The organism is Granulicella arctica, assembly GCF_025685605.1.
Taxonomy (GTDB): domain Bacteria; phylum Acidobacteriota; class Terriglobia; order Terriglobales; family Acidobacteriaceae; genus Edaphobacter; species Edaphobacter arcticus.
In genome coordinates, this window is the sequence record NZ_JAGTUT010000001.1 from 288050 (window position 1) to 749422 (window position 461373).

Below are 461373 nucleotides of genomic sequence, written 5' to 3' on the forward strand. Positions count from 1 at the left end.
TCCAGACTTGCGGGGGAGGCCGGTCGTTGTTGCATGGCGAGGCAATCGCTCGGTTGTGTGCGCCGCTTCCTACGAAGCGCGTCGTTTTGGAGTACGATCCGCGATGCCCGCGCTTACGGCAGAGCGTCTTTGCCCCGGAGCGGTCTTCATCCCGCCTGACTTCGTCCGCTACAAAGAAGCCTCACGAGCTATCCGGGGAATTTTCGAACGCCATACAGATTTGATCGAGCCCCTCTCTCTCGACGAGGCGTATCTGGACGTGACGGAAAACAAAACAGGCTTGCCCACTGCAACCCTCGTGGCTAAGACGATTCGGCAGCAGATACGTGCAGAGCTCAATCTAGTCGCGTCTGCCGGCGTCGCGCCCAACAAGTTTCTGGCGAAGATCGCTTCTGACTGGAAGAAGCCGGACGGGCTATTTGTTATTCAACCCCACGAAGCACAAAGCTTTTTACAGCCGTTGACCGTAGGGCGGATACCAGGAGTTGGACAAGTCACCGAGTCTCGAATGAAGGCTGTCGGCATCGCCACCATCAGCGATTTGTTCAATCTCGACTTGGCGCAGTTGGAGGCTCACTTTGGACGCTACGGGATTCGGCTCCATCAGCTCGCCCGTGGGATCGACCATAATCCGGTCGTGCCAAATCGAGCAAGCAAGTCGATATCTGCAGAAGACACCTTCGAGCGTGACATTCCGCTTGCTGAAACGGAACTTTTGATCCGTCGCCTCGCAGAGAAGGTTTGGAGGGGTTCAAGCGAAAATGCGCGGTGCGCAAGGACAGTCGTTCTCAAGCTAAAGACGAGAGAGTTTGCCACGATCACCCGCAGCTTAACTCCTCTGTCTCCACCCTGCTCTTGCAACGAACTAACTGCCATCGCCCTCTCTCTACGAGAGCGAGTTGAGTTTGGACCGCATCAGCTATTTCGTTTGGTTGGAGTGGGTCTGAGCAACTTTCAGCTCGAAGATATACCGCCAACGCCAGCCCACCTTGACAATATCCATCAGCCCAACTGACGCGAAAGGCGTCTGTCGGTGACAGTCGACCATACCTGCCGACCTATGGCACTATCGGAAGGCCTTTTTCAAGGCGTAATGCAGGGATGATCTCGCTAAATCGCGAAAGGGCGGGGGCTCAGGTATTCTGTGATGACCATTTTGGGCGTTGGGGGAACGCAGCACTCTCAGCCTTCAACACTCTGAAAACATGAATCATGCCACTCTTACTCCGGTCTGTTTGAGTGCTTTGGAGATCATCAAATAGATGACGACGGCAGATGACACACAAGAAAAGCACCTGAAAGCGCTGCTGATGCGCGGAAATGGGGAAATGGCCTGCCGGATGCGCGAGATCGACTGGGCGGAACTCCCCGCCGGTCCCGTCTCAGCGTGGCCAGAGGAGTTGCGAAATGCAGTGAGCCTTTGTCTTGCGAGTCGGCATGCCATCGAGATTTGGTGGGGGCCAGAATATCTGCGTTTCTACAACGACGCCTATCGACCCTTCCTTGGTTCCGCAAAGCATCCCCAGTTTATTGGTCGTCCAGGACAAGAGATGTGGGCTGAGATCTGGGATGTGGTCGAACCTCTTCTTCGCTCCGTTCGAGAGAGCCAAGAAGCGATCTATCGTGACGACCTCCAACTCTTCGTGAGCCGGAACGGATTCGTCGAGGAGGCCTACTTCTCGTTTTCGTACGGCCCAATCTTCCGTCAAGGTGAAGTCGCCGGAATTTTTAGTCCATGCACGGAGACTACAGCTTACGTTCTTCAACGCAGACGGCTGGCTTTGCTCCGGAAGATTGCCGCCATACCAATTTCGGAAAGCATCGAAGAAGCCGCAATTCAGTGTGTTCGCGTTCTTTCCGAAGACGCCCATGATGTCTCATTTGCGGCTCTTTACCTTTGTGCGTCTGACGGGGGTCGCGCACAATTCGTAGCGCAAACGGGACTAGGAGACTTTGCAAGACTGGCGGAAGTTGTAAGCGTGGAGGATATGTCTGCACCGGGTGGATTCGCGGAGCCCCTTCGTGGCATACTCCGGGATCACCAAGCCGTCATACTCGATGATCTGCAAGAAACGGTCGGGCCAATCACGGGAGGCGTCTGGCAGGATCCGCAGAAGAGTGCGCTTCTGTTGCCATTGCGCGGTCTGAACGATAGCGCACTGTCTGGTGTTCTTGTCGCGGGCATCAGCCCCCGACTTCCATACAACGAAGAATATCGTGTCTTTCTCGATCTTTTGGCGGAACAAATCTCAAATGTGCTTCTTCGAACATCTTCTTTCCTGGAAGAACGCAGACGGTCAGACCTGTTTTCCTCCATGTTCAAGAGTGCACCGGCCTTCATCGCTATCCTGCGCGGGCCTGAGCACGTTTTCCAGTTCACAAATGCGCCTTATACGCAGCTAATTGGAAACCGCGATGTGATCGGCCTGCCTGTCATACGTGCGCTGCCAGAAGTCCGTGAGCAAGGGTTTGTGGATCTACTCGATAGAGTATTCCGCTCAGGGACGCCTTATCGCGGCGATAGCGTCAAGGTCGAACTACAACGTGGTGAAGGTGGTGCATTTGAAAGCCGGTACATCACTTTCGTGTATCAACCTACCTATGACGCTAGCGAGAACGTAGATGGCATCTTCGTTCTCGGGATGGACGTGAGTGAAACCGTCGCTGCTCACGAGGCGTTGCGAAAATCTGAGAAACTCAGCGCGGCCGGCCGACTCGCGGCGACCATCGCGCATGAGGTAAACAACCCTCTTGAAGCGCTGACAAACCTTCTCTACCTCGTCCGCGATGGCGTCAGCTCTGAAGGCGCGACTTATCTTTCGATGGCTGAAGACGAACTAACGCGCATAGCGCACATTACGAAGCAGACATTGGCGTTCTACCGGGAATCGACAGCGCCGCTCCTTTTCGACGTTAGTAATACCGTCGATTCGGTCGTCGTTTTCTACCGCAAGCAGGCGCAACGCAATGGTGTCGAGTTGCGAACCGAATTACAGCCTGAATGCAATGTCTTCGCCATTGAGGGCGAGCTGAAACAGGTTCTTTCCAATCTGATTGCTAATTCTCTCGATGCGCTCAGTGGGCGAACAGGAAGCATCACGATTTGGACGAGAACGCGAAATGGCTGCGTTCACATGGCAATTTCAGACAACGGAACAGGTATCCCCTCCAATGTTCTGAGCAAAATCTGGGAGCCCTTTTTTACGACGAAGGCGACTGTCGGAACGGGGCTAGGTTTATGGGTGACTCGCGAGATCATTGAAAAGCATCGTGGTTCATTGCGCGTACGAACGAGCACTTCAGGATGCAGACACGGTACGACTTTTTCAATCATCTTTCCTTACGAGGACAAGCGTCACGGCGATAGCTTATCAAGCTTAGAAGACATTTGTGCAAGTGTCTCGACTGACGGCAACCGCGTTTATGAGGACTAATCGTCCGCGACGTCTAGAGGAGTGCATCGGCCTGTTGTAGCGAAGAGATTCCGGCAGCTTCAGCTGTAGCCCAAAAGCCGAGCTCGTTGCAGCAACTTTTTATGCTGCATGTCGGGTTTGTACTAGGCTCGACTCTCGCCGCGAGACTACGGTCTCCCTATGACAACTACTTCGACCTCCCGACGCAATTTTCTCGTGACAGGAATCGCACTCGCTGCCTCCTCTGTCCTGAAAAGTGAACAACCAATAGATTTGTCCGCTGCCCGTACAACAGCAAACGAGTTCCTCAGCAAATGGATTCATGCCTGGAATCATCACGACGCCCGCCAACTCGGTCTCCTTCAGACCGTAGACGCCAATACAGTCAACCGCTTCGGCACATTGGTGGAGGGTCGCACCGCGGTTGAGAAGGCGCTTAGCTTCCTGCATCGGCCCGGAGGCCCATTTCATGATGTCACCGCGCCGCCCTTAAAGCTGATCGACGTACGACAGATCGCTCCGACCGTGATAATTTTGCAGGCAAGCTGGAAGAATCCGGCGATGAATCCGGACGGTAAGCTCGATCTTGTCAAAGAGGACGATATGCTTGTGTCATATACGCTGCTGAAAGAGGGCGGCGACTGGAAGGCAACCCAGATGGACCTGCACAATGTGGAGAAGATGGATCTACCCTTTTCGAACCCAGGTCAGAAGTCTTAGTGAGGTCTGGAGACGGTTATGCTGACAGCGCAGAGCGCGACCCCAAGCACCTTCTTGTCACCTTTTATTCAGCAGTATGTGCAGCGCAAAACGGCTGCCAACGAGGCTGAGATCATTGAACCAGTTCTTCCCCGCGCTGGGGCGATGCTGGAGTTTCAGTTTGGCTCGGTCTACGATGTCAAGGCGCTTGGAACAGGAAGACTAAGACCTTCTTGGGCAGCAACCGTGATCGGTCCCATCGATGCGCACAGGGTGCGTCTGATCCTGCGCGATCACGTCCAGTCAATGGTTGTTCTGTTCCGGCCGCTCGGCCTGTACCGTCTCTTCCGAATACCACTCTCACCGCTCACGGGAGCCGGAACAGAAGGACATGCCGTGTTGGGGCCGCAAGTCTCGTCTCTCTATCAGCGGCTCGGCAATGCGGAGAGCTTTGGAGATCGCGTGCGGCTATTGGATAGTTTCTTCCTCCATCGGCTTCAACGAGTCCAATCGCTCGATCCCACAGCACGGGCCATGCACCGGTTGGCATCAGGCGGATGCAACGTAGGTGACGCCGCAAGGATGATTGGAATAAGCGAGAGACAGTTTGGGCGAAGATCGCTCGAGTGGGCCGGAGTTTCTCCGAAAGCCCTGGCGCGGGTGTCGCGCTTTCAACGTGCCATCGGGGAGTACCGATCAAGCCAAAGCAGTTGGCTCGACATCGCTCATAAAGTTGGCTACTACGACCAGATGCACCTAGTGCGAGATTTTCATGATCTAGGAGGTGGCCCTCCGACCCAAGTGCTGAAGAAGATCTCAGAGGAACATCTGATCTCGTTCTGTTGCGGACGATCGCCTGGTGCGGCAAACTTGTTTGGCGTTGCGGGCGGCGCTCCACCTTCTTCGAACACTGGGAAACCGCCAATGCGCTCACCGAGCCAGATGAGCCCTGACAAGTCGGCTCATCGTTATTCAACCTCAACTGGCGGAAACGGCGTTTATCAGGAGCAATCATCCTGTGTATGATTTCGATCATGATTAAGCTTCGGTTGTTTTCGCTAGGTGTTTTTCTCATTGCAGGCACGTTGACCATTGCTGCCCAGAGCAGCGGTGATGACCAAGCTGTTCGAACCTTCTTTGCAAATGCGGACATAGCATGGAACAACCATGATGCTCGGCAACTCACCAACCTGCAGAACGCAACTGTAGACGCAGATTTCATCAATGTCTATGGAGGTTGGGCGAAAGGCATGGAACCCTTCGTTGCAATTATGACGAAGCTTCAGGCTGGGCCATTTCACGACGTCCACAGACAAACTACTGTTGAGAAAATACGCTTTATCCGCGATGATGTGGCAGTTGTCATCACCACGATCGTTGATCGTCACGGCGGTGGGCCTCCCGCCAGCACTCGTGGCATATTTGTTCTGAGCAAGGAACAAGGGCACTGGCTCCTCAATTCTTTTCAGAACACGCAAATTACCTCCCCCCCAGAACGGGCCCAAGTCCCTCAGACACCCGCCTCCTCCCCGCACTAATGTGGCGGTAGAGTATTCTCCACTGTCAATCCCGGCAAATCGGCTTCTCAGCAGCAATCTTGACTGACCACAAGCGCGTTATCGAGACAAACAAACGCTGATTCACAAAGCCGAGAGCGCAAGTGAGGTGGACGCGGTGCCTCACCGCGCTCTTTGAGCGCCGGGTGTCGTCGGATTCGCGGGCAATCCCGCGATTGGCCAACGTGAGCGTGAGGTTGTCACGACCAGAAAGACGACTCCGAGCGCCCACGCTGTTGTCGCCAGCACGCTGCCCTCGGCCCCTGCTGATCCACCGCTGAGCAGAGTGTTGCCACGGGGATGAGATCCAAGCAAATGCCCTTTTATTCCCACCCGCTATCGGCAACGCCAAAGAGGAAGGCTTCCGCCCACTCGAAGGCCGCATGGAAACCGATCGCCCACCAAAGTGAGCCCGTACGCCAGAGCGAAAACACATCAGCAGGGCGAAGAGGCCCAGTTGGATCAGGCCAAGTCGCGACTCGCCGGGATTACCACTGTGATTGCTCACGAAGAGGCACCCAAGCAGAAGAGCTGCCGTCCAGAAGCCGAGTACCAGACGATGCTTTGCCCTAAACCATGAACCGTACATTCCGGCCAGGCCACGCGCAAGCGTGAACTGCATGTACGCGCGAAGAGAGGTTTCCTCCGCAAGACCACCATCAGAAATGCCACGCACCATTACGTGCCCTCATGTGGATTGAGCTAACACGCGTAGATCTTGCCGGCAGCGAGTGCTGAATTGGTTTAGCGGATCGATCTTTGCCGCGAGGGCTGCTTTGGGAAGATCTTCCAGGCTTAAATTGTCTTGGCCATAGCGTTCGATAATGGTCTTCACGACCGCCTCTGCTGCCACAATCACTGAGTCCGGTGCGACCAGACGCATGCGGCTGACAAGTGCGTAAATCCCCACAGCATCGCTCATAGCGAAAGCGTTACGGATCAGCCCATCGCCGTACAGGCGAGTTGCCTCTGTGATGAATTCCGAATAGAGCGTCTGCCTTCCGACGATTTCGCGATTCGCGAAATCGCGTTGTGTTGCACTCCGCTGTAAAACATAATTGCTCAGCACAGGCGTTAGGGCTCCCACAGAGGAACCCGCCAAGACGGCGAGGGCGCTTAAGATCGACGGGTTGATCATCCCAACGGAACTCCTCAATTGAATTCATGACTTCACCGACAACTGGGGACTTCCAAGGGATGCTGCATTCTCAACATCTCCATGGTCAGTTATTGCGTCACTTTCTTCTTGGGCAAAAACACAAGTTGAAGTTGAGTTTGGAGCTGCCAATCCGAACCGCCGTTAGTCGTTCGAACATCATTAAGGAATTGCGTACGGGCGTTCACAGGCTGAGCGCCGATCTTGAACACACGTCCCACTCCACCGCCCAAAGGAACCGTCCAACGGTCACTTCTAGATTTGGTCCAATCCGCTGTAATGACGAGTGAAGATATGACGTACCACCCGCGCGGCAGGTTATAGAACAAGAAGGGATTGAAGGTCATCAAGTTAACGTGTTGGTGATGCAATCCCGCGAATTGATTGTTCAGGAGTGCTCCCCCAAGCCACGGACCCTTATGGACTACTGCAGCGAGTGCTGGACCACCACCCCACTTGTTGGTTCCAAGGATAGAGTCTGTCGCCGTTGGCAGCCACAGCTGTGGGCCAGCTCCCCAAAGGACTTTTCCTTGGTGAATGGGCGTTAGGTAAAACTGTGGCTGGATATTACCGAGGCCATAATCCACACCTTCTGAGGGTGCGAGCCTGGGAACCACTTCGATGGGGGTAATGGTCCGCGTGAGCAGAGCCCAATTGGCCGAGAGCTTGAAGGGGATCACCGGTTCAACGACGAACCCATTCTCTGCCCTACGGTAGGGGCCAACTTCGTAGTAGGTGTTGTTTTGAAACGGCAGACTGATGGCTGGTGCAACCGGATTCTGAGCGGCGTTCTTCGCTGCCTCGTCATCTGTCTGCGCCTGTGTCAGCTTAGGAACTGGGGTCCCCGTCTCTTGCCGGTCGGAAACAGAATCGCCCACCTGCGGGCTTACCACTCCCTGGGCGTTCACAAAGCGTGTTAGTGGAAGAGACAAGACGAGTGAACAAAGAAGAACGCGCCTCCACCTCCGCGCCGTGTTGATTGATCCCAATCGGGCTAGGGCCTTAAACTCTCGTGACCACATTGTGCTCTCCTTAATAAATTCGGTTCGGATTCGCATGATTGCGAAGTCCTTTACTATTTCGCGACACAAAAAGGAACTGCTCGACTTTGCTAGAAGAGTTTTCCGAAGGTGAAAAAGACCTTGCGGTGACCTGCGTCTCCGAGCGCGCCGCCCAGAGTGATGGCGCCAAGTGGAGTGCTTAGGAGAAGTCCGCCGAAGGCATCTTGTCTCAGAAATGCCGCTTTCTCTGGTGACCAGATGTTGCCGGCTTCATATCCCGTGACTACATACACCCCTTGCCCAAGGCCAGTCGGCAAAGTTGCTATCCGGCGCAAATAGGCTGCTTGCGTAAGGATCGCATCGGTCCCCCGGTACTCATCGATAGAAGATGCGTAGAGGCGTAGAGGGCCGCCAAGAGTGAACCGAAGAGGATCCGGGACATTATGGCGGAAATAGGAGTTTGCATCGACGGACAAACTCAACAGATTCAGGTGCGCCAGTGTGAATGTTTGCTTCGCCTTTAATAAAACAAAGGGTGCATGCTCGCTCGCTGTTGTCTGAAAGAGACGACCAACGGTGAGATCAAATCGGGTTCCTTTAGGGGAGGCAAGTTCTGCTGTGCGATTGCTATAGAGGATGTGCCCGGCCAGACTCTCGGTCATTCCGGAAAGATGTTGCGTTGGGCTGTCATCCAAACCATCTCTTAGTTGCCAAAGGACAGTTGACGCGCGATATTGCAGAGCGACCTGAAGATCCTTGCTGATCGTTTCACCCACATCAAGCCCTCCCCCAGCAAGCTGCAACTGACGTTCGGATATGCGCTTTTGGTTCTCCCAGATGTACACAGGCTGTCGCAATAGGCGCAGCTGTGGCTGTACGAAGAAGCGTGAAGAAGCGATGGGCCTGTAATATTCCGATGCGAGTCGAGTAAAGTATCCGACCTGGGCGTCTGATCGGAGTTCAGAGCCGTATCCTCCAAAGTTTTCGTCGACAAAGCGTGCATGCAGTTCCGCGACTGTCACATTCGATGACAGAGCTACAACGTCAGGACTGATGAGTAGGAAGGGAGGGCCATCGTAGCGCGGTCGCCAATGGATGACGACCCCTTCATTCTGTGGCGTAGTGAACTTGTTAGCAGAGTTCTCCGACGGGGGCTTCTGATAGGTGTCGTAGTACGCATCGTAAGCGCCCTCTCCTCTTATGTCAGAGACGACGTTTGCCGCTGCTTGAGGATCAAACGGCTTACCTGCGAGATCGGCCGCACTCTTTGCGAGGTGAAGGGACACCTGTGAGTTGGGGCCTTCAACGTGGACCTCGTCGATACGGCCTGGCGGGAGGCGACGACGTGATGCGATATCCGCTTGGTAAAGTTTCCAGTTGTTGTCGTCCAACGCCAAAGGCAACAGACGATCCCGCTGACTCTCCGCAGCATCGTAGCCCGCTTTGAGAAGGGCATCTGCTTTTGCATAATCCGTCGTGAAAAGAGCAGTCACGGCCGGCGCGATCTCAATGTCCGCGAGAGGTCTCGTCAACGCGACATTGCGACTTGAGCCTGCGCTAAGGGCTCGGCCGACAACGCTCGCAAGCGAAGCTGCGTCGGCCTCTGAGAATGACGAATCTCCGAGATAGACAGATATGGCAACATCAGGATGGAAATCGTCCCGCAGCACGTCAACGGGTAAGTTATCCGTGATGAAACCGTCGATCAGAATGTCGTTGCCATAGCGGACGGGCGCAAAAACTCCGGGAATGGAGATTGACGCTCGCACAGCGAACGCAAGGGATCCATTCCTAAACGTATTCGGTTTGAGCGTCGTGAGATCGGAGGCGACACATCGAAATGGAATCGGTAAATCATCAAACTCAAGGGCCGCAGCGTTGTATCCGGTCAATCGTTCAGCCAAGAAGGCATTCAGATGATCGTCGGTAATAAGTTCGTTCCCGGGCGTTACGCTGCCGCCTTTCAGACCAAGCGTAAGAGCACCCGGCATGTCCTGCCTGTCTTCTCTGCGGCGAAAGCTAGCGTGACTCAGCGAAAGCTTCGTCGTGAACAGAGTGCTGAAAGTATCGGACTTGGTGAGCTTCGCAATATCTGATAGAGATTCGCCGGACGCCACAAGTGCACCAACCAAGGCACCCATACTAGTTCCAGTTATGCGATCCACCGGAACATGGTGTTCGTACATCCACTGGAGTACGCCCACGTGCGCAATTCCGAGTGCGCCGCCTCCTTCAAGGGCTATGCCAACCATTGGCCGTCCAACCGGTCTCGTGGGTTTCGTCGACTTGGGCATTTGCGATGCAGGGGCCGGAGGCGGGACGGAGGTCTGGCCGAGCAACTGAGCGGTGAAGAGTAATGCAGCCACGGACATAACACTTGCTCCGGGCCCCACGACGCTCAGCATTCTCTTGTGTCTTTTCATGTGGCCTCCTATGGCTTAAGTTCTTTCCGGATTGTTATGGGTCGAAACATCGTGTTGCGTGCTTCTAATTCCGGTACGCAAGCGTCCCGTTCTTCCAAGAACTGAAGACTGCCTTTAGGTCGGCAGACAGGCCCGGGATCGTGACTTGCTCAAGATCGGAGGTCGGCAGAGCGCCGAAGACACGCTCTGGCTCCGGCGGCTTGCCCGTACGATCTCTCGGGATGTCGCGCATCAGTGTGTTCGCTTCCGGATCACGTGAGTCATCGAAGAGCGATGCGTCGACAGTATTCGGAAAAAGCGTGACCGAACCGGTCATCCTTCGCTCAATAGCTGATACGGCATCCTGACAAACACCGAGAGCGTAATAGCCACCAAACGGCAGATTCGGTCTGCGTTCATGTTGGTGCAGGTAAGCCAGGAGCAAGACTGTAGTGAGACGAGTGACCTCGACGGCGTTCTGATCTTGATAGACATGCGCTTTGCGCTTCAGAACCCAACCTTGATCCAAGGTGTCCATAGTGCGCCACTCTGCCTTACCATCGATACCGAAGTAGTATGCGATAGCAGCGTAGATGCCTTTGTGATTGCGTACTTCCAATTCATACTCAGCGTGGGACACCGGCACGAGAAGAGTTCGGGCAGGGCGGAACAAGCTCTTGGTGCCGGGTATTTGTATCTCGGTGTCGATCCAGAACGGCATCATTACGTCTTGGCCGTTGTAGTGAAGATGACCGAAGTTCGCAAAGTAGCGTGCGTCATCAATTTCGACATGAAGCCCTAATTTGATGAATGCTGCAACCAGCTCTTCAGGACTACTTGCGACCTCGCTGCCAAGCTTTACAACGAAAGGTTTTGTCCCACTCAGACGATTAACCGCGAGACGATTGAAAGAATCCGCCAAGCGTTGGCTGTTGGCGTGAAAGCTAGCGAGTGTACCAGCTCCGTCTCCGTGGGTGACCGAACTATCTAAAGGAACTACCACCCGATCTGTAGTAAATGGTGCCAGCGTCGATGGTTGATCGATGGACACAGTTTGTCCTGTTTCCATCCCATAACCACCCAGATCGATGAAGCTGGCAAGCGCCTGACCTGGAGGTAAGCCGCCTGTTTCGTATCTATCCACGATGGCGACATCCCCGGTGACCTGATGCATCGTCCACCCGGGAAAGCGATCGAGACCCTGCCAATCCTTACCCAAGATCTGCTTGCGCAAAGCTTCGAGCAGTCTCGGTGTAAGAAGTGCGGGGCCTTGCTTTGGACCGTTACCGATATGATCCATTACCTCATTAGCAAAGCCGGGCTGAGAGGACCGATCGCGCATGACCTGCGACAGCAGAACCGTATTAGCGGGCATTGGGGTTTCGGGAACAACGTATGCAGTGCTGCAGCCCGAGGTAAAAGCCGTAAGAGCGGCGATTGTTAGCAGAGAGAACATCGGCTGCCAGTACAGCAAGCGAGCAGCACTGGATAGCAGTAGTCCATCATCAATAGCCAGCTTCTTCATGGTTGCTACCTCCTAATCACTCAATTCGCAACGTCACCGCTCATGCCGATCGACATTCGGCAATTGTGCCGATTGGCATTTCTTCTTTGCACATGCGGCGCATGCGCGCGACATCGGACGAGTCGCCGAAACAGAAGCCTAGAAGGCCATCGTGAGTCTGACTAGAAATACGTCGGAATGATCCTCGTGTTTAGTGACCTCCGCGACTATCGGATTCCATATGTGCTGGTAAGAGGGGATAAGCCGAATCGCGGGTGTGAGTGCGATTCCATAGAAAGCTTCGACGCCCTTCTCATCCTTGACACCGGCAGTCCCGGCGGAAAGCTGAGAAATGTCCTTCTTCAGTGGACTGCTCACGTTGTTGTAGTAATACCCGACCCCGTAACTGTCGTTGGGACGACTATCTGCGAGCCCGTGTCCATATAAAGCTCCGCTGGCCACTCGGGTGAGGATGTTCGTTTCACGAGGGGCATAGCCTAGTCGCCCGTAGACACCGATCCCGCGAAGTGGCTGTCCACTCCTCATCTTGCCTGGTACTGATGCAGCCGGGTCCTTTACCATCAGATACTGCGACCCGTTCACAATCGCAAAATAGCTAGTTGGCTTGAAATGTGTGTCGATCCCGGTGGGACTTCCAAGATCGAGCAGGGATGCAATTGCTACTGGGGCTTGCGCAGGCGAGCTTATGTTGAAAGGACTTTGATTGTCTATTTTCGGGTTGTTGGACCAGTTGAAGGCAGGCGAAATTTGTCCGGGTTTCCCCTTGATCGCTTCCGTGTAGATCGCTGTCGCGTACACATTCACGTGATCGAACATCTTCTTCCCTGCCGTATCCGCAGTACTGTTCGGATCGAGCACCCCTGCAGCGATCACCAGGTTTGGTGCTGGCGACACGGCTAACAGACCGGCGAGTGCATCTGCCCCGTAATAATGTGTTGTCATTGGATTCTTAACGAGATTGAAGTTGGCGAAGTTGTACTTGTAATTCGAGCCAAACAGCGTCTGATCGGGGAAGAATACCGTGCTGATCTTGCCCACGATCAGAAAGGTCTTCTTGTTTAACGCCTGCGTCAGGAAGTATTCCGACGGGTACCCATTATGACCAAGTAGGGGACCTGGTTCGACTAGTCCGGCATACTGCGGCTGCAGGGTGCCTGCCGTGAAGGTATTGGCTGCCGAGTCACCGAAGCGACCTTGCATTGTGAAGTGGAACAATCCACCGCTCCACAAACCCGCGCGTCCAGTATCGTAATTTGCCGAGAGCTGCACGTTCTGAACGAAGCGGCTGCCTTCGGCCGTCCCCCCGGACGCCACTTCCTGATACACGCTGGTTGTGTAGAGATCAATGAACAAGCCCTTCTTCGCTAGAGACGTTCGCAAGCCGCCCCAATCGCCTGTGAGTTGTGTCCTGCGAGCGAATGCGCCTGCATCTGTTCCCGGAAGGCCGAAGACCGGACCGTTGTTGAGGTAAGGGGCCAGGACTGGAGCGAGGTTCAAGAGAGAGATTTTGTTTGTTGGGACTGCCCCAAACGGCTCCGCAGCTTCGGATGCATCCTTTGGTTGAGCGACGTGTCTGAGGCTCTCAAGGCCTTCCTGGGCGAATAGCGCCGGGGTGCCTAAAAGCATGGCAGTTATTACTAACTTCTTCACTATCGAGTTCATACGTTCTCCTTTACCGGTTCCGGTTGTCCAGTGCTTAGGCACACAGCGCCTCTCGGTTGCGCAGCGTGTGCGTCTGTTGCAGGCTAGGAGTGTGGCCCCGTAGACCTTCTACGGGCACCATTCTCAGTAGTTACCCCACTCTGGTTTCGAACCGCCGCGAGCGACTCCAATGAGTCCTCCGGGCAGTTCCCATCGGCCCGGCGTTTTCGAGAAGGTGATGCCGGGCTCAAGCCTGTCTACTTCCCCCAGCGCATGCATGCCCTGAAGTCCCTTGGGAGGAATGACTTTGTGACTGGAATCTTTCAGCGTTTCCGCCACATAGTTCGGGTCCAAGATGCCGAGCGTGGCGTACCACATCGAGAATCGAGCCAAGGAGGTCCGCACGTGGTAGCTTCCCCCAAACTTTGCGCGCAGGATCAAGGCCGCCAGTGTTCCCATCGCTGTCAGGTAACCCGCCAGGTAGTCATTGAGTACCACCGTGCAAGGTAGCTTTGGAGCGTCTTCAGTACCCTCATCGACAGTGAATCCAGTGCAGCAGTTGGCATCCATATCAAAGCCGGCTCGCTGGCTCCAGGGTCCGTCCCATCCGAATGCACGGATAGATGTGTAAATAATCCCCGGTCGAATCGCCGCCACGGCCTCGGCCGAGAAGCCAAGCTCGGCTAGCTTCCGACCCCGGTAGTTTTCAACGAAGACATCAGCGCTCTTCAGCAGCTCCGCCGCCTTAACTTTGGTAGCCGGCTGCGTAAGGTCCATCCAGGCAGACCGCATGCCCGGTGCGGTGTCAACCCATAGCGCGTCGTACTCATACTCAGGCCGGGCAAAATGAAGTACTTGTGCGCCCTGCTCAGCCAGGGTCCGACCAACGACCTGTCCCGCGATCACATGCGTATTGTTAATCACTTTGAGCCCGGAGAGTGGACGCATCTTATCCAGTAGAGGCGGCAACTCCGGCTCGCTATCGCCGATTTTGAAGATCTCGATCAACGGAGTCTGCGAAAGCAATTTTCCCTGAGGGTGGTTGAGCCATTCCTCCGGCGTGCGGCACATCGAACCGATCATGCCTTTGGCTGCTGCAGCGTCCTCTAGATCGAGTGCATTCCACTGCGAGATCGCGTTACCAACCGCTTTTCCATTCAAATCACACTTCAGAAGTTCCATCCATGGCGGAATGCTCATCGGATATGCGGCAGTGGGGAGATACCAGCGCCCATCCTTTGTGGGATATATCCCGAACGACATCGGATTGATACGCGGATCGCCGAACAGCAGTTGGTATCCGAGGCCGCTGAGCTTCGGTTTGTAAGCCACCAATGGGTTGATGTGAGCGACCGCGGTTCTCAGATCGACCGAGAGGTCTTGCGCATCACCGCCACGCATTCGATACAGGATCTGTGTCGCCGCAGAGGCTCCCATCATGCCCAAACTCATGATCGCTCCGAGCCTATGCTTGCTCGGCAGGATCGGATCCTGTCCGCTGAAGCTGATCGAACCGCCGGTGTCGGCTGGATTCAATTGCACCACTTGCATGAGTTCGCTTAGAGCGGTCTGGATATCGAACGCGGAAGGATCTTCATAAATTCGCGATGCCATCGGTTTCTCCTTGAATGAGGTGGATGTGCCATGTTTCGTTGTTGTGCAGCTAGTGATGTGGTGCAAGCAGCGCGACTATCTGCTCGCGTTGAGAATTGCCCTTTCGATCTTTGCTCTTTGCTGCTCGCTAACTACGGTTCGAAGCACAGCTCCGCCGTACCTCTGAAAGCCCGCGACAATCGCGGCGTTCTCGTCCGACTCAACGATCGCGTAGATTGCTGAGCTTCCTGGCAGAACCAATCTGCTCACTTCCTCCACAAAGCCTTCAGGAATACCGAACTCGTCTTTCCAGAACGAAGCATCCAAGCCCGCGCTCGTAACACCCACTGCGGCCGCACCTAATGCAGCAGCTGCGATAGCCCCGGCGGCGATTGATGCACTCGCACCCGCGGTGAAAGGTATTGCCAGCGTCGCCCCTATGAGGAGGCCGAGAGCTCCTCCCCAGCCAGCGCCTTGCCAACCTGTTGGCTTGTAGCTTTGATCCATGTGCAAGTCTCCAGTCGGCTCACGATGCACGGCGACAGCGTCACGAAGTTGAAGAATCCACGCATCATCTAGGACTCTCAGTTCATCGAGCACACCTGACGCACGGTGTATGTTGTTTGCGAAGCCGACTACAATCAATTCCGCCATAAAGCCTCCATCGTTGTTTGAAAACTGTTGGTGATACATGCGCGTGTGCGTATGCCCAAGAACCACAAAGCTGTTGGCGTACTTTTCGGCGTGGTTGTGCTCTCGCACAAGGATGGGTGCGATCGGTCTGGATACCTGGTTAGTGGTTAACCATCCTGATCTGCGAGTACTCTGATCACAGAGGCGCAAACGCGAGTCTTGTTACACCAGTGGTGATTAGGTTGACCCCGACTAAGGTACCAATCGCCCATGCGGAACTCGATGGCCAGTTCCGCCAGATGAGCAACGCAAGTAGCAGCGAGAAGATGGCGTTGACGAGAAGGATGCCGGAGTGCGGCAGGAATCGGAGGCTGGCGTACGAGGCAAGCTCTGCAATCCCCTCGGCAAGAAAGATCACCGCGATCAGCAGTGTGAGCGTCACTATGCCTAGTAACGGATGCGTAAGAAGGTATAAGCCCGCTACAGTAAAGGCCGCGCTCACTAGCACACGCCAGAGGAATGTTCCCGATCCACGAGCTGCAAAAGCGAAAATCGCGTAGGCAAAACCAGCCAGAATTGTCACCATACCGACCAGAATGGAAACACCGATTCCAGTAGCCAAAGGAGCGAACATAGCCGCCACGCCCACCACTACCATGAACACTGCGGAAAATCGTTTTGTGTTTGTCGCTCGGTGTGTGGGTAAGACATCGCTGAACATGATGAGCCTCCTTGGGAATGCGACTTCGTGGTGCCAGGTTGCTGTTGCCGTTCTTCTTTTTCATACAAGACGAGCGAGATGACTTTGCTACGACTCAATGAATGCCAGAAGATCTTGGTTGATAACCTCTGCATGGGTTTGGCACATTCCGTGGTGAAATCCCGGGTAAATCTTAAGTGTCGAGTTTTTCAAGAGTTTGTCGGATAGCTCAGCAGAGTCGGCGATTGGAACGATCTGGTCGGCGCCCCCATGCATCACCAGGACCGGCACATCAATGCGCCGCAAATCTTCAGTGAAGTCTGTCTCGGAGAACTGCTTTATGCAGTCAACTTCACCCTTGAGCCCGCCGAGCATCCCCTGTAACCAAAAGCTTTCCTTCAAGCCTTCCGAGACCTTGGCACCCGGCACATTGAATCCGTAGAAAGGTGTTGAGAGGTCAAGGAAGAATTGCGATCTATCATTGCTGACCGCTGCGCGCATTGCATCGAACACTGTGATTGGGAGTCCGGCTGGATTTCCTTCGGACTGAACCATCACAGGCGGGACAGCCCCTATAAGGACGGCTTTCTTAACCCGAGCCGATCCATGCCGCCCCAGGTACCGTGCGACTTCGCCGCCGCCTGTTGAGTGCCCTACTAAAACCGAATCTTTCAAATCTAGCTTTATGAGCAGCTCGGCAAGATCGTCTGCATACCTATCCATGTCATTGCCACCCCAGGTTTGATCGGAGCGTCCATGGCTGCGACGATCATGCGCAATGACCCGATATCCCTGTGAACCAAAGAAGAGCATCTGCGCGTCCCAAGCATCTGCGGAAAGAGGCCATCCGTGGCAGAACACGATGGGTTGCCCCGCGCCCCAATCCTTGAAATAAATCCGCGTGCCATCGTCTGTGTTGAGGAAACTCATTCGCACCTCTCTTTGACTCCAAGATTCCGCCGCGGAGACGTCGGTTCAAGGACTGTCTTCGGTTCACTTGGAGCTTCTTCAGTCTCGGACAATCCCACAGATAGCGAAACGTCACAAACTGGGAGAAGATTGCACTCAATTGAGGGAGGGGAGACATACCCCCCTCCTCTCGCCGAGCTTGCAGGGTTTTCTCCGTTTCACCCCGGCTTTTTCGTGTTCACGAGTGGGTTTCTACGAATCTGCCCAAGGTCGCGGCATAGTCGAAAGACTTCGAGATTCCTCGAAATACGCAGTGTTGGGTTTGAGAACGGCTGTTACAAGCGCCTCCTGCCCAGCAGGTGACGGCGATAGTGTTGTATTTGCGTTCCCGTGATGAGGAGCGAGGACAGGCAACACTTTAGAGGGGGGACTCGCGGGAACTTCAGGTGTATCGTCGCATTAGACGACTACGACGTGTCCCTAAGAGTTTGAAAAGAGTCGTCTGTGAAAGACGTCTGTACGCGAGGTGAAGATTATGGGCGCTGATCGTCGCATCAAGATTCTCTGTGTGGATGACCATCATCTGATTCGAGACGGGATTGCCTCCACGATTGCCGAAGAGACAGACATGGAACTGGTCGCGCAAGCGGCAAATGGCCGGGATGCCATTCAGGAGTTTAGGAAGTATCAGCCAGACGTAACTCTAATGGATCTTAGAATGCCCGAGATGGACGGCATCGCCGCTACCGCCGCTCTCCTGAAGGAGTTCCCATTAGCTAGAATCGTCATGCTTACGACCTATGCAGGCGACGTTAACGCTTCTCGAGCCTTCAAGAGCGGTGCAAGGGGCTATCTACTCAAATCGATGCTTCGGAACGATCTTGTGGAAACCATTAGACGAGTACACGCGGGTCATCAGCACATCCCACCAGAGATAGCACACGAGATTGCCGCACACATCAGTACCGACGAGCTCACGGGACGGGAGCTTGATGTCTTGCGCTGCATTGCCACAGGAAAGTCGAACAAGGCTGTCTCCGTCAGCCTGAGGATCTCCGAAGATACCGTCAAAGGCCATGTTCGAAATGTCCTCTCGAAGCTGGGGGCGAACGACAGGACTCATGCTGTGATGATAGCTATGGACCGTGGATACTTTTCGACCAGGTAAGTCCCAGCTCAGAACGCGCCCTTCAGGTAATTCCAACGCATGGGAACAACGATCGTCACTTCAGTGCCGACGTTGCGCTTGCTCACGCATTTGAAGGTTGCTCCCATGGCCTCTGCACGCTCTTGCATTCCATGGAGACCCCAATGACCATTCGTCGGCGCTCCCTGATAGGCGGCAATGTCAAATCCTGACCCATCATCCGAGACAATGAATATGACGGCTCTCGATATACACCGCAGCGAAACGGAGATCTCGGAAGCGTCAGAATGGCGAAGGGCGTTTGTGATCGCTTCCCGCCCTATGTAGAACAGCTCTCCCCAGACGGAAGGGCTGACTTTCGCAACCGAGCATTCGACGTCAATCCGGAATCGTGTCTGGTTCTGCTCATTATGCTCATCTGCGATAAATCGCAAACCCTCGATCAGCTCCTGCTGAGTCAAAATCTGTGCCCGGAGGCTACTAACGCGATTTCGCGCCTCTTCTAGAAGCCGGTCGGCCGAAATCAGAGCAGCCTCCAAGGACTCGCGAACGCGGCTTCCGGAGGGCAGTTGCTTAGTGGCGGCGCCAAAACGAAGCGCTAAGCCCTGGACACCCTGCAAGAGTGTGTCGTGCAGGTCGCGCGCTATGCGGATACGCTCGTCAGCGCGCACTACCTCCCTCGTTCGGATCGCCGTTGATAGAGAACGGATTCTGACTCCGTAGGCCAGCCAAATCAGACCGATCCCGAGGACCACGCAAGAGACTACAAATGTTGGCATCTGATAGAACGACGGGAGAACCGTGAATTGTAAGGAATCGTTGGTCTTACTCCAGACCCCCTCTCCGTTTGAGGCGATTACAGAAAACCTATACTTTCCTGCCCTCAGTCCTGTGTATACCGCTTCCGTGCGCCTACCAACATCCTGCCAGGTTTGATCGGCTCCGGCTAATTGATACTTGTAGGTGACCTTTTCTGGTGCGGATACGTGCACCCCAAAATAGGAGATTCTCAGCGTATGGTAGCCGGGCTTGATCCGGCTTCCGCTAGGCAAGGGTTGTCCGTCAACAGTCATTGCCATTCCGGTTACGTTTGGCGGCTCCGTGCTGCTCTTGATGGCTGACGGATCCAATGAAACGACACTATTCGTTGTTGAAAACCAAAGCATTCCGTGCAGATCCTTGATGGCCGAAGGCACCTCCAAGACCTGCGGAGAAGGACCAACGATTCCAGCTTCGGACATCAGATCCGACCGCATTTGATAGCCCGGCGACTTCAATGCTTCCGCCAACTCAGTCGCCGCGATATGAACAATGCCCCGCAATCCATTTAGCCAGAGGTCCCCGTTCGCAGATTGAAGCAGACCGGAAATACCTCGCACGTCGACTTGGTCGACAGTTTGAAGCGTCTCCAATTGATCGCCTCTCAGAACTGCGAGGCCGTTTGTGGCGCCAACGAACATACCAGACGGACTTTCAAGAAAAACTTGAATCATTCCAAGGGGCTTCGCTTTGTCTCCCGAGAACACTCGCGCCTGATCACCAACGAGAACAGCAACTCGATTGTCAAGGTATCCGGTCCATAATCGACCTTGGCCATCCATCAAAAGCGAAGTCGGCGTTATATCGGGGAGGTTGGGCACGGCTATCCGTGTCCACAACCCATCCGAATACCGCCAAAGTCCATTGCGGGTCAAAGACACATAGAGAAGATGATCGCCCGGACCTACGAGTTGTCGAACAAATTCCGGGAGAATACCCGCCGGCGGGGGAACAACCTTGTAGGTTTCATCCGAGTAGCGCCAGAGCCCCTGATGACCTGTCACCCATACTACGTTTGACGCATCGCAGTGGGCTGAGTAAAACTCGCGTTTCGGACCATGTTCCGTCAGGACAGAGTCCCGCATCGAAATTGCGCTTGATTCTTGGACACCAAGCCACAACTCTCCGTTCGGACATTGGGCAAGAACGTTCCCGTAGTCCGTTGGCCTATCCACGAACCTCACCAAGTTGGGTCTTCGAAAACGATCTAGCCCTCCGGCTGTCGCCACCCATAGATCTCCATCGTGGTCTTGCATTATGGTAGTCACGGTGTTGTTGCTTAAACCGTCCAAACTTGTGTAGTGCTCTACAGTGAAATCGTCTGCTTCTTTGTGCCCTTCTGTCTTCATCGCGGTTTGCGCTGGAAGAATCCTGATGAGTCCCTTGTTAGGGGATCCCATCCAGAGTAGGCCGCCCCAATCGAAAGCCATCTGAAAGCCATAGGTTCGAATGCGGTCAGGCATCTGAACCAGATCACCCTTCCATATGCGACGGGTGAAGCTTTGGACAGGCTCGACCGGCTGATTTTGCGCCCAAACGCTACCATCCGGGCCTTCAGCGAAGAAGGTGTCGAACCCACCCGCTGCCTCTACTTTCTGCCACTTATGATCGCCCGCGGGTAGCTTCCATATAGATGTTGTTGTAGCCGCCCACAACGTCCCGCTCCGATCGAAGAAGATATTTTGTACATCCGATCCCAAATCAAGGCTGGCCGTAGGGTTTTCCCATTTGCCTGCGCGAAGCTGGACGATCTGACCTCCTGCGACAGCAGTGATGATTCCGTTAGGATCCTGAGCAATCCATTTGACGGTGCCAGCGGGAAAACCGTCCTTTTCGCCGTAGGTTCGAATAACGATGTGATTTCTTATCTGCGCGATTCCTCGAATGCCAAAGCCAACCCAGAGGTCGTTCATTCGGTCTTCAAAGATCGAGAATGGAACTTGAAGATCGCTTTGCTGGAATTGGAAAGGTGTAAATGTCACGCCGTTGAAGTTGTAGAGCCCATTCCCAGCGGTAAGCCAGATCGTTCCATCATCCGCCTGAACCAGAGCTCGGATGTCGAGAGGTGCGCCATCCTTGATGGTCCAAGAGGCGTGATCAAGCTGTGTAAGGCGTAGCGGCTCAGATGCCCTCAAAACCAAAGGTGTACAGAAGAACCAAATCCAGAAAAGAGTATGGGTCATTTTCCGGGGCATTACAAGGCAAGATGGAAGTCTGATCGTCATGGCCTGAACTCTTGCCGCACGTATTCGAGAACCTGGTTCCGGACCCGACTGGTGCGACGACGAATGAACAGATCGAACGCCCGAGAGGTGTCCACGGCCCGATTGGAAGAAGGTACGAAATCGGATTTGGCGGTTCGCAAGCATCGAGCAGCGGTCTCCGCACTCTGAGGTGCCACCATCTTATCGCCCTTGGCTGCTGTTGAACGAGGTAAACCCTCTAGTCAATTTGGGGGGGGCTATGTCCGGCCCTTTCTGACGTGGCTAACCCGTATGCCGCATGGCAAGGCCGTCAATGCTGCCTTAAAGCCCCGAGTTTCACTTTGAGTTCCGTACCTCTCTCTCACCCAGATGACTTTGCGCGCACCCAAAGAGTTGGAAACTTACCCTCCAGAATGCTGTTTCGCCGAGTGCTTAAGGTCGCTATTGTGAGTTCGAGGGAAGATGCACGAGCGTTCGGACTAATTCACTGCGCTCCATTCGTCGGGCCGCTCAAACTGAGCGAGCAGTCATCATTGCAAGGCATTTGAGAGTTACAAGGAGATAAAAATGGCTGAAACAGAGATAACAGATACGACGAGAATACCCGCTGTTGGGTATGGGACTGACGGCAAAACGCCTGGAAACAGGCTTACCCGCACACAGTTTGAGCGAGATGCTCCTAAAGGCAATGAGGTTCTGATCGATGTTCTCTTCTGTGGCGTCTGTCATTCAGATGTTCATCTTCTCGCCGACGAATGGAAGCTAACGCTGTACCCATGTGTTCCGGGCCACGAGATTGTCGGACGAGTAAAAGCAATCGCGGCGGATGTAAGTAAATTCAAGGTCGGTGACGTTGTGGGTGTAGGCTGCATGATCGATAGCTGCCGCTCCTGCGAACCCTGCTTGGAAGGTGAAGCGAACCACTGCTCGGGACCTCATGGTCCAACCTTGACGTACAACGGATATCTGTATCCCAACGGGTCGACCCACAACACGTTCGGAGGCTATGCCAGCAATATCGTTGTGCGCGAAGACTTTGTCCTGCGTATCCCAGAGGGCATGGATTTGGCTGCCGCGGCTCCTCTGTTGTGTCCTGGCGTCGCAGTATACGGACCTCTAAAACGCTTCAATTTCAAGCCCGGCGCCAAGATCGGCATTGCGGGTATCGGCGGTCCTGGACACATCGCAATCATGATTGCAAAGGCAATGGGAGCTGAGGTAACGGCGATCACAACGCACGAGTCGAAGCGCGAAGCGGCCCTAAAGCTAGGTGCCACGAATGTGATCGTGTCTACCAACCCTGAGGACATGAAAGAGCACGCTAAATCACTTGACCACATTCTAGCGACGATCCCCAACGCTTACGATGTTGCGCCCTATCTCGGTCTGCTCAAGCGAAAGGCAACCATGACCGCTATGGCGTTGCTAGGGCCATACAGTGAACCACTTAACAATCTGTCACTAGCTGCACAGGGACTTAGTCTGGCCGGCTCAATGATTGGAAGCCTTCCGGATAGCCAAGAAGTGTTGGACTTCTGCGCTGAGCATGGAATCCTTCCGCAAGTCGAGGTGATCAAGATCCAGGATGTGAATGAAGCGATCGAGCGTCTAAGAAAAGCCGATGTGAGATTTCGTTTCGTCATAGACCTGAGTTCCCTACAGAACTGTTAGCTCGGTCCACTGACTCTTTTGATGACTGCCGGATGAGAATAAGCCGCCTAGCTTCTTGGGGCGGCTTGTTCTCATCAAAATTCAGATTTTCCGGCGAGCCGAAGCTTTCAGCTATTTCGAAAGCTAGATCCGGCTTAACGCAACCAGCGAGTAGTCAAGAAAGCCCTTCGGGCTGGAACATCGACTTCGAGTTTAGTGCCTTCCGCTTTACGGCTTGACCAAGTCAATTTGGCACTGATCCGTTGCGCCCGTTCGTTAATACCACAGATGCCCCAGTGTCCATCCGCTGGCTTCTCTTGATGGCCAGCCACATCAAAGCCGACTCCATTGTCTCGACACTCCACAAGGAGCCGGGCAGCTTCATATCGAAGCACGACCTCAATCTGTGTTGCTCGCGCATGCCGAAAAGCATTAGTGATCGCCTCCCGACTAATCCAATACAACTCATCCCGCACCTCGTCTCTCAGAGAACGAGGATTACCTTTAACGGAGACCTCAAACGCAACAGCGCCTTCCCAGTTGAGATCTTTCGCAACATTCGTTAGTTCATCGGCTAAGGAAAGCTCACCTTTTCCGCGAAGTTGCTGCAGCTTTTCACGACCTTCATCTAAGATTCGCTCCCCAGAACTTACCGCATCTTCCAACAGAAGCCTTGCCTTCTCACCCTCGGGAATTGCCCTGGCCGCTGTATTGACACGCCACATAAGTGCGGTGACCCCCTGCAACAGCGTGTCATGCAGATCACGAGCCACACGTACACGCTCATTTGCTCTTTCGTCAGATCTTTCCCTAATTCGTGCTGCTAAATATCGAAGTCGAGCGGTCCACGTACACCAAAGCGTAAAGAACGACGCACAAATGCAAAAGGTCAAGAACAAACGAGTTTGGTAAAACTGTGGGGTAATTGTAAAAGTGTAAGGCGTTGCATCTTTCCATATGTTCCGCTGATTCGATGCAGATGCCTTGAAAACGTACTTCCCTGGCCGCAGACTTGTGTACACCGCCTCTGTCCGTTCGCCTGCATTCTGCCAATCTCGATCGACACCTTCCAGCTTGTACCGGTAGAGCACATCCTGCGGTCGAGTTAGATCAACTCCAAAATAGCCTATGCGCAAGGTGTTTCTACCAAATCTCCAAGTCGGGTTCTCGGCGCGTTGGGGCACCCCATCCACCGTGGCGCCCATAATCTTCATAGTTGGGCTGGGTGCGGGTAAGAGTGGAAGATTTGGATCGACATGTGTGATTCTCGATTCGTTGGAGAACCAAAGGCGACCGTAGCCATCAGCAACTGCGGTTGGCATGCCCTTAACCTGTGCTGCTGGTCCCTCAATACCGCGGTCTCCACCGAATACCTCCGTATACATCCGGTAGCTGGGCGTTCGCAGCGCCTCGTCGATCTCTTTTGCGGGTATGCGTACAGCTCCGCGAGCTCCATTCAGCCAAAGGTCTCCACTCGCGCCTTCAAGAATTCCTGTGACACCGTTGAGGGCAGTGCCATCTAGCGCCAGAATCTTATGGAAGTGTTCGCCACGCAGAATTGCAACACCCCGTAATCCACCCGCGACAAGACCCCAGCGGCGGCTTTCGGAAAAAACCCAGGTTATTCCCAAACCAGATGAGTTATCGAAGGGAATGGTACGATCGCCCGTGTTATTCCACACCCTCACTACACCCTCGTCTTCAGAATGCCAGAGGTCGCCGTGGTGATCTGCAAAGAATCCATCGGTAGGTGAAAGAATCTTGCTCCATGCACCATCCTGCAGAAGCCAGACTCCACTATTGCGGACATTCACAAACATGCGGTGTTCACTAGCACCGGTCAATCGCCGAATATCGGTTCCGGTGATGCCAATTGGAGTGGCTAACGGACGGAAAGCACCGTCTCGATACTGCCAGAAGCCTTTCCTATCGGTGAACCAAACGACGTTCTGTTGATCACAGTAGATCTCCGTTAGATACCGATTATCGCCGTGCAGAGAAGACGCGTCTCCGTGAACCGAGATCAAAGGTGAAGCGGTGTCACCGAACCAGACGTCCCCATTTGGACAGCTCGAGATGACCACTTCATCGGCCAGCGTTCTGTCCGTGAAAGGAGTGAACGTAGGTAGGCTAAAACGATCAATACCATCATCAGTTCCCACCCAAACGTTACCGGCCCGATCTTGAAACATAGTGTTGACGCCATTCGAACTAAGTCCACCCGAGTGGTCGAATCTTGACAGTGCAGGTGCTTCCGAGACAGCGATGTCGCTTGACCCCTCTGTCCGCAAAAATCTCGCCTGCAAAAGCCCTTCTCTACCGTTTCCAACCCATAGAGCGCCATCTCCGGTGAAGATGCCGTAGCGTGCCACATCAAGTTTCAGTTGCGGTCCGACAACTGCATTTCCCCGCTGGTCGGCAAAGCGGCTCACAGCAGCTTTCCCGGGCTCCGAGATCTGTCGCGCTACCCACAGACTTCCATCGGGTGCCTGAAGGAACGCGACGGCGTTAGGAATCGGTTCGGTCCAGGGTCTGAACTTATTTTCGCCTCGTCGCAGGAAGTAGAGTTGTTTGCCATCAGTCACCCATTCAGTTCCCTGAGAATCAAAGAACAGGTCCGCAAATCTATCGACTCCAACGGGGAAAACGTGATCTGAGGCTTGTTCGACCCACTGACCGCCCTTCAGATACATCGGCTTGCCTGCAGCATTTAGCCACATGCGTCCATCTGCGTCTTCACGAAACATAACGGCTGAACCGCTTGCAAGTCCAGATTCTTTTCCATAGATCTGAACATGTTCTCCACGTATCGCTGCTACGTTGGAACTGGTCCAGAACCCCACATAGAGAGTGTCATCACGGGAAACATATACCCAAGAGATGGCGGTTCCTGGGAGGGCAGGTTCGTTTGCGCCAGGTTCGAACAGCGTGAAGTGGATACCATCGAAGTGATAGAGGCCAGAATCGGCAGCAAGCCACAGGGTTCCATCTCTGGCTTCGGCAAAACGGCTGACCCCCGACGGGGCGCCATCACGAACCGCCCAAGCACGATGATCTAGTTGATCCGGTTTCGGCCACGATCCATGTGCCGAAAGAGGGATGAGGGGGAACACAAGCAGCCAGCCCAGCCTTGAAGCCATCATGGCATTCATCCTGATGGAAGGAAAACGCAATCGATCACAGGTGAGCCGAAACAAAATTAGAACGAGGCTATTCGGTCCCGATTGCCAGCATTTAAAGTTCCAGCGCTCGCGATTCTGGCGTTGCCGAGGCTTCTCCTCATTCCATTGGGCGGTCATGTCAGCATGTTCTCACGACATGCTTACCCTGTCCCAAAGGAGGTGTCGAAAATAGCTTGCCTGGAGCAGTGCCCTCGATCACAATGGTGCTCAGACCTTCGGAGGCAGCATAAACGGCGGCAGCCAAGCCAGCAGGGCCGGATCCAAAAAACGGGACATCACAGGTCTGTATACCGTCGAGTGGTTCAGTCAGACCGAGTGCCTCAGCTAGTTCAAGGATGTTCGGATGATGCAGAATACGGCGGGCAGGAAGAACCGCGCATGACACTTTATGCCTACTAAGACATGTCACTATGCATTTGAACCCCGCATGATGGCTATCCTTTTGATGGGGCACTCGAATACCGAATGGCGACGATAGAATCGGCACGATATCGATGAAACGAGAGAGGACCAGCAGATGGCGAGAGCCACAACTGCCAAAGGAAAAAGCAAATTTACCACTCGTCCGCTTGCGGCCCGACGTCTGTGGGCATTCTGCCCTGTCAGGCCATCACAGTCCCGCATATTGTTGTGCACTCAAGCATAGGTCTCGGTGAGCTTCGCCTTGTGGTGTTCAAGCACCCTATGTAAATTAGGCCCGGCAAAGAGTCGATCGGATCACATCGCTCGATCGCTGGTATCATCGGCGAACAGGTGGGCTATGCCTCCTGGACTCAAAATCGATTCGGAATGAGGGGCGTATGGCTACCAAAAAGGTGTATAACGTGGAACCCAGGGAAGAAGGATATGCCGTTATAGCAGACGGTGGGAAAAAGGCGTCAGCACTCACGCGTACTCAGGCCGAAGGGATCGCAGAGGCGCGCCGCCTCAACCCAACTGCGAAACCGAATGTTGCGCGCGTTGAACAGACTCAAGGTGGTGGGCCCGATAAGTATCGCAAGAACAAAGACTGATCTCTGCCCTCACCGACCTAGCGGTACCCGAGAATCGTCAGTGTCTCACCCACACCGGATTAAGCATCATAAGGTCGGCATCTCGTCAGCTATCCCAGTGTCGGTATTTGAAGAACCGCGTTTCACCGCTCTAGACGATCTGTGATTCAGTGCCGTTGGCGAAATCTACGTGCGGCGTGAACTACAGTGACCTGGATCCAAAGTGGATGACCGCGGGTATTGCCTCACCGCCGGCGAGCGCTCGACGATTCTGCCCAGCAGCGGTTGTTGCTCCGTCGGATGAAAATCGCCGCTTCTGCAGTCGTAAACCATGCGCCGCGGTCGATCTCCGGAATCACTATAAGTTGCTTAGAAGGTGGCGGCCATTCCAGTTCACAGGTGTTGCTGCTAAGTTTCGACGGGCACAGTCGAGTTGGAAAGCCCAAGCCGCAACGAACTTTCCGCTCTTTTGCTGAACCCGGTTTCCTCCTGAAATACACGGATAGCTGCAGACAGGGGTCTTTGTCGGACTCATACTCCCCTTAGAGAGCGTCCATGAACCTTCATTTTTCTTGGACCAGTACGGCCCGCCCGGATGAACGAGAAATACCTGCAACTCTCCATCGGGAATCCGTAACATGAGGAGCCCAGCGCTTCGTTTCGGCATGACTATCCCCTTCACGCAGCGATCTGATGCACGTAGTACGGAGTGTCTTTTTCGGAAAGGATTTCGTCTAGCCGCTCTCGACTGAGCTGGGAGGGAGAGAGCCATTCAGACAGGAATTGCTCCTGAAGCGTGATTAGCCTCCACCCTTCAGCGCGAAGATGCTCGGAGCAACGAAGCGGGAGATTGGAACGATGCTGCACGCGGCTCCGGCCTTCGCAAACCACGGGGTATGTTTCTGTTGCTCAATGTTTGCGCGGGTCATAGTAGCTCTTCTGGCCGAGGCTGAGGCCCCACAGTTGGAACATCTTTGGGTGTTTACGGACGATCAGCCATGCGCCGCCCGCCATCATCGGAAAACTCATAATCGCCAGCATTCGGAAACCGACGAGGAAAACCGTTACGGTCACAAACACAATGGCCATCCATGCCGAGAGGTCGAGCCCTAGCTTGGCTCTCGGTCTGTTCAACGCCTGATTGATCGGTAACGGTTCGCCCCGTCTGGTCGTGTGCATGGCAGCTCCTACATCGACTGCCCGGTGAGAGATCCAATCCAGCCCGCACCCCAGCCAAGAACGCCAGCGCCGAAGAGAGCACCGAAGAGGCCGGGGATGGCATCCTGGAAGCGACCGCTCATCATCCGAATGCCGGCGAAAATGAGTCCGCCGAAACAGATGACAGCGCCAGCGTAGATGGCGAACGTCTTGAACGTTCCCATAAGCGTCTGAGCGCCGGAGAAGTCCATCGTTCCTTGCGCATGAGCAACACTCGCAAAAGCGAGCACAAAGAGCGTCGGCATCATTACACGAAATGCTCGGGTAAGCTTCCGGCTCAGGTTGTTGAGATTGTGACGAAGTGACATATTCATTCTCCTGATGGCGGGTGGTGACTGCCATGTCAGGAAACTAGGTCACTTGGTAGGGCTGAGTCCAAGTCTTCTTTTTTAGATCAAGCAAAGTTTTGCTTATACAAGAGGACTATGCGAGAAGCTCTAGTTGTCTCGGTCGAATCCGCTCTCCGCGCGGACGCTTCCGTGGTACCGCAAGCCCTTCTTGTCTCAAGTATTTCTGAATGAAGGGGAGAGCGATGTGCTGGCTGTCTTTGCTCGCAACAAAGGCGGTTTGAGCCGTCCAATTCACCCCTGCAATCGGACGTGTAGTTAATCCAGAATCGAGGGACAAGGCCTCATCAACGAGGGCCAGGCCGTAGTTCTCTTTCACCATCCATTGAATGTCCGCAGGATTAGCTACCGAGTTGGCAAGGCTGATCGGGATGCCCACCTCGGCGAAGAGATGTACCAAGTGCGCATGGGCGGAGGGATGAAGTTCGGGGTCCCTGAAGACTCGGATACGTGGTGCAATTTCGTGTACATCCAAGTGCGTCTGCGACGCGAGAGGATCATCCGCTCTCATGCACACGACGAGCTGGGAATTGGCAACGGGAATCACGTCCATACCCTTGCTGTCGATCGGACAGGGCAGAATCGCGCAATCCAAAGTATCTGCCGAAAGTCGCTGGAGAATCTGGGCCGAATCGCTACCTGAGAACACGACCTCGCACTTTGGAAACAGTTCCGAATAAGACTGACGAAAGGTTGTCAAAAGGGCCGGATTCACGAAGGATGAAAATCCCATCCTAAGCGTCGGCACCTCGCCTCTATGGATCGCTCGGGCGATAGCAAAGATCTCGCGTCGCTCTGCGAGAACTGTGCGAGCCCAGCCTAGAACGAGTTCGCCGGCAGGAGTCGGCTCAACACCGTCTCGACCACGCCTGACAAAGATTGGAAAGCCGACGTCTCCTTCAAGTCCGCGAACCTGCTGACTGATGGCGGGTTGGGAGCGATACAGTTTCTCTGCCGCCCTTGTGAAGTTCTTCCCCTCATCAATGGCGACCAGATATTCAAGATGGCGAAACTCTACAGAATCTGACATGGCCCGATACCTCGCTGGTGTGGGCCTTGCACTCCACACCGCTCTGTGGAAAAGACATACCTAATATTTCGACGCCCGCATCAACAGTGTCAATCGGGCACCTCAAGGTGCCCGGTTACATTAACGTGCCGACCCCATCACTAATGAAAAGCTTTCGATAAGTTTCGCCAAGGGAGGCATAGGTAGGAAGTATTGGACTCTTTTGGAGTCGCGGGGCACGCTGAGTAATCGTCCGTCACGGACGGAACGAAGCTCAACCAAGGAGGCACAATGCTGCCTTTGTCTTCCCGCCATCCACACGAGCCCGACGCCCTCTCGAAGAAGCCCCCGGCGTCGGTCGATTTCCATCCAGAGCCTTTGCTTGACTCGGACGAAGCTGCGGCCATCATGCGGATTCACCCTAAGACCCTTCAGAGATATGCACGGCAAGGGATTGTCAGGGGCTTGCAGCTCGGTTCCATGTGGCGCTTCCGCGCAAGCGATATCGACCGCTGGATCTCCGAGCGTCTTGCTGGATAGAAGAATTTCAACATAACCTCTGCCCGGCGTGCGATAGGCTTGTTTTAAGCCATCCGTTACGCCTACAGGAGAAACATGCCAAGGCGGACACGGTATCAGCAAGGAAGCGTGCAGTGCGAAAAACGGCGGAGTGGATCAGATGTTTGGGTCTTCCGCTGGTGGCAGTCAACATCTGATGGCGGCAGCAAACGCCGGAAGGCAATCGTCGGCACAATCGCGGCATTGCCCACGGAAGCAGCAGCCCTCAGAGCGGCCCAGGCATTGCGCATCGACGCTAACCAAGAAACCCCGCAGACCGAAGGCGGGCCAAGTACGATCGCAGAACTGGTCGCTCACTACCGGTTGAAAGAACTAGCTGGTGAAGATCAGGGACGCAAAGCGTTTTCAACGCGCGCTGCTTATGAGTGCTACCTCAAGACTTGGGTTCTGCCACGCTGGGGAACACATCGTCTTGATCAGATAAAGCCAGTCGCAGTAGAAGAGTGGCTGGGTGGCATCAAGCGAGCGAGGGGAACGAAAGCAAAGATTCGGAACCTTATGAGCGCTCTCTTCCATCACGCGATGCGGTACGAGTGGATTGAACGAAATCCGATCAAGCTCGTGCGCCAAAGTGCGAAGCGAGAGAAAGTTCCTGACGTTCTGGAATTGCACGAACTCCAACTCCTCCTCAGCAAGCTGGCCGTCCGAGAGCGCACGTTAGCTTTACTCGACGCGGCAACCGGGCTGCGGGTCAGCGAACTCCTGGCGCTTCGTTGGGATGATGTTGACTTCAAGGGCTTGGAGATTCGGGTCACCGAATCGATCTGGCATCAGGTCGTGGGCGTCTGCAAGACGGAAGCATCAGCCAAGCCTGTCCCAATGGACGAGTATATGGCTGAAGATCTTCTGCGCTGGCGGCGCACAAGTCCATACCCGATGGAGGGTGACTGGGTCTTTGCGAGTCCGCGCATGAAGGGCAAACAACCCTACTGGCCGGACAATCTCATGAAGCGGTATATCAGGCCGGTGGCACGCAAAGCCGGCATCACCAAGAACATCGGCTGGCACACTTTCCGCCACTCCTTCGGCACGTTGCTGAAGGCGAACGGGGAAGACGTGAAGACCGTACAGGAGCTCTTAAGGCATGCGAACAGCAGGATCACGCTTGACGTGTATACGCAGGCCGTGAACTCGCATAAACGAGCCGCACAGAGCAAGGTTGTTAGGATGATGGTGCCCGGCGTGGGTCAGAGAGAGGTTGAAACTGACTCGCTTTTGGTACCTCGGCGAGCGTAATGGACCCTAATCGGACCCGGATTTCATTGTCACTTGAGGTCCCATACGAAGCTAAGTGCTTTGCTTTGTATGGCGGGGACGACGGGGCTCGAACCCGCGACCTCTGCCGTGACAGGGCAGCGCTCTAACCAACTGAGCTACGTCCCCAGATTGCTTCGTCAGCAATTTGGAATATGTCACACAGAATGAGCCAGTTCGCGTCTCGCTCGATTCTGTCTGTCGCCGCTCTCGAGCACCTCATACCCGAATCATTAGCCAGCAACAAGATAGAGTCTACCAGATCAAAACCGAATTCGGAGTCTTTCTCCACACAGTCCTAACGGATTCATTCATCTCGTTCGCAGCATTGCATCCCCCGCTCTCGTCCCTTACACTGAATACATCCGAAGTACCGGGCGGATAGCTCAGTTGGTTAGAGCGCCTGCCTTACAAGCAGGATGTCGGGGGTTCGAGTCCCTCTCTGCCCACCATTTCCTACTCTCATTCTCATACAGGCCAAAACTTCTAACTTTGCTGCAAAAAAGCCTCTAGAGGGCTAACGCGGTCCCACCATGTACGATGCAACCCGAACGCGAAGGACGGCATTTCGGATCATTCCTGAAGTGATGTGATGGCATTTCGGAAGGATGCCCCTCCCCGCCGTAGAGCGGGCGCTAACTGACGTCGAAATTCGCAAGCCCAAGCCTAGAGCAGCCGCATATCGGATGACCGATGGACTCTGCCTGTTCCTGTAGGTGACCACAACTGGCAGGAAACTTTGGCTGTACAAGTTCCGCTTTCATGGCGCCGGGAAACAGATGAGCTATGGCCAGTATCCTGATGTGCCACTGGTGAACGCGAGAGACCTCCATGATGAGGCTCGCCGCCTGTTGACCTCTGGTGTAGACCCGGCTGCCCTCAGCAACTCGATTAGCTCTATGCTCTGAGTAGCCAACGGAATGATATGAGAGATCTTCATTTCATCCTGATTGCGGGAATCTCCTAACGCTTAGCCTCCACGTCAAACTCCTCCCACCTAGTCCGACGTGCGGACAAAGGTTAGGCGATCGGCTTCATGGCGAGCCATGTGATCACCTTCCCCGATAGACCGCAGCTTACAAATATGCTCTCTATCTGGAACCCAGGGGGCGCGGATGATGCAGCGTTGGGCAAATCTTCTGGAGCAGAGATAGCGCAGCGGTAAGTCTACTTAACCAAGTGCTCTGCTGCCGCAGGAGCAGTATGTAACCGCAGCGCGAAAACTGAAGGGCCTCGAGAAATATGAAGCAAGTTTACAAATCTTAGTTAAACCTGCACAAGGGGTGTTCACCGAATTACGATCGTGATCTCAGAAACTAGATAGAGCGATTCGTCTGATTTGGTTCGTTGCCACACAGACATAGTGATAGTTCGCATCGTCCCAAAAAGATCCCGCAACACAGCTTTCTGAACTGCTTGCAGGGGTATGAAACGTTGTATAAAGGCGTCCTGACGAGTCCGCAACTGGGCCGGACAAAAACTGTAGTGTTCCATTAGTGTTGTTGACTCCAGCCCCGATCTGAGTGGCGTTGCTAACTCCTTCTGCCACTTGTGCTCCTTGACCTATCCCGATGTCATTTGATTCAGAGCCCGTAAGCAGAGATAGCGCCTGATTGCCAATCGCCGTATTATTGCTTCCATTTGTCACACTTAGGCCTGCACCAAATCCCACAAATGTGCTGCCGTCCCCCACGGTGTTCTTGCCCGCATTCTTCCCGATTGCCACCTCACCATCGCGTGCAGCCATAAATCCTGCGTTTTCACCAAGCAAAACAGCACCACTGATGTCCGCCCCATTCTGGGCTGCTGCATATCCAATAACTATGTTGCCACTACCACTCGAGATATCATTACCTGCAAACAGACCAAAGAGATAATTCTCAGATCCGGACTTGAGAGAATAGCCCGCGTCAGCCATTACGATGTTATGTGATCCGGAAGCAAGTTGTGGTGATGTTCCATAGCCGAAAACAACGTTGTTGTTTCCAGTAACCGTTCCGCCGGCAGCGGCAAGGCTACCTACGAATGTGTTATATGCTCCCGTGCTCAGATGGTATGCCGCCGATGATCCGATAGCGACGTTTCCACTCGTCGGACTAGGATTTAGCACAGCGTTTGCACCGATAAAAACATTGTCATGGTAATCCCCTTCGAGTGGATAGCGAAAGACACTGGAACCTACAAAAACATTATCTTCAATGGTGTACGAAGAACCTTCTGCACCGTCCCCCGCTCCTGCCCCTACTAACACGTTTTCAGATGAGGTCGATGAGTTGGTTGCAGAGTGCGTTCCTACAAACACGTCGGAAGACGAATTATGATTATCCACTCCCGATTTTTGACCAATCATCACCGATCCCCCGCCTAAATTAGTTTCACCACCACAAGACAAAGAACCTATACATACCATGATCATGTCATCTGGACCACTCCCATTTCCGGTAATATTCGCACCAGCACCAGCACCGATGAGAACAGACTCGCGTTCAGTGGTGGCGCTTGACCCGGCGTATGAACCCAAAAAAACATTGCTCTGCCCTTCATAGGCGGCATCTGGCCCCCCCGTAATCAGACTAGCTCCCGCTTGATATCCACCGAGGTAATTATTAGGCGCCGAATTAGTTTGTTGACCTAAACTCACTAGGGAAAATAGATTTAGTGCAACTAACGATGTGAAATAGAGCTTCATTGAGCTAACCCCATGGCCGTAGAAGTTATCAGTAAAATTACAGCAGAATGGGCGATCGGACTACTAACTGATGGTGAGAATAATATTCTCAATATCGCGCCGATAATATCACTGCAAAAGAGACTAGCAACGCTAAATCTGATCTTTACTAGGCATTTTTTGGCCGTCTTTGCGCCCTGTATCCCACGGCCATCCGCGGGAGTTACTGAATTTCAAAAATCTATCATGCTCAGGTTACTTAATTATTCCCAGAAGGCCAAGAAATGGCTACTTAGGTGTATGCATTTAGGAAGTAGATCCGCAGTTAACTTTCTATTCATGATGATTGCGCTCGAGAAGGTCATCATCGTTGCTCCAGAAAAGTAGACAACCTGCAAAGCCCCTTAAGAACTCTGGTCGCTAAGAAATCTGTGAGCCAACTTCTTATTCCATGGTCAGATTTCGCCACATACTACGTGGAAGCATGCTCCGCAGAGGAGCGGAGCGCCTTTCACAGGTATTCACAAAATTTACTTTCTGTTCGTTGTATATTTCATTTTGTGCGCGGCGAGCGAGCGTCCAGAACACGCATGCGTCTGACCGGTAGAATCTGCTGCACTTGCGGTCTTGTATGACCCATAGCAGAAGCCCGGAGAGCGCACCTGTGAGAAGCATCTAACGATGGTCGAATGCGAACTAATTGTGGACACCGCTAGTCATAGACTAAGGCGAGTAACAGTGACTTTTCAAAGCGAACTTCAATACAACGTTCAAGGCAAGTATTTTGCCGTCGAAGTCACCAATCCAATACAGGGTCACCCGGCCCCGATGGCCGCAACATCTCGAAGTTCATCGCTCAAATTAGCGAGATGAAAATCGAAGGACTGTGCGGATCGAAACTCTACGAGGAATAAGAACGACTATGCAAGCAAGTCTGCCCCCGACGGCGTTCTCAAAGCAATAGAACCCGGTAGTCTCATCGATCAGGTTTGCAAATGAGCACAACACCGCTCGGCATGTGGCTCTGGCAGCACACCATTTGGGTGTTCGACTACCGTGACACCAAACAGAATGATGCCAGGCGATATGCTGCCACCGCTCTCGATAAGACGGGCGAGCTAATTCTACTCTTGGCCCTGAGTGCCTGGAGCCTCGCAGCCCGATTGTGTCGAGCTATTAATGAAAGTCATGGGAATGTACTTTGAGAGCCTTGTCCGAAAGCGCCCATATCTTCATGGCCATGACATGAACCACGTCATCTTCATTCTGGAGTAGTCCTTCGACAGCCAGAAACTTACTTCGTGTCACGACAAGCTTTTCCTTCTCAAACATGGCAGGTGTAACGATAATGCTCGATTGGCCGGTCTCGTCATCCATCGAAATGAATACGATTCCCTTGGCTGTTCCGGGCCGCTGCCGGGCGATGACGCAGCCCGCCGTTCGCACATAGGTGCCATGCCGAACGCCCGTCAGTTCCTTAGCGGTCAGAATACCTTCGCTCCTCAGATCGGCACGGCGATAGTACAACGGATGATGGTCTACGGTCAGGCCTGTCCCGGAGTAGTCTGCGACAAGCCGCTCCTCAACCGTCATCTGCTGAAGCGGCAGGCTCTCTGCGTCATCCAGAAGAACTTGGGTGCTCTGCCTCAGGAGTGGTCCTTCCAGCTTACCCGCTCGCTCTACCTGCCACAAAGCATCGCGCCTGTGCCCGATACCCTCCAGCTTATTCAGGGCTCCGATCCGGGCGAGCAAGGTCAGCTCTTTGCGATTCAGCACGAGTACACGTTGGGCCAGATCTTCAGCCGAAGCAAAGGGACCATCTCGCATGCGGGATGAGACGAGAGCCTCGCCCGATTGCTTCCGCAGACCCTTTGCATAGCCCAGTCCCATACGAAGAGAGAGCGAGCCATCCGTTTCACGCTCGATGGCACAGGCCCATCCTGAGATCTGCACGTCTATGGGCTTAATGCGGAGGCCATGACGCTGTGCGTCCTTCACCAATACGGCAGGCATATAGAAGCCCATGGGTTGATTGTTTAGGATGGCGCACGTAAACGCAGCAAGATACTTCACTTTGAAGTAGGCAGAAGCGTAAGCCAGGAGCGCAAAGCTCGCCGCATGCGACTCGGGGAAACCATATAGCGCAAACGAGCTAATGTTCTCGATGATCGTCTCCTGTGTCTTCGCGTCGATCTTGTTGACCGACATTCCGGCACGGAGTTTACGTTCCAGATTTTTCATCCGCTCCCAGGATCGGCGCATACCAACAGCACGACGTAGCTCTTCCGCCTCTGCCCCGGAGAAGTTCGCCACGGTCATCGCGATGCGAAGTAACTGCTCCTGAAAGAGCGGCACGCCCAACGTTCGCTTGAGGCATGATTCGAGCGATGGATGAGGGTAACTAATCTCCTCTTTCTTCTGCCTCCGCCGCATATAGGGATGCATCATCTTGCCGACGATAGGGCCCGGACGGATGATGGCGACCTGCACCACCAAGTCATAGAACTCCGTAGGAGCATTGCGCGGCAGCGAGGCCATCTGAGCGCGGCTTTCGATCTGAAACATGCCTACTGTGTCGGCCTTTCGGAGGACCTTGTATACATCGTCATCCTCAGGCAGTTGCGCGAGATCGGGCGTGTCGCCATAGTGCTCAGGGATGAGTTCCATACAGTCCTTGAGAACAGCCATCATGCCAAGGCCGAGCAGATCTACCTTGATAATGTGCAGGTCGGCACAATCTTCCTTATCCCACTGAACCACCGTCCGGCCCGGCATGGAGGCGCGTTCGAGCGGCACCACCTGATTGAGCTGTCCTTGACAGATAACCATGCCGCCGGAGTGCTGTCCAAGATGGCGGGGAAGATCCTGAATTCGCATACAAAGCTCCAGGTACTTCACGATGCGCGGGTGCATCAGGTCAAAGCCCGCATTTTGGAAGGAGTGCGCCATCGTATCGGTAGGTCCCTTCCACTCCCAGTTGCTGACGAGACTGGATAGCCTGCCAAGTGACTCCTGATCGAAGCCCAGTGCTTTGCCCACTTCACGAGCAGCAGACTTGCCCCGGTATGTGATGACGTTGGCCGTCATCGCTGCACCCAGTTCTCCATAACGTCGGTAGACATACTGGATTGCCTGCTCGCGTTTGTCTTCGGAGGGGAGGTCGAGATCGATGTCTGGCCATTCGCCCCGGCTTTCACTCAGAAATCTTTCGAAGAGCAGGTCCATACCGACTGGATCAATCGCAGTAATTTCAAGCGCATAGCAGACTGCGGAGTTTGCCGCGCTGCCTCGACCTTGAATCAGGATATCGTTGCGTTTACAGAATTTTACGATGTCCCAGACAATGAGGAAGTATCCGGCAAACCCCAAGCGAGCAATGAGAGCGAGTTCGTGCTCGACCTGCTTCTTTGCCCGTTCCATAAGATCGCGGTCGTTCTTAGGACCGTATCTGCTGGCGACACCCTCGATGACTCGCTTCCGAAGAAAGCTGTCCATACACTCATCCTCCGGCACAGGGTAGCGAGGAAACTCATAGCCAAGATCATCCAACTCGAACCGCAACCGATTCGATAATTCAACGGTGTTCTCGATTGCATAAGGCATGTCACGAAAGAGCGCTGTCATCTCCGCTGAGCCTCTTACATAGCGGTGGTGGTTGAGAGTCAGCAACCGTCCGGCATGGTCGAGATCCGTGTGATGGCGAACCGCCGTGAAGAGATCCAGTACCTCCCTTTCATAGGCGGTAGCGTACCGTACCCCGTTCGTTGCGAGGACCGGCAAGTTCATCGACCGCGCTATGTCCATTGCGGCAAGATTGCGCCACTCCTCCTCTCGGTCCTGATGGCGCTGCACTTCGACATACACACTCTCCCTGCCGAAGATGCGGACAAGCTGTTCTACAGTCTGCCTGCCGGCCTCTACGCCACCATGGACAAGAGCAGCCGCGAGTGGCCCCTCATCGCCCCCTGTGAGGCAGACAAGACCGGAGGCGTATTGCTGCACGTCCTCAAGCATGGCTGCGCCTTCGCACTTCTCCTGCTCACGCATCTTGAACCTGGTCACCAACTGGCAGAGGTTCTGATAGCCGACACGGGATTCGCATAAGAGCGACAGGCGCGCAGGCTCAGGAAGGTGCTGATGAGGAAGCCATGCATGAGGCGTGAGGCGTGCGCCGAGACATGCGACGGCAATCTCCGCTCCAACGTGTGCCCGTACACCGTTCCGCTTCGCACTTGTGTGGAACCGGGCTGCACCATAGACACCATTACGATCAAGGAGAGCCATTGCGGGCATATTGAGGGCGACCGCTCGCCTGGCTAGTTCTTCGGGTTGTGAGGCTCCTTCAAGGAAACTGAAGGCACTCGTGGCATGTAGTTCGATATAGCGCTCAGTCATAGAGTGCCATCATCATCCAAGTACTCTGTCCTGGCTCGCGCATCATGCAGCCATAGAGCAACACTTCATCCTTCGAGCGAGCTACGATGTCCCACTGCTCCAGATCCCAGTGATCGCAGTTCCACCACGCGCCGCTTGCCGCCCACGGTCCATATGAATGCTCGACTTCATATCCCTTGTGACGGAAGGTGAAGGTAACCGGGCGCTGCCCATAGATCGTTACGAATACAATCTCAGCGGGCCGGAGGATACGCATAGCAGAGGAGGTAAAGCTAAGGCTGGCCGAGGATGAGTGTTTATCTGTCACCCTGAATGGTTCTATCCCAAAGCTGTCTGCTTGGTGCGTGTCTCTTAGAACAGGACTTCCTACGTTGTCTTCACCCACGATGGCGCGGATGCGGGCGAGCGTTACATCCAGGCGCATTGGTTCAGGTAGCTGAGGGGAGAACAATCCTAGCTGCAGCTTGCTGGTGCTGCCCGGATCTGCTGAAAGGCTGAGTGAAAGGATAGCAGCAGGTGGAAGATGAGCCTCCAATTCAAGGTGAAGCAGTTTCAGCCAGAGTTGCCGGTCATTTGTAGGAAGCGCTGGCCGCACGGAACGGGTGTGCGATGATCCACCTTCAAGAGCAAGAGCGATCGTGACCGAGGCCAGTGCCAACACCCTTGCCGCCGCACGGATTATGAGCTGCTGAAGCATCATCCCGATGACAAAGAGCAAGGAATCCAACTGCTCAACAGGCGTGTCAAGCTCCATTCGCTCCTCTAGCAGGAACGCTTGCTCATGCGGAACGAAGAGCTGTGTCCGCTCTCCCCGTGCCAGTTTACGAAGGCGTTTTCCGTCCTGCCCCATGCGTGCGATTAGCTCCTTTTCGGGGAGAAGAGCCAACATCCCCAGAGTATGAATACCCCAGTTCACAAAGGTTTCAGCATGATCCGCCGAGAGGTCCAGCACATCCAAGGGTAGGCTTGCGAGCGCAGCAACCTCCTGTCCAGGCTCAATGATGGTCACCGCAGATCGGTGGGAGCCGCGAGCGAGACACATCGAAGCGTGGACGTTTGTGCACACAGTCAGTGAAGCCGTGATACCCAGGTCTCGAACATGCCGTAAGAGATTCTGCCCCAACATCCGCGGCGCACCGAGTAGCTTCTCGGTGCCTGCAATGTCGACCACGCATACAAAAGATTTGGCGGTACTCCAATCTTCGATACGCGGGGAAAACATGCCCGCACATTCGAGGAGGGCAGCCCTGGTTGTCGCTTCTTCTTTTAGTGAACGAGCAATCGTCTCGATCGAAGCAAATGTTTCAATCTCAACCGTGGTCATGCCATAAGCTACGCCAAGCCCGCGAGCTTTGGCGTTGAGAGAGCACACATACTGCATCGGAGGTTCGCCTTCCATGACCACGAAAGGCTTGTCCCGCAGCTCGGGCCGTAGACGCAGAAGTCCCTGCGCAGGCAACTCCCGCACATAGAGACACGCGTACAGTTCTGCACCCGTGGTCATGTGCGGCCTGTCCATGATGTGCGCGTCTGCCAGCTCGCGGCGTTCGCTCGGTGGGGAAGTTTCCGAAGAGGAACAATATTGCCAGGAGCTTGCGCGAATCGCTGACGAGTCACCTCAACGCGATGGCGAATACCAGTGAAGACGGTCCTGTCACTCTGGAGCCGGTCGCCGGAGTGCATACGGAGGACCAGACCAGCACTACTCTTCGCGGCGGGGTGTTGGGTAAGCAGCAGAATGCTTGCCTGGCTCTGCTCAGCAGCAGCTCTATAACGGAACCACGTTGCCAAGGGCACACGCGAGACATACTCGGGCGCAATGCTGCCCATATCAAGGACGATGACACTGAAGCCCCCACCTTGCAGAATGAGATCGGTCACTTTGAGAGCTTGTTCGATCCGACCCCACGGCTTAGCAGGAGCGACTGGCGGCCTATTCGGTGCTAAGAATGGGGGAGGTTCAAACGCCTCTCGCTCGGTTCTTACCCGCCGTATCGGCTCAGCACATCGTGGGTTGATCGTCTCTGCACGATGCAGCAATCCGCTTACAGCCTCCGAAAGTCCCTTTACCTCACCGCGTGGATGAGAACCGAACCCTCCACCATGCAAGCCTTGCTTGATCGGCTTCGGTATCAGGTACTTATCTGAGAGAACGAAGCGCCTGGCGTGCTGCCCATGCGTGTGGCTCGCAGCCTGGACTCCACAACGCACCCACAGGAGTCGAGTCGGTTCAATGCCCGCCCCGACAGCGGACTCAGGGTGCAAACTGTCGGAGACATCGATCCACGCACATACCTTGCCGGCCTGCGTGGTCCCGGCAACGAAGGATAGAGCGAGAGAGACACCACCTGAGCACTCTGGACCGACGATCTCCGTGATCGCCCCGAGTGGCAGACCACCGTTGAGCAACTCATCGATCGCACCGATACAAGTCGGTGCGACGGGCCGAACGATACAAGGCGCTGGTGTGAGCGCAGAAGGGATCCGGTTTGCTAGGTTTGACTCGATTTCGGCACGTACAGCGAAGGCGGAACGCATAGGCATATTCGCCTATTATTCGCCTAAAGTTTCCCGGCCTAACAATTCCAGTTGCACAAAAATAAGTGCATCTAAGAGGTAACCTTATGAAACAGTGCCACTTGCGATATGAAAAAAAATAATCAGGTGCGCTAATAAAGCTGCGTGATGTCTTATGAGCTAAATGAAAACTTCGAGATCCGTAAGAACGGTGAACTTGTAGGTCAGCGATAAAATACTCAGTATCCGCTAGTAAGCTCACCGCTTGCGCAGATCTCTGATTGATTTTGATCTTGCCCATCAAAGACTGGAGCGTGGAGGTCGGGAGGGCCACAGGCTGCGTCATGCCGTTATTGACTTGGGGAGTGGCCTTGGGATTTTGGGGCTAACTATGGGGCTTGAGGCCATTGAATAGTCGGCCGACGCAATCCGGATGCTGTCGCCGCAGCCACCAGAAATCCAGCCGAAGTGAGAACCAACGCCGAGCCCATCCCGTGCGTCTCAGAAAATTTTCCAATTGTGAACGGCGCAGCAGCACTCACGACGCGCCCGAGGTTGTACGCAAAGCCCATAGCTCGTCCTCGTAGCGGAGTCGGAAAAGCCTCGCTCGCAATCACACTGAACCCGCTGAAGTATCCCGATCCAAAAAATCCGATAACCGGGCCCAGCAGCAGCAGCGCCATACTCCCCACAGCCAGCGCATAGAGTGGAACCACACACGCCGCAATCAGCAGGTAAGAAATATAGATCAGCTTGCGTCCAAAGCGGTCTGCAAGATAGCCGAAGCTCGTGTAGCCGAGAAAAGTTCCTACCTGCATCAGGATCGTCCAACTAGCCGTATGCACGATGTTCAGCCCATGACCACCCTTTGAAACCGGCATCGAAAGAAACGCAGGCACCCAGGAAAACAGCCCCCACCACGCGAACAAGCTCGCCGCATTCATCGTCGTGATGATCAGCATGTTGTAACCCAGTGATCCACGAAACAGCTGCCCAAACGAGCTGTTCTCTTTCGGCTCGGGCGTCCATGTATCCGGCTCTTTCACCTTCCGGCGAATCCACACAGTCACAAGAGCAGGCAGCATACCTACAAGAAACACCGCACGCCATCCAAAGTGCGGCATCACCAGCGCGACCACGAGTGCCGCAAGCGCATAGCCAATAGCCCACGAGCTTTGGACGATACCCAAAGCCTTGCCACGATGCTCATCAGGCCAAGTCTCCGCCACAAGCGCCGCTCCAGCAGCCCACTCACCACCCATCCCCAACCCAAGCAACATGCGGCAAATAGCAAGCTGCGGCACGGTATGGACGAACGCACACAACCCCGTACACACACAGTAGATTAGGATGCTCATCGAAAGCGCCCGCGTTCGCCCAAGCCGATCCGCGACGAACCCAAAGAAAATTCCCCCCGCAGCCGCAGCCACCAGCGTCAGCGACATGATGCCGCCCGCAATGCCGGACGACATATGCAGATCCTTCTGTGCAGCCGGAATCACCATGGAGTAAAGCATCACGTCCATGCTGTCCAGCATCCATCCGAGCGAAGCCGCCACAAGCGCATTACGGCGGGCAGGCTGAGCAGCAAGTTGCCAAAAGCTACTTGGAGTAGGGATAGCGGTCGCTGCGAGGGACATGAGCTTCCTTTCAGGCTGCCGTTAGTGCATCGTCGTCGCATCCGGCGCTGGTGCCGAATCCATGGTCGCGCCGGGCGTCACCACACCCTTCGGGGCCTCGACCAGAACAGGCCGATCCCGCGTGACCGTCCACTGCACACCATCGAAAAATTCCTTCTGCGTGCGCTTGATCTTGAACTTACCATCAACCAGGTACTTCAGATGAGCATGGTCGTAGGCGAGCCCTGCACCGGCGACAAGATGGAGATACGGCCCGCGCGCCGTCTCATCGGGAGCTTCGGTATACCCATCGTCATAGGTCACATCAGGAAAGCGGCTCAGAAAGGCCTGGGATTTCGCAGTAGGCGTACTTCCCGCAACGGCCATGTAGACACGAATGCCTTTATAGATTGGCTGCTGAAACGCCCGATCATCCCACTGCTGTCCAAAGCGGAAGTATCGTGCATTCATGCGCGTACTCAGGTCCAGAACTCCGGGAGCCTTCACCATCCCATCAACAATGTAGTCGCGCAACGCGTAGGTAACCGTCTTACTCTGCTCATGCTCCTCGTCCCCAAGATAGTTCAGGCTCGTAAACCATCCACGAGGAATCCACCATGCACGTCCAAGCTCCGCCTGGTTGCGTTGAATTACCCAGGCCGAATACTCCGAGAACGGCTGCACCCACTCATGCGAAGGATAGCCATGCGGGTTAAGAAACGCATCCGGCAACCAGGCCTCCCATAGCTGGCGCCGCGTCCGCGACTCAGGATAGATAGGATCCTCATCCCACTGTGCCGTCACAACGTCTGCAGTCAACGAAGCATGATAGCCAGCATGAAGCATGTTGTCGGGAGTGATCTCCGCTAGGTCAATCGCAAGCTCCGCACCATCGGGATTGGTGATCGGATGCACAACGACATTCACCTTCTTCAAATCATTGCGCCGCTCCGGATCAGTTACAAGTTCCTCCGCGAGCCGCTGAATGTGACTTGTACTCGAAACCTCGTTGGCATGCTGTCTGCCGGAGTAAATGATGGCCGCCTTCAACGTCGTCTCCTTCGCCGTCGAACGAAGCTGCGAAGGCGTAGGCAGCATGATGTCGCCGGCCCAGATGTTATTGCCAAGGTAGCTCCGGCCCATCCAGTACACATCAGCCCCCGGATAGGTTGCGAGCCGCGCCATCAGGTGCTCGTTCTCATGATCGTCAATCGGTTGATCCCACTGCACATACGTCTTATCCGCCTTAAGTGGAGTAGGAGTAACCTGCGCAATCTGCGGCCTGCTGTGCGCAGGCGCCGCAACCGCTGCCTGCGCCAAAATCACCTCGCGGCGGGTATGCTCCGGCGGATGCAGTTCAAGCGGCAACAAGAACTCGACCTTCATCTGCTTCAGATGCGCGTAGGCCAGTGCATCTTTGTAGAGACCGGCAGCATGCAATTTATCAAGCCACGCAAGCTGCGCAGTTCCCTGCTCCGCCGACAGAATCGTCCGCTCTAGTTGCTCCTCTGTTACAAGCTTTCGCCACTCTTCGAACTTGTCCTCGTTGCTCGCGACCGGCAACTGCCATGTCAACGAGTCGAGCCCGTCCGCACCAGCATGCAGGCGCAGACCCACCAGACGCGGGTTCGTATTCGCGATCAGCGGCAAGTCACGCTCACGATGCTTTTCGGCATCGTCGGCCTTTTCATGCCACGCCAGCATCACATGTGGCCGTGACGCATCCTTTGCATAGAACTCCACCCGCACATGCCCATCCTTGCCCTCTTCAGACTTATGAGCGACAGGAAGTATGCGCCCCATATAGTCCATCGAGCCAGTCGAGATCAGGTCACCAAACATGTAGAAGGAGTTCTGCGTAGCAAAAAGCGCATCCTCCTGCAGCGACTCCAGCGACGAGATCCGCTCCTGGTCGAGACCCAAGTTGTAGTCCGGTTCGCTCAGATGCATATCGATGCGCAACGTATCGAACAGCGGTTGAAACTCAATCTTCGGCTTGCCTTCATTCTGCTTTCGTACCAGCTCAAAGATGCGCGGCAGCGTTTCGTTCTGATAGTGATCCCAGAATAGTTCCGTGTCCGTTGCAAGAGGCTCGTCACTTACTGGCTTGCCGCCCGCCGTGATCGACAGCCATCCAGTCTCAATATTAATTTGCTCGTAGTTACTAAATTCTTTGCTATACGTACGAGGCGCAATATGAACGCTGAAATCGCGTGTAAGTATCTCGTGACCATCCGCCGCGAATGCGTGCACACGATACGTCGGCCCTGCATCACCCGAGATCCGCGCAAGCTCCACATTCGCGAGCGGAATATTAAGCGTCTTCGCCAGCATCTCATCGACAGGATAAAGTTCCTGCACCCATCGCGATTCCGTGCGCATAGCCGACGTATGCTTCGGGTCCTTGTACTCCGCAAACTCAACCTTCAGCTTCGCGACAGGCTGTCCCGCCAGCGCGACAGCTACGTCATCCATCAGCCAGCTATATCCCTGCTTGTAGGCGCAAAGCACCTCGACCTGCGCATTGGAAACACCCGCCTTCGTCAGAGCGGCCCTAATCTTAGCAGTCAACTTCAAACGCTGCTCCGGGCTTTCACTTACACCTGCCTGCACCACAATCGGCTGACCGGCAGGCAACGTCGCCGCAGCCTTGGCGACTGCATCCATCAGCCGATTCCCTTCCCATGGCAGGACAATGTCTTCTGCAAAGGTAGGCTCTGCCTGGTGAAACGGAACAAGATCGGACTGCAGGTGCTGAGCCGGTTCCGCCGCACAGCATTTGATCCCCGCGTGCAGACTGTTCGTCACCACCTCAATCTTCTCGGCACTCACCTGCTGACCCAGCCACTTCTTCACATAGGCCTTCAGCCCTGGGTCAGCCTCGTCTACATCAATCTCCGCAGTCACGCTGGCCAGCTTGCCCGGATGATTCTTGACCAGATCTTTACTCCATTGATCGAGATGATAGAGCGCAGCCGTGGTCTGGCCAACCGTAGAACGCTCCGCAAAAAACTGGCGCATGTCATCGCGCACATCTTCAAGCGGTGTAAACCGTTTGCCCGGTTCCCATAGATAGGGTGCATGATTCGCGGCATAGTCCAGCGCCGCCGTCGCTCCCGCATCATCGCCACGAATCAGCACCGCATCCGACTTGCCAAAGCCATGCTCGACAACCCGAAGCTCACCATCACCCGCAGCCAACGGAGTTAGTTGCGATGTAGTCACAGGCTTGTGGAAGCTCCCCGGAACAAGCTTGTCCAGATCAGTACCACTCTTAGCTGTAAGCAAGTCCTTGAGATGATCTGCAGCAGGAGATCCTTCCGTCAATACAGACACGCTTTGAATCTGCGAAGTCGTAAGCCCGGGATCCGGAAACGCAAGTGGAAGATTGATCCCGGTGGTCTCCAGTCCCAACCGAGCCGCAAGATTCGCAACAGCAATCCCGCGCACCCCCGCAGGCACGTAAAGCTTCGCCACAACGCCGGAAGGGATCGGCTTCTTCGTACTCCCGGTCAGCAGCCCCTTAATCGAGTAAAGCGCCGCAAGATCAAGCGATCTTGTATCGCCGCCCGCCACCTCAGGAGTAGAAGGTAGCGCGCCTGCCCGGCCCTGCGCCGCAGAGTTGCTGATCGTCAGCGGAGTGTCCCCAATCCGCAGTTCAATCTCCTTCACCGAACCAAACGCCACCGGCGTACCTTCATCCGGACGCAGCAATTTCCGAACTGCCTCGATATCACCTGTTCCCTGCACTGCAAGGATCGCTCGCCGCACTCCAGCAGTTTCACCGAACACAAGCGCAACAGTCTCTGCCGTCACTTTCGGCGTCATCTTCGCGAAGGCAGCATTAGCATTCTTTGCCAATACACTCACCTTGTCGCCAGGAACCGCCCACAGAAAAGGTGCGCGCGCAGCATAAGCGTTCGCAGCAGCAAGCAAGCCGACCGGGTCAGGCGCCACAAAAGCAAGGCCACCATCGACGCTCACCACTGCTCCCTCGCCAAGCCCTAGTGATGCAAGTACCGGTTGCACCTTCTTCTGCAACTCCGCCGGGAGCGCAGCCTGTCCAACCCATAGGTTAGCTCCAGCAGTCGAACAACCAGCAACAGCCTTCGGCTCACCTTGGATCACAATCGGCAACGTCAGCGCAGAGCTCTCATATCCCAGCCGTGCGCCCAGATTTGCAGCCGCTGCATTCTCCGCCGCACTCGGGGTGTTCGACACGATCACATGGCCACACACAACATCCGCAATCTTGTCCCCGTTTGTGTCCTGCAGAATCAAACCAAGCTGAAACACGTCCTCCAGCAGCGTAGTCTTCTCAGGTGGAGGAGTAGCAGGCGGCACGGCAACCTGTGCTGCGAAGCAGTTCACCGTCCACAAAATACCTATGCAGAGCGCTATCGACATTGCCCGTTGCTGAGACGACTTCATCATGGCTTTCCTCTGGTTCCCTTGCAGTTCACTTTGGTTGTGACGTACTCGTTACGGTGCTGCAACTGCGGGCTGATGCGGTGGATCATGCCGACTGGCACGCAGATAAAGAACGGCATACGTCCCCAGCCAATGCGAGCCCATATACCCAGCATCTGTAAGAACGGAGAATCCCGAAGCGGCCTCACGTGCCGATAAAGCACGAAAGACTTCAGCACGCGGGTCATTCTGCGGTAGTGCATCGGCGATCGATGTCATCGCAAAAGCCCGATGAAACGCAAGTCCGATTAAATGTGATTTTCCTGCCAGCTCCTCAGGACTCTGCAGAGCGCTGATCTCCACAGGCTTGATAAGCGGCTGGAAATCAGCAGAGTAGACTACTGACAAAAATCGGCTAAGCCATTGCGCATACGCCGCACGGTCCATCGTATGGCTCATCAACTGTGCCTCAGCCAGACACGGCGAAAGGAGCTCCGTACCACCCGGCTCAAACCACGTCGGGCAGCGTTCATCCTTGGCAAAGAGCCTCGTAGCATTCCGCAGCACCGCATCTTGAAGCTTCGGATCGGCAACAACGCTCGTGTAGTCCAACACCAGCGTCATCGAGAGAGCCGTATTCGGATGAACGCCGGTACGCGATGCATACGGAAGGTGATCGAAGAACTCCACTAGCTTCCCCGAGAACAGGTCAACCAGTGGTTGCAGGTTTGCCATAAGCTTCGCCGCTGCCGGATCGTTCCACGTTTTGATTTCCGCATACAGCTTCAGCAGCCAGGCATAGCCGTAAGGCTTCTCGAATCCCTTCGCATCTTTAAAGAACGCTACCTCGCCAGTGATATTCTGCTCCCCAAGGTGGTCGGTGATCTTCTCATGCAGAAGCTTGGCCAGTGGCAGCTCCGGAAAGTCCTTGAGCAGCGCAACAATCGTCCACGAAGAATTCACCGCCGAGTGCCAGTCGTAACAACTATAAAACGCATGAGTCTTATCGTAGTTCTCTTCAAGCCGTGGCTTTGCGTCGTACTGCCAAAGGTAGAGTCCACCTTCAGGCGAAGGCTGCGGATGGTCCATACAAGGGAGAGGCCACGCCGCAAGCGTACTCGCCTGCTCAACCGTAAACGCTGGCTGTATCACCGGCGGAAGCGTTTTAAGATAAGCCTCGATGCGGGTCCGGTCATGCTCCTGCGCTCCGCTGTGCAACGATGCGGAGGCAAGCGCCACGCTAACAACAATCGCCCCGAGATACCGTGATGCTCTTCGCATGAACCCCCATCGTAAACAAGTAAGGAGCCACAACTACGGCGCCTCACGCAAGGCAAATTGCTTTAGAAGACAAAGCGGGCGCCAAGCTCGGCCTGTTGAAGGTTCGTGGCACTCGTAGCTCGTCCGAAGGTGCTTGAAGTCGCTGTACTCGTAATACTCGAATTAACATAATTCACATGGCCGAAGAGATTGAAAGCCTGCCCATATGCCTCGATATGCATGGACTCATGCACTCTGAAATCTCGGAGAACACGCAGATCAAAGCTCTTGTAGTTGCTGTTCTGTAACTGGGTGGTTGAGAGTGGAGCTACTCCCTGCGCTGCGCGATACGCATTGATCGCCGCAAAGCTGATATCACGATTGAACTGGTTACGCGTCGTGCCCGGAACATACTGGGCAGTCGAATCTGCACTCGGCGTAAGTGAAGTAATCGCCGTGCTCGCACCAAAAGCGCTAAGCGGCAATGAAGATCGCACCGTATAGATAGCACTCAGCATGATTCCAAACCGAGCCTGATACGCAACACTACCAACAAACGCATGACGCCGATCCGTGCTGCCCGGCCCCCAGTCAAGGCCCGGGTTCAGAGGATTGTTCACTGTACCCTGCGGATTGTTATCCTTCGCCGAAGAGAGCGTATACGAGGCAGAGTAGAGATAGCGATTCGCCATGCGCTTGTCCAGATGCACGAATAGCGCCTTGTACTTACTAGCCGCAATCGGCAGGTGAGCATTGATCTGTGCCCAGCCCGCCTGTCGCCTGACAGCGCTCTGCGGATACGCCGTCGGGTAGTTCATATCAAAGACGCGGTAGTCATGCAGTCCATAGGTGTAAAGACCATCCACCTGCAAGGCAAGGTTAGGACTAAGCTGCCGCGAATAGCCAGCCGAGAACTGCTGCGCATAGGGGTTCTGAAAATTCTGCGCCAGGATAGTTACATTAGGATTGTTAGCCGAGCAGAATTGCAGCGCCGTCTTTCCGTTGAAAGGATCAGGATAGTTCGGCGAGTTGATCGTAATGCTACAGCTAAGCAGGTTCCGGGGCTCCCCAACAGTCTGCAGCGTTTGAATATTGTTGTAGTAGATTCCGTAGCCAGCGCGAACAACATCGCGAGCCTTGCCAGACGGGTCCCACACCAATCCAAATCGTGGCGCTAAGTTGTTGCCATCACCACGCTTATGGGGATTACCGATGAACGGAATAAGCGCCTGCGCCGGTGTCAGGTTGAGCCGTTCGTCAAATGATCCAAACTGACGATCGTAGCGAAGCCCGATATTCGCAGTAAGCGTCGGAATGATCTTCCATTCATCTTCAACAAAGAGTCCTAGCGGCGTCGTAGGCGTAAAGGTCGAAAGGAAAGGAATTGTCTGTGAATAAGAGGTAGGGGCGGTCAGCGCAGCGATCGTAGCCGGATTCGTGGGATCAAACTTCTGATCCTTGCTAAAAGCCCACGTACCGTTGTAGTTAGTCGCACCACCATCGGTAAAAGGGATGTAACTCGTCTCGACACCCGCACGGAAGTTATGGTTCTTCCAGATGTAGCTCAACGTATCGTTCAACTCCCAGCGAGACTCGACCCCCGTCTCCGCATAACCAAAGCCGTAGCTAAAGCTTGGAAACACATAGCCGGTCTGCAACGCTGCCAACACCTGCGTTGAGTAGGTGGATGGGTTGGTTGGAATAGCTGCACTCGGCGGACCAAGCTCATACGCGGCGCGCGCATATTGAAAGTGAACCTGGTCCACAAGATTAGGACTCAGCGCCCACGTATGGCCACCGACGATAGAAATACGCGGAATCAGCCCGTTGTAACAGTTGCGTACCGAGTTGCCGCCGCATCCCTGGAACGTATATTTGTTCCACTCCTGCGCGTACCGAACAAAGAGTGATTGCTTATTGCTAATCTGATGATCAACGCGTCCTGTCAACATCTGATCGTAGCTCGGCTGATCAAAGTTGCCTTCATTCGCGCCGTACAAATCGGGGTGCCCAGTAGAAACGGTATACACCTGCTTCGTCTGCGTACGCTCATAAGCCGCATAGAAATGCGTCCGATCATGAATGATCGGACCACCAATATCGCCACCGAACTGGTTACGAAGAAAGTCCGGATTTGTCGTCTGGAATGGTGTAGGCCGATTCAAAGCCTTCTGCCGAAATAATTCGAACCCCTCGCCGTGGAACTTGTTCGTCCCGCTTTTCGTCGCCACCGTAATCAAACCGCCGATCGAGAGACCATACTCAGCGGGATACTGTGAGATGAAGACGTTGAACTCCTGAACCGCACCCTGCGGAAAGTTCTGCCGAGGCTCACCCTCCTCCGCCCACGTATTAATCACTCCATCAACCTGAAAACCGTTCGAATAAAAAGCTGATCCGCCGCCGATCTGCACATTGTTGTAAAATGTTCTAGAAGCGTCCTGGCTGGTTCCCGGAATGAGCAGCGCCAGATTGAGAAACTGTCGCGTATTTACCGGCAGCTTGTTGATCTGGTCGTTACTGATACCACCACCAACCTCATTGCTCTCCGTGTTCACCTGTGGCGAGAAACCCTCGACAGTAATCGTGTCGTTCGCGCTGCCGATTGAGAGGCTGATGTCCTGCCCGAGGTGCGCGCCCAGCACAACTAAGAGGTTGGTCACGGCCTTGCGCTCAAAATTCGGCGCCGATGCCGCGAGCGTATAGCGCCCCGGCAACACAGGTTGAAAGTGGTAGGCGCCATCCGTCGAATCCACCTCACGGCCCACACCCGTGTCCGCGTTCGTCAACGTCACGTGCACCGCGGGAATCACCGCACCCGAGTTATCCGTTACATGCCCGGATACATCCGCATCGCCGCCCTGCGCCACAGATACAAGCGGCATTGCGAGGACCAGCATAAGAGTCGTCGACCAAATCCTGCCATGCAGAAGAGAGCGCATCTCACCTCCGGATCTCCGCTGATAACAGCCGAGCCGTTGAATTATTTGAATTTTTTACCCGTGGTGGAACGGTTATAAGCGGCATTCGCTCCGTAGTCAATACCTATCTTTGGCAGCAACAATGCGTGCATTTGTTGGGCAATCGAATAATCACGATAGATTTTCCGCTTGACCGACGTAGAACTTCAGATGATGATTCGAATTGTATACAGCTTTAGCTGAGCTAGGAGAATCATGACGGAAGCTGTCCGCGTCTATCTCGCGCTCAGAAATGACATCATTACATGCGATCTGCAGCCAGGCTTATCGGTCTCGGAAGCAGACATGTGCAGCCGCTACAAAGCCAGTCGAACGCCTGTTCGTGAAGCGTGCCATCGCTTGCAGGAAGAAACCTTACTGCAAATTGTCCCCTTCCGCGGCTACTTCGTCGCACCGCTCACAACCAGCGAGTATCGCGATCTCACGGAGATGCAATTGATCGTCGACCCCTCCGCCGCTGCCCTCGCAGCCGAACGCGCCACAGAATCACAGATCAAGAGCATTGAGAAATGGGCAGGCTACGTCTACCATCCCGGCCAGAAAAAAAGCTATGAGACCTTCCTCGAATGGAATCGAAACCTGCACATCGAGATCGCATCCGCAAGCGGTAATGAATCCCTTGCCGACGTCACCTCCAATCTGCAAACGCGCTTGATCCGGTATTTTTATCTCGTCATCTCCATGGCCAGCTACGGACAGGATCTCGTCCACGAACACGACGAAATTGTGAAAGCGATTCGTGCGCGGAAGCCGGAGTTAGCCCGTAAGCGAGCTGAAGATCACGTTCGCCAAACCATCGAGAGAACATCCAAGATCGAGATCCCTGCCTAATCTGCCTTCAAGTAAGCCCTCACACGGCGACATACGGTAGCTGCTCATAGTAAAAGTTTTTCTCTACGAAGCGGGAGTTGCACCATGCGGATCGCGATTGACAGCGGTGGCACCTTCACCGATTGTGTGTACCTTGAGGGCAGTCAATTGAGAGTCCTTAAGCTCTTCTCCACGCCACAACAACCGGGCGATGCGGTACTCGAAGCCGTGCTAAGCGTTACGCACGATGGCAAGAATGCCGAAGTACGTCACGGCACGACCGTCGGCACCAACGCCATGCTTGAGCGGCGCGGCGCCAAGGTAGCCTATGTCACCACCGTCGGCTTTGAAGATGTCATCGCCATCGGCAGGCAGGCCCGCACCAGCCTCTACGATTGGTTCCGCTCTCCCCTGCCATGCGTCGTCCCACCCGGTCTTCGTTTTGGCGTAGAAGAGCGTACCAGCGCCGAAGGCACCATCCTCCGCTCTCCCTCTGCCGAGCACCTCCGCAATCTGGCACAGCGTATCCAGCGCAGCGGCGCAGAATCGATCGCCCTCTCTCTCCTCTTCTCGTTCGCAAACCCGATCAACGAACAACTCGTTGCAGAAGCTCTCATGCCGCTCGGTTTGCCCATCTCCATCTCCCACGAAATCCTTCCCGAATTTCGCGAGTATGAGCGCGGCGCTACGGTCGTCACCAACGCCTATCTGGCACCAAAGGTCAGCAGCTACATCCGCGCCCTCGAGACCTCCCTCACCGAGAAGTTCTCCGGAGGATCGGTACAGGTTATGCAATCCTCAGGAGGCATCGTCTCCGCATCGCTCGCGGCCCGGGAACCCGTCCGTACCGTCCTCTCCGGACCAGCAGGCGGCGTCATAGGCGCCTACCGCATCGCAGGTCTCGCGGGCTTCACCAAGCTCATCGCCTTCGACATGGGCGGCACCTCCACCGACGTCTCCTTGATCGACGTTGAAGAAGGGGGTCCGCGAACAACCAATGAATCCGTAGTCTCCGAGCTACCCGTAAGTGTCCCCATGCTCGATATTCACACCGTAGGCGCTGGCGGCGGCTCTCTCGCCAAGTTTGACGAAGGTGGGGTTCTGCACGTCGGCCCAAGATCAGCCGGCTCGATCCCCGGCCCCATCTGCTACGGCAAAGGGGAACACGCCACCGTCACCGATGCAAATCTCATGCTCGGCAGACTCGATCCAGACCTCTTCCTCGGCGGAGAAGTACGCCTCGACGACCAGCGCACCAGAACAATCATGGAGTCCTCACGAGCAAGTCTTGCAACCCTCGAACAATATGCAACCGGAATAGTTACACTTGCCGAAACCGCAATGGAGAAAGCCATCCGCATGATCTCGATCGAGCGTGGCTACGATCCGCGCGAGTTCACGCTCGTCAGCTTCGGAGGCGCTGGCCCACTCCACGCCTGCTCTCTTGCTAAGTCTCTCCGCATTCCCCGCGTGCTCATCCCCTGCATGCCCGGAGCCCTCTCAGCCCTCGGGATCCTCATGGCCGACGTAGTCCGCGACTACTCACGAACCGTCATGATGCCCGCCGATCCCGAGCGCCTCGAATCCTTCTACGCCGAACTCGAACACCGCGGCACGAAAGAGTTAGCCACCGAAGGTCTCTCCGGAACAGGTATCCGCTCAGCCGATCTCCGCTACATCGGTCAGGGCTATGAACTGAACGTCACAGCCGGTGACGATCTCCTCGCCAGCTTCCACAGCATGCACCAGAAGCGTTACGGCTACTCAGACCTCACCATGCCCGTCGAGGTCGTCAACGTGCGCGTACGCCTCACCGCAAAAACTGAAGAGATCGACCTGCCCCGCCGCGAACTACGCCCCGGCAACGGCACACAGGCGATCCTCAAAACACGTTCCATCCACTTCGCCAATGCCTGGCAAAAGAGCAACGTCTACGCCCGCGACCTCCTCATTCCCGGCGACATCTTCTCCGGCCCCGCCCTAATCACCGAGTACAGCTCCACCACGGTTCTCCCCCCGTCATGCCTCGCGCGTGTAGACGAGTATGCGAACCTCATCATCGAGGTGAACTAATCATGCAGTTAATCACTGAAGCCATCGCAACCCCCACCACCGTCAGCGACCCCATCCAGCTAGCCGTCTTCAAGAGCGCCACCCATTCCATCGCCGAAGAGATCGGAGCCGCACTCCGCCGCACCTCCTTCTCCCCCAACATCAAGGAGCGTCGCGACTACTCCTGCGCCGTCTTCGATAGCGGGGGCCAGGTCATCGCCATGGGCGACCACATGCCGGTGCACCTCGGCTCCATGCCCATGTCCGTCCGTGCCGCCATCGACGCCATGACGCTCAGCCCCGGCGACATCGCCATCCTCAACGATCCCTATGCAGGCGGAACCCACCTCCCCGACATCACCATGGTCCTTCCCGTCTTCGCGCCGGAAGACCAAACCCACCCCCTCCTCTACGTAGCCGCCCGCGCCCATCACGCCGACGTCGGCGGCTTCTATCCCGGCTCCATGGGCCTATGCCGCGAGATCTATCAGGAAGGTCTCCGCATCCCGCCCGTCAAGATCGTAGAAGCCGGTAAGCTCAACCGCTCCGTGTTGCAACTCATCCTGCACAACGTCCGCACTCCGGGTGAACGCGAAGGTGACTTAATGAGCCAGATCGGCTCCTGCCGTGTAGGCGAAGCAAGCCTGCAAGAGTTGATCGAGAAATATGGTGTCCCCCTCATCCGTCGCCTCTCCACCGAAATCCTCGACTACTCCGAACGCCTCATGCGTGCCGAACTTGCCCGCGTTCCAGCCGGAACCTTCACCGCCGAGGACTTCCTCGACAGTGACGGCTTCGACCCCGAGAACACTCCCATCAGCATTCGCGCCGCCATCACCTTCGACTCCCAAGCGCGCACCGTTGTCATCGACTTCGCCGGCTCAAGCCCCCAGGTAGCCAGCAGCATCAACGCCGTCTACGCCATCACCTACTCGGCGGTCTACTACGTCTTCCGCTGCCTCCTGCCAGAGAGCGCACCCGCCACCGCCGGTCTCATGCGCCCCATCACCGTCATCGCTCCGTCAGGTTCCATCGTCAACGCCGTGCTCCCCGCACCTGTAGCGGGCGGCAACGTGGAAACCTCGCAGCGCATCGTCGACGTCCTCCTTCGAGCCCTCGCGCAGGCGCTCCCCGACCGCATCCCCGCCGCAAGCTCCGGCACCATGAACAACCTCACCATCGGCGGAGTCGATCCACGAACCGGCCGTCCCTTTGCCTATTACGAGACCATCGCCGGTGGCATGGGCGCACGCCCCACAGCCGACGGCGTCTCCGGCATCCACACCCACATGACCAACTCCTCGAACACCCCCGTCGAGGCCCTCGAATACGCCTACCCGCTCCGCGTCCGCTCCTACAGCTACCGCCCCAACTCCGGAGGCACCGGCAAATTCCACGGCGGCGACGGCCTTATCCGCGAGATAGAAGTCACCGCACCCGCCCGAATTACCCTCCTCACCGACCGCCGCATCTTCCGCCCCTACGGCCTCGCCGGCGGAGACTCTGGCGCAACAGGACGCTCCCTGCTCGTCTCCAAAGACGAATCGAAAGAGCTACCCGGAAAATGCAGCTTCGAAGCCAAAGCAGGAGACGTCATCCGCATCGAAAGCCCGGGCGGCGGCGGCTGGGGCAAACCGTAACCTTCAAGATGCGCCTGCAACGAAGCACCACCTGAGCAGCGTCTTACATCTCGAGGACGATATGAACAGTCAAGTCACAATCACCCGCACAGACGACGGAGCTGTAACCAAGGTCAAGTCAGATGAAGGCGAACAGAGCAAGAAGTACGCCTCATGGGATGGCGCCATAAGCGAAGCTCGGGAGGCCAACCTCATCAGCACGGCAGAAGCCGTTGGCGCCAAAGTCCTCCCCCCGGGCTTCCCCCTCCGCAGCAACACAGACGCAGATACGTCATCCCTAAGCGCACGTGGCTTCGAGCAGGGAAAGATCTTACCCCCACAGTAATCCCACAGGAAGTCGCATCCCTGCCTCTAAACCTGTCATCCTGAGCGAAGTCGAGGGACCTGCGGTTGCCGTTGCCCTTCTTACCTCCACTAAGCTTGCTCCACCACACGCCAAAGTCCAGGCGGCATCCCCACACGCTGCCGAAACGCACGCACAAAGCTGACATCCGAAGGAAACCCACTCCGCAACCCAACCTCCTGCACAGACAAAGCTCCTCCTCGCAAGAGTCCCTTCGCCATTTCAATCCGTTGACTCAACAAGTATTGATAAGGGGTTTGCCCAAGGCTCCTCCGAAACTCCCGCGCAAAATGAAAAGCGCTCAGGTCCATCTCTTTCGCAATCGCATCAAGCCGCAGATCAACCTCAAGGTTGTCAGTCATATATTCCATCGCTCTGCGCAGCTTCCCAGTAGGCCACTGCCTTTCACTCACCGAAGCCTTCAGCGGAACCGACCCATAACCCCGCACCAGACTACTCGCCAGCCGAACCCCAAGCAGGTCGGCATAGAGACTCCCAAGCGGCCATCCCGTCTCCGCCTGCCGTCCCATCTCCAGCAGCATATGCTCCAGCCCACCATCGCGAAGCGACCATTGGTTCCGCACCTCAACTACGCCGCCTGAGTCACCAACAACGCTACGCACCAACGCAGGCTCCACAGACAGGATCAGCCGCTCCGTACCCTCCTGCCATCGCAACCGATCCCGCGTGCCCGGCCTCAGCAGAATCATCGATCCCGGCCCCGTCGCCTCCACCCTGTTTGCACCTTCGGACCACCACTCCATCGCCGCATGTCCACCGACTTGCAGATGGACGCAGAAGTCGCCATGCACATGCTCAGGAATCTCAATCGCGCCAATCGTGTGCCGCTCGAGCACGATCCCACGCCACGGCTGCTCCTTGCGCCGCACCCCTGACTTTGCCGGAATCAGCGGAACCGTGCGGCTGTCACGAACGACGGAGATCGGGCGCTGGCTGTCCATAGGTACATACTCACCATCCACCTATATCGCCAGCCATGCAAGCACGTCACCGCAAGAATTGCATACCGCCACCCTATCCCTGCCTCATCCTTGAATCAGGCCGGCAAGCCCGGAGCAAAGAGCACAAGGAGCAACACATGAGAAATCTCAGCACTCTCGTTAGCGAAGGATTCATTTGGGGAGTAGGCATTACCCGCCCCCGCATCGGTCAGGAACGACGAGCAGCGGTCTACATCACCACAACGCTCATCATGTCGGTCGTCACCGCCATCGGGATGTTTCTCTTCCTGCTCACGCATCTCTTCTAAGCTTCTCGCAGGCCGCTACGTCCCCAGTCCGAAAGCGTACGCGACAGAATCGTCACACAGCAAGCCTCTGAGCAGGCATGCGATTTGTACTCTAATTCTGGCGACTGCCAGGGCTCAAAGGTAATGTCCCGCGCCCGCGCGTTGAACATGAACCAGTGGTTCGCTTCGCCCTTCACCTTCGGGCAGACATCACACGTAATCCGCTGCGTCAAGGCCATCGCGTCTCCTCCTTCCTTGGGCTCCGGGGTACAGAAACCATCTCGTACTCCTCCCCCTCACACTCTGACTGAAGCTCTCAGGCAACGCATAGGATGCCGAATCCTAAACCAACGGGGTGCACCAGCGATCCCATCGTATTAACCCAATCGCAATTCGCAGGCTTGCCCGCCCGCACAGTAAGTCCAGCAGCATCATGGTCTCTCTATAGTGAAAGCGTATTCCCTTTCTTTTCAGGGACACTCGCCCATCTACACTTGGGAACCAGGGGCAAGCGATAGATAATCGACCAGATGCCTCCTCACCTCATCATCAACGCAGATGACTTCGGCCTCACCCCTGGCATCAACCGCGCCATAGCAGAACTCCACTGCGCCAAAGTCCTCACCTCCGCGACGCTTATGGCCACCGGCCCAGCCTTCGAAGACGCCGCCTCCCTCGCCAGATCGCTCCCAACCCTCGGCATAGGCTGCCACATCATCCTCGTCGACGGCACCCCCATCTCCCCACCCGCCGAAATCCCGACGCTCTTGGGCCCCGATCGCAAATCCTTCCGCCCCACCCTCGGCCACTTTGTCCGCGACCTCTTCCTCAACCGCATCGACCCCGCCGAGATCGCCCATGAGGCCCGCGCCCAGATCCTTCACCTCCAGCGCGCCGGCCTCACCCTCACCCACATCGACACCCACAAACACACCCACATCTTCCTCAAGGTAGCCTGCGCCCTCATCCCGCTCCTCGCAGAGCGAAACATCCACGCCATCCGCAAACCCTTCGAGCCAACCTTCAGCATCGGCGATGCTCCCCTGAAACGCCGCCTCCAACTAGCCCTCCTCAACCGCTTCCAACCCGCCTTCACCCATCTAGCTTCACAATCCCGCACCACCAACGGCACCCTCGGCATAGCCGCCACCGGCACTCTCACCGAATCCTCCCTACAACAAATCCTGCAATCCCTACCACCCACCGGCACCTACGAACTCTGCTGCCACCCCGGCTACAACGACCCCGACCTCTCCCGCATCACCACCCTCCTCCGCACCACCCGCGACACCGAACGCCAGGCCCTCCAAACCCAAATCCCAACCCTCCCCACCACCACCCAACTCATCCACTACGGCAACCTAACCTAACCTCGTCCAAGACCCTGTCATCCTGAGCGAAGTCTAAGGACCTGCGGTTGCCCTCGCCTTCCTTTACGTCGCTCTCAAAGAAGACTGCGTCCCAGCACATACATCACAGAAGCGCGCAGGCCAAATCCGTTTATCCGCACTGATCCGTCTAAGCCGCTCTCTTCCCTTCACTCCCCGGTACACTCAAGCAGAGGCACCCATGAAGATCGGCATCACCTGCTACCCCACCTACGGCGGCTCCGGCGTAGTCGCCACCGAGCTAGGCATCGAGCTCGCCGCCCGCGGTCACGACATCCACTTCATCACCTCCGCCCCACCCTTTCGCCTTACCGGCCGCGAAGCCAACATCCACTTCCACGAAGTCTCCGTCTCTAACTACCCCCTCTTCGAGTACCCACCCTACGACCTCGCCCTCGCCACCCGCATGGCCGAAGTAGCCGAGCTCTACTCCCTCGACATCCTCCACGTCCACTACGCCATCCCCCACTCCGTCTGCGCCCTCCTCGCCCGCCAGATGTTAGCCGCTCGCGGCAAGCATCTCCCCTTCATCACCACCCTCCACGGCACCGACATCACCCTCGTCGGCCTCGACCGCTCCTACCTCCCCATCACCCAGTTCGGCATCGTCCAGTCCGACGGAGTCACCGCCATCTCCTCCCACCTCCGCGACCGCACCCGCGAGGCCTTCAACATCTCCTCCGAGATCGAAGTCATTCGCAACTTCGTCAACTGCGACGTCTACCAGCGCGACCCCGCAAAAGTAGCGACCATGCGCCCCCTGTACGCGAAGCCCGAAGAGAAGATCCTCGCCCACCTCTCCAACTTCCGCCCAGTCAAGCGCGTCACCGACGTCATCGAAGTCTTCGCCCGCGTCGCCGCCGCCATGCCCGCCCGTCTCCTCATGATCGGCGACGGCCCCGACCGCTCCGCCGCCGAATACCTCGCCGCCCGTCTCGGCGTCCGCGACCGCATCCATTTCCTCGGCAAGCAGGAGAACGTCAACGAACTCCTCCCCCTCGCCGACCTCATGATCATGCCCTCCGAGATGGAGTCTTTCGGCCTCGCCGCCCTAGAAGCCATGGCTTGCGGCGTCCCCGCCATCGCCACCCGCGTAGGCGGCGTCCCCGAACTCATCGACGACGGCATCAACGGCCTCCTCTTCCCCATCGGCGACGTAGACGCCATGGGCACCGCCGCCACCGCCCTCCTCAGCGACCCAGCCGCCTACCGCACCATGGCCGAAGCCGCCCGCAAAACCGCACAGGATCGCTTCTGCGCCTCCCGCATCATCCCCCTCTACGAGGACTACTACCAACGCGTCATCACCCGAACCTCGACCCACCCTTAGATCGAGACACTGTCAACCTGAGCGAAGTTGAAGGACCTGCGGTTGTCCTCGGCTTCCACCCTCTCCCCGAAGAACCCGCGTAATCCCCGCCCTCACCTGAAAGGTCCCCACACAACATCAACCTCTGGCCGAACATCGCCCAGACGACTGCCTCGTCACGCCTCCGCTCGAGTGCTTATTACGAGAAAGTAAGTACATTTTTCTAAGCCTTAGATACCTTCTTTCGACTTACATTCTGCTAAGTTTTTTCTCATGGATTTGCCGCTCGCGGGGCAACCGTCGCTATGTATACTCGGCCAATACTCATCCATATCAAACACGCAAGATGAGCATAGCGACCAGCCATGCGTCTTCGAGAGTGATAGCTGCTTATCTTTCTGTCTTGGAACTCTGCACCTTTGAACCACTTACTACTTCTCCGAAAGGCGCTACGACCCATGAAGCTGTTACTAACGATAACCACCGTTCTCATTCTTCTCGCCGCATCAAGACCTTCCTTTGCGGACCAGCAAGTCTTCTCTCCTGGCTTGCTCAATCTCCAGCCCAACGCGCCCATCGCACTCTCCGGATTCAACCTCGTCCTCCAAAGCGATGGCAACTTCGTTGGTTACGCACAAGGCATTCCCGTCTGGTCAACCAACACCTTTGCCGACTGCAGCGCGAGCTGCGTAGCAGCATTCCAGTTAGATGGAAACTTTGTCCTCTATCAGAACGGAAAGCCTTATTGGTCCAGTCACACTTACAATCATCCCGCGTCGCAGCTACTTGTCTCCACGCAAGCACCATATGTTGAAGTTGTTGAAGGCACAAGTATCGTCTGGCCGGCCGGTGTTGTCGCCGCCGCTCCAGTAGTGCCTGCCGCAACGACCTGCGCGACGCTCAACTGCTACTACATCGATTCAGTCAGCGGCTCCGACGCATACGCTGGCACAACCATCGCCACGCCGTGGAAAAGTCTCGCAAGCATCTCCCGTGTCGCCCTCACGCCCGGCACCAGCATTCTGCTCAAACGAGGCTCACAGTTCGTCGGTCAGCAACTCACGCTCACCGCCTCTGGAACAGCCGGAAGTCCCATCACCATCGACGCCTATGGCTCAGGAGCACTCCCGATCATCACCGGCGCAACCTACGGCGTCTTCGGTCAGGGCATCTCCTACATCAACATCGCTGACCTCAGTATCGCGAATGTCAGCGGTTCAGGAATACTCGGCGCAGGCAATGGAACCGAGTATTGGACAGTTACAAACTGCACGATCAGCGGCGCCGCCATCTCAGGCATTCAGGTCCGGCCTGATTGGACAAACACCGCACTCCTCCGCGGCTGGACCATCACCGGCAACACCATCGGTGTCATCAACGCGCCTCCCATCCTCAACTACGACACCTCCGGAATTCTGGTCCAAGGCACCGTCGGCGCGACCGTCACAAAAAATACTGTAGCCACGATAAACACGTCAGGAATTCGCGTTCAGTCGTATCAAACTGCGCAGTCGCAAAATGCCACCGTCTCCTACAATGAAGTCACGCAGAGCCAGGGCGGTATCGCCATCCGCAGCACACTCAACGCCACAATCACTCATAACTGGGTCCATGACGGCAAAGGGTATGGAATCGGTATCGGTGGCTTGCTCGATGCGCAAGGTAACTACACAAGTTACAACAACATCCTCACCTACAACCTCATCCAGAACCTCACTCCCAGTAGTGATGGAACTCTCTACAACGGCTTCGATATTAATTCCTCGTCCACCGGCAAGTTATTTCATAACACCATCGAAAATGTCGCCGCCCACACAGTAACCCTGGAAGGAGATTTTGCGCCTTCGAATAATTGGGTCATTCGAAATAACATCCTCGACTCCCGCAGAGAAGGTGCAAGTCAGGACAACAACCCCGTTCTCTTCCGCCTTGTCAGCTATCCCTCCGAAGTATTGAGTAACAATCTCTACATGAGTGACTTGAACTGGATCGGCATCATCGGCACCGATATGGATGCCACCGCCGACCTCGCCATCTGGTACCAGCCTGCATGGCTCGCGCTCGGCATCGACAACAACTCCCTCTACAATCAGGATCCGCTCTTCAACAGCGTCACAGCCGAAAACCTCGGCATCGGCGCAGCCTCACCCGCCCGCAATCTAGGCGCAACCATCCCAGGGATCGGACAAGTGTCCCTTGACGCCGGCGCCCTCCCCTACGGCCAGACAAGCGTCCTCGCGTTCTAGTCGCCTTTCCGGACTTCACAGCTACCCAAAAAAGAAAAGACCCTGGCCACATCGACCAGGGTCTCTTTACGTTGCGCTACACCTCGCTCTACGGCCAGGGTCCAAACTTAATGCCGCCACCATCCTCGCCGCTGAACAGAGCACCGGTAACTCCCTGCGGTCCAGGAAATCCCGCCCGCCAGCCCCAGTTCGTAATCGGCTGTGGATACCCCGCATCAACAGTCCCCGGTCCCGTCTCTCCCCGGGTCACGCGAATGTAGCGTTGCACGGCATACGTCTTCGGATTGAATTTCTCAAAGAAGTAGTCCACGCCACCGCTATTCAGTGCGGCGGAGATGCCGCCAGTCGGCCCACCGAAGTCCGCCGCCCCCTCCCATCCCCACGGTGCAATATTCGTCGGATAGCCTGGATCATGTGGTCCGAGCTGTCCATCCGACCTTGTGCAACGCATGTACGATTGCCCCTTGAAGAAGTAAACATATCCTTCGCTATAGAGAGCAGCATCGAACGGTCCCTGGTTGAACGGTGCCGGATAACCAAGACTCGCAATGCTGCGTGGAGCAAAGTCCAATGTCCCCGGCCCTTCATTCCCACGCGTCATGCGGATGTATTCAGTGTTGTTGAAGAAGTAAGCGCCCGTCTCGTCATACAGCGGACACACATGGCTCGAATCGAATCCCGCTGGAAAGGTATTCCAGCCCGTAGTTACAGCCAACGGATAGCCTGGATCTTCGGTTCCAGGTCCAATCTCTCCGCGATGGACACGAATGTAATTAGATCCAGAAAATAAGTAGCATGGCATTGTAGTTTCCCTTTGATTAAAAATTAGTAAGTCGAAGTTCAACTACTGACTTACAGCCGATCAACTTCTTACTCACGGCGAGCGCAGATTAGCACCCTCACAGTCACAAATTAGATTTATTTCCATAAAAATCTATGTTGAAAAGGACGAAGGCATTCATCCTGATCAGCCGCTCTGAACCCAGAAAATAATGAAATAGCCTGAAACGAATCTCAACCTGCCAACACCATCCATGCGAGCCGTTCTCTCCCGAGAGACGCCGCAGCGTTGCTCAACAGGCAGCGACTACCCGCATTGAGGTCTACGTGTGTTCAAGAAAATACAGGTCGGAATTATCTGCCTTGCTGTAGCCTGCTTCATCGGCGCTGTGGTCTCCTACGCCGGACTTCCCACAATCGTGGCAGCCAGCCTCTCGCTCACCGTCACCACCATTCTCTGGAACTTTCTCCTCAGCCATCGTTCCACTACAAAAGTCCCAGAGGCAGAGCGTAATCAGCAGTTAGCTCTGGCACCCCCCGCAGGGTTTGGCCTCGTCTACGTCAGTCGAGAACTCAAACTCGCCGGCGGAGCGATAGGCTTCGACGTAGAGTTAGACAGCCAGTCCGTCACTCAATTAAAAGCTGGACGCTTCACCCGCGTAGTCGTCGCACCCGGCACACACCTGCTCAAAGCCGGTCCCCAGAAGGCTTTTGGACAAACCGCACTCCCTGACAAAGGTGAAATCACCTTCACGCTCTCCGCCGGCGAAACCGCCGTTTTCACCTTCGGCATCAAGCGCAGCATGATGAAGAGTGCCGTAGAAGTGATTCGCGAGCCCGACGTACAACTAGCCCTTGCCAAGCTTGCAACGTGCACGATGGTCGCCCCCGACAAGCCCGCCGAGGCAGCTCAGGTTTCCTCCTCGCTCGGCTACGGCGCACGCTAAAAATCTGTGCGAGACCACCGCTGGGTCCGCACAGATCTTTAGTTTTATTCTGCCTACAGCGTGATGACGTAGCTCGGAGGCCCGCCCGCCAACGCACCATACAGCTGCGGGAAGCATCCCGCCTGCACACCCTCAACCAACCCCAGCGGCTTCACCTGCCCGCTCCCGCACTGCTCCAGCGTACCCTCCGCTAGGTTCCGCCGAACAGCACACTGGTCGCACACCATCAGAAGAATGCTCTTCTCCTTCGCCACCTTCGCCAGCCGCTCTCCAATTGGGTCGCCGGCACGCAGGCAAAACACATTGTCATCAAAAAAGAAAATTCCCGCAACATCGGCACCATGGTTGCCCTGTTCCAACTGCGGAAGAATCATCGTAGCCAGCTTTGTCGTGCTGGCTAAATTTGTAGCAAGAATGTACGCAACGTTCATAGCCGGAAGTCTATCCATCGCCTATCAATTGCGCGTCAACCGTTCGATGGATATCCCGCACCCCTAGTAGTTCGAATCGTCCCCACCCGATCCGCTATCATCCGACCCCGCCCCATCATCAAAGCTCGAATCATCTGCGACATCGTCTGAGCTGTTCGAGACGTCATCATCCGAACCACTATCCAGAAAGCCGTCTTTCGCATCATGGTGATCGTCGTTCGTCACCGCATCCGCAAAGCTTGACGACTCGCCACGCCGATCCTCAATGTCCGACGAAAGATGCTCCCCATGCTCCTTACCCGCAGAGTCGCCATAGTAGTTGTTGACGATCTCCTCGGGCCGCCCGCCGCCTGAGCTGAAACCACTTCCGCCACCCGACCCGCCAAACCCATGCATCAGGCTCTCGATCCCCTCGAACGCCAACGCTCCAGCCGCCACACCGGTAGCCGTCTGCATAGCCGACCGAAGAAACCCGCCCGACTGTGGTTGCCCATAACCCTGTGGCGGCCCATAACCTTGAGGCGGCCCATAACCCGGAGGCGGAGCACCGTAGCCCTGCCCACCATACCCCTGTCCCTGCGGAGGACCAAAGCTCCCCGGCCCATACTCCTGCACCGGCTGATACCCACCCTGCGGACGCAGCGCAGGCGAAGGCGGCGGTGCAGAACTCTCATCATGCAGCCCCAGCAGATTCCCCAGAAAGCTCGTCGCATGCTTCGGAGCCGCAGCAGCCGGAGGCCCCTGCTGCCGCAACTGATCCATCTGCGCCCTCACATCCACAAGTTGCTTCTGAGCCTGCTCCAACGCATACCGCTGCACCAGCGTAGTCTGCGCCAGAATATACAGCGCGTCCGGATTCTGCCCCAGCGCCTGCTGTAGATACCGCTCCGCGTCCGGATCCTTCTCAGCCAAAGGCGTGTTGTTGATCCGATCAGCCAAATTCTGAATCATCTGCTCTTCCTGCGAAGTCATAACGCTCCTAAAAATCCCTAACCATAAGACGCCACAAACCCAACACAGATAGTAGTCTTCTCTCCGTCATTCCCGAAGCACACCTAAGTTACCCTCTCCTAACCCAAACGCTGTCACCCTGAGCGAAGCCGAAGGACCTGCGGCTGCCCTCGCCGTTGTCTCCGATGTCATCCCAAAAAGAACCCGACTTACTCCGTCCTTATCCGTAGAATCCGCGGAAATCCGTGTAAGCCAAGAGCCCCTCCCAGTCCCCCACCCGCCATTTGCTAAAGTTCAGATATCCATGGAAACCGTCCGCTCCACCACCAGGATCGTCCTGGCCTTCGCCGTAATCTATCTCGTCTGGGGCTCCACCTTCCTCGCCATCCGCATCGGCGTCCACGAAGTTCCCCCGCTCATCCTCGCCGCCATGCGCTTCTTCATCGCCGGACTCGTCCTCTACGGCTGCGCCCTTATTCAGGGCAGCGCCTCGCCCACTCTCCGCCAATGGCGCTCCGCCATCCTCCTCGCCATCCTCATCTTCGTCATCAACTACGGCCTCCTCTTCTGGGCTGAGCAGCGCGTGCCCTCGGGAGTCGCCGCCGTCATGCTTGCCACCATCCCCGTCTTCACCACCCTCGCCGAGATCCTCATCCTCCGCACCCAGCGACTCACTCTCCGCCTCGTCATCGCGCTCCTCATCGGCATCGCCGGAGTAGCCGTCCTCATGAGCCGCTCCCTCAACCTCGGCGGTGCACCCATCGACCATCTCGGCGCCCTCGCTCTCATCCTCGCCGCCTTCACCTGGTCGCTCGCCTCCGTCCTCACCCGCAAGATGCACCTCCCGCCCTCCAAGCTCATGAACTCCGGAGCCCAGATGTTAGCCGGCGGAGCCATGCTCGCCCTCACCGCCCTGCCTCTCGGCGAATATCAAAACTTCCACCCCCTCGCCGTATCCCGCGCTGCCTGGCTCGCCCTCCTCTACCTCATCGTCGCCGGCTCCATCCTCGGCTTCACCACCTACATCTGGCTCATCCACCACGAGTCCCCCACGAAGGTCGGCACCTACGCCTACGTCAACCCCGTAGTCGCCGTCCTCCTCGGCTACTTCTTCGCCTCAGAAACCCTCGGCCTCCGCACCATCCTCGGCACCCTCTCCGTCCTCATCAGCGTCCTCGTCATCACCACCACCAAATCCAAATCAGTCAGCGCCTGATCCACCCCACAACTCTGTCATACTGAGCGAAGTCGAAGGACCTGCGGCTGCATTGGCCCTTGCCTTTCCCTCTCTCATCCCCAAAGAGAACCCGCATTACTCCCACCTTTATCCATCCATCCTCATTGATCCGTGTTAAGCCTTCCTTCCCCCGCCACAAATTCCCAAGCCAAGCACACCCCACGCAGAGTACCCTCTACCAATGCCCAACTCTCCTCATCTTTTGAAGTCCTGTCTTATCGCCGCCACGCTCCTCATCACCATCCCCATCAGCGCGCAGAAACCCATCGCCGCTACCCCGCCCATGGGCTGGAATAGCTGGAACCACTTCGCCACCAAGGTCACCGCCGCCGACGTCCGCGGCGCAGCCGACGCCATCGTCGCCAACGGCATGCGCGACGCAGGCTACATCTACGTCAACATCGACGACAGCTGGGAAGCGAAGCGCAACGCCCAGGGCGTCATCCAGACCAACGACCGCTTCCCCGACATGAAGGCCCTCGCCGACTACGTCCACTCCAAAGGCCTCAAGCTCGGCATCTACTCCTCACCCGGACCCAAAACCTGCGGCGGCTACGAAGGCAGCTACAACCACGAAGAGCAGGACGCCAAGAGCTACGCCGACTGGGGTATCGACTACCTCAAGTACGACCAGTGCAGCTTCGGCGACATCATCAAACAGCAGGTCGGCGACGACACCGCCAAGTCCTACGCCATGCAGCGTGCCGCCTACGAGAAGATGCACCAGGCACTCCTGAAAACACGCCGCCCCATCGTCTATAGCTTCTGCCAGTACGGCCTCTACGAGCCTTGGAAGTGGGCACCCGAAGCCGGCGCAAACCTCTGGCGCACCACCGGCGACATCAACGACACCTGGGATCGCATGACCCTCATCGGCTTCCAGCAGGCAGGCCTCGAGAAGTTCGTAGGCCCCGGCCACTGGAACGATCCCGACATGCTCGAGGTTGGCAACGGCGGCATGACCACCCCCGAGTACCAGGTCCACATGAGCCTCTGGGCCATGCTCGCCGCACCCCTCCTTGCCGGAAACGACCTCAGCAAGATGACCCCCGAGACCAAATCCATCCTCATGAACCGCGACGTCATTGCCATCGATCAGGATGCACTCGGCCACGCCGCAAAACGCATCTGGGCCGAAGGTCCGCTCGAGATCTGGACCCGCGACCTCTCTAACGGCAAGCACGCCGTAGCCCTCTTCAATCGAGGCGAATCGCCTATGCGCTTCGATCCAAAGTCGAAGGAGCTATCCAGCCTCGCCTCAAAACACTTCAAGGATCTATGGACCGGCAAGCAGGTCACCATGGGCCCCGGCTCCGACCTCACCGTCAACTCCCACGCAATCATGCTCCTCGGCGAAATCTAAACAGGCCAAGCCTCCAACTCACCACGAACAACGGGCGCGCCGCAACAATCGGGAGCGCCCGTTACCGTTTAACCCATCACGAACACCACCCGAGCCTTACCCTCGTACTCCCACGTCTTCTCCACATCCGCAAGCGGCACAACCTTCGTCGCGATGCGAAGCTTCGCCGGACCAACCGCCTCGAAAACACTCCCAATCGCAGCAAGCAGCCGCTCCATGGGGACACTCTTCAACCCGCTCCCCATCAGCACAATCGACGACGACCGCAGCGCCGCACCCGGCAGCTGCACATCATCGCCACTCGCACCCCCCACATGGATGAACCGCACCGGCTTCGCATCCTCCACCCCCGTCGCAATCGCCATCATGATCGTCTCCGCACTCTTCCCCCAGAGATAGTCGACGACCACATTCACCCCCGCCGCGAACTGTTCAATCAACGCAGCCTCAAACGCCTTTGCTCCCTCTGAACCACTTCCTTCAATCCTGAACGGAATCATCACATCCGCTCCCAGCGCCCTCACCTCCTCGAGCGCCACCCCATCGCGCCCCGTCGCAATCACCTTCGCCGCACCCATATACTTCGCAATCTGCACAGCGAGTCGTCCCGCGATCCCGGTCGCACCGTTAATCAGCACCGTCTCACCTGCCTTTACTTGGGCACGCTCCGCGAGCGCAGCCCACGCCGACATCCCGGGATTCGCCACCGCCGCCGCCGTCACATCATCCAACCCATCCGGCAACACGATGCACTGCTTCGAGCGAACCCGCGTCACCTCCGCCATCGCCCCATAGGGCGCCTCCGGCAGAACAAAATACACTCGCCGCCCATCCTGCGTCTCACCCACGCCATCCACACCAACCACCGCTGGAAACGCACCATCCGCACTATAGTGCGCCCCCGATGCCCGCCCCTTCGTCAGGTGCGTCAACGCCGCCGCCCGCACCACAATCAACTCCCGTCCCCCCGCACTCTGCGGAGCCACAAAGTCTCCGTACCGAGGCGTCTGCCCTGCTACTTCCACGATTGCTGCCTTCATGATGTCTCTCCATACTGAGATATAAATCTAACAACGTTAGATAAATCTACCGCCGTTAGATTTGAAGCGCAACTCTTGATAGACTTATCCCGTGAAGGTCAACCCAGAACTCATCGTGCGCGCAGGCCTCACCTTGCTCAATGAAATCGGCCTTGAGCAGCTCACCCTCCGCCGCTTAGCCATGGACCTCAACATCCAGGCCCCCACCCTCTACTGGCACTTCAAAAGCAAAGAGCAGCTCATCGACGCCATGGCCACCCTCATCCTCGCGGAGGGAGTCCCCGCGCTTCTCCCCAGAAAGAAATCAGCCGACTGGAGATCATGGGCCACCACCTTCGGCCACGGTCTCCGCCAGATCCTCCTGCACTATCGTGACGGAGCCCGCGTCGTCGCCGGATCGCGTCTCACTGACACCACCTACATGGAAGCCACCGAACGCATCGGCACCCGCCTCATCGAGGCCGGATTCTCAACCCGCAACGCAGTCGTCCTTCTCAGCACCGTGTACACCTTCACCGTCAGCTTCGTCCTCGAAGAGCAGGCCGTCTTCCCGACGCGAGGTCAGCGCTCCCCCGCCTACAACCTCGCCGAACGAAACGCACGCCTCGACCCAGAGAAGTTTCCCCTCATGCGCCAAAGCGCAACCATCCTCTTCGATCGCTTCGACCAGCGCTACAAGGAAAGCCTGAAGCTGATCCTCGGCGGTGCCGCCGAGACGCGCATCCCCTGACCGCGCTCGCTTATGTGTGCTTGAAATGCTCCTCAGCACCCAAAACAGCAGAGGTTGAACCATGCAGGAGCAGCGCCCGTCCCAGGTCCCATCCTCAACCGCATCGGCTTCGCCTACGCCGCAGCCCTCGCCGGATGGACGGTCGCATGGTGCATCACCATCGCCTACTTCACCATCGTCCCTCTCCTCCATCACTTCCATCCCCTGCGAGGTGCAGACCAATGGGGAGACCTTCTTATCTATCTCATCTCCACCCTGCTTTTTGTGCTGCTCGACACAACGATCTTCGGCGTTCCGCACGTCGCCATCCGCTCCGCCCAAAGCATGCTCCGCCACCCTGGCGCTTCTATCTCGAATCCGGCATCGTCGGCATAGCTGCAATCAGCGGCTTTCTCGTCCGCTTCCATCCATCCGCCTATAACCTGCACCAGTCGCTTAGAGACTCCATCCCCTGCAACGTCTTCAGCCTCATCGCCACCACTGCGACCAGCTTCGTCTTTCTCCGATGGCTCCGCCGCCAGCAAGTGGCCGGTCTTGAACTCTGAAAACGTACCACTCACAAACCCCAGCAAAGACGCACGATCAACCACCCTCACCCAAGAAACACCAGCAAAACACCGTGTCAGCCCCCCTATTTTGCTAACTCTTTCATAACAAAGCGAATATAGTTCAAAATAAGTGGCTGTTTAGTTATACCAACCTGCTATCCATAATTCAGTAGCAAATAAGTCCCGGCCACCAGCCAGGGCTTTCCCGTTTAGAATCTTATATTTACCTGTAACCCCAATGGAATGTCATATTTAGCTGCCATCAAAACAGCTAAGTGTTACATTCCATTGCACTTGCGCTCAGCATCCCCAACCATTTTTTGCCCTGCAGGAGAAACCAGAATGTCCGCACCCCTCTGCCGCCACATCAAGATCACGGGCCAGAAATGCCGAGCCGTCGCCATTGCCGATGGTCCCCTCTGCTACTTTCACCACAAGTTTCAGGTCACCCACCGCACCTATCGTCAGGCTGTTCCAATCAACTCAACCCACTACATCAACCTCAACGCTCTCGAAACCTTCGAAGCCATCCAGATCGCCATCTCCCAGGTCGTCCTCGCGATGGGTACTGGTCAATTGGCCCATTCAAGCGCCCTCATGCTCCTGCGCGGCCTCCAGATCGCCTACCGCAATCTCGCCCTCGCCGAGAAGCGCCCCAAGCCGGAAGCCGCCTCCGTCCGCCTCATCAGCACCACCCACGATTGCCTCGACCTGGCCCTGCCCGACCTCACCACCGAGACCCCCGAGGAGGTCAATCTGGCCGAGCACATCATGCCACCCCACTAGCGCGATAACTACTTCGACCGTCACTTCTCCTGTGATCCACTCCCCCTCGAACAAACCGCGGCCTATGCCCTCAGCCTCGCGTCACCGCCCGCACCGCACTCTCCAGCAGATGATTCGCCGCTCCCAGCGCCTCTGTCCGCACCTGCGACCAGTTCTGCGCCCCTGCCTCCACAATCGGCATCAGCAGCGTCACCTTAGTCCCCCGCCCCGGCCGGCTCACCACCTCCAGCGTCGCCCCAGGACCATACAGCACCTCCATCCGCTCCCGAACATTCTTCATCCCAATCCCCGTCCCCGGCCGCACCAGCCCACTCACAGGAGAAGGTCCATTCCGCTCCGGAGCCATCCCAACCCCGTCGTCTTCTACTTCAACCAGCAGGCGTCCCCCCACAATCCGGCTCCGCAGTGTTACGGTACCGCCAGAGATACGGGGCTCGAGGCCATGCTTGATGCTGTTCTCGATCAATGGTTGCAGCAGCATACTCGGCACGACGATATCGAGCGTATCCTCGGCAATCTCCTTCACCACCTGCAGCTTTTCGCCGAACCGGACGACCTCGATCCCGAGATAATCATCCGTGAACTCAAGCTCCTCGCGAAAGGGAACAAATGCCTCACGCTCCTGCAGCAGCATCCGCAGAATGCTAGCCAGCTTCACGATCATCTCCCGCGCCAGCTCCGGCTCCGACCGCACCAGCGACGTGATCGAGTTCAATGTATTGAAGAGGAAGTGAGGATTGATCTGTCGCTGTAGCGCATCCAGCCGGGCTTCCATCAGCAGCCGGCCCTGCTCCTCCAGCTTCCGCTCCGTCCGAATGGCGTTCCAGATCTTCAGCGGAACCCCGACCACGATTGGCGCACACGCGCAGATAGCCAGCTCTACCCACCAGTTCGTCGAATGTAGATCGAAGTAATAGCGCGGATAAAACCGCGACAGCATACTCGTCGCGAACTGGAGCACCATCACCAAAACGAGCAGCAGAATCTGTCTGTCCAGCCGCGGCTGCCTTAAATTTCGAGTCACCCACCGGTAAACACTCAGGTCGATCATTGGCGAGAAGGACCACACATCCTCCCGCTCCGCAAACCTTCCAAACGCTCCGGCAATCGCACCAACCGCCAGGTTCACCGGGAGCGCCCAGTACTCGTGATGCAGCACTGCCGGCACAGCCAGCAGCGCACCGCCTCCCATAGCCGCCAGCGGTCCAATCAGCACGCCCAGCAGAATCGTCGCCTCAAACGAGATATCCGCCGCTAGAAAATTAGGAACCGTAGCCCGGATCCACACCCCCAGCGTCAGCGGGATGCAGAGCATCCCCACCAGGACCAGCGTCTGCCGCAACGTCCGGTTCGTAGCCAGCAGCGCATTCTTGAACGTCACCGCCCGCCCAAGCGTAGTCGACACCGCCGCCGCCACACCCAGCTCCACCAGCAACGTAATCAAAATCAGCTTCGGATCAGCCTGCGTCACACCTCAACTCTAACCCACCGCCTTCGCCTGTTCAGCAACCAATCCACAAAACTGTCATCCTGAGCGAAGTCGAAGGACCTGCATGCGCCCTTGCCGTTGCTTGTTTCGCCGTTGCCCTTGCATTTCAAAAGCGAACCAACCCATCCCGTCCTGATCCGTCCATCCGCACTGATCGGTATTAAGCCGTCCCTTCCTCCATCCCATGAATCATCCCAAGCCCGCTTGTCATCCTATTGTCACCACCATGTCGAGCCAGATCACCACCGATCCTGAAACGTATAATCGACCTATGCCGTTCGCAAGCGTACTAAAGGTAGCCGATGCAGACTTCCCCACCCGCTGGGGCCACTTTCGCATCCTTGGGTTTGAAGGCCTTATCGATCACCCCATCGCCTGCAACGACGACCTCCCGGCCCCGGCCACCCGTATCGAGTCCGCCGTAGCGCTCGTCATGGGCGACATCCACGCCGAACCGCCCATCGTCCGCATCCACTCGCAGTGCCTCACCGGGGACGTCTTCCATTCCCTCCGCTGCGACTGCCGCCAGCAGCTTGAGCTCGCCATGGCCCTCATCTCAGAGACCGGCACCGGCATCCTTCTCTACGAACAGCAGGAAGGACGCGGCATCGGCCTCATGGCCAAGCTCCGCGCCTACGAGCTTCAGGACCACGGTCGCGACACCATCGAAGCCAATCTCGAGCTTGGCTACAAGGCAGATTGCCGCCACTACGAGCTACCCGCCGAGATCCTCAAGTCCCTCGGCCTCGACGCCGTTCGCCTCATCACCAACAACCCCGAGAAGGTGGAGGCCCTCGAACTGGCAGGCATCACCGTCACCGAACGCATCTCCGCCGAGGTCCCAAGCGAGCCCACCAACGAGCTCTACCTCCAGACCAAGCGCGAAAAGATGGGCCACCTCGTCAGCTAAGACGAGGAGCCCATCCGGTTTTCGGCCGCGGTGGCCCTACTTGGCTGCATCCGCATTTGCCTTCGTATACTTATCCACGTTCGTAGGATCAACCAGCGCCGTGCCTGTATCAATAAACACGGGATACGGCGAATGCGGATCGCTTGCGTAGTCCGTAGCGAACTTTGGCGGAAGCGCATGATGAAGGTCCGCAAGCAGCTTCAGCCCCACGTACCCCATCGTGTACGGACGCTGCGAGATCGTCGAATCGATCTCCCCCAGGTTGATCAGGTTCAGCGTCGCATCATCCACATCCATCGCGACAACCGTCGGCGCCGTCGGATCCGGCTTATCTCCCACAGCCCGATGAACCGCCTCCGCGACGTCCTTGCCAGAGGATGATTCAAGACTCACAAAGGCATTGATCTTGTCCTTGCCCGTCTTCGCCAGCAGCTTCTGCGCTTCGTCGAAGGCCGTCCGCGAGTCCCCATGCATATCGAAGACCTCCACAATCTTGATCTCGGGATGGCTCGCAAAGACATCCTTGTATCCCTTCAGACGCTCATCCAGATTGGGCTGCCCGGGGTTCGAGAAGAAGACGACGTTGCCCTTGCCTTCCAGTTTGAAGATCAGTCGCTCCCCGCCGAGCCGTCCAGCCTCAAGATTGTTGGTTCCCACAAACGTCAACCGACCGCTTCCCGGCGCATCCGAATCCATCGTCATCACCGGAATGCCTGCGGCAATGGCTGTGTTGATCTCGGACGTCATCAGCGTCGCGTCCGGCACCGAGATCAGGATGCCCGCCGGCTTCGCAGCCACCGCCTGCTCGAACGCCGTCTCCTCCGCATGGGGATCGAATGAGTCCGGGCCCACCAGTCTTGCCGTTACGCCAAGTGCGGTAGCCGCTGCCGAAAAGCCAGCATTGGCCGTCTTCCAGTAGTTCACCTTGAGGTTATTGGAGACCAAATAGTAGGTCTCCGACTTGCTGTAGCGTTGGCAGCCCGTACTCGCCAGCAGCCCAGCTCCAAGTGCCATCAGGATAAGTCTCGTGTTGCAATCACGCATGGCGATCCCCTTTCGATTCAGTCCTAGCCGCCACCAGGCTGCCTGAGTCATTCGGAAGGAACGGTCTTTGCAATTTCGACCGCTGCGGCCCGCAGTCCTGCGACGCGTGCCGAATCATACTCCAAAGTTGCAACACCGGAGCATACAAATCTCAACCGAACCGACGCGGATGTGGTGCCCCATGTCCGAAACTTCGGACGTGGGTTGATGCAGCCCTAAGTGATTAGAGCCGTCCGCATCCCCCTCACCATCTTTGCCGTCGTAATTGCCTGCCCCGCATGCCGCTGCGAATGCTCCGCGCAGTGGACCATCAGGCCGCCGACCGTACTCGGCAGCATCGCGCGACCCACCCCACGAACTTCCTCATACTCCCCCGGTTCGATCATCCCGATTCGTTCAGACGCCTGTGCCAGCACCGCACGCACCTCGCCCAGCACCTGCTCCGTCAAAGCGTTTGGCTCCATCTCGCTTCCCAGCCTACGCATCTGGGCCTCGGTAAGTTGTCCGCCCGCCTCGTAGGTCAGCAGTCGGTCAAGACTCCTCGCAATATGTCGCAGATGGAAGGCCACCGGCGGTAGCCCGAAGGGCCGCGCGTTGATCTCGTCATCCGTCAAACCCACGCACCACCGCTCCACGTCCTCCGAGGTCAGTTCGAGCGCATGTAGCACCTGCCGCCGCACCGCATCCACCTCCGTCAATGTTCCGCGCAACCACGGCTCAACCATCTACAGCCCTTTCCGATTCCGAAACTCCCGCACTACGTCGCCAACGTCGCGATGCTGTCCATCGACCGCATCGTTCATCGCCCTGACCTCATCCGCCGACACCTTCCCCGCCAGCCGATCCTCCGCCACCTTGATCTCCGGATGCCGCCGAAGCGAGTCGGCCAACACCACCGGCACGGCCTCATACGGCGGAAAGTAGTGCTTATCATCCGCGAGCACCACGAAGCCAAGCGCCCGGATGGGGCCGTCTGTCGAGTTTCCAGCGACCATATCCACCTGCCTCTGCGACAGCACACGATAGAGCAGGCCCAGATCCATGACGCGCGGCAGTCCGGCAAAGTGCAGGCCATACTCGGCCTCGAGTCCCTTCAGACCGTCGGGCCGTTCCTCGAACTCATAGCCGACCCCAAGCCGCCAGTTCGTGGCTGGCTTGATGGCATCACTGATCGTCCTGATGCCGAGTCGTCGCGCATCATCGCCGCGAATAACCATCGCGAAGGTATCCTCGAAGCCCATCGGCGGACCGACGCTGACCTTGTATCGGCTGGCATAAAGGTCGGTCACCTGCCGCAGAACGGTCGCCGGATCGCGCTGCGCGATCGGCGGCAGCGGTTGTTTGAGGATCGCCGTGAGAGCTGTCCCGGTGTACTCCACGTAGCCGTCGATCCGTCCGCTGATCAGCGCCTGCTGACAGATATAGCTGCCCGCAAGGTAGAAGCGCCGGTTCACCCGCTGGCCAGTCGTGGCCTCAATCTCCTGCGCCAACAGTTCGCCGAGCACCACCTGCTCAGTAAAGTTTTTTGCCCCAATCGTGATCCGCGACGACCTCGGCGGGGCACATCCGACAATAGAGGCAAGCCAAACCGCAACGGCCGCTGCTCGAAGGACGACCGAAGCCTTCATACGCGCCGAACCGCCAGGCGCTTCTCCAACCATCCCAACCCGGTATCGGCGAGCAAGGCGAGGAGGGCGGCAGGAATTGCTCCGGCCAGTACCAACCCGTTATCGACCGAGGCCACGCCACGGAAGATCAACTCGCCCAACCCGCCCGCTCCGATCGCAGCCGCGATGGTTGCTACACCGACGCAGGTTACAGTTGCGGTGCGTAGCCCGGCTAGGATGACACTCGCTGCGAGGGGAAGTTCTACTTTGATAAGTCGCTGCATCTGATTCATTCCAAGTGCATTGGCTACATCAATAAGTGCTGGATCAACACTGCCGATCCCCGCATAGGTATTCCGCAGAATAGGCAGCAGCGCATAGCCTGTAAGCGCCAGAATCGCCAGCCTTGCGGCGTTCTCGCCGAGCCACGGCACCGGGAGGAGGAGTCCAAAGAGCGCGAGACTTGGCACCACCTGAATGATGTTGGCGAGCGCGATGACGGGCTTAGCCAATCTGGGTTTGCGGGTGAGGACGATTCCAAGGGGAAGTCCGATTGCAGCTGCAAGCAGCATTGCGAAGAGTGTCAACCAGAGATGCTCAAACGTCAATCGGCCAATCTCCCAGGCGTGAGACTTTAAGAAGTGGATGAGGTTATTCAAGCCGGAACCGCCCGGTGAACCGCCTGCACATATGCCCTCACACGCTCGTCCTGCGACTGGAGAACCTCACCCGCAGGTAGGTCCGCGATCACCTGCCCATCGGCAAGAAAGATAACCCGTTGCGCAAGATAGAGCGCTTCGTCGAGATCGTGTGTGACGAGCAACACCGTCTTCCTGACGCGCTTGAAGAGAGCAAGCACCATGGTCTGCATCTCGGCCCGCGTCATCGGATCGAGCGCACCGAAGGGTTCGTCCATCAGCAGAACTGCAGGATCAGTGGCCAGCGCCCGGGCCAGTCCAACCCTTTGCCGCTGGCCGCCGGAAAGCTGCCAAGGGTAGCGCGCGCGGAACTGCTCGAAGTCCATTCCGACCAACTTCGCGACCTCGTCGACACGGCTCGCGATCTCAGACTTGGGGCGGTCGGCAAGCTCAAGCGCCATCCCGGCGTTCCGCTCGACGGTCATGTGCGGAAAGAGTCCGTTCTCCTGAATGACGTAGCCGATTGAACGGCGCAGCGCGGTTAGGTCGCCGTTTTCCACAGCTTTTCCTTCGATGAAAACTTGTCCAGCAGTCGGCATGACAAGTCCGTTGACCATGCGCAGGAGAGTCGTTTTGCCAGAACCGCTGCGCCCAAGAAGGGCTGTCGTTGTTCCTTCCTGAAGCTGCAACGAGACGTCGCGCAAAAGGCATCGCCCATCTGCCAATGTATAGCTCACCTTCGCGAACTCTACGCCGACCATGGGCAATCCTTTGTTTTGATGTGCTTACAACAACTACTTAGAGTGCCGCCTCGGGGCTGGCGGAAGCGTCCCCTTCCAGGGCAGCAGAAGTATCTGGTTCCGTTCCGGCTGCACCCTTGACGCGCACGACCGTAATCTTGTCAAAGCCCTCTTTGAAGGCCGGGGGACGGAGACGCTCTGCCATCCTCTGCATCACTTCGTCGGTAACCTGACGCTCGCGTTTCGAGTTGCGCTCCATACATACGGCGAGCGGCACGTCGAAGAAGACGGCCTGCACTTCGTACTCGAAGCTTTTCGCCATCTTGATCCATTGACGCCGCTCGTGGGGCGAAAGGTTCGTCGCATCCACGTAGTTCCACGGCATCTTGGCGATCAGACGCGCGCGCAACAGCGAGCGCAGCGTCGAGAACACCAAGCCTTGATAGCGCTGGTCGGTAATGTCGTCGAAGAGCAGCGTGCGGAGCAGGTCGCTCGAGAGCGGGGTGACGCCGCGCCGCTTGTACCAGGTCGTCTTACCGGATCCCGGAAGCCCAATGGTGAGTACAACATAGCCTCGCGGCGACTTCTTGGTAACGGGCATGAGCTCTGCCGGGGGCGTATTCAGATGCTCCGGTTGAGTCTCGATGACCATCTGCTTTTCGGCAGCGGGTGTTTCGGGTTCGGCTGGCGTGAAGGCTGCCGGTGGCGCGGGTGCCGCTGCGGTTTCCGGTGCTGCCGGGGTTTCGGGTTCGGGGGCGGACTCCCGTGTGGGGGCTGCCTCCGGATACGTCGGCCTCAGTGGTGCCAGTTGATTTGCAGGAAGCTCCTGCCCAATCTTTCCAGTGGACTCCGATTCATTCGGTCCACGTCGGGGACGTCGTCTCATCTTTTCGCGTATCCAGTCGCGCAAGTCGCGCATAGGGTGCTTATAACATCCGACGGAAGGCTGCCGCAAATGGCCGCACCTTTTCCGGTACTCCTGCGGGCCGGATGTCGTACACGGTCCTGTGATCTTGCTGGCGTACGGTGACCGGTGAGGTGACACCATGGAGATCGGAACTTTAGAGCTGAATCAACGTCAGGCAGCCTATAAAGCAGCGGTCGAGGTATGGAAGCAGTCTATTCAGCACGAGGAGGATCTGGCGTCAGTCGAGCACTCGGTTGCGGATCTGGATGCGTGGGAGAAGGCCTGCTTCACAGAAGAGGACGCACGCAAGAAGACGCACGCCGCCAAGAAGTTCTATGAGGACGGGCTCCGGTCTGAGTTCTTCGGCTTCCACGGCAGGTAGATCGCGCTCACGGTAGTTCGTTACGGACAGGGTGCCTGCCCGTTCAGCGGCTTCGCGCCCAACCCTTTATAGTGGGAGGAAGCCCGTCGAACGCTGGGCCACACGCAACACACGGACAGGAGCTCTACGACTTATGGCAGTAAAGGTTGGCATCAACGGCTTTGGCCGCATCGGACGCAACGTCTTCCGCACCGCTCTTGGCAATCCTGATATCGAGTTTGTCGCCGTGAATGACCTGACCACCCCGGCCACGCTCGCGCACCTGCTCAAATATGACTCGATCCTCGGCAACCTCAAGCAGGAGATCACCTCCGGCGAGGACTTCATCGTCGTCGATGGCAAAAAGATTAAAGTATTCGCTGAGCGCGACCCGGCCAAGCTGGATTGGGCGTCGGTCGGTGCGGAGATTGTCGTCGAGTCGACGGGCTTCTTTACGGACGCCACCAAGGCGAAGGCCCACCTCGGCGCCACGGTCAAGAAGGTCATCATCTCCGCACCGGCTTCGAACGAGGACCTGACGCTCGTCCTGGGCGTGAACCACGATAAGTACGACGCGGCAAAGCACAACGTCATCTCCAATGCGAGCTGCACGACAAACGCGCTGGCTCCGCTGGTGAAGGTGATCCATGACACCTTCGGGATCGCTTCGGGCATTATGACGACGATCCACAGCTACACCAACGACCAGGTCATCCTCGATACGCCGCACAAGGATCTGCGCCGCGCCCGTGCCGCTGCCCTCTCCATGATTCCAAGCTCGACCGGCGCTGCCAAGGCCCTGCGGCTCGTAATTCCTGAGATGGACGGCAAGCTGGACGGCTTCTCGATGCGCGTGCCTACACCGAATGTCTCGGTCGTTGACCTGACCTTCACCAGCGAGAAGCCGATCACGGCTGCTGCGATCAACGAGGCGCTCAAGAAGGCTTCCGAGAGCGGAGAGCTGAAGGGCTATCTCGGCTACACAAATGAGGAGCTCGTGTCGAGCGACTTCCGTGGCAATCCTTACTCCTCGATCGTGGATTCGAAGCTGACGAAGGTGGTCGGGACGAACATGGGCAAGGTGATCAGCTGGTACGACAACGAGTGGGGCTATTCGAGCCGCGTGAAGGATTTGATCCTGTTCCTGGTTCAAAAAGGTCTGTAACTCGGACTCCTCTGAGTAGGCATGTCCCGCCATTCTTGAAGGGAGGCGGGACATACCTTGGCCAAATCGTCTATGCTTCGACTCTAGTTGCGCTCCATCGAGGTCGTCGTCACCATGTCGAATCCGATCCTGTTCACTCGTCGTCGCGCTTTATCGCTCCTTGCCTCTGGCACCTTAGCCACCCTTGTCCGGCCTGAAGGATGGGCGCAGACAGTGGATCTTCCGGCGGGCATCCAGCTGTATATGGTCAAGGATGACTTGGCCAAGGACCCTGCGGGCACCCTCCGTCAGTTGGCCGCAATTGGCTACCGAGAGGTCGAGACGGCTGGGACTGGCACCCTTTCCGCGGCCAACTTCCGGAAGCTTGTTGATGCTGCCGGGCTTACGGTTCCGAGCGCCCATGTTGGCTTCGGCATGGGCGATACTGGCAAATTGCTGGATGACGCCAAGGCTCTGGGCGCCACGTACGCGGTTAGTTCGGTGCTCCCGCCACACTCTGTCTCGACGACGGAAGGCTTCGCTCCTGTGCTGAAGCTGCTCAATACGATGTCTGTCGACGACTTCAAGCGCGTTGCTGAACTGGCGAACACCGTCGCCGCACAGGCAAAGGCGGCCGGGCTTCAGTATGCGTATCACAATCACAACTTTGAATTCCGGCAACTCGACAACGGGCAGCGCGGCTACGACATTCTGCTTGCAGCGACCGATCCGTCGCTGGTGAGGTTCGAGGCTGATTGTGGTTGGATGAAAGCCGCCGGCGTCGATCCCGGCACGTACTTCAGCAGGAATCCCGGTCGCTTCGCTATGATCCACGTCAAGGATTTTAAAAACCTGACCCATCCTGTGACTTCACTGATGAGCGAGGATGCACCTGTCTCGACGGAACTCGGCACGGGCAGCATCGATTACGGCACCATCGTTGCCGCAGCAAGGAAGGCCGGTATCAGGCACTTCTTCCTTGAGCAGGAGCCGCCGTTTGCTAACATGCCTGCAATGAAATCCGCGGCCGTCGGCTACACCGCCCTCCATAAACTACTGAAAGCTTGATTGCGTGCCAGCTAGTCGGCCCCACAAGCATCAAACTCTCAGGAGACAAACTATGCGTGTACGATTCGCCCTTCTTCTCCTCATCCCGGCGCTCGCCGGTTGTACCCATGATGACCACCACGACAAGGCCGATACCAGTACCTTCGGCAAGCGTGTGGAGTGTGCCGAGCTATCGGCATCGGGCAAATGGGAGAACCTTCCCAATGGACCGTTTCTGGATAACACCTACTACTCGCCAACTCTCGATACTTGCGTCTATGCGATGAAACGCAGCATCCGAGCGGATAAGGATGGCGGTCTTCAGTATGAGTACCTGCTCGTCGATGCGTTGACTCGCAAGCAGCTCTGGGGCAACGACCCCGCAGCAGGCGAGAATGAAGATCAAATCTCGACCAAGATGGACGAAGAGCTGAAGAAGCTCCAGATTACGCCCTAGCCGTTGCCGTCAGACTGTCTTCGCGTAGTGGAACGGCCTGTGCGTTCCACTACGCAGGAGATAGAAGCAGATGATGAGACTTGCGATCGCCGCGTAGGCGCACCAGATTGACGTGAAGGCGTATCGCTTGACTGCTATCACGGTGATTAGGATCGTCAGATTCGCCGCTCCGAAGATGACCATCTCCTTGATCTTCGAGAAAAAAAGCGAGCCGCAGGTGGCGATGACGTAAAGCACGGCGATCCACGTCTGGTTGGTCGCGGCGTTCACGTAGACGATGCTGTGCTCCTGCGCGTAGACCTGCAGCGGATACGCCGTAAGACCCCAAAGCATGTACAGCGCAAGCGCCGAGCCGAGGATGGCGAAGGGCAGCATGGCGCGGCGGCGCAGGAGTGTCGGCTCAAACAAGACGACGCTGAGCGGGATGAGGAACGGGAGAAGTCCCTGGGCGTAAAGCATGAAGGCAGCACCGGCGTTGTGCGCGACGGTTTGCGACAGGGTCCCGTCAAGGCCAAGCCAGACGAATCCCTCGATGAACTGGTGGATAGCGAAGAGGAGCGGCAATGAGGCGAAGAGTAGCTCGCGACGATGCTTGACGCGGACCAGCGTCGCAACCCCAATGGCACCGAGCACACCGCTGCCAACAAAGTTCGCCGTCGCTGAAAAGCACATGTTGGCTGTCCCCTGAAGTCTCTCGATCATACGTGACGTCGAATAAGTGAATCCTCTGCGGCTTCCAGTAATCTCAAGATCAGGCAGCGTGTCTACCTGCCGGGATCGAGTACGAAGTCATGGGCAATCATTTCCATGAACTAGCCTTTACGCCCCTCGTCAAAGCACAACAACAGCAACACGGCAGCCGACGCCAGTATGACCGCATGGAGCAGGCTGGTCCGGAGAGCAGCAGGCTCGGCGTCTCGGAAGAGACCTTCATCGCGCTGCGGGACAGCTTCTACATGGCCTCGGTCAGCGAGACAGGGTGGCCGTATATTCAGCATCGCGGCGGGCCGAAGGGCTTCGTCCATGTGCTGAGCCCCGGGCTGCTTGGCTTTGCGGATCTTCGCGGCAACAAGCAGTACATCAGCCTTGGCAACCTTGAACATGACGCGCGAGTCGCGCTTTTCTTTATAGATTATCCGAACCAGACACGCCTGAAGGTTCTTGGCCGGATCGAGGTCCACGAGCATGATGCCGAGGCGCCGGCGCTGATCGAATCGCTCCGAACTGCCGAGCGGGGAGCGGTGGTCGAGCGCGCCATCCTGATCCACGTCGAGGCGTTCGACTGGAACTGCCCGCAGCACATCACACCACGCTACACCGCTGAAGAGTTGGAGCCAGTTTTGAGACCCCTTCGGGAGAGACTCGCAAAGCTCGAGGCTGAGAACGCTGCGCTGCGAAAGGCTGCTGCAGTTTGATACACCCGGCTCGACGAACTTGCCAGTGTGTACCGTTCAGAGGCCATTCGTTGGACTTGAAACGTATGGTGTCCCGTCCACATCAAATCGAGCATGAGCGATCGATCCAACATTTCGGGCGCCAGCCCCTTCGAATCTGTCATCGGCTTTTCGCGGGCCGTGCGGATTGGCAACCACGTCCACGTCTCAGGCACCGGCCCGGGGGGGTCTGAGCAGTGCGACGCTGCCGAGCAGGCTGATCAATGCCTCACTCTGATCGCCACCGCGCTCAAACAGGCGGGTAGCTCCATCGAACACGTCTACCGAACCCGCGTTTACCTCACCAACGTCGATGACTGGGAGATGGTCGCGCGCATTCATGGCAAGTTCTTTTCGATCGTCCGGCCTGCTGCCACAATGGTGGTGGTTGCCGCCTTGCTCGATCCCGCGTGGAAGGTCGAGATCGAGGCGGACGCCTATACGCCGGGGATCGGCTAAACGCAGAGGCGGGCCGTTCGCGTATCCTTTCCATCATGGCCAAGCTTTCCATCCGCGACCTCGAACTAGCTGACAAACGCGTTCTCATCCGTGTCGACTTCAATGTCCCGATAAAGGATGGCGTGATCACCGACGACACCCGCATCCGCGAGACCATCCCAACGATTGAGTATGCACTGCGCCGGAAGGCGAAGGTCATTCTCGCCTCGCACCTGGGTCGTCCCAAGGGCCAGCCGGCCGAGTCGATGAGCCTGCGTCACCTGGTCGACCATCTTCGCGACCTTCTCGACCATGTGCTGGACGAGGATGAGAATGTCGGCTTCTCCCCGGACTGCGTCGGTGAGATTGCCACGGAGTTGACCAGCAACCTCCAGTCCGGACAGACGCTGCTGCTTGAGAACCTGCGCTTCCATGCTGAGGAAGAGGCCAACGATCCCGCCTTCGCAAAGGAGCTTGCCAGCCTCTGCGACATCTACATCAACGACGCCTTTGGAGCAGCCCATCGCGCTCATGCTTCGACCGAAGGCATCACGCACTTCGTCACGCAGTCCGCCGCTGGCCTGCTGATGGAGAAGGAGTTGACGTACCTTGGCAAGGCGCTGGACGAACCGGATAAGCCCTTCGTGGCGATCATCGGCGGGGCCAAAGTCTCGGACAAGATCGAAGTGATCGACAGCCTGCTTGAGAAGGCCGATGCGATTTTGATCGGCGGCGGCATGGCGTACACCTTCCTCAACGCGCAGGGCCAGACCACGGGCAAGTCGCTGGTAGAGACGGACAAGATCGACATCGCCAGGGCGGCGCTCGATAAAGCCAAGGCGAACGGCGTGAAGTTCCTGCTGCCGATCGACCATATTCTTGCTGACAAGTTCGCGGGCGATGCGGCGACCCAGAGCTTCACCGGCACCGGCGCATTCCCTGCGGAGTGGATGGCGCTCGACATCGGCCCGAAGACCATTAAACTCTTCACGAAAGAGATTGACGACGCCCGCACCGTGCTCTGGAACGGCCCAATGGGCGTCTTCGAGCTACCGGCGTTTGCGCATGGCACGAATGCAATTGCCTCCGCCGTGGCGCACAACAATGATGCCACCACGATAGTCGGTGGAGGTGACTCCGTCGCGGCCATCCACAAGTCAGGCTTCGCCGACAAGATCACCCACATCTCGACCGGCGGCGGTGCTTCGCTCGAGTTCCTTGAAGGTAAGGTGCTGCCGGGCGTCGCTGCGTTGAGCGAGAAGGACAAGTAAGCCGAATGATCAAGCTACGAACGCTGCTCACAATTTTCTTAGCGCTGGGACTCAGTTACGCGCATCAGGGTATGGCGCAGGAGAAGGGCAATTGGCGGCCTTCGAGTAAGACCGCTCAATCGATCACAGGAGAGATCGCCTTCGGTAATGAGAAGCTGATGATCAACTTTCTCAGCATCACCGTAGCCGAGATCCGCTCGCTCACGCCGACCGAGATCCTGGCCGCCTTCAGCGACTCCGAAGCGGGTGCGGGAACCGGCCACCTCTATCGCCTGAGCATTCCGGCGGACAAGCGCTTCCTGCACAAGAACACCATCTGTGGCGTCGAGGAGACGCAGTGGATGGCCACCTATGTCTCCGGCAAACAGCTCGAGATCGCCTTCTTCTCAAACGCGACGCCGCCTCTCTTCACCACCGAGGCCCTCGGCGGTAATGCCAATCTCTGCGGCATCTTTTCCTACGCGCATTAGCGACAGAAGGTATCTGACATGAAGGTGCAGACACCTTGGATAAATTTAAGCATTGCAGGCGTGGCATTCTCTTTTCGCACTTATCGAATGGAGAAGATGTCGCGAGAGAAACTGACCTTTTCATAAGCAAACTACCCTCCGAAGCTGTTACCAACGCTGGATAGCAGCCAACGTGGAATACTGGACGCAAATGATCACACCATCCATCGGTCGCCCCGAATCGCACGAAGTTGTTCCGTTCCAGTTCGTGTACGTCAAACAGGTTGTCGGGGAGGATATCCTTTCGATCCTGAACGAGCAGCTCGGCGAGACTCTACAAGCCTTCTCCGGCTACACGGAGGAGACCTCGCTGCAGCCCTACGCGCCGGAGAAGTGGACGCTTCGGCAGAAGCTCGGCCACATCAACGACGCGGAGCGCATCTTCACCTTCCGCGCCCTCTGGCTGGCGCGTGGACTGGGTGCACCGCTGCCCAGCTTTGAACAGGATCAGGCTGTCCTCACAGCCGAGTCCAACGAGATTCCCTGGGCCTCGCACCTTGAGGAGTTTGAGCGGCTGCGTCGCGCAACGCTTTCGCTCTTCCAGAACCTGCCTGCTGCCGCGTGGATGCGTACCGGTGAGGTGAGCGGCCATGTCGTCACCGTGCGGGCGCTTGCCTTCGTGACCGCAGGCCATCTCACCCATCATCTGCGCATGCTGCGCGAATCCTCAGCATTGGCAGTCTAACCGTGCGGCTTCCCAACGCATCCCTGGAGATGGGATACTAAGCATCCATGCGCAAACCTCTGATCGCCGGAAACTGGAAGATGTACAAGACGCCTAAGGAGTCGCTCGCATTCCTGAACGAGTTCCTGCCCTTGATGAGCGACCACACCGCACATGACATTACGATCTTCCCGACCATGTCTTCGCTCGGCTACGTCATCGAGGCCGTGAAGGGGACAAATGTCTCCGCCGGCGCACAGACGATGCACTGGCTGAACGAGGGACCATACACCGGTCAAACCTCGCCGACCATGCTCGCCAGCATCAACTGCACGCACGTCCTGCTCGGCCACTCCGAGCGCCGCATCTACGCAAACGAGACCGACGACATGGTGAACTGGAAGTTGAAGGCCGCGCTCGCCCATGATCTTGTGCCGATCGTCTGCGTGGGTGAATCGCAGGAGAAGCGGCAGGCAGGGCTTACTGAAGCTGTACTGAATTGGCAGATCGCCTGCGCGTTGAATGGCGTCCGTTCCGAATACGCCGCACCCATCGTCATCGCATACGAACCGATCTGGGCTATTGGCACCGGCAGCGTGGCTACACCCGATCAGGTCTCAGAGGCTCACGGAATCATTCGCCGCGAGGTTGCTGCGAGGCTAGGACAGCATCGCGCCGACGCGATTCGCATCCTTTACGGTGGCAGCGTCAAGCCGGAGAATATCGCCAAGCTGATGGTCGAGCCGGAGATCGATGGCGCACTCGTCGGCGGCGCCAGCCTCGACGCCAAGTCATTCGCCCAACTGATTCACAACTCTGTCCGGAACACGGGCGGCAAAAAGTAGCCACCGAAAACGAAAATGCCCCCAACTGTTTAGGCTGAGGGCATTCCTTACCACACGCAATCTCTAGCGGCGGTAGCCGCGATGACGATAGTAGCGATGATGGTGGTGATAACGACGGTGGTGTGGTCCTACGCGAACGATAACCTGCGCGTCTGCCGGGGTAACGGCCCCAACCAGAACGATAGCAACAATAAGACCTAAAATCCAGCTTCCCAGACGACGGCTCACGTGCGCTCCTTGAATTGACTCAACATTTCGTTTTGGATGCACTGCATTCACAGGTAGTTGTGGCCGGATGAAAACTTCGTCTAGCGAACTACGCCCATCTGACCCATGGGCCAATACACGAAGGCCGCCTTGCCATAGATCAACTCGCGGTCGACGGGCCCAAAATCGCGGCTGTCGCTGGAGATCGACCGATGATCTCCCATGACAAAGTACTCATTCTTCGGAATGACCATCTCCGCCTCAGAACGCTCGTCGCGATAGCGGACGGGAACGTACCGCTCATGTAGCTGCTTGCCGTTGACGAAGACTTTACCCTGGTCGATGCGGACGTCGTCTCCAGGTACAGCGATGACGCGCTTAATATAGCTCTTCGAATGATCATGCGGGTAAAGAAAGACGACGACATCCCCAGGCGCGATCGAGCCGACCCGGTAGGCAATCTTGTTGATGAAGAGGCGGTCCTGATCCTCAAGGACCGGCAGCATGCTCGTGCCTTCGACCCGTACCGGCTGGTAGAGGAAGATGATGATGAAGGCCGAGACCACGATGGACACCATCAAATCGCGCAGCCACGAATGCATCCCGCTGCGCTGCACTGGTCTGCTGTCTCCAGCCTCGCTTCCTTGTACTTCATCCGTCATGCTCAAATCCTTACTCACTCCGACCCTGCGAACTACGCATGTACATTCTTTAGACGTTCAGCAACCACATTGTGCGCAGTCCATTCATGTCAGTCAACGCTAGTGTCGATACTATAGGGATTGCTGCGGTTCTCTTTCTTCGCACTGCTTTACTCGGAAGCGTTCCTTATTTATTCGACCTAAAAAAGATAACGCGTTTGCGTGTTCTGCCGCCTGACGCTAATGGCCTGACCAAAAGACCATCACAGTCAAAAATGGCATCCAACGTGGAGAGCTATGTTGATCCTTTGAATAAACAAAGGCGAATCTGGTTGTTGCATATTTGAAAATGGCGCGTACTATCAGCGACATAGGCAATACTTGTAGCGCATAGCCCATCCAAGCATCCGGTCGGCTTGATCGTGCGTTAGAAGATAGGCACTTCACGCACAGGCTGGGTAACCCCGCGCGATATGCAACTCGCGCATCCCAGTCACAAAAGGCTAGAATGGCAATAGACCGGCGGGAGCTATATGGCAACACTCACGATGACGGAACAGACCTCACCAAAGCAGCCTAACGAACGAAATCCCATTGACCTCAAGATCCTAACGACCGAGACATCGAATGCAGCCTCTGAAGGCTTCGATACGAAATCGGCGCTTGAGATCGCACGCATCATCAATCATGAGGATGCGAAGGTCGCCGCAGCGGTAAAGAAGGCTTTGCCCGAGATCGCCATCGTGATCGATACGGTAGCCCGCTCGCTGCGCGATGGTGGCCGTTTAATTTATGTCGGTGCCGGCTCGAGTGGCCGCATCGCCTCCCTCGATGCTTCAGAGTGCCCACCAACCTACTCCACCGCGCCATCGCAAGTCCAATACATTATGGCGGGTGGGCCAAAAGCCCTCGCTTCCGCCTCGGATGTAAATGAGGACTCCCCCGAGATCGGCCAGCGCGACATCGCCCGCCGCCGCCCGACGCGGAAAGATATCGTCATCGGCGTCTCGGCCAGCGGTCTGACGCCCTATGTAGTGGGCGCAGTCGAATATGCACGCGCCCGCGGTGCAAAGACGGCAGCTATCACCTGCAACTTCAACACCGCCCTCGCCGAGGTCTCAGATACAACGATCGTCGCCGAGGTCGGTCCCGAGGTCATCTCCGGTTCCACGCGCATGAAGGCGTCGTCCGCTCAGAAGATGATCCTCAACATGATTACCACTGGCGCGATGACTCGCCTCGGCTACGTCTACGACAACCTGATGGTCAACGTCCACATGAAGAATGCTAAGCTCGTCGAGCGCGGCATCCGTGTCCTTATGAAGGTCTGCGCCATCGACCGCGACACGGCCATTCGCAGCATCAAATCTGCCGGAAAATCGATTCCGATTGCCGTCGTCATGCTAAAGGCCAACGTCGACAAGATGGAGGCCGTCCGCCGCCTCACCAAGTCCGACGGCAACGTCCGGCTCGCCATCGACGACTCCCGCCTGGAGCTTTGACCGAGCGTTCCACAGGCTGTACCTTTTCGAGCACTCACCCCGTCCATCCGATCTCTACATTCCCCGTAGAATGATCGGATGGACAAGTTTGTAGTACGCGGCGGCAACCCCCTTCTCGGCACCATTAAAGTCTCCGGAGCGAAGAACTCCGCATTGCCCTGCATGGCCGCCGCCATCCTCACCGAAGACGAGGTCATCCTCGAGAACATCCCCCAGGTTCAGGATATCGAGACCGAGCGCAAGCTCCTCACCTCGATGGGTGCCGAGGTGCAGCTTGGCTACGGCCGCGCCCAACACCGTACCCACATCAAGTGCGCCATCCTTTCAGACCCGGTCGCCAAGTACGAGATCGTCAAGACGATGCGTGCCAGTTCGCTCGTCCTTGGCCCGCTGATCGCCCGCACCGGAATCGCCCGCGTCGCCATGCCCGGCGGCTGCGCCATCGGTGGCCGTCCCATCGACCTCCACATCAAGGGTCTTGAAGCGATGGGGGCGACCATCACGCAGGATCACGGCTACCTCGAGGCCCGCACCGACCGTCTGCGCGGCGCCCACATCGTCTTCGACAAGATCACTGTAACGGGCACCGAAGACCTCCTCATGGCTGCGACGCTGGCCGAAGGCGAAACGCTCTTTGAAAATTGCGCCCGCGAGCCTGAGGTCACTGATCTCGCCACGCTCCTGATCGCTATGGGCGCAAATATCGAGGGAGCTGGAACCTCCACCATCCGGGTCCAGGGCGTAGCCAGGCTCCATGGAGCGCGCCACAGGATCAATCCCGACCGCATCGAGGCCGGAACCTTCCTCATGGCCGGAGCCATCACCGGCGGCGACCTGAACGTTGACTGCTGCGAACCCGCGCACCTCGGCTCCCTGATCGCAAAGCTCGAGCAGTGCGGCGTCCGCATCGACGTCGGCAAGGACAACATCCGCGTCCGCTCCGGTGGACAACTCACCGCATCCGACATCACGACCGAAGAATATCCCGGCTTCCCCACCGACATGCAGGCGCAGTTCATGGCGCTCGCCACGCAGGCGGAAGGCACCACCACCGTCACGGAGAACATCTTTGAGAACCGCTTCATGCACGTGCAGGAGCTGATCCGCATGGGCGCTAACATCACCGTCTCGGGTCGCACGGCAACGATCCGCGGGAAGACTTCGCTCCAGTCCGCGGCAGTGATGTGCTCGGATCTCCGCGCCTCTGCCTCACTGGTGCTGGCAGCATTGGTCGCCGATGGCGAGAGCATTCTCGACCGCGTTTATCACATGGACCGCGGCTACGAGCGGCTTGAAGAGAAGTTGCGGGGCGTCGGCGCACAGATCCGCCGCATGGGCGACGTCTTCGGCAAGAAGTAGACCGACCTGAAACAGGGATGAACTACGGTGCAGTCTCGCCCTGAATGCTCTTCGAATATAGATAAGCGTCCATGCCGGTTCCACCGTAGAACTCCGGCTCGAGACCGATCATGCGATACCCTCGTTGCTCATAAAAGCGAATGGCCGGTTCGTTCTGGACGAAGACATGCAACATCATCCGTAAGGCCCCTTTTACCTCGGCGCGACGTTCTGCCTCATGGATCAGTCTTGCTGCAACACCATGGCGGCGTGCAGCAGCCGCGACATCCAGCGTCACCACGTACCCCAACCCTCCATCTGGGCCGCCCTCGATGTGCACGATGATGAAGCCCAGCAGCCCACCGTCCTCCGAGTCGAGAACCAGGGTGAGCGCATTACGAGCCTCAGCAAAGCGCTTCATCATAGGATGGCTAAACCGAAACTCCTCTGCAAAGCACTCGTCGTCCAGCGCCACCATCTGATCGAGGTCGGCACTTACGTACTGGCGAATCTCCTGCATCAGGACCGCGCTACTTGCCCGTGGCCGGAGCCCCCGGGCTCGCGCCGTGGATCACCTTTACCTGCTGCTGATCGATCAGCGAATCCGGAGGACTGTCGATCACATTCTGGTCGGCAGTCAGACCGGATGCAACCTCAACCTGCGTCCCGAAGTCGCGACCCAACACGATAGGTACCAGACGTGCATGATCGCCCTCGAGTGTCGCCACCCGTAGCCCCTCAGAGCGGAAGATGAGTGAGCTTACCGGCAGGATCACTGTCGGCGCACCTTTTTCAAGCTTCAGGTGAACCTCCGCGTAAGAACCCGGCAGCAGTTCCCCACTCGCATTCTTTACATCCACTTCGACCAGCAAGGTGCGCGTTGCAAGATCGATCGCGTTAGCGTTCCGCACCAGCTTGCCGGTAAACTTGCGGCCCGGAAACTGCGTCAGCGTCAGGTCCGCCTCGGTCGAAGGCTTCGCGTCACGCGAGTAGATCTGCGGCACATTGATGAAGACACGGAGCGTGTCAATCGCGGCAATATGGAATAGCTCCCGTCCATTCGCTCCGGGAACCGTGCCGGTGCTCGCATTGCCCGCGTTGATAAGCTGCCCTTCATCCGTATTGCGCGCAGTGAGCACGCCGTCGAAGGGTGCCATGATCTTCTCGAAAGACTGCAACTCCTGCAGACGTCGCACATTCGCCTCAGCGGAATGGACCATCGTCTGTTTGGCCTGTGCGTCCGCCAGAAAATTCTCCGTCTCCTGCTGCGAAACGGACTTCGTCTTCAATAGATCGGTGTAGCGATTAGCCGTTGTCTGCGCGATCTGCAGGTTCGACTGCGCCGTCGCCAGATCGGCCTGTCCTTGCGTAAGCTGCTGGTCGACCTCAGGAGAATCGATCACCGCAAGCAACTGTCCTTTGCGCACCCGACCGCCGATATCCACGTACCACTTGCGGAGATATCCATTCGTCCGCGCATAGATAGGCGCATCGCGGAAGGCCTGCATGTTGCCCGGCAACACGATCTCCTGTGCCGGTGCGCCCTCCTTGGGTTTGATCACGAGCACCTGCGGAATCGCAGCGTCGTTCGTATCGGCGACCAGCTTCTTCTCGGCATGGATGCGCGGCAGAATGCCCGTCACAGCAAGGACTACGGCCACAATCGCCACAATCAGCAGCACCAGGCCGACGCGCTTCGTCGAGGTCGCAGGCGGCTCAACGTGGCCGTACTCGTGGGAGGTGCCGCCTTCGGTGGTGTGCTTCGATTCGCTACTCATTGCTCGTTCTCCACATTCTAAGACTACAGTTCGGATTCGTCTGCTATCTGCTGAGGTCCCTTATCGTTGCGATGCAGCATGCTGAAGAAGACGGGAACAAAGGTCAGCGTGGCTACCGTAGCCAGCAGCAGGCCGCCGATCACAGCGCGGCCAAGCGGAGCGTTCTGCTCGCCGCCGTCGCCCAGCCCCAGCGCCATCGGGATCATGCCGATGATCATCGCGAGAGCTGTCATCAACACTGGGCGGAAGCGGGTAAACCCGGCTGAAAGCGCAGCTTCGACCGCGTTCATGCCACTTTCCATCTGCTCCTGTGCGAAGCTCACCACGAGAATGCTGTTTGCCGTCGCCACGCCCATGCACATGATCGATCCGGTCAGGGCAGGCACGCTGATCCGCGTATGCGTCAGGAAGAGGAGCCAGACAATGCCGCACAACGCAGCGGGAAGCGCCGCGATGATGATGAAGGGGTCAAGCCACGATTGGAAGTTCACCACGATCAGCATGTACACCAGCACAATCGAGAAGAACAAGCCGCCGACTAACCCAACGAACGACGTCCGCATCGTCTGAATCTGCCCACGCACGATTACCTGCGAGCCGCGCGGCAGACCCTTCTTGTTATCGGCCACAATCTTGTCGATTGACTTAGCTACGCTCGCAAGATCGGTGTCCTCTACCGCGCCGTAGATATCGATAACCGGCTGCACGTTGTAGTGGCTTACGGTTCCCGGCTCTGTTCCGCGATTGATCGCCGCCAGATTGCCGAGGATCTGGGGTGCGCCATTCGCTCCAGTCACTGGAATATTCCGCAGGTCCTGCAGGTTCTGCAGATCGTACTGCGGCTCCTGGATCGCCACGCTATAGCTCACGCCATTCAATGGATTGAGCCAATACGACGGTGTCGTCTGGAAGCTGCCGCTTAGCGTCACCAGCAGGTTTCCCGCAACGTCCCTCTGTGAAAAGCCCACCTGTTGCGCCTGTGTACGATCCACTTTGACCGTAAAGTTCGGCGCATCGAATGGCTGCTGGATACGGAGATCCGTCGTTCCCGCAACGTGGCGAATCTGCGCGAGCAACTTCTCCGCATAGTCACGGTTCGCCTGTACATCGTTTCCGACGACCTGGATATCGAGCGGTGCCGGAAGGCCGAAGTTCAGGATCTGGCTGACGATGTCGGTCGGCAGATAATAGAACGTCGAACCCGGGAACTGAGTAATCAGCTTCCGCCGCAGCTCCTGCATATACGGCATCGTCGCGCTATGGTCCTCGCTCAATGTGACGAGGATGTCCGCATCACCAGAGCCGATCGGCGCTGAGTTGCTGTAGGAAAGATTCAGTCCGCTATACGGCAGCCCGATGTTATCGATGATCGTCACCAGCTCAGACTTCGGGATCATCCGCCGAATTTCCTGGTCGATCTCATCGCAAAGCTTCGCTGTCTCCTCGATGCGCGTACCCGTCGGTGCCCGAACATGCAGCTTGAACTGGCCACTGTCGACCGTCGGGAAAAAGTCCTGCCCAAGCCACGGGTAGAGCACGCCCATCGACACAAAGCAGAAGCCGAAGAAGCACAGCAGGAAGGCCGGACGATGCGCAACGCAGATCGCCAGGAAGCCGTGATATGCCGACCGCAGCTTCTCAAAGTTCCGCTCGAACACGCGCTGGAAGACGATGAAAGGATTTCTGCTCGTCTTCTTCGCAGCCTCGGCCTCTTCGGAGTGGGGCAGCAGCAGGTACTTCGCCATCGTCGGCACAATCGTTCGCGAGAGGAAGTACGACGCAAGCATCGCGAAGACGACTGCCTCTGCAAGTGGTACGAAGAGGTAGCGTGCCACACCACTGAGAAAGAACATGGGGACAAACACGATGCAGATTGAAAGCGTCGAGACGAAGGCCGGAATGGCGATCTGCGTTGCGCCGTCGAGAATCGCCTGCTCGGTGTCCTTGCCGAGTTCGATGTTGCGATTGATGTTTTCAATCTCGACCGTCGCATCATCCACAAGGATGCCGACGGCCAGCGCCAGCCCTCCCAAGGTCATGATGTTGATCGTCTCGCCCAGCGCGCTCATCGTGATGATCGACACAAGGATCGACAGCGGGATCGACACCGCGATGATGATCGTACTGCGCCAGCTTCCCAGAAAGACGAGGATCATGATCGCGGTCAGGACGGCGGCAATCAGCGCCTCACGCACAACACCGTTGATCGCGCCGCGTACAAACACCGACTGGTCCGCCAGTGGCTGAATCCGCAACTGGGGCGGCAGCGAACTCGCGATCAACGGCAGCTTTTCGCGTACCCGCTTGATGATGTCAAGGGTCGAGACGCTTCCAGATTTTTGAATTGTAACCAGCGAAGATCGTTGTCCATCCACGCGCACGATGTTCGTCTGCGGCGGGAAACCATCGCGCACATGGCTTACGTCATGGACATAGACTGTCGAACCATTGATCGTCTTGATCGGCAGATCGTTCAATTCCTGGATCGTGGTTGGACTACTGTTCGTCTCGATCTGGTACTCATACGTCCCGATCTTCGCCGTTCCAGCCGGAAGAATAATATTCGACGCGCTAAACGTATTCACCACGTCGACCGGCGAGAGTCCTTTGGCCTGCAACGCCTGGCTGTCGATATCGACCTGCACCTGCCGCTGCTTGCCACCATACGGAAACGGTATCGATGCACCTTGTACGGTCGCCAGTTGGGTACGGATGAAATTTGTACCAATGTCGTTAAACTGCTGCTCCGAGATGCCCTGCCCCGAGAGCGAAAGCTGCAGCACCGGTACGCTCGAAGCACTGTAGGTGATCACGAGAGGAGGCGTCGTGCCCGGCGGCAACTGGCGCAGTGCCGTCTGTGCGATAGCCGTGATTTCAGCGACTGCCGACGGTACATTCGCGCCCGGCTGGAAGAAGACCTTGATGACCGCAATGCCCGTCAGCGATTGCGATTCGATGTGTTCGATATCGCTCACGGTCGTCGTCATGTTCCGCTCGAACGGCGTCACAATGCGATTCCCAAGCTCCTGCGGCGACAACCCCGCGTAGTTCCAGATAATCGAAACGACAGGGATATCGATGTTCGGAAAGATATCCGTCGGTGTACGAAGAATGACGATCGGGCCCAGAATCAACAGCAGCAACGAAAATACAACAAACGTGTAAGGCCTGCGCAGGGCAAGTCGAACAATCCACATGAAAACTTCTCCTGAGCCTCTATACGTTAGGGCAGTTGCAGAGCCAAACAGGTCGAGCCGCGCTCATCATTCCTGTGCGTATGCTCTTTCGACGTGCCGGGACCACTTAAAGCTTCACTCTTTGCTCTTCAGAGACGAAGACAAAATCACAGCGCTGGGTACTTCCACAGTTCACCACGCGTGGTAGAAGCCCTCCTTTTGCTCAAGCTGCACTTCGGTATCGAAAAGGTCTGATAATCGAACCGCCGTCAGCAGCTCCTCTTTCGGCCCATCTGCCACAATCCGACCCTCCTGCATCATCAGCACACGGTCCATCTCCGGCAGGATATCGGCGATATGGTGTGTGATCAGCAGGATACCGGTTCCCTGCTGGGCAAGCTGCCGCAGCAACAGCCGCAGGTCTCGTTGCGCAGAAAGATCGAGCGCGTTCGAAGGCTCATCGAGCAGTAGCATGTCCGCAGAGCCAACCAGCGCCCGGCCAATCATAATGCGCCGCTGCTGACCCGCCGACATCCCACCAACCTGCTTGTCGCGCAGCGCAACAGCATCCACCTGAACCAGCACCTCTTCGGCGCGTGCCAGCAACGCTGGCGTAATCGTCAGGTTGGGCCAAAGAGTGCTGCTCGAGAAAAATCCAGAAAGGATGGCATCGAAGCCGGTTGTCCGCCGCGTCGGCTCCCCCGGTAGGTCGGCCGAGACGACGCCCAGCTTCTTCTTGAGTTCAGTCAGGTCCCACCGCGACCGGCCAAAGATGCTGACCGTTGTCTCCGGCTGGACTAGGGGGTAGCATTCGCAAGTCATCGCCTTGATCAGCGTAGACTTGCCACAGCCATTCGGTCCCAGTATAGCAATGTGCTCGCCGCGGTTGATGCTCAGGCTGACGTCGTGCAAAACAACTGTCTCGCCGCGAGCGACGCTGACGTGTTCAAACTTTAGAAAAGGAAGCATACCTTCACAGGATAGCTGCTTCGGCTTTCTCAAGCGTCGCACCGTTCTATAACGGTGCGCTTAGAAGGAAATTTGCAGCCACTCCGCCTTCTCTTCGGGCGTCTCAGGATCGCGTACCGCATGGCGGTACCAGGAAACAGCCGCTGTCAGCTTCCGAAGCCAGGTTGATTCGGACACTTGTTCGGCTTGCGAAGTGCCCTTAGACTGTCGGGTCGTGGACGTGCTGGGTATATCGTTGGGACGTGCTGCAGGTATTGAGCTCATCAGGTTGCCTCTGGACGAAATTCTCGTACGAAGGACCGTTTCTCCCTGAAACAGCGATACACAAGGCGAGGGGAAGCGCTCCAAACTCCCAGAGAGTATCAATTCTCAGACGAACCGAAGCTCACTCTTTGGTAACTTGGCATCCCAAAACGTTGAATGTTTCTCCTGTCAACAGCTACTGCATGTTGCGAAGCACTGAACCCACCAATCCGCCCACAACTCCACTTTCTGTCTGCTGCACCCGCTCGACCTTCATGTACTCCTGGAGCTGGTGCGCCAGCCGTGAGATAGGCAGCGTCTGCAACCACACACGACCCGGCCCTGTCAGCGCAGCGAGAAAGATACCATCGCCGCCGAAGATCATGTTCTTGATACCCGGGATGCGCGCGATCTGGAAGTTGACACTCGTCTGAAATGCGCCAACGTGGCCCGGATGCACCCGCAGCAACTCGCCCGGCGCCAGGTCCTTGATGATCACCTCTCCCGAAAGCTCCAGCCACGCAACTCCCTGGCCGGTAAGCTTCTGCAGCAGAAAGCCGTCGCCGCCAAAGATGCCCGCGCCCAGCGACTGCTGAAATCCGACACCAAGATTCACATTTTGCGTGGCACACAGAAAACCATGCCGATGCACAAGGTACTCCTGGTTCGCATTCACGTCGACGGGCACAATATGCCCCGGCACCCGCGTCGCAAACGCCACCTCACCCGGAGCGCCGATCGCCCGATACTCTGTCATAAAGAGCGACCCGCCGCCCGCCACACGCTTCAGCGCACCGAAGAAGCCGCCGCCCCCACCCATCTGCGTGTGCGTCGTCATCTGAATCGTGGCCGACATCCACGAAAGCTCGCCCGCCTCCGAGACAATCGCGTCATTCTGCCCCAGCGCAAACTCGAGGACAGGCATCGTGGTACCAAGAATGCGGCTTTGCATAAGGCTCTCCGGGACATTCTGAATCGTCGTCGCAAGTATAGCCGGGACCCTTACGGATGTCGCGATAATCCTGTGCGGAAAAGTACTTCAAGGATCCGTACCGCCGCCTTCATCGAAGCAGCCAGATCCCCTGAAACCTTGCTCGTCCCCCCGATGCGCCGCCGATAGTCCACCACGATCTCGCGAATCCGCAGCCTGTGCTGCGCCGCCTTGATCTGCATCTCAAGATTCCAGCCATACGTCATCTCGGACATCTGTAACTGCTCCAGTGACGTTCTGCGAATCGCCCGAAACGGTCCCATATCGGTATACCGCACGCCCTGAAAGATCCTCAGCAGCAGGCCGACGAAGTGACCCGCAAACACCTGGCTTCCCAGCATCGATCCTGCCTCGCGATCTCCCTTGATCCGTGACCCAAGCACGAAGTCCGCCTCACCGCTCCCAATCGGCGCCACCAGCCGCGAAAGGTCCGCAATGATGTCGCTGCCATCCCCATCCATGTAGACCAGAATCCCACTGGTCGCCAGCGCCGCATCCGACCCCGCCTTGCACGCCGCACCATAGCCTCGCGGCGACGTGATCACCCGCGCACCCTGCGCAGCCGCAATCGCCCCCGTACCATCGGTCGAACCATTGTCCACAACGATGCACTCGGCAATTAGATTCCAAGGCATCGAAGCGACCACTTGGCCAATCGATTCATGCTCGTTCAAAGCAGGAATAATGACGGAGATACGAAGCTCAGGCAAGATAGTCCACTCTTCTGCCTCTCTCCATCCACACGGCAATCGCGATGAGTAATGCTTTCGGCCCAAACCACATCAGCACGGCGTAGATGCTCAGCATATGGGAAAGGCTACCAAGCGAAAGGCTGGCTACAATTACCGCTGCGATCAGGATGAGACCGATGCGAAGTCGATAGGGAACGATGAGCAACGGTACGATGTCTCCAGCAAAGCACAACCCTATAAACCACGCCTCTATATAGGTATCGTTCTTATTCCACGTAAAGCCCAGTCCCTCAATCCACACCAGGTTGTAGAAGACATACAGCGCAAAGAAGATGTAGAAGATGATTCCTCTGGCTGCTCGGTTCATCTGCTCATCCTACCGTTACAGGCTCCATCGCAATCCGCAATTGCTGCAGGCAGGCGGCGGTGCAGATGTCAGCAGACCATCTCGAAACCGCTGGTACTCCGACCCATTCCAGATCTCGCGCAGCGAACTCTGCGTCGCGTCGCCAAGCGTAAAGCTGCCATAGCCCTTCATGCTGAACGGCGCGATGCAGCACGGCAGCACCCGCCCGTTCGCCGTGATGTACATCAGCGACCAGGGCCGTCGGCATAGCGACCAGGGATTGTCCGTCCGCTGCATCCGGATTGACTCGCCCGGATCAGTCGCGCCCGAAGCCGAGAACATCACGCCAAGCTCCAGCGCCACTGCCTCAGCCTCGCGGATCAGCGCCTCTTCCCCTTCAGTCGTATGCTCGAAGAGCGCCGACTCAGCCCGCGCCATCGACTTGTCGCTCATCGGATCGTCAAAGAAGACCAGCCGCTGCAGATACACCTCAGTCACGCCGACCGAGTGCGCCAGCCGCACAAAGTTGGGAAGCTGATCAACCGTCTCCCGCAGCCCCGTCAACCATAGACTCACGCGCGGCTTGGGCGCATTCAACTCTCGCTGCAGCTGCGTAAAGTTCGCAACGTTCGCCACGATCTTGTCGAAGAAGTCCTTGCCCCGCACCATCTGGAAGACCTCAGACTCTGCCGCATCAAGCGACACGCGCAACTCATCGAGCCCCGCCTCGATCAGTGCCCGTCCGTTGGTGTCATTCAGCAGCGTGCCATTCGTGTTGAAGAGGACATAGATGTTGCGATCCTTCAGATACTTCACCCGCTGGGCGATGTCCTTCACCAGCATCGGCTCGCCGATGCCATGCAGCACGACACGCGCAATGTTCGGATACTGATCGATCAGCGAGGTAAACAGCTCCCACGGCATATCCGCCTCGGGCTCCAGCTGCTCATAGGTTCGCGGACAGGTCGTGCACAGCAGGTTGCACCGATTCGTCGTCTCGAGATACAGACACACCGGCTCCTGCTCAGCGACAGAGGTCAGCTCCGATTGCGAACCCGGCTTCTGAAAGTAGCGCCGCATCGCATTCTTCTCCTCCTCGGCCTGCTGGGCAGCGGGAGTAAGCGTATCGCGATTCGGATCAAGCAGTTCGGATGGCGGAAGGATTGGTAGAAGTGTGCTCATGATTGCCTCTGGACCTCGAGTGGAGCAAGTCGGTGCGGCTCCGCGATGACTGCGGGAAAGACGTGTTTATAAAGCGGCCAGCGGCGAAGCGCAACCTCAACGACGAAGGCGATCAGCACGCTGCCATACAAAATCTCATTAAGCTGAAACTGCGGTGCACCATAGCCTGTAGCCAAAGCCGTGTAGCAAAGATAGAACAAGCCACAGCTATACGTGAACACCGTAAGACTGGGAATGAGTACAAGAAAAGGAATCAGCCACGCAACATACCAGGGATAGTGCGGCGAAAAGAGCAGCATCAGCGCCAGGGCAAGCGAGATCGCTGGCACCAGAAACTCCGCTTCGGCAGGCAGTCCGAACTGATAGCCGAGATGATCACCATCGGCAATGTCCGTCCGGCAGCAGGTTCGCCACGCCCAGATAAAAATCGCCAGAAACACCGCGGCACAAAACGCAAGGAAGGCGACGGTCGGCAGCGTATGCAGCCCCGGCACATGCTGCGTCAGCTCCAGCAAAAAGTACCGCGCACCCGTCTGCATCCCCTCTTCCTTCACATAGCCATTCAGGAAGCCAAACACCTGCACGCCCACACTCGAATAGCACGCATACCCAAACGCCACGATCGCCGCCACCACCGCGGGCATCTTGTACTCGCCGCGCCGGAACAGCGCTGGCAATAGCACCACCGGATACAGCTTGATCAGGATCGCCACCGCCAGAAACACACCCGTCCACACCGCCTGCTTCCGATACCGAGCCAACAGTGTCAGCACGATGAACGCCATCGCAGCCGAGTCCAGATGTCCCGCCTCGCCAATCTCCCAGATCAGAAGCGGACACCACGCATACAGCAGCGACTGCTCCCGCCGCACGCCAAGCTCTCGCAGAAATGTCGCCAGCCCATACATCGTCAGGCCTTCAAACAAGATCATGCCCGTCTTCATCGCCGTCACACTTGGATTGATAAACGTGATCAGGTAGAAGATAAACTGCGCCGCCGGCGGATAGATCGTATGCGCGTAGTCGCGCCGGTTCATGCTGTCGAAGAGATCCTGATTCGGCTCACGCAGAAACGTCAGCGCCTTATCTCCCGGCACATACCGGTACGGCGAAATATGCGCGTGCTGCACCACCCCGTCCCACGCATACCGATACACATCCGACGAGAGAAACGGCTCCGGAAACACCACCACTAACCGGCATGCAGTCGCGACCGTAAGGATAATAGGAAATGTAAACCGGTCGACCGGCTGCGTAAGAATCAGCCACACCGCCGCTGCGAACAGGATGACGGACCAGCCCGAAACACCGGAGTTCCCAATCGTAAAGTGATCACTCTCACTGATCAGCTGCCGCGTCAGCAGCAGCAGCCCAGAGCCAATCGCCACCAGCACAGCGTTCGTATGCCATGCTCTTGCAGCCGACCAGTGCTGTGGCGCGAGAACCGTCAAAACGCACCCCCGTCAGCCGATAGTTCCTGCAGAAACTCCCGGCTGTGCGCCGCAGGATAGCCCGCCATCGTGGCAAAACTCGGCGGCATCCCATCGAGAAGCTCCCCCGCCAACATCGCCAGCGTAGCCCCATCATCGACGTCATACCAGAGCGGCAGTTCAACAACCTCAATCCCCGCCGCAGCAGCAGCAGCCATCGTCTCCGCATACACTGAGCCAGTGCTCCATGTAATGTTCTCGAACACCTCCGCGTGCGCCCGCTTCAGCCCGATCAGATAGTACCCACCATCGTCCGAACCACCGATCACGATGCGGTCGCCATCCCGCGCAAGCTCCGCCACTGCCTGCTCAAACGCCGCCGCCGGCACCGTAGGCGAATCGGAATCGATCAGGCACACCGCCCCAAATCCACATGCCAGGATGTCCTCAGCCGCCGCCAGCAACCGCTCCCCAAACCCATCCCCCCGCTGCCCCACCAGCGCAAAACTCTCAGGCAGAATCCCGTCAAATAGCGCCTCATCCCCAACCGGCGTATACGAGATCAACCCCGCCGCCCTGCCACCCGCACACACCCCCGCAATGTTCTCCGTAGTGTCCTTGAGAAAACAGATGTTCAACGCCGCACTCTGCTCCAACGTCAACGGAGGAGCCAGCCGCGTCTTCACCTTGCCCGCCCGCGGAGCCTTCGCCATTACCGCAAGGGCGCACACCCCGCCACGCGCAGCTTCACTCTCAGCAAGATCTAGAATTGGATACCCCATCGGCTAAGCAGCGCTCCAAGTCACATCGCGACTGACCGCAGGAACCGCAGCCTCCTCAGCCTTCGTACACACCGCATACTGATACCAGCCGTCATACTCCAGGTTCACCGAAGCCCACGGCTGCGACTCCACCAGCGCCGAAAAGTCCGGCCGCGTCATCACATCCGCCTGCTGCGGCTCCCGATACTTACCCGCAGGGCTGCTCGTCAGCCGAGCCAGCAGCCACATGCAGCTTAGTGGCAGGCGCGTCCGAAACCCCGACGTCGGCTCCGCAATAAAGCATCGCCCGCCCGGCCGCAGCACCCGCAGAATCTCCGCCAGCACCGCCTCTTTATTCGGCACAATCAAAAACAGTCGCGACACAATAATCGCATCAATCGGCCCGAAGAGCTCCGGAAGCGACTGCGCATCTCCGTGAAAAAAATTGCAATTATTGAGCGATCGGCTAGCCGCCCGAGACTTTGCCCGCTCAATCAAACGTTTCGAAAGATCAATCCCCGTGGTCGTGATCTGGGGGTACTCCTGGGCGAATCGACAGGCATAAAAACCCGGCCCGCAGCCAAGCTCCAACACATGCGTCCCCACAGCCGGTCCTTGTGCCGGAAACAACGAGTGCGCAATCTCCTGCGTATGGTCTCGAAAGAGATACTCTCGGCACAGGGCATAAAACCATGAACATCGTTCAAACAAGCTATCCGGCTGATGCGTCATCGTGCCCGGCATTTCACAGTCGCTTGGTTCCATGCTTGCAGACCTTGTCACTCTACGTGGGATGTTGGAGAGAGTACAACGCGAGACCTCCGCACGATGGGCACAGACCGAAACGTATGTCGCAGCACAATCCTAGCCGCTTCCGATCATAACGTCAGCCTTTCTTCTATAGAACGCACAAAGTAGATCGTTAGGATTTCGTTACCATCTCCTGAACACGCAACCTTAATACTGAACTCATCTTTGAGTCATAAACTGTCCATAAGGTTACGATGCGTATTCTGCTGGTTGAGGACGAACGCCGTTTGGCCGAGAACATCGCCGCCGCCATCCGCGATGGCGCAGGCTTTGCCGTAGATGTCGCCGAGGATGGCGAGACCGGGCTCGACCTCGCCTCCTACGGCCACTACGACCTCATCGTCCTCGACCTCATGCTCCCCAGGCTCGACGGCGCAGGCGTCCTAAAAGCCCTGCGCGCCCGCAACGATCGCACCCCCGTCCTCATCCTCACTGCCCGGCAGGAGACCACCAGCGTCATCGCCCTATTGAATCTCGGAGCGGACGACTACCTCGGCAAACCCTTCGATCTCGGCGAACTCCTCGCACGCGTCAAAGCTCTCGTTCGCCGCGGCAAAGGCGTCGCCACTCCCCTGCTCCACGTCCGCGACCTCGACATCAACACCCTCGAGCAGAGCGTGTCCCGCAACGGCACTCCCATCGACCTCTCCCCCGCCGAGTACCGCATCTTCGAGTACCTCCTCCACAAGCCAAAGGTTGTCGTCTCCAAGCGTGAGCTGCTCGAACACCTCTACGACTACAACTGGGAGCGTCACTCAAACGTCATCGAGGCCCACGTCTCCAATCTCCGCCGCAAGCTCGACACCGGCGACGGCCTTCCCTACATTCAGACCCTTCGCGGGCGCGGCTACAAGCTCCAGCCGGAGCAGGTCATTCCGTGAAGCCGTACTCCATCACCCGCCGCGTCGTCACCCTCGTCCTCACGGTCGAACTGATCGCCGCCATCTGCGTCACTGCCTTCGCCTTCATCTACGAGCGCCACGCCCACTTCCGGTCCTTCGACGTGAGCCTTCACGGACGCGCCGACACCGTCATGGGAGCCGTTGAGGATGCCGACGACGCGAAGCAAGGCGTCATGCTCGACACCACCGACCTTAAATTCCCCCGCCACGATGTCTACGCCGTTCGCGAACAAGGTGCGCAGGATCTCGGCCATTCCGCCAACTGGACCCCAAGCTCCGAGGACTGGCAGGGCGATCCCGGCTACTTCAATCTCACCATCCATGGTCATGACTACCGCGCCATCCGCCTCCGGGGCGTGCGCGTCGTCGATCCCATGGCCGCCAACGTCCGCCATCCACTCCTCGTCCTCTACGCCTCACCCACCCACGAGGTCTGGGAGGTGGTCTTCGGAGCCGTGCGGGTCTTCACCCTCGCCAACGGTCTCCTCGTCCTCGTCACCGCCCTGCTCGTCCCCGTCATCGTCCGGCGTAGCATGCATCCCCTGCACCTCCTCGCCACCGACGCTGAGGCGATCTCCGCGGCCTCCTGGCACTTCGCCCCCGGCGAGCAAGTTCGCCAGGTCGCCGAACTCCGCCCCCTCGTCACAGCAATGGAAGGTGTCATCCAGCGGCTTGAGCACTCCTTCACCCAGCAGCGCCAGTTCACCGGAGATGCAGCCCACGAACTCAAGACCGCCGTAGCCGTCGTCAAGTCGTCCATCCAACTCCTTGAACTACGCGCTCGCACCCCGGCCGAGTACGCTGCAGGCCTCCAGCGCTCCTACGCAGATTGCCTCCGCATGGAAGAACTCGCCCAGAAGATGCTCCTTATGGCGCGCGTCGACGAACCATCCCTAACAACTTTCGCCTCATCCACGAACCTCGCAGCAACCATCACCGCCGCCCTCGCCGAACTGGCACCTGTCGCCGAGCTACACTCGGTCCATCTGCTCAGCGACGAAATCGAACCTATCTATATACAGATGGAGCTCGAACTCCTCCGCAGCCTCCTCATCAACCTCATCACCAACGCCATCCAGCACAGCCCCACCGACTCCACCGTCCGCATCGCCGCCGAGCGCACCCACGCCACCGCCCAGATCACCATCAAGGACACCGGCGAAGGCATCCCCCCCCAAGCACTCCCCCACGTCTTCGAACGCTTCTACCGCGCCGACGCCTCCCGCTCCCGCAAGACCGGCGGCACCGGCCTCGGCCTGGCCATCTGCAAAGCCATCGTCGAACGAGCCAGCGGAAACATTTCCATCACCAGCACCCCCGCCCAGGGCACCCAGGTCCACATCTCCCTCCCTATCGAAGCCGAACCGCAAACCTAAGCCTTGGCCTTTCTTTCTGTCACTCCCGAAGAGAACCTGCGTATAGCACCTGATCGGTGTCATCCGGACTGATCGGCGTTTAAGCCTTCTCTTCCCCGGCGAAGCTCTCTTCAGCTTCCCTTCAGCCACACAGGCACACACTACTCAAGTCGACACCATCTCCCGAAGGAGCACCATGCGCCTAAGATCTCTCCTCTACACCCTCCCCCTCGCCTGCACCCTTATCGCCCAGGCTCAGACCTACAGCGTCATCGACAAGTGGACCCTCGGCGGCGAAGGCGGCTGGGACTACCTCCTCGCCGATCCCTCCAGCCACCTCCTCTACGTCACCCACGGTACCCGCGTCGAAGTCGTCGACACCAAAACCGGTAAGCCCGTAGGAGCCATCACAGGCCTTAAGGGAACCCATGGCGTAGCGCTCGATCCCGATGGCAAGTACGGCTACATCAGCGAGGGCGCAGGTAATAACGTCGTCGTCTTCGACCGCAAGACCTTCGCCACGGTCAAGTCCATTCCCGCCGGAACCAACCCCGACGGCATCGTCTACGAGCCCGTCACTAAAACCGTCTGGGCCTTCAACGGACGCAGCATGGACGCCACCGTCATCGACACACAATCCATGACCGTCACCGGAACCGTCAAACTCTCCGGCAAGCCCGAGTTCCCCCAGGCCGATGGTAAAGGCACCGTCTTCGTTAACATCGAGACCAAAAACTCCATCGCCCGCATCGACGCCAAATCGATGAAGGTCACCGCCGAGTGGCCGCTCGCCGGCTGCGAGTCCCCCAGCGGCATGGCCATGGACACCGCCAGCCGCAAGCTCTTCTCCGTCTGCGATGGCAAGGTCATGTCGGTCACCGATGCCGACTCGGGCAAGGTCCTCAAGCTTGTGCCGATCGGCGACGGTCCCGACGCAGCCGGCTACGACGCCGCCCACCACCTCGCCTTCAGCTCCAATGGCGAAGGAACCCTCACCGTAGTTGACACCGCAACGTCCGACTACAAGGTCATCCAAACCCTTCCCACACAGAAGAGTGGCCGCACCATGGCCTTCGACTCCGGCAACGGACACGTCTACGTCGTCGCCGCCGAGATGGGTCCCCGTCCCGCCGCCACCGCCGAAAACCCAAGGCCCCGGCCGGCAGTTGTCCCCGGCAGCTTCACCGTTCTCGTCATTAGCCGCAAGTAGTTTCCCGCAATAGACTAAGTCCCCGGCCACAACCGGGGCTGAGTCTTTTAGAATCTTATATTTACCCGTAACCCATTTAGAATGCTATATTTACGACAAGAAGAAACAGCTAAGCTGCTCACTACAATACACTTACGCTCAGCATCTCGCACCGCTTTTTTGGCTTCGAGTCAACGAACCCGCGTCAGACGGTAATAAATCACAGGCGTCACCACAAGCGACAGGAAGACTGAAAGCACCAGCCCCCCGATCACCGCGATAGCCAAAGGTTGCAGCATCTGCGACCCGGCCCCAAGCGCAAACGCCAGCGGAAGCATCCCACTGACCGCCGCAATCGCTGTCATTACAATAGGCCGAAGCCGCCGCTGCGCCGCATGCACCATCGCCTCGCGAGCATGATCTCCCGAACCGCCATCCTCCGCCCCACGATATTTCTCGTCGGCATCCAGCAGCAGGATGCCGTTCTTCGCCACAATCCCGATCACCATGATCAGCCCCATAAAGCTGGCCACGTTAAAGGTCGTCTTCGTTGCAAGCAGCGCGAGCACCACGCCGGCAATCGACAACACCGAACTGGTCAAAATGGCAATCGGAGCCGACAGGTTTCGGAACTCTGCCAAAAGCACGCCGAAGACCAGCGCCAGCGCCAATAGCAGCACCCGCGCCAGATCGCGGAACGACTTCTGCTGCTCCTCATAGGTCCCGCCATACTCAACCCGCACGCTCGACGGCAGATGCAGCCCCGCCACCGTCTGCCGGACCTGCGCCATCGCCGTACCGAGGTCCGAGCCCTCAAGCCGCCCGCTCACCACAATGAGCTGCTGCAGATTCTCCCGCCGGATCTCGTTCTGCGGCGGAAGTTGCGTCACCTCTGCCATCGAGCCCAGCGTCGCCGTATGCCCGCTCGCCGAGTTGAAGACGGTGTTCTGGATCGCGTCGAGCGAAGCTCGATTCTCCTCCGGCAGCCGCACCCGAATCGTATACGGCCGACCATTCACGATCACCGGATCGTTCGTTGGCAGCCCATCGAGGATCGCCGTCGCATCCTCAGCAACCTCGCTCGGCGTAAAGCCAAGCCGCGCCGCCAGCACAGGGTTGATCTGGAAGTTGGTAGCCGGTCCGGAGATCGTATTGTCGATCCCGTTCTGCGTATCCACCACGCCTGGAATCTTGCCGATTGCCGCCTGCACCTTCGGCCCAAGCTCGTTCAGCACGTCCTGGCTGTTCGCAAAGAGCTTGATCTGGATCGGCTCCGGCGAGTTCGACAGGTCGCCGATCATGTCCTGCAGCACCTGCGTAAACTCGACATCAAGCTCCGGCTCAGACGTCTTCAACTGCGCCCGAACGTCCGCCATCACCTCGTCAATCGCTCGTGACCGCTTCGTCTTAAGCCTCACGGTGAAGTCGCCGTAGTTGGCCTCGGTCACCGCCGCAAGCCCCATCTGCAAGCCGGTCCGGCGCGACGTAATCAGCACCTCCGGCGTCTCATGCAGAATCTGCTCCACATGCTGGAGCACCCGCTTCGTCTCCGTCAGCGAACTGCCCGCAGGCATCGTGTAGTCAAGGATGAACGCACCCTCGTCCATCTCCGGCAACAGATCGGAGCCGAGTCCCTGATAGCTGAAGTAGCCAACCAGCACGAGCATAAGGCAGCAAAGCGCAAGGTAGAACGGATGGATGAGCGCCCACGTAAGCGTCCGCTGATGGGCCGAAAGTACTCGCCGCATCACCGGTCCATTCTCCTCATGCGGCGTATCCGACTGCCGCCGAGGCCGCAGTAACGACAGGCTCAGCGCCGGTGTCCAGGTTAGCGCCAGCAGCAGCGAAGTGAGCAAAGCCGCCGTCATCGTCACCGCCAGAGCGCGAAAGAAACTGCCCGTCACACCCGTCACCGAGATCAGCGGAAGGAAGACGACGACCGGCGTAATGGTCGAGCCAATCAGCGGAACCGTAATCTCGCGCAGGGCCTTGCGCACCGAATCGACCCGCGACTCACCGCTGTCGCGATGCACGACAATATTCTCGACCACCACGATTGCGTCATCGATCACCAATCCGATCGCAGCCGCCAGTCCGCCAAGCGTCATGAGGTTGAAGCTTTGCCCAATGATCCACAGAAATAGGATCGTAACCGCTACGGTTACAGGGATAACCAGCCCTGCAATGAGCGACGAACTCCAGTCGCGCAGGAAAAGAAAGAGGATGACGCAGGCGAGGATGAGCCCGATAAAGATCGCGTCCCGCACACTCGAGATGCTCTCCCGCACCAATTCCGACTGGTCATAGAACGGCTCAAGATGGACGCCAGCCGGAAGTTTGCTCTTCAACTGTTGCAATTCGACAGCAACCGCATCGGCCACGGTAACGGTGTTGCTGGAGGGCTGCCGCGCAATGTTCAGCAGCACCGCAGGCTTCCCGTTCGCCGCAACCATCGTGTAGACCGGCATCGTCGCCCGCTCCACCTTCGCCACATCGGACACGCGAACCGGCGCTCCACCAGCGGTCGTCTTGATGACAAGATTGCCAAGCTGCGAGGCATCATGCGCCTGCGCGCCAACCAAGCCAAGGATCAACTCATGATCCGCCTCATACAATCCCGGCGAGTCGATGATGTTCGAGGCTTGAACGCCATTGACCAGATCGAGCAGCGTCACACCTGAAGCCTGCAGTCGCGCAAGGTTTGGGACGATATGAAACTCCGGCACCTGCCCACCCTGCACCACTACCGTGCTGACTCCATTGACGCGGTTCAGCGGCGGCTTCAGATCGTAGGTCGCAATCTCCCAGAGCTGACTCTGCGTGACTGTCGCTGCACCGCGATCATCCGCCGTGAGCGCATAGCCGAGGATCGGAAAGGTCGCAAAAGTAAGCCGATTGGTCGTCAGCCGCGCAGTCGAGGACAACGTCTGTTGGACCTTCGAGAGCGCCGCATCGGCCAGTTGCAACGTACGGAACATGTCCACATTCCAATCGAAAAAGAGGCTGATCTCAGCCGATCCACGGCTCGTCGTACTCCGTACCGTCACAAGGCCGGGAACGCTGTTGATCGCATCCTCGATTGGCTTGGTGATGGTGACCTGCATCTGCTCGACCGGCATGACACCGTTGTCGACGCCGATCACGACGCGCGGGAAGTTGGTGTCCGGAAAGACCGAGATCGGTACCTGAAACGCACCGTAGATTCCGGCCATCGTGAGGACAAGCAGAAAGAAGAAGATCGTCTTCGAGGAGTTGACCAGCCAGAATGGCTTCGCTGTCTCGGTCGTAGTGGAGGGCTCGGCGATCATTTATCGTCCGCATCCTTCCCGGCAGCGGCGGGTGGTCCAACCTTCACCTTCGTCTTATCGTCGAGCGCATACGAACCAGTCACTATGACAGTGTCAGCCGCCGAGATCCCTGACAGCACCTGCACCTGCTCAGCAGTACGAATCCCGATCGTCACTGGTCGTTTCCGGGCAGTGCTGTTCGAGTCAACGATCATGACGAACTTGCTCGTTCCATCAGCTGCAACCTGCAGTGCGTCCGAAGGAATCAGCAGCGCATGCGAGATCGTCCGCCCGGTGATCACGGCGCGCACTGGCGTTCCCGCCTTCAACTTGCCGTCGCGATTGTCGACGCGTAGCCACACCTCCAGTGTCGTGCTGCCGGGGTCGAGCGCCGGGCTGATGAGCGACACCTTCGCATCGATTGGATCGGCAATGCCTGGAACGGCGACGGTCGCCGCACCACCGAGTACAAGCTGCTGCGCCTGCACCTGCGAGAGATGGAGCTTGGCCAGCAGGGCCGACGTATCCATTACGGTCAACAGCGCCGTGCCTGCCGACGCCGTCTCGCCGGCGAAGAGCGCGCGCTCCGTAACGATGCCGCTGATTGGACTGCGAATCTCGGTGTAGCTCAGTTGCGCTTCGGCGCCGAGGTACTTGCCCTTGGCTGAGGTAAGCTGCCCTTCGGCAGACTGAAGCGACGCCTTGCGACTTATCTGCTCAACAGACTGAAGATGCAGCTTCGCTACATCGTAAGCCGCTTGTGACTGCACGAGCGTGGCCTTCGCGGTATCGAGATCGCGGCCCGGAATCGCTCCCTGCGCGAAGAGCTGCGTGCGGCCGTTTACAACACTCTGGCTGAGATCAAGGTTCGCCTTGGCTTGCGCAAGATCGGTCTGTGCCTTGGCGGTATCTTCAGGAACCTGCGCCCGCGTCTCGGTTTCGAAGCTACCCTGCGCAGCGGTATAGGTGCCCTTGGTGTCAAGCGCCGCAGCGGCAAGGTCGCTGTTCTCAAGGGTCGCCAGCAGTTGTCCCGCCTTCACATGCGCACCGCGCTGAACGTAAAAGCGCTTCACCGGTGCACTCACACGCGGCGAGATTGCGGCCTGCGCGAGCGGTGCCAGCAGCGCATCGGCGGTGATCTGGTCCGAGATACTGCCCTCGGTGGGATGCACAGCCTGTACGTCGACCTCTGGTTCGGGCGTAGCTTCTTTCTTCGTACAGCCGAGCGCAAGAAGCAGGAGTGAGGCAGTAAGGAGAGAGCGCTTCATGAGAGAGTTCCTGTGAGGATCTGGAGTGATGCGAGCGCTGCCTGGTATCGAACGGTGCCATCTTCTCGAGCGATCTCGGCCGTGGTCAGCGAGTTCTGCGCGTCGACGATCTCAAGCGCCGTCGCCTCGCCGGCCATGTAACGCAGACGCGTGAGGCGGAGGCTGTCTGCGGCCGTAGTCACGCTCAGGTCAAGCGATTGCAGCTGATCATGCGCGGCTGCAGCCTCAGCATAGCTCTCATCGAGCTGTGCGATCAGGCGTCGCTGGGTTGCCGAGAGGGACACCTTTGCCGTGTCGCGAAGGATCTCCGCCTGCTTGATGCGGTGCTGCGTGTTCAGCCAGTCCCAGATAGGAATGTCGAGCGTAGCCGAGGCCGAGTAGCCTAGGTTCTCAACCTGTTGCGGCCCGCGCGTCGCGAAGTGTTCGGCGTCGATACCATAGGCGAAGTTGAGGCCGAGATCCGGCAGATAGGATGCGCGCGCCGCACGAACATCGAGCGAACTGGCGCGAAGCGAGGCAAGCGCGCTCTGCAACTCGGGGTTGGCACGGGTAGCCGCAGCATCGACCTCATCGCGCGTCGCGAGCGGTGTGGATGGCGGGGTCTCGAGACTGTAGGGGGTTCGCGGATCGGGAAAGAGGAGGACGGCCAGTTCAAGGCGCGATCGTTGGGATTGAAGGCGAGCATCAACGAGGTCCCGGTCACGCTGCTGCTGCTGAAGCTGCGCCTTGACGACATCGGCGTGAGCACCTTCGCGGGCGGCTTCGCGTTGCTGGGCGAGCGTCGTAAAGCTGGCTGCCTCTGCAGCGGCCCGCTCCGCTACGGTCAGCTTACGATCGGCGGCAAGAGAACCGTAGAAAAGACCGACCACGGCGGCTACCAGACCTCGACGAGCTATCTCCAACTCTGCTGTTGCAACCGCTGCTGCAGCGGAGGCACGGCTGACGGCAGTCAACTGCTGTAGCCCGATCGTCTCGCTGACGATACCCTGGCTTGCATATTCGTGCACGGCATTGTTCGCAATAAAACGCGGAGCCGACTGCGTCCCGGCTGAACCAGCCTGGTTGGTCGCACCGTTTGGCTGCGTATAGAGGATTTGATTGTGGTAGATCGCGCTGGGCAACAGCGCATTTCGCGCGATGGTGCGATCGAGAGCCGCCACACGATTGGCTGCACTGGCCGCTGCGAATGCAGGCTCATTCGATTGGGCTCTGCTGAGCGCCTGGGCCAGGTCGATCGAAATCGCCGGGGATTGCTGGGCTCGCGCCCCTGTTGAGCAGCAGCCGCAGATAGCAACAAGGAACGTTGCTATCTGCAAATACAGCGACGGTCTGATGTTCGAGTACACCCGATGACTGTAGCGCTGCCTAGCTTAAGCTGCGATGAAGGTACAACTTCACCAGGCCATCAGCCTACATCAGCCCAATCGAGAATCACCTTGCCGGAGTTGCCCGACCGCATGGCCGCGAAGCCGTCCTCGTAGTCACGCCAGTTCAGGCGATGCGTGATGACCGGCGAGATATCGAGGCCAGACTCCAGCATGACCGTCATCTTGTACCAGGTCTCGTACATCTCGCGGCCGTAGATGCCGCGGATGGTGAGTTGGTTGAAGACGACCTGGTTCCAGTTGATCGAGATGTCCTCGGACGGAATACCGAGCATGGCGATCTTCGCGCCGTGGCTCATGCTGGCGAGCATGTCGCGGAAGGCCTGCGGATTGCCGGACATCTCGAGGCCAACGTCGAAGCCCTCCTGCATGCCAAGCTTTGTCTGTACCTCTTTAAGCGTCGTGGAGCGCGGATCGACCGCGAGCGTCACGCCGATCTTTTCGGCCAGCGCGCGGCGGTATGGGTTCGGGTCGGAGATGACGACGTAGCGTGCGCCAGCGTGACGCGCGACCGCCGCAGCCATAATGCCGATCGGACCTGCGCCGGTCACTAGGACATCTTCACCAAGTACAGGAAACTCAAGCGCCGTATGAACGGCATTGCCGAAGGGATCGAAGATCGAGGCGACATCGTGATCGATGCCGGCGGAGTGCTGCCAGATATTCGTCGTCGGCAGGACGATGAATTCTGCGAACGCACCGTTGCGATTCACGCCAACTCCGCTGGTGTGTGCGCAAAGATGACGTCGGCCCGCAAGACAGTTGCGGCAGCGACCGCAGACTACGTGGCCTTCCCCACTCACGAGTTGACCGAGGGTAACGTCGGCGACGTTCGAACCCATCGCGACGACCTCGCCAACGAACTCATGCCCGATTGTGAGGCCAAGCGGAATGGTCGCACTTGCCCACGAATCCCACTCATAGATATGTAGATCGGTCCCGCAGATGCCGGTCTTGAGGACGCGAATCTTGACGTCGTTGATGCCCATCTCCGGCTCGGGAACGTCCTCAAGCCAGATGCCGCGTTCGCCGCGGCTTTTTACCAATGCCTTCACGTGTACTTGCCTCTCTGTGGTCCGCCTAGCTCTGCGGCTTGCCATCGTTACTGGGGCGCGATCCTGCGTCCTCCAATAGTTTACGGCAATCGAGACAGCCCCTCTAAGGCTTTGCCTCGGGCGGATGCACGATGGCCTGCTGACCGAGAACAGTATCTGCAGTGCCGATGCGCCCGGAGGCACTTACCCGTACGACGAATCGAGCGCGAACGGCTTTCGGATCGTGGTCAATCTTGTAGTTGAGGTCGAGACTTCGTTCAAGTCTGCCTGTCGGCGCTACGGTCGTCGGCGCACTGACCTTGATGGTCTTGGCCACGCGATTCAGTTCCTTACCCTTTTTATCGAAGGTTGCGACGAGGAGCACCACCTCCGCATGGCGCGGCTCAGTCTCTGTCGCATAAGACCAGGCCAGTCCGCGCGCGTCGACATGTACCAGGTAGGTGTCCGGATCGGTTGCCGAAGGAGCCAGCGAGACTGGTACACCGTCGTAGACCATGGTGCTCGAATCGGCGGAGACAAGATCGGCGATCAGGCGACGCGAGGGGTTCTGCGGATTGACCCGCCCTGGACCATATTGGAGGTAGTAGCCCTCACGGGTCAGCACCTGCAGGCCAGGCTGATCGAGCGTCACCCTGATCTTGCGGAACTTCTGCGGGTCGAGCAAGGCATTCGTTGGCCGATAGGTAAGCGTGTAGAAGCTATTACCGTCGCGAATCGCTGTACCGATCTCGGCGTCGACATCATTGCGACCGTAGAGCGTGCGCCCGCCGGTCGCTTTGGCCAGCCGGCTGAACTGATAGTTGCCGCCGAAGGGATCGTCGAAGGCTGCGGCAGCGCCGTATTCGCCGGGGTTGACCATCACCCCTGCGGGGTCGATCGTGTAGAGTGTTACGCGTGCGTCCCGCAGGACGTTTACGCAATCCTGCACGGCGTTGTAGACTCGCCGCTCAGTGTCGACAGGCACATTAGCAAAGTTCAGCGCCGGAAAGCCGCGACCGATCCAGATCATGTTCTTATGTCCGGGATGACCAATCACAGCCTCTGCCACACGGCGCAACGTGAGGAAAGCCGTGCCGTAGCGCTCTCCGATCCAGGCACCCTGATGCGCCTGCCATGGGTACGAGACGAGGTGGTGATCGAGCGAGGAGATTAGCTCGGCTTTGTTCTGCGTGTAGTCGTGGATGACGGTGAATTTCTGCAGGTCGACCGAGATGAGGATCGTCGGGGTGGTCAGCTTATCTGGCTGCTTTTCTAGAAACTTCTTCAGTGAGTAGCGCGCGAAGGCCATGTCCTCAAAGCGGGTATTGAATTCATCCAACAGGATGATGTTGACCGGTGCGCGTGGTGCGAGGCGGTCGAGATCAGCCGTTGAGTTGATCGTGATCTCTGGATCGGGAACATGGGCACCGGCCTCCTCAAAATTCAGGATGGTCTGCGGTTCGCCCACCTCTTCGACATGAAAGTTATCCCGCTTCAGTTCCTTGACGATATTGCCCTTGGCGTCGGTGACTACCATGTCGAGCACGACGAGGCGGGCCGTCCTTTGGATGGTGTACGTGCCATTACTGTTCTTCGTGGGCTGCGGTCCTGCTGCTGGTTGTGCGGGAGCTGAGGGAGATGGTGAGGCCGACTGGACTGCAGGCTGAGGCGCTGACGGCTGCGTAACCGGCGGTTCCTGTGCAGATAGATAGAACTGGCTGAGTGCAACAAGACCGGCAAGAGACAACGTGCGGAAGGCGGCGACGTTCATAGACACCTCAACTGCTATTAGAGAGACGGCGAAGCGTGATAAATCGTCTCACATTTACAAGAATGCTGCGGTCAGGCATCGCGCGAGGCATTTCAGATATTGGTTACCCCTACAGTTACTAAACTGCGAAACTGCGCTCCAGGCTTTTACCTTGGCACATCGTCCGAACTTCCGTGATAGAGTTCGCGTACCGAACCGTATGTAAAGATCATCATCTTTGACTGGAGACTCGCTCGATGGCTCTCACGATCACAGGCCTGTCCAAGACCTACCCGAACGGCGTTCGCGCGCTGAAGAATCTCTCTCTGACCATTGGCAACAATATGTTTGGTCTGCTCGGGCCAAATGGAGCCGGGAAGAGTTCCTTGATGCGGACCATCGCCACGCTACAGGACCCGGACTCAGGCACGGTCGATCTGGACGGCATTAACGTGCTGACGCAAAAGGACGAGGTTCGGAAGATTCTCGGGTATCTGCCGCAGGAGTTTGGGGTGTATCCGAAGATGTCGGCGACCGACATGCTTCATCATCTTGCCATCCTTAAGGGTATTACTGCTGCGGGTGAGCGAAAGGAGATGGTCGAGGCTCTGCTGCAGCAAACCAATCTCTGGGATGCTCGCAAGAAGGCGCTGTCGACCTACTCAGGTGGTATGAAGCAGCGCTTCGGGATTGCGCAGGCATTGCTGGCGAATCCTCGGCTGATCATCGTCGATGAGCCGACCGCCGGGCTTGATCCTGCTGAGCGCAACCGCTTCCTGAATTTGCTCTCTTCGATCGGCCGGGATGTGACGGTCATTCTCTCGACCCATATCGTGGATGACGTTCGCGAACTCTGCCCGCGCATGGCAATCATCGCAGCCGGCGAGGTGCTGCTTGAGGGAGCACCGAACGAGGCGCTGGGCGCGCTGGAGGGGCATATCTGGTCGCGCGTTGTCTCGACCGATGATGAGCTTCGCGCCGTTGAGGCTGAGTTCCAGGTCATCAGCACGCACCTTGTCGGCGGTCAGCACGAGATTCGCGTCTTCTCTGCAGCCTCGCCGGGAGCGGCCTTCCATACCGTTCCCTCCGGACTTGAAGATGTCTACTTCCTGAATCTCTCCCGCCACGCAAAGAAGTGACGCTCGTCACGAAGGATCGGTCATGACCATGTTCTGGGAATTCTTCACCTTTGAGCTGCGCTTCCGCATGAAGAGCGTCTCTACCTATATCTACTTTCTTCTGTGGTTTTTCTTTTCCTTCTTCTGCGTCGCATCCGAGAGCTTTGGGCCGGTCGGCTTCGCAAATGGCAAGGTGCTGTTGAACGGTCCGTACGCCAATAGCTACAACGATCTGTATTCCTGTCTCTTCGGAACGATCGTGATTGCCGCTATCTTTGGCACGTCCATTCTCAGGGACTTTCAACGCGATACCTACCAGATCCTCTTCACGAAGCCGATCTCCAAGTTCGCTTATTTAGGCGGCCGTTGGGCTGGCTCGTTCGTAACGACGGTCTTTGCTTTCTCCGGCATGATGGTCGGCACATTCATTGGGACCTTCGCTCCATGGGCTGACCATAGCCGTATCGGGCCGAATCACCTGTGGTGGTACCTGCAGCCATTTCTATCGATTAACGTCATCCAGATCTTTTTCCTCGGTTCACTTTTCTTCGCCGTCGCGGCTCTTACGCGCAAGATCTTCGTCGTCTACCTGCAGGGCGTCGCGATCTTCATGCTGTATGTCATCGGGCTGACCGTTTTCTCGGCCACCCGCTCGCTCGAACACTTCTGGTCAGGCATTCTCGATCCTATCGGCTTGATCCTGTTCGATAATGTCGTTCGCTACTGGACCGTCATTGAGAAGAATGCCCTGCTGGTTCCGTGGGATCTTTCCGGTAACTCACCCGGCGTGTTTCTTTACAACCGCCTTCTTTGGATGACCGTAGGCCTGGTTGCGCTCGCGATTACATGGCGGCTCTTTCCCATGTCCGTCGAGGCGCTAACCGCGCAGTCGCAGGGGAAGCGAGCCGCGAAGGCACGCCAGCACGATGCCGAAGAGAAACGTCCGATCCGTTCGCTCGTCGTCGCGCAACTACCTCGCGTACGGCAGATCTTTGGGATGGGCACCTCGTGGAAGCAGTATCTCTCGCTTACGCAGCTTCGCATTCGGACCATTACGCGCGAGATACCGTTCTGGGCCATTGTCGGCTTGCTGCTCGTCTTCGCCATCAACAACGGATATTTTGCGGGGCGCGTAGGCGGCGAAAACGTCTGGCCGGTCACCTACCTGATGCTGCAGGCCGTGGAGGGCGGTGCGCAGCTCTTCTTCTATATTGTCGCCACGCTTTACGCGGGCGAACTGATATGGCGAGAGCGGGATAATCACTTCGATGGTATCCATGATGCCCTGCCCCTGCGCGAGGCTACGGACTGGCTCTCGAAGCTGACGGCCATTGCCTTTGTTGAACTCGTCCTGCTCACGGTAACCATGTTATCGGGCATCTTCATGCAGACGGTGTTGGGCTACTACCATTACGAGCTACTGCAATACTTCAAAGAACTGTACCTGGTCACCTTCCCGCAGATCCTGGCGTTTGCGCTGCTTGCGATGTTTGTACAGACGCTGGTGTCGAATAAATTCATCGGACATGCTATTGTCATCGGCATCTTCGTGCTGCAGCCGATCCTCTTCAACTTCGGCCTCGAAAACACGCTGTACCTGCCCGGCGGTGCGCCCCCGTATACCTACTCGGACATGAATGGATACGGCCATTTTGTTGCAGCGCTGTTCTGGGCAAATACCTACTGGTTAGCGATCTTCGCCTTTCTCGGCGTGATCTCTATCGCCTACACGCGCCGCGGCGCTGAGGATACGCCGGCTTCACGCACGCGGCTTGCGATCCGCCGCGCACCCAAGCTCGTTCCCGCTGCAGCCATCCTTCTGCTGCTCGCTCTTGGATCTGGCGGCTGGTACTTCTACAACGCGCATGTCCTGAACGAATACCTAAATGCAAAAGATCGCCGCGTCATCCAGGCCAACTACGAGCGGGACTTCAAAAGGTATGAGTTGTTGCCGCAGCCAAAGGTCACGGCTGTCGATGCGAACGTCAACATCTATCCGGATCGACGATCGTTTGATGGCACCGGCCGCATGACACTCCAGAATAAGACTGATACGCCTATAAGCGTTGTCCACATCACGGATGAGAAAGAGTCTGTCTCGAAGATACAGTTCGACAGGCCATTCCATCTTGTCAGCCGTGCTCCGCGCGATCTCTACTCAATCTATGCGCTTGAAACTCCGCTTGCCCCCGGCGATGTGTTGACGGCGACCTTTTCCGTCGGACATACCAGCAAAGGCTTCAAGGATGGAAATGAAGCCGCGGAGTTTGCAAAGAATGGAACGTTCTTCGACGCGGGATTCTTTCCGCAGATCGGGTATGACCAGGGCTTCGAGCTCAATGATCCGCGTCGTCGTCGCGAGGAACATCTCGGTGCCTTCGAGGAGATGGCAGCTCGCGGCGAGCCTTTACATTCGCGCCGCAATCTTTTCGTTCCAAGCTCTGACTGGATCACCTTTCACACCGTAGTCAGCACCTCGGCCGACCAGATCGCCATCTCCCCCGGCTACCTGCAGCGCGAGTGGAGGCAGGGTGACCGGCACTTCTACGAGTACAGCATGGGGTCCACCCATATTGCCGATTTCTTCAACTTCATGTCGGCTCGCTACGCCATCAGGAAGGAGACCTACACCGGACCGAGCGGACCTGTGAGTCTTGAGGTCTACTACGATCCTGCACACACGTTTGATATCGACGATATGCTCGCCAGCTCGCGCGCCGGACTTGACTACGACCAGGCCCACTTCAGCCCCTATCAGTTCACGCAATATCGCATTATGGAGTTTCCGCGTTATCGGAACTTTGCGCAGTCATTTCCCAACACGGTTCCATTCTCAGAGGGAATCGGCTTTATCGGTCGCATGCGCAATAAGGACGATGTCGATCTGACCTACTTCGTCACTGCGCATGAGCTTGGACACCAGTGGTGGGGACACCAGCTCATTGGCGGCCAGGTGCAGGGATCGAACATGATGTCCGAGACGTTCGCGCAGTATTCGGCATACATGGTGATGCAGCAGAAGTACGGCAAGGATTACATGCATAAGGTCCTGCGGCACTTTCTCGACCGCTATCTGCGAGGACGTGCGGGCGAGGTGCGACACGAGCCACCGCTGTCACTCGTCCAGAATGAGCCGTATGTCTGGTACGAAAAAGGCGGGCAGGTGATGTACACGCTGGCCGACTACATCGGCGAAGACAAGATCGACCTCGCGCTTCACAACTTCCTGATGCAATACCGCTATGCCAATGCGAACAACCAGGTGGATGCGACGGATGCTGTGCACGGCTCGGGAGCAGAAGATCAGCCTTATCCTGACACCCGGATGCTTGTCGAAGCACTCCGCGCGCAGACCCCGGCGGAGCTGCAATACATGATCGACGATGGCTTCAACCGCATCGTGCTTTACGACAACAAGACGCTCTCCGCCACGTCAGAAAAGATGAGCGACGGCAAGTTCAAGGTGACGCTGAACGTGCAGGCGCGCAAGGTGCAGGCTGATGGCAACGGCGCTGAATCTCCTATGCCGATGGCCGACTATATCGACATCGGCGTCTTCACCGGCAAAAAGGATGAAGAGAAGCCGCTTTATATGAAGAAGGAAAAGCTAACCGAAGAGCACCAGACATTTACCATCGTCGTCGATCAGCAACCAACGCGAGCGGGCATTGATCCTTATAACAAATTGATCGATCGCATCGCGGACGACAACATGATCGACGTGACGAAGAAGTAAAGAAAGATCGCGTTTGGAGGTCAGCGAGACAGAGGGCCTTTTTTCCGCGCTCTAGAGTGCCGAACGCCCTGTAAGCTGGACAAGATCTTTACCTATGCTCCGAAAGATTCGAGTATCGCGATAATGCCGCTTTCTGTTGATTGCTACCTCCGCATGTCCCTCGTCCGTATTGTCTCCGCTACATGTTGCCTGATCGGAACCACCTGTCTTGCGGCGCAACCAGGAACAACCGCATGGCGCGATGGCAGCTTCCACATAGAGCGCAAAGGAATTGTCGAGCGCTCCGACGTGATTCTTCAAAAGCCAAATCTGCTTCCCCAGCAGGCTATGCCGCTTGGCAACGGACGCCTCGGGCTGGCGGTATGGGCCGAGAACGGGTATACCGCGCAGCTTAATCGCGGCGATACATTTCCTCTCCGACTCTCGCCTGGGCAGGTGAACATTCCCAGCCTCAAACGGCTTACGGACGCCCCGGACTATGGTGCGCGTCTCAATGTCTACAATGGAGAATTCGAGGAGCACGGCGGCGGCATGACCGCAACCACCTATGTTGCCGAAGCACTCGATGTAATGATCATCGACGTGACGGGTGCAGACCCGAAGATCTTACAGTCCGCCGAGCTCACGCTCTGGTCGCCTCGTCAGCCAAAAGCTCTGGTGAACGGCAACAGCGGTGCTCTCGCTGAGACCTGGCTTGATGACAAGGAAGCAGGAGCCAGCGGGGAGACCTTTGGCTCACTGGCTGCCATCACCGCCGACGGCAACGACCTTCATGCTGAGAAGACCAGTGCGCTCACGGTCAAGATTACTTTTCATTCGCACATAGATGGCTCCTTCCGCATCCTCGTTGGCTCACCTACGTGGCGCGGTGGTGACGCGCTTGCCTCGGCTTCAACACTGCTGGTTGCAGCCGCAAAGCTATCGACGGAAGAACACCGCACATGGTGGCATCACTTCTGGGAGCGGCCCGGCTTGATGAAGCTTTCATCTGCCGATCATGCGGCCGAGTACCTTGAGAATCTTCGCACCATCGACCTCTTCACCGCTGCCGCCGAGAGTAGGGACAAGTTGCCTGGGTCACAGGCTGGGATTGGCGACCTCTTCTCCTCGATTCGCGACTCGCACAAGTGGGGACCTTCGGCCTACTGGCATTGGAACCTCCGCATGCAGGTAAGCGCGAATCTAGGGGCGGGCCTTCCTGAACTGAACGATTCCTACTTTGCGCTCTACAGGCAGAATCTGCCGAATATCCTCGCCTGGACGAAGCTGCACATGGCTGGCCGCCCTGGTATCTGTGTGCCAGAGACGATGCGCTTCAATGGACGCGGTTATGAAAACGAGACCTGGATAACCGAGGCTGCACTCAACTGCGCCGGCGATTCGAAGCCCTATTACAACGCACGGACGATCTCGACAGGAGCCGAGGTATCGCTGTGGGTATGGCAGCAATATCTCTTCACCGGCGACCGTAAATTTCTTGCGCAGAATTATCCGATCCTTCGTGAGTCGGCACAATTTCTTCTGGCCTATGCGACTCACACGCCCGACGGCGGCCTTCACACCTTTCCATCGAACGCGCATGAGTCCAAGTGGGATGTTCATGATCCCACTACGGATATCTCTGCCATGCACGCGCTCTTCCCTGCCGTCATCGAGGCGGCAACGATCCTCAAGATTGACCCGGGGCTTGCAGCCGAGTTGAAAAAGGAGCTTGCCCATCTGCCTGTGCTGCCCCGTATCAATCTCGCTTCACCTAATGTGCTTACCGTTGCGAACGATGACTCAGCCGGAACGGTGATCGCTGCAAGTTACGACCCGGCGGCCGAAACGCATAACTCAGAGAATCTTGGCCTTGAACCAGTCTGGCCATACGGCCTGATTGGTGATGGTGGGCCGCTCCATGCGATTGCTGTTCGCACCTTTATGGCACGCCCGAACAAGAACGACAATGATTGGAGCGCTGATCCGGTTCAGGCAGCGAGATTGGGACTAACCGCAGAGTTCAAGTCCAGCCTTCTTGCCCTAACAGAACGCTACCAGACCTATCCATCTGGGCTTGCCAGTTTCATGGGATCTGAGTTCTACGTCGAGCAAGCTGGTGTGCTTGCCGATGCCCTGCAGACAGCACTCGTTCAGGATTACGACGGCCTCGTTCGCATCGCTCCTGCGTGGCCCAAGGATTGGGACGCCGATGCCACTGTGGCAATCGAGCACAACGGCAGGGTCAACCTGCAACTTCGCAAGGGAGATATCATTACCCTCGGCATCGACGCAGGCTCTGCGGACGCTATCAGGATCCGCAATCCGTGGCCAGGCATGCGGGTAGAGATCGTTGATGCCCGCACGAATCATCCTGTGGTATCAGCAACTGACGGTCCCGTGATCGGACTGAAACCGGTAGTGGGTCACAGTTATCTCGTGAGACGAGCCGTTGCGGAAGGTCAGCCGTTGGAATTCAAGGCTGTGTCAGGAACTCCCGCGTTCCTACCAAAGTCTCTCGGTTCCCGCGCTATCGGGATTCGATAAAGAAGTATGGAAAAGTTGTAGCGACGCAGAGAAGATCTCCTTCGAAAATCGGAGGTTTGTATGCTGACAACAGAACATCTTCTGGCAGAGTCACCTCTGGGCATGCTGACCCTAGTCAGTGCGGACGAGCTGTTGAGCGGGCTCTACACGCCAGACCATCTGCTTGGATCGAAGGTGCAACCGCTTGGATCGCGATCGTTCACTGGCTTTCAAAGCTGTTCGCTCAGAGCTCCGCGAGTACTTCGACCTGAAGCGCAGGGACTTCACATTTTCCACTAGCTCTGGTAGGTGTAGCTTTCCAGCAGTCGCTCTGGAAACTGTTGCGTGCCATTCCTTTCGGAGAGACTCGCCTATGGTCAACTGGCCGAGGCACTTTGCACCGGAGAGCATGCGAGCGGTAAGGTTGGCGAACAGCCGAAATTCCCATCAGCATCGTCATACCCTGTCATCGCGTGATCGGGGGTGGCGGCAGCCTGACGGACTGTGCCGGAGGGGCCGGCCGCAAACGGATGCTATTGGACCTGGAAGGAGCGTTGCCGTCACGGCAACTTACTCTTTTATAGTAGTGTGCTGTACAGTCTCAACCACTTTCGTGCGGTCGCGGCTGTAGATCCAAAACATGCTCACGTACTTGAGTACCATCCAACTCATCACACTGGCACACTGACGGGCGCAAGCTTCATGGCTTGCTTCCTGGAACCTTTTGATATCCCCGGCTCATCCTAAGCGCCTCCTCCATCTGCTTCAGTGCTTCAATATCTTCTACACTTCCGTACCAACGGATGATCTCGCCGGAAGGACCACGGAGAGCCGTCCCTCGCGCGCGCATCCAGCGCCAACCGCCCTCGGGCCGAACTACGCGGTACTCCACATCGATTGGCTCCCCGGTGCGTAGCGCGTCGTTGACGATCTTAACGGTAGGGTCGACATCCTCCGGGTGCAGCGCATGGAGCCATCCCCTTTTGAGTGAGTCCTCTTTGCTGAGACCCGTGGTGCGCGACCAACGCGAGCTGACGTCCAGGATGTCTCCTTCCGGGCTCATCGTCCACGGCATCTGAGGAATCAACTCGACCATATTTTCAAAGTGATCTTTGCTTGCAGCCAGCGCTTCTTCGGCACGCTCACGACGCGTAACGTCGACGACAGCAACCGCAATGCCGATCACCTCATCACCCTCATCCAGCGCCGGGTGGTAAGAAAGAAGAGCTGCCCAATCTGCTCCTCCGAGTTTGACCCCGGGCCGGGAGACGAGGACGTCCGAGATGGCCTCTCCTCGCAAGGCACGAAGCAGATACGGCTTCAAGATCGGGTAGGCGTCCGGAATCATCTCCTCTACTGTCTTTCCCAAGTGAGCAGCGATCGCGGAACCGTTCATTTCGGCAAGTCGCTTATTGATGCTGATGTAGCGCAGGTTACAGTCAAGAAACGCAATACCGACGGGCGCTCCGTCGTAGATTGCCTGCATCTGCGCCAGACGCTGGGCAGGGAGAGCCTCGAGGCTCGACACGACCCACTGCGTGGTTTGATTCGGGACGGAAGGGATGCGAGGGGTTCTGCGGATCACCTCTCCGATGCTGGCAGCCTCCAGAGGCTGTCCATAGAGCCATCCCTGCCCTTGCTTACACCCAAGTCGCAGCAGCATGTCTGCCTGCGCCTCAGTCTCAATGCCTTCTGCGAGCGTGCTGAGTCCGAGGCTGTGCCCAAGACCTATGATGGCAGCGACGATCTTTCGGCTCTCCCGCTTTCTGGTCATTGCGGCGACGAAGCTGCGATCGATCTTCAACTCGTCGAACGGGAGAACGTGGAGGTGCTGCAGGCTGGAGTAGCCGGTGCCGAAGTCGTCGAGAGCAAGCTTGCAGCCGAGTGCTTTCAACCTGCCGATGGTCTTCCTTGCTCCGGCGATATCGTCGACCAGCGCATTCTCTGTAATCTCCAGCTTGAGCCGTTCCAGAGGGAAGCTTGCCTTCTCCGCAGCGTCGCTAATCTGACCGGGCAGATTGAGGTCATAGAGTTGTCGTGGCGATAGATTCACTGCCAGGATGAGCGCCTCCGGTAACGATGGCGCAGACAGAAATGCTTTTCCGAGGATCTGGTCGGTCAACTCCCCGATTAAGCCCTCCGACTCCGCAATGGAGATGAAATTCTCGGGCAGAATGAGACCCTGCTGGGGATGCCGCCATCGGGCCAGAACCTCGAAGCCGATGAGCTCTCCGGTAGCCAATGCTACAAGCGGCTGAAAGCAAGGCACTAGCTCATCGTGGTGCAACGCCTGGCGTACTTGCTCCGGTTTTACCATCATTCGGGAGTGTTGACCACAACGACACGCGCTGAAGGAGCGCTTCGTTTTTCCTCAGCCTGTAGACCCCGATAGTATATGCGCTTGAAACACCTATGCCGCAGGTGTTTCATCCCAATGTCTTTTGCGGATGGGAGACGATGAAGCTATCGGAGGCGTGAGAGCGTAGCACCCATTCGCAAAGGAACAAAAAAAATAGACTAACTGGCTCCTCGACGACCGCATCGCTTCGGTGCGATGAAATCAGCTTGGGGGCAGGTGAACATGAGCAACACAAGCTGACAAAGCGACGCAGAGATGCTTGGTACTAAAATCGACTTGTGAGAACCCCTAATTCTGCAAACCTCCTTTTGTTTCCGCTATGCGTGGCTCTAACCGGCTGCGGTAAGCCCTTGCTCGACCTGCCTGCATCTGTAAACACCATCGGACAAGCAACGCCCATCGCCGTACACGTCCAGGCTTCCCACGGCGTCAGTAAGCTGACTGCCACCTTCGCCCAGAACGGCGCACAATACCAGGCTTGGCAGAGTCCCGCTGCCTCGAAGGATGCGGACACTACATTCAACTTCGAGGTTGGCGTCAAGACCACTCCCCAGTTGCATGATGGGCCTGCCCGCCTGATTCTTGAAGCCACCTCCGGCGGTCTGTTCCACGGCACAACCCGGATGGAGCGCGAGGTGAACGTGGTCACTCAGCCACCGCTCGTCAGCGCCGACTCCGACCAGCACTACCTATACCTCGGCATGGCCGACCTCGCCACCATGAACATCACCGGCACCTACACGTCTGCGGGCGTTCGGGTCGGAGACCAGACCTTTCGTGCGTGGCCCATGCCCGGCGGCAAACCCGGCCTCTTCTCTCTCTTTGCGTTCGCCTGGAACATGCCTGCCGGCACGACACCGCTTGTCTATGCCTCGAATGGATCAGGCAATGATGTGATGACCCCGCTGACCGTCATCTTCCCCAAAAAGGAACAGCCCGTCTACACCCAGCACGAGATCCAGATCTCTGACCAGTTCCTGCAGAAGGTTCTGGGTGAGCTTGACCCCAACGGCACGGGCGATCCCGTTGCGCGCTTCGTGAAGATCAACACCGAGATGCGCCAGGCGAATAACAAGACGCTGGCCAATCTGCAGTTTAAGACTGCTGACAGCTTTCTTTGGTCGCAGCCCTTCACGCGGCAGTCGCATGCGCAGGCTGAGGCTACCTTCGCTGATGTGCGCAGCTACATGTACCACGGCAAGAAGATCGATCAGCAGGTGCATCTTGGCTACGATCTGGCCTCCACACAACATGTGGGCGTTGAGGCCTCGAACGATGGCCGCATCGTCTGGGCCGCTCCGCTGGGCATCTATGGCAACTGCATCGTGGTCGACCACGGCTACGGGCTGCAGACTATCTATGGCCACATGAGCCGGATCGACATGCATGTGGGTGACATGGTCAAGCGCTCTCAGGTGATGGGGCTGAGTGGCATGACGGGGATGGCTGGCGGCGACCACGTCCACTTCGCGATGCAGCTCGATGGGGTTCAGATCGATCCCAAGGAGTGGTGGGACGCGCACTGGATCAAGGACCATGTCGTCCGGCGTGTCGATCTGCCTGGCTTCAGCAAGTAGTTGTAAAGCTACTCGTAGGAGGGACCATTCGGACATCCTTACTCGCCAGATTCAAGAGGCGACGGCGCCGCAGTGCGTCCAGAGTGTATTCGGAATTGCCTCCACTCTAACCCAAGGAGCATCGATTGCAGGTAAATCCGCAGCACATGAAGCACGCGACAGCCTGGGCCTCCGAGCAAGTTTCACTTGCCTGAAAAACAAGCTTGTGCTTCTATTGGTGCACACAGATTTCACCTCGTTCTCCCTCCTCAGAAATCGGCCCAGTTTTTGTCGGGAATACTCACGCAAGTTCCATCGAGCGATTTGAATTCTGAACTCGGCTGGTGCTGCGATCGATGTGAGCGTTGGTCTGTGGCGTACTGACCGGTGAAGCTGAAAGGAGATTTCATGCCTCGTCTTTCGTCGTTGATTGAGGATATTAAAAGTCATTATTCGGTTGCTGTTATTGGATCAGGATATGGCGGTGGTATTGCAGCGTCTCGGCTCTCACGGGCGGGTCAGCAGGTGTGTGTCCTGGAACGCGGCCTGGAGTTTCAGCCTGGAGAGTATCCAAATACGGTACCCGAGGTGCTCGCCCAAACGCAGGTGGATTCCCCCGCCGCGTTCGTCGGCTCACGAACCGGCTTATACGACATGCGGGTGAGCGATGACATCGACGTCTTCTGTGGCTGTGGACTGGGCGGGACCTCCCTCGTAAATGCAAACGTTTCCCTGCCCGCGGAACCGCGAGTGTTTGACGACACGCGCTGGCCGGATGAGTTCCGCGCCGACGTCGCGACGAAGCTCCAGAGAGGCTATCAACTCGCCCAGGAGATGCTCACACCATCGCCATATCCAGACAACTTTCCTACCCTGCCGAAGTTGCAGGCACTCGAGAAATCGGCCGGATCGCTGAACGAAAAGTTCTATCGACCGCCCATCAACGTTACGTTCAAGGATGGGCTTAATGCAGCCGGAGTGCCGCAGAAGGCATGCACTCTTTGCGGTGACTGCGTGACAGGGTGCAACTATTCCGCGAAGAATACTGTGCTGATGAACTACCTGCCTGACGCGCGTAACCACGGCGCAGAAATTTATACACAGGTAGGCGTGCGTTTCCTTGAGTACAAAGAAGGCCTGTGGCTCATTCACTACCAATTCCTGGATTCTGGCCGCGAATTATTCGACGCGCCAACGCAGTTCATCACTGCGGATATGGTGGTGGTCTCTGCTGGGATGCTCGGCTCCACGGAGATCCTGCTGCGGTCCAAGGCAAATGGACTTAGCGTCTCAGATCGTGTGGGACAGCACTTCACGGGCAACGGCGATGTTCTCGCATTCGGGTACGACACCAACGACGTCATCGATGGTGTTGGATATGGGTCGCTGCCGCCACAGGGTCGAGATCCTGTTGGCCCATGCATCACCGGAATCATCGACGACCGTCTTCAGCCAAACCTGGATGATGGCATGGTGATTGAAGAGGGTTCAATTCCAGGAGCGCTCGGAGACCTGCTTCCCGCCGCCCTGGCGGCGATCGCGCCGTGGGCTGGAACCAACCTCTCACCGGGGTTAGGCGGCTTTGTAGAAGAACGGACGCGGGAGTTAGAGAGCCTGGTTTGCGGCCCCTATCACGGAGCGGTACAGAACACCCAGACCTACCTGGTGATGACGCATGACGATGCGAGTGGCTCCATGACGCTGGAAGATGACCGGCTGCGTCTGCACTGGCCGGGTGCCGGAACTCAACCTGTGTTCCAGCGAGTCAACGATCGACTTGATCAAGCGAGTAAGGCTCTGGGCGGAGTCTACGTAAGGAATCCTCTGTGGAGCGACCTCACCAACCATAATCTCATCACGGTTCACCCGCTAGGCGGTTGTACCATGTCTGCCGACGCTACAACAGGCGTGGTCAACCACAAGGGCCAGGTGTTCTCGGCCACTACCGGAACCTCTGTCTACGACAGCCTCTACGTGTGCGACGGTTCGGTTATGCCGCGATCACTTGGAGTAAATCCTCTGTTGACGATCTCGGCAGTTGCTGAGCGGTGTTGTGCGCTCATAGCCGAGGATCGAGGATGGACGATCGACTACAACTCTACCCAAACTCTGCAGCCATCTTCGGCCCCTGTTGCAGTAGGTCTTAGATTTACCGAGGCAATGAAGGGTTTCTTCTCGATGCACGTCACCGACGATTTTGCGAAGGGGAGCGAGCAGGGCGAGCAGGACAACTCTAATTTTGAGTTCATCCTGACAGTCATTGCAGACGATCTGGATCAACTGCTCGCCAGTCCTGACCATCCGGCACGTATGGTCGGTATGGCTACAGCGCCTGCTCTTTCTGCAAAGCCGCTAACAGTAAGCAAAGGTGAATTCCGGCTGCTGGTCACCGATCCCAGTCAGCCAGATTCGCGCCTCATGACGTATGCCATGAATCTCACCTCTGAAGAAGGAAAGGTCTTCGTTTTCACCGGAACCAAGATCATCAAGAACGATGGAATTCTGAACCTCTGGCGTGATTCGTCCACCCTCTACATCACTATTTCGGATGTGTCAGGAGCTGTCCTGGGCAAGGGAATACTGGTGATCGAGCCCGCAGACTTTATGCGACAGATGATGACCATGGAAATTACGAATGCAAAGGACGATCTGGAGCGACTTACCAGCATCATCCGCTTCGGGAAGTACTTTGCCGGATCCCTGTTCGACGTCTACGGTGGAGCGCTGGCACCTGCCAGCGAATTTAATCCGCAACCTATACCGAGAAAGAAACGCCCCCTCCGCATGTGTGCTCCGGAGGTCTACCATTTCCTGACCGAGGATCACGTTGAGCTGCGACTGACGAGATATAAGGGCGGAGTGAAGGGACCTGTGATGCTTTCTCCTGGGTACGGAACGTCAACCGTTGCCTATCTCATCGATACCGTCGATACGAACTTTCCCGAGTTTTTGTATGCGAATGGCTATGACGTGTGGCTGTTCGACTATCGCGCCAGCCCAGCGTTGCCCTCGGCACGTACTCAATTTTCGCTGGACGATGTTGCGACCAAGGATTACCCCGCAGCCGTAGCCCAGGTTCGATCAGTTACAGGTGCTGCAGATATCCAGATCGTCGCACACTGCGTCGGCTCAATGACCTTCCTGATGAGCATGCTTTCGGGCAAGCTTCAGGGGATTCGATCAGCTGTATGCTCGCAGGTTGGGTTTTATCCAACGACTTCGCCGGAAAATCAGCTCAAGGCCATCTTTAATGTCGGATCTTTTCTACATGATCTCGGCATTGACACTGTTACTACTGACTTCGACCCTTCGAAGTGGACGGATATCCTTGCCGACGCCTTGCTGAAACCGAACATCGCCGGACCGCCATGTACCAGTGCGGTGTGCCGCCGCATCTGGGCAATCTACGGCGAAGTATACGAACATTCACAATTGAATAACGCTACTCACGACGCAATTCATGAGATGTTTGGCATCGCCGATATCACAACGTTCAACCATCTGCTGACCATCATCCGGGCAGGTCAAATTGTCGATAAAGACGGTCATGATGTGTACCTCCCGAACATTCAAAGGCTTAAGATTCCGCTGGCCTTCTTTCAGGCAATGGGAAATCGCCTCTTCCTACCCGAAGGGACCGAACGCAGCTTCGAACTATTGTGCGCTAAGAACGGGGCCGACAATTACCTCCGCCTGACAATGCCCAACTACGAGCACATGGACTGCTTTATAGGAAAGAACGCTGCTCAGGATATTTTCCCGCTGCTCGTCGGACAGCTCGACGGTTATAACTTAGCTTCGGACACAGCCACGACGGCGGCAACGCTTCATCAAGAGCCGGTCCTGAGCTAAGCGGAGGAACGATGCCAGATACGACGAAGACGCGGAGTGCCGGGCTTGACGCCCTCTTCAACTATCCGCTCATGTCGGCGATCTCGGACAGGCGAACACGACGAATAGCGCGCGGCACTTCGCTTGTCTCCGATGGCCTAAGCCATGTGAGTAACAACGCGCCGGCACCGCTCTCTGCCCTTGAAGAGGCAATCCTGATCGTATCGACCGGGATCACAGGTTCAACCACGCATGATGGTCCGCTCCAGATACCAGGCGGCGGAAATGAGCTTGGTACTCCTTTTGTGAACGCGTTGGGCCGCTCCGCGAGCAGTCCCGATAACTCGCAGGCGACTTCGTTCTTCATGATCAACGATCAGGGCATCTTCCTGATCAAGCGGCTGGAAGGTGAAAAGGCGATCAGTGTGTTGGGCAATCTTCCCCCTAACCGCGCTGACTGGGTTGATGCGGACTGGCTCGCCGTTGCGGAGGCGGTGAAGGTGAAGCTTTATGATCAGCGACTCGAATTTCCTCGTCAATTTCCTTACTATCTGGGCTGGAATAAACAGATATCAAACCGTCCGGGTACGACGGTTTTCTTCCCGGTTGTGGACTGTACACGCGCTTACATCAATATCATTCTCAATCTGTTGTCAGAGCCGGACGGGCAACGTCCCCTGTTCGTCGATGACTGGCAGGCATTCAAGCCTGCGGACGTTGTGGAAGCCGCCGAGTGGGCGGCGGTGGAGATGGGATTTGCCGGTCAGAAGATTCCATATGAAGTGATCGGTGGCCTGTCGCGCGCACAGGATAAATTTGTAAACCCAAACATCGATCTGCCGCTCGGTCTGGCGCCCACATTACGAATCAACTATGAGGCTTTCTTTCAATTGCAGAATCTGATGCTGATCGGACAAGCCATCGGACTAGGTGGATGGGTCCATGCTTCAGTCGCTCCGCCCTATATCCTTGAGCGAGATCCAGCAAAGAACTTTATGGGGCTTGGCTTTCATTTGGCACCCGGCAAAACGTGGCCGGATACCTGCTGGCCGCCCACCCCGGCTTCTCAGCCGAATCCAGTGGGTATCGATGGAGTGCTGCAGGGCCTGTGCCCGCCCTACGTGACTTCCATGAACGACGCGGTCGATCAGTTCCTAGCCGAGAAGTATGGTCCTGGCGGTCTCTATACCGACATCGACATCTTCAAGCGGCCGTATCTCTCGGAAGACATCGCGCAGAACTATCTTCAGAATGCCAGCCATTACTCAGACAAGGCGATTGAGTACACGAAGCAAATCTGCAACTACATCTTCGATACTTATGGGCGTTTCCCTGCGCATGTTGATGCGTTTCATGTTCCGGGTGTCTGGCTTCAGTTCTCACATCTTGAACTCGAATACTACGAACAGTATTACAAGCCGAGCCAATTCGAAAGGCAAAGCCAACACGCGGCGATGTGGGACGAGAAGTAGATGGGAGGATACCTCAACCTGATCGGCGCTAAGTCGAAACGCGAGAGCTAGCGCACCACGCGCGCTCTCACCCTTGCGTCCACTTCACCCTCTACCTTCCCCAAATCCTGTTTCAGCAGCCTTCCACGCTCCACCATCATCTCTCCACCGACGTATACGCGCTCGACCTGCTCTTCGCTGGTCACAAATACGAGCGAAGCGTACGGATCGAACACGACGCCGTAAGCCTTCGGATCGATGAGCAGGAAGTCCCCCATCTTGCCCACCTCCAGTGACCCGATCCGGTCCTTCACGCCGAGCACATCCGAGCTCCCCATGGTGTGCAGTCGCAGAACGTCATAGGGGTTCATTACTCCGGCATTCTCATACTTTGCGCGAATCGCGTAGAGGCCCGTTCTCATGTTCTCGAAAGGATCGGCCAGGTCGGCACTCGCCTCACCATCAACGCCCATGCCGACCCGAATGCCCATCTTCAGGTACAGCGGTATGTCTGCCGTACCCGACGCAAGCCGTCCATTGGACAGCGGATTCCAACTCATCCCCGCGCCTGCCTTCGCCGTATCAGCCAGGATCTGAGAACTGGTATGGATGAAGTGTCCGAAGAACATCCGGTTCGTCACCAGCCCGTTTTTCACAAACCACGGCCACATCTCATCCCGGTCGACGATCTGCGTCTCCGGCTGTTCAAGGTAGTGGCTTTGATTTCCGAGGTCAAACCGCTTCATCAGCGCGGCCTCAAGGACCGCCTGCTGCTCTGTCCCGTCAAAGGCCGTTCCTCCGTTGATCATCACCGACAGCAGCCGTGCCCTCTCAGCCTCAGTCTTGCCATATCCGTGCGCATAGTCGAGGAAGGTCTTCAACCGTTCCTCTGCGATGGGAACCGTATACTCTGGTCCGGCTTTGCCAGGTTCCCAACCGTGCACAAAACGGACGCCTGCATCCATCTCTGCGCGTAGCTCCGCCTCGCTGAAGGATTCTTTATCGCCGGGCGTGTGTCCTCCATAGTTGAAGCTGTAGGTCGACGTGATCCCATGCCTCAGATGATCGAGTCCGCCCTCAAGCGTGAACCAGTAGAGATCCTCAGCCGTGGCCTTGGTCACTGCCTTACCGTAGAGCGCATCAATCCAACCGAGCAGCGTCTGGTCCGCAGCCAGTCCCCGATACGCGCTTTGCCAGAGATGACTGTGTGCCGACACGAACCCCGGTATCACCCACGCCCCTGCCGCATCCACGACCGTGTCCGCGTCGGCGCATGCGGGCGGATCATTCTGCAACACCGCAGTAATCTTTCCTATCCGATCGACTAAGATGCATCCGCTGAAAGGCTCCTTCTGCTCCGTCGCCATGGTTACAAGGTACGCATGCCGGACACTCAGATGAGCCTTCTGTGCCTGCGCTCCACATATTGAACTTCCCATCAGGACCGCAACAAACCATCGCAGAGTAATCGCCATGCCCGTTGATACCCGATCCCTCAGGTCACCACAAGGGAAATGTGCGAAGCTACGCCGAGTGGCACGCATCTCCTCCGGAATACTCTTGCGAGACTTCATCAGGACGCCTAGAGGAACTCCTTACGCTCAGGAATCTTTCTGAGACGCTTGCGCTGGTTGCAAACAGACATGCGGAGGGCAAGTCGACTAAACTGGAAGGGACATGATTCCTACACTTGAATGGACCTCCGAAGGCGTTAATTTTCTCGATCAAACCAAGCTTCCACTGGAGGAGACGTATGTGCTCGCGACCAGTTACGAGGAGGTTGCGACAGTCATCCGCGACATGATCGTTCGGGGGGCTCCGGCGATCGGAGTTTCGGCGGCGATGGGTGTGGCGATTGGGATTGAGCGTAGCAAGGCGACTACCGTTGAGGCGCTGACGGCTGAGGTCGACGTGATCTGTGGGGTACTCGCGGCGACGCGGCCGACTGCGGTTAACCTGTTTTGGGGTATCGGGCGAATCCGCGATCTGTACAACCGGCTGGTGGCTGGCGGTGCGGACCTTGCGATGATCAAGAAGGCAGTCGTCGAAGAGGCCCGTCTAATGTACGACGAAGATATCGCAGCGTGTAAGCAGATGGGTGCCTTCGGAGCAGAGCTGATGCCGCAGCATGGAACGGTGCTGACGCACTGTAATGCTGGTGCGCTGGCGACGTGCGGTTACGGTTCGGCGCTCGGGGTAATTCGCGCGGCAATAGAGCGCGGGCATGATATCGATGTGTTTGCCGACGAGACACGGCCTTTTCTGCAAGGTGCACGGCTGACGGCCTGGGAGTTGATGAAGGACAACATCAAGACGACAGTTCTTTGCGACAACATGGCGGCGTCGCTAATGCAAAAGGGGCGCATTCAGGCGGTAATCGTCGGGGCGGACCGGATTGCGGCGAATGGCGACGTGGCGAACAAAATTGGAACCTATGGTGTGTCCATCCTAGCGAAGGAGCATGGCCTACCGTTCTATGTGGCTGCTCCGTGGTCGACGATCGATGTGGCCACGCTGACGGGCGAGGAAATTCCGATCGAGCAGAGGGCGGCTATGGAAGTGACCCACTCGAACGGCAAGCAGATGACGCCGGACGGCGTTGGAATCGAGAACCCTGCATTTGACGTAACGCCAGCGAGATACGTGACGGCAATTATCACCGAGCGCGGTATTCTGCGGGCACCGTACGGCGACTCGATTCGTGCGATGGCCGAGATGGTTCAACCGGCGTTGGTCTGAGCGGGCCCGGGGTTCTATCGCTGTATTTGATGGGACTTTGCCGGGGTGAATAAGCTGCTTCCTACTTGGCGTGTGCCGCAGCGACGCCAGGGCATGGATTTTCCAGCGAAGCTGCCGTGGGTGCATCCTAAGAGCAGCGTGATTATCGGCTACCTCAATCCGCGTACGCGTTCGCTTGTTCGGGGCAATCTGCTGGTGCTGCTGAGCCTGATGGCGGCGTTTTTTCTCTCGGATTTTCCGCGTGATCGCCCGACGCTCTGGCTTGCACTTCCTTCGGTGCTGGCGATCGTCGGGACGGTCGATACGGTTCGGTGTATGCAACCGAAGTGGAGCTTTTACCATGGCGGCGTGTTGCTCTGCGTGTATATGGATCTGATGGCCGTGTCGATGATTTTGTTCTTCTTTCTTTACCCTTATATGTCCTGGCTGATCTCGTCTCGTTAGGCTATTGGCAGCACGGAACGCCCTTGCACGGGTGCTAAACTGCTGCTACTTCAGCTTTTAGGAGATGGATGATGCTTAAAGGTTTTCGGGATTTTATTCTTCGCGGGAATGTGATCGATCTCGCCGTCGCGGTCATTATCGGAGCCGCTTTCACAGCAATCGTCACAGCACTCGTGACCGATATAATCACTCCGCTCATTTCAGCGATCGTGGGTAAGCCTGACTTTTCTTATCTGATCCTTACGGTAAACGGCGGTAAAGTTCAATACGGCCTCTTTCTGAACGCCGTCATATCGTTCGTGCTGATGGCAGGAGTGGTGTACTTCTTCCTCGTGGTGCCGATCAACTATCTGCTGGCCAGGGTTAAAGGTCCGGCTGCGGTGACGGAGAAGACCTGTGGCGAATGTCTGTCTGAGATCCCCCTGACTGCGAAGCGATGCAAGTTTTGCGCGCAGCCAGTCGCCTGACACTCCCCTCTTTTCAACTTAAATCGATGACCGAGGCACGCCTGTGACTCTTTTTCGCAGGCTTGCCTGCCTTCTGCCGCTTGCCACTGCTGTTGCCAGTGGTCAAGCGACTGCTCCTTCCACCACCTCTGTTTTTGGCTATCGGGACTTCACCCAGCAGGCGAAATGGGATGCCATATTTATGGCGATTCCCGATCCGAAGCTGGCTGGAGAACACCTCAAGACGCTGACGGCGGCACCACACTGGGCGAGCTCGCCTGAGGACTATGCGACTGCTGTTTACGTCGCAGGCAAGTTCAAGGCGGCTGGTCTGAAGACGGAGATTGTGCCTTACCGGGTGCGGATGAATAAGCCGGTAAGCGTGCTGGTGGAGGCATTTGATTCGACGGGCAAGAAGATCCTTTCAGGCCCGACGCCAGAGCATGTCGATCCAGCAAAGGACGGCGGCGACCCGTACCAGGACGACGCGCGTGTGCTGCCGGCATTCAATGGATCTTCACCGTCGGGGGAAGTAACGAGTGACGTCGTCTACGCGAACTACGGCAGCCTTGCCGACTTTAAGAAGCTGGCGGAGCTGGGAGTCAGTGTTCGGGGCAAGATCGTGCTGGTGCGTTATGGGCAGAACTTTCGCGGGGTGAAAGCGTACATCGCACAGCAGTACGGTGCGAAGGGCGTGCTCATCTACTCGGACCCTGCGGACGACGGTTATTTTAAGGGCGACACCTATCCGAAGGGGCCGTATCGGCCTGAGTCGGGGGTGCAGCGTGGGTCCGTCCAGTTCCTGCCGATCTACCCGGGCGATCCCGAGACGCCGGGGATCGCGTCGACGCTCGATCTGCCTGCATCGCGGCGATTGACGCCGGAGAAGATGGCGGCGAGCCAGCCGGATCAGCCGAGTATCCCGGTGAATCCGATCTCGTATAAAGATGCGGGGCCGATCCTGGAGGCGATGGGTGGGCCTGAGTCGCCCCGGGATTGGCAGGGTGCGCTTCCCTTCACCTATCACCTTGGCGGCGACAAGGTGACGGTGCACATGAAGCTGGTACAGGATAGCCAGTTGCGTACGATCTGGGATGTGATCGGCACAATTCCGGGAACGGATACAAAGGCGCAATGGGTGGTGGCGGGAAACCATCGCGACGCCTGGGTCTATGGCGCGGTAGATCCAAATAGCGGGACGGCGGCGATGCTGGAGATGGTCCATGGGCTGGGCACCCTCTTGCAGCAAGGCTGGAAGCCAAGACGAACGATCGTTATTGGAAGCTGGGATGCCGAGGAAGAGGGGCTGATCGGCTCAACCGAGTGGGTGGAGCAGCATGGCGTCGACCTTGCGCGCGCGGTCGCTTACTTCAACACCGATGTGGCGGTTTCCGGGCCGTCGTTCAGTGCAAATGCGGTGCCGTCATTGAAGGAATTTGTGCGCGAGGTCGCCAAAGAGGTGCCGAGTCCGGCTGGCGGAACGGTCTACGACCAATGGAAGGCGGATCAGGAGGAAAAGCATGAGCGGCGCGGCAACAAGAGCCGCTCTACCGTAGGCGGGGAGAATAGCCAGGAGGTGAAGGTCGGAGATCTCGGGTCCGGTTCGGATTACACGCCCTTTCTGCAGCACGCTGGTGTGCCTTCGACGGATATCGGGTCGAGCGGACCGTATGGGGTGTATCACTCGGTCTTCGATAACTACAACTGGTTTATCAAGTTTGCCGATCCGACATTTGTGTATGAACAGCAGCAGGCCCGGGTGTTCGGGCTTGAGGTGCTGCATATGGCCGATGCGGATGTGCTGCCATATGACTACGGATTTTATGGCGAAGAGATCGTCAGCTACCTGGATGCGGCTGAGGACCGTGCGGACAAGGCAAAGCTGGATGTGAACTTCACTGTTGCAGAGACCGCAGCTAGACGCCTTGCGAGTGCCGGGGAGGCAATCCGCACCGTGCAGGAGAATCCTCCCGCCGATGCTGCAGCGCTTAATATTGCCCTTCGAGCGGCAGAAGGTGCGCTCCTAAACCCAGTGGGTTTGCCGATGAGGCCTTGGTACAAGCATTCGATCTATGCGCCGGGAGAGTTTACCGGATATGCGGCGGTGGTCATCCCAGGGGTGAACGAAGGGATCGATGTGCCGGATGCTGCCCGAACGCAAGGGCAGCTTGGTTCGCTGGCTGATGCACTGAATCGGGCGGCGGTGATTCTGGAGACCGCAGCGAAGAAGTAGGTTGCTAGAGCGGGGTATTCAGAACCTGATTAACCTTCGCAATTAAGTCTGCGGCGGTAAACGGTTTGGGGAAGATATCGAACTTGTGGAGGGTGTCGCGGTAGCGCATGCGGTCGTCGTCGATCATACCCCGACCATCAGGACGCGCATTCCCGGACTTTTCGTGCGGAGACAGACCGCGGCCTCATGACCGGCGATGCTGTTGAGATAAGGTCGCATGATCATCAAGTCCGGCTGAACTTGTTTTAGTCGGTCGACTACAACACTGAGACCGGCCGCAGTAATAACATTGAATTGCTGGTCCTCAAGGACTTCCTTGAGGACCATGCGCAAAACCTGATCTGAGCAGACGAGCAGAATTGTTGGGCGGTTATCTCTTGCAATCATGGATTCGCCACCGGTGGTAGATGCTAGTTGCGGAGGGCCATCTGCTCGGTCATGATCTGGGTGAGATCCGGCTTTTTGAGGCCGAACTCTGACTCGTTAAATTTGTCGACCTTGCTGGACCAGTTCATGGAGCAGAACTTCGGACCGCACATGGAGCAGAAGGCGGCTTCCTTATAGTAGTCATCAGGCAGCGTCTCGTCGTGCATACCACGAGCGGTTTCTGGGTCGAGCGACAGGGCGAATTGCTTATCCCAATCGAAGGTGTAGCGAGCGTGGGAGATAGCGTCGTCGCGGTCGCGGGCACCGGGACGATGACGCGCTACATCGGCGGCATGAGCGGCGATCTTGTAGGCGATGATGCCGTCCTTGACGTCCTTCTCGTTGGGCAGGCCAAGGTGCTCCTTCGGAGTAACGTAGCAGAGCATGGCTGCGCCGTGCCAGCCGATCATGGCTGCGCCGATGGCGGAGGTGATGTGATCGTAGCCGGGAGCGATGTCAGTAACGAGTGGACCGAGGACGTAGAACGGAGCGCCGTCGCAAAGCTCGACTTCCTTATCAACCTGAAGCTTGATCTGATCCATCGGAATGTGGCCAGGACCTTCGATCATGACCTGCACGTCGGACTTCCATGCCTGACGGGTAAGTTCCCCGAGGGTCTTGAGTTCGGCAAACTGGGCTTCGTCGGAGGCGTCGGCGAGGCAGCCGGGACGTAGGCCGTCGCCGAGTGAATAGCTGACGTCGTACTTCGCCATGATCTTGGTGATGCGGTCAAAGTTCTCGTAGAGGAAGTTCTGCTTGTGATTGGAAGTCATCCACTGGGCGAGGATGGCGCCACCGCGGCTAACGATGCCGGTGATGCGCTTGGCGACCATGGGAACGTACTCAATGAGGACACCGGCGTGGATGGTGAAGTAGTCGACGCCCTGCTGGGCCTGCTCTTCGATGACCTCGAGGTAGAGGTCGATGTTGAGGTCTTCCACCTTCTTGACGCGGCTCAGCGCTTCGTAGAGCGGCACGGTGCCGATAGGAACGGGTGAGTGACGAATGATTTGTTGACGGATCATCGGGATATCGCCGCCGGTCGAGAGGTCCATCACCGTATCTGCGCCGAAGTGGACGGCGGTGTGGAGTTTGCGAAGCTCTTCGTCGACGTTCGACGTGATGGCAGAGTTGCCGATATTAGCGTTGATCTTGCAGAGCGACTCGACGCCGATGGCCATGGGCTCAAGTTCGGGATGATTGATGTTAGCAGGGATGATCATGGTTCCCTTGGCGATCTCGGAGCGAACGAGTTCAGGGGAGATCTTCTCCTTGTGGGCAACGAAGGCCATCTCTTCCGTAATCTGCCCCAGGCGCGCGAAGTGCATCTGGCTCATGTTCGTGTCGCCGGTGCGTGCGGCTTCGGCCTTGCGCTTGACGATCCACTCCGTGCGAGGAGCAGGTACGGCATAGTCATTTCCGTCTGCGTGGCCGTTGCCGTTTGTCGAAGATCCGTTGCCGTTCGCGTGGCCGTTCATGCTCATGCGCTACTCCTGATGCTAGATTTGTCTCGCACGATTCGGATAGCGCGATGGCTTGAGTATACGCCGGACGGTTGTTCGATGAGAGGTGCCGATGGACAGGATGGATGCTGAATGGATGGTATGTAGATCTTTGCAAAACCTGTTTACTTTGCGCTTGTTTGCAGTTAAATTGCTTTTCATCCTGAACATCCATGCTGCACCTGAGCCACTCATACAGCCGCTTTTTGAGGATTTCAATATGTTGATCCAACGTTCTTTCCGGCTATGCGCAGCGGTCGTCCTGCTTGCATTTGCCTCGGTTACCGCGCACGCAGCGAAGCCTTTTTACGACGCTATCTATGTGTTTGGCGACAGCTTGTGCGATGTGGGGAACATCTATCTTGCAACCAAGGGCGCGGAGCCGATCTCTCCGCCGTATTACAACGGCCGCTTCTCAAACGGTCCGCTTTGGGTGGAGCATGTGGCGAGTTCTCTCGGTTTGCCCATGACGCCCGCACTGGCTGGCGGCACAGACTATGCCTTCGGCGGTGCGCTGGTCACGGCAGCAAAGGTTACGCCCTCAGGGACGATCCCGAGCGTGCCCCAGCAGGTCGCGCTCTACCTGAGTCAGCATGGCGGCAAGGCTGATCCCAAGGCCCTGTACATTCTCGAGGGGGGCGGGAACGACATTCTGGATGCGACGAGTGGATCGCCGCAGAGCTTGGGCTTCCAGATTGCAATCGGTATCGCCGAAAGTGAATTGTTACTGCGCCAGGCTGGAGCGAAGAAGTTCCTGATTTCGACGCTGTTGGATATCGGACAAACACCGGCCGGACAGCTGGATGCAAGCTTTGCAACGGCGGCGAGCGTGGCGACAAACCAGTCGTTGGACATCCTGCTTGGGGCTGAGCAGTTGATCGAGGGAATCCACATTCGGCGAATGGATTTTTTCGGCTTGCTGCATGCCGTTGCTGCCGATGCGACTCACTTTGGCTTCACCAACATCACAGTTCCCTGCCTGAACCCATTTACGAACGCCGTCTGCCTCGATCCGGACCATACACTGTTCTGGGACGCGGAACATCCGACGGTATTCGGACATGCTTTCCTGGCGGTGACTGTCGAGAATGCTCTCCCGGAATAGCCCTGCAAGTCCATCCTGCGCAGGTATGGCTGAATGGACTAAACTGAAGTGGCCATGAGCATTGCATCGAAGAGCCCGATCAAGATCATTCTTGCGACTGTCGCTATTCTCGCCATTGTTGGCTATCTCGCCGTCACCGGCGTTCGGGACAACAAGAGCTACTACGTGACGATTCACGAATTGCACGGCATGGGCGATAAAGCTTACGTGCGTCATCTGCGGGTTGCTGGCAATGTAGCGCCGGGTAGCATCCACAGAGCGGGCGCGAATGCACACTTCGTACTGCTTGAGCAAGGCAACAAACTTGACGTGGTGTACCAGGGTACGGAGCCACCACCGGACACTTTTAAGGACGATGCGCAGGCGCTGGCGGTCGGAACCTATGGACGAGATGGCGTCTTCCATGCGACCCAATTGCAAGCCAAGTGCGCCTCGAAGTATGCGCCTGCCGACCTGAAGCCCCTGAAACCGACTACTGCGGCGAGCGTTGTCCTGCCCGCCACCCGGTAGCCTCTTCTACTTTGCTGTAAGCGCCTTCAGATAAAGATAGTAAAACTGCACGCCGGTGTAGAAGGACTCGGTGCGGAGACGCTCGTCTTTACCGTGGGCGCGGAAGTCGTTGCGATCGATACCCACTCCGCTGATGCCATAGCTGGGGATGCCCGCGGCCATCGTATAGATGCTGTCGCTGGCGCCCGATTCCATCTCGGGGATGATCGGAATACCCGGAAATATCTGGGCGACCACCTGCTTCAATGACTCAACAACATCAGCGCGAACAGGCGGTGGTGGGAGAGCTTTGCGGTCCGGAGCCACGTCAAAGACCTCACCTGCATCAGTCTTATACTTCACGACGAGGCTTGGGTCGGCGAAGATCGCGATCAGCTTCTTGCGGATTTCTTCCTGCGAATGACCGGGCAGAATGCGGCAGTTGACATTCGCCTGGGCCATCGCTGGAAGAGCGTTAGGCGCGTGGCCGCCCTTGAGCATTGTGGCGACGCAGGTGGTTCGAAAGATCGCGTTGTAGGTGGGATCGGTTGCGAGGCGGGCCTCGGCTGCTGTATCGGCTGGTGTTTGCAGGATGGCATGGATGTCTGCTGCCTTCGCGAGTACGAGCTTTGCCATCTCTTCGAGGTAGGCGCGCGTGACAGCGTTGAGCTCGAAGGGGAACGGGCTGCGCTCGAGTCGGACCAGCGCGTTGGCTACGTGATAAATGGCGTTATCGGGAACAGGGAGCGAGCTGTGGCCGCCTGGGTTGGTTGCTGTGATCTCGAAGTCGGCGTAGAGCTTTTCGGTGGCTTCGACGTCCATGCCGACGGGTTTGCCGTTGTCGAGATCGACACCGCCAGCATCTGGGTTGAGGACAAACTCAGCGTCGATGAGGTCATGATGATTCCTGAGCAGCCAATCGACACCGTTCGATTTACCGCCCTCCTCATCGGCGGTAAGGGCAAGGATGATGTCGCGATCGGGGACGTAAGCATCCTTCTTGAGACGGATGAAGTCAGTGACGATGATGGCGTCGGAGTCCTTCATGTCCTGGGTGCCGCGACCGTAAAAGTAGCCATCCTTCTCGATGAATTTGAAGGGGTCGGTGGTCCAATCCTCGCGGCGGGCCTCGACGACGTCGGTGTGGCCGATGATGAGGATGGGCTTGAGGGTGCTTCCGGGCCTACCTCGGTAGCGGACGATCAGGTTGCCCTTCCGTGCGGTCGGCCCGAGGATAACGAGATCGGCTGCGGGAAAGCCGGCGTCAAGGAGGCGTTTGCGCATGGCCTCAGCAACGAGCGTGGTGCTACCAACAGAGTCGCTGGAGTTGATTTCGATCACTTCCTGAAAGATGGAGCGCGCCAGTTGACGGTCCGCCGGGCCGAGTTGCTGCGCGGTCAGCAGGGGCGCAAGGAGGATGACGGCCAGGGCGGGAAACAGGAGCACAGTGCGTCGATTCATGGGAGCGACATCCTTGAGAGGGGTTCGCTTTATACTCGCATGAAGACGGGGCAACGCATGGAACCAGTTTTCTGCAAGGCCGGGATGGGCAAAGCTGTGGTCGCAAAACCGCCTGATGCGGCATCGACAGTTGTCGCTCTGACCCAAGCTTCAAAGATCTATGGGACCTTCGCGGCGTTGCGGAGTGTTTCGCTCGAGCTTGCTGCAGGAAGCTGCACGGTTGTGCTGGGCGAGAATGGCGCTGGAAAATCGACGCTGCTGCGCCTGATTGCCGGGCTGATTACACCAACTCGCGGCACGGTGACGACCTTCGGAGGCTCACCGCAGGAACAGCGCCGGCGTATTGCCTACATGAGCCATGCACCGATGCTCTACGACGAGCTTTCGGCGATGGAGAATCTAAAGTACTTCGCCTCCCTGCACCGTGATGAGGGATGTGACTGTGTGGCGAGTCCGGAGATGGCGCTGCGGGCAGTGGGGATGGATCCGAAGCTGACGCGGCCGGTCGGGCAATACTCGCAGGGAATGCGTCAGCGTACGTCGCTGGCCCGGGTGCTGCAGGCTGATCCTGAGTTGCTGCTGCTGGATGAACCCTTCTCCAATCTCGATGTGGGCTCGGCAGGGCACATGGTGGAGTTGCTGACGGACTTCAGGACCTGGCCCGTTGCTGGTGGGGGCAAACGGACTATTGTGATGACGACGCATCAGGCTCGGCTTGCCGATCCGCTGGCTGATGTGACGGTGACGATGCGGGCGGGGCAGGTGGTTGGGGTGGATGCGCGGGTGATGTCGCACCAATGAAGACTCATGGAAAGACGAACGCTGCACGGCTGCTGGACTCGCTTGGGATTGCGTATGAGCTGAGGCCATACGAGGTGGACCTTGAGGATCTGACGGCGATCTCGGTTGCAAAGAAGATTGGCATGCCGGCAGAGCAGGTCTTCAAGACGTTGCTTTCAGACACGGCTCCGGGCGGGCACGTCTTTGCAGTGATTCCCGGAAATGAGGAGCTGGACCTGAAGAAGCTTGCGATTGCCGCTGGTGCGAAGAAGGCGGAGCTTGCCTCGCTGAAAGAGGTTGAGCCGCTGACGGGCTACGTGCGTGGCGGCGTCACGGTGATGGGCGCGAAGAAAGCCTTTCCGGCGTTTGCCGACGAGACGATTGAGCTGTTTGACGTAATCTCGGTATCAGCTGGGTTGCGGGGATTGCAATTGGTTATGGCTCCGGCGGACTACCTGCGGGCGGCTGAGGCTTCTGTGGCAGACCTGACCAAGGCTGTGACGCGATGACGTACCTGCGCCATGTGCTCGATCACCTGCGGAAGGATCTGCGACTGGAGTGGCGCTCGCGCGATTCGATCAATGGGATGCTGTTCTTCGCGCTGCTTGTGGTGATCGTCTTCAGCCTGGCGTTTGAGCCGACGGCTGCGGAGTCACGGCGAATTGCGGGCGGAATTCTGTGGGTGGCGATCCTCTTTGCGACGATTACGGCCCTGAACCAGGCATGGACCCGGGAGCAGCGTAACCATGTGCTGGACGCCCAACGCATGGCTCCCTCGCCACCATCGACGCTGTTTCTGGGCAAAGTGCTGGCGAATATGCTGTTCGTGTCGCTGGTCGAGGCTGTGCTGGCGCCGCTCTTCATCATCTTCTACAACCTGCATGCGCTGGGCAATGTGTGGCTGCTGGCGGCGGTGATGCCTCTGGGGACTTGGGCGCTGGTGTGCAATGGGACGTTTTTTGCGGCACTCGGCTTGCGGACGAGGAATCGAGAGTTGATGTTGCCGCTGGTACTGCTGCCGATCTCTTTACCGGCGCTGCTGGCGATGATCCAGGCGGCTACCGGGATTCTGACGGCGGAGCTCGACCCAATTCAGATCGGGTCGTGGATTCGATTGCTGGCGGGGTATGACTTGATCTTTACGATCGTGTGCCTGCTCTTGTTCGATACTGTGCTCAGCGCCGAATGAAGGCTGCCGAATAGCGGACATTCTGACGCTATGCAGCCCGGAACGCGCGTAAACTAGACGCATTATGCAGCAGCGCCCACAGACGGTCAGTTCTATGCAACTCGTCGGGATCTCCTGGTTTCTGATGACGCTTGCCGTGCTTGCGATCGGTTTTCGGCAGGCTATCTTTCTGTCTCCAACAGATGCCAATCAGGGCGATGTAGGCCGGACGTTTTACTATCACGTCCCTACCGCCATGCTGAGCCTGCTGTTCCCCTACATCAATTTTGCGGCTTCGCTGGCGTTCCTTTACTGGAGACGGCGCGATCCTTTGAAGGCTTTGACCGCTGATGCGCTAGCCGTGACCTCGGCTGAAGTGGCTGTTATCTATTCGAGTATCTGTTTGATCACCGGCAGCATCTGGGGTCGCGCTGTGTGGGGTATCTGGTGGACGTGGGATCCGCGACTGACCAGTATGCTGCTGCTCTGGCTGCTTTATGTGGCCTACCTGATTACGCGCCGACTTTCGGCGACTGGACAAACTTCTACGCTGGCTGCAGTGCTTTCGATCTTCGCGGCAGTGGATGTGCCAATCGTGTATATGTCCATTCGTTGGTGGCGGACGCAGCATCCTGCGCCGGTCTTTGGCGGTGGCCCGGACTCTGGAATCGATAAGTCGATGATGCCTGCCTTCGTGTGGAATATCGTGGCTTGGGCAGCCTGGGGCATCTTCCTTTGTGGCTTTCGGTTTGCACTTGAACGACGTCGACAGCTTGCAGAGCAGGATGCCGCGCTGAATGCACTTGAAGCATCGCTGGAGTTGGCACAATGACCTGGCACAGTTTCTTCAGCCTGAGCACGATGGAAAGTCGACATCTGCTCGCCTCGTATGCTGTGGTCTTTTTACTTCAGGGCGGGTATTTCGGTTGGGTTGCGTGGAACTGGCGACTCTCAAAGAAGCCGCGTAGCTAGACTCTCCAAGCTGCAAAAAAGCAACGAAGCCGCGACAAATCGTCTCGGCTTCGTTGTCCGAGGAGGGCTACTGATGACGCGTTCGTCGCTCAAGGACGTTACGCCTCAGTTGGTCGAACCCTGCTCCGGACAAAAGGTTTCGCGAAAGCTCATATCTTTCTAGCATCGCGAAGTGCTCATAAAGCCTTTGTGGGGGCGTATGCATCTTGATGCCGGATAAATGGCAGAGGGGAAGTGTATGCCGAGGCTTGTCCCCCTACATGACCACAAGGTTATACGTTATGGGCGGATTCCAATCGTGCTGTATCGGCAGAGCTGCCGCCTCACGAGTGGATGGCGCGCCTGCCATCCACAGGCTGATGCCAAGTTGACGAGAAGTCGCCGTATTGCAACGAGGCTGATCGTCCTTCAACGCTTGAGAACTAGCGGCAGGCTTGCGGGTGGTGGCTACCATCGCTAGACTCGCAGAAGTGACGATTCCCCGATCCAACTGCTTCACCTCCAAATACTTGGCTGCTGCAGCGCCGCTCTTGTTGCTTGCGAGTGTGGGGTGTCGACGCTCGGGGTTTCCTGACGTTCCGAATGGCTATCGCGAGTTTGCCTATGTGAGCAATGGGGCGAACAACACCGTCAGCATTCTGGACCTTGTGTATCTGCGGCAGGATCGGACGGTGCGCGTGGGGGGCAATCCGTCCGGGCTTGCGGTGAATCCGGTTCGGGATGAGGTGTATGTCGTCAACTCGCAGTCAGGTTCGGTGTCGGTGATCGACACGGTGAAAAACGATGTGGTGGCGACGATTCCGGTGGGGCGTCAGCCTTACTTCATCAGCGTGGATGCGGCCGGGCAGCGAGGGTTTGTGGCTAATTCCGCGGCTAACAGCGTGAGTGTGATTGACCTGGAGCATCGGCGAGTTCTGGCTACGGTCGGAGCCGGGGAGCAGCCGGGGGTGGCGAAGATCTCGCCTGACTCGCGGACGCTGGTGGTGAGCAACCGCGGGAGTGGGAGTGTGTCGGTCTTTGCGGTGGGGGAGGATGTAAGGGCCAGCCCGCAACTGCGGCTTCGTGCGAGCTTTTCGGGGTGTCCAGGTGCTACGGACGTGGCGATCCTGCCGGACTCTTCGAAGGCCTTTGTGGCTTGCTCGGGGGGGCACCAGGTGATGGCCGTGGGGCTTGCGGCGGAGGCTGGATCGTGGGCGGCGAAGCATGATGCTTCCCTGCTGACGGATCGGTTTCTGACGCTTCTCGATGTGGGGACTACACCGGTTCACCTCGCGCTGAAGCCGGATGGGGGCGAGATCTTCGTGTCGAACTTCGGGTCGGACAGCATCTCGGAGATCGCTACGGGGACCAATGAGGTTGGCGGGACGACGATGATCGGGACAAAGCCTAATGGGGGGATCGTCAGCGCGGACAATGGGACGCTCTGGGTGACGAACTTCGGGTCGGACTCGATCAGCCTGTACAGCATCGATGATGGGCGGGTTGAGGCCAGCATCCATACGGGGTCGGCTCCAGATGTTCTGGCCTTCTCGGCAGATGAGCACCTGCTACTGGCTACGGACGCTCACTCGGGCGATGTTTCGGTGATCCGGACACAGGGCAAGCAGGGTGCTGCGCTGTTCACGATCATGCCTGCGGGTGGGTCTCCTAACGGGATTGTGGTGAAGGCTATGCAGGGTAAGTAATTTCCTTCCCAGGTCCTAAAGTGTTCATTCTAAAGGCGAAAGTACAGGAAGTCTGTAAAGTCTTGATTTTGTTCGTAAAGCATTCAAAGTAAAGGTGGTTATCTACACGGGGGACGCACTTTGTTTTGAGGTGAGGTGAGGACCGGTCTGACTGATTGATAGGTGCAAAATTCCCAGCGAGGGCGAAAGCCAAAAGCGACCGCAGCTTCTTCGACTTCGCTCAAGATGACCGTGCTGGGGTGGGTTAAAGCCTCCCTAGTGGGTTAGAGCTGACGGGCGAGGACGAGAGTGATGTCGTCGGGCTGTTCGTCGGCTCCGATCCAGGCGTCGAGGGCCTGCATGACCTGGGCGGAGATGATGTGGAGCGGCTCGTCGCGATAGCGGGTGACTACCTCGATAAGGCGTTCTTCGCCGAAGTCGCCAAAGTCGTTTTCGGGTTCGGTGACGCCGTCGGAGTAGGCGATGAGGATGTCGCCGACGCTCATCCTGAAGCGACCTTCTTCGTATTGCATGCCGTCCATGAGGCCGACGACGGTGCCCCCGCAGTCGAGGCGGCGGATGGAGTTGTCGCGGCCCAGGAGAAAGGGCGGTAACTGGCCGGCGTTTGAGTAGGTGAGCCAGGCGGAGGCGGCGTCGTAGTGGGCGAGGAAGAGGGTGGCGTACTTCTCAGGCTGGGTGCTGCGATAGAGGTGACGGTTGAGGAGCGACATGATGCGGCCGGGGGACTCGAAGAGTTCGCCGGAGTCGCCGGAGCGACCGTCGCGGCTGGCGGTTAGCCCGGCTACGGAGGAAGCAGAGTAGACCACCGCTTCGCTGGCAAACCGATAGGCACGGACGGCGGAGTGGAGGGTAGCCATAAGGAGGGCGGCAGAGATTCCCTTGCCGCTGATGTCGCCGAGGGCAATGCCGACGCCGGTCTCGACTCGCTTCTCAGAGGCTTCGAGGTCATCTTTATAGAAGACGAGAAAGTCGTAGTAGTCACCGCTGACGGAGCGTGCGGGGCGGCAGACACCGTGGAGTTCGAGGGTGGGCAGGTCGCGGACTGCGGTGGGAAAGAGGTTGGCCTGGACCTCCTGGGCGATGGAGAGTTCGTTCTGGAGGCGCTCTTTCTCCTGCTGCTCTTCGAGGAGGCGCTGGAGGGAGACGGTCATGCGGTTGAAGGAGCGGCTGAGCTCGGCCAGCTGGTCGGTACGGGAGACGGCGATGCGGTGATGGAGGTCGCCTCGGTCGATGGAGAGGGTGGCCTCGTAGAGGTCGTGGACGGAGGCGGTCATGGTGCGGCTCATGCGCATGGCCATGACGAGGGCGAGGAGTTCGATCAGGGTAAAGATGATGCAGAGGACGATAAGCCCAACGCGGATGGTGGAGGTGACGATGCCGCCCAGCGAGGCTCCGAAGAGCTGAAGGTAGAGGAGCGACGGGCGGGAGTCGACGTTGATGGGAACGCCGTCGGACTTGCCTGTCTCCCAATCGGTGACGGCGAGGGTGGAGAAGAAGTGGACGGGGATATCAATGACGTTGAGTGAGGGTGGCTGGGTTCCGCCGGAGACGAGGTGGGAGCGCGACGAGAAAGGCCGCTCTTTTTTGCGATTGGAAGCCAAGACCTCTTCTGCCGTTTTCTCGGAGGAGATAGCAGCGCGACCCAGGCCGTCGGAGATGAAGTCCATGACGCCGCTATCGACGGGGAGACTGCTGAGGAGGGTGAAGAGGCGGCCATCGGCGAGGCGTTGCTGGTTGACGGCGACGAGATAGGTATCGCCACCGTCGAGGACGAGCGAACGGAAGCTACCGTTCTTTAGGTCGACTGCCCAGGCTGGCAGCCCGAGGGGTACGGTGGGGTGGGCGGAGGAGGTGGGCAGGGTAAAGGGCGTGCCGTTGACGAAGGCTTCGAGGTGGCGGTGGAGGCGTGGGCCTTTGATGGTGCTGGCGGCGGCGCGCTCGGAGTCGCTGAGATCCTGCGAGCGAGATCTTGATTCCGAGTCTGACTTGAGGCCGAAGATGGGCACGATGCGGGCGACGAGGGCGGAGTTATCGGCGCTCATCTGGTCGAGTTCGGCCTGGACGCGGGTGTCGGCGAGGTGAATGGAGAACTGGCCGGCGGCGATGTAGGCCGAGATGGTGACGAGGGTGATGCCGAGGACGACGGGCGCGAGGCCGATGAGCAGGTAGGTAAGGATGAGCTTGTTGCGGAGGCTCCAGAGCATGCGGTTGCGGATGAAGCGGACGAGGAGCGGGATGGCAACGCAGGCGAGGGCGATGACGATGAGGATCTGAAGGACGCCGAAGAAGGTCCCGATGGCTCCCCGGACGAAGGTGAGAAGCCAGGAGAGGAAGAAGGAGACGACAAGCCAGAGGGCGGCTCCGGCGAGGCCGTCGTGGGGGGTGCGTTGGAACAAGCTCTGCAGGGTTGCGCGGATCGAGTTCGGCATGCTTCGGTCAGCCCTCCTGCTCAGCCTGGCGTGCCAGTCGGAGGGTATAACGGGTCGCCGAAAAGTGTGCTCCGGCGAGAAGCAGAAGGCCGGAGAGGAAGGCCCACATCATGAGGCCTACCGATATATAGAAGGGACCGTAGACGGACTGGAAGTCGAGCCACGGGAGGGCGAGGATGTAGAGGTGTTTTGCTCCTTCCCAGAGGAGGCCGACGACGATGGCCGTGGGGAGGACGGCGCGGGCCGGGACGGAGCGGTTGGGCAGAACCCAATAAATAAGGAAGAAGAGAAGGATGCTGGCGATGCCAGCGAAGATCTTCATGGCGCTGTAGGCGAAGTAGCGGAAGACGACGTTGTCGGTGTGGCCGAAGAAGATCCACGTGATGACGGTGGTGTGACCGGCCGTGAGGGCGACGGAGGCCATGGCGAGTGCGCCGACGGCAAAGGCGAGGCCGATGGAGACGATCTGGTTGCGGAGGTAGGAGCGGTTCTCTTTGACTCCCCAGACGCTATTGAGGGCAACTTCGAGGGGAAGGAAGACGCCGGTCGAGGTGACGAGGAGCATGACGAGCGAGAAGAGTTGGGTGCCCTTGCGCGGATGGGCGAGCATGGCCATGTTGCGCATGACGAAGTCCTGACCGACGGGGAGGAAGCTCTTCATCAGGTCGGCGACGACCGACTCCATGGCGCGGGAGTGGAGGACCTGGCGGCAGATGGTGAGCAGGAGAACGATGAAGGGGAAGAGCGAGAAGATGACGTTTGCTGCGACCGAGAAGGCATAGGTGTGGACCTCGGTCTTGATCATGTAACAGAAGAGGGCGACGAACTGGCTCCAGAGGCCGTTGCGGCGAACGGTGGGGCGCAGGTCTTCTACCGGGACGTCTGGCGTGACGAGGTCCTTCGGTTCGGGGGGTGGTGGTGCGGGCTGGGAAACTATGGACGGCATGGGCTGTAGTTTGTCTAACCGATGCTAACAGGGTGGGGCAAGGGGAAGACTCGGGGGGCGGTACAAGCAAAAGCAAAATGCGGAGGTTCTTCGCCTCGCTCAGGATGACAGTTTTATAAGTTGCTTGATAGCCCATTGAGCGTGCTCGGCGAGGATCGGGTCTTCGCTGGTCTGCCAGGCCTCGAGTTGGGGGAGGAAGGCTGGGTTGCCGCTGTTGCCCATGGCGATGGCAACGTTGCGGTGGAGGCGGTGGCGTTTGGTGCGTTCGAGGGGGGAGCCTTTGAAGTGGCGCTTGAAGGTGGCGGCGTCCATCTGGGCGAGCCATTCGAGGGCTGGATTGATGAGTTCGGGAAGGGGTCCGGTTCCCTTGCCCGAGGCGATGGGGGCTTTGCGGTTCCAGGGGCAGACGTCCTGGCAGATGTCGCAGCCGAAGACCTGACGGCCTATAAGGGGGCGGAGGGATTCGGGGATGGTACCTTTTTTCTCGATGGTGAGGTAGGCGATGCAGAGGGAGGCGTCCATCTGGTGGGGGGCGATGAGGGCGTTGGTGGGGCAGGCGTCGATGCAGCGGGTGCAGGAGCCGCAGCGGTCTTGTGCCTCGAGCGAAATGACGGATTCGGGAAGGGCTAGCGAGGTGACGATGACGCCCAGGAGGAGCCAGGAGCCGAGTTGCTGGTTGAGGATGCAGGTGTTCTTGCCGACCCAGCCTACTCCGGACTTTGCGGCATAGCTGCGCTCGATGAGGGGGCCGGTGTCGACGTAGCAGCGGGTCTCGCAGGTGGTTTGCTGCAGCAGGCCTGCTTCGATTTGGCGGAGACGGGCCAGGAGGTCATCGTGGTAGTCGGAGGGTTCGGAATCTTTTCCAGACCATGCATAGCGGGCGATCCAGCCGGTGGTGTCGGGTGCGGGGTCGATGGAGCGGGGGGCGTCGGCGTTGTAGTTGATGGCGCAGACGATGATGGAGCGGGCCCAGGGGATGGCGACCTGGACGGCGGTGCGGAGGAGGGTTCCCTGCTCGTCGCGGCGCTTGAGGTAGTCCATCTCGCCTGCGTGGCCGGCGGCGACCCAGGTGGTGAAGCGCTCGGCGGTCTCGGTGCCGGTGCTTGTGGCGGAGGCGATGCCGGTGGTGTCGAAGCCCGCGGATGCGGCTAGTTCGAGCACGCGCTGGTGGAGGGTTGGGGTCCACTCGGCTGGCATGGGGGCTTCCATGACTTTATAGGAACACGTCTGGGGGAGAACGAGGGTCCAGCGGGTGCTGAACCCTCGTGTGCGGCGGTGAGGCTACTGGTTTTTGCAGGCCTTGTCGTTGGTGACGCCGGTGAGCTTCTGGTTGGCGGCGGTGAGGGTACGGCTATAGCAGTTGCCGAGGGTATCGCTGCTCTTGTAGGTGGCGGTGGTCTTACCTATGCCAGCGGCGCTCAGGGCTCCGGCAGCGGTGAATTGGAGGGTGTCTGTGGAGTTGACCGCTTCCCTGGTCTTGCTCTCGTAGAGGAGGAAGCCGTCGAGGCTCTTGGTTTCGTTGAGGATGTTCTTCTGGTCGGAGGTGACGACCTGGGTCTGGGTGCCGTCGGAGTTGAGGAGGAAGGAGTAGTCGAGGGTGAGCGGGAAGGAGATGGTCTTGTGGTCCTGCTCGACGAGGAATCCGTCGCGTGTGGTGGTGTTGGCATCGACGGTGCTGGTCTGGACCATGTTCTGGATCTCAGGTGCGCCGATCTTTGCGTTGACGTTGAAGGTGCCGGTGCTGTTGAAGTCGACCTTCTGCTCGACGGTGGTTTCGATGCGACCGAGGGAGGTTTCGACGTAGCCCTTGATGGCGAACTTTCGCGCGGAGGCTACGGTGATGGTGCCGGTGGTGACGCCGGCGGAGGTTGTGGTCAGCTTCTCGACGACGGTGGGCTCAGGTGGGGTGAGGGTGTTGCTGACGAGAGCTCCGTTGACCTGCGACTTGAAGTGGTCGGTGTAGACGAGCAGGGTGGCGGTGGCGAGGAAGTAGCTGTTGGCGTTGTAGACGCTGACGCCGACGGTGTGCTGGTTGCCGTCGTTGAGGAGGCCGGCGAAGGGGGTGAGGTCGACCCGGTAGGGCTTGAAGTTGAGGGTCTGGACGCCGGTGATGGGCTCCCAGAGGTAGGGGTCGAGGCCGCCGGTGAAGATCCATGGGTAGACCGGGGCCACGCCTGCGGACTTGCCGTCGATGGTAATCTCGGTCTCGCGGAAGGGCGTGTTGCCGTATGCCTCGAGGTTACCGGTTTGATCGTTCGGGACGTTGAGGTACCAGAACTCATCGGTTGACTGGCTCTGGGAGATGACGTCGAGGTAAGCGCGGGTGACGTTGCGCGGGAGGGTGAGGGTCTGGGTGAGCTGGTCGGCGGTGGTGTTGAGGGTGCCCGCGTTGTTGACGATGGGCGTGATGACGCCTGCGTTTTCTACGGAGCTGATGGGGATGACGAGGTCAGGGACGGCTGGGGCAAGTGCGGCGAAGGAGGCCGGGTAGAACTCGAGCGCGGCGTTGCCGTAGATGATGCCGGTATAGGTGGAGTTGACGATGTTGTAGACGATGGCCTGGCCGGTCTGCGGAGTTTTGAGGAGAGCGGAGAGGTCGGTGACGTCGCGCTCAATGTGCCAGGAGGGGCTGAGGGCGCTGCGAGGCTCGGCGGTGGTGCCGTAGAAGATGTTGGTGTTGCCGAGGTAGAGCTGCGCGGTGCGGTCGAACTGGCGACCGGCGGTGACGGTGAAGTCGGCGGTGAGGACGATCTTTGCCCAGGGGCCGTGGCAGGAGGTGGGTGGGGTGAAGCTCATCGGCTTACCGCTGTAGTCGCCGAACTCCTGATTGGTGAGCAGAGGGACGACGCAAGGGGTGGTGGAGGGCCTGGTAACTGGCGGCTCGGCGGTGGCGGGGTTGGACGAACCGATCTGCAGGGTCGGCGGAACGACGACGACCTGGGCGCAGGCTGCACCGGCGGCGAGGAGCAGGAGGCTTGAAGAGACGAGAAGACGGCGAGAGCTGGTGAGGATCTGCACAGACACTTCCTTTCAGGGGTGATGGCGGCACGATATCACAGGTGTTGTTGTGGGAAGTTGGTTCTTCGGACGCGCTCAGGAAGACAGTTGAGGGGATGAACACAGATGCCCTTCGGGAACGACAACCAGGGCAAAAACACGATGCGGGGTCTCTCCACTTCGCGTTGCTTCGGACGAGATGAAGTCTGTTTTGGGAGGGGTGGAATGAGAGCCACGAATTTGTGGCGCTCACTCCACCCCGCCCGATCTTAGGCTAGTGGGTTGGGCTTTCTGCTGTGAAGCCGGAGCAGCAGGGTTTCATGACGGGTTGAAACTCCATCAACTCGACGCGGGTCATGTCGGGGTCGTAGAGGTTCCCTTGCCACTTGCCGTCTTTGCCCATCTGGGGCCCGTCGTGGCGGGGGCTGAGGCGGTCCTCTTTGTAGAGGGTTTGGATGGCCTGCTCCATGTTGGGGACACCGATGGAGAAATGGTTGAGGACGCCAAGCTCTCGCTGATCGACCTTCGCGATGGGCGTGGTGGAGCCGTCGCCGACCATCATGTACTCAAGCCAGTCGTGACCGTCGGGGACCTGTGCTGAGATCCAGTCGACCTTGTCGGGCTGCATCGCTCCAAACCAGTAGGGTTTGAAGCCGAGGAGGTCTTTGTAGAAGCGGTCTTCGGCGGCCTTGTCGTGGACGAGGAAGCCGACGTGGATGACGTGGGTGCCGATGGGCTTGCCGCCCGCGAGCGAAGGAGCGTGGCCGGGCTGAACGAACTGGACGACGTTGCCCTCAGGATCTTTGGTGCTGAACCAGTGGCTGCCGTCACTGGCCAGGGCGACGGGCGCGCCTGGGTCGGTGCCGTGAGCTTTGAGGTAGGAGTGCAGTGCAGGGGCGTCGGTGGTGATGAAGGCGACGCAACCGATGCGGCTGATGGAGTGGTCGGCTGGAAGCGGAAGGACCTCGACGAATTGCGTGGCGCTGAAGTAGAAGCGCTTGCCTTCCGCGGACTGGGGGTCGGGAGCTTTGACGCCGCCGAGTACGTGCCCGTAGAAGTTCTCGGAGGCTGCCGGGTCACTCGCAAAGACGCACATGTGGGAGATGCCGGTGATGGCTGGACGCTTTTGCTGAGCAAAGAGACTTGTGAGGCTGAGGGTGGCGCAGGAGGCGACAAGGGCGAGGCGCTTGAGAGAGATCATCATCGGGAGACTCACTTTTGATTTGTGGAGCGAGCAGTGCCGGATATGACGGCAAGGTTCGTTCGAGAACGGTAGCATGAGTCGGCGATCGCTGGCATGAAACGCTACTTCTCCGGAACCGTATACTGGTGCGCGAACGAGTGGCAGTTGTTTTAAGAGGATGGGTGCGGCGTGAGACAGATCAGATTGAAGACCGTAGTGATGGTTGCGACAGGTGTTTTCTGTCTTGGGACGTATAGCATTGCGCAGACTGCGGCCAAGGCGCAGGGTGACTCGAGCGTGATAGCGGTGGATGGAACGGCTACCGTGACGCGGATCGTTCCGGTACCGACAATGATCAGCCAGGAGGCGCAGAAGATGCTGGCGCGGCAGGTCTCCGATGTGGCCGTGCCGGAGACCCTGGACGTGCGACGGACCAAGACGGATACGTGGCAGGCGGGCGCGGGCGAGAAGTTTCGGAAGCTATACCCGGTGAACGTGACGTCGCAGACCATTGGTGGCGTGCCGACGAAGGTCATCATGCCCATGAACGTGCCGAAGGACAAGCAGCAGCGGGTGCTGATCAATCTGCATGGCGGCGGCTTCAACTCGGATTCGGGGTCGCTGACGGAGACGGTTCCGGTAGCGTTTATGAGCCAGACGAAGGTAGTGGCGGTGCTGTACCGACTTGCTCCGGAGCATCCCTTTCCCGCGGCTGTGGACGATGCGGTGGCGGTGTATCGTGAGTTGCTGAAGACGTACAAGCCCAGGAATATTGGCATGTTCGGGACTTCGGCCGGGGCGATTCTGACGGGCGAGGTTGCGGTGAAGCTGAAGCAGCTTGGTCTGCCGCTGCCGGGTGCGCTGGGCATCTTCTCGGGGATGGGCGACTTCAGCCAGGCTGGCGATTCGGTGGCGCTCTATGCGCTGAATGGGTTTTCAGGGCACCTCGATCCTCCGTCGGCAGAGGGGCGGGATAAGGGCTACACGGCAGATATCGATCCGAAAGATCCTGTGCTCTCGCCGATGTATGCGGATCTTCACGGCCTACCGCCGACGTTATTTATGACCAGCGGACGCGACCTGCTGCTGAGTGGGACGACGTTGTTGCATCGAGCATTTTTGAGGGCGGGCGTGGATGCGCGGCTGGTGGTGTTTGAGGCGCTGCCCCATGCTTTCTGGAATAACGAGACGCTGCCGGAGACGAAGGAAGCGGATCAGATGATGGCGGAGTTCTTCAACCGGGAGCTTGGCCGATGAACGGATGTTATGGGCAGACAGGCGACAGATTGGTCTGATGTGATGCAAACTTACAGTCATGAATAATGGAGCCCGGGAACTACAGCTAACCGATGCGATCAACGCGCTGCTCGACGCGCGAAGGACGAACACCCCTCTTACGGATCTCCCTGTCGAGTGGCAGCCGACGACGCTGGATGAAGCGTATTTCGTGCAGGATGCGATGGCTGTGGCGTATGGCGAGATAGGCGGTTGGAAGGTGGGTTCGCCGACGGCTGACGGGACACCGATCTTTGCGCCAATGCCGCGGAACTGGATCGCCCCTGCCGCCGCAGTGCTGAGCGAGCAGACGCATCGCTACCGCGGGCTGGAGGCGGAGATCGCCTTCATGATGGGCGAGGATCTGCCGCCACGGGCGACGCCGTACACCCGCGAAGAGGTTGTGGCTGCGATTGAGAGCTGCCATCCGGCGATCGAGGTGCTGGAGAGCGGGCTGGTCGACCCGGCGGCGGCGGCGCGCATGTCCATGCTGGCGGATCTGCAGATGCACGGCGGGTTTGTATACGGGCCGGCGTGTCCGGAGTGGAAGTCGATCGACTTTACGAAGGAGACGGTGACGCTGGCTGTGGATGGGCTAATCCGCGTGGAACGGACAGGATCGAACACGTCCGGCGACCTGATGCGGCTGCTGCCCTGGCTGGCGAACGAGGGTGCGGTGCGGACGGGCGGCCTGAAGGCGGGTCAATGGGTGACGACGGGGAGTTGGACGGGGAATGTGCAGGCGATCTCCGGAGCGAGTGTCGACGTGACGTTTGTTCATGCCGGGCGCGTGGGACTTCGGTTCGCATAACAGGTCTCTGAGAAAGGTTTCGCATGACGACGTATGGAGAAGGAATTGTCTTTACAGCTCCCGTAACGGAGCGGTTTGCCGAGGTGCTTACACCGGAGGCCGTAACGTTTCTTGCAGGGCTGCAGCGTGCGTTCAATGCGCGGCGCAAGGATTTGCTGGCGGCGCGGGTGGTGCGACAGGCGAGGCTCGATGCGGGGGAGCGGCCAGACTTTCTGAGTGAGACGAAGTCGATTCGCGATGCGGAGTGGACGGTCGCTCCGCTGCCTGCGGATTTGCTGGATCGGCGGGTTGAGATTACCGGGCCTGTCGAGCGGAAGATGATTATCAACGCGCTGAATTGTGGCGCGAAGGTCTTCATGGCCGACTTTGAAGATTCGACTACGCCTACGTGGGAAAACGTACTTGAAGGTCAACTGAACCTGCGCGACGCGGTGCGGCGGACGATTACGTTTGAAGATGAGAAGACCGGTAAGAGTTACAAATTGAATGAGAACCCGGCGGTGCTGTTTGTGCGGGCGCGCGGATGGCACATGGAGGAGCGGCACATGCTCGTCGATGGGGAGCCTGTGTCTGGTTCGCTGTTTGATTTTGGGCTGTACTTCTTTCATAACGCGAAGGAGTTGCTGTCGCGTGGGTCGGGGCCATACTTTTACCTGCCGAAGATGGAGAGCCATCTTGAGGCGCGGCTTTGGAACGACGCGTTTATTGCGGCGGAGGCGGCGCTGAGCGTACCAGCGGGCTCGATCAAAGGAACGGTATTGATCGAGACGATTCTTGCTACGTTCGAGATGGATGAGATTCTCTGGGAGCTAAAGGACCACTCGGCTGGCCTGAACTGTGGGCGTTGGGACTACATCTTCAGCTACATCAAGAAGTTTGCGGGTGATGTGAGCATACTGCTGCCGGATCGTGGGCAGGTGTCGATGACGACGCACTTCATGCGGAGCTATTCGAAGCTGGCGATCAAGACGTGCCATCGGCGAGGGGTGAGCGCAATGGGCGGGATGAGCGCGTTTATCCCGATCAAGAGCGACCCGGTGGCGAACGAAACGGCATTGACACAGGTGAGGGCGGACAAGGAGCGCGAGGCTACGGATGGACACGATGGAACTTGGGTTGCGCACCCGGGGCTGGTGCCGGTTGCGCTTGAGGTCTTCAATCGCGTGATGCCGCAAGCTAACCAGATCGATAAGCAGTTGCCGGATTATCATGTGACGGCGGAGGACCTGCTGCGGGTTCCTTCGGGATCGATTACGGAGGCGGGTCTGCGGCAGAATGTGGCCGTGGGGCTGGGGTATGTGGAGGCATGGCTACGCGGGATCGGATGCGTGCCACTCTTCAACCTGATGGAAGATGCGGCTACGGCTGAGATCAGCCGGGCGCAGCTTTGGCAGTGGGTCCATCATCATGCGGTGCTGGCGGATGGGCGGCCAGTGACGGCGGATTTGGTCAATGCGGCAATCGATGACGATCTTGCAGAGAAGAAGACGGTGCTGAGTGAGGAGCGATTTGTCTACTATGAACGCGCTGCTTCGTTGATGCGCGAGCTGATTGATGCGGAGAAGTTTCCGGAGTTCCTGACACTCTCCGCGTATGCAGAGGTGCTGGAGCATGAGTACGCCAGCTAGGCTGTCCTGCTCAGCTTCATGACGAGACATTTGGCGGCACCGCCTGCTTTGAGGAATTCGCTTAGATCGAGCTGGACGGTGTGGAAGCCTTTCAGCTCGAGTTGTCTGGTGAGGTGGTCGCTGATGCGGTTGAGGATGATGGTGCTGCCGATATTGACGGCGTTGCAGGCGAAGCGGAGTGCGTCTTCTTCGGTCACGACGATGCGTTTCTCGGCTGGATAGAAGGCTTCAATCTTCGCCAGAGAGGCGGCGTCGAACGCGCCGGGGTAGTAAAGGACGAAGCCTCCTTCGAGGGTGGCGAAGCAGGTGTCTAGATGGTAGAAGCGTGGGTCGATGAGGTGGAGCGAGGCCACGGCTACCGGCCATATCCCGGCAAGACGTGCGTGGCTTGCGAGCAAGGTGCGGGGGCCGTACCCAACCCAGAGCGTAAAGCCATCGGTGGAGAAGAGTGCGTCGCCTTCGCCCTCGAACGAGGTGTCGCGGGGCAGGTCGACCACGAGGTAGCCGGCTTGTTCGAACCAGGTGCGGAAGTGCTGCTCTTCTCCCTGGCGCTCGGGATGGAAGAAGCTGCTGAGCATGACGATGCCGTTGCGCTCGAGGCCAGCGTTGGCGGTGAAGACCATGTCGGGCGAGCCGCGTTGCGGCGCTACCAACTGGATGTCGGCGATGCGGGCGAGAGCCTGGTAGAGACTCTGCCACTGTGCGGTGGCGCGGTCGCGTGAGGAGGCGTGGACGTTGCCAGCCATCCATGGATTGATCACGTAGGTGACGTCGTAGAGGGTCGGCGCGCACATGAGGAAGTTTGGGCGTGCGGCTGTTTTGTACGGGATTGGGATCTCTGCGGCTGCGACGTTTGTAACGATTGCGGTGCTCATCTGCGGAGGTGCCTCTATGATGAGCCTGACAGCGCACAGGGATGTGGTCAACATGAATGATTATGCTGATTTTGCTGCATATTCATGCGAAAACGGCCGACCACTTTCGTGATCGGCCGTTGCTTATTTATGACGGATAAGGCGTTAGTTGATAGGCTGCGGCGGTGGCAGTCCCCTGCTCTCCGTGCGGACTGGTTTGTTCTTCGAGAAGAGCGCGAGGAACGTTTTCAGGATGACATAGAGGACGGGGATGAAGACCAGGTTGAGGGCGGTGGAGAGCACCATGCCGCCGACGACCGCGGTGCCCACCGAGTGACGACCATAAGCTCCGGCTCCGGTTGCGAGATAGAGCGGCATGACACCGAGGATGAAGGCGATCGAGGTCATGAGGATGGGACGAAGGCGAAGCTCCGCGGCGATGATGGCCGCTTCGATGATGGTCTTACCATGTTCAAGCTGCTGCTCTGCGAATTCGACAATGAGGATTGAGTTTTTCGCGGAGAGACCGATGAGCATGACAAGGCCGATCTGGACGTAGACGTCATCGTCGAGACCTCGGAGCGAGACAAGGGTGAGTGCTCCAAGGATGGCCATGGGGACGGCGAGCAGGATGATGAACGGGAGCGCGAAGCTCTCGTATTGTGCGGCGAGTGCGAGGTAAACAACCAGCAGGCCGAGGCCAAAGATGATAATGGCCTTGCCGCTGGACTCGATCTCTTCAAGCGCCAGACCTGTCCACGAGAAGGTCATCCCCTGGAGTTTGTTCTTGTTGAAGATCGCTTCCATGGCGGCGAGCCCCTGCCCGGAACTGAGACCGGGAGCGGGTGAGCCATCGATCTCCGCCGCGCGGAAGAGGTTGTAGTGAGAGATGACCTGCGGACCGGAGGTCTCCTCGAGAGCAACGAGGTTGTCGAGGGGGATCATCTGGTTGGAGTCAGAGCGGACGTAGTACTGGCGGAGGTCCTGCGCGTTGCGGCGGAAGAGCGAATCTGCCTGAACATACACGCGGTAGGAGCGATTGTTGAAGTCGAAGTCATTGACATAGGACGAACCCATGAAGGTCGCCATGGCAGAGGTGATCTGCGACAGTGGGACACCCATCGTCTTGGCTTTCTGACGGTCGATGGTGACCTGAAGCTGTGGATCGTTCGAGGTGAACTGGGTGTTGAGCGCGCTTAGACCCGACTTCGGATCGCGGGATTGCGCGACGATGGTGTGGGCTACGCGGTCGATATCGCCGAAGGTGTTGCGCCCTGCATCCTGCAGCATGAACTGGAAGCCGCCGACAGATCCAACACCGGCGATGGCTGGCGGCTCTGCGGCGAAGATGATGCCGCCGGGAACACCGAAGAGCTTCGGCCCGATGCGACCGACGATGTCTCGTGCGGAATGCCCTGCGCCCTTCTTCGTTCGCTCATCTACAGGTTTGAGCGGGGCGAAGATGAGGCCGGAGTTTGGCGAACTGCCGCCCGAGAGCGAGAAGCCCATGACGGAGAAGGTGCCGAAGACGTCGTCATCCTGCCGGACTAGAGCGGAGGCTCGATCGGCTACCTCTGAGGTGTAGGCAAGCGAAGCGCCGGGAGGCGTCTGGACGAGGATAAGGAAGTAGCCCTGATCCTCTGCGGGGACGAAGGCTGTAGGTACATGGTTGTACATGTAGACCGTGGCACCTAGTCCACCAAGGAAGATCAGTGCGAAGACCCAGCGCATCTTGACGATCCAGGTTACGGCGACGGCGTAGACGCTGATGACCCACTTGATGACTTTATCGATGAGGCCGAGCAGCCCGCCGTGGTGGGTCTCAGGCCGGAGCAGGATGGCTGCAAGTGCGGGTGAGAGCGTGAGTGCATTGAAGGCCGAGATCGCGATGGAGAAGGCGATGGTCAGGGAAAACTGTTTGTAGAGAATGCCGGTGGTGCCGGGAAAGAAGCTGACCGGAACGAATACCGAGATGAGCACGAGCGAGGTGGCGATGACGGCGCTGGTGACCTCAGCCATGGCGATGGATGTGGCCTGATGCGCGTCGTGCACGACTGGAGCGTCGGAGTTCGCATTGACGAGGAGATTGTCGGCTAGATGGCGCTGCACATTTTCGATGACGACGATGGCGTCGTCGACGACCAGTCCTGTGGCGAGCGTGATGCCGAAGAGGGTGAGTGAGTTGATGGAGAAGCCGAAGATCTTGATGAAGGCAAAGGTTCCGATGAGGGAGACCGGGATGGTGACCGCGGGAATGATGGTCGCGCGCCAGTCCTGCAGGAAGAGGAAGATGACGACGATGACGATGATGATTGCTTCGCCGATGGTCGTCTCGACCTCTCTGATGGAGTCGCTGACGACGGTCGTGGTGTCGACGGCGATGACGTAATCCATGCCGGGCGGGAAGGATTTGCGGAGTTCTGTGAGGACGGCGCGGCACTGTCTGTCGACGTCGAGGGCATTGGCGTTGGAGAGCTGCTGGACACCGACGCCGACGGCATCGCCGCCCGAGAATTTCAGGTCGGTGTTGTAGTTCTCGGCGCCGATCTCGGCACGGCCTACATCCTTGAGGAGGACGATTCCGTTGGCGGTGGCGCTGTTCTTGATGATGATGTTTTCGAACTGGCGCGGGTCCGAGAGACGACCAACGACGCGGACGGCCATCTGGAAGCTTTGTTTATCGTCACCGGGTGGCAGGCCTAGCTGACCGGCGGCTACCTCTACGTTCTGCTCCGAGAGAGCGTTGGTTACGTCGAGTGCGGTGAGGCTGCGAGCGGCTAGCTTGTTCGGATCCAGCCATAGACGCATGGCGTACTTGCGCTCGCCGAAGATAACGACTGCGCCCACACCGGGTACACGCTTGAGGGCGTCCGCTACATAGACATCGAGGTAGTTCGAGATGAAGGCTGGGGAGAGGCTTTTGTCGGGTGAGACGAAGCCGGCTGCGAGCACGAAGTTGCTGTTTGCCTTGGTGATCGTGATGCCGGTGTTGTTGACGGTGGCGGGCAGGCGGCCCTGTGCGGAGGCGACACGGTTCTGTACGTCGACGGCAGCGATCGAAAGATCGTAGCCAGTCTGGAAGGTGATAGTGATGGCGGAGGTGCCGTCGTTCGAGCTGGTCGAACTGATGTAGCGCATGCCTTCGACGCCGTTGATGGACTGCTCGAGGATGATGGTGACGGCGGACTCGACGTCTTTGGCGTTGGCACCGATGTAGTTCGAGGTGACGATGACCTGCGGCGGAGCGAGCTGCGGATAGAGCGAAATCGGCAGGGTCGGGATACAGACGGCACCGGCAAGAATGATGAGCAGGGCGCAGACTGTAGCAAAGATCGGACGACGAATGAAGAAATCTACCAAAACGAACCCCTGTGGAGCGGCTGGCTCCCGCGAAGCATGGGGAGGATGAAACGAAGCGGCAGGAGGGGTTGTCCCGACCCACCGAAGAGCAGACAAGACTAGCTCAGCGGTTGAACCGGTGCGCCTTCCTGAAGGAACTGAATGCTGGAGAGGATGACCTTATCTCCTTGCTTCAGGCCGCTAAGAACGGGATAGTTGTTGCCGAAGGTTTCGCCAACGGTTACGGCGACCTGATGCGCTGAGTAGCCGCCATGTGCCGAAGGGACCGCAACATAGACGAAGGGTTGACCGCCTACACGGACGACCGCAAGCACAGGGACGACAGGCTGCGAGGCGGTGTTCCAGGTAACACGGGCGTTGACGAGTTGCAGATTGCGGAGGCGCTGGGCCGTTCGCGGAATCTCAGCCTTGGCGAGAATGCTTTGTAGTCCGTTATCCACCTGCGGCGAGAGAAAGCTGATGGAGGAGTGCGCGAGAACCTCGCCCGAAGCATCGAGGATGTCGATCGGGAGACCGGGGCGCACGAGCGAGGCACGCTCAGTCGGCAGATAGATGTACGCTTCCAGGTCTGCGTTCTCATCGACCGTGGTGAGTACGGTGGTGGGCGAGACGTAGTCGCCGAGATGGACCGGGATGTCGCCGATCACGCCGGCGAAGGGTGCGCGGATCTGGTAGTAGGCGAGCTGCTGCTGCTGGGTGGTGGTGAGGGCTGCGTTTGCCTCATAGTCACCCTTGGAATTCTGGAAGGCCTGAATTGCCTGATCGTAGGCGTCACGTGAGGTGACCCCGGCTTCGAAGAGCTTGCGCTGACGCTCAACTTCGGTCTGGTTATATTGGTAGACAGCTTGCTTCTGAGCCTGGGTTCCCTGTTGCGACTGGACGGCAGCAGTCTGCTTCAGTGGGTCGATCTGCATGAGCAGCTGACCGGCGCGGACGGCATCGCCGGATTTGACGAGGATGCGCGTGATGTTGCCATCGACCTGCGGCTGCATGGTCGAGGTGCGACGGCTCTTGATGGTCGCGACATAGGTATCGCGACTGGGCACGTCGGTGAGCGAGACTGGTGCGACTTTGACGGGCATCGCCTGGGGAGGAGGTGCGACCGGAGCAGGCTTGGAGCAACCGACGGTCAAAACAGAGGCACAAATAAGCAGCGGCAGGGCGCGAAGATTCAATAGGTGAGGCAATTTACTTCTCCTTGTAACTCTGTGAAACCGTAACTTTGTGCAACCTGTAACCATGACTCATCCGACTCTATGACGAAGTACAAAGACTGGCGAACGTACGCAGCGCAACGCTTGCAAACGCCAAACTTGATTCAGGCCGCAGTGACGGCCACTGTTCAGTCGACAGTCTGTTCCTCAAAGTATTCAGTAACTGGTTTAGATGAGGCAGCCTAGCGCGTCGATGCGTTTCTTCGGGCCCGCTTCTAAAGTATTGGAGGGCCAGTCCCAAATGCAACCGGTCTGGGCAAACGGCGCAAGCTAATCGCTGAAAGCAAACGGGTTAAAGTCCGCCTGGCGGTCGAAGGTGTCCACCTTTTCTGCTGCCTTAAGGCCGTTGATGATGAGATAGGTGAGCGGTGTGGCAACCACCTCATAGCCGACCTTAAGAAGGTATCCCGTGACGATGATGTTGATGAGGGTGTGGACGGGATAAATACCGGCGAAGGTGAGGGTAATGACCAGGACCGTATCGACGGCCTGGCCAACAACGGTCGAACCGATGGTCCGCGTCCACAGCTTGCGACCGTTTGTCAGGAGCTTGAGCCGCGACATGGTGTAGGAGTTTGCGAACTCACCGGCCCAGAAAGCGACAAGACTGGCGGCCAGCATGCGCGGAATGAAGCCGAAGACCGTCGCAAATGCCTGTTGGTTCTTCCAGCCCGGAGCAGCGGGTAGCGCGATGACGAGCGCTCCCATGAGGTAGAGGAGTGAGGTTCCGAAGAAGCCAAGCCAGATCGCGCGACGGGAGGCTGCGAAGCCGTAGACTTCGGTGAAGACGTCGCCAAAGATATAGGTGATGGGGAAGAGCAGAATCGCTCCGCTGACCGCAAAGGGGCCGATCTGGCAGACCTTCTGGGCGACGAGGTTTGAGACGAGCAGGATGACGACGAAGCCGGTCGTGAGTGCGTCGAGGTATTTGAAGCGTTGTGGCGACATTGGCATGGTGGGTTAGCGGTAAGCTTTCCTGATCATAAGAGCAGCATCGGGAAAGCCGGAAATTTTGACACTTGGCGGGGATGTTGGTAGCGTTAGGAATGACGAGGGCGCAAGTTCGTGCCGTCGTGCTCTGTAGCGTCCCCGTCGTCTAGCCCGGCTCAGGACACCGCCCTTTCACGGCGTTGACACGGGTTCAAATCCCGTCGGGGACGCCAAATAAAGCGATAGCCTATATATTTCGACGGCTGTTCCTATCGTGTCAACACTGCGAAGCGCCGGCAACTTGAGTGATAAGCTGACTTATGAAATTTCGCGTGTTTGCGACCCGGGTTCAACCCGCTCCGCCTCCCTCGCCGATGCGACTTGAGATCATGTTGGTGGAAGATCTTCCAGTTGTTGCAGGGCATGAATTAGCTACATTTCGTCGGGCATTCGATCAGCTTGAGCGCGTCACCTCGACCCTCGCTGACTCGGATATCAATGTGCGCTTTAAGAGCGCGATCCTGGCTACATGCGACAGAGCCATGCGCGATGCGAACGTAAAGAAGACGTCCGAGATGATCGTCGACATCGACCGCAAGCAACTTCGCTTGCTTGACTTTCTGCCACTGTAGAACTGAACGCGAAGGCAATTCGTGACGGTTCTAGCCGAATGTGTTTTCAAAGATGTATGGCGTGCGCATCGGACGTGAGAGCATCGCGTTTGCCTCGTCGTCGTGATTAAAGCGCTCGCGTTCCGGGTCCCAGTGAAGGTGGCGTTTCGTCTTCATCGCGATGTGATGCAGCAGGCAGGTGGAGCAGGCGCGGTGACCGATCTCAACGGGTGCGGTCGGTTGCTTGCGGGTACGAATGCACTCGAGCCAGTTAGCATGCTGCTCTGTTGCGGTGTAGAGGTGGATCTCGTCGGGACCGATGACGGAGTCGAGAATTTTAGGGTCGCTGGCGACTAGAGGCTCGATCTTGACCTTGTCCCCTGGCTTGGCGGTGGGTGATGCCTGCTCGTCGCGTGTGACGAAGAGCGAACCCTTGGTGCCGTACCACTTGATACCGTTCGGGAAGTCGCCGGAGATGTCCATCGTGACACCATTGGCGTAGATGGCATGGGTTAGAAACTTGCCGTGGACATTCCAGAGGCCATGTGTGGGGAACTCGGCCGTGCCCCAGATCTCGACCGGTCCCGTGTGCTCGGTGTTCATGCCCCAGTGGGCCGTATCGACGTGGTGCGCGCCCCAGCCGGTGATCATGCCTGCTCCGAACTGCTCCATACGGAGCCAGCCCGGACGATCGAACCCCTCGAGCGGCATCACTCGATCGACGGTGTACGGCACATTCGGCGTCGAGCCGAGCCAGGCGTCGTAGTTGAAGTCGGAGGGGATCGGCATAGGCGCTGGGTCGCCGCCCGCGGGATCGCCGGGCAGGCCGATCTCTACATGCTTCACTTCGCCGATGCGGCCGTTGCGAACCAGCTCGCAGGCGCGGTGGAACTGCTTCCATGAGCGCTGCTGACTGCCGATCTGCAGGATTTGCCCGGTCGACTGGACGGTGTCGCTGAGGTAACGACCCTCTGCGATGGTGAGCGATGCCGGCTTTTGCAGATATACGTCTTTACCGGCGCGGACAGCTGCGGCTGCGATCAGCGCGTGCTGATGGTCCGGCGTGCTGATCACGACGGCGTCGATATCCTTGTTGGCCAGAAGCTCGTTGTAGTTGTGGTAGCCGGTGACCCCGTCGTAGGGCTTGCCCGTCTTCTTGGTATAGAAGTCGTTGACGAACTGCTTTCCCTCATCCACGCGATGTCCGGCTAGATCGCATACGGCCATGATGCGTGCGCCGTCCACCTTGAGAATGGCCGGCATGTCATGCACGCGCGAGATGCGGCCGACGCCGATAGCACCGACGTTGATCTGCTTGCTCGGAGCCATCTGCCCGAATACGGATGAGGGCAAAATGGTTGGAAATCCAACTGCTACCGCCGCTCCTGCTGTCTTCACAAAGGTGCGGCGAGATATTGCGCTCTTTTGTGCCAGAGTCATGCTATGCCTCCCTTTGTTCCTAAGCGCTCAGGTGAACGAGCTTCGCGTTCTTTTGCGCCTTGATGACAAGCTCTGCGGCAAGCAGGCATTGCGTCTGGTCCTGCGCGATGTGCGTTCGGTTCACAACGTCCGCTACAAATTGTGGACCGAATGGCAGAGTGAGATTGTTGCAGTCGATGTAGCGCGATTGATTCTTGTCGACGATGAAGAGATTGTTCCCGGACTTGCTGACGGCTACGTTGGTGTACTTGCGCACCTCGATGTAGCCCTGCGTGCCGAGGATGAACAGTCGGCCATCGCCCCATGTTCCGAGACCATCGGGGGTGAACCAATCTAGCCGCACATAGCCGAGTCCGCGATTGCCGCGCAGAACCATGTCGCCGAAGTCCTGGAACTTTGGGTGTTGCGGATGATTGACGTTCGCGATCTGCGATTCGACAATGTCGGCTTCGGTGGAGCCTGTGTAGTAGAGAAATTGATCGACCTGGTGGGAGCCGATGTCGCAGAGAATGCCGCCGTAGAGTTCCGGTTCCCAGAACCAGTCGGGCCGTCCTGTGCCACCGCCCATGTCGCCGCCGTGGCCTTGTACAACCTGATGCGGTGCGATGTTGATCGTCTGAATCACCTTGCCGATGGCGCCGGCCTGTACGAGTTCACCTGCCTTCACGGCGGCTTTTACTTCGAGGCGTTCGCTGTACATGATCGCGTAGATCCGCTTGGTCTCGGTGATGGTCTTGCGCACCTCGGCTAGTTGCTCGAGGGTCGTGATGCCGGGCTTGTCGCTAAGGTAGTCCTTGCCATGCTTCATCACGCGAACGCCCAGGGGGGCGCGTTGGTTGGCGACCTGGGAGCTGAGTACGAGTTGGATCGATGGGTCATTCAGGATCTCATCCTGCGTTGCCACCATCTTCACGTCGGGATAGCGCTTCTTGAAGGCCTCGATCTTATCCGGCTCAGATCCCCATGCTGCGACCAGAACGCCACCGCCCCGCTGGATCGCTCCTGTCATGCCGTAGATGTGATCGTGGCTCATGCCGCACACGGCAAACTTGATGGAGTACTTCGGCTTGGCATCGGCATCCTGAGATGGCTCCACCGCTTCGTGCACAATGTGGCCATCCCCGGGGTGCAGGCCGAAAGCAGCCTCGGGGAGTGCGGACATCATACCCATGCCGCCTACCGTCTTAAGAAACGAACGCCTGTTTACCGAGTCCATCGTCATCCTTGCTCCTTCGTTCATTCATCAGGCTACATCGAAGATGCTGCACGGCAATCATACGCAAGCTTTAGTTCGAGACGCCAATTATGCCAACTCGCCTTGCGTCAGGATGAACGAGCGCGAGGGATTGTCGTCCCTTTTCATCTTGGACCCCAGATACGGAAGTTGCCGCTGCAATGAAGCATGCTCATCATGTAGAGCATGCCGTCGTAGTAGCGTTGCTCCCCCGCGGGGATGGGGGTCTTCCATAGCGCGGCGAGGAAGGTCTTCGAAGTGTTACCCGGCGTGGCAGCGAGCGATGCCGTGGCAGTTGTCGCGAGCATTCCTGTTGAGTGGCGCTGCGATAACGGTTTGCCGTCGAGGGTATACTGATCGACAAAGTTGTCTACTCCCTGGCTCAGTAGAAACTTCTGAATGCGATCGCTCAGGATGGGTTCCTGAGCCTCTTTGTGCCACCATGAATAATCGACAGACCAGTTGCTTGCGGTGCGCCAGGAGTCATAGGAAAAGTTTGCTGAGTTGGGGTTAAACGAAGGTCGTGGAGTGCCATCAAAATTTGCATAGTCCGGTGCAAGGCCGGTAGTTGGGTTCGTCGCTTTCTGAAAGTAGACACGGCTGGTGGTTGCGGCGGCAGCCCAGAAAGGACGATCCTCAACTGGTCCCCAACGCGACCATAGCTCGTAGAACGCGGGCAGATGGTAGGAGGGATCGCTGAAGTTGTTGCGATCGCCACCTGGCACAAAGAGGATCATCTTTGCCTCTTCGTTCACCATGGGACCAACCGTGTGGGCACTTGTGTTTGCAGGCCGGCCCGGCCGTGTGGGCGGCACGAACGGCGACCGGTCAGGCTTGAGACGGAACGGCGGCGTACCGCTCTGGACCGGGTGATGACGCATGAGCGAGAGAATTCGATCGGCCTGCGCTTTGTAGTTGTAGATCCCTGTGCCATTGCCCCAACGGTTCGCCGCAAAGTAGAGGCTCATGACGAAGTACTCCTCACCATCGGGTGCTGGCGAGTCGGAGCGCGGCGTGCCGTCCGTATGCATCGACCAGGCGAAGTAGCCGACGGACGGATTCGTCGGATCGGTGATGAGCATGTACGTGTTGGCCCAGTTCCAGATCGCATCGAACTCGTGTTTCTGGTTCATCTGCACGGCGATCATCATGCCATAGGACATGCCCTCAGTGCGCGCATCCTTATTCGCGACATCGGTGATGTAGGCAAGCGGTCCATTCGCGTTGCTGCCGGTCTCATAGTAGAGAGCCTGATGATCTTTATCGCCATGGAAGAGTTGCTGGAAGGCGGCATCGATCTTCGCGCGACTCTCTTGCGGGCTATGGCCTAGCTGCTCGGCGAAGAGGTCACGATAATGGCCGCTGGCGTAAGCTCCAGTTCCATCGTTCGCCTGCGGAGCGCCCAAGGCAAGCGCGCAGAACAGCGTGGCGGTGCAGCAGAAGAGCAGGAGCGATCGGGCGATCTTCATGGTGCTGTCTCCGTTGAGAAGGTGGCGGCCGCTACCAGTCCGTGAGGGTTCCGTCGAGCTTACGAGCTACTGGTAAATACGCGCGCTGGTATGGATACTTTGCGGCTAAGGCTTCATCGATCTCGACTCCAAGACCGGGTGCGTTGCCGGGGTGCATGTAGCCGGCGTCGAAGGTGTACTGATGCGTGAATACCCCATCGGTTAGCGGGCTGTGGTGCATGTGTTCCTGGATGCCGAAGTTATGAACGGCCAGGCCGAGGTGTAAGGCAGCGGCCATCGTAATCGGCGAGAGATCGGTTGCGCCATGATAGCCCGTACGCACCTGGTAGAGCGCGGCGAAGTCTGCCGTCTTCTTGGCGTGGGTGATGCCACCACCATGTACGATCGTCATCCGGATGTAGTCGATGAGGTGATGGCGCATAAGATCGTGCGCGTCCCACAAAGAGTTGAAGACCTCGCCCGTTGCGATCGGCGTCGTCGTGTGTCGGCGGATGAGTTCGAAGCTCTCCTGCAACTCTGCTGGGCAAGGGTCTTCCATCCAGAAGAGATGGAATGGCTCGAGCGATTTGCCGAGACGCGCGGCTTCAATTGGCGTAAGGCGATGATGCACGTCGTGAAGCAGATGGACATCAGAGCCGAGTTCAACGCGCAATTTCTCGAAGAGCGACGGCGCAAAGTTAAGGTACTTCTCTGTGGACCAGAGGCTTTCGGAAGGCAGGCCGCGCTCGGCTGGCTCATAGGGCTTCCCTGCTTTGGGAACACCGTAGCTCGACGCTACACCGGGGACTCCAGCCTGTGCGCGAACGGCAAGATAACCCTCATCCATATACTTGCGTACGGAGTCGAGGGCCTCGGGAATATCCCGTCCGTTGGCGTGGGTGTAAACGAGCACACCCTCGCGACTCCTGCCACCGAGCAGGTTGTAGAGGGGCGTGTTGAGCGCCTTACCCTTGATATCCCAGAGCGCCACATCGACAGCCGCAATCGACGTCATAGTGACAGGTCCGCGACGCCAGTATGCGCCTCGATAGAGGTACTGCCAGATGTCCTCGGTCTGGAACGGATCACGACCAATGAGGCAAGGCAGCACGTGCTCTTCGAGATAGGCGGCAACGGCTAACTCCCTGCCATTCAAGGTGGCATCGCCAAGGCCGTAGATCCCCTCATCCGTGTCGATGCGAAGCGTGACAAAGTTGCGATCCGGGGAGCAGACGATCAGGCGAGCGGCAGTGATCTTCATTTCGTAATCTCGATGTAGTCGACTGGCGCTGGTTCGCCTTGGTCGGGAGTGCCCCGCAGCATGAGCGTGTCGCCCGGCTTGAGGCTGATGTTAGGAATGGTGAAGCGAGTGCTTGTGCTGCCGTTGAGGCGCTTGTCGACAACCGCCGGGGGCAGCGTGGCATCTGCTGTCCAGTTGGCGATGGATTTGTCATTGAGCATGAGTTCGTACCTGGCGTCGCCAGTGCGTATGTCGAAGTACTGCACAGCGATGGTGTACTTCCCTGCCATCTCGTTGAGCTTCGTCGTGAGTGTGCAGGCCGCCGTGCGATCACAGGCAACAGCCTTCCCTCCGGATGCGGTCTCCCACGGTGTAATGTCCATCGGCGTGTAACCATCCGCTTGCATTGACTCTGCTTCGATGCGGCCGGGGTAGTGACCGACGCGCCCGAGCTTATCAGGGATACCGGAGATTCGTTCGAACCATTGATTGACCGCATCGCGCCACACAATCGCATGGCCAGCTTGGAATTCGAAGAGCTTCAACGTCTCGGCATATCGATCTTCATCGACGAGACCATGAAGCTTTTCCCAGCGTGCCGGGTAGGTGGCAGCCGTCGCTGCACCGGCGTAGTGCTCGTCGTAAACATACTGCACCAGGGTCTTCCCGTCGTGCAGGACATGGTCGTACGAAACGTGGTGCATAAAGAGCAGCAGGTTATCCGGACAGGTAGCAAGCGACTCATAGACCGTTGCAAGTTCCGGCGGATACTGGCCGATGTAGCCGGTGCCGGTGGCCACGGTGCGATCCATGCCGATGCCTTTGCTGTCCTCGCGAAACCACTGGCCCCAGCCATTGCGTTCGGCTGATTCAATGCCTGGTCCGAAGTGGATACCGAGAATGTTGGTCAGCGTCCCGATGCCGAGCGGTCCGGTGTACTGCTCGTAAGCATGCCACGAGTTACGTTGGAGATCATCTATCGTCGAGACAACCCTGGGATCATTGCCGAAGGTCAGGCGCGTCCACGAGTCGATGATCTGGTCGGTCGTGAGATCAGGATTCCAGGCCAGTTTGCCGAAGCCATAGAGATTGGCCATAGCCATCGGATGGTGCATCCAGTTTGTGTCGAGCCCAACGTTGGCGACACCTACAAATCCTCCCAGTGGCTGGCGAAAGCTCTTGCCTTCGACGATCTCCTTCACGGGCGTACTGCGATTCTGCGCACGCAGGTCGGTGTCGAGCGCCGTCTTCCACATTGGCACGAGGAAGACCATGTGGCGCTGCTGGCCGGTGTACTCCTGCGTGACCTGCAGTTCAATTGCCTGACTTGTGTGCTGCAGCGCAGCGAATAGGGGCGAGACCGGCTCGCGCACCTGGAAGTCGATGGGTCCATGCTTAACCTGAATCACTACATTCGGTTTAAAGGTCCCATCGAGTGCGTGAAAGTTATCGTATCCAGCCCGGGCGCGATCTGCCTTCAGATCGTTCCAGTCGAGATGATTGTTGTAAACGAATCCGCGATAGAGAACGACACCACCATGTGGTTTCAAGGCGCGGGCTACGGTGTTCGCAGCCTGCGCCGGCGTGCGGCCATACTTCGATGGGCCGACGCGACCCTCGGAGTCTGCCTTGATGACGAAGCCTGCGAAGTCTGGGATCGCCTTATAGATCTCATCCACCTTAGCCTGCCACCAGGCGGCTACTGTCGGGTCAAGCGGATCGAAGGTTGCCAGATGCCCGACGACCTGCGGGCTTGAAAGATCGACCGAGAGCGACATGCGGACACCCCACGGTCGGAGTTGATCGGCGATGCGCGCGAACTCCTGAATCATCTCCGGCTCGAGCGTGCGCATGTCGGAGTTCACGTTGTTGACGGTCGCGCCGTTCAGGCCGACGGAAGAGAGCAGGCGGCCATACTCGGCTACGCGTGTAAGGTCGGGCCGCACGTGACCGTTGTCGAAGAAGATGCTGCGCCCCGCGTAGCCACGCTCGATCGTGCCGTTCAGATTGTCCCACTGGTTGACCCAGCGGATAGGCGACGAGGGAACTTCTGCAACTGGCGCGAGTGGGTGCTGCTCGGCGATCTGCTCAAGCACATGAAAGACCGCATAGAGTTCAGCAGCGGGTGTGCCCCCTTCGAGGATCCAAAGCGTACGGTTCTGCTGCTTTTCGCGCGAGATGCGAAAGCCTTCAGGCGCCAGTGCCGCAGCTTTCCGTCCGGGGAAGAGTGCCTCTAACTCTGAGGGTGTGGCGAGGATGAAAGCATCCCCCGCACCAAGCACACTGACTGAACGTGCGTGAAGGTCAAGCTCTCCAGCAAGCCCTCTGGTCAACTCCGCTCCAGCATTTCTGGAAATAGAATTCTGACTGGTCTGCACGATCTGCTGTGGCAGCTTCTGCGCAGTCGAGTCACTTACCCGTGCGTAGCGCAGCCAGCCGGCAGCGCCTGTTTCTGCGTGAGCGAAGGTCGGGATCGCGAGTAGGAGAAGGAGCCGCCGCACTGGAATCAATGTGGCAGCTCCCGCGTTCCTTCAATGGTGAAGTCGACGCTCTCGCCCTTTGATTCCATCGGCTGACCACCACCTACCGTGATCTTGTAGCTGCCGGGCGAGACGGCCCGCGTTCCTTTCACATCGACCTGCGAGAGCGTTCGCGAATCAAGTTCGAAGTGGACGTGCTGCGTCTGCCCTACCCCAATGTGAACGCGCGTGAAGCCGTCGAGCGCATACTGCGGAGACACGTCGGTGTGTGGAGGCGTGAGGTAAAGTTCCGCCACCTCGTCTCCATCGCGTGCACCGATATTCTTGATGTCCGCGTCGACGATCAATGTGCCTCCGGCATGAAGATGGTTGGTCGACAACTTGAGATGGCCGTAGAGAAAGCTCGTATAGCTGAGACCGTAACCGAAGCCATAGAGCGGTTTGCCCTTGAAGTAGCGGTAGGTGCGATTCGCCATGGCATAGTCACTGAACGGCGGCAGTTGATCGATCGACTCATAGAAGGTGATCGGCAGACGTCCTGCCGGGTTGTTCTTGCCGCTCAGCGTCTCGGCAATCGCCTGGCCACCAGCTTCGCCGGGATACCATGCCTCAAGAATTGCATTAGCGTTTTGCTGCGCCCAGTCGACTGCGAGTGCGGAGCCATTCATCAGCACGACGACCAGTGGCTTGCCAGTCGCCTTTGCTGCCTCCAGAAGTTGTTGCTGTGCAGCGGGCAGCGTGATGTCGGTACGATCGCCACCGGCAAATCCAGAGATATGGATGGGCATCTCCTCGCCTTCGAGATTCGGCGACAGGCCGACAAACGCGATCACTACATCAGCCTTGCGCACGGCCTCCATTGCCTGAGCGCGCATTGGTTCCACGGGCGCGACCCACTGCAACGAGAAGCCTGTACCCTCCAACATCGCATGATGCAGATAGGTCACCTCGAACGGATGCGGGCGTGTGTCATCGAAGTGGACTTTGACAGCCTTGAGAGCCGCTCCATGCTGTGCCTTGTCTGCGCTTTCGGGTATAAGCTCCTTGCCATCGAGACGAATGGTGTACTGCTCCGGCTGAGCGCAACGGTAGCAGTGCGCTACGATGCCGCTGATCTCGTAATCTCCAGGGGCAGGCGCCTGAAGGGTGCCACTCCAGCGTGCGGAGAATGCCTTGGCATCGAGCTTCACGGGATCAGGGGAAGTCACGTTCCAATCGAACTCTAGTTGCTTATCGATGCGGGTGATCACGGGCTGCCCGCTCAAGGCATCGTTGTTGAAGTACTCAGCCTTGAGGCCCTCAATCGCAGAGCCAACGGCAGCGCGGAACTGCGTGCGTGGGATCGTCGTGGGAGCGGTTTCAGCGTAAGGTGAGCCCTGCGCGTAAAGTACCTTTGCCTGTGGAAACTCTGCGGCGATGCCATCGAGCGGCAGAACGGGATGGAGCGGGACGGCGTTATAGTTCCCTTCAATAGCCGCTAGTGACGTCGCATTCGGTCCGATGACGGCGATCGTGTGCACACCTTTGAGCGGGAGGAAATTCTCATCGTTCTTCAACAGCACCATCGACTTCCTGGCAACCTCGAGTGCAAGCGCGCGATGGGCTGGTGAGCCCACCTCAGAAAACGCAATGTCGTTATAGGGCACCTTGCTCGGCGGATCGAAGATGCCTAGCTGGAAGCGCGCTTTGAAGAGGCGCTTGAGAGATACATCGATCTGCGCTTCAGTGACCAGGCCGCGTTTGATGGAGTCGCCCAACGCGAGATAAGTATCCCCACAACTGGTATCTGTTCCTGCCTTGATGCCTTCCGCTGCTGCTGTCTCTTTGTCTGGTGACGTGCGATGAGCCGTTGGCTGGTAGAAGTCATCGATGGCCCCGCAGTCCGAGGTCACATAACCCTTGAAGCCCCAGTCCTGTCGCAGAATCTGGCCAAGCAATTCGTGATCGGCGCAGGCAGGTGAACCGTCAATTCGGTTGTAGGCACACATGATGGAATCAGCCCTACCCTCAACAATCGTCGCTCGAAATGCAGGCAGGTAGGTGTCCCAAAGGTCATGTGGCGTCGGCTCAACATTGAATCGGTGCCGGTCAGATTCAGGTCCGCTGTGGACGGCGAAATGCTTCGGCGTCGCAATCACCTTGAAGTAGTCGGGATTAGTTCCTTGCAATCCTCGTACAAATGAAACGCCGAGGCGGCTCGTCAGGAATGGGTCTTCCCCATAGGTCTCCTGACCGCGTCCCCAGCGTGGGTCGCGGAAGATGTTGATGTTTGGCGACCAGAATGTCAGACCGTAGTAGATAGCGTGGATGTCGTGACGGACTGCCTCGTTGTACTTGGCGCGAGCCTCGGTCGAGATGGTATCGCCAATCTGCCCGAACAGGGCCGTGTCCCAAGTGGCAGCCATGCCGATGGCCTGCGGAAACATCGTCGCATAGCCGGATCGAGCTACACCGTGCAAGCCTTCGTTCCACCAGTCGTAGGCAGGAATGCCGAGGCGTGGAATCGCGGGAGACGTGTTGATCGTCTGCGTGATCTTCTCGTCCAGCGTCATACGCGAGACGAGATCGTCAACACGCTTGTCAATCGGTTGTGAGGGGTCAAGGTACAGCTGGCTCGTCTGTGCACATAGCACTGCAGGGGAGAGAGATAGCGCAACGATAGAAGCTCGTGCGGCAGTACGGATGATGCGCAAGCAGACCAAGATAATTTCCTCTAAAAGAATAGTATGCGACCCGAATTTATGCCATCAGACGAACGTCTGTCAAAGACGGAAACTGCTAATCGACCGCGAAAATGCCCGTTTTCAAGGTTTAGCTGTTCTGTCTGGGTTTGTCTTGCTGATGCCCGACAGATGGGTGGAACGGTGATATCCCGAGTGGCGCTGCAGTACGACAGCAGCGGCGCCACGCAGGCGTGAAAGGTCGCCTTCCTTGGTAATCTCCAGCCTGGGAGCGCTTCCCGCAAGCATCCCGGCAGTAAGCTCCTTCTGCACGATTTCGCCGAAGCGGCTCCAGCAGGTCGTGAGTGCACCGGTGATCAGGATCAACTCAGGCGAGAGTGCGGCGGTGATGAGGCGCAGTCCTCGACCAAGATGTCGCGCCTGACGGCTCACAGCTTCGATCGCCGTGGCATCATCTTCTTCGGTAAGCTGTAGCAGTTCCTGGATCGTGCGAATGTTCGACTTCGGCACCAGTTCGGCATAGAAGCGGAGCGCTGCGTTCGAAGACGCAAAGGTCTCCCAACATCCACGCTGCCCACAACCACAGACCGGTCCTGATGGGTCAACCGGAACGTGACCGAACTCTCCTGCAAGCCCGTTCAAGCCAGAGACAATCTGACCATTCGCAAGTATCGCCGTGCCGAGACCCTCCGACAGGCTGATCAGCACGGCATTGCGTACACCGTCCATGCGGCCAAACCAAAGCTCTGAGAGCAGGCAGGCATTGGCAGCGTTGTCCATCTCGACCTGGAGGTCCAGCTTCTTCTGGATCGCCGACTTTAAGTCGTAGTCAGACCATTTAAGATTTGGTGCAAGAATGAGGCGCTGTGTTTCAGGATGCACGCGGCCAGGGAGACTGATGCCGACGCCTTCAAAGGTCTTGTTTGCATGCCGTTCGCGCATGGCCTGCATCGCGTCAATCATCCGAGCAATGGAACGCTCTGGATCGGAGACGATCGGCACGGTTTCCTGCGCGAGGAATCTTCCATTCAGGTCGACGATCGCGAGAAAGGCTTGCAGCGGTCGCAGGTCCGCAACAATGATCACCAGTTCGTCGTTCAATGAGAGTAGTGTCGGACGGCGGCCTCGCGGACGACGAACGACAGCTCCTTCCACAATCCATTTTTCGGCGAGCAACTGCTCGACAATCGCTGAGATCGTGCTGGGCTGCAGGCCCGAAAGGCGGGACAGATCGGCCCGAGCGACAGGCTGCTTCGAGCGAATGAGTTCAAGCACGATGTCTCGGTTGACCTCGCGCGCATTTTCACTCGAAGCAAGCTCGACATAGGCGAGATCGATACGCCGAACACCGCGACCGGCTGTATTTGCGGAATGCTTCATGCGGTTTGGCTCGTTCGTCGCATGTGCTTACTGGTTGACTCCACTTGCCATATAGCCACCGTCAATCGTCAGGATGGAACCGTTTGTGAAGGAGCTCTCTGCGGAGGCCAGATAGATCGCCCCACCCACAACATCCTCTACATCGCCAAAGCGCTTCATCGGTGTGCGCGTGAGAAGTTCATGGCCGCGCGGCGAGTCGAGTAGAGCACGGTTAAGCTCTGTCGGAAAGATGCCGGGAGCGATTGCGTTGACACAAACGCCACGGTCGCCCCATTCGACAGCGAGCGACTTCGTCAGTGCGCCGACAGCCGCTTTACTCGCTCCGTAAGCAGCGACTTCGTGAAACGCAATGAACGTGGAAAGCGAGGCGATATTGATAATTCGACCGTATCCTTGCGCAAGCATCGTCTTCCCGAAGATCTGGCACGCTCGGAAAGTACCGTTGAGATTGACGTTCATTATGTCACGCCATATCTCCTCCGAACACTCGAGAGTCGGTACGCGCCTTGTGATTCCGGCGGCATTGACGAGGATATGCACCGTACCGAAGGTAGCAACAATCGAGTCGTGCAACGTTTCGAGAGAGCTCCGATCGCTCACGTCCGACACCAAGCGGAGTGTTCGCACTCCTGCAGCTTCAATCGACTGCGCGGTCTCTTCAACATGGGCCTGCGAACGCGAGGATGCGATCACGTCTGCGCCTGCCTTGGCCAGGCCAATAGCGATCGCCTTTCCGAGCCCGGATGTTCCGCCCACAACGACGGCTACCTTGCCCGCAAGATTAAACATGAGTACTCACAATCTCGTTTCAAAGGTAAATACGTGGCGTCCTAATCATTATGACTTGTACTACAACTAAATCGGCCATGTCATTTGAAAGTAGAACCTGCTTCGCTCAAACGGGGCCCTCCTTGCACCAGGAGGGAGCGCCCCCTCGGTGCCACGACCTTAGGTAGGTGCGAGCTAAAACGATTGAAAGTTTGTTTTACCGTCAAACCGCGTTAGAAAACTCTTGACAGTTCTTGCAGGCGATAGATAAAGTTCGCGTCGCGTAGAAAGTAATTAACAAACGCAAACGGACAGCAGCGAACTAAGCCTCGCCCGCAGTACGAACACCTTCGGAGGAACAGAATGATGCACCGAATCTCACACCACGCGACGAACAGACAGGCATCGATGTTGCGTTGGAGCGCTGCCGTGGCCCTGCTGCTCACGCTTCTCATCCCGTCGGCTGCGGCGCATGCCCAGGTCCTGTATGGCTCGATTACAGGAACGGTGGCCGATGCCAGCAACGCGGTTGTGCCAAACGCTCCCGTGACTGTGACGAATCAGACGACCAACGAGTCGCGCACCGCTACCACCAATTCGAATGGTGAGTACGTTATCCGCGACCTGCAGGCCGGACCGTACACCCTCACCATCAATCCGACAGCGAGCTTCTCGAAGTTCACCGAGAAGAATGTCGCGATCAGCATCAACCAGCAATCCCGTGTCGACGTAACGCTGCAGTTGGGCAGCGTGTCCTCCGAAGTCACCGTCAATAGTGCCGCTCCAATCCTCCAGACAGAAACAGCCGAGGTCAATCACGAGATCTCGCAGACAGAGATTGCCGAGCTTCCCATTACTTCGTCGCAAGGCCGCAACTTCCAGAATCTCTATGCGCTCATTCCCGGTGTTGCTGCGCCGACCGAGCAAAACTCGACCGCGTCCAACCCGGCACGCGCGATCTCAGTCAACGTCAACGGCGTTGCGGACACCAGCAACACTACCCGCATCGACGGTGCCGTCAACACCTACGGCTGGCTGCCCTACATCATCGCGTATGTCCCGCCGGCCGATTCGATTGGCAACGTGAATATCGTCACCAACTCCTTCAACGCAGAGCAGGGTACTGCGGGTGGATCGTCGATCAACGTTCAGATCAAGAGCGGTACCAACAAGCTTCACGGCAGCGTCTGGGAGTACAACCAGATCTTCAACACCAACGCCCGCGCTTACACGGCCACACAAGCATCAGTTCCCCGCGTTCCCAAAAACGTTTTCAACCAGTACGGCTTCTCCGTCGGCGGCCCAATCAAGAAGGATAAGCTCTTCTTCTTTGGCGATTTCGAGCGCACAACCCGCCGTTCCCTCATCAGCGGATTTCAGACCGTACCGACCCCTGCCCTCATTGCCGGTAATTTCTCCGCGACGAACACCACTCTCTACGATCCTGCTACTGGCAATGCCAACGGAACCGGACGATTGACGTTCCTCCAGGAATACGGAATCAACGGCATTCCCGCATCACGTATGTCCCCGCAGGCAGCCAAGATGCTGGCTCTGTTGCAGCCGATCGCTGCAACCATCACCAATCCCGACTACACCACCACCAAGCTGAACAATGACTTCTTCGGGACCGCAACCGCTGCCTACAACCGCGAGGCCATCGACGCGAAGATCAGCTACAACGCCAGCGCAAATACCACCTTCTTTGGTCGGTACAGCATCTCGCCTGACTCTCTGACCGATCCGCAGGAACTGGGCGCAGCAGGCGGCGGTACCTTCGATGGAGGCCAGCCCGGCTCCGCTTCGGGGCGCATTCAAAACGTTGGTCTGGGTGCAACGCACATCTTCACACCGAATCTTGTCCTCGACTCGAACTTCGGCTACACCCGCCAGCGCACCGGCGCGCAGGCCGATGACATCGCACTCGGCTCCTACGGCCTGACCACGCTCGGCATCCCCGGAACCAACGGACCGACCACACTGCAGGGTGGCATCCCGGTCTTCGCTTTCTCGAACGGGTTCTCCTCACTCGGCAACAGCAACGGTTCAAGTCCCTTCCTCTTCCGGGACAACCAGTACACCGGCAACGTCAACGTCAGCTATACCAAGGGCAAGCACGCCACCAAGTACGGAGCAGAGTACTACCACTTCGCGTTGAACCACTTCCAGCCCACCAGCGGCAGCGGTATTAATAATCCACGCGGCGGCTTCATGTTTACTGGAAACCTCACCGCGCTCAACGGAGGCGCGAATCCCAACATTTACAACTCGCTTGCTGACTTCGAACTCGGCGATCCGAACAGCGTCGCGAAGGCCACCGGCCTCATCGCTACCAACGCACTCCGCTGGTCCGCCTTCTCCTTCTACGCCCAGGATCAATGGACGATCACCAAGAAGCTCACGCTCAACTACGGCGCGCGCTACGAATACTACCCAGCCCCTACGCGCGACCATGAGGGTATCTTCCGCTTCGACCCAACCCTGCCTCTCGCGTCGAATGTGATCGCTGGTGGCTTTAATGGCGTACCGAACAACGCAGGCACCGACGTCGGCATGGGCCTCGTCGTTCCTCGCCTCGGCATCGCCTACCGTGTCAATGAGCACCTCGTAGTTCGTTCCGGCGCAGGCATCACCGAAGACCCGGATAACTTCCGCTTCCTCCGTGACACCTATCCTGTAGACCTTGCGCAGAACTACGCTGGCGTCAACGCCTTTGGAGTCGCTGTCGACACCAGCCAGAACAATCTTCCGCTGACGCTGGCCGTGGGTATACCTGCGGTCGCAGCCCCGAACTTTTCCTCTGGTTCAACCTCACTTCCCGTCAGCGTCACAACGACCACCATTCCCCAGAAGTTTCGCCGCGGCTACATCGAGAGCTGGAACCTGTTTATCGAGCAGGATCTCGGCAACCAGTTCGTCTTTGAACTCGGCTATGTAGGGACCCACGAGATCCGGCAGATCACCAGCCTGGACATCAACCCCGCCCCCCTACCCTCCTCCGCAACGCTCTGCGATCAGAACGGAATCTACTCGAGCACAGAGACCACCACCAAGACACCCTGCTCGTTCAACGTCAACCGGGTTCTGAACACGCTGCATTGCCCGCAGGTGGCGAACAACACGCAGGCCGCCTGCTACAACAACACCGACGTCGGCGCGGCCACCCCCGCGTTCAGCTCGAACTACAACGGCCTACAGACGCAGTTAACCAGGCGTGCCGGTCGTCTCGCACAGTTCGGCCTTATCTACACCTGGTCGCACGCCTTCAACTTCTCCGATAACAGTAGTTACAACGGCGCATCGTTCTCCCTGCCGCAGTACTTCAGCAGAAATCGTGCCAGTGCCGGCTACGATCATCCCAACAATCTCCAGTTCTGGTCCATCTATCACCTGCCATTCGGCGGCGGGCAGATGCTCCTTCACGATGGGATTGCCTCGAAGGTCTTCGGTGGCCTACAACTCAACACCACGATGAGCCACGTCAGCGGCGCTCCGTTTTCCGTAACGGCAACGAACAACCTCAATGCTGCAGGAACCTCGGTCTTCGCTGACCTCGTCAAGCCGTATCGTCAGCTTGGCGGGCACGCGCAGGGATCAAGCAGCCCAGTGAGCGGCGGCCAAGCCTTCTTTGATCCCACATCCTTCGCACAGCCCGCAGCCGGTTCCTTCGGCAACACTCACAGAAATGAATTTCGCGGACCGGGCACAACGCTGGTCAATGCCAGCGTCTTTCGCTCCTTCCATGTCTTCCGCGAGAGCTCCTTCCAGGTTCGCGTCGAAGGCTTCAACCTGCTCAACCATGCCCAGCTCACCACCAATCCGAATGCAAGCGTTACCTCGGCAGTGAATGGTTACATCACAACCTTCGGCAACACGCGTTCGCTGCAGTACAGCGGTCGCTTCAACTTCTGATATCGTTCCACTTAGTTCCGGGGCAGCTCCTCAAGGGGCTGCCTCTTTCGCTGATCAAATAAGAAAGGCTATATGGCACATCATTCGTTCACAACATGGTCTACGCGCCTCGCACTTCTTGCACTGCTTGTGCCACAGAGTAGCCGCCTGATCGCGCAGACCGCCGGCAGCCCTCCCGGCGTCGTGCACCTCACTGCCGAGCAGGACCATCAGCGCACCATGGACCTGCTTCACATGACCACGATCCGTCGAGGTCGTGACGGCAGCCCGGACTCTCCGTTCGCTGCGAATTATGACGAGTCGAAAGCTAACCCCTCTTCAAGTCTTCCCGACCCGCTCCTCCTTCAAAATGGCAAGAAGGTAACCACCGCAGACGCCTGGTGGAAACAGCGACGCCCCGAGATCGTCGAACTCTTTGACCGCGAGGTATACGGCCGCGCTCCCGCACACACTCCGCGGGTCACGTGGGAGGTAACCTCCACCAAGCCCGGTACGAACGGCGACTTCCCGATCACCACGAAGAGTCTCATCGGTCATGTCGATAATTCCGCTTATCCACTGGTCACGGTAGGCATTCAGCTCGAACTCGTCACACCGGCCAACGCCACCGGTCCCGTTCCCGTCATCATGGAGCTCAGTTTCATCGGTGGCTTTCCGCGCCGTCCCGGCGCACCTGCACCACCTCCTCCGCCACCTGGCCCGACCTGGCAGCAGCAGGTCCTTGCGAAGGGCTGGGGCTACGCCACAATCGTCCCCGGCAGTATTCAGGCTGATAACGGCGCAGGTCTGACCGAGGGCATCATCGGGCTCGTCAATCACGGCCAGCCACGCAAGCTCGACGACTGGGGTGCCCTGCGCGCCTGGGCATGGGGCGCAAGTCGCGCGCTCGACTATTTCGAGACAGACAAATCCGTTGATGCAAAGCAGGTTGGCATTGAAGGCCACTCACGCTACGGCAAAGCCACGCTCGTTGCGATGGCATATGACCCGCGATTCGCCATCGCGTACGTCAGCTCCTCAGGAGCAGGTGGCGCCAAGCTCAGCAGGCGCAACTGGGGCGAGACCCTCGAAAACGTAGCAGGCACCAACGAGTACCACTGGATGGCTGGCAACTTCCTCAAGTACGCCGGTCCGCTCACACCGAACGACTTGCCCGTCGACGCGCATGACCTCATCGATCTCTGCGCGCCACGTCCGGTCTTCATCGGCGGAGGAGCGACCGAAGGGGACGGCTGGGCAGACTCTCGCGGCATGTTCATGGCGACCGCTGCTGCGGGCCCTGTCTATCGCCTGCTCGGTAAGAAGGACCTCGCCACCACAGAACTTCCGGCGATCGAGACGCCACTGATCGCTGGCGACCTTGCCTTCCGCCAGCACAGTGGAGGCCACACTCCCGGCCCCAACTGGCCGACGTTTATTACCTTCGCGAGCCGCTATCTCCATGCTGCGCCGACACAGGCAATGCTGCAATGAGTGTTAACCGTCCCACTCTGTACAGGCGGGACGGCAAGGTTGCTATCGGCGATAGAACCCCTGCTGGTAGCCGCGCAGGTAAGCACCCCTGAAATAACCCTGGTACGGTCCAAACGGTCCAAAGCGCGGATCGTAGCCGGGCGTCTCATGGAACGCGCGATCACGCTTAGGCGCATATCCATAGCCGTTGTAGGCGTCACGTGCACCAGCATCGGCTCCAGCGCGGAAGCCGTTCTGCTCTGCCTCTGCAACCAGTGGCGACGGCCCCGGCGGTGGTGGAGGCGGTGCGACATAGTACGCGCGCTGCGCACATCCAGCCGTAAACAGCGTTGCTGCAGCGACCAGCGTCAGTATTCCATCTCTAAACTTGAACAATCTCATCACATCCTCGCTTTCGTCTGCGCTCTCTAAAAGCAGCGCAATCACTCATACGAACGCGAGGAGCCATGAAATGTTTCTAAGGAATAAAGTTGCGCAAGGAAACGTAAATTCTTTGACAGGAATCTATGCAGTTCCTGTCGGCAGCCGCACCACAAACTCGGTATTTCCCGGCTCCGATGAGAACAGGATGCGCCCGCCAAACTGCTCCACAATCCTGTGCACGATGCCCAGACCGAGACCCGTTCCGACACCTACCTGTTTCGTCGTATAGAACGGATCGAAGATCTGGCGCTGGCACACGATCGGTATGCCCGACCCGTTATCCGTAACGCTGATGCCGATGTATTTCTGCGAAGTAGTCGAATCCTTCTCGATCACCTCGGTCCAGGTGCGAATCTTGATGTGGCCCTTCTGCGACACGGCATCGATCGCATTATCGAGCAAATTCGTCCAAATCTGATTCAGCCCCGAGCACTCTGTATTCAGCAGAGGAAGGTCGGCCGCAAAATCCTTTTCCAGCACGATTTCCTTCTCACGAAACTTGTGCCCAAGGATGACCAGCGTCGCATGAATACTATCGTTTACATCAAGCGTCTGCTTCTGCCCCTTGCCCTCATAGGCGTATGACTTTACTGCATGGACGAGGTCGCTCACGCGCCCGATGCTCTCCTCGATCGTAGCCACGAGCTGCATGCTCGAGACCATCGCCTCAAGCCAGCTCAACGCATCCGAGAACTCGCCCGCCGGGAACTCCGAATGTGCACACATCAAACCTTTTGCATCGATACCGATCGACACCAGTGTGGGCGCCAACTTCCACGCATTCTCAATTTCGGCAGTTTCCATCCACTCGGCAAGCGCTTCCTCGGCATCGCTCTGCTCAAGCGAATTCATCCGTAGCGGCGCTTTTACAGAAAGCGCGTACGCCTGCAAGTCCAGAATGCATTCCTTCTGTTCCTGCGTCATCTTGATCCGCGTAAACTTAGCGGACAGCGCATGGAGACGCATCAGGTTCTCGCGAAGCTGTGAAGCCGCACGTCGTGCCGCCGCGCCGGGATTGTTCAACTCATGCATCAGGCCCGCAGCCAACGTTCCCAGAGATGCCATCTTCTCCTGATGGATCACGATGCTCTGCATCTTCTGGATGCGCATCGCCATATTTCCAAGGATCGCCTTGCGGACCTCTGGGCACGCAGTCATCAACGTCCAGAATCCGTCCTCATCGAGCCGAAGCAGGCGCGTATTAGCAACGGAGCGGATGTTTACGGCAGTTGGCAAATTTGCCAGCAGCGGCACTTCACCGAAAGCAGACCCCGGAGGCAGCACATACATGTTCATCTCATGGCCCTCCGTGGTGACCTGAGAAACCCGCAACTCTCCGTCGAGCAGGATCCAGAAAAAGTGCGCGACTTCGCCCTGCACCGCCACGGTTTCGGCGTCCTTCAGATAGACATTGTCTGCATTCTCGAGACAAACCAGCTTATCGACAGCCAGTGACTGGAGAATCGGAACATTACGCAGCTTCGCCACCGTATCTGCGTCTAGTTCCCGTCCAAGTTTTGCATCGGCAATCAGTGTACTTTCGCTCATATCCTCACGCAGTTCTACCATTACAGGGTCGCCAGGTACTGGTGTACAAATTGAATCGCAATCGAGCCCTCGCCAACCGCAGAAGCACATCGCTTAACCGAGTTGAAACGGACATCGCCAGCAACAAAGATGCCCGGCACACTCGTCTCAAGCAGGTACGGATCACGCTCCAGAGTCCACTCTTTCGCAGCCCTCGCCTTCAGGTCAGGTCCTGCAAGGATGAAGCCCTTGGGATCGCAGGCTATCGTCTTTGGCAACCAGTCGGTCTTCGGAGACGCTCCGATAAATACGAATAGAGAGTTCGCCGCCCGCCGCTCTTCTCCGTTCGGCGTCTTCAAGGTTAGGCACTCGAGGTGCGTGTCGCCCGACATGCTGACGACCTCCGTGAACGGTTCAACCACAATGTTCGGCACAGCCTCGATTTGATCGATCAGGTACTTCGACATGCTCTTCACCAGCGACTCGCCGCGAACCAGCATATGGACCTTTGAGGCAAAACGAGAGAAGTGCATCGCCGCCTGACCAGCCGAGTTCGCTCCACCGACGATATATATCTCTTCTTCGGCACACCCTTTGGCCTCGGTGAGCGCCGCGCCGTAATACATACCCGCTCCTGAGAACTTGCTTTCCCCCGGAATATCCAGTTTGCAATACGACACGCCAGTCGCTACCAGACAAACATGACAGGTAAGTTCGCGCCCGTCTGCCATCTGCACGACATGGTAGTTGTTCTCGCAACGCAGCGCGGTAACCCGCTGCGTCAGAAACTCGGCTCCCAACCTCTGTGCCTGAAGATAAGCGCGTTTCGCAAGCTCGTCGCCGCTCAGCCCCTGCGGAAAGCCCAGGTAGTTCTCGATCTTCGAGCTCGACCCTGCCTGCCCGCCCACAGACTCACCTTCAACAATCAGCGTGCGCAAACCCTCAGAAGCTCCGTATACCCCTGCCGCCAGGCCAGCCGGCCCTGCGCCAATCACGATCACGTCGTAAAAATCCTGCTTCGCCTGCATCGGCAGACCAAGTTTCGCCGCAAGTTCCTGGGGCGAGGGCTGCAGCAGCACCGTTCCGTCCCCAAAGAGCACAACCGGCATCTTCGAGTCGTCGATCCCCTTCTTCTTCAACAACTCCAGCGCGTCCGAGGAATACTCCGGACTCAGCCACTTATATTCGACCCGGTGTCGGGCCAGAAAGTCGCGCACCTGGTAGTCCGCCGCCGACCACCGCATCCCGACCACCTGGATACCTTCATAGGCTGGCCGATAGCCCTGCTTCCAGGATTCCAGCAGATCGTCCAGCACCGGATAAAGTTTCTCCTCAGGCGGATCCCAGGGCTTATTCAGGTAGTAATGGATCTTCGCGGCGTTGATCGCGCGAATCGCCGCTTCCGTATCCGCATAAGCCGTCAGCAGCACCCGCTTTGCATCGGGAAAGAGCACCATCGCCTGCTGCAGGAACTCAATCCCGCTCATCCCGGGCATGCGCTGATCGGAGAGGAATAACGCCACCGTCTCCTCGCGCTGCTTCAATTGAACACAGGTTTCGAGCGCGGAATCTCCGGAAACAGCACGGATTATGCGGTAGTTCTGGCCGTAATGGCGACGCAGATCCTGAACAACTGCTTCCAGGACGCTCGTGTCATCATCAATCGCTAACAGTATCGGTTTAGGCATAGCTCTACTATGGCGCATTTGTAATAAAAATGCCCATAGATTGGAGTGGTCTGACCGGTCGAACGCTTCAGAAAAATTTACCTGCCATCTATAAGGAATCCGCGCCAATAACCTCTATCCCACGAAGCGCTTCGATTGTTGCGCCATGCGCACCGACGTTTACGCTCAGTCTTAAAATCGGGCGTAGACTTGTACGAATAGCAGACATGACGAGGAAGCACCCGGATAGCCGCCGATGAGGTGACTGCGGACAGGAGAGCTTATGCCGCAGGAGATCGACACCATGAATAGGCTCATACTCGCGGACAACCAGGCTATCTTCCGATCCGGCGCCGCCCGCGTCCTGGCCGTCGAAGACGACATGCGCATCGTCGCACAATGTGAAGACTCCGCTCGCCTTCTCGCCGCGATCGATCAATTCCGCAGCGTCATCGTTCTCTTCTCGACCAGCATGATGCTGAATGTAGACCAGGTCCTCTCCCGCGCCCAGGCCGCTGGCAGCCGATCGATTCTCGTTACGGAGAACACGGAAGAGGTCGCCGAAGAGATCGCTTCGCGAATCGACGGCATCGTCTGCAGGAATATCAGCGGATCGGATCTCGTCGATTGTCTCCGCCGCGTCGCTCGTGGGCAGCGCTACGTTCATCACTCCAACATCACCGCGATGACGGCTACCGACACCGTGGGAGCCCGCGTCCGCGATCGCCTCACGCCCAAAGAGATGCAGATCGTCGCCCTCATCGTGCAGGGCTGCAAGAACAAGGACATCGCGTTACAACTCAACACCAAGGAACAGGTCATCAAGAACTACCTGCGCGGCATCTACGACAAGACCGGTGTGTCCGACCGTCTCGAACTGGCCCTCTTCACCCTCCACCACCGCATCCTTGCCGACGCCGCCGCCAAAGCCGGAACCCTCCTCCAGAAGAAAACCGCCTAGCGCAAAAATAAGCGGATAAGCGCCCATACGAGCACCTATCCGCTTGTGACCGCTGCGCGCCACCTGGCTAAATTCCCATCAACTCCTCTTCCATCGCTTCCTTTACCGTGGCCCCGCCCACCTTCTCCGCAACCGACTTACCCTGCGTAAACAGCAGCAGGTAATCCGGGCCACCCGCCTTTGAATCCGTCCCGCTCATATTGAAACCACCAAACGGGTGCGCCCCTACCATCGCTCCGGTGCACTTTCGGTTGAGGTAGAGATTGCCTACCTGGAACTCCTCACTGGCGCGGTCCAGCGTCGCGCGTGATCCCGAGTAGATCGCCCCGGTAAGACCATACTCCGTGCTGTTCGCAATCTGCAGCGCCTGGTCAATCGACGTCGACTTGATGACCGCCAGCACCGGTCCAAAGATCTCCTCCTGCGCGATCCGCGCATTAGGTGCCACGTCCACAACGACCGTCGGCGCGACGTAGTATCCGCCATCCTTCTCAATCGCGCTTCCACCATTCAGCAGGCGCCCCTCGCCCTTCGCAATCTCCAGGTACGAGAGCACGCGCTGATACGCCTTGTCGCTGATCACAGGGCCGCCGTAAAAATTATCCGCCGGATCGCCAACCTTGATCGTGTCCACCCTCGCCTGCAGCTTTTCGCAGAAGGCGTCGTAGACCTCCGCCGCCACAATCGCGCGCGAGCACGCTGAGCACTTCTGCCCGCTAAACCCGAACGCGCTCGCGGCAACCCCTTCGACAGCCGAATCCAGATCGCAATCCGCCGCCACAATAATGGCGTCCTTCCCACCCATCTCAAGAATTGTCCGCTTGATAAAGATCTGACCCGGCTTGGCCTTCGCCGCGCTCTCATGGATCTCGAGACCAACCGCCTTCGATCCTGTAAACGCGATAAACCGAACCTCCGGATGCGCCACGATTGCGCTCCCAAATCCCGGCCCTTCACCCGGACAGAAGTTCACCACCCCATCCGGCAGCCCGACCTCTTCCAGCAGCTTCATGAACTCCGCTGCAATCGTCGGCGCATCGACGGAGGGCTTGAGAACTACCGTGTTTCCGCACACGATAGCTGCCGCTGTCATACCCGCCATAATCGCCAGCGGAAAGTTCCACGGCGGAATGACCGCACCCACGCCAAGCGGCACATACCGTAGCCGATTCCGCTCACCCGGCATCTGGATCGGCGTCGCCACTCCATCCAGCTTCAGCGCCTCACGCGCGTAGAACTCCAGAAAGTCGATCGTCTCGCCAACATCGGCATCCGCCTCGGCCCAGTTCTTGCCTACTTCGAAGGTCAGCCATGCGCAGAATGCAAACTTCCGCTCCCGCACCAGAGCCGAAACCTTCAGCAGTAGCTCTGCGCGTTCGACCACCGGAACGCGACTCCAGCCCGCGAACGCCACCCGCGCCGCCTCAACCGCAGCCTCCGCGTGCTCGGCCTCCGCACGTTGATGAACACCAATCACCTGCGCAGGTCGCGCTGGGTTGACCGAGGTAATCTTTCCATCCGTCTTGAGTCGTCGCCCACCGACGACCATGTCGTACTCTCGACCAAGGCGGCCGCCGACCGTAGCCAACGCCTCCTCCATCGCACGGCGATTCGCCGCATCGGTAAAGTCCAGAAACTCTTCATTCTTGAAGGAAGGGAGCGAGGCAAGCAAAGCCGCAGCAGCAGTAGTCATCTTGCGATTTTACCGCGATCAGCCGTGCAGCATTCCCTGGCCGCCTATGTCTTCACCGGCCAGGCCGTCTGCCCCCCGCGATGGTACGCAAGATTTCCAATATGTCCCGCTCGCGCTGCTGCTACACCAGCCTCGACCGGCGCATTCGGCTCACGACGGCTCTTGATACAGGCAAAGAAGTTCTCCATGTGCGCGATCGTTCCATCCCTGAAGCTACGTTCCGTCAGCACGGGATTCTGATCGCTCTTGATGTTCTCCCGATAGAGCGTAAATCCGCTACGCGAAAGCTTCAGCGTTCCCTCTGTTCCACGGAAATCCAGCCCGCCATCATCGATCGACGAACTCATCATCCCCTCGTACACCACGTCGAAGCCGGGGTAGCGAAACGCCGCCTGCAGCGTATCCGGGCAATCCCACTCCTCAAACACATACTTGTCGCCGAGCATCTGCGCCATCACGGGCTGGTCGGCCTTCATTGCCCAATGCACCACGTCGATCCAATGTGCGAACAGGTCCGTCATCGCGCCGCCACCAAAGTTCCAGTACCAGCGCCAGCGGCTGTACTTCTCCACGCTGAACGCCTGGTCCGGTGCGCCGCCAAGCCATCGCTTCCAATCCAGCAGGCTCGCATCCATCGGCTTCATAGCCGTCCAACCGCCGCTGGAACCGTAGTTCTGCCACCAGTATGTTCTCACCTGCGTGATCCGCCCAAGGCTTCCACCCTGAATCAAATCCACCGCATTGCGGAAGTGGCTCCAACTGCGTTGCTGCATACCGCATTGCAAGATCTGCTTGCTCGATCGCACCGCATGAATGAGCGGCGCACCTTCTTCAAGCGTATGCGTCACCGGCTTCTCGAGGTACACATCCTTACCGGCAGCGATCGCGTCCGTTGCAACCCGAACATGCCAATGGTCCGGCGTCGCGATAAGTACCGCATCAATACCCTTGTTATTCAGAACCTCGTGATAGTCCACATGCGACGTAGCCCCCGTAGCATTCGCCCTGGCCTTTACAGCGTCGCAGTGCGGAGCATACACATCACTCACTGCAACAATTTCATAGCCGCCGAGCGCATCCGCTGAATCCAGCAGGTTCCGCATCCGGCCACCCGCGCCGATCACGCCGACCCGCAGCACATCGTTTGCACCGAACGCTTTTGTCGAAGCGAGAGCCGTGAGTCCGCTCCCGATAATGAAGCTACGCCGATCAGCTTTAAAAGACATTACGTTCCTCTAGTTTGGATCCCGATGATAGTACCAGCGAGCGGTACACTCTGGCATCCTCTCCGCTGAGGAGTAAGTCGACCGACCTATTGCATCATCTTCTCGGTAGACTTCGACATCTTCGCCGTTCGATCCAGCTTGTCCCACGCAAATGGCTTACCGTCGATCGCCCGCTTCACGGTCTTGAACAGCACCAGCGAGAACACCTGTCGATACGTGAATCGTTGAATCCAAATGTGGAACAGAAGCCAGAAGTCACCCTTGCTCGCCTTGTTCTTCCGTTCCAGCGTAAAGGCCAGCGCCGACGCACAAAAGTCGATCACAGTGAACGCCAGGAAGAAGCCGAGCAGCTTGTAGAAGCTTGTCGTCGAAGCCGTCTCCGGATGGAAGTGCCGGTCGACAAGATAGTGGATGACCCCGAACACAAACATCAGGTCGATCAGCGGCGACACCAGCGGCAGCAAGATCTGGAAGATCAGGATATTCGGCAGCGCAAACAGCCCCATCGCTCGATGCTGACGAATCGCACCACGGTGCTTGAAGATCGCCTGGAGTATCCCGAACGACCAGCGGAACCGCTGCCGCATCAGCCCATCCATGTTGACCGGGGCCTCGGTAAACGCCAGCGCCTGGTCCTCATAGATCACCGAGTATCCCTGCTCCAGCAGGTTCATCGTCAGGTCGGCATCCTCAGCCACCGTGTTGGTGTGGTAGCCGTTACCGGCCCGGACTGCCGCCGTCCGCCACGCGCCGATCGCCCCCGGTACCACCATCACCACATCGAAGAGGTCCAAGGCTCGCCGCTCAAAGTTCTGGCTCGTGATGTACTCCAACGCCTGCCACCGCGTCCACAGATTTACCCTGTTGCCAACCTTCGCATTTCCCGCCACCGCCCCGATCTTCGGGTTCGCGAAGTGGCAGACCATCTTCGTAATCGCATCATGGGCGATCACACCATCCGCGTCGATGCCAACGTAAATGTCTTCGTCAATCCGTTCAAGCGCATAGTTCAGCGCATCGGCCTTGCCGCCATTCGGCTTCGTCAAAACCGTCAGCCGGCCGGACTCGATATCCGCCGGATACGCATCGCGTGCCACTTGGCTCGTCCGATCCTTTGACCCGTCATCGATCACGATAATGCGGATGTTCTTGTAGGTCGACATCATCGCCGACCGGATCGTCCGCACGATCACCACCTCTTCGTTGTAAGCCGGAATCAGCACAGCAACCCGCGGCAAGTAGTCCGCCGTTGCAAAGTTCTTCCGCTTACGGAGACGATCGATAACAGCAAACACACCAATCACAATGAGCCGCGCACTCATCAGCACATCGCCGACAAAGAACACGCCAATCACGAAGTGGTTGAAAAAGCTGATGAAGAAGAACGCAATTGAATCGACCGCAGCCTGCCACCGCTGGCGCGATGTAAGCGCAGGCATCACCTCCGCGCGGGTCTTTCCAAGAAGCTGCGACACCGGCACAATCTCATACCCGCGCGCACGCAGCGTTTCGATCAGAACCGGCAGCGCCGCAATCGTCGGCGAGCGATCCCCACCACCATCATGCAGCAGGATGATCGATCCCCGAGTCCAAGGCCGCGCATCCATCTGCGCGATGGCGTCGAAGACGCTATCCGTAATCTCTTGGGGAGACTTCCGCGGATGCTCGTCCCAATCATTCGTGTCGATCTTGTTGCCGATAATGATGTAGCCAAGGCCCTCGATGCGATCCACCGGGGCAGCCTGATCATTTGTATCCGGCTCTTGGTCAATCGAGTAGGGAGGCCTGAAGTAGAGCGGCTGCACGCCCAGCTTCGAAGCGAACAACCGCTCCGTGAAGTTCAGCTGCAGGTCGATCGATCGGTTTGAGATTTCACTGATGTCTGGATGCGTATAGGTATGATTGCCAATCTCATGCCCTTCGCGATACACCCGCTTCATCACGCCGACGTTATCCTGCGCCTCTTCCCCGATCATGAAGAAGGTACCGGACACACCATATTTCTTCAGAATGTCGAGGATCTTCGGCGTCCACGTCGGATCAGGTCCATCGTCGAACGATAGCGCGACCTTCTTCGCTTGGTAGCCATACTGCTCGATCGTGTACGACAGAGGATAAGACTCCATCCGCTCCTGCGTCACCGACCGCGACGCTAACGGAACATCGTCGTCATCATCCATAGTGATCTCGCGACGCCCAATCTGCGGCTTACGCGTCACCCTCAGGATGTCTCCATTCCCTTCTGTATCCACGTCGTAGCCGGGGTCCACACTCGCCAGGTCCTTTGCAGGATCGGCATGCCCCGGCCTGTCCCAGATCTTCCAGAGCGAGTTATCTTCCGACCCAAGCTGCCACAGCGCAAACGTCTGCAACCCCAACGCCTGGGCCGCACGCATCTGGTTCAGCACCGTCACCGCATCCAGAAACCAGATCTGGTGGCGAATGTGCGCGTCATTGTCGTCATACGCGAAGTGCACGTTGAGCGAGTCATCATCAAGATCGATCTGCGACGCAGAGTCGAACGCCGCTTGCCATGCTGTCTGCGTCGACACAGTCTGCGCGTACAGGAACTTCGGAGCCGCCGGTGTAGCCTTCTTCTTCCCCTTGACAGCCGAGGCCTCCGTCGGCAACTGGGAGACCCAGTCGTAGCCATAGCTGCCCAGCGAACAGATAATCTTTTCCTTCGGCACCGTCTTCAGAACGCGCTTTAGATTGTCGACAAACCAATCCTGCGCCGCAATCGGACCCGGTTCACTCTCCGTTTGGTGCTGGTCGTAGTTCATCAGCAGCAGGCCGTCGGAGTTGTCGGCGATGTACTTCAGGTTGAAGTCATCATCAGCAACCGGCGTATTCACGTACAACCGAAGATTTCGCGGATGGAAGTCCGCATAGAGCGCTGCCACCAAGGCCTGAAAGCCCGGCTGCGCCTCGGTGGGAATCTCTTCGAAGTCCAGAGAAAGTCCACGATAGCTAGGGTTCTTCGCCAGAAATGTGTCAATCTGCTGGATGAAGTTCTGACGCGCTACCGGGTTCTTCAGAAACTCGCCGATGTTTGGCAAAAACTTGTTGACCGTCGGGTCGTAGTTATTGATCAGCGGAAAGACTTCCGTATCTTCGTGCGCGTCCGAGATCACCCGAGCGACCTTATTCTCGCGATCCACAAGGTGCACACCCGCCGCATCCACCACCGGATACGGCCGATTATCGAGTGAGTACGCCGTCAGCGACCCATCCGGCGTCACCATGTGCAGCCACTCAGGAAACAGCAGGTCAATCTGTTTCACATGCTGCTTCAAAGAAGAATAGCTGGCCGGGTCATCCTCAACGTAGTACGCCGCACGCAGACCTTCACCCGAGTTGAACGGAATCTCCGAAGGCTTCCGATCCGTTCGTCGGTGCGCAGCACGATGCAGCTTCTGCCCGGATTTGTTGTCTGTCGCCTGGTGCGCCAGTGTGCGGAAGTTCCGCTTCTGCATCGGCAGCAAGAGCTCCGGCAGCGGCTTCATCCGCAGCAATCCCACCACGAAGAGCGCTCCCACCACGAGGCCGAGCAGAGCGAGCACGTCGAAGATGCGCCGCAGACGCTTCCAGCGCTTTCGTTGCGGGTCGTAGAAAACTGGATCGCTCATGTGTTGGGAAATTGCCCGCTCTGTCCTGCGTCTCTCACTAACGCCATCGTATGCAGCACCGTCCCCTGAGTCAACGAACCATCCACGACACACCACCGCTCGCGTTCACAGTATGATGCGAAGCGATGCACCCTCTCACAAATCAGCGCCGCACCCTCTGGCTGCACATCGCCGCCGCGCTCGCCATCGGCTTCGCCCTCCGCCACTGGTTCATCACCCACACCGCCCGGATCGACGGCGACACCCTCATCTACGGCGAGATCGCCATCAACTGGATGCAGCACAACGTCTACGGCTTTGTCATGAATGCGGGCGTCCCCAAGCCCACCCTCATTCGCCTCCCCGGCTACCCACTCTTCCTCGTGGCCTGCTTCCGCATCTTCGGCCTCAGCGCCTACACGGCAGTCATGTACGTGCAGACCGTCATCGACCTGGTCTCCTGCCTCCTCATCAGTGCCCTCGCCGGAAGACTCTTCGGTCCCCGCGCCCGCGTCGCCGCCCTCTGGCTCGCAGCCCTCTGCCCCTTCACCGCCAGCTACGTCGCCGCCCCTCTCACCGAGACCCTCACCCTCGCCTGCATCACCCTCGCCTTCTACGCACTCGAGCGCTGGAGCACCACTGACCATGGCCCCAACCGCTGGCTCTGGGTCATCACAATCACCCTCGCCTACAGCATCCTCCTCCGGCCCGAGCAAGGCCTCCTCGCCGCCGCCATCCTCCCCGCCATGCTCTGGCTCGCAATCAAATCCCGGCCGCCCCACCCTTTCGCAGCCCTACCGCGAAAGGGTGGGGTCGACAACGTCTCCCTCACGAAGCGCGCCCTACCCGTAGTCACAGCAGCCATCTGCATCCTGCTCCCGCTCATCCCGTGGACCCTCCGCAACCAGCGCACCTTCCACGTCTTCCAGCCACTCGCCCCGCGCTACGCCACCGACCCCGGCGAGAAGATCCCTCTAGACTTCCAGCGCTGGTACCGCACCTGGGCCATCGACTTCACCTCCACAGAAGACGTGTACTGGAACTACGACGGCGGCCCCATCCAAATCACCGACCTCCCCAACCGCGCTTTCGACTCCGACGCCCAGTACATTCGCACCGAAGCCCTCCTCAACGACTACAACGACACCTCGAACGACACCCCTGCCCTCGAATCCCGCTTCGCCGAACTAGCCCACGAGCGCATCACCGCCGACCCCATCCGCTACTATCTCGCGCTCCCGGCAGCTCGCCTCATCAACATGGCCCTGCGTCCCCGCCTCGAGATGCTCCCCATCTCCCTCGAGTGGTGGAAATGGAGCGAGCACCACGCCCAGACAGCCTTCGGCACCGCCTACGCCGCGCTCAACCTGGCTTATTTCGTGCTCGCAGGCATCGGCGTGTTCCTGTGGCACCGCCGCAAATGGAACGGGCGAGCCGCCCTCGCCTGGGCTATGCTCGCCTCCATCACTCTGCGCTGCGCCTTACTGCTGACCCTCGACAATTCAGAACCTCGCTACACCCTCGAGTTCTTCCCCATCGTCTTTCTGGCCGCGTCCATACTCTTCAGCCGCCAAAAGGAATCCGCCCCTGATCCATCCACAAACCTGTCATCCTGAGCGAAGTCGAAGGATCTGCGGTTGTTCTTGCCTCTGCCGTTCTGATGTCATTTCCAAAGGGAACCTGCGTTCACCCCGCACCCTACCGATTCGACACACTCGTCTTAGAGTTCGTCTTAATCTCATACGGCTTCTTATCCACCTTGCCGTTATAGCGAATGTTCTTATAGATCGCCGTCCGCTTATCGTCCGAAGGTGTAAAGAACTCCTGCCGCAACGAAATGTCACGTGCCAGATCGATCCACACCGTCACATGCGAGAACATGTTCTGCACATTCTGATCCTTCGACACAAGGTCCAGTTTGGCTGTCGAAACACCATCCACAGTCTCCGCTCCCAGATCCTTGATCGTCCACGCCTTCTCCAGATCCCGTCCGCTTCCCCCAAACCCAAGCGTCAGGAAGCTCTCCACCTGCGCTCCGTTCTTTGCCGTCGAAATCTTCAACAGCGTATTCGGACCCGGATCATAGATCTGCAGTCCATTCTCCTTGAAGCTCAGGAACTTCAAGCCCGGCGTCGTCATCTTCGCGCCCATCTCCGTCGTGCTCTTCTGCTTTTGAAAGAAGATCGTCCCAGCCTGCGTCGAGGTCGACCGCGTCACCCGCTCATAAAAATCCCACTGAAAGTCAGCCTCAGCTGACTGGAACTTCGCGCTCGCCGCATCCATCTGGCTCAGCACCCCCGCCAGATGCGCCGCAGGAGCCTGCGCCAACGCTCCCCCCGTCATCATCACCGCAAACGCCACCACACACCGAAGCTTCATCATCACTCCTAAGACGCCATCACCCGGATCTTCGTTACCGCAGCACCCATACGTTATACGCAATCAGCCGTCCAGACGGATCGTTCACCGGCTCATACTTCTCAATCGCCACTTCGCCCGAAATCGGCTCCACCACGCGCAGGATCGCACTCCGCACCTCGGCATCCGTCTTCGCCGCGCCCATATCCTCTGTCCGCACCTGGTACAGAAACCGCGCCGTGTTCCCCACGCTACCCGCCTCGCGCACCAGCACCTCACTCGCATGCGTGGCGACCGTGGTCACCGGCCGGTCCTTGAAGTTGATAAAGTGCGGCGATACAAACAGGAATAGCAGGATCACCGTCACCATCACGTCGTAGTGCAGGCTACCCCGCTCATACGTCCACCAGAAATATCTGCTCACCAGCTTGAACATGGTCTACCGCTTCCCCGCTTGCTTCCCGATCACCGTCTCGCCACCCATGTACGGCACCAGCACCTCCGGCACCCGAACCGTCCCATCCGCCTGCTGATAATTCTCCAGCACCGCGAGATAAGTCCGCCCAATTGCCAGTCCGCTGCCGTTGAGCGTATGTAGAAATTCAGACTTCTTCTGCCCGACAGCCTTGTACCGGATATTCGCCCGCCGAGCCTGAAACGCCTCAAAGTTCGAGCAAGAACTAATCTCCCGATACAGCCCCTGCCCCGGCAGCCATACCTCCAGATCAAAGGTCTTCGCCGCCGAAAATCCCATATCGCCTGTACACAGCAGCATCCGCCGATACGGCAGGCCCAGCTTCTCCAGCACCGTCTCCGCATGCCGCGTCAGCGCCTCATGCGCCGCCGAAGAATCCTCTGGCCGCACAAACTTCACCAGCTCCACCTTCTGAAACTGGTGCTGCCGGATCATCCCGCGAACATCCTTGCCATAGCTCCCCGCCTCACTCCGATAGCAAGGCGTATACGCACAAAACGAGATCGGCAGTTCGGCCTCCTGCAAGGTCTCATCGCGCAGCAGGTTCGTCACCGGAACCTCAGCCGTCGGGATCAGCCAGTGATCGTTATCCTGGTACTTCCCTGCCTCATAGGCGCCCTTGTCGTCGCAGTGAAACAAGTCCTCGGCAAACTTCGGCAACTGCCCTGTCCCAAACAGACTCTTCGAATTCACCACACTGGGTGGCAGCACCTCGGTATACCCATGCTCCCCCGTATGCAAGTCGATCATGAAGTTAGCCAGCGCCCGCTCCAACCGCGCTCCCTGCCCGAAGTGCACCACAAACCGTGAACCCGAGATCTTAGCCGCCCGCTCAAAATCCAGTATCCCGAGCGCCTCCCCGATCTCCCAATGTGCCTTCGCCGCGAAGTCGAAGGCGGGCTTCTCGCCCCACACCTTCACCTGCACATTGTCGTGCTCGCTCTTGCCCAGCGGCACATCGTCCGCAGGCAGATTCGGCAGCCCCTGCATCATCTCCCGCAGCCGCTCATCCGCCGCAGCAGCCGCAGCCTCCAGTCCTTCACCGCGAACCTTCAGCCCCTTCGTCTCCTCCGTCAGAGCCGTCGCATCCCCAGCCGAACGCCGCAACTCGGAGATCTGCTCCGTCAGCCGATTCCGCTCAGCCTTCAGCGTCTCCGCCTCGGTAATCGCCTCGCGACGCTCCCGATCGATCGCCGCAAAGTCCTTCAACATCACCGCAGGATCAGCCCCACGCGCTCGCAACTTCTCTTCCACAAGGCCAAAGTTAGCCCGAACATACCCAAGGTCAATCATCACCTAAGATTCTACCGTCTTCCACCATCACCTTTGCCTGGCTCAGGTCCCACAACCCTCTCAACGACAAGTCATCACGTATGCTGGTTTGGTCACGAGGGTAACTATGGCCGCTCCCGCAGCAATCAATCCCGTAGAGATCAGGCTGCGCCAGCTTCTTCTCGAAGAGTTTCAGAGCAACACAAGCAAACCCGCTTGGGTCGCCGCTGGCGGCACTGGAATTGCGATTCGCTGGAACCAGTTCTCCCTCACCCCGCAGATGAAGGCCGCAACCAACGAGATCGGCCAAAGGCTGGGCTGCCATACCTGCAACACGCGCCTTGAGATCGATGCCGATCAGCCCTGGGTCGGCGATCACTTCCCGCCCACCGAATTGAATATCAGCGCGCGCGCCGCCCTAGACGTCGCCTTCGAGGGCAAAGACGTTAACGCCAAGACCTATATGCTCCGCCCTCAATGCAACTCCTGCTCCTATCAGCAGGCGGCAACCGTGCGGCGGCTCAACAGCATGACCTCAACCGAGATCGTCAAATGGCTGAACAGCGACGCAAACATGAAGCTCGAGGTATTCATGCTGATCAACGGCGTCTCTGAAGGAAAAGTCGGTGTCGACGCCATCCAGTCCTCAGGCCCGAAGGTCACCAGTACCGAGGGCTACCGGATTCAGCAGCTCGGCATTGCGAACGGCTGCCACAGCGATCCCTCCCACCGCTTTCCAGCCAACACCTACCACGCCGACCACATTTGGCCCCAGGAGCTCTGCACCAGCTACATGGAGCAGGTGCTCCTCCACCTCAATCTGCTCAACCACAGGCCCGCACAGCAGGAGCTTCGCCCCCAATGCCCCCGGTGCTCCGGAAATCAGGGTGGCAAGCTCAAGCAGATCGCCGACTACGCCCAGCAGTATGCCACACAGCACAACATCACCTTCTACAAATAAGCACCTCCTATCCGGCTCGGCAGAAGCCCCGTTGTACCCTAAGTCCATGCGAAAGTACGCCTCTGCCCTCCTCACGCTCCTGCTCGCGCTCCCCGCCGCCACACCCGCCAGCGCAGAGGCCTACAACGCCAGGCCCAAGCTCGTCATCATCCTGGTCCTCGACCAGTTCCGCGGCGACTACCTCGACCGCTACCGCGCCGACTTCAAAACCCCCAACGGCTTCAACCTCTTCCTCAACCGGGGCGCTTACTTCACCGACTGCTACTACGACTACGCCAACACCATGACTGCCCCCGGCCACTCCACCATCGGCACCGGTGCCTACACCGACGGCCACGGCATCTCGCTCAACGAGTGGTGGGACCTCAAACGCTCCACAACCCACCCCGTCAGCTCCGTCGACGACGAGCAATACTCCCTTGTCGGCAACGATGACGGCCCCCAGGTCGGCACCTCCCCGCGCAACGAACTCGCCTCCACCCTCGGTGACGAGGTCGTCCTCGCGACCCGCGGCCAGTCCAAGCTCTTCGGCATCTCCCTCAAAGACCGCGCCGCCATCCTCACCTCCGGCCACGCCTCGAACGGTGCCTTCTGGCTCGATCACGCCTCCGGCAAGTTCGTCTCCTCCACCTACTGGGGACCGCAGCTTCCCGCCTGGGTCCAGGCCTTCAACAACAGCGGCCGCGCCGCACAGGCCATCAAGGAGGCCAACGGCAAGACCGGCGACTTCTACAACACCGTAGGCCGCAGCCCCGCCTCCGTCTCCTACCTGCTGGACTTCGCAAAGTCCCTCGTAGCCGCCGAGCAAATGGGCAAGCACGACGTCACCGACGTCCTCACCATCTCTATCTCCTCCACCGACATCCTCGGCCACCAGGTCGGCCCCGACGCACCCGAGCAGCGCGCCATGATCGACGCCACCGACACCCACCTCAACGACTTCTTCACCTGGCTCAACACCCACGTTGACGGCGGCCTCCCCAACGTCTGGGTAGCCCTCACCGGCGACCACGGCGTCGCGCCCATCCCTGCCGAAGCCGCGAAACTCGGCATCCCCGCCTCCAGCCTCGACCTCGGCAAGCTGCAGACAGCCCTCAACGCCAGCATGAACCAGCACTTCGCCACCACCGGCAAGGCCTATCTCTTCAAAGCGCAGGAGCTTCCCTATCTAGCCCTCGACCCACGCGCCTTCTCCGACATAAAGATCTCCGAAAAGGAAGCCGAGCAGGCCGCAGCCGACCTCCTCCCCGCAGCCTTGGAAGCCACCCTCCCCGCCCAGCCCGATAGCCCAAGCCAGCAACGCCTTCCCGCGCGCCCCCTCATCCGCCACGTCTACACGAAGCAGCAGATGGCCGCCGGCGACGTCCCCGCGACCGACGAAGGCCGACGCATCCTCCACAGCTACTCCCCCAACGGCGGCTGGTACGTCATGGTCACCTTCGGCATGTACGAGCTGGCCGGAACCCACGGCACCAATCACTTCACCCCGTACTCCTACGATCGCCACGTCCCCCTGGCCTTCTTCGGCTCACCCTTCGTCCCCGGCACCTACCACGATCTCGTCCAGCCCGTAGACATTGCCGCCACCTTCGCCTCACTCCTCGGCGTCAACCGCCCCTCCGCCGCCGTCGGCCACGTAGTGATTGAGGCCCTCAAGGCACAGCCTAATAAGGTAGTGGCAAAGCCTTAGCCGCAGCCACAACTACTTCTACGCTGGGCGCGACCCGGCAATAAGAATGTCGACGATCCGCCGGGCGCTCGCCTCCCAGCCCGGCAGAGCCGTCGTGTGGAAGACACCGATGAGGGTACGGACCAGGTCGTCGGGGTTCGTATCCGCGCGAAGTTCCCCGCTGTCGATCGCGCCCTGAACCAGGGTGAGAAAGCAGCCGTGAATGAGTCCGCGCGCCCCCTCGATCAGGCGTATGGAACCCCCCGCAACCGTATCCATGGCGGGCAGTATAAGTTTCTTTTGAGCCACGTGATCAATGAAGAGCAGCATCCACGCGCGAAGTGCGTCGAGCGGCGGCCTCGTTGTCGTGAATCGCTGACCAGCCGCAACCAGCTTCTCCACCTCGCTCCGGTACACGGCTTCGATAAGAGCATCCCGTGTGGGAAAGTGACGGTAAAGCGTGCCTGAACCCACACCCGCCTGCCGAACAATGTCGTCAAGCGTCGTCGCCGCTCCGTCCTGCGCAAAGGCGAGCCGTGCCACCTCGAGGATGCGGCAGTAGTTCTGCTGCGCATCCGCACGAAGCTTGCGTTTAGGCGAAGTTGGAGCGGAGTGTTTTTGCGCCATACATAAGTCTCGCAGAAGATTATGCAACCGGGGAGGGTCTCCGCTTATCTTATAAACGGGGATCGTCTCCACTTATGAGTGAAGACGCAACGATCAATCCTGACGCGTGGTCTCGCAGTCGCGTCAGCAAACAGCGAAGGGACACATCCATGCGAATTTTTGTAACGGGAGCGACAGGATTTATCGGCACACCATTAGTAAAGGAACTCATCGACGCAGGGCATCACGTACGCGGTTTGTCCCGCAGCGACGCCGGCGCGGAGCAGTTGAGAGCAGTGGGTGCCGAGGTGCAGCGCGGCGACCTTGAGGATCTGGACAGCCTCCGCAGCGGAGCGACGGGCATGGATGCCGTGGTAAACCTCGCGTTCAACCATGACTGGTCAAGATTCGCGCAGAGCGCAGCGCAGGAGATCAAGGCCATCGAGGCACTGGGGTCAGCTCTTGAGCCGGGTAAGCTGCTCATCGTCACCTCGGGGATTGGTATCACGAGCGGCGGTCCGGGCCATGTCCGCCTGGAGACAGATCCTGCGGTCGATATGCCCACGATTCCGCGCAAGCCGGAACATGCAGCGCAGGCAGTAGCGGAACGAGGCGTGCACGTAGGGATCGTGCGATTGCCGCAGGTGCACGACACGCTCAAGCAGGGTCTCATCACGTACCTGATCCAGATTGCACGCGGGAAGGGCGTTTCCGCGTATGTGGAGGAGGGCGCAAACCGCTGGGCTGCGGCTCCGCTCAAGGATGTGGCGCACCTGTATCGTCTGGCTGTCGAAAAGACAGGGCCGGGCGTGACGATCTATCACGCAGTAGACGAAGAGGGCGTGTCGCTCCGGGACATCGCTGAGACGACAGGCAAGGGACTCAAATTGCCGGTAGTTTCTCTCTCGCCAGAGAAGGCTGCCGAACACTTCGGCATGTTCGCGCACTTTGCAACGCTCGACATGCCCGCATCGAGTGAATGGACACAGAAGAACCTCGGGTGGGAGCCGACCGGGCCGGGATTGATCGAGGACCTCACCAACATGAACTACTTCTAACGGAGCCTCACCGCGACCGTGATTGCCGAGAGAAAAGAGTTCATCCCAATGAGCTCCTCTCGGCAACAAAATCCGCATCAAGTTCGTGGATAGTCTGCTGAGTGCACAGCTTCATCGCGAAGAGGGCCAGGCAGTATACATCCCTCCAGGCCTCTGCTCCGGCGAAGCTACAATACGAACAGCATGACTCCCTCCACAAGCACCCAGCCCAAAGGCCCCGACATGCGGGTCAACCTCTGCGGCGTCGAACTCGTCTCGCCCGTCATCGCTGCGAGCGGAACCTTCGGCTATGGCGTGGAGTTTGAAGAGATCGTCTCACTCGACCGCATCGGCGGCTTCGTCACCAAGGGCCTCTCCCGCGAACCAATGGCCGGCAACCCCGCCCCGCGCATCATCGAAACCGCCGCCGGCATGATGAATGCCATTGGCCTCCAGAACATGGGTGCCAAAGCCTTCGTCGCCGAAAAGCTGCCAAAGCTTCGCTCCATCAAAGGCGCAGTCGTTATCGCCAACATCTTCGGCTTTACCGTACCGGACTGCCTCGAAGTCATCCGCATCCTCAACGACGCACCCGGAATCGCCCTCTACGAGCTCAACGCCAGCTGCCCCAACACCAGCCACGGCGGCATGGTCTTCGGCACCGACCCCGCACTCCTCGGCGGCCTCATCGAAGCCTGCAAGAGCATCGCGAAGCGGCCAGTTATCGTCAAGCTCTCCCCGAATGTCACCAGCATCGCCCACATGGCAACCGTCGCCGCCGGAGCCGGTGCCGACGCCGTCTCCCTCGTCAACACCTTCCTCTCACTCGCCATCGATGTAGAAACCCGCCGCCCAAGAATCGCCAACATCACCGGTGGCCTCTCCGGACCAGCCATCAAACCGATCGCCGTCCGCATGGTCAACGACGTCGCCAACGCCGTCCGCATTCCCATCGTCGGCCTCGGAGGCATCACCCGTCCCGAAGACGCTGTAGAGTTTCTCCTCGCTGGAGCCACCGCCGTAGAGGTAGGCACCGCCACCTACGCCGACCCCCGCGCCGTAGAGAACATCGCCTCAGGCCTTCGCCGCTGGTGCGCCGACCACGGCATCGCAAAGGTAAGCTCCCTCACCCGCGGCATGATCCGCTAGAGCCACGCCGTGTCCCAACCGGGTCCGCCTAAATCCTAAAGCCCTCGCAACTCCCCATTCTCAATCACCCGGCTGGGCGACCCGCTCAACGCTACACCGATCATCGCCCATCCCAACTCCGCGGTCGTCGTGATGTACTTTGGGAACCGCCTCTGCAGCCACGGCGCAACCGGACGCATCAGTGTATAGACCATCTGATACATTGCCGTCTTTGACCGAATCCCGTGCAGCGGCACAATCCCGCCCGGCCGCATCATGTACACCCTGCGAAACGGCATCCGCAGCAACTCATTCTCAGTTCGCCCCTTCACCCGCGCCCACATACTCTTGCCTTGCTCCGTCGAATCCGTACTCGCACCCGAAACATATTCGAACACCAGGCCAGGATTGAGCCGCAGCAGCGTCTGCGCCACATTCATCGTCAGGTCGTGAGTCACGCGCGTATACGCATCCTCCTTCATCCCGAACGACGACACGCCGAGGCAGAAGAAGCAGACATCAATCCCCGTCAGTTGATCCTCAATCCCCGAAAGATCGAACAGATCCGCCTGCGCAATCTCATGCAGCTTCGGATTCTCTTGCCCGGTCACGCTGCGCCCCAGCGTAGTCACCTGGTCGATTCGCGCATCGAGCAGACACTCGCGCAACACGCCCTGCCCCACCATCCCGGTCGCACCGGTCAAAAGAACATTCATTCAAAGAGCTCCCAGGGTTCTAACGACGCAACTGCGCCAAGCGTAGCACTCTACCCATCCCACTCAACTTGACAAATTCGCCCCTCACACAGGCCCGATCGCGTCCGGACCTTCAGGCATCCGCACCCCGAGCCGCTACGAAGTACCAACCTAAAGTATCTGCTTTGAATACTTTAGGTACTTAGGTAGGGAGGGGGTACCTCCTTTTATCAGCTTGTAGCCAACCCACTTAGAAGGTCATCAAGACTGTGGTGAGCATCTTCAAGCGCCGTCTGCGTTCCCTCAAGACGGCTGATCATCAAGGCTCCCTCAAGCGTCGCAATGATCGTGTTCGCGATCTGTCGCGGCAGCACGCGCTCACCAATCTCACCACGCTCGATACCAGCTTCCAGAATCCGGCAAAGCCTCGTCTTCCAAACCTGAATACCATCGCAGGCCAAAGCACGAAGCGCAGGATTTCCATCATCGGAATCAATCGCCGTATTCATTAAAGGGCAACCGCCAGGAATCACAGAGGGCGACTCCACAAAGTGGCGAATCAAATGGCGCAGCTTTTCAACAGCCCCCTGGATCTCCTCAACCTTCTCCGTCCGCGAGCGAACTGCTTTTGCCAGCGCATAGCGCAGTGACTCAACCGCAAGCTCCTCTTTGCTAGAGAAGTGCCGGTAAAGTCCGCCTTTCTCCATGCCCGTCGCATCCATGATGTCCTGCATGGAACAGCCTGCAAAGCCGCGCTGATTGAAGATCGGCGCAGCCTCCGCAATGATTCTCTGCCGCGTCTGCTCTCCCTTGGTCATCGCTTTTCCTCATCCAGAGCGTAAGAAAACGCATCGCTCACCCTTGTACACGAATCTGATGCATAAAGCGACCAAATAGTCTCTTTCGAACGCACGAGGATTTTGCATGGCGACTGCTGTACTCGCACCACCTCAGATTCAGCTAAAACGGGCCTTGATCAATCCATGGATCGTAGCGCTGACCGTCACCTTGGCGACCTTCATGGAGCTGCTCGACACCTCCATCGCCAACGTCTCGCTTCCTTATATAGCAGGTGGTTTAGGCCGCTCCTTCGACGAGGTCACCTGGATTCTGACGACCTATCTCGTAGCAAACGCAGTCGTTCTCCCGATGTCCGCCTGGCTCTCGCGTGTCTTCGGCCGCAAGAACTATTACATGGCCTGCGTAGCGCTCTTCACCATCACCTCCCTCTTCTGCGGTCTAGCCCCAACCCTCGGCATCATGCTTATGGCCCGTGTATTGCAAGGCATCGGAGGAGGAGGTCTGGCGCCAGTCGAGCAAGCCATCCTGGTCGATACCTTCCCGCCCGAAAAGCGCGCCACGGCCTTCGCCCTCTACACCGTAGCGATCGTCACCGCACCAGCAATCGGCCCAGTGCTCGGCGGTTGGATCACCGACAACTACAACTGGCGATGGGTCTTCCTGATCAACATCCCAATCGGCATCATCTCGCTCTTTCTCACCAACCGCTTCGTCCACGATCCGCCGTCCTTCGCCGAGGAGCGCAAGACCGTCCGCGTCAACGGCAAGCTCCGCGTCGATGGCATCGGCATCGCCCTCATCGGACTCGGCTCAGCAGCCCTCGAGATCCTGCTCGATCGTGGCCAGATCGACGACTGGTTCGGCTCCACCTTTATCTGCTGGTGCTTCGTCATCGGCGTCTCCTGCCTCACCGCAGCCATCTTCTGGGAGTGGCACAATCCTGATCCTGTGATCGACCTGCGCCTGCTCAAGGTCCGCAACTTCGCCATCGCCAACGTCTTCTACTTCGTATTCGGTTTCGGCCTCTTCGCCTCGACGACGATGATCCCGCAGCTTCTCCAGTCGCTCTATGGCTATCGCGCCATCGACGCAGGCCTCGTCCTCGGACCTGGAGCCCTGGTTATCACTTTCCTGGCACCGGTTGGTGCGCAACTGGTCCAACGCGGCATCATTCATCCGCGCATCCTGATGTTCGGCGCAGTCATGATCGTCGGCATCTCCTTCATCCACTACAGCCACTTCAACCTCGACACGGACTACGCGCATTACGCTCTCGCCCGCGCGCTCCAAGGTCTCGGCTACGCCTTCTTCTTCGTGCCGCTCTCCGTCATCTCCTACTCGCAACTCAAGCCAAACCAGAACAACAAGGCCTCATCCCTTACCAACTTCTTCCGCAACTGGGGAGGAAGCTTCGGCATCGCCTTCGTAACCACCATGTCCGAACGTCGCCAGAACTTCCACCAGGCAACTGTCGGAGCGAACATCAATCCCTCCTCCAGCGCCTTACAGCAAGGCATTCGACAAACCTCCGCGTACCTGCAAACCCACGGCTTCTCAGCGGTGGACGCAACGCGAGCAGCCTATCTGCGCTACTACGACCAGCTCGGCTCCCAGACCAAGCTCCTCGCCTTCATGGACTGCTTCTTCGTCATCGGCATCGTGACCCTGGTCGCAGCGCCGCTCGTCCTGCTCACCAAGAACTTCAAGATAGGTGGGAAAGCTCCACCAGCGCATTGAGGCAGCCTGCGCAACTCTCAAATCAACAGGGCAAAGGAATAAACTAGGGTCGTGATCACTGATTCAAGCAAGACCTCGTCTGCAACCGACCTTCGCCCAATTCGCCGCGCCCTGCTCTCCGTCACCGACAAGACGGGATTGGTCGACTTTGCCCGCGCCCTCGCTTCCTTCAATGTCGAATTGGTTTCGACCGGCGGAACCGCAAAGGCTCTCCGCGATGCAGGCCTGATCGTCCGCGACATCAGCGATCTCACCGGCTTTCCCGAAATGCTCGACGGCCGCGTCAAAACCCTTCACCCCAAGGTTCACGGCGGTATCCTGCACATCCGCAACAACGCCGAGCATATCGCCGCAGTCAACGAGCACGCGATCCAGCCCATCGACATGGTCGTAGTTAACCTCTACGCCTTCGAGAAGACCTCGCAGCGTCCCGGCGTTGCCTTCGCCGAGGTGATCGAAAACATCGACATCGGCGGTCCGTCCATGGTTCGATCCGCAGCAAAGAACTTCGACGACGTAGCCATCGTCACAGCCACCGCCGACTACGCTCTCCTCACCGAAGAGTTGCAGGCCAATAACGGAGCACTCGGCCGAGCCACTCGCTGGCGTCTCGCCAAGCAGGCCTTCGCCGTCACCGCAGCATACGACGCCGGAATCGCCACAGCGCTCGAATCCATCACCGAGCCAACCGGGCCAGCGACCTTCTCCACAGAAGTCTTCCCGCCAACCATCCGCATCATCGACCCCATCGCAAAGACGCTCCGCTACGGCGAGAATCCCCACCAGAAAGCCGCGCTCTACGTCGATGGAAGTGGCAAAGGCGTTGCCGCCGGGAAGCAGTTGCAGGGCAAAGAACTCAGCTACAACAATCTCGTCGACCTCGACGCCTGCTGGGAGCTGGTCAGCGAGTTCGGTCTCGACTCCGCCGACGCCGCAGTAGCCATCATCAAGCACACCAATCCCTGCGGAGCCGCCACCGGCTCCACCGTCCTCGAAGCCTACAAGCGCGCCCTCGAAGCCGATCCCGTCTCAGCATTCGGCGGCGTCATCGGCATCAACCGCGAGGTCGATGGAGCAGCCGCAGAGCAGATCGCCAAGCTCTTCGTGGAGGCAATAGTCGCCCCATCTTTCACCCCCGAAGCTCTGGAGCGCTTCGCCGCCAAAAAGAACCTACGCCTCATCGAGATCGCCACAGCCGACTCCTCGCGCATCTACAAACAGGTCTCTGGCGGTTTCCTCGTGCAGGATGCCGACCGCCGCCACATCGTCGAATCCGATCTCCAGGCAGTCACATCCCGCAAGCCGACGCCCGAAGAGATGCGTGCCCTCCTCTTCTCCTGGAGCGTCTGCAAGCACGTCAAGTCGAACGCCATCGTCTACGCCCGCTTCGACGGCGGATACGGCCAGACCGTCGGAATCGGCGCAGGCCAGATGAGCCGCGTCGACGCAGCCCGCTTTGGAGCCATGAAAGCGGTCCTCCCGCTCGCCCGAACAGTAGCCGCCTCCGATGCCTTCTTCCCCTTCGCCGACGGCCTCGAAACCGTAGCCAAAGCCGGAGCGACAGCGGTCATTCAACCCGGCGGATCGGTCCGGGATGCCGAGGTTATCGAAGCAGCAGACAGGCTCGGCGTTGCCATGGTCTTCACAGGCGTTCGGCACTTCCGCCACGGATAGACTTCGAGACAGCACGCAATCCAGTTATAATCACCGGCAATGGTTTGCGAAGGCCGCCCGTTCGCAGCATCCAAACACGGACGGCCATCGTCCAATTGAAGTGGATAGTTTCTCAAGCGATCTCAGCCGGCCAAGGAAAGTACCTTCTATGACGTTGTCGCAACGTACTTCCCTTCTTCGTTACAGCTACCTTCTGCCCGCCGTCGCTCTCCTTGCGATGACCCCTTCGCTGCTCGCACAGGCACCGGTAAAAGCCGCAGCCGCGGTCTCGGCAACGCCTGCCAGCACACCCGATCACGCAGCCTCGTACTACCACTACGGCCTCGCCCATCTCTATGAAGAGATGGCAGTTAACGCCGGTCGCCCCGACTACGCCACGCAGGCAGTCGAGGAGTACAAGCTCGCTCTCGATGCCGATCCGAACTCGGTCATGCTCCAGAACGGCCTCGCTGACCTTTACTTCAAAATTGGCCGAATCCGCGAGGCGGTCACCGCTGCTCAGGAGCAGGTCAAGAAGAATCCGGACGATCTGGAAGCCCATTCCCTGCTCGGCCGTGTCTACCTGCGCTCCCTGGGCGATATGCAGGGTGCGCAGTCCGCACAGATGTTGCAGCTTGCCATCGCGGAGTACGAGAAGCTCGCTCAGCTGAAACCAGACGATATCGAGACACACCTGCTTCTTGGCCAGCTCTATGGCCTCAACCACGATTCCGCCAAGGCTGAGGCAGAGTTCAAAGCCGCCCAGAAGATCGATGCCAACTCCGAAGAGGTCGTGCTCAATATGGCGCGCCTCTACAGTGAGCAAGGCGACACGCAGCGGGCAACCGACACGCTTGCCGCCATCCCTGAAGGGGATCGCACCGCCCGAGTCGAGTTCGCTCTGGGTGCAAGCTACGACCAGCTCAAAAAGCCGAAGGAAGCCGCCGCAGCCTATCAGCGCGCTCTCGATCAGGAGCCTGACAATCTAGACACAGAGCGCGGGCTCGCAAGCGCCCTGCTCCTTGACAACCAACTCGACAAGGCGATGAAGATCCTGCAGCAGATCGTCGCGACCGAGCCGCAGGATGCCCAGTCTCAGATTCACATCTCGGAGATTCAGCGCAGACAAGGTCACTACGACGAAGCCCTTGCGACGCTGAAGAAAGCTAAGCCCCTCGCACAGGACTCGCTCGAACTGAGCTACAACGAAGCGCTCATCTATGACTCGCTGGGTCGATACGATGAAGCAACCACGGTCCTGACGACCATCCTGGCAAGCTCCGACCATCCCGACGGCAAATACGCAGATGGTGAGAAGTCCAACCGAGCCATCTTCCTCGACCGGCTGGGAATCATCTACCGTGAAGAAAACAAGTTCTCCGAAGCCGCTGCCGCCTACAAGCAGATCGCCGCCATGGGTGGAGACTATGCCATCCGTGGGTATCAGGGCGAGGTCGATGCCTATCGTGACGCCCACATGTGGAAGGAAGCGACCGGCGCTGCAGCAGAAGCAGCAAAGGCGCTCCCGAAAGAGCGCGGTGTCCAGTTGATGTACGCTGGCCAGCTTGCCGACACCGGCAAGGTTGACGAAGGTATCGCGCTGGCAAAGAGCCAATACACAGGCACCACCGACGATCGCGATGTCGATGTAGCGCTGGCGCAGATGTACATTCGTCTACGTCGCTGGCCCGAGGCCACCTCGCTGCTCGACAAGTCTGAAGCTTCCGCATCCAAGCAGGAGGAGCGGCTTTATGTCTACTTCCTGCGGGGAGAAATGGCCGATCGGCAGAAGCTCTACGATCAGGCGGAGGCACAGTTTCAGAAAGCCCTCGCGATCGATCCTCAAAACTCGACTGTGCTGAATTACCTCGGGTATATGTACGCCGATCGTGGCATCAAGCTGCCAGAAGCCCTGTCGATGATTCGTAAAGCTGTCGAGCTCGATCCACAGAACTACGCCTTTCTTGATTCACTCGGCTGGGTCTACTTCAAATCGGGTCAGTACACACTGGCGGAAGAAAATCTCCGCAAAGCGAACGAGCGCGGCAGCACCGATCCAACCGTCCACGATCATCTCGGCGAAGTCTACGAGAAGACAGGCAAGCTGAAGCTGGCCGTCTCCCAGTGGGAGCGTTCCATGACGGAGTACGCGCACTCGCTGCCCGCTGACGCTGATCCAACCGACGTGGCCAAGGTGCAGCACAAGCTCGAAAACGCTCGCGTCAAGCTGGCCAAACTCGGTAACGCACCCCAGAACCAGAGCCAGAACGGCAAAGAGACGAAGCAGCAATAACCGCTTCGTCTCCGCTACACTTGGAACCATATGCCCAACAGCCTGCATAGCTGTGCCGTCACGGATACGGCAGCAGAGGAGTTATACGCTCGCGTGTACCCCGCGCCTCAGCGTGCCTCGCGGACCCCGTTCCAGCGCGATCGCGAGCGCATCGTCCAGGCACGAGCCTTTCGACGCCTCGCCGGTAAGACGCAGGTATTTACCAGCCGCGTCTCCGACCACTTTCGCAGCCGCCTGACCCACACCATCGAAGTCGTCCAGATAGCTCGCGACGTCGCCTCGGCTTTGGGCTTGAACGAAGACCTCGCGGAGACCCTGGCTCTCGTCCACGATATCGGCCATCCACCCTTCGGCCACGCCGGAGAGCGGGCGCTCGACCAGTGTCTACGGCGCCACGGCCTGCGCTTCGACCACAACCTTCATGCTCTGCGCATCGTCGAGCACTTCGAGCAGCGCTACGCCGCACATCGCGGTTTGAACCTGACCCTCGGGGTACGCGAAGGAATCATCAAGCACTCTCGCGACTACACCGACGAGGCGCACCCGCTGCTCGGCGAATACCTGCTCGCCCAGCGACCTCCGCTCGAAGCCCAATTGATCGACCTTGCAGATGAAATTGCCTATCTGACCGCCGATCTCGACGATGGCGTGGAATCGGGGCTACTCGAGATCGGCCACATCCGCGAGCATGTCAAGGTACTCGCGCGGTGCTATTGCATCGTCGAGAAAGAGCATGCAGGTGTCGACGCAAAGTTCCTCTTCAACGAAGCGCTTCAACTCATGCAGAACGTCCTCACCGACGATCTGATAACGAACACTCGCCGGAACGTTCAGGCCATCGGTGCGGAATCGCTCGCAGACATCCGCACCCACCCTGCGAGGCTTGCCGTCTTCTCCCCCGAAGTTGAAGCAGAGCGCCTGCAGGAAAAACAGTATCTCTACGACACGCTTTACACCTGCAACGCCCTCTCGCTCGAACACGATAAAGCCGAAGAGGTGGTCACGGCGCTCTTCAACTTCTGGATGGAGCGGCCCGAAGAACTGCCCCAGGGATACTTCGACGAAGTTCCCGCAGAAGGACTGGCCCGTGTCGTCGCCGACTATATCGCCGGCATGACCGATTCCTTCATCCTCCTGCAGTACGCAGCCGTCAAGCGAGCGATCCGCCCGAAGCCCGCAACGGCCGATTCAACACCGTTGCGCTCCTCCAGATAAAGTCGAACAACTTGACAATTTCGACCTCCGTTAGGGCCCCACGGTGGCTACTAACCTGGAAAGAGTCTGGACCTGACATACACAGGTCCAGACCTAAGTTCATTGTTTAGTTAGACTTTGGACTTTTAGAAAAAATAAAAGCCCCACCGGAAACAGCAAATACTCAATAATGGAAGCGGTAGCGAACCTCACCGTAAAGCTCGCGCGGATCGTTGAAGTGAAATCCCCCAAAGGTGAGGCTGTTGTCGAGCAGCACCCGCCGGTTTGCGACGTTGATCGCGTTCACCGAAACCGTCGTGCTCTCCCCAAACGTCTTCCCGATCGAGAGATCGACCGTAGTGTGCTGCGGCAGATAGTCGCCCGGATACTGCTCATTCGGCGATCCATTGTGAAAGCCCGACCCATAGGAGACATTGGTCGAGGCATACGCGCGGAGTGGCAACGTAGCATCAAAACCCACGTTCAACGTGTCGCGCTGATCGTGATCCACAGGCGAGTACGTAAAGTCCGAACTGCAATCCGGGGACGCAATCGGAAAGCAGACCAGACCACCGGTAATGGCTCCACGTTGCTTGGCAATCTGGTTCGAATAGGCAAGATGCGCTCTCCCAAAGTTCCACAGCCGAGGTGAGCGCACCGTAAGCTCCCAGCCTTGAATCAAGGCACCATCCACCGTCACCGGGTAGTAGATACTCGACTCGCCGATGTTCGAGTGATCGAGGAAGTTGTTGACGCGCGTCTTGAAGGTATCGGCATCGAGCAGCCAGCCTCGAAGGGGTATCTGCACCCCAAACTGATGCTCCTCGTCACGCTCCCCATGCAACGGTTCGAAGGTCGTATTCTGGCTGTTCGCAAACTGAACGATCGGACCAGCCGCAGTGAGCAGCGGCGGCGGTTGGTAGAAGCGGCCATAGAATCCCCGAAAGACCCAATGCAGCTTTGGAACCTGGACCGCCGCGCCGATCCGCGGGCTGAGACGGTTCTCCGTGAATTCACCCACAAAGTGAGATCCGCGTAGCCCTCCGATCAGCGTAAGCCATGGCGTCGCCTTGTACGTGTCGGAGACGAACTCCTCAGCGAGACCGCCACTAGCCATGTCTGTGCTGCGGAAGTTGGTTGCACTCCCATCATTGAAGATGGAACCGAAGACATAGCTGTCATGCTGGCCAAATCCATAGACGCCGCCCTGCAACGTGTTGCGGGCGACCTGGCCAGTCAGCGATCCCTGCAAGCCTGCATAGTTTGAAGCGCGATCGGACGTAGTGGCGATCGGAAGGTCGTTCAAGCCGGGCTCATAGTCCGCTCGATTGTAGTGATAGAACGGCGAGACCTGCAGCAGTGTTGAGGCGTTGAAGGTATGGACCCACGAGAAATCCACCAGACCATCCAGCTCGTGCTGCCCGTCGCGCAGGCCGCTTGAATCGAACTGCTGATTTTCCGAGCTGCTGGAATCAGGATCATAGGGAATCTGAAAGTAGTCTCCGCGAAGCTGGCTCACCATCCGAAACTGATCACGCGGCGTGCGATTGTAGATCAGCGACGCAAAGCCACCGTATCCGTTGGCAGCATCATGATGAATCTGGCCGACTGGCGGCGCAAGACCATAGTCCGACCGATTGCCGCTCAAGCTGGCGTAGTAAGCAAACTTCTCCGTGTGACTGCCAAAGTTGACCTGATCGTTGGTCTGGAAGAAGTTGCCAAAACTCATTACCACCTCAGCCTCATTGTTCCGCTCGAAGCCTGTCCTCGGCACGACGTTGAAGACGCCGTAGGTTCGGTCTCCTACATCGGACGCATAGCTTCCCCGCTGCATCTCCAGATAATCGATGTCCTTCGGATCGATCTGCGCGCCAAGATTGCTGGCGATATTCGTGTTAGGAATTTGAACACCATCAATCTCCCAGCTCACCTGATGGCCACCGCGCAAGTGAAGCATATCGTGCGTCATGTACGCGCCCGGTACGAAGTCGGTAATCATCTGAAGTGAGTTCGTCCGATCAGCGCCTGGTGTTCGCGCTATGTCATGACGATCAATCGTAGTTGTCGGCGTGACACTATCGATGTTCGTCGCGGACGACTGCGTCACAACGGTCACCGATTCCTTCAGGCTGCCAACCTGCAATTCAAAGTGCAACGTTGGTGTCGTGTTTGAGGCAACGCTAAGGCTTTCTTTCAACACGTTGAAGCCTGGTTGCGCGACCGTGATGATGTACTCCCCAAGCGGCACCGTGGGCAGGCTGAAGGCTCCATCCTGATTCGTCGTAATCGTCTGTATGAAGTCGGAGTGTGCTGCGCGAAGAGATATTTGCGCACCGCCGACAGGGCGATGTTGCGCGTCATGGACAACACCTTGAACTCGACCAAAGACGGTCGCATAGAGAAGTGTGCCGGAGAGAAGAAACAGTGCTGCAAAGCACCGGAAAAAGCTGCGCATCGTTCCATATCCTCATCACGAAATTCGTGATTGTAAGAGCTTGTGAATGACAGCGAATATTCCTCATCGTGAATAGACGGAGGATTGCCTGCTGCCTGACGAAAGCGTTACGAGAGGATTACTGGAGGTCCACGCTTCTGCCGGGACCGATTGAACGCAATGCGATAACGCGCTTCGGTCTGCGGTTGAGCGTTGGGATGAGCAACAATTTCGGCGAAACGAGACTGTGTCCGCACGAAGAATGCAGCCTGCATCAAAGTGACAGCGGTAGCCTTGGGAAAAGCAGGGCACCTTGCGTGCAACGCCGCAAGCGTGTGATCGGACCCGATCGCCACACCCATGTCCATACCACCCATACAATGATGATCCCCATTTTTCCGGCAGCAGAGCGGAAGCTTTGCGGCAGCCGTCCTCGCGAACAGAGGCGCGATCAGCGGAAGGCCGACCAGCAGCAACAGGAGGATGGAGAGGGTTCGCCGCACTTCGTTCGAGTGTAGCGCACTCATATTGCGATGCCTAGAAAAGATGACTGACTTCAGGCGTGTAATGTGAACCGGTAGCTCCAGTCGCCGCCACACCATTGCGGATAATTCGTGCCCCATGCGTTGTTGAAGAGGCTGAAATGAACACCCGTCGCCATCGTGGGAAGTGGCAGCGAAAAGTTGAGAGGCGTCCGGTCACCCAGCGCAACCACCGGCGCGTCGAGTGTGTCAATTCGAAGAGACTGGCCGCCGCTAACCTCCTTAAACTGCAGTCCATCGGAGAGAGCATGCATCGCCCGGCCGCCACCGCGAACCACGTCTGTGACGGCAACCTTCTGTCCAACTTTATCGAGTGTCCATCCGCGACGCTCCGCCTGGGGCGGATTAAACGTAAGCCACATCGCTTCGGGCATTCTGTTCGCTGTTTTGCGCATCGTTGTAAGGTTCAGATGAATCACCGGTTCCGCATCGGGCAATAGCAATTCCAGATAGATATCTGCAGGCCATGCCGTGTTGCCCGTCGCGCTGGCTGCAGAATCATCCATCTGCATCTGGAGCACAATACGCACATTACTACCCTGTCTTCCAGCTAAACAACGAACTAGCTTTGGATGCCACTCCTGTGATCGCGCACCAAAGCTCGCAATGTTCGGCTTGCCGAAGTCGCCGGGGGCCCACCAGGATTTGACAAGGATGTACCTGTCGAGGAAATCGGTAAAGTCGGTAGCAGAGAGCGTCTGATAGGTGAACAGTGCAAGCGGGTGATCCGGTCCAGCCCACTGGCGCTTTGTAGCTCGGTTCCTCAAGCCAATGATCGCACCCGTAGTCGGGTCGAAACTCATATCGAAATGAGTCGTTTCGATGGGCTTCGCAGGATCATGAACAGTCAAGCCATCGAGCGAAGGTACGGCCGCTCCTAAGGTCTTCAGCCGGGTATCAGCCTCTTCCCGCAACGAGGTTGGCAGCGAAGCTACAGACTCGCTGATGTCGTCGCGCTTCTCCTGCCAACTCGTCGTCATTACCTTGTAAGGGGAGGTATCGATTACCTTCGCCAAGTCAGCAGGACGATAGTGATTATTATCCAGGTAGCTCTTGGTGTCCGTACCCCACGTATGTTCCACCGCGAGCAGTAGCCGTCGCAAAAACTGGCGATCCGTGGCGTCGCCTGCAGCGAATTTCTTCTGCGCAAGCCAGTCCTGCCGAAGCCGAGCCAACTCGCGGTACCGCGCTACCTTAAAGGGATCGCTTGGTATGCCATAGATCCACGTGTCGCCGATCTCTTCGGTGACGACAGGCAGCACGCTGCGGAATGGCTCGACGGCATGAGCCACGTCCGTAAGGCTGGCTGCTTCAACAACAGCGCCGGGAAATTGCGCGCGCAGCTTGCTGTAGATTGCCGCAACCTCTTCTGCGGTATGCGGCCCGCTGTTGTCATTCCGAACCTCTACATCGATCGCAAGATCTGATCCCGGAATCTGCAACACACTTCCGTAGTCATGCCGGTGGTACAGCATGATCAGCGAGTTACCCGTGGCATCCTTCCATAGAAAAACATCTGGAACATCCGGCGGCGTACTCGCTGCGTTGATGCCCACGTCCAATAACGTGACGCCATGCGCCTGTAACGGCGCAATGATGCCACGCGAATGACCCGGAACATCGCTCATCTTGCATCCAGTCGTGACACGCCCAAAACGACGATCAAGATCGGCTGAGAAGCTCAGGCCTCCTTCGATCATGGAGCGATTCAGCATCTCGGTCTGCCAGGTAAACGGCAGTGCATGCCACGCTATATCTCCGCGTCCGATCGCAGCTTCCATGGCGCTGCGCTGTGCCGGCGTTGCTTGCTCAAGATATTCATAGAGTAGCCACGACCCGGTCGTCCAGATGTAACGATCACCGCCCGCAGCACGAAGCTGAGCAGTCCGCTCAAGCGCCGCGGGGTAGTACTCATCGAAGTACTTCCGCATGACCTGTGCCTGCGTGAGTGAGAAGCCAACATCGAGGTGACACTTGAAAACCACCAGCACTCGCTTCACTGGCCGCTGGACCGGCTCGCCGAGAAGTGACCCCGGCACTGCCGCTGCGCCTGCGACTAATGCGGATAGCTTGAGAATGGAACGTCGCTTCATTTCGTCACGCTCTTGTTCCGCCACTTCTCAGCAAGCGGCTTATCTGCTAGCGCCTTGATGAAGAGTCCGCCAACAACGCTCCGCGCCTGGAAGCCAACCTGCTTCCCCGTCTTTGTGTCATACCAGTCCGTCAACGGCACCCGCGCAGTTGTCTCGTTAGCCCACTTGTACATCGGGTCAACAAGTGAGTTGAAACCCTCCGGCGTGTCGGCCAGTGTAGCCGTCCACATCGTCCAGTCGAGCTTCGTATAGTCAGCCCGGCTGTCGAGCGGCAGCCCATAAACATTCATCTTCGTCTTGTAGTAGGCAAGCTCCGCATCACGAACCTTCTTCGGGAACAGGTTGTAGTCCAGCACCTTATCCCAGACGAGGTTATACTTCTGGCTCCACGAACCCGGTGTAGTAAACGCAAGCTTGTAGTGGTCACCATCCTTCGCTAAATCGATCCACTTTTCTGCCATTGTTTTCGCAGTGGCGGCATACTGCTTTGCCTCAGCGTCATGGTGCAAGATCTTCGCCAGATCCGCATAGGCTGCCAGCGCATCGATCGCCTTGATGGATAGATTCGCATTGTGCGCTAGATGGCCGGCAAAGTCGTCGGTCGACAGTTGGTTCTCAGGATCAAGCCCGTGCTCCTTCAGGTACTCCGCCCATCGGGTAAGCTGCGGCCAGAACCGCTGCGCCAGGGCTGCATTGCCTTCCGTACGCGCCAAAGCATCGATAAGGATCAGCATGTTGCCCGACTCCTCAACCGGCATCTGGTCCTCTTCCGTCTTCTCACCACCGCCGTACTCCTGACCATTTGCCAATGGGTACTGACCAAGATCATGCGGAGCGAACGGAAAGTGCCAGTGATTCGGCATCGCCGCGTACTGCAGGACAGGCAACAACTGCGCCTCAAGCAACTTCGGGTTGAAGAATAAAAACAGTGGCGCTGAAGGATAGAGCACATCGACCGTGGCCATATCACCGTTGGAGAAGTTCTCCTTGGCGAACAGCATCGGCGTCCCGCGAGCATCTGCGACGAGCTTATGCGCCGCAATCGCCTGCCGGTAGGCCAGCGTACACAACCACGCATAATGCTCCCCTGCGCTGTGGGTCAAGTCATCCGTAAGCTGCTTATCAAATGCCACGCCACGCGCATCGAGTGCGGCATACTGCTGCGCTGCCTCATCAAGCATGGTAGACACCGGCTTATTATCACGCTGCCAATACGGGCGCAGATTTTGCCCAAGCACCTGCACCGCATAGCCTTCCGTATAGCTCACGAGAACGTGCCGCGCGACAGGCTCAGTGCCAACGGCGCCAAGATCAAACGAGACCGCCATCTCGGACGCCATCCGGTTCAGCGGAATCGGACCTTCCATCTCATCAGCTGCTGGCAGACCTCCATCCTTGGCGAAAGCCCGCTCAGGTCGAGCGCTGACCGTGCTCTTCGATGCTTCACCACGAGGCACGGCAATGTTGAAGTACCCCCAGTCGATCCGCAAATCGTCGCCCGAACGATTCAATACAGCTTGATCGCGAGTCCCTACCGAGAGCACCGACGTATCCGCCGTCTGGTGACGTGAGAAGACAACCTGCTGGCCGTTCATACTCGTTGCAATCTCAGCGTTCGCGGCCAGCATAACAGCGACCTGATGCTGTCCACCATCCGTGCTGTGCGCAGCCCATGTCAAGTACGTCACCGGCCGTGACAGCAGATCCATATCATCCAGAAACGCAGGCGTAAAGAAGGTGAGATCGATCTGCACTCCCGATCCAGCAAAGCTGTAGGCCGTATGCGTCGGCGTCAGATGCATGGAGGTCTGCTCCATAGCTGGAACACCTCTCGGGTCGCCGCCCATAATCCGAAATGGCTTTCCATCCACACGGACAAGGCCGGTCAATGCTTGTACATGACCCGTCCAATGACGCGTGTTCGAATCCGTAAGCTTGTCCGTGTTCGACCACACACTGAAGTACGGATCGTGCGCAATCAATGGCGTAGCAGGTGGTCGCTCTGTCTGTTGTGCAGCGAGGCCAGCAGCAAACAATACGGAACAAACCAGAGAGCACCGGGCACCAGCTAAGGACATTTTCTAATCTCCAGGAACGCGGAAGCGTCGCCAGAGAATTGTAACGGCTTACATCCCTCCCGTGCGCCGCTGGATCATTGCGCCGGAGGCACGTACATCGGAATGCCGGTGGTTGGCCAGTGATCTACCTGTGCTCCCACGTTCGTCATCGTAGCCACAGAGCCGGCGGATGATGAAGTCACCGCCACATTCCAGCCATCGACAACCACCAGTGGCATCTCTCCTTTGAGAGCTTCCACGCTCGCTTCGATCGAGAGCGTCCGCGTCTCGCCGGGTGTAAGTGAGATGTAATTATCGGTGTAGTAAACAGGGAGAACTCGCTCGCCCGACTTCTGCCTACGAAGCTGTAGGTGGGTCATCAGCGCCACCTGCGATCCGGGATTATGCAGCGTGACCGCGATGAGACATTTGCCATCCTCGTCCTTCCGAGACGCCTTCATCTCCAGAGTGACGGGATGTAGATCATTAAGAGCCGTCAGATCATCCGGATGATCAGGCATTCCACGCCAGTAGAAATTCGTAGAGAGTAACGATCCCGCCGCATCATGTAAATCAAGCTTGATGAAGTGAACCGGCGAAAGCCCTGCTGGCCAGTCCATCTTGCCAAGGCTTGTCGCCACGCTCGCCGGAGCGGTGACTTTGAAATCATGCTGATACGCCGCCGAACCATCCAGATTGTAGACAGCAACGCGCGCCACAGCACCAGTGATCGGAGTTCCCAGGTTATTAATCACCTGCACATCACTGTCGCTCTCATTGAGCTGTACATGCACCATCTCAGCAGCCTTCTGTACGGCGAAGAGCGAAGAATTCGGCTCCAGGTCATGATGGTAGATCTGCCATACAAAGCTCGGCTGTGCTGGATTACTCATCCACGTAATGACACCTGTGCTCGGGCTGAAGAGCTTTGCGTTGCGGCCCTCATACATTGCGCGAAAGGCCTCGTAGTTTGCAAGCTGCGACTTCCTCACGAAGTCGGCAAGATTGGCCAGCTTGCCATAGCGCGCCTCGATGATGCCGCGATATTTGTCTCCACCCGACGCACCCTTGGCAAAGTCATGCTCGGCCCAGTCGTCGTTGATGATCTCCCAGTCCTTCTCTGGCATCATGCCCTTAATGGACTCGATAGTTGGCACCGACACCGTGCCGATCTCTGTCTTAAAGGCCTCGTCAAACTGATAGAACTCTCGCGGCGTGCGCCAATGATATGGGCCGCCCGAATTAACGCCATGTCCCGCCGTCGAACTCGGCTGATAGAGCCGTGTCGGCTCCAGCTCCGCCATCAGCACCCGCAGTGCATCGTCAATCTCCTTCGGCGGATAGCCCTCATTGCGAGCACACCAGACGGCAATCGAAGGATGGTTGCGATAGCGCAAAATCTTGTCGCGGACGTTCGCCAGATAGGTAGGCAGATCCGTCGGATTAGGACCGTCGCTCGGATTCGGCTGGAAAAACTCGTCCCAAAGTAGAATCCCATACTTGTCGCAAAGCTCGTAAAAATCCTCGCTCGTACTCTGCCCGACCCAGTTGCGAATCATGTTCATGTTCGCGGCCTTGTGCATGCGAATCTGCGCTTCCAGACGCTCTCGCGGGATGCGCTTCATAGCCTCGTCAAGGCCCCAGTCGCCACCGCGGATAAACACCCGCACACCGTTGACCGAGATCGTCAGGTTCTCTGAATCAGGCACTAAGTAAGCGATCTTGCGAACACCAAACGGTACATCCTGGCTATCAGAGATCTTCCCTTTCACCTCAAAGGTGAGGTGAAGCTCATACAAATTCTGCGGGCCGTATCCATTCGGCCACCATAGTTTAGGATTCAGGACGTGAAGCGCAGGCGTGCTCTTCGCGTCAAACGAAACCGCTGTCGAGCTGTGCGGGGACACTTCTATATTCTTCTGAAAGGAGACTCCACCAAAATTCCCTTTCAACAGTCCCTGTTGCGGCAAATCGGTGATGTTCTCAAGCCGTGCCTGTACACCTACATCTGTACTATCCAATTTTGGTAAAGGAAGGTCCGTCGTCACAAGCGGATCTTTCAACAGCACCGGCCCGGTTGCCGATAAAAAGACCTTTTCCCATATTCCCGAGTCGCGATCGCGAATTCCCGGAATCCAATCCCAGCCGATCGTGGAAAGAAAAGTCGGCCCATCGATAGCCGTAATGCCGCCGTTGGTCCCTACACCATTTCGAATGTTGTGTTCAATCGGATCGCCGGGATGCGGCTGCGGTGTCACCAGAACAGCCAACACTGCCTTCTTGCCGGGCTTTACCAGCGCCGTGATGTCGAAGATCCCGCGCTTGAACGCCCCGCGCATCGTGCCAACCTGCTTGCCATTAACCCACACCTCGGCCGAATAGTTAATCCCGTCGAAGTTGAGGAAGGTCGTCTTCTGCTTGTAGTTCTTCGGAACAGTAAACACGGTCCGGTACCAGAAAGGAGTACGGGCCAATGTCTCCGGAATCTTGGTCGCCCGGTCGTTTTCTCCGTATAGCGGCTCCGGATAGACTCCGTCATTCACCAGACTGGTCAAGACCGTACCCGGAACTGTCGCCGCAAGCCACCCAGTCGTCTGAAAACCCGCTCCCGATACAGCCTCTCCGGCCTGAGACACCTTGCCCGCGTCCTGCAACTGCCAACCTGACGAAAGCATCATGGTCGCAGGAGGAGCCGACGCTGCTAACGAAGAAAGCGTTGCAACAAAACCTGCCAGAAATACACCGGCGCAGCGAGCTATCGACGACTTCCATCCTGTGTTCACGTGTCCATCCTTCATGATCCCGACGCTTCCTTCTATCCGAATGGTATCTGTAACGCAAGCGCCCAGCCCTGATGTCTGCCCATTCGTACGGAATGCTTCGTCGTCTGTATAGGAAAATCGCATAATTCTTTCACGCAGGCGCAAACCATGCATAGACCATCTGCATGATAGGTCTCCGTCCTGCATCCTACTCAGCATGTTGCCCTACACAGAACACGGAACCGGCGAAATGACCCTCATCCTGATGCCTTTTCTCGGAGGAACTCAGCGAGAGTGGACGGAAGTTGTCGAGCCTCTCAGCAAGACGCATCGCTGTGTCACCATCGATCTTCCTGGCTTCGGCGAAGCGGCAAGCATCTCGGGGTTCTCGGTCGGCGAAATGACGGATGCTTTACTCGAAGTGCTCGCAAGCCTTAACCTAGAGCGCTACCTCCTGATCGGTCACAGTATGTCGGGCAAGCTTACTGCCGTTATGGCTCGCCGCATTGTGGATGGAACGACTTCGCTCCCCCTACCGACCGGCCTCGTCCTGATTGCTCCATCCCCTCCTGGTCCGGAACCGATGAGCGACTCAAAGCGAGAGCAGATGCTGGCAGCATTTGCAAACAGGGACAACACCGACGACAACCTTAAGCACGCGAGAAAGTACATCGAGGACAACATCTCGCGGGTCATTCCAGCGGTGGTTTTTGATCGGTCTGTGGAAGATGTTTTGCACATGAATACCGCAGCATGGACAGCATGGCTCGACAGCGGCAGCAAAGAGGATTGGGCCGAACGAGTCGGTACGATCAGCCTGCCGACGCTTGTGATCGCCGGTGATGATGACGGCGCCCTTGGACCTGCCGTTCAACAGAAACTTACGCAACCTCACTTCCCTGAGTCGCACATGATCGCCGTGGTCTCCAATCACCTGATAACGTTTCAAGCGCCCGACGAACTGACCGCGCTCATCACAAACTTCCTCAAAGTTTTCTGACACTTCGCGTGCGGAGAGGTCTTTTTGACAGAATACGAAGCACTTATTGCGTCCGACCGTGTCTCTTCGCAAACACGCAACGTTCTACTCGAACGAGGTAAGCTGGACGACGTTGGATACACGCCAGACTGCCTCGATCAGCAAGAACTCCACACCCTGCGTGCACTATTGGCACGAGTCATTCCACAGAACGCCGGTGCGGATACTGTGGTCATCGATCTCGCGGCGCGATTGGATGCACAACTATCTACAGGCAAAGGTGATGGCTGGCGATACGCCGCGCTGCCGGCCGACACCGAGGCGTACCGCATCGGCCTGCAGCTACTCGATAGCTTTGCACATAAATTGAGTTCTATTCCATTTGACCGGCTGGCTTCCGATGCGCAGGATGCCTTGATCTCCTCTATCGCAAGCGGCACCATCACCTCTAAGAAGCTCGATCTCAGACGATGGTTTGAAGATGTGCGCTCCGACGCTACAAAACTCTTCGTAGCCCATCCTCAGACGCTAGCTTCCATGGGGTACAGCGGTATTGCAGACAACGAACACGGCTTTGTACAACTTGGCATCGGCGAGCGAGAAGCCTGGGAGCCTGAGCCACGATGAATCTTGACCAAAGCAAGCGTTACAGCACAAGCGAAACAGTAGACGCCGTGGTGATCGGTACAGGAGCAGGCGGCGCACCTGTACTGGCCCGCCTTGCCGCTACGGGCCTCAGCGTTGTCGCGCTAGAGGCTGGAAGGCTCTGGAAGGATCCCGCCACAGAGTTCGCCACCGACGAGATAGACGCCGCCAAGCTCTACTGGCTGGACGAACGTCTCAGCGCTGGCGAAACTCCTACTGCCTTCGGCTCAAATAACAGTGGCACCGGCGTCGGAGGTTCCACCCTTCACTGGGGAGCCTTTGTGCCGCGAGCCGATCCACGCGACCTGAAGATCCGATCAGAGTTCAACGCGGGAAAAGATTGGCCACTCACTTACGCCGACCTTAAGCCTTACTACGAAGAGGTAGAGCGATTCATTGGCGTCTCAGGACCCGCCGACTACCCTTGGGACTTAGAACGGACCTACCCCCTTGGCCCGGTACCCCTCAATGCACCGGCCCAAGTCATGCAACGAGGTTTTGAGCGCATTGGTGTCCGCACCTCACCTGCTCCGATCGCCGCGCTCAGTCGTGACTACAGGCAGTCGGAGTATGGCGAACGCGCTGCCTGCGTCAACCGCGGGTACTGCCATCAAGGCTGCCGCAACGGCGCCAAGGCCAGCATGGACGTCACCTATCTCCCTGCCGCTGTTCGTAACGGAGCAGAGATCCGCCCTGAGTGCTTTGTCCATCACATCGAACGCAACTCCCAAGGCCAGATCGAAGCGGTCATTTACCGTCACCGAGGCGAAGATATCCGCCAGCCATGTCGCGCCGTCTTCCTCTGCGCTGGAGCGATCGAGACCCCACGCCTCCTACTCCACACCGGCCTCGCCAACTCCAGTGGCCAGGTTGGCCGCAATTTCATGGCACATGTGGCTACGCAAGTGTGGGGAACCTTCGCCGAAGAAATGCGCCCGAACAAAGGCTTCCCCGCCTCGCTCATCACCGAAGACATGATCCGCCCAAAGGATGCAGACTTCATTGGAGGCTATCTCGTCCAAAGCCTCGGTGTCGTTCCCGTAACGTGGGCTACCCAGGTAGCTCGTGGACGTGAACTATGGGGCAAGCCTCTCGTCGACTACATCCGCCAATACAACAACGTGGCCGGTATCGGCGTTAATGGCGATTGCCTGCCAAGTCCCGAGAACCGCATGGAACTCTCCACGGAGATTGACGACTCGGGAATGCCCAAGCCAATCATCTATTTCAGCTATGGAGAAAACGAGAAGCGCATGTCCGATCACGCCGAGAAGGTCATGACGAAGGCTTGGCATGCAGCCGGAGCGACTGACATCTGGACGTTCCAGCGCTCCGCCCACACCATCGGAACCTGTCGCATGGGCTTGGATCCGGCCGCCTCGGTGGTCAACGAGGTAGGCCGCAGTCATGACATTCCAAACCTGTGGATCGTTGATAACTCAGTCTTCCCAAGTGCGCTGCCTGCAAATCCGGCGCTCACCATCATGGCTCTCGCACTCCGCTCAGCGGATGCCTTTCTGCAACAACGTCCATAACATTCACGATCCGCAAGGCGCATCAAGTAGACTAGACGTAATGAGCACAATGGATGAAGCCACGTTCCGTAACGAATCTGATCGCGCCCTTGAGTCTTTAAAACAAGCCCTCATCAAGGCTGAGGATGATTCCGGAAGCTTCGAGTTCGAAGATAACAATGGCGTAATGAACATCATCTTCGAGAACGGCTCGAGCAAGTTCGTCGTCACGCCAAACACGCCTGTCCGCCAGGTCTGGATCTCGGCGCAGGCGACCAGCTTCAAACTCGAGTGGAACGAGGCGAACAAAGCCTTCACCCTTCCAAAAACTGGCGAAACCCTCAAACCGCTCGTCGCTCGCCTCCTGCGCGAACATCTCGCCGACCCCGACATCACACTCGACTGACGGCACTATTTACAAAAAACGACCAGCAAGAATGGCAACCGAAACTCTGGGAGACATATCCATGCCACCACTGCTATCTGTCGCCATCATCACGAAGAATGAAGAGCACAATTTAGCCCGCACACTTGCCAGCGTGCAATTCGCTGACGAGATCATCATCATCGACTCCGCCTCGACCGACCGCACGGTTGAAATTGCTCGCTCCTTCAATGCCTCCGTCTACGACGAGCCATGGCAGGGCTTCGCGGCGCAGAAGAACTCGGCTATCGCGAAATGCAGCGGTACATGGATCCTGTCTCTCGATGCTGACGAGGAACTCTCGCCCGAACTCCAGCAGCAGATCCGCACCCTGCTTCCCTCAAACCCGCCACACGACGCATACTTCATCCGTCGCCGCAATCTCTTCCTCGGTCGATGGATGAAGCGCGGAGGCTACTATCCTGACCCGAAGCTTCGCCTCTTTCGCCGCGACGCCGCCAACTTCTCTCACTCCCCGCGCTTTGCCGAGCGCCCTGTTCACGAGACCATCGCCTTTGACGGCGACGCTGTAACCCTGGACTTCGATCTCATCCATCACGCCTATCCAACACTCGAGTCCTACCTCGAACACATGGATCGCTACAGTACTCTGGGCGCTCAACTTCTCGTCGACAGTGGCAAGACCAGCCGGTCACTGGTAGGCTTCCACGTCAACATCCTGCTCGTCCCTCAACTCACCTTCATCTGGAACTATTTCTGCCGCCTGGGCTTCCTCGACGGTCGCGAAGGTCTCCTGCTCCATCTCTACCACGCAGCCTACACAAGCTGGAAGTACGCCAAAGCCTGGCAAACCGTCCGCAAATCGATCCCCGCATAGAGGGACCTGATTCAAAGTTAGAACCCAGGGTTAGCTTTGAATCGCTGTCATCCGCGTTGATCGATGTTGTGCCTTTCTCTCCCCCGCCAACCTTCGTGCTACAAAGGCACATGCCCTCAAAGTTCCTCGCCGTATTTCTGGCCCTCGCTGCCCCAGCCACATTCGCTCAGGCCAAGCCCGAGATCACGCCAACCATCGCCGCGAAGATCACCGGCATGAAGCACACCGACGGCTTTCTTCCGCTCGATTGGGACGCAAAGTCCGGCAAGCTCTACCTTGAAATCCCTCGCCTGGATCAGGACATCCTCTACACCAATTCGCTGCCCTACGGCACTGGCTCGAACGATCTCGGTCTCGACCGCGGGCAAACATCTCAGGGCAAAATCGTCCGCTTCGAGCGCACCGGCCCCAAAGTCCTCCTCGTTGAACCCAATCAGGCCTTTCGCTCTTCATCCTCTGACGCAGCCGAGCGACTTACCATTCGCCAGTCATTCCCCGAATCCGTCCTATGGGGCTTCAAAGTCGAGGCCGAAGACCCGTCAGGCTCAGTCCTCATCGACGCCACCGACCTCTTCTTGAAAGACGTCCACGGCGTCACCGAATCCTTGACCCGCCTCAAACAAGGTGCCTACAAGGTCGATCCCACCCGCTCCACCATCTCCTTGGACAACACAAAAGCATTCCCGAAGAACACCGAAGTCGAAGCTATCCTTACCTTCACCGCCGACAATACCAGTCGCCATAGCTTCGTAGCGGACGTCACTCCCGATCCTCGCGCCCTCACCCTCCGCGAGCATCAATCCTTCCTCGAGCTTCCCGGTCCCGGCTTTACGCCACGCCGCTTCGACCCGCGCGCAGGCTACTTCCCCACCTCGTACCGCGACTACAGCGCCCCCTTAGGGGAGCCGCTCGACCAGCAGTTCATCATCCGTCATCGCCTCATCAAGAAAGATCCTTCCTGCAAGTCGGCCTGCGAACCCGTCGGTCCCATCCAGTACTACGTCGACAACGGAGCTCCAGAGCCCATCCGGTCAGCTCTCGTCGAAGGAGCCCGCTGGTGGGATCAGGCCTTCCAGGCCGCGGGCTGGGCCAAGGGGACCTTCCGCGTCGATGTCCTTCCCGCCGGGGCGGATCCAATGGATGTCCGCTACAACATGATCCAGTGGGTCCACCGCTATACCCGCGGTTGGAGCTACGGCGCAGCAATTACTGATCCCCGGACCGGCGAAATCATCAAGGGCAATGTGACCCTCGGCTCTCTTCGAGGTCGCCAGGACTACCTCATCGCCGAAGCTCTCCTCAGTCCCTACAAAGCTGGACCGCACGCAGGACCCGGACCCGGTGGTCCCGGCGATCCCATGCAAAACATGGTTCTCGCCCGTCTCCGCCAACTCTCCGCTCACGAGACCGGCCACACCCTGGGGCTCGCGCACAACTTCGCAGCAAGTGCCTATTCGCAATCCGCTAGCGTTATGGACTACCCTCACCCCTACATCACTCTCAACAAAGAGGGAATTCCCGACCTATCCAAGGCGTACGCTGTCAACATCGGCGAATGGGATAAGGTCGCTATCGACTATGGCTATCGCCAGGGAAATGATGATCTCGCATCGATGGATCGCCTACTCCGCGACTCACAGAAACGCGGCCTGATCTTCATCACCGACGAAGACGCCCGTCCCTTGGGCGGAGCCCACCCGCACGCCCACCTCTGGGATAACGGCGCGGATCCCGCAGCAGAGCTCGACCGCATCCTGACTATTCGCACCGCCGCCCTCAAGCGCTTCGGCGAAGACGCCATCAAACCCGACACGCCGATGGCCCAACTGGAAGACGTCCTCGTTCCCCTTTATCTCCTCCATCGCTACCAGACTGAAGCCGCGATTAAGGAGATTGGCGGTCTCGACTACCGCTACAACCTTCGTGGCGACGGTCAGCCGAACCCCTCCATAGTCTCTCCGGCAGACCAGAAGAAGGCTCTCGCCGCCGTTCTCAAAACCCTCTCCCCCGAAACCCTCACCCTACCCGAGTCGCTCCTTGCAATACTCCCGCCGCTCCCACCCGGCACGGAGCGGACCCGCGAATCCTTCCCCTCTGAGACCGGCCTTACCTTCGATCCCATAGCTGCTGCCGAAAGCTCCGCAGATCTCACCCTCTCTGTCCTCCTCGATCCAGCCCGCGCTTCACGCCTCGTCCAGTACCACATGCGCGAACCAGCCGCTCCCTCTCTCCGCGGCCTCCTCGAAGACCTTTCCAAAGCCGTAGCCGAACGCCCAGAAGGCGGCCACACAATGTCCTCCGAGGTGGAGAGAGCCGTAGAAACCCGTGCTCTCGAAGCTATGCTTACCCTCGCAGTCGATCCAACCGCATCCAGCCAGGCGCGCGCCATCGTTCGATCCCACATCGCCGACGTCCTGAAAGACATCACCACTGCGGTCGCTTTGCAGGATACCGCCGAGGCCATTCACCGCGAGGCCCTCATCGACCGCATCAACGACTTCAACCGCGATCCATCCAAATTTACCCCGGCCAAGCCCATTGATGCCCCACCGGGCATGCCCATCGGCACCGATGAGGACTTCGACTAGCTCCTTGGCCGTATACTTCACCAGATGCCTGCGCCACCCATCCGCGTCCTTGTAGCCAAGCCCGGCCTCGATGGCCACGACCGCGGCGCAAAGATCATCGCACGCGCCCTCCGCGACGCAGGCATGGAGGTTATCTACACTGGCCTCCGCCAGACGCCTGAAATGATCGTCTCCGCCGCCATTCAGGAGGACGTCGACTGCATCGGCCTCTCGATCCTCTCGGGAGCCCACAACGTCCTCGTCCCACGCATTACAGCGCTCCTCCGCGAGCAGCGCGCCGAAGACATCCTCATCGTCCTCGGCGGCACCATCCCGGAGCAGGATGTAGCAGGCTTAAAAGCAAACGGCATCTCCGCCATCTTCGGTCCGGGGACACCGCTTGCCACCACCATCAACTTCATCCGCGCCAACATCAAGCCGCGCGGTATGCTGTCCTCGTAATTACCAGGGCAGAGACTTCCCGAGGTGGAAGTACCCACCGGTAGGGCCATCCTCAGGCAGCAGTGCAAGCTCCACGCTGGTTTGAGCACCCTCCTCAATCTCCAACATCGCGCCCTCGCCACCCATCTCGGTCTTCACCCATCCCGGATGCGCCGAGTTCACCTTGATCTTGGTATCTTTCAGCTCATGCGCCAGATGGATGCTGAACGAGTTGAGAGCCGCCTTCGATGCATCATAGGCAAACGTCTTCGCATCATAGACTGGCGACCCAGGCGTTGCATGCAGCGTGTTCGATCCAAGGATGCTCGAAAGATTTACAATCCGCCCAGCCTCACTCTTTCGCAACAATGGCAGGAGGGCCTGCGTAAGGCCGACCACAGCAAAAAAGTTCGTATCGAAGGTCTTGCGGAGAAGCTCAGCAGACGTCGTACTCGTCTCATTTGCCTTCCGATTGTCGATGAGCACGCCCGCATTGTTGATCAGAATGTCGAGTAGTCCAAACTCCTTCTCGATCATTTTGGCGACAACCGTATAGTCCGCCGGTGAATCGACATTCAGCTTCACAGCACGCGCACTAACGCCGTCTTCCTTCAACTCCAATACGGCAGCCTCGCCTTTTGCAAGATCACGCGCTCCAAGTAGCACTGTGACGCCCAGCTTTCCAAGCTGTCGCGCCGTCTCAAGGCCAATTCCTTTGTTTGCGCCCGTAATTAGCGCGACCTTCTTCGTTTGCTCACTCATCGTGTCTCTCCTGACTTCAACTATCAGATGAGGTGGGCCGCAAAACGCTCCGCATATTTCTCAGGCAACCGCGCCTTCTTCATCTCGCGATTTACCACCACATGAACCGTCTGTCCTTCACAAAGAAGCGTTCCAGAGCGAAGCACGCGATAACCGAAGCGAATCACCGAACTCCGAGCCGCTGTCAGCCGCGTTTCAATGACCAACTCGTCGTCGTACCGCGCCGGGGCTCTATAGCGCGCATTTGCCTCAACGACAGCAATCATGCACCCAGCCTCCGCCTCCATCTCCTTGTAGCTCAGGCCCATCTGCCGGATGAACTCAACCCGGCCAACCTCGAACCAGACTAAGTAGTTCGCGTGATACACAACGCCCATCTGGTCCGTCTCGGCATAACGCACGCGAATCCGCGCTTCTACTACCTTTGCATCGGTTTCGCTCATCCAGTTAGTTTACTAAGACTTCCAGATTGGCTTTCGTTTTTCGAGAAAGGCCGCAATGCCTTCCTGATAGTCATACGTCCCACGCGCCTTTGCCTGGGTTGTAAGTGCTGCATCAAGCGCCTGGTCGAGCCACAACTTGTTCTGCGCCGCGAGCAGTCGCTTCGTCGCCGCCAAAGACTCCGGACTGTGCGCCTTCAGTACCGTCGCCACCTCCTGCACTCGAGCCATCAGCTTCTCCGCCTCGACCACTTCCGTCACCAGCCCAAGCCGTTGAGCCTCTTCCGCTTCGAACAGCCGCCCGGTCAACAGCAGATCCCTCGCCCGCTTGTCGCCGATCTGCAGCGTCAGGTAAGCCGAAACAACCGCAGGCACGAAACCGATCCGTACCTCGGTATAGCCGAACTTGGCCGCAGGCACCGCTAACGTGAAGTCACACAACGTCGCAATCCCGGTTCCTCCCGCGACGGCCGCGCCATGTACCGCGGCGATCGTCGGCTTTGGCAACTCGTACAATGTACGGAACAGCAACGCAATCCGCTCAGCATCTTCGCGGTGCTCCTCCGCCGTCTTGTCCTTCATTGCCTGCAGCGAACTCAGATCAAGTCCTGCGCAAAACGCCTCGCCCGCACCGGTAAACACAACGACTCGACAGGCACTCTCGCCAGCAGCCCGCATCGCCTCGATCAACTCGGCCTGCATCTCCGGTGTCATAGCATTCCGCCGGTCAGGCCGGTTCAGCGTGATCCTGCAGACCTCGTCCCTCTCCGTCACAAGGATGGTTGCGTAGTCGGTCATTGCACCCGTACTCCATACTTCCGCTCGATCTCGTGGCTCGCATGAAGCAGCCCGTCCAGTGGCCGAAGCTCCGGCAACTCAGCTCCAAGCGCCTTCAACTCCGCCAGTAGCAACTCCGTTGCCAGGTTGCCCACCAGCGCATCCTGAGCAAAGGGACAGCCGCCCAAACCGCCCAACGCCGCATCAAACCGCCGGCAACCCGCCTCGTACGCCGCCCGCACCTTCGCCGCCGCATCGTCCGGTCGCGCATGCAGATGGACGCCAAACTCAATCCCGTCATGCACCGCCATCACATCCGACAGCACATCGCGCACCTGCTTAGGGGTAGCAAGCCCAACCGTATCTGCGAGTGAGATCTGCGTCACCCCGGAGTCCACCAACAAGTCGCAAGCCGCCACCACCTCATCAATCTCCCACGCTTCTCCATAAGGATTGCCAAACGCCATCGACAGATACGCCACCACCTCGAGGCCGCCTTTATACGCCAGCGTCCCAATTTCCTCTAGCGCCTCGATCGACTCCTCAGCCGTCTGGTTCTGGTTTCGCTTTAGAAACGTCTCCGAGATCGAGTATGGAAACCCCAGCGTCTGCACCGCCCCGGACTTCACCGCACGCTCAGCGCCCTTACCATTCACAACAATTCCGATAATCTCCACATCGTCCGGCGGATCAAGGTATTCGAGCACCAGCTCCGCATCTGCCATCTGAGGCACCGCCGTTCGTGAGACAAAACTCACCGCATCGATATGCTTGAATCCAGCCGCTACCAGCGTTCGTAAATAGTCCGCCTTTACCTCTGCCGGCATCGACTTCGGCAATCCCTGCCACGCATCGCGCGGACACTCAACAATGGTTACGACTTGGCTCAACACGTCTCCTTGAAAAACAAGTACTTCAAAAACATACTCCTTACGAAGCAGCCACTCTTACAATCAGGGTGGCGTAAATGAATCCATCCACGATAGGGTAAGCCGATGACCTTGATCTCACGACGCTCAGCGCTCTCCCTGCTTGCCGCATCACCCGCAGCCCTGCGTGCCTTTGCCAAAGCGCCCGCCGCCCCTGTCGCCCGGCTGTATGTCGGAACCTACACCGAGCCGGTCGGCGCATCTCCAGGCGCGAAGGGTATCTACACCTGCTCGTGGGATGCAGCTACCGGCATACTTGGTGCGTTTGAAGTTGTAGCGACCACACCAAACCCGACCTTTCTGGCAGTTTCGCCAAAGCAGCCCGGCCATCTTTACGCAGTCAATGAGCTCGGCAACAACCAGATCGGCACCGTCTCCACCTTCACCGCCAAACCCGGTACGACGCAGCTTACCCCGCTGAATGTAGTCAGTTCCGCTGGCAAAGGCCCCTGCCACCTCGCCATCGATCACACCGGCCGAGCGCTCTTTGTAGCGAACTACGGCGGCGGCATCGTCTCATCCTTCAAGATCACCCCGCAAGGTCTCAGCGAAGCAGTCTCCGTCTTTCCCTTCAGCGGTCACGGCAGCGATCCTGACCGCCAATCCGCACCGCACACCCACTGCGTCCTGCTCTCGCCCGATAACCGCTACCTGCTCGTCAACGATCTCGGCCTCGACCGCATCATGGTCTACCACGTCGACCCGGCCACCGCAGTCCTCACCCCAGCCGCGAAGCCCTACTACGAAGCCACGCCTGGCTCCGGGCCGCGCCACGCGACATTTCATCCCCAGGGTCGCTGGCTCTACTCCACGAACGAACTCAATTCCACCGTCGATCTCATCGACTGGAACCCCGCAGACGGCACGCTGACGCATAAGGCCACTGTCTCTTCGCTACCGCCATCAGCAATCGGACAGAAGAACGCCCCCGCCGAGATCGCCATCGACCCCACCGGTAAGTTCCTCTACGTCTCCAACCGATTCCACGACAGCATCGGCGTCTTTGCCATCGATCCGAAGGCAGGGACCCTGTCGCCCGTCCAGGACATGAACTGCGGCGGCAAGACGCCTCGCCACTTCACCCTCGACCCCACAGGCCGATGGGTCATCGTCGCCAACCAGGACAGCCGCAACATCGTCGTCTTCGAGCGCAATCACTCCACCGGCGAACTCACCGCGACCGGCAGAAGCTACGACCTCAACGCCCCTGTCTGCATCGTCTTCGCCTGAAGCTGCTACTCCCCTGCCGAGTTGCGTGGCCAGAGCCATGCAGCTCCGCGCACACCGCTCGAATCGCCATGGATCGCTTTCAGCAACGGCGTATCGCATCGGCCACCGAAGACATAGTCCGGGAGCTGACGGCTCACATTGGCGTAGATCCGATCAATCCGCGATACCCCGCCACCGAACACAATGGCGTCTGGATCAAGCACGTTGATCATCGTAGCCAGCCCACGCGCGATGCGATTTTCTAGCCGCTCCAACGCAGTAAGCGCCTCTTTATCGCCAGCCTCGCTGGCGGTCACGATTTCCGCGCCCTTTAGCAGCGTTCCCGTATGACGCTCGTAGTCTGCCATCAGCCCAGTACCGGAGATCCACGTCTCCAGGCAGCCCCGCCGACCGCAATAGCACTGCGGCCCGGGAAATTCATCAGCATCCGGCCAAGGCAGAGGATTATGTCCCCACTCCCCACCGACACCACCACGACCGGCATGCACACGGCCATGAATCGCAACACCGCCGCCGCACCCCGTACCGAGGATGACGCCGAACACAACTTCCACTCCTGCTGCCGCACCGTCCGTAGCCTCAGAAACCACAAGGCAATTCGCATCATTGGCGACACGAGCCTCACGCCCAAGGGCCACACTCAGGTCTCGGTCAAACGGTAGCCCATTCAGCCAGATCGAATTTGCATTCTTTACCAGACCGGTAGAACTCTCCACAGTTCCGGGAATTCCGACTCCAACGCTGCCGTGCAGCCCGGTCTCCAACTCCAGCCGCTCCACCAGGCCGACGATCGCAGCGATCGTTCCTTCGTAGTTACGCGGCGTCTCGACGCGGTGCCGTATCAACTCCTGCCCGGCACTATCCATCGCCAAGGCCTCAATCTTCGTGCCGCCTACATCGACACCAATGCGCATCGTGCTGATTACCTCCAGAGCCATCCTACCGCGACAGAGGCTTATCCTCCACATGGCGCGCAGGTTAGCTCAACGAAGGCCCTTCAACAGTTCACGCGCAATCACCATCCGCTGGATCTCACTTGTCCCCTCACCAATGGTGCAGAGCTTCACATCCCGATAAAACTTCTCTGCCGGATAGTCTTTGATAAAGCCGTAGCCACCGTGAATCTGCACGCCCTCGTCACAGATCCGGCAGGCCGCCTCGCTCGCATACAACTTGGCCATACTCGCCTCAAGTGTCACTTTCTTACCTGCATCCTTCATCTGCGCCGCACGCATCGTCAGCAGCCACGCCGCATCGAGCTCCGTCGCCATCGTCGCCAGCTTGAACTGGATCGCCTGGAATTCGCTGATCGCCTTACCGAACTGCCGCCGTTGCGTCGCATACTTCATCGCCGCATCCAGCGCCCCACGCCCGATCCCGAGACCCAGCGCCGCGATCGAAATCCTGCCGCCGTCGAGCACGCGCATGGCATCCTTGAAGCCGTCGCCCTCCTTACCCAGCAGGTTCTCTTCCGGAATCAGGCAGTCCTCAAAGATCAACTCCGCCGTATCACTGGCCCGCAGCCCGAGCTTGTTCTCCTTCTTTCCCGGACGGAAGCCCTTCGTCCCCTTCTCCACCACGAAGGCCGAGATCCCACGCGTCCCTTTCTCACGATCGGTAACAGCCAGCACCACCGCGCAATCAGCATAGCTACCGTTGGTGATGAAGGTCTTAGATCCGTTCAGTACCCAGCCATCATCGGTCCGCACCGCACTGGTCCGCGCTCCACCCGCGTCTGAACCTGACCCAGGCTCCGTCAGCCCCCACGAGCCCAGCCATATCCCACTCGCCAGCTTGGGAATCCATCGCTGACGCTGGTCGTCATTGCCACCCAGCATAATGTGATTCGTGCACAGCGAATTATGCGCAGCAACGATAATTCCCACGCTCCCATCCACCCGCGAGAGTTCCTCAATCGCCAGCACGTACTCCACATACCCCAGGCCAGCCCCGCCAAGCTCTTCAGGAAAGATCACGCCCAGCAAACCCATCTCTCCCAGCTTCTTCACCACGCCCGCTGGAAACGTGCTCTTCTCGTCCCATTCCGAGACATGGGGCGCAATCTCACGCGCCGCAAACGTCCGAACTTCCTTCTGTAGCTGCCCCTGCTCTTCCGTCAATCCAAACATGCTGCACTCCTTAGCCCCATAACGAAAACTAATCCTTCTATCATATTCCTGCATACTCTGGCTCGTCTCAAGACTCCCAAAAGTTACTCCAATCAACACCGGTGACTGAAATAATTCGGAACATTCCTCCCGGTAGCGGAGTCTACCCTTCCAGCAAGCCCGCACCATCGGACGTAAGGCGTCCCACCGTGAGATTGATCGTTTCCCTTGTCTTCTGCTCAATGCTCGTTCTGCCACCAGAACCGCTACCCGCGCAATCCACGCCGAAGCACCCTGCTCCATCGAAGATTGACCCCGCACAACGCGATCAGCTCCCCGTCACCCGCGTCTCCCTCTATAAGAACGGCGTCGGCTTCTTCGAGCACGCAGGGCACGTCACGGGAAATCAGTCCGTCACGATCGAGTTCACCACCGCCCAGCTCAACGACGTCCTCCAGTCCCTCACCGCCGTCGATCTCAATGGCGGTCGCATCTCCGGAGCAGGCTACAACTCCACCACACCCATCGAGCAGCAGCTCAAAGCCCTTCCGCTCGGACTCGGCGAAGATCCCTCGACCGTCGACTTCTATAACGCCATCCGCGGTGCTCGCGTAGAGGTCCACACCACTTCCGGCGCCTTCGCAGGACGCCTCCTCAACATCGAACTCCGCACCACGCCTGCAAAGGACGACCAGCCCGGCGTCGAAACCCGCTTCCTCACCATCGTCTCCGACACGGGTGCCGTTCGCACCATCCAGATCACCCCGGCGACTGAAGTCCGCCTCCTCGACAGCGCCCTCCACACCGACGTCACGCGCTACCTCCAACTCCTCGCCGACACCCGCAATCAGGGCCTTCGCCGCCTCACCCTGCAGGACAACGGCACCGGCCAGCGCGACCTCCGTGTCAGCTACATCAGCGAAGTCCCCATCTGGAAATCCACCTATCGCATCCTGTTCACCGGCCCCACAACCCCACAGGCAAAGCAGACTGCCACCCTCCAGGGCTGGTCGGTCGTCGACAACACGACAGGAACCGACTGGACCAACGTCCAACTCTCCCTCATCGCTGGAGCCCCGCAGAGCTTCATCCAGCCCCTCTCCATCCCCTACTACAACCGCCGCCCCGAGATCGGCCTCCCCCAGGAGGCTCAGCTCTCCCCGCAGACCCACGACAGCGGCAACTCATCCGACATCAAGATGCTGAAGGAGGATGGCGCACCATCTCCTCAGGTCGCCGGCGTAGCTGGCATGTCAAGCGGCAGCGGATTCGGAAGCGGCGTGGGTGGTGGAGTAATGGGAGGGATCGGAAACGCTCCGTTGCCGTCCATGGCGCGGAAGGTACGCAATAATGCGGACGCCTTCGCAGGAGGCGGCCTTGCCCCTGCTCCCACCATCGAGTACGAGACCGCCGCCAACAACTCCATCGCCCCCCAGACCACAACCTCTGCCTTCGACGACTACTTTGAGTACAAGCTCTCCCAACCCATCACCATCCGTAAAAACGAATCCGCTCTCGTCCCTATCCTCCAGACCAAGGTCGACACGGAGCGCGTCACCCTCGTCTCCCCTGAGAATGGCCGCCTTCGCCCCCTTCGCGCCCTATGGATCACCAATACCTCCGACATCACCCTTGATCGCGGCAGCTTCTCCATCGTCGAAGACGGCAACTTCGGCGGCGAAGGCCTGCTCGACCCCATCCACCCGAAGGAGCGCCGCCTGCTCTCCTACGCAGCCGACACCGCCGTCCGCGTCACAACGGAGAGTAATCACAACAGCGGTCACGTCACCAGCATCACCGCCTCAAAGGGCGTTCTCGTCATGCATCGTTCCGAGGTCGCTGAGGTCACCTACCTCGTCCACAACGCCGCCACCGAGCCCCGCACCATCATTCTCGAACACCCGGTCCGACAAGGCTTCGTCCTTGATTCGGACCCCAAGCCAGAGGAGACCACTGCCAGCGTTTATCGCTTTCGTGTTCAGGCTGGCGCAGGAGAGACGATCCGCCTCCACGTCGGCGAAAAGCGCACAAGCAACTCGCAATATCAACTTGTTCGCTCCGACGATAGCCAGCTCACATACATCCTCAACGAGAGCAGCCGTGATGCGAAGCTCACCGAGGCCCTTCAGCCTATCCTCGAAGCTCGTCGCCGTGTAGCCGAGGCACAGGAAGCTGTCACCGCCACCAACGAACGCCTCACAGCCCTCCGTGCCGAGGAGGAGCGTCAGCGCGCCAACATCGTCGCCCTCAAAGACGCCGACAAGTCGGCCCGCACCCGCTTCGTCAACGAACTCAACCAGTCAGAAGACCAGATCACCCAGCAGCAGAAGGAGTTCACCACCCGCGACGTCACCCTGAAGACCGCCCAGCAGGATCTGACCAACAAGATAGCCGCCCTACAGATCGACGAGACGCTCTAAGCTTCGCGGTTGCCTAAACAGCGACCAAAGCTTGTCATCCTGAGCGAAGGCACTCACAGAATCATCGTAAGTGCCTTCGCTCAGGATGGCCTGCGTTTGCTTCATGGCGCTATCTAGATCCGGTCCAGCGCCTGCCCAAGATCCGCCATCAGATCCTCAACGTCCTCAATCCCCACGCTCACCCGCATCAGCCCATCCGTGATCCCCAGCCGCGCCCGTCCCTCGGCACCCACCGCTGCATGCGTCATGCTCGCCGGGTGACAGATCAGCGTCTCCACACCGCCCAGCGACTCAGCCAGCAAACAGAGCTTCAGCGACTTCGCAAACGTATTCGCGTTCTCCAGCGACCCAAGCTCCATCGACAACATCGACCCGAACCCGCTCTGCTGCCGCTTCGCCAGCTCATGCTGCGGATGCTCCTTCAAGCCCGGATAGAACACCCGCTTAACCGCGTCGTGCTCCTTGAGGAACGCCGCCACGACCTGCCCGTTCACATCGTGCTGCTTCATCCGGACAGCCAGCGTCTTCACCCCACGCAGCAGCAGGTAGCTCTCAAACGGCGACAGGATCCCGCCCGTACACTTTTGCACAAAGCGGAACCGCTCCGCCTGCTCCGGAGTCGTACACACCAGCACCCCGCCGAGTCCGTCCGAATGGCCATTCAGAAACTTCGTCGTCGAGTGCATCACGATGTCCGCCCCCAGCGCGATCGGCTGCTGGAAGTACGGCGACATAAACGTATTGTCGACGCTCAACTCCACGCCTCGCGCATGGCTGATCGCCGCCACCGCCGCGATATCCGTAATCGACATCATCGGATTCGTAGGCGTCTCAATGTGCACCAGCTTCGTCTCCGGACGAATCGCCCCGGCCACATTCTCAGCCACACTCGTGTCTACATAGGTGAACGTCAGCCCATAGTGCGTCAGCACCTTGTCGAAGAGCCGCCCCGTCCCGCCGTATACATTGTCCGAGCAGACCACATGGTCACCCGACTTCATCATCGTGCATAGCGCCGTAATCGCAGCCATGCCGCTGCCGAACACATGCGCGCTCGTCCCGCCTTCAAGCGAGCACAGGCTCTCCTCCAACGCATCCCGCGTCGGGTTCGTCAGCCGCGCATACTCGTGGCCCTTGTTCTTCCCAATCTCTTCCTGCTGGTAGGTCGAAGTCAGGTAAATAGGCACGTTCACCGCGCCAGTAAGCTCATCAGGCTTCTGTCCATCATGAATCGCCCTTGTCGCAAAGCCATGCTTCTTTGTATCCGTCATCGTTGTAACTCCTTGCGTACAAACCAGCGCTAGCTCAACACGCCTTTCGATAGATACCGCTCTGCTGAATCCGGAATAACCGTCACCACCCGCTTACCGGAGCCAAGCTCCGCCGCAATTGCAACCGCCGCTGCCACCATCGCTCCTGCACTAGACCCAGCGAAGATGCCCTCCTCTGCCGCCAGCCGCTTCACCATCGCAAACGCCGGTTCATCGTGGATCATCACCACCCGGTCGCAGACCGATCGATCAAACGTCGCCGGTATAAACGACACCCCAATCCCCTCAACCTTGTGCGTTCCCGGCACACCGCCCTGCAACACACTCCCCTGCGGCTCCACAGCCACAGTCAGAATCTCTCGCTCCTGCGCCTTGAAAAAGCGGGCAATCCCCGTAAACGTTCCGGCCGATCCCACGCCGCTCACCCACGCATCTACCCGACCGTCCATCTGTTCCCAGATCTCTACCGCCGTTGTCGCTTGATGAAAGTCAGGATTAGCAGGGTTCTCAAACTGCAGCGCCGCAAACGCGCCTGTCGTCTCACGCTCGAACACCAGCGCTTGCCGAATCGCTCCTGCCATCCCCTCGGCTTCAGGCGTGCGCACCACCGTAGCGCCCAGCCCACGCATCAGGATGCATTTCTCCTCTGCGAACCCCTCAGGCACAAACAGCATCACCGCATAGCCGCGATTTACCCCAATCAGCGCCAGGCCGATCCCGGTATTCCCCGCCGTAGCCTCAACAATCGTCCCGCCGGGCCGCAGCACGCCGCGCCGCTCCGCATCGAGCACAATCCCAAGCGCGGCACGATCCTTAATGCTCCCACCAGGGTTCAGGAACTCAAGTTTGACCCACACCTCCGCTGCGCCCGAAGGCACCACGTGGTTCAGCCGCACCATCGGTGTCTGCCCAACTAAATCAACTATATTTTCGCTCACCCGCACCGGTCTATCTTACCGCCCAGCCACATCAAGGCCGTTTCCCGGGAGCGCTCAGGCCCTGACCCGCACCGCTATCCTTGTTGTCGATCTTCGGGAAATATCCACTCCGCGTTCGCACCGTCAGATGGCTGAACGCCTTCGACTTCGCCTCGACATGCACCTCGCGGTACCCACCCAGCGTCGGCGACTTCGTCGAATGATACGCAATCGTGTACTGCGTCCGAATGTCCTGCGCTACCTCTGCGGCAATCGGATCAATCTCCTTCAGCGACCGCGGAAAGTAAGCAGCCCCGCCCGTCTGCTCCGACAGCGTCTCAAGCACCCGCCGCGCATGCCGCGACTCGCGTTTATCCGTATCCTGCCCAAACAGCAGCCCGACGCAGTAGATCACCGGCCCATCCAGATCCTGAATCCTGCGAATCGCCTGCTCAAGCGACGCACTTGAAGCGTTATCCTCACCGTCCGTCACAATCAACAGCACCTGCTTCGGATGTTTGGCGTTCTTCGTCAGATAATCAGCCGAGGCCACCAGCGCGTCATAGATTGCCGTTCCACCGCTGGATTTGATGTAGCTCAAACCCTGCTGCAGCTTCGCCGGATCGTTCGTAAAGTCCTGATCGATGAAAGCCTCCCAACTAAAATCCACCAGGAACGCCTCGTCCTCAGGATTCGACAGCTTCACGAAATCCAGCGAAGCCTGATCGACCGCCGCCCGCTTGTCGTACATCGACCCTGAACTATCGATCAGGATCCCCAGCGACACCGGCAGATCCTCATGCCGGAAGCCCGCAATCACCTGCGGAACACCGTCCTCATATACGTGGAAGTCTTCTTTATTCAGCGTCTGAACGGAGCGTCCGCTTCCATCCAGCACCGTCGCATCAAGCCGGACCTCATACGCGTCCTCGCGCAGGGTGTACTTCCCATTGGCACCCTTGCCGATGTTTGCAGCCGCAGCCTGTGCAGCCGTATCACCCGACTTCACCGGAACATCAGGGTCAGGAGACGCGATCGGGTCGCGATCCACCGTCAGATTCGGCACCTGCTTCGGGCTCTGTTGCGCCTGAAGATTCGCTGCGCCGACTATCGGCATCAGCAGAAACAATCCAACCCATCCGGCGGCCCGCGGCCAGTAGCCTTTACTGCGAAGGTGCATAGTACCCCTGGCGATTGTGCACCGTTAGCGGAGGCAGCCCCGGCGGCGGCACCAATCGTATCTTCAATTTACGCCAGTTGCCGTCCTGCTTCACCTCCGAGGGTCGAAAGCCGATCACATATTCGTTCCGCAGCTCCGCACTGATTCGCGACGCGATATCCCCCAGATCGTTCAAATCTGACACCCGGAACATGCGCCCACCCGTCATCTCGCAGATCTCCGTCAGCAGCAGCGGTCCCGTCTGCTCCTCTGTAGTAGGGGCATACGCGTCAAAGATGCCGATCGAGTAGAGCTGCACATCGCTCTCCCGAACCACCCGCCGCAACTCGCTCTCCGTATACCGGCTGCGATTATCACCCCCATCCGAGATAATCAGCAGCGCCTTCCGCTCATACTTCGCCTGCCGTAGCTTATTGACCCCGAGATAGATCGCATCGATCAACGCCGTCCGATTCTCTGGTTTCAGCATCACCATCCGCGCCTCGACATCGTCGATATCGGAGGTATAGTCCACAATCACTGCCGGCCGATCGTTGAAGCCAATCACGAAAAACTCATCCTGCGGGTTGGATGTCCGCAGAAACTCACTCAACGCCTTTCGTGCCCGCGCAAACTTGGAAGACATACTCCCGCTCAGGTCGAAGACGATTCCAATCGTCACCGGCGCATCATCCGTCGAGAAGCTCTTGATCGTCTGCAGCACGTCCTTGTCATAGATATAAAAATTTTCCTTCTCCAGCCCCGTCACCAGGCGGTTCATCTGATCCGTCACCGTGGCCGGGACCAGCACCAGGTTCACATCCACCCGGATTCGCGCATCCCTTCGTGATGTTCCCTGCGAAGCTGCGTTATTCGCCCCACTCACCACCGGCTTTGAGTCTTCTGGGGACTTCACCGGCGGAGGAGGCGCCTGCGTATGCACCTGTCCGAGCGGGTTCTCCTGCGCCCTGCACCACCCAACACACAACATGGCCAGCAGCAGACACCTCATCCCCGCTCGCTGATACGCTTTGCTCGTTCCCGTCCCTCTGCCGCCCATGGAAACCACGCCGTCTTCGCGGCCGAACCGATCCTTTCATGAGCGCCGCGAACCCCCACGAAAGCTTCAACCTGCAACGAGAACAGTGCAGAACCCAGCAGCCCTCGCCCGCAGACTACACCGCCTCAGCCATATTCGGCACGTATGTCAGCATAAATTTTGAAATGCTGACAAAATCCAGACGGCTTCCTGCATCTACGAGTCCTCACCTGCTCTGGATGGCAGCCACACCCCCCACGTTGCCCGTTCTTCGTCCTGTACCCTTCACCCCGTACAATCAAATCCAATCATCTGCTCTACCTCTGGGAGAAATCACACCGCATGGCCCGCATCTACCCCTTCCGCGCACTCCGCTACGATCCCGCTCGCGTCCCCATGGGGGATGTCGTCACCCAGCCCTACGACAAGATCTCCCCCGAGATGCAGCAGCGTTACTACGATGCCAGCCCCTACAACCTCATCCGCGTCATCCTCGGCAAGAAGGACCCTGCCGACACCGAAGAGTCAAGCGTCTACACCCGCGCCGCCGAGTCCCTCACCGCCTGGCGCAAAGACCGCATCCTCCTCGAAGAAGCCGAGCCCGCCCTCTACGGTTACGCCCAGACCTACAAGGTTCCCGGCACAGAAGAGATTCGCGAGCGCCGCGGCTTCATCGCCCTCGGTCACCTCTACGACTACGCCGACAAGGTCGTCTATCGCCACGAGCAGACCTTCCCCAAGCACAAATCCGATCGCATGAGCCTCTTCAAGGCCACTCGCACCTACTGCGAACAGATCTACATGCTCTACTCCGACCCCGCCTTCACCGCCGAAAAGCTTATCTTCGGCGCCGGTAAGAACGGCACAGACACCACCCCCGCCGACCTCGCCATCACCGACGAGTACGGTGTAGTCCACCGCGTCTGGAAGCTCACCGACCCCACCCTCATCAACCTCATCGTCACCGCCATGGCCGACAAGAAGCTCATCATTGCCGACGGCCATCACCGCTACGAGACCTCGGTTGCCTACGCCAAAGAGCGCTCCGCCCAACTACGCCTTCCCCTCGGTCAGCCTCGCGACGAGGATGAGAAGCTGAGCCCCGGCCATCTCCCCGTCCCCGCCTTTCCCGAGGCTGCCATGATGATGACCTTCGTCAACATGGACGCCCCCGGCATCACCATCCTTCCCACCCATCGCGTAGTCTTTGGGCTGGACCAATTCGACACCGAGGCCTTCCTCACCCGCGCCGAGGAGTTCTTCGACATCGAACCCCTCGTCACCGCAGACCTCGAACCGCTCGTCGTCTCAGGTGCCGTGGCCTTCATCGCCGTAGCTCGCGACGGCAACCACCTCCTCAAGGCCAAACCCGCAGCCATCGCCGCAGCTCTCAAGGACATCTCTCCCCGCCAGGCCCAGCTTGACGTCGTCCAGCTCCACCGCATCGTTCTCGAGCGCCTCGTCGGCCTCACTGCCGCGTCCATCACCAACGCCGAGAACATCCGCTACGTCCGCGAAGCCGAAGATGCCGTGGCGCAGGTGCGTTCCAGCGCAGCCAACATCGCCTTCTTCATCCGCCCCGTCACCCTCGACCAGCTCCGCGACATCTCTCTCTCCGGAGACGTCATGCCCCAGAAGTCCACCGACTTCTACCCCAAACTCCTGAGCGGCCTCGCCATCTACGCCCTCGATTAACCCTTACCAGCAGCGGAGTGGAAGTTTACCTTCCACTCCGGGTCGTCGTCCCAAGCGCAGCGAAGCCCCCGCATTGGCTCCTGATCTTCTCCCTGCCCACCGAAATCCAGCCATTGCTTTTCTTTCTGTCATTCCCGAAGGGGACCTGCGTCTGTCCTGCCTCGAACGCCAAAACTAAACTCCCCTCTTCGCAAAGGAACTCAAAGTATTATCAACAAGGTGCGGGCCGAACCATACTGCATTTGCCGCAAACCAAATAATCAGCCTTGACCCCCACCCGCCAAATCCGTCGCCTCACGCTGACACTCCTCCTCGGAGTAGCGACCGGCCTCGCCCAAACCGCTCCCGCAACCCCATACATGAACCGCAACCTCATCGTCCTCGACCCGGCCCACGGCAATCAGGATAGCGGCGCAACCATCAACAACCAGCCTGAAAAAGAAATAACCCTGGCCTTCGCCACGACTCTGAAGACCCTCCTCACCGCCAAGGGCTTCACCGTAGTCAGCACCCGCGAAGCAGAACTCCCCGCCGTCCTCACCACGGACCAGCGCGCCGGCACCGCCAATCATCTGCGTCCGGTCGCCTGCATCGTCCTTCACGCCACCAGCACTGGTGACGGCGTCCATATCTTCACCTCATCGCTCCCGGCTACCAGCGACCCCTACGAGCCAGCCGCCCAAATCTCCTGGGAGTCTGCCCAGACGACCTATCTCGCCCAAAGTCAGCACCTCGCCAACGATCTTGGCCTGGCACTCGTCCGCACCAAAGTTCCCGCCGTCCTCATTCGCACCGCCCTCCGTCCGCTCGATAACCTGACCTGCCCGGCCGTAGCAATCGAACTGGCTCCGCTCAAAAACGGCAACCATAGACCGGCCGACGAGGCCTACCAGCAGCGCGTAGCCGATACCCTCGCCGCCGCTCTCCTCACTTGGCGCGATCTCATCAACCCGCGCCCTGCTCCTAAGGCTGCCCCCACCCCCGCAGCGGGAGCCACGCCATGATCCCCCGCTACCAGCGCAACACCTTCTACACTCTTTGCGTCCTCATCATCCTCATGGCCGCCTTCACGATTCGCGAGCGTCAGAAATCTCACGACCGCATTGCCGCCGCTACCGAAGCCCTACCCTACATTGAGCCCGTCAACGCCCAGACCGAGTCCGTCACCCTCGACCTCGCCAACGACGCTAATGGGTCAATCATCTCCGGACTCCGTGACACCGCCCTCCCGCAGGAGCCTTCCTCGCGCGCCCACGCCCTCCTCGATCGTCTCTTCGCCGAGTACGCCCAGCCCAACTCGCCCCACCCCATCCGCGCCAGTCAGAATGGCCAGGTAGTCGACGACGTTTTTCTTCTCAAGCTCCCCATCGCCACCCAGCCCTCCGCGACCTTCATCCCCTCCGGTCTTCTCGCCGTCGTCAATCTCCGCGCAGCCTTCGTGGATGCCCACCCCTCCGGCGTCACCGTGGAGAACCTGACCATCCAGTCCATCATCGGCACTCTCCACGCCAACCTTCCCGACATTACCGAGATCCGTTTCCTCGTCGACGGCCAGCCTCGCGAAACCCTCGCCGGACACGCCGACCTTACCCACACCTATCCCGCCGTCGACACCGCCGCTACCTCCCTTCAGCCCACGCAGCCAGCAGAACTTCCGCACCCATGAGCCTCTCGGAAAACCTCACCATCGGCGTCTTTGACTCCGGCTTCGGCGGCCTCACCGTCCTTCGTGCTCTCCTCCCGCTCATCCCCGGAGCCCACTACATCTACCTGGGCGACACCGCCCGTCTCCCCTACGGCTCAAAGTCGCAGGCGACCATCGCACGATACGCCGTCGAAAGCGCACAGTTCCTCGTCGCCAGGGGTGCGGACATGCTCGTCATCGCCTGCAACACCGCCACCGCCCTTGCTCTACCAGAGATCATCGCCTCCGTGCCAGTCCCGCTTGTCGGCGTCATCGAACCCGTCGTCCAGATGGCGCACTACGGTCGTCAGAATACCCAGGTCCTCGTGCTCGCCACTCAGGCGACGGTCCATTCGCACGCCTACCTGCACGCATGCGAACGACGCGATCTTCTGGCGACCGAGAAAGCCTGCCCCCTCCTCGTGCCGCTCGTGGAAGAGGGTTGGATTGACCATCCGGTCACGCGGGATGTCCTCCGCATCTACCTGTCAGAGGCCCTGCAGCTCTGTTCACCCTCTGCCGTCCTCCTCGGATGCACCCACTATCCACTACTGGTCTCACCCATCGAGCAGACGCTTCTGGAACTCAATTCGAACGCCGTTCTCATCGACTCCGCAAGAGCTACTGCAGAAGCAGCCGCAGCCATGGCAGCCTCACTGCAAAAGCCGTCGTCCACCCACCAGCCCGTCACCTTCGAGTTCTACGCGACCGACTCCATAGAAAAATTCCAGAATCTCGGCAGTCGCTTCCTGGGTCAACCCCTGAACGAGGTTAAGCTCCTTGACCTCGGCGGTTAGCCGATCGGTGCTAAGCCTCTGTATATCCCCCGTCGCCTCTCCTATAACCTAACCTCATGCCCTATCTCCTCAAGACAGAACCAAACAAATACTCCTACGATGACCTCGAGCGAGACGGCGAGACCACCTGGGACGGTATCTCCAACAATCAGGCCCTGCTCTATCTTCGCGGCATGAAGAAGGGCGAAAAGCTCGTCATCTATCACTCCAACATCGGCAAAGCCGCCGTCGGCACCGCCAGGGTAGTCTCCGTCGACGCCACCGACCCCAAAGCCCCAAACGTCCGCATCAAGGCCGTCAAGCGCCTGAAAATACAGAAGCAGCTGGCCGACATCCGCACCGCAGCCGTCTTCCATGGCTCCATCATGTTCCGCCAGTTCCGCCTCTCCGTCGTCCCCATCACCGACGAGCAGTACGACTGGCTCACCCTCACTTAGATCGCCCTTTAAGCTATCGCTAAGCATCACCCTGCTATCCTTACCCTTGCAGCAGGCAGCCGTTCGAAAGGATCTCCAACCGCATCATGATCGATCTCAAAGGCAAAGTAGCCGTAGTCTTCGGCCTCGCCAACAAGCGCAGCATCGCCTGGGCCATCGCCCAGAAGCTCTCCGACGCCGGAGCCTCCCTCGCCATCTGCTACCAGAGCGAACGCCTCCAGCGCGACGCCGAAGAGCTCGCCGCCGACCTTCCCGACACCAAAACCTTCCGCTGCGACGTCTCCCTCGACACCGACATCGACACCGTCTTCGAGCAGCTAAAGGCCGAATACGGCAAGCTCGACATCATCGTCCACTCCATCGGCTTCGCCCCGAACATCAAGAACGATGTCCTCCACACCACCCGTGAGGACTTCCGTGTCGCGCACGACATCAGCGCCTACTCGCTTATCGCCCTCGCCCGCGCAGCCGAGCCTCTCATGACCGAGGGCGGTGCCATTCTCACCCTGACGTACTATGGCTCGACGAAAGTCTTCCCTAACTACAACATCATGGGCGTCGCCAAAGCCGCACTCGAAGCCGCCGTCCGCTCGCTCGCCGTCGACCTGGGCACGAAGAAGATTCGCGTCAACGCCATCTCAGCCGGCCCCATCAAAACCCTCGCCGCCCGCGGCATCGGTGACTTCAGCAAAATCCTCAACGCTGTCGAAGAGCGCGGCCCCCTCCATCGCAACGTCGACGCAGCCGAAGTCGGCAATACCGCACTCTTTCTCGTCTCCGATCTCGCCAGCGGCATCACCGGCGAGGTCACCTTCGTCGACTGTGGCTACAACATCACAGGCCTATAATCCCGACAGCGAGTTCGCCTCGCATCCAGCCCGGCCAGTGCGCAACGAACCCGAGGGATCGTAAGCTCACTTCCTGCAGCATGGTCCGCACCGCTCTTTTCAGGAGACCCGCAATGCCTCTATATGACCTCCTACTTCCCGAGTTCGACGACGAGATCCGCAACACCCGCAAAGTTCTCGAGCGTCTTCCCCTCGAAATGGCAGACTACAAGCCGCACGAGAAGTCCATGCCGCTGGCCAAGCTCGCCGCACACGTTGCGCGGATGCCGCAGTTCTTCTCGCTCATCCTCACCACGCCTGAGATGGATTTCTCCAAGACCAGCATGGGGCCTTACCTGGGGACCACCCGCGAAGAACTGCTCGACACCTTCGACGTCGGTGCAGCTACCGCCCGCGCTGAACTGGCCGAGACGGCCGACCGCGCCATGCACGAGAACTGGAAGCTCTGTTCCGGCACCCACAATCTCTACACCGGCTCCCGCTACCACGCCGCCCGCAGCCTCTTCTTCAATCACATGGTCCACCACCGCGCCCAGCTCGGCGTCTACCTCCGTCTCAACAATCTGCCCGTCCCAGGCTGCTATGGCCTCTCTGCCGACGAGAAGTAACGCTCCAGCACGGGCGTGAGCCACATGAAAATTTCAACTGCTGGCCGGACACGGATCATGTAAAGTGGGTCTCCAAAGTGTGTGGACTGTTCTGCTGTGAACAGTCCACACGCTCAACTCCTAACTGATTCTGGAGACCACCCATGACCACCGCCGCTATCCTGCTGCAGGACTTCGACGTCGAGATGCAGAACACCCGCACCACGCTTGAGCGCATCCCGGAAGATAGATCCGACTTCAAGCCACACATCAAGTCCATGCCATGCGGCCGCCTCGCCGCACACGTCTCCCAGCTTCCGCGCTTCGGCATCAGCATCCTCACCACGGACGAGCTCAACATGGCGAACTGGAGCTTCCCAAAGCTCGTCTTTGAGTCTCGCGAAAAGCTCCTGGCCGACTTCGACGCCCTCGCTGCCGAAGCCCGCAGTCATCTAGCCGCAGCCCCGGACGACTACATGCAGAAGAACTGGAAGCTCGCCTGGGGTGACAAGGTGATCGCCGACGCGCCGCGTTCGCTGCTCTACCGCACCATGTTCTTCAATCACCTCATCCACCACCGCGCCCAGCTAGGCGTTTATCTCCGCCTCAACGATCTGCCGGTTCCACCGCTTTACGGTCCCTCAGCCGACGACACCCTCGGCTTCTAGGAATCCTCACCGCCGATACACCACCCCGCCCTTCATCACAAACCCCACCTTCATCACCGCCGAAATATCCTTCAAGGGGTCACCCGGTACCGCGATCACATCCGCGTAATACCCGCCCTTCAACTCCCCAATCTGCCCCGCCCACCCCAGCAGCCGCGCACCGTGGATCATGTCAGCCTGCAGCGCAGCAGCCGGCGTCATCCCATACTTCACCATCAGCTCGATCTCGTGTGCCTGCGTTCCGTGCGGGAAAGTCCCTACATCGCTCCCCATCGCTATCGGCACACCAGCCGCAAGCTGCTTCTTGAACTCACTGGCATGGAACCCAATCAACCACTGTTCACGCGATTTCGCCCGCTCGCTTGACGCATGATCCGCAAAGTACTCTGAGATCGCAAACGTAGGAACCGCGTAGATCTCCCGCTCCTTCATCAGCCGCATCGTCTGCTCGCTCAACTGGTACGCATGATCCACAGATGCCACGCCTGCCGCTGCAGCATATCCCGTTCCCGGCTCGCCCGTCGCATGCACCGCCACGCCTCTACCCGTGCCAGCCTTACCGCCAACGCGTTCTGCCTCGGTCACCGCCTCCTTCAGGTCCTCGAGCGAATATTGGTACGGCGCCGTAAAGACCCCCTCAACCAGGTCATCTCTGCCCGTCTCATACATCTTCGTAAAGTCTGCTCCAACCTTTCTCTGGTCACGCATGACCTTCACCACCTCGACAGCAGAGTCCGCATAGTCCGCATTCGAAAGCAGCTTCTCCGCTGGGTTATACCCAATAGCGTCCTCATGGCCGCCCGTCAGCGAGATCGCATTGCAGCTCACCCGCATCCGCGGCCCAAGGATCAATCCTGTGTTGATCGCATTCCGCACCGCGACATCGGCGCACCCCGCCCCCTCGGTCCCCATATCCCGCTCAGCCGTAAACCCCGCCATCAGATCAGTCTTAGCCGCATCCGCAGCGATCAGCGTCCGCTGCGGCACACTCTCTTCGAGGGTCTGTGAATCCTCTGCTCCCACATGCAGAAACAGATGCACATGCGCGTCGATCAATCCCGGCATCAAGGTCACATCACCCAGGTCAATCACCTCGACCCCGGCAGGCCGGTCCACCTTCACCCCCGCCGCAACAATCCGCTCACCCTCAACCAGCAACTCACCCGGCGACAGGGTCTTACCCGCAGCAACATCCAGCATTCGCGCCGCGTGTAGCACTACCGCATGCTTCGGAGCGAGAGCCTGCCCAAACAACGGCACGACTCCTGCAAGTACAGCCAGGCCCAACCTGAAAGTCTTCATGATGCAACCAGCATACCGCGAGCTGAACTACCCGACCTTCTCCGTCAGCTCAGCCCACCGCGCATACAGACCATCAGCCGCTTCCTGAGCATCTTCCATCTCTTTCAGAGCAGCCGTCAGCTTCACCGGATCGGTCACAACCGCCGTCTCTTCCAGAGACTCACGTGCCGCCTGCAGCCGTTCCTCCGCCGCATCGACAGCAGCCTCAATCCCCGCATATTCCCGAGCCTCAAGGTACGAAAGCTTCTTCTTTCCACCCAAAGCCCCATTCGTAGACGCAGCCGTAGGAGCAGCAACCGCCACCCCGGCCTGCCCCGGAATGATCGACTCCTCGATCGTCACGCCCCGCCACTGCTCCCACTGCGAGTAGTCCGCGAACGTCTCCGTGCCGCCCTTGCCGTCCAGCCCCAGCACAATCGTCGACACCCGATCCAGCATGTACCGGTCATGTGTCACCAGGATCAGCGCGCCCGTATATTCCAGCAAACTCTCTTCAAGAATCTCAAGCGTGGCAATATCAAGATCGTTCGTAGGCTCGTCCAGCAGCAGCAGGTCCGCCGGTTCCAGCATCAGCTTCGCGATCAGCACACGCGCCCGCTCACCGCCGCTCAACCGCTCCACAGGCTGGTTAAGCTGCTCGCTCGTAAACAGAAATTTCGTCGCATAGCTCGCCACATGCACCACCCGCCCCTGGTACACCACCGAGTCCGAGTCGGGAGCCAGCGCCCGTCGCAGCGTCACGCCCTCCTCCAACTCGCGCGTCTGCGAGAAGTACACAATCTTCAGCGAAGCCGCCTTCTTGATGTTCCCCGAGCTAGGCTGAATCTCATCCCGCAACAGCCGCAGCAGCGTCGTCTTGCCCGAGCCATTCGGCCCCACAAGCCCAACCCGCATCCCGCTCGTCACCAGGAACTTCAGCCCCTCGACGATCTTCCGATCGCCCAGCACACAGCTCACATCCTCAAACTCCACCAGCCGTTTCGTCTGCCGATCAGTCGCCGCGAAATCAATCCCGGCGCTCGAAACCTGCGTCCGCGAATTGACCTCCTTCAACTGACCGATCAGATCGTTCGCATTGTCGATACGCGCCTTGGCCTTCGTGCTCCGAGCCTTTGGCCCACGCCGCAGCCAGTCCACCTCGATCTTCACGCGATTCTTCAGCGCATCCTGCAGCTTGGACTGCGCGTCCATATACAGCTGCTTCTCTTCGATAAACCGCGAATACGTCCCTGCCACGCGAAGCAAACCATCCGCATATACACGGTTCAGTTCCACTATTGCCGTCGCGACATTCTCAAGAAAATAACGATCATGGCTGACAAGCACGCAAGCAAAATTAGCCTCATTCAGTAGCGTCTCCAACCACGAAATACCTGCAAGATCCAGATGGTTCGTAGGCTCATCCAGCAGCAGCACGTCCGGCGCAGTCACCACCGCCTCGGCAATCGCCAGCCGCTTTCGCCAGCCGCCCGAAAGCTTCGCCGCCTCAGCGGTCATATCCGGAAAGCCCGTTCGTCCGCTCGTCTCCCGCAGCCGACCCTCGTGCTCGCCCTCAGGAACCTTCGCCAGCACCAGCGCCCGCTCCAGCACATCGCGCACCGTCAGCCCCGGCGCAAAAACCGACTCCTGTTGCACATAGCCGATTCGAGCCCGCTTCCGCGTAGCCACATCACCAGCATCAGCATCTTCATCACCCGCCAGTACCTTCAGCAGCGTGGACTTGCCAGCGCCGTTCGGCCCGATCAGGCCGATCCGGTCGCCGTCAGAAACAGTAAACGAAATCTCGCGAAACAAGGGCGTCGCGCCAAAGGCCTTCGTCAGCCCCTGCGCATTAAGGATTGGTGGCATTTCTTCAGTTTACCGTCTAGCCCCCATCCTTCCTAATTATCCCGCCAGGTTGTAGCCCCATCAGGACGCAGCGTAAGCTATGCTCAGTCAAACCCCACAACATACGTTGCCTGTGTGCAGCCTTTTCGGTTCGCCGCATCACACGCTGGAGACGCATGATCAATCGACGTTCCTTCCTGCACGGCTCAGGCGCAGTCGCCGGACTCAGCATGCTGCACCTCACCGGCTGCCATAGACCCCTCACCGCCGCAGCCACCCCCACAGCACCCGGACTGCCGTACTACGACGCCGTCTCTCCCATCATCCCCATCCGCGCCGACCTCGACCGCATCTTCCGCATCACCGTCTGCCTCCGACCCTTCCGCGCCGCCGGTCCAAGGCTCGACATAGAACAACTCGGCGACAAAACAGTCGTCCACAACTACGGCCATGGCGGCAGTGGATGGTCCCTCTCCTGGGGTTCGGCAGACGTAGTCGTCCGCAAGGCCCTCACCGCCCTCCAAGGCTCTCGCGACATCGCTATCATCGGCTGCGGAGCTCTCGGCCTTACCGCTGCTATCACCGCCCAGCGCGCCGGACTCCAGGTCACCATCTATGCAAAAGAGCGTCCACCCTTCGTCCGCTCCTCCCGCGCCACCGGCTCATGGACACCCGACTCCCGCATCGCCCTCACATCCGCCGCCGCCCCGTCCTTCGCAGCCGATTGGGAGTCGATGGCCCGCACCTCGCTCGCCATGTACCAGAGCTACCTCGGCGCGCCCGGCACCCCCATCGAGTGGACCGACCGCTACATCCTCTCCGACCAGACCAGCGAACAGCGCTCCATCAATCGCGAGCGCGAGGATAGCCACGGCTTCGCCTTCTACCAGGACCGTATCGCCGACCTCACCCCACACTCCCACGAACTGCCACCCGGCGCAACTCCCTTCCCTACGAAGTACGTGCGCCGCACCTCCTCCATGACCTTCAACATCGCCACCTACTCCCGCCAACTCCTCAACGACTTCCAGATCGCAGGCGGCAAGATCGAAACCCGCGAGTTCCACTCCCCCGCCGAACTAAGCAGCCTGCCGCAGCGCGTCATCATCAACTGCACCGGCTATGCCGCCCGCCAGCTCTGGAAGGATGAGTCCATCATCCCCGTCCGCGGCCAGATCGCCTGGCTCGTCCCGCAGGAGGGCGTCAACTACGGCATCAACTACGGCAACCTGAATGTCCTCGCCCGCCGCGACGGCATCGTCATCCAACCCAGCCCCAAGGGCGACGACACCGGCTGGAACGACGACCACGAGCAGCCCGACCGAGCCGAAGCCGAAGCCGGCGTACTCACCCTGCAATCCCTCTATAACCGCATCCAGACGACGTCATCAAAACACGCCTGACCAAGCAAGCGGGGCAGCCGCATTGGCTGCCCCGCATCTCGTGAAGACCAGAAGTCTAGACCTGTCCAACCGGCTTCTTGAACGTAACCAGCCCAATCCCAAGTGCCAGCAGCACAAAGCCCATCATGCCGAACAGCGGTAGATTCGTCCCAGCAAGCGGCAACTCCGCCTCTGCAGCCGACTTCGCCACCAGCAACGCACCCGTCATCGGCGGTGTGTTCGGGGCAACAGCGTCAGCCGCAGCATCAGCCGTAGCCTCGCCAACCGTCGTGATCACCGTGGCCTCAACCATCATGTCCGGCTTTAGTTCGGCGATCGACATCGGCTTCCCGCCAACCGTAAACGTCGTTCCTGCAGGCACCGTAAAATCCTTCGTCCCATCCGCAAGCGACAGGGTCACACCATCCGGTGGCGCAGTCCCGTACACCTTGGCCTTGATCACCGAAACGCCTGACACCATCTTCGGATCGGTCCCCGTCGCTACCGGCTTGATCAGCGCCGTCCCCGGCTTCAACTCGGCGACCGTCAACTCCTTACCACGCGCGGAAAAGTGGTACCCGGCAGGAACGGTGAAGTTCAGCAGCTTGCCATCCGCCGCCTTCAACACAACGTCATTGCCCCCAACGTAGACAACCGTCGAGGTCGGACCGGAGGTAGGAGCGGCAGCAGCATACGAGCACACCGAGGCGGTGGCGAGAACGAGAAACGTCGTGACGTTGAGGCGGCTGAACTTCTGCATGGCGAGCGTCTCCTGAGGTTAGTTAATCTGTACTGCGCGTTCGGTGGTCGACAAAAGGGAGGCCTGCACGATAAATCGCTGCGGCGCTGACCCAACGAAGTAGAAGGGAAAACACGTAATAAGCGTCAGTGTGGAATCTGCTGTTTTGTTAAGGACGGATGTATCCGACGGAAAGACTACCTTCGTCGTCCGAACCACATAATGATCCGTCCGGCTGCCACCCAGCCGCTCCGGCCGCTGCACCTCGATCAGGTCGCCCGGCACCACATCCTTCAGCCCTCGGAAGAACCCATCGCGATGCCCGGTGATCGCCACATTGCCCACCTCGCCCGGCATCGCCGTCCCCGGCACATGCCCGACCCCACGATTCAAAGTCAGGTCCGAAACCCCTTCGAGAACCGGTACCTCAATGCCAACCTTCGGCACCCGCAGCACAGCTTCAGGCGCGGCGAAGGAGACCGACAGCGTCCGCTGGTAAGCCCGGATGCGCGCGCTGTCCCACCCGCGATGCGCTACGTTCTCCGACCGAAACTGCCAGAGAGCAAGGTGCGCCATCGCCGTCCCGTACACCGTAGGCACCAGATAAATCCCAAGCAGAAGCCCGCCGATAACGACGAGAAACACTCCAAGCTTTCGCGACAAAGCCATGCGCTACAACTCCGGTGGAGTACGAGTACGAATGGAAATCGACCGTTCCTTAATCAAATAAGATCGGCGGTTCTGGAAGAGATGCGTGGTTACACCCATAATACGCGAGGCTCCGCATCCATCCAACGCGATCGATCATTCCGGGCCTCGCGCTCTGTACCCAAGCCGCAAGCTCATCACGTCAATCGAATCGTGCCACCCAGCGAACCGTGTTTTCGGTGTCGAAGGTCGCTCCCTTGTCGCTCGGTCGAAAGAAGCCATGCTGCGCGCCGCTAAAGCGAATCGGCCGAAGCACCCGAGCAACCTGCCGATACAACTCTGGCGGTGTCCCTCCACCCGCATCGCCCATGTCCGGCTTCGCTCCCGCCTGGAAGATGACACCCCCGTCGTACCGATAGATCGCGATCCGCGGGTCAAGCCCACGCGACACCTTCTCCCACCCCCCAAGCCGCTCCAGATAGTGGTCCCCTACAGCCGTCAGCCAATTGACAGGGCCAAGCGCATCCTTCAGGAACGTTGCCTCCCAGAAATGCGAAGGAGAAAAAACCTCCAGCCCAGGGTAGCGCGTTGCGAGTGCATAGGCCAGATGACCTGCACGCGCAGCAATCGTGCTTCCCGGACTCTGCAGAACCCCAATGCCTGCATAAGCCTGGTCCGCCTTGAGCAAAGAAGCAAAGCGTTGAAATCGAATGATGAAGTCCGAATTCAGGTGAGCAAGCGGAAGCTGGAACGAAAAGTTGCTGATGCCCACCGGATCCCACGAAGGCATGCACATGAACCCAAGCTCATACGGTGAAGCATCGATCGAGGTAGCGCCTGAACCAAACAGAAACTCGAACGGCCCTCTCTTATCCTTGAACCACGGTGAAGCCTCGATGGACTGACTGGCGCCCGCTTGAAGATTGACCGACTCTCCCTCACGGCTTCGCCAACGCAACTTGTCTCCCGCTATCTCCATGTACTCTCGCACCGCGGCAGCTACTGCCTCACGCCGCTCCACCGTGCCACCATCCCGAAAGATAAAAAGCGCCGTCAGGCCGATACCGATCGCCGCAGTGCCGTCCACGTTGGTAAACCTGCTACCCGCTGCGACTTCTTGGATCTCTGTTGCTGACAGCGTTGCATCCTCTTGCATTGACAACTCCTCTATACGCCTATTGCGTTGCTGCAGCGCCGCCCAGGAGCAGCCCGCCAAGACGCAATGCCCCATAAGCTGCCGCTGCGACAGCTTCCTCTGGAAGTAGCGCAATCGCACCGACAACTAGCGCTCCTCCAATAAGAACATTCCGCACCGTATGATCCTCCGGCTCGGTCGCCGGTACAGGAGACGGCACCGGTACAGGCACCTTTTCCGGCTCCTTCTTGCCGCATCCACATCCCTGCGGAGACATCTCCTCCGGCGGCACACCCCCGTTGATACGAGCATAGTTGGCATTCTGCAAGGGATTTGGTTGATCCGGCGGAAACTTGATCTCCACAACAGAGCGAATGTTGTCTCCTGCTGGCGGCAGCGTAGGATCGTTCACGATCACAGCGTCCGGCCTGCGCATCATCCCCGCGCCCGGAACAAAATCCGGAATCTTCTGCCCCGGAAAACTTCCCGGCGGATGGGGCCGCGTCGGCATACCGTTCACCATAATCGGTGCCGGTGGATTCTGAGTCATATCGTAACTGACCTCAGACTTGATCGTGCTCTGATACCCCGCAGCCGCATCCTGTGCATTCAGCTTGGAGGAGACGCATAGCTGCTTCAACTGCGCACCCGTCGCTGAAATCATCGGCGAGGCATCGCACTGGCAGATAGCGGAGCAGATCGTCGCTCTCTCCGCGGGAGTCATGCCCTTCACTGGCTGTGTTACCGCGGCCTGCACCATCGCCGGAGCACCAGCGCCGGGATGGTACACAGCATCAATCAACTTCGCCCCGGGCGTCGAGTACGCCGAAGCATTAGGCTTCTGCGGATTGCTGATCCCCGCCGCCACCATGCCCGCCACAATCCCGCCCAGCCCGCCGGCCCCCGGCGACCCAGCCCCGATCTCCCCAATCATCACCGTCGGCGATCCCATGATGATTACGCCGCCATGGGTCGTCAGATCCCCCAGCCGTGCCGCCGGCAGGTAGTTGATGAAGACACCCGTCGACCCCTTCACAATCATGTCGGGCGGCCCCACGCAGGTCGCCATCGAGGTCACCGTAGCCGCCGGCAGAAAGTCGATCAGCACCGTGGGTGCCCCCGGCGGCAAAATCGGGCCGCCCACATGCGGAACGAGGACCGTCACCATGGGACAGGTGTGCATGTCAGTGATTCGAGCGGCAGGAGGCATAAGCTTTTCTGTATGCGAGGAGTTCGCCCATCCCTTTTACCTCAAACTCTCAGGCGATACAAGGTAGCTGAGGGCATATGCTGCATCCTATGTTTTATGTCTGACACACGACAGATACACGCAAAATCCGAACGAACCGTAGCCGTAACGCGGCGCTTCAGCAACTCCTTGCTGAACGCCCTCGACCCCGATTCGATCCGTCGCCTCCATCTCGTGCCCGTCACCTTCGAACTCCTTCACGAGATCGAATTTCCCGGTAGCCCCATCGAAAACCTCTTCTTCGTCGAGCAGGGCATGGCGTCCATGACCGCCACCTTCGAGGACGGCTCCCAGGTCGAAGTCGGTATGTTCGGCTATGAGTCAGTCATCGGCGTCTCCGCCCTCATGGGCACCAAGCGCAGCCTTAACCGCGTCTACACCCAGATCGAGGGACATGGCTACTCCTGCACCGTCGAAGCCGCCCGAAACGAGTTCAAGCTCGGTGGCATGTTCCAGGCGCTTGCCCTACGGTACGTGCAGGCGCAACTGGTCCAGGCCATGCAATCGGCAGGCTGCAACGCCAAGCATGAGGTTGAACAACGGCTCGCCCGTTGGCTCCTCATCTGCGCCGACCGCGCCCACAGCAACACCTTCAGGATGAACCACGAATTCCTCGCTGACATGCTCGGCAGCTCACGCCCCACCGTCACCACCGCCTCTGGAATCCTGAAAGACGAGAAGCTCATCAAGTACAGCCGCGGCCTCATCGAGATCATCGACGCCGTTGGCCTCGAGCTACGAGCCTGCGAGTGCTACCACATCATCAAGGATCACCTCGACAACTACACGGAGTTCGATAGCGGCATCAGTGAGTAGTCAGAACGACGCCTGACGAGTCAGCATCGTTGTTCCAGAGCGCAGCACCTCGGTGGACTACTTCCACCGCAGTCTCATCGCCGTTTAGCGACCGTCCCGCGAACAGGCACTACAAATACCCCACACAATCAATGAACTCCAAATAGATCCCACCCCGGGACTCCATTCAGACACTTTCAGCATCTATCCCCTCAAAACGTAACGTCCTCATTCCACAAGAGTAGATTCTGGCGCCGTTCTTTTCGATAGGGGCATAGACCAGTTTTTTCTTCGCGAGAAACCGGCCTGCTCAGTATTAGCCTTAGGGGCGCCAATGAACTTCGGTCACAATAGATCGCCTCAGAAAGATCAACTCCTGCAACGGGAGTTGAAGCGAACCGCCGCACTGGGTACACCGCTCGCTCTTGGCGAACTCGGATGGATGTCGACGTACATCGTCGACGCCATCATGGTCGGGCGGCTTCCTCACTCCGCGCTCGCCATCTCCGCCTCGTCGCTCGGCAACACGATCTTCTACGCCATCATCTTCTGCGTCATTCGCGGCCTCGATGGTATCGAAACACTGGTAGCCCAGTCCTACGGCCGCGACACCCCGGATAGTCGCGAAGACTGCCTCCGCACCCTGGCGCAATCCATGTGGTTCGTCCTTCTCGGCACCCCGCTCGTCATCCTGGCGACCCTCGCCTCCATCCCGCTCCTCACCCACTTCGGCGTCTCGGCCGAGATCGTCGCAGAAACAAAGCGCTACCTCGACGCCCTCGTCTGGTCCACGGCACCCCTCCTCCTCTACATGGCCCTTCGCCGGTACCTTCAGTCCATCAACCATGTTCTGCTCATCACGATCTCGCTGGTCACCGCAAACCTCGTCAACCTCGTCGGCGATTGGGCATTGCTCTACGGCCATCTAGGCGCTCATCCGATGGGCATCGCCGGCTCGGGCTGGGCGACCGGCATCGTCCGCCTCTACATGGTCGGCCTGCTTCTTATCGGGTTCGCCTTTGCGCTGCGACGGCAGAAACTACAGCTCCACTGGAACCTCTTGCGCCCCGACCTCCAGCGCCTCCGCCAGCTCACCGCCATTGGCTGGCCCTCGGGCGTACAGAACATCACCGACCTCGGCTTCTCCACATGGATGTCCGTCGTCTGCGCACGCCTCGGCACCACACTGCTCGCCGCCCATCAGGTCGTCCTCGATCTCGACGCCTTCGTCTACATGGTCCCAATGGGCCTGAGCTACGCCGCAGTCATTCGCGTCGGCCAAAGTGCTGGTCAGGGAAGCCTGCCCGGCGTACGCCGATCCGCCCGAGCGAGCCTGTTGCTCTGCATGGGCTACATCTCCATCGCGTCCTTGCTCTTCGCCGGTCTCCCGCGCCTATGGGCAGGGGTCTACACGACTGACCCGCGCGTCATCGCCGCAGCCGTCCCCATCTTCATGATCTGCGGCCTTCTACAACTCGGCGATGCCGCAAGCGTTATCTACGCCTCCGCCCTCACCGGTCTCGGCGACACCCGCACCCCGTTCTTCGTCAACACCATCATCTTCTGGCTCATCGGGGCTCCCCTCGGATGGTATCTGGCCTTCCACAGCTCCCTTGCCCTTACAGGTCTTTGGATCGGCCGCGCCGTCGCTGCCATTCTCACTGGAGTCATCCTCGCCATCGCCTGGCGAACCCGTCTTCAGCAACTTGAAGGACGACGCGACATCAACATCTTCACCGCACTCCAGCCACTTCAAACCTTGCAATTCAAGTAAGCCTCTGTACTCCGGCTAAGTCCAGCCCCACTGGTTCGATCTGTGTACGACGACCATCAACACGCTCCACACAGAGAGATCATCATGTTCGTACGCCCGTGCAAACGTCGCTTCTTACTCTTCGTCTTCGGTGCCGGCATCATCGCCTCATCCGCCTCCGCACAATCGACCCTCGGCTCCATCAACGGCGTCGTCCACGACACCACCGATGCGGACGTACCCGGCACGAAAATCATCCTCCACCGCACGGAGAGCAACACCGATCGAACCATCACCTCCGGCTCCGACGGCAGCTACACCGCCCTCAATCTCGAACCCGGAACCTACTCCATCCAATACCTCCTCCCCGGCTTTGCCAGTAAAACCGAGGTCGGCGTCCATCTCACAGCGCGTCAGCAACTCACGCTCAACGTCACCCTCTCGCCAGCCTCCGTAAGCGCAACCGTCCAGGTAGATGCCTCAAGCTCCGGCACCATCACTACCGAAAACGCCTCAATCGCCGCCACGCTCAGCCCCCGCGATGTCCTCGACCTCCCCGCCAACTATCGCGGCGCTGGCTCCACCTCGCCACTGAACGTCATCCAGACCCTCCCCGGCATCCAGCCCGACTCGGGCGCCTACCCTCCACCGCCCTCAACCTCGCCCAACCCCTCCATCAAGTTCTCCATCCAGGGCGGCCTTCCCTCCCAGTCCGAGACCACCGTCGACGGCATATCCGCCCAAAATCAAACCTCCAATAACATCCTCGGCGACGCCTTCCCCTCTGCCGAATCCATCGCCGAGATTCGCGTAGACGGCGTCAATAACAACGCCGAGTTCGGCCAGCCCGGCGAGATCACCACCATCACGAAATCCGGTTCGAACCATCTCCACGGCTCAGCCTTCTGGTACTTCCAGAATCAGGCCTTCGACGCCATCCCCTACGGAACCGACGCCGCCAACAAGCCCCACAAAGTGGCCAACGACTTCGGCGGTTCGATCGGCGGCCCCGTCTACATCCCCCACCTCTACCATGGCCAGAACAAGACCTTCTTCTTCGCCACCTACGAAGGTCTGCGCTTTCCCGAGGCCGCCGTCGTCCAGTACCTCGTCCCCACAGCACGCATGAAGCGCGGCGACTTCTCGCAGGAGACCTCCACCCTCCGCAACCCGTTCACCGGCGGCATCTATCCCGGAGCCACCCTTCCCACCATCAATCCAAGCTCCGCTGCCTTCCTGTCCCTCTTCCCCGATCCCAACGTCAACCCGAATGAGTCAGTGCAGGATTCGCTCGCCGGACTCGGCTACAACTACCTCAGCACCCGCCCCAACAGCATCGACTCAAATCAGTACGACCTACGCGTCGATCAGAACCTCGGCCAGCGCGCCAACTTCTTCGCCCGCTACACCAACAAAAGCATCAACCAGATCCAGCCCGGTGCTCTCGCCCTGCCCAACGGCACCGGCTTCGCGCAGTACCGCATCTTCGCGGCCTCCTTCAACTTCGCGTTCACTCCCAAGCTCGCGAACGAAGTCCGCTTCGGCTTCACCCTGGAGCAGGATGGCAGCCAGAATCCCTTCGACGGCGCTACGCTCCAGCAAGCCGCGAAGCTCAACGGCCTCAGCCCCACCTTCCCCTTCAACGGCCTGAGCCACCTCGGCTTCACGCAGCTGACCAGCGTCGGCAGTCGCCTCAACTCCACCGAACGCTCGCGCCTCTTTCAGTATGTAGACAACGTCACCTGGCAGCACGCCGGTCACACCATCCGTGTTGGAGGCGATGTGCGCCGCCTCAACGCCTTCACACCGCTAGGCTTCTCGCCGTCCGATAACTACGGCAACTTCTACTTTCAGCAGACCGGCAGCTATACCGGCAACGAGTTCGCCGACTTCCTCGTCGGCACCCCGTACCAGACCCAGACCGACAACATCACCACCGACAACAACGGAACCGCCACCGCCTATGCCGTCTACGCGCAGGACAACTGGAAGGCAACGCCGAACCTCAACCTCACCTTCGGCATCCGTTACGAGCTCCACCCCGCCTTTGCCGCCTCCAACGGAGAGATCGCCAACTTCGATCCCTCTGTCGCCAAATCCGGGCGTCTCATCTATCCCGACGGCAACGCGAGCCTTCTCTCCACGCAGGAACTCGCCAACGTAAACGCCTGTTCCGTCGCTGGAGTCACCAACCCCTACGCGACCAACGCCTCCGTCAATGGAGCACCCTGCACGCCGGTCGTCTCGAACTCGCAGGCTGGCCTGCCTGCTGGTCTCCGCTCAACGCCGAAGCTGCGATTCGAACCCCGCTTCGGCTTCGCCTACCGGCCCTTCGGTAACGATCGAACCGCATTGCGCGGCGGCGTCGGCTACTACAACATCACCACCTCGGGAGCACTCTTCTACGCCCTCACCGGCACCCTCCAGTCGAACCTCCAGACCTTCAACAACACCATCACTCCAACCGGCCCCGCCTTCGTCTTCCCGAACATCTCCGCCGCCTCCACCAACGCCTACACCGGTCCCGACTACGGCAGCACCACCTTTTACTCCGCCGTCGACACCAACTGGCACGACCCCTACTCCCTCCAGACCAACCTCTCCATCGACCACGACCTCGGCCACGGCTTCGGCATTCGCGTCTCCTACGTCGGCCTCAAGACCTGGCACCTCGTCTGGCAGCCCGAGCTCAACATGCTCCCCTACTCCAGCACCACCACCGCAGCCAGCCAGCCCCGAACCGCCTTCCCCTTCCCGAACTTCTACTCCATCTACAACCGCGCCACCTCCGCACAGGCCAGCTACCACTCAGGCCAGGTAGAACTCTCCCACCGCTTCTCAAAAGGTCTCTCCTTCGATAGCGCCTACACCTTCGCCAAAAACCTCGCTGACAATCAGGGCACCTACGGCGCAGCCAGCGGCACTCAAAGCTTCGTCGACGAGCAGGGCGGCTACGACGCCACCTACACCTACGACCGCCACGTCGACTACGGCAACGTCACCGGAACCCGCCGCAACCGCTGGCTCACCAGCTCCGTCTACGAACTCCCCATCGGTCGCGGCAAGCGCTTCGGCAATAGCATGGGCCACCTCGCCGACCTCGCCGTCGGTGGCTGGCAGGTCTCCAACATCTTCGTCATGCAGAGTGGTCCCTTCATCTCCGCCTACATCTCAGGCAGCAACACCGACCCATCCGGCACCGGCTCCGGCACTCTCTTCTTCCGTCAGCAGCGTCCCGACCGCGTCGCCAGCGGCAAGGCCAGCCACCCCACACGCACCCAGTGGTTCAATCCGAACGCCTTCGCCTGCCCCGGCTCCACCGGCTTCACTTCACTCCAGAACGGAGCCTGCGACGTAGGCGGCGTCGACGCCAACAGCAATCCCGTCGCCCCCATCGGTCGCTTCGGCACTGAGAGCATCGGCGATCTCACCGGCCCCGGCACCATCAGCCTCTCCAGCGGCGTCGCCAAATCCTTCCATGTCACCGAGACCCTCCACCTCCGCGCCGAGGGCACCTTCACCAACATCCTCAACCACACCAACCTCGCCGACCCCAACCTCGACGTCACCAGTCCCGGCTTCGGCACCATCACCCAGGCACGTGGCTCCGACTTCGGTGGCAACCGAACCGGACAGGTGTCAGTAAAGTTGGAGTTCTAGGCAGCTAATCGAGGTCAAAATCCCGCAGCGGCTTACCCGTATCTGGAGTCTCTTTAGCCTTCTTCACGGCCTCAGCGAACTTCTTCGCCATCACATCATCGCGATTCCGCTGCGCATCCACCGATTGCTGAAACAGGCTGTCCCGCCGCTGATCGCTCTCGCGCAGAGCCTTCGCCGCCTCACCAAAGTCTTCAAACATCTTCTTCCGTGGAGCAGGCGTGTGCGCAATGATCGTCCGCGTCACCGGGTCCACCTTCAGCATGGCTCCACAGTCCGGACAACTTACCTCAAACACCTCATCACTCATGCCCATCGCACACCCCTCAGGCACCCATTCTAGCCGCTAAGCTAGAGCCGAATCACCACATGCCCCGGGCAAAGATTCTCAGCCTCAACCACCAACCGCTCAATCAGCCCATCGCCCGCAGCTGCCAGGAAAAACACCCCACCCAGCACCCGTTCCTGCGGATGACCCTCTGGAAACAGATGCAGCGTCAGCGCCTCCGCATGCTTCCGCAGACTCGCCTCCTTCTGCAGCTCAAACGTAGCCGCCATCCGTCGCAGCCGATTCATCTGGTACCGCATCTTGCTGCCCGCCACCTTGGCCGACCGCCCAAGACTCGCATCCATAGCCCCCAGGTACTCCGTCAGCGCCTCAAGCTCCGCGTCCATCGCCCCGCCCACCGCCGCCAGCTTCCGCTTGCCCTCGATCGGCATCGCCCGCGCACCAAGCCGCTGCGCCAAAGCCTCCGCCGTAGCCATCGCATCCGGCAACTGCACCTCGTGCCGATCCATTACGGTCGCAATTGCCGGCTCAATCAACGTCGCGCTCAGCCGCGGCAGCACCGGTGTCATCCGCCCCAGTATCGCCTCATACAACACCGCACTCTGCGCAAAGTAAGCAATCTCAGCCGGCCCACCAACATAAGCCGCCGTCGGCAAAATCGTATCCTGAAACACCGGTCGTAGCAGCGCATTCGGGCTGATGCGCTCTGGCTCCGCCTCAAGAATCCCCAGCAGCTCCGCCGTCGAGTAAACCTGCTTCCCTGCCTTCCACCCACCATCCGAAAGCCGTTTCAGCGCCTGTCGATCCAGCACCCCATCCACCGCAGTCACCAGAAATAGCAGCGAAGCCCCACTCCCCACCAGCACCTGCGCGTGATACCCCGCACCCTCAAGCTCAGCCGTCCGCGCCATCAGCCCCGCGGCCAACTCATCCGCATGCTCAATCGCATACCGCAGCGTGGACGCCCCAAGCCGGTGGAACTCCCGCCCGGCCGCATCCATCACAATCAATCCCTCAGCCGCGAACACCCTCGCCATCAGCCGAGCAAACGCTCCCCCAAAGCTCTGCCCCGGGGTATAACACTCCCGCAGCAGGTCGCACACCGGCGCATATCCGAGCAACTCGCTCGCCTGCTCCAGCAAACCCTCGATAGATTCATCCAACACAATCCCGCCCACAGGAGCAGCATGCACACCCACAGCATGGCTCACCCGCAGCGTCTCCACCGCCGTCTTGCTCAGCAGCGCCACATGATCGATCTCCGCCAGATCATGGTCCTCCGTCGCCAGCCAGAAGATCGGCACATGCTCCACACCCGTAGCCGCCGTAGCCTGCTTCGCCCGCGCAATCGCCGTAGCCGCCTTCAGCAGCGTCAGCAGCGGCCCCCCGAACAGCCCCACCTGCTGCCCGGTCACCACCGCCCGAGCCCCCGCCCGAAGCTTCGCAATATTCGCCATCGCCGCCGGACCCGCCCCAAACGCTACACTTTGCGCCGCAAGAGCATCCGCAACACCCGCACTTGCCGGAGTCACCGCACGCCCAATCCATCGCCCGGCAAACGGCTCAGCCCCATACCATCGCCGCGCTGGAGCGTCAGCCGCGCCATCGCCCATCGCCAGGTAATCCTGGTACAACCGGGAGACATGCGGCAGGACGGTAATCGGGTAACACTCAGTACTCATAGACCACTCATTCCCTAATCCGGATAGCGCCTGCACAGCTCCACCGACATCATCATCTTTTGCTGCTTTATGGAGTGCCTCTGGTTGGATGCCCCGCACCACCCTCCCGATGCAGGATGATACCGTAGCCCCATGGCCGCCACATCACGAAAATCCGCTCCCAAGCCCGCAGCGAATCCAACCTCTGCCATTGTCACACCACAGCACTTCGGCAAACCGAAATCCTCGCTCAAAGCGAAGCTCGTCAGCTCCAAGCTCGCCTACAAAGGCAAGGTCTTCAACGTCTACACCGACACCGTCATCGAGCCCGGCGGCAACAAGAACGTCCGCGACGTCATCCGCCACAATGGCTCCGTCGTCATCCTCGCCGTCGATGACTCCAAAAATCCGAAGGACCCCGACGTCATCCTCGAGCGCCAGTACCGCCACGCCGCCGGCCAGTTCCTCATAGAACTCCCCGCCGGTCGCATCGAGCCAGGCGAGAAACCCCTCGCCGCCGCCAAACGCGAAATGATCGAAGAAACCGGCTTCCGCGCCAAACGCTGGACGCTCCTTACCAAGTACTTCGCCAGCCCCGGATTCCTCGGCGAATGGATGCAGATCTACCTCGCTCGCGACATCCGCGAAGGCACAGCCACGCCCGAGCCCGACGAACACATCGAGATCCACCGCATCCCCCTCTCCGAAGCCATGCGACTCGTCGCCTCAAACCAGATCCACGACGGAAAAACCATCATCGGTTTGTCTCTTTACGATGCCGCTGTACGAGCAGGCCGCACTTTGTAAGATAAGCGACAAACACCCTGTAAATACAGGAGTTCTGTCACTTAGACGACACTGCTTTGCCCCATTTGTGCCTCATTCTGTTTATGTCGGGAAGGGGGAAAACCATGATCGCCAGATCAGCGTCTCACTCTCGTCAAGAGGCTTGTCACAGCTCATTGAAAGAAGGCAAGGAGAGACAACCGTGGCACAGTACAAAGGGCAAGTGAAGTGGTTCAACAATGCGAAAGGTTACGGATTCCTCGGCAGGGACGAAGGGGCCGATGTATTCGTGCATTACAGTTCCATTCAGCTTGAAGGATATAAAAGCCTCAAAGAAGGCGACCCCGTAGAATTTGACATTATTGAAGGTTCGAAAGGCCCACAGGCAGACCAGGTAATTCGCATCAAATAGTGTCCCTGCTCGCTCTGGACGAGCCTCCTGTCGCATACTAGGGCGAGCACGGATTCCATCCGTCTACTGCGCCTATGGACAACATTACGATTGCGCGGCTTCTCGACGAGACCGCCGCGCTGCTTGAAATAGATTCTGCTGATCCTTTCCGGGTCCGCTCCTATCGGCGTGCCGCAGAAGCTGTCGAGCAACAAACCACGCAACTCTCTACCCTCATCACCGACCCCAAACTGCTCCTGGCCATCCCCGGCATCGGCAAAGCCATGGCCGCCAGCATCGCCGACCTCGTCAACACCGGCACCATGCCCCTCCGCGACGATCTTCTCCTGCGATACCGTCCCACCATGCTCGAACTTCTGCGCCTCCCCGGCATGGGTCCAAAGACAGTAGCTCTCGTCTGGTCGGCGCTCGGCGTGTCCGACATCGACGGCCTCGAGGCCTCCGCCAAGGCAGGCGACCTCAACACACTCCCCCGCATGGGCGAAAAGTTCGTCGTCAAGCTCCTCAAAGGCATCGAGGATCATCGGAAGAACTCCAGCCGCTTCCGCATCGATCAGGCCCGCGACTACGCCGACCGCATCGCCGCCCTCATCCTCGCCTTCCCCGGTATCGATCAGGTCACACCCGCCGGCTCCCTCCGCCGTGGCCGCGAGACCGTAGGCGACCTCGACCTCCTCGCCACTGGCCCCGCCTGCGAACCCGACATCGTTGCCGCCGCCGTTGAGTACGTCGCCACCCTCCCGCTCATCGACAAGCTCATGGCCCGCGGCCAGAACAAAGTCACCTTCACCCTCCGCAACAACCTCCAGGTCGACGTTCGCCTCCTCCCCCGCGCCAGCTACGGTGCCGCCCTCCAATACTTCACCGGCTCCAAGCACCACAACGTAGCCCTCCGCCAGCGCGCGATCAAGCGCGGCCTCACCCTCAGCGAGTACGCGCTCCTCCGGCTGGAAGACAACGTCATCGTCGCCGCAGCCACCGAAGAGGACATCTACAACGCCCTCGACATGGATTGGATTCCGCCCGAACTCCGCGAGAACTGCGGCGAACTCGACGCAGCCGCAGCCCACACCCTTCCCACCCTCATCACCCGCGCCGACATTCGCGGCGACCTCCACATGCACACCGAGGCCACCGACGGTCGCGACACCATCCGCCAGATGGCCGAAGCCGCCCTCGAACGCGGCCTCCACTACATCGCCATCACCGACCACTCCAAGAATCTCGCCATGACCAACGGTCTCGACGATGCCCGCGCCCTCGCGCACATCCAACGTATCCGCGAGGTCGACAGCGAGATGGAAGGCCGCATCCGCGTGCTCCCCGGCATCGAGGTCGACATCCTCGCCGATGGCACCCTCGACCTCGACGACAGCACCCTCGCCCAGATGGACGTAGTCGTCGCCAGCGTCCACTCCCACTTCGCCCAGCCCATCGAAGAGATGACCGCCCGCGTCCTCCGCGCCCTCGAAAACCCGTACCTCCGCATCCTCGGCCACCCCACCGGCCGCAAGCTCCTTCGCCGCGAACCCTACGCCATCAACATCGACGCCATCCTCAAACGCGCCGCCGAACTAGGCGTAGCCGTAGAGCACAACGCCAGCCCAGCCCGAGCCGACCTAAACGACCTCCACCTCCGCCTCGCCAAGCAGCACGGCTGCAAAATAGTAGTCGACACCGACGCCCACGCCACCGAAGAACTCGACCAGATGGCCTACGGCATCACCCAGCTCCGCCGAGCCTGGCTCTCCCCCGCCGACGTCATCAACACCTACCCCTTCGAGGCTTTCATGGCCGCACTCCGCCCCAAACCCTAAGCGCTCCCTGGCCTTCATCACTGCAATGGATGGCCTTTGCCGTCGATTTTCGGGTTGTCATTCCCGAAGGGAACCTGCGTTTGCTGGAATGGATGCCACTGCCCTGCTCTGCGCTCAACCCAAACTCACGTCACCCCGCATTGTCCTTCCTTCCGTCAGCCTCAATGACGCCAGGGTGCCCCATCTCCCGAACTTGGGAGGTGGGAGTGTACAACCCTTCCCGGCAAAAGTCCCCTACTTGACAAATCCAGATCCCACACGCCCTACCCAGGTAAAACGCCAGAATAGGGTCCAGACTTAACCCGCCTGTTATGTAGACTTTGGACTTTTGAAAAAATAAGATCCGCCCTGTTTCCTATCGGTCCTGAAGTGGAACCCGCATCTGCCGTGATATCCCAAAATAAGACCTGCTTGGTTGACAAATCTAACCCTCACAAACCCTCATATTCCCTTCAGACTCCTCGACCCATCAGACTCGTCCAGACCTAAACCTTCTGTTATCAAGACTTTGGACTTTAGGAAAAAACACAATTCAGACCAGAAAGTCCCTTTCAAGCCACAACAGAAGTACAGCGCCACGATGACCCGGCACACTTCCCATAAAGCCCACTAAATAAACGCGGTATCCTTGAAATGTGGCCACCTCAGTAACCTCCGATCAGCTCATGGCGCCGACCAAAGCCGCGCCAACCCTGCTCGCCGACTACGCCACCCTCTTCAAACTCCGCGTCACCCTCATGATCATCATCACCGCCGGAGCCGGCTTCTACCTCGGCAGCCTTCGCAGCGGCATCAGCCCCTTCCACGCCGGTCTCATTCAAGCCCTCGTCGGCATCGCCGTCGTCACCTGCGGCTCCAGCGCCCTCAATCAGGCGCTCGAACGAAAGACCGATGCCCTGATGCGCCGCACCGGCAATCGCCCCATGGCCGCCGGAAGAATCGGCTTCGCCCACGGTCTGGCGCTCGGCTTCGCCGCCGTCTTCCTCGGCTCGCTCTATCTCGCCTGGGTCACCAACCCACTCACCGGCATTCTGACGCTACTCACCGCCATCAGTTACGTAGCGATCTATACGCCGCTCAAGCGAGTCACCACCGTCAACACCTTCATCGGCGCCTTCCCCGGAGCCCTGCCGCCGCTCATCGGCTGGACCGCCGCCCGCGGTGTCATCGAGTGGCCCGCCGTCGCCCTCTTCGCTGTCCTCTTTGTCTGGCAGTTCCCCCACTTCATGGCCATCGGCTGGATGTATCGCGACGACTACGCCCGCGCCGGCATCCGTCTCACCCCCACACTGCCAAACACCGCCTACGCCGCCCGCTCCACCGTCGTCCAATCACTCTTCTACGCCGTCCTGATGATCCCCGTAAGCCTCTGGGCCGTCAGCCTCGGAACCGCCGGGTACACCTACGGAGTCGCTGCCACACTCCTTGGCCTCGGCTATCTCTGGTACACCATCCGCTTCGCCCGCATCATTCGTCAGCCCGACGCAGCCATCTCGCGCCAGTACGCCCGCGACCTGCTCCGTGCATCCGTCATCTACCTTCCACTGCTTCTAGCCGCCATGATGCTCGACGCAAAAGGACGACTCCTCTTCTAAATGGACAGCACCCTCACCAAGCCAAGCACGCTGCGCACCCCGCCCTCGGTCATCGCGACCATCATCGTCGTCAGCGCCCTGGCCAGCGCGCTCATCTGCTATCTCGTCTACTTCCACGCACCCTCCGACGTCACCGGAACGCACCTCCGTTCCCTCCCGCTGCTGAACGCCGTCCTCAACGCGCTCTCGACCATAGCGCTCCTCGTCGGCTTCACCTTCATCCGCAGCCGCCAGATCACGAAGCATCGTGCCGCCATGTTCACGGCCTTCTTCTTCTCCTCAATCTTCCTCGTTTCGTATCTGCTCAACTTCACTCTCCACGGCGAGACGCACTTCAATCGCCTCAGCGCCTGGTGGCCGTTCTACTGGAAGCTGCTCGCCACGCACATCCTCTGCTCCGTGCTCGCGCTTCCGCTCATCCTCATCACCTTCTTTCTTTCGCTCACCGGACGCTTTCCCGCCCACAAGCGGCTCGCCCGCTACACCTTTCCCATCTGGCTCTACGTCTCCGTCACCGGAGTCATCGTCTACGCCATGCAGGCCACGATCCACTAGACGAACCAAGCGAGCGCCCGAATCTCCATGCAGTCAGACACACGCCAACTTCTCCGCACCGGCATCTACATCTTCGGCACCGGGGCCATCTCCGCCGCACTCATGCTCTATGCCTTCGGCGGAGTAAGCAAGCAAGGCCCACACACCAACTCCGGCTGGCTCGCCCTGGTCATCGCCCTCGGTTGCCTTCCCACCGGCACCCTGACCTTGACCCTCGGCCTGCTCAAGCTCCTCGGCGACCTGCGTCGCCGCTAGGCGTCTGATATCCTCCCTCAGATTGGAGCGAGTATCGTGGCCGCGTTTTTAAGATCTGTCGTAGCAGCCACATTGCTCCTCTCTTGCCTCGCCTTCGGTCAGACTCCGACCCCGCAACTCTCGCCGCAAGCCGCCTACGACGAAGTCACGAAGCCGCTTGAGATCACCCGCCGCTCCATCGGCAACTGGTCCGACGCCGAGACCGGCGCGCTCGGAATCGCCGTCAAGCAGGCGAGCGAGCAGTGCTCCACGCGCTCACCAGACCACTTTGCCGGAGACGACCTCATCGCCTTTGCCCGCCTCTGCGCCCTCGGCCAGCAATGGCCCATCGTCAGCAGCGCTGCCGGACGCTACATCACCAATACCGACCCGACAAAGCCCCAACTCGCACAGGCTTACGCGTACCAAATCGATGCCAACCTGCATGCCAACGATCCCAAAGCCGCCCTCGCCAGCAGCCAGGCCATGTTGAAAGCAGTTCCGTACGAAGCCCTTGCAGACGAAGCCACCGACGAGGCGCTTCACTACCTGCAACTAGCCTTTACCCCAGACGCCCTAACGCTCTACGCAGACCGCGAGCCGCTGATCCTCGCTCTCCTCGCCGAGAGAAAGGCCAGCCCGAACGCAGTTCCCATCCACAAGCTCTACACCAACGGTCTCGCCTTTGCCGCGCTCCAGCAGCTAGCCGGATCAGCCGTCGATGCCGCAGTCACCGTCAAAGATGTGGACACCGCACTCGCCACCGTCACGCCTCTACCCAACGACGAGTCGATACTGATCGCCGATGCCCGCCGCCAGTACGCTCTCCTCGGCAAACCGCTCCCACGAATACGACTCTCCGTCTCGCTCTACTCCCCAACCGAGACTCCGCGCATCAATCGGGACTACGGCGCATCAACCGTCCTCTTCCTCTTCCCCGACTGGTGCGCGCAATGCATCCGCATGGGCCAAGCCTTCCTCCCAGCCCTCTTCCGCATCAGCGAGAAGGACGTGCACCTCTACGGCCTACTGGCCCAGCCAACACCACCTGTCGCCGCACCACCGAAGACCACGCCCAAGCTGGCACTCGAACCCACAGCCCCGATAGCGCCAAAGACACCCGCCGAGATCCTCCGCGGCACCCCAACTCTTATCGTTCCGCCCGAAACCCTCGCCGAGTTCGCCGCCACCGACTTCCCTCTCCTCATCGCGACCGACCCCAAAGGGATCATCCGTTTCATCCAGCCAGCCTCTGAGAACGCCCTCAATCCAGGCGACTTCCTCGACCAGGTCATCGACCACATCGCCCTCAAGTGGCCCCGCGAACCCTCCGCAAAGGCCGCCATCAAGGCTACTTCTACACAGCCCTGAGCCCTTGCCCACTGGCTCCCATCTGCTATCCTCAACGTTGCGAACCTTCGAACTGGAGCACCCCATATGGCAAAAGGCGTCAATAAAGTCCTTCTTCTCGGCAACGTCGGTAAAGATCCCGAAATGCGCGCTACCGCAGGCGGAACCCAGGTTGCGAGCTTCACGTTGGCCACGGCCGACCGCGCAAAGGACGCACAGGGCAACTGGGCCGACAAGACCGAGTGGCACAATCTCGTAGCGTTCAATCGCACCGCCGAGATCGTCCGCGACTACGTCAAGAAGGGCACGCAGATCTACGTCGAAGGCAAAATCCAGACGCGTTCCTGGGATGACAAAGAATCAGGCCAGAAGAAGTATCGGACCGAGATTTTGGTTAATGAACTTACCCTCCTCGGCAAGGGCGGCGGCGACGGAGCATCCAGCGGCAGCAGCGCATCAAGCGGCGGCTATTCTCGCTCCAACATCGCCAGCTACGATCAGAGAGCCCCCGCAACCCAGCCAGACTACGCCGACACTGGCATCACCGACGACGACATTCCCTTCTAAACCCTACCGCTCAGGCGTTCCAGTCTGAGCGGTACCGCATGCTTTGGACGGATCGTGAAGCGAGGCAGCAACTCAAGATCCTCCGGCGATCCCTCTGGCAGCGACAGCCGCCAATGCTGCACCACCGTGGCCAGCATCAACACTGCCTCCATCCACGCAAAGCCCTCGCCAATGCACTGGCGCGTTCCCCCGCCGAATGGGAAGTAAGCGAACTTGGGCCGTGCCGCCTTGGCCTGGTCGGTGAAGCGCTCCGGATCGAAGCGTTCCGGCTCGGGATAAAATCGCGCATCATGCTGAACCACGGTCGGCGAAGTCACAAGAGCCGATCCCTTCGGAATAAACAGCCCTGAGCGCATCGTGTAATCCTCCATAGCCGTTCGTGCGCTGATCCATGCCGGAGGATACATCCGCATCGACTCCGCAAACACCCGCGCAACATAGCCTAGCTTCGGATAGTCACCCGCCCTCGGCGCGGCATCTCCAATCCCGTCAAACACCTGCTCCCGCATTCGCTCCTGCACGTCAGGATGCTTCGCAATCAGCCAGAGCGCAAAGGTAAGCGCGCTCGCGGTCGTCTCGTGCCCAGCCATCAGGATCGTCAACGCCTCGTCCCGAGCTTGCCGATCGTCCATGCGCCCCTCATCATCCTTCGCGCCCAGCAGCATGGCGAGCAGGTCATCCTTCGGCTCCCGACCATCCGCTTCTTCCCGGCGTCGCTCGCCGATAATCCCGTAGATTAGAGCGTCGAGCGCCGTAAGCGCTCGCTTCATGCCAGGCATCGGCCCAATTGGCAGCTTCTCGAGCAGCGTCGCTCCAGGCAGCAGAGCGTACGGCAGATAGTCGTTAAAGGTCTTCATTGAATCGACAAAGGTCTGGATATCGGGGCGGACATCGGTCCCGAGCAGGCAGCGACTGGTGATCCGCAACGTTAGCGCGACCATCTCCTCATGCGCCTCGATGCTCGCGCCATCCTCCCACCTGGCCGTCATCTCTTCCGTGATCCGGACGATCGTTGCACCATAACCAGCAATGCGCGATCTGTGAAAGGCAGGCTGCGCAAGCTTACGCTGCCGAATATGAATTGGGTCCTCACTTGTCAGCAATCCGTCGCCGAGAATCCCTCGCGCCCGCCGCAGAACGATGCCGCGACTATGACGCGACGCATCGCCAATAAGTAAGTCCTGAATATCGTCAGGATGATTAAACTGAAACTGGCGGTAGCCGTAGGGGGTACGGAAGCTCAGCACGTCCCCATAGATATCTTTGTTCTGTTGGAGACCTTCCGGCGAATCAACTGCGAAGAGCTTCCCGATTCGTAGGCGTCCAAAGAGTGAAGGACCTGCGGGGAAGCTGGAACGGTGTTCTTCAGCAACGTTGGATAATGCCTCTTCCTTCGCCAAGCCCAAATCTCCCATTAGCTTATAGACAGCAGTCATCACTATTGAGAGCGTAGATCGCTGACAAATTGCTCCCAAGTCCGACTACTGCTTCAGATGCAAAATAATACGGCGAGATCAACGCACATCGGAATCGTCCCAATTCTTACTCTAAGTGAATCGCTAAGTCTTGGTTGACCGCTGAACCAATTCCCTGAGGCAGACTACCGCTTGATCGATATCCTCATATCGCAATTCATAGGCATCAATCTTTGCAAGATGCTGCAGCACACGAGACTGCAGATAGCGCACCTCAGGTACAGGAAAGAGCTCCTCGTAAAAAGACCTATATGCTGTGCCAGCGGGAAGCAACACAAGCTCGGCAGCCTCGATTGGCTGTCGCCTGAGAAAGATGGCGGCTCCTACTAAAGCCTCCCGCGAAGTGAGCATCCATGGGAAGTGTAAAGTTGGAATCTCGATCGATGGTTTACCGGCCGCACGCGGTGTAAGGTCGTAGTGACCTATCTCTGGAAAGAGATCACGCGCAGATGGACGAAAGCGCACTTGGCGAGAGTTGCCAACAACACGCACTGCGGTAGCATCATCGACTAGAAAGCTTCCATCATCTGAAGTGTAGATCCACCCCGCCCTGGCGCATGCGTACGCCAGCGAAGATTTACCCGCCCCGGAAGGCCCGTTAAGCAACACGCCAAACCCCTTAAGACTGACACAAGCAGCGTGTAACCCGACAGCATGAGACATGCCCACAAGAAGATTTGCAACGGGATCAAGAAAGTAATAATGAAGATAATCATGATGCTTGAGGGTGTTGCGGCTGAGATAAGTCGTAGAAAATTTGGCTATCAGGTCACAAGCAGCGTGATTGCTTAGATCTGCAACAATCGAGACTAGATGACGACTTGCCCGCATAACAGGAGTCGGAGGGCATCCGCCATCTTTACTGTCACCGACCCGTATCTCGATCCGAAACATTTGCCCCGCATATAGCTGTCCCGCATTTCCCCAGCACCGACTGGCTATCTCCAGAACCTCACGCTCATTGGTCACAATCTCTATAGCAAAGCCAAGTGGATAAAACACGGCTCTCTCGGACAAGACCCATTTGCAGCGTAATGGATCATCGTCAGCTAGAACTTCTCTAATTGCTACAGATAGTCCGATCCCGGAGGCACTTCGCTCTGAACCTTTCTCAACCACAGTGACATCCCTTTCTCGCATCTGGTCGCCTGACAACAATCAATCCCGAAGGACATCAGATAAATGTCAGTCAGTAACTCTAGGGCCGCGCAGAACCAACGCCCACACCTTCGGACGTGTGGGTCTTTCTACCCTGCTCCAGCATCCGATTAGCCTCATAGGATTTGAACCCTGTAAGTTGTAACGATATGTGAAAGAGAAACGCAGGAACGTTCATCAGGTATCTCTTCCAAAGGTGTTTGGGATCCTGGAAGAAACGGTGCAGCCACTGGAAACCCGCTTGCTTGATCCATTCAGAACAATCAGCTATGCGACCCGTGTGAAAATCAAAAGCCGCTCCCACAGCAAACATCAAAGTGGTGTCTAGTAGTGGCAGATAGCGGCTCATAAAGTGCTCTTGTTTCGGAGTACTTATACCTACCCACACGATGTCAGGTCGAAGAAGATTGACCGAAGAGACAAATGCCTCCTCCTGAGCTAAGGACATTGCCTCAAAGGGAGGCATGAAGGTCCCTACAACTTTTACAGATGGGAATCTCTTTTCCAATTGTGCTCGAAGTTCCACGGCTATACCCTCTTTACCTCCGCACAGAAAATGAGAGTAACCTCGGAACTCTTCCCTTGAGATAACCTCAAGCATAAGGTCCGGCCCAGTAACACGCCTCATCCCCGCGTGTCCCTGATGGCGACCGACCCAAACTGTGGGCATACCATCTGGAGCAGTCAGGCTTGCATTATTAATAATGTTCGCCAGAACCGGATTTCGTTTGCATTCCATTACACCGTGGACGCCCACAAGGCAAACGTATCCCTTAAGACGATGTCTCAAGCTATACGCTAAACGCGTCAAAGCCCCCTCCATGTCGACGGCATCTATAGAGACACCAAGCACGTTCGCTTTCTTGTCTTCAGTACAAAGGATCATTTGCGCCCTCTTGCACCGATCGGGCCGGTGCCCCGTGCCATCCTCTTTCTTTTCCCTCAGCGATAAGGCACTCATACAAATCCAGGTAGCTTTGAGCGATGTGCGCCAGCGAAAACCGCTCTACAAGAGGCACCGGCAATGGTGGTCTATCTAAAACATCAAGGCAGGTATCAACAAAACACTGTTCGGCTGAGTCATCCAACGGAACATAATTGCAGTAGGAAGCTCCAACTTCCCGAAACGCAGCTATATCGGAGCAAACAACCTGAGTTCCATGAATTATCGCCTCAACTATTGGCATTCCAAACCCTTCCACCAGGGAAGGAGCAAGCAGAAATCTACATTTATCGTAAAACCAACCCAGCTCTGCATCCGAGACATCACAGAGAAAAACAACTCTTTTCTCCAACTTCAAGAGTTGAACCAATTTCTGAATACTTCTAGTTTCTGGACCCTCCATACCAATCAAAACAAGAAGCATATTTGCTGGGAACTGGCTTCTAGAGATGAGCTCCCTGAAGATCTCTAAAGCAAAGCAGATATTTTTATTGCGCCGGTGCTGTGCCACACACAGAATAAATGGATTCGTACTCACGATAGCTGAGCAATGATGAGAAAACTCAGTGCGCTCACACAGATCAACACTGTTGTAGACAACTTTCGTTTTAAAGACGAGGCTCCTGTCCGTAATCTCCTCCAAGCGTCTCGCAGTGCTCTCTGAGACACAGGCAATAGCATTTACAGAACAAAGACACTGTCGAAGAATGATTCGGTTTGCAAATACTTTAGGAAAGCCAAAGTTCGCTGGAATATCATAGGGATAGAGATCATGTAGTGAAACAACCACCGGACAGGTAAAGCTCTGGTTCCTATGGGGTACAGGGTAAGCAAGATGCACTATCTCCGGTTCTAGCGCTAGAGCCAATTTTGGCAATTCAAAGTAATACCAGAAATTTCGTTTCAGCGAAGATTTTGCTATGAAGACAGGATGCAAACGCAATCGAGGGTCCAGCGTTGGCATTGACTGTAACAGTGAAGGCATCTGCCACTCCGCAGCAACCAAATTAATTTCAGAAATCTCGGAGCATGTCAGTAGACCCAAAACAATATTTACAGCATGACGCGGTATACCAGACAGATGACCAGTGGAAGAGACCGCGACAACCATCACTTTCATATCGACTCCTCTCGCTGGAAGGATCTTGACGGCGAAGAATCAGTTCCACGCAGACTGAGGCTGAGAAGCGTAATTGCCCAAAGCGGCAGCGAAATATCAAACACCTCTGTGTCTGTTAAGCCTCGAATAGCTACAAAGAGCAATAATCCAAATAAAAGGATTTTTATAGGCTGCGATTCGAGCTTCCGAACTTGATCGTAAAGGCTGAAGTAGAGGCCAGCCAGCATCAACACACCTACAACACCATAGGCGTAGAACTGCTGCAAAACCTCATTGTGAGCATGTCTTGCTTCGAACAGTCCAAAGGATGGAATCACCTTCCATACCGAATGAAACCCATGACCGATCCAAGGATGGTCAAGTGCTCGATCAAAAATAACTGCCCAGATCCCTATTCTTCCGGTCAGAGTTTCTGCTTGATTCCCCGCATTTGTATAAACATCGTAGTAAGCCTCGAGCAAGGGTAGAAAAGCAGCCATGCCCACACTAACAAACAATGCAATGATGACTTTATTCTTGCGGCGAATAGTCTTGCTAAAAACAAGGATAAGAACCTCTCCAAATACGAATGCAATGATTGAAGTCTTACTAAGACTCCGAACGAGGGTCACCGCGAGAAGTATTGCCGCCCAGCCCCACTTGGGCGCTTGCTTGATCACCAGATATTGAGCAAAGAAGATTGCGAACGCGCATAGATAACCAATTTGGTTAGGTCCTAAAAGTTCCTCGTCTCCTAGTCGAAGGTCAGATTGTGCGGGAAGAACCCACGCCAACAATCCAACAGCACAGGATCCGATGACGTAGCCTTTCATGAGCGATAGTGAGACCTCATCGGAATCATCCGCTCGCAACAGAAAAACAACAATAGCTACATCGGCAGCCATGGCGGTCCAATAAGCAAGCGCAGCCGATATCGACATCGCTTCGGTCCAGAAAAGACTACAAACTGAGAAACAAAGATATCCGACTACCCAGCGCACGCAGGCAGCCTGGAGGATAGGCTGATAGCTCACATCTGCGGGACCAAATGCGCAGAAGGCGGTCCAGCCAAGCAAAAACATATTTAAGGCGATTCCTAATGCGGCTCCAACCTGCGCATCTGCGTGAAAGCCTCGCACAGAAATGAGGGTAATGATGAGCCTAAATGAGAAGAAAAATCCCACAATCATAGAAAGCACCCTGCCAGATCTGATGATCGGCGAATCGAACAATGTAGCACTCGCAATCATGCTTCCCCAATCTGCGCGTCTACTGTGGTTGGTGTGACCTTGGAACATGTAGACAAATAGAACAACTTAGCCAGCGGGTAGTACATCACCAAGGCTATAGCCCCGTAAGCAAGACGAGAACAGGCAACTCCGCTCGGTCCCCACTTTAGGAGAAAACACATGAATGTCAACATTATTCCGCCACCAAAAAGGTTTGACCAGGTGAAAATTTGGACATTTCCTAACGCTAGGAGCGCATAGTAGGCTGTAACACTCAACCCTAAGAGGGCAGAGCTCCCGACAATAGGTTTCAACATTAAGTCAGAGCTAATTGCAATCCGACTACCCCACCATAATCCCAAAAGACGACGCCCGTAGAGCAATGCGAATGCTGTAGCAAGAAAAGTGATACCTATGTATAAACCAAGAGCTAGCGATACCGGTTTTCGAATCTCATCAGGATTTTCTGATGTGGCGTAGAGCCCCGACAGATAGGGAAACAAGAAGTGAAGTCCGGCGGCTTTGAGTCCATAAGTAGGCTGTACCAGTCGGAGGCAGAAGACATACACTGTTACAGCGGTTGCCCCTAGCGATACGCCAAGAATCAGGCGATCTGCTTGGCTAAAGAGTACTCCAGCAACCGCCTGCAACCAATTGAATGGTCCAAACGCAAACAAGGCTCTTAACTTTTTGGTGTTAGTGTGAGGCAAGAGTGTGACCCCGTAAAGGCTGTGCCGGATCTGAAGTAGCTGCGCCACACTACCAAGACCAACAAAGCAGGCCATTGTAAACATAATGCTTATCAGTTCACAGTTTAATAAAGCAAGAGCAACAGTGGCCGCTAAGGCTAGCATGCGAGCAACTATACTAACCCGAACAGCAGCCCCATACCTTCCGAATACTCTTCGCGTGCTAACGCATACGCTTTCCATTGCTCGAATCAAGATCAACAGACTTGCGAAACGAAGTGACCAGAAGCAGGTAGTCTGCAATTCGCAATTGTCAGGAGCGACATGATTTGCAACCAATGGTACAAACATCCAGAGCAAAGAAGCTACTGTCACACCCAGCAACAGGTTAATGCCCAATATCGTTATGGTAACCACCACGAGATCATCTCGTTGATTCTTGCTGTGCATAGTAGCTAAAAGCTGAATATTCGCATCTCCAAAGCTTGATGCGATGATGCTGCCGACGTTAATGGCCACCATGCTAACTACCCATGCCCCATATTGCGTGGATCCAAGATGGTGAAGCAAGGTGGGTACGAGCAACAACATCATGACTAGATAGGTAGCGTAGTCAAGGGTTCCATAGAATGCATTTGCAAGATGCTGTCTCACAGTGGTCCTCTAAGTGTGAAGAGCCCTCGGACCCACACTCGCATATCCATTGCAATCCTTCTTATAAGCACTTTGCGAGGATCAATGCTACTCATCCGGGTCCAGAGATGAAGAGCAATTACCAATACAGACGCTGCCAATATCGAGAAAAGAGTAAACACCACAATAACAAGAAGGCGTGGCGGGAATGACTTTTTCTCTGCAACGAGGGGTGGATCTACGATACTGACAACAGGAGTGTCCTTCGCTTCTTCAATGCGTGACATCTCGTATTGCTGCGAAAGCAGCTCAAAAACGGTTTCTTGAATGCGGACACGCCGGTAAAGATTTGCATAGGGAACTGCAAGCCTTGGAAGCTGGCGAATCGAGGGATAAATATTTGAATTTACTGGACTACCTTCACTTGTCTCTATAAGAGGATCACTACTACCACTCATCTTTGATAATTCGCGTTGTAATCCGGCGATGCGTGCCTGTGCTGCCCGAACACGAATATTTTGATCGCCATAGACTTCCTTGAGTGACTCTACCTCCGATTGTGCGACGATCAATTCTGCTTGCAATTTGGCGGCGGCATCCACCATCGCGTGGGTCTGTTCTTTGATGTCAAGTGTTGTGTTTACACTAGAAAATTGGCTAAGCGCTTTCTCCGCATCCAGCAGATCAGTTTGGACACTGATCAAACGCTTTTCAATGAATTCTCGTTCTCTGCGTGCAGATGATGTATTCGAGTGAGTAATCTTGCTGTTCAGTTCTTCGAGGTATGCCTGGGTAACATCGTGAGCGCGCTGCCGGTCAGTATCCGTGAAGGTAATACTAATAATGCCACTCTTCTTATCCTCTGTAATCACAGTTCGATGTGCCAAATATTTTATGGTGTCGATACGATAGTGCTTGTGGTAAATCCGCTGAAGGTCGAAGCGATCAATAAGATGATCACCGATTGTCCTGCTGTGTAATAAATCGATAAATAAAGCACTTGAGGTTTTACTCCCAAGCAGACTTCCAGCAAGACTCCCTAGACTACCTAGAGAATGGCCTGCGATAGCTGCCAACATGGCGGCTCCAGAACTAGCCTGGTCAGGTGGCATAATACGAGCTGTCGACTCGTAATCCTTGGGCATAGCAAAAGCAATGATTGCACTTACTAGGAGTGCGCAGGCGCCCACATACCCGAGAAACAATCTTTTCTCCCAGAGCAGACTTGCATTGGTCACCCAATTTTCCTGAATTGGAGATGGTATCAATGAAGGGGTCATCAGATAATTCCCGCAACTGCGGCTGTTATAGCTATCGAAGAAGAGATTTGAGCGACAGTGAGTAAATTCCTCCAGAATAATGAGCCGCCCAAGATTCTTTGCGGAACTACAACGACGTCTCCTGGTTCCAACCTTGTCCCAATAACATTTGTTCCATACCATCCTCCGGAGCGCCTGCCGACAACAGAGCCATTTGCACGAATGACAAAAATGTCTTTTCGATCTGCAACATCATTGCTTCCGCCAGCCCGGCGGAGATACCAACCAGCTACTTTTCCCGGTACAAAGGTGATCGCAGATGAGTTGTAGACCTGACCACTGACTAGCACAAATCCAGGGCGCTTAGGGACTGTCAGCACATCTCCACTCCGCATTTCGATGTCGGCATCAGTATTTTCCCAGCTTTTGATGTCAGTGCCGACATGGATAACGAGGCGTCCACTTGCGGGCTGACTCTTAAGACGTTGCAACACCTCAGCTTGCTGTGCAGCCACAGCTTGGAGCGTAGACGATTGATCTTGGGCTGTGAGACTCGGTGAAATTCGCGAAGCAGCCGATGTACTCTCAATCTGACGAATTAGCTCGGCTCGGCTTTTCTCTTCTAGATCTCTAACCTGGGTGCGGATGAGCACTGCTCCCGAAGGGTATGCAGTACCTCTAAATTCCCCGGCACGGCGCAGGACTGAACTAAGCCGCTCCCCCTCCTGCAGGCCATAACTACCTGGATAAGTTACTTCACCTTCAAGGGTCACTGACGTACCAATATCGTTCCAGCCTGAGATCTGATGAATAGTAAGAACATCCCCTGCCTTCAAAGCGACATCATCCCTCTGGTATTCTGCCTTCAAAGCTTCTCCAATGCGTACTGACAAACGTTGGCTTACGATTTTCTTTTCGTCTTGAATGGTGTAACTAGTCAGGTCAGCACTGTCCAATAAGGCATCACGTTTGAAGCCTCCCGCCATCTTCACGAGTTGAGCGGAAGTCATCCCCTGCGACAGGGCATACGCTCCAGGCCGGAGAACCTCGCCACGAATCGTGACCTGCGGAGAATCCACCTCATAACGCCCAAAGATACGAATTGTGTCGAATGGCTGGAGCAGCACATTATTATTTCCAATAAGCACCTCCGCCAAATCGAACTGCATTGTTTCCGGATGGAGATCTGGTGCTGCAAGGCGAATAATTTCGCCGTGCATCGCGGGCTCAGGAAGAAGATCTTTATAGGTCCCTAGAACAGCACTCAATTGCATCCCATCTTTATAGGGATATTTTCCTGGACGTACCACGTGCCCTTCGACATAGATCGCTCGTTCGCTATAGGGAAGAATCGGTGCAACCTGTATGCGGTCGCCATCTTTCACGTTGAACCTTGCAATCACCTCGGAGGTCGACTGAGGATCGCCTCCTGCCGGGGGGTCTAGGCTGATCGTCTCTCGTTGTTGATTTGCTTGTATGCGTTCGATTGTCACATGATTCAGAGCAGCCATCACAGTTGTTCCGCCAGCATCCTCTAGAAGCTCGGCCAGGCTGGAACTGCTTCTAACTTCATAGATCGCGGGCCGTTTAACCATACCGCCTATGGCAACCTGTGGACCTGCCGGAGGAACAAGGAGCGTGTCACCCGACTCAAAGCGGTCATCATCCATCCTCAATCCATGTAAGAGAAAGTCGTACAGGTCAATGTCCCGTATGATCTGCTTTCCGCGAAGATGGTGCATAGTCCGGAGCGACCCGATCCCGGTAGGTCCGCCGGCCGCATAGAGAGCATTGAGCGGCGTGGATAAGGAACTTAGTTCATATGCGCCCGGGCGCTGTACATCGCCAACAACATATACCCGAACCGTTCGGAGTCGAGCAATAGTAATGTCGATTTGCGCATTGCGAAACTGCTGTTTTAGGGCATTCGCTATGGTTATCTGCGCATGTTGTAGAGTGAGACCCGCAATCACGAGCGAGCCGACCTCAGGCAAAACCACCTTGCCCTCTCGGTCGATCACACGCGTAAGACTTTGGGAGATTCCACCCCAAAGATTGATCGTGATCCCGTCTCCGGGCCCAAGGATATAGTCGGGACCTACAGGGAGATCTATTGGAAGATTGCCTTGACCCAAACCGTTTCGACTAAGCAACGATGAATCTCTATTAATAAACATGTCCGAACCAAAGCGCTTTAGCTTTATGGTGTTCTGAGGAATTTGTGTATAAAGATCGCGAAGAGACTGCAGGTTGTATGGTGTGGGGAGACGTAGAACTTCAGGATCATCAGTAATGTTCCTCGCTTGCTTGACCGACCCGCCTTGTTTCCCTTGCAGGCTACTTGATATTCCTGCAGATGCTGCCGGATTTGCAGTTGACGGAAGCATGGCAGAAGCATTTGCACTTGATAGTGTGGTGCCAGGTATCTGGCTGAGTGAATCAAGCGTGGGCCCTGGCCGCAGTGCGCCACCGTCATCGTCGTTTTCAGAATCACTGAATGAACGATGAAGATCAGCACTGGAGGCATATCCGCGCGCGCGCATCCAAAGAGTGATGCTAGCTCGAAGATCCGGCCGCGTGGCTATCTGATTAAAAAGCATCTCGTCAGTGATAGAGTCTGCTTGTGTATTGACGCCCTGCTGTTGTAATTGATCCGAGACAAAACTTTTCAACTCGATCACGACCTCTGGTTTTTGCTGGAGGATTGTGTCAATTTGGCTAGCAGTCAGGGCATTACGTAATGAGGCATCATCGCTCACACTATTGGTTGCTGCCAACGATGAGCTTTGACCAGGATCAGACATGCCGTCATTATTTGGAGGTGCTAACTGACTTTGTTGAGCGATCAGATGACCCGAAAGAGCAATCAAGGTTATTGCCCACCGTAAAGAACGCCAGCTACACCCGAGGTAAGTTGTGGAAAGAATTCTCATGATGTGGCGTTCTCCGTCACGGGCACCACATCAGAATTTGATCGTGGGCAAAGTTTATTCTGCGTCTGTAACTGGGCCAGGCTTGATTGCCAATTTGCTAACTCCGCGAAGTAAAGAAAGCCCTCGATAATATGAAAGCGGAGACGAAAAGAGATAAATTGGAGCTGAATCAAGATTCTATAAAAGCTGGCTCCACGTGATCCAGCAGGAGACTGTTGTGCAATAGACGGGACCGTCAGAGCAGGCAATAGATGACGATGTTTTGTCTCCTGCCACAATCTCTCATTAGTCTGAAGCTGCTGCTCAAGAAGAAGATAGAGTTTGGTTCCAGGAAAATCGGCGAGGACAGCTCGTTCTCCATATGTTTCGGCCCATAACTTCACTGTAGGGGCTAAGCAGTCAACAGTCCATATATTGAGGTCTTTAGGGGTTTTGCTGCCTAGGATATTGTGAGACAGCAGATTTACCAAACCTATGGCCGTAAATGCCTCATGGTAAGTTTGGGACCGAACTCTTACCTCATCCCAGAATGTTGCATCGTCATAGTGGAAGGAGATATGCCTTTCATACTCTAATATCCAGGAAGGCCGGGTGTTAGCGCTACGGAGATGGGACATTACGTGGATAGCTTGCCCAATCAACTGGTCACTATCAGGTAAAGCGCGGAATGTGGTTCCGTGCAAAGTCTGCCAAACTGCCCGATCAAGAAGATCATTGCTTAGAGGCGTGTTGTGCTTTGGGGAATCGAAATGCAATTCGACTGATCGCTGTGGAGTTGCCTCGTAGAAGTGCCTCATCTCAGGCAACTTGAAATTATTAGCTTTGAACTCCCACACACTTTTTGTCACTCCGGTGCGTATGTAGCCCGTTGTTGCTAGAGTTTCTGCGCAAGCTTCAAGGTGACGGCTATCTACCAAGAAATCAAAGTCACTTTGACGGCGCGCTGCTGGGTCAGGACACGCGTGCGGCGAAAGCGTAAAGCCTTTCAGATTGCAATGGCGTATACCAATCGCGTTAAATGCTTGGTTTATTGTTTTGAACTCCCCAAACATTGTGTTGCTGCGTTCCTCATTGTCGATATAGTTCCTTCGCAACCGCTGCAGTGTCTCAGCCGGAAGAGCATCCTCAAGTTGCATCAGTTCAACCTGCTTGAGGAAATAAAGCGCCATACCGCTGGCATCCAGCCAGTAATAAGTTTGAGCCCACTCGGACAGCTTCAAAGGGGCAAGTTGCTTGCGGCAAGACTCGACCGGATCGCGAAAGATCGCGATCACAGCTTGTACAACCCTCCTATTCGCCGGCTGCTTCCACTTCATAGAGCACTCCCTGTCAGCATTGTTAGTGGCTGTACATCTCTGGTTCACCAAGACTTCCAGCGGGCGGCAGGTGACGAATAAAATGTACGATAGACCAGATGTCCTCGTCGCTTAGCGTACCGCTCGAGGCTGGCATCCCCGATGGTGAAATACCGTTATCGATCACCCATTTCAATTGCCCGTCCGTATAACTTTGTACTTCTGCGGAGCTCAGTGCTGGCAGCGGCGGTGACAGCCGATCCGCAAACGGAACTCCGGTATTCTGTCCGTCCATCCCGTGGCAAGCGACACAGTAGTGGTTGAACGCCTCTTTGCCAGCTGCTAGACTCTCCGAGGTCAATGGCAGAGGATTCTTCTGATCCTTGTTCCGCACCGTGAGACGGTGTTTCGTTGCTACGATCAACTGTCGTTCGAAGCTAGTTGGGGGGCTAACTTTGCAACCGCACACGAGAAGCATCAGCGCCAGTGCGAATTGGGCTCCAAGGCGCATGATTACTCCGTCACGTGGAGCGTCATCTTCATGGAACCGTGACCTGATCCGCAGAACATAGCGCACTGCCCGACGAAGGTACCGGCCTGTGTAGGCGTGAACGATGTTTCGCTGGTCTGACCCTTCTTTACTTTCAATACGATGTTCAGATCCTTGAACTTCAAGCCATGATCTACGTCTTCGCTGGTCAACAGGATGGTGACCTGCTCATTCTTCTTCAGGGTGATCTCTGCCGGCGAGAAGGTGAAACGCTTCGCAGTGATCTCTACACGGCGAGGACCCTGCGCGTGGGATCGTTGCGTTGCGACCGAGAGCACAGCCAAGATAGCCAGGATGAAAAGATGCTGTGTAGACTTGAGCTTCACTTAAATAGATCTCCTTGAGTTGGTATGTCAGTTCTGCTAGGGAGCGAGGTAGCGGAGAATATCGCGCTCGTCTTCCGCACTCAGCAAGGCGCGCACACGCATATGGCGAACCACTGTTCCTACAATCCTTGGCGAAAGCTGTTCGGGTGCATTGTGACAGCGATTACAGTTAGCTTGGAATTTGCGTTCTCCTGGGTCTGATTCTGTAAGTACTTTTGCAGCTAAAGCCTTCTTGGAGTTGTCACGCGCAGTTGGCACGGCAGGCGCATTCTGCGAGTACGAGAAAATAGTCCCTCCCGAGAAGACAGCAAACATTAGAAGAAGTATTTGTAGATGACTGCCAGTATTCCGTGTTGTAGCTCGTTAGGAATGACAGGGTGGCTAGCCCATTAGAAATGTCAGTATAGAGCCGTAGCCGTCGTGCTGTGGGAATGTGTGAAATCGCCGCACTTGGCGATTTTGCATATTTCCACAGCTTTGGGCGCCGGCGGTTTTTCGACATAGTCTGGCCCATAGATCTGCCGGCCGCGCTTCTTGTACCCACCCTTGGCGCTGTTGGTTAGCACCGTAGTCGGGCGCTTGAGTTCCTGCTGCGCCCTGACAATCGTCAACGCATGACTCAGGCGCTTGTTCTCGATCGTTGCTGTATGGCTCACACGCTGGTCTTTGCTGAAGACCCGATAGGGAAGCAAGTGGCCTTTCCAGCGCACCTCGAGCGGTCTGTCGGCGAAGTCGTAGACCTCGACGTACTGGCCGGGCAGCTTGTCGGCCAGCTCGCTGCGCTCCAGCAGGATCTGCTTCCGGTCGTACGCCAGGCTGAGTTGCTGGCTGACATGACGCAGCTCACGATGGCACAGGATGTCGGTCAGTCGGGAAGCCTGCACGTTGAGCCTTCGGTGCAGGTTCTCGGTCCTTACCGGGGCCAGCGCGAACTTCTCGTTGAACCGCTCCAGGAACCCTGGCAGGAACTCGTTACCCGCAGCCATGCCGCTGATGTTCGCCAGGCGAAGCTCCTTCACCAACCGATCCTGCAGGGTGCGGTTGGCTCGCTCCACGCGGCCCTTGGCCTGGCTGGAGTTCGCGCAAAGGATCTCGATGTTGAGCTCTGCCAGTGCGCGGCCGAACTGTGTCATGCCCTGGCCGCCCTTCGCATCCGGCTTGTTGACGCGGAAGACCGTGTGCTTGTCCGAGTAGAAGGCAACAGGGCAGCCGTGCGTCTGGAGATAGCCTTGTAGCGCCGCGAAGTAGGAGTCCGTGCTCTCGCTTGGCACGAAGCGCAACTGCATCAGCTTGCTGGTCGCGTCGTCGATGAAGACCAGCAGCGTGCAGGGCTCACCGCGTTGCTCGAACCAGCGGTGGTCGCTGCCATCGATCTGGATCAGTTCGCCATAGCTCTCGCGTCGAAGCCGCGGCTGGTGGAAGGTTCTCCGTTGTGTTCGCGACAGCCACAAACCTTCGGCCATCATCCATCGCCGCAAGGTCTCCTTGCCGATCCGGAGCTGATGCTTGTCCAGCAGCATCTCGGTCGCCAGCGTCGGCCCGAAGTCCGCGTACCTGGTCTTGACCAGTTCGACCGCGTACTTCCGGATGCCTTCGTTGTGACTTCTGTTGGATCTTCTTCCACGCGCCTTGTGGATCAGCCCGCTGCCGCCGTCGGCCTCGTAGCGGGCCAGCAGCCGAAACGCCTGGCGCCCGCTGATCGCGAGCACGGCTGCCGCCGCAGCCACCGTCCGACGCCCAGCCCGCACGTCACTCAACACTTCGATCCGCCTCAGATCGCGCTCGCTCATCGAGATCCATCCCATCCTTAGAACCTGACAGTTCTAATGGGCTGGACCATGACATTTCTATCGAGCCGCTACATTCCGCCACGCAGTAACTCGTGTTATCAGTCTTTTCATTTAGAACCTCGCCAAGCAGGAAAGAGAAGTCTGTAGGTAAGCGATATCTCCCAGATATTTGTGTTATTTGTCGCAGAGAACCTTCGCGCATAACTCGAATTAAGGCGGACCTCATGAGGAAGGTGATAGTCAAATCCAAAATCGGCCTGTCTAGTGTCAACACCGGGCAAGCCGTCTCCGGGACCAGGACTATCGCGGAAGGTCTGCTGGATGCGAAAAAGGGGTTCGAAGCGGCCGATCAGGCTGTCCGGTCCGTGCCACTGTGACATACGGTAGGAGTTCTCAATCTAGTAACCCTGCGCGTGCGCTGCATGGACATATTCCGAGCGCACCTGAAGCGGAGATCGCGCTGGTGTCCACCAAACGTGGGTTCCGTATGCGTTCACAGGTGTTCCGGTTAGAACGCGCGAGAAGGAAGAACCAATTTCCAAGCGCTTCCTCGGAAAATAGATATCGATACGATCTCCTACAGATCGCACGGATTGAAACTGAGATATGCTGCTGGACGCTTCAAAGTATCCGATGTAGTTCATCTGCACGGCAGGCTTGGAAAAGATCACGCCCCGAAGCATGGCACCGTTGCCCGAACCCAGAGGATCACCTGCGGAGAAAATTAGTGGAGCGTCCTGGAATCTCTGGATCCAAATAGCGGACAGCCGTTCGTTGTAGGTTCCAAATGGCGTAAGGAAGCGTCCTGCGACGAGGGTGACATGACGATTGACGACGTAATCAAGTTGCAATGCCTGTGTCGCCTTGAAAAAAGTCCCCTTGTATGGTCCAGTCGCACCATTCTCGGGCGTGTAAAACTCGCGGAAGTCGAACCGGGACTCCGCGAGAAAATGCTTCCCCAACGGGAAGGCAACCACAGGTGCAAGCACGGGCTGGAACGACATCGTCCCGAGGTTTCTGCTTGCAAAGAATCCTGCGCCACCAGAAATGATCGGCGTGTCCTGGGCTGCAAGGGAGGGCGAAGACATCAGCAGGATCAGGCCAAGAATCCAACATGCTGCCACCGCGCTGAAGTGCGGATGGTGATTGCGTCTCTTGACTTTCTGAGACTGCATTTGTGACTGGCTGCTCATGAACCCAAGCTACCGGCGTGCAGCGGAGCAAGTGTCAGAGGGCTGTCTTCACTATGTCATCGGTTTGTAAATGAGTCTTGCTTCTATCGCCAGTGAGTCGTGAGCGCGCTGCAGAGCGAAGCGATGGTCGGCTCTTTGGCCTGGATGTCTGGAGGATAGCCAAGCTCTCGAAGCGTCTGCGAAGTGACCGGTCCTATGGATGCACGGACGATTGTCTTCGGAAGTGTCAGCGCAGCTTGTTCGAGCAGTGCAAATAGGTTCGTGGCCGTCGACGAACTAGTGAAGGTGATCGCGTCGGGCATGCTTTCTGGATGCGCAAGAAGCTTCTGCAGTGCGGCAATCGACTCTGTGGGAACGATGTTGCGATAGGCGCTTGCGATGGTCAGTTGCGCTCCCGCACTGTGCAGAGCGTCCGGAAGAACATCGCGTGCTTCTTCGGCACGGATGAGCAACATGGCACCACTCGACGCAAAAGGAACAAGTGCCTCCGCAAGCGACTCCGCAACGTACTGCTTTGGCATCAGGTCGACGATCAGGCCGATCTCCCGAACGGCCCGCGCAGTCGCCGGTCCGATCACCGCGATCTTCCGCGGGCTTGGCATGATTGACAGAGTCTTAGCACGCGCGGCGAAAGCATGCACCGCATTGATGCTGGTGAAGATTACCCACTCAAAGCTGCGAAGCGACGCGAGCGACGCATCGAGCACGCAGTAAGACAAAGGCGCAGCCAGCTCGATCGTCGGAATCGAAATCGTCTCTGCCCCTGCGGACTCAAGCTGCGCCGCAAGCTCCGAAGCCTGATGCCGCGTTCTCGTAATTAGAATGCGCTTGCCGATCAGCGGCATCGTCTCAGGCCAGTTCGGAGATAGGTGCGAGCAGTTCGAGAGCGCCTTGCGCGATCAAGTCTGCTGCGAGCTTCTGGCCTATCTCGCAGGGATTCGCCGTCAACGGTGCAGTCATTGCAAGCTGAACCATGGCTTCTCCATCCGGCGCGACGACCTGCGCATAGAGCCGATAGTGATCGTCTTCAGGCGTACAGTATGCGCCAATTGGAAGCTGACAACCACCACCAAGCGTGTGCAACACAGCACGTTCCGCATCGACGCAGAAGCGCGTGTGCGTGTGTTCGAAGAAGGCGATGGCACCGCGAACGTAAGCATCACGCTCGTCATCCGCATCGTCGGTCGCCGGGCAATCCACAGCACGGGTTTCAAGCGCAAGCGCGCCTTGTCCCGGCGCCGGACACATCTCCTCAGGCGAGAAGCGCTGATGAACCCACTCTGCGCGCTTTAGCCGGTCGAGACCCGCCGCAGCGAGAACCAGCGCATCCGCATCGCCCTTCTCCAGCTTCTTCAGGCGCGTGTCGATGTTGCCGCGGATCTCGACGAACTCGAGGTCAGGCCTCAGCGCCAGAAGCTGCGCGCGACGGCGTGGACTCGTCGTACCCACTTTCCCACCTTCAGGCAGCGTGTGTAAGGCCCAATACGGCTCGCAAACCCATACATCGCGTGCATCGGCACGCTTCGGGATCGCGGCAAGCGTAAACTGCGGAGCGATCTGCGTTGGCAGATCCTTGAGCGAGTGGACGGCGAGATCGATCCGGCCAGATTCCAGCGCCTCCTCGATCTCCTTGATGAAGATGCCTTTGCCGTCGAGGCCTGCTGGCGGAACGAAGCCAGGCTGCTGCATTCGGTCGCCGGTCGTGCGAATTACTTCCAGCTCAACCTTGTAGCCGGCGTCGCGGAGCGCGTAAAGGATATGGTTCGCCTGCCAGAGGGCGAGCTGCGAACCGCGGGAGCCAATGCGTATCGGTCGATTCATGTCTTCCTCAGAATACGGGAACCGAGGCGGATTGTTCCGCCATGTGGTCTAAGATGCTCCCATGCGTCTGCTCCTGTCCCTTCTCTCCATCGCTCTCGTTCTACCGCTCGCGGCCCAGCAACGCACGCTTCCCTTGTGGCCGAACGGTAATCCTGAGCCGTCGAAGATCGTTGGCCCGGAGAGCGATCCGACGACCGATGCTAACCGTATTGTGTCCGGCAAAGTGACCGTGCGCGTCACGAATGTGAGTCATCCCAGCCTGATCGTTTACGAACCAAAGGGAAAGAACACCGGCGCTGCGGCGCTCGTCTTTCCCGGTGGATCGTATATTCGTTTGGCCTACAACATCGAAGGGACCGAGGTCTGCGAGTGGCTGAACTCCATCGGCATGACCTGCGTTCTGGTGAAATATCGGGTTCCGGAAGAGGGTCATTATCCAGAGAACGTGGAGGATATCGAAGACGCGCAGCAGGCGATGCGACTCACGCGCGCTCATGCTGCGGAGTGGCATATCGACCCAAAGCGCATCGGCGCGATCGGCTTCTCTGCTGGCGCTCATCTGGCCGCTGTGTTGAGCACGCATCCTGACTTTCAGGGCAAGACTGTTCCGGCTTCAGCCATCGACGCTCGGCCTGACTTCCAGATGATCCTTTATCCGGGCTGGTTGAGCGGATCAGACGGCAAGGTTGCGCCTTCGCTGTTGCCCGATGCGGCGATTCCGCCGACGTTTCTTGTGCAGGCTGAGAACGACTATACGGCGCACGTCGAGAACTCGCTGGTGTACTTTCAGGCGCTTAAGGACGCCAAAGTCCCTGCTGAGCTTCATCTGTACACACAAGGCGGACATGGATTCGGGCTGCGGCCGACAGACCTGCCGATCTCTCATTGGCCTGCGGAGGCGGAGGTCTGGTTGCATACAATCCACATACTCGGCGAACCTGCGCCTGTCGGACGACCCTAACCGTTCTTTTGGATCAGCGTTGGTTGCTGACCTTGCTTTCCGCCGAGGAGCCAGTCGAGTCGGGATTGGATATCAACATCCTTGGCTTCACCTTCGATCTTGCCGACCACTTCGCCGTTCTCGTCGAGGATCAGGGTCGCGGGAACGAGAATGCCTAACTTGAGATCCGTCAGTGTTCGGTCCGTTGCGCCGAGCCAGACTGGAATCTTGAAACCTGCTGTTGCAAGAGTTGCGTCGATCTTGTTGCGCGTGTCGGGAGCGTCGAGCGAGATGGCCACGAACTGGACGTTTTTTAGAGCGTAGGTCTCGGAGAGCTTCTGTAGTCGAGGCATCTCGTCCTTGCAGGGACCGCACCACGTAGCCCAGAAGTTCACAACGGCTGGATGGCCGCGAAGCTCGGCGATGGTGTGTGTTGCGCCTGCACGGTCCTTAAATTTGATCGGTTTGTCGGCAGCGGCGGTCTGCTTTGTCTGAACCAAGAGGCAAACGGTGGCAAGTAGGAGGGCGGCGACAAGCTTCAGCTTAGGCATAAGTGGTGGTCCAACTATAGGAGACCCAAGCCCGCTTTACCTCCACCGAACGGATGAATGTAGCGCTGGTACCCCCCTCCCTACCTGAATGCGCAAAGTCTTCAAAACAGGTCGGTTAGGGGGGTACTTGTACGACTTCCAGTACGAATATGTACGACTTCTTTGCGGGTATACGATTTTTGGTTCAATTCGGGCGAATGAAACGGGAGGCGCGGGATGACGAAGTGTAGCGAAAGGCGCGTAAAGACTGAGGTTTAGCTGGCGAGGCGGAGACGAAAATTCGTTATGGTTCGTCTTTTGCGGGGGTGGTCTGGCGAAGCGCTCTCAACTGTGGGTGCAGCAGCTTGGCGGTGAGGGAGCGCGTCAGGGCTTCTACCGCTGCAGCCTGACCGGGCGTCAGCTCGGCTAGCTTCGATGCAGAACGGGCAAGCTCAGCCTGGCGAATCTGCTCCGCAGATTGCTGGAGGGCCAGAATCGCAGGAACGGCGTCGCGGGAGTGGAGCCGCTGCTCATACTTGGCGACCTCGCTTGTGATGATGGTCTCAGCCGCAGCGGCTTCGCGAGAACGATCCGCCAGATTCGCCTGCGCGACCTGCTGAAGGTCGTCGATGTCATAGACGAAGCAGCCCTCGACCTCGTTCATACGCGGGTCGACATCCCGCGGGACCGCAATGTCGATGAAGAACATAGGCCGATTGCGGCGGCGCTGGAGAAAGTGCTGTCCATGCGAACGTCCGAAGAGCTTCTGCGGCGCTCCGGTCGAGGTGATGACAATGTCGGCGCGATCAGCCTGACCATACAGCTCGTCGAACGGAATGACCTCGGTGTGGATGGCCGGACTGCGGAACTCGTCAGCGATCTTCTCGGCACGACCCTGTGTACGGTTGGCGACGAGGATACTCGCAGCCCCCTGCTGAATGAGGTGACGTGCGGCCAGTTCGGACATCTTCCCTGCTCCGACCAGCAGCACAGTCTTGCCGGTGAGGCTGCCAAAGATCTTGCGGGCGAGATCGACAGCTACGGACGCAATAGAGACGGAGGACGAGCCAATCTGGGTTTCGCTCCGGACCTTCTTGGCGACTGTAAAGGTCCGCTGCAGCAAGGCTTCAAGGTTCGACTGCACAGCGCCAACCTCACGCGCCGTTGTGTACGCGTCCTTGACCTGCCCGAGGATCTGCGGCTCGCCCACGACCATCGAATCAAGCGATGAAGCGACGCGGAAGAGGTGACGGACCGCCTCCCGCTCGCGGAACTCGTAGAGATGCGGAGTCAGCGTAGCGATCGGCAGGGAGAAGTATTCGTGGAGAAACCGGGGCAGATCGGGCGAAACGCCGTTCTCCTCCTGCATGGTCAGCAACTCGACGCGGTTGCAGGTGGAGAGGATCAGCCCTTCCTGGATTCCGGGCTGATGAAGCAATGTGCGCGTCGCATCTGCAAGACGGCCAGCAGGGATGGCGACACGCTCGCGCACCTCGATGGGAGCGGTGTTGTGGTTGATGCCAAGAAGGACGAGATGCCTGGTGCCGACGGTTTCACTCATGGCGCGGTGAACCTGTGGACGGCGGAGAACTGGTTCGCGGCCCAGACAGCCAGCACAACGAAGAAGACGAAGGAGGAGAGATAGACCGCTCGACGGCCGCGCAACCCGGAGTGGCGGCGGATGAAGATCATGCTCGCGTAGGCAAGCCACATCGCAAAGGCGAGAAGTACCTTTGGATCGAGGAAGAACGAGGGCCCAATCGTCTGCTCGGCGATGACAGCACCGATGAGCAGGCCTGCGGTCATACAGGGGAGTCCGTAGAGAAGCGCCTTGAGGGCGATCTGGTCCGTTGTTTCGAGCGGCGGAAGCCACGGAAGCGTCGGCGCCTTGGACTTCAGGCGGCGCTCCTGGATGAGGTAGAGCAACGACGCCAGCAAGGAGATCAGCAGCGCAGCATACGCAGCCAGCAGGAGAGCGATGTGCAGGAAGATCCAACCGGTGCGGAGAAGCGGGAGAGCGATCTCCTGCCCGGGCCGATAGGCCGGAATCAGGCCAAGGAGAAAGCAGATCGGAAGCAGAAAGATACCGAGCGAGACGGTCTTGAAGCGCCAGTACACCAGCAGAAAGGCGAGCGCAAAGAGGAGGCTGAGAAGCGCCTGGGTCTCGTGCGTTTCTACGGGAAGCGCATGGTGCGCGGCGTTGAGCATCTCCGCCAGCGAGACGAAGTGGAAGAGGACAGCGATGATGGTGGCGGGAATGGCGATATGCCGCCAGCGTGGGCGATCGTAGAGAGCTGCGGGCAGCACCGCGAGCGCGGCAACACCGTAGAGCAGAACTGCGACTTTGAGCCAGAGAAGGGACATACGGGTTCGCCAATCGGCGCGAAGCTCCAGTATATCGGGTATGGCCAGGTTGGACAGCGACCCAGTGACTACATGCCAGCTATCAGGTGAGCCATATGATGCCACCACGGTGTAGCGCCGAGGGCAAAGCGCAGAGGGGTGAAGGTGGCGAGACCGAAGAGCACTCCATAGATATAGACCCGGTGGACGCGCCGCCGGGTTACGAGATCGTAGACGGGACCGGCGAACATGAAGGCGAGGTTGATGGGACCGAGCACCTGCGGAGGTACGCCATGTATCCCGAGACGACCGAGCGCCGGCCCGATCAGCCCGATGACGACCGCCATCATCATGAGCCGCTGGTGAGCCTCGCGATCTCGTCGGTAGAGGTACCCAGTGACAAAGAAGAGCGCAAAGGTGAAGAGATCGACCAGACCGACGAGGAAGATGGTTTCGGCGTCATAAGGGCCGCCGCCATGATGTAGACGGACAGCGGTGAATGCGACGACAAGTCCGAGGAGTATGACCGCAGAGCCGAGAAAGGCTCCGCTGATGCCAAGTTTTCGGTGGAGCGAGGGCCGGTTTACGGCAATAAGCGCATTCTGGAGGACGAAGTAGAGCATCCAGGTGGTGAAGACGAAGCCATGGATGTGGACAAGCAGGCTTAGCGCCGGAGACATCGGGAAATGCGCTTTGAGGTAATAGGTTCGGCTAAAGCCGACAAAGATGAGGACGAAGGCGGCGATGGCCATCGTGAGATAGAAGCGGCGGTCGTAGGCCACACGTTTGCGGAGGGAGATGGAAGGAAGAACTTGTGTGGACATGAGCACCACATGCTGGCGGATCGGTCACCCGAGGGTAAACGCGTCGCACGAGATTAGACACCTTGGCCCGATAGTGCGGTGAGGATATGCAACGTTTCGTGGCTGCTCGGCTGGAGGGTGCCAGAGTAGCAGATTTGCGGAATATTCAAGCTTGAATATCGAGGCTACGTTCAAATCGATGCTTTAGGTGGGAGTTGAGCCTATCCGGCACTCAAGCAAATAGCTGCCATGCTACGGTTATCGCATTCCATCTTTCAAAGGAAAGCTATGAAACTTGTTGTCTCGGGACTGGATAACACCAGAGATCCTCTTCGCTTTAGACATCTCTGGGGACGCTATGTACTGGGCGTGAAGCCTTGGAAGCACTGTCTTGAAGGTCTAAAGACGGAGGTTGCGAAAGATGTGCTGCCGGACATGAAAGATGGAGAGTACGAGTTGGAAGACAGACTCTTCTATCTATGCGGTGTCGGCCACGCTGAGTCAAAGGCACGGGGACTGACATTGAATCGAAAGGTTACAAATGTTCACCTTGCTGTTCGTCCGCGAGAAGGCAGCGTTGCGTCAATCGGCTCGGTCTATGGGGTAACGTTCACGATCAAGGGCGCTCACGCCATTCCGATCGAACCGCTTCCAAAGGATTTCGGCGGCCTTCCCCCGGAACACTACCGTTGCAAGAACTTTCAGTTTGGATATCAGACCTTTGATGTGGAAACCGTCGGGGATGCGGCTGAGCCGAAGGGAGTAATCACCAGACTTCGTAACAATGATGATTAGCCGCCATCATGTCGCCGAATCGAGCTAGATAGACTTCAGGAGGAGGGCAGGCGGTATTCTGTCGACTGTGGCAAACGAGACTGGATCACCTGAAGCGACGATGGATGCGGGAATGCTGACGCCGGTGATGCGGCAGTATTTCGCGGCGAAGGAGCTCTACCCGGACTGCCTGATGTTCTGCAGGATTGGGGACTTCTACGAGCTGTTCTATGACGACGCGATCCTGGTGGCGCGGGAGTTGCAGCTTACGCTGACTGCGCGGGATCGGGAGAAGAAGCAGCCGATGTGCGGCGTTCCGTACCATGCGGCTGAGGTCTATATCCAGCGGCTGTTGCGGAAGGGCTACCGGATCGCGCTGTGCGAGCAGATGGAAGACCCCAAGACGGTCAAGGGCATCGTCAAGCGCGAGGTCACGCGTGTCCTGACTCCGGGGACCTCGATGGACCCTTCGCTCGGGGCAGAGCAGTCGAACTATCTTGCGAGTGTTCAGCTCAAGGGGAGCTGCGCGGGGGTGGCGCTACTGGATCTTTCGACGGGAGAGTTTCGGGCGACCGAGTTCACGGGGCCGGGTGCGTGGGCGGCAGCGGTGGATGAGTTAGGGCGAGTGAGGCCGGTGGAGTTGCTGTACGGGTCGGGCTTGCTGGGTGGGGTGAATCTTGCGGGGGAGCCTGAGACTTCGGCTGGGCTCGACGCGATTCGGACGAAGACGGCGGTAGACGAGTGGGTGTTTACGGCCGAGTATGCCGTGCCGCTGCTGCGGAATCACTTCAAGGTCTTTTCGCTGGAGGGGATGGGCCTGGGCGGGCACGAGGCTGCGGCTGTGGCGGCGGGGGCGCTCTTACACTACATCCAGAAGACAAAGCAGGGCGCAGTTGAGCACGTGGACGGGGTGCGGTACTACGAGCGGTCGACCTGCCTGGAACTGGACGCGGTCAGTGTAAGGAATCTGGAACTGGTAGAGCCGCTGTTCTCTGGCGAGTCGGCCCAGACGACCCTGTTTTACACGCTGGATGCCTGTTGCACGCCGATGGGTAAGCGGCTCTTGCGCGCTACGCTGTTGCGGCCTTCGAATGGCCTGCCGGAGATTGAAGCTCGGCTGGAGGCTGTGGCTGAAGCTTGCTCTCGCCTTCGAGAGCGGGAAGCTTTGCGACGTTCGATGGATGGCGTTCTGGATCTGGAGCGGCTTCTCGGGCGAGTGGCGCTGGACTCAGCCGGGCCGCGCGAGGTGATGGCGCTGGCCGGAACGCTTGGGTGCCTGCCGGGTGTCGTTGCCGCTGTGAGGATGTTTGCGGCGGGACGGTGGCAGGAGCTGGGGAAGATGGCTCATCCCACCCTTCGCGGTGAGGCTACGAAGGATGGGGCACCCGGAGGTTTTGGGCTCATTGACGGGATAAAGGCACCCGCAGGTCCTTCGACTGCGCTCCGCTCCGCTCAGGATGACAGATTCTCGGAGAATGGTTTCGATGCTCTGGAGGATTTGTGTGGATTGGTGGTGGGGACGATTGCGGAGGAGCCGCCGGTAACGTTCTCGGATGGTGGGGTGATTCGTGCGGGTGTGGATGCGGAGCTGGATGAGCTACGCGAGTTGAGCCGGAGTGGGCGGCAGGCGCTGGTGGCGATCGAGGAGCGGGAACGGACGAGGACGGGGATTGGATCGCTGAAGGTTCGATTCAACTCGGTCTTCGGCTACTACCTTGAGGTGACCAAGGCGAATGCAAAGTCGGTTCCGGCGGACTACGAGCGAAAGCAGACACTGGTCAACGCGGAACGGTTTACGACGCCGGAGCTGAAGGACTATGAAGCGAAGATCCTGACTGCGCAGGAACGGTCGGGTGAGATCGAGCGGCGGATCTTCGCCGAGTTGCGCGCTACGCTGCTGGCCGGAGCGATGCGAATGCGAGCGACAGCCAAACGAGTGGCCGAGATCGACATGCTGGCCTGCTTCGCGCATCTTGCGGCGTTGCGCGGCTGGGTGAAACCGACCGTTGAGGAGAGTGGCGTTCTGGAGTTTGTGCAGGCCCGGCACCCGGTGGTGGAGCGGCGGCTTGAGGAGAGTGGCGGTGGGCGGTTTGTGCCTAACTCGCTCTACCTCGATGCGGGCTCAGACGGGGCTAGTCCCGACGACGCTTCGGGCCCTGCGGTGATGTTGATCACGGGACCGAATATGGGCGGTAAGAGTACTTACCTGCGGCAGGCCGCCCTGCTGGTCGTCATGGCGCAGTGTGGATGCTTTGTGCCGGCGGAGAGAATGCGGCTCGGCTTGGTCGACCGGATCTATACGCGAATCGGAGCGAGCGATAATGTGGCGCGCGGGCGTTCGACGTTCATGGTGGAGATGACGGAGACGGCGGCCATTCTGAATACAGCTACATCACGCTCGCTGGTACTGCTCGATGAGATGGGACGGGGAACCGCTACGTATGACGGCTTGTCCTTAGCGTGGGCCACGGTAGAGCATCTGCATGATCGGATCGGTGCGCGGACGCTCTTTGCTACGCATTATCACGAGCTGACGCTGCTGGCGGAGCGGTTGACGCGACTGAAGAATCTGAGAGTCACCGTCAAGGAGACGAGTACGGGGATCGTCTTCCTGCATACGGTCGAGGCAGGTCCGGCGAGTAAGAGCTACGGCATTGAAGTCGCGAAGCTTGCTGGGCTGCCTGCAGTGGTCATCGGGCGCGCCCGTGAGGTGCTGAAGCTGCATGAGAAGGCGGAGACGCAGCAGGTGGCTTCAGCCCTAGCTGCTTCATCGGGTGAGACAGCGCGCCCGCTGCAGATGACGATGTTTACGCCGTTGTCGCAGAGGATTGTAGATCGGCTGGAAGCTGCGGATGTGGATGAGATGACTCCGCGAGAAGCGCTGAACCTGTTGGCGGAGCTGCAACGAGAGCTGAAGAACTGACCGCGGATGGCGCGGATGAACGCGGACGAGTGCGGATAAAGCCAACACTGATTTAAGGCTTGAGGCGGAGCGATGATTATTGCTGGTGTGATGAGTGGGACTTCGGCGGATGGGGTGGATGTGGCGGTTTGCCGGATTACGGCTGGGCCTGATGCCGCGTCGCCTCGGGTGAAGCTGCTGAGGTATAGCTCGTTCGCGTACCCGAAGGCTGTGCGTGCGGCGGTGCTTGGGGCTATGAATGCTGAGGATATTTCTACTGCGGAGTTGGCCCGGCTGAACTGGCGGCTTGGGGAGATTTATGCGGATGCTGTGAGTAAGGCTTGTGCTGCGGCAAACGTTCGAGGCAAGAGCTTGAGCCTGGTGGGATGTCATGGGCAGACGGTGTACCACCAAGGAATCGCAGCAAAGTATCTGGGTGCGGAGGTGCGAGCTACCTGGCAGGTCGGAGAGGCGAGTGTGATCGCAGAGCGGCTGCGAGTGCCCGTTGTAAGTGACTTTCGACCGGCAGATCTGGCTGCAGGGGGACAGGGGGCTCCGCTGGTGCCGATGCTGGATTACGTGATGTTTCGGTCAGAGAAGGTGAGCCGGATCCTGCAGAACCTTGGGGGGATTGGCAATCTTACGGCGTTGCCTGCGGGGTGCTCGGCTGATGGCGCGATGGCCTTCGACACGGGGCCGGGGAACATGGTCATCGATGGGTGCATGGAGCGGCTGTATGGAAAACACTTCGATCGGGGCGGGGCTGTAGGTAGGCGTGGCGGCGTACTTACCGACGTGGTGCAAGAGGTACTGCGTAGACCGTACTTCTCTGCCCCGCCGCCTAAGAGTTGCGGGCGTGAGGAGTTTGGATCGAGCTTTGTGGACGGATTCATTTCGCGATGTCGGAAGGTAAGTACGAGCGATGCAGATGTAGTGGCTACGGCTACGGCGTTGACAGCCGAGTCGGTGCTGTTGGGTTATCGGAGTTTTGTTTGGGCGCATGTGGGGCAGGCGGCTCCGCTTGCAAAGGTTGAATATGTAGTGGCGGGTGGCGGAGCCAAGAACGCTGCGTTGATGGACATGTTGCGCGAAGGGTTTGGAGCGCTGGGTGTAAAGGTGCGCGTGATGGAGGATTTGGGCGTGCCGGCTCAGGCCAAGGAGGGTGTGGCGTTTGCATTGCTGGCCTGGTTGACGTGGCATCGACTGCCGGGGAACGTTGTGGCTGCAACTGGCGCGACGAGGCCTGTGATCCTAGGGAAGGTTACATTTTGAAGTTTGCAGGGAGATGGAAGAGTGCCAGTCGATTTGCGGATGCCCACCTGAGCGCAACGGGCACGCGAAGATCGAACCTGCAAATCTCTCGCTGCCTTCTGCAAAGCTTTGCTGTGTCCATGCTGCTTGCGATGGTGGCCTGCCGCGGTCGGATTGAGGATCGCTCGACGGTCGTAATGATAATCGAGAGTAGCCCGAACAACCTTGATCTTCGGCAGGGCACGGACGCTCAGTCGGAGCGTGTGGGTGCGCTGATCTTCGACGCGCTGGTGAAGAAGGACGAGCACTACGAATTGCAGCCCTGGCTGGCTACGAAGTGGGAGCAACCGGATTCTTTGACGTGGGTCATCCATCTGCGGGACGGGGTGCGGTTTCAGGATGGTCGACCGCTTGAGGCGGAGGACGTCGCGTGGACGGTGCGGAGCATGATCGATAGCTCGGTCGCGGGTCTGATCACGGCGAAGGGTGGTGCGTTTGCGGCAGTCGAACGTGTGGAGACGCCGGATCGCCTGACTGTGGTAATCCGGCTCAAGCGCCCCGATGCGGGACTGCTCTTCAACATGAGCGACGGCCTGTTCGGAGTGGTGCCGCGAGGTGCGGGTAAAGACTTTGGGCTGCATCCGGTGGGCTCGGGGCCATTTCGCTTCCTGAGTGCAGTGCAGGATAAGGAAGTACTGGTCGAGCGCAATCATGACTACTGGGGGGATTCTCCTATCCTTCTCGGCGCGGCTGCAACCAACAAAAACCCGGTTGCCTCTGGACATCGGATCGAGCGGATCCGCTTTGCCGTGGTGCCGGATGCGATTACGACGGCGCTTGAGTTGAAGAAGGGCTCCGCAGATTTGGAGAGCAATGTCATTCCGCTGGACATGGTGTATGCGTTGCGCGAAGCTCCGAATCTTGTAACCGAGACGGGAGCAAGTTCGGTGGTGATCTATGCGAACTTCAACGTGCTCGATCCGTTGCTGAAGGATAAGCGAGTACGCCAGGCAATAGCCTGTGCGATGGACCGGCCAGCGATCATCGACGCCCTGTGGCGGGGACAGGCGCGGGTGGCGAATACGTGGCTGCCAACAGGACATTGGGCGGCGGCAACGAATGAGCAACTCCCGTTGTATCCACATGATGTGGCACGTGCGCAGGCGCTGCTGGAGGCGGCGGGATTCCGCGCAGGCAAAGATGGTATGCGCGTGCGGATCACGCTGAAGACTAGTACGGATGAGACGACGCGGTTGTTAGCAGCGGTGCTGCAGCAACAGATGCGAGCAGCGGGAATCGACCTGCAGATACGATCGGCGGAGTTCGGGACGTTCTATGCGGATGTGACGAAGGGCGCATTCCAGATGTATGCGCTGCGATGGATCGGCTCAAATGAAGACCCGGATATCTTTCGATACACGTATGATTCAGCTAGCTTTCCGCCTAAAGGTGGCAATCGGGGCCGGTATGCCAATCCTCGGCTGGATGCGCTGCTCAGGGAGGCTGGGGCTACTACCGATCAGGGGGAACGGCGGCGGCTTTACGTCGGAGTGCAGCAGATTCTAGCGGAGGACTTGCCGGGAATTCCGCTGTGGTATCCGAACAACGAGGTGCTCCATTCGCGGCGACTTGAGGGTGTCGTGCCTCATGCGAGTGGAGACTTCGATTTCCTGCGGACGGCTACGCTGCGATAGCTACGCGGCTGCTTTGGCCGCGAGGATGCCGATTCCGTTGAGGACGGTCAGGTGCTCTTCGAGGAGATGATGACGATCGCGCAGATACTCTGTGCTGTTGTAGCTGATGGTGACTTTACCTCCGTGCAGATCAGCGGCGATGAGCAGTTTGAGCGGAAGATCGATCGCGACGCTGGGCGAGGCGAGCATGAGGGGTGTGCCTGATTTGGGGCTGCCGAAGATCATGACCTTGGTTGGCGGCATGTGTAGGCCGACTGCCTCAGCTTCACCGCTGTGATCGATTAGTGCGAAGAGCTTAATACTCTTGGCGGCGAGCAGATCGGTAAGGCGCGCTACGGTTTCGTCTACGGAATGATTGGAGGCTATGGTGATCAGGCCGGAGACTTGCGATGGGCTTTCCATGCAAGCAACTTTAGTGGATAAGACGGACATTCGGCAACGTACCCAAAACGAGCCGGAGATGTTGAAAAGGCTTCGACCTCGGCTCGCTCTGAAACGCTGCCCCTTCTGGTCAACCCTTCCAGAGCATCATGATCAAGCCGCCAACAACCACAAAGGCACCACCGAGGTAGATGGGTTGTTGGGCGACTGCTGAAACTGCACTCCGGCGACGATTTGGGCAACGAGGAAGAAAAGTACCACATAGATACCCAGGAGCTTGCCGAAATCTATCTTTGAGGAGTTCAGGAACAAGCTGTAGCAAATGAGCACTGCCGCTCCAGCAGCGAACAAGCCAATCTGTCTTGCGCCCGAGGAGTGATAGAGGCCGGACTGGAAGCAGGCGTCTCCCTGTACTTCAAGGTAGGCCGCAAGAGCTAGAACTACGACTGTTCCTGCTGGTGAATCTGATGGAAGATGCATTTGCCGCAGGTTTCGAGAGTGTCGCATTGGCAGTTGGTCATCATGTCTTTCAGCAAGCTTTGCATGAATTGGATCTCGTCCATTTTCGCTGCGAGCTCCTTGATTTTCCTGGAGGACAGTTGCTTCCACCGTTCCGGTGCGGGGGTGCCCGGAACGAAACCTGTTAGCAATTCCTGGATTTCGTCCAAGGTGAATCCCGCCTGCTGAGCTCGCTGCACGATGGACAGGCGATAAAACACGCTCCTGTCATATCGTCTTTGTCCGCCGACACGTTCTACCGAATCGAGGATTCCGATTTCTTCGTAGTAGCGAATCGCCGAGGTCCGTAAACCAGTCTGTTTTGCGACTTCCGAAATGGTCAAAGATGCCATGCACGATTATTGCAGCTTGCCTTCAAGTTAACTTGAAGGCGTACCGTTTGGAGAATGAGATTCAGGCGACGTGTAAATACACGACCCCGGAGAAAACGATGAAAAGAATCTTGCTTACGGCAATGACCTTACCGATAATGACAATGACATTGCACCCTGCGCTACAGGCGCAAGCGCAGGCTCAGACCTCAACTGTCGCGACAACAAAGCCAGTGGTGTTTGCCTGCGACATGAGAGCGATGACCTCGGCTCAACGCAAGCGACACTCCGAAGTCTTGTCACCTGCTCTGAAGTCCGCAAGATTGAGCACGAGCGAGCTGCGAGACGGATATGCATTCCAATTCCCGTCGGATGCCAAAACCTTCGCCACCATGTCGGAGTGGATCGGAAACGAACGGCTATGCTGCCCCTTCTTCGAGTTCGATGTCCATGTCGGGGACGCCACCGGGCCAATGACGCTCCGTATCACCGGTCCCGAGGGAGTCAAGCAATTCATCAGGGCTGAGCTCTCAGAGCTAGTCGGCTGATGGGGTTGAAAATACTGCGAATGGCTGCTCTCGTGTGCCTCTATATCTTGCCCATAGCTGAAGTGAGCGCGGAACCCATCGCTGCCGGGCGCACGGCACCTACGCTTGTGCTAAGACAGGCTGACGGCAAGGCCGTCAGCCTGTCCGGGTACAGGGGGAAGGTCGTCTTACTGAACTTCTGGGCTACATGGTGCGCTCCGTGCCGGGTAGAGATGCCGTGGTTTGAGGAATTCTCGAAGGTCTATACGGACAGAGGTTTGGTCGTCCTGGGGGTTTCGCTCGACGATGACGGATGGAAGGCTATTCAGCCCGCAGTCGCCAAGCTGGGAATCTCGTATCCAATTCTCCTCGGCGATGCAAAGACGATGAAGAACTATGGGATAGGCGAACTGCTCCCCGTGACATTCCTGATTGATCGCCACGGCAAGATTCGAATATTGAAAGTCGGATTCGGCGACAAGATGGAGTTTGAGAAAAGTATCGAACAGCTTCTCCACGAAGAGTAGTCATACCACCCTGTCAGATCTTCGCCGAGCATCACTGAAGCTGAGCGAACAGCGCAGAAAGCTGTGAGGTCGGTGAAACTTGGCTCCACTTGCCGCAGGTCTGAGAACAGCGGTGCCAAGGCCCCGTCTGCTGCTACCTACGCGAAGTGCTGATTCAGTGAAGCTGGGCGTGGACTTATTTCTCCAGACATGGCCCAAGTGGATTAGCTGCTTCTCTTGAGGATGGGAAACAGTGAGAACGGCAATTTTAATTCAAGATTTTAGGCTCGCTCAATCGCGCCGCTATGTCAGGCTCAGACCTCCATCGGAGACCACGATCTCACCAGTCAAATAATCCGACGCGATCAGCATCATCACGATCTGCGCGATATCGTCCGGGCTGGCTGGCCGCCGCATGGGCGAGTGGTCTCGCCAAAGTTGTTGGGCAGCAGTCCAATCCGCTGTCAGAGGCGTGTCCACGAGGCCAGGGGCGACGGCATTCACCCTAATGTCCGGAGCGAGCGACAGCGCGAGCAGGCGAGTGACATGGTTTAGCGCTGCTTTGGACGCGGCGTAAGGGATGGATGCGCCTTTGGGCCGGACACCAGCGTGTGAGCTGATATTAACCACACATCCTGATCGGCCGCGACTGGCCACATCTCTGAGGGCGGTTTCAGCTTCCGCCACAAGTCGAAACGGAGCCACCACATTAACTTCGTGCATCTCGTGCCAGATGACGGGTAAAGCCGCCAAAAGATCGGTATGAGGAATCATGCTGCTCATGCCGGCGTTGTTGACAAGGACATCAAGGCGGCCCCAGCGAGATACCGCCTCCCTCACGAGCCTGATTCTATCGGCATCGTCAGCCAAATCAGCTTGAATGTAGATAGCGTTTCCAAGTTCAGCTGCCAGAGAGCGCCCCGCTTCCGCCGAACTGCGCGAGTGCAGAACCACGGCATATCCCTCGCCGGATAAACGCCGGGCAATCGCAGCACCGATGCCAGAAGTGGAGCCGGTCACAAGGGCAACGCACGCGGAACTATTCGTAGTCTTGTTCAAGAAATTTTCTCTATTTGCTGCCATCCTTGATTTCGATCCATATGTCCTGCGTTCCAAGATCGGCCACGGAGTTCTGTCGTCGGTCGGAGCGTTTCAACGCACTCAATGCTCTTTGAGGCACTCTGCATTAGTTCTCACACAAGTAGTATCTTCTGAAGTCCGGTGCCAACCCGGTGTCAGTGAGCACATTGGCAATTTATCACTTGTCGAGCCAAGAGCCAGCCGGACTCGATCTACCGAACTGTACGGACTGGACGATCAATCTGGTTCCACCGATTGCCAGTGAGCATCGCGCGAACACCATCACTGCGAAGCCTTTCCTGCGGGTACCCAAGGGCTATGGCGCTCGCCTTGTCCAGACGCGCAATCTGTTCTGCGTCGAGTCGGATCAATGAAGCTCCGAGGTTCGCGTCGAGTTGCAAGCGAGTGTTCGCCCCGAGGATGGGAATAATACCTTTGGCGCACACCCACGCGATCGCGACCTTGGCGGGATCGCTCTGAAGCTCAGCGGCAACAGCAATCACAACGTCAAGCAGGGCTTCGTGCTCGGCACCTGCCTGTGGCACACCTGCCTTGAATTCAGTCGCGCGCCCTTTCTCTCCCTTGCGGTACTTCCCTGTGAGGATTCCCGCCGCAAGCGGCGAGTAGCCGAGAACGCCTAAGCCCATTGCCTCTGCCATGGGCAAGAGTTCGCGCTCCGTAGTTCTCTCAATCAAGCTATATTCCAACTGGACTACAGCAATCGGCAGCCAGCCTCTCAAGTCGGCCAGCGTTACAGCGGTGGCAACTCTCCATGCCGGGAAGTTGCACAAGCCTCCATAAACGATCTTGCCCGCGCGTGCCAGGTCGTCGAAACCTCGCACAATTTCTTCTATCGGTGTCATGCTGTCATCCAGATGTGCGAGATAGATGTCGATATGGTCGGTCTTGAGCCGCTTCAAGCTTTCTTCGACAGCTTGCACCATGACCTTCCGGCTGTTGCCCAGAACGCCGAGCGAAGGGTTGGCCTGCGCGCTTCGGGTGTATTTGGAGATGAGGACGAAGTCGTTGCGTCTGTTCTCAACGAACGTTCCGACCAAACGTTCGGACTCTCCTCCCTGGTACGCATCAGACAAATCGATCAGGTTACCGCCGGCTTCGGCATAGCCTTCGAGAATCTTCAAAGCTTCGTCGGGCTCAGTTCCATATCCATAGGCCTTGCCCAGCATCCCTGTACCCAGGGCAAACTCTGAAACCTTGAGACCCGTTCGATCTCCCAAGACTTTATAGCGCATTGAACTCCTCGTTCCGCCCTGAGGAGGTCGGTGTAAGTCAACCCTATGCGCTATGCTGCTGGGATGACAAGAACCCACAAAACGGTGGTGTACTCACCGAAAAGTAAGCCTGGTGTCGTAACGAGAGGCAGAGACTGTTCCCCTGAGACGGCAGCAGAGGCCTTTGGACTCTTGGAAGGACGATGGAAACTGGTAATCATTCACAATCTCAGCGGACCGGAAGGAGTCAAAACGCCGATCAAGCGCTTCTCGGAGTTGGAGCGGGCCATTCCGAATGTGTCTCAGAAGATGCTCATTCAGCAATTACGCTGCTTGGAACGTGATGGAATCGTGCAGCGCACCATCCATCCTCAAGTTCCGCCCAAGGTTGAATATCAACTGACGAGTCTCGGCGAAGCCCTCCGTCCGATGCTGCGTGCGCTGCTTGATTGGGCGAATCTCAGGAAACAGCAGAGTCCGGGTTAGCCTTCGGAGACGCTCTTCTTTTCGTTAGAAAAACGGGGGAGAAGCCGACCCGTCGGAACTTACGAGATGTCGCCTTCTTCGTAACGCTTTCAGCTCCGGAGCGCATGCCTTGTAACGGCATCGCAATCATGCTTCGTCTGTGGAAAATACCCGCAGGTGTACCCTCATCCCTAAATTATTCACATGAAGAACATGCAATTTTCGCAACGCGTGTGATCTGAATTTTGCTTACTGTGAACTTGCTGTGATGGCAAATGATCACCGAGATGATGAACGCACAGGAGTCCAGACTTGGCCATCAAGGTGCTAATGGTGGACGTAGATGGCGTTCTCATTGATGGACGTCCCGAGGACGGGCGTCACTGGCAAACATCAAGCGAAAAAGACTTCGCGCTCACCGCCGCCCAACTTCATGAGGGGTTCTTCGCACCTCACTGGGAAGACATTATCGTTGGTCGCCTTGGGTTAATGGAGCGGCTGCCCGCTGCACTTGCACTGATCGCTCCTCACGTGAGCCCGTCTGAATTTCTGTCCTACTGGTTCGACAAAAACTCTCGACTTTCTATCTCATTGCTGCATGAGCTTGCACTGCTTCGCTCTGAAGGAATTCAAGTGTATTTGGCAACCAACCAAGAGCATTTGCGTGCCTCTTATTTGATGGCTCAACTGGGTTTGGCCGAACGTGTCGACGGCATTTTTTATTCTGCGATGCTTCGAACGAAGAAGCCCGAGGCGGATTTCTTCACTAAAGTCCAAGCAGCCGTTGGGTTCAAGTGTGAAGAGATATTGTCTATTGATGATAGCCAACAAAATGTTGTGGCCGCGCAAGAAGTGGGTTGGCAGACGATGCGTTGGACGACGGATAGTTCTCCCGCCATCTTGCGCAGCTTGATTGCAAATCTCAACTATTAGTGAAACGTTCGCCGTGCATAGGGTGACTGTGCTTCTCGACTGGCTTGGTGACAGCGATTCTTTCGTAGCCTGCGACAAGAGTCTCGATTGCCGCTAGACCGTGCTTGGACGGCGGAAGCGCAAGCGAAGCTTCGTGATGTGCCTCACTTGCCCAAACTTCAGTGACCCATAAAATGCTATCGTCTGCCGCATCTTCGGAAACGATGAAGCTGAGGCATCCCGCAATCATGTGTGAGTCGTCACCACCGAGCACTTCAATCAACTCTGCGCGCCGCCCTGAGACCGCAGTCAGTTTTACGATGAGCCCATACATGAGAACACCTCTCTAAACGCACGATACATCAGTCCGTAAAGACGAAATAGCTTCATCGAGACAATCCACTTAGAGCACGAATCGAACCGTCTACTTAGCGAGGATGGCTTGCTGAGGGGCTTTTTGCTGCCGATGGCGGTGACGTTGTTTTCGGTCTTGCTCATGGTGTTTGCTCCTTTGCGTTTGCTGTTGCCTTTCATGCCGTCGCGGCATGTACCTACATGCCGAACGCCTCCTGGCGAAGGCGGGGGGAGCAAAGGGCAAAGGGAGGGGTGTCCCCATCTTGTAGCGAAGGCGAAGCTGGAGCGGAAGGACGGAGCGCAGCGGAGGTCTGCACAAGCTGCAGGCGCGGAAGACTGGGGAAACCCATTGCCCTGCGCGATTGGGGCAGAGCCCCTTAGCGAGGTGTGGTTTCCATTTCAAGTGCGTGTAGCGCACAGAACTCTTGGGGTGGGCGTTGCGGGCGGGAAAGGCCCGCAGAGATGGGAGCGGAAGACGCCGACGGCGGCTGGAGCTGGGAGGAGGCCTCCTCCCCTTGACACGCGGTCTGCGATCTTTCTGAAGGCTCTATCTGTGGTGAGCGGGAATAGCGGTGCAAACGACGAAGAGGTTCGAACCTACGTGATGCAAGCCGCGCGTTCACGAGGCCACCGTCTAGCTGCACGCTATAGTTTTCAATGAGAGTAGCATCTGCCAAATTCGAGATCTTTCTGTCCTAATCGAGTCTATAAGAGCGTCGGCACTTGGGGAGAGCATAGCTCCTTCACTCCGAAGCAGGCTCACTTCTCTATTCAGCCCCTTAAGTGCGATCGGAAGCCTAGTGAGCGAGCAGTATCCCGAAGACCTCCCCCTGGACCTCCATGCGGAGGCCCATTTCCCGGCCGACCGGAGCTTGATCGCGTATCGCAAGGGACTGGCTTCCCTGGGTTGGGACGCACGTTCACTTCCTGATTTTTTTTAAACGTATTCCGGCGAGCCGTCACCATTCAGCAAGAGACCTAATCCAGGAGTGCATGGATACAGTCTCTGCGCGGCAGGACGCGTATCGCGTAGCGCTGATTGCAGCGTAGCGAACTGCGCCCTAAACCTTGTGCAAGTACAAGCTACTCAAGTTTTGCTTCGTAATATCGCGTTCTACGACAGACCGGTTCCAGAGATTTCTGCCTTCATCACTGAAGTAATAATTTCCAGCTTTTCAGTTGACACGATGGTATCCGCCGTTGATACTCGGCTTCGCTGTACAAAATTCTTTCTGGCCCCCTGAACAAATCGGAATCCTGACCCAAGAGTCCTGAGAAGTCTCAAGTACCTAGATGTCTTGGGATGGCCGGCGCACAGCCGCATCCCTTCGGCCATGTTTCGCTGAAATTTGGGCCCTCTTTTTCACCATCAAGTGATTGCTGAGAACGTGCGAACCGAGGAGGCGCATCATGCCAAGCGCATTGACTTACCCTGGCGTTTACGTAGAAGAAATTCCATCAGGGGTACACACCATTACCGGTGTGGCTACCTCCATCACTGCCTTCATCGGAAGCGCGCCGCGCGGGCCGGTCAACACCGCGATCACCATCGACAACCTAGGAGACTTCCAGCGGATCTTCGGCGGCCTGTGGGTGAAGAGCACGCTGGGATACGCGGTGCAGGACTTCTTTGCCAATGGAGGCTCACAGGCCATTGTGGTGAGGCTGTACCACGCCGATCCCGGCAACCCCAAGGCAGACCCAGCGGTAGATGCTCCTGAGACGACCGCAGTGCTCACCGTGGGCGCGATGGAGTTTTCGGCTGCAAGCCCAGGAACCTGGGGCAACAATCTCCGCGTGACCATCGACCAGAACAACCCTTCCAGCGATGTTGCCACCAGTCTTGGCGTTGCGACGACCGCCCTGTTCAACCTGACCGTCCGCGATACGGGAACGGGCGCGACGGAGCAGTACCTGAACCTTACGGTAAAGGACACTCCGCGACGCGTGGACCGTATCCTGAGCGCGAACTCCGCGCTGCTGGTTTACAGCGGAAACAACGGCGTGCCGGCGCCGACGACGGCCATCGCGGCCGGCAGCGATCCGCTGAGCACGCTTGAAGCAGTGGTAGCCACCGCGCAGGCGGCGTTGCTGGCAGCGCAGATCGCAAACCCGGGCGGCGATGTCACGACACAGCAGAAGGCCGTTACCGATGCAACCACCGCGCTGAACACTGCCCTGACCAAGGCGAGCACGGCTGTCTCCGACGGACTGGCGCTTTCGGCGGCGGACTTCCTGCCCAATAACGGACAGGCCGCCAAGCAGGGGATGTACGCGCTGGAGCAGGCGGACCTGTTCAACCTGCTGGTGATCCCGCCCTATCGCTCGTTCACAGACACGTTGGATACGGACACGATCGTGGTGTCGTCTGCTGCCACGTACTGCGAGAACCGGCGAGCCATGCTGCTGGTAGACGCGCCGAAGGACTGGACAACGAAGGACACAGCCAAGAACAAGTTCTCCGACGCCAACACCGACTACGTGGGGACGCGCAGCAAGAATGCAGCGTTGTTCTTCCCGAGGTTGCTGGAGGCAAACCCGCTGCACAACTACCAGGTGGAAACCTTCGCCGCCAGCGGCGCAGTTGCGGGCATCTTTGCCCGCACGGACGCGCAGCGCGGCGTGTGGAAGGCACCCGCTGGACTGCAAGCCACATTCAACGGCATCTCGGGCTTCAGCGTCCCGTTAACGGACGCGGAGAACGGCGAGCTGAACCCGCTGGGTATCAACTGCCTGCGCTCCTTCCCGGTGCTGGGGCAGGTAGTTTGGGGAGCGCGTACGCTGCGCGGCGCAGACCAACTAGCCGATGACTACAAGTACATCCCGGTGCGGCGCACCGCGCTGTTCATCGAGGAAAGCCTGTACCGCGGACTGAAGTGGGTAGTGTTCGAGCCCAACGATGAGCCGCTGTGGGCGCAGATCCGGCTGAACGCGGGCACGTTCATGCAGACACTGTTCCGCAAGGGCGCGTTCCAGGGCAGCTCGCCGCGCGATGCCTACTTTGTGAAGTGCGACAACGAGACGACCACGCAGGCCGACATCGACCTGGGCATTGTGAACGTGGTGGTCGGCTTCGCGCCGCTCAAGCCGGCAGAGTTCGTCGTCATTGAACTGCAGCAGATCGCCGGACAAACGACGACCTAGCCCACACCATTGAAGGCTTGAGCCCGTACAGCGAGCCAGCCGCAAGGACAGTTTCACTCGCCAACAAGAGAGGAACCCATGGCAGAATTTACAGTCAACGCGCAACGTTTCGATCCTTACAAGAACTTCAAATTCCGCGTCAAGCTGGACAACAACCAGTATGTGGCGGGCGTGAGCAAGGTCAGCGCCCTGAAGCGCACAACCGAAGTAGTGAAGCACCGCGAAGGCGGCGACCCGAGCAGCAGCCGCAAGTCGCCGGGGCGCACCGAGTACGAAGCGATCACGCTGGAACGCGGCGTGACCCATGACAAGGCCTTCGAACAGTGGGCCAACAAGGTGTGGAACTACGGCGCCGGCCTTGGCTCCGAGGTTTCGCTACAGGACTTCCGGAAAGACATCACGATCGAGGTGTACAACGAGGCCGGGCAGCTCGCGCTTTCGTACCAGGTGTTCCGGTGCTGGGTGAGCGAGTTCCAGACGTTGCCCGACCTGGACGCGAACGCGAATGCGGTGGCGATCCAGCACATCAAGCTCGAAAACGAAGGCTGGGTGCGCGACGATCAGACTCCGGAACCCTCAGAACCAACGTTCACCGACCCCGCCAGCTAGCGCAGGACGGGCCCGATCCTGAGGAGACACCATGGTTGGTTTCAACACAGCCGCGCTCCTGACCGCATGGGAGCAAGCCTTCGCCGACCCGCCGGTACAGCGAGCCGTGCGGCTTCTTTCAGCCGCCCCGCCCGAAAAAGCCGTCGAGGAGTGGGCGCGGCTGCGCGTGGGCGACCGCGACAGCGCGTTGCTGGACCTGCAGGACAGCATGTTCGGCGATGCCCTGGAGACGGCCACGCCCTGCCCTCGCTGCGGCGAACAGGTGGAGCTGGCTTTCACGACGCAGCAGGTCAGGGTGGATTCGGCGCGGGCGGAAAATTTCACGCTTACCGAGGGCGGCTACCAGGTCACGTACAGGCCGCCGACAAGCGAGGACTTGTTGGGACTGCCACGCCATTCCATGGAAGCCGCGCGAACGGCATTGCTTGCACGGTGCGTGGACGCTGCGGTGAGGAATGGACAAGCGGTACCGGTGGAGGACTTGCCTGTCCCGGTGGTAGAGGCGGTAACGAAAGGGATTGCGGATGCAGACCCACAGGCGGAGGTGAGTATCGCGATCGCCTGCCCGGAGTGCGGGTTCCAGTGGTCGATGGACTTCGACATTGCGAGCTACCTGTGGACGGAGATCCAGGAGTGGGCGCACAGGACGCTGCGCGATGTCCACACTTTGGCTTCAGCCTACGGATGGAGCGAACGCGAGGTGCTGGAGATGTCCTCGCAGCGGCGCGGACTTTACCTGGGAATGGTGGAAGGCTGAGCGATGGCAAGGGATTTTCTGTCCGGTTTGATCGGCCGCGCTTTCGAGCAGACCCCCGTGCTTGAAAAGCGACGGCGCTCGCTCTTCGAACCCGACTCTGCAGGGGCGCGCCTTTCGGGAGCGTGGATGGAAAGCGCGCAGGAGGCGGGCGCGGAAGAGCATCCGGCAGAGAGGGAGCCGCAGGAGATATACGCGGAACGTGCGCTGAAGTCGCACGAAGGGAACGAGTCTGGCGCAGCCGCGGTGAACCCCGCGCAGCCGAGTGTGCAACGCAGTGAACGGCCGCGGCCTTCGGCCCGCGTTGAACGACAGGAAGTTGCAGTCGAACGCCCGGCTCCTGGAGCTCTGCAACCCTCGGTTCCCGCTCCTCGGTCACAGCCCGTTCCGGCGCTGGTGGAGCGCAGAGTCGAACACCGTGTCGAGAGGCAGCGGACGCTTGTCGAGCGGCACGAAACACGTGTGGAGCAGCAGCCCAAGGTTCCTGGGCCTGCCAAGATGCCTGAGCTGATGCGCGCGAAAGCTACTGAAGCGCGGTTTTCCCAGGAAAAACCGCAGACAGACGCCACACGGGCACCGCGCGACACGGCATCTCCCGCGCCGCCCAAGCGGGCGATGCAGCCGGCTCCGCCCGCTCCTCAAGCGCCCAGGGTGCCGCCGCGGTCGAGGGCCGTCCCAGCAGAGACGACGCCCGCCCTGCCGAATATTCAGGTGACGATAGGGCGCATTGAACTGCGCGCTCCGCAGAGCGCGCCCAAGCCTGCCGTTTCGCGCGCAGCAGCGCCGAAGCTGGGGCTGGATGACTACCTACGGCAGAGGGGAGGCGTGCAATGAGTAGCCCCCTAGCAATCGCCGCTGTCACCGCTGTTTTGAAGGACCTGTTGAACGATGGGCTGCTGGACCACGACCTTTCAACCGTGGGCAGCTTCAGTCTTACGGCACTCCCGCCCGACCGGGTTTCGACCGGCCAGAACGAGCCCAACCAACTGAACCTTTTTCTGTACCAGGTCACGGCCAACCAGGGATGGCGCAATGAAGGCCTGCCCTCAGTGGACAACAAGGGGCAAGCGCGATTGAGCTCTCCGCCACTGGCGCTGAACCTTCACTACCTGCTTACGGCCTATGGCTCGCAGGACCTGAACGCGGAGGTGCTGCTGGGGTATGCGATGTACCTGCTGCACCAAACGCCGGTGTTGACTCGCGCGCAACTGCGAACGTCCCTGGGCACGCCTTCTCCGATCGACGGCATGCTGCTGCCCTCGCCCTTCGGAACTCTTTCGGCAGTCGACCTGGCCGACCAGATCGAGATGATCAAGATCTCGCCTGTCTACCTGAGCACCGAAGAGCTTTCCAAGATCTGGACGGCGATGCAGGCACGCTACCGGCCCAGCATGGCATACATGGTTTCCGTGGTGCTGATCCAGCATCCGGCCGAAGGCCAGGCCGCGCCTCCGGTGCTGCAACGAGGCGCACCGGCTGTGGGCGGCACACCGGCGCCTGTGCTGACAGCGGCACGGGTGGCGACCTCCGACCTGCTGCCGGCGATGCGCCTTGGCGACGATGTCCTGGTCGCGGGAATGCGGATGAACGATCCCACGATCGCCACGGTGGTGTTCACCAATGACCGCAGCCAGTCCAGCAATGAAGAGACGCCGACTTCCATCGTGAGCAGCACGCAGTTGATCTCTCATGTGCCTTCCGCTGCGGAAGACGCCGGCGCCATGAGCAACTGGGCGGTCGGTGTGTATGAAGTGTCCCTGCGCGTGAAGCGGCCGAACACGCCTTCGTGGACTACGAACGCGGTGCCGATCGCGCTGGCCCCCACGATCACGGTGAGCCCTGTCAACGCCGCGCCGGGCGACCTCGCGCTCACGCTGACCTGCGCGCCGCGGCTGACCGCAGACCAGCAGACGCAGGTGCTGCTGATCTTCGGCGACCAGATCCTGCAGCCGGACACCGTTACCAATGCCGCGGACGCGACCCAGCCGACGACGCTCGCCTTCACGGTACCGGGTGTGACGGCAGGCGAGTACATCGTGCGCCTTCGCGTGCAGGGTATCGACAGCATTCCCGCCATCTTTGCGGGCACACCGCCCACGCTGCAGTTCGATCCTGAACAGAAGGTGGTGGTCGCATGAGCGCGAACGCCTGGCAAGACCAGAACAACGCCTATCTTGCCGCCTCGCTGGAGTGGCTGCGACTGCGACTGCAGAAGGTGGCCTCTCCCGCAGCGACGACGAGCCAGCCGACGGCGACTGCAGCGAAGCCCGCAGTGCAGCCGGCAGCCTCATCGACCCCACCCACCACAGCGACCACGATCGACGCTGCAACGCACGAAGGTATCTTCCAGCGCCTGCGGCGCAGCACTCCGCCCAGCCCTTCGGGCAGTTCGACTCCGGCTACCGCACCGGCAATTGCCGCGACCACTGCTTCTACCTCGGCACCGGCAGGACTGCTTCCTGCGGAGGTTCCCCACTCGCTCGACGAGCAGTTGGAGAATGCGACGGCCAAGCGAGCCGAAGCTGCCCAGATGGACCCACCTCCTGCGTTGATCGTGCTGGCAGAGCGCTTCGGCATGTCGGACTTTGAGCGCGACACGTTGCTGCTGTGCGCGGCGATGGAGTTCGACCCCGGGATCAACGTGCTCTATGGGCAAGTGCAAGGCACCCCCTCCCGCAGCTACCCCACCTTCGGCTTTGCCCTGGCTGTGCTGGACGATGCGAGCTGGGAGGCGCTCTCCGCACAACGGCCACTGCGGTTTGCGCGCATGGTGGAGTTGAGCCAGTCTTCCGGAACGCCGTTGACGGCCTGCCCGCTCCGCGCGGACGAACGGATCGTGAACTTCATCAAGGGACTGAATACGGTGGACGACCGGCTCACCGCGTTCCTGAGGCCGATGCCTGCCGCGGCGGATGTCGATCTTTCTGAAGGCGAAAAAGCGAACCTCGCAAGCATCCTGAAACGGCTGCGCCAGGCGGCCGCACAGTCGAGCGTGCCGGTGGTGCAACTGGCCGGGGGCGACGCGTGGAGCCGCACCGCGATCAGCCAGCAGGCCTGCGAGGCGCTGAATAGAAAGCTCTACCGCCTGGGCGTGGAGTCTCTGCTGCCCCAACCTGCGGAGCTGGAACTGCTGGCCCGCCTATGGCAGCGAGAGAGCATCCTGCTGGGCGTCGCGCTCTACCTTGACGCGGAAGCGGTGGAAGATGCTCCAGGAGCGGAAGCGGCTTCTACTCTCTCCCGCATTCTTTCGCAACCGCTGGGGCTGGTGTTTGTAGGCGTGCGCGAGACGCCGCTGCGCCTAAGCGTCGACTCCTTTGTGGTGGAAGTCGCGAAGCCCACGACGGCTGAACAGTTCCAAGCCTGGAAGACGGCCCTGGAAGGCCACGGCGAAGCCGAGCAGATCGAGGCCACGGCAGCTGCGCTGGCCGGTCAGTTCCGCTTGAACCTGCATGACCTGAGCACGGTGGCGCAGGCTGCGCTGCAATCTCCTGACGGCGACGCGGACCTGAACAAGCGCCTATGGGAAGGCAGCAGAGAGCTGACACGGCCGCGGCTGGACATGCTCGCGCAACGGCTGGACACCAAGGCGCAGTGGGCCGACCTGGTGCTTCCGGCCGAGCAGATGCGATTGATGCGCCAGATCGCGGCGCAGGTGCGGGAGCGCTACAAAGTCTACGAGCAGTGGGGCTTTTCGCAACGCATGAACCGAGGGTTCGGCATCAGCGCGCTGTTTGCCGGCGAGAGCGGAACGGGCAAGACGATGGCCGCCGAGGTGATCGCCAACGACCTTGGGCTGAACCTTTACCGCATCGACCTGTCCGCGGTGGTGAGCAAGTACATAGGCGAAACGGAGAAGAACCTGCGCCGGTTATTCGACGCCGCGGAACAGGGCGGAGCCATTCTGTTCTTCGACGAAGCCGATGCGTTGTTCGGCAAGCGTAGCGAAGTGAAAGACAGCCACGACCGCTACGCGAACATCGAGATCAACTACCTGCTGCAACGCATGGAGTCGTTCAGCGGGCTGGCCATCCTGGCGACAAACATGAAGACGGCGCTCGATCCCGCGTTCCTGCGCAGGCTGCGCTTCATCGTGAACTTCCCTTTCCCGGGGTTGAGCGAGCGCCAGCGCATCTGGGAACAGGCGTTACCGAAGGACACACCCGCGGACGACCTGGATTATGCTCGCCTGGCGCGGCTTTCCATCAGCGGTGGAAACATCCACAGCATTGCCTTGAACGCGGCGTTTGCGGCAGCGCAGAACGCAGGCAAGGTGACCATGCCGGTAGCGCTGGCGGCCGCGCGCACCGAGATGCGCAAACTGGACAAGTCGGTTCACGAAGCGGAGTTCCGATGAGCGGGCCGAAGGGCACAAGATCGCGCGGCGGACCAGGCCCTGCGCAGCGGCATGCGCCAGCAAACATCAACCTGCACATTGAACGGCTCGTGCTGGACAGCGCTTCGTTCTCGCATGCGCAACTGCGCGAGCTGCAAAGCGGAGTGCAGGAGCACCTGCTGCGGTTGCTGCGCGCCGAGGGACTTCCTTCGCAAAGCAGAGCGGAAGGAAAGGTTTCGATGGCCATGCACAGCGTGGCCTCGAAACGATCTGCCGCACAGCCCACAGACTCAGCCTCGCGTCTTGGCGAGACGATCGCACACAGCGTCTACAGTGCGCTGAACCCTAGCGAAGACCAGGCGGGAGGACCGGGACGTTGAGCGGCCGCAGCCTCATTCCGGAACCTGCACGCGCTGCGCCGGAGCGAAAGCCGGTTGCGCCGGCCCTGGGCCGCAGCGCGGTGATGGAACTGGAGCGAGATAGCGAAGAACTCGCACTGCCGGTCTATCCGGAACTTCATCTGGCCGGACTGGAGATACGCGACGGGTCCGTGCGGGTGTTCGACGAAGACGCTGCCCGCGAGATGGCGACGCGGCATCTGCTGCAAGAACTAGCACCGATCCTGGGACTCGATCTTTCCCGGTTGGAAGTGCATGTGGACTCCGACGCGGAGCGCCGCACGAACGCGCGCGGCGCCACGGGCCTGGCCGAGAACGGCTCGGTCTACCTCCATCCGCAGCGGTTCGATCCTTCCAGCCGGACCGGGCGGTCTTTGCTCGCGCACGAAACGGTGCATACCGCCCAGCGCCAGATCGTGCCGCACACGATCCAGGACACAGGCCGCGCGCATGTAGCGGCCGAGCACGAAGCGGCCCATCTGGCACGGGCGTTCGCGGAGCGTTCGCCGATCCAGCGGCCGCTCAGTTCTTTGCCCCAGGAAGTGGCGGCAAGAGCCGAAGACGCGCCCCCGACGCCAGCCCTGAGCTCGAGTGTTCCCAAGAGCCGCGCACGGGAGATCGCGGAGATCCACCGGTTGCTTTCCGGCCTTTGGATTTCGGACGGCGATGTGTTCAAGGTGATGCGTGTCCTGGACACGATGCCGTTCGCTGTGGCGAAAGAGGTGGTGTTCGAACTTGGCCACGACGACCGGTACCACCTGGCGAACAACATCAACAAGCCGCACCTAGGGCCGCATACCACCTCAGTGATCGCGACGTATGAGGCGCTTACGCAAGACGAGCTACGCAAGGCGATGGACCTGGACGTCTTTGGCGAAGGCGACTGGGGCGACATGACCCGGCCCGTGACGCAGGCCGCGCGGGAAGTGATCGGACAGTTAGATCCCGGGCAGATCCAGGACCTGCTGAGGAGCGACAACCGCCTCAAGATCAAGAGTCTTACCAGCGCGGCGCAGTTGCTTCCCGAAGACCCGGAGGAGCGTAAGGCCAGCGATGAAAAGATCCTGAAGAAGGAGGCAGAGCTCGCCGCGTCGCGCAAGGCGGTGGAGGCGCTCAGCACCGACCCCGATGCGAACGCTCTGCTGGAGAAGGTCCGCAAAGCGCTCGCGCCTCCGCTTCCCGAAGAGGGTACGTCTTTGTCGCAACAGGCGCTTGCCGCACTGAAACTGCTGGAACCTTATCGCGGCACGGTGCTTGAGTACGTCGCGGAGAAGCTGGATGGCGAAGGACTGCTGGATACGCTGATCCAGGACCTGCCGGACTCGAGTTTTGCCGGGCCGGAAGACCGCTCTGAAGTGCTGCTGGGCCTGGTGCGGGGCCGGCTGGCTTCAAAGAACATCCAGATGCTGGTGGACCTGCTCTCGTACGGCGCCTTCGATTGGGCGATACGGGATTACGAGGCCAAGTTCGCTTACCGGGTGCTGGCCGCCATGTCGCTTGGGGACCAGTACCGTTTCCGGCAGTTGGAAGGCGGGAAGTACTTCTTCCGGCTCGTGCATCACCTTCCCCGGAGTTACCAGGAGATCGAGGTCCATAAGGCCTCGCCGGAAGCGCTGCAGAAGATCAAAGGCCAGTTCAAGCCGGATGCGCGCGGGGCGGTGGATGAAGAAGAAGGCCTGTACGACGCCGGGCGACTCTATGCCCAGAAGCGCGCCGAACAGGGCGGGGTGATCCAGGGCTACATCGAAAAGTTCCAGGCTGCTCACGACGCTGGGTGGAAGAAAGCAGATGCGGAAGCGCGCTTTCAGGAACTCGCCGCAGTGGGGGCCGCAGGCTTCGGCGATAAGAAGGTGTTCAGAGCGAAAGACCAGCTCCTGATGGAGACCGTGGTCCACGACCTGGACAGCCGCGGATTCATCGAAGAGCTGTTCAAGGCGCTGGGCGACGACTTCCTGTTCTCAGAAGACAACCGGAGCGCCACTGTCCGGATCATGATGGGGCGCGACCCGGTGCGCGCGGCGGCCCATGCTCGGGACCTGGTAAGCCTCGGCCTGCTGGACTGGGCCGTGACGGCCCGCGAGGCGTTTCTAGCTTACCTGATCGTGAAAGCGCTACCTGAAGACCAGCGCAGCGAACTGATCAAGAACGATGGCTGGGCATGGTCTCGCATACAAAGCGAGATGACGGAAGAGATGCGCCAGTCGCGCGACCTGAACCTGTACGTCGGGGATGCGGAAGGCAAGGACCGCGCCTCTGTGTTGGGGCAGCTGGCGGAAAAAGGCACGTGGACGGAAGCGAATGCGGCGCGGTTGGACGGCCTGCTGCGCATGGCCATCGCGATGAGCGAGCACAAGTATGCGTTTGAGCGCTCGCAGGAGTTCAAAGCCTACGCGGACGGCAAGCCGGCGCTGAATGCGCTGGTGAAGAAGTACAAGCTGGCGGAGAGCGCCGCACAGAAGTGGAAAGCAGACGTCCTGAAAGGGACGAAGTGGTATGAAGAAGGCCCGCTGCAGACGATACGCACGATCTGGAAAGGCCTGCTCTTTCTTTTCAGGAATGACGTGCTGCTGATCCGGCGCACCGTGGGCGGCAATCGGCTGGACTTGAACCAAGCGCAGGACGTGAAAGGCGGTAGCCTGAACGGCGTTCAACTAGCCGATCCAAAGACGGTGGAAGAGGCAGGCGAGAACGTCGCCGTGGACGCGAATAAGCTGACGCTGCACGTCGACATTGGAGCGCATGCCCTGACGGCGTACCTCCCGGAACTGCTCATCGACTCGGTCAACTTTCAAAGTCCTGGCGGGAACGTGGAAGCCGGTTCTGTGCGCCTGAAGAACCTGCAGATCTACGCCATCTACGACTCGGAAGACATGGAGCAACCCACCACGGCGCAGATCAATGTGGGCAGCTTCGAGATCGTCGACCTGCTGCTGGCGATGCGGGAGAAGATGGTTTCGGTCTCACGCCTGGTGTTGAAGAAGTTTCATTTAGGCGCGGGCGCGAAGGACACCACCACGCGGAACAAAGAAACGGCACCGCGAAGTGGGTGGTACTTCCCAATTCCCTTCTTGATGACCATCGGGACCGCCGTGTACTACCTGTTCAAGTTCAAGGGATGGGGACCGGACACGCCGGCGCAAGAGGTGAACCATGGCATGGAGCAGATCCGCGCGCTCGATGTCACGTTCGATAGCCTGGATGTGCAGGGCCTGACTACGAGCGGCGGGCAAACGATCGGAAAGCTCAGGGTCGCCGATTTCGCGTTGCGCATCGGCATGAACAAAACGACGGCGCTGCGGGCGAAGATCGGGTCGCTCGACAATCAGATCCGCAGCAAGGAAGCGGAGAAGGATGACAAAGCCGTCGCCGCACTGAAAGCCCAGCAGGCAAAGGCGAATGTGGAGCTGAAGGGGCTGGAGAAGGACGAGAAGCGAGTCCATGAGATCCAGTACCGCATTCTGCATGACAAGCTGAGCGAGGCAGAGTCGAAGCAGCTTCAGGGTGAGCTCGACGCGCTGAAGTTTGAGACAGAAGGCGCTCAGTACCTGAACATCGACAGCATTGACGCCAGCGGGATCGATGGCGGCGTGACGATCAAGTCGCCGCTTCATCTTGAGGGCCTGCACGGCGAAGGCAAGGCCAACGACCTGGCGGCCGGCGCGGGCCTTGGCCTGGTGACCGATGCGAAACTGATCGAGCAGATCACTCAAGGCAAAGGAGCAGAACCTACGCCGCTGGCCAAGCGCGGCGGAGACTTCCGCTTGAACATCGACAAGCTACACGCGAGCGGTGTTTCGGTCGGGGGCGGCCAGATCTACAGCTCGAGCGATATTGCGGCGAAGCTCAAGGAGCTTGAGAGAGTTAAGACGAAGCCGGAGTTCGCGACGATCTATGCAGAGCTGCTGGAGTTGGAGAAGAAGGCCCAGCGGTATGAGCAGTACGTTGAGATCGGCGTCTCCTCGCTTGACGACAAGCAACTGGAAGACTTCCGCGGGCTTCGGACCGTGCTTGCGCGGGATGCTTCGATTACGTTCGGCAGCATCGACCTGCTGCGTGCGCACCTGTATGTGGGCTTCGGCACAGGCCGCGTTGGCCTGGGTGTAGACGAAGCCACGCTCAAGAACATCACCATGCCGGAGAAGGGCCTTTCCATTGACGAAGTGAAAGGCACGGACATCCGGGCCGACGCCACCGCGGCCAACGGCTTGTCTGGATGGGTCGACTGGCAGAAGAACCTGCAAGGTGGCGGCCTGCATGCCGGACAAATCGAGATATCAGGAGCGCGGGACCGCAGCACGGGTGTGCTCTTCAAGAAAGCGACGCTCAAGGGCGCCGGCGTTGACGTGCATGACCGGGGAAACCTGGTTACAGCGGGGTTCACTTCGCTTACTGTCGAATCGCTCCGGCTGGGGCCGCAGCTCCAGCTCATGCAGCGAAGGCTTGCCGGGCTGGAGCTGGAGCACAACCTCACCGCCGCTAAGCGCAGGGACCGCGACCAGCTGCGTAAAGACCTGCCTGCCCTGCAGTCGCTGGCGGACAAACGCACTCTCGCGACGGCTAGGGTGGACAAGGCAAAGACTACGGAAGAACGCAAGGCCGCCGATGCGAAGCTGAAGGAGCTCGACAAACTGATCGCGGCCGGGCTTGCGCGTTACGGGTCGGCGAGGGCGGAGCTGGATGAGTTCGGCATCCAGGCCACCGGGGCTGGTGATGTTCTCGGCGATGTGCTGGCCGGGAACTTCAATCTGGACAAGACACTGAAGCGCGGCGGCGTGACCCTAACGGGAACCGGCAAGGACAACCAAGTGCTGGGGCATGCGTCTGTCGGGTACAAAAGCCCGGGACCGGAGGACAGCCGGCTGGGAAAGCCGACGGGTGTGGACGTTGGGCCCATCAAGCTGAACGCCACCGTGAAGGAGGACGGGGACAACAACCTCACGGTGGCTGTAGCCCAGCTCGACCTGAACAGCATTTCCCTGTCGGAGATCCTGCTTTCCGGAACGGACAAGAAGACCGGCGGCTCGAAGATCTGGAGCAACGGGCAGACCTCGCTCAACAGCCTGAAGTTCTCTGGGGACCTCAAGTTCGCTCCAGTGGACAGCGCCGCCGGCGACTACCGCTTGGCTCACATCGAGATCCGCTCGTTCGACATTGCGAGCATCCGGCTGGACGCTTTCGGCTACGAAGACACCGAATCAAAGATCGACGTGCGCGCGAACTCCGGGACCGTGAATAACGTGCAGGCGAAAGGCATGACGATCGACATTCTGAAGGACAAGAATGCCGATCCCATCATCCTTGGAAAGGCGAGCATAGGTTCGATCTCCAACGCCGATCTTTCGGCTTCGCTTTCCGGCGGGCTGGAGATGACACACGGCCTGCTGAACGCGAAGAATCTGGGCATCGAGTTCCTGAAGCTGGGCGGCAAAACGATCTCCATGGACGACCTGAGCCTGACCGCAGTGAACTTCCGCGGACCTGATGGCTGGGCGCACCTCTCGCTGGAGCACCTGTCCGGCGCGGTCACGCTGGATAACGACGGCTACAAGCTGAAGAACGTCCGGCTGCAGAAGCTCACGGTACCCAGCCTGGATTGGAAGGCCGGCGCGATGCGCCTGATAGCCGACCAGCCCGTTGAGCTGATGGGCCTGCACGTGGATGGGCACATCGAGATGAAGGAGACGCCGGCTGCGGCTTCCAAAGAAGCGGCCAAGGACGGCGGCAAGCAGAAGAAAGAATCGAAGCTGGTAGGCGTGCACATCAACAGCCTGGGTGTGGACTCCATTAAGGCGAAGCACCTGACCTACCAGGACGACAAGATCAAGGTAGAAGTAGGGCCGAAGCCGGACGATAAGACCCTGCAGAAGGCCCTGGAGCACTTCCAGCCGTTCGCCATTGAGAACTTCACCATTGAAGGAATGGACTGGACGAAAGAAACCGGGATCAGCAAGGGGAAGATCGACGTGCAGAAGTATGGTGCGTCGGTGGCCTATGAAGACCTGAGCACTCACCTGAAAGCAGGCGGCGGGCTTGCAGGAAGAGGCATGAATGCGACGTTCACGGCCCCGCATACGGGGACGGCGACGATCGGCACAATTGATCAACTGGTGGGGTTCGCGCAGAACAAGGATTTCTCGACCAAGGAAGCGGGTATCGACATCAAGTCGACGTTTACCTTCGGCGAGAACTTCATCGAGATGAACGACCTTACGATCAAGGACGTTCATTTCGGCAAAACAACTTATGGCGAAGGGACCAACTCGCAAATACAGCTCGGCTACGGCAGCATCGATACGGTGAAGTTTACGAAAGCCCACGTGGACTACAAGCCGGTCGTGAAGGAAGGCAAAGAGAGCATTGAAGTCACGGATGTCCACGTAGACGAGATCAAGTTCCTGGATACCTACGCGAACAACTTCTCCTACAGCGGAAAGACGGAGGAGATGGATGGCGCGAACAAGGTCACCAAGACCAAGAACATCAAAGCTTCCTTTGCAGAGATCGAGCAGTTGCGGTTCACGGACATCCACTACGACGCTGCCAAGGCCGCGACCACGCTGGGCATTCACGTGGAAGAGGACCCGGCCAAATCGTCGTACCGAGCCCATGGGGCGAGTGCGTTTCGGGTATACGGCATGGCAGGAGAGTTGGTGAATAAGTTCTCCGATGGCGACACGGTGGCGAAGTTCGCCCTGCAAGTGGACGGCGGGCCCATCTCGGGCGACAACATCCGGCTCCAGACAATCAAGGAAGACGACGACTCCGGAAAGACACGGACGTCTTTGGCCGGCGCCTTCCAGCTCACACGCCTTGGGCTGGAAAACATTACGGGTACTTACAAGGACAAAAAAGGCAACCTTACCGAGCTTCGCAACAAGTATGGCGAGCAGCAGGCGTCGATCGAGTTTGAAGGAATGACGCCCACTTTCGAAGCCGATGGAACGTTCCGCATACCCAACATCGGCGCCGAGGCCAAGGACTTCCACATCTCGCGTGGGCCCATGTCCGTAAGCATCCCGCTGGTTTCCATCAAGGATGCGGCGCTGGGCATGAGAGGCATGGGCACCGAGAAAGGCATCCGCGACTTCGGCCTCCGGCTCGGGAAGATCTCTGTGAAGAACCTTGGAATCTGGCTGGCGATGCACAGCCACAAAGCCACGAAGGACGAAGTGGACGCCGCGACCGCGGACCCGCTGCCCCGCTTCTTCGCAGAGCCGTTCGGCAGCCTGGATGGAGACGTAATCCTAGACCTGCCCGTGATCCCGAACGAAAAGGTCGCGATCACCAACGGCAAGCTCTGGTTCATCAATGCACATCCACTCAACATCGGGATGGACGAGAAGGGTCTCTATCTAGCGGCACGCAGAAACGGCGTGGAGAAGGGCCGCATTCACATTCACAAGATGAAGCCGCTGCCCGGGCTGATACCGGACTTTATGGAAAGCGGCGGCCTGGATATGCAAAGACTGGTGGAAGGAGAGGTGAACGCACCGCCAGATCCTTACGATCCGAACGCAGAAGAACCAGAGGGCAACTGGAAGCTGAACCACGCGAGCGTGAAGACGGGACCGGAGGGTCTTTCCCTGGGCAAAGGCAGGATCGGTCTCTCGCTCAGCGGGAAGAAAGAGCCCGGACCGGACGACTTTTATCTCGAACTGGAGAATAGCCAGGGCAGCAACATCCTTCATATCCCGGAATCGAACCTGGGCGAAGACCTTCGCATCAACCTGCCGAAGTTCCACGCCAAGCAGATGATCTTCCCCGGCGGCCACAGCGGCAAGGTTGACCTAGACCTCTTTGTAGACGTGCAAGGCCTGGCGACGCTGGACACGCTGATCACCATCGGCGTGCCTTCCGGCACCATCGAGGACATTGAGATCGGGGACATGTCGGCGCTTCCAGCGCCAGCGACCGCTGGCCAAGCAACGCCCGCCGGTAAGGGGGCGGCCACGCCATGAATAGAGCGCATGCAAGTGAAACACGGTCAGCCACGCCGGTCTGGTCGCGGTCGCGGTCCTTCGAGCAGCAGGCGCGGAGCCTTGCGTCTTCGGCGGCCGTATCAGAAACCGCGAACGGCTCGGGTGTCCGCAGCGAAGAGGCGCCGGGGGTGACCGGGCCGGGCAAGCCGCTGCCGGAGCGCGAACGGCTCACCATGCAGTCCAAGCTGGGAAGGGACTTCAGCAACGTCCGTGTGCATATGGACAGCAGTGCAGCCGACGCGGTAGGTGCGCAAGCCTTCGCGTATGGGCGTGACGTGGTCTTCGGGCCGGAGCAATACCGGCCCGGAACCCGAAGCGGTAACGAACTGCTGGCGCACGAGCTGGCGCACTTGGGGCAGCAGAAGGACCAGGGCTCGCCCGCGCTCCAGAAGCAGCCGAAGAAGCTCCCGGGAGGTCTCGGGAGCGCACCGCCAGCGGAGGCTTTTCAGAAGGCTTCAGGAGCGGCGATCGAAGATGCCGGTGTCGTTTTTGAGCTGGACAAGGCCACGCTTTCGAAAGCGTCGCAGACGGCGCTGCTGGAAGCTGTGAAGGGACACAAGGACCCGGTGACCGTGCAGATCGATGGCTATGCGAGCAGCGAAGGGCAAGGCCCGGACCTGGCGGACTACAACATGAACCTTTCCGCGCACCGGGCCGCGGCGGTCAAGCACTTCCTGGAGGGGAAGCTGCCGGCTGAGTCGAGGGTCGTGTTGATTGCGCATGGGGAAACGACGGATTTTGTGCCCCTGGAACAGAACAGACGGGCCGGGATCTATGTGCGCGACGGCGTCGAGAAGCCGAAGACGGCCAAGGAAACAGAACAGTCTGACGCAAAGAAGGACGACGAGTTGAAATCGCAGGGCGGCGCTTCCATCGTGGGCTCGAACCCAACCGCAAACCTGGATCTCGGTCTGCACTATCACCTCGATGCTCCGTATTTTCCGCCGCTCGACCCCAGGTTCAACAAGCTTTCAACCGACGACATGGACTGGGCGACGCTTCACGCCAAGGCCATGGAACACGGACTGAGGATCGACGACAGGTTGGCCGACTCGCTGATCGCTCACCGGAACTATAGCTACAACCTGGTGCTGCCCGTTCTGGGGCCCAAGCTTTCCAAGAGCCTCGCCGATTTCGGCACAAGCTTTGCTTTAAGCAACTGGCTTACAGCGGAATATCCCAACACGTACGACAAGTTCAACGCAGATTTTCTGCGTTCTTATCCGGATGAAAAGCACATTATTATCCCCATCCTCACCAATGACACGTTGGACTGGATGATCAAGAAGTTCAGCCACAATAAGTAGCAGAGATGTCAGTGAACACACTATGAGCACACCCCTCAACGCGCCACGCCTGATCAAAGGCGGTCTCGCCCTGATCGACAACCAGAGCGGCACGATCGCCGGCATTATCGCCTTGCAGTACAACCCGGACACCATGACGCGCAGTTTTCAGATCAAGGGCGTGACGGGAGACTCGGGCGACCACCAGGAGGCCCTGCGCCTGAAAGGGCCGCCGGTGGAGACGATCAAGGTGGATGCGGAGATCGATGCTACCGACCAGTTGGAAGCGGGCGACGCTCAAACCCTTGCGACCGGCATCCACGCACAGCTGGCGGCGATCGAGACCATCGTTTACCCCGCGAGCGCCCACCTGTTTTCCAACTGGAGCGAAGAATCTTCGGGCTCGCTGGAGATCATGCCGCTGCAGGGGCCGCTTACGGTCTTCATCTTCGGCGCGAACCGCATTGTGCCCGTCCGCATTACGGAGCTCAGCATCACCGAGGACGCTTTCGACACACAGCTCAACCCCGTCCGCGCCAAGGTCAGCCTGGGCATGCGAGTGCTGACCACGGATGATCTCGGCTTCGACAACAAAGGCGGCGGGCTGTTCATGGCGTACCTGAAGGCCAAGGAGCAGCTTGCGGCGAAGAACGCTCCAGGTACCTTCAACACGCTGGGCATTACGGGCCTTCCAATCTAGGCTTGCCGAGCTAAAGGACAAACATTATGGCGAACTACAGTTTTCCGATCTCCAGCCGCTACTACAACATCGACACGACGACGCTGACCAACGCCGCCGGCGAACAGGTTACGTACCTGTTGCGGCGCTTCGTGCCCGACCCCGACCAGTTTTCGTTGCTGCAGTACTACACGGTGAAGGAAGGCGACCGGCTGGACAATGTGGCGTCTGCGCTGATGGGCGACCCGCAGGCCTTCTGGCGTATCGCCGATGCGAACCGGGCCATGAACGCGGAGAAGCTGACGGGCACGCCCGGGCGCAAACTCCGCATTACGCTGCCGCAAGGCATACCGGGGACGACGAATGCTTAAGGGTGTCCACCTGACGCTGTTGATCGGACCGGGCGTGCCCGTGCCGGTGCCGCAGTCTGTAATGGACGCGCTCGTCAGTGTGTCAGTCAACAGCGGTAAGGAGAAGACCGGGTTCCAGGTGACGTTCGCGCTGAGCAAGAACTCACCGTTGCTGCAGTACATGCTGCCGGCGGGCTACTTCGACCCGATGACCACGCGGGTGATCATCATCGCCACGGTGAACAGCCTGCCCAACGTGATCATGGACGGCATTGTGACGCGGCAGGAGCTTTCGCCCAGCAACGAGCCGGGACAATCCACGCTGACCATCACGGGCGAAGACCTGAGCGTGGTGATGGACGTAGTGGAGATGAACTACATGCGTTACCCGGCCATGCCGGAGATGGCGCGCCTCTACGTCATCATGGCGAAGTATGCGGCGTTCGGTATTACGCCCATATTGCTTCCGCCCATACCTCCTTCTGTTCCGCCACCGACGAACAAGATACCGACACACCGCGGCACGGACCTATACTACATGCGCTGGATGGCGAGGAAGTGCGGCTACACGTTCTATATCGACCCGGGACCGCTGCCGGGCCAGAGCATTGCCTACTTCGGTCCTGACGTGCGGATCCCCGTGCCGCAATCGGCGCTGAGCATCAACATGGACGCGCATACCAACGTGGAGCAGATGACCTTCAGCCTGGATGGGCTTTCGAAGAAGATCATCATCTACACTATCCACGTCGAGGGCGAAGATATCACCATTCCGGCGCCCAACCTCAGCGTCCTGCGGCCGCCCATGGGATTGCGCCTGCCGGCGCCGAGCAAGATCGAGTACGCCGACGACGGAGCGAACAAGTCGATGGCGGAAGGCCTGCAGGAGATCCTCGGCATGACCTTCAACGCGTCGAACTCCGTTACCGTGTCAGGCACGCTGGACGTATTGCGCTATGGCGGCATCCTTCGCAACCGGTTGATGGTGGGCGTGCGGGGCGCGGGCCTTACCTATGACGGGCTGTACTACGTGGACAGCGTAACCCACAGCATCAAGCGCGGCGAGTACAAGCAGACGTTCCAGCTCAGCCGCGACGGCCTTATCACCAATACACCGAAGGTATTTGTATGAGCGATCTCGCGACTGGGAAGAAGTTTTACGGCAAGTACCGCGGCACGGTGGTCCTGAACGTGGACCCGGAACAGCGCGGCCGCATCACGTGCACCGTCCCGGATGTGCTGGGGCCGACGCCCTCAAGCTGGTGCGAAGCGTGTGCACCTCTTGCAGGCCCCACGGGCACGCCGATGGGCGCATATCTTGTGCCCCCTATCGGGACGAGCGTGTGGGTGGAGTTCGAGCAGGGCGATCCCGAGTTTCCGGTATGGACCGGATGCCGGTTCGATATAGGCAGTCCTCCGTCGATGGCCATGACGGGCTCGCCCGTTTCGCCGAGCATCATCTTTCAGACTTCGCTGCAGAACACGATCGCTATCAGCGATATGCCGGGAGTGTTGGGCGGCATCATGCTGCAGAGCACGTCGGGCGTGTCGTTGATCGTGAACGACACGGGAATCTATATGACCAACGGCAAGGGCGCTACGGTGACCTTGATCGGGAACACGGTCAACGTCAATGACGGGGCCTTAACCGTACTGTAGGAGCGCGCTATGCCTGGATATCTTCTTCACGTTGGAGCTACGATGCAATGCCCTCATGGCGGGCAAGCGACGGTGCCAACGATGCAAACGCGGGTGATGGTAAGCAACCAGGCGGTCGCGCCCTTCAACAGCGTGATCACCGTGGCGGGCTGTGCCTTTATGGTGGGCACCAAGCCTCAGCCTTGCGCCACGGTGAAGTGGCTTATGCCGACTTCGCGGGTCATGATCATGGGCCAGCCGGCAGCCGTCATCGCGAACCCCGGGCCGGGGCCCGCCATTTGCCAGAGCGCAGACCAGATTCCAGCGGGCCCACCGATCGTGAGCAGTGTGCAGGTGCGGGTCAACGCAATGTGAAAGAGGAACCATGAACATCGATTTTCCGTTTCATTTTGATGGGCGAGGACAGACGACGACGGCGGACCTGAACGACCACGTCCGCGAAATGCTGGAGCAACTGATCTTTACCGTGCCCGGCGAGCGTGTGAACCGGCCGGACTTCGGCAGCGCGGTTTCGCAGCTGCTGTTTGCGCCCAACAGCCCGGAGCTTGCCGCAACCGTGCAGTTCTCCCTGCACGCGGCCATTCAGCGATGGCTGGGCGACATTCTCGACCTGCAGGACGTGACGGTGGCCTCAGAAGACTCGTCGCTCACGATCACGGTGGCGTACGTGATCCGGCAGATCAATCAGCAGCAGACCGCAACCTTTGTACGTACCACTTAGAGCCGCCCATTGAAGGAGGTGACCCGATGAATATTTGCTGCGAACAGGATGACCGCCGCGACGCCGTTCGATCCATTGCCGGACGGAACGGCCTGGACTACGTGGAAGTGTTGGACGACCAGCTGACCCTGCATGTGTATCTGCTGGGCAAGCTGCCCCAGGAGCTGAGCGTCAAGTCCCCTGCCCTGGTGAAGTACTTCCAGGTTACCGGCGGCCACCGGACCACGGGTATTCAAGTCACGAGCGTCACGCCAGTGCCCGATCCCGACCCCGAGCAGGACGACTTCGTGGTGCTCACGCTGGACCGGTATGGCGACTTTTCGAACTACACGCTGCACTTGAGCGGCGTGGAAAACATCGACCCGCGCTACGACCACGTCCGCTTTTCGTTCAAGGTCAACTGCCCTTCCGACCTGGATTGCGCGCCGGCTTGTAGCTGTGCGCCGCCGGAGCTCGACGAGCCGCAGATCAACTATCTGGCCAAGGATTATGCGAGCTTCAACCAGTTGATCCTGGACAGACTCGCGCTGCTGATGCCGGGATGGACGGAGCGACACGCGGCCGACCTGGGCATGGTCCTGGTCGAGTTGATGGCTTACACCGGGGACTACCTGAGCTATCACCAGGACGCTGTGGCGACGGAGGCTTATCTGGAGACGGCGCGGCAGCGTATCTCCGTCAGGCGGCATGCGCGCCTGGTGGACTACACGCTGCATGAAGGCTGCAACGCGCGTGCGTGGGTGCTAGTCAACGTGAGCGTGGATACGTCGATCCCGAAGAGCGCCGTATCGTTCCTGACCGGCTTGAACGACGCCTTGCCTGTCCGCACTCCGGTGCTTTCGTGGGACGATCTGGAAGGTGTACCCAGTTCCAGCTATGAAGTGTTTGAGCCGCTGACGGACGGTTCAACGGCTACCTCAAGCAACTTCAACTTTCTGGCCGCGCAGAACGATATCCAGTTCTACACGTGGGGCGAGCGGGAGTGCTGCCTCAAGCGCGGGAGCACCTCGGCCACGGTGCGCGATCCGCTAGGGGCGCTGCAGCTCAAGGTGGGCGATGTTCTTGTCCTGGAGGAAGTGATCAGCCCGACCACTGGGCTGACGTACGATGCCGATCCCAAGAAGCGTTGCGCTGTGCGGCTGACCGCCGTGACACCCGCGCAAGATCCTGTCTATCCGGATGACGCAGGAAAGCCTGCGTCGCTGCTGGAGCTGGAGTGGGGCAAGGAAGACGCGTTGCCGTATGCCTTTTGCCTTTCGGCGATAGGGCCTGCGCCTGGGTGCGCTTACATCGACAACGTTAGTGTGGCACACGGGAACGTTGTGCTGGTAGACCACGGCCAGACCCAGCCGCCGATAGATCTGGGACAGGTTTCGACCCTGAGCAGCAGTGCAACCTGCGATTGCGCGGGCGAGCCCTCGGACGTCCGCACGTATCCCGGGCAGTTCAAACCGACGCTTCCGGACAGTCCTGTTACGTATAGCGAGGCGCTCCCGACTGACGGCACAACAGTTGCTTCCGCAACGGCGCTGGTCACCCAGGACGAGCGCGAAGCTACGCCGCAAGTCACGTTGACTTCCGATCCCGCGCAAACCTGGACCGCGAAGAACGACCTGATCGAGAGCTCTCCTTCCGACAACGACTTTGTTGTGGAAGTGGACAGCGGCGGCTTCGCACACCTCCGCTTCGGGGATGGTGAGCTGGGCGCACAGCCTCCAGCCGGGATGACGTTCAGCGCGACATACAGGGTGGGCAATGGCACAGCTGGGAACGTGGGCGCGGAAGCGATCTCACGCCTGGTGCTGAAGGACTACAAGCTGGACGGCTCTTCCATCACCGTGCGGAATCCCCTGCCCGCGTCGGGCGGCATGGACCCCGAGCCGATGGAAGACGCAAAGATGTTCGCGCCAACGGACTTTCGCCAGGTGCTGCAGCGCGCCATCACGGCGGCGGACTACCAAACGCTGGCCGAAGAAAACAAGCAGCTGCAGGGGGCTTCCGCAGAGCTGGTGTGGACGGGCAGCTGGTACGAGGCCGACGTGGCCATCGACCCGCTGGGCACGGAGACGGCCAAGCCTACGCTGTTGAAGAACATCAAGACTTCGCTTGAAGCGTATCGCCGGATCGGCCAGGACCTTGCGGTCAAGGCCGCGCGTTATGTGCCGATCTACCTAGAGCTCGCGGTGTGCGTGGAGCCCGACTACCTGCAAGCGCATGTGAAGTCTGCTTTGCTGGATGTGTTCAGCCAGCGCAAGCTGGCCGGCGGCAAACTCGGCTTCTTCCACCCGGACAACATGACCTTCGGCGAGGACATCGACGTGAGCCGCATCGTGGCTGCGGGACAGGTGGTGCCGGGTGTGGAATGCGTGACGGTGAAGAGGCTGCACCGGCTGTTCGAAAAACCGAACCACGAGCTGCAAAACGGTGTGCTGCCGCTGACGAACGATGAGATCCCGCAACTCGACAACGACCCAAGTTTCCCTGAACACGGTGTGCTCAAGCTCGCCATGCGCGGAGGCAGATAGAGATGTCCAACACGAACTGTGGCTGTTCCGAATCCACGTGCAAGTGCTGCGAGGGTGTCAGCGTTTTGACGCCCGAGTCGGAGTACAACCGCCCGGGCCTGCCCGCGCTGACCTACCGGGCGGGCACACACGGATCGTTCCTGGAAACGATGAAGGCCCGGCTGGCCGGCCTGACCTTAAAAGCCGTCGGCAGCGATGGGCAGACGCAAACCACGTTCCGTCCGCTGCAAGGCTTGACCACGCGTGACGAGAGCGACCCGGCGATCGCGTTGCTGGATAGCTGGGCGACGATAGCCGATGTGCTGACTTTTTATCAGGAGCGCTTTGCGAATGAAGGCTACCTGCGCACCGCGGTGAAGCGACGCTCGGTGCTGGAGCTGTCGCGGTTGGTGGGCTATACCCTCCGGCCGGGCGTGGCCTCTTCGGTGTACGTGGCCTACACGCTGGACGACAACCAGACAGACCCGGTCACCATCCCGGCAGGCAGCCGCTCGCAGAGCATTCCCGGTCCGGGCGAGATGCCGCAGTACTTCGAGACAAACGACGACCTGCTGACGCGCAAGGAGTGGAACGATCTGGAGGTGCGGGCCACGCGGCCCCAGGTCATCAATCTCAGCAACGCGTTGGAGATCAACACTCTCTACGTAAGCGGGTTGACCACCAATCTTCGGACAGGCGATCTGTTGCTGCTTTCCTTCGGCACCGACGATTTCCGGAACGTCGCCCGAAGAGTGAAGTCGGTGGACACGCAGATGCCCAACAACGTGACGGTCGTGAACCTGCAGCCGCTATCGCCGGATGTGCTGGCGACGGTCCATCTCCTGGCGCAGGTGATTGAGGCAGTCAAGACCCTGGTCCCTGCTACTCCGGGCTCCACGAATGCTCCTGCGAATGCCACGCCCACCGCGAATGTTGCGGCACCAGCAGCCGCGGGCGCCGCGCAGGCAGGCAACGCCCCCGCAGCGCAGCCTCGCTCGCTTGCCGCTACGGCAGCACAGGCCCCCGCTGCGCAGGACGTTGCCGCGCCGAGCGCGGCGGCGCAGAGTGCGGCGGCGCAAAACGATGTTGCACAGAACGGCCAGGTCACCGAAGAGTTCGTGGCCGAGGGCGGTCCTACAGAAGTGATCGAAAAAGCCGAGCTTCTGCTGAACGATGTCTTCCTCGACATTCCGTCCGACCCAAACACATGGTTCACCCTGTTGACGGCCGCGGGCGGGTACTACGGTTCTTCTTCGGCCCTGCAAGCGATCCTGCAGAATTTCAACACTGCGGTCACGGCTGCACTGGCAAACCTGCCGGGCGCTTCTGTTCCCACCTATACGACGCCGGCCGTATTCGTTCCCACCCTGCTGAAGCCCGTGAACCTGCAACCGGCAAGCACGGCCCAGCTCAGCCGGACGATCCAGGTGCAGATGCAGGCGAACTCCGACGTGCATCCGCAACTGCTGCTCACCTTCGCACCTACGCTCGAAAATACGCTGTACCAGGCGTGGGAGAACGCCAATATCAAATCGATCTCCCCGGCGTTGCAGGGTCTCTATGCGGTGCGGGTTTCGGCGCCCTTGTTCGGCTCCTCGGCGCCGGCGTACATCTATGACCCGACAGCCACGTCCCCCTGGAGCGCTCCTCAAATCGACAACAGTGAAGCGCCCACAACGCTGTTCCTCGACCGTCCTTATCCGACGATCCTGGCAGACAGCATGGTGGTCATCCAGCAGCCGTACGGCAGCGGTATCAGGCGTGACGTGCGCAAGGTGGTGTCGGCGCAGACCACGCCGCGCACTGCATATGGCGCCAGCGGGAACTCGACGCGCATCGACGTGGACCGCCAGTGGTGGAATGCCGATGAGATGGGCACACTGCGTGGCACCTATGTCTATGGGCAGACCGACGAACTCACGCTGGCAGAAGAGCCCCTGCCCGATACGGTTTCCGGGTCTGAGATCGAGTTGGCCAACTTGTACAGAGAGCTCACTTCAGGGCGCTGGGTCATCGTTTCCGGTGAACGGGCCGATATCCCTGGGGTTTCGGGCGTGATCTCCAGTGAGCTGATCATGATGTCCGGGCTGGTGCATGGCACCGATGCGGATATTCCGAACGACAAGGTCCACACTACCCTGCTGCTGGCTACACCGACCGCTTACACCTACAAACGCTCGACGCTGACGATCTATGGCAACGTGGCGAAAGCCACGAATGGGCAGACACGCATGGAAGTGCTGGGCAGTGGAGATGCGACCCAGACCTTTGCCTCTCATGTGTTGAAGCAACCGCCGCTGACGTATGTGTCCGATCCCAATCCCACCGGCGTGAAGAGCACGCTGGCCGTGTATGTGAATAACGTGAAGTGGACGGAAGTTGCGACCATGGCAGGCGCCGGGCCGGCGGACCGCGTGTTCACGACCACAACGGACGACAACGCGAATACGACCGTGATCTTCGGCGACGGTGAGCATGGGGCGGTGCCTCCTACGGGCGTTCAAAACCTGAATGCCGTATACCGCAGCGACCTGGGCCCGGCGGGCAATGTGCGGGCCAGCCAGATCAGCATGCTGGTGAGCCAGCCGCTTGGCGTGAAGGGTGTCACCAATCCACTTGCGGCGTCCGGAGGAGCAGGGCCGGAGAGCCGCGACCGGGCACGCAGCAATGCGCCGCTGGCCGTGATGTCGCTGGACCGGTTGGTGTCTGTAGAAGACTATGCCAACTTCACCCGCACCTATGCAGGCATCGGCAAGGCGGCTTCGCGCAAGATCAGCAACGGGCAAAGGCAGTTGGTGCATGTGACGATCGCCGGTGCGGAAGACATTCCCATCGACACCACTTCAGATCTTTACCGGAACCTGCTGCTGGCGCTGCACAACTACGGGGACGTGGCCCTGCCTGTGCAGGTAGACCTGCGCGAGCTCAAGATCCTTGTGCTCAGCGTGAGCGTGAAGATCCTGCCTGCGTACAAGTGGGAGATCGTTTCGGCGGCCATCCGCACTGCGGTCCTGGCGGAGTTCGGCTTCGATGCGCGCGATCTGGGGCAGCCGGCGTTGCTGTGCGATCTGATTGCCGCGATCCAGAACATCGAGGGCGTCGACTACGTGGATGTGATCGCCTTTGGCGGCATTCCTGAGAAGGAGCCAGATGGCAATGGCGGGCGCAAGCTGCTCACGCTGGACGAACTGGCGACAGCGGCTCAAGACATCGCCAACTCACGTATTCCGAAGCAGGTTGCCGCCAATTTCGCAGACTTTGAAAAAGGCGGCATCCGTCCGGCCCAACTCGCGGCCTTTACGCCCAACGTTCCCGACACACTCATCCTGAACCAGGTGCTGTGAGGATTTCCATGACGACCTCGACTGCCACAACGTTTCCATCCACCGATCCCCGCATCGACCGGCTCTACAAGCTGCTTCCCTCGATCTATCGGATTCGCGACGCGGAGCAAAACTACCCGCTGCAGGCTTTGTTGCGCGTCATTGCGGAGCAGGTCAATGTTGTGGAAGACGACATCCTGCAGCTGTATGACAACTGGTTCATCGAGACCGCGCAGCCGTGGGCGGTGCCTTACATTGCCGACCTGATCGGCTATACGCCGGTGAGCACGGCCGGGTTGACTTCAGTGAGGGGGACGAAGCGGACCCAGGCGCTGGCGGAGATCCTGGTGCCGCGCCGGGAAGTCGCCAACACGATCCGCTACCGGCGGCGCAAAGGCACGCTGCTCCTGCTGGAGGACCTTGCCTATGACGTCGCTGGCTGGCCTGCGCGCGCGGTGGAGTTTTTAAAACATCTGGGCTGGAACCAGAACATCGATCACCCGCACATGGAGCGAGGGCACACGGTGGACGTGCGGCTGCTGCGCGAGTTGGAACGGCTCAATGGGCCGTTCGACCGGATGGCGCACACCGTGGACATTCGCCGCATCGACTCCGCGCGGACGGTGGGTCGTACCAACATTCCTTCGGTGGGGGTGTTCGTGTGGCGGCTTGGGTCTTATTCCGTGACGCGGTGCCCGGCGTACTGTGCGGAGGAGGCTGGACCTCACTGCATGACCTTCAGCCTGCTTGGGCAGGACGCGCCGTTGTTCATCGACCCGAAAGAAGGCCAGACACCGGGCGAGGTGACCACAGAGCTTAACGTGCCCATCGCGATCCGTCGCACAGAGTTCCTTGAGCAGAAGGCCGACCTGTATGGCGCAGACAAGAGCGTGTGCATATGGGCGGAAGGCTGGAACGGGCTGGATGCGGATACGCCCGTCCCCATTGACTGGATCGTGCCGGCGGACCTGAGCGGCTGGCAGTATGTTCCATGGCCGAAGACTGTGGCGCTGGACCCGCACACTGGACGCTTCGCGTTCCCGCCAAGTCAACTGCCGAAGAAGGGCTGCCGTGTGACGTATCACTACGGGTTCAGCGCGGGCATCGGCGGAGGTGAGTATGACCGGCCTATCTTCAACCCAGCGCAGCGTGTGGCCGCGGACTCGACGCCTCCACCGTTCAGCCTGTATCGCGTGGGCAGGGACCAGACGTTTCACCGCATTGGAGACGCGCTGGACCAATGGAAGAAGGACGCGCCGGTCGACGCGGTGATCGAGCTGACCGATACTACGGTATATGTTGAGCCGATCTATGTGACGCTCAACGAGGGACAGACCCTGCAGCTGCGCGCCGCCAACCGCACGCGGCCGGTGATCCGTCTGCTGGACTGGCAATCGGACCTGCCGGATGCGCTTTCGGTCACGATGGGGCACGGCAGCCGGTTCACGCTGGACGGCCTGCTCATCACGGGGCGCGCGGTGCAGATCACAGGGGCGGGCGATGAACCTCCGCAGAACGCGGCACTGCCTGAGTGCTCCGCGGAAGTGGTAATCCGCCATTGCACGCTTGTTCCCGGATGGGGGATCGACTGCGACTGCAACGCGAAGCGTCCGGCGGAACCTTCACTGGAGCTGTATAACGTGAGGGCGCGGGTGCGGGTGGAACATAGCATCCTGGGGGCCATCCAGGTCAACGAAAACTCAGTGACCTATGATCCCATTCCGATGAAGCTGACCGACAGCATCCTGGATGCGGTCAATCCGCAAGGCAGGGCGATCGGCGTGCCAGGCGGCGATGGGCCCGCGTATGCCGTGCTGACGATCCAGCGCTGCACGGCGTTCGGCATCGTGGACGTGCATGCCATCCAGCTGGCGGAGAACAGCATTTTCAATAGCTGCGTGAATGTGGCACGGCGGCAGCTTGGGTGCATGCGTTTCTGCTATGTGCCCGCAGGCTGCCGGACACCGCGGCGCTACCATTGCAAACCGGACGGCGTGATCCAGCAGGTGAAGGCGGAGCAATCCAACCTCGCTCTACAGGCGGCGGACATCGCCGCGGAAAAGCTGCGTGTGCAGCCGCAGTTCACCAGCACGCACTATGGCTCGCCGACCTATGCGCAACTGGCGCTGACGTGCGCGCCGGAGATCCTGGCCGGCGCTGATGACGAGTCAGAGATGGGCGCGTTTCACGACCTCTTTCAGCCGCAACGCCGCGCGAATCTGCAGGCGAGGCTGGAACAATTTACACCCGCAGGAATGGACGTTGGGATCATTTGGGGTAACTGACCGGACAGCAGAAAGCAGACCCGAGGCCGACAGCTTCGCAAGGAGAGATAAGAGATGAAAGACGACTTCACCCGAGACACTTTTGATCCGAGCAAACACTTCAGCCGGGTCCTGATGCAGCAAGGCAGAGTGACGCTGGACGCCGACCACAACGAGCAAACCGACATCCTGCTGCACCTGCTGCGCACGCTGACCCGCGATCTGCTCGGCCCCTATGCAGCGCCTTCCGCGGAGGGAGGATTCAAGCTGACGGCGAACGGGGCGGCGCTTACGATCAGCGCCGGCCGCATGTACGTCGACGGCATCCTGGTGGAGAACGACGAGGACTGCGATTACACCAAGCAGCTCGACTACCCGCTGCCTGATAACGACCCGCTGGCGACCGCGCTGCTGAAGACGCTCACGTCCAACTTCTGGCTCTACCTGGACGTGTGGGAGCGGAACATCACGTGGATCGAGGATGATTCCATTCGCGAGAAGGCCCTGAACGGACCGGACACCTGCGCACGCTCCAAGGTGGTGTGGCAGGTGAAGGCGATCTCGACCGATACGCTGGGCCAGACCACGGGGACGACCGACTCGATACAGAAGCAACTCAGCGTGCTGAAGCAGGAGCTTTCACAGACTGACAACGAGGACGAGCAGGAACAGATCGAGAGACAAATGCAGGTGCTCGAGCAACAGTTGGCAGGCGCCAGCCCTACGCAAAGCGTGCCTACTTGCGACGGCCCGCTTTCCCCGCTGAGTGGGCTGAGTATGGCATCCATGACGGCGCGGCTGGATCCTGGGCAACAGATCCAGGACCCGTGCCTGACCTCGCCGGCTTCGCAGTATCGCGGCGCGGAAAACCAGCTCTACCGGGTAGAGGTACACACGCCCGGCACGGCCGGAACCGCGACTTTCAAGTGGTCGCGCGATAACGGCAGCGTGGCAACCACGTGGCTGGGAGGCTCAGGCAATGACTTCCAGGTGGGGGCGACGCGCGGCTTCGCTTCCGGCTCATGGGTGGAGTTGGGGGACGACACGCTCGACCTGCAAGGACAGCCGGGGACACTGGTGAAACTGGCAAAGGTGGACGGCGGCGTGCTTTCGGTGAATTCTTCCACGCCTGCCTCGCTGACCGGCTGGAGCGACGACTATGTGAACCCGAGGATCCGCCGCTGGAACCAGCAAGCGTCCGACGCGCAGCAACTGGTGGCCGGGGCAATACCGATCACCGAAAGCCTGCCGAGTGCGCCAGTGTGGATTGACCTGGAGGATGGCATTCAGGTGATGTTCGCGCCCGGAGGCACGTATCGCACCGGCGACTACTGGCTCATTCCGGCGCGTGTGGCCACAGGGCAGATCGAGTGGCCGAGCACCCCGGATAGCAACAACAATCCAGTGCCCGATGCATTGGCTCCTGATGGGATCGAGCATCATTACGCGCCGCTGGGCTTCGTCAACTGGTCCAATGGCACCTTGCAGTTCCGGGCGTGCCGGTGTGAGTTTTCGCCCATCAACAGCTGCTTTGGGAAAGGCAGCATCGCGGCTGGCGCGCAACTGCTGAAGACGGCCAATACACGGGCGACCCTTTCCGCAGAAGTGCAGCGCACCAAACGGGTATCCAAAGCGAAATGAGGGCGGTGTGGTCGTTCTGGACGAAGCCGTTTCTGGCGGAGCGGCACAGTAGCTGGGCCAGTGAGCTGCACCATTGGCTAGCATGGGGGCTGTCTCTGGCGGCGGCCTCCAACCACTACCCGGAGACGGTGCTTGTGACGGATGACGCAGGCGCACGCCTGCTTGTCGACACGCTCGAACTGCCGTTTGCTCATGTGTCGACCGGATTGAACTCGTTAGGAAATGAGGACCCGGGCTGGTGGTCGCTGGGCAAGATGGAGGCTTACAGGCTTCAGCAAGAGCCTTTCGTTCATATCGACACCGACGCTTTTCTTTGGAAGCCCTTGCGGCCGGACCTGGAAGCTGCGGACGTCTTTGCCCAGAACCCTGAGCCCGTTGTTTACGGGCGCTCGTGCTATCACCCTGAAGACTTCGAGAGCGCGTTGGGTCGACCGGACAGCGGATGGATGCCGGCGGAGTGGGACTGGTACCGGCAGGCCTCGCTGGGGCACGGCCGGGCGGAGTGCTGCGGCCTCTTCGGCGGGAACAGGCTGGACTTTATCCACCACTACGTCTCACAGGCAATGCGGCTTCTGCGCCATCGCCACAACGTGCGTGCCTGGAGGAACTTCGCGGACAAAGACGGCAACATGATCTTGCTGGAACAGTATCTGTTGACAGCCTGCCTGGAGTATCACCGCTCCTGCGCCGACTCCAGCTTCCACGGCATCGACATCCGCTATGTCTTCCCCTCGATAGACGAGGCCTACACGGCCGAAAGCGCAAGCGAGGCGGGATTTACGCACCTGGCAGCCGGGGCAAAACGCGATGCCGAGGTCGCTCGCGATCTGCAAGACGCTACCGAGCGCGAGTTGCCCGAGTACTTCGCGCGATGTGTGGACATGGTGCGTACACCCGAAGCGGTCGCTTGCTGAAATAGCCCGAAGCGGCGTCGATCCCGTGCGTAATAGGACGAACCTAACGATCGCTGAAACACCTGAATATACTGTGGGTATTGTGCGAAGGCTTGAAGTGTTTTGCTGTGCCTGGATAGCTGTGGTCTTGTGTGCGGGGACGGCCTGCGGTGCTCAAGTCCGTGGGATGGCACCTGGACTATGAACCAGACCAAGAGCACCATGAAGCCCACGCCGTTTTCCCTTGAATAAGCAGAGGGGAGATATGTGCTGCATTACGACTACGTGTACACCTTCGCTTGTGACGGGGAAAATATTCCTCAGATTCCGGTCTAGCGGTGCGCTGCCGAGAAAGTCCGGGCAAAATGGTGTTGAACCTCTCCGTTCCGCCCCCGCATCAATCGCGTCGTGCGCGAACTTTTAAAAAACTCCGGAATGTCATGGTCTACTTCCGTGTTTGTCTTGGTGGAAAAGAACGTGAGTTGATGCGTGTGGATGGTAGCAATCAGAAAGTCTGCATAGACCTTGCCGTTGCGGATGGAGGCTAAGATATCCCGCTCATCTTTGCCGTCGATTCCGTTGTCCATTCCGCCCGGGTTTGGTCCGGCCTCAAACCAGTTGTCAAAGTATTTGAATCGGTCCGGTTCTGGAGTCGATGCCGACGGGGCTGCGACGTCATGCTGTAGATTGCGCCTGCAATCGTACGCATCTGGCTGAGCTGGTCCGGCGTGATGACCCACAAATTTCCCCAATGATACCCACATCCGTACCCGCAGAAAAGGCTGGCTGTCCTCGCACCAGCTGGCACCTCCTAAGACGACGATCCTCGTCCGCAAACAACCCATAGATTTCGATAAGTAATTTATTTTGCACAACTTGCATGGATCAAGAGGGTCCGAACAGGTGCGAGGAAGGATAAAGAAAAACGCGCCTCCCAGAGGCGTTTACATGCTTTTGGTTGCCCCCCAGGGATTCGAACCCCGATCGAGCGAGTCAGAGTCGCTAGTCCTACCATTGAACGAGGGGGCAATGCAGGGATGGTGCCTCTGCGAGGTCATGAGCTTTGGGAACTCTTGACCGCCTCTCAAAGTGTACTGTGTCAGTCGTTTGGGGTCAACGCAACGAGTTGGCGATGGCGTGGGAAGAGCTCCGGATGGATAGCTGACGCGATGCACGCCAGGCCTTCAAGGAGCGTCGGTGCTGGCGTATTCAGGTACTCGTCGGGGATGCAGAAGACGCTGCCACTTCGCACGGCGCGTAGAGGTTGCCAGTTACGCTGAACAACGACCTTTGCGAGCGGCACGCGGTTCCCTGCTCCGCACCACGCAAAGAGGAGGGTATCGGGGTCGGCGTCGGCGACCTCCTCAGGCGTGGTGTGGGTGCCGGGCGCCCCGATAAACGTGCCGCCCGCAGCCTCGATGAGTTCAGCGACCCAAGGCTGGGAATGGATCATAGGCTTTCCCCACTCCTCGCAGTAGACGCTCCTCGTGGGCGCAAATGCTACCTTCTCGCGCGTGGCTGCAATAGTCTGCTGCATCAGCCGGATCAGGCTTTCGGCTTGATCGCAGGCTTCAACCACACCGCCGATCAGGCGAATGTCGTTGTAGATGTCGGCCAGGTTGTGGGGTGCGAAAGCGAGGACGGGAAGGCCGGATTTCAGGATGGCCGCCAGCGACTCCATACGATACGGAACGCTGGCGACAACCAGGTCGGGGTGCGTGGCAAGGATCTCGTCCGTGTCGGCAGTCCAACTATCGTGGAGGACGGGAATATTTCGGGCGGCTAGTTCAGGGAGCGCCTGCAAGCAGTACTTCGTTACGGCGCAGAGTGTGTCGAGCTTGCCCAGCGCGTGGAGCGTCAAGGTGACTGAAGGCTGAAGGCTGGCTATCCGCATGCCTGCTGATTGTTACACCTGCTACGTCGCGTCGGCGGCTTCGCTGACGATGATGAGCGCACCATCTGCGTCGAGGATGTGGAACTCGCGGATCCCCCACGGCTTGATCTCAGGGGCGCGAGTGCGCGTTGGCGGATGGGTGGCGCTTACCTGTTCCCAGTAGGCGTCGAGGCCCTCGACGCGCAGACGAAAGGAGGTATGCCTTGCAGTCGACGCTAACGCTTCCGCATCAGCAGCCGGAACAAAATGGACACTCTGATCGAGAAGTCCGGCGACTCCGTATGAACCATCTTCAGCGACGAAGAGTGCGTTGAAGCCCAGATGACGGACGTAGAACTCTACCGCCGCCTTGACGCTGGCGACCGCGACGATCGGCGAAATCCCATGCACTACCCGTGGCTGACTCATGCTTCTCTCGGTCTGCCCACTTGACAAATAGTTAGTCCGCAGGCGAGCACAATTATCAGATATCTGGCCTGATTGCCTCCAGCCCACTCTAAGTCATTTAGAAACTTATATTTACCTGTAACCCTTTTAGATGCCTATAGTTACGAACAGTAGAGACAACTAAGGCGTTCCATATAAACGGGTTACGGCCAGCATCTAAACCCGCCTTTTTCCGCTCTACAAGATAATGCAGCTGCGAAATTACCGCGAAGCTATTCGACAGGGAGCTTAGCGCGATAACCATCGCGGGCAATAACCGAATACTTCAGAGGCTTCTGCTTCTCGTCCTGCATCTGGAGCGGATGGCCTTCGTTGTCGACGAGGAGGACCTTTACCTTGCGATAGCTGCCGTCGTTCTTGTTGTTGGTCGGCCGATAGGTAAGAACGTACTCGTTTCGAATGGAATCGTTGATCTGGGAGAATACGTCTGGCAGCGCGCCTTCGAAGATGGGGCTGAAGCTGAGGCCGCCCGTCATGGAGGCGAAGGTCTTGAGCTGATTCTGAGCCTGGAGATAGTTCAGGTCGCGGATGCCGCCGCTCATGCCGCCGCGACCACCGTACAGCTCATTTGAGAAAGCCCCCGTGCCGATCGTGAAGATGGTGACGTTGGGGGTGGCCTTGATCTTGGCAAGCATCTTGTCGAGGGTAATCTTCGAGAACGTATCGCGCCCGGAGCCGATCATGACAATGTACTTGCGACCCTCAATGCGACTGACACGATCAAGCGTTTCGTAGAGGGCGTCAAAGGTATTGGTATCGGAGAAGCCCGGGATGGTAAGAGTCTGCAGCGACTGGGCGACGATGTCCTTGTTATTGGTGAAGTCGGTGAGGATGTGGGTGCGGAGGTCGAAGGTGATGACAGCAATGTAGTCGTCTGGCCGCAGCGAGCGGAAGAAGCTGTATGAGGCGTTCCGCATGTCGTAGATGAGCCGGTAGCTGTTGGAGGCGAACTCAAGCAGCATAACGGCGGTGATGGGCGTTTGGGACATCCGAACGTTTTGCACAGGCTGCTCGACGCCATCTTCGAGCACGAGGAAGTTTGCGGGTTTCAGTCCGGGAACGAACTGGTGCGTCTTATCGAGGACGACATTCACATCAAGATTGACGATGGGCACATCGACGCGCAGGGAGTAGGTCTCGTTATTAGGGTTCTTGACCTTGGGAGCCTCGGGCGCGGCTGGCGGAGGCGGTTCGTCGGCGTCTTTCTTCTTCCGGAGGATGATGGAGCCGTTGTCAGTCTGAGGGCCGGCCTCATCAGTCGGCGGGTTCGCTGGGCTTTGCTGCTGTTGGCGAGTTGCAGCGGGCGTTTGCGCGTCTGCTGAAGCAATCGGCAGACCTGACGAGAGCAGAGCGAGGAAACAGCAGAGACCGAGCCGTACGGCGCGGCGGGGGACCGAAAGCGCGAGGGGAAGCGGGGTAGCTGCTGTTTGGGGGCTCATCATCTGAAACTTTACTCCGAATTCTGTGAGTCGGGCACGTCCAATGGAAGCGGCGTTTGGTGCTGAGGCGGGAACACTCTAGTCTGAGGATGTGAACAGGCCTTCCAGACAGACCCTCCAGAGAACTTTGGTGCCAGTCGGCGTTGCGATACTTTGGACGTTTGTGAGTGCGGCGACGTCATCCGGCGCGCAGTCCCCGAACGACGGGCCGCCGAAGGAAACGCGCTTTTTCCCATTGGCTGAAATTAAACGCGGGCAGATGGGTGTAGCGTACACGGTGTTCGAGGGGGTGCTGCCAGAGCCGATGCAGGTGGAGATCCTAGGCGTGCTGAAGGACTCGCTGGGGCCTGGGCGTGACATGATCCTGGCCCGCCTGCATGGCACGAAGCCGGAATACACGGGCGTAGTAGCGGGGATGAGCGGCAGTCCGGTGTATATCGACGGCAGGCTGGTGGGTGCTCTAAGTTACCGGATAGGGCAGTTCAGCAAGGAACCGATAGCCGGAATAACACCCATCGCGGAGATGCTCGATGTACGCGATATACCGGCGGGACCGCGGCCAAAGGTGGATGGCCAGCCCGAGATGCAGGCGATGGAGACCCCGCTGATGTTTTCGGGCTTTAGCCAGCAGACGGTGGATCTATTCGGGGACCGGTTCCGGGCTTTGGGGCTGACGCCGGTGGCAGGGCTTGGTGGAGCGGACGCTGAGACGAAGCAACCGGAGCCGCTTATTCCTGGATCAGCGGTAAGCGCGATCCTGGTACGCGGAGATCTCTCGGTCTCGGGGACGTGTACCGTCACGTACGTTGACACGACACGGCTGCTGGCCTGCGGTCATCCGATTACCCAGAATGGGCCGGTCTCGATGCCGATGACCAAGGCGACCGTTGTAGCGACGCTGCCTTCCCCAATGAATGCCTTCAAGATCGTCAATACGACGGAGACGGTAGGTTCATTTACGGAGGACCGTGCCTCGGCGATCCTCGGCCGATTCGGTATAGCAGCGCGAATGATCCCCGCTGTGGTCGAGGTCGTGAACGCCGGGAGCACGAAGGTCTTCCACTTCGAGGTGCTGGACGACAGGCAATTGACACCGTCGGCCATGTTGAGTTCGGTCTACCAGACGATGCAGGGTACGAACGCCGCTGCGGCCGAGCAGAGCTACCTGTTGACGGGGGAACTTACTGTAGCTGGACAGCCGGGCGTGAGGCTGCTCGGCATGATGGCTCCAACTGGCCAGAATACCGGTGCGATCACAACGGCGCTCTATATCAACGACCGGTTCAGCAAGATCTACGAAAATGCAGTTAATCAGCCGGTAGTGACGGGACTGAAGCTGCGGTTGGAGGTCCAGCCAGCGCGGCGAACAGCGGTCGTAGAAGCGGCACGGCTGAGCAAGGTAGAGGCTCGCGCCGGTGAGACGATTGAGGTCGAGGTGACCCTGCACCCCTACCAGGCGGCGGCCAGGGTGGTTCGGGTGCCTATAACGCTTCCTGCAAGTCTCGCATCGGGGACGCTGCGCGTGGTGGTGAGCGACGGCGCAAGCCTGGACAAACTTATGACGGGGAATGGAGTGTCGAGTCATGCTGTCGGACTGGCTGACACCGTGGCAGGCATGAATCGGATGCACGAGAACGATCGCGTCTACGTGACGCTGCTGGCCCATACAGCGCAGGCGGTACTGGAGACGAGGGCGCTTCCGGAGATTCCACTTTCGATGGCGAACGTGCTCGAACCCTTGAAAAATGATGCAGGGATGCAGCTTACGGGGGAGAGTGCTGTGGAGCTTGGATCGGCAGAAGCCGGCTACGCGGTTACGGGATCGCACGTACTGCGGCTTCTTGTGAGGTAGCGACAGACAGATTGCGCAAATTGATGACTTGTGCAGGTACGAAAGTGCCTAAAGTGCTGGGGATTCTTCTGCAAAACTGTTTCTTAAGGTGTTGTAGCATCAGAGAGTTCGTGGGCGGTCTCGGCCGCACGCCAAGAGGGAAAGACTTCAATGAATGAAATTCATGGTTTAGCCGTGCACGCGGCCGGTGCACAGTTGCTGGCGTACAAATATGATGCTGGAGAGTTGAAGCCGAATGAGGTGGAGGTACGCATCTCGCACTGCGGCGTTTGCTTCAGCGATATCCACCTGATCGACAACGACTGGGGCATTAGCAAGTATCCCTTTATTCCCGGCCATGAGATTGTCGGGACAGTAACGGCAGTAGGTTCCAGTGTGACGGATCGTGCAGCAGGCGAACGCGTTGGCATTGGCTGGCAGGCCGATAGCTGTGGCGTTTGCGAGTGGTGCCGCCAGGGCGATGAGCACCTGTGCGCAAAAGCACAGCCAACCTGTGTGGGCCGGAATGGCGGCTACGCGGACAGCGTACGAGTGAACGCGAAGTTCGCTATTCCTGTGCCGAAGGTCCTTGAGAGTGAGAATGTAGCCCCGCTTCTTTGCGCCGGAATCACGGTGTACAGCCCGTTGCGCAACCACGGTATTCGTCCTTCATCGCGTGTGGGAATCATCGGGATCGGTGGTCTGGGACACATCGGATTGCAGTTTGCGAAAGCATTTGGCGCTGAAGTGACCGCATTCTCGACCTCGAAGGATAAAGAGGAAGAGGCAAAGACGCTGGGCGCTCATCACTTCGTCAACACCCGTGACACGGGCGCACTGAAGAAGATCGCAGGCTCGTTTGACTTCCTGCTCTCGACCGTAAGTGCCGATCAAGATTGGCAGGCGTATGTGAATGCCCTTCGCCCCAAGGGAACGATCTGTGTGGTGGGTGCTGCACCTTCGCCGTTGCAGATCCAGGCGTTCTCGCTCATCAGCGGACAGAAAGCAATCTCAGGTAGCCCGACCGGCAGTCCGCGCGACCTGCACGAGATGCTTGATGTTGCAGCGCGACACAACGTAAAGGCCATTACGGAGAAGTTTGCGATGGCGAAGGCAAACGATGCGGTCGCCAAGGTGAAGAAGAACCAGGTTCGGTATCGCGCGGTGCTGGCAAATTAGTTAGGTTTGAACCAGTTAGAGAATGGGCGGTAGCTTCGGCTGCTGCCCATCGTTTTTGGGAGTCGTCCATTAGACTCAAAAGACGATGGTGCGAAGGTTTTTTACTGGATTGACGATGCTGGCGGGGCTGGCATGCGGGGCGATGGCGCAGGGTACAAAGCTGTGGAGCGTCGACCGGTACGAGGACCTCGCGAAGGGAACGTCCGAGGGCGTCGCAATCCGCAGCGATGGCAGGCTTGAAGCAGGACCCGCGACGTCGCTACTCGCCGCGACAGGTGGAAACTACGTCTGGTCGCTGACCGCGGATGCTGCAGGCAATGGCTATGCGGGCGTAGGCGGGACATCTGCTGGATCGGCTGCCGTGCTGAAGATTGGTCAGGACGGAAAGACGAGCAGGATCTTTGAAGGAAAAGAACTGGGTGTTCAGTCGGTACGCGTGCTGACGGATGGCACGGTAGTCGCTGCCACCTCTCCGGATGGAAAGGTGTATCGAATCCCGGCTGGCGGTGGCGCCGCGACAGTGCTGTTCGATGCGGCGACCACGGCAGAGAAGCCGAAGTATCTATGGGACACCGCGGAGATTGGCGACTCGCTCTTCATCGCAACGGGTGCGCCTGCCGCGGTCTATCGGGTGCCGGTTAGAGGCGGAACGGCCGAACTACTTTTCCGGACGACAGATCAACACATTCGCTGCCTGATGGTGGCCAGGGATGGGGTGCTCTGGGCGGGCTCCGATGGGGCAGGTGTGATCTACCGGATCGCGACAACAGCGCGGGACGCGAAGCCGTTTGCCGTCTACGCTGCGCCCAAGCGAGAGATTACAGCGTTGGCGATGGACGCGGCGGGTGTCGTCTACGCGGCAGGGGTGGGAGCGAAGGGGCCGACTTCGCTGGCTCCGCTGCCAGTAACGGGCAACGTTGGGGTAAGCCTCACCATCCTGCAGCCTGGGTCGGCCAGCGCTGCGAGCGCGAACACGGTGATTCCTGAAGGCTCCGAGGTCTACAGGATCGGCCTGGATGGTGCTCCTTCGAAACTGCTCGCGCTGAAGGATGACGTTGTCTATGGGCTGGCGTTCCGAGGAGAGGCTCTGCTGGCGGCCACCGGAAATCGTGGCCGTGTGTACAGGGTAGACACCCAGGTGCCGGGACGGTTCACCGACGTGGCACACCTCGAAGCATCGCAGGGAATGGCGTTTGCTGCGGTAAAAGACGGATTGCTGGTGGGCACAAGCAATAGCGGGAAGGTCTTCAAGCTGCGGGATCGCCTGACCTCTCCTGCGGTGTACACGAGCGCGGTCTTCGATGCGCAGGGATTCTCACAATGGGGCCGCGCCGAGGTGCGATCCGAAGTGCCGGCAGCATTCGATTTGTATGCGCGGAGCGGCAATGTCGAAAGCCCGCTGATGGGCTGGAGTGAGTGGATGAAGGTTGCGCCGGGAGCAGCGTCGATCGGCGTACCTCCTGCACGCTTTGTACAGTGGCGAACAGTTGTTCGTGAGGGCGGAACGATTGGTGCAGTCGCTCTGAATTACCTGCAGGCTAACACCGCACCTGTGGTCGACGAGATTGCTGTACAACCGGGGACGCGTGTGGCCGTGGGTACGGGATCGGCTCCGGCAACGACGATGCAGATCAGCTTTCCGGCTCAAAACTCCTCGACGCCTGTACTGACGTTCCCTATCGAAAGCGGCACAGGACCACTGACCGCACAAAAGGACAAGACCGGCGTGACGGTTCGCTGGGCAGCGCACGATGACAATGGGGACGACCTGATGTTCGCCGTCTTCTACAAGGGTGTAGGAGAAGCGAACTGGCACCTGCTAAAAGACCGCATCTCCGACCGGTTCTACAGCTTCGACGCTTCCCTGCTGCCTGACGGAAGCTACACGCTGAAGGTCGAAGCGAGCGACGCGCCGGTCCATACGGATGCCGCATCGCTGAAGAGCGAGAAGGTAAGCGACGTGTTTGTTGTAGATACGACGCCGCCGATGCCGGGCGCGTTTGCAGCGACAGTAGAAGGGACGAAGGTGCGCGTCAGGCTCGAGGTTCACGATGCTACCTCACCCATCGCCCATGCCGAATACTCGATCGACGCCGGACCGTGGCAGTACGTCGAGCCGGTCGGGAAGGTGTCCGATGCAATGACCGAGCGGTACGATTTTCTAGCCGCGATTCCAAATACAACGGCGACTGTTACAGACGCGAAGGAACACCTGGTCGCTGTGCGCGTGTATGACCGGTATGAGAACGTCGTTTCTGTGAAGACGGTCCTGAGATGATGGCTGCGCTACGGTCGTGGTTTCCGAAGTACCGGCAGGATCTGCTTCTGCTGGTCGTCGACCTTGTAGGAACATCTGTGTTCGCAGTCGAGGGTGCGATGACAGCGATTCGGGCGGACCTCGACCTGCTGGGGCTGCTGGTTCTCTCATTTGCCACGGCGCTCGGCGGTGGCGTGATCCGCGATGTGCTGATCGGTGCCGTGCCCCCGAACAGTATTCGCGACTGGAGGTATGCTGCGACGGCGCTCACGGGTGGCGGTGCCGTGTTCTTCTTCTACCAGTACGTGCAGCAGGTACCGACCGGGCTGATGGTCACGCTGGATGCGGCTGGGCTTGGGCTGTTTGCCGTGGCCGGTGCTGGCAAAGCGCTGGAGTACGGGATTCATCCCCTGCTCGCGATCGTCATGGGAGCGATCACAGGCGTGGGCGGTGGCACGGTGCGGGACGTACTGTTAGCGCGCGTTCCAGGGGTGTTGAACTCGGATGTGTACGCTTCAGCAGCGCTCGCTGGTGCGATCGTCATGGTGCTGATGATGAAGGTCAAGCTGCCACGAGGCTTAGCCATGAGCGCAGGTGGCAGCGTATGTTTTGCGCTGCGGTTGATAGCTGTTTCGCGTCATTGGAACCTTCCACGCGTGATGGCTCACTGAAAGAAGAAGAGTAAGCTGAGGGTCGGATGCGGTTTGAGTTCTTCATAGCGGCGCGGTATCTCCGGGCAAAGCGGCGGCAGGCAATCGTGGGCGTGATCACAACCATCTCTGTGATCGGCGTTGCGGCCGGCGTAGCTTCGCTGATCATCGCGCTGGCGATCACGAACGGGATGCGACGAGACCTTCAGGAGCGATTGGTTGGCTCGACCGCGCATGTAGACCTGATGCGTGTAGCCGGGGACGGCATTCGTGATTGGCAGCCTCTGCTGCAACGCCTGCGAAGCCTGCCGCATGTGACGGCGGCCGCTCCTGGGCTATATGGACAGGTACTGATCTCGCGTGGAGCACGGAGCGGCGGCGGCCTGATTAAAGGGATCGTCCCCAAAGATGAACGGACGATCGGGAATCTCTTGCAGGCCGTAAACGATGGATCATCCGAAGAACTGTCGGCTCCCCTTTCAAGTGATCCTGCCGGTCAGCAGGCGTTGCCGCCGATCGTTGTCGGCAAGAATCTCGCAGAGACACTGGGTGCGAAGGTTGGTGATACCGTGCTCGTGACAAGTCCGCAGGGAGAGTTGACGCCGCTCGGCCTGGTGCCGCGCTATCAGCGTTTTCGGCTTGTGGGGATCTTCAGTTCGGGTTTTTACCAGTACGACTCCAGCTACGCATTTCTGCGACTGACGGACGCCCAGCGACTCTTCTCGGAACCAGACCTGATCTCCGTCATCAGCTTCAAGGTCGATGATCTTTACCACGCAGACACGATTGGTCGCGCGATCGAAGCAGCCGCCGGCAAGGGCTTTCAGACCACAAATTGGATGGAGCAGAATCGCGAGTTGTTCCGGGCATTGAAGCTTGAACAGGTGGTAACGTTCATCGTGCTTGCGCTGATCGTGTGTGTGGCCGCGCTCAATATCCTTATCGCGCTCACGATGATGGTAATGGAAAAGACACGCGACATTGCGGTGCTGATGAGCTTCGGTGTACGAGCCGAACAGGTGCGGAGAATCTTCCTCTTGCAGGGTTTGCTCATTTCGGTGATCGGCACCGTGCTTGGGCTGATTGTCGGTTATGGGCTAAGTTGGGCTGGCGGTCACTATCAATTCATCAAGCTGGATGCGGCAGTGTATTCGATCGATTATCTGCCATTCGCGCCCAGGGTGGTGGACGCGCTGATCGTTGCGGGCGTGTCGCTAGGCGTCAGCTTGATTGCTACGCTATATCCAAGTGCGAGTGCAGCGCGCGTGCTGCCTGCGGAGGCTTTGCGCTATGAGTGAACCACGGTTAAAGTACGGGCAGTTGGCACCGGAGGGGCTGGCGAAGATGACGGCGCTGGAGCACTACCTGAACGCTGAGAGCGGCCTCCATAAGGTCTTGTTGGACCTGCTGCGGCTTCGAGTGTCGGCCATGAATGGATGTGAATACTGCATTCGACTGCATACGGCGGAGCTGCGGAAGCTGCTTGAGACCGGCGAGCAGATTGATGGCCTGGCAGAATGGCGAAGCTCATCGGCTTACACCGAGCGGGAGCGAGCGGCGCTGGCCTGGGCCGAGGCCCTAACGAACATTCAGGATGGGCATGCGCCGGACGCGATTTACAACGAAGTTCGTGCTCACTTCAGCGATGTAGAGACCGTCAATCTGACGCTGGTGATTACAACTATCAATGCCTGGAACCGGATCGCGATCGCTCTTGGTTCCCACTCGAACCGCTCGGAAGTGACCGCTTGAGCGAGCCACGGGTACAGTTCCGCCACGACGGAGGATCGCTGGAGCCGCTGCCGCTTGCGGCAGAGCACCCCGTGGTTCTGCGCGCCGCCGGGCTGACGAAGACCTACAGCACCGGGCGGGGTGAGTTGGAGCTGTTTCGAGGCCTTGATCTCACCATCCGCCAAGGCGAGATGGTCGCGATTGTTGGCGAGAGTGGCAGTGGTAAGAGTTCCCTGCTCCACCTGCTGGCGGCGCTCGATACGCCCAGTGCGGGCGATGTCTGGTGCGGGCAGACGCGACTTAGCTCCTTCACCAAACGGCAGGCGGCTGAATTCAGGAATCGCGATATCGGCTATGTCTGGCAGTTTCATTACCTGCTGCCGGAGTTTACCGCGCTTGAGAACGTCGCTATGCCGCTGCTGGCACGCGGCACGAAGCGGGCTGAGGCGATGGCGGCGGCGCTCGTCTGGCTGGCCGAGGTAGGGTTAGGCGATCGTGCCGAGCATCGTTCGGGCGAGCTGAGCGGCGGAGAGCAGCAGCGGGTGTCGCTGGCCCGGGCGCTGGTGACGCAGCCAAAGCTGCTGCTGGCCGATGAGCCGACCGGCGACCTCGACGGACGGACGGCCGAGGCGGTCTTCGGGCTCATCCAACGGCTGCATGGCGCTCACGGGCTGACAAGCGTCCTGGTTACCCACAACGTTGAGTTTGCCGAGCGCTGCGACCGGCTGCTCCGGTTGCGGGACGGAAATCTGACTGAGGATCCTGCTCGTTAAACGTCTAACTCCTGGACAGGTACCGAAGTGGCTTCGGGGTGAGTTTCGCACCGGATTTGCAGATAGCCCATCCAATGGTTGTTGATGTAGCGTACATGTAAGTTTCGCCGGGGTTTTGCCCGGCGGGAGTGTACGGATACACTATATGTAGGTGATGGATGCTCCGCCTGTTGGCAGCAGCCTGAGTGTTCCGGCTAAGTGATGCGGAATGTGACTGGACTAATGGTGCTATGTGTAGCCCCCTTGGGCGCATGTGGTGGCCGGCTTGAAGGGGGAACATGTTCGAACGCTACACGGAGAAAGCACGTCGCGTCATATTCTTTGCACGATATGAGGCTAGTCAGTTTGGGTCCCCTTACATTGAGACTGAGCACCTGCTGCTCGGCCTGCTTCGAGAAGATAAAGCGTTAACGAATCGCTTCCTCCGGTCGCATGCTTCGGTCGAGTCGATTCGCAAGCAGATTGAAGGACATACGACGATTCGGGAGAAGGTCTCGACCTCCGTCGACCTGCCCCTTTCGAACGAGTGCAAACGGGTACTTGCCTACGCAGCCGAAGAGGCCGAACGGCTTTCGCACAAACATATTGGCACTGAACATCTACTGCTTGGGCTGCTCCGCGAGGAGAAGTGCTTCGCTGCGGAGATCCTGACCGAGCGCGGTCTGCGGCTTCCGGCCATCCGCGAAGAGCTACAGCGAACGACGCAGGAGAAGGCACCGTCAAGCTCTGGCAGCGGCAAGGGACAGCGCGGCGAGCAAAGCATGCTGGCCGAGTTCTCTCGCGATCTGACGCAGTCAGCCATGGATCAGCAACTCGACCCGCTGGTTGGACGAGATACGGAAGTGGATCGCGTCATCCAGATTCTGTGCCGCCGCACGAAGAACAACCCTGTGCTGATCGGTGAGCCGGGCGTCGGTAAGACAGCCATCGTTGAGGGACTTGCCCAGAAGATTGCTGACGGAGAGGTGCCAAGCTTTCTGGCCGACAAGCGGGTTCTGGCGCTCGACCTTTCGCTCATCGTTGCGGGAACGAAGTATCGCGGGCAGTTCGAAGAGCGGCTGAAGACGATCATGAAGGAGTTGATGGAGAATCAGAACTCCATCGTCTTCATCGACGAGCTTCACACGTTGGTTGGCGCGGGATCGGCTGAGGGTTCGCTCGATGCTGCAAACATTCTGAAGCCGGCTCTCAGCCGTGGCGAGATTCAGTGCATTGGTGCGACGACTCCAGCGGAGTATCGCAAATCCATCGAGAAGGATCGTTCGCTCGAACGTCGCTTCCAGGCGGTCAAGGTTCCACCTCCCAACGAGGAGGATGCGATCAAGATCATCATGGGCATCAAGGACAAGTACGAGAAGTTCCACGCTGTCAGCTATACGGATGAGGCGATCAACTTCTCGGTCACCCATTCGAGCCGGTACATTCCTGATCGCTTCCTACCGGACAAGGCAATCGATCTGATCGACGAGGCTGGTGCGCGGGTGAAGTTGCGTCAGACTTCCCTTCCCGAGGAGTTGACCGAGGTTCAGAAGCGGATCAAGTTCATCGTTCACCGGATGGAGAATGCCATTGCGAACCATGAGTTCGAGAAGGCCCGTTTCTATTCTGACGAGGAGCGTAAAGAGCGCGAGAACCTCAGGGCGCTTCGAGACAAGTACCACCTTGATGATTCCTCGGCGGGTATCGTAACGCGCGAGGATATCGAGGATGTCGTCAGCCGCTGGACGGGCGTTCCGATCACGTCGCTCAAGGAAGAAGAGACGCAGCGCCTGCTTCGCGTGGAAGAAGAGCTGCACAAGCGCGTCATCTCGCAGGACAAGGCAATCTCCGCGTTGTCGCGGGCGATCCGCCGGTCGCGTGCAGGCCTGAAAAATCCGGCTCGTCCCATCGGCAGCTTCCTGTTCCTTGGACCGACCGGCGTAGGTAAGACGGAGATGGCGCGGACGCTGGCACAGTTCCTCTTCGGCAGCGAGAAGGCGCTCATCCGGTTCGACATGTCAGAGTTCATGGAGAAGCACTCCGTGAGCAAACTGATCGGCTCGCCTCCGGGCTACGTCGGCTACGAGGAGGGCGGTCAGCTCACCGAGCGCGTCAAGCGAAACCCCTACTCGGTCGTGCTGCTGGACGAGATCGAGAAGGCCCATCCGGATGTCTTCAACCTGCTGCTACAGGTCTTCGAAGACGGTCAGTTGACGGATGGACTCGGCAACACGGTCGACTACAAGAACTGCATCATCATCATGACCTCGAACATTGGAGCGAAGCACCTGCAGAAGCGGCAGGGGCTTGGCTTCCAGAGTGAGAAGGAAGACATGGTTCTCGACAAGATGGAAGAGCTTGTCCGGAGCGAAGTAAAGCGCACCTTTAATCCGGAGTTCCTGAACCGCCTGGACGAGATCATCATCTTTACGTCGCTGTCGGATGCGGACCTGATGCAGATCCTCGAACTGCTGGTGCAGCAGCTCAATACCAACCTGGTGCATAAGGCCATCACGATCTCGGTGAACGACGATGCCAAGAAGTGGATTCTCGATAAGACCGTTTCAGACCGCACGTATGGGGCCCGTCCTCTGCGTCGCGCGCTGCAGCGGTATATCGAAGATCCGCTGTCCGAGGCGTTGATCGGTGGCCTGCTCGCGGTACGACCGGCGTTCCTTGAGGTGTACATGCAGAACAACCAGCTGTTCTATCGGCCGATTGCGTCGGACGGCGAAGAGAAGGTCGCTGGCCTCGCACTTACGGCTGTCTAAACCCGTCAATGAACCTGAGAAAGCCCCGGCTGCGACCGGGGCTTTCCTATGTCTGGACGCCCTTCCGCAGAGCTTTACCAGAGGGCGCAGCGGTCTTCGCCTTCGCGGACCATCGCGTCGCCAGCTTTGCAGGAGAAGGCTTTCTCGAACTCCGGCATATTGCTGAGCGGGCCCAGGACGCGGTATTTGCCCGGCGGATGTGGGTCAACCGAGACGGACGTTCGAGCGGCCTCGGGGCGGACGAGTGCGCCGCGCCATTGCGCTTCGGCCAGGAAGAACTGCTGATCAGGCGTGAAGCCGTCGACCATTGGCTCAGGACCTTTGCCCTCGCGGGAGCGCTTGTAGGCGCGATAGGCCAGGTTGACGCCGCCGAGATCGCCTAATGCTTCGCCGGTCACGAGCTTGCCTTGCAGGTGGAGGCCCGGCTCTACGAAGTAGCCGTCATACTGATTTGTGGTGCAGGCAGTGCGGCCCTCGAAGTTCTTGTAGTCGGCGTCGGTCCACCACTTCTCGAGCTTGCCGTCGGCGGCGAATTGCGCGCCTTCATCGTCGACGCCGTGCGAGATCTCGTGGCCGATGCCGACTCCGACAGCGCCGTAGTTGATCGCGTCGAGGCCCTTGGGATCGAAGCCGGGCGGCTGCAGATAACCGGCGGGAACGACAACCTCGTTCATAGAGGGGTTGTAGTAAGCGTTCATGGTCGGCGGGGTCATGCCCCAGAGGCCGCGGTCGACTGGCTTGCCGATCTGGTCGAGATCCTGGCGAACCTCGTAGCGGCTTGAGCTTAGTACGTCATCGAGATAGGTGGCGCGGTCGATGGTGACGCCGGCGTAGTCCTTCCACTTATCCGGATAGCCGATCTTGATGTTGAGGGCGGTCACCTTCTCAAGCGCTTTGGCCTTGGTCGGCGCGGTCATCCAGTCACGGGTCTCGATGGAGCGCTTCAGCTCGTCGACGATGTTGACGGCCATCTCGCGAGCGCGGGCTTTGGCTTCGGGAGGAAGGTAGCGGTCGACGTATTCGTGGCCTAGCGCCTCGCCGAGATGGTTGTCAGTTGCGATGACGCAGCGCTGCCAGCGCGGGCGCTGCTCTTTGACGCCGGTGAGGACGGTTCCATGGAAGGCGAAGTCCTCTTCCTGAAAGGGCGCGGACAGGTAGGGCGCTTCGCTGTTCAGAACGTGCCAGCGAAGATAGGCGCGCCAGTCGTCGAGCGATGCGGTCGTGAGGAGAGTGTCGAAGGTCTGGAGCAGCCTGGGTTGGGTTATGTTGCTGTGACCTTCTTTGGTGATGTTGAGGCTTGTGAACTCCTCATCCCAGGTGAAGTGCGGGGCGAGGGTTTTCACCTCGGCGATGGTCTTTGGGTTGTCGGTGATCTTCGGGTTGCGGAGTTCGACGCGGCTTAGTCGGGCTTGCGCGAGGGCGGTCTCGATCTTCATGACGGCGGCGACGGCGCGGGTTGCGTCTGCTTCGCTGGCTCCGGCGAGGGTGAGCATGGTCTGGACGTGGACGAGGTACTTCTCGCGGGCGCTCTTGAAGCGGGGTTCGTCGCGAAGGTAGTAGTCGCGGTCGGGGAGTCCGAGGCCGCCGATGCTGATCTCGGCGATGACCTGCTTGGTGTTGTGCAGATCCTGCGAGGAGGACAGGTCGAGAGGAGCGGCGATGTTGATCTGCTGGAGGTGAATGATCTCGGCGTTGAGGCTGCTTGCGTCGTGGATCGCTTCGATCTGCTTGAGGATTGGTTCGAGCGACCTGAGGGCTAGCGCGTTGACGCGGGATTCGTCCATGCAGGCGGCGTAGAAGTCGCCGGTGAGCTGGCCGGGGGAGCCTTTAGGGAGGGTGGCGGCTTTGCTGGAGTCCTCTTCGGCGATCCCGCGGAGGCGGGCGCGCGTTTCATCCTGGGTGATGGTGCGGATCGCCCAGGTGGTCTGGATGGCGGGCATGGGATGTGTGGTGCGCCACTGGCCGTTGGCATAGGCGTCGAAGTCGGTGCAGGCACTGGCGCTGCGATCGATATTCTCTGCGGCGACGCCCCGGTTCTGGGCGACTGCGATCGTGGACAGGCTTAGTGCAGCCAGCAAGGCTGCAGTTTTGAGGGGCAAAGGAGATCTCCTGGGATAGCCCCTTCACTGTAGCCGCTTGGCTTGGCGGCTTCAAATCAAATCTGTGGTGGAATCGCTGAGAACGAAAAACCCCGGCGAGTTGCCGGGGCTTTTGCTTGGTCGGGCAGGCAGGCTCTAGAACATTGAGGTGACTGACTTGACTGCACCGCTGGAGCGATCGACTGCTTCGTCGACGAGGTGATTGACCTTGGTGGTGGTCTGCTTGATGACCTTTTGGGCTTCTGTGCTTAGCTTCTCGGCCTGGTCTTTGAGGTAGTCGCCGGCATCTTCGAGATAATCGCCTGCCTCGTCGAGTCCTCTGCCGATCTGTTTGCGGGTCTTGACACCGGATTGCGGGGCGAAGAGGAGGGCGATGCCTGCTCCAAAGGTGGCGCCGATGCCCAGGGCGAACCAGAGATATTTGTTATTCATGCGGCGGGACCTCGTTTTCAGAATGAACTTCTACTGGTAGGAGTTGGCTTTGATTGTAATGGTTGGTTTTGTGGCGCGTTCGGGGTGGCATAGGTTCTACTTTTATTTCCCCCAGAGTCCAAAGTCTTCATTGCAGGTGCTTTAGGTCTGGATTGGTCTGGGGACTGCATGCCGTAGTTTCAAGGCGGCTGGTTATTTGTGGCTTGCGTTTGTCAAGTTTTCGAGATGTTGGCGGGGGATGGTTCCGGATCGTTACGGAAGCTCGAGAACGTGTGGGCAGATTGGGTTGGGATTGGACTTTATTTTTTTCTAAAGTCCAAAGTCTTCATACGAGAGGCTTTAGGTCTGGACCTTTCAGTGTCAGGTAAGGCTGATTCTGCGAGGGATGGGGGTCTCGCGGGCTTGCATTTGCCAAGTTCTGGGGGCGGATTCGGTTGAGATGACGGGATTTGTGGTTAGGGGATCGAAGCTCAACATCGATCAAATACCGACGTGAGCCTCCCTTTCGCGAAGGACAGGAAGAGGGTAACGGGTTAATCCAAGCCGGCTAGTGCTCTGGCCCGGACGAAGATGCGGGTGAACATGACTCGGTTGAGGCGGCCGGTGTTGGTGTTGCGGAGGGATGGGTGGTAGGTGCCGAGGAGGTGGAGGCCGTTGGGCAGGAGGTACTCTGCGCCGTGGGTGAACTTGTAGTCGGAGCGGCGGGTGATGATGCCTCGACCGAGGAGATAGGCGAGATGACCATCCCACGCGATTTTTCCGAGCGCTACGACGACGCGGAGGCGGGTAAGGCTGGCGGCCTCGGCAGCGAAGTGAGTGGCACAGTTGCGAAGTTCTTCGGGGAGGGGCTTGTCGCCGGGCGGGGCACAGCGGACGACGGAGGCGATCCAGGCGTGGCGAAGCTTGAGGCCGTCGTGGCGGTGGGTCGCGGTTGGCTGGGTCGCGAGACCGAGGTCGTGGAGGACGGGGTACATGAAGGCTCCGGAGCCGTCGCCGGTGAAGGGGCGGCCGGTGCGATTGGCTCCGTGGGCTCCGGGGGCGAGGCCGACGATGAGAATGCGGGCCTTCGGGTCGCCGAAGCCGGGAACGGGTCGGCCCCAGTAGACGTGGTCCTGGTAGGCGCGGCGGCGGGTCTCGGCGATACCGGCACAGTAGGTGCGGAGCCGGGGACAGCGTTCGCAGGTGATGATGGCGTCGCGAACGGCATTGCCGGAGGGGTCGCGAACGGCATCGAACGTATGAGACATGCCTTCAACTGGCGGCGAAACGCCCCTTATGGGGCGAGGGAGACCCAACGGGAAGATCGGCAGCGGCGATGATGGGATTTTACGGGGCAAGCTCTGGTGGACTCGAAAGTGCGGTCGATACGGGAAGTGACACGTTGAGTTTAGTGGAAGAACAGAGACTTCGCTGCAAGGTAGAATCCTCGACAGCACACGATTGATGAGGCATTGACTTGGAAGATCCACGTATCAGCAGAATGTATCTGGCAATGATTGAGCGTTCGTTTGGGCGCGTGTTGGGGCGATTTCGAACAGGTGCCTGGCTGCGATCGAGTGTGACGTGGATTGTGCTGCTGGTGGTGGCCCTGGTTGGTACGGGAATTGCGATTCGCGAGAAGGGTCGCGGCCATCTGCATAAGCTGAAGACGGAGCTTGGAGAGAGGCCGCCAGTGGTGGTGGTGAGCACGCCGCAGCCCGGTGGGCAGGACGCGGTGGTGCTGACGCGGGCACAGCAGGAGGCGGGAATCACGCCTGAATTTCTGTCGGCGACGCTGCTGCCGGGACGCGGGATGAATGTGTTGCAGATTATGGCGTTTCTGCCGGGCAAGGGTGAGGTGCCGCTGCTGGACGCACCTTCGCTCCAGGATGCGGCGCGGTCGATGACCGGGATCGAAGGCGATGTGAACGGCGAGGTAAGCCTTGCAATGGGTGGAGCGATCGAGGTGCCGTGGGCGGGGCAGGTTTCAGGTGCGGCGCTGCCGGGCGGGACATCGGTGCTGGCGAACTGGCGGGGACGTGGGATTACGCTGCCGGTGAACTCCGCGCAGGGCGGGAGTGCGGGCGCGCAGGGGACGGGGACACAGAGTTCGGTGGGAGGATTGCTCCTGAAGGATGCTGCGGATTCAGCTTCGCCCTCGGTGATGCCGGACGGCGGTGTGGTGCAGGGAGTCTTCAACGCGGGCAGCTTTGAGGGTCACTGGCCTTCGAAGACGGAGGTGCGGACGACGGTGCTGCTGAGCGCCAGGACGATGGATGTGACGATCATTGCTCGCAATGTGGGTTCGGAGCCGGAGCCGATGGGGATTGGCTGGCGACCGCGATTTGCGATTCCGGCAGGCCAGCGGTCGCAGGTGACGTTGAAGCTACCGTCGATGACCCGGGCGGAGACGAAGGATCGGGAGAGCGGCTTGCCGACGGGACGCCTGCTGCCGGTTGAAGGGACGGAGTACGACTTTGCGAGCCGTAGCGGGGCGGCGCTGCAGGCGTCGAGCTTGAACGATACCTACGTCCACCTGAAGACAGGTGCGCTCTCGACAGGGGCGGAGGCCGAGATACGGAATCCGGCTGCTGGGTATGGGATACGAATCACGGCGCTGAGTCCGTCGATCAAGGCGATGCGGGTGTATGCACCGGCAGGCGAGTCGATGATCTCGATCGATCCGCAGACGAACTATGACGATCCGTTTGGCCGGGAGTGGTCGAAGGATGAGGATACGGGGATGGTCGTGCTGCAGCCGGGCGAGAGTATGCAGTGGAAGGTGCGACTGGAGCTGTTTCCGATCAGCGGACCGGCGATGGGACCGGGATAGCTTCGGGGGAGGTTCAGGAGACGCAGCCGTTTGACCCTGCCCGATGAAGACTCGTACAGTGGTATCAGGCGCTTGCTGCGTATTCGGGCCAGTTTCTACGATCAACGGGCTCCCCTCGCGTACACAACGCGGCATATTTCTTAAGCAACATCTGGAAGGCATTGACTTGACCTCGACTGAGATTACGGAAACAAACGACGCGGCTGAATTGCAGCCTGAAGCAGAACAGACCCACGAGCTTGCAGTTGAAGCCGGGCATAGCCATGAGCATGACCACGCGGGACATACGCACGATCACCAGCACGGACCTTCGCTGAATCCTGAACTGATGAAGGAGATCGACGTCGAGGTACCGGCTGAAGAGGTTTCCAAGGCGTACAAGACGATCATCAAGCGCTACACGAAGCTGGCGCGCATCCCGGGCTTCCGTGCGGGCAAGGTGCCGGAGACGCTGGTGCGTTCGAAGTTCATGAAGGAGATCCGCCAGGAGGTTCTTGACAGCCTTGTAACGGAACGCTTCCGTACGGCAATCGACGAGCAGAAGATCAACCCCGTGTCGCAGCCGCAGATGACGGACCTGCACCTGATGGAGGGCGAGCCGTTGAGGTTCAAGGCTGCGTTCGAGGTGATGCCAACGTTTGAGATCGCCGGGTATGACTCGATCAAGGTCGAGAAGCCCGAGGTGACGCTGACGGATGACGAGTATGAGAACGAACTGAGCCGTGCGCTCGACAGCCATGCAACGGTCGAGACGATTGAAGAGGATCGTCCGCTGGTGGATGGCGACTGGGCCGAGATCGAGTTCAAGGGCCAGGTGAAGGACCTTGCGCAGACGGTGACGGAAGATGGCGTCGAGAATGCAACGCCGGAGCAGGCACCGATTACAGGCGAGGATGTGCTGGTCGAGATCGGCGGCAAAAATACGCTGGCGGCGTTCAACGACTCGCTGCGTGGCGCGAAGCCTGGGCAGGAGCTGACATTTGAAGTGAGCTACCCGGCCGACTTTGGTGAGCCACGACTTGCTGGACAGACGGTGAGCTACGACGTGACGGTGAAGGCGATCAAGGCGAAGAGCTTCCCGGAGCGCGATGCTGAGTTCGCGAAGCAGCTTGGGAACTATGAGAGCTGGGATGATTTCGAGACGAAGCTGCGGGAGCATGCGGCCGGACGCAAGAAGGACGGTCTCGAGAATCGCGCGAAGGAGATCATGCTCGAGCAGCTGGTTGGGATGTACCAGTTTCCCGTTCCGGAATCGTTCGTGCAGCAGCAGGTGGATGCGCGGCTGGATCGCGGACTCCGGGCACTGGCTCAGCAGGGTATGAAGGCTGAGGAGATGCGCAAGCTCGACTTCAACCGCCTGCGTGCGGCACAGCGGGATGAGGCTTTGAACGAGGTGAAGGCTTCGTTGATTCTCGATCGTGTGGCGGATGCAGAGAACGTCGAGGTGAGTGATGATGATCTCAACCGCGAGTTGTTGATGCTGTCGATCCAGTCGCGTGAGCCGCTTGAGACGCTGCGGGAGCGGTTGTCGAAGGATGGCGGATTGACACGGATTCGCGAGCAGATGCGCAGGGAGAAGACGGGCAACGTACTCTACGAGAAGCTGGCTTCGTAAACCGACAACAAACAGAAGCATGTTTCTCCGCTTCGCTTACGGCAAGGACAGAAGGAAGAGTGCAATGGGATTAGTACCGATGGTGATCGAGCAGACGAGTCGGGGCGAACGTGCCTACGACATTTACAGCCGTCTGCTGCGCGACAATATCATTTTTCTGGGCACGCCAATCGATGACAACATTGCGAATGTGATCATTGCGCAGATGCTGTTCCTGAGCGGTGAAGACCCGGAAAAGGACATCCAGCTCTACATCAACTCGCCAGGCGGATCGATTACGGCCGGTCTGGCGATCTACGACACGATGCAGTACATCAAGAACGATGTGGTGACGTTCTGCATCGGGCAGGCGGCGAGCATGGGCGCGTTCCTGTTGATGGCGGGCAAGAAGGGCAAGCGTTTTGCGCTGCCTAACTCGCGCATCCTGATCCACCAGCCGTCTATGGGCGGACTGAGCGGACAGGCTACCGATATCGACATCCACGCGCGGGAGATCCTGCGTATTCGCGAGATTACGAACAAGCTGATGAGCCTGAGCACTGGTCAGTCACTGGAGCGGATCGAGCGGGATGTGGAGCGCGACTTCATTATGACGGCGCACCAGTCGAAGGAGTACGGCATCATCGACGACATCATCGACCGGCCACGAACGTAGTAGCTTAGTAGGGATTGTGACAGGCCGCGTCCTAACGACGCGGCCTGTCTGCGTCAGGACGGTGCGCGTTGCAGCCCAAAAGGGTGCGGGCCGTTCGGGTGTAAACTGATACGAAGTGAACGGGGCGGATCGACCGCAGGAGCTGTGCAAACCATGAAGACTTCACGAGGTACTGACGAATCTCTCCGCTGCTCTTTCTGCCATAAGTCTCAAGATGCTGTGGCCAAGCTGATCTCTTCTCCGTCGGACTATCCTCGTGCTTATATCTGCGACGAGTGTGTTGCTGTCTGCAATTCGATCCTTGAGGATGACCGGACGGAAGCGACGCCAGGTGCTGCACCGGCACATCTGCCGAAGCCGCAGGAGGTCAAGGCGTTTCTTGATGAGTACGTGATCGGGCAGGATCAGACGAAGAAGAAGCTGGCGGTTGCGGTCTACAACCACTACAAGCGCATCCAGATGAACAAGGTTCGCGGCAATGATGTGGAGCTTGCGAAGTCGAACATCCTGCTGGTTGGGCCCACGGGTTCGGGTAAGACGCTGCTGGCGCATACGCTGGCGAAGATGCTGGACGTGCCGTTCGCGATTGTCGATGCGACGACGCTGACCGAGGCCGGCTATGTTGGCGAGGATGTTGAGAACATCATCCTGAAGCTTTTGCAGGCAGCGGATGGCGACGTGACGCGGGCGCAGAGCGGCATCATCTACATCGACGAGATCGACAAGATCGGGCGTAAGGACGAGAATCCTTCGATCACACGTGATGTTTCGGGCGAAGGTGTGCAGCAGGCGCTGCTGAAGATTCTTGAGGGTACTGTTGCGAATGTTCCGCCGCAGGGTGGACGCAAGCATCCGCACCAGGAGTTTACGGCTGTCGATACGACGAACATCCTCTTTATCTGCGGCGGCGCGTTTGTAGGGCTGGAGAAGGTGATCGGGCGTCGTATTGGCAAGAAGGCTCTGGGCTTCCGCGCGATTGCCGATCCGAATGCGAAAGAGGGCGATGTCATGCCGATTCGCGCTGTCCGCGACAGTGAGTTGCTGCGCCAGGCGGAGCCACAGGATCTGCTGAAGTATGGCCTGATTCCTGAGTTTGTTGGCCGTCTGCCGGTGATGGGCATCCTGGACGAGTTGGATGAAGTCGCGCTGATCGAGATCCTGACGAAGCCGAAGAACGCGATTCTGAAGCAGTATCAGAAGCTGTTCGACTTCGAGGGCGTGAAGGTTACGTTCACCGACGATGCGGCTCGGGCGATTGCGCGTGAGGCACTGCAGCGCAAGGTTGGCGCTCGTGGATTGCGCATGATTCTTGAAGAGCTGATGCTCGACCTGATGTACCACATTCCTGGTAACAAGAAGATCAAGGAGCTGGTGATCACCGAAGCGATGGTGCAGAAGCGTGATCTGACGCTGCCGGTCCTGCTGGAAAAGGCTGGTTGATCCTGCTGCGCCGACCTGCCTTGTGCGGGTCGGCGCAGCAGTGTAGTTCCCTGTTCTACTGGCCAACTTGCACTGCATTTCTCACACTTTATTTGTGAAAGCCGCGATGACATCATCAGGTTCGGCACGGTTGTGTAGGACGCACTACAATCACTGGAGCCGCAAAGACTGGTCTGCATCGTAACCGGTTTTTAACCGTCTAATGGGGAGAATGATGACTAATCAACCAAAAGAAACGTTAAGCGGCGAGATTCGTAAGCTCCCGATGATGCCTATTCGGGACATGGTGATCTTCCCGCATATGATGACGCCGTTTGTCGTCGGTCGGGAGTCAAGTGTGCGGGCCCTGGAAGAGGCGTTGACGGGGGATCGGAAGATCTTTCTTGCGACGCAGCATGACGCGTCCGTGGATGAGCCAAGCGCGGACGATATCTACGAGACTGGCACGATTGGAAATATCGTCCAGAGCGTGAAGATGCCGGACGGCAACATCAAGGTGCTGGTGGAAGGTGTGGAGCGAGCACGGGCGACCGAGGTTAATGATGAAGATGGATTCTTCGTCGCGACCGTGCAGACCGGACAGACCCAGCTTGAACTGACGCCTGCGGTTGAGGCGCTGATGGCTCGGGTGCATTCTCTTTTTGAGCAGTACGTGAAGCTGCAGCAGTCGTTGAACTACGAGACGATGGCGGCTAGCGTGCGTGCCGATGAACCGGCCAAACTGGCGGATACCATTGCGGCGAACCTGCAGCTTTCGATCGAAGAGAAGCAGCAGTTGCTCGATGTGTTCAATCCGGAGACGCGTCTTGCGCGCGTCGCGGATGTGCTGGATGTGGCGATCGAGAAGCTGAATATGGACCGCACCATCCAGTCGCGCGTGAAGCGGCAGATGGAGAAGGCGCAGAAAGAGTACTACCTCAACGAGAAGATCAAGGCGATTCAGAAGGAACTTGGGCGCGGCGAGAAGTCCGAGTTCGATGAGTTGAAGAAGAAGATCGAGGCGGCTGGAATGCCGAAGGATGTCCTCGAGAAGACGATGCAGGAGTTGAAGAAGCTCGAGGCGATGCCGCCAATGTCGGCTGAATCGACCGTTTCTCGCAACTATATCGACTGGCTGCTGGCGGTGCCGTGGAAGAAGCGTTCGAAGGAGATTCGCTCGATCGAGCATGCCGAGCAGATTCTGAACGAAGATCACTACGGACTGGAGAAGATCAAGGAACGCATTCTGGAGTTTCTTGCGGTACGGCAGTTGGTCAAGAATCCTAAGGGATCGATCCTTTGCTTTGTCGGACCTCCGGGTGTCGGCAAGACGTCGCTGGGTATGTCGATTGCGAAGGCTACGGGACGGAAGTTCGTGCGGATGTCGCTTGGCGGCGTGCGGGACGAGGCTGAGATTCGGGGCCATCGCCGGACATACATCGGTGCCCTGCCCGGCCAGATCATCCAGTCGATGAAGAAGGCCGGCACGAAAAATCCGGTGTTCATGCTGGACGAGATCGATAAGATGGCCTCGGACTTCCGAGGCGATCCGGCGAGCGCCCTGCTTGAGGTTCTTGACCCGGAGCAGAATACTTCGTTCCAGGATCACTATCTTGATGTGGAGTATGACCTCTCGAATGTGCTCTTCGTAGCGACGGCGAATGTGCTGCATACGATTCCGGGACCATTGCAGGATCGTATGGAGATTCTCCGGCTGCACGGTTATACCGAGCTTGAGAAGCTGGAGATTGCGAAGCAGTATCTCGTGAAGAAGCAGCGCGAAGGTACGGGCCTGACCGAGGCGCAGATCAGCTTTACGGACGATGCCCTTCGGCTGCTGATTCGCGGTTATACGCGTGAGGCTGGCGTTCGTAACCTTGAGCGCGAGATCGGGAATGTCTGCCGCAAGGTGGCGCGTCGCGTTGTGAAGAACGGTGCAGAGCATACGGAGATGATTACGGCGGACAATCTGCCCGACATTCTGGGTGTAACGAAGTTCCGCGATTCGCAGGTGCAGGAGAAGAGCGAGGTCGGCCTGGTGACCGGACTGGCATGGACGGAGGTTGGCGGAAGCATTCTGCAGACCGAGGTTCAAGTACTGGACGGCAAGGGCAAGATGACGGCAACAGGCCAGCTTGGCGATGTGATGCAGGAGTCGGCGCAGGCTGCTCTCAGCTACATTCGGTCCAGGGCGCATCATCTTGGACTGCCGAAGGACTTCTACCGCAATGTCGATATCCACGTGCATGTTCCGGAGGGAGCGATTCCGAAGGACGGACCATCTGCTGGCATCACGCTGGCGACGGGTCTGGCAAGTGCGCTGACGAAGATCAAGGTTCGTCGCGATATTGCCATGACGGGCGAGATTACGCTGCGGGGCAAGGTGCTTCCGATTGGCGGATTAAAGGAGAAGCTGCTGGCGGCACATCGCGCTGGGATCTTCGAAGCTATTCTGCCCGAAGATAATCGCAAGGACTTCGCGGATCTGCCGGAGTTGCTGAAGTCGACGATGAAGCTTCACTTTGTAGAGCAGATGGACCAAGTGCTGAAGATCGCTCTTGAGGAAGAACTTCCTGAGTTGCAGGAAGAGACGCCTGAGGCTTTGGCGGCGGTGATTCCGCCGGTGCTTCCTTCATCACAGCCTACTGCTCACCAGTAACTGGTGAGACATAACGAAGAAAGGGTCGAGCCAGCACTGGCTCGACCCTTTTTCGTTGGATTTGCTTAGACTGCTCTGCGGCCACCAGTTACGAAGTGCATGATGATCGAGATGACGGCGAAGATGAGGAGGAGGTGGATGAGGAAACCGCTGACGTGAAAGAGCGTGAAGCCACCGAGCCAAAGGACAACCAGAACCACTGCGAGAATCAGAAACATTGCAGACCTTCTTTCTACTTGGTTTAAAGAAACAGGCGAGTGGTATCCGCCGCACCTTGTGAGAGCAGGTTGGAAGGTATTTACGTTGCTCTGTGCTGAAAAATAGACCCTAGATTGTGGTGATGAAACGAAAAAGCCCACATCCATCTGGACGTGAGCTTCGTGAGTACACGGTTACGTTAGCAGCAGCCGCCAGCGATTGAGGGGATGAGCATGACCTCGTCGCCGTCCTGAAAGGCGTAGGTTTCGCCGCCAAGGAAGCGGATGTCCTCATCGTTGACGTAGATGTTGATGAAGCGACGGAGCTTGCCGCCTTCGTCTTTGATCTGCGTGCTCAGTGCGGGGAAGGTCTGGTCGATGTCGGCGATGAGGCCGGGCAGGTTGGTCGCGGCTGAGTCGAACTGCTTCTGACCATCGGTGTGGCGAACGAATGCGGTGGGAAGGACAACTTTGATCTTAATAGGCAAGTGAGGCTCCTGCGGTGGCTAGTTCTGGTTCGGTGGAGGCATCGAGTTCCCGAAGGTATTCGTCGAAGTCGGCGATGCGTGGGCGGACGGCGCGCTCCTCGCGGTACTGGCCGCTGATGGCGTCGGTGGTTTTGAGGCCGTTGCCGGTGATGCAGACGACAGTGATGTCGTCGGGCGAGATGCGGCCGTGGGCATAGAGGCGTGCGGTGACGGCAGTGGTGACGCCGCCAGCGGTTTCGGTGAAGATGCCTTCGGTCTCGGCGAGCTCCTGCATGCCGGAGACGATCTCGATGTCGGAGACGTCCTCTGCCCAGCCGCCGGTGGAGAGGATCATCTTGGCTGCGGCGGGACCGTCAGCCGGATTGCCGATGGCGAGGGAGCGGGCGATGGTGTTAGGGCGCTGCGGTTCGATATAGTCCAGACCCTGCTTGACCGCTTGTGAGATGGGCGAGCAGCCGGTGGCCTGCGCTCCGAAGAAGCGGACGGGCTTGTCTTCGACGAGGCCGAGGTAGATGAGCTCGTTGAAGGCTTTGCGAATCTTGCGGATGAGCGAACCGCCCGCCATGGGGCAGACGACGTTGTCGGGGAGACGCCAGCCGAGCTGTTCGGCGATCTCGTAGCCGACCGTCTTTGAACCCTCGGCGTAGTAGGGGCGGAGGTTGACGTTGACGAAGCCCCAGGCATATTCGTCGGCGATCTGGGTGCAGAGGCGGTTGACGTGATCGTAGTTGCCGTCGATACGGACGAGGCGGGCTCCGTAGACCTGGGTGTTGAGGATCTTTGCGGGCTCGAGATCGGCGGGGACGAGGATGGTGGCCTTGAGGCCGAGGCGTGCGGCCTGGGCGGCGACAGAGTTGGCGAGGTTGCCGGTCGAGGAGCAGCCGACGATATCGAAGCCGAACTTCTGCGCGTTGGCGAGGGCGACGGAAACGACACGGTCCTTGAAGCTGAGCGTCGGGAAGCAGACGGCGTCATTCTTGACGTAGAGGTTGGTGGCGCCGATGCGCTTACCGAGATTTTTCGCGCGGATGAGCGGGGTGAAGCCTACCGGCAGGTCAGGCTGAAAGCCCTCGGGGATGGGCAGGAGCGCGGCATAGCGCCAGATGTTGAAGGGGCCGGCCTGGATGGCCTGGCGAGTAAAGGTTCCGCGCGCGGCTTCGAGGTCATAGACGATCTCAAGTGGGGCAAGGCAGTCAGGGCAGCCCGAGAGAGGACGATTGCCAAAGCGGCGGCCACACTCGTTGCACTTCAGTTCATACGCCGAACAGGAATATTCCATTGCTTCGTCTCCGGTGAGAGAAGGATATGGCTACTCTGGCGCTGCTCTTTTCTGGGGATTGCAAACAGGAAGGTGAAAAACGGATGCAGTTCAGGTAAAGGACTGCGTGCTCCGAATCTCATGTTCCCTGTTCCCAGGAGAGAGTTGACACCGGTACGCATGTTCTGTCCGGTTGTCGTGGCGTCAAAGGGCTCGTCCCTCAACCACTCTGCATGAAATTCAAATCTGCCGAAGCAGACTGGAATAGGTAAGTAATAGCACAGTGGCCTGTGCGGTGCAAGTGACGGGAGCCTGCGATTAGCGTGGAGTCCACTGCGGATGGCTGGTGAAGAGGCCGCCGAGAAAACCTAACTGATAGACAAGAAAGGAGCCAAAGCAAATGCTGACCATGCCCGAAGCGAGGCCGAAATAATGGCTGAGCCGGGTGTACCGGTCTCCGGCGTAGGTGAGCGGCACGGCGATGGCGGCGGTCATGCACATCATCCCAAGCAGGGTACCGAAGCCGAAGATGAGGAGGTAGATCGTGGCCCAGACGGGATCGTGGATGGTGGAGAGGACGAGGAGCGCGACGGCGGCCGATCCTGCGAGGCCGTGGACGAGGCCGATGACGAGGGCCTGAGACCCTGGTAGAGGCTGAAGCGGCTTGTGGTGCTTGCGGGATTGAGGATGCTGGCGCCGGAGAAGCGGGTGGTGAACTTCTGCATGACGCCGGTGAGGTTGAGGATGCCGAGGAGGATCAGCATGATGGCTACGCTGAACTCCATCGAGAGGCCGAGGCGCGGGGGGATCTCGATGCCGAAGAGAATGATGAGTGAGCCAACGATGAAGATGGTGATGGTGTGGCCGAGACCCCAGATGGCGCCAATCATGGCGGCGTTGCGGATGCTGCGCTGATTGCTGACGATGGTCGAGATGGCGACTACGTGGTCGGCATCGGTGGAGTGGCGCATGCCGAGAAGCAGGCCCAACCCGGCGACGAAGAGCAGCGGGCCGAGCTTCTCCTTTGAGAAAGGATGCAGGTTGATGTGCGTGGCCGCGAAGGGATGGGCGGTCAGGAGTATGCCGATGAGGACGGTGATGACGGAGAGTACGGGATACCAGAGTTGTCCCGGTCTTCCGAAGGGCTGCAGTTCATGAACGCTGCCGGTGCTGTGAATGTGGCTGCCTCGTGCGGCGAGTTTGCGGCGGAAAAGAAGGTAGGAGCCGAGGCAGATCATGAGGACGCCGAGCCACGGCTCGAGTTGAGCCGGAACGGAGGAGCCGAAGAGAAGTGCACGATAGTTGATGTTCGGTCTCCTCCTGCTTCGGTTCGATGCGGTCGCGCGTCTGGAAGTTCTGCGTGCGTCGGCCTACTTGATCTCTGGAGAATGATACCCGGACGAGCGGCTGGCGTGACACACCATGGTAGGCCCATCGGGTATCATCCATGAAGCCGCGCTGGTGCTTTTGGTGACCAGCCCGCAACGATTTTAAGGAGTATGTCGATGACCACAAAATTGGCCCCGCTTAGCGAACGCCCGAGTTGGAAAGCCCTGCAGGCGCATCACGATACGATCCAAGCCACCACGTTGAAACAGCTCTTTGCGGATGATCCGGCGCGCGGCGAACGGCTGACTGCGGAGGCTGCCGGGATCTTTCTCGATTACTCGAAGAACCGGGTGACCGACGAGACGCTTGGACTGTTGACGAAGCTCGCGGAGGAGTCCGGGCTGGCGGAGCGGATCAACGCGATGTTTACCGGCGAGAAGATTAATATCACGGAGAACCGCGCTGTGCTGCATGTGGCGCTGCGTGCGCCGAAGAGCGAGTCGATCGTGGTCGATGGTGAGGACGTTGTGCCGCCTGTCCACGCGGTGCTCGATAAGATGGCTGGCTTTGCTGATCGCGTGCGAAGCGGCGACTGGAAGGGCCACACCGGCAAGCGTATCCGCAATGTGGTGAACATTGGGATTGGCGGTTCGGACCTTGGCCCGGTGATGGCGTATGAGGCGCTGAAGCACTACACGCAGCGCGATCTTACGTTCCGCTTCGTATCGAATGTGGACGGCACGGACTTTGCCGAGGCCGTGCAGGATTTGAATGCGGATGAGACGCTGTTTCTCGTCGCATCGAAGACCTTTACGACGCTTGAGACGATGACCAATGCTCACTCGGCTCGGGACTGGTCGCTGGCGGGGCTGGGCGGGGACGAGAAGGCGGTCGCAAAGCACTTCGTGGCGATCTCGACCAATGCCAAGGAAGTGGCGAAGTTTGGCATCGACACGGCGAACATGTTCGAGTTCTGGGACTGGGTTGGCGGACGCTATTCCATGGATTCAGCGATTGGCCTGTCGACGATGGTGGCGATTGGATCGGACAACTTCAGGGCTATGCTGGACGGCTTCCACGAGATGGACGTTCACTTTAGGACGACTCCGTTTGAGAAGAACCTGCCGGTGTTGATGGGGCTGCTGACGGTCTGGTATACGGACTTCTTTGATGCGCAGACGGTGGCGATCCTGCCGTACGAGCAGTACCTGAAGCGCTTCCCTGCCTACCTGCAGCAGTTGACGATGGAGAGCAATGGCAAGCACATCACGCTCGATGGCGAACATGTGACGACGCAGACGGGGCCGATCTACTGGGGCGAGCCGGGGACGAACGGGCAGCACTCCTTCTACCAGCTGATCCACCAGGGAACGCGGTTGATTCCGTGCGACTTCATCGGGTTCTACAAGACTCTGAACCCGCTCGGCCGTCACCACGACATCCTGATGGCGAACGTCTTTGCGCAGGCCGAGGCACTGGCGTTTGGAAAGACGGCGGAGCAGGTGAAGGCCGAGGGAACAGCAGATTGGCTGGTGCCGCATCGTGTGTTTGAGGGCAACCGGCCGTCCAACGTGCTGCTTGCAGATCACCTGACACCGAAGGTGCTGGGATCGCTGATCGCGCTGTATGAGCATGCCGTCTTCACGCAGGGTACGATCTGGAGCATCGACTCGTTCGACCAATGGGGCGTGGAGCTGGGCAAGGTTCTGGCGCAGAAGATCATTGGCGAGTTGGAAGGTACGGATGGTGCGGCATCGACGCATGACACGTCAACAACGAACCTTATCAACCGGTACAAGAAGAACAAGTAAGAATCATCACGCAACACAACTAAGGCCTGCCAGTGAGTTACTGGCAGGCCTTAGTTGTGTTGCTCGATCAGCCTAAAAGGAGATGGAGAGGCCAGCCTGCAGGGTGCGTGGCGTCTGGGCGAGATAGAGAGTTCGTCCGTCGGAGGAGAGGAACGGCTGGTAGCCCTGGGCGAGCAGATTGCTTACGTCGATGGACGCCTCGAGCCCTTGCGGTAGAACTCCTCCCCAGCGTACGGGCTGGCGTACGTGAAAGCTTAGGTATGACTGGTCGCTGAACTCGCGGTAGGCGTCGATTGCGGTGACGAGATCTCGCGGCTGCCAGCGGTAGACCGCGCGAAGACGTGTGCCGGTGCCCGGCAGACTTCCCTTGAGAGCGACGGCGGCAGATTGGCCGGGACGCTCCTGCAGGCCGCTGAGCATGAGCGGCAGAGTTGCTGTGCCGGAACCGTCCCCGGCGAGCGCCGTGCCGGTGCTGTACTCGACCGCGGCCCAGACGGTCTGACCCAGCGGTTGCGTCATCATGACATTGATGCCGCTCGCCTCGTACCCGGAGGTGAGGAGGCGAAAGCTGTCGGTCATCGTGTCTGAGATGGCGCCTACCTGAGCGCCACTGGAACTGGTTCCGGGTGAGTTCAGATCGGCTGTTGTGAGGGCGCCGGTGCCTGCCAGAGCAACCTGCGCCAATGCGTCACGATAGAGAGCGAGCTGGACCTGTCCGCGTCCTATTTTTCGACCGACCGAGATCTCCTGGTGCCTTCCCCGCTCTGTGCGCAACTTGCCATCGACGGTAGCGGCGACCGGAAGCTCAGACTGGACGGTGTTCAAACCGGAGAAGCCCTGCAGACTGCGAGAGGTTGCCATGCGATAGCCGAAGGTCCATCCTGCGGCAGGTTCGACCATGACGCGAATGAATGGCTGGACGGCGAAGGCAGTGCCCGAGGTGTGCACGGAGTAGGTGGAGGTGCCGACTTCGATATTTACGAGGTCGCCAAGCTTCATCTGCTGTGCCGTGGCGATGTCCATGGTCTGGAGGCCAGCCGCGCTGCCAGCACTCATCAACTCGGGATGCGACTGGAAGCTTGAGACGATACGTGCCGTGCTCGCGAAGCCGACCTGACGCTCGAAGCCAGCGCTCACTGCTGTTGAAGGTCCTACGCCTGCCTGGGTGCGTCCTGCGCCTGAGTCGACCTGGAGAATGATGCCGGAGCCGTCGTCCTGCACCTTGTCCATCGTAAGAACACTGCGGAGGCCGCCGCCACCAAAGCCACCATCGCCGTTAGTCATGGCGGCCCTGCCGCGCACAGTGGGCTCATGCTGCTCGCTTGCACTAGAGGAGACCATGACGAGCTGGCCGTCTTCGACCATGCGGAGAATGGGACGGTTTGCAGCCGAGCGAAGCGTCCACTTCCAGTCATCCGCAGGTTCATCCGCCTTGCGACGTTCGGCCGGGAGCCAGGAGGTCATATCGAATAGCGTGCTCATGGTGAGATTGACGACGGCGCGTCCGCCAGCCCTGAGCTGCAGATTGGGTTTTGTGGCGGGGGTGAAGAGGGCGGCAGTAGCCTGCACATGGTAGATTCCGGGCACGAGGTTGCTGACTACGTAGTGTCCACGGAGATCGGTGAAGGCTCTGCCGATGAGTGAGGAGTCTGAAGCCGAGGTGATTTGCACCAGAACGCCAAGCTGCGCGGTGCCGGTTGTGTCTCGCACGATGCCTGACACGGCGGCACGCTGTGCCGAGCACAACGCTGAAGATGCGAGTAGCACCACCAGTGTGACGAGCACGAGTTCAACCTTGGAACGTTGCACAGTTATTGGATCCTGCGCGTCGACGGCTTCTCTAGAAGAGGTGGACTCACAAACGAGACCGCACCTGGAATCATCTTTCGCAATCGGTCGTCACATCGAATCCGCGTGACCGTATCGCACCTACCTGCACCTACGCTAATCAACTACAAACGGCGCAGATTCTGCGATCTGCTGCTTGGTAACTCCGTCATTGATCTTGATGCTCAGTTCGTACTTACCCGGCTGCAGACTCGCCAGCGGAAGGCTTCGTTCCAGGGTGACCTGATCTGCGTTCGGGTTCGTCTTCGACGTCAGCTCCTGAGTATTCAGGATAGCTTTGTTCGTCGTCAAGTCCATGATCTGGTAGTCGATCGTCGCACCATTCTGTTTGCTCTTGTCGTCGATGCCAAGGTTGTAGACCTGCATCCAGAAGTTGAGGCTCTGCGCCCGATGGAATATGAGCGGAACAGCCACACCAGTCGGAACCCGGGGACGAAGGCGTGTGTTGCCGATAACGAAGTTTCCTGCGCCGATATCCTTTGAAGGAACGCGCTCCATCTGATCTGCGAGGATGAGCGACGAGGTGGACAGCTTGTCATCATCGTACTTGGGAACGTTGATGCTGCGGCGCCAGACGCCTACGTGATCCGGATTGTTTACATCCTTGATCGCGATGTCGATACGGTAGAGGCCGGGACGTAGAGGCAGCGCCTTCCAGTACACCGAGACATTGTTCTTCGTGCGTGCCAGCAGCTCGCTCGGAGTCGGAACGCTGACCGTCTCTTCGAAGGTGAGGATTGGCTTGTGGTTCAGGTTGGTGACGCGGCCGAGGATATTGACCGAGCCGGTTGCGACGCCATCCTTGTTGTTGTAGGTAATGTCGCCATTGCGAATCTGGAGGGTCAACGGCACCAAGACGGTGTCGTTGGTTACCTTTACGTAGTCGGTGCGTACATCGAAGAGGAAGGGCGGGCCGGTGAGAATCTTCGAGGTTGCGATGAAGGCTTCAAGGTCATGGAACTTGATGACCGGTGGCGCCATGATCTTTGCGGCGAAGCTGATGCGGTCGAACTGTTTGCTCTGGTTCATCGACGACATTGGTCCAGCGCCCAACTGCTCAAGACCGCCACCGGAGAAGCGGTCGGCCTTCTTGGACTGCCCCTGCTGCTCGGAGAGGGTTTCGCCGGCACCTGGAACGTGCTTCAAGGCATCCTTCTCAGAGCGATCGATGGTCATGTGATAGTCGCCGCACATGCAGGTATCGACGAATTCAACGTCGATGTTATCGCCGACGCCTTCGAGATAGCGGTAGTGCCAGACTTCAAAGGGGAAGGTCGAGGTGTTGCCGCCGCCCTCTTCCATGGGGCGCTCGTAGCTGCCACCGCTGGGATGAGAGTCGATGCTGTCGGCCTTGCCGTAGGCGATGTAGATGTGACCACGATCGGTGCGCCAGCCCGGCTTGCCAGCGGCAAAGTGCTCGTTGGCGTAGGCGATGCGTTGGTAGTGCTGCTCGCGGAATTCATTCTCGGGCGAGTCGGGGTTTGGGTTGCGACGGAGCCAAAACTGCTCGATGAACTGATCGCGCTCCTCATCGTTGCTCAAGCTCTTGAAGGTCTCAAGCTCCTGGTCGGTGATGATCCAGCGGACATCCTCGTTCACCCACTTCTTGTACTCGCCCTTCAACTCCTGCTTGACGGCCTTCTGACGCTGGATCTTTTCCTTGTCGGTCAGCGGACGTTTCAGCGGATCGGGCCTCTCAGAGGCGGGCGGACCCTGCACGACACCGTCCGGCGCGGTGGCCGGTACTTCCTGCCCGTGGAGGAGAACTCCCCCCGTCCATACGGTCAAAGCGAGAGCAGCAGAAAGAATAGAACGTGACGTTGTCATGCGAGGAGGCACTCCTGTTACCAACTCATATTGTATGGCCCCTCAGCAAGTTCAGACAAGACGCACGAGGTAACCAGTAGTAACCCCTGCTATCATCGCAGCATAGAACTCACAGACTGACGGACACTCTTTTGACGACGAAGATTCTGGTTCGTTTTCATGGCAAATCAAATGTTGTCTTTCGTATGGAACGCGATAGTCTTTCTCTGCGTATCTAACTTCACTTACAACGATTCCGAAGTATCCGCATCATGTGGTTACACGGACGAGACATGGACAAGAAAGCAGCAATGAGCGCCAAAAAGAAGATTCTTATCGTCGTCGTCGTTCTTGTACTCATCGGCATTGTCGTAGGCACGATCCTCAACAGCCAGGCTAACGTTACCAAGGTGGCAACCGGCAAAGCCTCTCGGCAGGATCTTGTCTCCATCGTGAGTGGAACAGGACAGATCAAGCCGAAGACCTACGTCAACATTGGCGCAACCGCCTTTGGACGTATCACCCACCTGAACGTGAAGGAAGGCGATCACGTCAAGGCGGGGACGATTCTGGCAACGGTCGAGAGTGTGCAGCCGCAGGCGACTGTCGCCGCGCAGCGCGCCACTATTTCGTCATCGAGGACTGACGTGAACTCCTATGTTGCGGCGGAGAAGACCGCCGAGGCGAACATCCTGCAAGCCAAAGCAGATCTTGAGCAGAAGCAGCTCGACTATAACCGCTCGCTGGCGCTCTACAACGACAAGCTGATTGCGAAGCAGGACTTCGACGCGAAGAAGGCTGCATTCGACGTCTCCGCGGCGACGCTTGCACAGCGCGTAGCAACGCTTGCTCAATCGCAGGCACAGACAGAATCGCAGCGCGGCCACGTCGAGCAGGCAGTTGCCAGCCAGCGCTCCAACTTCGACGCGCTTGATAAGACGGTCAGTCGTGCCCCGTTCGATGGACTCGTGACCAACGTTCCTGTACGTGAGGGCGAGACGATGGTCGTCGGAATCCAGAACGCCGAAGGCTCCACCCTGATGACGCTGGCCGATATGTCGGTGATTACGGCCGAGGTCAAGGTGGACGAGACGGATATCGTCAACGTCGCACTGAATCAGCCGGTGGATGTGACAGTTGACGCCCTGCCGGGACGCGTCTTCAAGGGTCACGTTACCAACGTCGGCGACCAGGCGCTTCTCCGCACGACCGGCGTTGCAACCAGCCAGAGCACCACGGGTACGGAAGAGGCTAAGGACTTCAAGGTCGTGGTTACGCTTAACGAATCCACCGAGGAGCTGCGCCGCTCGATGGATGAACTTCGCCCCGGTCTTTCGGCCACGGCCAAGATCACGACGGCTCATAAGCCCAATGCGCTCACCATTCCGATCCAGGCGCTGGTCCAACGGGATGCCGAAACAGAGAAGGTTCTCGCCGACAATAACGGGAAGCAGCCGACGACCGCGGCACCCGACAACAACCGCGCCAAGGCTCCTCCGGCGCAGGGCGTTTACCTGCTTGTGACCCAGAAGAAGAAGGTGCGCGCAGTCTTCACACCGGTCACGACCGGCGTTACGGGTGCTACGGATATCGAGGTTCTCAGCGGGCTCAAAGAGGGTGACGAGATCGTGACGGGGCGCTATAAGGTCCTGCGGACGCTCAAAAGTGGAACCCCGGTGAAGGTCGATAATACCGTGGAGGTAACTACCTCGCCTGACGATAAATAGCGATCGTGGCGGCGCGGAACCTTCGCGAAGAAACGAACGTACTATCCTTGGAACGAACGAGAAGTCACGGAGAGCTGGATGTCCACAGAAGCTGTACTTGATTCCACCCGCACCAATGTCAACGGTCCCCATGAAGGCGATGTGATTGTCACTGACAATCTCTGGAAGACCTACGAGATGGGTGATCAGCAGGTCCATGCGCTACGAGGAGTGAACCTGCGCATTCGCCACAATGAGTATGTGGCGATCATGGGACCGTCCGGATCAGGAAAGTCGACGCTGATGAACCTGATCGGCTGTCTTGACTCTCCCTCGCAGGGCAAGTACTGGCTGAATGGACACGACGTCTCGAAGCTGAACGACGACGAACTCGCCCGAATCCGCAATAAGGAGATTGGGTTTGTCTTCCAGACCTTCAACCTGCTGGCCCGCGCCACCTCACTGCACAACGTCGAGCTGCCGCTGATCTATAACGGCACCCCGGCGGCTGAGCGTATTGCGCGGGCAAAAGAGGTTCTCGAGTCGGTGAACCTGGGTTCGCGCATGATGCACAAGCCCAACGAACTCTCGGGTGGCCAGCGTCAGCGTGTCGCTATTGCCCGTGCGCTTGTCAATCGGCCATCGATCATCCTTGCTGACGAGCCTACCGGAAATCTTGACTCGAAGACCGGCGACGAGATTATGGCGCTGATGGACGACCTGCACGCCAAGGGTAATACGATCGTTCTGGTGACCCATGAACCGGATATCGCAGAGTACGCTCACCGCGTCGTCACGATCCGCGACGGTGTCGTTGCGAGTGACCGTCTCTCCACGCGCGACCGATCCGGGATCGAAGCGCGCATCGCCGCCGCTCCGGCGCATACCAACTACTAAGTACCAGGTTCCTGCATTGCCAACGTAAGCAGATCAGCCATGGTCACCCTAATCCGGGCATGACCATGGCTGATCTTCATTGAGCGTGTGAACATGCGACGAGAATCGAGCCGGACCGTCTAAACTACTCCTATGGCTTCTTTGTCGCGCGGTCTACACTGTGCCTTCCTCGTTCTCGTCACCCTTTCTGCGACGGGTGCGTTTGCCGATAACGCGCGCTTCGACCTCACAGGCCCCAAAGTCGAGGTTCGGGTAACGCGTGGCGGAAAGACGCTCCCCATCGCTGCGGTGCCCAATCTGCAGGTGGGCGACAAGCTTTGGCTGCATCCGGATCTGCCTCCAACGCAGTCCGTCCACTATCTTTTGATCGTTGCGTTTCTACGCGGCACGACCAATCCGCCGCCGGATGACTGGTTTACCCGCATCGAGACCTGGAACAAGAAGGTCCGTGAAGAGGGTGTCTTCATCACCGTCCCTGCGGAGGCTCAGCAGGCGATCGCCTTTCTTGCTCCCGAGACGGGTGGCGACTACAGCACCCTTCGTTCCGCCGTTAAGGGGCGACCGGGCATCTTTGTCCGTGCATCTCAGGATCTAGCCGAGGCCGGTTTTGAACAGGGGCGGATCGAGCGGTATGTTGCGGCAATGAAGCAGGTTCCGCCCTCGGATGCGAAGGCGCTGCAGGATCACTCCGCCCTCCTTGCGCGCACGCTCAACCTCAAGCCGAACGCCGATTGCTTCAAGCAACCGGTTGATCTGCAGTACACCTGCCTAACGCAGAGCGGAAACCAGACGCTGCTCGACGATGGGCATGGCCAGACGCTCGCAGCAGCTCTCGCCAACGGCCCGGGATCGGACCTGATCAACCAGGCGAGCTACACGCAAGCCTTTGGGGCAGGCGTCTATAGCGCCTATGTCGGCGCGATCGTCGACCTGGTGCGCCTGACGAGTAGCCTCCACACTGCACAGTACCAGTACATTCCGGCTATCGCCTTCCCTGAGGAGGCTGATCTGAAGCTGCGGCTCAATACGCCGCCGTCCTTCCATAATCCGAAGTCGGTTATTGTCATTGGACTTCCGGCGATTCAGGCGGCGGTTCCGCCACCGCTCCGGCCTGCCGATCCGAAGTTCGTGACTTGCCTGATCAAGCCATCGGTCGTGCTGCCGGTAGAGGGAGCACCGCTGGTCTTTGCGACTTCCTTCGCTCATGACATGGTGCTGCACATCAAGGATACCGACCCTAAGACCGACCTCTCGCTAACCCCTGATGCCTTTCAGGGTGGCCTGGTGATCGCCTCAGCGCCAGCGCGGAAGACGCTACCGGATGATCCGGTGAGCACCGCTGCAGCAGCCGTCAATACGCCGTCGGTCCCTCCGCCCGCTGCACCCGGGGACAAACCAGCAGCGCCGACGGGACCACCGCCCACGCCAATCCCGGTAGTTCCGCCGGGCTCAGTTGAGATTACTGGCACAATCAGCGGCTTCTGGGGATTTGACCCATTTACCGGACCGACCCTGCGGCTCCAGAACACGCCAGGCAAGGACTGGAAGATTGCGACGACCGACAACCTGATTATGGGGCGTGAAAATCACCTCGGCCTGCAGTCGAACGGAACCGCGTGCATCGACGCCATCACGCTTGACGGGGCCGTCGGCAAGGATGCGGAGACGAAGTGGAAGCAGGCTGACAAGCCCGACCATGTGGATGTCACTCTGACGTTGAAGTCGGCCGATCCCGGCGCGCTTCATCTCTCCGTCAAGCAGTTTGGCGAGGCGAAGCCGGATATGGTGTCAGCCGAGAGCTTCTCTGAGCCTGCGAAGCTGACCGACCTGCAACTCCATGCTGGTGACAACTTCGTCGTACTTACCGGTGTCAGCCTGAACCAGGTGAAGCAGGTTGCCATAGAAAGCGCGACCTTCCTACCGGCCACGGACGGGTCTGGCGATGCGAGTTCGGTGTCGCTGCAGCTCAATCTACCCGCAGGTGCTGCTGCCCCCAAGGCTAAGGCGAATGACAAATTCACCGCGAACGTAACCTTGAAGGACGGCCGTGTGCTGACGCTGCCGGTCACCGTCTCTCCGGAGCGGCCGACCGTGACCCTGCTGAACAAGAACATTGCACAGCCTGCGAAGTCCGCCATCCAGCTTGCAAACCAGAACGACCTGCCTGTGGATGAGGAGATTACGTTCTCGCTTAAATCCGCCTCGAACTTCCCACGCACCGGTCAGATCGAGATTGCGAACGCGGATGAATCGCTGCATGCCGCACTTACGGTGGCAGCTGGAACGCTCGTCCTGCAGAACCCGCACACGATCCTCGCTACGTTCGACCCGCTGAAGAGCTTTGGCACCTCGGCGTTCGGTCCATTGCGGCTACGTCCTGTGTCGCCGGAGGGCGTGAACGGCGACTGGCTGCCCCTGGCGACCCTGGTGCGTGTCCCTGTACTCAAGGAACTGCACTGCGTCTCCGACGTCAGCAAGCCCTGTACGCTGGCTGGGGCGAACCTTTACCTGCTTGACTCCATATCGAACGATCCGACGTTCACTAATCCTGCTGCAATCCCGGAGGGGTTTGTAGGCAGCACGGTGCCGATGCCGCATCCGGTGAATGGCATCTTCTACATCAAGCTCCGGGACGACCCGGATAGCATCGATCCCGTGACATTGCCCATCCTTCTTGACAAGTCCACACCGACTGGCGATTCAACACAGTCCAGCATCGTATCGAACTCACACCTGCACCGCACTTCGACCTCCGTCCGCTAACGCAGACAGGGGCGGATCAAGTTGATCCGCCCTGTGGTGAAGCTGTTGAGTCGAGCTACTTGCCTTGCGCTTCCAGGCTCTGCTGGAGCTTACTGTGCTTCCGGCTGTAGGTGAAGTAGACAACCAACCCAATGACTAGCCAGACGATCAAGCGGACCCAGTTCCAGACGCCCAGCTTGTACATCATGTAGCCGTTGAAGAGGATGCCGAGGATAGGCACGAGCGGAACCAGAGGCGTACGGAAGGGACGGTCGCGGCTGGGGTCCGTCTTGCGCAAAACAATGATGGCGATGCAGACGATGACGAAGGCGAGGAGCGTGCCGATGTTCACCATCTTGCCGATGTCGTCGATCGGCGTCACGCTGCCGACGACTGCCGCGAGGCAGCCAGCGAGAATCGTGCCCTTCCATGGCGTGCGGAACTTGTGGTGAATATCACCAAAGAACTTCTTCGGAAGCAGACCATCGTGCGCCATGGCGTAAAGAACGCGGCTTTGGCCCAGCAGCATGACGAGCATGACGCTTGTGAGGCCAGCCAGTGCGCCGATGGTGATGATGTTCGAGGCCCAGCCCAGACCATGATCCAGAAACGCGCGGGAGATGGGTGCTTCGATGTTGACGAGACGCCACGGCACCATGCCGGTCAGCACGGCAGCGACGCCAATGTAGAGCAGCGTGCAGATCGAGAGCGATACGATGATGCCGATGGGTAGATCACGCTGCGGGTTCTTCGCTTCTTGCGCGGTCGTCGATACAGCGTCAAAGCCGATGTAGGAGAAGAAGACGAGGCCGGCGGCAAGGCCGATACCGCTCATTCCGAACGGCGCGAAGGTGTGCCAGTCGGTGCCCCAGTTCCCCTTGGTGACATAGTGCGAACCCAGGCCGAGAACGAAGAGGACGATGCCAACTTTGACCGCTACGATGGTGGCGTTGAACTTGGCGCTCTCCTTGATGCCGACGACGAGGATCGCCGTAATCACGAGCGCAATCAGGAAGGCTGGGACGTTGATGCCAATTTCAACACCGAATATATGCGGTGCATTCAGCAGTGCGTGGGCGCGCATGGCGAGGTCGGTCGAACCGGAGTCCTTAACCAGCATCAATGCGTCCGTAAATGGCTTCGACCCGACAACGAAGTCGGGGTGCTGCGTGATTACGTCCTGTCGCGCGACGATGTCGGTTGCCAGACGGAGGCCGGTCCAATGGTCGTACGCGAGCCACAGCGGGAACTTCAGGTGAAAGATGTTCAGCATCTCCACGAAGTTGTTCGACCAGCCGGAGCTGACGGTGCTCGCACCCATGGCGTATTCGAGGGTGAGGTCCCAGCCGATGATCCAGGCGATCAGCTCGCCGAGCGTGGCATACGCATAAGTATAGGCGCTGCCCGCAAGGGGGATCATTGCGGCGAACTCCGCATAGCAGAGACCTGCAAATGCACAGCCAAGGCCGCTGAGCACAAAGGAAAGCATCAGGGCGGGGCCGGCGGTCTTCGCGCCCAATCCGCTCAACACGAAGATTCCAGCGCCGATGACGGCACCGATTCCAAGCGCTGTCAGTTGAACCGGACCCAGCACCCGTTCCAGCGTGTCGGCGCCCTTTTCGTTCGCCTCCGACATCATGTCATTCAACGACTTTTTGGCAAACAAATTTCCCATGCGCGTTCTCGTCTCCCGATTTCTAAACAGCAACTTTCTCTGCGGCAAGCCTCTTTGACCACAAAAGGTACACGGGAACGCCAAGCAGCACAATGATCAGCCCAGGCCACGTGTATTGAGGTTTGTAACGCAAGAGTACAACACAAATCCACGTTGCCATCGCGATATAGAGCGCCGGCAGGACAGGATAGCCAAACGCCCTGTAGGGTCTGACGGCATCAGGCCGCGTACGACGCAGCACAAAGAGCCCAGCGATGGTCAGTATGTAGAAGATCAGTACGGCGAAGATCACGTAGTCCAGCAGCTGACCGTAGCTCCCTGAGAGGCAAAGCAGGCAGGTCCACGCCCATTGGACCCAGAGCGAGTTTACGGGCGTCTTCGACTTCGCGCTCAGCTTGCCGACTGATTTGAAGAAGAGTCCGTCGCGGCTCATGGCGTAGTAGACGCGCGCTCCTGCGAGAAGCATTCCGTTGACGCAGCCAAAGGTCGAGACGAGGATTGCCGCCGCCATCAGCTTCGCACCGAGACCGGCGAAGGCAGACTCCATGACCGCCGTCGCGACCCGATCTTCTGCGGCGAACTGAATGCCCCGCCCTGCGATGGTCGTCGCTGCGGGGTCGCCGGCCATCGGCAGGACGCTTAGGTAGACGAAGTTGCAGAGTACGTAAAGCAGCAGCACCACGCCGGTCCCGATCGCCAGCGACAAGGGCAGGTTACGCTTGGGATTCTGAATCTCTCCCGCCGTGAAAGTGACGTTGTTCCAGGCATCGGAGGAGAAGAGCGAGCCGACCTGGACCACAGCCACGATTGTCAGCAGACCGACATAGCTGGTCGCACCACCAGAACCAACCTTGACCGCGTGAAGCGTATGCCAGCCCGCGCCAGCCCAGAACTGATGCAGCCCCGCGCCGAAGTTGGCGGCGATTGCTGTTGTGTTTTTGGCGAAGATTCCTACCAGCACGACCGCTGCGAGGGCCAGCACCTTTGCCGAGGTAAAGACGTTCTGCACGGCTGCGCCCATCTTCACGCCGAAGGTATTGAGCAGCGTGAGCAAGGTGATGATCGCGATGGCTGCGAGGTTTGCCGTGTTGAGGCCGACGTTGCCCTGGCCCATGTGCCAGAGCCAGTTCTTCTGGCTGACGCTCGGGAAGAAGACACCGAGAAATTTGCCGAAGGCCACGCCGACCGCCGCAATCGTCCCTGTCTGGATGACCAGGAAGAGCGTCCAGCCGTACAGAAAGCCCCATAACGGACCGAGCGCTTCGCGCAGGTAGACGTACTGACCACCAGCCTTCGGCATCATGGCTGCAAGCTCACCGTAGCTTAGTGCGCCGATAATGGTCATCGCCGCCGTCACGAACCACGCTGCAATCAGCAGTGCAGGTGAACCAACGGCTCTCGACATATCCGCCGACACGATGAAGATGCCCGAGCCGATCATCGAGCCCATGACGATCGCGGTCGCCGAAAACAGACCCATGCCCTGCACGAACTGCGGCGAAGAAGCGGTCGACGGAGCCTCTGTTGTTGAAGTATTCACGTACCGTCAAACCTATCGTAAAAGATCGATAAAGTCTCTTGCGACCTTCTCAAGTGACTCGCCCGGCACAAACAGTCCGCTGATCACTGCGACCGAATCAGCGCCAGCTTCGATGACGCTTCGCACGTTCTCTCGCGTGATGCCGCCGATTGCTACCAGTGGCTTCGTTGTCAGCGCCCGGGCGGTCCGCACCCCGGCCAGCCCGACGACGGGCTCCGCATCGAGCTTCGTGCTTGTAGCGAAGACTGGACCTACGGCAACGTAGGCCGCACTGCTGACGTCCGCCGCGCGCACCTGCCCGTCTGTGTGCGTCGACAAGCCGACCCAACGCTCTGCGCCGACCACGCGTCGAGCATCCTCGGGCAGCAGATCACCCTGGCCGACATGCACGCCGCTCCAATCTGCAAGCACCGCCAGATCGGCTCGGTCATTGAGGATCAACCGGCACTCTGAATCCTGGAACTCATTGCGGATTACTGCTACATTGCGCAGGATGGTTTGTGGCCCTGCAGACTTGTCGCGATACTGCAGCAGGCCCACTCCCGCCGCCCGCATGGCTGCGGCGAACTGCTGGATCGATACATTCTTTGCAGCCAACACGTTCGCGTCGGCGATTACATAGAGCGAGGGGATCTCGGCATTAAGCCTTTGCATCAGCCTGTCGTTCGAAGAAACGCTCCATGAACTTCGTATCAAACTGACCGGAACGGAACTCCGCATCGGCGAAGATTTTCTGGTGCAGCGGGATTGTTGTATGGATGCCCTGCACGACGAACTGCGAGAGGGCGCGCTGCATCTTGTTCATTGCCTCTTCGCGGTCCTTGCCGTGGCAGATCACCTTGGCAATCAGGGAGTCATAGTACGGGGGAACTACACCCTCCGCATACTGCGCCGTGTCGACGCGGACGCCATTGCCACCGGGGAGATTGAAGGCCGTGATCTTGCCTGCGCTCGGCGTGAACTTCTCCGGGTGCTCGGCATTGATGCGGCACTCGATCGCGTGGCCGCTAATCGTGACCGGCTTGGTCACAATATCGGTCAGCTTCTCGCCCGCCGCGATTCTAAGCTGCGCCTTGACGAGGTCAAGTCCCGTGACCATCTCGGTCACACAGTGCTCCACCTGGATGCGGGTGTTCATCTCGATGAAGTAGATTTTGCCATCCTCATCCATGAGGAACTCAATCGTACCCGCGTTCCAGTAGCCGATATTTTCGAGCGCCTTCTTGATCGTCTTGCCGAGTTCGTCGCGCAGCTTCGGCGTGATCATCAGGCTCGGAGCCTCTTCGATCAGCTTCTGGTGCCGACGCTGGATGGAGCATTCGCGCTCCCCCAGACTCATCACATTGCCATGCTCATCCGCCAGCACCTGGAACTCGATATGCCGAGGACGCTCAATGAACTTTTCCATGTACATGTCGCCGTTGCCGAAGGCGTTGGCCGCCTCCTGCGAGGCTTGCTGGTACATTCCCGGCAGTTCTTCCGGATTCCGGCAGATGCGCATGCCGCGACCGCCGCCACCTGCGACCGCCTTCAGGATGACGGGATAGCCGACCTCCTTCGCCCACTCCAACGCTTCACCCTCGTTCGCGATGATGCCATCGGAACCGGGAAGGATCGGCACCTTGGCCTTTTTCATCGTCTGGCGCGCGGTGGACTTTTCGCCCATCATCCGCGTCACCTCCGGCGGGGGTCCGATGAACTTGATGTTGGAGGCCCGGCACACTTCGGCGAAGTTGGCATTCTCACTCAACAAACCGTAGCCCGGGTGAATGGCATCTACGTCGGCGATTTCCGCTGCTGAAATGACGGCGGGCACGTTGAGATAGCTATCTGCTGAGCGTGGAGGCCCAATGCAGATCGCCTCGTCGGCAAAGCGCACATGGAGCGAGTTGCGATCAGCCTCGCTGTACACCGCAACCGTGCGAATCCCCATCTCCTTGCACGCGCTGATGACGCGCAATGCAATCTCCCCGCGATTGGCAATCAATACCTTACGAAACATGAATACCGAAACCTTCCACTCATCCAACAAAGGCCGTACAGTTGGCAGTTCAAATCCGCGGCCACCTGAAAAGTGTCACCGCCCTCATCGTGCTTAACCTTCTCTATGTTGCTCGAATGGCAAAGAGTGGCTGACCATACTCGACCGGCTGACCGCTCGCGGCGATCCGCTTGACGACTTCGCCGGCAACGTCCGACTCGATCTCGTTCATCAGTTTCATCGCCTCAATAATGCAGAGCACCTGGCCAACCTCGACGATGTCACCGATCTTGACGAACGGCGAGGCGCCCGGCGAGGAGGACTCATAGAATGTGCCCACAATAGGCGACTTGACCTCATGCAGCTTCTCCTCCGGCTCGGCCACTGGGGCCGCAGCAAGAGGTGCGGCAGCAGCAGCAGGGGCGCTCGCCCCAGCCGTCGGGGCCGACGCCATCAGGCGGCTAAGCTGGGCCATGTCGAAGCTCGCGGCAGCGGGCGCAGGCTCGCCGATGAACTTGATCCGCATCTTCAGGTCGGTGCGTTCGACATCGAACTCCGCGATGCCATTTGCCTTCAGGAACTCGACAAGCTCCCGCAGCTCTTTCAGGTTGTTGCTCTCCATCCCAACTCTTCCCGCGCCGTCCAGCGGCACATCTTTGAGGTCAATCAATACTTTACAACTGGATCCAGGCTTTCGGGCTTGGCGTCAGCACCTCGCCCCCCGTAGCTGTTACTAAGACCATATCCTCAATTCGCAGTCCAAAGCGACCCGGCATGTACACTCCGGGCTCGATTGTGATCACCATGCCTGCGACTAAGGGCTGTCTTTGCTTCATCGCGAGCCTCGGTCCCTCGTGAATCTCGAGCCCGACACCGTGTCCGGTCGAGTGTGTGAAGAAGGAATCGAGCTTGGCGCGCCGTAGAACACTGCGTGCTGCCTCGTCGATGTCGCCTGCACTCACACCCGACGCGACACTCGCTACCGCCGCCTCCTGCGCCTCGAGCACCGCCTCATAGGCCTCCATCTCGTCCGGTAAAGCCTTGCCCATGTGAACTGTACGCGTCATGTCGCTCAAATACCCGTCGAGAATAACACCGAAGTCGAGCGTCACAAACCCGCGCCTGGGGAGCCTGGCCATCGTAGCCCGGCCGTGAGGCAGTGCCGAACGCTCTCCACTGGCCACGATGGTTTCGAAGGACATTCCCTCGGCTCCGGCGAGGCGCGCCTGGTGCTCCAGCTCTGCCGCAACCGCGATCTCGGACATTCCCGGCTCCAACACGCCGAGCATACCGTCGAAGAGCTTGCAGCCGAGCGCGGCCGATCTCCGCAGCAGGGCGATCTCGTCCGCATCCTTGATCTCGCGAAGTGAGGCGACCAGCGGCGCTGTCGGCTGAAACAATCCTCTGCGTACCTTGGCCGAAACAGCTTTCCGCATCGATTCCAGAGAGGCTACCGTCGTATGCGCCGCGTCGAAGCCGCACCGCCGCACGCCTGCTGCTTCGATCCACGCGCAGGCAGCCGCAGTCGCAGCCTTCTTCTCGATGACGACCTTCGTCCCAAGAGCTTCGGCCTTCGCCTGGGCGATATACCGGCCATCGGTAAACAGCACTGCCTTGCCGCCAGTCAGCACCAGCGCGGCGTTCGAACCGGTGAACCCGGAGAGGTAGCGGACATCCGGTGGGTGCGTCACCAGCAGGGCGTCCACCGAGGCCTTCGTCGCCGCGGCCATGGCCTTTTTCTTACGAACCTTTAGATTCATCTCCTGAATTCTACCGAACCAGCGCCCATCTCACCCGGTATCATGACGTATGAGCGGAACCGCGCCCGAAATGCTGTCGCCTGTGCAACAACGGTCCTCAGCCTCGTTCACCCGTCGCGATTTCCTCGCAGGTCTTGGAGCGCTCTCGACCGGCCTCATGCTCGATGCCGGAGAGATTGGCCGCCACACGATCGAGGTCGTTCCCCGGACACTCAAGATCAATCGCCTGCCTGAGGCGTTTCACGGATATCGCATCGTCCAGCTCAGCGACATCCATCTGGATGAGTTCACGGAGCGCACCTTCCTCCGGCTGGTCGTCCACCGCATCAACCAGCTTGCTCCGGACCTCGTCCTGCTCACCGGCGACTTTGCCTCACGCGACCCTTTTCCTATCCGCTACGGGCATGAGGCCATCCTGCACTGCGCCGACATTGTCAAGGAGCTGACATGCCCGCTCCGGTACGGCATCCTCGGCAACCACGATACCGGCATCGGCTCGCAGTTCGTGGTGGACACCTTCAAAGGAATTGGCATCCCGATCCTCGTCAATCAGCACCTTCCGATTGAGCGGAACGGCCAGCGCTTCTGGCTCTGCGGCGTGGATGACCCCGGCACCGCCGACCCGATCCTCGATCTCGCAATCCCCCGAGATCCTGACGGGCCCGTGATCCTGATGAGCCATCCGCCCGATTTTGCTGATGATGTCGTCAGGCATCCGCGCGGTCCGCTCGTCGACGTGATGCTCTCCGGTCACTCACACGGCGGTCAGGTACGTCTGCCCTTCATCGGCCCGCTCATTCTGCCGCCCATGGGGATGAAGTATGTTGCCGGACTATTCCGCTTCAACAACATGCAGCTCTATGTGAATCGCGGCATCGGCACCGTTGGTCTGCCAATCCGCTTTAATTGCCTGCCCGAAATCACACACTTTACGCTCCAGGCTGGCTGATTTGTCGGCGCCCGGCACGTCGTGGGCTACTATTCAGCCATGCCGACATCTACCCAACACGCTGTAGCCGAATACTTCGCTGCGATTCGAGCCATGGATGTCGAACGCTGTACCGCCGTCTTCGCAGACAACGCAGAACAGCATGATCCTGTTGGTACCCCTCCAAATATCGGGCACGATGCGATCCGTGCCTTCTTTACGGGCATCTTTAGCAGCTTTCAGTCCGTCAGCCTGGCGGAGGATAGCGTCTTCGTGAATGGAAGCTCAGCCGCCGCCAAGTGGACCGGGAAGGGTGTAGCTCCAAGCGGGAAGTCAGTTAACTTTGAGGGCGTTGACGTGATCGATTGCGACGAAGCGGGAAAGGTCATAATGGTTCGAGCGTTCTGGGATCCAGCTCCCTTGATGGCTATTCTTGAGCCATGAATCGCCAGGCCTGCGTCGTTCGCAGCCTACCGAGCCCGGGCGACGGGCTTCTTCTGCTTCGGAACGACAGCGATTGGCGTGCTCGCGACCTTCACGCCACTCTTCTCGTCCATCCACGAGTCGAGCAGGGTCTTGCGAAAACGCCAGCGATTTCCCAGCTTGAACGCCGGGATAAATCCTTCGGACGCATATCGGTAGAGTGTGTCTCCGCTGATGCCGAGGTACTCTGACGCCTGCCGGATGTCCATTACCTCACGCGTCATCGTCTGTACGGAACCGGCCATGGAGACACCTCTGCCCCTTCTTTGTATCCTCTTTACGGATCGCTGACAAGACTTATCTCCCTTGTTCTAAGCGACCTGTCTCTATCCTTACCGTCGCCACCAGTCAGCCCTGACCTGCTGTCCGCGAACGACTTCGACCGGCTTACCCGGCTGCGGCGACCAGAGCGCTGTTCCTCGCTCCGCGGCAACTTCATACATGCGCTCAATTGGCTGACGCCATCCGTGCAGCGCCAAGTCAAACAAGCCCCAGTGGATCGGCATCAGGAACCCGCCAGAGTTCATCGCCTCAAAGGCTTTGACCGCACCGTCCGGCCCGATATGAATGTCCTTCCACATCTCGTTGAACGCTCCGATTTCGATCAGGGTAAGGTCGAATGGACCATAGTCCGCGCCGATCTCCGCAAAGCCATCCCACCAGCCGGTATCCGCTCCGTAGTAGACCGAGTGTTCCGTCCCCTTCAATACGAAAGACGACCAAAGCGTCTCGAATCGGTTCGACAGGCTGCGCCCGGAAAAGTGCCGAGCGGGAAGCGCCGTCAGGTTTAAGCTCCCGACCGCCACACTCTCCGTCCAGTTCAGTTCGGTGATCTTCTCCGCCGCGACGCCAAACGCTCGCAAAAGCTCTCCGACACCCAGCGAGGTCACCCAGCGCGCGTCGGACTGCAACGCAGCCAACTGCTCAACGCTCTTCCGCCCGAGGTGATCGTAGTGATCGTGCGAGATCAGGACTACATCGATTTCCGGCAAGTCTTCAAGCCGCAGCGTGGGCGCGTAGAAGCGCTTTGGTCCTCCCCAGCTGACTGGACTGGCTCGCTCGTCCCACACCGGATCGATCAGCACCCGCGTGCCATCGATCTCGATCAGCGTCGAGGAGTGACCGAACCACGTTACCCGGAGTCCACTCGCCGGGGCCGTTTGATAGACCGAAGTATCGGTAACAAAGGGCCCGATTGCCACCTTCGGCACTCGTTCCTCTTTGTTGGTCAGATACATCGGCAGGATCTTGAAGATCGTCCCTAGTCCGCCGACCGCCGTCTTTATAGGGTTGACGTACTTCCGCCCCACCTTACCTGCCCGCTGCAATAATCCCATCTACCTAGAATGCCATGCCGCAGCGCACTACTGCTGCGGAAGCTTCCAGGCGAACAGCACACCACCGCCGCTGGTCAGCAGGTATTGGCTGCCATCCAGCTCGTAGGTCGTCGGCGAACTGGCGATCGTCCCGCCAGCACCAGCATGCCAGAGCGTCTTTCCATCGCTGGTAGCGAGAGCGAGGAAGTTCCCATGGGAGTCACCCGAGAACGTCAGCCCGGACTCCGTCGTGAGCACGCCCGAGCCTGAGCCTCCTGGCCCGACCTCGTGTGTCCAGCGCGTCTTGCCTGTCTGGTAGTCGATGGCTTCGATCACGCCCTTGCTCCACAGACCGTAGTCGCCACCTGCCCAGCCATAAGTGCCGTCAGCGGGCTTCGAGAAGTAGATGCTCCAGCTTGGCCGTGCGTCGACGATAAACAGACCTGTCTTTGGATCGAAGCTCGGGGACCGGAAGTTCGTCGCCCCTCCCTCATCTGGAGCAATCAGCCGTCCATCGGGAGCAGGCTCCTTCTCCTTCGCCGGGATCGGCTGCCCCTTCTTATCGAGGCCCGTAGCCCAGTTCACCGGAGTAAACGGAACCGTCAGCAGATTCTTCCCGTCCGTTCGATCCAGCACGAAGAAGTAGCCGTTGCGTGAGGCCTGCATCAGCATCTTCCGCGGTTTTCCGTGGAAGTCGGCATCGACCAGCACCGGGACCTCGACCGCATCCCAGTCATGCGTATCGTGTGGCGACGGCTGGAAGGCCCATTTCAGCTTGCCTGTGTCGGGATTCAACGCCACGATGCTGCAGGTATACAGGTTGTCGCCCGGACGAGTCGAACCAGTCAACACCGGCGTTGGATTGCCCGTGCCCCAATAGATCAGGTTCAGGTCGGGATCGTACGTTCCGGCCATCCACGTTGTGCCACCTGTCGTCTTCTCAGTCGTACCCTCGGGCGGCGTCACGTCCCACTGCCACTGCGTCTTGCCTGTCTCCGGATCAACCGACCGCACAAACGTCGGCAGATTATCCAGGTCGCCGCCAACCCCGATGATGACGTGATTGCCCACGATCAGCGGAGCCATCGTCGCCCAATAGCCTTTCTCAACGTCGGCTATCTGGACGATCCAGCGCACCGAGCCATCCTTCGCATTCAGCGAAATCAGATGCGCGTCCGGCGAGGTAAAGAAGACATATCCTTTGTAAACGCCCACGCCTCGCTGACCGATATGGTCGCCCTTGTTCGGCGGATAGGTATAGTGCCACAGCATGTGCCCCGACCGGGCATCAACCGCCCAGACGTTATCGGGCAGCGTAAAGTACAGCACCCCATCTACCAGGATCGGCGACGACTTGATGACCGCGGTGCCCCCGGTCTGGAATGCCCAGGCAAGGCCCAGGTTCGCCACATTCTTTGGCGTAATCTGCGTCAGGCTGCTGTGCCGTCTGCCGGAGTAGTCGCCGTGGTAGCCGGGCCAGCTATCCGCTGGCGGCTTCAGCAGCGTTTCCGCTGTTACGTTCTGCCCGGCCAGCGATCGGACGCAGGGGAGCCACAGCATGGTGCCCGCAAGAAAAACCAGAGTCATCTTCAACAACTTCATAAGCGATGAAACCTTTCACGGCCACATACGGAGCCCGGGATCGTCGGCACTCGCCTCGGTTGCAAGGGGCAAGAAGCTCAATGAACGTAGCAGCAAACTTAGCAGGTTACCCCCTGCGAAGTGAAGCGCCGGGAAGAAAAGGTGTCTCAGGTAAGGATCGACGCACGTCCGCTATCAGCTAAGAAATTGTTGCTCCTGCACCTTGATCGCCCCATGGCATCCTTCTAGCGAATCGTATTCGACGCGGTTACGACCATTCTCCTTGGCTCGATAGAGGGCACTATCTGCCCCGCCGATCAGATCGAGCAAGGTGCCAGAGGTCGGAAACTCCATCACCGCCACGCCGATACTGATCGTCGCAAATGGTCCCACCGCCGACTCGTTCTCGATCTTCAGCGCGTCGACCGCCGCCTGCATCTTTCTCGAAACAGCTGCCGCCCCCTGTATGCCGGTCGTCGGCAGCAGAATGACAAACTCCTCTCCGCCGTATCGGGCGAGCATGTCGCCACTGCGAGGCAGTTCGTCGCGCATCGCTTGCGCAATCTTCCTGAGGCACCCATCCCCATAAAGATGGCCGTGGCGATCGTTGAGACGCTTGAAGTGGTCCACATCGATCATCAACAGCGCGAGCGGCTGTCGCGTTCGTACTGCCCGGTCCCACTCATCTTCAAAAGTCCGGTCAAAACAGCGCCGGTTCGACAGACCCGTGAGGCTGTCTGTCAGCGAGATCTCCTCGAGGTGCTGCTGCGTCTGCAGAAGCTCCTGTTGCGTGCGAATAAAACGGCTCTGCAATGAGGTCGCCCGTATACAGTAGATCGCAAACCCGAGAATAAGCGAGCCGATGCCAATATGCTGATGAGTGCGCACGACCGCAAAACAGAGACTGAACAACGCTGCCGTAAAGATGGTCGGGCTGACGTTGTCGACGAACATGACAAGCGGACGCCGGTCGAACGAAACCTCATCCTCGGAAGACTCTGGTGACTTCGTAAAGGCCGCAATCCCGAGGTAAAAAAACGCCAAGTCTGTCCACAGATCGAAAAATCCGGTCAATCCATTCCTTGTTATGTAGGCGTAGTTCAACAGACTTACCGCAACGACGTAAAGCCACAGGTAGGTCGAGAGCACTTTGTAGAAGTAAGCCATGGCGCCGTCTTTGCGATGGGCAATGAACCGCAGCGTTGCGCCTCCGGCCAGCAACAGGGATTCGAGCGTGTAGATCAGCACCAGACGGCGTGCGCTGATAGGCTGTACCTGTTTGTGAGTAAAGGGCGATACAGAGAAGAAGGCTACGTAGATTAGGTAGGCCGTCATGCAGGCTTGAATGCCGTCGAGCCAGACAAACAGACGGCCGCCATCGCGGCGACTTGGTGTCGAGATAGCCAGAAGGATCGGCACGCCAAAGATCGCGATATCGAAGTCGGCAAACGAGGCTATCTCCGGGGAGACATGGAGAGAGAGTTCCTCAAACGAGAGGATGATGATTCCGGAAGCCCAGAGAAGGAGGCTCAGCCCGGTTAGTGACCAGGCAATCCGCGCGCTCGATGCTCCAGAGCGAAAATGTCTGCTGCACCCGACAAACGCCAGCAGCGGTGCCCCGACGACGAATGGATACGAAACAAGCGCTGCGTGAGCCGGAAACAGCAGGATACAGAGCCAATGCAGGAGGATGAACCCGCCGGCGGCAGCAACCAACATCCTGAACTGTCTTGATCGTGTCAGCATGTGGCCTCTACAACCTGCAATTGCAAGAAATCTCCTGACAAATAAATTCCGGGAGGCGGTGACCTTTACTTATATACGCTGCTTAGAATGTCTTGGATGGAATGACAATACTACAGTCATGACTTTCGCTGTTTGATGCATCGGCGGCTGCCGCAGAGACTTTACACACACTAAAAACTCGCCACTAGCGACCTCAGCAGTTAACAGGGACACGCAGTCCCTGTTAACTGCCTCCGCAAGCCTGCGCTCTGGCTCCTCTGAGGCAAGCGCGATCAGTGCCGCTCTAGCGCGACGCGGTTGCCTCATCGCTGTAAAACGCAGCGATTTCCGGGGCATACTGCTTTTCAACCACACGCCGCTTCAGCTTCAGGCTCGGCGTCAACGTCCCACTCTCGATGGTCCACTCGTCCGGCACCACGGTCATCCGCTTCATCGCTTCATACTGGGCCAGCCCGCCATTTACCTGGTCGACGATTCCCTGGTAGAGCTTCACCACCTTAGGATCCTTCACCAGTGCCGCACGATCCGTCGCGGCCACTCCCTGCCCCTTGGCCCATCCTTCCAGCGCCGCGAAGTTGGGCGAGATCAGCACACACGCAAACTTGTGCCTATCTCCAACCAGTGCGGCCTCCGCGACCAGAGTGTTCGCCTTCAATTTGTTTTCGATGGGCTGCGGAGCGATCAGCTTCCCGCCGCTCGTCTTCAGCAACTCCTTCTTGCGATCCGTGATCGAGAGGAACCCCTCAGCATCCATCGCACCGATGTCGCCAGTCTTGAACCAGCCATCCGCGGTGAACGCCTCCTCCGTCTCTTTCGGCTTCTTCCAGTAGCCATTAAAGACAGACGGCCCACGTACCTCAAGCTCCCCATCCTCGGCGAACCGACACTCCACATTCGCAAGGGGCTTGCCCACTGTGCCAATCTTGTAGGCCTCGGGATAGTTCACCGCGATCACCGGAGAGGTCTCCGTAAGCCCATAACCCTCCATAATCCGTGTGCCAGTGTCCGCAAACCAGCCCGCCGAATCCATCCCCAGCGGCGCGCCGCCTGAGATGAAGGTCTTCACGCACCCGCCAAACGCCAGCCGAATCTTCGAGTACACCAGCTTGTCCGCCACCTTCCAGCTCAGTGACCCCGGCGTCTTGCCCGCCATGGTCTCTGCCCGATGTCCTTTGCCCACCCCGACCGCCCACTTGAGAATCCGCGACTTCACTGGCGAGGCAGCCGACTTGCCCTCCACCGCCTGACGGATCTTCTCGTACACCCGCGGCACCGCCAGCAGGATCGTCGGCTTGATCGCCTGCATCGACGCCACAACCTGGTCGAAGCGTGGACAGTACGCCATCCGCACACCCTGGCAGAGCATCGCATAGTCCGTATGCCGCGCTGTCACGTGCGATAGCGCCAGGAACGAGATGCAGCTATCCGACTTATCAAAACCCAGCGGCCCCGTCGAAATGTTCACATTGCTACCGAGGTTTCCGTGGGTGAGCATGACACCCTTCGGCTCCCCAGTCGTGCCCGAGGTGTAGATGATCGTTGCCAGGTCCTCCGGCGTAACCGCCTTCGCCCGCGCATCGAAGGTCGCATCGGGGGACTGCCGCTCCGCCGCTCCTGCCATCAGCGCGCTGAAGCTCTCGGCCCCGGGAAATTCGCCCGCATCCATCACCACCACATGCTCCAGGTCGGGAAGCTCTCCAGCTTCAGCCAACTTCGCATACTGGTCGGCCGACGACACAATCAGCACCTTCGCATTGGAGTCCCGCAGCATGTAGCCAACATGCTCTGGGGTAAGCGTCGGATAGAGCGGCACATCGACAGCGCCAATCGCCAGCGTCGCGAAGTCCACCACCGGCCACTCCCAGCGGTTCTCGCAGATCAGCGCGACCCGGTCACCCTTCCCGATGCCCCATCCCATCAGCACATCCGCCAGCGCCCGCACTCGCCCGTACAGCTCCGCGGAGGTAATCGGCTTCCATGCGCCGGACGCATCCTGCCACATCATTACCGTCTGCTCGCCACGCGCACCAAGCCGCGCAAAGACATCGTTCACCGTCGCTACATTCAGAAGCATCGTTCCTTCATTCCGGCCTGCGTCCGCTTCATTCCGGACTGCGGCCTGACGTAATCCCGTTCAGCAGCACATCGAGAACCTGCACCGCGGTTGTCTTCGCATCATAGACGCGCCCGGTGAATACCGCAGAACTCAGCAGCTCATCGATCGCCCCGAACATGCAGTGCGCCACAATTCCATCCGAAACATCCTTCCGAATCAGACCCTGCGCCTGCCCCCGCCGCACCACCTCGCGCACCACCTGGATGTACTTCACAAGATGATGATGCGAGAACTCGGCGATAAATTTCGCCGATTGCCGAACCTCCGTCTGCATCAGGATCGCCATACTCCGGTTGGTCGATCCGCTCTCCAGGTGCAGTTCCGCTATGTATTCAAGCTGTGCTCGCGGATCATCAAGCGTCTCAAACCGCTCCACCACTCGTTGATGAAACCGGTTGAAGTTCGCATCGATAGCCGCCCGTAGCACGTCGTCCTTGCTCCTGAAGTAGAGATAGATCGTGCCATCGGCCACGCCAGCCCGTGCCGCAATTGCACTCACCGGCGAGTTGAAGTAGCCATTTTCCGCGATCACCTCAACCGCTGCATCAAGAATTCGTTGATACTTCTCGTTCCCCGGAGCGGTCGTCGACACAATCCCGCCGTCGACCCCATTCTCCGTTCTCGCCCCGGTGCGTTTCAGACTTACCTCTACGCTGGAAATCTCCAGTCAAGTCACTGTAATGATTCATAACTCCTTTGCCAATACTGAATGAGGATTCAGCCATCAACGCATTCTCCACAGGCGGAATCAAGCTACGTACTTGGGAGACCCTCGGGCAGGTGTTCCGCTGAAGCCAGATGATTACGCGAAGAAACTTCCTCACGACCGGCACCGCAGCCGCAGTCGGTACCATCGCCCTCTCGCATACCGCTCGTGCTGAAGCGCCTCAACGCTTCCGCGACCTTCCTGCATCGCTCGCACAACTTGAGAAGGTCAACAGCGGACGCCTTGGCGTCGCCATCTTCGACACTGGATCAGGCGAACGCACCGGCCACCGATCCGAAGAGCGCTTCGCCATGTGCAGCACCTTCAAGATGATGCTTGCAACAGCCGTCCTCCAGCGCGTCGACGCGAAACAGGAGCACCTTGACCGGGACGTCGACATCCCCGCTAAGCCGCTGGTCAACTACTCGCCCCTTACGGAGCCGCATGCAGGCGGGCAGATGACCGTCGCCGAACTCTGCCATGCGGCTTTGACCCGCAGCGACAACACCGCAGCCAACCTGCTGCTCGCCACCATCGGCGGCCCTGAGGGCTTCACCCACTTTGCCCGCTCCATCGGCGATCCCATCACACGCCTCGACCGCACGGAGACGACCCTCAACGAAGCGCGTCCGGGCGATCCACGTGACACGACCTCTCCCACGAAGATGGCCGACAACATGCAAAAGATTCTTCTCGGCAACGTCCTCTCGCCAGTCACGCGCGCCAGGCTTACCCAATGGATGATTGAAAACGAGACCGGCAAAGAACGCCTCCGCGCTAATCTGCCCTCTGACTGGCGCGCCGCCGATAAGACAGGCTCCAATGGCGAGACCACCTCAAATGACATCGCCATCCTCTGGCCGCCCAACCAGGCACCCATCATCATCACCGCCTACCTGACCGAGTGTGCCGGCCCAGAGGCAAAGCGTGGCGCCGTCCTGGCCGAAGTAGCAAGGCTTGTCAGAGCCGCGTTGCAGACCGTCTGAGCGTTTGAGCTGCAGCTCAGACCCCCGAGTCTGGAGGCCCGAGCAGTCTTTATGCCTGCGGCTTCGGAGTCAATCGAACAAACGCAGTAGCAGCGTTCGGCCAGTCAGCCAGCATACCTGCCGCCAGACTGCTTGCGGACTCCTCCGCATGCTTCGCCAGCAGGGTACGCAGACTCTCCTGCGCCTCGGCATCTGCGTCGGCGAAGGTATCCGCCGTCAGGAAGTCCGGATGGTAGCGGCCCTTGCGCACGAACGAGCCATCGACGTCGTAGACCCACGCCAGACCGCCCGTCATGCCTGCACCAAAGTTCATGCCAGCGCCGCCCATCACGACCACGATGCCGCCTGTCATGTACTCGCAGCCATGGTCGCCCACACCTTCGACAACCGTAATCGCGCCAGAGTTCCGCACCGCAAACCGCTCGCCCGCACGTCCTGCCGCAAACAGGTAGCCCGACGTAGCCCCATACAGCGCCACGTTCCCGAGAATCACATGCTGGCCGCTATCCTTCGCAGCCAGACCACGCGCACGAATCACAAGTTCGCCGCCCGATAGTCCCTTACCCACAAAGTCGTTCGCCTGACCGTCGAGCACCAGCTTCATGCCCTCCACTGCAAATGCTCCGAAGCTCTGCCCTGCAACGCCGAGCAGGTTGAAGGTGACATCGGCCGGCACCTCGGCCTGGGCACGCTGTAGCGAGATCTCGCCTGCCAGCCGGGCTCCGATTGCCCGATCCCGGTTCGCAATCGGCGAATCAACGACGTACGGCTTTCCTTCTTTGATCGCCGCAAGCGCTGGCTCAACCCACGCCTCATCAAGCGGAAGCCGTGACGAAGGCCGATCGTTCCGAACACCCTCCCACCGAACCGGTCCCTCGCCTCGCTGCGCAAACAGCGGCTGCAGGTCGAGACCGCCGTCGAAGCGTACCTGCTCCAGCAGATCCGTCCGGCCAATCGCCGCCTCAATCGAAGGCAGACCGTATCGCGCCAGCATCTGCTGCAGATCGCCCGCAAGCTGCTCGAAGAATCGCACCACATGCTCCGGCTTGCCGCGGAACTTAGCCCGCAACTCCGGCTTCTGTGTCGCAATTCCTGTTGGGCAGGTATTCAGGTGACACTGTCGTGCCATATCGCAGCCGAGAACCACCAGCACCGACGTACCGAACGCGAACTCATCCGCACCCAGCAACGCCGCCACCAGCACATCGCGCGCCGTCGCCAGCCCGCCATCGGTGCGCAGCCGGACCCTTCCGCGCATGCCGTTTTCCATCAGCACCTGCTGCGCCTCGGCCAGCCCAAGCTCCCACGGATTGCCCGCATACTTGATGCTCGACAACGCCGCCGCACCGGTTCCGCCAGTATTGCCCGCGATGACGATGAAGTCCGCATACGCCTTCGCCACACCCGCCGCAACCGTTCCCACCCCGCAGCTCGAAACCAGCTTGACTCCAACCGCGGCGCGAGGATTCACACGCTTCAGATCGAAGATCAACTGCGCCAGGTCCTCAATCGAGTAAATATCATGATGCGGTGGCGGCGAGATTAGCGACACGCCCGGCTGTGCATGCCGAAGCCGCGCAATGAGACCACTCACCTTGTAGCCGGGAAGTTGCCCACCCTCGCCCGGCTTGGCTCCTTGAGCTACCTTAATCTCGATCTCTTCCGCGTGCGCAAGATACTCCGCCGTCACGCCGAACCGGCCCGAGGCCACCTGCTTGATCTTGTTATTCAGCAGCAGCTCCGAGATCGACGAAGCCTGAACCATCGGCTCTGCCAACGCCGTCGCGCTCGCCGAACGAGCCCGCATCGCGCCGCCGCCATCCGTCCCCGTATCGACCGCCGCCAGCTTATACACGTCGCGATCCTCTCCACCTTCGCCCGTATTCGACCGGCCGCCGAGGATGTTCATCGCCATCGTGATCGTCTGGTGAGCCTCGGGGCTCAGCGATCCAAGCGACATCGCACTCGCCACAAACCGCTTGCACAGGCTCGCTGCCGACTCCACCTCGCTAATCGGAATCTCCGTACCCGCCGGGCGAATCTCCAGAAGATCGCGCAGCACCGCAGGCTCACGCGCCGCGACATCCCGCGAGTACATCTGGAACGCATTCGTCGGGTCAGCCGGTAGCGCCACATTGCGCGCACTTCCGACCACCGACTGCAGCGCCTTTACCGTCCCCGGCTGCCACGCATGTGGCTCGGCCAGGTCTGTCTTGCGGAAGCGTACCCAGCCGTAGTCCGGCAGGTCTGCGCTCACCACTGCATCGGCTGCGGGCACCTGCCACGTCTCCCGCAACTGTCGCTCCAGTTCCGCAAAGCCAATACCCGAAAGTGGCGCAGGCGTATCCACAAAGCACCGCTCCACCACACTCGAATGCAGCCCCAGAATGTCGAACAGGTGTGCCCCCCGGTAGCTATCGACGACAGAAATACCCATCTTCGACATCACCTTCGCGAGCCCGGCATCAAGCGCCTTCAACATCTTCTTCTCGCTTTGGTCGGGGTCGCCGCCTGCAGGCGTCAGACTCCGCGCCGTCTCAAGCGCCAGCCACGGGCAAACCGCACCCGCACCATACCCGATCAGCACTGCCGCATGGTGAATGTCGCGGCAATCGCCCGCCTCGACCGCCATGCCGGCAAGTGTCCGCAGACCAGCCGCCACCAGCGCCTGGTGCACCACGCCAACAGCCATCGCCATCGGGATCGGCAACACTGCCGTGCTCGCTGAACGATCCGTAAGCATCAGGATGCGTGCGCCGCCATCCCGCACCAGTTCAATCGCCTTCGCAGCGAGGTCATCCAGCCCCTGCGTCAACGTCTGACCCACCGGAAACACGCACGGCAGTTCCTTGAAGCGTAACTCGGACGCATGCCCGTGGTCCTTTGCGCGCAGCGCAGCAACCTGCCCAAGCGACAGATACGGCGATTCCAGCGACAGGCCCGGCAGCGGCGCATTCTTGTCCAACAGATGGGGCCACGGTCCAAGCCGCGTATGCAGCGAGACCACGCACGCCTCGCGCAGAGGATCGATCGCCGGGTTTGTTACCTGCGCAAATCTTTGGCGGAAGTACGCATAAATCGGACGCGGCGCACGCGCCAGGAAGGCGAGCGGTGTATCGTCGCCCATCGACCAGACGGCGTCTTTGCCGTCCACAGCCATCGGCTGCAGAATCATCTTCACATCTTCGCGCGTATACCCAAACCCACGCTGAATCGTCGTTAGATCGGCAGCTTCGGGATGCGACACCGACAGCGAAGGTAGCAGCGTATCTTCTACAAGTTTCGTATAGGTAGCGCCTGCGTCGAAGAGCTCAATCAGAGCCTCGTCCTCATAAACCTTCTGCGCCACGAGGTCGACCACAAGCATCTGCCCCGGCCCAAGCCGCCCGCTATGCGTCACAATCTCAGGATCGAGATCGACCAGCCCGGTCTCCGAGCCTGCCACTACCAAACCATCTTTAGTGATCGCGAATCGGCAAGGCCGCAGACCGTTTCGATCCAGCACCGCACCCACAACTTTGCCGTCCGAGAACGCAATCGCCGCCGGACCATCCCACGGCTCCGCACAGTCCGTGTGGTAGCGCAGGAACGACGAAGCCTGGTGCCCCTCAGCAGCCGGTGGCAACAAGATGCGGATCGACTCCGACACCGTCCGCCCATTCTGCGAGAGGAGCTCGATTGCCTCATCGAGGCTCGTTGAATCGGTCCCATCCTGTGTCAGCACCGGCTTGCACTCAACCGGCAGCGTCGAATCTCGAGCCGCCATGCGCGCCCGATTGCCCCATACCGTATTAATCTCGCCATTGTGCGCCAGCGTCCTGCCTGGCTGCGCACGATGCCACGTCGGCAGCGTGTTTGTCGCATATCGCTGATGGAACACCGCAAACGGCGTCACATACTCCTCCGACGCAAGGTCGGGATAGAACTCCGGCAGCAGCCGTCCGATACACATCGCCTTGTACACCAGCGTCTGCGTCGAGAGCGAGCAGACATACCCTGTCAACTCGCCACTCTCATGCATGCGCTCAAACTGCTTCCGCGCCAGGTAGAGCCGCTTCTCCATCGGCACCACGGCGTCTGTAGCCTCATCGATCACCAGCACCTGTCGAATCTTCGGCATCGTGCTCAGCGCGATCTCGCCCAGCGTCTCCGTCACGATGGGCACATCGCGCCACGCAACCGCCTTCAGGTCATGCGAGGTAAGGCATCGCTCCAGCAGCCCCTCGGTCCGTGTCTCGCCATCCGGAACAAACAGCATTCCAACGCCAAGCGTCTGCTCGTCCGCCAACTCCACCCCGGTTGCCTTCAGCAACAACGCACGCGGAACAGCCGTCATCACGCCAACGCCGTCGCTGCTTTTACCATCAGCCGCAATCGCGCCACGGTGTGCAAGCCGCTCAAGCGCCGTCAAGGCCTGCCTCAAAATCTCATGCGAGGGAACAGCGGCAACCGAAGCTACAAAGCCAACACCGCACGAGTCATGATCGAAGCGCGCATCCACAAGCGAGGGGAAATTCGCCGAGCGACGCTGCTGCCGGATCTCCGCGACGGACACAGCGGACTCACTACAAACAGAGGTGGTACAAGATGTGCTGGACGCTTCCATGGCTCACTATACTTCGCGTTTGCCACGTAGGGCACCCGCGACCCTTCACAGGATTAGAAAATTTGGCGCTTCTTCAAGAGCTTGTGTATATTTATACATGCAAATGCATTTTTATGCATTTATGCGGTTCGCAGCATCGTGAGGCATTCACGATCATTCAACGAGACAGGAATAGATGTAGTTCTAGCAGATGAAACTCCAACGTCATACCGTAATTCGTGAATTACTGACTGCGTCCGCCAGCGCACAGACGCCGGTGGCCAATCAGGACGAGTTACGCCGCAAGCTCGCCGAGCGTGGTTTCCACGTCACACAGGCTACGCTCTCTCGCGATATTCACGATCTGCGCCTGTCAAAAGGCCCTACTGGCTACGCTCTACCCGCCGCGCTCGTTAATGAGGATGACCTTCCCGGCATCCGCGATGTACTCCGCAGCTTCGGCCTTGAAGTGCGCCAGGCCGGCAACCTCCTCGTCCTTATCACCGTCACTGGCGGAGCCCAGCCGATCGCCGCGGGCATCGACTACGAGGACTTCCCCGAAGTCGTCGGCACCATCGCCGGAGACGACACGGTCCTCATTATCTGCCCCGACGTCAAGCAGGCAGCCGCTTTGAAGACCAGAATGGAGGAGTCCATTGGCTAATCCCGCCGTCAATCCGCACATCGCCGTCGCCGGGGTCAGTGGCTATGCCGGGGCCGAACTTGCCCGCCTGCTCCTCCACCATCCGCGCCTCGCCACGGTAACCTTCTACGGCCGAGCCGGGGAACCCTCGATCCCGCTCACCGAGCTTCACCCTCAACTGGTCATCCCCGGCCGCGTCACTCCCCAGGTCCTCCCCTTCGACTGGGAAAAGCTAGCTGCCGACCACACCGACATCCTCTTCCTCGCCCTGCCCCACGAGCAGTCGCGCGAATTCGCACCCGAAGCGCTCGCCCGCGGTATCCGGGTCATCGACCTCAGCGGAGCCTGGCGTCTGCAGCACGAAGATCTCCGCGCCATCTACAAGCTCACCGACGCCGACCCGGCCCTTGCCGCCACCCTTCAAGCGGAAGCGGTCTACGGTGCCCCTGAGTTGCACCGCGACGGGATCGCCACGGCCCGCCTCGTCGCCAATCCCGGCTGCTACGCCACTTCGATCATCCTCGCCCTCGCCCCGCTCGTTGAATCCGGTCTCGTGGATATCGAACACGGCATCATCTGCGACTCGAAGTCGGGTGTCAGCGGCGCAGGGAAAGCGGCCACCGCTAAGACTCACTTCATGTATGCGGCCGACAATCTCTCCGCTTATAACGTCTTTGGCCACCGCCACATGGGCGAACTTCTCGAGCAGCTTCACCTCGAAGAGAGCCAGATCCAGTTCACTCCGCATCTGCTCCCGATCCCACGCGGCATCCTCTCTACGATCTACCTGCGCTTCCTCGAGCCAACCACACCCGAGGCAGTCACCAAAGTCTTCGCAGATTTCTATAAGGCCAGCCCGCTGGTCCGTCTGCACCCCACCCCATCGCTCCCGCAGATTCAGTACGTCGTCCGCACCAACTACTGTGACCTCGGCTTCGAGCTTGCAAAGGACGGCAAACGCCTCGTCATCGTCTCCTGCCTCGACAATCTATTAAAGGGTGCAGCCGGTCAGGCAGTCGAAAATATGAACCTGATGTGCGGCTGGCCCGAACAGGAAGGCTTACTTTGAAACTCATGCAGGAGGGCTCGCTTTGAAATTCGTCGTCAAGTTAGGCGGTGCCACGCTCGAAGACAAGGCCCTGCTCCACACCTGTGGCAAGGCCATCGCCGAGCTCGTCAAGGATGGCAACCAGGTAGCTGTCGTCCACGGTGGCGGCGTGCAACTCACCCGCACACTCGCCCAGATGGGCAAAGTCAGCCAGTTCATCTCCGGCCTCCGCGTCACCGATGCTGAAACCCGCGACGCCGCCCTGATGGTCCTCGCTGGGCGCGTCAACAAGTCGCTCGTCGCTTCCCTCGGCACCCACGGCCAGGCAGCCATGGGGCTGACCGGCGGTGACGGCCATGTCTTCCGCGCTCGCAAGAAAAAGACCGAACCTGACCTCGGCTTCGTCGGCGAGATCGCCGCAACCGATCCCCGCTGGCTCGATGCCATCTGGAAGATGGGCGCCGTCCCCGTCATCTCCTCCATCGCCCTCGGCTTCGATGGCGAGTACTACAACATCAATGCCGACGAGATGGCTGCCGCCTGCGCGATCTGCACCAACGCCGACGCACTCATCTTCCTTACCGACGTTCCCGGCGTCAAGGGTGCCGACGGTGCCGTGATGCGCTGGCTCACCCTCAAGCAGATTCCCGCGCTCGAAGCACAGGCCGTCATCACCGGCGGCATGTTGCCCAAGCTCCATGCCTGCCGTGACGCCCTCATCGGCGGCGTCAAGCGCGTCCGCATCCTCCCCGCCGAGGCAGCCGCCTCGCTTCCCGATATACTTTCTACCCGCGTCAACGATGGCACGGAGGTCATGGTCGCATGAAGTTAGAAGACATTCAGGCGAAGGAAAGCAAGCTCCTCCTTCAGACCTACGCTCGCACCCCAATCCTCTTCGTCAGCGGCCATGGCGTTCACCTGCAGGACGAGAATGGCACCGACTACCTCGACCTGCTCAGCGGCATCGGTGTCACCGCGCTCGGCTACAGCCACCCAGCTGTCACCGCCGCCATCGTCGCGCAGAGTAACAAGCTCCTCCATACCTCGAACCTCTTCTACCACGAAGGAACAGCCCCGCTCGCCGAGCGCCTCACGCGCCTCAGCGGCCTCGATCGCGTCTTCTTCTGCAACTCCGGCACCGAGGCATGGGAGGCCGCGCTCAAGCTCGCCCGCGCCCATGCGCTGATGCTCCGCGAGCAGCAGGGCAAGAACATCGGTTCGAAGTTCCTCGCCCTCACGCACTCCTTCCACGGCCGTACCATCGGCTCCGTCGCGACCACGCACAAGGAGAAGTACCGCGAGCCCTTCGCCCCGGTCATGCCCTGCGTCGAGTTCGTCGAGTTCGACAACGTAGCCGACCTTCGCGCCAAGTTCTCCAACCAGATCTGCGCCATCTGCATCGAGCCCGTCCAGGGTGAGGGCGGCATCCATCCCGTCTCGCAGGAGTTCTTCCAGACCGCCCGCGAGCTCTGCGATCAGACCGGCGCACTCCTCATGGCCGACGAGATCCAGTGCGGCTTCGGTCGCACCGGCAAGTGGTTCGCCTACCAGCACTACGGCGTCCTTCCCGACGTCACCACCATCGCCAAGCCCATCGCCAACGGCATCCCCATGGGCGCACTGCTCTGCACCGAAGCCGCAGCGCAGTCCATCACCCCCGGCATGCACGGCACGACCTTCGGCGGCGGGCCACTCGCCTGCGCCGTAGCCACCGCAGTCATCGACACCATCGAATCCACCGATCTCCTCGCCCACGTCGAAGACGTCGGCACCTACTTCCGCAGCCAGCTCGAAGAACTTGCCACCCGTCACGCCGCCATCGTGGATGTCCGCGGCATGGGCCTCATGATCGGCATCGAACTGGATTCAGAGGCTCTCGCAACTGAGATCGCCGCTGAGATGCTCGATCGCCACATCATCATCAATCGCACCAGCGAGACCGTCCTGCGTTTTCTTCCGCCCTACATCCTTGAGCGCAAGCACGTCGACACCGCCATCACCGCTCTCAACGAACTCTTCACCAACCACGCATCATCCGCAGATACCGACGCCGAGCTTGAAGGAGAACACCTCAATGGGTAGCAAAACAATCAGCATCGCTCCGGGCGAAAACCCCGTACCACCAGCCAAAGCCAGCCTCGGCATCCAGTCCGATACTGCCTTCACCGAGGCATCCAAGCGCCTCGCCGGTCGCGATCTCTGCTCCATCGCCGACTTCACCGTAGACGAGATGGCCGCCGTCATGGAGCTCGCCCACGCCGTCAAGACCAACCCCGAAGACTTTCGCCACGCCCTCGACGCACGCCAGATGGTCATGTTCTTCGAGAAGGCATCGCTCCGCACGCGCCTCACCTTCGAGGCCGCCATCAACACCCTCGGCGGCAACGCCATCTTCGTCGACCAGACCCAATCGCCCCTCGGCGAGCGCGAGTCCCTCGGCGACATGGCCCACAACATCGAGCGCTGGATGAACATCATCGTCCTCCGCACCTACTCCCACGACACCATCACCGAGATGGCCGCCTGCTCGCGTGTCCCCGTCATCAACGCCCTCTCGGATCTCGAACACCCCTGCCAGGCCATCGCCGATTTCTTCACCCTCGAAGAGCGCTTCGGCTCTGTAGAAGGTCTCCAGTTCGCCTACGTCGGCGACGGCAATAACGTCTGCCACTCCCTCATGCTCACCGCCGCGCAACTCGGCGCACACTGCACCGTCGCTACTCCCAAAGGCTTCGCTCCCAAGCTCGACATCATTCACAAAGCCATCGAGATCAGCGAGCAGACCGGCGGCACCATCACCCTCACCAGCGACCCTATTAAGGCCGTCACGGGAGTAGACGCCGTCTACACCGACGTCTGCACCAGCATGGGCTTCGAGCACGAGGCCACCAAGCGCGCCCCCATCTTCGCCCCTTACCAGGTCAACGAAGCCCTGATGTCCCACGCCAAAGCGGACGCCGTCTTCATGCACTGCCTCCCCGCCCACCGCAACGCCGAGGTCACCAACGCCGTCCTCGACGGCCCGCAATCCGTAGTCTTCGACCAGGCCGAAAACCGCATGCACGCCCAGAAAGCCTTGCTCCTCATGCTCCTCGGCGGAGCCAAGCGCATCCCCAACAACCGCAACCGCCACAACCGCTAAGCTCATTGTTCTTCGTAAATGCATAACTCATGCACATTGAATGTCAGAATTGCGCAACTAAACTCACACTCGAACTTGAATGGGTGAACCCTTCCGTCCGCAACCACACGATGGGCGAACAGATGCTTACGCAGGGGTCAATGACACGTGAGGATGGAAACTACTTACATGGGCACGTTGGTGTGTATATTGCACATCCAGATGATGCAATCAGCATGTGTCTAACAAGCGAGACCAAACGTCTTGCGGGATGCTGTGGACTAGACGGATGTGATGGGCCAAACCTTAAATGTGAAACTTGCAAGACCTACGTCGCGACCAAGATGACGGATTGCTGGATGGCACACTGCATAGCTTTCGACCCAAACACAACTCGCAAAGTGGCATAACGCTGAAGAGATTTCTACCCTTTCAACTCGACGTATTCGTTGCGTCAACTGAGGTCATCACTCCATGTCCGTAATCTTGGAAACCGTACCCGTAGGCCAAAAAGTAGGCATAGCCTTCTCCGGCGGCCTCGACACCAGCGCCGCGCTCCACTGGATGAAGCAAAAAGGCGCACTCCCCTACGCCTACACCGCCAACCTCGGCCAGCCCGACGAGGCCGACTACGACGAGATTCCCCGCAAGGCGCTCGAATACGGTGCCGAAAAGGCCCGCCTCATCGACTGCCGCCTCCCCCTCGTCCGCGAAGGTATCGCCGCCCTCCAGTCCGGGGCCTTCCACATCACAACGGCAGGCATCACGTACTTCAACACCACCCCCATCGGCCGTGCTGTTACCGGCACGATGTTAGTCACGGCCATGAAGGAAGACGACGTCAACATCTGGGGCGATGGCTCCACCTTTAAGGGCAACGATATCGAGCGCTTCTACCGCTACGGCCTCCTCGTGAACCCCGATCTCAAAGTCTACAAGCCTTGGCTCGACGCCACCTTCATCGACGAACTGGGCGGCCGCGCCGAGATGTCCGCCTTCATGGCCAAGTCCGGCTTCGGATACAAGATGTCCTCCGAGAAGGCCTACTCCACCGACTCCAACATCCTCGGCGCAACCCATGAAGCCAAGGACCTCGAACTCCTCACCTCCAGCATGAAGATCGTCGAACCCATCATGGGCACGTCCTTCTGGCGCGATGACGTAGCAGTAAAGCCCGAAGAGATCACCGTCCGCTTCGAAGAAGGCTTTCCCGTCGCCCTCAACGGCACCGACTATCCCGACCCCGTAGCCCTGCTCCTCGAAGCCAACAAGATCGGTGGCCGCCACGGTCTCGGCATGTCCGACCAGATCGAGAACCGCATCATCGAAGCCAAGTCTCGCGGCATCTACGAAGCCCCCGGCCTCGCCCTCTTCTTCATCGCCTACGAGCGCCTCATCACCGGCATCCACAACGAGGACACCATCGAGCAGTACCGCGACAGCGGGCGAAAACTAGGCCGACTCCTCTACCAGGGCCGCTGGTTCGATCCCCAGGCCATCATGCTCCGCGAAGCCGCTCAGCGCTGGGTCGCCAAACCTGTAACCGGCGAGGTCACAATTGAACTCCGCCGCGGCAACGACTACACCATCCTCAACACCGACTCCCCCAATCTCACCTTCCACCCCGACCGCCTCACCATGGAAAAGGGCGAATCCACCTTCTCCCCCCGCGACCGCATCGGCCAGCTCACCATGCGCAACCTCGACATCACCGACACCCGCGCCAAACTCCTCACCTACGCCCAGACCGGCCTGCTCACCCTGAGCAAGGGCACCGAGATGCCGCACCTCACCAGTACCACTGATAAGGACTGATCCGGCGGGGCCTCCCCTTGGCGACGAAATTAGTGTAGCCAAGGGAAACACCCACCGAAGCCAATGACCCAAACAGGCACAAAATCGATCCACCTCTATGACGGTGCCGTCAGAGACGACCTGCGCTATGGCTGGATGGAACTGCCTGGCCGCAAATCCACCGCCGTGCCCGTCCTCTTCCCGGAGCCCTTCACCAACACACCGATCGTCATGCTGGGTTTGATTGGCCTTTATGCCCTTCAGGGAAGCGAGGCCTTCGGTGTAGAGGCCCACGACATCACCCTTATGGGCTTCATCTGTCGTTCTGACAGTCACTCACGAAGACAACACCCGTATGCTCAAATTTCAATGGCTGGCCACAGACTCATAAACCCATGACACTTACCGGCTCACTACAAATTGATCTGAACACTTCGGAGTTCGCCCATCTCCGCCGCTCTCGCTCGGATAATCCACCCCTATCTCTTCCCGTGACCTTTCCACGCACTTTCGCTACACCACCAGTCGTTATGCTTGGACTGACTGGCTTTCATGGCGGAGGTGACCCCTTCAACTTCCGTTTCGAACCTTCTCAGGTCACGGACGGCGGCTTCAACGTCGTGCTGTCTACAAATCGCAACTGGGTTGAATCCCTCCAGATCTCCTGGATCGCCACAGACGCCTAGCTCGCGCGCGCAGAACGGATTCTCGTATGTCAGAACGATCCTTCCCCTTCGACAATCGCCTGATGCCGCATGAGGCCGCCGCCAGCAGAGCCTACGGCCGACCCGTAGCCGCCTCGGGCATCCCCACGGAGTCCGAACCAGCCTCCTTGCTCGCCGGCCTTATCCAAGGTTTCACCCAGACCCGAGCGCACCCGCAAGCAGGTTGGACGTGGTGAAGATGACATTCGTCCTCGGCATGTTGTTGGGTCAGCTTCCCTACAACGCAGGCATCGTTCATGTCCAACCGCTGCCCGCCAGCGCAAAGATCGTCGTGCAGCCCTGGCGGTGGGATTCGCCAGTGAAAGTCCGTCCAGGAGATGAATGCCCCTACACAGCCCGCCTAAGCGGCCAGCGAGTTCGCCGAATGTTTGCAACCTATCACCTGCTTCGACAGGGCGAGGAGCACGATTTCTATGCATGGTATGGATGCTCCGCCAGTGGCACCTTGACTGTCGATGACAAGTCATTCAACTTCATAGTGCGCCCGCTGAATCTGCTTAGCACCAACTGGCCGGACGGGCACTGGAAGCCCCTTGGTGGCAAACACTCCGACGATCCATCCGGCAACTAAGACCGACTTCTACTCCTTTACTGAAAGGTCAGTTACAACATCATGTCAACAGAACAGAACGCCTCAAAAATGTGGTCCGGCCGCTTCCGCGAACCCCTCGACCCAACCTTCGAATCCTGGCAGCGCTCCTTCCCCTTCGACTACCGCCTCCTCCCACAAGAAGTAGCCGCGAGCAAGGCTCACGCCCGCGCCATAGCCGCCGCAGGCATCCTCACCGAGCCCGAACTCACCACCATGCTCGAAGGCCTCGACCAGGTCCTCAGCCAAACAACGCTCACCCCAGCCGTCGTAGCCGAAGCCCCCGAAGCCGAGGACATCCACCACTTCACCGAACTCCAACTCACAAAGATCATCGGCAACCTGGCCCTCAAGCTCCACACCGGCCGCAGCCGCAACGAGCAGATCGCCACCAACATGCGCCTCTTCGTCCGCGAGGCCATCGACACCACCCTGCAGGGCCTGAAGAACTGGCGCGAAGCCCTCCTCGACCTCGCCGCCCGCTCCGAAGAAAACGTCATGCCCTCCTACACCCACCTCCAGCGCGCCGAGCCTGTCCTTGTCGCCCACTGGCTCCTCGCCTACGTAGCCATGATCGACCGCGATGCCTCCCGCCTCACCGACGCACGCAAGCGCATGAACCTCTGTCCGCTAGGCTCAGGAGCCGTAGCCGGAGCCACCCTCGCCCTCGACCGCACCATAGCCTCAAGAGCCCTCGGCTTCGACGCCCCCACCCCCAACTCCATGGACGCCACAAGCGACCGCGACTTCGCGCTCGACTTCACCCAGGCCGTCGCCACCCTCGGCATCCACATCTCCCGCTTCGCCGAAGAACTCACGTTGTACTCCACTGCCGAGTTCGGCTTCCTCGACCTGCCCGAGCGATTCTCCACCGGCTCATCCGCCATGCCTCAGAAGAAGAACCCCGACCTCACGGAGCTCATCCGCGGCAAGTCCGGCCGCCTCATCGGCGCATCGACCACCCTCGCCGTCCTCATCAAGGGCCTGCCTCTCGCCTACAACAAAGATCTCCAGGAGGGCCAGGAGCCCGTCTTCGACGCAGCCGACACCATCGCCGGTATCCTCTCCGTCCTGCCCGATTTCACTAGCTCCCTCCGCTTCCGCTATGACTGCATGCAGGCCGCCGCCGAGACCGGCTACCTCAACGCCATGGCCGCCGCAACCTACCTCTCGAACAAGGGCGTGCCGTTTCGCAAGGCCCACGAGATCATCGGCAACGCCGTTCGCCACGCCCTCGAAACCCACCGCGAACTCAACGACCTCACCCTCGACGAACTCCAGACCTTCTCCGAAGCCTTCGCCAAGGACTTCTTCAAAGCCATCACCCTCGAGGCCACCCTCGACTGCCACGACGTCATAGGCGGCACCGCCCGCACCCGCGTAGCCGAAGCCCTGACCGCCGCCCGCGCGAAGGGTGGGACCGCATAAGTCACACCTCCACCAACAATAATCTGAGAAAATAAATACAGGAGTTATCAAAGGAAGTTGTCGACCTCGTACCTCATGCCGCTCAGCGAGTCCACCGCATCCTCCCGCACACGGGTTGGCGGAGCTACTGTGCGCAAGGCCAAGCTGCAGGACGCCGTCAACATCTTCGACCTCGTCAACTCCCTCTCCGGTGACGGCACCCTCCTCCGCCGCTCCTACGCCGAGATCTGCGAGAATGTCCGCGACTTCGTTGTCGCCGAGTCCGAAACTGGCGTCTTCCTCGGCTGCGGAGCCCTCCACCTCTATGGCCCCCATCTCTCGGAGGTCCGCTCCATCGTCGTCAAACCCGAAGCCAAGGGTCAGGGCGCAGGCGGCAAGCTCCTCAACCTCCTGCTCGCCGAAGCCGAGGACCAGGGCGTCCTTTGCGTCTCCCTCTTCACCCGCATCCCTGACTTCTTCTTTCACTTCGGCTTCCGCGTCGTCGACCGCACCGTCCTGCCCGACAAGATCTACAAGGACTGCCAGGCCTGCCCCCGCCTCTACGCCTGCGACGAAGTAGCCATGGTCCGCGGCCCCCTGCCGCGCATCGCCGTCCTCGGCCCCAGCAAAATCGCCGAACCCGAACTGGTCAAACTCCAGACCGGCACCATCCCCCTCGATCACTAAGCGACGTCGAGTCGATTGCTTCGCCCTACCTTCAAAAGGTCGCGCTGGGCAGTCGTTCCAGGGCGCGGCTTTTTGCAGGAAAACAAAGACAACACTTTCATGAGCCGCCACGCTTGGCTGGTGGCATAATGGCCCTTACCATAATCACCGTCCAGGAAGAAAGGCACGGGCATGCCCAGCCACCGACGCTCCAAGCCTGAATCGCACAGTTTATGACACACACCCGGCAAATGCGGCCACCCGGTACTGAACTCATGGATCTTGGGGTCGACACCTGGTCGGCGATGAAAGCCGAGGAGCGGCTCGCGTTTCGAAACACTCTCGACGCAAGTTACTACCGATATGTTGATGAGTTCTATCAACTGGCAAATGACTGCGTAGAGCGGTACGACGCGGCAACCAGCCGTCACGCATTGTGGCGGCGGCGCGTCATTGTCGGGACAGGCATCGTGGCCATCATCAATCTTCTGGCAGCGAACTATAGCCTCTCTCAGTGGAGCAAGAATATCCTGCCGATCACGGCTGCAATGGCTGCGCTGGCACTTACGGTCTTCGCTAATCTCGAAAGCTTTTACAACTTCTCCGCCCGTGCACAGGCGTATCGAGAGTCCAGAGAACTGTTCCTCGATGCGGCGCGCGAATCGCAACTTGTCTGGGAGGTCTACGTCCAGCCGTTCGATGATCAGGCACGTGCTTGTGCCAACGGCGCTGAGTTATATCGCCGCGTCATTGCCGTAGATCGCGATCTGCGAAGCAAATTCAAAGAGTTGACCAAGACCAAAGACGGCGGCAAGGGCGCGGCCTCGCATGGAAACTAAAAATACAGATTTCTCAGGTCTCGCCACCAGCGCCCAGATGGTGGCGAGTGCCTATGCAGAGATTCAGACTCCAAGGGAAGCGACGCAGGACGGCACCCTCCGGCCTAACGAACCCGGGATCCGAAAGCTCGGAACATATAGACCCCCTAAAGTTGAGTGGTTCACGCAATGACGGAGATGACCATCCCCTCACAGCAGAAAACAGAGATCATTGCTGTTTGCAGCGGCAAAGGTGGCACCGGCAAAACGCTGCTCGCTTCGTGCCTTGGCTACGCTCTCATCCGGTCCGGTCACAAGGTACTCATGATCGATGGAGATCCTGCGACCTCGGGTTTATCGCTCTTTCTTTTGGGTCCGAAGGGCATGCGACAAGCCAGCACCTTCGACAACTCGAACACCTTCGTCGGATTGCTGCAGGACTTTCAGCAATCCGGCACAATCCATGCAAATCCGCGCACGATTCATCGCAGCGCTTCGGACGATCATGGCATCTCCTACGACGCCATCATCTGTACAAACACCCTCTATGGCGAAAAAGGCCTGCAGGCAGAGGCAGCCGTGCCCGACCTGGATCAATCCTCATTCAGGGCAGGCATTCGACGGCTCTTCGAAGATCTTCGGAACTCCGGTGAGTTCAGCTACGTCATTGTCGACACGCGCGGCGGCTTCGCCTTCGAAAGCACCGATGTCTGCGCCCTCGCCGACAGCTTCATCGTTGTGACTGAGCCGACAATCAGTTCCTTTTATCAGGATCGCAATCTTGTCCAGAGAATCAACCAGGCGGTAGCTCAGATATCGTCGCCATCGGTCTTGAGAGCCGTCGTGATCAACAAAGCCACCGACGTGGCAGACCGTAATAAGAAGTCCTACCTGGAGAATCTTGAATTCTCATTTCGCAATGAGTTGACTAAAGAATTCGGGATAGACTACTCCGTCACGCACGCTATACCAGCGGACCTCTCAGCGCTCCACTCCTACAAAGAGCAGAAAATTCCTTATGTCGGCGCTCCCGGTTCCATGTTTTCCTACGCCACTCTCTCCGCATTCTCGGATATTGTCCAGGTCGTCACGTCGCGATGGTCGAAGGAACAGGTCGCTCGTTGGAATCAGTTGATCGATGTCGTCATCTCGGCGATCGATGTAGAAAACAAGAAAGATGAAACAAACAAGAAGGAGATCGCGGATCGAGAAAAGGAGTTGGTCGAGTTACGTTCCGGAAGGCTTCTCGTAGAACGTCAACTCACCTCGCTTCGTGAGGAGTTAGAAGCGAAAGACACAGTCAGAGCGCTTGAACGGGATAAGAGCTACCGAAGTGAAGTCATGCAGTTGACCCAGACAAAAACTCGGAAGTCCTGGCTGGTGGCAACGGGTGCGGTCATCGTAGCAGCACTCGTCGTAGTCGGCGCGTTCTACATCCAGTCTGTCGAACGCCGGAACCAGGCAATCCAGGTGAGACAGGAAGCCGCAAAACGTGATGCAGATCTTCTAGACACGCAGCAAAAACTCAATGTTCTGCAATATCAACTGTCCTCACTCGCATCATCTAAGACCAAATCAGAGAACTTACCCTCTACTCCAATACCAGTCCGTTCTTCAAATTGTTTGTCCGTCGCAGGGAATGACGGAGCAGGAAGGTTCGGAGTCATCTTATCGAACGACACCGACTTGCAAGCCAAGGGTCCCGGAGCTCCCAGTGCCATCTTTGAAGCACAGATCGCCTCGCAGCTGGGTTGTAGCGGTGTGACCTTGTACAAAAATTATGGGGACTACATGACGGTGGTTCCCTTCGTCACGCAAAGCAACGCCACGGATGCCGTGACCAGGCTTCAGAGCTGGACCAATGGACGCTGGAAGACGGCGTATGTCCGTCCGCTGGACTCCTGGTGCTCGCGGCCAGTCTCCCAGGGCACCTCAACGATCAAGACGTTCGTCATTCCCGTCATCTCCTGTTCCCCCTCATCAGCCAAAGAGTAACGACAGCTACGAAGCAGGCGAGGACCCAGGCGCGAGATACTCCCCCCACAGTCAGCAGGAAAACTTGCAAGGTAAGCTGTCTATCCCATAGACTGACCTCATGCCGCGCAAGACCTTCGACCTCGCCGTCACTGACTTCGCCCACTCCATCGGACTCCTCGTTCGCAGGGCCCGTAGCGCAGCAGCCTCCGAGCAACTCTCCTGGACCGAGGTAGCCGTCCTGAGACGCCTAGCCCGCGAGGGCCCGGCCACCACCGCCGATCTCGCCCGCATCCAGGGAATGCGCCCGCAATCCATGCGCCCCATCATCGCCACGCTGGAACAACTCGGCATGATCCGCCGCACCCCCCATGCCACCGACGGCCGCCAGGTCAACATCGAACTCACACCAAAGGGCATCGCTGCCCAAAAGAGCGCAGGCGAAGCGAAACAAACCTGGATTGCCAAAGGCATCGCTGAGCTCGATCCCACGGACCGCGAGATCCTCTTCGCGGCCGGAGAGATTATCAAGCGCCTGGCAGAAACGCCATGAGCAACGAGCCGATCGCAAATTCCTTCGCTCACGCCTGGCGAGCCCTCCGCCATCGCAACTTCCAGCTCTTCTTCTTCGGCCAGGGCATCTCCGTCATCGGCAACTGGATGACGCGCCTCGCCACAACGTGGCTCGTCTACCACCTCACCCACTCCGCATGGCTGCTCGGCATCGTCAGCTTCTCCGGCCAATTCGTCTCCTTCGCGCTCGGTCCGTTCGCCGGCGTATGGGTGGAACGCCTCGACCGCCGCAAGCTGCTCGTCTGCACCCAGGCCCTCGCCGCCGTGCAGTCTCTCGCACTCGCCGCGCTCACCCTGGCTCACATCATCACACTATGGGAGATCATCGCCCTCACCGCCCTGCAGGGCATCATCAACGCCTTCGACATGCCCGGCCGTCAATCCTTCCTCGTCCAGATGGTCGACGATCGCAACGACCTCAGCAACGCCATCGCCATCAACTCCTCCATCCAGAATGGAGCGCGACTCGTCGGCCCCGCGATAGCCGGTCTCGTCATCGCGGGCTTTGGCGAAGGCGGCTGTTTTCTCATCGACGGTCTGAGCTACTTCGCCGTCATCGCCTCCCTGCTCCTCATGCGCATCAAGCCGCTCGACGCACACCGCACCAAGGCCAACATGATTCAGCAGATGCGCGAGGGCTGGGACTACGTCCGCACCTTCCGGCCCATCCGCACCATCCTGATCCTCTTCGCGCTCGTCAGCCTCATGGGCTACTCCTGGTCCGTGCTGCTACCCGTCTTCGCCGCACAGGTCCTGCATGGCGGCGCATCCACCCTCGGCTGGCTTATGGGAGCGTCAGGAGTCGGCGCACTCATCTCGGGGTTGTCACTCACCCTCCGTAAATCGGTAGTCGGCCTTACCCGTATGGTGCAGATAGCCGTCGCCATCCTCGGAGCAGCACTGATGCTCTTCGGCCTCTCCCACACCCTCTGGCTGTCCATCATCCTCATGGCATTTGTCGGCTTCGGTATGCTCCAGGGCGCATCCGCCAGCAACACCATCATCCAGTCACTCGTGACAGAAGATAAACGAGCCCGCGTGATGAGCTACTACACCATGGCCTTCTTCGGAGCAGCCCCCTTCGGCAGCCTCTTTGCCGGAGCACTGGCCGACCGCATCGGCGCTCCCCACACCGTCATGCTCACCGGAGCCTGCTGCATCGCCGGTTCCCTCTGGTACACCTTCGAACTGCCAAAGATCCGAGCCGTCATGCGCCCCATCTACCAGCAAAATGGCCTGCTTCCAATCCCAACATAGGTCATCGTCTGTCCTCCCGCAGCATCCGCTTCTCCCTCACCCAACCGCACCCTCGAGAGGAATCCCATGCACTGGTCCAACTACGTCGCCTGCTTCTTCGCCGGAATGTTCCTCGCCAACGCCATCCCGCACTACATTACGGGTGTCTGCGGCGACCCCTTCCCGACACCCTTCGCGAAGCCACCCGGCAAAGGACTCTCATCGCCCATCATCAATGTTCTCTGGGCGCTCCTCAATATGGTCATCGGCTACCTCCTCTTTCAATCCGGCCACGTCCTCACAGACGGCGTCACAGCGCGCCTCATCTTCTTCGCGGGTGTCATCGCCATCAGCATCATGCTCAGCATCAACTTCGCTAAAAAGCACTCCCGCTAACCCGCACGCAGAAGGATCACATGCCCGTCACCCAACTCGACCCCATCGCCGCCCTCATCATCATCGACCTCCAAAAAGGAATCGTCGCCATCCCCACCACGCCCACCACAAGCGAGGTCGTAGCCCGATCAGCCGAACTGGCCAGCGCCTTCCGCAAGCGTGGCTTACCCGTAGTCCTCGTCAACGTAACCGCCGCTGCTCCCGGCCGCACCGACGCCGGTCCTCGCAACTTCGCCTTCCCACCCGACTGGACCGACCTCGTCCCCGAACTCAACCAGCAACCCTCCGACTACCTCATCAGCAAGCAGCGTCCCGGAGCCTTCATCGGCACCACCCTGCACCACTACCTGCAGGAGCAAGGCGTCACCCAGATCTTCCTCACCGGCGTGGCCACTAGCAACGGAGTCGAAGCCACCGCCCGCAGCGCTTTCGACCATGGCTACAACGTGGTCCTCGTCACCGACGCCATGGCCGACCGCAGCCCCGAAGCCCACCAATATTGCATCGAAAAAGTCCTACCCCGCCTGGGCGAAACCGACACCACCGAAAACATCCTTAATCTAATGCTCTAAACAATCCGCCTTATCCGCGAATCTCCGCGCCATCCGCGGTAGCCCTTACAACTTCACAGCCCGCAGCCGCAGCGCATTCCCGATCACCGACACCGAACTCAAACTCATAGCCGCCGCTGCAATCATCGGGCTAAGCAACATCCCCGTCCACGGATAGAGAACCCCTGCCGCCAGCGGCACCCCAAGCGCGTTATACACAAACGCCAGCACCAGGTTCTGCCGGATATTCCGCATCGTTGCATGGCTCAGTCTTCGCGCCTTCAGGATCCCGCGAAGATCGCCATGCACCAGCGTGATCCCGCCCGTCTCCATCGCCACATCCGTCCCTGTCCCCATGGCAATCCCCACATCCGCCTTCGCCAGCGCCGGAGCATCGTTCACACCATCCCCCGCCATCGCCACCACGCGCCCCTCACCCTGCAGCCGCGCCACCACCGCAGCCTTACCCTCAGGCGAAACCCCCGCCTCAAAATCGATCCCTAACTTGCCCGCAACCGCAGCCGCCGTGGTCTTATTGTCCCCCGTCAACATCAGCAGTTTCAGCCCAGCCCCCTGCAGTTCCCGGATGGCCTCTGCCGTCGAAGCTTTCACAGGATCAGCCACCCCCAGCATCCCCGCAAACCGCCCCGCCACAGCCACGAACAAAACCGTCTCCCCACCACCCCGCATCCCCTCAACCTGCGCGCCAAGCTCAGCCGGAACCGCAGCCCCCATCCCCTCCAGCAGAGCCTCATTCCCCACCCCGACCTTCTGCCCATCAACCTCGCCGCGCACACCCTGCCCCGTCACCGAAGCGAACCCCACCACCGCACGCGCTTCTACCCCACGCGACGCAGCCGCAGCCAGCACCGCACCAGCCAGCGGATGCTCACTCGCCCGCTCAAGTCCAGCCGCCACCCCAAGCACCTGCTCTTCCGTAAACCCCTCCGCCGCCACAATCGAGGTCACTCGCGGCTTGCCCTCCGTCAGCGTCCCCGTCTTGTCGATCACCAGCGTATCCACCTTCTCGAACCGCTCCAGCGCCTCTGCATTCCGGATCAGGATTCCCTGCCCCGCACCCTTGCCCACCCCGACCATAATCGCCATCGGCGTAGCCAGCCCCAGCGCACATGGGCAGGCAATAATCAGCACCGCCACCGCATTTACCAGCGCATGCGCGAAGTGCGGTGCCGGTCCATACATCATCCACACCACAAACGTAATCACCGCCGCCAGCAGCACCGCCGGCACAAACCACGAAGCCACCACATCCGCCAGCCGCTGGATCGGTGCCCGCGTCCGCTGCGCATCCCCCACCATCGCCACAATCCGCGCCAGCAGCGTCTCCGCCCCCACCCGCTCCGCCTCGATCACGAGCCCACCAGTCCCGTTGATGGTCCCGCCAACAACCTTCCCACCCACCGCCTTTTGGACCGGCACTGCCTCGCCCGACACCATCGACTCATCGACCGAGCTACCGCCCTCCAGCACCACGCCATCCACCGGAACCTTCTCGCCCGGCCTCACCCGCAGCCGATCCCCCACCTGCACCTGCTCCAGCGCAACATCCGCCTCCACCCCATCCTTGCCGATCCGCCGAGCCGTCTTAGGAGCCAGCCCCAGCAGCGCCTTGATCGCCCCACCCGTCCGCTCCCGAGCCCGTAGCTCCAGCACCTGCCCCAGCAGCACCAGCACGATAATCACCGACGCCGCCTCAAAATAGAGCCCCAGCGTCCCGTCACTTCCACGGAACGAAGCCGGAAACACCCCCGGAGCCACCACCCCCACCACGCTATACACGTACGCCGCGCCCGACCCAATCGCGATCAGCGTAAACATATTCAGGCTGCGATTCACGATCGAAGCCCATCCCCGCACAAAGAACGGCCATCCCGCCCACAACACCACCGGCGTAGCCAGTGCCAGCTCCGCCCACGGCACCCACGTACTCTCCATCAAACTCGCCAGTGAGTAGCTCGGCACCAGCCCCACCACCATCACCATCAGTAGAGGCAGCGTCAACGCCAGCCCAATCCAGAACCGCTGCGTCATCGCCTCCAGCTCCGCGTTCGGCTCATCGCCAGCCACAGCCGTCCGCCGCTCCAGCGCCATCCCGCAGATCGGGCAGTCCCCCGCCTCCTGCCGCACAATCTCAGGGTGCATAGGGCAGACGAACTCAACCCGCACCTCCGCTGGTCCCACCCGATCCAGCGCCATCCCACACTTCGGGCAAGGCATCTGCCGATCCACCATCACCTCAGGATGCATTGGGCACGTATACCGCGCCCCCGCCACAATCGGCTCCTCCACCTTCGCCGCAGAACCATCAAACCGTGCAGGCTCCGCCGCAAACTTCGCTAGGCACCCCTTCCCACAGAAGTGATACGTCTTCCCGGCATGCTCCATCGACCCCGCCGCCGTCTTCGCCTTCACCTTCATCCCGCAAACCGGATCGATCTCCACCCGCTCATCCAAACCTGCCATCGCCACCGCCCTCGGTAAACCACTCACTTATATGATGGACCTCCGCCACACTCGGCTCTTCTCACAGCAACCACAACGAACCGGGTGCCCCATGTCCCGCCCCCGGGACATGGGAATGTACGACGCAAGCCATCGCGTCGATCCAAGTAAACCTTTCTTCACCCATTCCCCAGATAACTGAGCGAATTCGAAGGACCTGCGGTTGCCCTTGCCTCTCTGCCCTCCCCAGAGAAACCTGCCGTATCCGTTCTTATCCGTCCCTCCGCGCCGATCCGTGTAAGCCTTCCTTCGCCCACCCCAAAAAACTGTCATCCTGAGCGAAGCCGAAGGACCTGCGGTTGCCGTTGCCCTCCTTTCCGCCGCCTTGAGAAACCACATCTACTTCCACCCAAGTAAACTAGGACAGAGACGAAACCATGGCGACCGAGACCGCAGAGCAATTCACCACCACGCGCAAGCTCATCCTCCACGACGCCCTCGCCTTTCTCACCCTCACCGCCATCACCATAGCCCTCTTCGCCGTCACCCTGCTCCTCTTTCACTCCTTCGAAGCGCACCGCGCCGAACTCGCCATCCGCTGGGCCGGACGAGGCCTAGCCGCCTTTCAGGCCAATCAGCCCGTACAGGCGATTACCGCCTACCGCACCGCGCTCACCTACGACCCCGACCAGCGCAGCTACGAACTCATGCTCGCCCAGTCCCTCGCCCGCGCCGGCCGCATCGAGGAGTCCTACACCTACTTCGTCGGCCTCTGGGAGAGCCGCCCCGGCGACGGCTTCATCAACCTCCAGCTCGCCCGCCTCGCCGCCATTCGACGCTCCGGCAAGCTCTCCGGCGATCCCCAGGCCGCCATCAACTACTACCGCGCCTCCATCTACGGCACATGGGAGGGCGACGCCATCGAGCGACGCCGCGCCGGTCGGCTCGAACTTGCCCGCTACCTCATCGCCCAGCACGACCCCGCCGCCGCCCGCGCCGAACTCCTCGTAGCCGGAGGCAACGCCCCCGACGATTCCCAGCTCGACCTCACCCTCGGCAAGCTTCTCGACCAGGCAAACGCCCCCCAGGAAGCGCTCACTTACTACAAGAAAGCTCTCGTGAAGCAGCCGAAGAACCTCGAAGCACTAACCGCCGCCGCACAGCTCACCTTCGCCGCAGGCGACTACACCACCGCCAGAAGGTTTTTCGAACGTCTCGTCCACGAAGCCCCCGAGAACGCCCAGGCCGCGACCCTCCTCGCCCAATCTCAACTCCTCATCCAACTCGCCACACCTGAATCCCTCGCACCGGCAGAGCGCGTCCGTCGGATTCTCGCCGAGCTCCCTATCGCGAAAAAGCGCCTTACCGACTGTCTCGCCGCCGAACCATCGACCGAGCTGCAACCACTCGTCACCCGCTGGACCACCGCCGAACCCACCCTCAACCGCAAAGCCTTCGTGTCAGATCCAAACACCCAGATCGCCGCCATCCAGCTCATCGATGACACCGAGCTCACTACAGACCAGCACTGCGCCGCTCCCACAGGCACCGACGCACTTTTGCTGCTTCTCGCAAAATCCGCCCATCCTGTGACCAGCAACGACTAGCCCATCATCCGCAACCGGCAGAATAAAAGTGTCCGGTTTGACAAATCCGAGCCTCATAGACCCCCCGTGAGGAAGACGAGGCGATCAGAGTACCGTACCTCAGCCCGACGAAGTCCAGACCTAACCCGCCTGTTTAGAAGACTTTCGTACTTCAGGTACGGGGGGTGGGGTACCTTCAAATGAGGGTCATCTTCGCCAGATTCTGAATGGCCGACAGCTAGCCGTCCAGGCATCAATCTCTGCCCTTGTACCCTGAGAACTGCGCCACCAGAAATGCACGATGCCAACAACACCTGAACCCATCCTCGATCCATCGCCAACACAATCGCCAGCAGGTCGCGAAGACCGCATCTTCCTCGTGCTGTCCATCTTCATCGGCGTCATCTCCGGTCTGCTCGTCGTCGCCTTCCGCATGGCCATCGACTGGCTCACAGTCCTGCTTCGCGGCTCCTCACCGCAGCCTCATCAACTCCGCCTCATCATCGTCCCGACGCTCGCCGGCATCGTCATCGCCCTGCTCGTCCGCTATGTCTTCCCGGAAGCTCGCGGAAGCGGTATCAACCAGACCAAAGCCGCGCTCTACATCCGAAACGGCTACATCTCTAGCCGAACTGTAGTCGGCAAGTTCCTGCTCTGCGCCCTCGCTCTCGGCGCTGGCTATTCATCCGGTCCAGAAGATCCATCGCTCCAGATCGGCGCAGGAGTCGCCTCGCTCGTCAGCCGCCGCTTCGGCCTCTCGCGCGCTCGCCTCCGCGTCTTCGCCCCGATCGGCGCAGCAGCAGGCCTCGCCGCAGCCTTCAACGCCCCGATCTCTGCCATCCTCTTCGTCATCGAGGAGGTCATCGGCAACTGGAGCGCTGCTGTCCTCGGTTCCATCGTCCTCTCCGCCATCTCCGGAGTCGTCGTCGCCCGCGCCTTCTGGGGAGCAGCGCCGATGTTCCGCATTCCCGCCGTAACCCTCGTCGACTCCCGCGAACTCCTTGCATATGCAGTCCTCGGCGTCGTCGGCGGAATCGCCTCACTCGTCTTCACCAAGGCTCTCGGCTGGCTCAGACCACTCGCTCGCCGCCAATCCGCAGCCTGGCAGCTCGCGCAGCCCGCCATCGCAGGCTTCCTCGTCGGCTGCATCGCCTATCTGGGACTTCCGCAGATCATGGGAGCTGGATACGATGTTATGGATCAGGCCATGCACGCGCAGTTTGCCTGGAAGATGCTGCTGCTCCTCGCTGCCTTCAAGATCATCGCCACAACCATCTCCTTCTCGAGCGGAACGCCCGGCGGAATGTTTGCCCCCACGCTCTTCATCGGAGCCATGCTCGGCGCGTCAGTCGGCACCTTTGAGAAGCTCTTCTTCCCCCATCTCACCGGCTCAGTCGGCTCCTACGCTCTCGTCGGCATGGGCGTTCTCTTCGCCGCCTTCATGCGCGCTCCGCTCACCTCCGTCTTCATGGTCCTTGAGGTCAGCGGCAACTACTCTATCGTGCTTCCCGTCATCATCGCCAACACGATCGCCTACCTCATCTCACGCTCGCTCCAGCCAGCGCCGATCCTCGAGATCTTCACCCATCAGGACGGACTCGACCTGCCGTCCATGGAAGAGCAGCGCGAAGAGGCAAACCTCCACCTCGAAGATGCTCTCCACCCGATCACCGTTCCAGTCCTCCAGGGCTCAGAGACCATCGCCGAGACCATCCGCTCGCTCGCCCAGTACAGCGAAAGCACCGACGAAATCGCCATCCTGATCCACTGCACCGATCAGCTTTGGTACGCGGCAACTCGTCACGAACTCGAAGCCCTCATGACCGAAGACGAAGCGAGCCTCGAAGCCAAACTGGGTCCCGAACGAACGCCAGTCCTCTTCCCCGACCTACCCCTCTCAAGCGCCTTGCCTCACTTCCAGCGCTGGCCGCTTCTCCCAATCACCAACCGAGCCATGCGAGGCTCCCTCGAAGGCGCTGTCTCTCTCGAAGACGTACTGAAGCGTTACCAGCAACACGAACCCTCGCACTGAACCGCTGTCTGTCATCCCCAAGTACGATGGAGTCTCTGATGACGACCGCTCAAGGACTCCAACTCGTAGCCGCTCTACTCTCCGTCATTCTCCTGACGGTCCTCGTCCTTCGCGTCAAGATCCACCCGTTCCTCGCGATCCTCTGCGCCTCCATCTTCCTCACCGTAGCTGGCAGAGTTCCCGTAACTCAAGCCGCAGCCTCCTTTAGCACCGGCGTCGGAGCGACCCTCAGCCAAGTCGCCGTTGTCCTCGGACTAGGCGCAATCCTCGGCCAGATGCTCGCCGCATCCGGCGGAGCCGAAACCATAGCAGCCACGCTCCTCCAACGCTTCGGCGAGAAGAACCTCTCGTGGGCAATGCTTCTCCTCGGTTTCGTCGTCGGCATGCCTGTCTTCTTCGAGGTAGGATTGGTCCTCCTGATCCCGATTGCTCTTACGGTGGCTCATCGCAGCCGTCGCGCACCGATCGCCGTAGCGCTTCCTATGCTGGCAGGATTGTCCATCGTCCACGGACTCATTCCGCCCCATCCAGCAGCGCTCCTGGCCATGACGATCTACCACGCAGATATCGGGAGAGGCATTCTCTACGGTCTGCTCATCGCCCTTCCGGCCGCAGTCCTCGCCGGTCCGATCTACACTCTCCTCATCGGGAGAACACCCGTGATGCAGCGTCTCAGTACCGATCTGCTGGTCGAAGAGATCGAGGGCGAAGGACGTCGTCCCGGCATTCTCCTCGCCTCATCTATCACCCTGTTTCCCGTAATCCTGATCCTCATTGGCAGCCTTGCCGACAAGCTCACCCGTCTTGGAAGCCCAGTCAACACAGGACTTCACGCCATCGGGGTCCCCTGGGTCGCGCTCCTGATCGCCGTCCTCTGGAGCTTCTATGCCCTCCACCGCACTCGCGGCATCACCCTCGCACGGATGGAAGAACTCTCCCAGCAATCCCTCGCCCCAATGGCCGGGTTCATCGTCATCCTCGGCGCAGCAGGAGGCTACTGCCGCATCCTGCAGGATTCAGGTATCGCCCAGACCATCGTCTCTGCGGCGCTGCGGGCGCACCTGCCCCTGATCTTGCTCGCTTGGCTCATCGCGGCTGGTATTCGTCTCGCGACAGGTTCAGCGACCATCTCGATGATCACCTCCGCAAGCATCACCACCGCCGCAATTGGCACAACCGTCGTTCCTCATCCGGAGCTACTCGCCATCGCCAGCGGAGCCGGCTCGCTCATCTTCTCTCACGTCAACGACGGCGGCTTCTGGATGATCAAAGGCTTCCTTAAGCTCTCGCTTAAAGAAACCTTCGCCACTTGGTCCGTCATGGAGACCATCCTCTCCATAGCGGGACTCGTCCTTGCCCTTCTACTCTCCGCGATTCTTCCCGCCTAAGCTTCAGCCGTCCGTGTCGGTTTCGACCCCACATAACCGTAGTACGCGATAAAGATGTAGCAAAGTACCGGCACGACGAACGCGTGATGGATACCGATCGCGTCCGCTAACTTGCCCTCGCCGTAGGGAATGATCGCCCCACCAACAATCGCGGCTACCAGCAAGCCCGAACCCTTACCCGTGAGCGGCCCAAGCTCCGCGATGCCCAGGGTAAAGATCGTCGGGAACATGATCGAATTGCACAGCCCGACCAGAAGGATCGTCCAGACGGCAACATGGCCAAAGGTCAACATTGAGGCAATCACAAGCAGCGCCGCGAGGATTGACACCATGCCCAACACTCGACCCGGGCGGAACTTCTGCAGCGTAGCTGAGCCGATAAACCGACCGATCATGGCGCCGAGCCAGTAGAGCGACACCAGCTTCGCCGCGACCTGCACGGTCAACCCGCCTGTATCCGGCTGCGTGAAGTAGTTCACCAGGAAGCTCCCAATCGCCACCTCCGCGCCCACATAGACGAAGATCCCGACTGCTCCCAGCACCGTATGTTTGTACTTCCAGATGCTATCGCCCGTATGTCCAGCGCCCGGCCGAAAGTCCTGCGTCTGCTCGATCTTCGGCAGCTTGACGATCGCAATCGCCAATCCGAGCAGAACCAGCGCCAACGCGATGTAAAGATACGGCAGTTTGACCGACGACGCCTCGTGAATCTTGTAGGCCTGCAAAGTCGATGCTGACATCGCCCGCATCTCCTCAATCGTCTTCGGAGCCGCACTCAGGATCAGGATGCTGCCGAAGTAAGGCGCCAGCGTTGTGCCCAGCGAATTGAAGCCTTGCGCCAGGTTCAACCGGCTCGAAGCCGTCCGCTCCGGCCCGAGCACGGACACGTAAGGATTTGCCGAGACCTGCAGCGTCGTGATTCCTGCGGCCAGCACGATCAGCGCTCCAAGAAATAGAGGGTAAGAAGGAGCAGCCGCAGCCGGTATAAACAGCACCGCGCCAACCGCCATCACCAACAGCCCCACAACCATGGTCCGCTTATAGCCAATCCTTTCCACCAGCTTGCCGGCAGGCAGCGAGAAGATGAAATAGGAGGCAAAGAACGCTGACTGCACAAGACTTGCCTGCGCGAGGCTGAGGTCAAAGATCGACTTCAGGTGCGGAATCAGGATGTCGTTCAGCGACGTTAGGAAGCCCCACACGAAGAAGAGCGTCGTCACCATCGAGAGCGCGGCCGTGTTGGTCGTCCCTGGGTTATTGGCCGTTCTTGCCCCGGTGTTCGTAATCGTTCCTGCCATCAGCTAGGTCTCCCACTCATCGCGCTCATTATGCCGCGGTCAGCGATCATGGTGTCATCTACCTCCCCTGACCGTCAATCAAACGCCGTCAATCGCGGGCTCATGAGCCGAGGGCATGCGATATACTTAGGTTATATAGCTACGGCGTATGTCCTCGCACTCTTCCGTGCGGTTGAACGTCGGGAGCTTCATTCATCACCAGGAGCGGGATCAGCATGTCGACACGAAGATCGGTCGCCTTATCCCTTCCGGTGTTCCTTTTTGCCTGCCTGATCCTTGCGGCCAATGTCCGAGCCCAGGATGCCGTCACCTTCCAGTTCGACGAAGCCAGTTCCCATCCCTTCGTTGTTCTCCGATTCGAGCTTGAACCCAAAGCAGGAGATGGTCTCACCCAGGCACGGCGAGTCAGCACCACCCAGAAAAACTATCGGCTTACGCCCTTCGACATTAGCAATCCGGTGCTACAGGCCAGCGATTCCTCCAGCCTTGTGCCTGCAACTGAACTAGCGCGTCAGGTGACCGCCGCGCAGTGCTTCGGTGTCGGTGCGCAAGCCGCTCCCTGAATCCTTCCTTCATAAATTGTTGCGCCGTTCAGCAGGCTTAGCCTTGCTGCACCATTTAGACTTACCGATGGGCTGACCCGCGCCCGCGCACCCCGAGAAGGACACTACGTTGCTTAATACAGTTATTGCCAAGGTCTTTGGAACCAGTAATGAACGTGCCGTAAAACGGCTTCTGCCAATTATTCAGCAGATCAACGGCTTCGAGTCGGCCGTCGAGCCGCTCACCGACGAGCAACTCCGCAACAAGACCGTCGAGTTTCGCCAGCGGATCGCTGATTCGATTGCATCCGCAAACGTAGCGGCCGATGACGCCGACGCCCTCTACGCCGCAGAAAAGGTTGCGCTCGACGCCATCCTCCCCGAGGCCTTTGCTGTCGTCCGCGAGGCCGGTAAGCGCATCGTGGGCATGCGTCATTTCGACGTTCAAATGCTCGGCGGCATTGTCCTTCACTCCGGCAAGATCGCCGAGATGAAGACCGGCGAAGGCAAGACGCTCGTCGCCACGCTTCCCTGCTACCTGAACGCGCTCGCCGGTCGCGGTGTCCATGTCGTCACGGTCAATGACTACCTCGCCAAGCGCGATGCCGAGTGGATGGGCAAGATCTACGGCTTCCTCGGCCTTTCCGTTGGCGTCATCGTCCACGACCTCTCCGACCAGCAGCGCCGTGAGGCCTACGGCTCCGACATCACGTACGGAACCAACAACGAGTTTGGCTTCGATTATCTTCGCGACAATATGAAGTTCGAGCTTCCCGATCAGGTGCAGCGCGGCCAGTACTACTGCATCGTCGACGAAGTAGACTCGATCCTCATCGACGAGGCCCGCACCCCGCTCATCATCTCCGGTCCTACCGATCAGACTACGGACAAGTACGCCCGCGTCAACCTCATCATTCCCAACCTCGAGCTCGGCGAACTCATTGAGACCATCGACAACAAAACATGGTCAGGCGACTTCGTCATCGATGAAAAGTCCCGCTCCATCACCGTCACCGATGAAGGCTGGGAGAAGATCGAAGGCCTGCTCGGCATCGGCAACATCGCCGACCCGGAAAACTGGGATCTGAAGCACCACGTCGAAACTGCCATCAAGGCTCACAACCTCTACAAGCGCGATGTCGAATACGTGGTCAAGGACGGCGAGGTCATCATCGTCGACGAGTTCACCGGGCGTCTCATGCCCGGCAGGCGTTGGTCCGACGGCCTGCACCAGTCCGTCGAAGCGAAGGAAGGCGTGGCCATCCGCAAGGAAGACCAGACGCTCGCCACCATCACCTTCCAGAACTACTTCCGCATGTACAAGAAGCTCTCCGGCATGACCGGCACTGCCGAGACCGAGGCCGCCGAGTTCGACAAGATCTACAAGCTCGATATCGTCGTCGTCCCGACCAATCGCACCATGCTGCGCCTGGAAAATGCCGACGTCGTCTTCCGGACCACGAAGGAAAAATACTTCGCCGTAGCCGATGAGATCTCGCGTCTCCACCTCGAGAAGCAGCCCGTTCTTGTCGGCACCACGTCGATCGAGAAGTCGGAACTGCTCTCCGACATTCTCAAGCGCAAAGGCGTTCGCCACGTCGTTCTCAACGCAAAGTTCCACGAGAAGGAGGCCGAGATCGTCGCCCAGGCAGGACGCCTCGGCATGGTCACCATCGCCACCAACATGGCTGGCCGCGGTACCGACATCCTGCTCGGCGGCAACGCCGACTTCATGGCACGGCAGGATCTCGTCAAGAAGGCTCAGGCTCGTGCCGTCTCCGCCGCCGAAGGGGCCATTTCGCCGGTCGCCGCTCCCGGCATGGTCCGCTTCTACTATGCGAGCCAAGAGTTCGAGACGACACAGGCTTCATGGGACGGAGCCATCGCCAGCCACGCTGCCGCAGCACAGGTTGAGCACGACGCGGTCGTGGCCGCCGGTGGCCTCCACATCATCGGCACCGAGCGACACGAATCCCGCCGCGTCGACAACCAGCTTCGCGGACGCGCCGGACGCCAGGGCGATCCTGGCGCTTCGCGCTTCTACCTCTCGCTCGAAGATGACCTCATGCGCATCTTCGCCCGCGAGTGGGTCTCCACGCTGCTTCAACGCCTGGGCATGGAAGAGGGCGTGCCGATTGAATCAGGCATGATCTCCCGCCGTATCGAAGCGGCACAGAAGGCGGTCGAAACGCAGAATTTCGAATCGCGCAAACACATTCTTGAGTACGACGACGTCATGAACAAGCAGCGCGAGGCCGTCTACGGCCTTCGTCGCCAGCTCATGGAGGGTGTCGACCAAAAGCAGCTCATCACGGAAGACTACCTCTCAACGATCCTCTCCAACATCCTCGATGAGAACGCCCCGGAGAAGGTCCACGCAGACGAGTGGAAGTCTGAGGCCATCTTCAGCCAGCTTTACGACCTCTTCGGGGCACATCTTGAGAGCGAAGTTGACATCGCCACACTCAACCGGCACGAGCTTGGGGAGAAGATCTTCGAGACGCTCCGTGGTCGCTACGACATCAAGGAGCAGATCCTCGGCGCACAGGCCATGCGCTACCACGAACGCATCGTGATGCTTTCCGTCCTCGACGGTCTTTGGAAGGATCATCTCCTCGCTATGGATCACCTCAAGGAGGGCATCGGTCTTCGCGGCTATGCCCAGCAGGACCCGCTCGTCGCCTACAAGAAGGAGTCCTTCGAGATGTTCGAAGGTATGATGATGCGCTTCCAGGAAGACACCACGCGGCACCTCTTCCGTATGCAGATCATCGGCCCCGATGGCACACCGATCGAAACCGCCGAGCAGCTTGCCCAGGCTCAAATCCAGGCACCTCCTCAGCAGGAAGCATCGCCAGTACCTGAGCTGCAATCAGCGGTCCAGCAACGGCTACCGGGAGGAACACCGGACATCATTCCCGCCGCCCCGCAGCGACAGGCTGTCCCGGTACCCACTCGTCCAGCATCGACCACCATCGACGCTCTGGAACGCGAGTTCGAGAAGAAGAAAAAACGCGAGCTTGAGCAAGCGCGATCAGCAGGTGCTCCAACAGCCAACGGCAGCGGACCACGGCGCAGCGGCGAGAAGGTCGGCCGCAACGACAAATGTCCCTGCGGCTCCGGCAAGAAGTACAAACAATGTCACGGTGTCAACGACGCATAGGACTCATTGAGGAGCTGGAAATGGTGCCTCGGGGTACCATCTCTTGTCTACTTGGCAGTGAGATCGTCGAGCAGCAACTTCGCCTTCGTTGCCAGGGTCTTGGCTGCCTCCGCATCGCCCGTGCCCAAGGCCTGCTTCGCCTGCTTCAGAAAGTATCTGACGTTGCGGAGTTGCGCCGGCTGCGATCCTTGTGCACTCTGCTGAAGGTCCTGGACCCGATGCTCACATGATTCGATCAGCTCTGCCGTTGCCTGCTGTGTCTTCGGGCTGGAGTCACCGCCAGCCGACAACTCTCCGATCGAGCCCTCCGCCGTCGGAGCAGCCATCGCCGCATCGACTGGCGGTGACACAGGCTCAACTACCGGCGCCTTGGCCGCATTCTTCTTGGAAGCACGCTTTGGTTTGGCCTGCGTAACTTTAATCGCAGGCGCTTGAGAGACGCTGTCCGGCGGCGGGCTGACCATCGACGGCGACTCAGGGGTTGGTGGCTGGGCGTCGGGAGCCTGCAGGATTGGCGGCAGCGTTGGGGGTGCCTGCCGATGATGGCAGCCACTCAGGATCAACGCCGTCACAAGGCTCATAGCGCCGCATCTTAGCCGACCCTTCGCACCGCCCGCCCAAATGTTCTTCAAGAGTGTTTCTCCAACTCTGTCATTCTTAGTCGTCCCAGCTCGCGGGAGTTAGCCCCGGAACTCGCAGAAATTACCGGAAGACGCAATGTAAACGTCGTTCCAGCGGAAAGTGAATCAGGCCGAGGGTTCGTACTTGATCGTACTTCCAATGCGCCGCCGTGCATCTGCAAAATGCGGTAGGTCATGGCGAGTCCGATTCCACTTCCCATCGTTTTGGTTGTGAAGTAGAGATCAAAGATACGCGGCAGCAACTCTGGAGAAATTCCTTCCCCTTCGTCGATCACCTCAATCACTGCGTTCTGTCCTTCACGACGCGCTTCGATCCGTATCAGGCCACCGCGCGGCATCGCCTGCATCGCATTCAAAAGCAGGTTGAGAAGAGCCTGGCGTATCAGGTCGTTGTCGACACAAACAGTCAGCGGCACCGCGGCCTTGATCTCGATCTGAACGCCATTCTCTGACATCTCTGTACCAGTCAACTCGACAACAGTCGCGATCAGTCGTCTGAGATCGTACTCGCCCAGGTGTAGCTCCATCGGACGCGTAAAGTCGGCCAGTGTCTGCACCACGCGGTCCAGGCGCTGCATCTCTCCAGCAAGGATATCGACATGGCGCTGGGCTCCCCGGGCCGCATCCCCGTTGTCGCCAGCAAGCTTGCTGCGGAGCAGTTCCAAGTGAAGCACCATTGCATTGATCGGATTCTTGACCTCATGCCCAACGCCTGCGGTGAGGCGGCCGATTGCCACTAGCCGGCGCGATACCTCCAACTCCTGCTCTAATTTCTCAGCAGACTCCATATCGCGTAGCGTAATCAACGCGCCGGCCTCTCCTCGTCCACTCGCATCGTGGATACGATTCATTGAGAGCTGGATGCGTCGACCATCTTCAAGAGTAACGGTCTCAGCAGTGGTTTTGGATTCGCTGATGAATGCCGTCAGCGCCGCTGTTCCTAATGGCGAATCCAGAGAAAAAATGTCTTCAAGCAGCTTGCCTACGAGGATCTCGTCGCGTCGATCAATGAGGTGAGCTACCGCATCGGAGACCATCACGGCCCGGCGATCCGCCGTAAATAACAAAACTCCGTCCCGCAGCGTGTCGAGCATCTGGTTCAGATTCGATTGCAGCGCAGTGTACTCCGCCTCCGTGGTCCGCATGCGGCGACCCAGCTTATCGATGGTGCGGGTTACTCTCACCACAGCGTCGTTCTCTGAACGCAAAGCCGGAACCAGCGGTTGCGGTGCTTCCTCTACCTCTGACTGTGTCAGCTTCTCGAGTTGCTCGCTGATCCTGTTGATCGGCTTCAGCGCTGCATTGGCCAGCAAAGCTGCCGCCGCCATAGAGACCAGCGCAGCCGCCATTGCGACCCACAATCCTGTCCGAAGCAGGGGTGTGGATGTCGCCCGCATAAAACTCGATCTCAGTCCCACATGCACCACGAGAAATGGCAGACCGTTCCTATCCAGAGGAACAGCAATATCCAGCACATGTGGCTTGCCGAACATCTCCCGAACCTGGAGCCAGATGCTTGCATCACGCACCTCGCGGAGGCTCATGAGTGAACTCGCTTGCTGATCGAGGGAGTCCGGATCGGTACTCACCAGCGTAAGACCACGCGCATTGGTGACGCTCACCTCCTGCACGGTAGGCGAGTATCGGATGATCGCGTTCATGATGTCGGCCAGAGGATCGTGGCTGCGCAGAGCGTCCAGTACTGCCGCCTGCAAGGCTTCATCCGAGCGGTCAATGGGAGGATGCTCGCGCAGGCCTGTCTCAATCGCCTGGCGCGTCATCAGGACCACTTCGTGAGCAAGCACCTCATTGTCGGAGTTCGTCTGAGAGATGCGCTGTTTCAGCAATGCGCCCAGGAACAAGGCAGACAAAAGAAGCACTATCGCAAAGGTCATTCCCATTGCCGATAGCACCAGCTTCGTCCTCAAGCGCATTGGCTAGGAAACTCCGTTGGCAGCTGCGTTATATTCTTTCAACTTATTCTGCAGCGTCTTCGAGCTGATGCCAAGTATCTCCGCAGCCTTCGTCTTGTTGTTGTGCGTCGAGATCAGTGTCCGCAAAATCAACTGCTTCTCTGCTTCGTTGACCGTTGTACCCACCTGAACGCGAACCGCGTTATCGTCTGCAGTCTGCCGCTGGGGCGCCATCTCGTACATCGGCACGCCGCGTGGCATCGCTCCGTGCGCAGCCGGGGCAAATCCCGGCTCGCCGAAGCGCGGCGGGAGATGCTCGATCCCGAGAAGACCTGTGCCCGCAAGAATCGTCGCGCGTTCGATCGTGTTTCGCAGTTCGCGCACATTCCCCGGCCAGTCATAGGCCACGAGCCGTGCAAGTAGTCCGTCCGTCAATCCAGAGACGGAGCAATGGTGCCGCTCGTTCATAGCATCGATCATCTTCGCCGCGATCGGCTTCACGTCGCCACGATGCCCTCGAAGAGGAGGCATCTGGATGTTGAAGACATTCAAGCGATAGAACAAATCGCCCCGGAGCTCACCGTTGGCTACAGCCTCCTGCGGATTCTTATTCGTCGCTGCGATTACCCGTACATCAACCGGTGTCTCGACCTTGCTACCCAGACGCCGTAGCTTGCGGTCTTCGAGCACTCGCAGAAGCTTCGCCTGTGTGGCTGCCGGCATCTCGCCGATCTCATCCAGCAGCAGCGTTCCTTCTTCAGCCAGCTCGAAACATCCTGCTCGTCGTTCCACTGCACCGGTAAACGCACCGCGCTCATGCCCAAAGATCTCGCTCTCAATCAGCGTCTCCGGGATTGCCGCACAATTCACAGCCACAAACGGCTTGTTCCGGCGGGAGCTTAGATCGTGCAGAGCACGAGCCACCAACTCCTTGCCAGTCCCGCTCTCGCCCGTTACCAATACTGAAACGTTCGACGGAGCGACCCGCTCGATCAGCGTAAAAATTGCCTTCATCTCCGGCGAATTTCCTACCAGCGGACCGAGTACACCCGTATCCCGCAGCTGTCTTCTCGTCACCTCAAGCGCAACGTCGGCCTCGCGCTGGCGGCTCGCGTTCTGCAGAATCGTCTTCAATCGCACCGGTTCAACCGGCTTCGGCAGGTAGTCGTACGCGCCCATGCGCATTGCCTCAACGGCCGATTCAATCGACCCCTGCGCGGTCAGTACCACCACGGCAACCCGCTGCGGCAACTCCATCAACCGACTAAGCAACTCCATGCCATCCATCCTTGGCATCATCAGATCGGTGACAACGATCGAGGGGGACCACTGAATGACTCGCTCCAACCCCTCTGCACCATCTGCAGCACACTCCGCCCTGTACCCCCAGGATTCGACCAGCTCTGTCAATCCTGTACGGGCGTTCTGCTCATCCTCGACAATTAAAACCTTCTCCAACCTGTACCGTCCTATCTATATGCCTCGCCAACATCGCGCACTGGGACTTTATTTCCTATTAGGACGTAAAAAAAACGCCCGTGATATCAGCAGGCACGTCGCTATGTTATAGTTTCGCACCGATGAGGGACTTATGTGACATTGCTGACACCAAGTTACCTATGCCGTCCGCAACTTATAAATTAGTCATCCCAAGTAACGTACCTAATGGCAGTCCGAATATTTGCCGCTCTTCGGTAATTTCTGGATGTCGACATCCTCACGTTATTCTTAAAGAATGCTAGAAGCCGAGATCACCCCGGAAGTTTTTGTCGCATACCGCCAACAGCCCACCGAACCCGATATGCCGAAGCTCATCCTGTTAGACGTACGCGAGCCGTGGGAGTACCAGGCAGCACATCTGCCGGATTCAATCCTCATTCCGATGGGAGAAATCCCCTCCCGCGTTCACCAGGAACTCGATCCCGACGACCACATCGTCGTCCTCTGCCACCACGGAGCACGGTCACTGAGCGTCACCATGTGGCTCCGGCAGCAAGGCTTCGAGCGTGCGCAGTCACTGGCAGGCGGCATCGATCACTGGTCGCGCACCATCGACCAAACCGTTCCGCTCTACTAGCCCCCGCTGGTCATTTCGCAGCAAAGCGGAGGAATCTGCTTCTTCCTCCGCCGCTCCGCCTCAGTTTCCTGAAGCCACCCGCAAGTCCCCGCCAGTCATCTCCCGCGGCAGATCTAGCCCCAGCAGCCCCAGCACCGTAGGCGAGATATCCCGCAGGCTCCCACCCTCCCGCACCGCTCCACCCTGGTCTGAAACCAGCAGGAACGGCACCGGATTGGTCGTGTGGGCCGTATGTGGACCACCCGTAGCCGGATCGATCAGCATCTCCGCATTGCCATGATCCGCTGTCACCAGCAGGCTGCCACCCCGTTGCCGGATCGCCTGATAGATCCGCCCAAGCTGCGTATCGACCGTCTCCACCGCTCGAATCGTCGGCTCCATCTTGCCTGAGTGTCCGACCATATCCGCGTTCGCGAAGTTCACGATCACCACATCGAACGCCGTATCGTTCACCGCTCGAATCACTGCATCTGCAATCCCCGCTGCCGACATCTCCGGCGCAAGATCATAGGTAGCCACCTTCTGCGATGCCACTAACTCCCGCTCCTCACCCGGAAACGGCTTCTCGATACCGCCATTGAAGAAGTACGTCACGTGCGCATACTTCTCTGTCTCCGCAACTCGCAGGTTTCGCAGATTCGCCTGGGACAACAAGTTCGCCAGCAGGTTGTCCATCGACTCCGCCGGTATCACGATCGGCAGCTTGAAATTCTTGTCATATTGCGTCATGCAGACGTAGTGCAGGTCACGGGGAACAGTGTGCCGCGGAATCTCCATATCCAGCTCCGCAGCCTTCGGAAGTGCGGCCCCGCCATCGGCCGTAAGCCCCGAATTGCGCGTTAGCACCCGCGTGACCTGCCGCACCCGATCCGCTCTGTAGTTGAAGCTGATACAAACATCTTCATCACGAATGAGCCCGACTGGCTGTTGATCGCCGTCGACACAGGTAAACGGCGGCAGAAATTCATCCGTCACGCCATTTGAGTAGCACTCCCGAATCCGTGCCATCGGGTCAGCATAGGAGCCACCTTCAGCCTGGCCGGTCACCATTGCGTCGAAAGCCTGCTTTTCCTTCTCCCATCGCAGGTCACGATCCATCGCAAAGTAGCGCCCCGACAGGCTCGCAAGCCTTCCCACACCATACTCGCGAAACTTCTGCTCCAACTCCTCGACGTAGCCCGCCCCACTCGTCGGCATCGTGTCACGCCCATCCATAAACGCATGCACGAAGACACGCGTCAGCTTATGCTGCGCCGCCATCCGCAGTAGCGCGTAAAGATGTCTCTGGTGCGAATGCACCCCACCGTCGGAAAGCAAGCCAAGCAGGTGCAGAGCCCGCCCCTTTTGTCCTGCAAGCTCGAACGCCCGCGTCAGGGTCGGGTCGGTAAAAAAGCTGCCATCCATCACCGCCGTATCGATGCGCGTCATATCCATCCGCACAATTCGCCCGGCACCAAGATTAAGGTGTCCGACCTCGGAGTTTCCCATCTGCCCATCCGGCAGACCGACGAACTTCTCACTCGCTCGTAGCAGCGTGTTCGGGTACTCCGCCAGCAACTTGTCATAGACAGGCTTCCGCGCCTGCGCGATAGCATTCCCGTGCGTCTCAGCACGGTAGCCCCAGCCATCAAGAATCGTCAAAACAATCGGTTTCGGCATGCAAGCCAAGAATAGCAAGATTGGACAAGCCCGGCACACACGCAATGTCTGACACCCAGACAGCATCACGCAAGCCAGCACAAACGATTTAGTTATATGCTTACCCCGAACTTAAACAGGCCCGCACGACGAGGATTCGATGAGCGCCCCCAAACACCCTCTTCTTACGCACACGCGACAGCCCAACCGCCGTCATTTCCTCTTCGGCGCAGCGGCGAGCTTTTTCGCAGGCACTCGCAACTACGCCTTCGCCGTGCAGTCCCCTTCGGCAATCCATTCCGCAACGATCAGCGCCGTCGAGGTACTCGAACTGCATGGACGTTACACCACCGCAGCCGGCATAGATGGCCAGCCCCAGGTCAACCCGCTCGATGTCTACGACGACCTTCGACCGGCGCCCTACGCCGATAAACCCTCAGGCTCAAAAGAAGTCCACACCACCGCGACCTACCTGCGCATCCGCACCGCAGATGGCATCGACGGACTCTACGGCCCTATTGAGAAGAGCGCCGCGCTCATCGTGCAGGAAGAGTTGCGCCCCTTCCTCATCGGCAAAGATGCGCTCGCGGGCGAAGCTCTCTGGGACGAGATGTACCGCTCCAATCGACAGTCGCGCGATGGCATCTTCATGATGGCCATCAGCGCCGTCGACAACACTCTCTGGGATATTCGTGGCCGCTTCTACAACGTACCCGTGTACCGTCTGCTCGGCGGCCCCACCCGTGCCTCTGTCGAGATGTACGCAAGTTGCCTCGGCTTCTCGCTCGATCCAGATGCAGTCCGCACCCGCTGCCTCGCCATCCAGAAAGAGGGCTTCCGTTACCAGAAATGGTTTATGGGATATGGTCCCGGATCCGGACCCGAAGGCATGCGCAAGAACGTCGAACTCGTCCGCATCCTGCGCGAGACCCTTGGCGATGACGCCGGCATTATGTTCGACGCTTATAGCGGCTGGGATCAGGACTACGCCCTCGAATGGGCGCACCAGGTTGAGAAGTACCGTCCACACTGGATGGAAGAGGTAACCCATCCCGAAAAGATCGACAGCTTCGCAGCCATGCGCCGCAGCACCACCGTACCCATCGCCTCAGGCGAGCATTTCTACGGTCGATGGGAGGTCGAACGCTACCTGCAGGCTGGCGCGCTCTCCGTCGTTCAGGCTGATCCGGAGTGGTGTGGCGGCACCTCCGAACTCCTGCGCATCGGCACCGTCGCCTCCCTCCACGACGTTCCCGTCCTGCCCCACGGACATAGCCTGCGCGCCGCGATCCACGTCATCGCCAGCCAGTCGCCCATGACGTTTCCCATGGGCGAGTACCTCGTCAACAAGATGAAGCATTATCACCACTTCGAGAGCAATCCACTCACGGTGGAGAGAGCCCACATCGCCCTCCCCACCGGCCCCGGATTCAACGTCCAGCTAGACCCCGCGAAGATTGAATCCCAGACCGTCTGGAAGAGCGAGTAGTCTTACTCACCGAAGTTCAGCGACTCAATTCCTAGGAACGCCGCCGACTGGCCAAGCTCTTCCTCGATCCGCAGCAACTGGTTGTACTTCGCAATCCGATCCGTCCGGCTGGCCGAGCCCGTTTTGATCTGTCCCGCACCTGTACCCACTGCCAGATCCGCGATGAACGTGTCTTCCGTCTCGCCGCTCCGATGCGAAATGATGCTCGTGTAGCCATACCGCCGAGCCACTTCAATCGCCTCAAGCGTCTCAGAAACGGTCCCGATCTGGTTCACCTTGATCAGAATCGAGTTCGCCACCTTCTTCTCAATACCCTCGCGCAGCCGTCTCGTGTTCGTCACGAACAGGTCATCCCCCACAAGCTGCACATCGCCGATCTGTTCCGTCATCAGCTTCCAGCCGTCCCAGTCATCCTCCGCCAGTCCATCCTCAAGCGAAACGATCGGATACTGCCGCACCCACGACTCCCAGAAGTTCACCATCTCCGCCGAGGTCTTCTCCGACTTGTCCGATTTCTTGAAGACGTACCGCCCGGTCTCCTTGTTGTAGAACTCGCTCGCTGCTGGATCGAGCGCGAGCGCGATATCCTCACCCGGCCGATAGCCCGCCAACTCAATCGCCTCAAGGATCAGTTCGATCGCCTCGGCATTCGACTTCAACGACGGAGCAAAGCCGCCCTCATCGCCCACCGCCGTGCTGTAACCCTTCTTCTTCAACACGCCCTTCAGGGTATGGAAGACCTCCGTCCCCCACCGCAGCGCATCCGAGAACGTCTCCGCGCCTACCGGCATCACCATGAACTCCTGAAAGTCCACGTTCGAGTCCGCATGCGAACCGCCATTGAGGATGTTCATCATCGGCGTAGGCAGAATGCAGGCATTGACGCCACCAAGATAGCGATACAGCGGAATCTTCAGCGCCTCCGCCGAGGCCCGTGCACAGGCCATCGACACCGCAAGAATCGCATTCGCACCCAGCCGCGACTTGTTCTCCGTACCATCGATCGAGATCATCGTCGCATCGATCAGCCGCTGGTTCGTCGCATCCATCCCTGCAAGCTCCGGCGAAAGAATCGTCTCAACATTCTCGACCGCGTTCAGCACGCCCTTGCCGAGGTAGTGCTCCATATCTCCATCGCGCAACTCGACCGCCTCGTGCTCGCCCGTCGAGGCACCGCTCGGCACCGCGGCACGCCCACGCGCTCCTCCATCCAGAACCACATCAGCTTCAACAGTAGGATTGCCCCGGGAATCGAGAATTTCGCGTGCGTGGATGGAGACGATTTCGGTCATGGCTGTCCTGTTTTCCTTTGAGTTAGGCGTGGCGCGCTGCTGCTGCTGCACGACGCGATGGTTCATGCGGTCGTTCAATTTGGCTCGGCGGTCGACAGCGATTGAGCCACCCGTCGTCCCGCCAATCGACTGCACTAGTTCTACTTCATTCGATTTCACTAGGTCGAATTCTAGCAAGCTCTGAGTGCCACATGCTCACAGACCGGTGAATCCACAGTCTCCATACACACCACAGCCGTAAACCGAAGTCTATTGACCGCGTCGATTCCCTTCGCACGATTTCATCCCGAACCGCCGCGCAACCCTCTACGCTCGACACTAGCGAACCAGATTCTAAACGCGCCCATTTCCACGAAACAGATTTCAACGAACCAGAGGACCCTGCCATGAAGCTCCCGCTCACGACTGCTGCTCTTGCCCTATCGGCTGTTGCTTTTGGACCCGCCACCCTCGCAGCCCACGCGCAGGCCGGGGCGACCGGCGTCTCCCATCCCGACACGACCCCCATCACGGTGGAGTCCAACGACCCCGCGCCGCAGCCACCAGCGACCCATCCAAAGCCCTCCGCCTATGTGCCCTACAGTGCGCCGGCACCCACACCACAGACATACACGGCTGCGCCCGCGCCGAAGCGCTTCAATCCGGATGGCGAGATCGTCACCACCGACACGCCCGTCTCCCAGCAGGGTGAGGACAGCACCTATCGCCCCTATCGCCCGGCAAACGGCTCAGGCCTCACGACACGCGCCGAGGCTGATCCCGATGCTGGCGTTGTGATGGAAGTTCCCCTCGTCGCCGGCGAGATGCCCGAGGGCACGCTCCTCAAAGTCCGCATGAACAACGCCCTCTCCACCATCAGCACGACTCGTGGCAGTGCCTTCTCCGCCACCGTCAGCGACGACGTCTTGCGTGAAGGTCACGTCGTCATCCCGGCAGGCTCTATCCTCGACGGTCAGGTCACCGAGGTGCGCGGAGGCCATCGCATCTCTGGTCGTGCCGCCATCCACCTCGAGCCGCGCCGCGTCACGCTTCCCGACGGCACCTACTACGTCCTCCACGCCCAGGTAACGGATACCGGCGAGCCCAGCAACGTCTCCGTCAATGGCGAGGGCACCATCCTTCGTCGCGATCACGCCAAGGAAACTCTTGCCATCGTCACCGCCACCACCGGCGCAGCAGCCGTAGCCGGAGCCATGATCGGCGGCGGAGTCGGCGCAGCCGTCGGAGCCGGTATCGGCGCAGGAGCCAGCACCATCCTCTGGCTCAAGCAGGATCGCCAGACAGCCCTCCCCCGCAACACGGCTCTCATCTTCTCGCTCACTACCCCTATGCGCATGCGCCCCATGCAGGATGGCGCGCTACTCCGCTAGGCTGCAGCAGCAGTAAAAGGCAACGGCACCTCGCCGTTGCCTTTTTGTTTGCCATTCCCAACCCAAATCTGCAGGCCTAAATCTCTCGAACCTGCGCCAATAACCGCTTCCAGTTTTTCTGATTCTTGCGATAGCTCTTCTTCAGATCCTCAAGAATCCGCTCAAAATCGGCATGGCCCACCAGATTTCGCCATGCCGGATTCTTTGAAAACCATGGGAAATTCTCATTACCCAGGTAGATGGCCCGCCGCAGCCAGTGCAGCGCCTCCGATTCGTCCCCCTCAAGCGCGAAGTAGGTAGCCAGCCGATACGCCATCTCCGCATCGGCCTCAGCCGCCGAAAGCGTCTCATCCACGATGAAGGACGCCGCCTTCTCCCGCTCCCCAAGCTGCACATAGCAAAGCGCAATGGTCGGATAGACAATCCGCAGCGAGTTCTCATCGCTAATTACGTTCTCGAGCGTCTCAATCGCCAGCGACAGGTTTCCCGTCCTCATATATTGATAGCCCAGAGAAATTCGAAGCAGTGGCTGTTTTGGTTCCAGCGTCAAACCCTTCTGGATCTCATCCGCCGCCAGCTCCATCTGGTTCTGGTACTGGTACACCCGCGCGCGATTGTTATAGATCAGCGCCGCATTCGAAGGATTCATACGCAGCGAGATATTGAACTGATCCAGCGCCTCCTCATACATGCCGTCGATCCGCAATGTCTGACCTGCCACAAGATGCACGTTCCAGTCGTTGCCCGCCGTCTGCAGTAGATGTTCAATCCCGTGCCGGGCCGACTCTTTCTCACCCCGAGACAGCAGCATATAGACACGATAAAGATTCGACTCCACCGATCCCGGGTCGAGCGCCAGCGCCTTATCAAACGCCCGCCTCGCCTCAAGCACATGCATCTGGCCACCCAGGCCATGCCGCGCATACTGCAGGTGCGTTATCCCGAGCCCCGACCAGCCCGCCGCATACTGTTCATCCTGCGTCGTCACGCGCTCAAACAACTCCCGCGCCCGGTCAAGATCCTCCCTGCTGCCAGTCCGCGACATGAAGGACGACAGCACGGCACGGGCCTGCAGGTAGTCCTCGGAGATATCCTGCGTCAGCGACCCGCCCCGCGAGACCTCGTTTCCCTGCAGCCCGCCAAACCCCTGTAGCGTGCTGAACACTTCGTTGCAAATCTCTGTCTGCACCGAGATCAGATCGAACGACTCCACGTTGATCGACCCGCCCGCCCGCACACTTTGCGTCGGCACATCGAGCAACTGCCAGTTCAAATCGAACCCGGCATCCGACCGCAGAAAGTTTCCCGCCAGCACAAACTGCACCAATAGCTTTTTTCCGATGCTCAGAGGGTCAAGCTGCTGCGTCGGAACTGCCATCAGAGAACTCGACGGCCGCACCACCAGCGTTGGCATTCGCGCCAGCCGCGCCGCGATGGCATCTGCCAGGGCATACCCGTAGAGCGGCGTGGAATCAGCCCCGCTTACATGGCCGAAGTTGATAAACGGCAACACCACAATGCTGTTCGGCTTGCCCGTGTGCGTCGTATTGCTTTCGCGAAATCGCTCGGCTAGCATCGACAAAATACCCGTCGTGCGCTTCTCTTCCTCCGGCGAATCGAGTTGTAGCCGACCCTGAGAAGACTGCAATCCCCCACCGTTATCCCCCGGCATCGAGATAAAGTCGAGCTGCTTGTTATGCATGATCGTTCGCAACCCCTCGCGAACATCCGCAGCCGAAGCAAATCGCGCCGAAGGCTGCTTCTCCAGGCACCGAAACACAAGGCTCTCAAACTCCACCGGCAGGTTCGGTGCAATCTCCCGCAGCGACGGTGGATCTGCATACTGGATCGCCCGGATGCTCTGGAACTCCTGCGCATCCGGCCGGTGAAATGGATGCCGCCCCGTAGCCAGCTCATACAGAATCAGCCCCAGCGCGAAGATGTCGGACTGCACACTCGACTGCCCGGTCACAAACTGTTCCGGAGCCATATACGCAATCGTCCCGCCCCGTGCTGTATACGTCGCGCCTGGCGCCGGAACCCTTCTGTTTGTCGGTCCCGAAGGATCGAACTCCGTCTGGTCGAGGTTCAGCCGTCGCGCCAACCCGAAGTCAAGAATCTTGATCAATCCGCCATCGGTCAGCATGACGTTCGCCGGCTTCAAGTCACGATGGAAGATTCCCAGATTGTGCGCGGCCGACAGCCCATCCGAGATCTGGATCCCGCACGACAGCACCAGTTGCAGACTCGCCGGACCTGCCGCAATCAGCTTGTCCAGGGATTTGCCCGGGATGTACTGCATGACGATGTACGCCTCGTCCTCACCCTCCGCCTTCGTCTCGCCCACATCGTAGATCGCGCAGACGTTCGGATGGTCGATTGCCGAGGCCAGCCGCGCCTCGCGGAGCTGCGTACTCCGCATCTGCTCCAACGTAAGATTGCCCCGCTTCAGAAGCTTCAATACCACCGGCCGCTGCAGCAGCGTATCGGTAGCCAGAAACACTACGCCGCTGCCACCAGCGCCGATCTTACGGATAAAGTCGTAGTGCTCAATGACGCGACGCTTCATCTCTCCATTATCGCAAGGCCCGATGTGTGAATCGTGAACGCAACGTTCGCTCGCCGAGGCGTGACCCGATTCAGCACTTCGTCCATAGCCTAAGCGGCCTGATTCTGGGTAGCCCAATGCGGTCCCGATTTGGACACCACTCCAAAGAAAGATAGAAAATGTAAGAACGGTCTACACTGAGCGCCACATTTCTGCATCAGAACAAAAGATCAGACATCACCGCCTCAGTGTCCATTTGTTACAGAAATCTCGGCAACTAAGTTTACCCACCACTCAGTATGTAGCTGCGGATTTTGATGACCCCTGCACTCCTTCTCATTGACGACAATGCCATCCAGGCAGCCACCCGGCAGACCATCCTTAAGCGAGCCGGATACTTCGTCATCGCCGCTCTGAATCCGCAGCGCGCCCTCGATCAGTTCCAGCGAAACGAGTTTCAGGAAGAGATCGGCCTGATCATTACCGATCACTTCATGCCTGGCATGACCGGCTCCGAATTTGTCCGCGAACTCCGAAAAGACCACACCGAACTTCCCGTGCTCGTCATCAGCGGCATGGAAGAGGTGGAAGACGAGTACGCCGGCATGAACATCTCGTTCCGCCTCAAACCCCTGATGCCCGACGAACTCTTAAGCAGCGTCCAGACACTACTCGCAGCCAGTCACTCCGTGCGGTAAACGCCGCATCATTGCCCTCGTCCCGCACCCCTGCGAGAATAGTCTTGAGGCAAGGCGACCATGCAAGCACATCCCATGCCGGAGTTTGGCAGCTTCGCCCTGCTCCTGGCCCTCACGCTCTCTGTCTACACCCTGCTCGCCGGGGCGTACTCTCTTTGGCGCCCGTCCGTAGCCGCTGGCCCGGACACCGCAGGCCGCCTCGGTGAGACGGCTCGCCGCGCCGGGATGAGCAGCTTCCTCGCCATGAGCTGCGCCGCGCTCGCCCTGGTCTGGGCCGCCTTCACCAACGACTACTCCGTCTCCTACATCCTGCACCACACCAATAAGGCGCTCCCCGGAGCCTACAAGTTCGCCGCCCTCTGGTCTGGCCAGGAAGGTTCCCTCCTCCTCTGGGCTCTTCTCCTGAGCGCCTACGGCTTCGTCCTCCGCGCCCGCCACCGCGTTGACGTCCGCCTCTCCGCCTACGCCTCCACCATCCTCGCCGGAGTTCAGGTCTTTTTCCTGCTCCTGCTGAACTTCGCCGCTCCACCCTTCGCCATCCAGCCCGGCCCACGCGCGCTCGACGGCTTCGGCCTGAACCCCCTCCTGCAATACCCCGAGATGGTCATGCACCCGCCGATGCTCTATCTCGGCTACGTCGGCTTCTCGGTTCCGTTCGCCTTCGCCCTCGGCGCTCTGATGATGCGCTACCCCGGTGAAAAGTGGATTCACATCACCCGCCGCTGGACCATGGTTACCTGGCTCTTCCTCACCGTCGGCATCTTTCTCGGAGCCCACTGGGCCTATTCCGTTCTCGGCTGGGGCGGCTATTGGGGCTGGGACCCGGTCGAAAACGCCTCCCTCATGCCATGGCTCACTGGCACCGCCTTCCTCCACTCCGTCATGATGCAGGAGAAACGCGGCATGATGAAGTCCTGGAACGTCTGGCTCATCTTCTCCACCTTCATGCTCACGATCCTCGGCACGCTGCTCACCCGCTCCGGCATCGTCAGCTCCGTCCACGCCTTCGCCCAGTCCTCCATCGGCGACTGGTTCTACGGCTTCCTAATCATCGTTTTCGGCATATGTCTTTTTACCTTCTTCAAGCAGCGCGACCACCTCAAGTCCGAGAACAAGCTAGGCTCCCTTGTCTCCCGGGAATCCAGCTTCCTCTTCAATAACCTCGTCCTCCTCGCCGCCTGCTTCACCGTCCTCTGGGGAACCCTCTTCCCCGTCCTCTCCGAATACGTCACTGGCTCGAAGGTCACCGTAGGCGCGCCCTTCTACAATCGCGTCAACATCCCCGTTGGTCTCTTCCTGCTCTTCCTCACCGGCATAGGCCCCCTGCTCGCCTGGCGCTCGACCTCCATCCGCTCCATCCGCAAGAACTTCGTCCTTCCCAGCATCGCCTTCTTCACTATGCTCATCGCGCTGCTCGTCTTCGTGGACCGCCCATGGAACGACGGCGATGACATGCAGTCCATGATCTTCTCCCTCATGACCTTCTCGCTCGCCGCGGGCGTCATCACCGCGATCTCGGCCGAGTTCCTCCGCGGAGCCAACGTCCTCCGCACGCAAACCGGCAAAAGCCTCGCCGCCTCGATCGTCCTCCTCATCCGCCGCAACACCCGCCGCTACGGCGGCTACATCGTCCACTTCGGCATCGTGGTCATGTTTATCGGCATCGCCGGTGGAGCCTTCAATCAGCAAAAGGAACAGGAGATGGGCTACGGCGACACCCTTACGATCGGTGGCTATCGCCTCGTCTGCCAGTCCTTCACCCAGGATTCAAACGCTAACTTCGACACCGAGTACGCTCTCCTCGACGTCTACAAGGGCGGCAAAAAAATCACCCAGCTCACCCCCGAGAAGCGTTTTTATCACGCCAGCGAGACCTACGCGACCATGGTCGCCGACCGCACCACCCTCCAGAACGATCTCTACGTCATCTACGAGGGCAAGAATCCCGACACCGAGAAGCCCATCATCAAGGTCTTCATCAACCCCCTTATTGTCTGGATTTGGATTGGCGTAGCCATCGTAGTCTTCGGCACCTTCGTAGCTCTCGTTCCCAACCTAACTAAAGCGGCCATGACCTCCGCCCCAGCCCGCATCGAGCGCGAAGTTCCCGAAGCCGAGGTCCATCATGCGTAAGCTCTTCGGCTCCCGCCTCCTCCAGGTCGCCGTCCTCACCTGCCTTATGGTCATCATGCTCGGAGCCAGCGGCGCAACCGACCCCGCCGCCCGCTTCAACAAGCTCGGCCACGAGATGATCTGCACCTGCTCCTGCGGCCAAATCCTCATGGAGTGCAACCACGTCGGCTGCCCCGTCTCGGGTCCCATGATCGAAGAGCTCCGCAACCAGATGCTGGTCTCCGGCTCCACCAACACCTCCATCCTCAACTGGTTCGCCGCCAAATATGGTGCAACCGTCCTTGCCTCTCCCATCCGCGGCGGCTTCGACAACGTAGCCTGGATCGCCCCTCTCCTCGTCTTCTTTCTCGCTACCATCGGTACCGCCGTCGTAGTCCGTGTGTGGAAGATGCGCTCCACCTCAACGCCGCTCACGGCCTCCGCTTCCAGCCATCCCGCCGACCAGGCACTCCGCGACCGCATCCGTCGCGAGACGGAGTACTAAATGGGCATCCTTGCCGGCGTAGTCATCACCCTTGGCCTCTTCGCCTACATCTTCTGGCCTGATAACAACCCCTTCCGCCAGCGCGACAAAACTCGTGTCGACTATCTCCGCGAGCGCAAAGAGGCCATCTACGACAACCTCCGCGACCTCAACTTCGAGTTCCTCTCGGGCAAATATCCAGAGCAGGACTACGCCGACCAGCGCTCCACTCTCGAAGATGAAGCCGCCACAGTCATCGCTGAGATGGACACCCTCACGGCCCGAGGCATCACAGGTCGCGCCCGAGCCTAGCCTGCCGCAGTCGCTTTTTTTCGACCATCCCAAAGCGAATTTGCGTCTGCCGTCCCATGCGACATCGGGAACAAACAAATAATCCCCACCGCGTAAATAACCGCACCCAACCACGCCGGTGCAATGTGCGACACGATCAGATAGTTCATCTTGTAGTGCACGCCGATCGCACATCCGAACCCCGTCACGCCACCCACGAGCAGCGCCTGCCACAGCGCCCGGCTAGGGCAAGCTTTCCATACGATCGCCAACACCGTCAGCCCACAACAAGCCAGCCCTCCCCCAAACCCCGCCCGGTCGTGGGCGATCAGCGGAATGAGGTGCAGGTTGATCGCGTTCAGCTCCGCAGCCGTATAACCCAGGTACGTCATATCCTGCGGTACAAACACCACGGTCGACCCGAGGATCGTAATCACCGCACCCGCAACCGCCATCCCCGCACCGACAAACAGCAGGCAGGCGCGCCCAAAGCCCGCTCGCGTCCGGAACGTCAATGGCACAGCCGGTCGCAGCAACGAGCTCAAACCCTCCCTACGCACCGGAAGCAACCGTCGCGTCATCCATATACCCGCGACAAACAACGGCAGCATCCCCGCACTCGCCACCGCATGCCACGTATCAAGATACCCATAGATCAGATACGCCAGAAAACTTAGAAAGCCCCAGCTTCCCGAAAACAGCAGCGTCCACCAGGCCCAGGCTTCCCCGTCGCGCAGCGGAAACGCAATCAACCATAAATACAGCGTCCCAATCGCCATCAGGGTTCCGCCAAAGCTCACGCGATCATGAAAGATAAAGTGGACGACGCGACACGCATGCAACGCGCACAACTCCTGCGGCTGCATCCCGAGGTAGGCCACATCATGCGGCAGAAACGACCCCGTCGCCGACAGGAACAGCGCAAACAGACCAGAGAGTATCAGCCCCAGCGCAACCAGCATCAGCAAAGGCCGTCCATCACCCGCCAGTTCCTTCAGCAGGCCGACTGGCTCAGCAACCGGCGGGGCCTCCGCAGAGTATCTGGTCTTCGTATCAAGATCTCTCATCACCAACCACCGGCCTCAGTCTACAGAACATCGCACCTACACCTTCAGCACACAAGCATCGCTCCGCCAGTACAGTAAACTTGTATTGTGACCTTCCGACCGCGATACACCCTTCTCATCGCCGCCATGGCGACCGTGTCTGCTCTCGCACTCCCAGCGAACGCCGCCTCCTCCATCACCGGCACCGTCACCAACAAGACGAACAACAAGCCCGCCGCCGGAGACGACGTCACGTTGATCCGCCTCGCGCAGGGTATGCAAGAGTCCACGCATACCAGGACCGACAGCAAGGGCCGCTTTACCCTCGACGTCCCCGACGAAGGCATCCACCTCGTCCGCGTCACCCACGACAAGGCGAACTACTTCCGCCCCGCACCTCCCGGCACCCAGTCCGTTGAGATCGACGTCTTCAACGCAGCCACGCACGTCACCGGCGTCACAGGCGAAGCCGACGTCATGCGCATTCAATCCGATCCCGGCGGCAACAGCCTCCGCATCGTCGAGAACTTCTTCGTCAAAAACGAGTCCACCCCACCCATGACGCAGATGAGCGACCGGCCGTTCGAGTTCTACCTTCCCGCCGGAGCGATCGTCGAAGGCTCCGCCGCCCTATCGCCCGGCGGTATGCCCGTCCAGGCCGCGCCAGTCCCCCTCGGCGATCAGCCCAACCACTACGCCTTCGTGTTCCCCATCCGCCCCGGCGAAACCCGCTTCCAGATCACTTACAAGATCAACTACACCGGCACCTTCAAGTTCTCGCCGCGCCTCGTCCTGCCCACCGACACCATCGCCATCATGATGCCGAAGAGCATGAAGTTCGACGCTGGCAAGACCACCTCATACTCCCCCGTCACCGAAGAGACCACCGCGCAGACCTACGTAGCCCGCACCGTCGTTCCTTCCGAACCCCTCGACTTCACCGTCTCAGGCACTGGCCAGCTCCCCCGCGATCCCGCCCCCGGGGCAGGTGGCACAGGCGCAGGCGACGCCACCGGCTCACCCGTCGGCGCAACAGCGGGCGACACAACCCGCCCCGCCCCCGGCACCGCCGCCAATGACACCCGCCCCGGCGGTGGTCTCGGCAACCCCATCGATCCAGACGGAGATAATGACCCGTGGTCCAAGTACAAGTGGTGGATTCTCGGTGGTCTCGGTCTCGCCCTGGCTGCGGGAGCGGGCTTCATGCTCAAAGCTCCTGGTGCAAAATACATCGCCACCTCGCCGCTTCCCAACAATCCTGCAGCCCCTGATCCCACAGCGCCCTTCGTCGGCCAGGGTTCCAGCACCGTACTGGCCGCCCTCAAGGAAGAGCTCTTCGCTCTCGAAACCGACCGCCTTCAGGGCCGCATCACCGAAGCTCAATACCTGTCCAACAAGTCAGCCCTGGAAACGGTCCTCGGGCGCGCTCTAAGCCGCATTGAAGGTGCACCCCTCTGATCTGCGGTCCTGAGCGAAGCCCGCGCTACAACCCGCCTTGGGCTATGAGTCCACTAAACCAGTAAAATAGAACGAGAAAACAGAAGCAACAACTGGTGCGCCTTACTGGAATTAAAGTGCAGGTCGTGATGCTAAGTCCCCTCAATCGAATACTTTGGGTATAACTCGCCCGGAATGAATACTTTAGGTGGAACCGAGCATGCATCTCGCTCATTCTGAACCAGTTAGCTGGACTTACCATTCGTAAAGTACACCGGGTACAAGGCACGAGGAGACGAACAGGAGTGACGACGACCCTACGCGCAATTCGCCTCCTGACCATCGTGCTCTGGGTTGGCAGCCTGCTCTTCTTCGCCTTCGTCCTTGCTCCGGTTGCCTTTCACGTTCTACCCAGCACCCACGAAGCTGGACTTGTAGTCGGCGGAACGCTGATCGTCCTGCACCGCATCGGCCTCATCTGCGGCACGCTTTTCCTCATCGCCACCCTGGTTCTCAGGCCCAGGCTCTACACGATGCAGACCGCCTTAATCGTCTTCATGCTCGCCGTCACCATCTACCTCCAGTTCAGCGTTCTTCCCAAAATGGAGCGTGACCGAGCCGAAGTTGGAGGCGACATAACGGCAGCGGCCATCGACAATCCAGCCCGGGTCGACTTCGACCGCCTCCATCCGCTTTCGGAAAAGGTCGAAGGAGCCGCCCTCTTCGCCGGTCTCGCAATCGTGCTCCTTATGGCTGCTGAATTACCAAAGCAGCTTCCCAAGTGACCACCAACTTCTGGCTCAGCATCGCGCTTGGTCTGGGCGCAGGACTAGCTGATTATCTCGGCGGCTTCCTCCTAGTGCGCCGCTCGCCATCGATCCGCGCTCTACGCTACTTCGTCGCCCTCGGCGCTGGCTTCATGCTCGCCGCCGCCATCCTCGAGATGGTCCCCGAAGCAATGCACGTCAACCAGAGATGGGCACCTGCGCTCATCCTCCTCGGCTACTGCGGCGTTCACCTGCTCGAGCACACGCTCGTTCCGCACTTCCACTTTGGCGAAGAGACGCATCACCATGAGTTCATGTCGCCGAAGACAAGCTACTCCGTTCTCCTTGGCCTCGCGACGCACACCTTCTTCGATGGCATCGCCATCGGCTCCGGCTTCGTCCTCTCGAACTGGCTTGGCTGGATCATCTTCATCGCCGTCTTCCTTCACAAGATTCCTGAAGGCTTTACAGTCGCATCGGTCATGCTCGCGGGCGGCCAAAGCCAGCGAGCCGCGCTCAACTCCGCACTATTCCTCGGTGCAACGACAGTTCTCGGCGTCCTTGTCATCTCGCTCGTCCCGCGTCTCGTCTGGATCGGCCTTCCGCTTTCCGCAGGAGTCACGATCTACGTCGCCGCAACCGATCTCGTTCCCGAGGTCAACCGAGAACCCGGCGTTCGCATGGCGCTCATCTTCTTCGCCGGAGTGCTTGTGTTCTTCCTCCTGCGCCTTCTCGCCCCGGCCTGAATCACTGAACGCTTAGCGTCACCAAAGCCGTATGCTGCAGAATCGCGCCGCTCGGTGTCGTAGCCGTTCCAGTCACAGTAATCGGATAGCTCACCAAAGCCGCCGAACCGCCTGCCGTAACCACCCGATCACCGCAACCAGCCAGCAGCAGGCATGAAAGCATCACCGCACCCACGAATCTCCTTCGCCACCAGAACGGCAGCAGCGAACAGACCACCCCTGCAAAGATCGCCACCGCTCGATTCGCAGCAGCAGCCTTCGACGTCTGTACCGTCAACGTAAACGTGGTCACCGCACCGCCCGGCGGTAGATAAGCCGGGTTGAAGCTGGCTGTAAATCCAACCGGTAAAGCCGAAGCCGCCAGCACAATCGGGCTCGACAGCGCGACCCCCTGCGTCTGGGCCGCGAAGCTAAAGCTCGCCGCACCACCTGACGCAATCGTCTGCCCCGACGGCCCTGTCAAAGCCAACACAAAGTCGCCAGTAGCACCCAGTGTCACAGCAATCTCCAGCGAAGTAGCCGTACTCTCTAGAAAGTTGCCATCGCCCGCATAAGCCAGACTCAGCGCATGTGAACCGATACCAAGCGCACTCGTCGCAAAGCTCGCCGCACCACCTGAAAGCGGCACCGTCGCAACCAACGCGCCGCCATCCAGCACAGCCGCAGTCCCGGTCGGGGTTCCGCTCGTTGCACTTACAACCTTCATGGAGAAGGTCAATGGCGTCCCCGCAACAACGCTCGTCGATGCGCTCGTAATTGTAGCTACACTCGAAGCCTTGCCAATCGTCACAGCCGCGCCAATGAGCGGAACGAGTCGATAGTTCCCTGCTGCAGTCCCGGTCAGTGCTCCATTCACCGAATACGAGCCAACAGGTGAAAGCGTAGTCGCAGCCGTAGAAAGCACCAGCGCGACGGTCGCTGCATCCTGTGACAGAACGCCGCTCAGCGACGCGGTCAACACGGGAACAACTTGCCCATAGATTATGCTCGTCGACACCGCAGATCCAGTCACGGACAGAGGTGCAACGGTAATTTGACTCACGAAGCTCTGAGCCGCCGCATGGCTCAAATCGCCCGAATATCTCGAGAAAACCTGATGCACTCCGGCGCTCAGCCCCGGCAAGCTCACCACAGCTACATTGTTTGTAAGCGTCGTAGATCCGAGCGTATTCGTTCCCATCGCAACGCTCTCAAAAAAGGTGACGCCGCCCGTTGCCGCACCGCTCGTAGACAGCGTCGCCGTCAGCAAACTCGTTCCATAGGTCATCGTCGAAGGCGACGCCATCATCAGCGAGCCTTGCAGCGCCGCACCGAGGCCCGCGATCGTCACAATCACGTCCGCAGCATTAATCTGCCGCACCCGTTCGTTACCTGCATCCGCGAGCGTCACGAGCCCTGCAGGCGAGATTGCTGTTCCTCGAGGCGTATTCAACCCGGAAGCCGGAGCAAGCCCCCCATCACCAGAAAGCGTTTGTGTTCCATCCCCCGCAACCGTCGTCATTGTGCCATCAATCGCAATCCGTCGAACACGCTGATTATTCGCATCCGCCACGTACACGTTTCCGGCAGCATCGACCGACAAGCCCCTGGGCAGCGCCAGTAATGCCTTTGCAGCAACACCACCATCGCCCGCGAACCCCGCGTTTCCGGTGCCTGCAACGGTCGATATGAGCCCTGCGACACTCACCTTACGAACGCGATGATTGTGCATGTCGGCGAGGTAAAGATTGCCTGTCACATCCACAGCGAGGCCGCTCGGCGAGTCGATGGGCGCAGCAATCGCCGGACCACCATCGCCCGAAAACCCCTGTAATCCACTCCCCGCAAAGGTCGTGATTACTCCCGTAGCGATTGCCACCTGGCGAATGCGATGATTGCGTGAATCAGCGATAAAAAGATTGCCGCTTCCATCAAGCGCCAACGCTGCAGGCTGATCGAGCCTCGCCCGCGTAGCTGCGCCGCCATCACCACCGAAACCTGCAAGGCCGTTGCCTGCAACCGTTGACATCATTCCTGAGATCGCATCGATCCGGCGAACCCGCTGATTGTGAGAGTCAGCGATGAACACATTGCCCGCCGTATCAACCACAATGCCCGTTGGAGAATCCAACCTCGCGGCAGCCGCCGAACCGCCGTCACCCGAGAATCCCTGGGTTCCGTTTCCCGCAATCGTTGTGATGGCTCCCGTCAAATCCACACGGCGGATCACATGACGATTCGTCTCGGCCAGAAAGAGATTTCCCTGCCCATCGAAGGCAATCGCGCCTGGCAACAGCAGCGGAACCGAGAGCGCTGGAATTGCCTGACCCCAGCCGCTTCCTACAAGACACAGCAAAGCCACGATCCACAAGGAACCACTAGTACAGCACAGCGGGAGTTTCCTGCTCAGCGTTCCCATGGCGTTTGTTTACTGGAAGCTCCGATTTTAGCCTATCGGCGTCTCACCACTCTCGCCGACATCGTCCGTCCAGTTGCAGCCGCACTTGTGACATCGCCGCGAGTCCTTCGTCACCGGACTTGGCAGCGGAAAGCCAAGCAGGAGGATCGACGTTGCGCCGACCTTCGTATCCAGCGTCTCAGAGCTGATATCGAGTGATCCACACTGCGGACAACGCGGCTGTTCGTAGTCCGCCTCGCCTTCCACAGCGATCGACTCTGGAATCGGCTGCGACAGAATCGCCTCCGCAGCCTCGACATCCCGGTCAGCAACCTGCAGACGAATGCCGCCCATCAGGTTCGACCAAAGCCAGTCAATCCGCACCGTATTCTCATCGCGCAGGAAGCAGTCGATGCCGGCTGACTCAAGCGCACTTCGTGCCATCGCCGCCTCGGAGGAATCGCGGTAGCGTCGAAGCACCGTCACTCCGCTAAGTGGCTCTTCTTCATCCGCGACCAAAGGAATCTCGAGCGACCTTCGGGTAAACTCAGCCCGCACCAACGCCTGCATCTCATCCGTCAGTGAGCCGTACTCCGCGCCTAGACGTTCTACCGCTGCATCGTCCATTTGCTGCATCTGCAAGGCCAAAGCAACGTAGTCAGGGGCCGCATCGTTCGTGCTGAAGCTCACTCGGCCACCGTTCTATTGCGGAGCTCGCCCAGGCCTTCAATGGTAATTACGACCTCCTCATCCGGCTTCAGCCATCGCTGCGGAGTACGCCCAAGCCCAACACCCTCGGGTGTTCCCGTGCTCACGATGTCGCCAGCCTCGAGCGGCGTCAAGCTGGAAAGATGCGCAATAAGCGCGGGAATCTTGAAGATCAGATCGCTTGTGTTCGAGTTTTGTAGTGTCTCGCCATCGATCGTCAGTCGAATCGATAGGGCGTGTGGATCAGCGATCTCGTCGGCAGTCGTAATTGTCGGACCCATCGGGGTAAAGCTTGGAAACGACTTGCCCAAGGTCCACTGTGACGTTGCAAGCTGCACATCGCGTGCGCTCACATCATTAACGATCGTGTAACCGAAGACGTACTCCATCGCCGATTCTGCAGAAATCTGATATCCAGGCTTCCCGATCACGAATGCCATCTCCGCCTCGTAGTCCGGCTGCGTGCTGATCTTTGGCAGCACGATTGGCTCTCCGGTAGCAACCACGGAACTCGAGAGCTTCATGAAGACCGTTGGCACCTTCTGCACCGCCATCTTCGACTCAGCCGCGTGACTCTGATAGTTCAGACCGATGGCGAAGATTCGCGGCGGGCGTGGTATAGGCGCATGCAGCGTAACATCAGCCAGCGGAATACGTATGCCTGTCTGCAAGGTGGCCTGCGCGCCGTCGAGCCCTTTCGATCCATCTTCAATCAAGGCTAGTACCGTCTTATAGCCCAAGCCGGAAAGATCAACGACTTCATTCTCATTCACCAGAACACCCGGCGTGGGAACAGGAGAAGTGGCAGCGGTAAACGTAACGAATTTCATGCGTGAGCAGCTCCAAAGGTAACGATCGGATTGATGGCAACAACGTACCTAGAGCATACCGCGCCAGTCGATGTTAGATTCATCAGCAGCACCGGGAGAGACTCGTCTCTCGATGTTGCGGGCTTTACACCGTCAACCCACTGAAGGCGAAGCTGCAATCATTCGCGGGACAACTGATCGTTCCGTCCGACCGTCACATCCTTTTGGGAGATAGATTCCATGATTCTGGGCATTGCACCATTCCGCCGTACGACGATTCCCGCGACACTTCTTCTAAGTTTTGCCCTGGTGCTGAGCGGGTGCAAACATGCTGCTGCGCCTGCTGCCGGAGTGCGCAACTCTGACGGCTCCATAACGAACGCAGATGGCTCGATTACCTATCCGGCTGGCACAATTCCTTCTGCACCTGTACAGACGCCTACTAGGAATGCTGACGGCTCAATCACAAATCCTGACGGTTCCGTCACCTACCCGGCAGGGTCGACCCGCGCGGAGAAGGCGCAACAATCGCCCGCTCCGCAGGCAGTTCAGACCCAGACCCAGCCTGCCCCTGTTGAGAGGCAGGCACCCCCGCCACCCCCGCCCGTCCTGCGAGTGGTCCGAAGCGGAGCAGCAATTCCTGTCACCATCACAGAGACGCTTAGCGCAAGTAGGAACAACGCAGGAGATACGTTTACGGGCGTTCTGCGCCGTGATGTCACTACTGCAAGTGGTGAAGTGGTCTTTGCCCGCGGAACGCAGGTGTATGGTGTGATCGCTGCTGCGAAGGGCAAGGGCCGGTTCAAGGGTGCTGGCGATCTGGCGATTGAACTGACGCGCATCGGGGGAACTCGCGTAAGCACGACCGAGTATGAGGCAGTCAACAAAGGTCGTGGCAAGCGTACCGCAGGGTTTGTTGGCGGCGGTGGTGGTCTTGGAGCCATCATCGGCGGTATTGCAGGAGGCGGAAAAGGAGCCCTCATCGGAGGACTGGCTGGTGCCGGTGCAGGTACGGCAGGTGCGGCCTACACAGGAAATCGCGATGTCGTCATCCCCTCCGAGTCTGCAGTGACTTTTACGCTCACGGAAGCGATCTCGGTTCGATAGCAGCGCTTGCACTGAAAGGACGGCGGCCTGCGGGTCGCCGTTCCTGTTTAATCCTGAGATCAGCTTTGAACGACTAAGATGAAAGCATGCGTCTAACCCCTGTATTCCTTCTCTCCGCAACCGACGCCGCCCACTTCCCTGGCGAGGCGAAGACCTACGGTGCACCGGAGATTGCGTTTCTCGGCCGCTCGAATGTGGGCAAATCCTCCCTGATCAATGCTCTTCTGGGCTCGAAAGAGGCACACGTCTCCTCGACCCCGGGCCGTACCCGTGCCATCAACTTCTTCGCCCTGCATGAGGGCGCCGGCGAGAAGATGAAGCAAAAGCCCACGCTCATCTTTGCCGATCTACCCGGCTACGGCTATGCAAAGATCTCGAAGTCCATCTCGGCGGAGTGGCCGAAGTTCATTGAGCCCTATCTCGCCGAGCGAGAGGCACTCGCCCTCGGAATCTGTCTGGTCGATACCAACATTCCTCCCCAGCCAAGCGATACGCAACTGATCCACTACTTTCAACAGACCCAGCGACCGTATCTGGTCGTCGGAACAAAAGCCGACCGACTCTCCAACAATGTTCTCGCGAAGTCGATTGCCGCGTTGAAGCGCTTCCACGAGATCGACGAGGTCCTACCTATCTCCGCCAAGACTGATGCAGGAACCAAGGCGCTCTGGGGTCGCCTTATGGCGGTCGCCGGCTAACTGCCTGCGGCATGCCTTGGATATTAGGCGACCACGAAAGTACTTCGGGCCGCCCTCCTATCTGGATATCGGCGTTAGTCTCCGTAGTAGTCAAGGCCGAGATGCGTGATCAAATCTTCACCCATAATGTGCCGTAGCGTATTTTTCATCTTCATCGATTGAATAAACAAATCATGCTCCGGGTAAACGCCCCTGGCTGAATCTGGCGCTTTGAAGTAAAAGCTGAGCCACTCCTGGATACCAAGTCCGCACAGGCTAGGCGTTCGCGCTGCAAGATCCATAAAGAGAATCAGGTCGAGCGCAAGCGGCGCTGCAAGGATCGAATCGCGGCAGAGAAAGTCCACCTTCAACTGCATCGGATAGCCGAGCCAGCCGAAGATGTCGATATTATCCCAGCCCTCTTTGTTGTCACCACGCGGCGGGTAATAGTTGATGCGCACCTTGTGGTACAGATCCTTGTACAGATCGGGATAAAGCTCCGGTTGCAGGATGATATCGAGCACGCCAAGCTTCGATTCTTCTTTGGTCTTGAACGACTCAGGATCGTCCAGAACTTCGCCATCGCGATTGCCGAGAATATTAGTGGAGTACCACCCCGCCACACCTAGCATGCGCGTCTTGAACGCAGGCGCCAGCACCGTCTTGATGAAAGTCTGTCCTGTCTTGAAGTCCTTGCCGCAGATCGGTGCGTTCATTTTCTTCGATAACTCATTGAGCGCAGGAATATCGACGGTAAGGTTCGGAGCACCGTTCGCAAACGGAATTCCTTCCTTCAAGGCGGCCCAGGCATAGAGCATCGACGGGGAGATATTTGGATCATCCTCAACCAGTCCTTTTTCAAACGCCTCCAGAGTCTGGTGAACCGCCGTCTGCTGCAGGAAAATCTCGGTCGACCCACACCAGATCATTACCTGGCGGTCCGTCTTCGTCTTGAACTCTGCGATGTCATTGCGAATCTGGTTCGCAAGATCGCACTTATTTTTGCCGGTTTTAATCTTCTTTCCGGTCAGCCGTTTGACGTAATGCTGATCAAAGACCGCCGGCATCGGCTCGATGGATTCCAGATACGGCCGGATGGACTCAAGCTGGTCACGGTCGAGCACCTGGGCCGTCTTCGCAGCGTCGTAGAGATTGCCGCCGAAGATGTCCCACCCAGTGAAGACCAGGTCGTCGAGTTGCGCGATAGGCGTGAAGTCTTTAATCAGCGGACTTTTTGCATCGGTGCGCTTTCCCAACCGAATAGTGCCCATCTGCGAGATTGATCCGATAGGCTTTGCGAGTCCCTTGCGTATAGCTTCGACGCCGGCGATCAGGGTAGTAGCAACGGCTCCCATCCCGGGGATCATGACGCCAAGTTTTCCGGTGGCGGGCTTGATGCTGGCCGCCTCACGTCCAGCGGCTTCTGGTGTAGACATTTTTGGCAATTTCCTTCTAGCTGCGATGTTCCGAGCAGGCTCGGACAGGTCAGTATTACCCGTCGCAAAGCACCAGCGCAAACCGGGAAGAGCGTGACCGGTAACTTAGCGGAAAGCTGCTAAACCCGCATTTCTATTGCACCATGCAACTAGAGGTGTCACTCGAAATAGAGAGGAGTTTAGGTAGAACAGGCTCGAGACGAATACCTCAAAATGTCTGCCCCAGGCGTCGTGAGCGGCGGGGCAAACGTCGCTCGCTGATGCACATTACCCGTCGCTAAACTGACTCTCCAACCCGGATGCGATTCTTCCAGTGCGAGACCACAAACCAAACGATGCCAGCGAGCAGGAGAACCTCCACGCCAAGGTGAAAACGATGAAAGATTGCTTTGAACTGGGGATTCGTATCCCACTGCGCTCCAAGCTTCATCCCCACATAAGCCAGCGCGTAGCACCATGGCCACGAGCCAATGAAGGTGTAGAGATGGAAGCGAAACTGGTTCATCTTTGCGATACCGGCTGGCAGCGCGATGAACGTCCGAACAATCGGCAGCATGCGCCCGATCAACACCGTAATCGAACCGTACTTCGCAAAGAAATGCTCACACAGGTCGAGGTCTCGCCGGCTTAGTAGAACGTAGCCGCCGAATCGTTCGACCATCGGTCGACCGCCCTTTGCGCCTACCCAATATGCCGGAATTGAACCTATATTCGAGGCCAGCGAAGCCACGGTGGCCAGGATAATGAGCTTCCACTGCGTTGTCGCCAGCGCGTATCCGGCCAGAGGCATGATTACCTCAGACGGAATCGGGACACAGGCAGACTGGATCGCCATGAGCAAGGCAACACTGGCATAGCCGCCGCTGACAATGAAGCCTATAAGGAGGGCAAGAAGTTTTTCTGACATGGCTCGTGCAGTATAACGGGTCCACTTTTGGGAACGCTGTTTTGCCAGCAACTGACGGTTCGGGAGACAATCGAACCATGGCAGATTCCGTAACCACCGAGGCCGTCAGTTCGGCTTCCGCATCGTCTTCAGCTTCATCTGTAGCAGTAGTGGCGCCCACCTCAGTCGGACGTCCTGCAAGCAGCTATGGTGCCGCCCCGCACGATCCCTCAAAGCCGCCTGTAAAGCGCCAAATTGTCTGCTTTAGCTTCTACAAGGTCATGCCCGAATGGCGTCGCCTGCCCGCCGAGGAGAAGGCCGCACATAAGAAGGCCTTCGCAGATGTGCTTGCCAAGTGGAATAAGCCCGGCGAGTTTCTTTCCCTCACCTACTCCACCGTCGGAACCCGCGGCGATGTTGACATGTGCGTCTGGTCTATCGGATATGCAGTCGAAGAGCTAAACCGCATGCGTAGCGAGCTGATGGGAACTCCTCTCGGCGGGTATCTCAACTCTCCCCATAATTTTGTCGCCATGACCAAGCGCTCACAGTACCAAATCGATCGCGAGGATGAGAGCGAAGGCGAAGGTCGCGGAGCAATCCGTCCCGGAGGCCAAAAGTACATCTTTATCTATCCGTTCTGGAAGACTCGCCCTTGGTATCTCCTTCCCGCTACTGAGCGTAAGCGCCTTATGGACGAGCACATTCGCGTCGGCCTGATGTACCCGCGCGTCAAGCTCAACACTACGTACTCCTTCGGCATCGATGACCAGGAGTTCGTCGTGGCCTTCGAGACCAACTTTCCCGAGGACTTCCTCGACCTCGTCCAGCAGCTCCGCGAGACAGAGATCAGCATCTACACCCTGCAAGATACGCCGATCTTCAGCTGCGTCCGCTTGCCTGCAGCCGAGATGCTTGATCGCCTGGGATAGTCCATGGCACCGAAGTCTTCAGTCCCGGCAAAGCCGGTCCGCGCCATCCACTCCGCTCCAGTCGGGGCGAAGGCGCGGGCCATCGCCGCCACTGTGTCAACCGCCCCAAAGAAGCGCACCGGCAAGAC

367 protein-coding genes, 4 tRNA genes, 1 pseudogene and 1 riboswitch (2 of these 373 only partly in view) are annotated in these 461373 nt (G+C 58.7%); of the genes and pseudogenes, 192 read left to right on the forward strand and 180 right to left on the reverse strand.

Annotated elements, in window-relative coordinates; all coding sequences use genetic code 11:
• The 5 genes from dinB to OHL20_RS01210 form a co-directional block, all read left to right on the forward strand.
• Positions 1-1015: the 3' portion of a DNA polymerase IV gene (gene dinB / locus OHL20_RS01190; protein ID WP_263381392.1), read on the forward strand. The gene continues 113 nt to the left of window position 1, outside the view; the window shows 1015 of its 1128 coding nt (coding positions 114-1128); its start codon lies off the left edge, out of view; it ends in the stop codon at positions 1013-1015.
• A 535-nt stretch (positions 1016-1550) separates the two neighbouring features.
• Positions 1551-3434 carry an ATP-binding protein gene (locus OHL20_RS01195; RefSeq protein ID WP_263381393.1) on the forward strand — a complete coding sequence of 628 codons (1884 nt, stop codon included), beginning with the start codon at positions 1551-1553 and terminating at the stop codon, positions 3432-3434.
• 252 nt (positions 3435-3686) lie between these two features.
• Complete coding sequence (locus OHL20_RS01200) at positions 3687-4133, forward strand: Cif family virulence factor (protein ID WP_263381394.1); 447 nt, start codon at positions 3687-3689, stop codon at positions 4131-4133.
• Between the two features lie 18 nt (positions 4134-4151).
• Positions 4152-5138, forward strand: coding sequence for a helix-turn-helix domain-containing protein (locus OHL20_RS01205; RefSeq protein ID WP_263381395.1), 987 nt, complete (start codon positions 4152-4154; stop codon positions 5136-5138).
• Positions 5135-5650: an SgcJ/EcaC family oxidoreductase gene (locus tag OHL20_RS01210; RefSeq protein ID WP_263381396.1), complete on the forward strand. Its 516-nt coding sequence runs from the start codon at positions 5135-5137 to the stop codon at positions 5648-5650. The genes OHL20_RS01205 and OHL20_RS01210 overlap by 4 nt, the downstream gene beginning before the upstream one ends.
• Before the next feature lie 706 nt (positions 5651-6356).
• Here the strand turns inward: OHL20_RS01210 and OHL20_RS01215 are convergent.
• The 9 genes from OHL20_RS01215 to OHL20_RS01255 form a co-directional block, all read right to left on the reverse strand.
• Entirely contained in the window at positions 6357-6806 is a 450-nt protein-coding gene (locus OHL20_RS01215) for a hypothetical protein (RefSeq protein WP_263381397.1), read from the reverse strand.
• Between the two features lie 89 nt (positions 6807-6895).
• Entirely contained in the window at positions 6896-7702 is an 807-nt protein-coding gene (locus OHL20_RS01220; protein WP_263381398.1) for a neuromedin U, read from the reverse strand.
• Positions 7703-7935: 233 nt separating this feature from the next.
• Entirely contained in the window at positions 7936-10248 is a 2313-nt protein-coding gene (locus OHL20_RS01225) for a patatin-like phospholipase family protein (protein ID WP_263381399.1), read from the reverse strand.
• Between the two features lie 64 nt (positions 10249-10312).
• Complete coding sequence (locus OHL20_RS01230; protein ID WP_263381400.1) at positions 10313-11752, reverse strand: hypothetical protein; 1440 nt, start codon at positions 11750-11752, stop codon at positions 10313-10315.
• A gap of 138 nt (positions 11753-11890) precedes the next feature.
• A complete protein-coding gene (locus tag OHL20_RS01235; RefSeq protein ID WP_263381401.1) occupies positions 11891-13414 on the reverse strand; it encodes a carbohydrate porin in 1524 nt (507 codons plus the stop codon).
• A gap of 123 nt (positions 13415-13537) precedes the next feature.
• On the reverse strand, positions 13538-15007 hold the full coding sequence (locus OHL20_RS01240; protein WP_263381402.1) for a CoA transferase: 1470 nt from the start codon (positions 15005-15007) through the stop codon (positions 13538-13540).
• 75 nt (positions 15008-15082) lie between these two features.
• The gene (locus tag OHL20_RS01245; RefSeq protein ID WP_263381403.1) at positions 15083-15640 is read right to left on the reverse strand and encodes a DUF1269 domain-containing protein; all 558 of its coding nucleotides are present in this window, start codon (positions 15638-15640) and stop codon (positions 15083-15085) included.
• Between the two features lie 175 nt (positions 15641-15815).
• On the reverse strand, positions 15816-16340 hold the full coding sequence (locus tag OHL20_RS01250) for an HdeD family acid-resistance protein (protein ID WP_263381404.1): 525 nt from the start codon (positions 16338-16340) through the stop codon (positions 15816-15818).
• Between the two features lie 87 nt (positions 16341-16427).
• Positions 16428-17249 (reverse strand): alpha/beta fold hydrolase, encoded by an 822-nt coding sequence (locus OHL20_RS01255; RefSeq protein WP_263381405.1) that lies wholly within the window; start codon positions 17247-17249, stop codon positions 16428-16430.
• A gap of 514 nt (positions 17250-17763) precedes the next feature.
• Here OHL20_RS01255 and OHL20_RS01260 point away from each other — a divergent pair.
• The gene (locus tag OHL20_RS01260) at positions 17764-18396 is read left to right on the forward strand and encodes a response regulator (protein ID WP_263381406.1); all 633 of its coding nucleotides are present in this window, start codon (positions 17764-17766) and stop codon (positions 18394-18396) included.
• 8 nt (positions 18397-18404) lie between these two features.
• Here the strand turns inward: OHL20_RS01260 and OHL20_RS01265 are convergent, their stop codons facing one another.
• Positions 18405-21419 (reverse strand): sensor histidine kinase, encoded by a 3015-nt coding sequence (locus OHL20_RS01265; protein ID WP_263381407.1) that lies wholly within the window; start codon positions 21417-21419, stop codon positions 18405-18407.
• A 546-nt stretch (positions 21420-21965) separates the two neighbouring features.
• Here OHL20_RS01265 and OHL20_RS01270 point away from each other — a divergent pair.
• On the forward strand, positions 21966-23069 hold the full coding sequence (locus OHL20_RS01270; RefSeq protein WP_263381408.1) for an NAD(P)-dependent alcohol dehydrogenase: 1104 nt from the start codon (positions 21966-21968) through the stop codon (positions 23067-23069).
• A gap of 134 nt (positions 23070-23203) precedes the next feature.
• Here the strand turns inward: OHL20_RS01270 and OHL20_RS01275 are convergent, their stop codons facing one another.
• Complete coding sequence (locus OHL20_RS01275) at positions 23204-26347, reverse strand: sensor histidine kinase (RefSeq protein ID WP_263381409.1); 3144 nt, start codon at positions 26345-26347, stop codon at positions 23204-23206.
• Positions 26348-27030: 683 nt separating this feature from the next.
• Here OHL20_RS01275 and OHL20_RS01280 point away from each other — a divergent pair.
• Entirely contained in the window at positions 27031-27243 is a 213-nt protein-coding gene (locus OHL20_RS01280; RefSeq protein ID WP_263381410.1) for a DUF2188 domain-containing protein, read from the forward strand.
• 779 nt (positions 27244-28022) lie between these two features.
• Here OHL20_RS01280 and OHL20_RS01285 read toward each other — a convergent pair.
• The 4 genes from OHL20_RS01285 to OHL20_RS01300 all read right to left on the reverse strand — a co-directional run bounded on the left by OHL20_RS01285 (position 28023) and on the right by OHL20_RS01300 (position 29817).
• Positions 28023-28151, reverse strand: a complete 129-nt coding sequence (locus OHL20_RS01285) for a hypothetical protein (RefSeq protein ID WP_263385066.1) — start codon at positions 28149-28151, stop codon at positions 28023-28025.
• Entirely contained in the window at positions 28132-28401 is a 270-nt protein-coding gene (locus tag OHL20_RS01290) for a VirB3 family type IV secretion system protein (RefSeq protein WP_263381411.1), read from the reverse strand. The genes OHL20_RS01285 and OHL20_RS01290 overlap by 20 nt, the downstream gene beginning before the upstream one ends.
• Before the next feature lie 8 nt (positions 28402-28409).
• The gene (locus OHL20_RS01295; protein ID WP_263381412.1) at positions 28410-28748 is read right to left on the reverse strand and encodes a TrbC/VirB2 family protein; all 339 of its coding nucleotides are present in this window, start codon (positions 28746-28748) and stop codon (positions 28410-28412) included.
• Positions 28749-28863: 115 nt separating this feature from the next.
• Complete coding sequence (locus OHL20_RS01300; RefSeq protein ID WP_263381413.1) at positions 28864-29817, reverse strand: LysR family transcriptional regulator; 954 nt, start codon at positions 29815-29817, stop codon at positions 28864-28866.
• Between the two features lie 270 nt (positions 29818-30087).
• On the opposite strand from OHL20_RS01300, the gene OHL20_RS01305 reads away from it, so the two are divergent.
• A complete protein-coding gene (locus OHL20_RS01305; protein WP_263381414.1) occupies positions 30088-30336 on the forward strand; it encodes a helix-turn-helix domain-containing protein in 249 nt (82 codons plus the stop codon).
• A gap of 75 nt (positions 30337-30411) precedes the next feature.
• On the forward strand, positions 30412-31611 hold the full coding sequence (locus OHL20_RS01310; RefSeq protein ID WP_263381415.1) for a tyrosine-type recombinase/integrase: 1200 nt from the start codon (positions 30412-30414) through the stop codon (positions 31609-31611).
• Positions 31612-31681: 70 nt separating this feature from the next.
• Here the strand turns inward: OHL20_RS01310 and OHL20_RS01315 are convergent.
• Positions 31682-31758 (reverse strand) — tRNA-Asp (locus tag OHL20_RS01315).
• Between the two features lie 246 nt (positions 31759-32004).
• Between OHL20_RS01315 and OHL20_RS01320 the strand changes: the two genes are divergently transcribed.
• A tRNA-Val gene (locus OHL20_RS01320) sits at positions 32005-32081 on the forward strand.
• A gap of 264 nt (positions 32082-32345) precedes the next feature.
• On the forward strand, positions 32346-32537 hold the full coding sequence (locus tag OHL20_RS25130) for an Arm DNA-binding domain-containing protein (RefSeq protein WP_396271453.1): 192 nt from the start codon (positions 32346-32348) through the stop codon (positions 32535-32537).
• Between the two features lie 401 nt (positions 32538-32938).
• On the opposite strand, the gene OHL20_RS01325 is transcribed toward OHL20_RS25130, so the two are convergent.
• The 8 genes from OHL20_RS01325 to OHL20_RS01360 all read right to left on the reverse strand — a co-directional run bounded on the left by OHL20_RS01325 (position 32939) and on the right by OHL20_RS01360 (position 51440).
• Positions 32939-34318 (reverse strand): hypothetical protein, encoded by a 1380-nt coding sequence (locus OHL20_RS01325; RefSeq protein ID WP_263381416.1) that lies wholly within the window; start codon positions 34316-34318, stop codon positions 32939-32941.
• Positions 34319-35473: 1155 nt separating this feature from the next.
• Positions 35474-38692: a DNA polymerase III subunit alpha gene (locus tag OHL20_RS01330; RefSeq protein WP_263381417.1), complete on the reverse strand. Its 3219-nt coding sequence runs from the start codon at positions 38690-38692 to the stop codon at positions 35474-35476.
• Complete coding sequence (locus OHL20_RS01335) at positions 38685-40196, reverse strand: DNA polymerase Y family protein (protein ID WP_263381418.1); 1512 nt, start codon at positions 40194-40196, stop codon at positions 38685-38687. The genes OHL20_RS01330 and OHL20_RS01335 overlap by 8 nt, the downstream gene beginning before the upstream one ends.
• Positions 40193-41230, reverse strand: coding sequence for a P-loop NTPase family protein (locus tag OHL20_RS01340; protein ID WP_263381419.1), 1038 nt, complete (start codon positions 41228-41230; stop codon positions 40193-40195). Before OHL20_RS01340 ends, OHL20_RS01335 begins: the two co-directional genes overlap by 4 nt.
• Before the next feature lie 368 nt (positions 41231-41598).
• Positions 41599-42849, reverse strand: a complete 1251-nt coding sequence (locus OHL20_RS01345) for an MFS transporter (protein ID WP_263381420.1) — start codon at positions 42847-42849, stop codon at positions 41599-41601.
• A gap of 21 nt (positions 42850-42870) precedes the next feature.
• Positions 42871-47262, reverse strand: a complete 4392-nt coding sequence (locus tag OHL20_RS01350; RefSeq protein WP_263381421.1) for a M14 family metallopeptidase — start codon at positions 47260-47262, stop codon at positions 42871-42873.
• A 48-nt stretch (positions 47263-47310) separates the two neighbouring features.
• On the reverse strand, positions 47311-48519 hold the full coding sequence (locus OHL20_RS01355) for a DUF2891 domain-containing protein (protein ID WP_263381422.1): 1209 nt from the start codon (positions 48517-48519) through the stop codon (positions 47311-47313).
• Between the two features lie 62 nt (positions 48520-48581).
• Positions 48582-51440 (reverse strand): TonB-dependent receptor, encoded by a 2859-nt coding sequence (locus OHL20_RS01360; protein WP_263381423.1) that lies wholly within the window; start codon positions 51438-51440, stop codon positions 48582-48584.
• A gap of 234 nt (positions 51441-51674) precedes the next feature.
• Here OHL20_RS01360 and OHL20_RS01365 point away from each other — a divergent pair, with 234 nt between their 5' ends.
• The 4 genes from OHL20_RS01365 (at position 51675) to OHL20_RS01380 (ending at position 56306) form a co-directional block, all read left to right on the forward strand.
• Positions 51675-52310, forward strand: a complete 636-nt coding sequence (locus OHL20_RS01365; protein ID WP_263381424.1) for a GntR family transcriptional regulator — start codon at positions 51675-51677, stop codon at positions 52308-52310.
• A gap of 84 nt (positions 52311-52394) precedes the next feature.
• A complete protein-coding gene (locus tag OHL20_RS01370; protein ID WP_263381425.1) occupies positions 52395-54362 on the forward strand; it encodes a hydantoinase/oxoprolinase family protein in 1968 nt (655 codons plus the stop codon).
• A 2-nt stretch (positions 54363-54364) separates the two neighbouring features.
• Positions 54365-55981, forward strand: a complete 1617-nt coding sequence (locus OHL20_RS01375; protein ID WP_263381426.1) for a hydantoinase B/oxoprolinase family protein — start codon at positions 54365-54367, stop codon at positions 55979-55981.
• 61 nt (positions 55982-56042) lie between these two features.
• Entirely contained in the window at positions 56043-56306 is a 264-nt protein-coding gene (locus OHL20_RS01380; RefSeq protein WP_263381427.1) for a hypothetical protein, read from the forward strand.
• An 89-nt stretch (positions 56307-56395) separates the two neighbouring features.
• Here OHL20_RS01380 and OHL20_RS01385 read toward each other — a convergent pair whose 3' ends face one another.
• Positions 56396-57286, reverse strand: a complete 891-nt coding sequence (locus OHL20_RS01385) for a helix-turn-helix domain-containing protein (RefSeq protein ID WP_263381428.1) — start codon at positions 57284-57286, stop codon at positions 56396-56398.
• 137 nt (positions 57287-57423) lie between these two features.
• Between OHL20_RS01385 and OHL20_RS01390 the strand changes: the two genes are divergently transcribed.
• Positions 57424-57594: a hypothetical protein gene (locus tag OHL20_RS01390; protein WP_263381429.1), complete on the forward strand. Its 171-nt coding sequence runs from the start codon at positions 57424-57426 to the stop codon at positions 57592-57594.
• Here OHL20_RS01390 and OHL20_RS01395 read toward each other — a convergent pair.
• Positions 57591-57812, reverse strand: coding sequence for a hypothetical protein (locus tag OHL20_RS01395; RefSeq protein ID WP_263381430.1), 222 nt, complete (start codon positions 57810-57812; stop codon positions 57591-57593). The two genes, OHL20_RS01390 and OHL20_RS01395, sit on opposite strands and share 4 nt — an antisense overlap.
• Before the next feature lie 291 nt (positions 57813-58103).
• On the opposite strand from OHL20_RS01395, the gene OHL20_RS01400 reads away from it, so the two are divergent.
• The 3 genes from OHL20_RS01400 (at position 58104) to OHL20_RS01410 (ending at position 62516) form a co-directional block, all read left to right on the forward strand.
• Positions 58104-58943, forward strand: coding sequence for a ChbG/HpnK family deacetylase (locus tag OHL20_RS01400; protein WP_263381431.1), 840 nt, complete (start codon positions 58104-58106; stop codon positions 58941-58943).
• Positions 58944-59142: 199 nt separating this feature from the next.
• Positions 59143-60291 carry an N-acetyl-alpha-D-glucosaminyl L-malate synthase BshA gene (bshA, locus tag OHL20_RS01405; RefSeq protein WP_263381432.1) on the forward strand — a complete coding sequence of 383 codons (1149 nt, stop codon included), beginning with the start codon at positions 59143-59145 and terminating at the stop codon, positions 60289-60291.
• 437 nt (positions 60292-60728) lie between these two features.
• Positions 60729-62516 carry a right-handed parallel beta-helix repeat-containing protein gene (locus OHL20_RS01410; protein WP_263381433.1) on the forward strand — a complete coding sequence of 596 codons (1788 nt, stop codon included), beginning with the start codon at positions 60729-60731 and terminating at the stop codon, positions 62514-62516.
• Between the two features lie 88 nt (positions 62517-62604).
• Here the strand turns inward: OHL20_RS01410 and OHL20_RS01415 are convergent, their stop codons facing one another.
• Positions 62605-63231: a hemopexin repeat-containing protein gene (locus tag OHL20_RS01415; RefSeq protein ID WP_263381434.1), complete on the reverse strand. Its 627-nt coding sequence runs from the start codon at positions 63229-63231 to the stop codon at positions 62605-62607.
• 394 nt (positions 63232-63625) lie between these two features.
• Here OHL20_RS01415 and OHL20_RS01420 point away from each other — a divergent pair, with 394 nt between their 5' ends.
• Entirely contained in the window at positions 63626-64243 is a 618-nt protein-coding gene (locus tag OHL20_RS01420) for a hypothetical protein (RefSeq protein WP_263381435.1), read from the forward strand.
• A 53-nt stretch (positions 64244-64296) separates the two neighbouring features.
• Here the strand turns inward: OHL20_RS01420 and OHL20_RS01425 are convergent, their stop codons facing one another.
• On the reverse strand, positions 64297-64692 hold the full coding sequence (locus OHL20_RS01425; protein WP_263381436.1) for a SaoD/DsrE family protein: 396 nt from the start codon (positions 64690-64692) through the stop codon (positions 64297-64299).
• A gap of 45 nt (positions 64693-64737) precedes the next feature.
• The gene (locus tag OHL20_RS01430) at positions 64738-65646 is read right to left on the reverse strand and encodes a DUF2076 domain-containing protein (protein WP_263381437.1); all 909 of its coding nucleotides are present in this window, start codon (positions 65644-65646) and stop codon (positions 64738-64740) included.
• 283 nt (positions 65647-65929) lie between these two features.
• Here OHL20_RS01430 and OHL20_RS01435 point away from each other — a divergent pair, with 283 nt between their 5' ends.
• On the forward strand, positions 65930-66841 hold the full coding sequence (locus tag OHL20_RS01435) for an EamA family transporter (protein ID WP_263381438.1): 912 nt from the start codon (positions 65930-65932) through the stop codon (positions 66839-66841).
• A 202-nt stretch (positions 66842-67043) separates the two neighbouring features.
• Positions 67044-68225 (forward strand): glycoside hydrolase family 27 protein, encoded by a 1182-nt coding sequence (locus tag OHL20_RS01440; RefSeq protein ID WP_263381439.1) that lies wholly within the window; start codon positions 67044-67046, stop codon positions 68223-68225.
• A 68-nt stretch (positions 68226-68293) separates the two neighbouring features.
• On the opposite strand, the gene OHL20_RS01445 is transcribed toward OHL20_RS01440, so the two are convergent.
• Positions 68294-69265: a quinone oxidoreductase family protein gene (locus tag OHL20_RS01445; RefSeq protein ID WP_263381440.1), complete on the reverse strand. Its 972-nt coding sequence runs from the start codon at positions 69263-69265 to the stop codon at positions 68294-68296.
• Positions 69266-69356: 91 nt separating this feature from the next.
• On the opposite strand from OHL20_RS01445, the gene OHL20_RS01450 reads away from it, so the two are divergent.
• The 3 genes from OHL20_RS01450 to OHL20_RS01460 all read left to right on the forward strand — a co-directional run bounded on the left by OHL20_RS01450 (position 69357) and on the right by OHL20_RS01460 (position 71329).
• Positions 69357-69995: a TetR/AcrR family transcriptional regulator C-terminal domain-containing protein gene (locus OHL20_RS01450; protein ID WP_263381441.1), complete on the forward strand. Its 639-nt coding sequence runs from the start codon at positions 69357-69359 to the stop codon at positions 69993-69995.
• A 54-nt stretch (positions 69996-70049) separates the two neighbouring features.
• Entirely contained in the window at positions 70050-70370 is a 321-nt protein-coding gene (locus tag OHL20_RS01455; protein WP_263381442.1) for a hypothetical protein, read from the forward strand.
• A 515-nt stretch (positions 70371-70885) separates the two neighbouring features.
• On the forward strand, positions 70886-71329 hold the full coding sequence (locus tag OHL20_RS01460) for a hypothetical protein (RefSeq protein ID WP_263381443.1): 444 nt from the start codon (positions 70886-70888) through the stop codon (positions 71327-71329).
• 70 nt (positions 71330-71399) lie between these two features.
• Here the strand turns inward: OHL20_RS01460 and OHL20_RS01465 are convergent, their stop codons facing one another.
• Positions 71400-72800, reverse strand: a complete 1401-nt coding sequence (locus tag OHL20_RS01465) for a sensor histidine kinase (protein WP_263381444.1) — start codon at positions 72798-72800, stop codon at positions 71400-71402.
• A gap of 289 nt (positions 72801-73089) precedes the next feature.
• Between OHL20_RS01465 and ribA the strand changes: the two genes are divergently transcribed.
• A complete protein-coding gene (gene ribA / locus OHL20_RS01470) occupies positions 73090-73728 on the forward strand; it encodes a GTP cyclohydrolase II (protein ID WP_263381445.1) in 639 nt (212 codons plus the stop codon).
• Positions 73729-73764: 36 nt separating this feature from the next.
• Here the strand turns inward: ribA and OHL20_RS01475 are convergent, their stop codons facing one another.
• The 6 genes from OHL20_RS01475 to OHL20_RS01500 all read right to left on the reverse strand — a co-directional run bounded on the left by OHL20_RS01475 (position 73765) and on the right by OHL20_RS01500 (position 78643).
• Positions 73765-74742, reverse strand: a complete 978-nt coding sequence (locus tag OHL20_RS01475; protein WP_263381446.1) for a substrate-binding domain-containing protein — start codon at positions 74740-74742, stop codon at positions 73765-73767.
• A gap of 245 nt (positions 74743-74987) precedes the next feature.
• A complete protein-coding gene (locus OHL20_RS01480; protein WP_263381447.1) occupies positions 74988-75497 on the reverse strand; it encodes a DinB family protein in 510 nt (169 codons plus the stop codon).
• Positions 75498-76400, reverse strand: a complete 903-nt coding sequence (locus tag OHL20_RS01485) for a glycine betaine ABC transporter substrate-binding protein (protein ID WP_263381448.1) — start codon at positions 76398-76400, stop codon at positions 75498-75500.
• On the reverse strand, positions 76397-77026 hold the full coding sequence (locus OHL20_RS01490) for an ABC transporter permease (protein WP_263384923.1): 630 nt from the start codon (positions 77024-77026) through the stop codon (positions 76397-76399). The genes OHL20_RS01485 and OHL20_RS01490 overlap by 4 nt, the downstream gene beginning before the upstream one ends.
• A gap of 8 nt (positions 77027-77034) precedes the next feature.
• Positions 77035-77778, reverse strand: coding sequence for an ATP-binding cassette domain-containing protein (locus OHL20_RS01495; RefSeq protein ID WP_263381449.1), 744 nt, complete (start codon positions 77776-77778; stop codon positions 77035-77037).
• A gap of 37 nt (positions 77779-77815) precedes the next feature.
• The gene (locus OHL20_RS01500; RefSeq protein ID WP_263381450.1) at positions 77816-78643 is read right to left on the reverse strand and encodes an ATP-binding protein; all 828 of its coding nucleotides are present in this window, start codon (positions 78641-78643) and stop codon (positions 77816-77818) included.
• 160 nt (positions 78644-78803) lie between these two features.
• Between OHL20_RS01500 and OHL20_RS01505 the strand changes: the two genes are divergently transcribed.
• From OHL20_RS01505 to OHL20_RS01520, 4 genes are all read left to right on the forward strand, one after another.
• Entirely contained in the window at positions 78804-79046 is a 243-nt protein-coding gene (locus OHL20_RS01505; protein ID WP_263381451.1) for a hypothetical protein, read from the forward strand.
• A 133-nt stretch (positions 79047-79179) separates the two neighbouring features.
• A complete protein-coding gene (gene gap / locus OHL20_RS01510; RefSeq protein WP_263381452.1) occupies positions 79180-80190 on the forward strand; it encodes a type I glyceraldehyde-3-phosphate dehydrogenase in 1011 nt (336 codons plus the stop codon).
• 114 nt (positions 80191-80304) lie between these two features.
• Positions 80305-81237, forward strand: coding sequence for a sugar phosphate isomerase/epimerase family protein (locus OHL20_RS01515; RefSeq protein ID WP_263381453.1), 933 nt, complete (start codon positions 80305-80307; stop codon positions 81235-81237).
• A gap of 52 nt (positions 81238-81289) precedes the next feature.
• Positions 81290-81673 (forward strand): hypothetical protein, encoded by a 384-nt coding sequence (locus OHL20_RS01520; RefSeq protein ID WP_263381454.1) that lies wholly within the window; start codon positions 81290-81292, stop codon positions 81671-81673.
• Between the two features lie 9 nt (positions 81674-81682).
• Here OHL20_RS01520 and OHL20_RS01525 read toward each other — a convergent pair whose 3' ends face one another.
• A complete protein-coding gene (locus tag OHL20_RS01525) occupies positions 81683-82345 on the reverse strand; it encodes a DUF6629 family protein (protein ID WP_263381455.1) in 663 nt (220 codons plus the stop codon).
• Between the two features lie 119 nt (positions 82346-82464).
• On the opposite strand from OHL20_RS01525, the gene OHL20_RS01530 reads away from it, so the two are divergent.
• From OHL20_RS01530 to tpiA, 6 genes are all read left to right on the forward strand, one after another.
• Entirely contained in the window at positions 82465-83088 is a 624-nt protein-coding gene (locus tag OHL20_RS01530) for a pyridoxamine 5'-phosphate oxidase family protein (protein ID WP_263381456.1), read from the forward strand.
• A gap of 93 nt (positions 83089-83181) precedes the next feature.
• A complete protein-coding gene (locus OHL20_RS01535) occupies positions 83182-83565 on the forward strand; it encodes a RidA family protein (RefSeq protein WP_263381457.1) in 384 nt (127 codons plus the stop codon).
• 35 nt (positions 83566-83600) lie between these two features.
• The gene (locus tag OHL20_RS01540) at positions 83601-84815 is read left to right on the forward strand and encodes a phosphoglycerate kinase (RefSeq protein WP_263381458.1); all 1215 of its coding nucleotides are present in this window, start codon (positions 83601-83603) and stop codon (positions 84813-84815) included.
• Between the two features lie 5 nt (positions 84816-84820).
• Positions 84821-85285 carry a hypothetical protein gene (locus tag OHL20_RS01545; RefSeq protein ID WP_263381459.1) on the forward strand — a complete coding sequence of 155 codons (465 nt, stop codon included), beginning with the start codon at positions 84821-84823 and terminating at the stop codon, positions 85283-85285.
• A gap of 190 nt (positions 85286-85475) precedes the next feature.
• Entirely contained in the window at positions 85476-86009 is a 534-nt protein-coding gene (locus OHL20_RS01550; RefSeq protein ID WP_263381460.1) for a DinB family protein, read from the forward strand.
• 47 nt (positions 86010-86056) lie between these two features.
• Complete coding sequence (tpiA, locus tag OHL20_RS01555) at positions 86057-86833, forward strand: triose-phosphate isomerase (RefSeq protein ID WP_263381461.1); 777 nt, start codon at positions 86057-86059, stop codon at positions 86831-86833.
• Positions 86834-87141: 308 nt separating this feature from the next.
• Here tpiA and lepB read toward each other — a convergent pair whose 3' ends face one another.
• Entirely contained in the window at positions 87142-87702 is a 561-nt protein-coding gene (gene lepB, locus OHL20_RS01560) for a signal peptidase I (RefSeq protein WP_396271454.1), read from the reverse strand.
• Between the two features lie 512 nt (positions 87703-88214).
• Between lepB and murQ the strand changes: the two genes are divergently transcribed.
• A complete protein-coding gene (gene murQ / locus OHL20_RS01565; RefSeq protein ID WP_263381462.1) occupies positions 88215-89183 on the forward strand; it encodes an N-acetylmuramic acid 6-phosphate etherase in 969 nt (322 codons plus the stop codon).
• A gap of 78 nt (positions 89184-89261) precedes the next feature.
• Positions 89262-90542: a UDP-N-acetylglucosamine 1-carboxyvinyltransferase gene (gene murA, locus OHL20_RS01570; RefSeq protein WP_263381463.1), complete on the forward strand. Its 1281-nt coding sequence runs from the start codon at positions 89262-89264 to the stop codon at positions 90540-90542.
• 22 nt (positions 90543-90564) lie between these two features.
• Here murA and OHL20_RS01575 read toward each other — a convergent pair whose 3' ends face one another.
• From OHL20_RS01575 to OHL20_RS01625, 11 genes are all read right to left on the reverse strand, one after another.
• Positions 90565-91041 (reverse strand): GNAT family N-acetyltransferase, encoded by a 477-nt coding sequence (locus OHL20_RS01575; RefSeq protein ID WP_263381464.1) that lies wholly within the window; start codon positions 91039-91041, stop codon positions 90565-90567.
• Between the two features lie 10 nt (positions 91042-91051).
• Positions 91052-92299: an efflux RND transporter periplasmic adaptor subunit gene (locus tag OHL20_RS01580; protein WP_263381465.1), complete on the reverse strand. Its 1248-nt coding sequence runs from the start codon at positions 92297-92299 to the stop codon at positions 91052-91054.
• 23 nt (positions 92300-92322) lie between these two features.
• Entirely contained in the window at positions 92323-95496 is a 3174-nt protein-coding gene (locus OHL20_RS01585; protein WP_263381466.1) for an efflux RND transporter permease subunit, read from the reverse strand.
• Between the two features lie 171 nt (positions 95497-95667).
• Positions 95668-96444: an ABC transporter ATP-binding protein gene (locus OHL20_RS01590; protein ID WP_263381467.1), complete on the reverse strand. Its 777-nt coding sequence runs from the start codon at positions 96442-96444 to the stop codon at positions 95668-95670.
• A 439-nt stretch (positions 96445-96883) separates the two neighbouring features.
• Positions 96884-97639, reverse strand: a complete 756-nt coding sequence (locus OHL20_RS01595; protein WP_263381468.1) for an AIM24 family protein — start codon at positions 97637-97639, stop codon at positions 96884-96886.
• Between the two features lie 50 nt (positions 97640-97689).
• Positions 97690-98388 (reverse strand): glycosyltransferase family 2 protein, encoded by a 699-nt coding sequence (locus tag OHL20_RS01600; RefSeq protein ID WP_263381469.1) that lies wholly within the window; start codon positions 98386-98388, stop codon positions 97690-97692.
• Positions 98381-98737, reverse strand: coding sequence for a hypothetical protein (locus OHL20_RS01605; protein WP_263381470.1), 357 nt, complete (start codon positions 98735-98737; stop codon positions 98381-98383). The genes OHL20_RS01600 and OHL20_RS01605 overlap by 8 nt, the downstream gene beginning before the upstream one ends.
• Before the next feature lie 15 nt (positions 98738-98752).
• The gene (locus OHL20_RS01610) at positions 98753-99898 is read right to left on the reverse strand and encodes a radical SAM protein (RefSeq protein WP_263381471.1); all 1146 of its coding nucleotides are present in this window, start codon (positions 99896-99898) and stop codon (positions 98753-98755) included.
• Positions 99895-101349 (reverse strand): glycosyltransferase family 87 protein, encoded by a 1455-nt coding sequence (locus tag OHL20_RS01615; RefSeq protein WP_263381472.1) that lies wholly within the window; start codon positions 101347-101349, stop codon positions 99895-99897. The genes OHL20_RS01610 and OHL20_RS01615 overlap by 4 nt, the downstream gene beginning before the upstream one ends.
• The gene (locus OHL20_RS01620; RefSeq protein ID WP_263381473.1) at positions 101346-102110 is read right to left on the reverse strand and encodes a TIGR04282 family arsenosugar biosynthesis glycosyltransferase; all 765 of its coding nucleotides are present in this window, start codon (positions 102108-102110) and stop codon (positions 101346-101348) included. The genes OHL20_RS01615 and OHL20_RS01620 overlap by 4 nt, the downstream gene beginning before the upstream one ends.
• A gap of 3 nt (positions 102111-102113) precedes the next feature.
• Positions 102114-102719, reverse strand: a complete 606-nt coding sequence (locus tag OHL20_RS01625) for a class I SAM-dependent methyltransferase (RefSeq protein ID WP_396271455.1) — start codon at positions 102717-102719, stop codon at positions 102114-102116.
• Positions 102720-103093: 374 nt separating this feature from the next.
• Here OHL20_RS01625 and OHL20_RS01630 point away from each other — a divergent pair, with 374 nt between their 5' ends.
• From OHL20_RS01630 to OHL20_RS01640, 3 genes are all read left to right on the forward strand, one after another.
• Entirely contained in the window at positions 103094-103780 is a 687-nt protein-coding gene (locus tag OHL20_RS01630; protein ID WP_263381475.1) for a response regulator transcription factor, read from the forward strand.
• Complete coding sequence (locus OHL20_RS01635) at positions 103777-105177, forward strand: sensor histidine kinase (RefSeq protein WP_263381476.1); 1401 nt, start codon at positions 103777-103779, stop codon at positions 105175-105177. Before OHL20_RS01630 ends, OHL20_RS01635 begins: the two co-directional genes overlap by 4 nt.
• Positions 105178-105352: 175 nt before the next feature.
• Positions 105353-106366, forward strand: coding sequence for a YncE family protein (locus OHL20_RS01640; protein WP_263381477.1), 1014 nt, complete (start codon positions 105353-105355; stop codon positions 106364-106366).
• Between the two features lie 170 nt (positions 106367-106536).
• On the opposite strand, the gene OHL20_RS01645 is transcribed toward OHL20_RS01640, so the two are convergent.
• From OHL20_RS01645 to OHL20_RS01665, 5 genes are all read right to left on the reverse strand, one after another.
• Positions 106537-109653 (reverse strand): efflux RND transporter permease subunit, encoded by a 3117-nt coding sequence (locus OHL20_RS01645; protein WP_263381478.1) that lies wholly within the window; start codon positions 109651-109653, stop codon positions 106537-106539.
• On the reverse strand, positions 109650-110900 hold the full coding sequence (locus OHL20_RS01650; RefSeq protein ID WP_263381479.1) for an efflux RND transporter periplasmic adaptor subunit: 1251 nt from the start codon (positions 110898-110900) through the stop codon (positions 109650-109652). Before OHL20_RS01650 ends, OHL20_RS01645 begins: the two co-directional genes overlap by 4 nt.
• Entirely contained in the window at positions 110897-112216 is a 1320-nt protein-coding gene (locus OHL20_RS01655) for a TolC family protein (protein ID WP_263381480.1), read from the reverse strand. The genes OHL20_RS01650 and OHL20_RS01655 overlap by 4 nt, the downstream gene beginning before the upstream one ends.
• Positions 112217-112305: 89 nt before the next feature.
• Complete coding sequence (tdh, locus tag OHL20_RS01660; protein ID WP_263381481.1) at positions 112306-113340, reverse strand: L-threonine 3-dehydrogenase; 1035 nt, start codon at positions 113338-113340, stop codon at positions 112306-112308.
• A 103-nt stretch (positions 113341-113443) separates the two neighbouring features.
• The gene (locus OHL20_RS01665) at positions 113444-115090 is read right to left on the reverse strand and encodes a VWA domain-containing protein (RefSeq protein WP_263381482.1); all 1647 of its coding nucleotides are present in this window, start codon (positions 115088-115090) and stop codon (positions 113444-113446) included.
• Between the two features lie 236 nt (positions 115091-115326).
• Here OHL20_RS01665 and OHL20_RS01670 point away from each other — a divergent pair, with 236 nt between their 5' ends.
• The 4 genes from OHL20_RS01670 (at position 115327) to OHL20_RS01685 (ending at position 123012) form a co-directional block, all read left to right on the forward strand.
• Positions 115327-116208, forward strand: coding sequence for an ABC transporter ATP-binding protein (locus OHL20_RS01670; RefSeq protein WP_263381483.1), 882 nt, complete (start codon positions 115327-115329; stop codon positions 116206-116208).
• Between the two features lie 22 nt (positions 116209-116230).
• Positions 116231-119923, forward strand: coding sequence for an ABC transporter permease/M1 family aminopeptidase (locus OHL20_RS01675; RefSeq protein ID WP_263381484.1), 3693 nt, complete (start codon positions 116231-116233; stop codon positions 119921-119923).
• A 123-nt stretch (positions 119924-120046) separates the two neighbouring features.
• Positions 120047-122449: a glycosyl hydrolase family 95 catalytic domain-containing protein gene (locus tag OHL20_RS01680; protein WP_263381485.1), complete on the forward strand. Its 2403-nt coding sequence runs from the start codon at positions 120047-120049 to the stop codon at positions 122447-122449.
• Between the two features lie 452 nt (positions 122450-122901).
• Complete coding sequence (locus OHL20_RS01685) at positions 122902-123012, forward strand: MGMT family protein (protein ID WP_263381486.1); 111 nt, start codon at positions 122902-122904, stop codon at positions 123010-123012.
• A gap of 116 nt (positions 123013-123128) precedes the next feature.
• Here the strand turns inward: OHL20_RS01685 and OHL20_RS01690 are convergent, their stop codons facing one another.
• Entirely contained in the window at positions 123129-124748 is a 1620-nt protein-coding gene (locus OHL20_RS01690; protein ID WP_317890928.1) for an EAL domain-containing protein, read from the reverse strand.
• A gap of 317 nt (positions 124749-125065) precedes the next feature.
• Here OHL20_RS01690 and OHL20_RS01695 point away from each other — a divergent pair, with 317 nt between their 5' ends.
• From OHL20_RS01695 to OHL20_RS01705, 3 genes are all read left to right on the forward strand, one after another.
• Positions 125066-126364 carry a M23 family metallopeptidase gene (locus OHL20_RS01695; RefSeq protein ID WP_263381487.1) on the forward strand — a complete coding sequence of 433 codons (1299 nt, stop codon included), beginning with the start codon at positions 125066-125068 and terminating at the stop codon, positions 126362-126364.
• Positions 126365-126751: 387 nt separating this feature from the next.
• The gene (locus OHL20_RS01700) at positions 126752-130195 is read left to right on the forward strand and encodes a GMC oxidoreductase (RefSeq protein WP_263381488.1); all 3444 of its coding nucleotides are present in this window, start codon (positions 126752-126754) and stop codon (positions 130193-130195) included.
• 11 nt (positions 130196-130206) lie between these two features.
• Complete coding sequence (locus OHL20_RS01705) at positions 130207-131646, forward strand: hypothetical protein (protein ID WP_263381489.1); 1440 nt, start codon at positions 130207-130209, stop codon at positions 131644-131646.
• Positions 131647-131693: 47 nt separating this feature from the next.
• On the opposite strand, the gene OHL20_RS01710 is transcribed toward OHL20_RS01705, so the two are convergent.
• Positions 131694-133199 carry an amidohydrolase family protein gene (locus OHL20_RS01710; RefSeq protein ID WP_263381490.1) on the reverse strand — a complete coding sequence of 502 codons (1506 nt, stop codon included), beginning with the start codon at positions 133197-133199 and terminating at the stop codon, positions 131694-131696.
• Between the two features lie 103 nt (positions 133200-133302).
• Between OHL20_RS01710 and mtnA the strand changes: the two genes are divergently transcribed.
• The 4 genes from mtnA (at position 133303) to OHL20_RS01730 (ending at position 137487) form a co-directional block, all read left to right on the forward strand.
• On the forward strand, positions 133303-134364 hold the full coding sequence (gene mtnA / locus OHL20_RS01715; RefSeq protein ID WP_263381491.1) for an S-methyl-5-thioribose-1-phosphate isomerase: 1062 nt from the start codon (positions 133303-133305) through the stop codon (positions 134362-134364).
• Positions 134365-134409: 45 nt separating this feature from the next.
• Positions 134410-134808 (forward strand): permease, encoded by a 399-nt coding sequence (locus OHL20_RS01720; protein ID WP_263381492.1) that lies wholly within the window; start codon positions 134410-134412, stop codon positions 134806-134808.
• A 71-nt stretch (positions 134809-134879) separates the two neighbouring features.
• Positions 134880-135275 (forward strand): large conductance mechanosensitive channel protein MscL, encoded by a 396-nt coding sequence (mscL, locus tag OHL20_RS01725; RefSeq protein ID WP_263384926.1) that lies wholly within the window; start codon positions 134880-134882, stop codon positions 135273-135275.
• 43 nt (positions 135276-135318) lie between these two features.
• On the forward strand, positions 135319-137487 hold the full coding sequence (locus OHL20_RS01730) for a M28 family metallopeptidase (protein WP_263381493.1): 2169 nt from the start codon (positions 135319-135321) through the stop codon (positions 137485-137487).
• A 4-nt stretch (positions 137488-137491) separates the two neighbouring features.
• On the opposite strand, the gene OHL20_RS01735 is transcribed toward OHL20_RS01730, so the two are convergent.
• The 3 genes from OHL20_RS01735 to thiC are packed head-to-tail and all read right to left on the reverse strand — an operon-like array spanning position 137492 to position 139391.
• The gene (locus OHL20_RS01735) at positions 137492-137614 is read right to left on the reverse strand and encodes a hypothetical protein (RefSeq protein WP_263381494.1); all 123 of its coding nucleotides are present in this window, start codon (positions 137612-137614) and stop codon (positions 137492-137494) included.
• The gene (locus OHL20_RS01740; RefSeq protein ID WP_263381495.1) at positions 137611-137874 is read right to left on the reverse strand and encodes a response regulator; all 264 of its coding nucleotides are present in this window, start codon (positions 137872-137874) and stop codon (positions 137611-137613) included. Before OHL20_RS01740 ends, OHL20_RS01735 begins: the two co-directional genes overlap by 4 nt.
• 23 nt (positions 137875-137897) lie before the next feature.
• The gene (gene thiC / locus OHL20_RS01745) at positions 137898-139391 is read right to left on the reverse strand and encodes a phosphomethylpyrimidine synthase ThiC (protein ID WP_263384927.1); all 1494 of its coding nucleotides are present in this window, start codon (positions 139389-139391) and stop codon (positions 137898-137900) included.
• A 244-nt stretch (positions 139392-139635) separates the two neighbouring features.
• Here thiC and OHL20_RS01750 point away from each other — a divergent pair, with 244 nt between their 5' ends.
• Positions 139636-140520, forward strand: a complete 885-nt coding sequence (locus OHL20_RS01750; protein WP_263381496.1) for an SGNH/GDSL hydrolase family protein — start codon at positions 139636-139638, stop codon at positions 140518-140520.
• 54 nt (positions 140521-140574) lie between these two features.
• Entirely contained in the window at positions 140575-141030 is a 456-nt protein-coding gene (locus tag OHL20_RS01755; RefSeq protein ID WP_263381497.1) for a cytochrome c maturation protein CcmE, read from the forward strand.
• 6 nt (positions 141031-141036) lie between these two features.
• Here OHL20_RS01755 and OHL20_RS01760 read toward each other — a convergent pair whose 3' ends face one another.
• Positions 141037-142470: a M20/M25/M40 family metallo-hydrolase gene (locus tag OHL20_RS01760; RefSeq protein WP_263381498.1), complete on the reverse strand. Its 1434-nt coding sequence runs from the start codon at positions 142468-142470 to the stop codon at positions 141037-141039.
• A gap of 57 nt (positions 142471-142527) precedes the next feature.
• Between OHL20_RS01760 and OHL20_RS01765 the strand changes: the two genes are divergently transcribed.
• The 5 genes from OHL20_RS01765 (at position 142528) to OHL20_RS01785 (ending at position 147075) form a co-directional block, all read left to right on the forward strand.
• Complete coding sequence (locus OHL20_RS01765; RefSeq protein WP_263381499.1) at positions 142528-143271, forward strand: ABC transporter ATP-binding protein; 744 nt, start codon at positions 142528-142530, stop codon at positions 143269-143271.
• Complete coding sequence (gene ybaK / locus OHL20_RS01770; protein WP_263381500.1) at positions 143268-143759, forward strand: Cys-tRNA(Pro) deacylase; 492 nt, start codon at positions 143268-143270, stop codon at positions 143757-143759. The genes OHL20_RS01765 and ybaK overlap by 4 nt, the downstream gene beginning before the upstream one ends.
• Entirely contained in the window at positions 143756-144439 is a 684-nt protein-coding gene (locus OHL20_RS01775; protein WP_263381501.1) for a heme exporter protein CcmB, read from the forward strand. Before ybaK ends, OHL20_RS01775 begins: the two co-directional genes overlap by 4 nt.
• A 64-nt stretch (positions 144440-144503) precedes the next feature.
• Complete coding sequence (locus tag OHL20_RS01780) at positions 144504-145250, forward strand: cytochrome c biogenesis protein (RefSeq protein WP_263381502.1); 747 nt, start codon at positions 144504-144506, stop codon at positions 145248-145250.
• A gap of 583 nt (positions 145251-145833) precedes the next feature.
• The gene (locus OHL20_RS01785; RefSeq protein ID WP_263381503.1) at positions 145834-147075 is read left to right on the forward strand and encodes a YncE family protein; all 1242 of its coding nucleotides are present in this window, start codon (positions 145834-145836) and stop codon (positions 147073-147075) included.
• 263 nt (positions 147076-147338) lie between these two features.
• On the opposite strand, the gene OHL20_RS01790 is transcribed toward OHL20_RS01785, so the two are convergent.
• The 5 genes from OHL20_RS01790 to OHL20_RS01810 form a co-directional block, all read right to left on the reverse strand.
• Positions 147339-149504 (reverse strand): PP2C family protein-serine/threonine phosphatase, encoded by a 2166-nt coding sequence (locus tag OHL20_RS01790; RefSeq protein ID WP_263381504.1) that lies wholly within the window; start codon positions 149502-149504, stop codon positions 147339-147341.
• 7 nt (positions 149505-149511) lie between these two features.
• A complete protein-coding gene (locus tag OHL20_RS01795) occupies positions 149512-150450 on the reverse strand; it encodes a YihY/virulence factor BrkB family protein (RefSeq protein ID WP_263381505.1) in 939 nt (312 codons plus the stop codon).
• 99 nt (positions 150451-150549) lie between these two features.
• The gene (gene queG, locus OHL20_RS01800; RefSeq protein WP_263381506.1) at positions 150550-151647 is read right to left on the reverse strand and encodes a tRNA epoxyqueuosine(34) reductase QueG; all 1098 of its coding nucleotides are present in this window, start codon (positions 151645-151647) and stop codon (positions 150550-150552) included.
• An 84-nt stretch (positions 151648-151731) separates the two neighbouring features.
• Positions 151732-153468: a peptide-N4-asparagine amidase gene (locus OHL20_RS01805; RefSeq protein ID WP_263381507.1), complete on the reverse strand. Its 1737-nt coding sequence runs from the start codon at positions 153466-153468 to the stop codon at positions 151732-151734.
• A 253-nt stretch (positions 153469-153721) separates the two neighbouring features.
• Complete coding sequence (locus OHL20_RS01810) at positions 153722-154651, reverse strand: VOC family protein (RefSeq protein ID WP_263381508.1); 930 nt, start codon at positions 154649-154651, stop codon at positions 153722-153724.
• Between the two features lie 168 nt (positions 154652-154819).
• Here OHL20_RS01810 and OHL20_RS01815 point away from each other — a divergent pair, with 168 nt between their 5' ends.
• The 3 genes from OHL20_RS01815 to aceB are packed head-to-tail and all read left to right on the forward strand — an operon-like array spanning position 154820 to position 158344.
• A complete protein-coding gene (locus OHL20_RS01815; protein WP_263381509.1) occupies positions 154820-155887 on the forward strand; it encodes an alpha/beta hydrolase in 1068 nt (355 codons plus the stop codon).
• Positions 155888-155945: 58 nt separating this feature from the next.
• Positions 155946-156716 (forward strand): 2-keto-4-pentenoate hydratase, encoded by a 771-nt coding sequence (locus tag OHL20_RS01820; RefSeq protein ID WP_263381510.1) that lies wholly within the window; start codon positions 155946-155948, stop codon positions 156714-156716.
• A gap of 23 nt (positions 156717-156739) precedes the next feature.
• On the forward strand, positions 156740-158344 hold the full coding sequence (gene aceB, locus OHL20_RS01825) for a malate synthase A (RefSeq protein WP_263381511.1): 1605 nt from the start codon (positions 156740-156742) through the stop codon (positions 158342-158344).
• Here the strand turns inward: aceB and OHL20_RS01830 are convergent.
• The 4 genes from OHL20_RS01830 to OHL20_RS01845 form a co-directional block, all read right to left on the reverse strand.
• On the reverse strand, positions 158341-159219 hold the full coding sequence (locus OHL20_RS01830; protein ID WP_263381512.1) for a dimethylarginine dimethylaminohydrolase family protein: 879 nt from the start codon (positions 159217-159219) through the stop codon (positions 158341-158343). The genes aceB and OHL20_RS01830 overlap by 4 nt on opposite strands.
• A gap of 144 nt (positions 159220-159363) precedes the next feature.
• Entirely contained in the window at positions 159364-162558 is a 3195-nt protein-coding gene (locus OHL20_RS01835; protein ID WP_263381513.1) for an efflux RND transporter permease subunit, read from the reverse strand.
• A gap of 98 nt (positions 162559-162656) precedes the next feature.
• Positions 162657-163745, reverse strand: coding sequence for an efflux RND transporter periplasmic adaptor subunit (locus OHL20_RS01840; RefSeq protein WP_263381514.1), 1089 nt, complete (start codon positions 163743-163745; stop codon positions 162657-162659).
• 297 nt (positions 163746-164042) lie between these two features.
• Positions 164043-164720, reverse strand: a complete 678-nt coding sequence (locus OHL20_RS01845; RefSeq protein ID WP_263381515.1) for a queuosine precursor transporter — start codon at positions 164718-164720, stop codon at positions 164043-164045.
• Positions 164721-164857: 137 nt separating this feature from the next.
• Here OHL20_RS01845 and OHL20_RS01850 point away from each other — a divergent pair.
• Together OHL20_RS01850 and OHL20_RS01855 are read left to right on the forward strand one after the other, a co-directional pair.
• A tRNA-Glu gene (locus OHL20_RS01850) sits at positions 164858-164935 on the forward strand.
• An 87-nt stretch (positions 164936-165022) separates the two neighbouring features.
• Positions 165023-165334, forward strand: coding sequence for a hypothetical protein (locus OHL20_RS01855; protein ID WP_263381516.1), 312 nt, complete (start codon positions 165023-165025; stop codon positions 165332-165334).
• Between the two features lie 30 nt (positions 165335-165364).
• Here OHL20_RS01855 and OHL20_RS01860 read toward each other — a convergent pair whose 3' ends face one another.
• The 8 genes from OHL20_RS01860 to OHL20_RS01895 all read right to left on the reverse strand — a co-directional run bounded on the left by OHL20_RS01860 (position 165365) and on the right by OHL20_RS01895 (position 178005).
• The gene (locus OHL20_RS01860) at positions 165365-166753 is read right to left on the reverse strand and encodes a Gfo/Idh/MocA family protein (RefSeq protein WP_263381517.1); all 1389 of its coding nucleotides are present in this window, start codon (positions 166751-166753) and stop codon (positions 165365-165367) included.
• Positions 166754-166772: 19 nt separating this feature from the next.
• Positions 166773-167975, reverse strand: a complete 1203-nt coding sequence (locus tag OHL20_RS01865; protein ID WP_263381518.1) for a Gfo/Idh/MocA family protein — start codon at positions 167973-167975, stop codon at positions 166773-166775.
• 137 nt (positions 167976-168112) lie between these two features.
• Complete coding sequence (locus OHL20_RS01870; protein WP_263381519.1) at positions 168113-169456, reverse strand: glycosyl hydrolase family 8; 1344 nt, start codon at positions 169454-169456, stop codon at positions 168113-168115.
• 31 nt (positions 169457-169487) lie between these two features.
• Entirely contained in the window at positions 169488-170696 is a 1209-nt protein-coding gene (manD, locus tag OHL20_RS01875; protein ID WP_263381520.1) for a D-mannonate dehydratase ManD, read from the reverse strand.
• Complete coding sequence (locus tag OHL20_RS01880; protein WP_263384928.1) at positions 170693-173176, reverse strand: alpha-glucuronidase family glycosyl hydrolase; 2484 nt, start codon at positions 173174-173176, stop codon at positions 170693-170695. Before OHL20_RS01880 ends, manD begins: the two co-directional genes overlap by 4 nt.
• A gap of 5 nt (positions 173177-173181) precedes the next feature.
• Entirely contained in the window at positions 173182-175857 is a 2676-nt protein-coding gene (locus tag OHL20_RS01885) for a glycoside hydrolase family 3 C-terminal domain-containing protein (protein ID WP_263381521.1), read from the reverse strand.
• 102 nt (positions 175858-175959) lie between these two features.
• The gene (locus OHL20_RS01890; protein WP_263381522.1) at positions 175960-177216 is read right to left on the reverse strand and encodes an ROK family protein; all 1257 of its coding nucleotides are present in this window, start codon (positions 177214-177216) and stop codon (positions 175960-175962) included.
• A 27-nt stretch (positions 177217-177243) separates the two neighbouring features.
• On the reverse strand, positions 177244-178005 hold the full coding sequence (locus tag OHL20_RS01895) for an SDR family NAD(P)-dependent oxidoreductase (protein ID WP_263381523.1): 762 nt from the start codon (positions 178003-178005) through the stop codon (positions 177244-177246).
• 342 nt (positions 178006-178347) lie between these two features.
• On the opposite strand from OHL20_RS01895, the gene OHL20_RS01900 reads away from it, so the two are divergent.
• Together OHL20_RS01900 and OHL20_RS01905 are read left to right on the forward strand one after the other, a co-directional pair.
• Entirely contained in the window at positions 178348-181896 is a 3549-nt protein-coding gene (locus tag OHL20_RS01900) for a TonB-dependent receptor (RefSeq protein ID WP_263381524.1), read from the forward strand.
• Positions 181897-181968: 72 nt separating this feature from the next.
• Positions 181969-183369, forward strand: coding sequence for an alpha/beta hydrolase family protein (locus OHL20_RS01905; protein ID WP_263381525.1), 1401 nt, complete (start codon positions 181969-181971; stop codon positions 183367-183369).
• 42 nt (positions 183370-183411) lie between these two features.
• On the opposite strand, the gene OHL20_RS01910 is transcribed toward OHL20_RS01905, so the two are convergent.
• From OHL20_RS01910 to OHL20_RS01920, 3 genes are all read right to left on the reverse strand, one after another.
• Positions 183412-183750 (reverse strand): hypothetical protein, encoded by a 339-nt coding sequence (locus tag OHL20_RS01910; protein ID WP_263381526.1) that lies wholly within the window; start codon positions 183748-183750, stop codon positions 183412-183414.
• Between the two features lie 123 nt (positions 183751-183873).
• On the reverse strand, positions 183874-185361 hold the full coding sequence (locus OHL20_RS01915; RefSeq protein WP_263381527.1) for a sensor histidine kinase: 1488 nt from the start codon (positions 185359-185361) through the stop codon (positions 183874-183876).
• Positions 185361-187007, reverse strand: a complete 1647-nt coding sequence (locus OHL20_RS01920) for an FAD-dependent oxidoreductase (RefSeq protein WP_263381528.1) — start codon at positions 187005-187007, stop codon at positions 185361-185363. Before OHL20_RS01920 ends, OHL20_RS01915 begins: the two co-directional genes overlap by 1 nt.
• Positions 187008-187290: 283 nt before the next feature.
• Between OHL20_RS01920 and OHL20_RS01925 the strand changes: the two genes are divergently transcribed.
• On the forward strand, positions 187291-187947 hold the full coding sequence (locus OHL20_RS01925) for a response regulator transcription factor (protein ID WP_263381529.1): 657 nt from the start codon (positions 187291-187293) through the stop codon (positions 187945-187947).
• 67 nt (positions 187948-188014) lie between these two features.
• Here OHL20_RS01925 and pruA read toward each other — a convergent pair whose 3' ends face one another.
• From pruA to OHL20_RS01940, 3 genes are all read right to left on the reverse strand, one after another.
• Positions 188015-189640, reverse strand: coding sequence for an L-glutamate gamma-semialdehyde dehydrogenase (pruA, locus tag OHL20_RS01930; RefSeq protein ID WP_263381530.1), 1626 nt, complete (start codon positions 189638-189640; stop codon positions 188015-188017).
• A gap of 44 nt (positions 189641-189684) precedes the next feature.
• Positions 189685-190866 (reverse strand): Gfo/Idh/MocA family protein, encoded by a 1182-nt coding sequence (locus tag OHL20_RS01935; RefSeq protein WP_263381531.1) that lies wholly within the window; start codon positions 190864-190866, stop codon positions 189685-189687.
• Positions 190867-190952: 86 nt separating this feature from the next.
• Complete coding sequence (locus OHL20_RS01940; protein ID WP_263381532.1) at positions 190953-194495, reverse strand: polysaccharide deacetylase family protein; 3543 nt, start codon at positions 194493-194495, stop codon at positions 190953-190955.
• Positions 194496-194620: 125 nt separating this feature from the next.
• Here OHL20_RS01940 and OHL20_RS01945 point away from each other — a divergent pair, with 125 nt between their 5' ends.
• The gene (locus OHL20_RS01945; protein WP_263381533.1) at positions 194621-196090 is read left to right on the forward strand and encodes an ArnT family glycosyltransferase; all 1470 of its coding nucleotides are present in this window, start codon (positions 194621-194623) and stop codon (positions 196088-196090) included.
• 82 nt (positions 196091-196172) lie between these two features.
• Here the strand turns inward: OHL20_RS01945 and OHL20_RS01950 are convergent, their stop codons facing one another.
• The 3 genes from OHL20_RS01950 to serS are packed head-to-tail and all read right to left on the reverse strand — an operon-like array spanning position 196173 to position 198600.
• Positions 196173-196856, reverse strand: coding sequence for a LolA family protein (locus tag OHL20_RS01950; protein WP_263381534.1), 684 nt, complete (start codon positions 196854-196856; stop codon positions 196173-196175).
• A gap of 31 nt (positions 196857-196887) precedes the next feature.
• A complete protein-coding gene (locus OHL20_RS01955; protein ID WP_263381535.1) occupies positions 196888-197268 on the reverse strand; it encodes a hypothetical protein in 381 nt (126 codons plus the stop codon).
• Positions 197269-197271: 3 nt separating this feature from the next.
• Positions 197272-198600: a serine--tRNA ligase gene (gene serS, locus OHL20_RS01960; RefSeq protein WP_263384929.1), complete on the reverse strand. Its 1329-nt coding sequence runs from the start codon at positions 198598-198600 to the stop codon at positions 197272-197274.
• Positions 198601-198706: 106 nt separating this feature from the next.
• Between serS and OHL20_RS01965 the strand changes: the two genes are divergently transcribed.
• Positions 198707-199540 (forward strand): hypothetical protein, encoded by an 834-nt coding sequence (locus OHL20_RS01965; RefSeq protein ID WP_263381536.1) that lies wholly within the window; start codon positions 198707-198709, stop codon positions 199538-199540.
• A gap of 31 nt (positions 199541-199571) precedes the next feature.
• Positions 199572-201230: an alkaline phosphatase family protein gene (locus tag OHL20_RS01970; RefSeq protein ID WP_263381537.1), complete on the forward strand. Its 1659-nt coding sequence runs from the start codon at positions 199572-199574 to the stop codon at positions 201228-201230.
• A gap of 18 nt (positions 201231-201248) precedes the next feature.
• On the opposite strand, the gene OHL20_RS01975 is transcribed toward OHL20_RS01970, so the two are convergent.
• Positions 201249-201836: a TetR/AcrR family transcriptional regulator gene (locus OHL20_RS01975; RefSeq protein WP_263381538.1), complete on the reverse strand. Its 588-nt coding sequence runs from the start codon at positions 201834-201836 to the stop codon at positions 201249-201251.
• 149 nt (positions 201837-201985) lie between these two features.
• Here OHL20_RS01975 and OHL20_RS01980 point away from each other — a divergent pair, with 149 nt between their 5' ends.
• Positions 201986-202873: an SDR family oxidoreductase gene (locus OHL20_RS01980; RefSeq protein ID WP_263381539.1), complete on the forward strand. Its 888-nt coding sequence runs from the start codon at positions 201986-201988 to the stop codon at positions 202871-202873.
• 183 nt (positions 202874-203056) lie between these two features.
• On the forward strand, positions 203057-204001 hold the full coding sequence (locus tag OHL20_RS01985; protein ID WP_263381540.1) for a dihydroorotate dehydrogenase: 945 nt from the start codon (positions 203057-203059) through the stop codon (positions 203999-204001).
• 35 nt (positions 204002-204036) lie between these two features.
• Here the strand turns inward: OHL20_RS01985 and OHL20_RS01990 are convergent, their stop codons facing one another.
• Positions 204037-204696 carry an NAD-dependent epimerase/dehydratase family protein gene (locus tag OHL20_RS01990; protein WP_263381541.1) on the reverse strand — a complete coding sequence of 220 codons (660 nt, stop codon included), beginning with the start codon at positions 204694-204696 and terminating at the stop codon, positions 204037-204039.
• Between the two features lie 209 nt (positions 204697-204905).
• On the reverse strand, positions 204906-205493 hold the full coding sequence (locus tag OHL20_RS01995) for a TetR/AcrR family transcriptional regulator (protein WP_263381542.1): 588 nt from the start codon (positions 205491-205493) through the stop codon (positions 204906-204908).
• 106 nt (positions 205494-205599) lie between these two features.
• On the opposite strand from OHL20_RS01995, the gene OHL20_RS02000 reads away from it, so the two are divergent.
• From OHL20_RS02000 to dgt, 4 genes are all read left to right on the forward strand, one after another.
• Positions 205600-207213 carry a DHA2 family efflux MFS transporter permease subunit gene (locus OHL20_RS02000; RefSeq protein ID WP_263381543.1) on the forward strand — a complete coding sequence of 538 codons (1614 nt, stop codon included), beginning with the start codon at positions 205600-205602 and terminating at the stop codon, positions 207211-207213.
• 51 nt (positions 207214-207264) lie between these two features.
• Positions 207265-208887 (forward strand): bifunctional phosphoribosylaminoimidazolecarboxamide formyltransferase/IMP cyclohydrolase, encoded by a 1623-nt coding sequence (gene purH / locus OHL20_RS02005; protein ID WP_263381544.1) that lies wholly within the window; start codon positions 207265-207267, stop codon positions 208885-208887.
• A 148-nt stretch (positions 208888-209035) separates the two neighbouring features.
• A complete protein-coding gene (locus OHL20_RS02010) occupies positions 209036-211159 on the forward strand; it encodes a tetratricopeptide repeat protein (RefSeq protein WP_263381545.1) in 2124 nt (707 codons plus the stop codon).
• Positions 211160-211189: 30 nt separating this feature from the next.
• Positions 211190-212374: a dGTP triphosphohydrolase gene (gene dgt / locus OHL20_RS02015; RefSeq protein WP_263381546.1), complete on the forward strand. Its 1185-nt coding sequence runs from the start codon at positions 211190-211192 to the stop codon at positions 212372-212374.
• Between the two features lie 163 nt (positions 212375-212537).
• On the opposite strand, the gene OHL20_RS02020 is transcribed toward dgt, so the two are convergent.
• From OHL20_RS02020 to OHL20_RS02040, 5 genes are all read right to left on the reverse strand, one after another.
• Positions 212538-214808, reverse strand: a complete 2271-nt coding sequence (locus tag OHL20_RS02020) for a TonB-dependent receptor (protein WP_263381547.1) — start codon at positions 214806-214808, stop codon at positions 212538-212540.
• A 107-nt stretch (positions 214809-214915) separates the two neighbouring features.
• Positions 214916-215314, reverse strand: a complete 399-nt coding sequence (locus OHL20_RS02025) for a hypothetical protein (protein WP_263381548.1) — start codon at positions 215312-215314, stop codon at positions 214916-214918.
• Between the two features lie 29 nt (positions 215315-215343).
• Positions 215344-217422, reverse strand: a complete 2079-nt coding sequence (locus tag OHL20_RS02030; protein ID WP_263381549.1) for a DUF5054 domain-containing protein — start codon at positions 217420-217422, stop codon at positions 215344-215346.
• Positions 217419-219500 carry a glutaminase family protein gene (locus tag OHL20_RS02035; protein ID WP_263381550.1) on the reverse strand — a complete coding sequence of 694 codons (2082 nt, stop codon included), beginning with the start codon at positions 219498-219500 and terminating at the stop codon, positions 217419-217421. The genes OHL20_RS02030 and OHL20_RS02035 overlap by 4 nt, the downstream gene beginning before the upstream one ends.
• A gap of 74 nt (positions 219501-219574) precedes the next feature.
• Positions 219575-222277 (reverse strand): glycoside hydrolase family 2 protein, encoded by a 2703-nt coding sequence (locus OHL20_RS02040; RefSeq protein ID WP_263381551.1) that lies wholly within the window; start codon positions 222275-222277, stop codon positions 219575-219577.
• A gap of 214 nt (positions 222278-222491) precedes the next feature.
• Between OHL20_RS02040 and OHL20_RS02045 the strand changes: the two genes are divergently transcribed.
• From OHL20_RS02045 to OHL20_RS02075, 7 genes are all read left to right on the forward strand, one after another.
• A complete protein-coding gene (locus OHL20_RS02045) occupies positions 222492-223241 on the forward strand; it encodes an alpha/beta fold hydrolase (protein WP_263381552.1) in 750 nt (249 codons plus the stop codon).
• Between the two features lie 24 nt (positions 223242-223265).
• Positions 223266-223847: a gluconate 2-dehydrogenase subunit 3 family protein gene (locus OHL20_RS02050; RefSeq protein ID WP_263381553.1), complete on the forward strand. Its 582-nt coding sequence runs from the start codon at positions 223266-223268 to the stop codon at positions 223845-223847.
• Entirely contained in the window at positions 223844-225400 is a 1557-nt protein-coding gene (locus OHL20_RS02055; RefSeq protein WP_263381554.1) for a GMC family oxidoreductase, read from the forward strand. The genes OHL20_RS02050 and OHL20_RS02055 overlap by 4 nt, the downstream gene beginning before the upstream one ends.
• A 40-nt stretch (positions 225401-225440) precedes the next feature.
• The gene (gene cyaY, locus OHL20_RS02060) at positions 225441-225785 is read left to right on the forward strand and encodes an iron donor protein CyaY (protein ID WP_263381555.1); all 345 of its coding nucleotides are present in this window, start codon (positions 225441-225443) and stop codon (positions 225783-225785) included.
• 61 nt (positions 225786-225846) lie between these two features.
• Entirely contained in the window at positions 225847-226641 is a 795-nt protein-coding gene (locus tag OHL20_RS02065) for a glycosyltransferase family 2 protein (protein WP_263381556.1), read from the forward strand.
• A gap of 110 nt (positions 226642-226751) precedes the next feature.
• A complete protein-coding gene (locus tag OHL20_RS02070) occupies positions 226752-229229 on the forward strand; it encodes a zinc-dependent metalloprotease (protein ID WP_263381557.1) in 2478 nt (825 codons plus the stop codon).
• 24 nt (positions 229230-229253) lie between these two features.
• Positions 229254-229670, forward strand: coding sequence for a cobalamin B12-binding domain-containing protein (locus tag OHL20_RS02075; RefSeq protein ID WP_263381558.1), 417 nt, complete (start codon positions 229254-229256; stop codon positions 229668-229670).
• Here OHL20_RS02075 and OHL20_RS02080 read toward each other — a convergent pair whose 3' ends face one another.
• Genes OHL20_RS02080 through OHL20_RS02095 form a run of 4 tightly spaced genes read right to left on the reverse strand, consistent with a single transcriptional unit; the run spans position 229671 to position 232518 of the window.
• Complete coding sequence (locus OHL20_RS02080; protein WP_263381559.1) at positions 229671-230411, reverse strand: SDR family oxidoreductase; 741 nt, start codon at positions 230409-230411, stop codon at positions 229671-229673. It lies immediately after the preceding gene.
• A 23-nt stretch (positions 230412-230434) separates the two neighbouring features.
• On the reverse strand, positions 230435-230854 hold the full coding sequence (locus OHL20_RS02085) for an acyl-CoA thioesterase (protein ID WP_263381560.1): 420 nt from the start codon (positions 230852-230854) through the stop codon (positions 230435-230437).
• Between the two features lie 12 nt (positions 230855-230866).
• Positions 230867-231649, reverse strand: a complete 783-nt coding sequence (locus OHL20_RS02090; RefSeq protein WP_263381561.1) for an enoyl-CoA hydratase/isomerase family protein — start codon at positions 231647-231649, stop codon at positions 230867-230869.
• Complete coding sequence (locus tag OHL20_RS02095) at positions 231646-232518, reverse strand: hydroxymethylglutaryl-CoA lyase (RefSeq protein WP_263381562.1); 873 nt, start codon at positions 232516-232518, stop codon at positions 231646-231648. The genes OHL20_RS02090 and OHL20_RS02095 overlap by 4 nt, the downstream gene beginning before the upstream one ends.
• 105 nt (positions 232519-232623) lie before the next feature.
• Here OHL20_RS02095 and OHL20_RS02100 point away from each other — a divergent pair, with 105 nt between their 5' ends.
• A complete protein-coding gene (locus OHL20_RS02100) occupies positions 232624-233787 on the forward strand; it encodes a lactonase family protein (RefSeq protein ID WP_263381563.1) in 1164 nt (387 codons plus the stop codon).
• 5 nt (positions 233788-233792) lie between these two features.
• Here OHL20_RS02100 and mak read toward each other — a convergent pair whose 3' ends face one another.
• A complete protein-coding gene (gene mak / locus OHL20_RS02105; protein ID WP_263381564.1) occupies positions 233793-234701 on the reverse strand; it encodes a fructokinase in 909 nt (302 codons plus the stop codon).
• A gap of 69 nt (positions 234702-234770) precedes the next feature.
• Entirely contained in the window at positions 234771-235916 is a 1146-nt protein-coding gene (locus tag OHL20_RS02110; protein WP_263381565.1) for an acyl-CoA dehydrogenase, read from the reverse strand.
• A gap of 188 nt (positions 235917-236104) precedes the next feature.
• On the opposite strand from OHL20_RS02110, the gene OHL20_RS02115 reads away from it, so the two are divergent.
• Positions 236105-238315, forward strand: a complete 2211-nt coding sequence (locus OHL20_RS02115; protein ID WP_263381566.1) for a DUF4139 domain-containing protein — start codon at positions 236105-236107, stop codon at positions 238313-238315.
• 113 nt (positions 238316-238428) lie between these two features.
• On the opposite strand, the gene OHL20_RS02120 is transcribed toward OHL20_RS02115, so the two are convergent.
• From OHL20_RS02120 to OHL20_RS02135, 4 genes are read right to left on the reverse strand one after another with little or no spacing between them, the layout of a single operon-like run.
• On the reverse strand, positions 238429-239586 hold the full coding sequence (locus tag OHL20_RS02120) for a trans-sulfuration enzyme family protein (RefSeq protein WP_263381567.1): 1158 nt from the start codon (positions 239584-239586) through the stop codon (positions 238429-238431).
• Positions 239587-239615: 29 nt separating this feature from the next.
• Entirely contained in the window at positions 239616-240524 is a 909-nt protein-coding gene (locus tag OHL20_RS02125; protein ID WP_263381568.1) for a PLP-dependent cysteine synthase family protein, read from the reverse strand.
• Positions 240525-240555: 31 nt separating this feature from the next.
• Entirely contained in the window at positions 240556-241683 is a 1128-nt protein-coding gene (locus OHL20_RS02130) for a VWA domain-containing protein (protein ID WP_263381569.1), read from the reverse strand.
• A complete protein-coding gene (locus tag OHL20_RS02135; protein ID WP_263381570.1) occupies positions 241667-242674 on the reverse strand; it encodes a VWA domain-containing protein in 1008 nt (335 codons plus the stop codon). Before OHL20_RS02135 ends, OHL20_RS02130 begins: the two co-directional genes overlap by 17 nt.
• A gap of 369 nt (positions 242675-243043) precedes the next feature.
• Between OHL20_RS02135 and OHL20_RS02140 the strand changes: the two genes are divergently transcribed.
• The 8 genes from OHL20_RS02140 (at position 243044) to OHL20_RS02175 (ending at position 249417) form a co-directional block, all read left to right on the forward strand.
• Positions 243044-244396 carry a DUF1015 domain-containing protein gene (locus tag OHL20_RS02140; RefSeq protein WP_263381571.1) on the forward strand — a complete coding sequence of 451 codons (1353 nt, stop codon included), beginning with the start codon at positions 243044-243046 and terminating at the stop codon, positions 244394-244396.
• 266 nt (positions 244397-244662) lie between these two features.
• The gene (locus tag OHL20_RS02145; RefSeq protein WP_263381572.1) at positions 244663-245400 is read left to right on the forward strand and encodes an N-acetylmuramoyl-L-alanine amidase family protein; all 738 of its coding nucleotides are present in this window, start codon (positions 244663-244665) and stop codon (positions 245398-245400) included.
• On the forward strand, positions 245397-246062 hold the full coding sequence (locus OHL20_RS02150) for a GerMN domain-containing protein (RefSeq protein WP_263381573.1): 666 nt from the start codon (positions 245397-245399) through the stop codon (positions 246060-246062). Before OHL20_RS02145 ends, OHL20_RS02150 begins: the two co-directional genes overlap by 4 nt.
• The gene (gene murI, locus OHL20_RS02155; protein ID WP_263381574.1) at positions 246059-246877 is read left to right on the forward strand and encodes a glutamate racemase; all 819 of its coding nucleotides are present in this window, start codon (positions 246059-246061) and stop codon (positions 246875-246877) included. The genes OHL20_RS02150 and murI overlap by 4 nt, the downstream gene beginning before the upstream one ends.
• Positions 246878-246933: 56 nt before the next feature.
• On the forward strand, positions 246934-247314 hold the full coding sequence (locus tag OHL20_RS02160) for an EVE domain-containing protein (RefSeq protein WP_263381575.1): 381 nt from the start codon (positions 246934-246936) through the stop codon (positions 247312-247314).
• A gap of 86 nt (positions 247315-247400) precedes the next feature.
• Positions 247401-248162 (forward strand): enoyl-ACP reductase FabI, encoded by a 762-nt coding sequence (locus OHL20_RS02165; protein WP_263381576.1) that lies wholly within the window; start codon positions 247401-247403, stop codon positions 248160-248162.
• 113 nt (positions 248163-248275) lie between these two features.
• Positions 248276-248770 (forward strand): DinB family protein, encoded by a 495-nt coding sequence (locus tag OHL20_RS02170; RefSeq protein ID WP_263381577.1) that lies wholly within the window; start codon positions 248276-248278, stop codon positions 248768-248770.
• Between the two features lie 143 nt (positions 248771-248913).
• Positions 248914-249417 carry a DinB family protein gene (locus OHL20_RS02175; protein WP_263381578.1) on the forward strand — a complete coding sequence of 168 codons (504 nt, stop codon included), beginning with the start codon at positions 248914-248916 and terminating at the stop codon, positions 249415-249417.
• A 6-nt stretch (positions 249418-249423) separates the two neighbouring features.
• Here OHL20_RS02175 and OHL20_RS02180 read toward each other — a convergent pair whose 3' ends face one another.
• Both OHL20_RS02180 and OHL20_RS02185 read right to left on the reverse strand, forming a co-directional pair.
• Positions 249424-250719, reverse strand: a complete 1296-nt coding sequence (locus OHL20_RS02180) for a metal-dependent hydrolase family protein (RefSeq protein ID WP_263381579.1) — start codon at positions 250717-250719, stop codon at positions 249424-249426.
• Between the two features lie 27 nt (positions 250720-250746).
• Positions 250747-252567 (reverse strand): ABC-F family ATP-binding cassette domain-containing protein, encoded by a 1821-nt coding sequence (locus OHL20_RS02185; RefSeq protein WP_263381580.1) that lies wholly within the window; start codon positions 252565-252567, stop codon positions 250747-250749.
• Positions 252568-252722: 155 nt separating this feature from the next.
• Between OHL20_RS02185 and OHL20_RS02190 the strand changes: the two genes are divergently transcribed.
• The gene (locus OHL20_RS02190) at positions 252723-253949 is read left to right on the forward strand and encodes an FAD-dependent oxidoreductase (RefSeq protein ID WP_263381581.1); all 1227 of its coding nucleotides are present in this window, start codon (positions 252723-252725) and stop codon (positions 253947-253949) included.
• 55 nt (positions 253950-254004) lie between these two features.
• On the opposite strand, the gene OHL20_RS02195 is transcribed toward OHL20_RS02190, so the two are convergent.
• The 4 genes from OHL20_RS02195 to OHL20_RS02210 all read right to left on the reverse strand — a co-directional run bounded on the left by OHL20_RS02195 (position 254005) and on the right by OHL20_RS02210 (position 257660).
• Positions 254005-254688, reverse strand: coding sequence for a hypothetical protein (locus OHL20_RS02195; RefSeq protein WP_263381582.1), 684 nt, complete (start codon positions 254686-254688; stop codon positions 254005-254007).
• 18 nt (positions 254689-254706) lie between these two features.
• Positions 254707-255336, reverse strand: a complete 630-nt coding sequence (locus OHL20_RS02200) for a class D sortase (protein ID WP_263381583.1) — start codon at positions 255334-255336, stop codon at positions 254707-254709.
• Between the two features lie 181 nt (positions 255337-255517).
• Positions 255518-256471: a DUF3396 domain-containing protein gene (locus tag OHL20_RS02205; protein WP_263381584.1), complete on the reverse strand. Its 954-nt coding sequence runs from the start codon at positions 256469-256471 to the stop codon at positions 255518-255520.
• Positions 256472-256490: 19 nt separating this feature from the next.
• Positions 256491-257660, reverse strand: a complete 1170-nt coding sequence (locus OHL20_RS02210; protein ID WP_263381585.1) for a PAAR domain-containing protein — start codon at positions 257658-257660, stop codon at positions 256491-256493.
• A 96-nt stretch (positions 257661-257756) separates the two neighbouring features.
• Here OHL20_RS02210 and OHL20_RS02215 point away from each other — a divergent pair, with 96 nt between their 5' ends.
• From OHL20_RS02215 to OHL20_RS02225, 3 genes are all read left to right on the forward strand, one after another.
• Positions 257757-258515 carry a Crp/Fnr family transcriptional regulator gene (locus OHL20_RS02215; RefSeq protein WP_263381586.1) on the forward strand — a complete coding sequence of 253 codons (759 nt, stop codon included), beginning with the start codon at positions 257757-257759 and terminating at the stop codon, positions 258513-258515.
• Between the two features lie 313 nt (positions 258516-258828).
• Positions 258829-260268 (forward strand): MATE family efflux transporter, encoded by a 1440-nt coding sequence (locus OHL20_RS02220; protein ID WP_263381587.1) that lies wholly within the window; start codon positions 258829-258831, stop codon positions 260266-260268.
• A gap of 84 nt (positions 260269-260352) precedes the next feature.
• Positions 260353-263907 (forward strand): TonB-dependent receptor, encoded by a 3555-nt coding sequence (locus OHL20_RS02225; protein ID WP_263381588.1) that lies wholly within the window; start codon positions 260353-260355, stop codon positions 263905-263907.
• Positions 263908-263911: 4 nt separating this feature from the next.
• Here the strand turns inward: OHL20_RS02225 and OHL20_RS02230 are convergent, their stop codons facing one another.
• Together OHL20_RS02230 and bshC are read right to left on the reverse strand one after the other, a co-directional pair.
• Positions 263912-264220, reverse strand: a complete 309-nt coding sequence (locus OHL20_RS02230; RefSeq protein ID WP_263381589.1) for a hypothetical protein — start codon at positions 264218-264220, stop codon at positions 263912-263914.
• A gap of 35 nt (positions 264221-264255) precedes the next feature.
• A complete protein-coding gene (gene bshC / locus OHL20_RS02235) occupies positions 264256-265875 on the reverse strand; it encodes a bacillithiol biosynthesis cysteine-adding enzyme BshC (protein WP_263381590.1) in 1620 nt (539 codons plus the stop codon).
• Positions 265876-266007: 132 nt separating this feature from the next.
• Here bshC and OHL20_RS02240 point away from each other — a divergent pair, with 132 nt between their 5' ends.
• The 8 genes from OHL20_RS02240 (at position 266008) to OHL20_RS02275 (ending at position 273170) form a co-directional block, all read left to right on the forward strand.
• Positions 266008-266661, forward strand: coding sequence for an NUDIX hydrolase (locus OHL20_RS02240; RefSeq protein WP_263381591.1), 654 nt, complete (start codon positions 266008-266010; stop codon positions 266659-266661).
• Between the two features lie 181 nt (positions 266662-266842).
• A complete protein-coding gene (locus tag OHL20_RS02245) occupies positions 266843-267052 on the forward strand; it encodes a cold shock domain-containing protein (RefSeq protein WP_263381592.1) in 210 nt (69 codons plus the stop codon).
• 74 nt (positions 267053-267126) lie between these two features.
• Complete coding sequence (polX, locus tag OHL20_RS02250; RefSeq protein ID WP_263381593.1) at positions 267127-268869, forward strand: DNA polymerase/3'-5' exonuclease PolX; 1743 nt, start codon at positions 267127-267129, stop codon at positions 268867-268869.
• A gap of 665 nt (positions 268870-269534) precedes the next feature.
• Positions 269535-270464 (forward strand): heme o synthase, encoded by a 930-nt coding sequence (gene cyoE / locus OHL20_RS02255; RefSeq protein ID WP_263381594.1) that lies wholly within the window; start codon positions 269535-269537, stop codon positions 270462-270464.
• Positions 270465-271019 (forward strand): DUF420 domain-containing protein, encoded by a 555-nt coding sequence (locus OHL20_RS02260; protein ID WP_263381595.1) that lies wholly within the window; start codon positions 270465-270467, stop codon positions 271017-271019. It begins immediately after the preceding gene.
• Between the two features lie 27 nt (positions 271020-271046).
• Entirely contained in the window at positions 271047-271274 is a 228-nt protein-coding gene (locus OHL20_RS02265; protein WP_263381596.1) for a hypothetical protein, read from the forward strand.
• 36 nt (positions 271275-271310) lie between these two features.
• A complete protein-coding gene (locus tag OHL20_RS02270; RefSeq protein WP_263381597.1) occupies positions 271311-272624 on the forward strand; it encodes a hypothetical protein in 1314 nt (437 codons plus the stop codon).
• A gap of 66 nt (positions 272625-272690) precedes the next feature.
• On the forward strand, positions 272691-273170 hold the full coding sequence (locus OHL20_RS02275) for a single-stranded DNA-binding protein (RefSeq protein WP_263381598.1): 480 nt from the start codon (positions 272691-272693) through the stop codon (positions 273168-273170).
• Here OHL20_RS02275 and OHL20_RS02280 read toward each other — a convergent pair.
• The 15 genes and pseudogenes from OHL20_RS02280 to hemC all read right to left on the reverse strand — a co-directional run bounded on the left by OHL20_RS02280 (position 273167) and on the right by hemC (position 291563).
• Positions 273167-274570 carry a cytochrome P450 gene (locus tag OHL20_RS02280; RefSeq protein WP_263381599.1) on the reverse strand — a complete coding sequence of 468 codons (1404 nt, stop codon included), beginning with the start codon at positions 274568-274570 and terminating at the stop codon, positions 273167-273169. The genes OHL20_RS02275 and OHL20_RS02280 overlap by 4 nt on opposite strands.
• 159 nt (positions 274571-274729) lie before the next feature.
• On the reverse strand, positions 274730-275785 hold the full coding sequence (locus OHL20_RS02285) for an aldolase (protein ID WP_263381600.1): 1056 nt from the start codon (positions 275783-275785) through the stop codon (positions 274730-274732).
• 58 nt (positions 275786-275843) lie between these two features.
• On the reverse strand, positions 275844-276689 hold the full coding sequence (locus OHL20_RS02290) for a WecB/TagA/CpsF family glycosyltransferase (RefSeq protein WP_263381601.1): 846 nt from the start codon (positions 276687-276689) through the stop codon (positions 275844-275846).
• Entirely contained in the window at positions 276673-277866 is a 1194-nt protein-coding gene (locus tag OHL20_RS02295; protein ID WP_263381602.1) for a glycosyltransferase family 4 protein, read from the reverse strand. The genes OHL20_RS02290 and OHL20_RS02295 overlap by 17 nt, the downstream gene beginning before the upstream one ends.
• Entirely contained in the window at positions 277863-279095 is a 1233-nt protein-coding gene (locus OHL20_RS02300; RefSeq protein WP_263381603.1) for an O-antigen ligase family protein, read from the reverse strand. The genes OHL20_RS02295 and OHL20_RS02300 overlap by 4 nt, the downstream gene beginning before the upstream one ends.
• The gene (locus OHL20_RS02305; RefSeq protein ID WP_263381604.1) at positions 279092-280417 is read right to left on the reverse strand and encodes a lipopolysaccharide biosynthesis protein; all 1326 of its coding nucleotides are present in this window, start codon (positions 280415-280417) and stop codon (positions 279092-279094) included. Before OHL20_RS02305 ends, OHL20_RS02300 begins: the two co-directional genes overlap by 4 nt.
• Entirely contained in the window at positions 280414-281634 is a 1221-nt protein-coding gene (locus OHL20_RS02310; RefSeq protein WP_263381605.1) for a GumC family protein, read from the reverse strand. Before OHL20_RS02310 ends, OHL20_RS02305 begins: the two co-directional genes overlap by 4 nt.
• A gap of 41 nt (positions 281635-281675) precedes the next feature.
• A complete protein-coding gene (locus tag OHL20_RS02315; protein WP_263381606.1) occupies positions 281676-284588 on the reverse strand; it encodes an SLBB domain-containing protein in 2913 nt (970 codons plus the stop codon).
• Positions 284585-285904, reverse strand: a complete 1320-nt coding sequence (locus tag OHL20_RS02320; RefSeq protein ID WP_263381607.1) for a nucleotidyltransferase family protein — start codon at positions 285902-285904, stop codon at positions 284585-284587. The genes OHL20_RS02315 and OHL20_RS02320 overlap by 4 nt, the downstream gene beginning before the upstream one ends.
• A 22-nt stretch (positions 285905-285926) precedes the next feature.
• Positions 285927-286394, reverse strand: a complete 468-nt coding sequence (locus tag OHL20_RS02325; RefSeq protein WP_263381608.1) for a c-type cytochrome — start codon at positions 286392-286394, stop codon at positions 285927-285929.
• Positions 286395-286396: 2 nt separating this feature from the next.
• Positions 286397-286759 carry a cupredoxin domain-containing protein gene (locus OHL20_RS02330; RefSeq protein ID WP_263381609.1) on the reverse strand — a complete coding sequence of 121 codons (363 nt, stop codon included), beginning with the start codon at positions 286757-286759 and terminating at the stop codon, positions 286397-286399.
• A 518-nt stretch (positions 286760-287277) separates the two neighbouring features.
• Positions 287278-288564 (reverse strand): annotated as a pseudogene (locus OHL20_RS02335) (ISNCY family transposase); the annotation flags it as partial.
• A 383-nt stretch (positions 288565-288947) separates the two neighbouring features.
• Positions 288948-289724: a hypothetical protein gene (locus tag OHL20_RS02340; protein ID WP_263381611.1), complete on the reverse strand. Its 777-nt coding sequence runs from the start codon at positions 289722-289724 to the stop codon at positions 288948-288950.
• Positions 289725-289825: 101 nt separating this feature from the next.
• Positions 289826-290587: a uroporphyrinogen-III synthase gene (locus OHL20_RS02345; RefSeq protein ID WP_263381612.1), complete on the reverse strand. Its 762-nt coding sequence runs from the start codon at positions 290585-290587 to the stop codon at positions 289826-289828.
• A 4-nt stretch (positions 290588-290591) separates the two neighbouring features.
• Positions 290592-291563, reverse strand: coding sequence for a hydroxymethylbilane synthase (gene hemC, locus OHL20_RS02350; protein ID WP_263381613.1), 972 nt, complete (start codon positions 291561-291563; stop codon positions 290592-290594).
• Positions 291564-291624: 61 nt separating this feature from the next.
• Between hemC and OHL20_RS02355 the strand changes: the two genes are divergently transcribed.
• Positions 291625-292524 carry an alpha/beta hydrolase gene (locus OHL20_RS02355; protein ID WP_263381614.1) on the forward strand — a complete coding sequence of 300 codons (900 nt, stop codon included), beginning with the start codon at positions 291625-291627 and terminating at the stop codon, positions 292522-292524.
• On the opposite strand, the gene OHL20_RS02360 is transcribed toward OHL20_RS02355, so the two are convergent.
• The 4 genes from OHL20_RS02360 to OHL20_RS02375 all read right to left on the reverse strand — a co-directional run bounded on the left by OHL20_RS02360 (position 292521) and on the right by OHL20_RS02375 (position 296200).
• Positions 292521-293054 carry a TlpA family protein disulfide reductase gene (locus OHL20_RS02360; protein ID WP_263381615.1) on the reverse strand — a complete coding sequence of 178 codons (534 nt, stop codon included), beginning with the start codon at positions 293052-293054 and terminating at the stop codon, positions 292521-292523. The two genes, OHL20_RS02355 and OHL20_RS02360, sit on opposite strands and share 4 nt — an antisense overlap.
• A 283-nt stretch (positions 293055-293337) precedes the next feature.
• Positions 293338-294594: a glutamyl-tRNA reductase gene (gene hemA / locus OHL20_RS02365; protein ID WP_263381616.1), complete on the reverse strand. Its 1257-nt coding sequence runs from the start codon at positions 294592-294594 to the stop codon at positions 293338-293340.
• Entirely contained in the window at positions 294591-295397 is an 807-nt protein-coding gene (locus OHL20_RS02370; RefSeq protein ID WP_263381617.1) for a cytochrome c biogenesis protein, read from the reverse strand. The genes hemA and OHL20_RS02370 overlap by 4 nt, the downstream gene beginning before the upstream one ends.
• 68 nt (positions 295398-295465) lie before the next feature.
• Entirely contained in the window at positions 295466-296200 is a 735-nt protein-coding gene (locus OHL20_RS02375) for a hypothetical protein (protein WP_263381618.1), read from the reverse strand.
• 267 nt (positions 296201-296467) lie between these two features.
• On the opposite strand from OHL20_RS02375, the gene OHL20_RS02380 reads away from it, so the two are divergent.
• From OHL20_RS02380 to OHL20_RS02395, 4 genes are all read left to right on the forward strand, one after another.
• Positions 296468-296974 (forward strand): hypothetical protein, encoded by a 507-nt coding sequence (locus OHL20_RS02380; protein WP_263381619.1) that lies wholly within the window; start codon positions 296468-296470, stop codon positions 296972-296974.
• A gap of 100 nt (positions 296975-297074) precedes the next feature.
• The gene (mutS, locus tag OHL20_RS02385) at positions 297075-299876 is read left to right on the forward strand and encodes a DNA mismatch repair protein MutS (protein WP_263384930.1); all 2802 of its coding nucleotides are present in this window, start codon (positions 297075-297077) and stop codon (positions 299874-299876) included.
• 72 nt (positions 299877-299948) lie between these two features.
• Complete coding sequence (locus OHL20_RS02390) at positions 299949-301127, forward strand: anhydro-N-acetylmuramic acid kinase (RefSeq protein ID WP_263381620.1); 1179 nt, start codon at positions 299949-299951, stop codon at positions 301125-301127.
• A 176-nt stretch (positions 301128-301303) separates the two neighbouring features.
• On the forward strand, positions 301304-302800 hold the full coding sequence (locus tag OHL20_RS02395) for an ABC transporter substrate-binding protein (protein WP_263381621.1): 1497 nt from the start codon (positions 301304-301306) through the stop codon (positions 302798-302800).
• On the opposite strand, the gene OHL20_RS02400 is transcribed toward OHL20_RS02395, so the two are convergent.
• From OHL20_RS02400 to OHL20_RS02410, 3 genes are all read right to left on the reverse strand, one after another.
• Positions 302801-303202 (reverse strand): DUF302 domain-containing protein, encoded by a 402-nt coding sequence (locus tag OHL20_RS02400; RefSeq protein WP_263381622.1) that lies wholly within the window; start codon positions 303200-303202, stop codon positions 302801-302803. It abuts the gene before it with no gap.
• 132 nt (positions 303203-303334) lie between these two features.
• Complete coding sequence (locus tag OHL20_RS02405; protein ID WP_263385067.1) at positions 303335-303661, reverse strand: hypothetical protein; 327 nt, start codon at positions 303659-303661, stop codon at positions 303335-303337.
• Entirely contained in the window at positions 303622-304032 is a 411-nt protein-coding gene (locus OHL20_RS02410) for a MerR family transcriptional regulator (protein WP_263381623.1), read from the reverse strand. The genes OHL20_RS02405 and OHL20_RS02410 overlap by 40 nt, the downstream gene beginning before the upstream one ends.
• Positions 304033-304130: 98 nt before the next feature.
• Here OHL20_RS02410 and OHL20_RS02415 point away from each other — a divergent pair, with 98 nt between their 5' ends.
• Positions 304131-304559 (forward strand): hypothetical protein, encoded by a 429-nt coding sequence (locus OHL20_RS02415; RefSeq protein ID WP_263381624.1) that lies wholly within the window; start codon positions 304131-304133, stop codon positions 304557-304559.
• Positions 304560-304579: 20 nt separating this feature from the next.
• Positions 304580-305065 carry a TlpA disulfide reductase family protein gene (locus OHL20_RS02420; RefSeq protein WP_263381625.1) on the forward strand — a complete coding sequence of 162 codons (486 nt, stop codon included), beginning with the start codon at positions 304580-304582 and terminating at the stop codon, positions 305063-305065.
• Positions 305066-305347: 282 nt separating this feature from the next.
• On the opposite strand, the gene OHL20_RS02425 is transcribed toward OHL20_RS02420, so the two are convergent.
• Both OHL20_RS02425 and OHL20_RS02430 read right to left on the reverse strand, forming a co-directional pair.
• Positions 305348-306127, reverse strand: coding sequence for an SDR family NAD(P)-dependent oxidoreductase (locus OHL20_RS02425; protein WP_263381626.1), 780 nt, complete (start codon positions 306125-306127; stop codon positions 305348-305350).
• A 209-nt stretch (positions 306128-306336) separates the two neighbouring features.
• Entirely contained in the window at positions 306337-307377 is a 1041-nt protein-coding gene (locus OHL20_RS02430) for an aldo/keto reductase (RefSeq protein ID WP_263381627.1), read from the reverse strand.
• Positions 307378-307548: 171 nt separating this feature from the next.
• On the opposite strand from OHL20_RS02430, the gene OHL20_RS02435 reads away from it, so the two are divergent.
• Positions 307549-307842: a winged helix-turn-helix transcriptional regulator gene (locus tag OHL20_RS02435; protein WP_263381628.1), complete on the forward strand. Its 294-nt coding sequence runs from the start codon at positions 307549-307551 to the stop codon at positions 307840-307842.
• A gap of 291 nt (positions 307843-308133) precedes the next feature.
• Complete coding sequence (locus OHL20_RS02440; protein WP_263381629.1) at positions 308134-308754, forward strand: HAD family hydrolase; 621 nt, start codon at positions 308134-308136, stop codon at positions 308752-308754.
• Here OHL20_RS02440 and OHL20_RS02445 read toward each other — a convergent pair.
• Positions 308744-309067 (reverse strand): putative quinol monooxygenase, encoded by a 324-nt coding sequence (locus OHL20_RS02445; RefSeq protein WP_263381630.1) that lies wholly within the window; start codon positions 309065-309067, stop codon positions 308744-308746. The genes OHL20_RS02440 and OHL20_RS02445 overlap by 11 nt on opposite strands.
• Positions 309068-310497: 1430 nt before the next feature.
• Here OHL20_RS02445 and OHL20_RS02450 point away from each other — a divergent pair.
• From OHL20_RS02450 to OHL20_RS02550, 20 genes are all read left to right on the forward strand, one after another.
• Positions 310498-312231, forward strand: a complete 1734-nt coding sequence (locus OHL20_RS02450) for a phage tail sheath subtilisin-like domain-containing protein (protein WP_263381631.1) — start codon at positions 310498-310500, stop codon at positions 312229-312231.
• 78 nt (positions 312232-312309) lie between these two features.
• Complete coding sequence (locus OHL20_RS02455) at positions 312310-312840, forward strand: phage tail protein (RefSeq protein ID WP_263381632.1); 531 nt, start codon at positions 312310-312312, stop codon at positions 312838-312840.
• A gap of 31 nt (positions 312841-312871) precedes the next feature.
• A complete protein-coding gene (locus OHL20_RS02460; protein ID WP_263381633.1) occupies positions 312872-313597 on the forward strand; it encodes a gp26 family baseplate hub assembly chaperone in 726 nt (241 codons plus the stop codon).
• Positions 313598-313600: 3 nt separating this feature from the next.
• Positions 313601-314428 (forward strand): hypothetical protein, encoded by an 828-nt coding sequence (locus OHL20_RS02465; RefSeq protein ID WP_263381634.1) that lies wholly within the window; start codon positions 313601-313603, stop codon positions 314426-314428.
• Positions 314425-315732 (forward strand): DUF4255 domain-containing protein, encoded by a 1308-nt coding sequence (locus OHL20_RS02470; RefSeq protein WP_263381635.1) that lies wholly within the window; start codon positions 314425-314427, stop codon positions 315730-315732. The genes OHL20_RS02465 and OHL20_RS02470 overlap by 4 nt, the downstream gene beginning before the upstream one ends.
• Complete coding sequence (locus tag OHL20_RS02480; RefSeq protein ID WP_396271489.1) at positions 315729-317948, forward strand: ATP-binding protein; 2220 nt, start codon at positions 315729-315731, stop codon at positions 317946-317948. Before OHL20_RS02470 ends, OHL20_RS02480 begins: the two co-directional genes overlap by 4 nt.
• Positions 317945-318307 (forward strand): hypothetical protein, encoded by a 363-nt coding sequence (locus OHL20_RS02485; RefSeq protein ID WP_263381637.1) that lies wholly within the window; start codon positions 317945-317947, stop codon positions 318305-318307. Before OHL20_RS02480 ends, OHL20_RS02485 begins: the two co-directional genes overlap by 4 nt.
• The gene (locus OHL20_RS02490) at positions 318304-326283 is read left to right on the forward strand and encodes an eCIS core domain-containing protein (RefSeq protein WP_263381638.1); all 7980 of its coding nucleotides are present in this window, start codon (positions 318304-318306) and stop codon (positions 326281-326283) included. Before OHL20_RS02485 ends, OHL20_RS02490 begins: the two co-directional genes overlap by 4 nt.
• A 149-nt stretch (positions 326284-326432) precedes the next feature.
• A complete protein-coding gene (locus OHL20_RS02495) occupies positions 326433-327611 on the forward strand; it encodes an eCIS core domain-containing protein (RefSeq protein WP_263381639.1) in 1179 nt (392 codons plus the stop codon).
• Positions 327612-327633: 22 nt separating this feature from the next.
• Positions 327634-328290: a hypothetical protein gene (locus OHL20_RS02500; RefSeq protein WP_263381640.1), complete on the forward strand. Its 657-nt coding sequence runs from the start codon at positions 327634-327636 to the stop codon at positions 328288-328290.
• A 26-nt stretch (positions 328291-328316) separates the two neighbouring features.
• Entirely contained in the window at positions 328317-328640 is a 324-nt protein-coding gene (locus OHL20_RS02505) for a LysM domain-containing protein (RefSeq protein ID WP_263381641.1), read from the forward strand.
• Positions 328633-329751, forward strand: a complete 1119-nt coding sequence (locus tag OHL20_RS02510) for a hypothetical protein (RefSeq protein WP_263381642.1) — start codon at positions 328633-328635, stop codon at positions 329749-329751. The genes OHL20_RS02505 and OHL20_RS02510 overlap by 8 nt, the downstream gene beginning before the upstream one ends.
• On the forward strand, positions 329748-330278 hold the full coding sequence (locus OHL20_RS02515) for a phage baseplate assembly protein V (protein WP_263381643.1): 531 nt from the start codon (positions 329748-329750) through the stop codon (positions 330276-330278). Before OHL20_RS02510 ends, OHL20_RS02515 begins: the two co-directional genes overlap by 4 nt.
• A gap of 9 nt (positions 330279-330287) precedes the next feature.
• The gene (locus tag OHL20_RS02520; RefSeq protein WP_263381644.1) at positions 330288-330632 is read left to right on the forward strand and encodes a hypothetical protein; all 345 of its coding nucleotides are present in this window, start codon (positions 330288-330290) and stop codon (positions 330630-330632) included.
• A 10-nt stretch (positions 330633-330642) separates the two neighbouring features.
• Positions 330643-330999, forward strand: a complete 357-nt coding sequence (locus OHL20_RS02525; protein ID WP_263381645.1) for a GPW/gp25 family protein — start codon at positions 330643-330645, stop codon at positions 330997-330999.
• A gap of 26 nt (positions 331000-331025) precedes the next feature.
• Positions 331026-333524, forward strand: a complete 2499-nt coding sequence (locus OHL20_RS02530; RefSeq protein WP_263381646.1) for a putative baseplate assembly protein — start codon at positions 331026-331028, stop codon at positions 333522-333524.
• 2 nt (positions 333525-333526) lie between these two features.
• The gene (locus OHL20_RS02535; protein ID WP_263381647.1) at positions 333527-336847 is read left to right on the forward strand and encodes a putative baseplate assembly protein; all 3321 of its coding nucleotides are present in this window, start codon (positions 333527-333529) and stop codon (positions 336845-336847) included.
• An 8-nt stretch (positions 336848-336855) separates the two neighbouring features.
• The gene (locus OHL20_RS02540) at positions 336856-339111 is read left to right on the forward strand and encodes a hypothetical protein (protein WP_263381648.1); all 2256 of its coding nucleotides are present in this window, start codon (positions 336856-336858) and stop codon (positions 339109-339111) included.
• A 54-nt stretch (positions 339112-339165) separates the two neighbouring features.
• On the forward strand, positions 339166-340731 hold the full coding sequence (locus OHL20_RS02545) for a FlxA-like family protein (protein ID WP_263381649.1): 1566 nt from the start codon (positions 339166-339168) through the stop codon (positions 340729-340731).
• 5 nt (positions 340732-340736) lie between these two features.
• On the forward strand, positions 340737-341645 hold the full coding sequence (locus OHL20_RS02550) for a DUF6734 family protein (protein ID WP_263381650.1): 909 nt from the start codon (positions 340737-340739) through the stop codon (positions 341643-341645).
• Between the two features lie 311 nt (positions 341646-341956).
• Here the strand turns inward: OHL20_RS02550 and OHL20_RS02555 are convergent, their stop codons facing one another.
• The 5 genes from OHL20_RS02555 to OHL20_RS02575 all read right to left on the reverse strand — a co-directional run bounded on the left by OHL20_RS02555 (position 341957) and on the right by OHL20_RS02575 (position 345407).
• Positions 341957-342364, reverse strand: coding sequence for a hypothetical protein (locus tag OHL20_RS02555; protein WP_263381651.1), 408 nt, complete (start codon positions 342362-342364; stop codon positions 341957-341959).
• A 215-nt stretch (positions 342365-342579) separates the two neighbouring features.
• Positions 342580-342653: transfer RNA gene (locus OHL20_RS02560), tRNA-Gln, on the reverse strand.
• A 70-nt stretch (positions 342654-342723) separates the two neighbouring features.
• On the reverse strand, positions 342724-343518 hold the full coding sequence (locus OHL20_RS02565; protein ID WP_263381652.1) for an ABC transporter substrate-binding protein: 795 nt from the start codon (positions 343516-343518) through the stop codon (positions 342724-342726).
• Between the two features lie 21 nt (positions 343519-343539).
• Complete coding sequence (locus OHL20_RS02570; RefSeq protein ID WP_263381653.1) at positions 343540-343926, reverse strand: VOC family protein; 387 nt, start codon at positions 343924-343926, stop codon at positions 343540-343542.
• Between the two features lie 251 nt (positions 343927-344177).
• The gene (locus OHL20_RS02575; protein ID WP_263381654.1) at positions 344178-345407 is read right to left on the reverse strand and encodes a VWA domain-containing protein; all 1230 of its coding nucleotides are present in this window, start codon (positions 345405-345407) and stop codon (positions 344178-344180) included.
• A gap of 127 nt (positions 345408-345534) precedes the next feature.
• On the opposite strand from OHL20_RS02575, the gene OHL20_RS02580 reads away from it, so the two are divergent.
• From OHL20_RS02580 to OHL20_RS02615, 8 genes are all read left to right on the forward strand, one after another.
• Positions 345535-347256, forward strand: a complete 1722-nt coding sequence (locus OHL20_RS02580) for a SpoIVB peptidase S55 domain-containing protein (RefSeq protein ID WP_263381655.1) — start codon at positions 345535-345537, stop codon at positions 347254-347256.
• A gap of 150 nt (positions 347257-347406) precedes the next feature.
• Positions 347407-348414, forward strand: coding sequence for an NAD(P)-dependent alcohol dehydrogenase (locus OHL20_RS02585; protein ID WP_263381656.1), 1008 nt, complete (start codon positions 347407-347409; stop codon positions 348412-348414).
• 85 nt (positions 348415-348499) lie between these two features.
• A complete protein-coding gene (locus tag OHL20_RS02590; RefSeq protein WP_263381657.1) occupies positions 348500-350692 on the forward strand; it encodes a fibronectin type III domain-containing protein in 2193 nt (730 codons plus the stop codon).
• Positions 350689-351342 carry a trimeric intracellular cation channel family protein gene (locus OHL20_RS02595; RefSeq protein WP_263381658.1) on the forward strand — a complete coding sequence of 218 codons (654 nt, stop codon included), beginning with the start codon at positions 350689-350691 and terminating at the stop codon, positions 351340-351342. Before OHL20_RS02590 ends, OHL20_RS02595 begins: the two co-directional genes overlap by 4 nt.
• 26 nt (positions 351343-351368) lie before the next feature.
• Entirely contained in the window at positions 351369-352619 is a 1251-nt protein-coding gene (locus OHL20_RS02600; protein WP_263381659.1) for an FtsX-like permease family protein, read from the forward strand.
• The gene (locus tag OHL20_RS02605; RefSeq protein ID WP_263381660.1) at positions 352612-353073 is read left to right on the forward strand and encodes a carboxymuconolactone decarboxylase family protein; all 462 of its coding nucleotides are present in this window, start codon (positions 352612-352614) and stop codon (positions 353071-353073) included. The genes OHL20_RS02600 and OHL20_RS02605 overlap by 8 nt, the downstream gene beginning before the upstream one ends.
• 47 nt (positions 353074-353120) lie before the next feature.
• Positions 353121-353825, forward strand: a complete 705-nt coding sequence (locus OHL20_RS02610; RefSeq protein ID WP_263384932.1) for an ABC transporter ATP-binding protein — start codon at positions 353121-353123, stop codon at positions 353823-353825.
• A 278-nt stretch (positions 353826-354103) separates the two neighbouring features.
• Positions 354104-356575 carry an ATP-dependent Clp protease ATP-binding subunit gene (locus OHL20_RS02615; RefSeq protein WP_263381661.1) on the forward strand — a complete coding sequence of 824 codons (2472 nt, stop codon included), beginning with the start codon at positions 354104-354106 and terminating at the stop codon, positions 356573-356575.
• 74 nt (positions 356576-356649) lie between these two features.
• Here the strand turns inward: OHL20_RS02615 and OHL20_RS02620 are convergent, their stop codons facing one another.
• The 3 genes from OHL20_RS02620 to OHL20_RS02630 form a co-directional block, all read right to left on the reverse strand.
• Positions 356650-358674 (reverse strand): M13 family metallopeptidase, encoded by a 2025-nt coding sequence (locus OHL20_RS02620; RefSeq protein WP_263381662.1) that lies wholly within the window; start codon positions 358672-358674, stop codon positions 356650-356652.
• A gap of 135 nt (positions 358675-358809) precedes the next feature.
• Positions 358810-359106 (reverse strand): YtxH domain-containing protein, encoded by a 297-nt coding sequence (locus OHL20_RS02625; protein ID WP_263381663.1) that lies wholly within the window; start codon positions 359104-359106, stop codon positions 358810-358812.
• A 533-nt stretch (positions 359107-359639) separates the two neighbouring features.
• On the reverse strand, positions 359640-360353 hold the full coding sequence (locus OHL20_RS02630; protein WP_263381664.1) for a uracil-DNA glycosylase: 714 nt from the start codon (positions 360351-360353) through the stop codon (positions 359640-359642).
• A 245-nt stretch (positions 360354-360598) separates the two neighbouring features.
• Between OHL20_RS02630 and OHL20_RS02635 the strand changes: the two genes are divergently transcribed.
• From OHL20_RS02635 to lon, 5 genes are all read left to right on the forward strand, one after another.
• A complete protein-coding gene (locus tag OHL20_RS02635) occupies positions 360599-361918 on the forward strand; it encodes an aldose epimerase family protein (protein WP_263381665.1) in 1320 nt (439 codons plus the stop codon).
• Between the two features lie 166 nt (positions 361919-362084).
• A complete protein-coding gene (tig, locus tag OHL20_RS02640) occupies positions 362085-363533 on the forward strand; it encodes a trigger factor (RefSeq protein ID WP_263381666.1) in 1449 nt (482 codons plus the stop codon).
• Between the two features lie 64 nt (positions 363534-363597).
• Positions 363598-364188 carry an ATP-dependent Clp endopeptidase proteolytic subunit ClpP gene (clpP, locus tag OHL20_RS02645; RefSeq protein ID WP_263381667.1) on the forward strand — a complete coding sequence of 197 codons (591 nt, stop codon included), beginning with the start codon at positions 363598-363600 and terminating at the stop codon, positions 364186-364188.
• Positions 364189-364341: 153 nt separating this feature from the next.
• Positions 364342-365628, forward strand: a complete 1287-nt coding sequence (gene clpX / locus OHL20_RS02650; RefSeq protein WP_263381668.1) for an ATP-dependent Clp protease ATP-binding subunit ClpX — start codon at positions 364342-364344, stop codon at positions 365626-365628.
• Between the two features lie 214 nt (positions 365629-365842).
• The gene (gene lon / locus OHL20_RS02655) at positions 365843-368266 is read left to right on the forward strand and encodes an endopeptidase La (RefSeq protein ID WP_263381669.1); all 2424 of its coding nucleotides are present in this window, start codon (positions 365843-365845) and stop codon (positions 368264-368266) included.
• Positions 368267-368331: 65 nt separating this feature from the next.
• On the opposite strand, the gene OHL20_RS02660 is transcribed toward lon, so the two are convergent.
• From OHL20_RS02660 to OHL20_RS02680, 5 genes are all read right to left on the reverse strand, one after another.
• Positions 368332-368484, reverse strand: coding sequence for a lmo0937 family membrane protein (locus OHL20_RS02660; RefSeq protein ID WP_263381670.1), 153 nt, complete (start codon positions 368482-368484; stop codon positions 368332-368334).
• 179 nt (positions 368485-368663) lie between these two features.
• Positions 368664-368951, reverse strand: a complete 288-nt coding sequence (locus tag OHL20_RS02665) for a MoaD/ThiS family protein (RefSeq protein WP_396271500.1) — start codon at positions 368949-368951, stop codon at positions 368664-368666.
• A complete protein-coding gene (gene thrC / locus OHL20_RS02670) occupies positions 368941-370230 on the reverse strand; it encodes a threonine synthase (protein WP_263381671.1) in 1290 nt (429 codons plus the stop codon). The genes OHL20_RS02665 and thrC overlap by 11 nt, the downstream gene beginning before the upstream one ends.
• Before the next feature lie 115 nt (positions 370231-370345).
• Positions 370346-370449, reverse strand: a riboswitch (SAM riboswitch).
• A gap of 78 nt (positions 370450-370527) precedes the next feature.
• Positions 370528-370704 carry a hypothetical protein gene (locus tag OHL20_RS02675; protein WP_263381672.1) on the reverse strand — a complete coding sequence of 59 codons (177 nt, stop codon included), beginning with the start codon at positions 370702-370704 and terminating at the stop codon, positions 370528-370530.
• Between the two features lie 5 nt (positions 370705-370709).
• Positions 370710-371447, reverse strand: coding sequence for a hypothetical protein (locus OHL20_RS02680; protein ID WP_263381673.1), 738 nt, complete (start codon positions 371445-371447; stop codon positions 370710-370712).
• 267 nt (positions 371448-371714) lie between these two features.
• Between OHL20_RS02680 and pgi the strand changes: the two genes are divergently transcribed.
• A complete protein-coding gene (gene pgi, locus OHL20_RS02685) occupies positions 371715-373349 on the forward strand; it encodes a glucose-6-phosphate isomerase (RefSeq protein WP_263381674.1) in 1635 nt (544 codons plus the stop codon).
• 72 nt (positions 373350-373421) lie between these two features.
• Here pgi and OHL20_RS02690 read toward each other — a convergent pair whose 3' ends face one another.
• Positions 373422-375158 carry a carboxypeptidase-like regulatory domain-containing protein gene (locus OHL20_RS02690; protein WP_263381675.1) on the reverse strand — a complete coding sequence of 579 codons (1737 nt, stop codon included), beginning with the start codon at positions 375156-375158 and terminating at the stop codon, positions 373422-373424.
• A gap of 135 nt (positions 375159-375293) precedes the next feature.
• On the reverse strand, positions 375294-377024 hold the full coding sequence (locus tag OHL20_RS02695) for a GWxTD domain-containing protein (RefSeq protein ID WP_263381676.1): 1731 nt from the start codon (positions 377022-377024) through the stop codon (positions 375294-375296).
• A 290-nt stretch (positions 377025-377314) separates the two neighbouring features.
• Here OHL20_RS02695 and OHL20_RS02700 point away from each other — a divergent pair, with 290 nt between their 5' ends.
• From OHL20_RS02700 to OHL20_RS02710, 3 genes are all read left to right on the forward strand, one after another.
• Entirely contained in the window at positions 377315-378730 is a 1416-nt protein-coding gene (locus OHL20_RS02700; RefSeq protein ID WP_263384934.1) for an efflux RND transporter periplasmic adaptor subunit, read from the forward strand.
• 78 nt (positions 378731-378808) lie between these two features.
• A complete protein-coding gene (locus OHL20_RS02705) occupies positions 378809-379606 on the forward strand; it encodes an ABC transporter ATP-binding protein (protein ID WP_317890930.1) in 798 nt (265 codons plus the stop codon).
• A gap of 132 nt (positions 379607-379738) precedes the next feature.
• Positions 379739-382369 (forward strand): hypothetical protein, encoded by a 2631-nt coding sequence (locus OHL20_RS02710; RefSeq protein WP_263381677.1) that lies wholly within the window; start codon positions 379739-379741, stop codon positions 382367-382369.
• 55 nt (positions 382370-382424) lie between these two features.
• Here OHL20_RS02710 and OHL20_RS02715 read toward each other — a convergent pair whose 3' ends face one another.
• The 6 genes from OHL20_RS02715 to OHL20_RS02740 form a co-directional block, all read right to left on the reverse strand.
• Positions 382425-384023 (reverse strand): amino acid permease, encoded by a 1599-nt coding sequence (locus OHL20_RS02715; protein ID WP_263381678.1) that lies wholly within the window; start codon positions 384021-384023, stop codon positions 382425-382427.
• Positions 384024-384045: 22 nt separating this feature from the next.
• Positions 384046-385503, reverse strand: a complete 1458-nt coding sequence (locus OHL20_RS02720) for an APC family permease (RefSeq protein ID WP_263384936.1) — start codon at positions 385501-385503, stop codon at positions 384046-384048.
• A gap of 72 nt (positions 385504-385575) precedes the next feature.
• On the reverse strand, positions 385576-386217 hold the full coding sequence (thiE, locus tag OHL20_RS02725; protein ID WP_263381679.1) for a thiamine phosphate synthase: 642 nt from the start codon (positions 386215-386217) through the stop codon (positions 385576-385578).
• Positions 386204-387565, reverse strand: coding sequence for an acetyl-CoA carboxylase biotin carboxylase subunit (gene accC / locus OHL20_RS02730; RefSeq protein WP_263381680.1), 1362 nt, complete (start codon positions 387563-387565; stop codon positions 386204-386206). The genes thiE and accC overlap by 14 nt, the downstream gene beginning before the upstream one ends.
• A 103-nt stretch (positions 387566-387668) precedes the next feature.
• On the reverse strand, positions 387669-388166 hold the full coding sequence (gene accB / locus OHL20_RS02735) for an acetyl-CoA carboxylase biotin carboxyl carrier protein (RefSeq protein WP_263384937.1): 498 nt from the start codon (positions 388164-388166) through the stop codon (positions 387669-387671).
• Between the two features lie 52 nt (positions 388167-388218).
• A complete protein-coding gene (locus OHL20_RS02740; RefSeq protein ID WP_263381681.1) occupies positions 388219-389304 on the reverse strand; it encodes a M24 family metallopeptidase in 1086 nt (361 codons plus the stop codon).
• A gap of 49 nt (positions 389305-389353) precedes the next feature.
• Here OHL20_RS02740 and OHL20_RS02745 point away from each other — a divergent pair, with 49 nt between their 5' ends.
• Both OHL20_RS02745 and OHL20_RS02750 read left to right on the forward strand, forming a co-directional pair.
• Positions 389354-390253 carry a metallophosphoesterase gene (locus OHL20_RS02745; protein WP_263381682.1) on the forward strand — a complete coding sequence of 300 codons (900 nt, stop codon included), beginning with the start codon at positions 389354-389356 and terminating at the stop codon, positions 390251-390253.
• Positions 390254-390292: 39 nt separating this feature from the next.
• Positions 390293-390676 (forward strand): nuclear transport factor 2 family protein, encoded by a 384-nt coding sequence (locus tag OHL20_RS02750; protein WP_263381683.1) that lies wholly within the window; start codon positions 390293-390295, stop codon positions 390674-390676.
• 26 nt (positions 390677-390702) lie between these two features.
• On the opposite strand, the gene OHL20_RS02755 is transcribed toward OHL20_RS02750, so the two are convergent.
• The 6 genes from OHL20_RS02755 to OHL20_RS02780 form a co-directional block, all read right to left on the reverse strand.
• Complete coding sequence (locus OHL20_RS02755; protein ID WP_263381684.1) at positions 390703-390960, reverse strand: helix-turn-helix domain-containing protein; 258 nt, start codon at positions 390958-390960, stop codon at positions 390703-390705.
• Positions 390961-391047: 87 nt separating this feature from the next.
• Positions 391048-392052, reverse strand: coding sequence for an MBL fold metallo-hydrolase (locus OHL20_RS02760; protein ID WP_263381685.1), 1005 nt, complete (start codon positions 392050-392052; stop codon positions 391048-391050).
• A gap of 27 nt (positions 392053-392079) precedes the next feature.
• Positions 392080-393618, reverse strand: a complete 1539-nt coding sequence (locus OHL20_RS02765; RefSeq protein ID WP_263381686.1) for an acido-empty-quinoprotein group A — start codon at positions 393616-393618, stop codon at positions 392080-392082.
• 189 nt (positions 393619-393807) lie between these two features.
• The gene (locus tag OHL20_RS02770; RefSeq protein WP_263381687.1) at positions 393808-395358 is read right to left on the reverse strand and encodes a GGDEF domain-containing protein; all 1551 of its coding nucleotides are present in this window, start codon (positions 395356-395358) and stop codon (positions 393808-393810) included.
• Positions 395359-395641: 283 nt separating this feature from the next.
• Positions 395642-397432 (reverse strand): AMP-dependent synthetase/ligase, encoded by a 1791-nt coding sequence (locus tag OHL20_RS02775; protein ID WP_263381688.1) that lies wholly within the window; start codon positions 397430-397432, stop codon positions 395642-395644.
• Between the two features lie 28 nt (positions 397433-397460).
• Complete coding sequence (locus OHL20_RS02780; protein ID WP_263381689.1) at positions 397461-398066, reverse strand: TetR/AcrR family transcriptional regulator; 606 nt, start codon at positions 398064-398066, stop codon at positions 397461-397463.
• Positions 398067-398272: 206 nt separating this feature from the next.
• Here OHL20_RS02780 and bla point away from each other — a divergent pair, with 206 nt between their 5' ends.
• Positions 398273-399166, forward strand: a complete 894-nt coding sequence (gene bla, locus OHL20_RS02785) for a class A beta-lactamase (RefSeq protein ID WP_263381690.1) — start codon at positions 398273-398275, stop codon at positions 399164-399166.
• A gap of 49 nt (positions 399167-399215) precedes the next feature.
• Here bla and OHL20_RS02790 read toward each other — a convergent pair whose 3' ends face one another.
• Positions 399216-403721: a glutamate synthase-related protein gene (locus tag OHL20_RS02790; protein WP_263381691.1), complete on the reverse strand. Its 4506-nt coding sequence runs from the start codon at positions 403719-403721 to the stop codon at positions 399216-399218.
• Positions 403722-403962: 241 nt separating this feature from the next.
• Between OHL20_RS02790 and OHL20_RS02795 the strand changes: the two genes are divergently transcribed.
• The 18 genes from OHL20_RS02795 (at position 403963) to OHL20_RS02880 (ending at position 419313) form a co-directional block, all read left to right on the forward strand.
• Positions 403963-404415, forward strand: a complete 453-nt coding sequence (locus OHL20_RS02795) for an arginine repressor (RefSeq protein WP_263381692.1) — start codon at positions 403963-403965, stop codon at positions 404413-404415.
• Complete coding sequence (gene argC, locus OHL20_RS02800; RefSeq protein WP_263381693.1) at positions 404408-405463, forward strand: N-acetyl-gamma-glutamyl-phosphate reductase; 1056 nt, start codon at positions 404408-404410, stop codon at positions 405461-405463. The genes OHL20_RS02795 and argC overlap by 8 nt, the downstream gene beginning before the upstream one ends.
• A gap of 22 nt (positions 405464-405485) precedes the next feature.
• Positions 405486-406268 carry an acetylglutamate kinase gene (gene argB / locus OHL20_RS02805; protein ID WP_263381694.1) on the forward strand — a complete coding sequence of 261 codons (783 nt, stop codon included), beginning with the start codon at positions 405486-405488 and terminating at the stop codon, positions 406266-406268.
• The gene (locus tag OHL20_RS02810; RefSeq protein ID WP_263381695.1) at positions 406265-407524 is read left to right on the forward strand and encodes an aspartate aminotransferase family protein; all 1260 of its coding nucleotides are present in this window, start codon (positions 406265-406267) and stop codon (positions 407522-407524) included. The genes argB and OHL20_RS02810 overlap by 4 nt, the downstream gene beginning before the upstream one ends.
• Complete coding sequence (gene argF, locus OHL20_RS02815; protein WP_263381696.1) at positions 407517-408584, forward strand: ornithine carbamoyltransferase; 1068 nt, start codon at positions 407517-407519, stop codon at positions 408582-408584. The genes OHL20_RS02810 and argF overlap by 8 nt, the downstream gene beginning before the upstream one ends.
• Positions 408585-409037: 453 nt before the next feature.
• Positions 409038-410378 carry an argininosuccinate synthase gene (gene argG, locus OHL20_RS02820; protein ID WP_263381697.1) on the forward strand — a complete coding sequence of 447 codons (1341 nt, stop codon included), beginning with the start codon at positions 409038-409040 and terminating at the stop codon, positions 410376-410378.
• Positions 410379-410441: 63 nt separating this feature from the next.
• Entirely contained in the window at positions 410442-410756 is a 315-nt protein-coding gene (locus tag OHL20_RS02825) for an H-type lectin domain-containing protein (protein ID WP_263381698.1), read from the forward strand.
• Positions 410753-411043 (forward strand): H-type lectin domain-containing protein, encoded by a 291-nt coding sequence (locus OHL20_RS02830; protein WP_263381699.1) that lies wholly within the window; start codon positions 410753-410755, stop codon positions 411041-411043. The genes OHL20_RS02825 and OHL20_RS02830 overlap by 4 nt, the downstream gene beginning before the upstream one ends.
• Positions 411044-411069: 26 nt before the next feature.
• On the forward strand, positions 411070-411258 hold the full coding sequence (locus tag OHL20_RS02835) for a hypothetical protein (protein WP_263381700.1): 189 nt from the start codon (positions 411070-411072) through the stop codon (positions 411256-411258).
• Positions 411252-411653, forward strand: a complete 402-nt coding sequence (locus tag OHL20_RS02840) for a hypothetical protein (protein WP_263381701.1) — start codon at positions 411252-411254, stop codon at positions 411651-411653. The genes OHL20_RS02835 and OHL20_RS02840 overlap by 7 nt, the downstream gene beginning before the upstream one ends.
• A 42-nt stretch (positions 411654-411695) precedes the next feature.
• On the forward strand, positions 411696-413099 hold the full coding sequence (argH, locus tag OHL20_RS02845; RefSeq protein WP_263381702.1) for an argininosuccinate lyase: 1404 nt from the start codon (positions 411696-411698) through the stop codon (positions 413097-413099).
• Positions 413100-413174: 75 nt separating this feature from the next.
• Positions 413175-413765, forward strand: a complete 591-nt coding sequence (locus OHL20_RS02850) for a GNAT family N-acetyltransferase (RefSeq protein WP_263384938.1) — start codon at positions 413175-413177, stop codon at positions 413763-413765.
• A gap of 212 nt (positions 413766-413977) precedes the next feature.
• On the forward strand, positions 413978-414583 hold the full coding sequence (locus tag OHL20_RS02855) for a DUF4231 domain-containing protein (protein WP_263381703.1): 606 nt from the start codon (positions 413978-413980) through the stop codon (positions 414581-414583).
• A gap of 168 nt (positions 414584-414751) precedes the next feature.
• Entirely contained in the window at positions 414752-416557 is a 1806-nt protein-coding gene (locus OHL20_RS02860) for a ParA family protein (protein WP_263381704.1), read from the forward strand.
• A 100-nt stretch (positions 416558-416657) separates the two neighbouring features.
• On the forward strand, positions 416658-417089 hold the full coding sequence (locus OHL20_RS02865; protein WP_263381705.1) for a MarR family winged helix-turn-helix transcriptional regulator: 432 nt from the start codon (positions 416658-416660) through the stop codon (positions 417087-417089).
• The gene (locus OHL20_RS02870; protein WP_263381706.1) at positions 417086-418366 is read left to right on the forward strand and encodes an MFS transporter; all 1281 of its coding nucleotides are present in this window, start codon (positions 417086-417088) and stop codon (positions 418364-418366) included. The genes OHL20_RS02865 and OHL20_RS02870 overlap by 4 nt, the downstream gene beginning before the upstream one ends.
• Positions 418367-418432: 66 nt before the next feature.
• Positions 418433-418741, forward strand: a complete 309-nt coding sequence (locus OHL20_RS02875) for a hypothetical protein (RefSeq protein ID WP_263381707.1) — start codon at positions 418433-418435, stop codon at positions 418739-418741.
• A 20-nt stretch (positions 418742-418761) separates the two neighbouring features.
• The gene (locus OHL20_RS02880) at positions 418762-419313 is read left to right on the forward strand and encodes a cysteine hydrolase family protein (RefSeq protein WP_263381708.1); all 552 of its coding nucleotides are present in this window, start codon (positions 418762-418764) and stop codon (positions 419311-419313) included.
• 45 nt (positions 419314-419358) lie between these two features.
• Here OHL20_RS02880 and OHL20_RS02885 read toward each other — a convergent pair whose 3' ends face one another.
• Positions 419359-421803 carry a heavy metal translocating P-type ATPase gene (locus OHL20_RS02885; protein WP_263381709.1) on the reverse strand — a complete coding sequence of 815 codons (2445 nt, stop codon included), beginning with the start codon at positions 421801-421803 and terminating at the stop codon, positions 419359-419361.
• 389 nt (positions 421804-422192) lie between these two features.
• On the opposite strand from OHL20_RS02885, the gene OHL20_RS02890 reads away from it, so the two are divergent.
• The 3 genes from OHL20_RS02890 (at position 422193) to OHL20_RS02900 (ending at position 426761) form a co-directional block, all read left to right on the forward strand.
• The gene (locus OHL20_RS02890) at positions 422193-423362 is read left to right on the forward strand and encodes a tetratricopeptide repeat protein (protein ID WP_263381710.1); all 1170 of its coding nucleotides are present in this window, start codon (positions 422193-422195) and stop codon (positions 423360-423362) included.
• 280 nt (positions 423363-423642) lie between these two features.
• Positions 423643-425373, forward strand: coding sequence for a chloride channel protein (locus OHL20_RS02895; protein ID WP_263381711.1), 1731 nt, complete (start codon positions 423643-423645; stop codon positions 425371-425373).
• A gap of 38 nt (positions 425374-425411) precedes the next feature.
• A complete protein-coding gene (locus tag OHL20_RS02900; protein WP_263381712.1) occupies positions 425412-426761 on the forward strand; it encodes a GntP family permease in 1350 nt (449 codons plus the stop codon).
• On the opposite strand, the gene fucP is transcribed toward OHL20_RS02900, so the two are convergent.
• On the reverse strand, positions 426758-428059 hold the full coding sequence (fucP, locus tag OHL20_RS02905) for an L-fucose:H+ symporter permease (protein WP_263381713.1): 1302 nt from the start codon (positions 428057-428059) through the stop codon (positions 426758-426760). The genes OHL20_RS02900 and fucP overlap by 4 nt on opposite strands.
• 215 nt (positions 428060-428274) lie before the next feature.
• Between fucP and OHL20_RS02910 the strand changes: the two genes are divergently transcribed.
• Together OHL20_RS02910 and secA are read left to right on the forward strand one after the other, a co-directional pair.
• Positions 428275-428622 carry a hypothetical protein gene (locus OHL20_RS02910; RefSeq protein WP_263381714.1) on the forward strand — a complete coding sequence of 116 codons (348 nt, stop codon included), beginning with the start codon at positions 428275-428277 and terminating at the stop codon, positions 428620-428622.
• Positions 428623-428731: 109 nt separating this feature from the next.
• Positions 428732-431764, forward strand: a complete 3033-nt coding sequence (secA, locus tag OHL20_RS02915; protein ID WP_263381715.1) for a preprotein translocase subunit SecA — start codon at positions 428732-428734, stop codon at positions 431762-431764.
• A 47-nt stretch (positions 431765-431811) separates the two neighbouring features.
• On the opposite strand, the gene OHL20_RS02920 is transcribed toward secA, so the two are convergent.
• Genes OHL20_RS02920 through OHL20_RS02930 form a run of 3 tightly spaced genes read right to left on the reverse strand, consistent with a single transcriptional unit; the run spans position 431812 to position 435776 of the window.
• The gene (locus tag OHL20_RS02920; RefSeq protein WP_263381716.1) at positions 431812-432396 is read right to left on the reverse strand and encodes a hypothetical protein; all 585 of its coding nucleotides are present in this window, start codon (positions 432394-432396) and stop codon (positions 431812-431814) included.
• Positions 432393-434339 (reverse strand): sensor histidine kinase, encoded by a 1947-nt coding sequence (locus OHL20_RS02925; protein ID WP_263381717.1) that lies wholly within the window; start codon positions 434337-434339, stop codon positions 432393-432395. The genes OHL20_RS02920 and OHL20_RS02925 overlap by 4 nt, the downstream gene beginning before the upstream one ends.
• Before the next feature lie 3 nt (positions 434340-434342).
• Positions 434343-435776, reverse strand: coding sequence for a sigma-54-dependent transcriptional regulator (locus tag OHL20_RS02930; protein WP_263381718.1), 1434 nt, complete (start codon positions 435774-435776; stop codon positions 434343-434345).
• Between the two features lie 343 nt (positions 435777-436119).
• Between OHL20_RS02930 and OHL20_RS02935 the strand changes: the two genes are divergently transcribed.
• Complete coding sequence (locus OHL20_RS02935; protein WP_263381719.1) at positions 436120-436395, forward strand: rhodanese-like domain-containing protein; 276 nt, start codon at positions 436120-436122, stop codon at positions 436393-436395.
• Positions 436396-436455: 60 nt separating this feature from the next.
• Here OHL20_RS02935 and gpmI read toward each other — a convergent pair whose 3' ends face one another.
• Positions 436456-438054 (reverse strand): 2,3-bisphosphoglycerate-independent phosphoglycerate mutase, encoded by a 1599-nt coding sequence (gene gpmI, locus OHL20_RS02940; protein ID WP_263381720.1) that lies wholly within the window; start codon positions 438052-438054, stop codon positions 436456-436458.
• Between the two features lie 139 nt (positions 438055-438193).
• Between gpmI and OHL20_RS02945 the strand changes: the two genes are divergently transcribed.
• Positions 438194-439522 carry an enolase C-terminal domain-like protein gene (locus OHL20_RS02945; RefSeq protein WP_263381721.1) on the forward strand — a complete coding sequence of 443 codons (1329 nt, stop codon included), beginning with the start codon at positions 438194-438196 and terminating at the stop codon, positions 439520-439522.
• A gap of 2 nt (positions 439523-439524) precedes the next feature.
• Here the strand turns inward: OHL20_RS02945 and eno are convergent, their stop codons facing one another.
• Entirely contained in the window at positions 439525-440814 is a 1290-nt protein-coding gene (gene eno / locus OHL20_RS02950) for a phosphopyruvate hydratase (RefSeq protein WP_263384939.1), read from the reverse strand.
• A gap of 386 nt (positions 440815-441200) precedes the next feature.
• Here eno and OHL20_RS02955 point away from each other — a divergent pair, with 386 nt between their 5' ends.
• Entirely contained in the window at positions 441201-442184 is a 984-nt protein-coding gene (locus OHL20_RS02955) for a superantigen-like protein SSL4 (protein ID WP_263381722.1), read from the forward strand.
• A gap of 76 nt (positions 442185-442260) precedes the next feature.
• On the opposite strand, the gene OHL20_RS02960 is transcribed toward OHL20_RS02955, so the two are convergent.
• Positions 442261-444753: a serine/threonine-protein kinase gene (locus tag OHL20_RS02960; protein ID WP_263381723.1), complete on the reverse strand. Its 2493-nt coding sequence runs from the start codon at positions 444751-444753 to the stop codon at positions 442261-442263.
• A 296-nt stretch (positions 444754-445049) separates the two neighbouring features.
• On the opposite strand from OHL20_RS02960, the gene OHL20_RS02965 reads away from it, so the two are divergent.
• Genes OHL20_RS02965 through OHL20_RS02980 form a run of 4 tightly spaced genes read left to right on the forward strand, consistent with a single transcriptional unit; the run spans position 445050 to position 448338 of the window.
• The gene (locus OHL20_RS02965) at positions 445050-445430 is read left to right on the forward strand and encodes a response regulator (protein ID WP_263381724.1); all 381 of its coding nucleotides are present in this window, start codon (positions 445050-445052) and stop codon (positions 445428-445430) included.
• A 60-nt stretch (positions 445431-445490) separates the two neighbouring features.
• The gene (locus OHL20_RS02970) at positions 445491-447563 is read left to right on the forward strand and encodes a heme lyase CcmF/NrfE family subunit (RefSeq protein WP_263381725.1); all 2073 of its coding nucleotides are present in this window, start codon (positions 445491-445493) and stop codon (positions 447561-447563) included.
• Positions 447556-448047, forward strand: a complete 492-nt coding sequence (locus OHL20_RS02975) for a cytochrome c-type biogenesis protein (RefSeq protein ID WP_263381726.1) — start codon at positions 447556-447558, stop codon at positions 448045-448047. Before OHL20_RS02970 ends, OHL20_RS02975 begins: the two co-directional genes overlap by 8 nt.
• The gene (locus OHL20_RS02980) at positions 448048-448338 is read left to right on the forward strand and encodes a hypothetical protein (RefSeq protein ID WP_263381727.1); all 291 of its coding nucleotides are present in this window, start codon (positions 448048-448050) and stop codon (positions 448336-448338) included. It abuts the gene before it with no gap.
• On the opposite strand, the gene OHL20_RS02985 is transcribed toward OHL20_RS02980, so the two are convergent.
• The gene (locus OHL20_RS02985; protein WP_263381728.1) at positions 448335-449384 is read right to left on the reverse strand and encodes a hypothetical protein; all 1050 of its coding nucleotides are present in this window, start codon (positions 449382-449384) and stop codon (positions 448335-448337) included. The genes OHL20_RS02980 and OHL20_RS02985 overlap by 4 nt on opposite strands.
• Before the next feature lie 87 nt (positions 449385-449471).
• Here OHL20_RS02985 and OHL20_RS02990 point away from each other — a divergent pair, with 87 nt between their 5' ends.
• From OHL20_RS02990 to OHL20_RS03000, 3 genes are all read left to right on the forward strand, one after another.
• A complete protein-coding gene (locus OHL20_RS02990) occupies positions 449472-450821 on the forward strand; it encodes a carboxypeptidase-like regulatory domain-containing protein (RefSeq protein WP_263381729.1) in 1350 nt (449 codons plus the stop codon).
• 284 nt (positions 450822-451105) lie between these two features.
• Positions 451106-451585, forward strand: a complete 480-nt coding sequence (locus OHL20_RS02995) for a DUF4149 domain-containing protein (protein ID WP_263381730.1) — start codon at positions 451106-451108, stop codon at positions 451583-451585.
• Positions 451582-452313, forward strand: a complete 732-nt coding sequence (locus OHL20_RS03000) for a ZIP family metal transporter (protein WP_263381731.1) — start codon at positions 451582-451584, stop codon at positions 452311-452313. The genes OHL20_RS02995 and OHL20_RS03000 overlap by 4 nt, the downstream gene beginning before the upstream one ends.
• 1 nt (position 452314) lies before the next feature.
• Here the strand turns inward: OHL20_RS03000 and OHL20_RS03005 are convergent, their stop codons facing one another.
• The 3 genes from OHL20_RS03005 to OHL20_RS03015 form a co-directional block, all read right to left on the reverse strand.
• Complete coding sequence (locus OHL20_RS03005) at positions 452315-454648, reverse strand: NHL domain-containing protein (protein ID WP_263381732.1); 2334 nt, start codon at positions 454646-454648, stop codon at positions 452315-452317.
• 90 nt (positions 454649-454738) lie between these two features.
• Positions 454739-455380: a putative signal transducing protein gene (locus OHL20_RS03010; protein WP_263381733.1), complete on the reverse strand. Its 642-nt coding sequence runs from the start codon at positions 455378-455380 to the stop codon at positions 454739-454741.
• The gene (locus OHL20_RS03015) at positions 455377-456228 is read right to left on the reverse strand and encodes a fumarylacetoacetate hydrolase family protein (RefSeq protein ID WP_263381734.1); all 852 of its coding nucleotides are present in this window, start codon (positions 456226-456228) and stop codon (positions 455377-455379) included. Before OHL20_RS03015 ends, OHL20_RS03010 begins: the two co-directional genes overlap by 4 nt.
• A gap of 219 nt (positions 456229-456447) precedes the next feature.
• Here OHL20_RS03015 and OHL20_RS03020 point away from each other — a divergent pair, with 219 nt between their 5' ends.
• Positions 456448-457314: a hypothetical protein gene (locus OHL20_RS03020; protein ID WP_263381735.1), complete on the forward strand. Its 867-nt coding sequence runs from the start codon at positions 456448-456450 to the stop codon at positions 457312-457314.
• An 86-nt stretch (positions 457315-457400) separates the two neighbouring features.
• On the forward strand, positions 457401-458012 hold the full coding sequence (yihA, locus tag OHL20_RS03025) for a ribosome biogenesis GTP-binding protein YihA/YsxC (protein ID WP_263381736.1): 612 nt from the start codon (positions 457401-457403) through the stop codon (positions 458010-458012).
• 74 nt (positions 458013-458086) lie between these two features.
• Here yihA and OHL20_RS03030 read toward each other — a convergent pair whose 3' ends face one another.
• Together OHL20_RS03030 and OHL20_RS03035 are read right to left on the reverse strand one after the other, a co-directional pair.
• Entirely contained in the window at positions 458087-459427 is a 1341-nt protein-coding gene (locus OHL20_RS03030) for an inositol-3-phosphate synthase (protein ID WP_263381737.1), read from the reverse strand.
• A gap of 277 nt (positions 459428-459704) precedes the next feature.
• Positions 459705-460334, reverse strand: a complete 630-nt coding sequence (locus OHL20_RS03035) for a DedA family protein (RefSeq protein WP_263381738.1) — start codon at positions 460332-460334, stop codon at positions 459705-459707.
• A 77-nt stretch (positions 460335-460411) separates the two neighbouring features.
• Here OHL20_RS03035 and OHL20_RS03040 point away from each other — a divergent pair, with 77 nt between their 5' ends.
• Positions 460412-461245, forward strand: a complete 834-nt coding sequence (locus OHL20_RS03040) for a chlorite dismutase family protein (RefSeq protein ID WP_263381739.1) — start codon at positions 460412-460414, stop codon at positions 461243-461245.
• A 3-nt stretch (positions 461246-461248) separates the two neighbouring features.
• Positions 461249-461373, forward strand: the start of a protein-coding gene (gene nth / locus OHL20_RS03045) for an endonuclease III (RefSeq protein ID WP_263381740.1). 655 nt of this gene lie beyond the right edge of the window; only the first 125 of its 780 coding nucleotides appear in the window; its start codon is at positions 461249-461251; its stop codon lies off the right edge, out of view.

Bases quoted from the DNA above. Each gene is read 5' to 3' on its own strand.
- OHL20_RS01195 (WP_263381393.1), top strand. From the start codon at position 1,551: ATGTGGGCTGAGATCTGGGATGTGGTCGAACCTCTTCTTCGCTCCGTT.
- OHL20_RS01205 (WP_263381395.1), top strand. From the start codon at position 4,152: ATGCTGACAGCGCAGAGCGCGACCCCAAGCACCTTCTTGTCACCTTTT.
- OHL20_RS01210 (WP_263381396.1), top strand. From the start codon at position 5,135: ATGATTTCGATCATGATTAAGCTTCGGTTGTTTTCGCTAGGTGTTTTT.
- OHL20_RS01215 (WP_263381397.1), bottom strand. From the start codon at position 6,806: ATGATCAACCCGTCGATCTTAAGCGCCCTCGCCGTCTTGGCGGGTTCC.
- OHL20_RS01225 (WP_263381399.1), bottom strand. From the start codon at position 10,248: ATGAAAAGACACAAGAGAATGCTGAGCGTCGTGGGGCCCGGAGCAAGT.
- OHL20_RS01230 (WP_263381400.1), bottom strand. From the start codon at position 11,752: ATGAAGAAGCTGGCTATTGATGATGGACTACTGCTATCCAGTGCTGCT.
- OHL20_RS01235 (WP_263381401.1), bottom strand. From the start codon at position 13,414: ATGAACTCGATAGTGAAGAAGTTAGTAATAACTGCCATGCTTTTAGGC.
- OHL20_RS01240 (WP_263381402.1), bottom strand. From the start codon at position 15,007: ATGGCATCGCGAATTTATGAAGATCCTTCCGCGTTCGATATCCAGACC.
- OHL20_RS01245 (WP_263381403.1), bottom strand. From the start codon at position 15,640: ATGGCGGAATTGATTGTAGTCGGCTTCGCAAACAACATACACCGTGCG.
- OHL20_RS01250 (WP_263381404.1), bottom strand. From the start codon at position 16,340: ATGTTCAGCGATGTCTTACCCACACACCGAGCGACAAACACAAAACGA.
- OHL20_RS01255 (WP_263381405.1), bottom strand. From the start codon at position 17,249: ATGAGTTTCCTCAACACAGACGATGGCACGCGGATTTATTTCAAGGAT.
- OHL20_RS01260 (WP_263381406.1), top strand. From the start codon at position 17,764: ATGGGCGCTGATCGTCGCATCAAGATTCTCTGTGTGGATGACCATCAT.
- OHL20_RS01265 (WP_263381407.1), bottom strand. From the start codon at position 21,419: ATGACGATCAGACTTCCATCTTGCCTTGTAATGCCCCGGAAAATGACC.
- OHL20_RS01270 (WP_263381408.1), top strand. From the start codon at position 21,966: ATGGCTGAAACAGAGATAACAGATACGACGAGAATACCCGCTGTTGGG.
- OHL20_RS01275 (WP_263381409.1), bottom strand. From the start codon at position 26,347: ATGACCGCCCAATGGAATGAGGAGAAGCCTCGGCAACGCCAGAATCGC.
- OHL20_RS01280 (WP_263381410.1), top strand. From the start codon at position 27,031: ATGGCTACCAAAAAGGTGTATAACGTGGAACCCAGGGAAGAAGGATAT.
- OHL20_RS01285 (WP_263385066.1), bottom strand. From the start codon at position 28,151: ATGACCCGCGCAAACATTGAGCAACAGAAACATACCCCGTGGTTTGCG.
- OHL20_RS01290 (WP_263381411.1), bottom strand. From the start codon at position 28,401: ATGCACACGACCAGACGGGGCGAACCGTTACCGATCAATCAGGCGTTG.
- OHL20_RS01295 (WP_263381412.1), bottom strand. From the start codon at position 28,748: ATGTCACTTCGTCACAATCTCAACAACCTGAGCCGGAAGCTTACCCGA.
- OHL20_RS01300 (WP_263381413.1), bottom strand. From the start codon at position 29,817: ATGTCAGATTCTGTAGAGTTTCGCCATCTTGAATATCTGGTCGCCATT.
- OHL20_RS01305 (WP_263381414.1), top strand. From the start codon at position 30,088: ATGCTGCCTTTGTCTTCCCGCCATCCACACGAGCCCGACGCCCTCTCG.
- OHL20_RS01310 (WP_263381415.1), top strand. From the start codon at position 30,412: ATGCCAAGGCGGACACGGTATCAGCAAGGAAGCGTGCAGTGCGAAAAA.
- OHL20_RS01325 (WP_263381416.1), bottom strand. From the start codon at position 34,318: ATGAAGCTCTATTTCACATCGTTAGTTGCACTAAATCTATTTTCCCTA.
- OHL20_RS01330 (WP_263381417.1), bottom strand. From the start codon at position 38,692: ATGACTGAGCGCTATATCGAACTACATGCCACGAGTGCCTTCAGTTTC.
- OHL20_RS01335 (WP_263381418.1), bottom strand. From the start codon at position 40,196: ATGACCACGGGTGCAGAACTGTACGCGTGTCTCTATGTGCGGGAGTTG.
- OHL20_RS01340 (WP_263381419.1), bottom strand. From the start codon at position 41,230: ATGCGTTCCGCCTTCGCTGTACGTGCCGAAATCGAGTCAAACCTAGCA.
- OHL20_RS01345 (WP_263381420.1), bottom strand. From the start codon at position 42,849: ATGTCCCTCGCAGCGACCGCTATCCCTACTCCAAGTAGCTTTTGGCAA.
- OHL20_RS01350 (WP_263381421.1), bottom strand. From the start codon at position 47,262: ATGATGAAGTCGTCTCAGCAACGGGCAATGTCGATAGCGCTCTGCATA.
- OHL20_RS01355 (WP_263381422.1), bottom strand. From the start codon at position 48,519: ATGCGAAGAGCATCACGGTATCTCGGGGCGATTGTTGTTAGCGTGGCG.
- OHL20_RS01360 (WP_263381423.1), bottom strand. From the start codon at position 51,440: ATGCGCTCTCTTCTGCATGGCAGGATTTGGTCGACGACTCTTATGCTG.
- OHL20_RS01365 (WP_263381424.1), top strand. From the start codon at position 51,675: ATGACGGAAGCTGTCCGCGTCTATCTCGCGCTCAGAAATGACATCATT.
- OHL20_RS01370 (WP_263381425.1), top strand. From the start codon at position 52,395: ATGCGGATCGCGATTGACAGCGGTGGCACCTTCACCGATTGTGTGTAC.
- OHL20_RS01375 (WP_263381426.1), top strand. From the start codon at position 54,365: ATGCAGTTAATCACTGAAGCCATCGCAACCCCCACCACCGTCAGCGAC.
- OHL20_RS01380 (WP_263381427.1), top strand. From the start codon at position 56,043: ATGAACAGTCAAGTCACAATCACCCGCACAGACGACGGAGCTGTAACC.
- OHL20_RS01385 (WP_263381428.1), bottom strand. From the start codon at position 57,286: ATGGACAGCCAGCGCCCGATCTCCGTCGTTCGTGACAGCCGCACGGTT.
- OHL20_RS01390 (WP_263381429.1), top strand. From the start codon at position 57,424: ATGAGAAATCTCAGCACTCTCGTTAGCGAAGGATTCATTTGGGGAGTA.
- OHL20_RS01395 (WP_263381430.1), bottom strand. From the start codon at position 57,812: ATGGCCTTGACGCAGCGGATTACGTGTGATGTCTGCCCGAAGGTGAAG.
- OHL20_RS01400 (WP_263381431.1), top strand. From the start codon at position 58,104: ATGCCTCCTCACCTCATCATCAACGCAGATGACTTCGGCCTCACCCCT.
- bshA (WP_263381432.1), top strand. From the start codon at position 59,143: ATGAAGATCGGCATCACCTGCTACCCCACCTACGGCGGCTCCGGCGTA.
- OHL20_RS01410 (WP_263381433.1), top strand. From the start codon at position 60,729: ATGAAGCTGTTACTAACGATAACCACCGTTCTCATTCTTCTCGCCGCA.
- OHL20_RS01425 (WP_263381436.1), bottom strand. From the start codon at position 64,692: ATGGATAGACTTCCGGCTATGAACGTTGCGTACATTCTTGCTACAAAT.
- OHL20_RS01430 (WP_263381437.1), bottom strand. From the start codon at position 65,646: ATGACTTCGCAGGAAGAGCAGATGATTCAGAATTTGGCTGATCGGATC.
- OHL20_RS01435 (WP_263381438.1), top strand. From the start codon at position 65,930: ATGGAAACCGTCCGCTCCACCACCAGGATCGTCCTGGCCTTCGCCGTA.
- OHL20_RS01440 (WP_263381439.1), top strand. From the start codon at position 67,044: ATGCCCAACTCTCCTCATCTTTTGAAGTCCTGTCTTATCGCCGCCACG.
- OHL20_RS01445 (WP_263381440.1), bottom strand. From the start codon at position 69,265: ATGAAGGCAGCAATCGTGGAAGTAGCAGGGCAGACGCCTCGGTACGGA.
- OHL20_RS01460 (WP_263381443.1), top strand. From the start codon at position 70,886: ATGTCCGCACCCCTCTGCCGCCACATCAAGATCACGGGCCAGAAATGC.
- ribA (WP_263381445.1), top strand. From the start codon at position 73,090: ATGCCGTTCGCAAGCGTACTAAAGGTAGCCGATGCAGACTTCCCCACC.
- OHL20_RS01475 (WP_263381446.1), bottom strand. From the start codon at position 74,742: ATGGCACTTGGAGCTGGGCTGCTGGCGAGTACGGGCTGCCAACGCTAC.
- OHL20_RS01480 (WP_263381447.1), bottom strand. From the start codon at position 75,497: ATGGTTGAGCCGTGGTTGCGCGGAACATTGACGGAGGTGGATGCGGTG.
- OHL20_RS01485 (WP_263381448.1), bottom strand. From the start codon at position 76,400: ATGAAGGCTTCGGTCGTCCTTCGAGCAGCGGCCGTTGCGGTTTGGCTT.
- OHL20_RS01495 (WP_263381449.1), bottom strand. From the start codon at position 77,778: ATGGTCGGCGTAGAGTTCGCGAAGGTGAGCTATACATTGGCAGATGGG.
- OHL20_RS01500 (WP_263381450.1), bottom strand. From the start codon at position 78,643: ATGAGACGACGTCCCCGACGTGGACCGAATGAATCGGAGTCCACTGGA.
- OHL20_RS01505 (WP_263381451.1), top strand. From the start codon at position 78,804: ATGGAGATCGGAACTTTAGAGCTGAATCAACGTCAGGCAGCCTATAAA.
- gap (WP_263381452.1), top strand. From the start codon at position 79,180: ATGGCAGTAAAGGTTGGCATCAACGGCTTTGGCCGCATCGGACGCAAC.
- OHL20_RS01515 (WP_263381453.1), top strand. From the start codon at position 80,305: ATGTCGAATCCGATCCTGTTCACTCGTCGTCGCGCTTTATCGCTCCTT.
- OHL20_RS01520 (WP_263381454.1), top strand. From the start codon at position 81,290: ATGCGTGTACGATTCGCCCTTCTTCTCCTCATCCCGGCGCTCGCCGGT.
- OHL20_RS01525 (WP_263381455.1), bottom strand. From the start codon at position 82,345: ATGTGCTTTTCAGCGACGGCGAACTTTGTTGGCAGCGGTGTGCTCGGT.
- OHL20_RS01530 (WP_263381456.1), top strand. From the start codon at position 82,465: ATGGGCAATCATTTCCATGAACTAGCCTTTACGCCCCTCGTCAAAGCA.
- OHL20_RS01535 (WP_263381457.1), top strand. From the start codon at position 83,182: ATGAGCGATCGATCCAACATTTCGGGCGCCAGCCCCTTCGAATCTGTC.
- OHL20_RS01540 (WP_263381458.1), top strand. From the start codon at position 83,601: ATGGCCAAGCTTTCCATCCGCGACCTCGAACTAGCTGACAAACGCGTT.
- OHL20_RS01545 (WP_263381459.1), top strand. From the start codon at position 84,821: ATGATCAAGCTACGAACGCTGCTCACAATTTTCTTAGCGCTGGGACTC.
- OHL20_RS01550 (WP_263381460.1), top strand. From the start codon at position 85,476: ATGATCACACCATCCATCGGTCGCCCCGAATCGCACGAAGTTGTTCCG.
- tpiA (WP_263381461.1), top strand. From the start codon at position 86,057: ATGCGCAAACCTCTGATCGCCGGAAACTGGAAGATGTACAAGACGCCT.
- lepB (WP_396271454.1), bottom strand. From the start codon at position 87,702: ATGACGGATGAAGTACAAGGAAGCGAGGCTGGAGACAGCAGACCAGTG.
- murQ (WP_263381462.1), top strand. From the start codon at position 88,215: ATGGCAACACTCACGATGACGGAACAGACCTCACCAAAGCAGCCTAAC.
- murA (WP_263381463.1), top strand. From the start codon at position 89,262: ATGGACAAGTTTGTAGTACGCGGCGGCAACCCCCTTCTCGGCACCATT.
- OHL20_RS01575 (WP_263381464.1), bottom strand. From the start codon at position 91,041: ATGCAGGAGATTCGCCAGTACGTAAGTGCCGACCTCGATCAGATGGTG.
- OHL20_RS01580 (WP_263381465.1), bottom strand. From the start codon at position 92,299: ATGAGTAGCGAATCGAAGCACACCACCGAAGGCGGCACCTCCCACGAG.
- OHL20_RS01585 (WP_263381466.1), bottom strand. From the start codon at position 95,496: ATGTGGATTGTTCGACTTGCCCTGCGCAGGCCTTACACGTTTGTTGTA.
- OHL20_RS01590 (WP_263381467.1), bottom strand. From the start codon at position 96,444: ATGCTTCCTTTTCTAAAGTTTGAACACGTCAGCGTCGCTCGCGGCGAG.
- OHL20_RS01595 (WP_263381468.1), bottom strand. From the start codon at position 97,639: ATGCAAAGCCGCATTCTTGGTACCACGATGCCTGTCCTCGAGTTTGCG.
- OHL20_RS01605 (WP_263381470.1), bottom strand. From the start codon at position 98,737: ATGAACCGAGCAGCCAGAGGAATCATCTTCTACATCTTCTTTGCGCTG.
- OHL20_RS01610 (WP_263381471.1), bottom strand. From the start codon at position 99,898: ATGAGCACACTTCTACCAATCCTTCCGCCATCCGAACTGCTTGATCCG.
- OHL20_RS01620 (WP_263381473.1), bottom strand. From the start codon at position 102,110: ATGGGGTATCCAATTCTAGATCTTGCTGAGAGTGAAGCTGCGCGTGGC.
- OHL20_RS01630 (WP_263381475.1), top strand. From the start codon at position 103,094: ATGCGTATTCTGCTGGTTGAGGACGAACGCCGTTTGGCCGAGAACATC.
- OHL20_RS01640 (WP_263381477.1), top strand. From the start codon at position 105,353: ATGCGCCTAAGATCTCTCCTCTACACCCTCCCCCTCGCCTGCACCCTT.
- OHL20_RS01645 (WP_263381478.1), bottom strand. From the start codon at position 109,653: ATGATCGCCGAGCCCTCCACTACGACCGAGACAGCGAAGCCATTCTGG.
- OHL20_RS01650 (WP_263381479.1), bottom strand. From the start codon at position 110,900: ATGAAGCGCTCTCTCCTTACTGCCTCACTCCTGCTTCTTGCGCTCGGC.
- OHL20_RS01665 (WP_263381482.1), bottom strand. From the start codon at position 115,090: ATGAACGTCGCCGCCTTCCGCACGTTGTCTCTTGCCGGTCTTGTTGCA.
- OHL20_RS01670 (WP_263381483.1), top strand. From the start codon at position 115,327: ATGGCTCTCACGATCACAGGCCTGTCCAAGACCTACCCGAACGGCGTT.
- OHL20_RS01675 (WP_263381484.1), top strand. From the start codon at position 116,231: ATGACCATGTTCTGGGAATTCTTCACCTTTGAGCTGCGCTTCCGCATG.
- OHL20_RS01680 (WP_263381485.1), top strand. From the start codon at position 120,047: ATGCCGCTTTCTGTTGATTGCTACCTCCGCATGTCCCTCGTCCGTATT.
- OHL20_RS01690 (WP_317890928.1), bottom strand. From the start codon at position 124,748: ATGATGGTAAAACCGGAGCAAGTACGCCAGGCGTTGCACCACGATGAG.
- OHL20_RS01700 (WP_263381488.1), top strand. From the start codon at position 126,752: ATGCCTCGTCTTTCGTCGTTGATTGAGGATATTAAAAGTCATTATTCG.
- OHL20_RS01705 (WP_263381489.1), top strand. From the start codon at position 130,207: ATGCCAGATACGACGAAGACGCGGAGTGCCGGGCTTGACGCCCTCTTC.
- OHL20_RS01710 (WP_263381490.1), bottom strand. From the start codon at position 133,199: ATGAAGTCTCGCAAGAGTATTCCGGAGGAGATGCGTGCCACTCGGCGT.
- mtnA (WP_263381491.1), top strand. From the start codon at position 133,303: ATGATTCCTACACTTGAATGGACCTCCGAAGGCGTTAATTTTCTCGAT.
- mscL (WP_263384926.1), top strand. From the start codon at position 134,880: ATGCTTAAAGGTTTTCGGGATTTTATTCTTCGCGGGAATGTGATCGAT.
- OHL20_RS01735 (WP_263381494.1), bottom strand. From the start codon at position 137,614: ATGATCGACGACGACCGCATGCGCTACCGCGACACCCTCCACAAGTTC.
- OHL20_RS01740 (WP_263381495.1), bottom strand. From the start codon at position 137,874: ATGATTGCAAGAGATAACCGCCCAACAATTCTGCTCGTCTGCTCAGAT.
- thiC (WP_263384927.1), bottom strand. From the start codon at position 139,391: ATGAACGGCCACGCGAACGGCAACGGATCTTCGACAAACGGCAACGGC.
- OHL20_RS01750 (WP_263381496.1), top strand. From the start codon at position 139,636: ATGTTGATCCAACGTTCTTTCCGGCTATGCGCAGCGGTCGTCCTGCTT.
- OHL20_RS01755 (WP_263381497.1), top strand. From the start codon at position 140,575: ATGAGCATTGCATCGAAGAGCCCGATCAAGATCATTCTTGCGACTGTC.
- OHL20_RS01760 (WP_263381498.1), bottom strand. From the start codon at position 142,470: ATGAATCGACGCACTGTGCTCCTGTTTCCCGCCCTGGCCGTCATCCTC.
- OHL20_RS01765 (WP_263381499.1), top strand. From the start codon at position 142,528: ATGGAACCAGTTTTCTGCAAGGCCGGGATGGGCAAAGCTGTGGTCGCA.
- ybaK (WP_263381500.1), top strand. From the start codon at position 143,268: ATGAAGACTCATGGAAAGACGAACGCTGCACGGCTGCTGGACTCGCTT.
- OHL20_RS01775 (WP_263381501.1), top strand. From the start codon at position 143,756: ATGACGTACCTGCGCCATGTGCTCGATCACCTGCGGAAGGATCTGCGA.
- OHL20_RS01780 (WP_263381502.1), top strand. From the start codon at position 144,504: ATGCAGCAGCGCCCACAGACGGTCAGTTCTATGCAACTCGTCGGGATC.
- OHL20_RS01790 (WP_263381504.1), bottom strand. From the start codon at position 149,504: ATGCCGAACTCGATCCGCGCAACCCTGCAGAGCTTGTTCCAACGCACC.
- OHL20_RS01795 (WP_263381505.1), bottom strand. From the start codon at position 150,450: ATGCCGTCCATAGTTTCCCAGCCCGCACCACCACCCCCCGAACCGAAG.
- queG (WP_263381506.1), bottom strand. From the start codon at position 151,647: ATGCCAGCCGAGTGGACCCCAACCCTCCACCAGCGCGTGCTCGAACTA.
- OHL20_RS01810 (WP_263381508.1), bottom strand. From the start codon at position 154,651: ATGATGATCTCTCTCAAGCGCCTCGCCCTTGTCGCCTCCTGCGCCACC.
- OHL20_RS01820 (WP_263381510.1), top strand. From the start codon at position 155,946: ATGAATAATGGAGCCCGGGAACTACAGCTAACCGATGCGATCAACGCG.
- aceB (WP_263381511.1), top strand. From the start codon at position 156,740: ATGACGACGTATGGAGAAGGAATTGTCTTTACAGCTCCCGTAACGGAG.
- OHL20_RS01830 (WP_263381512.1), bottom strand. From the start codon at position 159,219: ATGAGCACCGCAATCGTTACAAACGTCGCAGCCGCAGAGATCCCAATC.
- OHL20_RS01845 (WP_263381515.1), bottom strand. From the start codon at position 164,720: ATGTCGCCACAACGCTTCAAATACCTCGACGCACTCACGACCGGCTTC.
- OHL20_RS01855 (WP_263381516.1), top strand. From the start codon at position 165,023: ATGAAATTTCGCGTGTTTGCGACCCGGGTTCAACCCGCTCCGCCTCCC.
- OHL20_RS01860 (WP_263381517.1), bottom strand. From the start codon at position 166,753: ATGACTCTGGCACAAAAGAGCGCAATATCTCGCCGCACCTTTGTGAAG.
- OHL20_RS01865 (WP_263381518.1), bottom strand. From the start codon at position 167,975: ATGACGATGGACTCGGTAAACAGGCGTTCGTTTCTTAAGACGGTAGGC.
- OHL20_RS01870 (WP_263381519.1), bottom strand. From the start codon at position 169,456: ATGAAGATCGCCCGATCGCTCCTGCTCTTCTGCTGCACCGCCACGCTG.
- manD (WP_263381520.1), bottom strand. From the start codon at position 170,696: ATGAAGATCACTGCCGCTCGCCTGATCGTCTGCTCCCCGGATCGCAAC.
- OHL20_RS01890 (WP_263381522.1), bottom strand. From the start codon at position 177,216: ATGAAGCATTCCGCAAATACAGCCGGTCGCGGTGTTCGGCGTATCGAT.
- OHL20_RS01895 (WP_263381523.1), bottom strand. From the start codon at position 178,005: ATGTTTAATCTTGCGGGCAAGGTAGCCGTCGTTGTGGGCGGAACATCC.
- OHL20_RS01900 (WP_263381524.1), top strand. From the start codon at position 178,348: ATGATGCACCGAATCTCACACCACGCGACGAACAGACAGGCATCGATG.
- OHL20_RS01905 (WP_263381525.1), top strand. From the start codon at position 181,969: ATGGCACATCATTCGTTCACAACATGGTCTACGCGCCTCGCACTTCTT.
- OHL20_RS01910 (WP_263381526.1), bottom strand. From the start codon at position 183,750: ATGAGATTGTTCAAGTTTAGAGATGGAATACTGACGCTGGTCGCTGCA.
- OHL20_RS01915 (WP_263381527.1), bottom strand. From the start codon at position 185,361: ATGGTAGAACTGCGTGAGGATATGAGCGAAAGTACACTGATTGCCGAT.
- OHL20_RS01920 (WP_263381528.1), bottom strand. From the start codon at position 187,007: ATGCCTAAACCGATACTGTTAGCGATTGATGATGACACGAGCGTCCTG.
- OHL20_RS01925 (WP_263381529.1), top strand. From the start codon at position 187,291: ATGAATAGGCTCATACTCGCGGACAACCAGGCTATCTTCCGATCCGGC.
- pruA (WP_263381530.1), bottom strand. From the start codon at position 189,640: ATGACTACTGCTGCTGCGGCTTTGCTTGCCTCGCTCCCTTCCTTCAAG.
- OHL20_RS01935 (WP_263381531.1), bottom strand. From the start codon at position 190,866: ATGTCTTTTAAAGCTGATCGGCGTAGCTTCATTATCGGGAGCGGACTC.
- OHL20_RS01940 (WP_263381532.1), bottom strand. From the start codon at position 194,495: ATGAGCGATCCAGTTTTCTACGACCCGCAACGAAAGCGCTGGAAGCGT.
- OHL20_RS01945 (WP_263381533.1), top strand. From the start codon at position 194,621: ATGCACCCTCTCACAAATCAGCGCCGCACCCTCTGGCTGCACATCGCC.
- OHL20_RS01950 (WP_263381534.1), bottom strand. From the start codon at position 196,856: ATGATGAAGCTTCGGTGTGTGGTGGCGTTTGCGGTGATGATGACGGGG.
- OHL20_RS01955 (WP_263381535.1), bottom strand. From the start codon at position 197,268: ATGTTCAAGCTGGTGAGCAGATATTTCTGGTGGACGTATGAGCGGGGT.
- serS (WP_263384929.1), bottom strand. From the start codon at position 198,600: ATGATTGACCTTGGGTATGTTCGGGCTAACTTTGGCCTTGTGGAAGAG.
- OHL20_RS01965 (WP_263381536.1), top strand. From the start codon at position 198,707: ATGGCCGCTCCCGCAGCAATCAATCCCGTAGAGATCAGGCTGCGCCAG.
- OHL20_RS01975 (WP_263381538.1), bottom strand. From the start codon at position 201,836: ATGGCGCAAAAACACTCCGCTCCAACTTCGCCTAAACGCAAGCTTCGT.
- OHL20_RS01980 (WP_263381539.1), top strand. From the start codon at position 201,986: ATGCGAATTTTTGTAACGGGAGCGACAGGATTTATCGGCACACCATTA.
- OHL20_RS01985 (WP_263381540.1), top strand. From the start codon at position 203,057: ATGACTCCCTCCACAAGCACCCAGCCCAAAGGCCCCGACATGCGGGTC.
- OHL20_RS01990 (WP_263381541.1), bottom strand. From the start codon at position 204,696: ATGAATGTTCTTTTGACCGGTGCGACCGGGATGGTGGGGCAGGGCGTG.
- OHL20_RS01995 (WP_263381542.1), bottom strand. From the start codon at position 205,493: ATGACCAAGGGAGAGCAGACGCGGCAGAGAATCATTGCGGAGGCTGCG.
- OHL20_RS02000 (WP_263381543.1), top strand. From the start codon at position 205,600: ATGGCGACTGCTGTACTCGCACCACCTCAGATTCAGCTAAAACGGGCC.
- OHL20_RS02010 (WP_263381545.1), top strand. From the start codon at position 209,036: ATGACGTTGTCGCAACGTACTTCCCTTCTTCGTTACAGCTACCTTCTG.
- dgt (WP_263381546.1), top strand. From the start codon at position 211,190: ATGCCCAACAGCCTGCATAGCTGTGCCGTCACGGATACGGCAGCAGAG.
- OHL20_RS02020 (WP_263381547.1), bottom strand. From the start codon at position 214,808: ATGCGCAGCTTTTTCCGGTGCTTTGCAGCACTGTTTCTTCTCTCCGGC.
- OHL20_RS02025 (WP_263381548.1), bottom strand. From the start codon at position 215,314: ATGAGTGCGCTACACTCGAACGAAGTGCGGCGAACCCTCTCCATCCTC.
- OHL20_RS02030 (WP_263381549.1), bottom strand. From the start codon at position 217,422: ATGAAGCGACGTTCCATTCTCAAGCTATCCGCATTAGTCGCAGGCGCA.
- OHL20_RS02035 (WP_263381550.1), bottom strand. From the start codon at position 219,500: ATGTCCTTAGCTGGTGCCCGGTGCTCTCTGGTTTGTTCCGTATTGTTT.
- OHL20_RS02040 (WP_263381551.1), bottom strand. From the start codon at position 222,277: ATGAAGGATGGACACGTGAACACAGGATGGAAGTCGTCGATAGCTCGC.
- OHL20_RS02045 (WP_263381552.1), top strand. From the start codon at position 222,492: ATGACCCTCATCCTGATGCCTTTTCTCGGAGGAACTCAGCGAGAGTGG.
- OHL20_RS02055 (WP_263381554.1), top strand. From the start codon at position 223,844: ATGAATCTTGACCAAAGCAAGCGTTACAGCACAAGCGAAACAGTAGAC.
- cyaY (WP_263381555.1), top strand. From the start codon at position 225,441: ATGAGCACAATGGATGAAGCCACGTTCCGTAACGAATCTGATCGCGCC.
- OHL20_RS02065 (WP_263381556.1), top strand. From the start codon at position 225,847: ATGCCACCACTGCTATCTGTCGCCATCATCACGAAGAATGAAGAGCAC.
- OHL20_RS02070 (WP_263381557.1), top strand. From the start codon at position 226,752: ATGCCCTCAAAGTTCCTCGCCGTATTTCTGGCCCTCGCTGCCCCAGCC.
- OHL20_RS02075 (WP_263381558.1), top strand. From the start codon at position 229,254: ATGCCTGCGCCACCCATCCGCGTCCTTGTAGCCAAGCCCGGCCTCGAT.
- OHL20_RS02080 (WP_263381559.1), bottom strand. From the start codon at position 230,411: ATGAGTGAGCAAACGAAGAAGGTCGCGCTAATTACGGGCGCAAACAAA.
- OHL20_RS02085 (WP_263381560.1), bottom strand. From the start codon at position 230,854: ATGAGCGAAACCGATGCAAAGGTAGTAGAAGCGCGGATTCGCGTGCGT.
- OHL20_RS02090 (WP_263381561.1), bottom strand. From the start codon at position 231,649: ATGACCGACTACGCAACCATCCTTGTGACGGAGAGGGACGAGGTCTGC.
- OHL20_RS02100 (WP_263381563.1), top strand. From the start codon at position 232,624: ATGACCTTGATCTCACGACGCTCAGCGCTCTCCCTGCTTGCCGCATCA.
- mak (WP_263381564.1), bottom strand. From the start codon at position 234,701: ATGCGCATTGGTGTCGATGTAGGCGGCACGAAGATTGAGGCCTTGGCG.
- OHL20_RS02110 (WP_263381565.1), bottom strand. From the start codon at position 235,916: ATGTTTGGATTGACGGAAGAGCAGGGGCAGCTACAGAAGGAAGTTCGG.
- OHL20_RS02120 (WP_263381567.1), bottom strand. From the start codon at position 239,586: ATGACGGATACAAAGAAGCATGGCTTTGCGACAAGGGCGATTCATGAT.
- OHL20_RS02130 (WP_263381569.1), bottom strand. From the start codon at position 241,683: ATGCACCTTCGCAGTAAAGGCTACTGGCCGCGGGCCGCCGGATGGGTT.
- OHL20_RS02135 (WP_263381570.1), bottom strand. From the start codon at position 242,674: ATGAGGTGTCTGCTGCTGGCCATGTTGTGTGTTGGGTGGTGCAGGGCG.
- OHL20_RS02140 (WP_263381571.1), top strand. From the start codon at position 243,044: ATGGCCCGCATCTACCCCTTCCGCGCACTCCGCTACGATCCCGCTCGC.
- OHL20_RS02150 (WP_263381573.1), top strand. From the start codon at position 245,397: ATGATCCCCCGCTACCAGCGCAACACCTTCTACACTCTTTGCGTCCTC.
- murI (WP_263381574.1), top strand. From the start codon at position 246,059: ATGAGCCTCTCGGAAAACCTCACCATCGGCGTCTTTGACTCCGGCTTC.
- OHL20_RS02160 (WP_263381575.1), top strand. From the start codon at position 246,934: ATGCCCTATCTCCTCAAGACAGAACCAAACAAATACTCCTACGATGAC.
- OHL20_RS02165 (WP_263381576.1), top strand. From the start codon at position 247,401: ATGATCGATCTCAAAGGCAAAGTAGCCGTAGTCTTCGGCCTCGCCAAC.
- OHL20_RS02170 (WP_263381577.1), top strand. From the start codon at position 248,276: ATGCCTCTATATGACCTCCTACTTCCCGAGTTCGACGACGAGATCCGC.
- OHL20_RS02175 (WP_263381578.1), top strand. From the start codon at position 248,914: ATGACCACCGCCGCTATCCTGCTGCAGGACTTCGACGTCGAGATGCAG.
- OHL20_RS02180 (WP_263381579.1), bottom strand. From the start codon at position 250,719: ATGAAGACTTTCAGGTTGGGCCTGGCTGTACTTGCAGGAGTCGTGCCG.
- OHL20_RS02185 (WP_263381580.1), bottom strand. From the start codon at position 252,567: ATGCCACCAATCCTTAATGCGCAGGGGCTGACGAAGGCCTTTGGCGCG.
- OHL20_RS02190 (WP_263381581.1), top strand. From the start codon at position 252,723: ATGATCAATCGACGTTCCTTCCTGCACGGCTCAGGCGCAGTCGCCGGA.
- OHL20_RS02195 (WP_263381582.1), bottom strand. From the start codon at position 254,688: ATGCAGAAGTTCAGCCGCCTCAACGTCACGACGTTTCTCGTTCTCGCC.
- OHL20_RS02200 (WP_263381583.1), bottom strand. From the start codon at position 255,336: ATGGCTTTGTCGCGAAAGCTTGGAGTGTTTCTCGTCGTTATCGGCGGG.
- OHL20_RS02205 (WP_263381584.1), bottom strand. From the start codon at position 256,471: ATGCAAGAGGATGCAACGCTGTCAGCAACAGAGATCCAAGAAGTCGCA.
- OHL20_RS02210 (WP_263381585.1), bottom strand. From the start codon at position 257,660: ATGCCTCCTGCCGCTCGAATCACTGACATGCACACCTGTCCCATGGTG.
- OHL20_RS02215 (WP_263381586.1), top strand. From the start codon at position 257,757: ATGTCTGACACACGACAGATACACGCAAAATCCGAACGAACCGTAGCC.
- OHL20_RS02220 (WP_263381587.1), top strand. From the start codon at position 258,829: ATGAACTTCGGTCACAATAGATCGCCTCAGAAAGATCAACTCCTGCAA.
- OHL20_RS02225 (WP_263381588.1), top strand. From the start codon at position 260,353: ATGTTCGTACGCCCGTGCAAACGTCGCTTCTTACTCTTCGTCTTCGGT.
- OHL20_RS02230 (WP_263381589.1), bottom strand. From the start codon at position 264,220: ATGGGCATGAGTGATGAGGTGTTTGAGGTAAGTTGTCCGGACTGTGGA.
- bshC (WP_263381590.1), bottom strand. From the start codon at position 265,875: ATGAGTACTGAGTGTTACCCGATTACCGTCCTGCCGCATGTCTCCCGG.
- OHL20_RS02240 (WP_263381591.1), top strand. From the start codon at position 266,008: ATGGCCGCCACATCACGAAAATCCGCTCCCAAGCCCGCAGCGAATCCA.
- polX (WP_263381593.1), top strand. From the start codon at position 267,127: ATGGACAACATTACGATTGCGCGGCTTCTCGACGAGACCGCCGCGCTG.
- cyoE (WP_263381594.1), top strand. From the start codon at position 269,535: ATGGCGCCGACCAAAGCCGCGCCAACCCTGCTCGCCGACTACGCCACC.
- OHL20_RS02260 (WP_263381595.1), top strand. From the start codon at position 270,465: ATGGACAGCACCCTCACCAAGCCAAGCACGCTGCGCACCCCGCCCTCG.
- OHL20_RS02265 (WP_263381596.1), top strand. From the start codon at position 271,047: ATGCAGTCAGACACACGCCAACTTCTCCGCACCGGCATCTACATCTTC.
- OHL20_RS02275 (WP_263381598.1), top strand. From the start codon at position 272,691: ATGGCAAAAGGCGTCAATAAAGTCCTTCTTCTCGGCAACGTCGGTAAA.
- OHL20_RS02285 (WP_263381600.1), bottom strand. From the start codon at position 275,785: ATGCGAGAAAGGGATGTCACTGTGGTTGAGAAAGGTTCAGAGCGAAGT.
- OHL20_RS02290 (WP_263381601.1), bottom strand. From the start codon at position 276,689: ATGATCCTTTGTACTGAAGACAAGAAAGCGAACGTGCTTGGTGTCTCT.
- OHL20_RS02295 (WP_263381602.1), bottom strand. From the start codon at position 277,866: ATGAAAGTGATGGTTGTCGCGGTCTCTTCCACTGGTCATCTGTCTGGT.
- OHL20_RS02300 (WP_263381603.1), bottom strand. From the start codon at position 279,095: ATGATTGCGAGTGCTACATTGTTCGATTCGCCGATCATCAGATCTGGC.
- OHL20_RS02315 (WP_263381606.1), bottom strand. From the start codon at position 284,588: ATGAGAATTCTTTCCACAACTTACCTCGGGTGTAGCTGGCGTTCTTTA.
- OHL20_RS02320 (WP_263381607.1), bottom strand. From the start codon at position 285,904: ATGAAGTGGAAGCAGCCGGCGAATAGGAGGGTTGTACAAGCTGTGATC.
- OHL20_RS02325 (WP_263381608.1), bottom strand. From the start codon at position 286,394: ATGCGCCTTGGAGCCCAATTCGCACTGGCGCTGATGCTTCTCGTGTGC.
- OHL20_RS02340 (WP_263381611.1), bottom strand. From the start codon at position 289,724: ATGCAGTCTCAGAAAGTCAAGAGACGCAATCACCATCCGCACTTCAGC.
- OHL20_RS02345 (WP_263381612.1), bottom strand. From the start codon at position 290,587: ATGCCGCTGATCGGCAAGCGCATTCTAATTACGAGAACGCGGCATCAG.
- hemC (WP_263381613.1), bottom strand. From the start codon at position 291,563: ATGAATCGACCGATACGCATTGGCTCCCGCGGTTCGCAGCTCGCCCTC.
- OHL20_RS02355 (WP_263381614.1), top strand. From the start codon at position 291,625: ATGCGTCTGCTCCTGTCCCTTCTCTCCATCGCTCTCGTTCTACCGCTC.
- OHL20_RS02360 (WP_263381615.1), bottom strand. From the start codon at position 293,054: ATGCCTAAGCTGAAGCTTGTCGCCGCCCTCCTACTTGCCACCGTTTGC.
- hemA (WP_263381616.1), bottom strand. From the start codon at position 294,594: ATGAGTGAAACCGTCGGCACCAGGCATCTCGTCCTTCTTGGCATCAAC.
- OHL20_RS02370 (WP_263381617.1), bottom strand. From the start codon at position 295,397: ATGTCCCTTCTCTGGCTCAAAGTCGCAGTTCTGCTCTACGGTGTTGCC.
- OHL20_RS02375 (WP_263381618.1), bottom strand. From the start codon at position 296,200: ATGTCCACACAAGTTCTTCCTTCCATCTCCCTCCGCAAACGTGTGGCC.
- OHL20_RS02380 (WP_263381619.1), top strand. From the start codon at position 296,468: ATGAAACTTGTTGTCTCGGGACTGGATAACACCAGAGATCCTCTTCGC.
- mutS (WP_263384930.1), top strand. From the start codon at position 297,075: ATGGATGCGGGAATGCTGACGCCGGTGATGCGGCAGTATTTCGCGGCG.
- OHL20_RS02390 (WP_263381620.1), top strand. From the start codon at position 299,949: ATGATTATTGCTGGTGTGATGAGTGGGACTTCGGCGGATGGGGTGGAT.
- OHL20_RS02395 (WP_263381621.1), top strand. From the start codon at position 301,304: ATGATAATCGAGAGTAGCCCGAACAACCTTGATCTTCGGCAGGGCACG.
- OHL20_RS02400 (WP_263381622.1), bottom strand. From the start codon at position 303,202: ATGGAAAGCCCATCGCAAGTCTCCGGCCTGATCACCATAGCCTCCAAT.
- OHL20_RS02405 (WP_263385067.1), bottom strand. From the start codon at position 303,661: ATGCATCTTCCATCAGATTCACCAGCAGGAACAGTCGTAGTTCTAGCT.
- OHL20_RS02410 (WP_263381623.1), bottom strand. From the start codon at position 304,032: ATGGCATCTTTGACCATTTCGGAAGTCGCAAAACAGACTGGTTTACGG.
- OHL20_RS02415 (WP_263381624.1), top strand. From the start codon at position 304,131: ATGAAAAGAATCTTGCTTACGGCAATGACCTTACCGATAATGACAATG.
- OHL20_RS02420 (WP_263381625.1), top strand. From the start codon at position 304,580: ATGGCTGCTCTCGTGTGCCTCTATATCTTGCCCATAGCTGAAGTGAGC.
- OHL20_RS02425 (WP_263381626.1), bottom strand. From the start codon at position 306,127: ATGGCAGCAAATAGAGAAAATTTCTTGAACAAGACTACGAATAGTTCC.
- OHL20_RS02430 (WP_263381627.1), bottom strand. From the start codon at position 307,377: ATGCGCTATAAAGTCTTGGGAGATCGAACGGGTCTCAAGGTTTCAGAG.
- OHL20_RS02445 (WP_263381630.1), bottom strand. From the start codon at position 309,067: ATGTATGGGCTCATCGTAAAACTGACTGCGGTCTCAGGGCGGCGCGCA.
- OHL20_RS02450 (WP_263381631.1), top strand. From the start codon at position 310,498: ATGCCAAGCGCATTGACTTACCCTGGCGTTTACGTAGAAGAAATTCCA.
- OHL20_RS02455 (WP_263381632.1), top strand. From the start codon at position 312,310: ATGGCAGAATTTACAGTCAACGCGCAACGTTTCGATCCTTACAAGAAC.
- OHL20_RS02460 (WP_263381633.1), top strand. From the start codon at position 312,872: ATGGTTGGTTTCAACACAGCCGCGCTCCTGACCGCATGGGAGCAAGCC.
- OHL20_RS02465 (WP_263381634.1), top strand. From the start codon at position 313,601: ATGGCAAGGGATTTTCTGTCCGGTTTGATCGGCCGCGCTTTCGAGCAG.
- OHL20_RS02470 (WP_263381635.1), top strand. From the start codon at position 314,425: ATGAGTAGCCCCCTAGCAATCGCCGCTGTCACCGCTGTTTTGAAGGAC.
- OHL20_RS02480 (WP_396271489.1), top strand. From the start codon at position 315,729: ATGAGCGCGAACGCCTGGCAAGACCAGAACAACGCCTATCTTGCCGCC.
- OHL20_RS02485 (WP_263381637.1), top strand. From the start codon at position 317,945: ATGAGCGGGCCGAAGGGCACAAGATCGCGCGGCGGACCAGGCCCTGCG.
- OHL20_RS02500 (WP_263381640.1), top strand. From the start codon at position 327,634: ATGAGCACACCCCTCAACGCGCCACGCCTGATCAAAGGCGGTCTCGCC.
- OHL20_RS02505 (WP_263381641.1), top strand. From the start codon at position 328,317: ATGGCGAACTACAGTTTTCCGATCTCCAGCCGCTACTACAACATCGAC.
- OHL20_RS02510 (WP_263381642.1), top strand. From the start codon at position 328,633: ATGCTTAAGGGTGTCCACCTGACGCTGTTGATCGGACCGGGCGTGCCC.
- OHL20_RS02515 (WP_263381643.1), top strand. From the start codon at position 329,748: ATGAGCGATCTCGCGACTGGGAAGAAGTTTTACGGCAAGTACCGCGGC.
- OHL20_RS02520 (WP_263381644.1), top strand. From the start codon at position 330,288: ATGCCTGGATATCTTCTTCACGTTGGAGCTACGATGCAATGCCCTCAT.
- OHL20_RS02525 (WP_263381645.1), top strand. From the start codon at position 330,643: ATGAACATCGATTTTCCGTTTCATTTTGATGGGCGAGGACAGACGACG.
- OHL20_RS02530 (WP_263381646.1), top strand. From the start codon at position 331,026: ATGAATATTTGCTGCGAACAGGATGACCGCCGCGACGCCGTTCGATCC.
- OHL20_RS02535 (WP_263381647.1), top strand. From the start codon at position 333,527: ATGTCCAACACGAACTGTGGCTGTTCCGAATCCACGTGCAAGTGCTGC.
- OHL20_RS02540 (WP_263381648.1), top strand. From the start codon at position 336,856: ATGACGACCTCGACTGCCACAACGTTTCCATCCACCGATCCCCGCATC.
- OHL20_RS02545 (WP_263381649.1), top strand. From the start codon at position 339,166: ATGAAAGACGACTTCACCCGAGACACTTTTGATCCGAGCAAACACTTC.
- OHL20_RS02565 (WP_263381652.1), bottom strand. From the start codon at position 343,518: ATGCGGATAGCCAGCCTTCAGCCTTCAGTCACCTTGACGCTCCACGCG.
- OHL20_RS02570 (WP_263381653.1), bottom strand. From the start codon at position 343,926: ATGAGTCAGCCACGGGTAGTGCATGGGATTTCGCCGATCGTCGCGGTC.
- OHL20_RS02575 (WP_263381654.1), bottom strand. From the start codon at position 345,407: ATGATGAGCCCCCAAACAGCAGCTACCCCGCTTCCCCTCGCGCTTTCG.
- OHL20_RS02585 (WP_263381656.1), top strand. From the start codon at position 347,407: ATGAATGAAATTCATGGTTTAGCCGTGCACGCGGCCGGTGCACAGTTG.
- OHL20_RS02590 (WP_263381657.1), top strand. From the start codon at position 348,500: ATGGTGCGAAGGTTTTTTACTGGATTGACGATGCTGGCGGGGCTGGCA.
- OHL20_RS02595 (WP_263381658.1), top strand. From the start codon at position 350,689: ATGATGGCTGCGCTACGGTCGTGGTTTCCGAAGTACCGGCAGGATCTG.
- OHL20_RS02600 (WP_263381659.1), top strand. From the start codon at position 351,369: ATGCGGTTTGAGTTCTTCATAGCGGCGCGGTATCTCCGGGCAAAGCGG.
- OHL20_RS02605 (WP_263381660.1), top strand. From the start codon at position 352,612: ATGAGTGAACCACGGTTAAAGTACGGGCAGTTGGCACCGGAGGGGCTG.
- OHL20_RS02615 (WP_263381661.1), top strand. From the start codon at position 354,104: ATGTTCGAACGCTACACGGAGAAAGCACGTCGCGTCATATTCTTTGCA.
- OHL20_RS02625 (WP_263381663.1), bottom strand. From the start codon at position 359,106: ATGAATAACAAATATCTCTGGTTCGCCCTGGGCATCGGCGCCACCTTT.
- OHL20_RS02630 (WP_263381664.1), bottom strand. From the start codon at position 360,353: ATGTCTCATACGTTCGATGCCGTTCGCGACCCCTCCGGCAATGCCGTT.
- OHL20_RS02635 (WP_263381665.1), top strand. From the start codon at position 360,599: ATGATTGAGCGTTCGTTTGGGCGCGTGTTGGGGCGATTTCGAACAGGT.
- clpP (WP_263381667.1), top strand. From the start codon at position 363,598: ATGGGATTAGTACCGATGGTGATCGAGCAGACGAGTCGGGGCGAACGT.
- clpX (WP_263381668.1), top strand. From the start codon at position 364,342: ATGAAGACTTCACGAGGTACTGACGAATCTCTCCGCTGCTCTTTCTGC.
- lon (WP_263381669.1), top strand. From the start codon at position 365,843: ATGACTAATCAACCAAAAGAAACGTTAAGCGGCGAGATTCGTAAGCTC.
- OHL20_RS02660 (WP_263381670.1), bottom strand. From the start codon at position 368,484: ATGTTTCTGATTCTCGCAGTGGTTCTGGTTGTCCTTTGGCTCGGTGGC.
- thrC (WP_263381671.1), bottom strand. From the start codon at position 370,230: ATGGAATATTCCTGTTCGGCGTATGAACTGAAGTGCAACGAGTGTGGC.
- OHL20_RS02675 (WP_263381672.1), bottom strand. From the start codon at position 370,704: ATGACCGCCGCCATCGCCGTGCCGCTCACCTACGCCGGAGACCGGTAC.
- OHL20_RS02680 (WP_263381673.1), bottom strand. From the start codon at position 371,447: ATGATCTGCCTCGGCTCCTACCTTCTTTTCCGCCGCAAACTCGCCGCA.
- pgi (WP_263381674.1), top strand. From the start codon at position 371,715: ATGACCACAAAATTGGCCCCGCTTAGCGAACGCCCGAGTTGGAAAGCC.
- OHL20_RS02695 (WP_263381676.1), bottom strand. From the start codon at position 377,024: ATGACAACGTCACGTTCTATTCTTTCTGCTGCTCTCGCTTTGACCGTA.
- OHL20_RS02700 (WP_263384934.1), top strand. From the start codon at position 377,315: ATGAGCGCCAAAAAGAAGATTCTTATCGTCGTCGTCGTTCTTGTACTC.
- OHL20_RS02705 (WP_317890930.1), top strand. From the start codon at position 378,809: ATGTCCACAGAAGCTGTACTTGATTCCACCCGCACCAATGTCAACGGT.
- OHL20_RS02710 (WP_263381677.1), top strand. From the start codon at position 379,739: ATGGCTTCTTTGTCGCGCGGTCTACACTGTGCCTTCCTCGTTCTCGTC.
- OHL20_RS02715 (WP_263381678.1), bottom strand. From the start codon at position 384,023: ATGGGAAATTTGTTTGCCAAAAAGTCGTTGAATGACATGATGTCGGAG.
- OHL20_RS02720 (WP_263384936.1), bottom strand. From the start codon at position 385,503: ATGGGTCTGTTTTCGGCGACCGCGATCGTCATGGGCTCGATGATCGGC.
- thiE (WP_263381679.1), bottom strand. From the start codon at position 386,217: ATGCAAAGGCTTAATGCCGAGATCCCCTCGCTCTATGTAATCGCCGAC.
- accC (WP_263381680.1), bottom strand. From the start codon at position 387,565: ATGTTTCGTAAGGTATTGATTGCCAATCGCGGGGAGATTGCATTGCGC.
- accB (WP_263384937.1), bottom strand. From the start codon at position 388,166: ATGGAGAGCAACAACCTGAAAGAGCTGCGGGAGCTTGTCGAGTTCCTG.
- OHL20_RS02740 (WP_263381681.1), bottom strand. From the start codon at position 389,304: ATGAATCTAAAGGTTCGTAAGAAAAAGGCCATGGCCGCGGCGACGAAG.
- OHL20_RS02745 (WP_263381682.1), top strand. From the start codon at position 389,354: ATGAGCGGAACCGCGCCCGAAATGCTGTCGCCTGTGCAACAACGGTCC.
- OHL20_RS02750 (WP_263381683.1), top strand. From the start codon at position 390,293: ATGCCGACATCTACCCAACACGCTGTAGCCGAATACTTCGCTGCGATT.
- OHL20_RS02755 (WP_263381684.1), bottom strand. From the start codon at position 390,960: ATGGCCGGTTCCGTACAGACGATGACGCGTGAGGTAATGGACATCCGG.
- OHL20_RS02760 (WP_263381685.1), bottom strand. From the start codon at position 392,052: ATGGGATTATTGCAGCGGGCAGGTAAGGTGGGGCGGAAGTACGTCAAC.
- OHL20_RS02765 (WP_263381686.1), bottom strand. From the start codon at position 393,618: ATGACTCTGGTTTTTCTTGCGGGCACCATGCTGTGGCTCCCCTGCGTC.
- OHL20_RS02770 (WP_263381687.1), bottom strand. From the start codon at position 395,358: ATGCTGACACGATCAAGACAGTTCAGGATGTTGGTTGCTGCCGCCGGC.
- OHL20_RS02775 (WP_263381688.1), bottom strand. From the start codon at position 397,432: ATGCTTCTGAATGTAGCGACGGTGAACGATGTCTTTGCGCGGCTTGGT.
- bla (WP_263381690.1), top strand. From the start codon at position 398,273: ATGATTACGCGAAGAAACTTCCTCACGACCGGCACCGCAGCCGCAGTC.
- OHL20_RS02795 (WP_263381692.1), top strand. From the start codon at position 403,963: ATGAAACTCCAACGTCATACCGTAATTCGTGAATTACTGACTGCGTCC.
- OHL20_RS02810 (WP_263381695.1), top strand. From the start codon at position 406,265: ATGAAGTTAGAAGACATTCAGGCGAAGGAAAGCAAGCTCCTCCTTCAG.
- argF (WP_263381696.1), top strand. From the start codon at position 407,517: ATGGGTAGCAAAACAATCAGCATCGCTCCGGGCGAAAACCCCGTACCA.
- argG (WP_263381697.1), top strand. From the start codon at position 409,038: ATGTCCGTAATCTTGGAAACCGTACCCGTAGGCCAAAAAGTAGGCATA.
- OHL20_RS02825 (WP_263381698.1), top strand. From the start codon at position 410,442: ATGACCCAAACAGGCACAAAATCGATCCACCTCTATGACGGTGCCGTC.
- OHL20_RS02830 (WP_263381699.1), top strand. From the start codon at position 410,753: ATGACACTTACCGGCTCACTACAAATTGATCTGAACACTTCGGAGTTC.
- OHL20_RS02835 (WP_263381700.1), top strand. From the start codon at position 411,070: ATGTCAGAACGATCCTTCCCCTTCGACAATCGCCTGATGCCGCATGAG.
- argH (WP_263381702.1), top strand. From the start codon at position 411,696: ATGTCAACAGAACAGAACGCCTCAAAAATGTGGTCCGGCCGCTTCCGC.
- OHL20_RS02850 (WP_263384938.1), top strand. From the start codon at position 413,175: ATGCCGCTCAGCGAGTCCACCGCATCCTCCCGCACACGGGTTGGCGGA.
- OHL20_RS02855 (WP_263381703.1), top strand. From the start codon at position 413,978: ATGACACACACCCGGCAAATGCGGCCACCCGGTACTGAACTCATGGAT.
- OHL20_RS02860 (WP_263381704.1), top strand. From the start codon at position 414,752: ATGACGGAGATGACCATCCCCTCACAGCAGAAAACAGAGATCATTGCT.
- OHL20_RS02865 (WP_263381705.1), top strand. From the start codon at position 416,658: ATGCCGCGCAAGACCTTCGACCTCGCCGTCACTGACTTCGCCCACTCC.
- OHL20_RS02870 (WP_263381706.1), top strand. From the start codon at position 417,086: ATGAGCAACGAGCCGATCGCAAATTCCTTCGCTCACGCCTGGCGAGCC.
- OHL20_RS02875 (WP_263381707.1), top strand. From the start codon at position 418,433: ATGCACTGGTCCAACTACGTCGCCTGCTTCTTCGCCGGAATGTTCCTC.
- OHL20_RS02880 (WP_263381708.1), top strand. From the start codon at position 418,762: ATGCCCGTCACCCAACTCGACCCCATCGCCGCCCTCATCATCATCGAC.
- OHL20_RS02890 (WP_263381710.1), top strand. From the start codon at position 422,193: ATGGCGACCGAGACCGCAGAGCAATTCACCACCACGCGCAAGCTCATC.
- OHL20_RS02895 (WP_263381711.1), top strand. From the start codon at position 423,643: ATGCCAACAACACCTGAACCCATCCTCGATCCATCGCCAACACAATCG.
- OHL20_RS02900 (WP_263381712.1), top strand. From the start codon at position 425,412: ATGACGACCGCTCAAGGACTCCAACTCGTAGCCGCTCTACTCTCCGTC.
- fucP (WP_263381713.1), bottom strand. From the start codon at position 428,059: ATGGCAGGAACGATTACGAACACCGGGGCAAGAACGGCCAATAACCCA.
- OHL20_RS02910 (WP_263381714.1), top strand. From the start codon at position 428,275: ATGTCGACACGAAGATCGGTCGCCTTATCCCTTCCGGTGTTCCTTTTT.
- OHL20_RS02925 (WP_263381717.1), bottom strand. From the start codon at position 434,339: ATGCGCTTGAGGACGAAGCTGGTGCTATCGGCAATGGGAATGACCTTT.
- OHL20_RS02935 (WP_263381719.1), top strand. From the start codon at position 436,120: ATGCCGAAGCTCATCCTGTTAGACGTACGCGAGCCGTGGGAGTACCAG.
- gpmI (WP_263381720.1), bottom strand. From the start codon at position 438,054: ATGCCGAAACCGATTGTTTTGACGATTCTTGATGGCTGGGGCTACCGT.
- OHL20_RS02945 (WP_263381721.1), top strand. From the start codon at position 438,194: ATGAGCGCCCCCAAACACCCTCTTCTTACGCACACGCGACAGCCCAAC.
- eno (WP_263384939.1), bottom strand. From the start codon at position 440,814: ATGACCGAAATCGTCTCCATCCACGCACGCGAAATTCTCGATTCCCGG.
- OHL20_RS02955 (WP_263381722.1), top strand. From the start codon at position 441,201: ATGAAGCTCCCGCTCACGACTGCTGCTCTTGCCCTATCGGCTGTTGCT.
- OHL20_RS02960 (WP_263381723.1), bottom strand. From the start codon at position 444,753: ATGAAGCGTCGCGTCATTGAGCACTACGACTTTATCCGTAAGATCGGC.
- OHL20_RS02965 (WP_263381724.1), top strand. From the start codon at position 445,050: ATGACCCCTGCACTCCTTCTCATTGACGACAATGCCATCCAGGCAGCC.
- OHL20_RS02970 (WP_263381725.1), top strand. From the start codon at position 445,491: ATGCAAGCACATCCCATGCCGGAGTTTGGCAGCTTCGCCCTGCTCCTG.
- OHL20_RS02975 (WP_263381726.1), top strand. From the start codon at position 447,556: ATGCGTAAGCTCTTCGGCTCCCGCCTCCTCCAGGTCGCCGTCCTCACC.
- OHL20_RS02980 (WP_263381727.1), top strand. From the start codon at position 448,048: ATGGGCATCCTTGCCGGCGTAGTCATCACCCTTGGCCTCTTCGCCTAC.
- OHL20_RS02985 (WP_263381728.1), bottom strand. From the start codon at position 449,384: ATGAGAGATCTTGATACGAAGACCAGATACTCTGCGGAGGCCCCGCCG.
- OHL20_RS03015 (WP_263381734.1), bottom strand. From the start codon at position 456,228: ATGAAATTCGTTACGTTTACCGCTGCCACTTCTCCTGTTCCCACGCCG.
- OHL20_RS03020 (WP_263381735.1), top strand. From the start codon at position 456,448: ATGATTCTGGGCATTGCACCATTCCGCCGTACGACGATTCCCGCGACA.
- yihA (WP_263381736.1), top strand. From the start codon at position 457,401: ATGCGTCTAACCCCTGTATTCCTTCTCTCCGCAACCGACGCCGCCCAC.
- OHL20_RS03030 (WP_263381737.1), bottom strand. From the start codon at position 459,427: ATGTCTACACCAGAAGCCGCTGGACGTGAGGCGGCCAGCATCAAGCCC.
- OHL20_RS03035 (WP_263381738.1), bottom strand. From the start codon at position 460,334: ATGTCAGAAAAACTTCTTGCCCTCCTTATAGGCTTCATTGTCAGCGGC.
- OHL20_RS03040 (WP_263381739.1), top strand. From the start codon at position 460,412: ATGGCAGATTCCGTAACCACCGAGGCCGTCAGTTCGGCTTCCGCATCG.